Genomic DNA, 455,013 nt, shown 5'->3' on the forward strand with positions numbered 1-455,013 from the left:
TCCCTGACCGCCCGCGCCGTCAGCGGGGCGGCGCCCGGGCGCATGATGATCCAGGCCATCAGCTCCTCGCCGTACTTCTCGTCCGGGACGCCGATCACCTGCACGTCGCTGATGTCGGGGTGGCGGTAGAGGAACTCCTCGACCTCGCGCGGGTAGACGTTCTCGCCGCCCCTGATGATCATGTCCTTGATCCGGCCGACCACGTTCAGGTAGCCGTCGTCGTCCATCGTGGCCAAGTCGCCGGTATGCATCCAGCGGGCCTCGTCGATGGCCTCGGCGGTCCGGTCCGGCTGCTCCCAGTAGCCGAGCATCACCGAGTAACCGCGCGTGCACAGCTCCCCCGGCTCGCCGCGCGGCACCGTCAGCCGCGTCTCCGGGTGCACGATCTTCACCTCGACATGCGGCATCACCCGGCCGACCGTCTCGGTCCTGCGCGCCAGATCGTCGTCCGGTCTGGTCATCGTGGACACCGGGGAGGTCTCGGTCATGCCGTAGCAGATCGCGACCTCGCGCATGTTCATCTCGCTGACCACGCGCTTCATCACCTCCACCGGGCACGGCGACCCGGCCATGATGCCCGTCCGCAGCGTGGACAGGTCGAACCCGCGCAGCACGCCCAGCTCGGCGATGAACATCGTCGGCACCCCGTACAGCGAGGTGCACCTCTCCTGCTGTACGGCGCGCAGCGTCGCCTCCGGGTCGAACCCCGGTGACGGGATCACCACGCAGGAGCCGTGCGAGGTCGCGCCCAGATTCCCCATCACCATGCCGAAGCAGTGGTAGAACGGCACCGGCAGGCACACCCGGTCGGCCTCGGTGTAGTGCAGGAGCTCTCCCACGAAGAAGCCGTTGTTCAGGATGTTGTGGTGCGAGAGCGTCGCGCCCTTGGGGAAGCCGGTGGTCCCGGAGGTGTACTGGATGTTGATCGGATCGTCGAAGGCGAGCTCGGCCATCCGCCGTCGCAGCGCGCCCGGCTCCGCCGACCTGGCCAGCAGCCGCTCCCAGCTCGGGTCGCCGAGATAGACGGCGTCCGCGAAGCCGATCTCCTTGACCATGGCACGGTAGTCGCTGCCCTTGTGCGACAGGGCGCTGATCAGCAGCCGCATGCCCGACTGCTCGACCACGTACGCGAGCTCGTGCGCCCGGTAGGCCGGGTTGACGTTGACCAGGATCGCGCCGATCTTGGCCGTGGCGTACTGCACGATCACCCACTCGGCGCAGTTGGGTGCCCAGATGCCGACCCTGTCCGCCTTGGCGACGCCGCGGGCCAGCAGCGACAGCGCCAGCCGGTCCACCTCGGCGTCGAGCTCGGCATAGGTCCACCTGCGTCCGGTGGGCACGTCCACCAGGGCCTCGCGGTCGGGGAAGCGCGACACGGTCCGCTCGAAGTTCGAGCCGATGGTCTCGCCCAGGAGCGGGGTTCGCGCGGTGGCGCTGGCGTACGAGAGCATGCTCACCATCTCTTTCGATCCGTCATCCCCGGCACGCCACGCGCGCCAGGCCCGCCGCCTCGATCGCCGCTGCCGGCCCTCCGGCGCCGGCGGGTCACCGCGCGCTCCACCTCGGCGTGCGGTAGCGGCGCCTGGCCGCACGCGCTCGGACAGGGGTGGCCTGGTGGCGGCGGGCGAGCAGGCCGGCGCCCACGATCGTGACCTCCATCACTCCTTGGTACGGGGCGGCGAGGTTTGTGTCCAGGGGGCACGTGCCGTGTCCCTGAACCCGGCCGTTGCCCCTCGGCTGTGGCAGAGCCGGCGGCTTACCGCAGAGCGTCGGTGATGCTCAGGGCGGTGGCGCGCCAGATGGGCGTGTCGGGGGTGATGACAGCGAAATGGTCTCCCACCATTTCCAGATATTTCACATCATCGCCGGCGTCGTGGGCTGCCTTCGCATATCTCCGCCCGAAGTCAAGCAGGTCCAGATCGTCCCCCGACCCCTGCACGATCAGCTGGCGCACCCCCAACGGCAACCGCAGCATCGGGCTGGCCGCAGCGTACACACTCCTGGCCATCTCATGCCCGTCCGCCACCGACCGCTCACGGCTGGTCGCCTTCCCGGGTACGCCACCTGCGATGTGCGGCATGTGGGACGCGACCGTACCGAGTGCGGCGGCCACCGCGCCCGAGCTGAGCCACCGCCGGTCGCCCTCGACCAGGTCCAGCACCCCCGCCAGCGACACGGCCAGCGAGACCCGGGCCCCGTCCGCCGCCGCCCGCAACGCGAGCTGTCCCCCCGCCGAGTGCCCCACCACCGCGACCCTGCCCAGATCCAGCGGCGCTCCCGCCGAAGCCAACGCGTCCAGGCCGGCGGCCACATCAGCCGTGGCCACCTCCCAGCCGTGCAGGTCGGGCCGGCGATACTCGAGGTTCCATACGGCGAAGCCACGTTCGACGAGATCGGCGCCGAGGGCGTCCATCAGATCGGCCGCCCATACGGATCGCCAGTATCCACCGTGCACCAACACCACGACCGGCACCCGTACCGCCCCCACCGGCAACGGCGCCAACGCCCCTTCTTCCGAAGCCGGCACCGCTACCTCGCCGCCCTCCAGAAGCGCCCCCACTACCTCGCGGCCCGCCCCTTCAGAAGAGCCGACCCTCTCTTGCACCCCCTCGGGGGAAACCGCCCTCATGGAGGGAATCTCCCCCTCGTGAACCAGCTCCTCCGGAGCCGTCCCTTCGACAGGAACCGCCCTCTCGCGGGACGCCTTCCCCCGGGACATCTCCTCCTGGGACGCCCCCGTCCGGGCTTCCGCTGGGAGGTACAGGTCCGCCCACTGCTCGTGGTGCGGGCCGTATGAAATGCGGTGGTACGGGTGGCGCAGGCGGTGTACCGCATGCCGGATCGCCCAGGCCAGACCGCCGAGCCCACGACCGTGGATGTGGGCGGCACCCTCCCCCACCACGATGCCGTCGGCCCTCCAGATGTCCAGCCAGACGACCAAGCCGAGCGACTCCCCCATCAGCCGCCGAATGTCCTCCTCAGGCCCCGGGATGATCACGGTGGCCTGGACCCGAGCACCGCGCCGCCGCGCCAGCCCGCCGTCACCCCCTGCCGGCGTGCGAACGTGTCCTGATCCGTTCTCCCTGCCCGGCACTCCGGCGGGCGTTGTCGCCGGGATCGGCGCAGGACTCGTGCCCTGTCGCGGGCGCGTACGGGCTCGGACCTCCGCTGCGTCCCGTACGTGTGTGATCACGCCACGCACACCCAGTGCGGCGAACTCGCGCTCGGCGATCTCGCCGAGAAGTGCCTCGTCTGCGGCCAGCCCAGGGCCGACCAGCACCAGGACATCGCTCATGGGTCCTGACACTACCCAGCATTTCCCCTTATGGCCCTTGTAATAGGACGACCACGCGACTCCCAGTGAAAGGAAGTATCGCTCGAAGGCCCAGATCACCGCGGACGCGCCAACCCGCGAGGGCCCGAAGCCGGGCGGCTGACGCACGCGGGAAAGACAAGACTGCAATCTTCCGCCAGCGGGCCCTAGATTCCTCGGCACACCACCACCAGGGGAGAAAGCATGTCGGAAATCTGGGAGTTGTCCGCCTCGGACATGGCCAGGCTGATCCGGGAGCGTGAGGTGTCGAGCCGCGAGGTGGTCGAGGCGCATCTCCGGCGGATCGCCCAGGTCAACCCCGAGGTGAACGCGATCACGGTCGTCCTGGAGGAGACGGCGCTCCAGGCGGCGGACGCGGTCGACGAAGCCGTACGGTCGGGCGCGACAGCCGGTCCGCTCACCGGCGTTCCCGTGACGGTCAAGGAGAACATCGACGTCGCGGGCTCGGCGACGACGCTGGGGATCGTCGCACTGCGCGACGCGATCGCCGCCACGGACGCACCGCATGTCGCCGGGTTGCGGGCGGCGGGCGCCATCCCGATCGGGCGGACGAACATGCCGGAGTTCGGCATGCGCTGGCACACCGACAACGACCTGCGCGGTCCCACCCGCAACCCGTGGTCGGCCGGTCACACGCCCGGCGGCTCCAGCGGGGGCGACGCCGTGGCCGTGGCCACCGGCATGGCGCCGCTGGGCCTGGGCAACGACGGGGCGGGCTCGCTGCGCTGGCCGGCCCAGTGCTGCGGGGTCACCGCGTTGAAGCCGTCGCTGGGCCGGGTGTCCCAGGGCGGCGGGGCTCAGCCGACGCCGTTCGCGTTCCAACTCCTGGGCGTGCACGGTCCTATCGCGCGCCGGGTGAGCGATCTGCGGCTGGCCTTCGCGCACATGTGCGGACGCTCCGGCGGTGATCCCTGGTACGCGCCGGTGCCGCTCGACGGCCCTCCGGTCGAACCTCCCATCCGGGTACGTCTCGCCACCGACCCGGACGGGCCAGACCTGGATCCCGGAGTCGCGGCCGCCCTGCGCCGAGCGGCGGAGCTGCTCACCGTGTCCGGCTACGTCGTCGAGGAGGGCTCGCCTCCGGCGCTGACCAGGGCCGGAGAGATCTACACGCAGATCATGTCCGCCTACGGCCGGGCGCACGAGAAGCAGCCTCCGGTCGAGTCCCTGGCCTCTAGTGGATTCGTACGCTTCTGGGCCGATTTCCAGCCGCACTGGGCCCGCGCCGGGGGCGAGCCGGCTTTCGACCCCCTGCTGGAACGCGCCCAGATCGCACGGGCCTGGCACGCGTGGATGCTGGAGACCCCGCTCGTGCTCGCACCGATCAGCACCGGCCCGGCGTTCACAGTCGGCGCCGACTCCGACGCCGCATGGCTCGCCGGGTGGCCGGCGGCCCTGCGCATGGCCGTGGCCGTCAACCTGCTCGGCCTCCCCGCCGTGGCCGTACCGACCGGTGAGGCGGCCGGCCTGCCTCAGGGCGTGCAGATCATCGGCCCGCGCTTCCGGGAGGACCTGTGCCTGGACGCCGCCGAGGCGATCGAGGACCGGAGCCGGTCGCTGACCCCGATCGACCCGCGTTGACCGTTGGTCCATTAGCTTTGGTCAGTGCATGTGAACCAGCTTCACCCCTGGCCGACCAGTGTCCCCGAGGCAGAGGCCATCCAGGAGCGACTCCGCCTTCACGTCGAGCTGACCGGCCCTACCGACTTCACCACCGTGGCGGGCCTGGACGTGCACTACCACGGCGTCGACGCGCTGTCCGCCGCCGTGGTCGTGCTCGACGCCGGCACCCTGGCCGTGGTGGAGCAGGTGGTGGTGCACGGCAAGGCGGCGTTCCCGTACCGACCGGGCCTGTTCGCCTTTCGCGAGCTGCCCGCCCTGGTGGAGGCGCTCGAACGCCTCACCGTCGCCCCCGATCTGCTGGTCTGCGACGGCTACGGCCTCGCGCACCCCCGCAGGTTCGGCCTGGCCTGCCACCTGGGCGTGCTGACCGGCCTGCCATCGCTCGGCGTCGCCAAGACCCCCTTCGTCGGCACCCACACCACCCCGGACCGTGAACGCGGTTCATGGACCCCCATCGTGCTCGACGACACCACAGTCGGCCGCGCCCTGCGCACCCAACGAGCCATCAAGCCGGTGTACGTCTCCCAAGGCCACCGCATCACCCTCGACGCGGCCACGAACCAGGTCCTCCGCCTGGCTCCCCGCTTCCGCCTCCCGGACCCCATCCGCGCCGCCGACCACCTCGCCCGCCACGGCACCTGACCGGCACCGCGCTCCTACCGCGGGGTTCGCATCCTGCTTGGAAGATGAGCTGGATCAACCGCTTCCTGGACCAGCGGGGTCCTTGCACTCGCCCTTGCCCGGGGGCGTCGATGTCGGAGCCCTCGACATCCGGAGCAGTTCGCCGAATTCGGAGACACCGCGGTCGAGACGCCTGGAAAGTGGCGTGGTGGCCATGTCCCGATAAAGAGGGTTCACCTGCGTCTAGAAGTACGTAGAAGGCATTCAGAGAGTACTTAGAAAACGTGTAGAAGTCTTGTAGACAGCACGGCCGGCTCCATACTCCGCCGCTTGCGCCGGACAGCGCCCCGGGACATGCTGATTTACGATCACATCGATGCTCCCGAATTTCGGGATCTCCTGCTGGAGAATGTCCGCCCTGGATGCGCTCACGGATATCTCTGTCCGGGTGAAATCCCAGCGAACTCGCGGAAGAACGGGCATGATGCGGCTATGTGACTCTTCACACTGCGACAGATTCTGTGTTCAGTCGAGGACGCTCGGCAGCGTCCGATGATTACCCTCTGCTACCGGCGAGCACGGCCGAAGGGAACGAAAACGCGCCCGCCATCTGGGATGATCTTTGTCGACCAAGACAAATGATCACCAGGCAGGCGGGCTCGTGTGCAACCGATCATGGTGCTGGCGAGGTTCTTGAGTGTCCGGTTGGACAGCCGGGTTCGGTTGGACAGCCGGGTGTTCGGTTGGACAAGGATGTGGGAAGCCGATGGTTCGTGGATCCTCGGACTTCGACGTGCGGGCGCGTTGCCCCGAATGCGGCCGGCTCGCGATCTCGCGACATCGAGGACTGACGGTCACACACCGTCACCGCCACATGGACACCACCAGTAGCCGTTCGATCGCGATGCCCGTCCGATCGCGACGAGCCTGTTTACGCGACAGGGCCGCGAGCCCGGGGTAATGCCTAAGCTACAGCACGGCTCGATCAGGTGCACAGCCGCCGCGATGAGAACGAATGTGAAAACGCGACCGCCACACCGTGCCCAACGTCCTCTGATGCGATCAAGACTTGACATGTCAACGTTACTGCATTAGTGATCTTGAATTGTTCCTGCTTTTCGTCGACCAGTGCCATGTCGTCGGGCTGGTCGCTCTGACCGAGAGAGAAAAAGGAGAGCGATTCTGTGACGGGGAGCAACAGCGAAGCGCATGTTGTGTGCCAGGTGCTCGGCCACGTCGATCTGCTCACCGGGATTTCCTGGTGTGATCAGATGCAGAGGCAGACCCGCGCCGTGCTCGGCCTGCTGGTCAACGCCCGGGGAAATCGGCTGACCGTCTCCCGGATCGCCGAACTGATCTGGGGAGAGAAGGCGCCCTCGTCAGCGAATGACGTGGTCTATAAGCACATACGAAAGCTCCGCGGCATGCTGGGCCCCGGAGCGGATGCGGTGCTGAAGAGCGCGCGCAGCGCTGGGTACTGGCTGGATCCGGCGAGATGTTCCATCGACGCCGTCAACTTTCGCGACCTGGTCTCCACGGGACGGTTCCATTACGCACGAGGTGAATTCCACCTTTCGGCTTCCGTCCTCGAAGAAGCCATCGGTCTGTGGCGAGGTGATGAGGCATTCGCGGATGTGCGAGAGGTGCTGTGGCTTCAGGAGGCCGCGGTGGCGTTGGAGACCGAGCGCGCCTGGGCGGAGGAACTACGGGCGGACTGCTATCTGCGGGCGGGACGCACTCATGATGCTCTCGCCCTGCTCGCAGCGTTACAGGTGCGCCACCCCACGCGGGAGGGCGTTTGGGCTCTGTCGATGACGGCGCATGCAGCGGCGGGAATGTCCGCCGAGGCGACCGAGGCGTTCGCGCGCTTTCGCGTTCATCTTCGCGACACCGCCGGCCTTGACCCGTCGCCGCGACTGGGAAGGATCCACGCAGCGATCTTGGATAATGTCTCGCCGGTCGAGTTGCTCATGGTGATGGCCGACGTTCACTGCGTGACTCCATGAGAAGTCTGATCCCAGCTCTGATTCGCCTGGAATCCTCGGTCGTGGAGTTGGCCGCTGTCGAAGTCGAGCCCACTTACAGACCATGAGGGGAGGTGAGGAGAAATGGCTACCTACACCACACCGTCGCTGACGCGAGTCGGCGGGTTCCGGGCGCTGACGAAGAGCCTGGGCGGTTCGCCGTACAACGACATCTTCGGGTACCCGGCGCTGTTCGTCATCTGGCCGTAAGCCAGGGCGCGTCATGGGTGGGTACGGAACAGACCGAAACTGCTCCGTACCCACCGTCCGAGTAGCTTACTGACCAGCCTCCGAGAACAAAGAGGAGAGCGCGTGGCCCTCATCATCCTTCCCGATGTACCCCACCGGGATGCGGCGCTCGCCCACCTCCACGAGGTCGTCGGACCGGTGCTTCACCGACACCCCTCCGGCGCGCCGTGGATTCTCGGTGATTCGGGCAACCGCACGTTCGTGGTCGCGCGGAACAGGGCGATCGACGTCGCGGTCGTCGGCCGATGCGTGCCCAGCGACAAGGAGCTGGGCGGCGCGATCAAGAACATCGGCTCTGTCACTGATCTCGACACGCTGGCCGCGGACATCGTCGAATTCGATGCCATCCTTCTGGCGCGAGAGCATGGTCGCCTACGAGCACAGGCTCCCGCGTTTCTCGCACGATCACTGTTCTGGACCGAGTTTGACGGATCGAGCGCGATCAGCGACGAGCAATTACCGCTCGCGAGGCTCAACGGCCTCGAATTCGACGAGGCCGTCCTCGTCTCCCGACTGACCAACGCCGAACTCTCCTACCCTTTCTCGGTCCACTCGATCTGGCGCGGCGTACAGGGCCTCAGACCCGGCGAGTATCTCGACGTGAGCGGAATTTCCGCGCCACGCCGTCGGACGTGGTGGACACCACCCACGCCGACGCGCCGTCTTGCCGAGTTGGCCCCCGAGCTCACGGCAGGGATTCAGGCAGCGATCGCCGCGCGTACACGGCAGAGGACGACAGTAAGTACCGATCTGTCGGGTGGCCTGGACTCTACGACCCTCAGCTTCCACGTCTCGGAGACCGGACTGAAACACCACACCTTCTTCATGCGTTCACAGAACACAGCCAACACCGACTGGCAGTGGGCAGAGCGTGCCGCCCGAGAGATCGGCTCCCCTCACATCACCGTGCCGTACCAGTCCGTGCTTTCGAGCCTGGATGACGATGATGCCGTCACCTTCAGCCGGCTCCCCGAGGGACCGAGCTTGTCAGCCACGGCGTCCGCCGCCACGCCGTCCATCGCGGATGCCATAGCAAGCACCGGCAGCACCATTCATCTCAACGGGCATGCCGGCGACGCCCTGTTCGGCCCGGTCTCGACAATGCTGTGGTCGCTTGTGCATTCATCAGCTCCCCAGCGCTTCAGGCGAGCATGGCGGCACCGTACCCTCAACCGCATCCCGCTCGGTGCGATGATCCGGATGCTCGGGCATCAACGGTCCTATCGGCAGGACCTCGAACGCTTGGCACAGGGAAACCTCGCACGTCCGAAACATGACGCCGAGGAATATTCGCGCTGGATCGCGACGCCGCGCGTCCATCCCGCGGTGCGTCCCGACGCCCGGGCACAGATCGCGGACCTGGCTCGGCGGGAGCTTGAGGGCGGGGCCGGAGAGTTCGCGTCCGACCGAACGGTGCACCAGATCGTTCAGTATCTCGCAGTCCATGGCGCGGCTGTGCGACGCATGAACCACACCGTGGACACGACCAGCGATCTCTACTTCGACAGCCCCTACCTGGATCGGCGGATCGTCGAACCCGCGCTTTCGCTGAACATTTCTGAGCGGACATATCAGTATCCCGTCAAGCCCTTGCTCGCTGCGGCCCGGCCCGGTCCGATGTCCATCGACTACTTCCTGCGCCGTGACAAGGGTGAATATTCGGCAGAGACCTTCGACCAACATCGCCGGCATCTCGACCGGCTACGGAGGCTGTTCCGGGAGGGATCGGTACTGGAACAGATGGGGATCGTCTCCGCTGACGTTGTCGTCCGCTCCCTTGACGCCTACTCAGTCGACGGGCTCGCGTACGCGGACATCGCCTATCTCGGGTTCGCGGAGCGTTGGCTGAGATCGGTTCGGGACGACCGGCTCCATGGGACCGCGCAACAGAAAGCAGCGCGATGAAACTGAAGCCAGGGGTGAAACTTGTGGACGAGACGAGCGGGGCGTTTCTGCTCGACACCAGGAAGGGGGTCTACTGGCACCTGAACCCGTCCGGGATGCGGCTGATATCCGCGCTCTCCGAAGGGCGTTCCGTGGAGGATGTCGTCGGGGAGGTCGCCGCCGAATTCTCCGTGGACCCCGACATTGTCCGGGCCGACTGTATGGCCCTGCTGAAGGAGCTGGGCAGAGCCCGACTCATCGAGAAGACATCATGACTTCCCCGATTCTCCCCGAACCATCAGGCGCACCCCCGGGGCGGTCGATGACTGTTCGTGCACGCGCAGCAGTGGGATTGGCGTTCTTAGCCTGCCGCGTGTCACCCGAGGCGCTACGCCGGCTGCTCGAACGCGTCACCCGCAATGGGCGCCGTCCCGAGCTCTCCGATATCGTCCGCTATCGCGAGGCCGTCGTATCGGTGAGCAGCGTGTGCGCCGGAGAAGGATGCCTGCCACGATCGGTCGCCACCGTCCTTCTGTCTCGATCTTACGGGTACGGCTTGTCGTGGTGCACCGGGATCAGGGACGCGCCGTTCGCGGCCCATGCGTGGGTGGAGGTCGACGGGCGGGCAGTCGGCGAGCCCGACGACATCGTCAGCTTTCAGAAGATGCTCACGGTCGTCCCGAAGTACTCGCTGACGCTCGGCCCAGGAGATGCACCCGTCCGCGAAGGGAGCGTCGAATGACCAGCGACATCCTCGACCGTGCCGTGGACCCAGCCATCGACCCCGTCCTCAGTCCGCCGCCCCGGATCGTCGGCTTTCGCGAAACAGTCCCACTGCTGCGCCCTTATCGCGCGCAATTGATCGGGGCGTTCTTCATCGGTCTCATCGCCACCGGAGCCGCTGCGGCGCAGCCCGTCGTGGTCTCCGCCATCGTCGACGCGTTCAACGGGACCGTCCCCGTCGGCCTCGCACTGGCCATGTGCGCGTTGCTCCTGTTGAGCGCCGCTGCCACCGGCGGCCGTCAGGTGATCATGCAGCGGGCGGGCGAGCGGTTCGCCTTTGATACCCGCGAGCGGTTGGTTCGGCACATCTATGGGGTGCCCCTGGACATGCTCGAGAGCCGGGATCGGGCGGACCTGGTGTCACGCGTGACGACGGATGTGTCGCAGACGCGGACGATCCTCACCTCAGGCCTGGTGGAACTGGTAGGTAGCGGCATCACGGTGCTGGTCTCGGTGGTGATGATGGCGCTCATCGATCCGGTACTGCTGGGTCTGGCCGTCGTCGCGGTCGCCGCCGTCCTCGTCTCGATTTCCCTGATCGGGCGACGCACTCGTCCTGCTGGGCTTCGTCTGCAGGGCGCCGTAGGCGACCTCGCCAGCTCGGTATCCCGTGTCCTGGGGTCGATGAAGACGATTCGAGCCGCGCGTTCGGTCGATCGCGAGGCGGATGCGTCGGTGGCGCACGCTGCGAAGGCCCTGGACGCGGGTCTCTCCGCGGCCGGGCTCAAGGCCGTGATCCAGACTTTTACCGGGATCTCCGTACAGATCCTTCTCATCGCAGTCGTCGGCGCAGGCGCGCTACGGGTCGCGTCGGGAGCGCTGTCGACCGGCGAGCTGAGCGCCTTCATCATGTACCTGATGTTGATGGCGGCGCCGATGATGATGTTCGGCAGCATCATCTCGATGCTGGGCGAAGCGTTCGGGGCTCTGTCTCGCATCCTTGACGTCGAATCAATGCCGATCGAGCGTGACGTCCTGAGGCCGGAGCTCGGCGCGCAGAGCGAAGTCGTGGACAAGGCGATCTTCCGGCTTGAGGATGTGTCCTTTCGTTACCCTCAGCCATCAGCGGATGAGCCCGACCGTGCCGCCCTTCACCACGTATCGATCGCGATCGAGGAGGGCAAGTCGACCGCGATCGTCGGCCCGTCCGGAGCCGGAAAGTCCACGTTGTTCGCGCTTCTCGAACGCTTCTATGAGCCATCAAGCGGACGCATCCTGTTCCGCGGGCGGGATGTGCAAGGACTTTCCAGAGACGAACTGCGCGCGCAAGTCGCGTACGTCGACCAGGAAGCGGTCGTACTCTCCGGTTCGGTGCGAGAGAATCTTCTCCTCGCCGCGCCTGCGGCCGGCGATGAGCAGTGTGCGGAGGCACTGGTCCAGGTCGGTCTGGTTGCCGACCGCTTTTCGGCCAGCCGCTATCTTGATCAGGAGGTCGGCGAGCTGGGCTCGCGCCTGAGTGGCGGGGAGCGGCAGCGTTTGGCGATTGCCAGGGCTGTGCTCGCGAGAAGCCCGATCCTGCTGCTCGACGAGATCACTTCAAATCTGGACAGCCGGAACGAGGCTCTCGTTCAGAACGTGTTGCTGTCCGCGGACGTTGCCCGCACCGTCCTGGTCATTGCGCATCGCTTCTCAACGGTGATGGCCGCCGACACGGTCATCGTGCTCGACGAGGGCAGAGTGGTCGCGCAAGGGCCGCACGCCGAGCTCCTCACACGATCTGACCTCTATCGCGAGCTCGCCGAGCGTCAGTTCGTCACGCATGGCGCGGCCACCGCCGGTTGAGATGACTTCCCGGATTACGGTGCACTCCGAGTGACCCTTGGCAGATGAATCCAAGGAATTCACGCGGGTCATACGTGAAGTATCCATACTTGAGGGGTCGCCACAGCCGCTGGTGAACACGCACGAATGGTCAGGACCGCTACCTATTTTTCACGGCGAGGAGCTTCGTCACGCATGATCGAGATCACCGGGTTGACCAAACGCTACGGAGCGAAAACCGCCGTCGAAGACGTGACGTTCACAGCGAAGCCTGGCCGGGTGACGGGATTCCTCGGCCCGAACGGGGCCGGGAAGTCCAGCACTCTCCGCATCCTCTTGGGTCTTGACCGCGCCACCGCCGGATTCACCCATATCAACGGAAAGCCTTACCAGAGGCTTGCCCAACCGCTGCGAACAGTGGGGGCGATGCTCGACGGTGCCGCGCCGCTCCCAGAACGTCGCGGCATCGATCACCTGCGTTGGATCGCCCAGTCCAATCGCATCCCCGCACGACGGGTGGGCGAGGTACTGGAACAGGTCGGGTTGGCGGACGCCGGCAGGACGCGGGTGCGGAAATACTCCCTCGGCATGAAACAGCGCCTTGGACTTGCGGCGACGCTGCTCGGCGAACCGGACATCCTGGTGCTGGACGAGCCGGTCAACGGACTGGACCCGGAGGGAATTCGGACCGTGCGCACCTTCTTGCGCCGCTACGCCGAGCAGGGGCGCACGGTGCTGCTGTCCAGTCATCTGATGGGCGAGACCGCCGACACTGTGGACGACGTGGTGATCATCAACCGGGGTCGGATCGTGACCCATGGCACATTGGACGAGGTCACCACCGGGCATGCCTCGCTTGAGGAGGCGTTCTTCGCCCTCACCGGCAGCACCCCCGGCGAAAGCTGGTGATCCGGATGATCGCTGTCGTTCGCTCTGAGTTGACCAAGATCGTCACTCAGCCCACCGTGTGGCTCGTCACCGGCATCCTCGTGGCCTTACACGTTCTTGTGCAATATCAGGGTGCGGGGCTGTTCAGGAGAGCGATGTCGTCGATCACCCCGGACGGGATGATCCAGATATTCGTCGGCAGGACCGAACCCGCCGAACCCGCGCTGATCGAACTGCTGGTAGCGGGCTCGCTCCAGATCTGCCTGTTCGTGTGGGTGCTGGGCGCGGTGATCGCGGGGTCGGAGATCCGTGCCGGACAGCTCGGAGTGAGTGTCCTGGCCGTGCCCTCTCGTGCTCGCCTGATCCTCGGGAAGGCGATCGCGACCGCCCTCTACGCGCTGGTGGTGGGCTTGGTATTCGCTGCGATCGCAACCGCGTTCATGTACCTGGTCGTGAAGGACTGGAACCCATCGATCCTGTGGAGTCAGGAAGCGATTCTCGGTCAGAGCCGAATTCTGCTGCTCACGGTCACGATCACTCTCGTCGCGCTCGGGATCACGCTCATCGCTCGCCGTACTCTGGTCGGGATCATCGCGATAGCCGTGCTCCTCGGACTGACGATGACCCAACTCGTCGCGCTCGTCTCACCCGTCATGGACGCGTTCTTGCCCTACAGCGCGGCGCGGAACCTGCTGCTTCGTGAGGGCGCCACCCCGCCGCTCACCGCCGACCCCCTGCACGCGACGATCGTACTGATCGCCTGGGCAAGCATCAGCGTGGCCGTGGCCGGGGTGGTCGTACGCCGCCGAGACGCCCGATGAGCCACCAGACCATGAACCACACCGTTCGCCCCATCCCACCCGTCATCCGGCGCCGCGACCTCGTGACCGCAGAAGTCACGAAGATCCTCACTCACCCAGCCACACCGATCGCGATCGTGATCACGCTGCTGCTGAACACGACTCTGGGCGTCATACACGCCACTGACCTGGTACGTCTCGGCGTCGGCGGCCGCCTGGTGCCGCTGTCGGAACTCGGCACCTTGATGTTCGCGCCTGTGTACGTATTCCTCGTCCTCCCGGTCTACGCGGCCGGGAGTGAGTATCAGTCCGGGCAGATTCGGGTCACCCTCGCCGCCACTCCCAACCGGGTCACCCTCGCCCTCGCCAAGCTCTCCGCACTTCTCGCAGTCACAGTTCCCGCCGCGCTCCTCGTGCTCGTCCCCGAACGCCTCACCATCACCATCGCCGACAAGACAGACGCCGGGGGCATCCTCCTCGATCTGGGCCGCTGGGCCGCCGCGTACACGCTGATGGCGCTTGTCGCGTACGGGCTCGCGGGGCTCTTGCGCAGCACGATCGCACCGCTGGCGATCCTGGTCCTCATCCCGGTCCTCATCGCGACCGGCGTGTTCCAGTTGCCGGAAGTGATCCGTTTGCTCCCCGACCAGCTGAGCCTCAGCCTGCTCGGCACTCCCGGATATTCCGTTACTGAGCTCCCGCCGGGGTTCGCTGCCGCGGTCCTCACGATCTGGGCGCTTCTGCTCACCGCCGCGCACGGGCTCGCCCTTGCCCGACGCGACAGTTAACGGGAACCGCCGTGGTTTCCGGCAAGCGGAGAGGGCTTGCAGGCCCTATGGGTGGGCGGTCAGGGCGATGTACTTCTCCTCGAGGAACTCCAGGATGCCCTCCGAGCCGCCCTCCCGTCCGAGCCCGCTCTGCTTGACCCCGCCGAACGGCGCCGCCGGATCGCTGACGACACCCCGGTTGACCGCGACCATCCCCGCCTCCAGCCGCCGGGCGACGGCCACGGCCTCGCGTTCCTCCCCGAACACGTACGCCATCAGCCCGTAGATGGTGTCGTTCGCCATCCGTACCGCCTCGTCGACGTCGTCGTAGGCCACGACGGTCACGACGGGGCCGAAGATCTCGGTCGAGGTGATGCGCGACCCGTGCCGTACGCCTGTCAGCAGGGTGGCGTCATAGAAGGCGCCCTTCTCGGAGGACGTGCCACCGTGGACGAGGGTCGCGCCCTCCGAGACGGCGGTGTCCACGAGTTCGGCGACCTTGTCGCGTTCGGCGATCGAGACGAGCGCGCCGACCTGCCGGGAGCGGTCGAGGCCGGGGCCGACGGACAGGGCGGCCAGCTCCGCGGTCATCCGCTCGACGAACTCGTCGTGCCGCGAGCTGTGCACGTACACGCGGTTGGCGGCGGTGCAGGCCGCGCCGCCGTTGCGCATCTTGGCCAGCATCGCCCCCTCGATGGTGACGTCCATGTCGGCGCCGGGGAGCACGATGAGCGGCGCGTTCCCGCCGAGCTCCATCGAGGCGCTCACGACGCTGTCGGCGCAGGCGTGCAGCAGGTCGCGGCCGACCTCGGTGGAGCCGGTGAAGGAGAGCTTCCGCACCTCCGGCCTGTTGATCATCTTGGCCACGAGGGGGCCTGTCGGCACCGGTGTCACCAGGTTCACCACGCCGCTGGGGACGCCGACGCGCCGCAGCACCTCGACGATGTACGCGGCCGTCAGCGGGGTCTCCCTGGCCGGTTTGAGGATGGTCGTGCAGCCGGCGGCCAGCGCGGGAGCGAGCTTCCGGGTGGCCATGGCGGCGGGGAAGTTCCACGGGGTGATCAGCAGGGAGACGCCGATCGGCTGCCGGTCGACGACGATGCGCTTGTCCCCGGCCGGCGAGAGACGGTAGTCGCCGGGGATCCGGACGGCCTCCTCGGCGAACCAGCGGAAGAACTCCTTGGCGTAGTTCGCCTCCCCGACCGCGTCGGACCAGGATTTCCCGTTCTCCCGCACGATGATCTCCGCGAACTGCTCGACCTCCTCGGTGAGCACCTCGTACGCGGATCGGAGCAGCTCGCTCCGCTCCCTGGGCGCGGTGGCAGCCCAGCGGGTCTGCGCGTTCGCGGCCGCGTCGACGGCGGCCATGCAGTCGTCCTCGGTGGCGGCGGCGAACCGGGCGATGACGGTCTGGTCGGCGGGGTCGATCACGTCGAAGCGCTCACCGCCGCCCGGACGCCACTCGCCGTCGATGAAGAGGTCCGCGAGGTAGGTCATGAGTCGCTCCGTCCGGTGTAGGCGTGTTCGAGGATGTCGAGCAGGAGGGCGGGTGGCGCCGGGATCGGCGCGATCGCGATCAGCCGCGCGGAGCGCGACGCCAGTTCGGCGAGGCGCGGGAGCTGCGGCCGGGTGATCCCGATCTCCTGGAGGGAGGCCGGCACGCCGATCGTGCGGTTGAGCGCCACGATGGAGGAGATGGCGTCGCGGGCCCTGGCCTCCGTGGTGGCCGCCGTGGATCCGAGAGCGCCGCCGATCGCGGCGATCCGTTCGGCGACCTCGCCGTCGGCATCGGCGTCGGTGAGGCAGGCTCGCAGGACGTACGGAAGCAGCAGGCCGGTGCCGAGCCCGTGGGGCGTCTTGGTGGCCGCGCCGATCGGGTACTGGAGGGCGTGCGAGAGGTGTGTGCCGGTGGCGCCGAACGCGACGCCGGCGAGCAGGCTGCCGAAGGCGACCTCCTCCCGGGCCCCGCGGTTCCCGGGGTCGCCGACCGCCGCCGCCAGCGAGGAGCCGAGATGCTCCGCCGCGCGCAGCGCCACGCTCTCGGTGAACGCGTTCCGGCCGGTGAAGACGGGCAGGGTGGTGTCCCAGGACGGTTCGAGCCGGGCCGCGGTGTACGACTCGACCGCGTGCACGAGGGCGTCGATGCCCGCGAACGCGGTCACGCTCCGGGGAGCGCCGAGGGTGAACTCCGGATCGACGATCGCGGCCGTGGGAATCAGGTACGGGCTGGAGATCCCCACCTTCATCTCGTGCTCCGGATCGGACACCACGGCGACCGGGGTCACCTCCGACCCGGTTCCGGCGGTGGTGGGGACGGCGACGAGGGGCAGCGAAGGCCCCGGGACCAGGTTCTCCCCGTAGTACCGGCTCAGCGGCCCGCCGTGGGTGACGAGCAGGCCGACCAGCTTCGCGGCGTCCAGCGCGCTGCCGCCGCCGATGGCGAGGATGACGTCGGGCGCGTGCTCCCGCGCGAACGCCGCCGCGGCGTCCAGCGACGCGGTGGGGAGTTCCGGGCTGATGTCACTGTGTACGGCGACGTGGAAGCCGTCGGCCTCGAGCCTGGTGATCGTCTCCCTGAAGATCGGGGTCTCGATGAGGAACGGATCGACGATCGCGAGCACCCAGCGGCCATGGAGGCGCAGCACCTCGCTCAGTTGCGCGCGTGATCCGTAGCCGAAGTGGACGCGGGGCGGCAGCCGGAGTGTCCCGGCCGTGACGTAGTTCATGGTTCTCCTGCCGGTGCGATGACCGCTACTTGAGGGCGAGGGCGTTCGGTGGCGAACCGACACCGCCGACGAGGTTCAGTGGCTTGCACGTCAGGAAGAACTCGTAGACCCCGTCGGCGGCGCAGTCGGCGGCGAGGTCGTCGAGCTTCCAGAGCTCGCCCATCGCCATGCCGAGCAGGGCGATGAGGGGCCGGTGCAGCATCCCGCTGTGATCCACGCCCCGCTCCGGGGGCCGGTCGCCGTCGGTGCGGAAATCGGACTCGATCACGGGGTCGGCCTCGACCGCCGGGTTGTCGCCCGCGACGAGCGCGATCTCGTGGTCCCAGAGCCAGCGCAGGACCGACTCCCGCTGGGCCAGCCCCGGGGACTTGTTGCGCTTGTTGAACTCGACGCGTTCCTCGACCGACTTCGCGACGTAGTTCTCGGCCCAGCCGGTGCGCAGCAGCAGCATGTCGCCGCCCTGCCAGGTGACGCCCTGCGAGCGCGCGATGGCGTCGAGCGTCACGTCGTCGAGCGCGATCGTCTGCTCGCAGTCGTACGGCCGGCCCTCCAGCGCGAAGAAGCGGGGGACGTCGAGCAGGACGCCGCGGCCGGCGATCCCCGACTCCGCCCAGTTGTGGATGCCGAGCGCCGTCGAGCCCTCGTTGTTGTCGGCCGCCGGGAGCCCGCCGTAGAAGCCGCGCTGCGGATGCCCGATGTGGCGCAGCGCGTCGAGTTGGGAGGTGGACTGCAGGTAGAACGAGTCGAGCCAGTCGTCGCGGTGGAACTCGTTGTTGGCGAAGACGTGGTGCTCGGTCCGATGCCTGGTGCCGGTCGGGTAGGGCTCGAAGGCGTTGATCGGGTAGTCGAGGTTGATCCGGCGGCCGGTGCGGATCAGGCGGGCCGCCGCCGCCACGCGCTCGGGGGTCAGGAGGTTGACGGTGCCCAGCTGATCGCCGGGTCCGAAGACGTCCCAGCTCGAACCGGCGATCTCGTCATAGCTCGGCAATACGTTTCCTCTCTTGGCCGCCGCCCAGTTCGTCGCTGAGCGTGGCGGCGATGCTAAGGAGCTTGGTGAGGGCCGGTGACCCGGGTGAGAGGTCGGCCATCTGGTCGGCGCCGAGCACCGCGACGGTGGCGCAGATGCCGTACTCGTCGTACACGGGCGCCGCCGCCGCGAAGAGGCCGTCGGGGTGGCTGGTGATGCTGTAGCCGTTGCGCCGGGCCATGAAGACCCCCGCCTCCAGCTCCGCCCGCCGGGCGTCCGAGACGCCCTCCGTGATCTGTTCGAACGCCTGCTCGTCCTTGCAGGCCAGGAAGACCCGCAACTGCGACGAGTTGAGGTCGAGTTGGGTGCCGGCGTGGACCGTCACGACGAGAGTGCGGCTGAGGTCCTCGTTGACGATGGCCACGACGGGTCCGCGTGCGCCCCAGACGCCGAGCACGGTCGTCATGCGGACGGCGGCGCTGAGCTCCGCCAGGTACGGCGGCGCGATCTCGACGACGCGCCGCCGGGCCAGGGCGTGTATCCCGAGCTGCACCATCAGGCCGCCCAGGACGAACGTGCCGCGGCGCTGCCCGCGCTCGAGTATGCCGGCCGTGACCAGCGAGGCGCAGTACCGGTACGCCGTCGTCCGGTTCAGTCCCAGTCGCTCCGCCACGTCGGCGGCCGTGAGTTCGGTCGTACGCGGACCGAAGAGCGCGCAGATCTGACCGACCCGCTGAACCGCCTGGATGTCGGAGCCGGAACCCTCGCCGGTCACGTCAATGTTCGCCATGACTGAATTCTAGTTCACATGGAGAACTGAATCGGGACGCGAGCCTGTGAGTCAACTCTCAGCCCACCAGCCAGTTGGTGAGCTTGGTCGTGACGTCGTCCCAGTGCTGGGCGTACCAGTCGATGTCCTGGACCACGGTCTTTCCGGTGTTCACCGGCCCGTACACCTCCACGAGCTTGCCGTTGGGGGTCAGCTTCGGCTTGGCCGTGAGGTTGACCGGCACGGTCCCGAGCATCTCGGAGATCTTCGCGACCGGCCCGGGCTGCACCAGCGACTGCAGGAAGTCCTGCGCGGTCGCCTTGTGCTTCGTGCCGAGCGGCACGGCGAGCGCGTTGACCGACACCACGGTCGTGTCCCAGACGATCTTGATGTTCTTCTTCTCCTCCAGCAGCGCGATCAGGCGCGAGTCGGACAGGAGGAACATGTCGACCTGGCCGGAGCTGGCCGCCTGCTGCAGCGCGCCCACGTTCGGCGCGAAGATGGTGTCCTGGCGGATGGTGGCCCACTTGTTCAGGGCGCGGTCGACGTCGAGCGGGTAGAGCTTGTCGGGCGCGACGCCCTCGGCGAGGAGCGGGTACTCCAGGATGCCGTTCTGCAGGTTGGTGATGACGCCCCGCTTGCCCGGGAACTTCGCCGTGTCGAAGAAGTCCTTGATCGTCCGTGGCGCCTTCGCCGGGTCAGGGAACTTGTCGGCGTTGTAGGCGAAAGGACTCGCGTTCGCGAAGTTGCCGACGTAGCACTCGCCGATCGCCTTGGAGACGAAGTCCGCGGCGTTCAGGCCGGGCAGGCTCAGCTTCTCGAACAGGGTTCCGCAGTGCTGCTTCGCCGCGGCGGGCGCCACCGAGACGATGTCCCACTGGACGACGCCGGACGTCACCTGCGCCTTCACCTGGGCCACGTCGGCCGGCGACGAGTTGACGAAGGTCACGTCGGGGTGCGCGGCGGTGTAGGGCTCCTGGAACGCCTTGATCTGCGCGTCCTGGCCGGAGCCGCCGTAGGAGACGTAGGTGAGCCGCTCCGCCCCGCCGGCCCCGTCCGAGCCCGCGTCGCCACCGGCTCCGCAGGCGGCGAGCAGCAACGCCGCCGCGGTGAGGCCGGCGCTCGCGAGGGCTGTTCTTGATCGAGCCATCTGTCTTACCTCTCATGGGGAGCTGCCGAGTCGGCCAGCCCTGCCGTTCGCCATACGACTATGTATCCCCGATATGTGAACATTACCGGACGCAAATGGATAGGTATAGGACTTATAGCCCTCATGTGTGTGGATAACGTGGTACGGGGTTCGCGATCCGAACTGACAGTGGGGTGTGGGAGGGGCCTCGGTCAGGCAGCGACGATCCGCTGCGCCTGCGGCCGCCACCACGCCACGATGTCGTCGCCGATGGCGTAGTCCCCCCGCAGCGGGCTGACGCGAGTACGGCCGGGCAGCCCGCGTTCGCCCATGGCGAGCAGCAGCGTGCGGTACGAGCCCATGTACTCGACGTCGCGCACGGTCGCCCGTACGGCGTTGGCGCCGGAGGGCACGTCGTCGCGGCCGCCGGCGACCTCGACGTCCTCGGGCCGCACCACGACCGCGCTGCTCGCGCGCACGCCGGGGTGGGCGGCGACGGTACCGGGGTCGACGACCCAGCTCTCACCGTCCCACGCGACGTTCTCATCGAGGGCGGCCCGCCCGAGCTCGAACACGTTGGAATCGCCGAGGAACCGCGCCGTGAACAGGGTCTCGGGCTCGGCGTACAGCTGCTGCGGCGTGCCGATCTGCTCAATGCGCCCGTTGTTGAACAGCGCGATGCGATCGGAGAGGTTCATGGCCTCCTCCTGGTCGTGCGTCACGAAGACGAACGTGGACCCGACCTCGCGATGGATCCGCCGGATCTCCGTCTGCAGGGCCGACCGCAGGTTGCGGTCGAGCGCGCCGAGCGGTTCGTCCAGGAGGAGCGCCTCCGGCTCGAAGACGATCGCGCGGGCCAGCGCGACCCGTTGCTGCTGCCCTCCGGAGAGCTGCGCGGGATGGTCGTCGTCGCGCCCGGTGAGCTGCACGAGCTCGAGCACCTCCGCGACCTTCCGGGCGATCTCCCGCTTCCCGACCCTGCGCTCACGTAGCGGATAGGCGACGTTCTGCGCGACGGTCAGGTGCGGGAACAGCGCGTAGTTCTGGAACAACATGCCGAGGTTGCGCCGGTGCGGCGGCACGTCGCTCACGTCGGTCCCGTTGAGCGCGATCGTGCCGGCGGTAAGCGTCTCGAAACCGGCGATGAGGTTCAAAGTGGTCGTCTTGCCCGAGCCGCTCGGCCCGAGGAGCGTCATGAACTCACCGGGCTCGATCGTCAGCGAGATGTCGTCGACCGCGGGAGCCGCGAGCCCGTAGTCCTTGGTGACGCGCTCCAGCCGGATCTCGGTGCCGCGCCTGGTCTCCGGCTCCACCGTGGTCTCACCTGTCATCGTCATGGCTCTCCTATCGGCGGCCGCCCCTGCCGCGAAGCAGCTGGGGCAGGAGGAAGATGATGGTCACGGCCACGACCATCAGGCTCGACGCCGCCGAGATCGTCGGGTCGATCTCGACGGTGACGCTGTTGTACATCTGCACGGGCATGGTCTGGAACAGCGGGGATCGCAGGAACAGCGCGAGGACGACCTCGTCGAACGAGACGATGAACGCGAAGATCGCGCCCGTCAGGATGCCGCGGCTGATCAGCGGCATCGTCACCCGGACGAACGCGCGCGCCGGTGAGGAGCCGAGCGACGCGGCGGCCCTCAGCAGTCGCGGGTCGAAGCCGCCGAGCGCGCCGGTGACGGAGACGAGCACGTACGGCACGGCGATCGCGGTGTGCGCGAGCACGTACCCGGGCACCGTCCCGGTGAGCTGCCAGCCGAGGAAGGTGATGTACACCGCGACCGCGACGACGATCGCCGGGGCGACGATCGGCACCATCAGCAACGTACGGACGAGCTGGGCGAATTTGCCCTCCAGCCGGGACAGCGCCACTGCGGCCGCGGTCCCCACCGTCGTGGCCAGCAACGCCGTGAGCGTGGCGACCAGGAACGAGTTGCCCAGGGAGTCCAGCCAGACCGGGTTGGTGAAGAAGTTCTCGTACAGGCGCCAGGTGAAGCCCTGCGGAGGGAACTGGAACGTCGTCGCGTCGCTGAAGCTCATCGGGATGACGAACAGCGTCGGCAGGATGAAGAAGACGACGACGAGCCCGCCGAACGCCTTGAGCCACCACGGGATCGGGTCGACCTTCGTGTACCGCCGGCGGGTGGTCGCGGGGCCGGTCATCAGCGGTCCTTCGGTCGGGCGGTCGCGACCACACCGATCGCGGACACGGTGCCACCCATCCGGTTCGCCCACGCGACGAGCACGAGCGTGACGACCAGCACGAGCATGCCGAGCGCTCCCGCGGCGGCGAAGTCGAGCAGGAGGGTGGTCCGCTGCGCGAGCAACTGGGCGACGAGCGACTCCTGCGGCGATCCGAGCAGCGCCGGGGTCACGTAGAACCCGAGGCTGAGGGTGAACACCAGGATCACGCCGGCCATCACCCCGCCGCGCGACAGCGGCCAGAAGACCTTCCAGAACGCCGCGGTCGGGGACGAGCCGAGCCCTCGCGCGGCGAGCAGCAGCCGCCGGTCGATGGAGCCGAGGGTGCTGAACAGCGGCAGCACCATGAACGGGAGCATCACCTGGGTCATCGCGATCGTCACGCCGGCGGTGCTGCCGTAGAGGACGACGTCGTCGGCCCCGAAGAAGGCGAACACGCTCTGCACCGGCCCGCCGTCCTGAAGGATGATGATCCACGCGAAGTTGCGCGCCATCACGGAGGTCCAGAAGGGGATCAGCACGATGACCAGGAGGATGCCGCGCGCCCGTGGGCTCACCCGGGTCATCAGGTACGCGTACGGATAGCCGATGAGCAGGGCGGCGGCCGTCACCGTCGCGGCGGTCATCGCCGTCCGCCCGAGCACCGTCAGGGTGACGCCGTCGGTGAAGAGGGCGCCGTAGTTCTCCAGCGTCCAGCCGGGGGTCGAGACGCTGCGGATCAGGGTGTCGGCCAGGGGCACCAGGAGAATCCCGGCCAGCAGGGCCAGCGCGGGTGCCAGTAAGGGCCAACTCGACCAGCTGATCTTGTTCGAGGACACTCTCGTCCCCTTCCAGCTTGTACGGCTCAGGCGGTCAGTAAAGCAAGCCATTGTTCATATCTCAATTACCGTGTCCGTATCGTGAACAATTAGGCGCTGTACCCGCCGTCGACCGGCAGGACGACCCCGTTGACCTGGCTCGCGCGATCGCTCAACAGCCATGCCGCGGCGTTGGCCACCTCGGTCGTCGTGCCGGCCTTCCGCAACGGGACCGAGGCGATCCGGCGCTCCACGGCCGCCGGATCGTCGTGCCGCCACTTGACGAACATCGGGGTCTCGGTAGGGCCGGGGGCGACGACGTTGACCCGGATGCCGAGCGGCCCGTTGTCGTGGGCCGCCGTGCGGGTGAAGCCGATGACCGCGTGCTTCGTCGCCTGGTACGCGCCGAGCCCCGTGTTGCCGCGGAATCCGCCCACGCTGCTCGTGTTGACGATCGACCCGCCCGTCTCACGCATCGCGCGGATCTCCTCGCGCAGGCACAGCCACGTGCCCTTGACGTTCACCGCCATGATCCGGTCGAAGTCCTCCTCCGACACCTCGTCGAGCGGGCCGTACTGGTTGATGCCGGCGTTGTTGAACGCGCCGTCGAGCCGGCCGAACCGGGCCAGCGTGTCGTCGACGAACCGCGCCACGTCGGCTCCGACGCTGACGTCCCCGGCGGTGTAGGCGACGTCGTGACCCGCCGCGGTGAGCTCCTCGGTGAGCGCGGCGAGGGTGTCCCGCGACCGCGCGGCGACCATGACGGAGGCGCCTTCCTCGGCGAAGACCCGGACGGAGTCGGCCCCGATGCCGGTGCTCCCGCCGACCACGAGAACGACCTTCCCGGCGAGCAGCCCGGTTCCGGGCGCCGTGTGCGCCCGTGCGTTGTCAGACAAGATGTCTCCCTCTCAGTTCTGGTTGTGCGGGGTGATACGTACGGCACTGTGACAGGCGCGCGGGACTCATCGGTCACCGCCTGCCGCCCGTCCCTCCCGCACGGCGGCCGCGGCGGCCGACCCGAGCAGGCCGGCGTCGTTGCCGAGCATCGTGAAGGCGTACCCCGCCTCGACGGCGGCCTGCGCCGACCTCCTCGTGGCCGCCCCCGCGTTGCCGATCGGCTTGCCGGCGGCGGTGCAGGCCTTGATCGCGGTGGTGATCAGCTCGACCACCCGTGGGTCGTCCTCCGCGGCGGCCTCGGAGGTGGACAGGTCGGCGGCGCCGACGAGCAGCGCGTCCACACCAGCCACCGCGGCGATCGCGCCCGCCGACCTGGCGGCCTGAGCGCTCTCGATCTGCGCGATCAGCACCACCTCCTCCTGGCCGAAGCGCAGGTACTCGGCACGGTCCAGCGCGCCCCACGCGCCGGCCCGGCTCGTCGCGCCCACTCCCCTGCCGCCCCGCGGCGGGAAGCGGACCGCCCGCACGGCCGCTTCCGCCTGGCCGACCGTGTCGACGTGCGGCAGCATGATCCCTTCCGCGCCGGCGTCCAGGACGCGCGGGGCGATGCCGCCGTCCAGCGCGGGGATCCGCACGATCGGGGCCATCCCCAGGTGGTTCGCGGTGCCGATCAGCCGGTACGTGGTTTCGAGGTTCATCGCGGAGTGTTCGAGGTCGATGACCACGAAGTCGAAACCGGCCAGCGCCAGCAACTCGACGCTCTCCATCACCGGCAGCTTCACCCAGGTGCCGAGAGCGGGTCCGCCGGGCCGGGCCAGCGCGGCCCGGAACCGGCTGGTGCGCGGCGTGCTCATCGGGCCGGATAGTCGGCCGCGTTGAGGACCCAGCCGGGACGGGCGGAGAAGTCCTGGCGCGGCGGCGAGAAGATGTCGATCAGTTGCTGGTGCGGGCCCACGCCCTGGGTCGTGTGGACGGTCGGCGGGGGGATGACGGTGATCGACGGTGTCCCGACCCGGCCGTGGTCCTCGGGCCGCCACTGCGTCGAGTCCGGGCCCCAGGGGTACTGGATGTGATGGACGAACTCCCCCTTGATCCCCAGGGAGAGCTGTTCGAAGTCGTCGTGGAAGTGCGGGGAGAGCTTGAGCGGGTCACGGGGGTCGGGCTCCTCGGCGAGGAAGTTCACCATGAGGTTCGTGGTGCGGAAGATCCGGCCGAACCGCCCCTCGGTGATCGGTGTCTCGGCGAGCCGGTAGACGCGCAGCCGGAAGCCGTCCACCGGGTCCGGCCACGGCACGAGCGGGGCGCAGCGGGGGTCGGGTTCGGCGTACGCCTCGGCGTTGAGCGCGGCGTCGCGCAGGTCGTCGGCGACGCAGGAGAACACCCGGATGACGGGCCCGTCGGTCAGCGCCTCGACGACGCTGTCGCCCGGCGGCACCACGACGAACGCCTCCTCGTTCACCTCCTGCTCCTCCTCACCGGCGGTGACCCGGATCGAGGCGCTGCCGGAGTAGAGCAGGACGGCGTACTCGTCGGGCTGGCCGTCGCGCGCGAAGCGATCGCCGGCGACGGCATCGGTCCACACGAGCACGGCGTTCTGGCCCCGCGCGACCCAGGTGCGGCTGCCGGCCGGGCTGACCACGGTGGGCGGGAGCTCGGGGAACTCCAGGTACTGCGCCTGTGCGATGGGGGTGGACGGATCGACCGCCGCCTTCGCGGCCGGAACGCTCGCCAGTTGGGACCGGAGGTCGTCCTTGGCGTACATCGTCATGTCGGTTCCTCTCGTAGCCGTTACAGGGTGATGTTGCGCGCGCCCTTGAGGGCCAGCATTCGCCGGACGTCGGCGGGAGTCGCGATCTCCTTGCCGAGGTCGGCGAGGGTCTCCCGGACCTTGCGCACCTGTTGTGCGTTGCCGGTCGCCTGCTCGCCCTTGCCGATGTAGAGGTTGTCCTCCAGCCCGACGCGTACGTGGCCGCCCAGCCATGCGCTGTGGGTGCAGAACCGCATCTGGTGGCGGCCCGCCGCGAAGGCGGAGAAGTGGTAGTCGTGGCCGAAGAGCTTGTCGGCGATGGCGACCATGTGGGTGAGGTTGGCGTGATCGGCCCCGATGCCGCCGAGGATCCCGAAGACGCCCTGGATGAGGAAGGGCGGCTTGGCGAGCCCCCGGTCGGCGAAGTGGGCGAGGGTGTACAGGTGCCCGATGTCGTAGCACTCGTACTCGAACCGGGTGCCGCCCTTGTCGCCCAGTTCCCGGAGCGCGTACTCGATCTGCTCGAAGGAGTTGACGAACGGGTGGCGGTAGGTGTTCTCGACGTAGGGCTTCTCCCACGGGTGTTTCCAGTGGGTCACCCGGTCGGCGATGCCGGAGTAGACGAAGTTCATCGACCCCATGTTGAGCGAGGCGAGTTCGGGGCTGAACCGGGTCGCGGCGGCGAGCCGTTCCTCGATCGTCATCGACGACGCCCCGCCGGTCGTGATGTTGATGACCGCGTCGCACCGGGCGGCGATCGGCGGGATGATCTCCTCGAACACCGCCGGTTCGAACGCCGGTCGGCCGTCCTCGCCGTGCCTGGCGTGCAGGTGGATGACGGCCGCCCCCGCCTCGGCCGCGGCGAGGGACTCCGCGACGATCTCCTCTGGCGTGACCGGGAGATGATCGCTCTGCGACGGCACGTGGACCGAGCCCGTCACCGCGGCACTGATGATCACGCGGTCGGCGGCGATCACGACGGCTTGTCCTCCAGGCCCAGCAGGAACGCGGGATTGGCGGCGATCATCTTGCGGATGTCCTTCTCGGCCACGCCGTGGTCGAGAAGCGCCCCGATGAGGTAGATGTAGCCGTCGACGGGCAGCGGGTTGCCCTTCTGGCCGAGGTCCGACGAGATGACGGTCCGCTCGGGGCCGACGCGGTCGATCCAGTCCAGCAGCTGCTGGATGGGCCACCCGATGGCGGTCACCTCTGGGTGGTACATGGCGATCTCGTGCTCGATGTAGGCGCCGAAGCGCAGCAGCTCCTCGATGTCGGCATCGGACGCGCCGACGATGAAGTCGGGATGCTGGACGAGCAGGCGCCGCACGCCCTTGCTCTCGGCGACCGAGAACAGTGCCTTCATCGACTCCGGGTCCAGGTGGCCGCCGGTGAGCAGCGCGCCTGTCTCGGCGACGATGTCGACGACCGCGGCCGTGTCCGCCGAGACCTCCCCGGACTCGTCGAAGATCGACTCTTCCTTCTCGAGCAGGTCGATCGCGGCGCTGGGAAAGTCTCCGCCGTGGCTGTGGTGGTCGATGTGCGGCCGGGCGGACACGGTGGGCGCCCATACGCAGCGTCCGCCCATCCGCAGGCTCATCGCCACGGCCGACGGGTTCATGCCGCCGACCTCGGTGTTGAGCGCGACCCCGCCGTAGACCGGCGTGGGGGCGTCCGCGAGCCAGGTGCTCATGGCGAGCAGGTCCATCACGGTGTTGTGGTGATGCGACTTGACGAGGATCGCGCGCATGCCGATACGCGCCGCGTCGTAGGACGCCTCGACGTGGTTCAACCGTCGCGGAAACGGACTCGGTCCCGAGTGGCAGTGCAGGTCCACGGCACCGGTCAGGACCTTCAGGACGGCCGGCGAGACGGGCCGGGCATCCTCGGCTGACAGCATGTATGAGCCTCCGTATAGTCCGGATTCTGAACGGAATGTTCATGATACGTAGGGCATCCACTCATGTCTACGCAGGGATCCGACCTTTTGCACTCACCGACCACTATGCGAAGTGATGGGTTGCATGGCGAACATACGGGTGCTTTGCTGAACCGACATCCCACGTCTCGAATTCCGCTGAACGATGGCCACGGACAGGAGATGAGAGTGTGAAACTTGCGATGGGAATGGCGACGGCGCTGCTCCTCGCAGCCGGTGTGGGCGTCAGCCCGCAGACGCCGCCGACGACGGTGACGGCGGCGTCCACGCCGGCGTCGCGGGCGATCGACACACTGGCCCGCGACCTCGAACGGGTCGAGTCAGTGCGCGAGGTCAAGGACTTACAGCGCACCTATACCCACCTGAGCCAGTTCGGGCAGTGGAACGCGATGGCGGCACTGTTCGCCGACGACGGCACGTTGCGGTGGGGCGACGAGACCGCGACCGGCCGCAAGGCGATCAAGGCCTGGCTCAAGAACGACGCCGGCGCGATGGACGGCACCAGGCCGGGCTCACTCCACACCGAGATCATCGACCAGCCGCTCGTGAACCTCTCCGTCGACGGCCGGACCGCCAAGGTCCGCTGGGACGGCATGCGCTTCCTGGGCGACGGCAAGGGGCGGGCCCGGATCGAAGGCGGGATCTACGAGAACGAGTACGTCCTCAAGGACAGGCACTGGCAGATCGCGACCCTCCGCTACCACCCCCAGTACGAAGGCGACTACGCCACCGGCTGGACCAACGTCGGCGGCGCGGACCTGCCCATCGTGCCGCCGCATTTCACCCTCGACGAGACCGGGGTGCCCAACCCGGAGCCGTCCGGTCCCGCCCCGCGCACCAGGGCGAGCGCGCGGGAGCTGGCGGACAGGATCGGCCGGCTGAACGACGAGGACACCGTCCGCAACCTCCAGAACGCCTACGGCTACTACGTCGATCGCAAGATGTGGACCGACGTGGTCGATCTGTTCTCCGCCGACGCCAGGTTCCGGATCGACGGCGTGGGCGTGTACCGGGGCCGCGATGGGGTGCGCCGGGCGATGGAGCGCATGGGGCCGGAAGGCCTCACCCACGGCCAGCTCAACGACCATCCGATCTTCGACCTGATCGTCGACGTACGGCCCGGCGGACGGGAAGCGATCACCCGCGGCATCCAGATCGGCATGCTGGGCGATGCCGACACCAAGAAGGGAGCCTGGGAGTTCGCCACGTTCCGCAACCGCTTCGTCAAGCAGGGCGAGCTGTGGAAACTGACGGAGGTGCACGTCCAGCCGCTGATCAGCGCCGACTACGCCGAGGGATGGGGCAACGGCGGCACCACTTCACGAGCGGACCGCGCCGTACCCGAGTTCCTCAAGACGCCGGCGCGGCAGGCGGTGACGACGGCGGCGCGGACGCACGACGCGCCGAGCCAGAACCTGACCGACCTCAAGCGCCGGCTCGACCGCTCGCACGCCTATGACGGGGCCGAGAACGTCTCCTCGGCCTACGGCTTCACCATCGACGACTTCCAGTGGCCGTGGATGGCGGGGATCTTCGCGGTCAACGGCAACAAGCAGTCACCGTTCGCCGGCTACTACTTCGGCCGCGACCGCATCCTGGGCGCGGTCAACGCATCCTGGGGAGGCCCCCTGCCACCGGACGCGCTGCGCGCCCGGATCTCCTTCCACTGGCTCACCCAACCCGTGATCATGGTGTCGCAGGACGGCCGGTCGGCGACCCTCCGCACGCGCCTGTTCCAGCCCCGCACGTCGAAGGACGGGGCGCCGGGCTTCTCCGGCCTGCACGGCGGCATGTACCACAACCAGGCGGTGCTGGAGAACGGCATCTGGCGGTTGTGGACCGTGACCATCGACGAGCACTACTACACCTCGCCCACCTGGGCGGGGGGCTGGGCATCGGCGGAAGACCCGCCGCCCGATGCGCCGAAGCCGCCGGACAGTCCGCTGCTGACCAGGTATCCACCGGACATCAAGCTCACCGAGCTGGGCGAACGTGAGGAAGGGTTCCGGGGCGGCACCGGCACCACGATCACCTGGCCCGGCATCCTGCCCATGTGGTTCCACTACCGCAACCCGGTCAGCGGGCGCACACCCGAGCGCTACTGGCCCGACTGCGTCCCGTGCGAGCTGCGGCCCGAGACGAGGATGACGGCGCACGGCTACCAGATGCCGCCGACCGGGCCATCCGTGGACGGGGTGGACGTGAACGCGAACTAGCCGGACGTCTCCGACGGCGCCTCTCCCGATCCGGATCGGGAGAGGCGCTTTTTTGCCGTGGGCCGAGCCGGCCTGGTCAGGCGAGGCGCTGGGGGGCGGTCGGGCGGGAGATCGAGCCTTCCGGTGAGAAGAACTGCTCGTCCACGTGGTTCAGCGCCAGGCAGGCGGCGCCCAGCGCGACGCATTCCTCGCCGAGCTTCGAGGGCCGGATCTCGGGGACGCGCAGGCAGTGGGGTTCGAGGGCGCGGCGGAGGGCCGGCAGCAGGACGTCGGCCGAGCGGGAGAAGCCGCCGCCCAGGACGACCAGCTCGGGGTCCAGGGTCAGGACCATGGCGGCGGTGCCGAGCGCGAGCTGGTGGGCGTAGCCGTCGACGGCGGCCAGCGCGCCGGGGTCGCCGGCGCGGGCGGCTCCGAAGACGAGCCCGGCGGCGTCCTCCGGCGGGGCGCCTTCTGCCGCGGGACAGTTCTCCAGCTCGCTCGCCATGGTGCGCCAGCCGGTGATGCCCATGTGGCCGACCTCCCCCGTGGCGCCGCTGAAGCCGTGGTGGAGATGGCCGTTGAGGATGAGCGCGGCGCCGGGCCGGCGGCCGATGTGCAGGTAGACCAGGTCGCGGACGCCTGCCGCGACGCCCAGCCGCTGTTCGGCCAGGGCGGCGAGCTTGCTGTCGTTCTCGATGGCGATCGGGCAGGACAGCGACTGCCCGAGCCGGCCGACGAGGTCGACGCCGGCCCAGTCGGGGAGTTCGTCGACCCAGGTGACCAGGCCTTCGCGGTTGACGACGCCGGTGCTTCCGGCGGCGACGCCCCACAGGTCGGGCGGGGTCAGACCGGAGGCGACGAGCGCGGCGTCGATGGCTCTGTGCACGGCGTCCAGCCGCTCGTCCCGGGTGGTGTGCCGGTTCACGGCGACCCGGCCGCTGGCGACGGTCCGGCCGGCGAGGTCGGTGACCATGGCGAGGACCTTGTGGATCCCTATGTCGATGCCGAGCACGTGCCCGGCGTCGGCACGGAAGCGGTAGCGCTTGGCGGGCCGGCCCATGCCGCCGGGGGTGGGCTCGACCTCGGCGATCCAGCCGCGTTCGTGCAGGTCGGTGACGACGTCCACCATGGAACCCCGCGACAGCCCGGTCGCCGCGGCCAGCTCGGTGAGCGTCAGTGGGCCGATCGCCGCGCGCAGGGCGCTGATGCTGCTGAGCGAGTTCAGCTGGCGCAGCCGCTGAAGGTCCCCACCACTGACCTGCACGGGATCACCTCTCACTATTGATGGACTCCTCATTATGTGCGCTCGGGACGATCTCCGCCAGCTGGATCGTCCAAGGGGATGGGGCTTGACTGCACGGTCGGATCTATGACTATCTAAGGACTCCAGAATAAGTCGAGGAGTTTGGCAATGACAGCGACCATAGCCATCGTCGGCGCGGGAGCCCGCGGCCTGATCTACGCCAGGGCCGCCGCGGCTGACGGCCGGGCGCGCGTCGTGGCCGTCGCGGACCCGGACCCGGCCAGGCGGGCCAGGCTGGCGGCCGAGCACGACCTGCCCGAACAGGCCTGCTACCCCGGATGGGCCGAGCTGGCCGCCGTGCCGAAGCTGGCCGACGCCGTGGTCATCGCCACCCAGGACCGGTTGCACGCCGACCCCGCCGTGGCCTTCGCCGAGCTGGGCTACGCCATCCTGCTGGAGAAGCCGATGGCTCCCAGCGAGCCGGAGGCGCGCAGGATCGTCGAGGCCGTCGAGCGCAACGGCGTCGTCTTCGCCGTGGGCCACGTGCTCCGCTACACCGCCTACACCAAGGTGCTCAAGGAGCTCGTGGACGGCGGCCGGTTGGGCACGATCTCCAGCGTCCAGCATCTGGAACCGGTGGGCTGGTGGCACATGGCCCACTCCTACGTGCGGGGCGCCTGGCGTGACACCGCCGAGTCGGGGCCGATGCTGCTGACCAAGTCCTGCCACGACATCGACTGGCTGCTCCACCTCATCGAGGACGAGCCGGTCGGCGTGGCGTCCTTCGGCTCGCTCACCCACTTCCGGCCGGAGAACCGGCCGGAGGGCGCGGGCGAACGCTGCGTGAGCTGCGCGGTCGAGCCCACCTGCCCCTACTCCGCCGAACGCTTCTACCTGGGCTGCCTCGGCGACCCGGCCCGGGAGTTCTGGCCGCTCGGCGCGGTCACCGCCGACGCCACCACGGCCGGTGTCACGCACGCGCTGGAGACCGGCCCGTACGGCCGCTGCGTCTACGACTGCGACAACGACGTGGTGGACCAGCAGGTCGTGATGCTGGAGTTCGCGCGGGGCGCGACCGCGTCGTTCACGATGACCGCCTTCACCCCGCTGGAGCACCGCAAGACCAGGATCTTCGGTACGCGCGGCTTCGCCGAGGGCGACGGCCGGCGGATCAGGCTCGTCGACTTCGTCACCGGCGCCGAGGAGACGATCGACACCGGGACGAGCACGGGCGCGTCGCTGGCCGACGGCCACGGCGGCGGTGACACGGGCCTCACCAAGGCCTTCATCGACGCCGTGGTGGCCGGCGATCAGGCGCCGCTCGGAGCCGGCGCGGCCGACGTCCTGGCCGGGCACCTCGTCGTGTGGGCCGCCGAGCGAGCCCGCGAGACCCGTACCGTGCAGGCGCTGTGACGACGATCCCGGCACCCTCCCGCCTGACGTCAGCCGAAGGGCGGTTCACCTTCACCGCCGCCACCCCGCTGGTCGCCGACCCGCCGCTGGTCAGGGCCGCGGCCTGGCTCCGCGAGACCCTCACCCCCGCCACCGGCCTGCCGCTGCCGGAGGGCCCCGGCGGGGTCGAGATCCGCCTCGCCGGCGAGCTCGGGCCCGAGGAGTACCGGCTCACCAGCACGGCGGAGTCGGTGCTGATCGAGGCCGCCGCCCCGGCCGGCGCCTTCTACGGGGCCCAGACGCTGCGCCAGCTCCTCGACCCGGCGGCGTTCCGGGCCGGCCGTACCGGGGACAGGACGTGGAGCGTTCCCGCCGTCGGCATCGCCGACGCGCCCCGGTACGGCTGGCGCGGCTGCCTGATCGACGTGGCCCGCCACTTCCTGCCCAAGCACGACCTGCTGCGGTACATCGACCTGCTGGCCACGCACAAGCTCAACGTGCTGCACCTGCACCTGACCGACGACCAGGGCTGGCGGCTGGAGATCAGGAAATATCCGAAGCTGACCGAGGTCGGCGCCTGGCGGCGCGAGTCGCCGCTGGGCGCCAGGCGGCATCGGCTGCGCGACGGGCGACCGCACGGCGGCTTCTACAGCCAGGAGGACATCAGGGAGATCGTCGCCTACGCGGCCGACAGATTCGTCACCGTCGTCCCGGAGGTCGACCTGCCCGGCCACACCCAGGCCGCCATCGCCGCCTACCCGGAGCTCGGCAACCTCGACGCCCCGCTGGACGTGGCCACGGAATGGGGCGTCAGCGAGAACGTGCTCAACGTCTCCGACGAGACGATCGCCTTCTTCACCGACGTCCTCGACGAGGTCCTGGAGCTCTTCCCCGGCGAGTACATCTGTGTCGGCGGCGACGAGGTCCCCAAGACCCAGTGGAACGAGAGCGTCCCCGCCAAGGAGCGCATCCTCGAACTCGGCCTGCGCGACGCCGACGAGCTGCAGAGCTGGCTGATGCGGCACTTCGCCGACTACCTGCTGGCCCGCGGGCGCAAGCCACTCGGCTGGGACGAGCTCATGGAGGGCGGCCTGCCGGCGGGAGTCACCGTCGCCGCCTGGCGGGGCGGCAAGTGCGCGGCGCTGGCCGCGCGGACCGGCCACGACGTGGTGGTGTCCCCCTTCGCCGAGACCTACCTGGACTTCCGCCAGGCCGAGGGCGATCAGGAGCCGGTGCCGATCGGCAGCGTGACCTCCCTGAGCGCGGTGCACGCCTTCGACCCCATCCCCGGCGGCCTCACCGAGGACGAGCGGGGCAGGATCCTCGGCGCCCAGGCGGCGCTGTGGACCGAGCACATCGACTCGCCCCGGCTGCTCGACTACATGGCCTTCCCCCGCCTGGCCGCGTTCGCCGAGGCGGTATGGAGCGGCGAGCGCGACTTCGAGGACTTCCTCACCCGGCTCGCCGTACACGAGAAGCGGCTCGACGCCCTGGGCGTGGAGTATCGCCCGGCCGCCGGCCCGCACCCCTGGCAGCGACGTCCCGACGCCCCCGGCCACCCACGGACCAGGGCCGAGATCGACGACAAGCTCGCCACCTGGACCGCGAACCTGCGGTTCTGAGACCCCCCACCTGGAGAGACCCATGCGTTTTCGCCTTCCCCTGGCCGGGCTGCTCGGCCTCGCCGTCCTCGCCGCGGGCTGCGGCACGTCCGGCGAATCCGGCCAGTCCGCCGAGTCCGGCAATGTCACCATCAGCTACGCCATCTGGGATAAGAACGACCAGGCCAGCGCCGAGAAGATCATCGCCGCTTTCCAGCAGGCCAACCCGAAGGTCACGGTCAAGCTGGAGATCACCCCGTGGGACCAGTACTGGACCAAGCTCCAGACGGCCGCGTCCGGCGGCGCGGCTCCGGACGTCTTCTGGATGAACAGCCTCAACGTCCGCATGTACGCCAAGGGCGGCGTCATCGCCCCGGTCGACGCGTCCAAGGCCGAGGGCCTGCCGGACGCGGTGGTCGACGGCTACCGCCACGACGGCAAGCTGTACGCGCTGCCGCACAACGTGAGCATCCCGGCGCTCTGGTACGACAAGAAGATCTTCGACGCGGCCGGGCTGGACTACCCGACGGCCGACTGGACCTGGGACGACGTCAAGGCCGCGGCCAAGAAGCTGACCGACCCGGCCAAGAAGCAGTTCGGCATCATGGCCCCGATGTGGGACCAGGGCGGCTTCTACCCCACGATGATCCAGGCCGGCGGCCACGTGCTCTCGCCCGACGGCAAGAAGAGCGGCTTCGACGACCCCGCCTCCATCCAGGGCCTGGAGTTCTGGACCGGCATGCTCAAGGACAAGGTCGCGCCCGTCGCCGAGGTCTACACCGACACCGACCCCATCCAGCTCTTCCAGTCCGGCAAGTACGGCATGTACTACGGCGGCGTCTGGTTCGCCTCCACCTTCTGGGCCAACCCCGAGATCCGCGAGCGGATCGACGTGGCCCCGCTGCCCGGGGGACCGGCGAAGGAAGCCGTCATCCTGCTCGGCCTGGCCAACGCCGTCTCGGCCAAGAGCGAGCATCCGGCGGAGTCGGCGGCGTTCGCCGAGTTCGTCGCCTCCGAGCCGGCCCAGAAGATCCTCAGCGACAGCGGCGGCGGCGCCCTCTCGCTGCGTCCGGGCACGCAGGACGGCTGGTTCAAGGCCTTCCCCTCCTTCCACCTGAAGGAGACGTACGACGCCTCGATGCCGCACGGCGTGCCGTACCCGGCGACGCTGAACACCGCGCAGTGGCAGGACGTGCAGAACAAGCTGCTCGCCGAGGCCTGGTCGGGCGAGCGCCCCGTGGCCGACGTCGCCAAGGAGATCGCGGCGCAGATGAACGAGATCCTGGCCAAGGAGTAACGAATGCTCTCCAAGCGCGAGTGGGCGTGGGGATACCTCCTCATCGCCCCGATGGCGCTGGGCCTGGCCGTCTTCTACCTGTGGCCCATCGCTCAGACGCTGTACCTCAGCTTCACCGAGTCGGGCGTCTTCGGCGGCCACACCTGGGTGGGGACGGCCAACTTCACCGACCTGCTCGGCGACGAGGAGATGCTCGGCGCGCTCGGCAACACCTTGCTCTACGCGGTGCTGGTGCTGGCGGGCGTGCCACTGGCCATCGTCGTGGCGGCGCTGCTGAACGTGCCGGGGCTGCGCGGCCTGAGCGTCTACCGGACGCTGTACTTCCTCCCGGTCGTCACCATGCCCGCCGCCGTGGGCCTGACCTGGCGCTACCTGTTCAACGGCGACTTCGGCGCGATCAACTACTTCCTCGGCACGCTGGGGATCGACGGGCCGTACTGGGTGGGAGATCCGGATTTCGCCCTTTACGCGATCGCGATCGTCGGGATCTGGAGCTCGATCGGCTACAACGCCGTACTGCTCCTGGCCGGGCTCCAGGGCATCCCGCGCCACTACTACGAGGCCGCCTCGATGGACGGCGCGGGCCGGCTGCGGCAGTTCTTCAGCATCACGCTCCCGCTGCTCACGCCGACCACGTTCTTCGTCGTCGTGATCACCATGATCAACGCCTTGCAGGTCTTCGACCTGGTCTATCTCATGATCGACCTGAAGAGCCCGGCGCTCGCCGGCAGCCGCACGATCGTCTACCTCTTCTTCGAGAAGGGCTTCGTGCAGAACCAGCGGGGGCTCGCCGCGGCGATCGCCGTGCTGTTGCTCGGGCTGATCCTCGTGCTGACCGCGATCCAGTTCAGGTTGCAGAAGAAGTGGGTGCACTATGAGTAGGCCCAATGAGTAGGCGCAGGACCTGGCCGGCCCACGTGGTGCTGGCCGGGGGCGCGCTGGTGATGCTCGCCCCCTTCGCCTGGCAGATCGTGGTCTCGCTGCAGACGCTGCCGGACTCGCTGCGGGTGCCGCCGAAGTTCACGCCCTCGTGGCAGTGGTCGAACTTCGCCGACGTCTTCCGCTCGGTGCCGCTGGCCAGGCAGTTCCTCAACACGGTCGTGGTCACCGTGGGCGTCACCGCCGGGCAGCTGCTGCTGTGCTCGCTGGCCGCCTTCGCCTTCGCCCGCCTGCGTTTTCCCGGCCGGGGCGCCATCTTCATGGTCTTCCTGGCCATGCTCATGGTCCCCGGCGAGCTGTTCCTCATCCCGCGCTACGAGATCATGCAGGGGCTCGGCTGGCTCAACACGCTGCAGGCGCTGATCGCGCCGGGCGTCTTCGGGGCCTTCGGCACGTTCCTGCTCAGGCAGTTCTTCCTCACCCTGCCCAAGGAACTGGACGAGGCCGCGCGCCTCGACGGGGCCAACCCGCTGCAGATCTACTGGCACATCATGCTGCCGCTGGTCAGGCCGGGGTTGCTGGCGCTGGGGCTGCTGACCGTCATGTGGTCGTGGAGCAGCCTGCTCTGGCCGCTGGTGGTCAACACCGATCCGGAGATGATGACCCTCTCCGCCGGGCTCGCCTCGCTCCGCGGGCAGTTCCAGACCGACTTCCCGATCCTGTTCGCCGGGACGGTCGTCGCCACGCTGCCCGTGATCGTGCTTTTCGCGTTCATGCAACGGCAGCTCATCGCCGGCATCGCCTTCACCGGCTCCAAGGGCTGACCGCAGTTCTCCGAGAATCCATGAAAGGACAGCTCATGCGCAGATTGATTCCCCCCTTGGCCGTCGCCCTGGCCTTAGCCGGGCTGCTGGCTCCGGCGCCCCCGGCCGCGGCCGAACACCTGGCCCAGTCGCCCCAGCACCGGATGGAATGCGACTCGGACCAGGGCGGTCGCACCTGCACGGTGGTGTGGACCGGACGGCCGAGACCGAACCGGGTGGAGGAGTTCACCGCCACCGTCAGGAGCGGTGACCAGGTGTGGGCGAGGGAGACCCTCTACAGCAGTACGGGGAGCGCCCGAACCCGTCCCTTCGTGCTGCCCGAGCAGCAGGTGACGGTCGACGCCACCGTCAAGTCCCTGCCGAAGGACCACGTGGGCACACCGCTGCGGCTGATGACGTGGAACCTCTACGTCGGCGGCACGATCAACGGCCAGGAGAAGACCGGCGAGAACCTCCAGCAGATGATCGAGTACCTCAACGAGGTCGATCCGGACGTCCTGTTCGTGATAGAGGGGTACGGATCCGGCACGAAGATCCTTGACGGGCTGAACGCCGGGCGGCCGGCGAACAAGCGGTTCTCCGGCGTGCGGCTCACCACGCCGGAGGACTACAGCGTCAACGGCGACAACCTCTGGCTGTACACGAAGCTCAAGGTCGAGAAGGTCTACCCGCGATACGCCGACGCGGACATCTCCTCGTTCAACCTCGGCGGCGCCCGGCTGGGCCTGCCGAACGGCGAGCACGTCCACGCGTTCAGCATGTGGACCTGGCACGACCTGTCCGCCAACTGGGACGGCCACGAGGCGGCCGTGCAGAACCTCTACGGCATGCCCCGGACGAAGACCGACCAGCAGCTCCTCGAGGACGACCACTACCGTCGCGTCGCCATGGGCAAGGCCATCCTGGACAAGGCGCTGCCGTCCTTCATCGGCGATGACGACGCCCCCGTGCTCATGGGCGGGGACCTGAACGCCTGGTCCCATCTGGACTGGACCGAGCAGTTCGCGAACGCGCGCGGGCACGCGGGCATGGTGCTGCCGTGGCCGCTCACCAAGATGTACACCGACGCGGGCTTCACCGACACCTTCCGCCACGCCAACCCCAACGCCGGGCGCTACCCCGGCCGCACCTGGAGCACGCTCAGCGGCTTCCGCTCGGCGCCCGCCCGCATCGACTACGTCTTCGCGCGCGGCGAGGAGGTCCGTGTGCTCGGCTCCCGCACCGACGACCGCCGTCTCCCCCGCCACCGCGACAGCTGGCTCGACCGGCCCTACCCGTTCTACTCCGACCACGGCTCGGTCATCACCGACGTGGTGATCCGCGGCAAGGGCACCGGCCCTGACCGGCCGATCGTCGCCGACGAGCCCGAGCACGCCCCCGGGGTGTGGCCCGCGACCCCGGCCGGCACCCCGGTGCCCCCGGCCGAGCTCAGCGCGACGGCGAGCACCTACAAGCCCGGCGCGGGTGACCCGGGCCGCGCGGTCGACGGCGACCTCACGACCGACTTCCACTCCAACTACCCCGAGGTCCCGGCGCAGCCGCACTTCATCACGGTCGACCTCGGGCGGGTCAGGGAGCTGTCCGCGGTGCGCTTCCAGCCCAAGCTGCGCTACGACATGAACGGCACCATCCTCGAGGGCGTGGTGCAGGCCAGCGACGACGGCACGGCGTTCAGGGACGTCGAGCGGGTCGAGTGGCCGAGGATGACGGCGCCGAACGACGTCGACCTGCGGGGCGTCTCGGCCAGATACCTCAGGCTACGGGTCGACTACGGCATGGGCGGGGCCTCCGCCCTGGCCGAGATCATTCCGTACGAGATCTCCCGATGACGATCGCCGCCGGCCCTTCCGGGGGCCGGCGGCTTCCTCACCGCCGAGGGTCGCGACCCGCCGCGACGTGCCCGGTCAGCCGCTCCCAGTTGCCGGACCCGATGGCGGCCTTCTCCTCCTCGGTGAACGGCGCTCGCTCCAGGAACGACCGCGCGACCCCGCCGCTCGTGTCGAGGAACGGGAAGCCGCCTGGCCGGGTCCCGAAGGTGTACGGGTAGTCGGTCGAATACAGCATGCGTTCGGTCCCGACGACCTCCGCCGTCCACCGCAGGTAGCGCTCGCTCACCGTGCCGCTGCCCGCCACCCAGAAGTTCTGCCGGAAGTAGTCGGCGAGGGGCCGGTCCAGCTTGGCGTTGTGCGCCATGATCCCCGTGTGGTCGAGATAGAAGAGGACGACCTCGCCCCAGTGCCCGGCGATCACCTGCAGCTCGGGATGGCGGTCGAACACGCCGGAGAAGATCATCCGCAGATACTGGATGCCCAGGTCGTAATACCAGCCCAGCCCCGCGGTGGCCAGCCCCATGCCGACGCCGCCCAACCCTGAGTAGTACGCGTCCAGGACCGGCTGCACGGGGGTCTGCGGGTGGAAGTGCAGCGGCACCCGGAGTCGCGCGGCGGCCGCGTACAGGTCGTCGAACTCCGGCGCGTCGGCCAGTTTGTCGCCTGTGCGGCCGTACAGCATCGCGCCACGGAAGCCGAGCCGCGTCACCGCGCGCTCCAGCTCCGCCACGGCGGCTTCGGGCTCCGGAGTCGGGATGGCCGCCAGCGCCTGGAACCGGTCCGGGTGAGCGGCGACCACCTCGGCGAGCGCGTCGTTGGCCTCGCGGGCGACGCTCACGGCGACGGCCGCCGGGAGGTTCTGCACGCCCGGTGAGGCCAGAGACAGCACCGCGACGTCCAGGCCCTGATCGTCCATGTCGGCCAGGCGCTGCTCACCGACGTCGCGCAGCCGCCGCGCGAACGGCTCGTCACCGAAACCGAGCTGCGGGACCTGCCGCACTCCCGCCCGTGCCCAGGCATCAAGGAGCACGGGCAGCACCACGTGTTCCTCAAGACCGACGATGCGCATTCTCTCTGACATCTCGTGCTCCTTCTTCACCGATTTCCACTGACAACGCGGTGACGTTATCATCGATACTATCAATGGTCCACTTTTTGTCGTATCATTGATTCATGGCCCGGGGAACAGAGGACGACGTAACGTCAGAGGCCGCGACCGGCGGGCGTGAGCTCATCCGCCGGCGCGTGATCGAGGCCGCCGCGGACCTGCTCGCGCGGGAGGGCCGCGACGCGGTCACCACCCGCGCGGTCGCGGCGGCGGCCGGAGTACAGCCTCCGGCCATCTATCGGCACTTCGCCGACATGGACGGGCTGCTCGAAGCGGTGGCCGAGCACGGCTACACCACCTTCCTCGCGGCCAAACACCTCGCGCCCGAAGCCGACGACCCGATCGAGGACCTGCGCGCCGGCTGGGACCTGGCCGTCGAGTTCGGACTGTCCAACCCCGCGCTGTACGCGCTGATGTACGGCGAGCCCAGGCGCGGCACCACGTCGGCCGCGTTCCAGGCCGGCATGCGGATCCTGGTGGGACGCATCCACCGCCTCGCCGCCGGCGGCTGGCTCCGCGTCGACGAACGCCTCGCGGCGGCCCTGATCCACGCGACGGCGCGCGGCGCGGTGCTCACCTGGCTGTCGCTGCCCGAGGACCAGCGCGACCCGGCCCTGCTGACCGCCATGCGGGAGTCGATGGTCACCGCCGTCACCAACGACAAGCCCGCCGTGCGCGACGCGGGCCCCGCCGGCGCGGCCCGCGCCCTGCTCGCCACCCTGCCCGAGCAGACCGCGCTGACCAGTGGCGAGCGGCACCTGCTCAGCGAATGGCTCGACCGCCTCGCCGCCGACGGGTAGCTTGACGACCCCGCGAGGCGTACGTCGCATAACGGCCATCGGCTGGGTAGAGGACCCCGGACATGTCCAGCAGTCCTTTTCTGGGGGAGGCGGAGATGAGCACAGCAGGGGCCGGAAAGAAGGTTCAGGATGTGATGCACCAAGGCGCGGAGTGCATCGGCGAGCACGACAGCCTGCGCACCGCATCGCAGATGATGCGCGATCTGTCGGTCGGCGCGCTGCCGATCTGCGGTGACGACGACCGGCTGAAGGGCATCATCACCGACCGCGACATCGTGATCAAGTGCTGCGCCGAAGGCAAGGACCTCGACAGCACCACGGCGAGCGAGCTGGCCCGCGGGCTGGTGTGGGTCGAGGCGGACCACAGCGTCGAAGAGGCGCTGGAGAAGATGGAGCAGCACCAGATCAAGCGGCTGCCCGTGATCCAGAACCACCGGATCGTCGGCATGATCACCGAGGCCGACCTGGCCAAGGAACTGCCCGACAGCAAGCTCGCCGAGTTCGTGCACCGCATCTACGCGGGTGCCTGACGTTCCGGGGGGCGAGCCGCGCTTTTCGCGACTCGCCCCTGGTCACGGTACGGCGGCCGAGCGCGCCGCGTCCTTTCGTGGACGTGCTGATCAGCGGCGCCAGGACCAGACCACCAGCCAGACGCTCAGCCCGAACAGCGCCATGCCGAGCGGCACGTGCGCCGCCACCGCGCCGGACCCGCCCAGCATCGACTGCACCAGCCCGAGCAGCAGCACCGCCAAGCTGACCAGCGCGGGCCAGCCCGCGCCCCGCCCCGGCCGCCACAGCAGCACGGCCACCACGAGCTGCGCCAGCCCAAGCAGGAGGACGGCCCCCGCGCCCACCCCATGCAGGCCGCCCGTCGCGCCGCTCAACAACTGCCCGGCCGTCACCGCCTGCACGAGCACCGCCACCATGTAGAGCAGTGCGACCGCCTTGAACGCGGTCAGGTATCCGCTTGCCCTGGCAACCTGGGTGACCACTGGACTCTCCTTCGATCGGTGAGCTCCAGGATCTTGTGCCACCGGCCGGCCGGCATCCGCCGCTGGTCGTCCTCCGCACTACACCTCAGGTCGTACGCCCGGCGGAAACCGGCGCTTGACCCTGCCGTCCGTGCCGTCGTGCCGCGTGCGGCCCGTCGTGGATTCAGTCACGAGACCGATGGACGACCTCCTTCGAGGACCGCCCGGGATAGACGAGGATGAGGTGCCGCTCGGCGGGGAGCATTCGGCCACCTCCTGCCAGCCCTTGAGTCGCAGCGGAGGAGCCTTGTCGAAGGCCTTGACGGTCACGCCCGGTAAGGAAGGCGCGGGCCCTCCTCGCCGCCGAGCAGCCCGGCCAGCAGCACGACCACGACCACCGCGGGGCCGGAGCGGCATCGGCGGACTGCTGACCAGGCTTGGGTGAGAATGCGATGACCTTACCGGCCGTTGGGCGCACAGCTACCTCACTGATGCAGCCGTAGGGCCCGCGACAGCAGGACCCTGGCGGCCCGGCACGTGTTCTCATCTACGCCGAGGGTCCTGGACAGCGTTGCTGAAGGTGAGCTCAAGCCGTAGCAGGGTCGACGTCCGCTTACGCCGGTGCGCCAGGTGCCGGATGTTCAGTTTGCGGGGTGGGTGCCGGAGCCTGCGAGGGGCGGCAGGACCGCCTGGGCGTCGGCTCCGGTGATCCAGAGGCCGATCATGAACGCCGCCGTCGCCTCCAGGAGTTTCGCCCTGTCGAGGCCACCGCCGTGGACCGGTGTGCAGCCCAGGTCGGTGACCAGTGTGCGGGCCGTCGCGAGCGCGCGCTCGTCATCCCCGCACAGAGGTACGGCCAGCGGGCGGCCGTCGAAGACCGGCGGTGTCATCCGCCACACGTCGACGTGGCACAGGTTGAAGGCTTTCACCACCCGTCCGCCCGTGGAGTCGGCGATCAGCTCGGCTAGTGAGCGCGTCACGTCATAGGCGCCAGGCCCGACCGCGTTGGTCACATCGATCACCGGCTTGCCGCGCATCGCCGGGCCCGCCGCCCGTAGCACGTCGTGCAGGCCGGCTTCCAGGACGGCCACCATCACCACCTCGCCGTACTCGGCGGCCTCCGCCCACGTTCCCGCACGCGCGACGCCAGGCGCGGTGGTGCCAGGCCGGTGGGCGGCAGTCGTCATCTTCTCCGCCAGGGCGGCGCTCGCCACCGGGTTCCTGCCGCTGACCATGATGTCGTGGCCCGCCCTGAGCCACTGGGTGCCGAGGGCGTCGGCCATGGTGCCCGCGCCCAGAATGCCGATCCGCATGTTCGTCCTCCACGTGTTAGTACTCGTACGAAGACTGTAGGAATGTCGTCACGCACCATCCGGTGCCTAACGGAGGACCCGTGTTTCTCGCCGACTGTCAGGCCAGGCTCGCCTTCGACCTGATCTCCCACACCTGGAACGCGGTCGTCATCTGGTCGCTGCGCCACGGCCCCCGGCGCCCCGGCGACCTGCGCGCGCAGATCGGCGGCATCAGCCCCAAGGTCCTGACGGAGACCCTGCGCCGCCTGGAGTCCAACGGGCTGGTGGCGCGGCAGGCGTACGCGGAGGCGCCGCCACGTGTGGAGTACGAACTGACGGACCTGGGCCGGACGCTGCTGGGCCCGATCGGGGCCCTGGGCGAGTGGGCCTTCGACCACGCCGACGAGGTCCTGACCGCCCAGGACCGGTAGCCGGGCCACGACGCCCGGAGGCCGCGAAGGATGAAGGCCCATGAGGCCGCTGTCGGGGGCTTGTCGAAGCGAAGGCCGGGGGCCACCCGCCAGGAAGGACAGCCCCCGCATCCGAACTCGACGGCCACCCTGTCGTCCGCCACCGGGCGGCGTTCTCGACGCCGGTCTAGGCGGCGTTCTTGGAGCCAGTCCGGGCGGCGTTCTTGGGGCCGGTTTGGGCGGCGTTCTCGACGCCGATTTGGGCGGTGGTGAGGGCCGCGTCGGTGTCGGCGGTGGCCAGGATGGCGTTGATGTGGGAGCCGGCCAGAGCGCCCGCCGCGGCGGAGGCGCCCACCTGGGCGGTCAGGTCGGTGGCGTTGCCGGCGACCCACACGCCCGGCACTTCGGTGGTGCCGGCCATGCCGGAGGCGAAGCGGCGGCCCATGTCGCCGGGCAGGTCCTCCATCGGCAGCTTCAGGCCGTGCAGGCCCTCGGTGCGGGCCCGCATCCGCGTGGCGACCGCGAGGACGCGGCGGGCCACGACCGTGCCATCGGTCAGGCGCACGCCCGCGATGCCGCCGTCCTCGTTCGTCATGACCTCCCGCACCGGGGTGTCGACGATGGGGATGTCGCGGGCGGCGAAGCGTGCTCGGGTGTCGTCGTCGAGTTCGGTGCCGTGGGTGAAGTAGACGAGATCGTCGGTCAGCTGGCGGAACAGCAGCGCGTGGTGGATCGAGGTGGAGCCGGTGGCGAGGACGCCGATCGGTTCGTCGCGTACCTCCCAGCCGTGGCAGTACGGGCAGTGCACCACGCCGTGCCCCCAGTGCGAGGCGAGGCCCGGCACGTCCGGCAGCACGTCCCGCAGGCCGGTGGCCACCAGCACGCGGCGCGCCGTCACCGTGCCGCCGTCGGCCAGAGTGACCGTGAACCGCAGGTCACCGTCGGGGGCCGGAGCGGCCGGCTCGGCAGAGGTCACCTCTCCGAGGACGACCCGGCCGCCGTACTGGCGCACCTGCTCCCGGCCCCGCTCCAGCAGCTCGGTGGGCGGCGTACCGTCCAGCATGATGAAGCCGTGCATGGCGTCGGCAGGCGCGTTGCGGGGCGACCCGCTGTCGATCACGATGACCGAACGGCGGGAGCGCGCCAGCATCAAGGCACCGTTCAAACCCGCGGCGCCGCCGCCGATCACCACGACGTCCACGGTCTCACCGGGCAGTGTGTCGCTCTCGTACACGGAAGTCCGCACAGACATGTCGCGCCCTTTCGTCGTGCGTGGCCCGACCTTTCGGGCCCTTCTACGCACGACGTTAAACTCGCCTTGCATGAAGAGCATATGATGTTGCCTATGACGCAAGAAATTGGAGACGTGGACAGCCTCGTACGCAAACGCATCCGTGCCCTGCGGGTCGCACAGGGCTGGTCCCTGGAAGAACTGGCCGCCCGCGCCAACCTCAGCCAGTCCTCGCTGAGCCGCATCGAGAACGGCCAGCGCCGCCTCGCCCTGGATCAGCTCGTCATCCTCGCCCGCGCCCTGGACACCACCCTCGACCAGCTCGTCGAGACCGCCACCGACGACGTCGTCACCAGCCCGACGATCGACGGCGCCCACGGCTCGATGCGCTGGCCCGTCAAGGGCCATCCCGGCATGATCGTCGTGCGCCAGCGCATGACCCAGCCGCCGCCCGACAACCCCGCCCGCATGCGTGCCCACGCCGGCCGGGAATGGCTGGTCGTGCTCTCCGGCACCGCGATTCTCATGCTGGGCCACCGGCGCTTCCGGCTCGAGACCAACCAGGCCGCCGAGTTCCCCACCATGATGCCCCACGACATCGGCGCCGAAGGCGGACCGTGCGAAATTCTGGGCATCTTCGACCGCGATGCCCGCCGCGGACACCAGCGCGACGACGGCGACTCTGACAGCCCGGCCAACCGCGAATGACGGCGACGCGGGTGCGTCTTGCGCGTCGGGCAGTGCCACACGCCGGCATCTTGCGCATTCCGGGAGCCATCGTGCCTGATGAGCAAACCGGCCTTACGGTGACGGCATGACGAACGCACACCCGCACACCCATCACCATGGCGCGCAGCACGACCACCACCAGCACGACCACCAGCATGACCACCACCAGCAGGACGACGCGGGCCAGGCGGAGATCCTCGACCTGGACGCGGAGGTCCTCGGCGAGCACATCGCGTCCATCACCGCATGGCTGCCCCTGAAAACCAGCCCACGCCACATCGTGGACCTGGGCTCCGGGACCGGAGCGGGCACCTTCGCCCTCCTCGACCGCTTCCCCGAGGCGCACGTCACGGCCGTCGACGCCTCGCCCGGACACCTGCAGCGGCTGCGGAAGAAGGCGTGCGCCCAGGATGCGGATGACCGCGTGCGCACCGTGCAGGCCGACCTCGACGCCGCCGACTGGCCCGACCTCGGCATGCCGGACCTGGTCTGGGCCTCGGCCTCGATGCATCACCTGGCCGACCCCGACCGCGCGCTGCGCGCCATCCATGACATGCTCGCGCCCGGCGGCCTGTTGGCCGTCGTCGAGCTGGCCGACTTCCCCCGCTTCCTGCCCGAGAACGCCCCGGAGGACCGGCCCGGCCTGGAAGACCGCTGCCACGCCGCGACCGCGCATCTCCACGCCGAGCACATGCCCCACCGTGGCGCCGACTGGGGCCCGATGCTGATCGCCGCCGGGTTCGCCCTCGAAGGCAAGCGCACCATCGCCGTGAACGTCCAAGGTGCCCGCAACGAGGCCATCGGCCGCTACGCGCTCAGCGGCCTGCAACGCATCCGCGGTGCCGCCGCGCACGCCCTTGCCGCCGCGGACCTCGCCGCGCTCGACCGGCTGCTCGACACGGACAGTCCCCACAGCATCCTGCGCCGCGACGACCTCTCCGTACGCACCGAACGCACCGTCTGGGCGGCACGCCTCAGCTGATCTCCACGCCGGTTGCCTGTTCGGGCGACAGCGGACGTGGCCTCGGTAGGACGCGACGCGCGTCCTACCGAGGACCGGGTCACAGGGAGATCGTCAGGTCGAAGGTGCCCTGGTGGGGGACGCGGAGGGCGTGGAAGCGGCGTTCGCCCAGGTAGCGGACCGAGCCGGCGGCGACCGTGGCGGGGGTGGCGGTGCCCCAGCGGAAGCGGATCGTCGTCCGGCCGCGCCGCAGGTCGAGGCCGTCGGCCGTGGCGGTGACGGAGCCGCCGTGCTGGGCGCGGGTGCCGTCGGTGAAGATGAGCTCGTCCGTCGGGAGCAGGATGAGCGGGATCTGCTCGAACGCCGGCGCGTTCGCCCGGACGGTGCGGCGCAGCGTCTGCCGGGTGACGTGCACGTCGGTGGTGACGGAGTCGTTGCCGTAGCGGATGCCGAAGGCGCCGCGGCTCTGGCCGCCGGTCCACTCCTGGCCGCCGGGCGCGCCGTGGAAGTAGGTGGCGGGAAGGTGGCCGTTGGAGTCGGGCCGCTGGCCGGGGAAGACCGTGGACCAGCAGGCGTGGTTGTTGTCGTTGAGCGCCTGGATGATGGTGCCCGCCTCGGGGTGCCAGAGGAAGGTCAGGCCGGTGCGGGTCTGGGAGTCGGCGCGGGCGCCGAAGTAGCCGCCCAGGTACAGGCCGGGCTTGCGGACGAACAGGAAGTCCTGGCCGTCGTCCTGGCGCAGCTCGACGAAGTCGTGGTCGCGCAGGTAGGGCAGCTGGGCGATGGCGGCGGCGCGCTGGCGGCGGGTGGGGAACCCCTCGCCGTACAGGCCGTGGGAGAGGATGCGCGGGGAGGTGTCCTGCTTGGCGAGCGGCCCCACCGGCTCGGCGGAGGCGGCCCAGGCGGCGCGGGCGTCGGCGAGGTCCTCCCGGGCGGTCATGAACGCGGCGAGCTGCGGCACGTGGCCGGTGAAGACCCAGTTGAGCGCCGTCCGGTCCGGGTCGGGCCGGACCTCGGCGTAGAAGCGGGAGCTGGTGCGCGTGGAGGTGGCGACGTTGGTCATGTAGCCGGAGCCGTCGGGCTCGCGCAGCAGGTTGTAGCCGAGCCAGTCGGTGTACTTGGCGGCCATGTCGACCAGGACCGGGTCGCGGGTCTGGTGGTAGGCGTCGGCCAGCTCGGGGAGCATGACCTCGAAGTTGTAGTTCAGGTCGGCGCCGCGCTGCTCGTAGAAGAACCCGGCGGGGCTCTGGCCGGTGGCGGCGATCCGGGCGAAGGCCTCGGTCAGTCTGGTGCGCGCCGCGGGGTCGCGGTCGAGGTTGAGCGCGAGCGCGGCGCCGGCCAGCCCGGAGGCCGTCTGGTTGGCGTACCCCAGCCGCGGCTGCCAGACGGTCGGGTTGTCCGCGTCGAGGAACCAGGTCATGGCGGTGCGCAGGGCCGTGGTCAGCTGGGCCCGTCGCTCGGGCAGCGCACCCGACTGGCGCAGCAGCTGGAGGGTCTTGCTGAGGTAGCCGAGGCCGAAGCCGGTGGCGGCCAGGTGGTGCTCCTGCCGGTGGTACTCCGGGAACGATCCATCGGCGTGCTGCAGCGACAGGTAGTGCCCGAGCCCGGCGTCGAGGGCGGCGAGCAGCGCGGGGTCGCCCGCGTACGGGTTCCAGGGGCGGGCGTTGGCGTGGAACCAGGCCAGCGTGAAGACGTGCTCCTGCACGCGGGCGTTGTACGGCGCTGCGGGGTTGCGCCACCAGCCGCCGGCGAAGAAGCCGCTGTCGTCCATGTCATTGACCATGGGCGCGAGGGTCGCCAGGTAGGGCGCGAAGCGCTGCTCGGCGGGCGTGAACAGGCGGCGGTCGGGCGCTCCCGCAGGTAAGGGGGCGAGGTCGGGCACGGAGGAGGCCCAGGCGGTGCCGGGCAGGGCCGCCGACAGGACGGCGGCGCCGAGGAGGGTGCGGCGAGTGAGCATGGTCAGCCTTTCAGACCGGTGTGCGCGAGACCCTCGATGAACTGCCGCTGGGCCAGCACGAACACCACCAGGATGGGCAGTGCCGTCATCGTGGCGGCCGCGAGCTGCACGTTCCACATGGGTCCGCCATAGGCGTCGACGAACTGGGTGAGCGCCTGCGGGAGGGTGAAGTTGGCAGGGGTGGACAGGTAGACGATGGGTTCGAGGTAGAGGTTCCAGGAGTGCAGGAAGGTGAAGATGGCGACCGCGCCGAGCGCGGGACGGGCCAGCGGCAGCGCGACCCGGTAGAAGGTGCCGAACCTGCCGAGCCCGTCGACGCGGGCGGCCTCCTCCAGCTCGCCGGGCAGGGTGATGAAGAACTGCCGCATGATGAAGGTGGCCAGCACGCTGGGCGCGCCGAAGATCGGCACCAGGATGAGCGGCCAGTGGGTGTCGCTCATCCCGAAGTCGTGGAACATCTGGAACAGCGGGACGATCGTGACCTCGCTGGGGATCAGCAGGCCGACGAGCACGACCACGAACAGCACGTTCTGCCCGGGGAAGCGGATGCGGGCGAAGGCATACCCGGCCATCGCGGCCACCGCCATGGTGCCCACGGTGACCACGGCCGCGATGTAGAGGCTGTTCCAGTACTGCTGGGCGAACGGCTGCAGCTCGAAGACCCGGCTGTAGGACGTCAGGTCCCACCGGTCGGGCACCAGCGAGGGCGGGAAGGCGAAGATTTCGTTGATCGGCTTGACCGACGAGGTGACCATCCACCAGGTCGGGAAGACGAACGGCACACACAGGACGCACAGCAGGCCGTACAGCGAGAGTTTGACCCTACGACTCATGGAAGACCCACTTCCGGCGCATCCGCCACTGCACGAGCGTGAGCGCCGCGACGATCAGGAACAGCAGGACCGACAGCGTGGCGCCGTAGCCGAAGTGCCTGAACTGGAAGGCCTGCTGGTAGAGGTAGTAGACGAGGACCGTGGTGGACATCCCGGGGCCGCCCTGGGTGAGGACCGCGATCTGGGCGAACACCTGCAGCGAGCCGACCACGGTGATGATCGAGGTGAGCAGGACGGTGGGGCTGATCAGCGGCATGGTGATGCGCAGGAAGCGCACCCAGGCGTTCGCGCCGTCGAGCTCGGCGGCCTCGTAGAGCTGGCGGGGCACGCCCTGCAGCGCGGCCAGGAACAGCACCATGTTGAGGCCGACGTTCTTGATCACCTGGACCACGACGACCGAGAGCAGGGCGGTGGCGTCGCCGCGCAGCCAGTTGGGGCCGTCGACGCCGACCGCGCCGAGCAGGCCGTTGATGCCGCCGTCGCCCTGCAGCAGGAACTGCCAGACGATGGTCCAGGCGACCAGCGACACCAGCACCGGGGAGAAGAACAGGGTGCGGAAGAAGGTGGTGCCGGCCAGTTTCTGGTTGAGCAGGATCGCCAGGAGCAGGGCCAGCGCCAGGTTGAGCACGACCAGGCCGATGGAGAACAGGGTGGTGCTGGTCAGCACCTCGCCCATGTTCGGGTCGGCGAGCAGTTTGGCGTAGTTCTCGCCGCCGACGAAGTCGAACGTCCCGGCCAGGACGTTCCACTCCTGAAGGCTGTACCAGCCGACGAGGGCCAGCGGCAGCAGCACGAACAGCACGCTGCCGGCCAGCTGCGGAGAGATGAGCAGGTATCCGACCAGAGCGTCACGGCGCGGGATGGTCCAGAAGGGGGCGCGCCGGGTGGCCGTACGGTCCGCCACCCGGTCGCGGATCTCCGTTGCCGCCACGTCACGCACCGAGCATGGGCTGGATCTTCGCGCACACGCCGTCCAGCACCGTCTTGACGTCGGCGTCCGCCGTCCACAGCGGGTCGAGCGAGGCCCTGATGGTCTGCGCCAGCTCGGCCTGTCCGGTGTGGCTGGGCTTGACGACGCCGTTCTCGATGCCGTCGATCACGACCTTCTGCAGCTGGTCGGGCTTGAGCAGCGGGTTCGTCTTGGCCATGGTGTCGGCGGTGAGCTGGGAGCTGCGCGCCGGCGGGAAGTAGGCGGCGAGTTTGGCGGAGTTGGCGGGGTTGGTGAAGAAGGCGAGGAAGTCGGTGGCCAGTTCGGCGTTGGGCGACTTCTTCAGCACGCCGATCCCGGCCTGCCCGATCACCGCGTACTCACCCTTGGGCCCGGCGGGCAGCGGCACGAGGTCCCACTCGAAGGTGCCCTCCTTGAGCATGGCGGCCCTGGAGATCTGCGCGATCACCATGGCGGAGTCGCCCGCGAAGAAGTCGGCGACGGTGCCGGGGCCCGGCATGGCCTTGTCCTTGAAGATCGACGTGTGCAGGAAGGTCATCGCCTCGACCATCTCGGGGCTGTTGAACCGGCAGCTCTTGCCGTCGTCGCTGTAGGCCTTGGCGCCCCAGCCGCCCCAGATGGTGGCCAGGTTGTCCCAGCCCTTGTAGTCGAAGTCGAGGATGGTCAGGCCCTGCTTGCCGTCCTTGGCGACGGCGGCGTTGACGTCGTTGACGTGCTCCCAGTCCCACTGGCCGGCCTTGATGAGCTCCTGGGGGGACTTCTGCTTGGCGGCCTTGACCAGGTCGGTGTTGACGAACACGCCGAACGGCGAGGTGGAGAACGGGTAGGCGTACAGCTCACCGTCCTGCTGCCACAGCTTGGTGGCCGAGGGGACGAGCTCCGCGGCGTTCTCGATCTTGCTGTTCAGGGGGGCGAGCGCGCCGGAGCCGACGAAGTCGGGGGCGGAGCTCTCCAGGATCCAGGCCAGGTCGGGGGCCTTGCCGCCGGCGATCTGGGTGGTGATCGTGGTGGTGTAGTTCTCGAACGGGATCGTGTCGAAGGTGATCGCGCCGACGTTGGGGTGAGCCTTGCGATACTCGTCGGCGATCTCGTTGAACAGCTTCAGGTGGGCCTCGTTGGAGGTCCAGATCGTCATGCGGAGCGGCTGCGGCCCCTGCGCCACAGGGGTCTCGCCGCCGCCGCACGCGGTGACCGCGAGCAGCGCGGTCAGCGAGACGGCCGCCAGCTTCCCGATTGCGTTCATGATGAGTTCTCCTTCAGTAACCGGTGACGTCGGGCCAGCGCAGTTCGACGCCGTCACGGGTGAGCCGGTGCTGGTAGTCGGCCAGGAGCCGCTCGCTCTCGCGTACGGCGTGCGGAGTCGTGGCGTGGTCGAGGCAGAACGCGGCCAGCGCGCCCGCGGCCTCGCCGACGTTCCACTCCACCGGGTGCAGGCGGTAGGCGCCGTTGGTGATGTGGGTGGTGCCGATGTTCTTGGAGGCGGGCAGCAGGTTGGCCATCCGCCGCGGGATCAGCGCGCCGAGCGGGATCTCGAACGGCGAGCTGGCCACGTCGATGTAGTTGTCGCCGCCGGTGGACGGGTGCAAATCGATGCGGTACATGCCGATGCCGACCGAGTCGGCGTAGGAGACGGCGCCCTTGTCACCGCGCACCGCCACGGACACGTCCTGCTCGGTGACGGTCGTCAGGGCGCGGATGCGGCGGGACTCCCGGATGTAGGGCGCCTGGGCGAGGCCGTCGGCGCTGCCGGTGACGTCGCCGCGCAGCCGCAGGCCGGGGTGGCCGGTGCCGCCGTCGGTGCGCGGGGCCTCGGTCTGCAGCCAGTAGAGCACCGACATCGACAGCTCCCGGGCCGCCGCCAGGTGCCGGCCGGCGTCGGGCACGTCGATGACGGGCCCCTCCAGATAGTCGATCATCGGCCAGTTGACCAGCGTGATGTCGCTGTCGTAGGCCCCGGGCACGAAGTTGTCGCGGGCGGCGATCCGGCGGAAGGTCCACAGGTTGGCGTCGCCCGGGTTGACCCGCTGGTCGGCCTCCACCAGGCGGGGGTCGTCGCCGGGATTGGGGGTGAAGGAACGCTCCACGATCTCCAGCGTCCGCGGGCTCGGGCAGCGCCACGACAGCAGCTTGTCGCCCCAGAACGGCGGCTGGTAGGCGCGCCAGAAGTCGTAGGAGTCCGGCTTGTCGATGGTGTGGTCGCCGTCGACGTGGTCGAGCGCGAAGCACACCGAGACGGCCTGCATGTTAAGCGGCTGCGCCTCGGCGGGCGCACTCGGCTCATTCGTCTCGGCCTGCGACTCGAACCCGGTCACGTACTCGGTCCCGGTCAGCGGCAGCAGCTCGCCGGTCTCGGTGGCGTCCAGCACGTACGCGCCCAGCGCCGTGACGTCCTCGCCGCCGTCGCGGTGCGCGAGCCGCACCGCGGTCACCCGGTCGCCGTCCACCTGCGCCTCGACCGGCCGGTACGGCTGCAGCACGCGCAGCCGGCCGGAGCCCCGGTACGGCGCGAGCATCGCCTCGATGACCGAGACGGCGACCCTGGGCTCGTGGCAGAGCCGGCTGACGTGGCCGGCGCCGGGGTTCAGCTCCTGCCAGGCGCGGGCCCGCTCGGTGAGCGGGTAGTGGTCGCGGTAGTAACGGCGGATGCCCTCCCGCAGCGCCCGGTAGCTCGCGGTCACGCCGAACCGCTCCACCCAGGTGTGCTCGTCCGGCGGCACGGCCTGGCTGGTGAGCTGGCCGCCCAGCCAGTCGTACTCCTCGGTGAGGATCACCGAGCGGCCGGCCCGCAGCAGGGCCAGCGCGGCGGCGACGCCGCCCAGCCCGCCGCCGACGACGACCGCGTCTGCCGATATCTCAACCACGTGGGGGTTACCTCTCTCAGTTCTGTACGGGGGCGTTCTGCACGGGTGCCAGGGTCGAGCCTTCGACCAGCTCGCACGGCAGCATTTCCTGGGGGGCTCCGCCGCTCTCCAGCACCTGGGTCAGCAGCTCGACGGCTCTGCGTCCCATCTCGCGCCGGGGGATGCGGAAGCCGGTGAAGTCGATGTCGGTGTGCACCGGCGTGGAGTGCGCGCCGAGCACCAGGATCGACAGGTCGCGCGGCACGTCCAGCCCGCGCTCGCGGGCCGCCCGCACGATCGCGACCGCGTCGGCGAGCTCTTCGACGAGTACGGCGGTCGCGCCGGCGTCGAAGAGCCCGTCGGCCGAGGTCAGATGCAGGCCCTCGGCCCCGACCGCCGCCACGGCCTCGGTGAAGCCGTCGAACCGGTCGGTGAAGGACTCCGCGCCGGTGCCCACGCCCACGTAGGCCAGGCGCCGGTGGCCGAGCGCCGCCGCCCGCTCGACGAGCGCGCGGACCGCCGGCGGGTAGTCGGCGCCGACGTAGGGCACCGGCCCGCCGGCGTCGTCGCGACGGCCCACGGACACGAACGGGATCCGCTCGGTCAGCAGCCTGGCCAGGTCGTCCCGGTCGACGGCACGGCCGAGCAGCACGCAGCCGTCGGCCAGCCGGATCCGGCTCTCCGCGCTGAATATCCGCCGCTGCTCCCCCTCCACGACCTTGGCGCTGGTGAACAGCAGCAGGTCGCAGCCCGCCTCCTCGGCGCACTCCTCGATGCCGACGAGGAAGGGGTGGTAGAAGTCGGCGCTCTCGGCGGGGAAGACCGCCTCGTAAGTGAAGACGCCGAGGATGCGGTTGCGCCGGTCGGCCAGCCGCCTGGCGACCGGGTCGGCGACGTAGCCGGTCTCCCTGATCACCTGCAGCACGCGGTCACGGGTCTCCTGGGAGATCCTGACCTCGCCGTCGGCCCGGCCGTTGAGCACCAGCGACACCGTCGTCTGGCTCACTCCGGCCATCCGCGCGATGTCCTGCTGCGTGAGGCGCCGACCTGAAACAGTCACAGTCCGTATCATCCCGTCTAGGTGGTAATGCGCATTAGCCCGACATTCTGCGACCACCTCGACGGGACGGTCAAGGGCTAATAGCGGTGATAATCCGTATTAGTACGGAAAAATCATGACTCTGGTCACGGACACGTAACGTCACCAGCGGTCAGGCGAAGATGTGCTCCAGCGCCGCGGCCACGCCGTCCTCGTCGTTGGAGAGGGTCCGGCGCTCCACCGCCGCCAGCACGAGCGGGTGCGCGTTGGCCATGGCGTAGCCCGCGCCCGCGAAGGCGAGCATCGCCAGGTCGTTGGGCATGTCCCCGAACGCCACCACCCGCTCCGGCGGCACGCCCATCCCCTCGCACAGGCCCGCCAGCGTGCCCGCCTTGGTCACCTGCGAGGCGCTGACCTCCAGCAGTCCCCGCACGCCCGAGTGCGTCACCTCGGCCTGCCCGTCGATGGCGGCCACCGCGGCGGTGAACATGTCGTCCAGCGGATGGGTGTCCGACCAGACGAGCAGCTTGACGATGGGCTCCCCTTCCGCGCACACGTCCGGCACCGGGCGCCAGTAGGCCAGATCGGTGTGGATGTGCCTGCCGTACCCCGGCTGGAACAGCACGCCCCGGCCCGTCTCCGCCGCGAAACTCACCCCCGGCAGCGCCTCGGTGAGGGTGGCGATGATCGTCACGGCCGCCGCCGGGGCGATCGGGGACATGGTGACGATCTCGTCGGCGGTGACGTCGTACACGATCGCGCCGTTGCTGCAGACCGCCTTGCCCAGCTCACCCGTCTGCCGGGCGATCGGTTGGAGGCTGCGGGGCGGGCGGGCGGTGACGAACACGATCTCGGCCCCGGCCCGGCGCGCCAGGCGCAACGCCCGACGGGTCCGCTCGGAGACCGACCCGTCGGAGCGCAGAAGGGTGCCGTCCAGGTCCGTGGCCACGATACGAGGAGAAGTCACGCCCCCGATTATCGGGCCCACGGCTCGCCCGCCTCCCGCCGCCGTCAGGATGGGACGCGAGTCCGTCAGATGCGCATCTCCGACGGCAGCAGGGTGTGGGCGGTGGTCAGCTCCATGCCGAGCAGTTCGCCGGAATCCGCGTAGTCGAGCACGACCTGGTCGGCCACCACCTGGCGCACCGCATCACCTGGCACGATTTCATGCTTCATCGCGATATAGGCGATGTCCTGACCCTTGTCCCAGTTCACGTACACGATCTGCGGGCGGCTGCCCATCGGCTCCTCGTCCCAGTTCAGCAGGCCCTCCTTGGCCTCGTGCGAGCCGGTGAGCGCGGCGCGCATGGTCGCCAGCGCGAGCTCCACCGCCTGCAGAGAGTCGACCCCGGTCACCTTCCGCTCGTGCTCCCAGCCGGCGAGCCCGTCGATCCGATACGGGCACGACCACTCGCCCGACGGCTCCTCGTACGGCAGCCCGATCGTGACGACCACCTCCCCCGCCGGGTCGGTGCACAACGTGAGCGTCCGCCGCGCGATCTCGTACATGCCTGCTGCCTACCCGAAAGACCACACTCTTATGAACTCTGGCTGATATGCCCGAGATGCCGGATCCTTGGTGAGGTGGGAGCCCCATATATCAGCCGCCAAACCCCATACATGTGGCTTCTACGCACTAGTCTGCCTAGGTCGTGAGGGGGCCCAAGGTGAACGAATCATTCGGGACACGGTTGCGGGCGAGGCTCGACAAGCACGGACCGCTCTGCGTCGGGATCGACCCGAGCCCGGAGCTGCTGCACGCGTGGGGACTCGACGACTCCCCCGCCGGCCTCGACCGGTTCAGCCGGACGGTGGTCGACGCGGTGAGCGACCTGGTGGGAGTCGTGAAACCGCAGTCGGCCTTCTACGAGCGCTGGGGCAGCCGGGGCATCGCCGTGCTGGAGCAGACGATCGCCGACCTGCGGGACGCGGGCACGCTCGTCCTGCTGGACGTCAAACGCGGCGACATCGGCAGCACCATGACCGCCTACGCCGAGGCCTACCTCGACCGGGGCAGCCCGCTGGCCGCCGACGCGGTGACGCTCAGCCCCTACCTGGGCTTCGGCAGCCTGCGGGGCGCCATCACCTCGGCCCTCGCCAGCGACGCGGGCGTCTTCGTGCTCGCCCGCACCTCCAACCCCGAGGCCACCGCCCTGCAGAGCGCGGTGGTGGGCGAGGTCTACGAGGGCGTGCGGGCGGCCAACGAGGGCGCCTCACCGCTGGGCTCGATCGGCGTCGTGGTCGGCGCGACCGTACGCGACCCTGGCTACCCGCTCGACCACCTCAACGGCCCGGTGCTGGCGCCGGGGCTGGGCGCCCAGGGCGCCTCCCCCGCCGACGTCGGCCGCCTGTTCGCGTCCGTACGCCATGCGGTCGTGCCGTCGGTGTCCCGCGCTGTCCTTGAGGACCCGGCCAAGCTGCGCATGCGAACGGAACGCTACCGGGACGAATGCGTCCACCATCTCTCATCGTGAAATTACATGGACCAGCCCGATCTCACCCAACTCAGCCGATCACGCGGCTCGGTGTATCGAGCTCTCCGCCCTGGATAGACGCGACCCGGTCGTGGTGTCACTGAAGGCCCTGGATGACGCCGCCGTAGATCGGCGTCGAGACATTGGCGCGGGTCGGGTTGCCCCCCACCATCTGGGCGACGAACTCGGCCAGGCTCGGGCGTGGGTCGGCGCTCAGCAGCTTGTCGCCGAGCTCGACGTACTCGATGGTCTTGGCCAGCGAACTGGCGTCGTTGACGGCGTCGGCCTTGCGGTGAGACGCGACGACGACCTGAGGGTTGCGGCTCTGGACCTCCTCCAGGGTGGCGATCCAGCCCTTGCGGGTCTCGGGGGTGCTCTCCATCAGGGCGGCGTGCACGTCGTTGTAGGCGATGTCGCCGACGATGACGGCGGACAGCTCGGGCACCCAGGCGTAGGAGGACTCGCTCATGTCGGACTGGCCGGCCGAGACGCCGACATCACCAGCCAGCACAGCTCAGCTCGCCTGGCCAATGAGATCAACCAGGCCCGAACCCGGCTGCAGCCCTGGGCGACCACCACATACGTACGCCATCTGGATGAAACCCTGCGTTCCTGCGGCTTCGCTTCGGCGGGGCCAGCGGCAAAGGCCTGAGCCGGCGGAAGAACTCCGGACGACGATCATGACGGCTAGGCCGTCGGGCCGGCGTCGGGGCGGGTCACCTCGTCCTCTTCGTTCTCCTCATCCCTCTCGGCGTCGGCCTCGTCCGCGGCCTCCGGCGGGTCGGCGGGGATGGGACGGCGGCCCTTCTCCGTAGTGGCGCCGGACCGCTCAGCCACCACGTCGCTCTCCCCGCCCAGGCCTTGGGTCGCCTCCGGTTTGTCACTCATACCCGGCCTCTGCCCACTCGGCCCCGGCTGAAGCCCCGTCCTTCGTGAGCATTCATCCAGCGGTGCGGAGGCCGTCGCTCGCTACCACCGGGTCCGTCGCTGTTCCGTGGAAGGACCCGGGGGTGGCGGCTGACGAGCGCTTGCCTGGAAGTCCCTATCGGGGAGGCTGGTTCGTCCAGCCGGTGGTCACCTTGATGAATCTCGTGCTCAACGACACGCTTCCGTCGTTTCCGGAGAGATAGTTGGTGCTCGTCACTCGAGCGGTCTCGGGATCGACGACCAGCTTGATCTCCCACCCGGTGTCAGGGTAGGGGAACCGCAGTTCCTGCCCGCCTTCGACGGCGCCCGTGCTCTCGACTCCCGGTGTCGTGGCGAGTGCCCGGAAGGCTGCGGAACGAACCTCCGGCGGCGTCGGCAGCTCCGAGATCAGCGTGATGAGGGAGAAGAGAGGGTCGCCTCGCCGCTCAGATGCGGTCATGGCGCTGTCACGCCCCTGAAGCGCGGTGAGCCGCGCTTTCAACGCCCCGGGATCTGCCGGCAGCCTTTCCAGGTCCTCGATACTCACCTCGGCACCTTTGAGCATGAGCCGGTCCGGGTCTGGTACGACGACGCCGGGAGGGTCGCCCGCCTCGCCCTTGGACCAGCGCCGGCCGTCGCGCGCGGTCCAGCTCTCCTCACGCGGCATGTCCACGTCCCGCATCTCACGTGTGACGTGCCAATAGGTCCCGGAGCCTTGGGGCGTGCGTTCCGCGCTGACAGCGGCCATGAGCAGGACCTCCCTGCCTGAGGTGGGTGCGCCGGCGGAGGTGATCACGCCCGAGACGAGCACGGCGACGACCGCCGCGGCGGCGGTGGCCAGGGTGAGCGCGGGCAGCCGCCACCCGATCCGCCGCCGCGCGCGGCCTCGCATCCTGTCCTGGAGCCGGCCTCTGCTGCGCGTGACCGCCTCAGCGGGCGGCTCGGGCTTGGTCAGCAGAATGGCGAGTGCCTTCAAGTCATCCATGGGTGGTCTCCTGGTCGATGAGAGCGTGGATTTTCGCGCGCGCTCGGCTGAGCCTGGAGCCCACCGTGCCGACGGCGATGCCGAGCGCCTCGGCCACTTCGTCGTAGCTGAGCTGACCCAGGGCCACGAGCAGCAGGACATCGCGCTCGCCGCCGGACAACGCGGCGAGCGCCTTGGCCAGGTGGGGCTGCATGCGCTCCGCGGCGACGGAGGCGACGACCCGGTTCTCGTGGCCTTCTACGACGGGTTCCGGGCCGAGCCGGGACAGCGCCCTGTAGTGGCGGGTCTCCTTGCGCCGGTGCCTGGCGATCAGATTGGTGGCGAAGCCGAACAGCCAGGGCCGCAGTCCCCCGCGCTCCGGGTCGAACCGATCGCGCTGGTCGAAGGCCAGCAGGAACGTCTCGGCCGTGATGTCCTCGGCGATCTGTGTGTCCAGGCGGCCGGCCACGTACAGGTAGATGTCGCGGAAGTAGCGGTCGTGCACGACGGTGAACAGGTCGGGGTCCCGCTGGTACTGGACGACGAGTTCGGCGTCGGTCGCCTTTCCGTCCGCTTCGGCGATCAAATTCTTTTCTCCGTCATCGGCCTGCCTTATGTGTGGTGGACGGTCACTCATCCTTCGCCGCAAGCCGGAATCGTCTTCCCGCGAGCTTCGAGGCGGCCGCACCGCCCCCACAACAGGTCGTCCAGGCCCGATCGCCCGCCGACACGGCGCCGGGGTGATTCAGGTTCGATGCCGCGACCGAACCGCTGGAAGCCGACATCGACCCGAGTGCGCCGGGCATGAGTCCGTGCCGTCACCCGGGACCACGACCGGGCCGAAGGCCGTCGAGCCGGCTGCGCTCTACCGGCTCGTGCCTCAGGTGAGGGACGCCTCGATCTCCACACGGGTGGGCATCGACGTGCTGGCTCCCGCGCGCTGCACCGACAGCGCCGCCGCCGCGGACGCGAACCGGAGCGCCTCCTCGGCGTCGCGGCCCTCGGATTGCGCGACCGCGAACGCCCCGGCGAAGGTGTCGCCGGCGGCCGTGGTGTCGACCGCCTGGACCTTCACCGCAGGCACCCGGATCCGCTCCCCCGAGCTCGACCCGTACAACGCCCCCTCCGACCCGAGGGTGATGACGGCCTCGTCGACCCGCCGCAGCAGCGCGTCCATGGCCGCCTCGGGGGTGGCCGTGCCGGTGATACCGGTGGCCTCGTGCTCGTTGGGGATCAGCAGCGTGACCGCGTCCAGCAGGCCGTTCGGTAGCGGCTGCGCGGGCGCGGGGGTGAGGATGACGGGCACCCCCGCCTCCCGCGCCGCCCTGGCAGCGGCGATGACCGCGTCCATCGGCAGTTCGAGCTGCAGCAGCAGCGCCTGCGACGCGGCGATGAGGGCGCGATCGTTGCCCGTGGGACCGCTGACCGTGCCGTTCGCGCCGGGGACCACGATGATCGAGTTGGCGCCCGAGTCGTCCACCACGATGTGCGCGATGCCGCTCACACCCGGCACCCGCCGCAGCAGGCTGATGTTCACGCCGGCGGCGGCGAGGGTGTCGCGCAGTTCGGCGCCGAAGGCGTCTTCGCCCACCGCGCCGATGAACGCCACCGCGGCGCCGGCTCTGGCGGCGGCGATGGCCTGGTTGGCGCCCTTTCCGCCGGGAATCGTACGGAACTCGCGCCCGGTGACCGTCTCACCCCGCTGAGGCGCCTTGGCGACGTAGGCCACCAGGTCCATGTTCGCGCTGCCGAAGACCGTGATCACGGATGCATCATCTCCTGGGTTCGGCGTGCCAGCTCCTCCAGCCCGATGCCGTCGAAGCCGGTCAGGCTGCTGGCGAGGCTGTCACGCATGGTCCACTGCCCGGGGACGCCGCCGTTCAGCGCCCCGACGACGGAGCCGACCGTCGCGCCGGCCGAGTCGGTGTCCCAGCCGGCGGCGACCGCGCCGGCGATGGAGGCGGTGAAGTCGCCGCGGCCGTGGATCAGCGCGGCGGCGATCAGGGCCGCGTTGTTGATCGTGTGCACCCAGTGCAGGCCGCCATGGCGTTCGTGCAGCAGGTCGAGGACCCGTTCGAAGTCCGGCTCGCGGGCCGCGTCCTCGGCCGCCTGCCGTACGGCCGCATGCAGGCGGGAGCGCGGCGGCACCACCGACAGTCCGGCCGCCACCACCTCCTCCACGGAGGTGGCGACCAGCGCGGTGGCGCACATGGCGGCGACGAACATCGCCCCGTAGACGCCGTTGGCGGTGTGGGTGAGCCGGGCGTCACGCCAGGCGTACTCGGCGGCGGTGCCCGGATCGCCAGGGTTGATCCATCCGTACACGTCCGCCCTGATCAGCGCGCCGATCCACTCCCTGAACGGGTTGCGGTAGGTGGCCGTCTCCGGCGGCTCGACGCCGGCCAGCAGGTTGCGGTAGGCGACCCGCTCGGCGGTGAACGTGCGCCCGGCGGGCAGTTCGTCCAGCCAGAGCTTCGCCACGTCGTCGGTGGTGAAGCCGCGGCCGTGCCGCTCCAGCACGGACAGGGCGAGCAGCGCGTAGTTGAGGTCGTCGTCCTCGGGGATGCCGTCGATGTTCTCGGCCAGCGAGTTGACGGCGCTGCGGCGGTTCCACGGCCAGCGCTCGGCGACCTCGTCCGGCAGCCCTTCGGCGGTGAACCAGCCGCGGATCGGCCAGTTGCCGGTGGCCTCGGCGAGCTCCCTGATGCCTTCTCGCGGCAGCTTCTCGACGGGCTTGCCCAGCACGCAGCCGGCCGAGCGGCCGAGCCAGCCGCCCAGCACGCGGTCACGGGAGGCGACGTGGCCGGGCCGTGGCTGCGGCCAGCCAGGGCAGGCGGCGATGATGGCGATCAGGTCCGTCGGCTCGTCCAGCGGCGAGTCGATCGCGTCCAGCTCGTCCAGGAGCCGCTCGGCCAGCGGCCGGAGCTTCTGCGCGCCGGGCTCGGAGGCGCCGGCGCGGGGCGGGGCGTCGTGGCCGCCCTCGGCGTGCCACCGCTCGGCGATCTGGCCGGCGTCTCTGCCGTCCTCGGCGGCCTGGCGGAGCTCGTGCCCCACCAGGTCCTCAGGCTGCACCCAGGTGAGCCGGATCATCTTCAGGTCTCCAGAAGGTCGGTGAACGCGGCTTCGTGCGCCCGGCGGCGGGCCACGTCGCCGGCGTGCACCCGGCGCGCCACCGCGGCGATCGTCCGGCCCGGCGTGAGCAGGTCGGTGCGGCTGGCCGTGCCCACCTGCTCGACCCACTCCCCCGGCACCGCGGCGAGGCCGCCGAGCGCGCCGGCGATGGCGCCACCCATCGAGGCTATCGAATCGGCGTCCCGGCCGTAGTTGACGCCGCCCAGCACGGTGTCACGGAAGTCCCCCTTGGCGATCACCAGGAAGGCCAGCGCCAGCGGCAGCTCCTCGATGCTGTGCGTACGGCTCGGGCGGCGGGCGCCGAGCCCCTGGTCGCGGTAGGTGTCGGCGACCGTGTCGTAGGGCCGCACGGCGGCGCGCAGCGCGGCGAACGAGCCGTCCCAGTGGCCCAGGTCGCGGGCCGCCTCGCAGACGGACTCGATGGCCGCCCTGGTGCCGTCCCTGGCGAGCCGGAGGCAGGCCGCCACCACGGAGTCGGCGGTGGCGCCCGGCCGCATGGCCTCGGCCACGGCCGCCGCCATCACGCCCGCCGCCTCCCGGCCGTAGCTGGACTGGTGGGCGCCGGTCAGGTCGATGGCCTCGGCGTAGGCGGCGTCGGGGTCGGCGGCGTTGACGATGCCGACCGGGGCGACGTACATGGCCGCGCCGCAGTTGACGATGTTGCCGACACCCGCCTCGCGGGGGTCGACGTGCCCGTAGTGCAGGCGGGCGACGATCCACTTCTCCGCCAGGAAGATCCGCTGCAGCGGCAGCGCCTCGGCCTCCAGCTCCGGGATCCACTGCCGCTTGCCCATCAGCTCGGGCACCAGGTGCTCGGCCACGGAGTAGGCGTCGAGGTGGCCGCCCGCCTTCTCGTAGACGCGGATCAGCGCGTGCGTCATCAACGTGTCGTCGGTGATGTGGCCGTCGCCCTTGTGGTACGGCGCGATGGGGCGGGCGTTGCGCCAGTCCTCGTTGAACGGCGGGACGATGCCCTCCACCTGCCCGCCGTAGCGTTCGACGATCTGTTCGGGGGTCCAGCCCTCGGTGGCGCCGCCCAGCGCGTCACCGACCGCCGCCCCCGCCACGCAGCCGATCGCCCTGTCCTCAAGCGGCGTCATGAAAGTCCCTCCGTCAGGTCCATGAGATCCAAGCCTGCCAGTTCGGGCAGACAGCAGCCGGCGAGTGTGCCCGCCGCCGTTCGCCACCCCTCCGGGATGGCACCGTACCCGCCGCACGCGCCGGTGAGCGCGCCGGTGAGCGCGGGCGCGGAGTCGGCCAGCGCGGCCAGGCAGGCGGCGGCGGGTACGGCCCGGGTGAGCGACCCCTGCGCCACCTCGGCCAGCGCCAGCGCCACGGGCACCGTCTGCGCGGCGCCCACCCCGTAGCTGTAGACGTGGTCGAGCAGGGCCGCGTCGAGCGCGGGCACCGCGCCGAACGGGTCGCCCGCCTCGCGGGCGACCTTCAGCGCCAGCCGCGCGTTGTGCCCGATGGCGGTGTCTTCGGGCAGTACCGCCAGCGCCGCGCCGACCATCCGGGCCGGTGAGCCCGTCGCCACGACCTCGGCCACGGCCGCCGCGACGGCCAGCGCGCCGAGCACGCCGTCGCCGGAGTTGGTCACCTCGGCGTCCTCTCGCGGATCCCTGCCGAGCGCGCCGAAGGCGACGGCCCTGATGGCGGCGGCGTCGTCGAAGTGGTGCGGGTTGTCGTGCCCGCTGGCGGGCGGTTCGAGGCCGCCGGCCAGGTTGTCCAGGGCGGTCGCCACGGAGACGCGCGCCCTGATGTCCGTCCGCCCCGCCAGGCTCCTGAACGCCTCGGCCCTCGGGCGGTCGATGCCGAGCACCGTCCAGGCCAGCCATTCGGCGTCGTCGGACGGGCCGACTGCCAGCGGCGCGACCGGCTGGTTGAGCGCGAACGGCACCGGCAGCGTGGTCACCCGATGCTCCTCGGCGAACCCGTCCAGCTCGCGGTGCAGCCGCCTGCTCCATGGCGCGTGCAGCGCCGCTCGGTGCCTGCTCGCGGGCCAGCCCGCGGCGTCACCCACGGCGAGCCCGACGAAGGCTCCCGTGATCCTGTCCCCCGACATGATGTCTACAGTCCTTCCGCCGGTTCGCCGGCGCGATCCGGTCTCATCATCGACCCGCCACTGTCCGGTCCGTCATCGGCGGGCGCCGTCCAGGGTCGCCGCCAGCTCGTCGGCGACGTCGAGCACATGCCGTCCCGCGACGGCGGGCAGGCACTTGCCGGTCACCGGCCCGATGCGCGCCGCCCACCGCTCGGGCACGCCTCGCTCGCCCTGCCCGGCTCCGGCGACCGCGCCGGCGATGGCGCCGATGGTGTCGGCGTCCCTGCCCAGGCTCACCCCGAACGTCACCGACGCCTCCACCTCGCCCCCACCGGCCAGGTAGGCGGCCAGCGCCAGCGCCACGGCCTCGGGGGCCAGGTCCGTCCAGGGGTAGTGCCTGACGACGACGGCCTCGTGCAGCGCCTCGACGAGCCCCGAAGCCACGGCCCCGCCGCCAGCCCCGCCGCCGATGGCATCGCCGATCACGTCGCGGATTCGTACGATATTTCGGGCAGTCCAGGAGTCGGCGGGCACCACCGCCAGCGCGGCCTCGACCACGTCCGGCGGTGGCGCGCCCGCCATGGCGGCGGCCACGGCCCCCGCGATGGCGCGGCCGCCGAGTATGCCCTCCCCTGACTGGCTGACCCGGCCGTCCTCCTCCACCAGCCGGGCCGCCTCGCCGGGATCGCCGGGACAGAAGATGCCGTACGGCGCGGCCCGCATCGCCAGCCCGTCGGACCAGCCGTGCTGGTGCACCAGGCCGGTCAGCGGCGGCTCCAGCCCCCGCCGCAGCGCCTGGATCGTGCCAAGTTCGGAGAAACCGGCGCCGCGCATCGGCCCGTTCACCGACGGGATGATCCGCTCCCGGTAGGCGGCGGCCACCAGTTCCGAGGTCAGTCCGTGTCCGTGCGCCACCAGCAGGGAGGCGGCGAAGATGGCGTACTCGGTGTCGTCCGTGCCGCCGCCCTCGATCTCGGTGAGCCGCCCCCACCTGCTGCGGATCTGCTCCGGCGAGAGGTTCTCGGCGGGCGCCCCGAGGGCGTCGCCGGCCGCGAGGCCGAGCAGACACCCCCGTGCCCTGTCCTGATGAGCATTGTCGGTATACGTCACCGCTGGTACCGCTCCAGCACCTCGTTGCCGTCCTCGACGAGCTTCTTGGCCACCTCGTCGATGCTGATCTTGTTGGCGAAGTACTCCTGCAGCGCGGGCGTCGCCACCTTGGACTTCCACTCGTCGAACCCGTTCACCTTGAGGAACGGCGCGACGACGAGGTTCTTGGCGGAGGCGGTGGCCACGTCCCAGCCGTCCTCCTCGGTGGTGATCGCCGGGTCGGCGGCGGCCTGCTGCGAGGTCGGCAGCAGCCAGTCACCCTTGGCGAGCTTGGCCTGGTTCGGGCCGTTCAGGAAGAAGGAGATGAACTTCAGCGCCTCGTCCGGGTGCTCGCTGTCAGCGGCGACCGACAGCGTCTGGGAGACGGCGCCCTGCTCGGAGGTGGTGCCCTTGAGCGGCGGCAGCGTCACCCACGCGAAGTCGTCGGGGGCCTGCTCGGCCACCTGCTGGCGCAGGTAGACGCCGACGGGCAGCATCGCGTACTTGTCGGCGAAGAAGCCGGGCAGCGGGTCCGCGGTGCCCATGCCGAGCGCCGCGGTGTCGGCGGACTTGTCCTTGTAGAGCTGGTCGTGGATGCGCTGCAGGACCTCCTTCTCCTCGGGGCCGACCTTGACCGTGGTCTTGCCGTCGGCGCCGGTCTGGAAGAAGGTGCCGCCGAAGTTCAGCGCCAGGTTCAGCGTCTTGTTGACCGGCGACTTCATCGGCCAGGCCACGCCGTAGGTGTCGCCCTTGGTGAGCTTCTTGCTGATCGTGGCGAACTCGTCCCACGTCCACGGCTCCGCCGGGGTGGGCATGCGCACCTTGGCGGCGTCCAGCAGCTTCTTGTTGGCGATGATGACCTGCGACTCCTGCAGGAACGGCACGCCGTACACGCCCTGGTTCCCCTTGCCGTCGTCGAAGGTGACGGTGTCCCAGGAGCTCTGCGGGATGTCGCTCTTGAGCTCGGCCGGCAGCTTGTCGTTCAGCTCCAGCAGGTAGCCCTTGGAGGCGAAGCCGGACAACGCCGGGGAGTCGTCGTGGATGACGTCGGGCGCGTCGCCGCCCTCGAAGGAGGTGACGAGCTGGTCGTTGACGTTGTCCCAGCTGCCCTGGACGTAGGTGACCTGGATGTTCGGGTTGGCCTTGTTCCACTCGTCGACGAGCTGCTTGTTGGCCGCGACCGACTCCTTCTGCCAGGCGAGGCTGAGGAAGTCGAGCTTGACGGGCTGGTCAGGGGCGGAGGAGGACCCGCCGTCCCCGCCGCCGCCGCAACCGGCGGCCAGGGCGACGGCGACCGCCGCCGCCAACGCGGATGTGATACGCATGAGAGCCTCCTAGCCCTTCACAGCGCCGGCCATCAGGCCAGACCTCAGCCGTCGCTGGATGATTGCGAAAAAGATCAGGCTCGGGATCGTCGCCATCAGCGACGCCGCGGCCAGCGGGCCGAGCCTGGACACCCCCTCGGGGCCGGTGAACCTCACCAGCGTCAGCGGGAGCGTCATCACGTCGGGATCCTTGAGGACCACCAGTGCGAACAGGAACTCGTTCCAGGACGAGATGAACGAGAACAGCAGCGTCGCCACCACGCCGGGCGCGAGCAGCGGCGCCACCACGCTGATGACCGCTCGGAGACGGCCGGCGCCGTCCACCGCCGCAGCCTCCTCCAGCTCGCGCGGCACCGACCGCACGTACCCCTGGAGCATCCACAACGCGAACGGCAGCGTGAACGTCACATGCACGACCACGAGGCCGACCAGCGTGTTGGTCAGGTCGAGCTGCCGCAGCACCATGAAGAGCGGGATGATGATCAGAATGAACGGGAACACCTGGCTGACCAGCACCCAGCCGAGCGCGACCTGCTTGAGCGCGCCCCGGTAGCGGGCCAGGGCGTAGGAGGCCGGCAGCGCCACGGTGACCGTCAGCAGCGCGCTCGCCAGCGCCACCACCAGGCTCCGCGCACCCGCGCCGACCAGGTCCTGCTCGCCGAACGCGTCCGCGAAGTTGGTCAGCGTGGGCTCGGCCGGGATCCAGGCCGGATCGAGACTCGCCATCTCCTGCGGCGTCTTCAGCGACGTGGACAGCAGCCACACCAGCGGGAAGGCCAGGAACACCATGTACGCCAGCAGCGCGACGTACTGGGGGATCTTTCTCATGACGCCTCCCTCAGTTGCCGCCACAGATAGACGCCGAGCAGGGCGAGCACGACGATCACGATGCTGACGCCGAGGGCGGCGGCGTAGCCGAAGAAGCCGTACCGGAACGCCTCCTCGTAGGCGAACAGCATCGGCAGCCTCGTCTGGCCGCCGGGACCGCCCTGCGTGAGCACGTAGACCAGGCTGAACTGGTTGACGTTCCAGACGAAGTCGAGCGAGGTGATGGTGACGATGATGGGGCGCAGCTGCGGCAGTGTGATGCTCCAGAACCGGCGCCAGGTGCCCGCCCCGTCCATCTCGCCGGCCTCGTACAGCTCCTTGGGGATGGTCTGCAGGCCGGCCAGCAGCACGATCGTGGTCTGCGGCATGCCGCTCCACACGCCCATGACGATGACGGCGGGCAGCGCCCAGGTGAAGTCGGCGAGCCAGTTGATGTCGGTGCCGAGGGTGCTGTTCACGATGCCGGCGTCCGGGTGGTAGACCAGCCGCCACATCAGGCCGATGACCACGGGCGGCATCGCCCACGGCACCACGGTCAGCACCCGGGCGACCCCCCTGAGCCAGAGCTTCTGGTTCAGCAGCAGCGCCAGCCCGAGCGAGGCGAGGAACTGCAGCACGGTCACCGTCACGGCCCAGATCAGGCCGACCCGCATGGACGCCCAGAAGGTGTCGTCGGCGAGCAGGTCGCCGAAGTTCTCCAGGCCGACGAAGCTGGTGACGTGGTTCTTGCCGGACTCGGCGTCGGTGAACGCCAGCCCGATCCCGTACAGCAGCGGGCCCACGCTGAACAGCAGCACGGGCACGAGCGCGGGCAGCATGAGCACCCACATCTCGCGGTTGCGCCCGGCGCCGCCCGCGCCGCGCGCGCGTCGAGCGGGCGGCGTGGGCGGCGCCGGCTTGGTCGCCGTGGCCGTCACGTCCCGCCCTCCTCGCCGGTCGTGGAGGCGCGCACCACGAGGCGCGGCGGCACGGTCACCAGGCGGGGCTCGCGCTCGCCGTTCTGCAGGCGGTCGAGGAGCAGCTCGGCGGCGGCCTTGCCGCGCTCGGCGGAGCCCAGCGAGACGCTGGTGAGCGACGGCCAGGAGGCCGCCGCCAGGTCGGTGTCGTCCATGCCGACCACGGCCACGTCCTGCGGCACCCGCCTGCCCACCGCGCGCAGCACGTCCAGGGCACCGAGCGCGATCAGGTCGTTGGCGCACATCAGGGCGTCGAGGTCGGGCACCCGGTCGAGCAGCGCGGCCACGGCCCGGCCGCCTTCGGCGCGGTAGAAGTCGCCGATCTGGACGAGGTTCTCGTCGTAGGGCAGCCCGCAGGCTTCGAGCGCCTCGATGTAGGCGGCTCCGCGCGCGGCGCCGGGGACGGTGTCGGGCGGGCCGTTGACCATCCCGATCCTGCGGCGGCCGAGGGCGTGCAGGTGGTCGATCGCGAGCTTGACGCCGGTACGGGAGTCGGCGCGCACGTTGTCGACGCGCGTCCCCTCGGGCACCGAACCGATGATCACCACAGGCGCTCTGGCGGTGGCCAGCATCTGCAGGTGCTGGCCGGTGACCCGCAGCGGGCTCATGATCAGCCCGTCCACGTAGCGCTCGCCGAGGCTGTGCAGCACGTCGATCTCGTCGGCGACGACGGCGTCGGTGGAGTGCAGCACGATTCTGTAGCCGGCGGCCTTGAGCACGGGCTGGATCTGGCGCAACATGGCCAGGTAGGCCGGGTTTCCGACGTCGGCCATGGCGAAGGCGACCTGGTGGGTGCGCCGCGACTTGAGGGAGCGGGCGACGGCATTGCGCACATATCCGAGCTCCTCGGCGGCGGCCATCACCTTGCGCACGGTCTCCTGCCTGGTGGGCAGGCCGTTCAGCACCCGGGAGACCGAGGCGATGGAGACGCCGGCGCGCTCGGCGATCGTGGTGATCGTGGGTCCGTCGGCCAAGGCAGTCCTTCCAGGAACGTAAACGATTTCAGAGCAGACTCTGTAAACGTTTACGGTGTTTTGGGACATGAAACATTGAGCACCACGCCAGGGTCAAGTCACGATCACATAACACCAGGTCAACGGGGCCGCAGGGAGATCCCGACCCGGAATTCGGGCCAGGATCCGGCCCCCGCGCCCGCGGGTGACTCCGCCGGGATCCGGCCCGCGCCCGCGGGTCACTCCTGGTCGGGATCCGGCCCCGCGCCCGCGCTTCAGTCGCGGGCCGCTGCCGTCGCGGGTTCCAGCGGGGTGGCGACGCGGGCCAGGGCGCGGATGGCGGGAGCGCCGGTGAGGGCCACGACCGCGGCCAGCACGGCGGGCACGATCAGGGCGATGGGCAGCGACGACGCCTCCGCGACGTACCCCAGCACGGCGGGCCCGACCAGCAGGCCGCTGTAGCCGAACGCGGTCACCAGCGCCAGCGCGCGCCCGACCCGGCCGCCCGCGGCGCCGACGGCGCTGAAGATGACCGGCACCACGGTGGCGAGGCCGATCCCCGCCAGCGCCCAGCCGGTCCAGGCGCACACCACGGCCAGGGAGTCCGTCGCCGGCGCGGCCAGGACGAGAACGTACCCGCAGGTCGCCAGCAGCCCCGCCAACTGGATCGTGCGCACCGAGCCGAGCCGGGCCCGGATGGGGTCGCCGAGCAGCCGGATGGTGGTCATGGCGACCGCGAACACCGTGTAGGCCAGCGGCGCGAGCGCCGGGTCGGTGTCGAGCACCCAGCGGGCGTGCAGCGCGGCCCAGTCGATGGCGGCGCCCTCGGCCAGGTGACCGGCGAACGCGGCCCCGCCGAGCAACGCGATCAGCCCCCACCTGAGGGAGGTCGCGGATCGGCCCTGACCGGCGGGCGAGTCCGCCGAGGCGTGCTCGGGCGGGTCCGGCAGCAGCAGCCGGGCCGCCGGCAGGTACAGGAACGGCACCACCACGGCCGCCACCACCAGCAGCGTCTGGGCGTCCAGCCCGGCCTGCAGGACGAGCGCGGTCACCGCGCCGCCGGCCGCGCCGCCGAGGCTCCACGTGCCGTGGAAGGCCGAGATGATCGGCCGGGCGTAGCGGCGTTCGACCTCGACGGAGTGGGCGTTCATGGCGACCTCGGTCACGCCCAGCCCGAGCCCGAAGACGACGGCCAGCACGGTCAGCACGGGATAGTTCGGCGCGAGCGCGGGACCGAGCAGGACCACCGCCGAGAACGGCCCGGCGAACCAGCAGACGGCCCGGCTGGACCACCTGTCCACCAGCGGCCCGGCCGCCAGCATGGACACCAGCGCGCCGCCGGAGATGAGAAGCAGGACGGTGCCCAGTCTGGCCGGGCCGAGCTCCAGCCGGTCGTTCAGCGAGGGCAGCCCGGCCGCCCACAGGCCCATGACCAACCCGCACAGGAAGAAGAAGATGAACACGCCAAGTCGGGCACGTTGGGCATCGCCCCATTTTTTGCTCACGGCTAGAGCATAATGAGAAATATCATGATTGCGAACGGGGCAAGGACCAGCGGCGAGCTGCGCGCGCACAACCGGGTGCGGGTGCTGCGCGCCGTCCACGACTGCGGCGCGACCTGGACCAGGTCACGCCTCACCCGCGAGCTGGAGCTCGCCAGAGGGACCGCGTCGGTGCTGGTCGGCGGCCTGGTGGAGGACGAGCTCCTGCACGAGGTCCCGGCGCCCGAGCACGTACGGGGCCGGCCCACGCTGGTGCCGGGGCCGCATCCGCGCGGCCCGATCGTGCTGGCCGCCGACGTACGCGAGGACGCCTGGGAACTGGCGGCCTGCGAGCTGGGCGGGCGGATCACCGTGCTCTCCGTCCAGGAGCACGACGGCACGCCGGAGGGCGTGTTCCTGCCACTGGGCGAGGCGATCCGCGACCACCTGGCACGCTACGGCAGCCGCGTGGTCGGCGTCGGCCTGGCGGTGGCCGGGCCGGTTCGCGAGGGCGGCCTGGTGGACATCGCCCACCTGCGCTGGCGCTCGGTGGACGTCCCCGCCCTGCTCGCCGTCGAACGCCCGGGAACCGAACCTCCAGAACGCCCGGGACGTCCAGGAACGGAACGCCCGGAAACCGAACGCCCGGGAACCGTCCGGGTGGGAATCGTCCGGGTGGGGGGCGAATCGCCGGAATTCGTCCGGGTGGGCAACGACACGGCGCTGGCCGCGCTCGCGGAGGCCCGCCGGGGGCTGTTGCGCGGCGTCGAGGTGGGGCTGCACCTCCACGTGGACTTCGACCTCGGCGGTGTCCTGGTCGTCGACGGTAAGCCGCTGGGCGGGGCGAGTGGGATGGGCGCCGAGTTCGGCCACATGCCCCTCACCGGCGGCGACGCGCCGTGCATGTGCGGGGCGAGCGGCTGCTGGGGCATGGAGGTGGGTGCGAACGCCCTGCTCCGCCACATGGGCCTCGCCTACGGCGGCGGCAGAGGCCGCGCCCAGGCCGCCCGCCTCCTCGCCGAGGCAGCGGCCGTAGAGGCGGTCGTGGCCAATGCGCGGGCGCTCGGGAGGGGGATCGCCGCGCTGGTGAACGCGCACGACCCGGAGGTGGTCGTCCTGTCCGGGCTGGCCGCGGACCTGCACGACCGGGTGGCGCCGGTGCTCATGCGGGCCGTGGAGGACGGCCTGATGACCATCCGCCGCGACCGCCCGCCCTTGATCGCCCCGTCGGCCATGCCGTGGCGCGGCTCTCTGCTGGGCGCCATGGAGTCGGTGTTCGACGCCTTCCTGACCCCCGAGGGCCTCTCCACCTGGCTCTCGGCACAATCCTAGGCACGACACGCCCGAGCGCACAGTGTGATTGATACCACGCGCAAGGGCCGAAAGGCCCCATCCCGTACGCGTCCCACGGCGGTCCGATCCCAGGCCCAGGGGCGATCTTGCGCAGGTGACGCACGCGCTGTACGCATGAGGCGTCGGGCAGCGGAGGAACACCGAAGGCCAGGGGGACGTGCGTGGATCTCGAACTCGCGTTACGCATGTGCGAGGCGGCGCTGAGGCAGGCCGCCCGGGAGGGCGCGGTGATCTCCGTGGCCGTGGTCGACTCGGGCGGTCATCTGGTGTCTTTCCTGCGTATGGAGGGTGCGGGCTTCGCGGGAGCGTCCCTGGCGCCGGGCAAGGCCTGCGCCGCGGCGGCCCACCGCAGGCCCACGGCCGAACTCGCGCCGGCGGCCGGCCAGGGACCGGGCGGAGACCTGTCCTGGCATGACCGTTTCGTCTGTGTCGGCGGCGGGATCCCGCTCTGGGCGGACTACGGCGAGACCGAGCGCGTGGCCGGAGGCGTGGGGGTCAGCGGCGGCACCGCGGAGCAGGACGTGGCGTGCGCCGAAGCGGCCTCATCGGTCTGGCGGACACGTTGAGCGGCGCTTTCCGCAACAAGAACCGCTGGTATCCGCCATGATTAGCCACTGCACTACGGGTAACAGAAATCCCCGATCGTTAACTCCCCGAGGAGAGACAGAACATGGCACTTCCCACTCTCACCCCAGAGCAGCGCAAGGCAGCGCTGGAGAAGGCCGCGGAGGCCCGCGCCGCCCGCACGGCTCTGCTGGGCAAGGTCAAGGCCGGCGAGCTGAGCTTCTCCCAGCTGCTGGAGCGCGATGACGACATCGCCAAGAAGATCAAGGTCTCCCAGGCGCTGCGCGCCGTCAAGGGCGTCGGCCCGGCCAAGGCCACCGCGCTGATGGAGGAGGCGGGCGTCGACGAGAAGCGCCGCCTCGGCGGCCTGGGCGCCCAGCAGCGCAAGAAGCTGGTCGAAGCGCTCGGTTGATGCCGGGCGGCCAGGTCCGCGCGCAGCGCAGCGCCGCGCGGACCGGCCGTTGACCCATCCGGGATTTCAGGCCGGACAACGGGCCGAGGAGGGGCTGACAGGCGGACCCTGCGCCTGTGAGCGGACCAGGCTCCGGCCGTACGACCGCGGGCGCGCCAGCTACTCCGGTATACCGGGGTAGGCCGGCGGTCGCCGGCACGGATCCGCGAGCCCGGCCCACCCGGAAGGTCAGGGCCGTTACGAGCGCAGATAGGCGAGTACGGCGAGCACCCGGCGATGCTGGTCACTGTCGTCGGCGTAGAGGCCGAGCTTGCTGAAGATGCTCCTGATGTGTTTCTCGACGGCTCCGTCGCTGATCACGAGCTGCCTGCCGATGGCGGGATTGGACTTGCCCTCCGCCATCAGGCCGAGCACCTCGCGCTCGCGAGGCGTCAGCTGGGCGAGAGGATCGTCCCTGCGTCTGCGCACCATCAGCTGTGACACCACCTGTGGATCGAACACGGTCCCACCGGAGGCGACCCGTCTCAGCCCCTCCATGAACTCGTCCACGTCGACGACGCGGTCCTTGAGCAGGTAGCCCACCGCGCCTCTGGCGTCGGCGAGCAGGTCGTCGGCATAGGACACCTCGACGTACTGCGACAGGATCAGCACGGGCGCGCCGGCGACCCTGCGCCGCGCCTCGACGGCGGCCCGCAGCCCCTCGTCGGTGAAGGACGGCGGCATCCGCACGTCCACCACCGACACGTCGGGCCGGTGCTCGGCGACCGCCTCGACGAGGCCGTCGCCGTCCCCGACGGTCGCGACCACCTCGCAGCCGAACTCTTCGAGCAGCCTGACCAGGCCCTCCCTGATCAGCACCGCGTCATCGGCCACGACTACACGCACGGAACCTCCGCAAAGATCACTGTCGGCCCGCCTTCGGGCGACCGCACCATGAGCTCCCCGTCGACCGCGCGGAGCCGGTCGGCCAGCCCGGCGAGACCGTGTCCCTTGGCGACGTGTGCGCCGCCGACCCCATCATCCCCGATGGTGAGCATGAGGGCGGTACCGGTGCTGATGAGCTGGATGGTGCAGACCGTGGCTTTACTGTGCTTGGCGACGTTCGTCAGGGTCTCGGCGACGACGAAGTAGATGGCGTTCTCGATCGCGGCCTCGTACCGTTCGCTGGTCTGCACCTCCAGGTCGACCGGGACCGTGCAGCGCCCGGCGAGCGCGGCGAGCGCGGGGGCCAGGCCGCGGTCGGACAGGATGGGCGGGGCGATGCCGCGGGACAGGGCGCGCAGCTCGTCGAGCGTCTCGCGGGTGGCGGTGATCGCGGAGCTGATGGTGGCCTGCGCCGCCTCAGGGTCCTTGTTCAGCTGGCGCTGGGCCCTGGACAGCTCCATGGCGAGCGAGACCAGGCGCTGCTGGGGGCCGTCGTGGATGTCGCGCTCCAGCTTGCGCAGCGCGTTGGCCTCGGCCGACACGGCGGCGGCCCGCCCTTCGGCCAGGTCGTCGATGCGGGTGTGCAGCTCGGCGACGCCGGTCAGCAGCACCCTGCCGAGCCCGGCCCGCAGCAGCGCGGCGCCGCGCACCGTGAACGGCATGAGGAACAGGAAGAACAGCCCCAGGCTGACGTAGAAGATCAGGTTGATCAGGTAGCCGGTGCCCATGCCCAGCAGCTCGGGCAACTCCACGTTGCCGGGGATGCGGGAGGTGATGACGCCGTAGATCGGATAGGTCAGCCCGGCGAAGGGGATCGCCCACGAGACCACGGTGAGCACGAACGCGACGAGCGCGATCGGGAAGTTCACGATGCCGTGCAGCAGGTCGAGCCACGACTGCCCGCTGGTGAGCGGGTTGATCAGCTTGCGGAAGCGTCCCGCGCCCACCGGGGCCGGCTTGTAGCGGGGCCGTACCGGAGGGCGTTTGAGCACGTCCGACAGCCATCCACGCTCCGCGTCCGCGAATCCGCGCGCGACCATGAGGGTGCCGGCGAGCACGGGCACGCCGATCCACACGACCGCGGTGCCCACCCCGGCGGCCAGGCCGACGAGCATGAGCGCGAAGGTGATCACGGTCGTGGGGAACCCCACCAGCGTGTAGCGGGTGTCCAGCAGGACACGCCTCATCAGGGAGCGCATGCCACACACGCTAAATCCCCCTGCGGCCCTTTTCGACCCGGTGCGCCCGCCTCCGGGGGTAAGGACAGCCCTACCGGGTCCGGTGGTGGGAAGGCGACCGCAAGACGGCGGTTCTCGTCAATGTGCGGAGACGGTCCCGGCGGGAGCCTTGAGTGCACCACTCCCCCACCGAATCGAGGCCCCCATGGCCGTCCTGCTGGAGCGACCCGCAGCACCGCGCACCGCGGCGCCGGCTCGGGTCCGGGATCCCTTCATCGACGTCCTGCGGGTGCTCGGCATGGCGGCGGTGGTGTTCCAGCACTGGACGATCCCGGTGCTCTCCTTCGACGGCGACCGGTTGACCACGGGGAACGCGCTGTCGACTCCCGGCGTGTGGGTGGTCACCTGGCTCAGTCAGGTGATGCCGCTGGTGTTCTTCGCGGGCGGCGCGGCCAACGCGATCAGCTTCGGCCGCGCCACGCAGGGCGGGCCGCAGTGGCTCGTCGTCCGGCTGCGGCGGCTGGCGTGGCCGCTGCTGCCGCTGGCGGCGGTGTGGATCCCGCTCCCGCACCTGCTGCTCATGTTCGGCGTGCCGGCACAGCCGCTGGAGGTGGGCGCCAAGCTCACCGGCCAGCTCCTGTGGTTCCTGGCCGTCTATCTGATCGCCGTCACGGCCACGCCGTACATGATGCGTCTGCACGCCAGGCACGGGCTCAGGGTGCCGGCCGCGCTGGCGGCCGGCGCGGCGCTGACGGACGTGGTGCGCTTCTCGACCGGGTTCGACGCGCTCGGGTACCTGAACATCGTGTTCGTCTGGCTGGCGGTCCACCAGCTCGGTTTCCTGTACGCCGACGGGCGGCTCGACCGGGGTACCCCCGCCCGGTGGCTGATGGCGGCCGGCGGTTTCGGGGCGGCCGCGCTGCTGGTGGGGTACGGCCCCTACCCGGACAGCATGATCGGCCTGCCGGGGGCCGAGATGTCCAACATGGCGCCGCCCACGCTGGCGATGCTGGCCGTCTCCGTCGGGCAGATCGGGCTGGCGGCGCTGCTGCGGCCGTGGATCCTGCGCCTGCCCATCAGCCGCCCGCTGGCCTGGGCGGGGCCGCGGATGATGACGGCGTACCTGTGGCACATGCCGGCCCTGTTCGTGGTGACCGGGGTGGTCGTGGTAGGGATGCGCCTGGACACGCCCGCACCCGGCGGCGCCTTCTGGCTCGCCGGATGGCCGATCTGGCTGACGTTGCTCGGCCTGACGATGTGGCCGCTGCTGAAGGGCTTCGCCCGGTTCGAGGAGCCGCCCACGTTGCCGTACGGGAAGGCCACCTGGACGAGCGCGCTGGCCGCGACCGCGCTCGTCGGGGGCGGCCTGCTGGCGCTGACGGTGGCCGGGTTCGCGCCGGGGCTCACGCCGGTCGTGGCGATCCTGGCGATCCTCGGCGGGCTGCTGGTGACGGGCCCGCGCGCCCAGCTGTGAGCGGCGCGTGGCTGGACACCGTTCCGCTCCAACTCGACTCCGGACGGTAAGACCGGTCCGACCATGCTGTGAACTTCGGCAGGATAGGTGTGTGAGCCTTCTCATTGACCGCCTGCCCGAAGACATCGATGCCGATCCCGACGCCATCTTCGACGCGTTCGTGTCCTGGAACTCCGAACGGGGGCTCACCCTCTATCCAGCGCAGGAGGAGGCGCTGATCGAGGTGGTGTCCGGCAGCAACCTGATCCTGGCCACGCCCACCGGCTCGGGCAAGAGCCTCGTCGCCCAGGGCGCCCACTTCGCCGCGCTGACCAGGGACATCCGCACCTTCTACAGCGCTCCGATCAAGGCGCTGGTGTCGGAGAAGTTCTTCGACCTGTGCGCGGTCTTCGGCACCGCGAACGTCGGCATGATGACCGGCGACGCCAGCGTCAACCCGGGCGCGCCGATCATCTGCTGCACGGCGGAGATCCTCGCCAACGTGGCCCTGCGCGACGGCGCGGCGGCCGACATCGGCCAGGTGGTGATGGACGAGTTCCACTTCTACGCCGAGCCGGATCGCGGCTGGGCGTGGCAGGTGCCGCTGCTGGAGCTGCCCCATGTGCAGTTCATCCTGATGTCGGCGACGCTCGGCGAAGTGTCGATGTTCGAGCGCGACCTGACCAGGCGCACCGGGCGGCCGACCGCGGTGGTCAAGCACGCCGAGCGTCCGGTGCCGCTGGTCTACTCCTACCGGATGACCCCGCTGCACGAGACGCTGGAGGAGATGCTCAGCACCGGCCAGGGCCCCGTCTACGTGGTGCACTTCACCCAGGCGGCGGCGATGGAGCGGGCGCAGTCGCTGATGAGCCTCAACATGGCGACGAAGGCGGAGAAGGCGGCGATCTCCGCGATGATCGGCCATTTCCGGTTCACCACCGGCTTCGGCCGGGCGCTGTCGCGGCTGGTGCGCCACGGCATCGGCGTGCACCACGCCGGGATGCTGCCCAAATACCGGCGGCTGGTGGAGCGGCTGGCGCAGGCCGGGCTGCTGAAGGTCATCTGCGGCACCGACACCCTCGGGGTGGGCGTCAACGTGCCGATCAGGACCGTGCTGTTCACGGCGCTGTCGAAGTACGACGGCAACAAGGTGCGGCGGCTGCGCGCCCGCGAGTTCCACCAGATCGCCGGCCGCGCCGGGCGCGCCGGGTTCGACACCATCGGTTACGTCGCCTGCCAGGCGCCCGAGCACGACGTCGAGAACGCCAAGGCCCTGGCCAAGATCGGCGACGACCCGAAGCGGCGGCGCGGCTACGCCCGCAAGAAGCCGCCGGAGGGGTTCGTCGGCTGGAGCGAGGAGACCTTCGAGAAGCTGCAGAGCGCCGAGCCCGAGCCGCTCAACTCGCGGTTCAAGGTGAGCAACGCCATGCTGCTGGCGGTGATCAACCGGCCGGGCGACTGCTTCCAGGCGATGAAGCACCTGCTGACCGACAACCACGAGGACCGCAAGTGGCAGCGGCGGCACATCAGCCAGGCCATCGCCATCTACCGGTCGCTGCTGGCGGGCGGCGTGGTCGAGCAGCTCGCCGAGCCCGACGACCAGGGCCGGCGGGCCAGGCTGACGATCGACCTCCAGGACGACTTCGCGCTCAACCAGGCGCTGTCCACGTTCGCGCTGGCCGCCTTCGACCTGCTCGACCGTGACGCCCCCGGCTACGCCCTGGACCTGGTCTCGATCGTGGAATCCATCCTGGACGACCCGCGCCAGATCCTGTCGGCGCAGCTCAAGAAGGCCAAGGGCGAGGCCGTCGCGGAGATGAAGGCCGACGGGATCGAGTACGAAGAGCGCATGGAGGCGCTCGCCGAGATCATGTACCCGATGCCGCTGGAGAGCCTGCTGCTCGGCGCGTACGAGACCTACCGGCAGGGTCATCCGTGGGTGGGCGACTACACGGTCAGCCCCAAGTCGGTGGTGCGCGACATGTACGAGCGGGCGATGACGTTCGGGGAGTACATCCAGTTCTACGAGCTGTCCAGGTCCGAGGGCACGGTGCTGCGCTACCTGGCCGACGCCTACCGCACGCTGTCGCGCACCATTCCCGAGCATCTCAAGACCGAGGACCTGGTCGACCTGATCGAGTGGCTCGGCGAGCTGGTCCGCCAGGTCGACTCCAGCCTGATCGACGAGTGGGAGAAGCTGGCCAACCCGGACGAGGCGCTGGAGCAGCGCCAGGCGCTGGAGACGAAGGTCCGCCCGGTCACCGGCAACGCGCGGGCGTTCCGGGTGCTGGTGCGCAACGCGATGTTCCGGCTGGTGGAGCTCTGCTCGCTGGAGAAGGAGGCGGAGCTGGCCGAGCTGGCGCCGGACGTCGACTGGGGCGCGGCGCTGGACGCCTACTACGACGAGCACGAGGAGATCCTCACCGACGCCGACGCGCGGGGGCCCGCGCTGTTGAGCATCGAGGAGGAGAGCGGCCTGTGGAAGGTCCGCCAGACGGTCAAGGACCCGGCGGGCGACGGCGACTGGGGCATCGACGCGCAGATCGACCTGGCCGCCTCCGACGAGGAGGGCCGAGCGGTCGTCCATGTGGTCGGGCTCAACAGGCTCTGAGAAAAAGATCAGCGTGTGCCGGAACGGACTGGCAAGGGCGCCCCGGCACACGCTTGTTCCTCAAGTGTCGCGCCGGAAAGTTCGGCGTAGCGTCATGACAGTGTCCCAAGATCGAGACATTTGCCGTACGGGCCTGGTCAGCAGGAGGCGATGCGGCAGATCTTCGCCAGCATCCGCCTGGTGTCCTTGGTCTGCTGCGCGAAGTCGGCCTTGGCCGGCTTGCTCCATTCGCCGCCCACGGTGTAGATCAGCAGCGCGTTGCCACGGCGGGTGACGAGGCCGCGCTCACCGCCGATGGCGACCTTCTTGCCCTGGTATGCCTGGCCGGTGACGGCCAGCGCCCCGTCGCCGAGCCGTACGGCGCCGCCGGAGTAGCGGTAGCCGGAGGTGCCGCACGCCCGCGCGGCCCTGTGCAGGTCCGTCAGCGCCTTCTTGGCCGCCGAGCGGGAGGCGTAGAGGATGACCTGCTCGGACTTGGAATAGTCGGGCACGGCCGTGTAGACGAGGGTCTTGGCCGCCGTGCGCCCGGACTGGCCGAGCTTGGCGCTGTCGCAGGGGTTGAGGACGAGCTTGGCGCTCTTCTTGGCGCTCACCCGCCAGCTGTGCTCCGGGTTGTCGTCCTTCTTGGCCGCCGCCTTCTCGTACAGCATGAACCCGTTGGGGATACCGACGGTGGCCGAGGCGGCGAGAGCAGCGGATAACAGCAGAGTCGTGACCATGGTTGAGAATGACATGAATCGTGGCGGGATGACGTCAGCCGATGGCGTGGCGGGCTCGGTAGTCGCGGGGCGGCAGACCGTACTCCTGACGGAACGCGCGGCTGAAGTGGAACGGGCTGACGAAGCCGGACGCGGCGGCGACCTGGCCGATGTCGAGGTCGGTCGCCTCCAGGAGGGTGGCCGCGTACCGCATCCGGGCCTCGCGCACGGCGCGCATCGGGGTGCGGCCGGTCTCGGCGGTGAACAGGTGCGCGAAGCGCGACGGCGACAGCGCCACCGTCCGTGACAGGGAGTCGACCGAGTGCGGCGCGCCCGGCTCGGCGGCGATGAGGGCGAGCGCGCGGCGGATCCGGGCGTCCCCGCCCTCCCCACCGCGGCGGGCCGACGCGGTGGCCAGCACCAGCACCTCCTCCACCGCCCCGAGCACGAGCTCCCGCGCCGCCGCCGACCCGGCGATGGCGGTGACCGGCGGCTCGCCCGGCAGGTCTTCCAGCACGTCGCCCGGCACTGTGGCCGGGCCGCTCTCCAGTGCCCCGGACCGGCCGTTCTCCAGGGCGGGGGGCGGCAGCCAGCGGGCGTCGCGGAGTGCCCGTCCGAAGGCGTGGTCGATGCGGTCGTGCAGGGCCGGCGCGACGCCCGCCACCAGGTGACAGCCGGGAGCGGCGGCATGCGGAGCGAGCCACCCCGGCCACGACGGGCGCGGCTGGAAGTGCACCCACCAGAACCGCCACCGCCCGGCCCCCGGCGCGACCCGGTAGTGGTGCGCCGCCCCCGGCCCCAGCACCACGAGATCACCGGCCCCCGCCAGGAACGACACACCCGACTGCTCGACGTGCCCGCCCCCCGCCTGCGTCCACATGAGCAGCCAGCTCGGCGCCCCCGACGCACGGCGGGTGGCGTAGCCGGCAGGCTGGTCGTAGTGGCCCACGATGGTCAGCTCGGCAGCAGGAACGGACATGTCCTCAGCGGTCACCGTCATACCCTCGCACGCGCCCGCCGCCTAGCGTGAACGCCATGAGACTCAACGACTTCCAGGACCAGGGTTACGTGCTCGTCCCCCGGATGCTGTCCCCCGACGAGGTGGCCGGGCTGCGCGAGGAGTTCATGGCGCTGCACGCCGGCGGCCCGATCCCCGGCCATTTCGCCCCCAAGCCGCAAGAGCCCGGCATGCCGTACGACATCCTGCGCGACTACCCGCGCATCATGCACCCGCACCAGGTGAACGATCTCGCCCTGCGCTACCTGCTCGACGCCCGCTTCTGCGCGGTGCTCGAAGAGCTGCTCGGCGAGGAGCCGCTAGCAGCCCAGAGCATGTTCTACTTCAAGCCGCCGGGAGCCAGGGGGCAGGCGCTGCACCAGGACAACTTCTACCTGCGGGTCGAGCCGGGCACCTGTGTGGCGGCGTGGGTGGCGCTGGACCGGGTGGACCGGGCGAACGGCGGCCTGGAGGTGGTGCCCGGCACGCACCGGATGGACCTGTTCTGCCCGGAGGAAGCTGATCCGGGCGTCTCCTTCACCAGGGACTTCGTCCCGCCTCCGCCCGGCCTGGAGCGGGTGCCGGTCGACATGGAGCCGGGCGACGTGCTCTTCTTCAACGGCAGCCTGGTCCACGGCTCGGAGCCGAACACCACGGCCGACCGCTTCCGGCGCAGCTTCATCTGCCACTACGTCGGCCGCTCGGCCGAACGCATCTCCGACTACTACCGCACGCTCACCATGTCCGGCGACCCGGTCCGCCTGGAGGTCGCCACCGGAGGCGGCCCCTGCGGCGTGGAGGCCACCGGCCCGCACTAGCCGCCGGAGAGGTCCGACTCGGCGTCCTGCGGGACGTCGCAGTCCCACTGGTCGTCCAGCCAGCCGTCCGGCAGGTGCACCTTGTCACGCTCGCCGGACTTGCCGCGCGGGGTGTCGGTGTGGGGCGGCCACGGCTGGTCGTGCTCCAGCCGGGCCAGGCTCTCCCGCAGCCCGTCGAGCGAGTCGGCGGTGCCCAGCGCGCGGCGCAGCTCGGAGCCGACCGTGAACCCCTTGAGATACCACCCGACGTGCTTGCGGAAGTCCGTCACCGCGTAGCGCTCGAGGTCGAAGCAGTCGGTGAGCCCTTCGGCGTGCCTGGCCATCATCGCGGCCACCTCGCCGAGCGTCGGCCGGGCACGCTCGGGGCTGCCGTCGAACGCGTTGGCCAGGTCCTTGAACAGCCACGGCCGGCCCAGGCAGCCCCGGCCCACCACGACGCCGTCGCAGCCCGTGGCGGCCACCATGCGCAGGGCGTCGTCGGCGCTCCAGATGTCGCCGTTGCCCAGCACCGGGATGTCCCGCACCGCCTCCTTGAGCCGCGCGATCGCGTCCCAGTCGGCCACCCCGCCGTAGTGCTGCCGCGCCGTACGGGCGTGCAGGGCGATCGCCGCGATCCCCTCCTCGACCGCGATGCGGCCCGCGTCGAGGTAGGTGAGGTGGTCCTCGTCGATGCCCTTGCGCATCTTCATCGTCACGGGCAGGGGTCCCGCGTTCGCGACGGCCGCGCGCAGGATCCGCCGCAGCAGATTGCGCTTGTACGGCAACGCCGAGCCGCCGCCCCGCTTGGTCACCTTGGGGACCGGGCAGCCGAAGTTGAGGTCGATGTGGTCGGCCAGGTCCTCCTCGACGATCATCTTGACCGCCAGTCCCACCGTGTCCGGATCCACTCCGTACAGCTGAATGCTCCTGGGCGACTCCGACTCCGCGAACCTGACCATCCGCAGCGTCCTCGGATTACGCTCCACCAGCGCCCGCGTCGTGATCATCTCGCACACGAACAGCCCCGCGCCCTGCTCCCGGCAGAGCGCCCTGAACGGCGCGTTCGTGATGCCCGCCATGGGCGCCAGCACCACGGGCGGCCACACCTCGATCGGCCCAATCTTCACCCCGTCAGTTGTAGCGCAGGTCGAGCCGCGAGCGGTATTCGCCGGATAGTGTGTGAACCGGCATCTCGCTCGGGGAGGGATGGATGCTTCTTCGCGTGCGCATCACGCTGCCCGACAAACCCGGCTCTCTCGCCCAGGTCACCAGGGTTCTGGGCGCCGCGGGCACCGACATCACCCAGGTCACGGTCCTCGAACGAGGCGCCGGCCGGGCGATGGACGACCTGACGGTCCACTGCCCTGACGAGGTCTCCAAGCAGGCGCTGCGCGACGGCCTGGAGAGCGTGCCCGAGGTAACGGTCGAAGGCGTCTGGAGCACCCGCGAGGCCCCCGGCACCTACCCCGAGCTGGAGATACTCAAATACATCACCACCGCGGGCGACCGGGCGCTGAACACGCTCGTCGACTCGCTGCCGGTGCTGTTCAGCGCCGACTGGGCGGCCACGGCGGCCGAGCGCGGCGTCGTCTACGCGAGCTGGCGGGCCCCGGAGCAGGTGGCGCTGCCGGAGCCGGTCCCGCCCCGGCCGACGGCCCGCACGCTCGAAGGCGGCCTGCACGTCATCCACGCCCCGCTGCCGCCGCTCGCCCTCACCCTCCTGCTGGCCCGCACCGAAGGTCCCGCCTTCCACCGCATCGAGGTGCACCGGCTCACCCGCATCCTGGAGATCTTCCTCAGCCTGCCCGCCACCGAGCGAAGCGTCGCCCGCCGCCTCAAGTGAGCATCCGGTCGCAAAACCCGCTAGAGTTAGTGGGCAACGCGGAAGTGGCTCAGTGGTAGAGCATCACCTTGCCAAGGTGAGGGTCGCGGGTTCGAATCCCGTCTTCCGCTCTAAGTAAGTCACTTGGTGGAGTGGCCGAGAGGCGAGGCAGCGGCCTGCAAAGCCGTCCACACGGGTTCAAATCCCGTCTCCACCTCCAAGGACGATTAGCTCAGCGGGAGAGCGCTTCCCTGACACGGAAGAGGTCACTGGTTCAATCCCAGTATCGTCCACCAGATCGAAGAGCTTCGTAGGCGACTCGAAGATCAGTCGCCGCGCTCCATGGTAGAAGTCGTCAGCATGGAGTTTTTCTGTTACCACCGCGATCGTCCTGATTCCATGGCGCTGCGCGACCCGCCGCCGCGCGCGCGTTCGCCTTTGACGAGCCCACCTATCAGGCCGGCGTGTACCGGGACGTGATGCTGCGCCGATGGCGCAACGTGCTGGGGCGCACCATGTGGGACTTCCCCGGCGGCCGGGAGGACGGCAACCGCTATCTGGTGCTGGCCTCGGCTCCGGGCAGCCCGCCGACCTTGTCCCGCCGCCCGGCCAGAACGAACTGATCGCGTACGGGCCGCTGCTGTCCGACGACGGCACCACCTGGCTCGGTACGGCGCTGCTGGTCCGAGCGCCGGACCCTGATGCGGCACGCGCCGTCCTGACCCCGGACCGGTACGCCGGCATCGAGGTCCACGACTGGGCGTTCGGCGGGCGGCGGTAGCGAGGGCGAGCACCAAGAGATCATCGAGGTGCATAATGGGCGCCGATGCCTTCCGATCCCGCAGTACGCTCGCTGTACGGCCTGGCCGTCGGTGACGCTCTCGGCTCCCAGTTCTTCGTCCCGGCCAACCGCCCGCATCTCGACGCCCGCACCCTGCCGCCCGCGCCCTGGCAGTGGACCGACGACACCGAGATGGCCTGCTCCGTCTACCGCGTCCTGGCCGACCACGGCACGATCGACCAGGACCGTCTCGCCGCCGCCTTCGCCGGGCACCATGACTTCGACCGCGGCTACGGGCCCTCCACCGGCCGGATGCTGCGACTGGTGCGGGAGGGCGGCGACTGGCGCGCACTCGCGGCCGAGGTCTTCGACGGCAAGGGCTCCTGGGGCAACGGTGCCGCCATGCGGGTCGCGCCGCTCGGCGCCTGGTTCGCCGGGGACCTGGCGGAGACCGTACGGCAGGCGGAGCGGTCCGCGCTGGTCACCCACACCCACCCGGAGGCGGTCGCCGGAGCGGTCGCCGTGGCCGTCGCCGCCTCCCTGGCCGCCTCGGAGGCCGCCCTTTCGCGCGGCGGCTTCCTGGACGCGGTCATGGACCTCACTCCCCCGGGCCTCGTCCGCGACGGGATCGCCGAGGCTCGCCGGCTCCTGACGATCAGCGATCCACTGCCGGCCGCCCGCATGCTGGGCAACGGCCGCAACGTCACCGCGCACGACACCGTTCCGTTCGCCCTGTGGGCCGCCGCCCGCCACCTGGACGACTTCGAGCGGGCCTTCTGGGCCACGGCCTGCGCCGGAGGCGACGTGGACACCACCTGCGCGATCGTCTGCGGCATCCTCGGCGCCCGGCTCACCCCTCCCACCGCCTGGCTCGAAGCCTGCGAACCACTACCGGCCTGGACCCGGATCCCGCCACAGGATCACCAGCGCAAGATCCAAGGCGTGGACGGTGGTGATCCTTTGGGTTAGTTTGCCTGACATGAGACTTCGGTTCGCGTTGAGCGTGCTGTCAGTGGCCTGTCTGGTGGCCGCCACCCCGTTGACAGCTCAGGCCGTCACCACGCCGGCTCTGGGGTGGGAGCTGACGGAGACCGGGGTGACCGCGCGGCTGCGTGGGCTGTCGCCGGTCAGTCGTGACGTGGTGTGGGCCTCGGGGTCGGAGGGCACCGTGCTGCGTACCGTGGACGGCGGCCGGACCTGGCGCGACGTGTCCCCGCCTGGTGCCGCCGCCCTGCAGTTCCGTGACGTGGAGGCGTTCGACTCGCGCCGGGCCGTGGTGCTGTCCATCGGCGAGGGCGCCGACTCGCGTGTCTACCGGACCGAGGACGGCGGCCGTACCTGGAACGAGACCTTCACCAACGACGAGCCGAGGGCCTTCTACGACTGCATGGCGTTCTTCGACCGGCGGCACGGGCTGGCGATGAGCGACCCGGTGGACGGCAGGTTCAGGATTCTCGCCACCGAGGACGGCGGGCGGAGCTGGCGGGTGCTGCCCGCCGACGGCATGCCCGAGGCGTTGCCCGGAGAGGCCGGGTTCGCGGCGAGCGGGCAGTGCCTGGTCACCTCCGGCGGGCGGGACGTCTGGCTGGCCAGTGGCGGGGCCGGGCGCTCACGGGTGTTCCACTCGGGTGACCGGGGACGCACCTGGACGGTGGCGGACACGCCGATCCCGGCCGGCGACCCGGCGCGCGGGGTCTTCGCGGTGGCCTTCCGGGACGCGCGGCACGGTGTCGCGGTGGGCGGCGACTACCGGCCCGACCAGGCATCGCCCAGCGCGGCGGCCCTGTCCGGGGACGGCGGCGCCACCTGGAGGACCTCGGCCACGCCGCCTCCGGCCTACAGGTCCGGGGTGACCTGGCTGCCCTACGCGCCGTTCGCGGCCATCGCCGTGGGGCCGGCGGGCAGCGACGTCACGCACACGGGCGGGCGGACGTGGCGAACCTTCGACACCGGCTCGTTCGACACGGTGTCGTGCACGCGGGACCTGTCGTGCTGGGCCTCCGGCGAGCAGGGGCGGGTGGCCCGCCTCACCTTCGACCACCGCTGAGCGCCCAGCCCCGTTCGCCGCACGTCACCGGCCCCGAGCCGCGCCGCTCGCGGCGGGTGCTGGATCGGCCAGGGCGGCCGGTGCGGAGAACGGCCTAGCGCACGCCGCGCGGGGGCTAGCGCAGGCCGGCTAGCGCACGCCCCGGGGGCGGAACTGGACGCTGATGCGCGGGCCGGTCGGGCGGGCCGTCTTGGGGATCGCGTGCTCCCAGGTGCGCTGGCAGCTGCCCCCCATCACGATCAGATCGCCGTGGCCCAGGTCGTGGCGGATCGACGGGCCGCCGCCTCGTGGCCGTAGCAGCAGCGGGCGTGGGCTGCCGACCGAGACGATCGCCACCATGGTGTCCTCGCTGCCGCCCCGCCCGATGGTGTCGCCGTGCCAGGCCACGCTGTCGCGGCCGTCGCGGTAGAAGCACAGGCCCGCGGTGCGGAACGGCTCGCCGAGCTCGGCGGCGTAGTGGTCGTTGAGCGCGCGCAGGGCGTCGTCCAGCATCGGATCGGGCAGGGGCTCGTCCTCGTCGTAGAACTTCAGCAGCCTCGGCACGTCCACGACCTTGTCGTACATCTTGCGCCGCTCCGCCCGCCAGGGCACCGTCTCGGCCAGCCGCTCGAACAGCGTGTCGGCCCCGGAGACCCAGCCGGGGCGGACATCCAGCCACGCGCCCCGCTCCAGCGACGTCCTGCGGACCGCCGAACCGAGCTCCCCGAAGCCGAGCTCCTCGTCCACGCCCAGCAGAGACGCTTGGAATACAGCTCTCATGGCTTCGAGTGTACGTGATCGTTCAAACATACATTCGACTGAGCGTGTCGCGCCGATTCTGTCAGCGGGACGTGCGAGGCTCGGAGTCAATGGGTCCGCAGTGGTTCATGACGAAGGAGCGTCCCGTGCTCACCACGCAGTATCAGCCCGGCACCCCGTGCTGGATCGATCTCGGCAGCCCCGATCTGGAGGCTTCGGCGAGGTTCTACACCGGCCTGTTCGGCTGGCGGTTCGACTCCTTCGGCGGCGACTACGGCCTGTGCAAGGTCGACGGCAGGACGGTCGCCGCGATCGGCACGATCACCGAGGAGGGCGCCACCCCGGCGTGGATGCTCTACTTCTTCTCGCCCGACTGCGCGGCCACCACCGAGGCCGTCGAGCGCGCGGGCGGCGCCGTGCGCGTCCGCCCGATGGAGATCGAGGGGCAGGGCCACCTGGCCCAGTTCACCGACCCGGCGGGCGCCCAGTTCGCCATCTGGCAGTCGGGCGCCAATCGTGGCCTCGACCTGGTCAACGATCCCGGCTCGCTGGCCTGGGCCGAGCTCTACGTCCCCGACCCCGCCGCCGTCCAGGGCTTCTACCGGTCGGTCTTCGGCTGGCGGATCGCGGAGCTGTCCATGGGTGATTTCACTTATCCCGTGGTGTCACCGGCCGAAGGCGACCAGGAGGAGACCTCGATGGCGGGCCTGGCCGAGGTGCAGCCCGGCGACTCCCCTCACTGGCTGATCTACTTCGAGGTGCCCGACTGCGACGCCACGGTGTCCAGGTGCCAGGAGCTCGGCGGCTCGGTGCGGGCACCGGCGATGGACGTCGAGGACGTGGGCCGGATGGCCTTCCTCACCGACCCGCACGGCGCCCGCTTCGCGGTCATCACCAGCGCGGGCTGACAGCGTCCCGGCGCGGAGGACGGGGCACTGTTCGGCGGCCCTTGATCGGTATACCGTCATGCGATACAGGTCCCCCCGAAGGAGACGCGATCGTGCGATCCCCGCGCCTGGCCGTGCTGGCGGCATCGATGGCGGTCGTGACGGCCCTCAGTCCGCACGCTCCGCCGGCCACCGCCGCAGCCCTCGCCACGTCGGTCGGCCCAGCGTCCGTGGCGGCGCAGGACGACCTGCTCGACAGGCTCACCGCCATCCCGGGGCTCACGGTGGTGTCGGAGTCGCAGCCGGCGGGTCACCGGTTCTTCGTCCTGACCTTCACCCAGCCGGTCGATCACCGGCGTCCGCGCGGGGCGACGTTCGAGCAGCGGCTCACCTTGCTGCACCGGTCGGCCGACGCCCCTGTCGTCCTCTACACCGGCGGCTACGGCCTGCCCGTCAACCCCACGGCCTCGCGTACGGAACCGACCCAGTTGCTGGACGGCAACCAGGTCTCCGTCGAGCACCGCTTCTTCCGCTCCTCGCGCCCGGCGCCGGCCGACTGGGACGACCTGACCATCTGGCAGGAGGCGACGGACGAGCACCGGATCGTTCAAGCGCTCAAGACCGTCTATTCGGGCAGATGGCTGCAGACGGGCGCGAGCAAGGGCGGCATGACGTCCATCTACCACCGGCGCTTCTACCCCGACGACGTGGACGGCGTGGTCGCCTATGTCGCGCCGAACGACCGGCTGAATCGCCTGGATCACACCTACGACAGGTTCTTCGCCCAGGTCGGCTCCGAGTCCTGCCGGGCCGCGCTGGCCGGCGTGCAGCGGGAGGCGCTCAAGCGGCGGGACCGGACGGTGGCGCTGCTGGAGGCGGACGCCGCGCGCAACGGCTACACCTTCACCAGGACACTCGGCAGCGTGGACCGGTCGTTCGAGATGACGATCCTCGACACCGCGTGGGCGTTCTGGCAGTACGCCGCCGAGGCGGACTGCGCGGCCGTGCCGCCCGTGACCGCCACGGACGAGGAGCTCTACTCCTGGATCGACGGTGTCGCCTTCTTCGGCTTCTACACCGACCAGGGCTTGGACTACTACACGCCGTACTACTACCAGGCTGCCACCCAGCTCGGCTGGCCCGATCTGGAGTTCCGGCACCTGCGCGGGCTGGTGCGCCACCGCGGCCTCTACCAGCCCAACTCGGTGATCCCCGCCGAGCTGCGCTCCCGGCACGATCCGCGGCCGATGCTGGACGTGGACCACTGGGTGCGCGCCCGGTCGGAGCGGATCCTGTTCGTCTACGGCGAGAACGATCCGTGGAGCGCCGAGCGTTTCACGCCGAGCAGGCATGACTCCTACCTGTATGTCGCACCGGGCGCCAACCACGGCGCCAACATCTCCCGGCTGTCGGAGGCCGACCGGGCGGCGGCGACGGAAACCCTGCGACGCTGGGCGGACGCGCAGCCGGCGCAGCGGAGCCGGGCGGAGGCCATCCCCTACGACGACATGCTCCCCGATCGCCGGGCCCGCTGAGCGCGCGAGGCTTCACACCAGGAGACTCCGCAGGATGTAGGGCATGATGCCGCCGTGCCGGTAGTAGTCCGCTTCGCGGTCGGTGTCGGGCCGGAGGCCGGCCCGGAAGGTGATGTCGCCGGCGGTGACGGTCAGCGTCCGCGGCCGGCGGCTCTCGTTGAGCGGTTCGAGGCCGGTGATCGTGATCTGCTCACGGCCGGTCAGGCCCAGCTCGTCGGCGCCTTGGCCGGGCAGGAACTGCAGCGGGAGGATTGATGTACGGCCCGGCCGCCGAGTTGGCCCGACGGCTCCACGACGTGCCGGTCACCGGCTCGGACGAGGCGATGTTCGCCCACGTCGCCCGGCACCGCCCCGGCAGGGTGCTGGTGCTCGGCTCACTGAACTCGGCGGCGGCCGACTCGGCGAGACGGCTCGAGAACGCGGGCGCAGACTGCTGGTCGGCAGCACCGTCGCCGCGGCCGTCGCCATGCTGCTCACCCCGCTGCCCATGTCGCTGTGGCTGCTGTCCGCCCTGCTCGTGATCATCGGCCTCGGGCTCGGCGTGGGGCAGCCGCTGACCATGTCCTGGCTGGCCGAGTCCGCACCGCCAGGCATGCGCGGCCGGGCCATGTCGCTGCGCCTGGCCGGCAACCGCACCGGCCAGTTGCTCATCCCCGGCGCGGCGGGCTCGCCGCCGCCGGGCTCGGCGCCGGCGGCGTCCTGTTCATCACCGCGCTCAGCCTCGGCTGGGCCGCCCTGGCCGCCCGCCGGCTTCCCGTCGACCCCTGGAAAGGTTCCCCACCATGACCATCGCCACCGCGGACCTGTACGACGAGCACGGCGACCGACTCGACTCCTGCGACCTGCAACTGCGCCAGTACGGTGGCCACCGCGCCTTCGCCGGCACGATCGTCACCGTCCGCTGCCACGAGGACAACGCCCTCCTCAGGTCCGTCCTGCGCGAGCCCGGCGACGGCCGCGTCCTGGTGGTCGACGGCATCCTCGTGACCCGCGCCTGAGCGCGCTCGTCATCGTGGGTCGCCGGCCTCTTGCCGCAGGTCAACGCGGAAACGTCCACCACACGCCCCCGGCCGCCTCTGGACGGGGGGCTCAGCCGCCGCAGGAGGCGAAGACGAAGGTGTCCTTCAGAAGCGTGTAGCGGTCCCTGATGGTGACCGCGCCGGTCTCCGTGTCCATCTGCGCGATCGTCATCCTGATCTCCTTGCCCACCGGTCGTTCCAGGTGCACGGTCACCTGCCGGTCGCCGGTCCAGTCGATCATGTGGACCTGGCCGGCCGGCAGCTTGACCCGCTGCCGCTTGAGCAGCTGGTCCGTCTGCGCGTCGTACAGCGCGAGCCGGGACTTGCCGGCGACCCAGACGGCGATGGTGCGGCCGTCGCCGGACAGGGCCGGCGGCGCGTTGACGGCGATGACCTGTGGCGGCGTGACGCGGTTGAGCCGCTCGCCGGTGTCGGCGTTGACGGCCAGGTCGGTGACGCCCTCCTCGCCGTTCAGGACCGTGAGCAGCTCCCCGCCGTCGCCGCTGAACCCGGCCAGATGGTGCGGCCCCGCGACGCCGCCCAGCCGGGCGCCGCTGCCGGTGTCGTAGACGCGGGTGCCGTAGGGGTCATCGCCGATACTGACGGCGAGCCTGGCCCCGTCTCCGGACAGCTGCAGCCTGATCACCTCCTGGTCCCTGCGCGGCAGCGCGCCGGCGGGCAGCAGTGTGACGCCGCCGTCCAGGGTGCGTACGGCGAGTCGTCCGGCGCGGGTGATGTAGGCGACCTTCTGGCCGTCGCCGCTGACCGAGATCGGGGCGGCGGGGTAGACGGCGGACTTGCCGTTCGCGCGCCGGGCCACGACCTGGGCGTCACGCAGGACGCGCTGCTCGCCGCTGTGCAGGACCAGGCGCCAACGACCGCAGGGGACCTCGCCGCCCCCCTTGAGCTTGCAGCCCTTGACGGAGGCGTACCGGATGCTCTCGTGGTGCGGCGCCGCCCAGGCGGCGGCCATCCCAGTGGCCGGCGCGCTGGCCGGCGCGGTGGCGGATGCAGTGGCGGATGCGGTGGCGGATGCGGTGGCCGGCGCGGTCGTCGGCGCCGCGAGCAGCGCGGCGGCCAGCAGGGCGATCCTGATTCTCATGCCGTCTCTCCCGCCGCGTAGAAGGCGTGCCTGGACTTGCCGATCGTGTACGTGTCCCGCTGCTTGAGCGAGCCCGTCCCGGGATCAGCGGTGAGCACCCGTACCACCGCTGCGGAACCTTCGTCGTCCGTCGTCACCAGCGCGGTCAGCTTGCCGTCCGCCGTCCAGTGGGCGGAGTACGGCGTACTGGCCGGGTCCAGCGCCAGGTCCACGCCCTTGGAGAGCTCCCCCGTCTGCAGGTCGTAGAGGCGCAACCGGGGCCGCTTCTTCTTCTCGGCGTCCCCCCAGATGAACGCCGCGACCGTCCTGCCGTCGGCGGCCAGCGTCGTGGTGGCGGCGCCGGCCACGACCTGAGGCGGTGTGCGTCTGGTCGAGGTGCCGTCGAGCCGGTGCGCGAGCAGGGCGGTGGTGTTGTCGCCGGCGGTGCGCTGGGCCAGCACCTCGTCGCCGTCGGCGCTGAAGCCGAGTGGCAGGTCGAGGCCGGGGAGTTCGGTGGTCCTGCCGGTCGCGACCGTGAAGACCCTGGTCGGCACCCGCCCGCTCTCGTCCCCGTGGTCGACCAGCACCCGGTCCCCGGCGGGCGACAGCTGCGCGGTGATCGACCCGGTGCCCTTGGGCGCGAGCGAGCGGGGCAGCTCGGTGGCGGAGCCGCCGGCGACCCGGCGGACGATCAGGCGGTGATCCGATGCCCGCTCGTAGAGCATCGTCCGGCCGTCGCCGCTGACGGCGAAGACGCCGGCGTCGGTGGTGCGCCTGCCCCGGGCGTCCACCTTGGTCGCGGCGGCGTCGGGGACGGTGATCGTCCGGCCGTTGCGCAGGATGAGCCGCCAGTGACCGCACGGGCCGGAGTCGACGCCGCTGGAGCAGGACTTGATCCAGGCCGCGCGTGCGACGGACGGACCGGTCTGGGCGTGTGCGGAGGGTGGCGTGGCCGCCACCCCGCCGAGGACCGCGGACGCCAGGAGGGCGGCGGTCGCAGGGGTGAGCCTCATGGGTGATCCTTTCGCTCACCCGGTTAGAGTCGCCGTCTCACAGGCCGGTTGGTCACAGGTCGGCCACACTTGGGCGAGGTCAGGACGGCAGTGGGCGGCGGCCGGGAAAGCCCAGCTCGCTGCGGTGATACCAGCCGAGCTCCGGCTCCGGCTCGATCCAGCACAGGCGTACGGACACACCGTCGAGCATCGAGGGGAAGTCCAGCAGCAAGGGCGCGACGCCCTTGACCTCCACGCCCTGCTCGCTCCAGCCGCTCACGATCTCCTGGATGCGGGCTTCGGCGGCCTTGAGCTCGGGCAGCCCGCCCAGCCGGGAGCCGCCGGGGGTGTCACGGTCGAAGGCGATCTCGGCGAGGTCGGCGCGCGCGGCGATGAGCTCGCGGGCCTCCTCGATGATCGACGGCATCAGTGCGCGGGCCTCGTCGAGGGTGAAGAGCCTGTCCATCCCGGGAACGTTAGCGGTTCGGCTCGTAGGCGTGGAGGAGAAGCTGCTCGGCGTGGTCGAGATAGGCGTCCAGGGCGGCGACGGCCCGGCCGGGCTCGCCGGCCTCGATCAGCCCCAGCAGCTCGCGGTTGAGCGCCACGAACGGCTCGTGGAAGGCGCGCGGATCCTCCATGACGTGGAAGACGAGCCGGAGCTCGGCCAGGAGCTGCCGCATCGCCTCGTTGAGCCGCGGGCTGTCGTTGAGCGTCACCAGGGCCTGGTGAAAGCGGATGTTGGCGGTGCCGACGGCCTGCCAGTCGTCATCCCGGGCGGCCCCCTCGGCGTCGGCGACCGCCTCTCTGATCACCTGCAGCACCTGCTCGGTCGGCTTGCGGCGCACGGCCATGCCCTCGATCACCCGGCGCACCTGATAGAGGTCGGCGACGTCCTCGGCGGACAGGACCCGCACGAACACGCCCCTGTTGAGCCGGTGGTCGAGCAGCCGCTCGTGACTGAGGAGCCGGAAGGCCTCGCGCAGCGTGTTGCGCGAGACGCCGAGCGCCTCGCAGATCGACTCCTCCGACAGGCGCTGGCCGGGCTTGAACAGGCCTTCGATGATGCGGTCACGCAGGATGTCCGCCACGCGCTCGGCCGTGCTGCTACGTCCGAGACGTGAGCGGTCCTGCGCGAGGTCGGCGGCGGCGTTCTTCACAGGATCAGGAAATCATTGAACAAACCCCTTGTCGAATTGTTCAACGATTTTTATGGTGTAACCAATCCCCCCACGGAAGGAGCGAGGGATGGCAAGCTCCACCTCACAGACCCGGCGGGTGATCCTCGCGAGTCTGATCGGCACGTCGCTCGAGTGGTATGACTTCTTCCTCTACACCACGGCGGCGACGCTGGTCTTCGGCAAGTTGTTCTTCCCCACCTTCGACCCGCTCAACGCGACCCTGCTGGCGCTGACGACCAACGCGGTGGCGTTCGTGGCCCGGCCGCTCGGCGGCATCATCTTCGGCCACTTCGGCGACCGTAACGGCCGTAAGACCGTGCTCGTCGTGACCTTGCTGCTGATGGGCGTCTCGACCTTCCTCATCGGGGTGCTGCCCGGCTACGACAGCGTGGGCGTGCTCGCGCCGATCATGCTGGCCGTCCTCCGGTTCGCGCAGGGCCTCGGCCTCGGCGGCGAATGGGGCGGAGCGGTCATCATGTCGCTGGAGCACGGCGACCCGCGCCGCCGCGGCTTCAACGCGAGCTGGCCGCAGGTGGGCGTGCCCGCCGGTTACGTGCTGGCGACCGCGCTGCTCACGATCCTGTCGGCCACGCTGTCCGACGCGGCTTTCCTGTCGTGGGGCTGGCGGGTGCCGTTCCTGCTGTCCGGCGTGCTCGTCTTCGTCGGTCTCTGGGTGCGGCTGCGGATCACCGAGTCGCCGCTGTTCGCGCAGGTCGAGCAGAAGGGCGCCAAGGCCAGGATGCCGCTGGTCGAGGTGCTGCGCACGCACCCGCGGGCGCTGTTGTCGGCGTTCACCGCGCGCATCGGCGTGGACGTGGCCTTCTACACCTTCACCGCCTACATCCTGGTCTACCTGACCGGTCCGCTGGGCCTCGATCGCGACCTCGGCCTGAACGCGGTGCTGATCGCCTCGGCGCTGCAGCTGGCGCTGATCCCGCTGTTCGGCTCGCTGTCCGACCGCTTCGGCCGGCGGCGGGTCTACCTGGCGGGCGCCATCGGGGCCGCGGTCTGGGTGTTCGCGTTCTTCCCGCTGCTGGAGACCAGATCCTTCCCGCTGATCGTGCTCGCGACCGCCGTGGCGCTGCTCTGCCACGCCGCGATGTACGGCCCGCAGGCGGCCTTCATCGCCGAGCTGTTCAGCACCAGGCTGCGCTACAGCGGGGCCTCGATGGGCTACCAGGTGGCCGGGATCGTGGGCGGCGGGCTCGCGCCGATCATCGCGATCAAACTGTTCGACTCCTTCGGCACCACCATCGCGGTGTCCGTCTACGTGGTGGCCGCGCTGGCCATCACCGCCGTGGGCCTGGCCATCGCGCCGGAGACCCGTGACGTCGACCTCGCCGGTGTGCCGCAGCGCGCCTGAGGTCGTCCCTGCCGATAGTTCGCCGCGAAAGCCGCGGGCGGCGGCTGCCACCGCCGCCCGCGTGGGAGGACGACGTTGAGAACAGCCCTGGCCATCATCGCCGCCATCATCGCGCTCCCCTTCCTCGTCGGGGGCATCGGCGGCCTGGAGAGCACCGACGCCGGCGTCGTCACCGTCGTCCGCGACGGCGGCCCGCTCGACGACAACCAGATCCGCCAGGTGATCGACCCGGGCTCCGGCCTGACCTGGGCCGGCCTGTGGTCGTCCAGCCACACCTACCCGGCGCAGCAGCGGTTCTACACGATCACCGCCGACGCCAAGCGCGCCACCACACTCGGCGTGGACGTGGTGACGGTGCCCAGCAGCGACGGCGTGAACCTGGGCATCGAAGGCACCCTCTACTTCACCCTGAACCTGGACCACGAGACGCTGAAGACGTTCGACGACAAGTACGGCACCCGTACCTTCCGCAGCCAGGACGACCGGTCCCTGTACGCGTGGGACGGCGACGAGGGCTGGTCCGCGTTCTTCGGCCAGGCGGTCCGGCCCGTGATCGACAACGCGCTGCGCGCCCAGATCGGCGCCATGCGCTGCGCCGAGCTCGTCCCGTCGTGCGCGCTGCTGGAGAGCTCCTCGCTCAAGCCTCAGGACAGCAACACCAACATCTCCACGGTGCAGAACGCCGTCAACGCCTCGCTCGCCCGCGACCTGCCGCAGACGCTGGGCGGCGACTTCCTGACCGGTCTGCGGTTCACCCTGGTCAAGGTCACGCTGCCCGGGGACGTGCAGAAGGCGGTCGACCGCTCGCTGGCCGCCAACGCCGCCGTCTCGGAGTCCCAGGCCAGGGTGGCGCAGGCCAGGGCGGAGGCGGACGCGAACCAGGCCAGGCAGGACGGTTACGACAAGTGCCCGGCCTGCGCGGAGATCGACAAGCTCAAGGCGCTACCGCAGGGGATCACCGTCTACGCCCCCGGCAATCCGCAGTCGGTGGTCGTACCCACTCGCTGACCTTCCGTGGCGGGGGCGCCCGCCGTCCGGCCGGGGCCTGGCCGGACGGCGGGCTCGTCCCCTCAGGTTGACGCTGAGCTCGCGGACCTAGAACGGCTTCATTCCCCCTCCGGGTGACGGAGTGGGCTGTCGCTCTAGAACGCGCCTCTGAGTACCGCTGAGCCTGCCGTTTTATCCCGATGCGTCAACGTTTCTGGGCGTTGCGACGTGATCTCAGTCACATTTGCCGCCCGTTGTAACGGAATCGCGGCCGATTTCTGGAACGTCGCACCCCCTTTGCGCATAAACTGCGCGCCTGTGAGCCTCCCTGTACGCGAACGTTCCCCCCGGCCGGGGGGCGGCCGCCACCGCCGTCCCGTCCCCACGTCCCTGCCACCGGACGCGCCCGTTCTCGTGCTAGCGGCGCCTGGCAGCGCGTCGGGCGTGGCCGCCGAGATCGCCGCCGTCGTGCGCACGGACAACCCCCAGATCGAGGTACGACTCGTCGTCGTCGACTCGCTGGCCGAATCACTGCCGGCCGACCGTCAGGCCGTCGTGGTGCCCCTGGTCACCTGGGACGACCCGGTGGTCCTGGCGGAGATCAACAAGGCCGTCGCCGCGAGCGGATCCGGTGCGACGGTGACCGAGGCCCTCGGCCCGCACCCGCTGCTGGCCGAGGCGCTGCACATCAGGCTCGCCGAGCGCGGCCTGGCCAGGGCAGACCGCGTCCGCCTGCTGAACGTCTCCAGCCCCGTCGACGGCGTCATCCTCGGCACGGTCGGCGGTGAGCGGGCCGTGCACGCCGTCCAGCCCACCGCGGTGCTGCTGGCCTCCCGGCTCACCCTGCCCGTGGTCGCCGCCTCGCTCGACAGCGAGCCCGGCGTCCCCCTGGCGGCCCAGCGCCTGCGCGCGGCGGGCGCCGAGCGACTGGCCATCGCGCCCTGCCTGATCGGCCACGAGGCGCCTGCCGATGTCGTGGAGAAGGCCGCCACCCAGTCCGGCGCCGGGCACGCCGAGCCGCTCGGCGCGCACAGCGCCATCGCCGAACTTGTCGCGCGAGCTTACGGGAGTCAACTCGCTACTTGACAAGACTTGTAAAGATCGGTGATCTCGCGTTACCTTCTGCGCATGCGGCCAGTTGTGTGCAAAGGTGCGCGTCTGTGGCTTCGCGAGGTCACCGAGGCGGACGTCGCGGCGCTGCACGCCGTCTACGGCGATCCCGAGGCGACCCAGCACATGCCGTTCGGGCCCCGTACCCTCCAGCAGGTCGCCGAGCTCGTCGACGAGGGCGTGCGGTCCGCGGCGGCCGAGCCGCGCATGCTGTACGTGCTGGCGGTGCTCGACGTCGACAGCCAGGAAGTGATCGGCGTGGCCCGGCTGCACATCGACGCCGACCGCCCGCACAGCGCCGAGATCGGCCTGGGCCTGCGCCCGGACCGGTGGGGACGCGGCATGGGCACGGACCTGGTCCGGCTGCTGCTGGCGTTCGGCTTCAAGCGGCTCGGTCTGCACCGCGTCTGGGGCGCCCGCTCCCCCGCCAACCTGCCCGCACAGCTCGCCATGCTCACCGCGGGCATGGTGGAGGAGGGCCGCCTGCGCCACCACGAGTCCACGCCGGCCGGCTGGCGCGACTCCGTCGTCCACGCCGCGCTGGAAGAGGAGTGGACCGAGCGCTGAGCGGTCAGCGCACGAGCCGGAAGAAGGCGCGGACGTCGCCGACGAGCAGGTCCGGGGCCTCCATGGCGGCGAAGTGGCCGCCCCTGTCGAACTCCGACCAGTGGACCACCTTGTGCTCGCGCTCGGCGAAGCGGCGGACGCCGAGATCGCCGGGGAAGACCGCCACGCCGTGCGGGACCGTGGACGGCTCGACCGGCCGCCCCCAGGACGCCGCGCTCTCCTTGTACAGGCGGGCCGAGGAACCCGCGGTGCCGGTCAGCCAGTAGAGGCTGATGTTGGTCAGCAGCTGGTCGCGGTCCACCGCCTCCTCAGGCAGGTCGTGGGCCGGGTCGGTCCACTCCTTGAACTTCTCGGCGATCCACGCGAGCTGCCCCGCCGGTGAGTCGTGCAGGCCGTAGGCGAGGGTGTGCGGCCGGGTGGACTGGAGGATCGCGTAGCCGACGCCGTCCTGGTCGCCGTAGCCGCGCAGCCGCGCCTGCTCGGCCTCCGACAGCCCATCGAACTCGGCGGGGTCGCCGGAGGGGAAGCCGAGCGCGCCGTTGACGTGCACGCCCACCACCCGCTCGGGGTCGATCCTGCCCACCTGGGGCGAGATCGTCGCCCCGGAGTCGCCGCCCTGAGCGCCGTAGCGGTCGTAGCCGAGGCGGCGCATCAGCTCCTTCCAGGCCCGCGCGACCCTGTTCAGGTCCCAGCCTCGCTCCCGGGTGGGGCCGGAGAAGCCGAAGCCCGGGATGGAGGGGGCCACGACGTGGAAGGCGTCGGCGGGGTCGCCGCCGTGCGCGCGGGGGTCGGTGAGCGGGCCGATGACGTTCATGAACTCGACCACGGAACCCGGCCAGCCGTGCGTGAGGAGCAGCGGCAGCGCGTCCGGCTCCGGCGAGCGTACGTGCAGGAAATGCACGTTCTGGCCGTCGATCTCCGTGGTGAACTGCGGGAAGGCGTTCAGCGCCGCCTCGTGCGCGCGCCAGTCGTAGCCGTCGCGCCAGTAGGCGGCCAGCCGCCGGGCGTACGGGACGGGCACACCGTACGGCCAGCCGGCCCCGTCGAGCTCGTCCGGCCAGCGGGTCCTGGCCAGGCGCTCCCGCAGGTCGTCCAGGTCGGCCTGCGGGACATCGATGCGGAAGGGGTGAATGTCGTTGCTCATACGGATCACGCTAGGCGCCGGTTAGGACAACTACGGTCCTAGGTGGGCGCGATACTGGCGGACATGTGGGAAACCTCCGCCCGGCTGCTCAAGCTGCTGTCCCTCTTGCAGACCCATCGCGACTGGTCCGGCTCCGAGCTCGCGGCCCGGCTCGGCGTGACCGGCCGCACCGTCCGGCGCGACGTGGACCGGCTGCGCGAGCTCGGCTACCCCGTGCACGCCACCGCCGGGCTGTCCGGATACCGGCTCGGCGCCGGACACGACCTGCCCCCGCTGCTGCTCGACGACGAGGAGGCGGTCGCCGTCGCCGTCGGGCTGCGCACCGCCGCGCAGGGCAGCGTGACCGGCATCGAGGAGACCTCCCTGCGCGCGCTGGCCAAGCTCGAACGGGTGCTGCCCGCCCGGCTGCGTCACCGGGTCAACGCCCTGCAGTCGATGACCGTACCGCTGACCGGGCCCGCCACCGTCGGCGCGGACACCCTGTCCGCCATCGCGGCCGCCTGCCGCGACCACGAGAGCCTGCGCTTCGACTACAGCAAGCCGGACGGCACCGCCGGCACCCGCACGGTCGAGCCGTACCGGCTCGTGGCCACCGGCCGCCGCTGGTATCTCGTCGCCTACGACACCGGGCGCGACGACTGGCGCGTCTTCCGGGTGGACCGGCTGCGGCTGCGCACCCCGGGCGGCCCGCGGTTCACCCCGCGCGAACCCCCCGACCCCGACCTCGCCGGGTACGCCTCGCGGATGATCTCCAACGCCCCCTACCGCTACCAGGGCCGGGTCACCGTGCACGCGCCCGCAGAGGCCGTCGCCGAGCGGGTCACCCCCGCCGCGGCGACCGTCGTGCCCGTCGACGCCGCCACCTGCCTGCTGATCGGCGGCTCCAACTCGCTGGACGAGCTGGCGCTCTGGCTCGCGTCCCTGGGCGTCCCCTTCGAGGTGCACGAGCCGCCCGAGCTGACGGCCCATCTTCAGGTGCTGTCCGATCGCCTCGCCGACGCGGCTCGCGGCTCGCGGCGGGACGGGTGAGGACGAGTGAGGACGCGCCGGGACGGCGGGCACGGAGATTGTCGGTGGCGCGCTCTACGATGAGCCTCCTCAAGGAGGGAAGGCCGCCCATGCTGGACTCGCTGATCGTGCCCCTGTTCGTCACCGCCGACCTGCCGCCGCGGGCCGAGCTGGCGGAGTTCGGCGAGCTGCTCGCCGGCACGGCGCGCACGCTCAGCCACGAGGGCGTGAGCTACGACGCCTTCCTGGCGGGCAAGGTGTTCTGGCTCGACCGTCCGGTGCTGCCCGAGCAGCGGCCCCAGGCGGAGGCCGAGTCCCGCTTCGCCGCGATGCTCGGCCACCTCGCGGCCTCCGGGGCCGGGCACACTGCCCGGGGCGTGCTCGCCGACATGCGGCGGGCCGTCGGCGCGGCCGTGACCGTCCGCTACGGCGACGTGGGGGTCGCCCCCGCGGTCTTCGCCATCCGCGACCGCGACGTCCGCGAGCGCACCCCCGGCACCGCCATCCACGTCGACACCCGCCACGCCGCCCCCGACCTGGTCACCGTGGCCCGCCCCTACCTCTGACCTTCAGCGCCCGATTCCTCCACCCTGGGAGCGGAAGCCGGCCGCGTCGGCGTCGGACAGCCGGTTCCGCTCCAAGGCCCATCACGGTCAGCCCGGCCTACCGTCCTCCTGTGGCTCGCCCGCCCCACTCCCGGCCCCTTCGCCACGCGACCGCCCGCCGGACTCATCCGCTAGCACGAGATCGACGTCGCCGGCCCATGAAAGGGGGGTGGCGAGGTGGTGACGGTCGGATGCGGGTGTGGCGAGGTGGTGGCGGTCGGTGGGGGTGGTGAGGGCGTGTTGGATCGCCTGCAGGCGATCCAGGGCCAGGGGGACCAGTTCGTCCGTGCGGCCCGCCATCACCTCGTACGGCGCGTCGGCGAGAGGCGTCACCTTCGCTGCGGCGAGGGCGGCGAGCCCTTCCTCCAGCGCGGCCCTGGCACGCACCAGTTCGCCATGGCCTTCGAAGGCGAAGCCGAGCCGGAGGCAGGCGAGGGCGGCGAGGTGCGGCCGGCCGTGGTCGCGGTAGGTCGCACCGGCGAGGCGCAGGGTCTCCGGGTCGCCGGCGTGCGTGCCCGGCCCCTCCATCCGTTCCCTGACGACCGCCGAGCGCACCGGGTCGGCGGCGGCCAGGCCGTGGGCGGCGAGCAGGCGGGCCTCCGCCTCGGGCAGCCGCCCGGTGGCCGCCGCCAGCTCGGCCTGGGCGAGCGTGACGGAGAACAGCGCCGTCAGGTCCCTGTCCAAGGCCGCGAGCTCCAACGCCCTTGCGAGCTCGGCCGCCGCCGCGTCGAAGCGGTCCAGCTCCATCAGGCAGGCGCCGCGCATGGTGCGGGCGGCGGACTCCTTGCCCCCCGCCCCCAGCCGGGCGTACGCCTCGGCGGCCGTCGCGAAGTCCTGGGCCGCCTGCTCCATGTCGTGGTCGCCGTAGCCGAGCACGCCGAGGTCGTAGCGGACGGTGGCGAGGCCGTCGACGTCGCCGATGGTGTTGTAGGCGCGTTCGGCCAGCTCGAACGCGCGTCTGGCGGCCGGCAGGTCGCCTCGGGCGTGGCGGCGGTGGGCGATGTGCAGCCATTCGTCGGCGGGGTCGCGCCGCTGCCCGTGCCGGCGCACGATGTCGACGATGCTCGTCTCGCAGGCGGCCGCGTGTTCGGCCTGTCCGAGCGTGTGGAGCAGCCGCGCGTGGGAGTCCAGCGCCTGACAGGCGTCGTCCCAGGCGCCGAGGGCTTCGAGCTCGGCGGCGCAGGTGGTGATCAGCTCGACGGCGACGGCCGGGCGGCCCAGCTCCGCGCAGGCTCTGGCGCTGCCGATCAGGACCGCCGCCGCCCGTTCGGCCTGGCCGAGTGCCTGGTGCAGCTCACGGGCCCGGCCTGCGCACTCCCGTGCCGCGGCGGGGTCGCCCGCGGCGAGGTAGGCGTCGGCCGCGTCACTCCGGTGGGACGCCTCCTCGCCGGCGAGTCCGGCGTCCGCGCACAGGGCGGCGGCCCGCAGGTGGAGCTCGACGGCCCGGCGAGGGTCGCCCGCCTGGGCCGCCACGGCGCCCATGTGGCCCACCTGCGCCGCCTCCTCCGGGCTCGCGCCCAGCTCACGGTAGGCCGTCGCGGCGCGTCGGAAGGCGTGCAGCGCCGCCTCCCACTCGCCGATCCGCTGGTGGAGGCCGCCCATCGTGGAGAGCGCGTCCGCCGCCTCGGCCGGCTCGTCCGCCGTGGCGAACGCCGGACCGGCCCGTTCGAGCAGCTCGATCGCGAGCGGGAGCCGCTCGCTCTCGGCGAGCTGGACGGCGGTGGCCGCCAGGAAAGGGCCGGCCTCGCCCGCCACGCGGGCGTGGCGCTCACCGATCCGGAGCAGGACGCGGGCCGTCTCCTCCTCGTCGTACACCAGCGCGAGCCGCGTCGCCGCCAGCGCCAGGTCCTCGCCGGGGATGCCGGGCAGCAGGTCGGCGTCCTCGATCGCGAGGCGGAGCTGGGAGCGCAGCTCGCGGTCGCCGCGTGGGACGCTGCTGGCCAGCGTCAGCGCCTCGGCGAGGTCCGCGGGGTCGCCATCCGCCCTGAACCGCTGGATCAGCGCCTTGGCGAGCGTGCCGACGGCGGCGGGCCGGTCCTGCGCCTCGGCGGCCAGGCGGCCGGTGGTCACGGCCTCGTCGAGGTCGGCCTTGCGTCCCTCGCCGCCGTCCATCGCCCGGCGCCGCAGCAGCTCGGAGAGCGGATCGTACGCCTCCGCCAGGAACGACGGCTCCTGTCCGGCGGCGAGCGCTTCGCGCAGCGCGGCGATGCCCTCGTCGGCGGCGCTCGTGCTCAGGTCCAGGCGCAGGGCCTGGCCGAGCAGCAGCAGGGCTCTGGGGCGCAGCGGGTCGTCCTCGCCGCAGGCCGCGACGGCCGAGCGCGCGGCAGCGGTCGCCTCACCCGGATGGTCTCCCAGATCGGCGCGCTGGACCAGCGCGTCGGCCAGGTCGGCGAGCAGCCTCGGGCGGTCCGGATGGCCGGCGTAGGTGCGCGCGACGGCCTGCCGCAGGGTCTGGATCGCGACCTCCAGGTCGGCCGGGTCGCCGCCCGCCCGCCAGCGCCGCCGGCGCCGGTCCGCGAGCAGGTCGAGGCGGGTCAGCTGGTCGCGTCCGAGCCGCTCGGGGATCTCCCGGCCGGGTGTGCCGAGCACCTCCAGCATCTCCCGGCCCGCCTCCAGCGACCGTATGTCGCCGGTGACCACGTACCACTCGACCAGTCCCGCGGCGTAGCCCGCGAGCACGCGCGGGTGGGCGTGCTCGTCGTGCCAGAAGTCCAGCGTGGCCTGCCCGACCCGGATGAAGGCCAGGAGGTCGGCGTCGGCGGCCGACGCGGTGGCCCTGGCCTGGGCCAGGTCGAACAGGGTGAGCAGCGCCTGGGACCGCTCCTGGCCGCCCGGTGGGAGCTGGGCGGCCGCGAGGTGGGCCCTGATCAGCTCGTCGTCGCCGGGGACGGCCAGGCCGAGCACCGCGGCCAGCTCGCGCAGGTGGCCGCTGTCGCCGGGCGCGCCGAGCGCCGCCCTCAGGTGTACGTGGACCGCGTCGTCGAGCGCCTCCGGCTCCCCCGTGGCCGCGAACAGCCGGAGCAGCCCGCCGCCCAGGATCGCCAGCGCCTCCGCCGCCCAGACGGGAGGGGGGTCCTCCATCGTCTCCCGCAGCAGCGACTCCGCCAGCAGGTCGCACACCTCCGCCGAAGGCGTGCTGATCGCGCGGCGGATCAGGGCGTGCAGGAGCAGCCCGACATGCGGGGCGGTGTCCGGGTCCACATGGCGCAGGACCTCGTCGACCAGCTCCGCCCACGTCTGCGGCTCGTCGGCCGACGGGACGTTCGTCGTCCCCGGCATCCCGCCGGGATCGACCACGGCGGCGGCGGCGAAGAACACGCCCGCCACGGCCGCCTCGCCGCCGTGTCCGTCCAGCCGGTAGCGGGCCAGGTGGAGCTTCCCGATCAGACGCCAGATCTCGGCGTCGGCCGCCTCGCCGGTGCAGGCCCGCATCGCCTGCTCGGCCTCGGCCAGCGCCGGCCCCGCCAGCACGGATCGGGGGTCGGCGGTCCGTTCGAACTCCTCGATACGGGCAGCGAGAGGTCCGGCCGGATCGTTCATGGGGCAAGGCTCTCACCAGCCCGCCCCCGTCGTACAGGACCGGGTCGCGCACGTCCGGGGACGGGAGCCGTCAACTCTTCGTACAGTCCCGGAGCGTGACGGTGAGGTCACGCTCTGCGGGGGTAGGCGACCCCACATGCTCTACGGCAAGGAACACGTCCGGCGCTATCAGGAGACCGACGGCGCCGAAGGACACGACTGGAACAACACCACGGTCCTTCTCCTGACCACCAAAGGCCGCAGGTCAGGCGAGCCATACACGACGCCGCTGATCTACCGGCCCCACGGCGACGCCTATGTCATCGTCGCGTCGAAGGGCGGCGACCCGGATCACCCTGACTGGTACAAGAACCTGCAGTCCAATCCCGAAGTGGAGGTGCAGGTCAAGGGTGACAAGTTCCGGGCCGGCACCCGTACCGCCACCGGCGAGGAACGGCGGGAGCTCTGGCGGCTGATGACCGCGACCTGGCCCGACTACGACGAGTACACCAAGAAGACCGATCGGGAGATTCCGGTCGTCGTCCTCGAACCGATCCGTTGACGGTGTCCCCGCCGCGCCCGGGCGCGGCGGGGCGGGTCAGAAGGTGATCAGCGGCTCGCCGACGAAGTCGGCGATGAAGTTGACGAAGAAGAACCCGAAGAACAGGAAGTTCAGCACCAGGATGACGTAGTGCCAGGGCCGTGGCCGGGCCGGCCGGGGCAGCTTGCTGTTCAGGTAGATGAGGAAGAACGGGTAGATCAGCGCGCCCAGGTTCGACATGTTGGCCGACCATTCCACCAGCGCCACGGGCAGGCTGAGGTGGATGACGATGGAGATGATCACCAAGAGCGTGATCATGAACGGGTAGTAGAACCGGCGCGGATCCCCCTCGACCAGGCGGCGCAGGCGCGGGCTGGTGGCGTGCGCGGCGTCGGTCGTCACCCGCACCATCGCCTCGAAGATGCCCAGCTGGGTGGAGAACAGGATCAGCACCCCCAGCACCAGCCCCACGTAGAAGACCGCCTGCCCGTACTCGTCGCCCAGCGCGGCGGCGACGAAGGTGGGGACGTTGGCCCGGGTGGGGGTCTCGCCCGAGAGTGCGACCGCCTGCGCCATGAGGATCGTGGGCAGCAGCATGCCGAGGATGGCGCCGACGAAGAACACCCCCCACATGTCCACCATCAGCAGGCGGTACCACCTGCGCCACAGCCCCCGGTTGAGCTCGTTGTCCGGGAAGGTCACGCCACTGGCCAGGATCTCGCTCCGCTTGCCGCGCAGCCCGGAGATGTACCCGGCGCGGTAGCCCATGCCGTAGCCCTTGTCGCGGTAGTGGCCCATGACGTACCAGTTGAGGCCGGAGGCCAGGGCGGTGAAGCCGGCCAGCGCGCCCAGCTGGGTGGCGGTGATCCCGGCGGGCGGGGCGGCGGGGGTGAAGAAGCCGCGGATGCCCTCCCACCACAGCTCCCACGGCACCACGAGCAGGTCGATGGCGAGCAGGGCGACGAGGATGGTGCTCACCAGGAGCCAGTTCGCCAGCTCCAGCGCACGGCTGATACGGCGGGCCAGCGCGGTGATCGCGAAGACCAGGACCAGCAGGGCGATGGCCCACAGGCGAGGCTCCTCGGCGTCGGCGGGCGGGATCGCGCCGTGCACGAGCGCGTACACGCCCTGCCCGGCCGAGGCGGCCCAGCCCCCGGCGATGAAGGCGAAGATGACGATCAGGACCGACAGCGGGATCCACAGCCGCCAGCCCGGCGGCACCCGGCCCCAGCCGACCACCGGTGTCTCTCCCGTCGCCACGACGTAGCGGGCGCACTCGACGTTGTAGAACGTCTGCAGGATCGCCGAGACCAGGATGACCCAGCCGACGCCGACGAAGCCGTACTGCCCCACGTTGAGCGGCCCGAGCAGCCACTCGCCGCTGCCGATGGAGATGCCGAGAGCGATCAGGCTCGGCCCCACGGCGTACTTGAACAGTTGCGCGGGCCCGATCCGGGAGACCTTGAAGACCTCCTCGGGCGTGGGCAGGTCGGTGACGTCGAGGTCCGGGCGGCTGACTCCGAGCGGTTGCGACATGGCTCTGCCTCCTGCCGCTCAGCGTGAGCCCGATACAGGGCCGTAACAAGGCCCAATTAGCCTGTTTTGCGCAGCGACGCGTAAAGGTCTGCGGTGCGGCGCGCGACGCGTTCCCAGGAGAAGTGCTCGACGGCTCGCGCCCGCCCCGCCCGCCCCATGGCCGCCGCCCGCGCCGGGTCTGCCAGCAGGGCGTTGACCCGCTCGGCCAGGTCCGCGACGAACCGGTCTGGGTCGTGCGGGGTGCCGTCGGCGGCCTGGTCGATGGGCACGAGCAGGCCGGTTTCACCGTCGGCGACCACTTCGGGGATGCCGCCGGTGGCGGTGGCGACGACGGCGGTCTCGCACGCCATCGCCTCCAGGTTCACGATGCCCATCGGCTCGTACACCGACGGGCACACGAACACGGCCGCGTGCGTGAGCAACTGGATGACCTGGGGCTTGGGCAGCATCTCGGAGATCCAGACCACGCCCTCCCGGTCCAGGCCGCGCACCAGGCCGGTCACCTCGGCCTCGATCTCGGGGGTGTCCGGCGCGCCCGCGCAGAGCACGAGCTGCGCGTCGGGGGCGAAGGACCGCGCCGCGTGCAGGAGGTGGACCAGCCCCTTCTGCCGGGTGATCCGCCCGACGAAGATGACGTACGGCCTGGCGGGGTCGATGCCATGCTTTTTCAGGATCTCGTGGCCGTTGTCCGGCGCGTACTCGGTGGTGTCGATGCCGTTGTGGATGACGCTCACCTTGGCCGGGTCGATCCCCGGATAGGCGGCCAGCACGTCGCGGCGCATCCCCTCCGACACGGCGATCACCGCGTCGGCGGCGGCGAGGGCGGTGCGCTCGGCCCACGACGAGATCGTGTAGCCCCCGCCGAGCTGCTCGGCCTTCCACGGGCGCAGCGGCTCCAGGCTGTGCGTGGTGATCACGTGCGGGATGCCGTGGAGCATCTTCGCGACATGCCCGGCAAAGTTGGCGTACCAGGTATGCGAGTGAACGACGTCCGCACCCTCGCACGCGGCGGCCATTTCCAGGTCCACGCCGAGCACCTGCAAGGCGGCGTTCGCCGACTCCAGCCCGCCCGGCACCCGATAGGCCGACACGCCGGGTTCGTCCCGTTCGGCCCCGAAACACCGGACTCGCACGTCGGCCAGCTCCCGCAACTCCCTGGCCAGGTACTCCAGGTGCACGCCGGCTCCGCCGTAGACCTCCGGTGGATACTCCCTGCTGAGCAGATCAACACGCATGACTCGACCTTACGAGCAAGCCGCCCCTCCAGGGCACATCGACAGCCCGACACCGGGATCGAACGTGAGGCAATGGACGTACATATCTAAGGAGAATGGGACACGACGGGAGGGAGCCGGACGAGGTTTCTTCGATAGATGGGCCAATTGAGGGTAGCGTCCTGGGCATGAGGTCCCGGAGGGTGCTTGCGGTCGTGCTGGCAGGTGGAGAGGGAAAGAGGCTCATGCCTCTCACGGCGGACCGGGCGAAACCGGCGGTGCCGTTCGGCGGGATGTATCGGCTCATCGACTTCGTGCTGTCCAACCTGGCCAACGGCAACTATCTGAAGATCGTCGTACTGACCCAGTACAAGAATCACAGCCTCGACCGCCACGTCTCGCGCACCTGGCGGCTGTCGTCGATGCTCGGCAACTACGTGACGCCGGTCCCCGCGCAGCAGCGGCTGGGCCCACGCTGGTTCTCCGGCTCGGCCGACGCGCTCTTCCAGAACCTGAATCTGATCTACGACGAGATGCCCGAGCACGTGATCGTGTTCGGCGCGGACCACATCTACCGGATGGATCCGCGGCAGATGGTGGATCAGCACGAGGAGTCCGGCGCGGACGTGACGGTGGCGGCCATCCGGCAGCCGCTGTCGCTGGCCGACCAGTTCGGCGTGATCGAGACCGATCCGCAGGGCCGCAGGATCGTCGCGTTCCGGGAGAAGCCCAAGGACGCGGTGGGCCTGGCCGACTCGCCCGACGAGGTGTTCGCCTCGATGGGCAACTACGTGTTCAAGACCCAGGCGATGATCGACGCGCTGCGGGAGGACGCGCTCGACCCGACCAGCAAGCACGACCTGGGCGGCAACATCATCCCGATGCTGGTCAAGTCGGGCGGGGCCGACGTCTACGACTTCGCGCACAACATGGTGCCCGGCTCCAGCGAGCGCGACCGCGGCTACTGGCGCGACGTGGGCACGCTCGACGCCTACTACGAGGCCCACATGGACCTCATCTCCGCCCACCCGATCTTCAACCTCTACAACGACAAGTGGCCCATCCACACCGGCCACGACCCGCTGCCGCCGGCCAAGTTCGTGCACAACGACGGCGACCGGGTGGGCCGGGCGATCGACTCGCTGGTCTCCCCCGGGGTGATCATCTCCGGCGGCCTGGCCCTGCGGTCCATCCTGTCGCCGATGGTCGTGCTGCACTCCCACTCGCAGGTGGAGGACTCCGTCCTGATGGACAACGTCAAGGTGGGCAGGGGCGCGATCGTCCGCAAGGCCATCATCGACAAGAACGTGGTCATCCCGGACGGCGCGCGCATCGGCTTCGACCTGGAGTACGACCGCACCCGCTTCGCGCTGACCCGCGGCGGCGTGGTCGTCATCGGCAAGAACGAGATCGTGGACCGCTGAGGCCGCCGGGACCGCCGAGACCGCTGCCGGACGGGCCTAGAGTGGTGCCGTGCTGCCAGATCTTCGCCAACCCCGGATCCGTGAGCTCAGCGAGTCGGAGCTGCCCCGCCGCCACTGGCGCGGGGATGACGGCGACGGCGGGGTGTGGCTGTTCGAGACCGTCGAGGGCGACGGCGAGCACTGGGCGATCCGGCAGATCGAGATCGACGCCGAGCGGGGTGTTCATCTCTACTGGTGGCGGCACCTGCAGGACGAACACGGCTTCCTCACCGACCAGGCGCTGGAGATCTGGGACCTGACGGAGATCAGCGAGGCGGCGTTCCAGGCCGTCTGGGCGGCCGGCCAATGAGCGCGCGAAAGGCCGGCCCCGGGGCTCGTCGCGAGCTCCCGGGACCGGCCAGGCCGAACGGCCCGATGCTCAGTCGTCGAGGCGCCAGCTCTCGCCGTCGAGCGCGTAGTTGAGTGCCCAGCTGCCGTAGTCGTGGCCGTGCGGGCGGCCGTCGCCCTTGCAGGCGCTGGCGTCACGCGTCCCGAGCGAGATCTTGTGACCGTGGATGTGCATCCAGGTCTTGACCTCCTTCGTCTGCATGTCGCAGCCGTGGCTCCTGTGGCGGTCTTCGATGTCCGCGGTGGCCGGGCCCGCCAGGCCACCGACCAGCGCGGCAGCGGCGAACGCAGCCCCGCCCGCAGCGATAAGGGTACCTCTCATGATATTCCCCCCGTGATCACGAAGTGTCATCGGTCCATCACTATACGGAGGGCCTTCGAGCGCGCCCCGCACGCCACGCTGGGCGCGACGACACCTGATCATCCGGATGCCGCCCCGGGGAGTCGAACCCGAACCTCCGCCTCCTGAGGGCGGCGCGCCAGTTGGGCCAGAGCGGCTTGGGCCCCGGGCCGGGCTGGCGTGGGCCGCGCCCGGGGCGAGGGCTCGTGTCCGGCCGGGGGGCGCCATTCCCACCGGCCAGGCCGAACCCGCGGCCCTCTTCTTTCAGGGCCGTCGTCCGAGTGGCAGGATTCGAACCTGCGGTGCTCCTGCTCCCAAGGCAGGCGGGCTACCAAGCTGCCCCACACTCGGTCGTACATGAAGGCATGAAAAAGCCGCCTCGGGGATCGCCCCGGGCGGCCGTCCTGGTGTCCGTCTCAGATCACCAGGAGGCCGGTCCCGCCCCCAGAGGGGACGGTCGAAGTGCCTTCAGCTCGCGCACCGTCGCCCTCCTTCCTTCGCTGTTCTTGCTGGACGCTGTTCTTGCTGGACGATGTCCACGGTAGCCCGGTGATCGCCCCGGGTGCCACCGAATAAAACTCACTCGCGTGCGCCGCTGCGCCACGACGCCCCGGCGCGGGTCTCGGGCGTCTCGATGCGGAAGCGGGGCAGCGCGTCGGGGTAGTTCTCCCTGATGTAGGTGACGAGGTGCTCGCGTACGTCGCACTTGAGGTCCCAGGCGGACGCCGAGTCCGCGGCGCTCATCAGGCCGCGCAGCTCCACCAGGCCGTTCGGCAGCACGTCGGTGACCTGGAGCGTCCAGTCCTTCTGGTCCCAGAGCGGGTTGCCCTGGATGAAGCGGTAGAGCTCCTCGCGGAGCTTGTCGACCGGCACCGCCCAGTCGACTCTCAGGTAGACCGCCGCGATCACCCGGCTGCCGTGCCTGGTCCAGTTCTCGAACGGGTTCTGGGTGAAGTAGGAGACGGGCAGGACCAGCCGACGCTCGTCCCACAGTCGCAGCACCACGTAGGTGAGCGTGAGCTCCTCGATCCTGCCCCATTCCTCCTCCACCACGACCACGTCGTCCAGCCGGAGCGCGTCGCTGAAGGCGAGTTGCAGGCCGGCGACCATGTTGCCGAGTGTCGGCTGCGCGGCGATGCCGATGATGGCGCCCGCGATGCCGGCGGAGGCGAGCAGCCCGGCTCCCAGCGCCTGTACCTGGGGGAAGGAGAACAGCATGACGCCGAAGGCCACCACGATGACGACCGCGGTGGCGACCCGTCGGACCAGCCCGATCTGCGTCATGATCCGCCGGGCCCGCCGGTTGCGCTCCCCCTCGACCTGGACCAGGCGGTCCATGACGAGGTCCGTGAGAGCGTAGCTGGCCTGGATGATCAGCCAGGTGAGCCCCACGATCGAGACGAGTCCGACCACGCGCTCGATCACGGCGCCGACGGCCAGGTCTTCCCGCGACACGCCGATCATCGACGGCTCGAACACCAGGTTGAACGACAGCGTCGCGGCCACCGCGAAGGCCGGCCAGGCGCAGCGCTCCACCAGGTGGCGGGCCAGGTCCCACTTGCGCCCGGCTCTGGTCAGCGCCCGTCTGGCCAGTTCCACCAGCAGGATCGCTCCAGCCACGGACACGGCCAGGATCAGCCAGTGAGCCGTCGACGTCACCTTCACAACCTCCCGAAATATCCCACCAAATTATCTAGAACGTCTCATCAAAGCTCACATTGCCCTCAACAGCCACCTGGTAAGCGGAAACACGCCGTTCGAAGAAGTTGGCCAGTTCCTGAACGTCCTGCAGCTCCATGAACGCGAACGGGTTGGCGGTACCGTATCTGGCGGGCAGGCCGAGCCTGGCCAGGCGCTGGTCGGCGACGTACTCCAGGTAGGCACGCATCTGCCCGACGCTCATCCCCGGCATACCGTCGCCGCACAGGTCGCCGGCGAAGGCCAGCTCCGCCTCGACGGCCTCCTCGATCATCCGGGTCACCTGCTCGCTCAGCTCGTCGTCGAACAGCTCGGGCTCCTCGGCCCGTACGGTGTCCACGACGCTGAAGGCGAACTCCATGTGCATGGACTCGTCGCGGAACACCCAGTTCGTCCCGGTGGCGAGCCCGCTGAGCAGCCCCCGGGAGCGGAACCAGTAGACGTAGGCGAACGCGCCGTAGAAGAACAGGCCCTCGATGCAGGCGGCGAAGCAGATGACGTTGAGCAGGAACTGCTTGCGCTCGCCAGGGGTCTCCAGGCGCTGGATCCCGTTGATGGAGTCGATCCACCTGAAGCAGAACTCGGCCTTGTCGCGGATGGACGGGATGTGCTCGATGGCGGCGAACGCCTTGACCCGCTCGTCCGGATCGGGCAGGTAGGTGTCCAGCAGTGTGAGGTAGAACTGCACGTGGACGGCCTCCTCGTACAGTTGCCTGCTCAGGTACAGGCGCGCCTCGGGGGCGTTGACGTGCTGGTAGAGGTTGAGCACGAGGTTGTTGGCCACGATGGAGTCGCCGGTGGCGAAGAAGGCGACGAGCCGGTTGATCAGGTGGCGTTCCTGGGGCGTCATCCTGGCCAGGTCGGCGAGGTCGGTGTGCAGGTCGACCTCCTCGACCGTCCAGGTGTTGCGGATCGCGGCCCGGTAGCGCTCGTAGAAGTCCGGGTAGCGCATCGGGCGCAGGGTGAGGTCCATTCCGGGGTCAAGCAGCATGGGGAGTTCTCCGTACAGACAAGGGATCTACTGGCAGGCTTCGCAGGTTTCCGGGTTCTCCAGGGAGCAGACGTCCGGGGCGGCCCGCTGAATGGTGGTCTGCGCGATCCGGGTGGCCGGGCGGGAGCGCAGGTAGTAGGTGGTCTTCAGGCCGCTCTTCCACGCGTAGGCGTACATCGACGACAGCTTGCCGATGGTCGGTTCGGCCATGAAGAGGTTGAGCGACTGCGACTGGTCGATGTACGGCTGCCGTGCCGCCGCCAGGTCGATCAGGGCCTTCTGCGGCAGCTCCCAGGCCGTGCGGTAGAGCGTTTTGAGATCGTCGGGGACGCCGGGCACGTTCTGGACCGAGCCGTCGGCCCGCTTGAGGTCGTCGCGCACCTGCTGGGTCCACTGCCCGCGTGCCTGGAGGTCGGCCACCAGATAGCGGTTGACCTGGAGGAACTCGCCGGAAAGCGTCTCGCGCTTGAAGACGTTGGACACCTGCGGCTCGATGCACTCGTAGCAGCCGGCGATGGAGGCGATCGTGGCCGTCGGCGCGATGGCGAGCATGAGGGAGTTGCGCAGGCCGGAGGCGGCGATCTTGGCGCGCACCGCGTCCCAGCGCGGCGAGGTGGCGGCGTCGTAGTGGTCGGGGTGCAGCACTCCCCCGGCGGCCCGGGTGTCGTCGTAGGACGGGTGCCTGCCGCGCTCGGCGGCCAGGTCGGCGGAGGTGTCGTAGGCGGCCAGCGCGATCTCCTCGGCGATGCGGGTCGACAGCGCGAGCGCCTCGGGCGAGTCGAACGGCAGCCGCAGCGTGAAGAACACATCCGCCAGGCCCATCACGCCCAGCCCGATCGGCCGCCACCGCCGGTTGGCCGCTTCGGCCTCGGGCGTCGGGTAGAACCCGAGGTCGATGGTGGCGTCGAGGAAGCGCACGGCGGTGCGTACGGTCGAGCGCAGCCTGTCCCAGTCGATCCCGTCCCCCTCGCGCAGGTGGGCGGCGAGGTTGATGGAGCCGAGGTTGCACACCGCGGTCTCGGCGTCGCTGGTGACCTCCAGGATCTCGGTGCACAGGTTCGACAGGTGGATGACGTTCTCGGGACGGGCCGTCTGGTTGGAGGTGCGGTTGGCCGCGTCCTTGAACGTCATCCAGCCGTTGCCGGTCTGCGCCAGCGTGCGCATCATGCGGCCGTAGAGGGTCCGGGCGGGGATCTGACGAACGAATCGCCCGTCGGCCTCGTAGGCCCGGTAGGCGCGGGTGAACGCCTCGCCGTACAGGTCGGTGAGGTCGGGCACCTGCTTCGGGTCGAACAGCGACCAGGGCTCGTCCGCCTCCACCCGGCGCATGAACTCGTCCGGCACCCAGTTGGCCAGGTTGAGGTTGTGGGTGCGGCGGGCGTCCTCGCCGGTGTTGTCCCGCAGCTCCAGGAACTCCTCGATGTCGGCGTGCCAGGTCTCCAGGTAGACGCAGGCCGCGCCCTTGCGGCGGCCGCCCTGGTTGACCGCGGCCACCGAGGAGTCCAGGGTGCGCAGCCAGGGCACGATGCCGTTGGAGTGCCCGTTGGTGCCCTTGATCAGCGAGCCGCGCGAGCGGACCCGGGTCCAGGAGATGCCGATGCCGCCGGCGTACTTCGACAGTCGGGCCACCTGACCGTACCGGTCATAGATCGCCTCCAGCTCGTCGCGGGGTGAGTCGAGCAGGAAGCAGGAGGAGAGCTGGGGCCGCCGTGAGCCGGAGTTGAACAGCGTCGGCGAGCTCGGCAGGTAGGACAGGGTGGACATCAGGGCGTAGAGCTCGGCGGCCTCGGCGACCGTCGTGGAGAGCCCGCACGCCACCCGCAGGAAGAAGTGCTGCGGCCGCTCCAGCACCGCCCGCGTGTCCGGGTGGCGCAGCAGGTAGCGGTCGTAGACCGTGCGGAGCCCGAAGTACTCGAAGCGCTCGTCGGCTTCCTCGCGGATCAGCGCGTCCAGCTCGGCGGCGTTGGCCGCGACGAACGCCGCGAGCGCGTCCTGGACCAGCCCGGCGGCGTGGGTGGCGGCCACGGATTCGGAGAACGAGCGCACCCCGTGCCGGGCGGCCTCGTCGGCGATCTCCTCGGCGAGCAGCCGGGCGGCCACCCGGGAGTTGGCCGGGTCGGTGATCACCCGGGCGGCGGCTTCCTCGATGGCCAGCCGCCGATCGGCCTCAACGATCTGTGTCACGTGCTCTCTCCTCGCGAGCTCATCCTCGATGAGGGCACGCGAGAGCACTGCGGCTCGCCTCGAACGCCGGCCGCGGACGCCCCCGGACCCTCCCTCGAGGCCCTGGACATTCACATCACCGGCAGGTCTTCGGGCTTGCGGGCGCCTGTCATCCTCCTACTGGCCGTCGCTTCCCAGATCTCTCCAGTGCACGTGACGGCGGTCGTTCCCGCTCACCGCTGCGGGGCAGCCCCGGAATCGCACCGGGTTCCCTTTTGCTCCGCCTCCAGGAGGCGAACCAGCGACGAGCAGGATCCTACATCTAGTGGCAGTTTCCGCAACTGCCCCAGCATCTTGTGCCTCAGCGCGCTCCCAAGAGCCCGAGGTCGCGCATCACTGCCTTGGTCCGCCGCACCTCCGAGGCCAGCCACTGCACGAACTCCTCGCCCGCCAGCGGGATCGGCGCCCATCCTCCGGTACGGCAGGCCCGCCGCCAGGCCGCGGACCCCGTCACCTCCTCGCACATGCCGACGGCCGAGGCGCGGGCCTCGTCCTGCATGGCGGCCGGCCCGACGACGGCGCACCAGTTGGCGAAGTCGACGCGCACGCCGCTCTCCAGCAGGCTCGGCGCGTCCAGCCCGGGGAAGCGCTTGGCGCACGACACGGCGAGCACTCGTACCCGCTCCTGATCGATGTGGGGGCGCCAGTCGGCGAGCGTGCCGACGACCGCCTCGGCCCGGCCCGCGAACAGCGCGGTGGCGGCCTCCGCGCTGCTCTGGTAGCCGGTGTAGTCGACCTGCCGGATGTCGGCGCCGACCCCCTTGGCGATCAGCCCGAACAGCAGGTGGTCGGGCTCCCCCAGGGGGCCGCCGGCCAGGGGCGTCCGGCCGGTGTGGGCGAGCAGGTGCGCGCCGAAGTCGGCGAAGGTCCTGAAGCGGGAGTCGGCGGGCACGAGCACGACCTCGACCTCGCCCGCCAGCCGGGCCAGCGGCGTCGCGGTCTCGGCCAGCGTCAGCCCGTCGTTGAGCTCGGCCGCGGCGAGCGCCGGCAGCCCGGTGACGGTGAGCCGGACGGCCTGTCCCGGCCCGGCCACCGGGAACCCGGCCTCGCGCACCGCCGCGACGAACGCCCGCGTCACCGGCCGCCACCGCGCTCCCCCCGCGACGATCGTGTACGGCCGCCCGCCGTTCGCTCCCGGGACGTGGCGCTGGGTGCCGCAGCCGGCCAGGCAGGCGGCCGCCCCCAGTCCGCCTGCGAGAAACCGTCTTCGCCGCATGACGCACCCCCCGAGTCCCCTACTTCACGTTATTGTCACATAACGCAGAGTTACACATCGGGGTCCTGCGGTTTCCGGGCCAGACCCGCCAGCACGTACGAGGGCAGCAGCGGGCCGCCCACCAGCCGGGGCCGGTCAGGACGCCAGTCGGCCGCCTGCACCAGACCCGGAGGCACCAGCTCGAAGTCGCCGAAGAAGGCACGGATCTCCTCCGGGCTGCGGTCGGTGGACGCCTCGCCCTCCTGCCGGCTGCTGGAGGTGGCGTGCGTGAGCGCCAGATAGCTGCCCGGCGCCACCGCCTCGCGCAGGCGGGCCACCAGGCCATCGGGATCGCGGCCCGCTGGGAAGGAGTGCAGCATCGACACCATCAGGACCGCGACCGGCTCGTTCAGGTCGAGAAGGCCGCTGGCTCCCGCCAGAATCCGGTCGAGGTCGAGCAGGTCGGCCTCCACGAAGACCGCCCTGTCCTCCCCCCGCAGCAGCGCACGCGCGTGCGCCGCCACGATCGGGTCCTGGTCGACGTAGACGACCACGGCGTGCGGTGCCACCTCGTGCACGTTGCCCTGCGTGGGCAGGCCGCTGCCGAGGTCGAGGAACTGCTCCACGCCTTCCTGCGCGACGTAACGGACCGCCCGCTGGAGGAAGCCGCGGCTGGCGCGGGCCAGCGGCAGCGCCTCCGGGATCAGATCCGTCAGCCTGTCAATGGCCTCACGATCGACCGCGTAGTTGTCCTTGCCGCCGAGGAGGTAGTCGTACATCCGGGCGACATTGGGGGTGTGGGGGTCGGACTGGGACACCTTTCTGACACTATGGGCTCAGTGTCAAGGGGGACACAGGGGCGAATCCGACTATGACCCATCCGAACGGTAAGCCTTGTCTTACCGCCTATTCGACGGTCACGCTCTTGGCCAGGTTGCGCGGCTTGTCCACGTCACGGCCGAGCGCGACGGCGGCGTGGTAGGCCAGCAGCTGAAGCGGGATGGTCAGCAGGATCGGGTCCAGCTCGATCTCGTTCTTCGGCACCACGATGGCGTCGTCGGCCAGCTTGGCGTCGGGCTCACGGTGGCCGATCATCAGGACGTTGCCGCCCCGGGCGCGGATCTCGCCGAGCGTGGTGAGGTTCTTGTCGAGCAGCTCGTCGTCGGGGACGATCGCCACCGTCGGGATCTCGGGGCCGATGAGCGCGAGCGGGCCGTGCTTGAGCTCGCTGGCCGGGTAGGCCTCGGCGTGCACGTAGGAGATCTCCTTGAGCTTCTGCGCGCCCTCGCGGGCCACCGGATAGCCGCGCACCCGGCCCACGAACATCATGCTGGCATGGCCGGCGTACTTCTGCGCCAGCTGGGCGATCTTGTCGCTCTGCGTGAGGATCTCCCCGATCTGGTCGGGCAGCCTGCGCAGGCCCTCGCAGATGCGCCGGCCGTCGGCGGGCGACAGGTCGCGCACCCGGCCCAGGTGCAGCGCCAGCAGCGCGAACGCCACCGCGGTCGAGGTGAACGCCTTGGTGGAGGCCACCGACACCTCCGGCCCCGCGTGCAGGTAGACGCCGCCGTCGACCTCGCGGGCGATGGCGCTGCCGACGGCGTTGACGATGCCGATGACCCGGCCGCCCTTGCGCTTGAGCTCCTGCACGGCGGCCAGGGTGTCGTAGGTCTCGCCGGACTGGCTGATCGCCACGTAGAGGGTGTCCTGGTCGACGACGGGGTTGCGGTAGCGGAACTCGCTGGCCGGCTCGGCGTCGGCCGGGATGCGGGCCAGCTCCTCGATGAGCTGCGCGCCGATCTGGCCGGCGTAGTAGGCCGAGCCGCAGCCGATGACCTTCACCCGGCGGAAGGAGCGGGTCTCGCGCGCGTCCATGTTCAGCCCGCCCAGGTGGGCGATGTTGAAACGCTCGTCGAGCCGGCCGCTCAGGGTGCGGGTGACCGTGTCGGGCTGCTCGGAGATCTCCTTGAGCAGGTAGTGCTCGTAGCCGCCGGTGTCGTAGTGGCCGGCGTCCCAGTCGACGGTCAGCGGCTCCTTGGCGGTCTCGCGGGCGTCGCTGGCGAAGGTGTGGAAGCCGTCGGCGCGCAGCACGGCCAGCTCGCCGTCCTCCAGGTGCACCACCTGGCGGGTGTAGCGGACCAGCGCGGCCACGTCCGAGGCGGCGAACATCTCCTTCTCGCCGATGCCGATCACGATCGGGCTGCCGTTGCGCGCCACGACGACCTCACCCGGCCGCTCGGCGTCGATCACCGCGATGCCGTACGTCCCCACCACGCTCTTGAGGGACTTGCGGACGGCCTCCTCCAGCGAGTCGTTCTCGTCGACGGCCCGGGCGACCAGGTGGGCGAGCACCTCGGTGTCGGTCTCGGACACGAACTCCACGCCGTCGGCGCTCAGCTTGGCGCGCAACTCGTCGGCGTTCTCGATGATGCCGTTGTGCACGACAGCGATGCGCTCGTCGGCCGACAGGTGCGGGTGCGCGTTCACGTCACTCGGCACGCCGTGCGTGGCCCAGCGGGTGTGGCCGATGCCGAGCGTCCCCTTGAACCGGGCCGGCACCACCTTGGCCAGGTCGGCGACCCTGCCCTTGACCTTGCGCAGCTTGAGGCCCTTGTTGGAGACCACGACCCCGGCGGAGTCGTAACCGCGGTATTCCAGCCGCTGCAGCCCTTCGAGCAGGATGGGGGCCGCGTCCTTCGGCCCGATATACGCCACGATTCCGCACATCCGAGGTCTCCTATCCGTAGATGATCCGGCGTAGCTGCCGCAGGGAAAGCTCGGGGGCCGCCACCCGGCGGCCCCGTAGCTCCGCGGCGACCCTGGGGAAGATCTCGTCGTTGGTGAGGCCGCGAGCCTGCAGCTCGCCGTGGCGCCGCCGTACGAACTCCTCGGTCGACTCGGAGAAGTACGACAGCACGTCGGCCACCACGCGTGCCGCCTCACCAGGCCCCAGGGGGCTGGTCTTGGTCAGGTGGGCGATGAGGTCTTCGTAGGGATGCCGTGCCGTGGACACAGAGGAGGACATTACGCAGATCGATCGGGACATGCCAAGATCCTGCCCGAAATCGGGCAGGATTTAGCTCTAAGGCACTTCTGACTTCTCCCATGGAGGTTCGGCCGCTTACCCACTCGAACCTGGGTGAAGCCCCACGAGAGGGTGAGGAGTTTGCCGTGAACTCAACTGGTCTCCTGCGTAACATCCGTCCCGTCTGACACACCCCTTTCTGGGAATGGTTACGGGGAGTGTTCATCTCGTGACATTTACATGGGGGTTGTCATGCTGCTCTGGGTCGCGCTCACCGCCACCGCCGGCGCCCTGGCCGTGCCGGGCCAGGCCGCGGGGCGGCAGGGCGACTTCGCCGAGGCGGCCAGGGAGTACGGGGTGCCGCAGAGCGTTCTGCTCGGCGTCTCCTACCTGCAGTCACGCTGGGACGCGCACGCCGGCGAGCCGAGCACGGCGGGCGGCTACGGGCCGATGCACCTCGTGGACCTCACCGCACTCCCCGGCCAGGAGCGCGAGCCGGGAGGCGATCACGCCCACGGGGACGCACGCGGCGACAGCGCCCGTCCGGTGCGCCACTCCCCCTCGGACTCCTCTCAGCCGTCTTCCCCTCCCCATACCGGCGACTCGCAGCGGGAGACTGCGGGACTTCCTGGGGCGGGGAGTCCCCTGGCGGGGAGTCCTTCCGTCTCCGGTGGGGCGTTGTTGAAGGAGGCCGGGCGGTTGACGGGGCTGAGCTCGGCGCGGTTGCGCAGTGATCCGGCCGCGAACATCAGGGGCGGCGCCGCGCTGCTCGCCTCCTTCCAGGAGCGGCCCAGCTCCGACCCGGCCCAGTGGTACGGCGCGATCATCCGGTACGCGGGGTCACGGAGCTTCGCCGACGAGGTGCTCTCGGTGATCCGCGCCGGAGCATCACGCCGTACGGACGACGGCTCCGTGGTGCGGCTGACGGCCGAGCCCGGCCTGCGGTCACCGGCTCCGCTGCGCCGGGCGGCGAGCCCGGCCGAGTGTCCGCCCGCGCTGACCTGTGAGTGGATGCCCGCGGCGTACAAGCGGACCGGCAAGAAGGACTACGGCAACCACGACCGTCTTGATCATTCACGGCAGGTCGACTACATCATCGTCCACGACACAGAAGGGACCTACCGGGGCATCTCGGCGCTGGTGAAGAACCCGAAGTACGTGAGCTGGCACTACACGATCCGCTCCAACGACGGACATGTCGCCCAGCATGTGCTGACCAAGGACATCGCCTGGCATGCGGGCAACTGGGATGTCAACAGCCGCTCGATCGGCATCGAACACGAGGGCTACCTGGCCAAGGGCGGCACCTGGTACACCGAGGCGATGTACCGGGCCTCGGCCAAGCTCGTCCGCCATCTGGCGAACAAGCACGACATCCCCCTCGACCGAGCCCACATCCTCGGCCACGACAACGTTCCCGGCACCACCCCCGACACCCTGCCCGACATGCACGACGACCCGGGCCCCTACTGGGACTGGGCCCACTACTTCGACCTGCTGGGCGAGCCGCTCGGGAGCGCCGGCCGGGACACGTCGTACGACAAGGCCGCACTGCCGAACGACCCCTCGCACGACCCCTCGAACGGCCCCTCGCACGACCAGGACCCGTCGTTCGAGCACACCTGGTGGAGCACTCCCATCGGGGAGACCCTGTGGGACGCGCCGTTCAAGATTTCGTTCGGGCCCGCCTGGCACGAGCCGCCGTCCAGCGAGGCCACGCCGCGGAGGGAGGAGGAGTTCGCCAGGCCCGATCGGGACGCGCCGTACCAGTGGTCCAGGGAGGACGCGCAGCTCGGGGGCGGCGGGTCGGTGCTCATCCGGCCGTCCTACGACGACCACCGGCCTCGCTTCACCGGCTGTACGTCCGCCAAGCCCGCCAAGGCGTGCCCCCCGCACGGCGCTTCGGTGGTGTGGCTGCACACCGAGCCGCGGCACAAGGCCACGCTGATCGACGACATCGGCAAGCTCGTGGGCAAGCCCAGCACGTACAGCGTCTACGACCACAGCGCCCGCGCCTCGACCGGCCAGCGGTACGCGGTCGCCGAGCGGCGCGGTGACTGGACGGCCATCTGGTATCTCGGCCAGAAGGCCTGGTTCCACAACCCGCGGTCACGGCCGACCGCCGTCCCGGCCCGAGGCCCGCTCGTCACCCCGATCAAACCCACAGTCAAGGTGTACGGCCGGGCGTACCCCGAAAAATCCGCCTACCGAGGCACGGGGGTCGCTTTCCAGCGCCATGTCCCGCTTCCCTACACCATCCGCCAGGGCCAGTCCTACACCGTCGGCCACACCCTGACCGGCACCTACCAGTCGGCGACATCGTTCAAGCCGGCCAAGCACGTCATGGTCAAGGGCGACCTGCGTTACCACCAGATCCAGCTCGGCCACCGGGTCATGTTCGTCCGGGCGGAAGACGTACGCATCATCCGTTGATTTTGGCTTCACCGACCTCTCAGTGCACACGGGCACTCCGCGAAGGCGATATGGTTTTCCCGTGACCGGCCAGTGCCGGAAGCACGCGGAAGTGGCTCAGTGGTAGAGCATCACCTTGCCAAGGTGAGGGTCGCGGGTTCGAATCCCGTCTTCCGCTCGGAGTTCAATCTCCTGGTGGAGTGGCCGAGAGGCGAGGCAGCGGCCTGCAAAGCCGTCTACACGGGTTCAAATCCCGTCTCCACCTCGGCGAAGGTCAGCGGAGCCTCCGGGATCCGCTAAAGTAAAGTGCGACGCCATGCGGAAGTGGCTCAGTGGTAGAGCATCACCTTGCCAAGGTGAGGGTCGCGGGTTCGAATCCCGTCTTCCGCTCTGAGTGCACAACTCAATACGGACGATTAGCTCAGCGGGAGAGCGCTTCCCTGACACGGAAGAGGTCACTGGTTCAATCCCAGTATCGTCCACCACACGGCGCATTCCAGAGGCCGTCACGCCATAGTGATCAATGACTGGCTGTGCGAAGCATGGCGAGAAGCTCGACCGGATGCCCGGTCGAGCTTTTTTCGCGCTCTGGCTGATCGGCGCCTGTGCTCAGTCCTTGAGCGCGCCCTCCAGCAGGCTCATGAGGACCCTGCCATACCAGCGGCCCTTTCCGGGTTCGGGTTCGCCGACGGCGGATCGGCGCCTGGCCGGCGTTCGGACAGTGGACACCGCCCTGGTCCTCCGCCGGGCCGGAGTCCTCACCTAGGACGACGATCGTCCAGAAAATGCAAAATACATCCCATTGATTACGCTCTGTGCGTGATCGGCCTTCTGACCGGGTAGCGCGTTGGCATTGGCTCCTCGGAGGAGGAAACCGTGGACATCAACATAGGCCAAGGCATATCGGATGCCTGGCGACAGATTGCGACGTTCGTACCGAAGTTCTTCGCGTTCCTGGTCATACTCGTCATCGGGTGGATCATCGCGAAGGTGCTGATGAAGGTCGTCGACAAGCTCCTTGAGCGGGTCGGCTTCGACCGGCTGGTACAGCGCAGCGGCGTGCACACCTGGCTGGCCCGCAGCGACTACGACGCCAGCAGCCTGGTCGGGAAGATCGTCTACTACGCGATCATCCTGATCACCCTGCAGATCGCCTTCAGCGTCTTCGGGCCGAACCCGATCTCCGCGCTGCTCACCGGCGTGGTGGCCTGGCTGCCCAGCGCCATCGTCGCCATCGTGATCATCGTCGTGGCCGGGGCGATAGCCAAGGCCGTCGGCGACATCATCAGAGGCGCGCTGGGCGGGCTCTCGTACGGCCGCGTGCTGGCTGTCGCCGCCCAGGTGTTCATCTGGGCGCTCGGCATCATCGCCGCGCTGAACCAGATCGGGGTGGCCACGGCGGTCACCACACCGGTGCTGATCACCGTGCTCGCCACCATCGGCGCGATCGCGGCCATCGGGATCGGGGGCGGCCTCGTCCGGCCGATGCAGCAGCGGTGGGAGCGGTGGATAGGCCGCGTCGAGGCCGAGGCGCCACAGGCCAGGGCACAGGCCGAGGCGTACCAGCGAGGTCGTGGCGACGCCGCCTCGATGACCGAGCAGCCGACGACCCGCCCCACCGGAACCGGGCCCGGCGGCGCCACCCGGTCGGGTTACGAGCAGCCCTGAGCCCGCGGACCGGCCGGCTCGCGTCATGGCCGGCCGGTCCGTCAGGCCGGGGCCCCGTCTTCGAGGAAGCCCGACTCCCTGGCGAGCCAGCAGGCCGCCGTCAGCCGCAGCGTGGGTGCGTCGAGGTCGCCGTAGAACATCCAGTCACGGTCGCGCAACTCGTCCAGGAAACCCAGGACGTAGTCGCCCAAGGTCTCGCGGTCCAGCGGGATCGCGTCCCGCAACACCGCGGCGTGCTGATCCACCGCGGCCACCAGGCCCGGGTCGGTGGTCATCCGGTCGAGCTGCGCTTGGCCGAGCATGTCCATCACCGATCGCAGCGGTGAGGCGGCCCAGCCGTCCTGGAGATTCACCCTTTAAACCATAAACTATGACAAAACCCCTTTACCCTTCGGCGTCGAGTTCCGCGAGCGTGCGCTGTGCCACGCCGAAGGCGGCGTTCGCCGCCGGAACCCCGCAGTACACGGCGCTCTGCAGCAGCACCTCACCGATTTCCTCCCGGGTGAGCCCGTTGCGTAAGGCCGCGCGTACGTGCATCGCGAGCTCGCTGAGGTGGCCGTGCGCGACCAGGGCGGTGAGCGTGACGCAACTACGCGTCCGCCGGTCCAGACCGGGGCGGTTCCAGATCTCGTCCCAGGCGTAGCGGGTGATGAAACTCTGGAAGTCCCTGGTGAAGTCGGTCGTGGCGGCGATGGCGCGGTCGACGTGCGCGTCACCGAGCACCTCCCGCCTGGTCCGCATCCCGGCCGCCGCGCCGGCGCCGCCCGCCGCAGCAGCACTCACCGCGCGCGACGGCGCAGAGGACAGGTGCCGCACGATGGCGGGCGTCACCGCGTCGGCGCGCTCGACGCTCGCCAGGTGGGCCGCTCCCGGCACCGCCGACAGGAGCGCGCCCGGGATGCCGGTGGCGAGGGTCAGCGCGTGCTCGATCGGAGTGGCGGGATCGTCGGCTCCGGCCACGACCAGGGTGGGAGCCGCGATCTCGGGCAGGCGCGACCTCAGGTCGAAGGCGGCCAGCGCCTCACAGCAGGCGGCGTACGACGAGGAGTCGACCTCCCCCAGCATGTCCAGCACCCAGCCGCCGTCGTATCCCTCGGAGAACCAGCGCGTCGCCAGGGCGGGCGCGAGCGAGGTCACGCCCTTGCCACGCACCAGCGCCGCCCGTCCCAGCCACGGCCCCGGCTCGCCGAAGCGGGCCGACGAACAGCACAGGACGAGGCTGCGTACCCGCTCCGGCGCCTTGATCGCCGCGGTGGCGGCGATCGCGCCGCCGACCGAGATCCCGCCCATCGCGAAGTACGGCTCATCCACCAGATCCAGTACGGCCCGCGCCAGGTCGTCGATGGTGAACCCCTCGGCCGGCGGTGAGTCACCATGCCCGGGAAGGTCGTACCTGAGCACCCGCCAGCCGGCGGTCAGCTCCGGCAGCTGGGGCTGCCAGACGTCCAGGGTGGTGCCCAGTGACGGGCCGAGGACCAGCAGCGGTCCGTCAGCGGGTCCGTCGAGGCGGTGATGCAGCTTCACGTGCTCACTCCGATACTGACGTTCACGGTCGCTCCCGGTACGCGGCGAGAATGCGGTCGACCAGCTCCGGGGCGGCGCCCAGGTATCCGGCCGGGTCCAGCACGTCCTGCGGGGCGTCAGGGTCCAGCGCGTCCCGTGGGATGTCGAGGGGGGCGTCCTGGTCCAGGAGCGTGCGCAGGTCGTTCTTGTCGAGGTGGGCGGCGAGCCGTTCGGAGACTATGCGACCGCCGGTGAGGTCCACGTTGGCGCGCATCCTGTCGGGAAAGACTCGCAGCCCGCCGACCAGCTCCACGGCCGTCTCCGCCGCGCCCCCGGTCAGCCTGAGACATTCGCGCAACGGCGCCCACTCCGCCTGCCAGGCTCCGGCCGCCCGCTCGTGCTCCCCCGCCTGGGCCAGCGCCTGCGCGTACGCGGGCACCTGCAGCGAGGCCGAGCGGATGAGCACCGACAGGGCGGGGTTGCGTTTGTGCGGCATGGCTGAGGAGCCGCCCTGCGAGGACTCGGCGGCCTCGCCCACCTCGGTCTGGGCCATGAGGATCACGTCGGTCGCCAGCTTGCCGAGGGCCCTCGCCGTCCCCGCCAGCGCGGCCCCGAGCTCGCCGACCACCGACCGCTCCGCGTGCCACGGCGCCAGCGGCACCGCCAGCCCCAGCTCCTCGGCGTAGACGGCGACGAGCGTGATCGCCCGCTGCGGGGAGCCAGCGGCGGCCACCTCACGATCGCCCGCTGGACGATCGACATTCTCACGCCCGGCCTCGCCACGCACGGCCTCCCCACGCACGGCCTCCCCACCCGCGGTACCCCCGCGGGCCTCCTCGTGGGCGGGGCCTGCGGGGGTGGGCTCGCGGGTGGCTTCGACGAGGGCGGCGAGGGTGCCTGCGGCACCGCCGAGCTGGGCGGGGAGAGGGATGGCGCGCAGACGGTCGCGGGTGCGCAGGAGGCCGGTCAGCCAGCCGGCCGCCTTGAGGCCGAAGGTCGTCGGCACCGCGTGCTGGCCGAGGGTTCGGGCGGCCATCACGGTGGTGCGGTGGCGCTGGGCCAGGTCGGCCAGGAGAGCCAGGAGGGAGTCCAGGTCGGCGGTGATGACGGCGACCGCCCGGGTGGCGACCAGCATGGCCGCCGTGTCCAGGATGTCCTGGGTGGTGGCTCCCAGATGAACCAGGCGAGCCACGTCCTCGCCGCCCCCGCCCTGGGACACGGGCTGAGACACGGGCTGGAACACGGCCTGGGGCCCAGCCTGGGACACGGACTGGCGGAGGTCGGAGACCAGGGGGGCGACGGGGCCCGCCGACTGGCGGGAGCGGCGGGCGAGGTCGGCGGGGTCCACCGTGAGCGCCGCCGCCGTTCGGTCGATCAGGGCCGCGGCCTCGCCGGAGATCAGGCCGGCGCGGGCCTGGGCACGGGCGAGCGCCGCCTCGGCGTCCAGCATGGCCCGCACCCACGCCCGATCCGACGTGAGCGCCTCCACGCGGGTGCCGGCCCGCACCGGCGCCAGCAACCCGCCGTCCACGTCCACCTCCTCTGTCTCCTGTGCCTCCACGCGAGAGCGACCTCCCGCACCCGAGGCGCGGTTCGAGCCCACCGTCGCACCCGGACCGCCGCCGGTGCCCGCCGCCGCACCGCCGCCGCCAGAGCCCGCCGTACCCGCCGTCGGAGGGGACGGCGGGCCGGGCGGCGGGGTCGGGTCAGAAGTCAAGGAAGACCGTCTCCCCCTCACCCTGGAGCCGTACGTCGAACCGGTACGAACCATCCGAACCGGTCGCGACGAGGGTGGCGCGGCGGGCCGGGTCGAGGGTGTCCAGGAAGGGGTCCGGCTGGTCCGCCAGGTACACGCGGGTGAGCACCGACCGCAGCAGGCCGCGGGCGAAGATCTGCATCGACAGGTACGGCCGGGCCGGGCGGGCCAGCCGGAAGCGGTAGGTGCCGTCGGGCTGGGTGGCGCAGCGGCCGAAGCCGGACACCTGGCCGTCGCCGCGGAGCAGGGCGCCCCGGTCGCCGGTGTCGCCGAGCCAGATCTCCAGGAGGGCGTCGGGGACGGGCTCGCCCGCGCCGTCCCGGACGGTGCCCGACAGCGTGATCGCCTCGGGGTGGGTGCCGGGGACGAGCTCCCAGTCGTGCGGGTAGGGCAGCGCGTGGGAGTAGAACGGGCCGATCGTCTGCGAGGGGGTCAGGGGAAGGGTCGTCATGAGGGCTCCACCGGGGTCCGGCCGAGCACGATGTCGAAGGTGTAGCCGAGCGCCCACTCGGGCTCGGTGACGTCGTGGGCGTAGGAGGAGATGAGCCGTTGCCTGGCGGCGTCGTCGGGGATCGACTGGTAGATCGGGTCGAGGGCCATCAGCGGGTCGCCGGGGAAGTACATCTGGGTGATGAGCCGCTGCGTGAACGCCTGGCCGAAGACCGAGAAGTGCAGGTGGGCCGGGCGCCAGGCGTTGGGGTGGTTGCGCCACGGGTAGGCGCCGGGCTTGATGGTGACGAAGCGGTAGCGGCCGTCCGCGTCGGTGAGGCAGCGGCCGCCGCCGGTGAAGTTGGGGTCGAGCGGGGCCGGATGCTGGTCGCCGAGGTGGGCGTACCGGCCGGCGGAGTTGGCCTGCCACAGTTCGATCAGGCTGTCGCGTACGGGACGCCCGTCCGTGTCGAGGACGCGGCCGGTCACGATGATGCGCTCGCCGATCGGCTCGCCGTCGTGCTGCCTGGTCAGGTCGGCGTCGAGGGCGCCGACCTCCTGGTGGCCGAAGACGGGGCTGGTCAGCTCGATCGCGTCCGGGTCTGCCTTGAACGTCACCGGCGGCTGGGAGGGGGCGCGCAGGACGGTGCTGCCGTAGCCTGGGCTCAGATAGGGCGGATGGGTCATCGCGTTCCTTCAGTTGCGGGGGTTGAGTTCACCAGGGGAGTCCTACGTAGTTCTCCGCCAGTGTGGTCGCCGCCGCCTCGGAGGAGGTCACATAGTCCAGGTAGGACAGCTGCAACCGCCGCCCGTAGGCGTCGTCGGAGTCGAAGGTGTGCAGCAGCGTGGTCATCCACCAGGAGAAGTGCTGCGCCCGCCACACCCGTTTGAGGCAGGCGGCGGAGTAGCCGTCGAGCGCGCCGGTGGAGCCGTCGTGGAAGAACGCGGTCAGCGCCTCGGTGAGCACCCGGACGTCGGCCACGGCCAGGTTCAGCCCCTTGGCGCCGGTGGGCGGCACGATGTGCGCGGCGTCGCCCGCCAGGTAGAGCCTGCCGTGCTGCATCGGCTCGGTGACGAAGCCGCGCATCGGGGTGACGCTCTTCTCGATGATCGCGCCGGTGGTCAGGGCGAATCCGGGCACGGTCTCCAGCCGCGTCCTGAGCTCGGCCCAGATGCGCTCGTCGGGCCATTCGGCCACGTCGGCGTCGGGCGGCACCTGAAGGTAGAAGCGGCTGATCGTGGGTGAGCGCATGCTGTGCAAAGCGAAGCCTCGCTCGGTCCTGGCGTAGATCAGCTCTTCCGAGGACGGCGCGACCTCGGCCAGGACGCCCAGCCAGGCGAACGGGTAGTCGCGCTCGTAGGTCTTGAGCACGCCCGGCGGGATGGACGGCCGGGACACCCCGTGGAAGCCGTCGCAGCCGGCGATCACGTCGCAGTCGAGCCGCTCGCCGCCGAAGGTCAGGTACGGCCGGTCCTCCAGGGAGTGCGCCGCCACGTCCTCGACCTCGAAGCGGATGTCGCCGCCCGCCTCCAGCCTGGCGGCGATGAGGTCCTTGACCACCTCCTGCTGGCCGTACACGGTGATGGCCCTGCCGGGCACGAGCTTCTCGAAGGCGATGCGGTGCCGTTCGCCGTCGTACCTGAGCTCGATGCCGTGATGGGGCAGCCCTTCGCGGAGCAGGCGCTCGCCCACGCCGGCCTCGATGAGCGTGTCGACCGTCCCCTGCTCCAGCACGCCGGCTCGCACCCGCCGCTCCACGTAGTCGCGGCTGCGCTTCTCCAGCACCACGGAGGAGATGCCGCGCAGGTGGAGCAGGTGTGACAGGAGCAGGCCCGCGGGCCCCGCGCCGATGATCCCTACCTGAGTCCGCATACGGGAAGCATCCTGCCCCGGCGGCGGACAAGCCGACAGGACTCTTCCACTCAGTGGAAGAACATTGCACGATAGGCACATGTCAGGCGGATCCCGCGAGCCGGGTCGTACGGTCACCTCGAAGGTGCTCGCGTTGCTGGGCGCGTTCGACGCGGCGCACCCACAGCTCTCCCTCACCGAGCTCGCCACCCGCAGCGGGGTGCCGCTGACGACGACTCACCGGCTGGTCGGTGAGCTGGAGCGGTGGCAGGCGCTCAACCGCACCGCCGACGGGCGGTTACGGGTGGGGCTGCGGCTGTGGGAGCTCGGCCGGCTCGCGCCGGACCCGCTGCACGACGTGGCGCACCCGTGGCTGCAGGAGCTGTTCGGGAGCACCGGCGAGAACGTGCACCTGGCCGTCCGCGACGGCCTGGAGGTGCTGTACGTCGACAAGGTGTACGGCAAGCGGGCGGTGCCGATCGTCTCCAGGACGGGGTCGCGGCTGCCCATGCACCCGACGGGGGTGGGCAAGGCGCTGCTGGCGTACGAGCCCGACTGGTTCGTCCGGGCCTATCTGGCGCGCGAGCTGGAGCGGCCCACCTCGCACACGGTCACCGAGCCGGGCCGGCTGGCGCGGGAGCTGGGAACGGTCCGGGCGCAGGGCTACGCGCTCACGTTCGAGGAGATGTCGCTGGGCTCGTGCTCGGCGGCGGCTCCCGTCCTGGTGGAGGGGCGGGCCATCGCGGCTCTGGGCATCGTGCTGTCCTCCCGGCGGTCGCGGGAGCTGCCCCGCCTGGTGGAGCCGCTGCGCAGCGCGGCGGCCGGGATCGCCCGCGCCTGGTCACAGGCGGCTTAGTCGCGGCCGGACGATCGCAATGTCACCGCGCGGGCCAGAATATCCGCAGGCCAACCGGGGTACGTAATGACGTTCCAGAGCGGCTGCAGAAGAGGAACCCCCCATGGCACAGACCAGCCCACCCAGCCATATCGGGACGAACAGCGGCGAGCAACCCAGCCTGAAGCAGGTGATGGGCCCGGGGCTGTTGCTGCTGTTCATCATCGGCGACATTCTCGGCACCGGCATCTACGCACTGACCGGCCAGGTCGCGGGCGAAGTGGGAGGCGCCGCCTGGTTGCCCTTCGCCATCGCCTTCTTCGTCGCGTTGATCACGGCGTGCTCGTACCTTGAGCTGGTCACCAAGTATCCGCAGGCCGCCGGAGCCGCGCTCTACGTGCACAAGGCGTTCGGCACGCACATCCTGACCTTCATGGTGTGCTTCGCCGTGATGTGCTCCGGCATCACCTCCGCCTCCGCCGCCTCGCGGGCCTTCGCCGCGAACCTCAGCACCGGATTCGGGCTCGACGTCGGCAACGGCGTCATCCTGATGATCGCGCTGATTTTCATGCTCCTGGTCCTGGCGGTCAACCTGCGCGGAGTCGGCGAGAGCGTCAAGATCAACGTGGTGCTCACCGCGATCGAGCTCTCGGGCCTGCTGCTCGTCATCGTGATCAGTCTGTACTTCATCTCCGGCGGGAACGCGGACTTCTCCCGCGTCGTCGCCTTCGAGACTCCCGAGGACAAGAGCGTGTTCCTGGCGGTCAGCGCCGCGACGTCGCTGGCGTTCTTCGCCATGGTCGGGTTCGAGGACTCGGTCAACATGGCGGAGGAGACGAAGAACCCGGCCCGGATCTTTCCCCGCATCATGCTCACCGGTCTCGGGATCACGGGTCTGATCTACGTGCTCGTCTCCATCTGCGCCGTCGCCGTGGTGCCCGTCGGAGAGCTCGCCGACAGCGAGACGCCGCTGTCGCTGGTGGTGCAGACCGCGGCTCCCGGCTTCCCGATCTCCGACCTGCTGCCGTTCATCTCGATGTTCGCCGTCGCCAACTCGGCGTTGATCAACATGCTGATGGCCAGCCGGCTGCTCTACGGGATGGGTAGACAGGGCGTGCTGCCGGCCTTCCTGGCGAAGGTGCACCCCACGCGCCGCACGCCGCACGCGGCGATCCTGTTCACCACCGCCATCGCGGGTGGCCTCATCACCTTCGTCTCGCTGGACCCGGAGAGCCCGGTCGTGGCCCTGCTGGGCGGGACGACGTCGCTGCTCCTGCTCGCGGTGTTCGCGCTCGTCAACCTGTCCGTGCTCGTCCTGCGCAAGGATCAGGTGCCCGGGGAGCACTTCAAGGCGGGCCGGATCCTTCCCGTGGTGGGCACGTTCACGTGCCTCTACCTGGTGCTGCCGTGGTCCTCCGGGCGTCCGGCCGGCCAATACCAGATCGCGGGTGTGCTGCTGGCGATCGGCCTGGTCCTGTGGATCGTCACCTGGTACGTCCGGCAGAAGGAAAGCGTGAACCGTTGAGCGTGGCCTGAACCTCTGGTCGCCTCTAGTCGCCCAGGCGCTGGATGCGGTCCTTCCACAGGGTGGTGGCGATGGCGGCCTTGTGCGGCTGTCCCCTGAGGAAGGCCTGGGCGAAGTTCTTGGCCTGCTCGTAAGAGACCTTGCCGGGCATCGGCGGCTCGTTCGGGTTCACGTCCACGTCCACCAGGGCCGGGCCGTCGTGGGCGAGCGCCTGGCTGATCGCCGGTGCCAGGTCGCCCGCCTTGCTGACCTTGGCGCCGAAGCCGCCGCAGGATCGGGCCCAGGTGGAGAAGTCGGCCACCGGCTCGGGGTAGCGGACTCCGTGCTCGGGGTAGCCGAGGACCATCTGCTCCCAGAGGATCTGGCCGAGCGAGTTGTTGTTGTTGATGATGACCTTGACCGGCAGCCGGTGCTGGGCGGCGGTGAGGAACTCGGCCATGAGCATGGCGAAGCCGCCGTCGCCGACGTAGGCGATCACCTGCCGCCCGGGGTGGGCGTGCTGCATGGCGATCGCGTACGGCAGGCCGGGCGCCATCGTGGCCAGGGTGCCGGACAGGTAGAACTCGCGCCCGCCGCGGATGGTCCAGTGGCGGGCCGCCCAGGTGGCGATGGTGCCGCTGTCGCAGGTCAGGATGGCGTCGTCGGTGGCCAGCTCGTCGAGGACGGACACGGCGTACTGCGGGGCGATGGGGTCGCGCTCACCGTTCTCCAGCGCGTCCATGTCGGCCCGCCAGTTCGCCATTTTTTCCTGATATTTCGCTAGATGGGCGTTGCCGTCGCGGCGGGCGAGCAGCGGCAGCAGCTCGCGCAGCCCCTCCTTGGCGTCGCACACCACCGGAACGTCCGTGGCGATCCTGGTGCCCGCTCTGGCCGGGTCCGCCTCGAACTGCACCACCCGTGCCCTGCCGGGTTCCGGCAGATACTTGGTGTAGGGGAAGTTGGTCCCCACCATGAAGAGCACGTCGGCCTCTTCCATCAGCTCCTCGCTCGGCCGGGTGCCGAGCAGGCCGATGCCGCCCGTCGTGTACGGCGAGTCGTCCGGGATGACCGCCTTGCCGGGCAGTGTCTTGACCACGGGCGCGCCCAGCGCCTGGGCCACCGCCAGCACCTCGTCCCCGGCGTGCAGCGCGCCCGCGCCGACGAGCATGGCCGGGCGGACGGCCCCGTTGAGCACCTCGGCCGCCCACTCCAGGTCCTCCGGGCGCGGCAGGCCGGACGCCCGCAGGTAGACGGGCGCGGTCTGCGGCGGCCTGACGGGTCCGAGGCTGTCGTACGGCTCGGCGTCGGCGTCGGCGACCTGCACGTCGTTGGGGATGGTGAGGTGCGCGACCCCGCGCCGCGCGTAGGCGGTCCTGATCGCCACGTCCACCAGCGACGGGAGCTGCGCCGGGTTGCTGATCATCATGTTGTACTCGGTGACGTCCTCGAACAGCCGGTCCAGGTGGACCTCCTGCTGATAGGCCGTGCCGAGCACCGACGTCTCCTGCATGCCGGTGATGGCCAGCACGGGCGCGTGGTCCAGTTTGGCGTCGTAGAGCCCGTTGAGCAGGTGGATGCCGCCGGGGCCGGAGGTGGCCAGGCAGACGCCGATCCGGCCGGTCGCCTTGGCGTAGCCGGTGGCCATGAAGGCGGCGGCCTCCTCGTGGTGCACGAGGACGAAGCGCACCCGGTCGCGATGGCGGCGCAGGCCTTCCATGATGCCGTTGATGCCGTCGCCGGGCATGCCGAAGACGGTGTCGACATCCCACTCGGCGAGCCGTTCTATCAGGGATTCCGCTGCGATTCGAGCCATGTGCAGCGCACTACCCCGCAGATGCACGGACAGGCTTTCACCGGGTAGGTGACCGATATGCGCATTTTGGTTACGGGAGCGACCGGCACGCTGGGCAGGGCCGTGGTGCCCGCCCTGGTCAGGCGGGGCCACCAGGTCCGGGCGTTGAGTCGCCGTGAGCGGGACGGGGGTGAGGTGACGTGGGTGCGGGGCGACCTCGCCTCCGGCAACGGCGTCAGGCAGGCGGCCCGCGACTGCGACGCGATCGTGCATCTGGCCACTCACGGCCGTAAGGGGGCCGAGCGGGTCGACGTCGCGGGCACCCTGACGCTCGTCTCGGCCGCTCGCGAGGCGCGGGTGGCTCACCTGCTGTACGTCTCTCTGGTCGGCGCCGACCGGGTGCCCACCGGCCTGCTGCGGCACACGTTCGAGGCCGAACGCGTGGTCAGGGGCAGCGGCCTCGGCTACACCGTGCTCCGCGCCACCCACTTCCACCAGTGGCTCGACAAGCTGCTGCGCGGGTTCGCCGGCCTGCCCATGCTGCCGGTGGACCACTCGGTCCCCTGGCAGCCGATCGACACCGGCGAGGTGGCCGCGCGCCTGGCCGGGCTGCTCGCCGAGGGGCCGCGGGACGAGACGCTGGAGTTCGGCGGGCCGCAGGTGCTCGGCACCGACGAGCTGGTCAGGACCTGGCTGCGGGCTCGTGGGTTGCGCCGCGTGTGCGTACGGGTCCGCTACCCCGGCAAGCTGGTCGCCGCACAGCGATCGGGCGCGCTGACCACGGACGCCACTCCCCTGGGCCGGGTCTCCTGGGCCGACTATCTGTCCCCGCCGATGCCCCTGTCCGACGACTTCGCCGTGGAGCACACGGCCTCGCCGACCAGCCCGGCCAACCAGCCGGAGCGAGACCCCGACCTGCGGGTCTACGGCGGCGACGAGGGCTACCAGCGGCAGACGAGGAAGTAATCGTTACCCGGCGTCCTCTTGCTGGGGTTCCTCCAGGTTGGGTACGTTTCCCCTCAGGGCACTGAACACCTTGTTCAGTAGGGCTGATCGAGGGGTTCGATGACCGAGTTGGGCGCCCGCATCCGGGCCTACCGGCTCATGCGGCACATGACCGTTCGGGGTCTGGCCGGCGAGGCGGAGGCGAGCCCCAGCTTCATCAGCCAGCTGGAGCGCGGTCAGACCAGCGCGAGCATCGGCATGCTGCGGCGGATCGCCGGCGCTCTCGGCCTCACCGTGGCCGACCTCTTCAACGACGAGGAGGAGGTGGGCCACCGCGTGGTCCGCCGCTCGCAACGGCCGGAGCTGCCCATGAGCCCCGGCACCCGTAAATACCTGATCTCACAGCGTCCGCTGCGGAATCTGGAGATGTACGCGGGCGAGTTCGACCCGGGCGCCTCCACCGGGGCGGAGCCGTACACGCACGGCGACTCGCAGGAGATCCTCCTCGTGCTCCGCGGCCAGGTGACCATCTGGCTCGGCTCGGCGTCCCCGCAGGTGCTGACCGGCGGGGACAGCGTCGAGTACCGCACCTCGGTCCCGCACCGCCTGGCCAACCAGGGTGACGAGGTCGCCGAGGTCCTCTGGGTGATCAGCCCGCCCACCCCTGCCTGAGGAGCTGTGACGACGTGAGAGGCATCCCGCGGACCAAGGACTTCGCCAACGGCGGCGTGTCCTACTGGTACCGGCAGATCGGCGTGCCGGAGCGCCGCGCCGGGCTGCCCGGAGACCGCGAGTACGACGTCGCCATCGTCGGCGGCGGCTACACGGGCCTGTGGACCGCCTACTACCTGAAGAAGGAGCAGCCGGACCTGCGGATCGCGATCCTGGAGAAGGAGTTCGCCGGGTTCGGCGCGTCCGGCCGCAACGGCGGCTGGCTGTCGGCCGAGTTCGCGGGCTCGCGCAGGCGGCACGCCAAGGCTCGGGGCCGCCAGGCCATGATCGACCTGCAGCGCGCGATGTTCCGGTCCGTCGACGAGGTGATCGGCGTGGCCCGCGACGAAGGCATCGACGCCGACATCCACAAGGGCGGCCTGATCCGCGTCGCCACCAACCCCGCCCAGCGCGCCCGGCTGCGCGCCGACCTCGCCGACCTGCGCACCTGGGGCTACGGCGAGGACGACATGCGGCCGCTGAGCCGCGACGAGCAGCACGAGCGGGTGAACGTCGCGGGCGCCGTCGAGGCCACCTTCTCGCCGCACTGCGCCCGCCTCCAGCCGGCCAAGCTGGCCGTCGGCCTGGCCCGCACGGTCGCGGGACTCGGCGTGGACGTGTTCGAGAACACCACGGTCACCGAGATCCGGCCGCGTCAGGGCGGCACGGCGTCGGCCGTCACCACGCGCGGCATCGTCCGGGCCGACTACGTCATCCGCGCCACCGAGGGGTTCACGGCCGGCCTCGCCGGTCAGCACCGGCAGTGGCTGCCGATGAACAGCTCGATGATCGTCACCGAGCCGCTGCCGGCCGAGGTGTGGAAGCACATCGGCTGGGCGGGCGGCGAACTGCTCGGCGACGAGGCGCACGCCTACGTCTACGCCCAGCGCACCGCCGACGACCGCATCGCGATCGGCGGGCGCGGCGTCCCCTACCGGTACGGATCCCGTACGGACGACCGGGGGGCCACCCAGCCGCGGACGGCGGCGCTGCTGTGGCGGATGCTGGTCAAGCTGTTCCCGGCGGCGGTGGACGTGCGGGTCCAGCACTCCTGGTGCGGAGTGCTGGGCGTGCCCCGCGACTGGTGCTCCACCGTGCACCTCGACCACGCCAGCGGCCTCGGCTGGGCCGGCGGCTACGTGGGCAGTGGTGTCACCACCACCAACCTGGCCGGCCGCACCCTGCGCGACCTGCTGCTGCGCCGCGACACCGAGCTGACCGCGCTGCCCTGGGTGGGGCGTCAGGTCAGGCAGTGGGAGCCGGAGCCGCTGCGGTGGGCGGGCGTGCAGCTCATCTACACCCTCTACCGGGCCGCCGACCGGCGGGAGAACGAGCGCGGCACCACCACCTCGCCGTACGCCCGCCTGGCGGACCTCATCTCCGGCCGCTGACCTGGGGGTGACGCCGGTGGGGGTCAGGTCCAGGGGTCGTAGTCGACCTCCAGCGGCTCCTGGGGCGGGCGCTGTGCCTCCGGGACATGCTGGAGGTTGACCCTGATCCGGTACCACAGGCTGCTGCGCCCGCGCATGCCGTCCACCAGCACGTCGGCCGGCTCCAGCTGGGCGGCCACCTCCGGGTGGCGGGCCTTCCAGCGCTCGAAGCCGGCCATCGCCTCGTCCTTGTGCTGTGCCTTGGCGATCTCGATGACGGGCCTGGTCTGCTGCCTGCGGCCGCTGCCCTTGGGCGGCTTGGGCGCGGGGCCGAGCTTGCCGGCCAGCTCCAGCAGGCCGTCGAGGGAGCCGGGGTGCAGGTCCATGTCCTCCCACGGGTCGCCGACCTCCCGCAACCGCTGGGGCACGGTGTCGAGGGTGAAGGCCTCCGGCCGGCAGCCGGGCACCTCGTCCCAGGTGAGCGGTGTGGACACGCGGGCGTCGGGGAGGGCGCGCACGGAGTAGGCGGAGGCGACGGTGCGATCGTAGGCGTTCTGGTTGAAGTCGACGAAGACGCCGTGGCGCTCCTCCTTCCACCACCGGCTGGTGGCCAGGTCCGGGGCGCGCCGCTCCACCTCGCGCGCCACCGTCTCGGCCGCCTTGCGCACCTGCGCGTACGGCCAACGCCGGTCGATCCTGGCGTAGACGTGGAACCCTCGCGAACCCGACGTCTTGGGCCACGCGGTCAGCCCGTGATCGCCGAGCACGTCCCGCGCGACCTGCGCGGTGCGCAGCACGTCGGAGTAGGGGACGCCGGGCACCGGGTCGAGGTCGATGCGCAGCTCGTCGGGGTTGGCCAGGTCGTCGGCGCGCACCGGATGCGGGTTGAGGTCGACGCAGCCGAGGTTGACCACCCACACCAGCTGCGCCAGATCCGTGCAGACGACCTCCTCGGCGCCGAGCCCCGAGCGGTAGCGCAGCTCGGCCACCTCGATCCAGTCGGGCCGCTTGGCCGGGGCGCGCTTCTGGAAGAACGGCTCCTCCTCGATGCCGTGCACGAACCGCTTGAGCACCATCGGCCGCCCGTGCACGCCGCGCAGCGCGGCCTCGCCGACCGCCTGGTAGTAGCGGATCAGGTCGAGCTTGGTGTGCCCGCCGCGCGGGAAGACCACCTTGTCGGGACTGGTGATGCGCACTTCGCGGCCGGCGACCTCGATGTCAGGCATGAGGTCACGATACGTGGCGGCCCCGACAATCCCCCGCCGTGCCTCGCTCCCACAGCTCGCGGCTGCGGGTCTCCCAGTAGGGCAGGCCCAGGCGGTGGTGGGCGTCGATCGCCGCCCGCGCGTGCGTACGAGCCTCGTCCGTACGGCCGAGTCGGAGCGCGAGCTGGGCCAGCACGTCCCTGACCGAGCCCCAGCCGACGCTGCCCGAGCCCATCACGATGAGCTGGTCCGCGATCGGCAGCAGCCGGGCGTACAGGTCTGCGGGGTCCGGGGTGCCGAGCCGGGCGGCGATCAGCCCCCAGACAGGCCACAGGAAGTCGGCGGACCAGTCCTCGCGCAGGTCGGCGCCCCACCTGGCGATCAGGTCCGCGGCCAGGTCCTCCCGGCCGACGTCGAGGGCGGCCAGAACGGCGATGGGGCGCACCGGCGTGAGCAGCGGGCGGCCGGCGGCGGCGACGAGCTCGTCCAGGATCTCGGCCACCCTGCCCTGGCCGCGCCTGCAGGTGTAGAGGGCGGTCAGGCGGCGGGCGTCCAGCCCCCACAGGCTCGCGCCGTACCGGAGACCGGGGAAGCGGTCCAGCAGCGACTCCACCTCCGGCCAGCGCGCGTGCAGGGTGTGCCCGGCCGTCTCCGCCACCCTGACCATGGCCTCCAGCTCCGGCCGGCGCAGCCGCCGGAGAAGCTCCTCGCAGCGGGCCAGCTCCCGCTCCCACTCGGCGAGTTCGCCGGCCCGCAGGAGGCAGGACATCCGGAAGATCCCGGCGATCAGGCGGGCCTGGCTGCTCAGGCAGGCGATCTCGCGCATCTCCTCGGCCGCGCGCAGCCGCTGCGGGTTGCGGCCGGGGACGAAGGAGGCGAGCAGGTGGTTGTTCAGCGTCCTGGCGAGCAGGGCCGGATCGTCCAGGGTCCGGGCCAGCTCCACCGCCTCGGCGGCGAGGCGTTCGCCCTCGGCGCGGCGGGGGCCGTAGTAGAGCTCGACGCCCAGCGTGCCCAGCAGGGTCGCCCTGTCGTGGTCGGCGAGCGGGCCTGCCAGCAGCTCTTCCAGGACCTCGGCCATCTCCTCGTCCACGACTCCGTACGGCCGCCAGTTCCACACCGACTGGCCGCCGAACACCGACACCGCCGTCACCAGCGCCTGCCGGTCACCCAGCCGGCGGGCCAGGGCGACCGCCTCACTCAGGTCACGCAGCGTGCCACCGGCGTCCCCGGCGTCGCGGCGCGCCCGCCCGAGCTCGGTCAGGGTGCGGCAACGGGCGGCCGAGTCGCCGGGCGGCAGGTGGGCGAGCGCGAGCTCCCACAGCTCGACGGCCTCTTGGTAGCCGTGCCCCGCGGCGGCCCGGCGGGCGGCCTCGGTCGCGTGCTCGACGGCCCTGGCCGAGCCGCCCAGCGGGGCCGCGGCGGCGAAGTGGCCCGCGAGCAGGGCGGGGTCCGCGCCGGGGACCTTGGCGAGGTGCTCGCCCGCCCTGAGGTGCAACCGGGCGCGCGCCAGCCGGTCGAGCCCCGTGTCGAGCGCCTGGCGTACCAGGTCGTGGGAGAAGCGGTAGCCGGCCGTCTCGGCGATCAGCCCGGCCGCCAGGGCGGGCTCCAGCAGGGCCATGACCTCCTCGATCGGCCGTTCGGCCAGCGCGGACAGCAGCTCCAGGTCCACCTCGCGGCCCGCCACGGCCGCCGCCCTGAGCAGGTCCCGGGTGGGGGCGGGGAGCCTGGCCAGGCGGCGGTCGATGACGTCGCGGGCGCCCGGCGGGACCAGATCGCGCTCGCTCTCCGGCAGGCGGAGCAGCTCGGTGAGGTAGAACGGGTTGCCGCCCGAGCGGTCCAGCAACGCCAGCGGGTCGGCTCGCACGTCGCGCAGGCGCAGGTAGTCGCGCACGTCGTCGGAGTCGAACGGGGCCAGCGGCATCCGCAGGCTCTCCCTGGCCAGCGCGCCGAGCGTCTCGCGCAACTGCTCCGGGTGCTCGCCCGGCTCGGGCCTGAGCGTGGCGAGGACCAGCGTGGAGGTGCGGGGCAGCTCGCCGGCGACATGGCCGAGCAGCTTCAGCGAGGAGGCGTCGGCCCAGTGCAGGTCCTCCAGCACCAGCAGCTTTGGGCCGATGCGCAGGTGCGTCAGCACGTCGTCGTACAGGTCGAACAGCTCGGCGTGCGCCCGAGCCGGGATCACGCCCGCCCGCGTCCACGGCCAGAACGCCGGAGCCCCACCCCCGTCCAGGCAGCGCCCCCACGCCACCCGGAACCCGCGCGCCTCCGCCCGCTCGGCGGCGGCCCTGGCCAGGCTGGTCTTGCCGATCCCCGCCTCGCCGGTGACCACCACCAGCCCGCCCCTGCCGGCCCGCGCCTCCCCCAGCCGCTCCTCGACCGCCCGCAACTCACCGCCCCGCCCCACCAACCGCCCACCACCAGCGCCGTACGAAGCGGGGGCGACGGCAGAATCCGCAGGCTCGTCCGGAATCGACGCGTCACGCAAGCCCGCAGGCTCGTACGTGATCGCCGCCGCACGCGGACCAGCAGGGGTGTCGGGCACCTTCGCAGTGCGCGGGATCGTGTCCGCCGGGCCGGTGTGGGAGCGGCGTTCCAGGTCTGGGGACTGGTTGAAGACGGCCTGTTCCAGGCGTTTCAGGTCGGGGCCCGGCTCGATGCCGAGCTCGTCCGCCAGGAGGGAGCGTACGCGGCGGAGCGCGGCCAGGGCCTCGGCCTGCCGGCCGGCACGGTAGAGGCCGAGCACCAGCAGACCCCAGGCGCGCTCCCGGTAAGGGTGGGACTCGGTCAGCGCCTCAAGGTCGGGGATGCCGGCCTCGCCCAGGTCCAGCCGGGCCTCCAGCCGATCTTCCACCGCACCCGACCGCAGCTCGGCCAGCCGGGCGGCCTCGGCGCGGGCGAAGCTCAGGCCGGGGAACTCCGCCAGCGGCTCCCCGCGCCACAGCGCCAGCGCCCGATCGAGCACCGCAGCGGCCTCGGCGTGCCGACCGGACCGGGTCAGGCGGCGGCCGTCGGCGGCCCAGGCGGCGAAGCGGCCCACATCCGTCTGGGCGGGCGTGATGTCCAGAAGGTAGCCGGGCTCGCGGGTGAGGAGCAGCGCGGGCGGGGTGCGCGGCCTGCGGCCCGGCTCCAGCACCCGCCGCAGGTGGGAGATGTACGCCTGCAGCGTCCCGGTGGCCTTGGCCGGGGCCTCGCCCGCCCACAGCTCCTCGATGAGTCGGTCGAGCGAGACGGCCGTGCCCGGCCGCAGGGCGAGCATGGCCAGCACGGCCCGCTGCTTGCGCGTGCCGGGATCGAGCCTGACGCCGTCGGCGTCGTACACCTCAAGCGGACCGAACAGTCGAACCTCCACGACCCCAAGTCAACCTCAAGCCACCGTCAATTCGTTGACCGCACACTCGTTCCCATGAACGAACTGAAGAACGCGATCAGCGGCAGTACCTGGACCGTCGGCGACCCGGGCTTCGACGAGGCGCGCCGGCCGTGGAACCTGGCGGTGGACCAGCCGGTCCTCGCGGTCGTCGAGGCGGCGGACACCGACGACGTGGCCGCGACGATCAGCTACGCCGCCCTGCACGGCCTGGCGGTGACGGCCCAGCCGACCGGCCACGGCGCCGGCGCCTCGTCCGAGGGCGCGATCCTGCTGCGGACCCACCGGCTGAACAGCGTGGAGATCATCGACGGGGTGGCGCGAGCCGGGGCGGGTGCCCAGTGGGGGCAGGTGCTGGCCGCCGCGAGCCCGCTCGGGTTGACGGGCCTGGCGGGGAGCTCCCCGGTGGTGGGGGTGACGGGGTACACGCTGGGTGGCGGGCTGAGCTGGTTCAGCAGGGCGTACGGGTTCGCCGCCGACAGTGTGCTCGCCTTCGACGCGGTCGATGCCGGTGGCGCGAAGATCAGGGTGACGGCGCAGACGGACCCGGAGCTGTTCTGGGCGCTGCGCGGTGGCGGCGGTGACTTCGCCGTGGTGACGGGGCTGGAGTTCGGGTTGCATCCGGCGCCCTTCCTGTACGGCGGGCGGATCATGTGGCCGGTGGAGCGGGCGCCGGAGGTGCTGGCCGCCTACCGTGAGGTCACGGCGACGGCTCCGGACGAGCTGACCGTCTGGTTCGACCTGCTGAAGTTCCCTGGCGGGCCGGGCTTCGTCGCGGTGGACTGCACCTTCCTGGGCGAGCACCCGGGCGCCCTGCTGAGCCCCTTCGAGCGGGTCGGCGGCGCGATCAGCGACAGCCGCGGCCTGCTGCCGGTGGCCGAGCTGGGCGGCATCTGCGCCGAGCCGACCGATCCCAGCCCCGGCATGAGCAGCGCGCACCTGCTGACGAGCCTGGACGACGCGGTGGCCGAGGTGCTGCTGGCCGAGCCGATCGACCCGCTGATCAGTGTGCAGATCAGGCACCTGGGCGGCGCCCTGTCCAGGCCCGCCCCCGGCGGTGGCGCGGCCGGTCACCTGGACGAGCCGTACCTGGCCTACCTGCTCGGCCTGCCGTCCCAGGCCACCGCCGACCGGATCGAGGGCCTGTCGAAGGCTCTGGTGCCGCACACGACCGGTCGCACGCCGTACACGATGCTGCACAGCGGCGAGCACGCGGCGTCCGCCTTCCCCCGCGAGACGCTCGACAGGCTGCGCGACCTCAAGCGGACCCGCGACCCGCGCGGCGTGATCAGGGCGAACTTCCCCGTGCTCTAGCTCTGGTCCCGGGAGTTGTCATTCCAGCCGAGCCACCAAGATTGGACGATGACACAGGAAATCCGGCTTTTCACCCATGGCTTCGTCCGAGCGGACAGCATTGAATCACTGCCATGAGCACCGACACCACCCTGCTGACCGCCGAGGACCTTGAGTTCCTCAGACGCCCACTGCTCGGGTTCCTGTCCGTGGCCGGGGGGACGCAGCCGCCGCAACCCCGGCCAGTGTGGTTCGAGGTCACCGCGGACGGGACCATCCAATTCATCACGGAGCCGGACTCGCTGAAGGTGCGGCGCCTGCGGCGCGATCCCCGCGCCTCGATCGTGGTCGCAGCCCCCGTGGGTGAGCGCGAACACTGGGTGTCCGTCGTCGGCCGCGCCACGATGGAGGCCGATGGAGCGCACGACCTGTGTTCCCGCCTCGCCGCTCGCTACTGGGACCTCGACGACCCGGCCCGGGCCCGCGATCTGGCCGCGATGCTGGCCGCCGACCAGCTCCGCGTCGTCATCCACCCGGAGACCGTACGCCGCTACGCCTGATGACCTCCGCCGCAACCGCCCGGCCCATGACGCCTGGACGGCCTTGGGCTACAGCTGTCCAAAGTCGCCGTGGCGGCCCGCTCCGGAGGCGAAGCGGGCCGCGCCGTCGGCGGCGTCGGACAGCGAGACCAGGCCGTGCCGGAGTTCGCCCCGCATCGCCTCGGCCTCGGTGAGGCCGTGCTGTTCCAGCACCGACAGCCGGTCGCCGCGCAGGCAGGTCTGCGGGAAGCGGGCGATCTCGCGGGCCAGCCCCTCGGCCGCCTGCCGCGCGGTCCCGGTGGGCACGATCCGGTTGGCCAGCCCCATCTCGTACGCCTCCCGCGCGCCGACCGGCCGGCCGGTGAGGATCAGGTCCATCGCCCGGCTCTCACCGATGAGGCGCGGCAGCCGTACGGTGCCTCCGTCGATGAGCGGCACTCCCCAGCGCCGGCAGAACACCCCGAACACCGCCTCCTCCTCGGCCACCCGCAGGTCGCACCAGAGCGCCAGCTCCAGGCCGCCCGCGACGGCGTGCCCGGCGACGGCGGCGACGACCGGCTTCGACAGGCGCAGCCTGGTCGGGCCCATCGGCCCGTCGCCGTCCTCGCCGACGTGGTTGTCCAGCGCCTTGAGGTCGGCGCCCGCGCAGAACGTCCCACCCTCTCCCCACAGCACCGCGACGTCGGCGTCGGAGTCGTCGAACGCGCGGAAGGCCCGGGTGAGCGCGTCGGCGGTCTCACGGTCGACGGCGTTGCGCACCCCGGGCCTGCTGAGCACGACGGTCGTCACCGCGCCTTCACGTTCCACTCGTACGGTCATGCCGTCTCCTTCACAGGTCACCTCAACCTACGACCCGGTACCCGGCTCAGGCCAGGAGCGAATGTGTCGGTGGGGTCCGGCATGATCGCCCGCATGCGGTTCTCCTATCGGGCCCAGCACCTGCTGGAGCTGATGATCAGAAGCACGGCCGCCGCCTCCCCCACCGGCGAGGCGGCGAATCGGCCGTCGGTCACTCCTGAGGCGTGCGCCAGGCTGTTCGAGCCCCTGATCGAGGGATTGTCGATCCAGCAATGGGCGGACCTGTGCGTCCAGGTCGGCACGGTGGTGCCTCTTCCGGCGGAAGTGCCGGTGGGGCGACCGGATGAGGTGGCGCGCGTGGTGCTCGGCTTCGTGCCGCGCGACAGGTCGCTGGAGCTGCCCTTCACCGTGCTGGCGGTGGCGGGGATCGCGGGACTCGACGCGGAGGTCGCCCCGCGTCTCACCGAGGGGTGCGGACCGATCGCGGTCGCCGAGGTGGACTTGCTGCTCGGCCGGGAGGTGGCGTGGCGGGCGGTGTTCGCCGAGTCGCTGGGGGAGCGGTCCGACGGCTTCTCGCCACCGCCACTCGATGTGCGCAAGCTCTCCGGCCTGCCCGGCTACCTCGACTTCGCCCGCGCGACGCTGGAAGCGGCGGAGGTTCGGGTCTCGGTGATCCACGCCGGGGAGATCCCCTATCGGGCGGACAAGGCATTCGACCACGGCGAGACGAAGACCATCGGCCGGGCCGCCCGGCTGGCGCTCTTCCTGGACGAGCCGTGGCTGCCCGAGCTGCTGGGGCGGCTCGTGCCCGGGGTCGCGGTGGCGCCCCAGCAGGCCAGGACGCTGCCCTCGCAGGCCGTGCTGTACGAGCTCGCCCGCGCGGTGGAGGAGCATCCCACGCCGGAGGCCATCTCGGCGTTACGCGCCGCCCGTCGGGCGACCCGGCATGCCGGGGTGCCCAAGCAGCTGGACCGCATGTTCAAGCGGATCGAGCCCGCCCTGGCCAACCGGCTGGAGGTGGCCTTCCGGCTGCCCGACGGGCGGGTGCGGCAGGCGGTGGGCGAACACACGGCGGTGATCTCGACCGAGGGTGCCGTCGAGCTGTCGTGGTGGCACGGGGACAAGAAGCTCAAGTCGGTGCCGGCGGCGGCCAAGCGTGCGCATCCCGAGGAGGTCAAGCGGCTACGCGACCTGGCCAAGCAGGTTCAGCAGCAGCAGGCGACGCTGGTCAGGGCGCTGGAGGCCGGATACGCGAGCGATACCCCACCGCCCTACCACCAGTTGGCCGGGCAGCCGATCGCCGAGCGGCTGATCTGGGAGTTCGAGGTCTCGCCCGGCGTGTGGCGGAGCGAGCTGGGGCTGGGCGTGCCGGACGGGCCAGTGCGCCTGTGGCATCCGGCCCGCGCCTCGGTGGCCGACGTGCGTGCCTGGCGGGAGGTGGTGCAGGACAAGGAGCTGCGGCAGCCGTTCAAACAGGCTTTTCGTGAGGTCTACCTGCTGACGCCCGCCGAGGAGACGACGGCGACCTACTCCGACCGGTTCGCCGAGCACGTGGTGGACTACCCCAAGCTCTACGCGCTGTTCAAGCAGCGCGGCTGGCAGGCCGATTACAGAGGACCTTGGGACGGCGGCGGCGGACAGGCACGGCGAGTGCTGGCAGGGGGCGGGTGGCGGGCGTCGTTCGACCACGGGTATCTCTCCTACGAGGAGGCGTACGCGGTCACCGGTCAGGTCCGCTTCCACCGGCTGTCCGAGGGCGCGTGGCGAGCGGCGGCGCTGAGCGAGGTGCCGCCGCTGGTGTTCAGCGAGGCGATGCGGGATGTCGACCTGTTCGTCGCCGTCTCCTCGATCACGAGCTATCCCGAATGGGCCGCCAACAGGCCGGACGAGCTGCGGGGCTACTGGGAGACGGGTTCGTTAGGGCCGCTGGCGCCGTCCGCCGAGGTGCGCCGGGACGCGCTGTCCCGGCTGATCGGCCGTACGGCCATCGCCGAACGGTGCACGGTGACCGACCGCTATCTCGTGGTCCGGGGTGACCTGCGCACCTACAAGATCCACCTGGGCTCGGGCAACATCCTCATGGAGCCCAACGACGCCTACCTGTGCATCGTCTCCGGCCGCGACCCCCACGCAGGGCTGTTCCTCCCCTTCGAGGAAGACGGCCGACTGGCACTCATCCTCAGCAAAGCCTTCCTCCTGGCCGACGACACCGCCATCACCGACCCGTCCATCACACGGCAGATCAGGGGCTGACGTTCATCTTTGTCGGAGGCGTCGGGCAGGATCTTCCCCATGGAGCTTTCCTCTCAAGCCCAGTACCTCCTGGATCTGATGACCGGAGACAGGCAGGACCACGACGCGTGGCCGGACGTCTCCCAGGTGAGCGCGGTCGAGTTGGGCACGCTGATCCCGGCCGCCTACCGGGTCGGGACACGGGGCGGTGGGGCCAGGATGGCGCGCTTCGCGACCGAGGCGCAGGCGCGTGCGAGGCAGCCGGTGTTCACGCCCGAGGCGTGCGTCGATCTGTTCGAGGCGTTGGTCGACCGACTGCCGGCCCGGAAATGGGCAGACCTGTCCGTCGGCATCGGTGCGCTGGTCCGGTGCCCGGCGGGAGCGCCGCTGGAGCGGCTGGCCGATTCCGCCCGCACGCTGGTCCGGTTCCTGCTGCGCGAGAAGCGGTTGGACAGCCCCTTCTCCCTGCTGGCCACGGCCGGGATCGCGGGGCTGGACGCGGAGGTGACCGCGCAGCTCACCGAAGGGCGCGGGCCGATCGCGGTCGCCGAGGTGGAGCTGCTGCTCGGCTGGGATGTGGCGCGGCGGGCGCTGTTCGCCGAGTGGATCCGGGAGCAGTCCCACAACGCCTCCCCTCCCCTGCCCGACGTCCTGGAGCGGCTCGGCGGCCTGCCCGATCACCGGGACTTCGCGCGGGTGACCCTGGAGACGGCCGAGGGCCGCGTCGCGGCGATCCAGGCCGGGGAAATCCCGTATCGGGCGGACAAGGCGTTCGCGACCGGGGAGAAGGAGACCATCGGCCGGGCCGCACGGTTAGCGCTGTTCCAGGACGAACCGTGGCTGCCCGAGCTGCTGGACGGGCTGCTGCGCGGGGTGGCGGTGGCGCCCACCGAGGCCAGGACACTGCCCTCGCAGGGGGTGCTGTTCGAGATCGCCCGCGCGGTGGAGGATCACCCGACCCCCGAGGCCATCACGGCGCTGCGGGCCGCCCGTCAGGCGACCCGGCATGCCGGGGTGCCCAAGCAGCTGGACCGCATGTTCAAGCGGATCGAGGTCGCCTTGGCCGGGCGGGTCGAGGTCGCGTTGCGGCTGCCCGACGGGCGGGTGCGGCAGGCGGTGGGTGAGCACACGGCGGTCATCTCGACCGAGGGCGAGGTCGAGCTCTCGTGGTGGCAGGGGGACAAGAAGCTCAAGTCGCTCCCGGCGGCGGTCAAGCGTGCGCATCCCGACGAGGTCAAGCGGCTGCGGGCGCTGGCCAAGCAGGTCCGGCAGCAGCAGGCGACGCTGGTCAGGGCGCTGGAGGCCGGCTACACCAGTGACGTGACCCCGCCCTATCGCCGGCTGGCGGGGCAGCCGATCGCGGACCGGCTGATCTGGGAGTTCGAGGTGTCACGCGGTGAGTGGCGCAGCGAACTGGGGCTGGGCGTGCCGGACGGGCCGGTGCGCCTGTGGCATCCGGCCCGCGCCTCGGTGGCCGACGTGCGTGCATGGCGCGAGGTGGTGCAGGACAAGGAGCTGCGGCAGCCGTTCAAGCAGGCTTTCCGTGAGGTCTACCTGCTGACGCCCGCCGAGGAGGCGACGGAGCTCTACTCCAACCGGTTCGCCGCGCATGTGGTGGACTATCGCAAGCTGTACGCGCTGTTCAAGCAGCGCGGCTGGCAGGCCGACTATCTCGGGTTCTGGGACGGCGGCAGCTCCGGGGAGGCTCGGCGGGTGGTGACCGGGGGGCGGTGGCGGGTGACGCTCTGCCATGATCTCCTGCCGGACGACGACGGCTACGCGGTCACCGACCAGGTCCGCTTCCACCGGCTTTCCGAGGGTGCGTGGCAAGCGGCGGCGCTGAGCGAGGTGCCCCCGCTGGTGTTCAGCGAGGCGATGCGGGATGTTGACCTGTTCGTCGCGGTCACCTCGATCGCGAGCTACCCCGAATGGACCGACGGCGGGCCGGATCGGCTGCGGGACTACTGGCAGGCGGGTTCGTTCGGGCCGCTGCCACCGTCCGCCGAGGTGCGCCGGGACGCGCTGTCCCGGCTCGTCGGCCGTACGGCCATCGCCGAACGGTGCACGGTCACCGACCGGTTCCTGGTGGTGCGAGGCGACCTGCGCACCTACAAGATCCACCTGGGCTCGGGCAACATCCTCATGGAACCCAACGACGCCTACCTGTGCATCGTCTCAGCCCGCGATCCGCACGCGGGACTCTTCCTCCCCTTCGAGGAAGACGGCCGACTCGCGCTCATCCTCAGCAAAGCCTTCCTCCTGGCCGACGACACCGCCATCACCGACCCGTCCATCACCCGCCAGATCACGGGCTGAGCCACCGCACAGACGTGTGGGTCAGACCTTTCCACGTGAGCCTTCGCCGCCGGCATGACCTTCACCGTACGGAATGTCTCGGCAGGTCTCTTTCCGGCTCCGCGAGGCGACGCAGTATCTCGCTACGACGGTGAGAATGGGTGAGAACGATCAACACTGTGTGACAGGTGGGGCCTCCCTCCCGTGCATGGTCTAGGGAGCACCCGCACCAGGCACCTTCGAAAGGCTTTGGAACGCTATGCGCTTCAGCTTGACTTCCCAGATGTCGACCGACGGCGTCACCGAACAGTCCTTCACCCTCGGCGAGATCACCGGCGTCCTGTTCACGCCCCATGACGCCACCGGCCCCCGCCCGCTGATCCTGATGGGACACGGCGGCGGCCAGCACAAAAAGGCCCCCGGCATCCTGGTCGGCGCCCACCGGTTCGCCAGCGAGGGCGCTTTCGCCGTCGCCGCGATCGACGCCCCCAGCCACGGCGATCGGCCGAAAGACGAACAGGTCATGCAGTTGGCGAGCGACATGCAGGCCCACATGGCCGCCGGCAAGGATGCGACCGAGGTGGTCGTTGCCATGCACGACCTGCTGGCCGAGCAGGCCGTCCCCGACTGGCAGGCCGTCCTGAGCGCGGTCCAGGAGCTCGACCACGTGGGCGCCGGGCCGGTCGGCTACTGGGGGGTGTCGATGGGATCCGGGCTCGGCGTGCCGCTGCTCGCCGCCGAACCCCGGATCCGCGCCGCGGTGCTCGGCCTGCTCGGCGCGCAGGGGCTGACCGAGACCGCCGCCCGGGTCACCGTACCGGTGCAGTTCCTGCTCCAATGGAATGATTCGTTGGTGTCCCGGGACCAGGCCCTGGCACTGTTCGATGCCTTGGCCTCGACTGACAAGACCCTGCATGCCAACACCGGCGACCACTTGGAGATCCCCGCGTACGAAACCGACAACGCGCTGCGGTTCTTCGCCCGGCACCTTGTCTGAGGCCACTGCCTTGTAGCGCGCGACGCGCCGGCCGGCCCGTTCCGGCCGGCACGGTCGAGTCAGCCGTGCGGCTGAGCGGAACCGCCACGGACTCTGTGTACGGCTCCACGCCGTACACAGTGATCGCCAGACGCTGGCCGGACGAGACGATCCTGCTCGGATCGCCTGGTTGACGGCCGTTGCTGGCGGCCAGGGCGCCGCAGGTCGGGCCCTGTCAGGGGTTTCTCAGCCTTGGACACTCACCAACAGGCCAACGACGGCCACTGACAGTCGCGGCGGCGAGCGGCGCCGTCTGTCACGGATGGCGCAGAAACCCCGCCATCTGCTCAGATAGCGCCTGCGGATCCTCCAAGTGGAGATCGTGACCGACTCCGTCGATCACCACGATCGGGATGTCAGGCCGAAGACGACGCATCCGGTCGCTCTCCTCGGGAACAATGAACCCCTTCTCCCCCAACACCACCAGCGCCGGGCACCGGATCCGCCGCCATTCAGCCCAGTAGGACCGCCCGCACGCGGCAGCGACTGCGGCCACCATGACCTCGCGATCGAACCGCAGCCACAGTCCCTCCTTGGTTTCCGCGAGCTCAGCCGCCCAGCCCCGCCCCACGCTCCCACCCCCGAGGAACTCGGCGGCCCGCTCCCGATCCGGGAACGGCACCGGCCAGGAACTCAGCCACCCGCCGATCTTGCCCGGTCCAGCGGGGTCCGGCCGCTCCGGACCAGCCTCGATCAGGACCACCCCGACGCACCGGCCAAGCCGTGCAACAGCACAATGGCCCGGCCAGGTCCACCGCCATCCCAGCAGACCAACCGGACCCCATCACCGGCCACCACCTCACGCCGTGTTCCGGTCACCCGACAAGACTAACGATCAAGCGGTCACATTCTCTCGTCGCTTCCGGTTGGCCGGCCCGATCTCGTACGCCTCACGCGCGCTGACGTGGCCGGCGAGGAACATGTCCATCGCCCGGGTTCTGCCCGATGAGGCGCTGCAGCGTACCGTGCCGCCGTCGATGAGCGGCCCGCCACCGTCGGCAGAACACGCCGGGCGACGGCGGGCGAGTTCGCCCTGCCCGGCCGGCCAGAGCGGATCTCGGCCAGAGAGCTGGTACGGCTCCGCATGCGCGGCGAAGTGGCCCAGCACAACGCCACCCCAGTCACCACGTCCGCAACTTCCAAAGCAGCGCCGATGCGCATACCGCAGTATGCTTGCCGTATGGCGGACACGACTCGCATCACCGTGACTTTGCCGAGCGACCAGGTGGCCGAGCTCAGAAAGCTCACCGACAACGTCTCCGGCTACGTCGCCGAGGCGGTGGCACGCCAGTTGCGGCACCAACTCCTCGGTGCCGACCTGCGGCGTCACCAGGAGGAGCACGGGGAGTTCACCGAGGAGGAGCTGACTCAGGCTCGCGCAATGATCTCCGGAGCGGCGGATCTCGGTGGTTCGGCGAGCGCGACATGATCAAGAACATCGAAACCGTCGTCCTGGACTCACAAGGGCTCTCCGCCTGGATGGCGGAGGACCGTAAGATCCTCGCGATGTTGCAGGTGTTCCACACCATGGGTGCCGACTTCGTCATCGGTGCCAACACCATCGTGGAAGTCAGCCACACCCGTGTGAACATGCCCCGGCTGCAATGGGTGCTCTCCCGTGTCAAGGTCGAGCCGGTGACCGAACGTGCGGCCAAGGTGTCCGCGAAGCTGCTCAAGGCCGCAGGTCTGCACGGCCACCGGTACGCGATCGACGCGACGGTCGCGGAGGTGGCGCTGCGCCAACCGGGTCCAGTGGCCATGCTGACCTCCGATGTCGACGACATGGCCCGGCTGTGCGGCGACCGCGTCCGGCTCATCGGCATCTGATCAGCCCGTCACGCTTCCAGCCCAGGCGATGGGATCAGACGGCGGCAAGTGCCTGAAGCAGGCGATCATAGGCGGTGATGTCCGCGCAGTCGATCGGGCGACCGAAGGTGATCTCGGCCGGCTATAAGGCGCGACGCTCGGGCAACGAAGACAACCTTCCGCAGGTTGCCGGGCCGGGATGAAGTGGTCAGGCGGCAGTTCTGTGATCGAGCCACACCAGCCTCGGCGGTAAGCAGGCCGGCCCGAGGCTTGGTGTCGCCCATGCCACGCACCTCGTCTTCGGCTTGCCGCCGGCTTCTCTCACCGGCTCGATGGAGGCGCAGGCCCGCCGCCGGTCGCCGCGTGGATCATCGCGCCTCGCCGTGCGGGATCTGCGTGAAGATGAGTCCGGCGGCCGTGGCCGACATCCACGTGGTTTCGTGAACGGTCCGCTTCACGCGATCGGTACGGCGTACGAAGCCCAGGCCGGCTGCGGCGCAGAGTTCGTACGTCGTCTCCCGGCATTCGCACGTATGAGAGAGCACCCGGATGCATGACGCCCGAGGGGTGGGTTCGTCCCAGGTCAGCTTGACGTGGCCGGGCATGGGCGGCTCCACGTGCGGGCCGTGGAAGTCGGGGATCTCCGGCATGTCACGCGCTCCTTCTCTTGGAGACCTCGGTGACGTTCCTGAACGCGATGTCGACGCGGGTCATGGCGAGGTCGTGGAGGTAGCGGCGGCCGGACGGCGGCATCGTGCCAGGCCGGCACGGCGGCTCCGGGTCCGCCGGGCGTGCGGCCGCAGGGAACTGGATGGGGAACTCGAACCACACGGTCCGGCCGAGCCGGCGCCTCTTCACGCCCCATCGCGTCGCCACAGCGGCCAGGATGTGCAGTCCTCGTCCGCTCGTCTCGTCGGGGTCGTCGCGGAGTCGCGGCCCTGACCACCATCCCTGGTCCATGACCTCGACACGGACCCGCCCGGCGCCGAGCCACATACGGACGCGAAATGAGCCTTTGCTCCATCGTCCGGAAATGGTGTGCTTTATTGCGTTCGCGGCGAGCTCGGCCGCGAGAAAGCGTACGTTGTCCAGCAGTTCGCCGCCTTCAGCGCTTCGGGCAGCTCGATGACAAGCCATCGGGCCACGTAAATGCGGACATCGCTCAGAATTTCCGGACATCCAGGAAATCGCATCTCACCGATGAGCCGAGCGCCGAGGACTGCCACGTTAATCACCTATGCCCCATTCACGCATATACGCATACCAGCGATGATCTAGCCAAGAGATCAAAAGGCTCGTGCGTCGGCTCGAATGCGTACGTAAGGCTGCGCTTCCCGAGTACCTGTCAATACAGCGGATCAAGGAGAGAGTGACGACGTGGAGTTAAGCGGAGACATGGCGCGGGAAATCGCTGACCCCAAGGGCTGGATCACCGCATCAAGCGGTCAGGGTGGCGAGTGCCTGGAGGCGAAGCATCTGTCAGACGGCCGTGTCGCCTTGCGCGACACCGAGCAACCGGACACCGACCCGTGGATTCTCCGCCCGGCCGTCTGGGAAAAGTTCGTAGCAGGCGCGAAGAACGGCATCTTCGACTTCTAGCGTCAGCGACCATGCGGCCCCCGGCATTCACCGGGGGCCGTGCTGACAGGGAAGAGCCTGAGTACTCGGATGGTGCTCTTATGAGTGAACGGCGTCGTTCCAATTGGCTGATCTTCGCATCGACAGGTATCGCCCTGGGTGTCTTGAGCGTCTTCTTCCTGCGGATCGGCACGGCCCGGGCCGGTGAATGGGCGCAGATCATCGGCACTCTCGCGGGAATCGCCGGCCTCGGCGTGACCGTCTACAGCGTGGTGCTCATGCGCCGCACGACCCCCGCGCCATCGAAGGAAACACCGGGATCTGTCCGGAACACCTTGAGCGGCGACGTCAACGGGGACATCATCCAGGCGCGTGACATCGGCGCATCACCCGACGACGGGGGTGACCGTCCCTCCTCCGCAGGAGGAACGACAGCGAACAAGATCAACGGACGGCCGAGCCACCTTGCCGGCCTCCCACGTCACAACCAGCGCTCCCTGCCCCACCGGCTACAACGCGGGCAGCCTCCGGCACGCGTAGGTGTCAGGGCTCGGCTCCGAGCGCGTGCCGGCGCGGCTTGAGCCTGACGTCGACCCCGCGGACGGGTCTGCGGGATCTTCATCCCGCAAGGGATCGTTCATCGGTCCGGGTGCGGAGGCTCCGCGCCAAAGTGGGGATCATCACCGCCGCAGGGACGAGGTGTAGCCCGCAGAGGGCGATGGCAGTGGCGGTGTTCGCCCCGGAGAGGAAGGGCGGTACCAGCGAGATCGCGGTCAGCGACACTGCCGTCCACACGAATCGCTCGGCGGGGCGAACGCTCCAACGAAGAAGAGCGACGGCGATGACGACGCCCACGACCGAGAAGAAGCCGGTCACCACGGCGAACCCGGACAACGGGATCGTCTCGCCACCATCGGGTATCTCGAAGTCGACGCCGACGGCCTGGGCAAGCGCAGCGGCGAGGGTGGTGGCCGCCATCGCCGCGAGCGTGGCGATGAAGCCGGTGCCGGCGAGCCCGCGGAGTCGGTGGGTGTGGCTGGTCCGGCCCGGTGCCGGGTCTGCGACGCCCCCGGTGTCATTCAGGCTGTTCATGTCGTTCCTCCATCATTCGGTGGCTGGGACGTGACGGTCCTGGCCCTGGGGGTGAGGATGCGTACCCTCGCCGTGCGACGGCCGGGGTTCCGCAGGGCGCGGACCCCGGTGCCGCGCAGCCAGAACCCGGCGTCGCGTCCGAGGATCGGCCCGGGCTCGCCGTCGCGCAGCTCCAGCTGCACCCGCCCGCGGGTGACGACGCCGAACGCGTCGCACCACTCCGCCGCGACCACCTCGACACGCGCGCCACCGCGCAGCGCGAGTGTCCGCACCGGGACTACTCCGTGCCGTCCGCCGGCAGGCGCTCAGGCAGCCCGAGCCGCGGGAACCGGTCGTCGTGGAACGTGATGATCTCGGTGATCGCCCCGCCGGTGACGCGCAGGACGTCGATCGTCAGCGGCAGGTACGCGCCCTCCCGCTGCTGCCAGAGGTAGAAGGCGACGGCAGGCTGCCGGTTCACGGAGGTGCGGATGGCGCGCAGGCCCTTCATGCCCTCGAAGCCGCTCTCGACCCAGTCGTTCACCACCGCGTCGCGGCCGACGTACAGGCCCGGCGTGGGCGGCATCGAGCAGCGGACGTCGTCCCGCAGCAGTGCGGCGAGCCCGTCGATGTCCGTGGCCACGCTGGCATCGGTGTAGCGGCGCACCAGCTCGCGCGTCCCGGCGTCCTCCTCGCCGCCGGTCCAGTCCTGCCGCTCGGCGGGCAGGTGCTCCCGCATGCCGGCGCGGGCCCGCTGCAACGCGCTGTTCACGGAGTTGACGGAGTCCCCGAGGAGCTCCGCGACGTCCTTCGCGGGCCAGCCGAGCACGTCCCGCAGGATCAGCACGGCCCGCGGGCGCGGCGCGAGGTGCTGGACCGCGACCAGGTACGCCAGCTCGATCGTCTCCCGCGCGACGGCGACGGTCTCCGGCTCGTCCGCGTCGCCCGCGGGCAGCTCGTCGAGCAGCCGGTCCGGGTAGGGCTGCAGCCACAGCACCTCGCCGCCGGTCGCAGGCTCCGGCCGGGCCTTGGCGAGCAGGTCCAGGCAGGCATTGGTGGCGATCCGGTACAGCCAGGCCCGGAACGTCGACCGCCCCTCGAAGGTCTCCCGCCGCCGCCAGGCACGCAGGAACGTCTCCTGTACGGTGTCCTCGGCGTCCTCGAACGACCCGAGCATCCGGTAGCAGTGCACGTGCAGCTCCCGCCGGTGCCGCTCCGCCAGCCCCGAGAACGCCGGCTCGTCGACCTCGCCCAGACCGCTCACGCCCAGCTCCTCCAGCCGCGTGTCCGTACTCATCACGTCATCCTTCCGCCTCGTCGTGTCCCGTCGTAGGTATGACGGGTGCGGGCGCGACAACTCATCACCCCGAGAGCCCACAGGTGGACGGTGCTGCGACCCGGCCACAGCCCCGGTCGGCCACGCGCCGGCTCTGCGCTGTCTGTCGCGGGATCAGGGCTCGTGGGCGCCGTACACGCGCGCGCGTGGCGGCAGCAGCCGCCCGAAGGTCATTGATCGTCACACATCACGATCACCGGGCGGCTGTTCTGCGTTACGAGCACCGCCGATCCACACAGATCACGATCTCCGACTGCCGTACTGATCCGGACGGCAGGCCAGAGAGGAAAGGATGATCTCCCGTGCCGCACGGACCGTGGCCGCGAAGGCGGCCGGATCCCGGCCGATGCGTTCGGCGCCCGCGCGCATGACACCGGACAGCAGCTCCACCACGAGGTGCACGTCACCGACGTCCCGGAACTCTCCCCGCGCGATGCCGTCCCGGACGACGTTCTCCACCTCGACCACGATCACATGGAAGGGGCTGTCCGGCCCTTTCGGCACCTCGGTGACCGGACGACCGGAGCCCGGCCGGAACATCAGCTGCATGGCCTGATCCGTGGACGCCTCCAGGACCGCCTCGATGATCTCCCGCATCCGCGCCGCGGCCGGGTCCGAAGACCGCGCGGCGATCGCGGCCACCCGCTCGACGGCGGGTCGGCCCGCCCGCCGAGTCAGCGCCAGTACCAGGGCGCTCTTGTCGCGAGCGTAGTTGTACAGCGTGTTGCGCGCGAGCCCCGCCCGAGCCGCGATGTGGCCCATGTTGATCGACTCGTAGTCGCGTTCGAGCAGCAGTTGCCGCATCGCCTCGGCGAGGTCGGCCCACACCATCTCGTGGTGCTCCTCGATGCTGGCTCCCCTGATCCGCGGCATCCGATCATTCTCCTCCGGCTGCGGCTTCCCTCGCGCCCCGGGCCTGCGGCTGCGCGTTCTCCTGGTACGTCGCGGTGAGCTTCACGCGGTTGAGGCGCCAGCCGTCCGCCGTACGGACCGCCTCGTTGTCGTAGAAGCCGACCACCAGCCAGCGACCGGGTCCACCGCCGGCGGGCTCGGCCGGGAGCCAGTGTTCGGCGCGTACGTGCGCATGGATCGTCGCGCTGTCGCCGTCGATGTCGATGACGTGGCCGGTGATGGCATGGTGCGTTGCCGCGTAGGGCGCGAAGGCGGTACGGAGGATTTCCAGGTAATCGCCGAGCGGCATGGTCGTTGGCGGAATGCCGGCGACGGACTCGAAGTCGAGCGTCAACGGGTCGGTGAAGACGAGGCCGGGCAGCTTGGTGAACTCCTTCAGGTCGGCTATGTCGGCATATCGGCCGAGCAGTTCGATGAGATCGGCCCGATCAATGAGCGCCTTCATCAGAAGCCCTCTCCATTCACTACGGCGACGAAGAGCGTTCGTTCTGCCGCGCTCGTGATGGCGCTTGTCAGAACTCCGCCTTTACGCGACAACTTGTCGCAAACGTTACGACGTTCCGTCGCCAAGATCAAGCCATGGACGCCTCCCACGAGATGCCGCGCCGGCTGACGACACGGGTCACTCGGCTGGGCGAGAAGCTCCCCCTTGGGAGTGAGCTGGAAGATCGCCAGTGACGGCGATCCGGGCGACCGACTGTGATCGACAGGATGGGGGCATCCCACAGAACCTCCACTACCTGGAGACACCACCATGAAGCGCACCCATGTCGCCGCCGCTCTCAGCGGAGCATCGCCGGGCTGCCCGCCTCCGACGCGACCGCGGCCGAGGTCAGGGTGGGCGGCGCGAAAGGCTCGTGGCAAGGGGTTGCCGGCATGACCGACCTGCGTACCGACCGTTCCGCGAAACAGGGGGCCCGATTCCGGGTCGGCAGCGTGACCAAGGTCTTCACCGTCGCCGTCGTCCTGCAACTCGTCGCCGAGGGCGAGATCTCGCTGGACGACACGGTCCAGCGGCACCTGCCCGGCCTGCTGCCGGGCAGTTTCCCGCCTGTCGAGATCGGGCAGTTGCTCAACCACACCAGCGGGCTGCCCTCACCCAAGATCGGCGACAGCTTCGAGTGGGTCTACGCCACCAGGTTCAAGAAGTGGACGCCGCGGGAGTACGTCGGCGAAGCCGTACGGAATCCGATGGAGTTCGCCCCGGGCACGCAGCAGCACTACGTCAACATGAACACGTTCGTCGCGGGGCTGCTCATCGAGAAGGTCACCGGCCGGTCCTACGAGCACGAGGTGACCACCCGGATCCTCAACCCCCTCGGCATGCGGAACAGCTACCTGCCGGGCGACTCGATCCGCATCCGCGGCCGGCACAACCACGGCTACCAGGTCGTACCGAAGGGCTTCCAGAACGCCATCGAGTACGGCCGCCGGTATGTCGTGGACATGACCGTGAACAGTTCCAGCTCCACCTGGGCCTCCGGCGACCTGATCTCCACCACCGCTGATCTGGAGACGTTCATCAAGGCCCTGTTCGGCGGCAAGGTGGTCCGTCGGCGGAGCTTGTGCACATGTTCACGGTGCCGCAGGTGCCCACGTACGGCACCGGCGATCCCGCCATGCACACCTCGGGCATGTCCAGGTTGGAGCTGCCCGGTGGCATCGTGGCCTACGGCAAGACCGGCGCCCGGTACGGCAGCACAGCCGGCATCGGCGCCACCCGCGACCTGAGCCGTACGGTCGTGTACGCGGTCAACTCCACCGACGCCAAGGCTGTGGGCCAGAATCAGCGCAGCATGGGCATCGCGCTCGCGGCCTTCGCCCAGTGAACTTTCTTCGGGCCTGCCGCATCAGAGCTGGGTATGACGAAAATGCGCGTATTTGCCGTCCTGTCCGCGCTGCCCTTTGCCGCCGCTCTGACAGCGACCCCCGCCCAGGCGGCGGAGCGCCCGGCCTGCCCTGTCCCGACCAAGGCGGAGGCGAAGCGATCGTCCGATGCCAAGACCGACAAGCCGCCGAGGGGCGCCGCCGCCATCAAGGGAGTCCGCGTCAACCACATCCCGAAGGGCTTCGCGTACGGCGGGGTCAGCGTCAACAAGCACGACGGCATCACCGAGTACGGCTACCAGTGGCGTGATGCCCGCTCCGAGGAGAACCGCAAGCATCGGTCGCTGTGGGTCAGGGTGGTGTGCTGGCCGAAGGCGAGCAAGTTGACACAGCTCAAGAACGCGCCGTTCGGCATGGGGACGTTCTCCGGTAGCACGAGGATCATGAAGATCGGTGGCCGGCAGGTGCTCACGCAGGTGGGCGACGGCGCGCTGGGCCACGGCCGGTATGTGGGCTGGGTCGAGCGCAAGGGCGTCGTCGTCACCGTGATGGCCGGCCGGCCCCTCGTGCCGGAACTGGCAAAGATCATCAAGGGCATCGAGCTCTGAGCCGACCAACTCCGCCGTCCAGGCTTCTTGATCTGGCAGGTGTCCGGTTTCGCAGGGCCATGAGAACGCGGGTTCAGGGCTCGTGGGCGCCGTACACGCGCAGGATGCTGTGGCGCAGCGCCGTCGCCGCCTGCGCGGTGGTCATGCGGCCGGCGGCGACCTCGCCGCCGGCCGCATGACCGAGCGCGATGGCCGCGGAGACCAGCCAGGCCGGGCTGAGGGTGCCGTCGAACTCCCCGGCGGCCTGGCCGCGCCTGATCAGGCTCTCCAAGCGCTCGATGACCGGGGCGTGCCGGCGGTCGGAGTCCGCCGGGTCGGCGGCGGCCGCCGAGGGGTGCAAGAGCAGCGGATACCGGTCGAACAGCCTCCAGGTGACGTCCAGCCAGCGCAGCAGCGCGTCCCCGGCGGTGCCGCCGTCCTCGTCGGCGGCGTCGAGGGCGGCGACGGCTTCGGCGGTGATGTGGTCGATGACCGCGGCCACCAGCTGCGGCCGGGACGGGTAGTGGGCGTACACGGTCTGGCGGGTGACGCCGGCTGCGGCGGCGACCTGCTCCACCTTCGCGTCCGGCTGCCGGCCGAGCACCTGGACGGCGGCGTCGAGCACGGCGGCGGCGCTGCGCTCGGCGTCCGAACGCCGCCGGCGGCGCCGGGCACCTGTTATCTCTGACACGTTGTCTAATCTAGCATCGAGCATTAACGTAGACACTGCGTCAAAGATAAGTCGACTCTGGGAGATCACATGACACCCCGCACCGATCTGACCGGCTACCTGGTCCGTTATCCGCAGGAGGCGGGGCTGGGCGACGAGGATCCCGCGACCGTGCTGGACCGCTACCACACGCCCGACTACGAGCTGGTCAACGACGGTGTACGGCTGGACCGGAAGCGGCTGCTCGACCACATCCGCCCGGCCCGCAAGCGGGCCGCGGGTCTGCGGGTCGAGGTGGACCAGGCGCTGGTGGACGATGACCAGGTCGCCGCCCGGTACCGGCTCATCGCGGAGCTGCGCAAGGGCGGCACCATCACCACCGAGATCTACATGTTCGGGGAGCTGGCCGCCGACGGTCGGCTGCGCCGCGCCATCCAGGCCACCCGGACGATCTCATCCGAAGAAGCACGTTGAGTAGTGCCTCGGCGGTCTTGACGCGAATCTTGTTACCGGAACAGCGCGTGATGACACTATGTGATCATGCGCCCACCTCGAGCGAGATACTTCAACACCACCGGCCCCTGCGGCCCACAGCACCACTACATGCTGTCCCCCACGCAGCGGCTCCCGCAGGCGCGCGTACTCATCGAGATGGATCGTTACTTCGTGCTGCACGCCCCACGGCAGACCGGGAAGACGACCGCACTGCGTACCCTGGCGTCCGAGCTCACCGCCGAAGGCGACACCGCCGCCCTGATGCTCTCCTGCGAGCGGGCCAAGGCAGCCGGCGACGACTACGCCACCGCGGAGTCACTTCTGCTGGATTCCCTCCGCGACGCCGCGGCGCGGTCGGGCTGGCCAGAGAAACTGCTGCCACCGGATCCCTGGCCGCAGGTCACACCGGGCAGCCGGTTCGGTTCGGCGCTGAGCGAGTGGTGCCGTCGCTGCCCGCGCCGGGTGGTGCTGTTCCTCGACGAGATCGACGCCCTGCAGGGCAACAGTATGGTCAGCATTCTCAGCCAGCTCCGCGACGGTCACAACGCGCGGCATGAGCGCCACCCGTTCCCCGCGTCTGTAGTGCTGTGCGGGTTGCGCAACGTGCGTGACTACAAGGTCGCCTCGGGCGGCGATCCCGGTCAGTCAAATCCGGCCAGCCCGTTCAACATCATCGCCGAGTCTCTGCGCCTGGGCGACTTCACCGCCGATGAGATCTCCGAGCTGTACGACCAGCACACGCAGGCGACCGGCCAGGATTTCATCAAGAACGCGGTGGACCGGGTGTTCGAGCTGACGCAGGGACAACCGTGGCTGGTCAACGCCCTTGCCCATGAGATCACCTTCAAGATGGGAGTGACCGGGACCATCACCGCCGGACAGGTGGACGAGGCCAAGGAGCGGTTGATCCGGGCGCGCGCCACCCATCTCGACGCGCTGGTGGCCCGGTTGTACGAGCCCCGGGTCAAGCGGGTGATCGAGCCCGTGGTGGCCGGGTCGTTCCCCAATGTCGACCCCACCTTCTCCGACGCACTGTCGTACGTCCGCGATCTAGGCCTGATCAAACAGAGACCTCCCTTGGAGGTGGCGAACCCGATCTATCGGGAGGTCATCCTGCGGGTGCTGGGCGACCCGGCGGAACAGTACGTGATGGCCGATCCGCGCAGCTTCGTACTGCCCGACGGCCGTTTCGACCTGGGGCGTCTACTGCGAGAGTTCGTCGTGTTCTGGCGCGAGCAGGGCGAGGTGCTCATCCGGCAGGAGGGCTACCACGAGGCCGCCTGCCAGATCATCCTCATGGCGTTCCTGCACCGGCTGGTCAACGGCGGCGGCCAGCTCGACCGCGAGTACGCCGCGGGCACCAAGCGCCTGGACGCGCTGATCCGCTGGCCCTACACCGGTCCGGACGGCGAGCGGCTGATGCAGCGGGAGGCGATGGAGCTGAAGGTATGGCGGGCCGACCGGGACGACCCCGTGCGCGACGGTCTCGCCCAGCTCGACGGGTATCTGGACCGGCTCAGCCTCACCACCGGCGTGCTGGTGGTCTTCGACCGGCGCCCCGAGGCCCCGCCCTGGGAGGAACGCGGGAGTTTCGAGCAGGCGACCACTCCGTCCGGCCGCCAGGTGACCCTTCTGCGTGGCTGACGGCCCGCCAGGCGAGGATCTGCCAGGCCAGGAGCCTCCCGTAGGCACCGGCCCGGCCGCTGCCCTACGGCCCCGACCGGCCGATCCAGCGTGGCTGGACGTGGGCCGCCACCGACGTTTCGGAAACGAGGTACGTCGGCCTGGGACGGGCTAGCGCTGGTTGAGGCGCTGGGCTTCCTTGCGGACATCGGCCTGGACGGAGCGCTCGTGCTCGAGCCACGCGGGATTCTCCGCCTTCAGGGCGTCGATCTCGGCGGTGGTGAGGGGGTCGGTGATCCCGCCTCTGATCAGGCCGGAGACGGACACGCCGAGCTTCGCGGCGACGACCTGCTTGGGGTGTGGGCCGTTGCGGCGCAGGTCGGCGAGCCAGGCGGGGGGCGTCGCCTGCAGTGCGTTCAGCTCGCTCCTGGAGACGACGCCCTCCTGGAACTCGGCGGGAGTGGCCGAGAGGAGGATGCCCAGCTTCTTGGCCGCGGTCGCGGGCTTCATCGTCTGGGTCGTCTTGGATTTGAGCGAGGTCATGGGTCCAGGGTAGTCAGTAAGAAACGGTTCTCCGCACATCGGTACCCTGGCGGGGTGACTCATGAGGAGAGCGGCAGGGTGTTCCGGCTGGCGTACCCGCCCGGGGTGACGCCCGCGAAGTGGGTCAGCGTCTGGGCCGAGAGGCTGCCGGAGGTGCCGCTCACCCTGGTCGCGGTTCCCGCCGCCGAGGTGGAGGGGCTGCTGCGGAGCGGAGGCGCTGACGCCGGATTCGTCCGGTTGCCGGTCGACCGTGACGGGCTGAGCGTGATTCCGCTCTATGTGGAGACCACGGTGGTCGTGGTGCCGAAGGAGCACGCGGTGACCGCGGCCGACGAGGTGACCGTCGCCGACCTGGCCGACGAAGAGGTGTTCCACCCGCTGGACGACGCCATCGAGTGGACGGCTCGCCCTGGGTTGCCCGCGTTCGAGCGGCCGGCCACGACGGCGGACGCGGTTCAGCTGGTGGCGGGCGGGGCCGGGCTGCTGCTGGTTCCGCAGTCGCTGGCGCGGCTCCATGACCGCCGGGACCTGACCTACCGGCCGGTGCCGGACGCGCCGCAGTCGCAGGTGGCGCTGGCCTGGCTCACGAACGAGACGACTGACCTGGTGGAGGATTTCATCGGTATCGTCCGCGGCCGTACCGCGAACAGCTCGCGTGGCCGTACTCCCGCATCTCCTGCGGAGAAGCCGGTGCAGAAGCAGGTGCAGAAGCAGGCGGTGCAGAAGCCGGCGCGGCGGCAGGCCGGGAAGCCGAGCCAGGGCGGCTCCGGGAGCCGGGCAGTCCCGGCAGGCCGGGGCAAGAGCGGCAAGAAGGGCCGCCGGCCCCGGTGACCTGACGGGCCGACCACCTGCCCTGGCGGGACAGGCCTCCCGCCAGGACCGCGTGGATCAGAGCGAAAGGGCCCCACGGACGAGGTCGTCGAAGTGGTCCAGGTCTTCGGCGGGGCGGTCCAGGCCGCGGAGCGGGCCATGGTCGGCCAGGTGGGCGTCGGCGTAGAGGCGGGCGACCAGGGCCTTGCGGGAGCCGTGGCCCGCGCGCTCCTCCCACCCGGCCTGCTCCACCAGCAGCGCGGCGGCGTACACGTCGGCCATGAACTGGGCCAGCGGATACAGCCGAGCCTCGGCCACGGCCGGGTCGAGCGAGGCCCAGGCGGTGATCGCCTTGCCCAGGTCGTCGACGCGGCCCCGTACCAGTGACCAGTCACCGGAAGGGGCCAGGTCCACGGCGGCGGCCAGCCGCTCCAGGAACGGCTCGTGGGCGTTCTCCTTCACCATCGCCCGGCGCACGTCGAGGCAGAGGATGTTGTCGCCGCCCTCCCAGATGGGGTTGACCTGGGCATCGCGCAGGAGCCGGGCCACCGGCCACTGCTCGATGTAGCCGTTGCCGCCGTGCACCTCGACGGCGTCGCTCGCCGCGGTGACGCCCAACCGCGCCGCGCGGAGCTTGACCAGGGCGGGGGCGAGGCGTAGCCGGGGACCGAGGTGGCCGTCGAAGACCAGCGCCTGCACGGCCTCGACCCCGACGATCAACTCGGCCAGCTTGCGGCGCATCAGCGGCTGGTCGGCCAGCGGCCGGCCGAACGCCTCGCGGGCCCGGGCGTAGCAGAGGGACTCCACCAGGGCGCGGCGGGCGACGCCGAGTCCCATCATGGCCACGCCGAGCCGGGAGGAGTTGGTGAGCTTCATCATGGTGCCGAGCCCGGAGCCGGACCCCGGCCCGGCGAGCAGGAACGCCTCGGCGTCGGCGAACTCGACCTCGGCGGAGGCCACGGACCGGGTGCCGAGCTTGTCCTTGAGCCGCCGGATCCGCACCCCGTTGCGGCTGCCGTCGCGGCGCTCCCACAGCACCAGGAACGGCGCGACGGAGTCTTCGTGCCGGGCCAGCACCACGAAGGCGGAGCCGTTGGCGTTGGAGGCGAACCACTTGAAGCCGGTCAGGAGCCAGGAGTCGCCGTCCGGGACGGCCCATGCCTCCAGCGCGGCCAGGTCGGATCCGCCGGTACGCTCGGTGAACATCTGCGCGGCCTCGCCGGAGTAGTCGCCGTTGGCGAAGATCTCTCGCACCCGCTCCTTGACGTCGTCGGGGGCGTACCGCTCGGCCAGGGAGACGACCATGTCGCCGCCGGTGCCGAGCGCGCAGCCCATGCCGATGTCGGCCTGGTCGAGCAGGTAGGTCCAGGCGGTGCCGAGTGCGGCGGGGTTCGCGCCGTGGGCGCGGGCCTGCTCGGCGAAGGCGGGCGAGGTGAAGTTGTCGGCCATGAGGGCCTGCCTGGCCGTGTGGAACGACGGCGGCATGACGACCTCGCTGATGTCGCGCCCCCATTTGTCGTACTTTTCCAGCCGGGGTGGGTTCGCATCCGTCTGTTCCGCACAGTCGGCGATCAGCCCGCCCGTCAGTGCGCCCAGCCGATCGAGGTGCGGCTCGGCCCAGGCGTAGCCGTCACCGAGGTGGCGGCGCATGAGCAGGCGCAGCGACGGGTCGCAACGCCACCAGTTGCGCCCGGCGGCGCCCTGGTAGCGCTCGGTGGCGTAACGGTCGCTGCGGTCGAACGGTTCGGTGAGATAGCGCCCCATACCCCGGAGTGTTACATATAATCGACACGCGATGGAAGAGCGTAATGGATTGAGTGCCCGGTCGGCCGTGCTCAGCGCGCTGCTGGGCAGCCACCCGCCGAGCCTGTCGGCCCGTCATCTGGTGCGCATCGGCGCGCTGTTCGGCATCGCCGAGGGCACGGTGCGGGTGGCGCTGTCGCGGATGGTGGCCGCGGGCGACCTGAGCCAGGCCGACGGCCGCTACACGCTGTCGGAGCGGCTGGTCGAGCGGCAGAGCAGGCAGGACGAGAGCCGCGCCCCGCACACCAGGCCGTGGGACGGCACGTGGGAGATCGCCGTCGTCACCGCGGAGCGGCGCGCCCCCGCCGACCGGGCGGCGCTCCGGCACACCATGGCCGCGTTGCGGCTGGCCGAGCTGCGCGAGGGCACCTGGATGCGCCCCGCCAACCTGGTGCGCGAGTGGCCGGAGACCGTCATCGGGCAGTGCACGCTGATCGACGGCCGCCCCCACGCCAACCCCACGGCGCTGCTGTGGGACCTGGACGGGTGGGCGGCCGAGGCACGCGCGCTGGAGCGTTCGCTCGACCGGGCGGACGGGCTGGCCGAGGGCTTCCTGGTGTCGGCCGCGGTGCTGCGCCACCTGCTGGCCGACCCGCTGCTGCCCGAGGCGCTGCTGCCGCCGGACTGGCCGGGCGGCGAGCTACGGACCCGCTACGACGACTTCGACCGCCGCTACCGTGAGGTGCTGCACCGGCATCTCAGAGGCTGACGCCGAAGACCACCCTCTTCCCCTTGAACTCGGTGACGCTCCACACCTTGCTGCCCAGCGCGGTCAGGTCCTCCGGCCCGATCGGGAACGGCCGCGCGGCGAACTCCCCTCCGGAGTGGACCAGCAGTTTGCCGTTGGCGGTGCTGCCGGCGGCCTGGCTCAGATACCACGTGCCGTTGTGCGAGATCGCTCCCTGGATCTTCTTCTGGCCCATCACGTAGGCGTCCCTGGGCACGCCGTCCGTCAGGTCCAGGTTCCACCGGGCGACCCGGCCGGTGGTCGCGTCGTCCACGTACTCGCCGGAGATCAGCGTGTGCGGTGTGGTGGTGCGGTCGACGCCGACGAAGGAGAAGCGGGCGCCCTTCGTGACGACCTGCCAGGCGTCCGTCTGCGGGATGACGTACCTGTAGCCGAAGGCGTGGAACTTGCCCCCGTGGCGGCCGATCCGTTCCGGGTCGCCCAGGTCGCCCTGCTTCGAGCGCAGATCGAGCACCTTGGTCAGGTCGAAGACCCGCAGTCCCCTTGTGGTGTCGGCCACGTACAGCAGGTGGCCGTAGCAGGCGACGCCGCCGGCGTGGATGTCGATCGGCCGGTAGGAGCCGTCTGGCTTGGCCTCGACCAGCAGCGCGTTGCGGTACTTCAGGGTCTGGGGGCTGAGGAAGGAGACCCTGATCCCCCGCTCCCCCGCCTCCGGCCGGTAGTACCAGGTGACGACGAAGACCGGCACGCCGAGTGAGCCGGAGTCCTCGCCGCACGTGAGCCCTTGCGGATACCAGTCGACGGTCTCCTGGTCGCCGCCGTCGAAGGCGTACCACTCGCTGGGCCTGGCCATCGAGCCGAACGCGGCGGGCGCCCCCTTGCGCACCACGTTCCTGTTGGCCTCGGCCAGCACCGTCTCCACGGTCGCGGCGTCGAGCTCACCGGCCAGCTTCGCCGCCCCCTCGGCCAGGGTGCCGGTCGCCTGTCGTAAGGTGAACGGCGCCGCATCCGTCGGAACCATGCCTATCCCCCAGTCGTTTCGGTCCTCTGCTTAGGTCTGACGACCGGGAGGCCGTAATGGTTGCGGGTTACGGCCACAGGTGAACCGGCAATCCGGACAGCGCGAGTTCGCGATAGCGCCGCACCAGCCGCTCCCTGTCGCCGCCGAACGCCTCCAGCGTCTCCCGCTGCCACACCGCTCCGGTACGGCCCAGCCGGGTCCGCTGCTCGATGATCTCGAAGGCGTCGTTCACGTCCTTGACCGCCACCCCGGCCGCCAGCAGCGCGGCCCGCGACTCGGGCAGCAGGCTGAGCACCAGGTCCGCGGCGCTGAGCTCGCCGTCCCTGCCCGGCCAGGAGAGCTTGGCGTCCAGCCCGTGCATGGCCGCACGGTAGAAGTTCTGGTACGCCTCCGCGAAGCGGTATCCGGTCAGGTCGCGCTCCGCCTGCGCCAGCGTGAGCCCGAGCAGGAACGCCGTGTTGGCCGTCATGTCCGCGCACGAGGGGCCGGCGGGCAGCGCGCGCATCTCGATGCGCAGGTGGCCGCCGCCGGCCGGGTCGAAGACGGGCCTGTTCCACTGCCAGATCGTGCCCTGGTGCAGGCGGAGCTGGGGCACGTCGCCCGGCTCGCCACCGTCACTGAGATCGGGCACGACCGGGTCGTAGTCGTTCACGTACCTCTCGAAGATCTCGTACGCGCCCTCGCGCACCCAGTCGGAGCCGAAGGTGACCCGGCCGTCCTTGCGGTAGAGCCGTTCCACGTCGCGGTCGTCGGCGGCCTCCTCGAACAGCGCGATCCTGGTCTCCTCCCACAGCGTCCGGCCGAGGAAGAGCGGCGAGTTCCCGCAGACGGCCAGGACCGGGCCGATGGCGAGCTGGGCGGCGTTGAACAGCCGGGCGAACCGGTCCGGCGGGGTGCGCAGGTGGACCTGCCAGGAGGTGTTGGCGCTCTCCAGGATCACGTTCTCCACCGAGAGCTCCAGGTCGTCGATCTTCACCAGGAACGGCTCCAGCCGCAGCCGCCGGATGCCCCTGCTCAGCGCCTCGTAACGGTTCTCGTCGCTGATGGCGTCGGCGGTGAAGTCCTCGGTGTTCAACGTGGGCAGAATCCCGATGGGCAGCGCCCCGCCTCCTTCGACGGCCGCGTCCACCTTGCGGAGGGTCTCCTGGATCTCCGCGCCGAGCCGTTCGAAGGACGGCCCGGCCAGCGGCAGCGGGGTGAGGTTCACCTCCAGGTTGAAGCGGCCCAGCTCCAGCACCACGCGCGGGTCGTCGAGCGCCTCGCGCACCTCGGCGTTGTGCGGCAGCGGCCGGCCCGCCTCGTCCACGAGGAACAGCTCCAGCTCGGCCCCGATGGTCATCGGGCCTTCGCCGAAGCCGGGCCTGTCGAGCAGCTCTCGCAGCACCACGAGCTGTTCGTGAAGCCGCTCCCCGAATTGGAAGAATTCTGTCTCAGAAAATCGTGCTTTATTTAGATCCCGTCCCATCCCCCCTCTCTGTCCTGGGGAAAGACTTTGACACCTTCACCAGGGCAGCTGTCCGTCATCCTGGACGAAAGCGCCGCTGGGCCCGTCGGCGTCGAGCGTCGCCAGCCGCACCGCGATCGCCGCACCCTGCTCAGGCGTGCGGAACCCGGTGTGCGCGTTCAGGTCGGTGGCGCAGTAGCCGGGGTTGGCGGCGTTCACCTTGATCGGGGTGTCCCACAGCTCCTTGGCGTAGATGGCGGTGAGCATGTTGAGCGCGGACTTGGAGGAGTTGTAGGCCAGGAAATGGTGCGGCCAGAACGGGCTGTCCGGATCCACCGCCATCGTCACCGAGCCGAGCTCGGACGACATGTTCACGATCCTGGCGGCGGGCGACCGGCGCAGCAGCGGCAGCATCGCGTTGGTCACGGTCACCACGCCGAACACGTTCACCTCGTAGGTCTCCCGCAGCGTGGCCGCCGAGGTGGCGCTGGGCCGCGGATCGTCCTGCGGCACGGCGACCCCGGCGTTGTTGACCAGGATGTCGAGCGCGCCGTACTCCCGCTCGATCCACTTGGCCGCGGCCTGGACACTGGCCTCGTCCGTCACGTCGAGCCGGACGTACGGCCGGCCGAGCCGTTCGGCGGCGGCCCGCCCGCGCTCCTCGTCGCGCGCTCCCACGATGACGGTGATGCCCCGCTCGCCGAGCTGCCGCGCCACCTCGTAACCGATTCCCTTGTTGGCGCCTGTGATGAGCGCTGTCGTCGTCATGCCTCCCACGCTGGTCCGGCCGGGAGACGGGCGGGAGAGACCTGCGGAGGCTGGGATCAGCGGTACCACCCACGCCGATACGACATGACAGACAATGAGCCCATGAACCGCGACGAGCTGGCCGAATTCCTCCGCAACAGGCGAGCCCGCGTCACGCCCAGGGACGTCGCGCTGCCCGACGCCGGGCAGCGCCGCACGCCCGGCCTGCGCAGGCAGGAGGTCGCCCAGCTCGCCGGCATGTCGATCGACTACTACATCCGGCTGGAGCAGGCCCGCGGCCCACACCCGTCACACCAGGTGATCAACGCGCTGGCCCGCGCGCTGATGCTCGACCAGGACGAGCGGGCCCACCTGTTCCGCCTGGCCGGGCAGCCGCTCGACGCGCCCAGGATCAGGTCCGACGTGCCGCAGGGCACCCTGCACCTGCTCGGCTATCTGGAGGAGGTGGCCGCCTACGTGCTCAACCCCAGGTATGACCTCCTCGCCTGGAACCCGCTGGCCGGCGCCCTTCTGGGCGGCCTCGACGCGCGGCCCCGCGACGACCTGAACGTCATCCGCTGGGTGTTCCGCTCCCCCGACATCGCCGAGCACCTGGACGACGAGGAGCGGGGCCGTTTCGCCCGCACCTCCGTCGCCGACCTGCGCGTCGCGGCGGGCCGCTACCCCGACGACGCCGGCCTTCAGGCACTGGTCGCGGAGATGCTCGCGCTCAGCCCCGACTTCGCCAGGGTGTGGGCCGAGCACGAGGTCGCGCCGCGCAGGGAGCAGCGCAAGCGCGTCACCCATCCCCTGGTCGGCCTGATCGAGGTGATCTGCCAGGTCATGCAGGTGCCCGACCGCGACGACCTGCGTCTGGTCCTCTACACCGCCGAGCCAGGCTCCCCCTCCCACCAGGCCTTGCGCGAGCTGCGGGAATTGACCCTAAGCTCATGAGATGCGAGCGGTAGCCTTTGACATCTTCGGTGGAGAGCTCGACGTGCGCGAGCTGCCCGACCCGTCCCCCGCCCCGCACGGGGCGATCATCAGGGTCGAGGCGACAGGGCTGTGCCGCAGCGACTGGCACGCCTGGCAAGGGCACGATCCAGACATCCGGGTCATGCCGCACGTCCCGGGCCACGAGCTGGCGGGCGTCATCGAAGCGGTCGGCTCCGACGTGCGCGGGTGGCTGCCCGGCGCGCGGGTGACGGTCCCGTTCGTCTGCGCGTGCGGATCGTGTACGGCCTGCGCCGCCGGCGAGCAGCAGGTGTGCGAACGGCAGACACAGCCCGGCTTCACCCATTGGGGCTCCTACGCCGAGCTCGTGGCGATCGACCACGCCGACGTCAACCTCATCGCGCTTCCCGAGGACATGTCGTACGTCACCGCGGCCGGCCTCGGCTGCCGCTTCGCCACCGCCTTCCGCGCCGTGTCGCAGGTCGGCCGGGTGGCGCCGGGCGAGTGGGTGGCCGTACACGGCTGTGGGGGTGTCGGCCTGTCCGCGATCATGATCGCGAGCGCGGCGGGGGCGCGGGTGGTGGCCGTCGACATCAGCACCGACGCGCTGCACCTGGCCGAGGAGGCGGGCGCCACGCACTTCGTCGACGGCTCGGCGGGTGATGCCGCCGCCCAGGTCAGGGAGCTGACCAGGGGTGGCGCGCACACCTCGATCGACGCTCTGGGCAGCCCGCAGACCTGCGCCGCCTCGGTCGAGAGCCTGCGCCGGCGCGGCCGGCACGTGCAGGTCGGCCTGCTGCCGGGCGGGGCGACGCCGGTGCCGATGGACCGGGTGGTCGCGCTGGAGCTGCGACTGCTGGGGAGCCACGGGATGGCCGCGCACGCGTACCCGCCGATGATGGAGATGATCAGAGCCGGCCTCCTGCACCCGGATCAGCTCGTCACCAGGACCATCGGCCTCGGCGACGCCGGCAAGGCGCTGGCGGGGATCGGCTCCGTCCCGGGCGTCACCATGATCACCCCTCAGTATCCCCGCTGAGAGTCCACCCTTTTCCCGGTCATATGGTGGGCGATATGGACTACACGCGACTGGGTAACAGCGGATTGCACGTCTCTCGCATCTGCTTGGGGATGATGAGCTTCGGCGATCCGGCCAAGCAGGAGTGGGCGCTGCCCGAGGACCAGGCGGAGCCGATCATCCGGCGGGCGGCCGACGCCGGTGTCACCTTCTTCGACACCGCCGACGTCTACAGCTCCGGCGCCAGCGAGACCGTCACCGGCAACGTGCTGCGCAGGATCTTCCCCCGCCGCGACGACTACGTGCTGGCCACCAAGGTGTTCTTCCCGATGGGCAAGGGGCGCAACGATCGCGGCCTGTCCCGCAAGCACGTGCACGCCGCCATCGACGACTCGCTGCGGCGGCTCGGCACCGACCACGTGGACCTGTACCAGATCCACCGCTGGGACCCCGAGACGCCGATCGAGGAGACGATGGAGGCGCTGCACGAGGTCGTCAAGGCGGGCAAGGCGCGCTACATCGGCGCGTCGACCATGTGGGCATGGCAGTTCGCCAAGGCGCAGCACGCCGCCGAGCGGCATGGCTGGACCACGTTCGTGTCCATGCAGAACCACTACAACCTGCTGTACCGCGAGGAGGAGCGCGAGATGCTTCCCCTCTGCGCGGACCAGGGTGTGGGAGTCATCCCGTGGAGCCCGCTGGCGCGCGGGGTGCTCGCTCGCGCCGGGTCCGACGCCGCCACGGCCAGGACGGGCTCGGACGCGCGGATCGACTTCCTGTACGAGCCTGACAATGACCGGCTGATCGTGGAGCGGGTGGCGGAGCTGGCCCGTGAGCGGGACCTGCCCGCCGCCCAGGTCGCGCTGGCCTGGCTGCTCCACCAGTCGGCCGTCACGGCGCCGATCGTGGGGGCGACCAAGGATCGGCACGTGGACGACGCGGTGGCGGCCGTGGGGGTGACGCTCTCGGAGAAGGAGCTCGCTTTCCTGGCGGAGCCGTACACGGCTCGTGAGGTGCGGTTCTAACGTGTACCTCGTGGGGGCGGCCCGCCGCTCCCACGGGACACGGTCTGCCGGCACCACCTGGCAGACCACGAGCCGCAGAAACCACGACGTCCTACCTGAACGTCCAGATCTTCCTCCACAACATCGCTATTTTCCCCCTACGCGGAGCCGCCTTCTCCACCCAGAAGGCAAGCTCGCGCCGAAGCTCCACGGTAAGGGCACGCTCGTAACCGAATATCCGTTCCCAGATGGGCAATAGCGCGGCGATCTGGTCACGGGCGACGACAGGATCACCAGCCCATCCTGTCCAGCGAGCCCACTGGTGCCACGTGTCCAAGGTGTCGGGATGCTCGATACCGGAAACCCGTTGACGGATGGGCAGCAAGGCGGCCAGTTGGTCGCGTGCGGAGAGAGGATCTCCCGCCTCCCCTGTCCAGTTCGCGAGATTGTGCCAGGTGGCCAGGGTGTCGGGATGATCGACCCCGAGCACCCGCTCACGAACCGGTAGCAACTCGGCGAAGCCCTCACGAGCAGCACCCGCATCCCCCGCCCTTCCAGTCCAGCGGGCAAGCTCATGCCTCGTGGCCAAACTGTCCGGATGATCGACCCCGAGCACCCGCTCACGAACCGGAAGCAACTCGGCGAAACCCTCACGAGCAGCACCCGCATCCCCCGCCCATCCTGTCCAGCGGGCAAGCTCATGCCTCGTGGCCAAACTGTCCGGATGATCGACGCCCAGCACCCGCTCACGAACCGGAAGCAACTCGGCCAGTAGATCGCGCGCCGCTGCTTTGTCACCGGCTTCCCCTGTCCAGTAGGCGAGCTCATGCCTCGTGGCCAGAGTGTCCGGATGGTCCGCGCCGGACACCAGCTGACGAACAGGCAGCAAGTCAGCGAGCTGATCACGGGCGGCGACCCAGTCGCCCGCCTCTCCTGTCCAGTAGGCGAGTTGCCGCCGGGTGGCCAGGGTGTCGGGGTGATCGACCCCGAGTACACGCCCACGGACCGGAAGCAACTCGGCGAAACCCTCGCGAGCGGAGGCCGCGCCTCCTGCCTGCCCCATCCAATAGGCAAGATCATACTGAACGGTCAGCGTACGGGGATGCTCGACGCCGAGGCTCGTGACCAACTCATGGTGAATTCGCCTATAGAGGGTCGTAGCGGTGCGATAGTCGCCGCTGACTCCCAGATAATCGGCGACCTTGTCCAAGGCAGCGGCCCCTGGGGGCAGAACGGTGAGAGCGTGGGGCACCAACTGCTTGAAGAGCGGCCAGTCCACCAGGGGCGCCGACTCCTGGGGGAGTGCGGCACGCAGGAGTGCGGCGGCTGCCACCTGCCAACAGGTGCGCTGAGCGGCGGGCAGGCGGTCCAGGGTAACGGCCTGGACCAGGCGGTGCACCGAGACCAGACTGTTGATCGGCGGTCCGATCAGGCCATAACGACGAAGCGCGCTGACCGCGGCATTGACGTCCAGTGTGAAGTGGGGCAGCCCGCGCAGTACCGCGACCACCTGCTCTTCGCTCTCATGGGCCAGATCGCCATCGTCCAGCAGTTCGAGCGGCGAGCGATCATCGAGCTGCCTGAGCAGCAGGCGATACGGGATAGCGTCAGGAGCACAGCAAGCGAGCAGCCGCAGCAGCTCAATGGCCTGGGGACTGCTGTCGGTAAGACGGTCGAAGGCAAGGCGCCATGTGGAAGCCACTCGTGCTGGGTAGCCCCATGGTTCGCCCTCATCGAGCATCGCGGCCCGCTGGCGACCCAGGTCGCGAAGGTAGTCCACCAGACTGGTTCCGGTGTCCGCCATATAGGCGCCGGCCTGCTCCAACGCCAGCGGGAGTGCCCCCAGTTCCTCGACCAGCGCAACCGCGTTCGAGTTGTCGTCCTGGCCCGTACGCGCGAGCAGGAAGGCTGTCGCCGGACCCCATTCCAGAACCGGCAGATCCAATCCCTGTCCAGGGGGCCAGTGAGCCGAGCGGCTGGTGATCAGCACATGACCCGGCCCTGCTGGGGGCAAGAAGGCGCGCAGTAAGTCGGCCTCGGCCACATCGTCGAAGATCAGCAACCATGGCTGGGTCTGCGCGGCCAGCGCCGCATGCACACGATGTACCGGACCGGCCACGTCGAGCATGTCCCGCACGTTCAAGACCGCGGCCAGGTCGGCGAATGCGGCTGACAACGTCGTCGGATCTTCCGCCGGAAGCTGCCATACCAACCCGTACTCGTGCTCGTAGCGATGCCCGTACTCGACTACCAGACTGGTCTTACCGACCCCACCCAGCCCGTACACCGTCACCATGCACGGCAGGTCATCGGCCGCCGTCAAGCGCCGGTGCAACGCAGCCAACACTTCGTCACGGCCGGCCAACTGCGGGGGCCGCGGCGTCAACCGCACCGGACGCGAAGCCACCGCGGGGCGTGGTGAAAGGTGCACCCCTCCTACCCGCCCCACCGAGGCAGCGTTCAACACGATGGTTCCGTCACCGATGACCGCTGAGGGCCTACTCGTTGCGGAGTTCATGGCCGTCCGTAGGCCAGGTGAGCGCAACTGCGCCCACAGCGCCGCCCCGGAGATCAGCAAGCCGGCGCCGCCGATGACCATGCTGACCACGCTGGCTCGCTTGTCCAGCACATCCAGTATCGCGCTGGGCCCGTCCTGAGTGTCAGCGAGAAAGGCCAGCATGCCAACACCGATCAGAGCCAGCGACAGCATCACCAGCGCTCCCGCCGCTACGCGGGGCCGCCGCCGGTTCCGCCCCGGCTCAGGTGCTGGGGGAAGAGAAGCCGTCACTCCCCCAGCGTGACACCAGCACACAAAACAGCGCGCACCTCGCCAAAATCGTTATCGCCTCCGGTCGACCCATGGTTCCCAGGTCGACGCGGTGGTGGCGCTTTCCGAAAGAGAGCTCGCTTTCCTGGTGGAGCCGTACACGGCCCGTGAGATGCGGTTCTCCTCGTGGAGGCGGTTCGCCGCCTCCACGAACCTCGTTCGCGGCCCTTGTGATCGGATCCGCCACACGATAGAAACAGGCCACACGAGAGAGCGCTCTCTCGCGGTCCGGCGGCGTCCGGACCAGGCGCTGCGCACGCAGTGGAAAGGACGAACCGCAATGGCGACCCACCCCCCTGGCAACACGAGGCGACGCTTACGGATCCGCCGGGTGTCCACGATCGGTCTCGTACTGGCGACCGCCCTCATGACGACGGGCACGCCCGCCACCGCCGCCACACCGCCCCACCGCGCCCCCGACCTCGGGCCGCACGTCACCGTATTCGAGCCAGGCATGCCCGTCGCCGAGATCCAGGCGACCCTCGACGCCGCGCACGCCGCCCAGGTCGACAACGAGATGGGCGCCACCCGCCACGCCTACCTCTTCAAGCCCGGCACGTACGGCACCGCCGAGCAGCCGCTCCAGATCAAGGTCGGCTACTACACCGAGATCTCCGGCCTCGGCGCCTCACCCACCGACGTCGTCATCAACGGCAAGGTCGAGGTCTACAACCGCTGCCTGGCGGACGGCGGCACCGCCAACTGCCTCGCGCTGGTCAACTTCTGGCGCACCCTGTCCAACCTGTCGATCAACGTCAACGCGGCCGGCCAGGACGGCTGCAGGTCGACGGCGAACATCTGGGCCGTCTCCCAGGCGGTGTCCATGCGCCGGCTCAACGTCACCGGCGGCACCCTGTCGCTCATGGACTACTGCACCGCCGGCCCGCAGTACGCCAGCGGCGGTTTCATCGCCGACTCCAAACTGCCGTCCGTCACCAACGGATCGCAGCAGCAGTGGCTGATCCGCGACAGCGAGGTCGCCGGCTGGTCGAACGCCGTGTGGAACCAGGTCTTCGCCGGCGTCGTCGGCGCGCCGGACGACACCGCGTTCCCGACTCCGCCCTACACCACCCTCGACACCACCCCCGTCAGCCGGGAGAAGCCCTACCTGTACGCCGACGCGCGGGGCGGATACCACGTGCACGTGCCCGCCGCCCGGAAGGGCACCCGTGGCGTCTCGTGGGCCGGCGGCATGACGCCGGGCCGTACGCTGCCGATCCGCGACTTCTTCGTCGCCAAGCCGTCCGACTCGGTGCACGTCATCAACCAGCAGCTCGCGCGGGGCAAGAACCTGCTGCTCACGCCCGGCGTGTACGACATCGCGCGGAGCATCGAGGTCAAGCGCGCGAACACGGTCGTCCTCGGCCTCGGGCACGCCACGCTCACCGCCGTACGCGGCTCGACCCCGCTCGTCGTCGCCGACGTGCCGGGCGTCGTCGTCGCCGGCGTGACCATCGACGCGGGTCTCCACACGTCACGGGTGCTGTTGAGGGTCGGTACGAAGCACGGCCATCACCGGAGCTCGCCGAACAACCCGACGACCCTGTCCGACGTCTACTTCCGGGTCGGCGGACCGCACGTCGGCAAGACCGGCACCGCGCTCGAGGTCAACAGCGACCACGTGCTCATCGACCACGCCTGGGTGTGGCGCGCCGACCACGGCGTCGAGGGCTTCACCGACACCCAGCGCTGGAACACCAACACCGGCCGCAACGGCGTCGTCGTCAACGGCGACCACGTGACCGCGACCGGCCTGTTCGTCGAGCACTTCCAGCAGTACAACACCATCTGGAACGGCGAGCACGGCACCACGATCCTCTACCAGAACGAACTGCCGTACGACCCGCCTGCCCAGGCCGACTGGATGAACGGCGACGTCGAGGGCTGGGCCGGCTACAAGGTCGGCGACCGGGTCAGGACGCACAACCTGTACGGCGCCGGTGTCTACGTCTTCAACCAGAACAACCCGGAGATCCACACCGAGAACGGCTTCGAGGCGCCGTCGAGGCCGGGCGTCAAACTGCACCACATCATGACCGTCAACCTCAACGCCGGAACGATCGACCACGTCGTCAACGGCGTGGGCGAGGCGGCCGACACGACCAAGGTGGGCGTACCGGTCTACCTCACCGACTACCCACCGGCCCCGTAGGACCGTCTTCGAGGGCAGGCCGTCGATTCCCCCGTCCGGGGGAGCCACTTCACCTTCACGGGGGATCTACGGTATTCGCAGGTCAGGCACCCTGAGCACATGACGATCAAGCTGATGCACAGGGTGCCGATCACCAGCGACACCGAACGGCCTGCCCCTCGCTGGGCGCTGCGACTGGCCTACGCGCTGCCGCTGCTGTTGCTGCCGTCATGCCTGTGGCGGCTGCCGTTCGCGTTCAACTTCCAGATGGGGCAGATCCACGACATCTCGATGCCCGGCCTGGCGATCTCCATCCCGTACGTCTTCGGGCTCAGCATCCTGACCGAGGTCGCCGCGCTGGCATCGATCGGCCTGGTCAGCCGGTGGGGTGAGATCATCCCGACCTGGGTCCCGATCGTCGGTGGCAGGCGCGTCCCGCCGATGCTGGTGGTCATCCCCGCCACGATCGGCGGGCTGGTCCTGACCATGGTGACGGTGATGATGGGACTCACCTGGTTCGGAGCCATCGAAGGCGTCCCGTACGAGAACATCTGGTGGGAGGCGCTGGCCAGAACCGCCATCACCCCGATCGCCCTGTGGGGCCCGATCCTGCTCGCACTGACCGCCGCCTACCACGCGCGCCGCCGCCACCTCGAAGACGAAGCCGGGCACCGCCTGCGTCAGGTCACGTCTTTCCGGAGTCCCACGAGCTAGCACCGAAGGTGCGCAGCAGGACCACCAGCGCGTCCAGCCGTGCAGCTCGGAAGTGTGCAGCGCCGCACTGTCCTGGCCGACCCGTCCCCACCCCGCCGACCGCGCGTCACCGCCCGCAAAGTCACATCACCACTGTCTCGCTGGAACAAGGCAGATCCCTACAGGCCCCGCACCAGCACCAAGATCAGAATTGCCAGTACAGGGCCCTCGACAACCAGCGCCGGACCTTAACTACCCGGCCTTGCGGGACAGGTAGACTACGCCCGCGGTTCCGGCACGCCGGCCTCGCGAGGCTTACCCGCATCACCCGCCTCCCGTGAGCGGCCAACCGCCGCCGAGGGAGGGCGCTTGGGGCTCAGGCCCACATCCGAGCGCGTGAGCCTGGCTTCAGACTGACGACGCGCAGGCATGTGCGAGCCCATACCAGACCTGACGGCGAAGGGAAGAGGCATGACGATCGACCAGAACAAGGCTTCCGTCAAGAAGCTGGTCGAAGGCCTAGGAACGAACGGCAGCCCCGACGCCTTTGACCTTCTTCACGAGAACGCGGTGTGGACCGTCATGACTGACGCTGCCACTTTCCCGGTCTCCGGCGACATGTCGAAGTCCGCGTTCATCGAACACATGAAGAGATTTCACGACTCGCTTCCCAGTGGTATACACATGTCGGTGACCAGTGTAATCGCAGATGAAGCCAATGCGTCAGTGGAGGCGACGTCGAACGCATTTCTCGTTAATGGGAAGAGCCTCAATCAAGTATATCACTTCGCATTCGAACTAGCGGACGGCAAGATTGTCGCAGCACGCGAATACATCGATACGGCCCGCGCCCTCTCCGCGTTTTCCGGGTGAGTAATCTGTTGGCGACTCGACTCAGGCGTTTTTGAGAGGATCGCCTCGCCCGGGGGAAGCTCTCGATGTCGTACACATGCCCGTGCACTGGGCTGAGCGTTTAGGACGACGTGCGGCATGGCACTCAGTCGGGCGCCTGCGAGGCGCTTGGCCCGTCTTCCTGTCGCCGGCTCTCGCGCAGGACACGCCGAACGGCGATTCGTCGGTCTCGTCCATGCGCCCCTGCCTTGGCTGCTGGCCCGATGCCCGCGATCAGCGGACTCTACTGGTGCAGGACCGCTGGCCCCACACGTCGGGGCGGTGCGCCGCGGCCCCGACGAGAACCGGCCCGGCACTGCTCATATAGCCGCACCGCTGCATTGAGATCCCGCCGGTAAGTCACTCTTGAGACCCGTAACGATGAGGGACCAGAGTGAGTCAATCGTGTCGCTCTCTTCACACCCGAGAATCCGAACGTAGTCGACGGAGAACTCAATCGCTCCCTGAATGTACTTGTCCCGCGAAAAGTGAGCGCCACAACTTTCGACCGGCACAAGCTTTCCCGAATCATCGAGCGTGAAAGTCCGCACCTTCGTGGCCACAGACTTGCTACACCTTTCGTTCGGCGTCCACTAAGTAGAGGACTTTATCGGTTTTTCCACGCGGCGACGCGGAAGACCGGGTGCTGCGCGGCGATCCGCTCGTCCGACCTCTTCCGGGCGTACGGACTCGGTGCGGCCGTACCGCAGCACCGCCCGCCCCTCGGCCGGGCGGACGTTGTGCACCCAAAGAAGGCATCCGTCCTGGAACTGTGGGACATCACCTCGGGAACCCGGCGTGCCGCGATCGTCGAGCAAGCGACTGGTTTCGCCCAACCCGGGAGGGAATCACCTCATAGCGCTGAGTGGTCACGTAAGGGCGCGAAAGGCGGGTGCGTGCTCGGCCACCCACGACCGGAACGTACGCGCCGCGCTCGCGGTCACCTCCTCCACCGTGGCGGTGACCGGTGCCGGGCCGAGAGTCATCTCCGCCTGAGCTTGCAGGATGCCGTCCACGACCTCGGCCGGCCAGCCTCGGGCCAGCATCTGCTGCCGGGCGTGCTGGACGGAGGTCTCCGCCCAGAGCACCGGGCGGCCGACCACCTCGCCGATGACGCGTACCTGCTCGGCCTGGGTCAGTGAGTGCGGGCCGGTCAGTTCGTGGACGGCGCCGGCGTGTCCGTCCCGAGTCAGCGCCCGCACCGCGACCGCCGCGATGTCCCGCTCGTCCACCAGGGACATCGCGGCCTGGCCGTACGGCCCGCGGACCACGCCCTCGGCGCGAATCTGCTCGGCCCAGCGCAGCGTGTTGGCCGCAAAGGCGTGCGGGCGCAGGATCGTCCATTCCAGCCCGGATCGTTCGATCAGCTGCTCGGCCTGCCGTTCGTGGTCACGTACTGCCGCCGATGACAGGTAGACCACCTGGCGGGCGTGCTCGGCCAGCATTGGCAGCACCGCCTCCAACCCCTCGGCCGAGGCGAACGGCCACACCAGGAAAACCGCCTCGATTCCCTGGACAGCGGCGCCCAGGGAATCGGCCACCGACAGATCACCCCGCACCTGCTCAACGGCAGGCGGGAGATCGGCCGGCCCGCGGGTCAGCGCGCGCACCTCGACCCCGGCCTCCAGCAGTTGCGCTGTCACCTGACGGCCGACAGTGCCGGTCGCCCCAGTGACCAAAATCTGTCCTGACATCCAACTCCTCCTATCGCGATCAACTGATAGTCGAACGTAGGCGAATCAGCCGAGATGCCCAATACTTCGGAAGCCGGAATTCATACGCCATCGTCTGAGTGCTAGCTTCTTCCTGTGGATGTGCTCAGCGACGTGATCGCCGTCATGCGCTCCGGACGGCCTCGCTCCGCGCGTGTCGCCTGGCGCGCGCCGTGGGGGCAGCGCTTTCCCTCAGCTCCCGGATCGGCGGGCTTTCAGGTGATCCTGCAGGGCTCGTGCTGGCTCATCCCACCTTCTGGTGATCCGGTCGCGCTCAGCGCCGGCGATGTGGTGTTCTTCCCCCACGGTCACGCGTACGGTCTCGCCGACAGTCCATCGACGCCACTGGCCGAGCCGGTCTGCGACCCGCTGGAGGACGCCGAGCTGTTCGCCTCCGACGTCGTGGGGCAGGAGGGGCCCGTCACGGTGACCCTGTGCGGCGGTTATCAACTCTCCCCCGGTCACACTCACCCGCTGCTGCGCGACCTGCCTGAGGTGATCCACCTGCCCGCCCGGCTCGGGCACCACCCCGAGCTACGCGCGGCCATCGACCTCCTGGGCAACGAGATCGGCAACCCCCGTCTCGGCGCGGACACCATCGTGCCGGCGCTGCTCGACATGCTGCTGCTGTACATCCTGCGCACCTGGTTCGAGAATCCACCTACTCCGGACACCGGCTGGGCTCCAGCACTGGCCGACCCGGCCGTCAGCGCCGCCCTGCACGCCATGCACCGTGACCTCGCACGCCCCTGGACCGTCCAGACCCTCGCCGCGCAGGCAGGCCTGTCCCGGGCCACCTTCGCCCACCGCTTCACCACCCTTGCCGGTCGGCCGCCCCTGACGTACCTGACCTGGTGGCGTCTGACCGTCGCGGCCGAGCTCCTGCGCGAATCCGACGCCCCGTTGCACGAGGTGGCCACCCACATCGGCTACACCTCGGAGTTCGCCTTCGCCAACGCCTTCAAACGCCAGTACGGCACCGCACCCGGCAAATACCGCAGGCAACGCACATCCGCCCAGCCGTAGGAGACGGCCGGGCTGAGGCCGGATCACCCTCCGGCAAGCCGACCAGGTGGCCACCTACCTGGTCCTGGGAGTCGCGGCCATGGCGTCCTGCCAACCCGGCGGCGTGGGGGCGACGAGGAGGAGGCCCCGAGCTCAGGCGGCAACACCGCCTCGACCTGGAACGCCTGCCCCCAGCCGCTACCCCCACCTGACCGCCTTCGCCCCACCCTCACCGACCCCCAGACCTCGACGCCTACTACACCTTCGCTCGTGGAGCCTGTAGGAGCGTGCAGCGAAGTGATCCACCGTCAGCGGCCAACCCACGGGGTACGGTGGATCTGCTCACCTCGATCTGGGTACGCCTCCGCCCAGGTAGGTGGACTCCTCCAGCAGTTGCGGCGTCATCGTGATCCCGGTGAGGCGCTCGGCCATGAGGAACGCGGGCCCTTCGTGGGGGTCGGCGATCGGGTAGACGGGGGAGCTGATCCGCTCCATGGTCTCTGCGAGTTCGTCCGGCATCTCTTCTGAGTAGCTTTCGTGGTGCGGGAACTCAAGCCGGATCTTTCCGTCTTTGATCCAGTGGGAATAGCCTTCCTGGTGCAGGAACTCGAACCGGATCTTTCCGTCGTCGATCCAGTGGAAGTAGTCCATGCCGTCGACGTCGAGGTAGAAGTGGGAGACGAGACGCGTGCCCGCCGACAGCGGCACAATGATCTCTTCGGTGACGCCAAGCCCGCCGTAGGCCTCGACGAGGAGCACCCAGTCTCCAACGGCGACGGCACCGAAGGTTTGCCCCCGGATCAGCTCAGCCAGCGTCATGCGAGAGCAGTCTTCAACCCGGACGCCGAGCCGGGTCACCAGTTCCTCGGGCGTCAGGCCGCGGACGTAGGTGAAACAGTAGGCATCCGCCAGCTCGGGGAAGCGCTCACGGGAGAACCAGGCATAGTCATCAGGCTTCGCGTTCATCCCGTCATGCTCGCAGCACCCACCGACACGATAAGAGCCATTTCATCCTGAGTAGCGGCCTTCTTCCACGAGCGCGGTCGCACGATGCGTTTGCCTCTGCAATACGGCCGAGGTGCCCACGCCGGCGGTGCTGAGCGCGTACAGCACCCCCCTATGCGCCCGAAGGAAACGCCGTAACTGCCACGGCCCGCACTTCGGCACCATCGTGCCGATGCCGTACGGATCGAAGGGCCGGGGCAACTCGGCATTGGCGACCCGCGCCGCTCAGCGGGTCAGTTTGGCGGAGGTCTTGGCTGCGGGCGGGGGCTTGATCGAGACCTTGGCGCCCCAGCCCCTGTAGCGGGTCTCGACCTTGTACGTCCGGTCCTCCCCGCCGAGGGCGGCCAGTCCCGCCGCCTGCCACGACGTGCTCAGGCGGCTCGGCAGGCCCTTGCGGTCGAGCGTGAGGTCGTACCTGATGTCGGTGTCCGGCGCGGCGAAGATCGGCTTGGCGGCCCGGAGCGAGCGGGATACCTTGGCGAGTTCCTTGATGGTGAGGGTTCCGCTGTAGCCCGATTTGCCGCGCTTGCCGTTCTTCACCAGGGCGGCGAGGGTCGAGGGCTCGGCCGCGTCCACGACCTGGGTCACCAGCCCGGTGATGCCGCCGCCGGCGAGGGCGCTCGATCCCTTGTACCAGGTCTTGCCCTTGGGCAGGCCCGACCGGTAGAGGCCGCCCGACGTCCACGAGGTGCGGCCGATCGTGATCGTCCGCTCGGGCTTGTTGCCCTTCCCCGAGGCGAACGTGCCCGTGACGTCGGAGGCCACGACCTTGCCCTTGCCGAACTGCAGGGTGCCGGAGCGCCGCACGATCAGGCTGGACGTGCCGTCGCCCACCTGTTTGACCGTCTCGCTGAACCGGACACCGTGACCGGCCACCAGGTGCGCCTTCACCGCTTTGACCGGGTCCTTGGGGGCGGCCTGCGCCGGAGCCGACGCGATGAGCACGGCCGAGCCGGCCACGATGATCGGGAGGAGGAGTCTCATGGCGCGTGATCTTGCCAGGGGCGGATCACGGTGGCGTTTCGATCCGTCCCTGCCGACTATGGGTGGTCGGATACGTCAGGGAGTCTGGTGGGGGCGGCGTCGTGCACCTGCTGGAAGATCACCGAGGTGCGGAAGCCTGCGATCTCCCGGCGCTTGCTGAGCCGGTCGAGCAGGAAGGCGTGCAGGTGGTCGAGATCCTGGACCGCGACGTGGAGCAGGAAGTCGTCGCCACCGCCCAGCACGAAGACGCTGAGCACCTCGGGCATGGCGCTCGCGGAGTCCTTGAAGGTGTCGATGACGGTACGGCTGAGCGGGCGTACCTGCACCGAGACCATGGCCTGGACGCCGCGGTTGAGCGCGGCCGGGTTGATCTCGGCGTGGTAACCGCGGATGACGCCACGACGGGTGAGCGCCCTGACGCGTTCCAGGCAGGTGGAGGGCGCGACGCCGAGCGTGCGGGCCAGCTCGCGGTTGGACTGCCGCGCATCTGTCTGGAGAAGGCGGATGATTTCCGAATCAAGTTCGTCCATGTACGGGATTCTGTCATTGATTCCGATCATTCGTACGGCTGAACCTCCCCTCCGCAGCCGGATGCCCGATGCTTGTGACGAGGCACCGCTCGTATGAACACGGAGGTTCGATGACATGTCCACCCTCGACCATGAACAGGTCCTGATCCGCACGGGACCGCGCTCGGGCCTGCCGGTCATCGTCGCCGTGCATTCGACCACGCTCGGCCAGGCGGTGGGCGGATGCCGGCTCTGGCGCTACGCCGACTGGCGGGACGGCCTCGCCGACGCGTTGCGTCTGTCGGCCGGCATGACCGCCAAATGCGCCGTGGCCGGGCTCGCGAACGGAGGCGGCAAGACCGTCGTCGCCATACCCGAGGGCGCCGAGCTGGACGCGGCCATGCGCCGCGCGGTGCTGGACGACGTGGCCGACGCCATCACGTCACTGGACGGGATGTACGCGACCGGTCCAGACGTCGGTACGACTCCGCAGGACATGGCGGTCATCGGCGAGCGCACCCCACATGTCTTCTGCAGGCCGGCCCAGCATGGCGGCAGTGGCGACTCCTCGCCGGCCACCGCGCTCGGCACGCTGGCGGCACTGCGCGCGACGAGCCGGCGTCTCCACGGCACGCGCGCGCTCGCCGGTGTGCGCCTGTCGCTGGTGGGGCTGGGCAGCGTCGGCATGCGGCTGGCGCATCTGCTCGCCGATGATGGAGCCGACCTTCTGGTCAGCGACGTCGACCCTGCGAAACGGGCGAAGAACAAGGAACTCCGCGCCACCTGGGTCTCGCCCGAGCAAGCGCTCACCGCGGACGTCGACATCCTCGTCCCGGCCGCGCTCGGCGGCCTTCTCACCGAAGATGTCGTGCCGCGGCTGCGCTGCTCCGCCATCGCTGGGCCGGCCAACAACCAACTGGCCACCGCGGCCGTCGCCGACCTCCTGCACCGGCGCGGCATCATCTGGGTGCCCGACTACGTCGTCAGCGCGGGCGGAGTCATCAACGCGCTCACCGTGGAACTGCACCATGAAACCCCCGACAAGGCACGCGAACGCGTCGAGGCCATCGAGCACACCGTCACCGACCTTCTCGACACGGCGGACCAGCGACAGGTGACCCCAGCCCAGGCCGCGACAGAACAGGCCCGGCTCCGCCTCGACACCCCGCGCCTCGCATCCACATGACCGAGAACGGAAGATCCACCATGTCTCTGCCCACGAAGCTGGTCCTCGTCGTCCGCGACGACCTCGATCCCGCGCTGGCGGTGAACGCGGCGGCGGTGGTCGGGCTCAGCCTGGGCGCGCGCCTGGGCCAACCGCTCGGCGCCGACGGCGCCGACGCGTCCGGCCGGTCCCACGCGGGCCTGAACACCCATCCGGTGCCCGTGCTCACCGCCCCTGCCGACGAACTGCGGGAATTGCACGACCGCGCCCAGGCCCGAGAGGACCTGATCACTGTTGGCTTCAACGAGGTGGCCCGCCGCGCCCGTGACTACGACGACTATCTCGCCACGTTGAAGGCCACGTCCGCGGCGGACGTCGACTTCGTGGCCGTCGCCGTGTTCGGGCCGCGCAACCGCGTGACCGCCCTCACCAAGCGCCTTCCCCTGCACGCCTGATCGGATGCCACCGGTCACGGTCATGGAGGGCGGCCCGACGACGCTGTGCACGACGACCCAGGCCGCCGGATTCTGTCGGGGCGCCCTCCTAAGCTGGGGTCATGGCACGGGCAAATGACGAGGCGGCCGCCGCCCTCCAGGAGTACGCCGAGCTGTTCGCGTTGACGGGCGGTGACGCGTTCCGGGTGCGCAGCTATCAGAAGGCCGCCAAGGCGATCGCCGGGTTCCCCGAGGACATCGCGGCGGTCGACGTGCGTGGCGTTCCGGGTGTGGGCGAGGCGATCGCGAAGAAGATGGAGGAGTTTCTGCAGCGCGGGAGCTTCCGGCAGCTCGACGACCTGCGCGGGCGGGTGCCCGACGGGGTGCGGCGGCTGACGCGGGTGCCGACGCTGGGGCCGAAGACGGCGATCATGCTGTTCGAGGACTTCGGCATCGACTCCCCCGCGGCGCTCGGCGAGGCGATCGCGGCCGGGCGGCTCGACGGGGTCAAGGGGCTCGGGCCCAAGACGCTGGCCAATCTGACCAAGGGCATCGAGCAGCTTGAGCAGTCGGGGCTGCGGGTGCACATCGGGGTCGCGACGGGCGTGGCGGAGCAGGTGATGGCTTCGCTGCAGGCCGAGCGCATCGCCCATGCCGGATCGCTGCGCCGGATGAAGGACACGATCGGCGACATCGACATCCTCGCCGTGGGGCCCGATTCGATCATGGAGGCTTTCCGCGCGCAGCCGTACGTCGCGGAGGTGATCGCGGCGGGCGACAAGAAGACTTCTGTACGGACCACATCCGGCATGCAGGTGGACCTGCGCCTGGTGCCGGCGGAGTCGTGGGGCGCGGCGATGCAGTACTTCACCGGTTCCAAGGAGCACAACGTCGCCATTCGGGAGATGGCGGTCAAGAAGGGCTGGAAGCTGTCGGAGTACGGCCTGTTCGAGGGCGAGCGGGTGATCGCCTCGGAGTCCGAGGAGGAGATCTACGCCGCGCTCGGCATGCAGTTCGTGCCCCCGCCGATGCGGGAGGACGGCAGCGAGGTGCGGGCGGCGCTGCGCGGCGAGCTCCCTGTGCTGGTGCAGCTGCCGGACCTGCGCGGCGACCTGCACACGCACACCGACCTCACCGACGGGATCGCCTCGCTGGAGGACATGGTGGCGGCCGGTCACGCCCGCGGCTACTCCTACTACGCGGTCACCGATCACGCCCCTGACCTGGCCATGCAGCGGATGACGCTCGACAGGGCCCTGGAGCAGCGCCAGCAGGTCGCCAAGCTGCAGCAGCACTACCCGGACATGCGCCTGCTGCACGGCACCGAGCTCAACATCGCCCCCGACGGGTCCGTCGACTGGCCCGGGGAGGTCCTGCGCGACTTCGACGTCTGTGTCGCGTCGGTCCACTCTCATTTCGGGATGACCCGCGATGAGATGACCCGCCGCTTCATCACCGCCTGCGAAAACCCGTACGTGGACATCATCGGCCACCCCACCACCCGCAAGATCGGCAAGCGGCCGTCGGTGGACGCCGACTGGGACGCCATCTTCCGCGCGGCCGCTCGCACGGGGACGGCGATGGAGATCGACTCCTATCCTGACCGCTCCGACCTGCCCGCCGACCTGGTGCGGCTGGCGAAGCACCATGGGGTGAAGTTCTCCATCGACAGTGACTCGCATGCGATTCCGCATCTGAATCATCAGCGGTTCGGGATCGGGATCGCGCAGCGGGCCTGGTTGACGACCGACGATGTGATCAACACCTGGCCGTTGGAGCGGTTGCTCGCGTTCTTGGGGCGATGAAGGCTGACTGGGCGTTGACGGCGATCAGGGGTTTCTGCGGCGCGGGTGCTGTGCCGGCCGGAGCTCGCCCCTGGTCTCGGACCTCTTGACCGAGGCCCTGCCGTCAGCCGGACCGGCTTCTGGGCACCGGCGGTGTGGTGAGCCCATGCGTACGACCTGCAGCGGTCCGGTCATCTACGACCCCGGTATGACCTCCCACGGGCTGATGTGGCGACGCGGGTGGGTGCGCGAGAATCTCACGGCAAGGACGCACACACCTCGGAGGGCTGGGGCATGCAGGCGACGCGGACGAGATCGAGGTTCCGCAAGATCTGGACGCGGAGCCTCGCCGGCCTGGCCGCCTTGCTCGTCGCGGGTGCGGCAGGAGTCGCCTTGGCCTACCCGTCCGTGGCGGCGACCACCTGCCCAGGTTGTTACGGGTTGACGGAGTCGCAACCCGGCGTCCATGCCGAGCAGGGCCTGTCCGGCGAGCAGCGGGCGCGGGTGAGCCAGGTGGTCGAGGCCGCGCGACAACGGGTCAACGACTTCTACGGCGGCCGGCTCAGCTCCCCCAAGCTGCTCGTATGCCTGACCGAAGAGTGCTACCAGCGCATCGGCGGCGGGAAGGAGCGTGGGATCGCGGTGCTCAACCGATCGGTGATGCTCTCACCGCGCGGCCTCGACCCGGTGATCGCCTCGCACGAGCTGACGCACGTCGAATTACACGAGCGCATCGGCGGAGGGGCAGACGTGCCGCAGTGGTTCGACGAGGGCTTGGCGGTGGTGGTCTCCGACGACTCCCGTTACCTCGCCCCCGCATCGGCCCCTGACCGCTGCCTGATCGAGCCGACTGGACCTCTGCCCGTCACGCTGGGCGAATGGCTCCACGCCGCCGGCCAGGACCCAGGCAGCTACGCCAAGTCCGCGTGCCAGGTGAGCCGCTGGCTCCGGCGAAACGGCGAACGAGCGGGCCTCCAGACCTTGATCAAGGGTCTCAACAACGGCGACCCGTTCACGACGCTGGTGAAGGTCGCGCCCCAGGCTCAGCCGACGAGCCGGTAGGCAATCTGCGGAGGTCTACGTTTCCGGACATCGGCGCGCAGGAGGGCGATGGAGGCGACGCGGTCACCGCAGGCGTTGTGCTCGTAGGACGGTGTCGTTGGTGTGCCGCGTGCCCGCGGGTGCGGGACCGATTCGTGGGCGGGTTTCGTTGACCAGGACGGTCCAGTTGTCGTCAAGGAGCTTGGCGATGTCGGCGGGCTGGTAATAGTCGCTCGGGTTGACGCCGTGCTCGTGGCCCGGTGGCAGGTCGGCCAGGTCGTGACTGGCGACGAGGAGGGTGCCGCCCGGGGCGACGGCGGCCAGCAGGCCCCGTAGCGCGGTGTGAGCCGGCTGGTGGGGAAGGGGGAAGTACTGGATGGATACCAGGTCGAACGCGTCGGCCGGTGGCGGCAGGGCGGTGAGGTCGGCGCGTGTCCAGGTCACCCGGTCGGCGAGGTCCGCGCCCGTGGTGGCGGCACGTTGCAGAGCGATCCGGGAGATGTCGACCGCGGTGACCCGCCAGCCGCGCCGGGCCAGCCACAGCGCGTCGCCGCCCTCACCGCATCCCACGTCGAGCGCGTGCCCCGGCGGCAGGTCGGCGACTTCGGTGACGAGCACCCCGTTGGGGGCCCCGCTGAAGAGCTGGTCGCTGCTGCCATACTTCTCGTCCCACAACTGCGCGTCCATCGCTCTTGTCCTCCGGCCATCGTGTTGGGTCATCGTGACCACTTCCGGTGCCAGCCTGGCTCGGCCGGTGACCGGTGGACAAAGTCCTTTGCGGAAACTGCAAAAGCGGGGGCATAGTGGGGGCATGAGTGACGAGTTCGACGCCGTGCTCAGCGCGGTCGGCCCGCGACTTCGCGAGTTTCGTCACCGTAGAGGAGCCACCCTGACCACGCTGTCGGAGACCACCGGCATCCCGGTCAGCACCCTGTCCCGCCTGGAGTCCGGCCATCGCAAACCGGGCCTGGAGCTGCTGCTCCCCCTGGCGAAGGCCTACCAGGTGCCGCTCGACGAGCTCGTCGGCGCCCCGGCCAGCGGCGATCCACGGGTGTTTCCCCGGCCGGTCATGCACAACGGCATGACCGTCATCCCACTGACCCGAAAGCCCGGCGGGCTGCAGGCGTTCAAGCAGATCCTCCCGGCCGGCCCCAACGATCTCGAACCCGATCCCCGCTCGCACGAGGGATACCACTGGCTGTACGTACTCAGCGGACGACTACGCCTGGTGCTCGGCGACCAGGACCTCGTCCTCGTCGCGGGCCAGGTCGCCGAGTTCGACACCCATCTCCCGCACTGGTTCGGCAACGCCGACGCGCAGCCGGTCGAGTTCCTGAGCATCCTCGGCCCCCAGGGCGAACGGTTCCACATCAGAGCCCGCTACCGACCCGCCTGATCTGCGCCACCCGGCGTTCAGGTGCTCCTACATGGCGATCATGAGCCTCCTGGCCGACCCCGGCGAGCTCACCGATCCTGGCGAGCTCCGCCGCGGAGTTGACGGCGCCGATCGGCAAGGACCGCAAACGCCGGAAAGCCGCCCTCAACGCCTACCCCTACGCCCTCACCCTCGCCTTCGCCCTGTTCACCTTCGCCCCCCTTCACCTTCGCCCCCCTTCACCTTCGCCTTCGCCTGTTCGCCTCCGCTATCGCCTCGACCCGGCGTCGGAGCGCATGCGCTCGTGCCTGCGGAGAGGAGCCGTTCCGCCCTGCGCGTTTCCGGGTATGTCCTGATATGACGGGTTTCGGGATACCGGGATCGTTGAAGGCGCGTCGATGGACACGACTGGAAGGATTAGATGGTTTACAGGTAGGAAATATAGAGCTTAGGAGGTGGCCGACGTGAAGCAGGCGCTGGGGACCATCGTGAAGCCGCTGCCGGAGCACCTGTTCGTACGGCATGACGGCAACGCCGAGATGCGCTGGGAGAGCATGGCCGGCCAGGGCTACCACACCCCCGCCGACCGGTTCTTCGTCCGCAACCACACCTCCACTCCCCTGATCGACGTGACCGGGTGGCGGCTGCGGGTGCACGGGGACGGGGTGCGCCGGCCGGGCGTGTTCGACTACGAGCGACTGCTGTCCATGCCTTCGCGGACGATCGACGCGGCCATCGAGTGCGCCGGGAACGGCCGGCGGTTCTACGGATCACAGGAGGGGGACGCGGCACCGGGAGCGCAGTGGGGACTGGGGGCGATCGGGGTCGCGCGCTGGCGCGGAGTGCCGCTGCGGGAGCTGCTGCGGGAGGCCGGCGTACGCGGGAACGCCGTGGACGTGGTGGCTCATGGGCTCGACACGCCGTTCGAGGGGTACGGCCACGTACGCAGGCCGCTGCCCATCGGCAAGGCGATGGCCGACGTCCTGGTGGCCTACGAGATGAACGGCGAGCCACTTCTCCCCGACCATGGATTTCCGGCGCGACTGGTGGCGCCCGGCTGGGCGGGAATCGCGTCCATCAAGTGGGTGGGAGAAATTGAAGTTTGTACGACTTCCGCTTTCACGCCGTGGAACACGGTGTTTTACCGCAACGTCGCCGAGCAACCGGTGAAGAGCGCGTTCGAGCTCGCCTGGAACGCCGTCCTGCCGGCGGGCGTGCCACACGTTCTGCGCGGCAGGTCGTGGTCGGGGCACGGACGGATCGTGCGGGTGGAGGTCAGCTTCGACGGCGGAGCCGGCTGGCACGAGGCGGAGCACCACGGCCCGCACCTGGTCAGCGCCTGGTTGCCGTGGCATGTCTGGTGGATGCCCGAGCAGCCGGGCGAGCAGGTGCTCATGGCGCGGGCGACCGACGAGACCGGCGCCACACAGCCCATGATCACGCGCCGGCATCCGCTCGGCTATCACTTCGACGCCGTCGTACAACACCCCATTCGCGTGGTGCGTGGTTAGAGAAATGTCACGGATAGCGGCTGATCTGCGTAATTCATGAACCGGGTGCGCGAGGCGCTCGAATTGATCTGAGAGACTCGCGCGGAAACGTTCCGGTAATCCATTCATGTGATGGTGAACGTACCCGGCGAAAAGGAGAGCAGATGCGCCAGCTGTCCGCGTTCGACACGCAGTTCCTGAACGCCGAGTCCGCGACCACCGCCGCTCATGTCGCGGGTCTGGCGATTCTCGACCCGGCCGGTGGCCGCCTCAACCGGCAGGCGCTCGCCGGCCTGCTGCTCGAACGCCTCCACCTCTCGCCGGCGCTGAGCCTGCGCCTCGTGGAGGTGCCGCTCGGCCTGGACCGGCCCTACTGGGCTCACGATCCGGACTTCGACCTCGATCGCCACCTGTTCGAGCTGACCCTGGCCGCGCCCGGCGGCATGCGGGAGCTCGCCGACGCGGTGGCCGAGATCCACGCCCGGCGGCTGGACCGGGCGCACCCGCTGTGGGAGATGCACCTCATCCACGGGCTGGCCGACGGGACGGTGGCGGTCTACACGAAGGTGCACCACGCGGTCATCGACGGCGTCTCAGGCGCGGAAACGCTCGCCACCCTCCTCGACCTCGCCCCTGGTGGCCCCGAAATACTCGACACCCCGCAAACCCCCGACGTCCGTGACAGGGCCGACGGGCAGCACGGAAGCTCCAAGAGCGGCAGGGGTGACTCCCCCGTCAGGGAGGGTGATCGGCCTGACGGGCCCGGCGACCTCGACGAGCACATGCCGGCCCACAACGCGGCGAACCGGCCGCCGGGGGCGCCCAGCCTGCTGGAGATGCTCGGCACAGCCGCCGTGCAGGCCGCGACGCAGCCCGTGCGCACGCTGCGTTCCGCGATCCGGATGGCGGGGGAGCTGGACGCGATCCCGCTGGCGGCCAGGGTGCCCGGCGCGCGGCTGATCGCCCAGGCGGCCCGGGTGGCGGCCGGCGACCTGGAGCCACGCCCCGAACCGCCCGGCCTGGCGGTGCCGCGCACGCCGTTCAACGGGCCCATCAGCGCGAACAGGCACCTGGCCTTCGGTTCGGTGTCGTACAAGGACGTCAGGAACGTGGCCAAGGCCAACGACGTCCGCGTCAACGACGTGATCATGGCGTTGTGCGCGTCGGCGCTGCGGTCATGGCTGCTGGAGCGGGACGCGCTGCCGGAGCAGCCGCTGATCGTGGGCGTCCCGGTGGCGGTCCGTACGGCAGCGGCCAGTGAACGGGTCGGCAACCAGATCTCCGCGCTGGTCACCACGCTGCCCACGCAGGTCGCCGGAGCCAGGGAGCGGCTGCGGGTGGCCGGGGAGACGATGAGCGCGGCGAAGCGGCGTTTCGCGATGGCGTCCACCTGGTGGCTGGACGAGTTGTGCGCGCTGCTGCCCGCGCCGGTCGCCGGTCTGGCGACGCCGGCGATCTTCCGGTTCGCCGCGGTGGCGTGCCCGCCGATCAACCTGATCATCAGCAACGTGCCGGGGCCGCAGTTCCCGCTGTTCCTGTGCGGCGGGCGGGTCCTGTCGTACTACCCGATGTCGGTGCTGACCGACCTCAGCGGCGGGGTGAACATCACCTGCCTGTCCTACGACGGCATGATCGACTTCGGCATCGTCGCCTGTCCGGAGCGGGTGGACGACGTGTGGAGTCTGCTCGGCCACCTGCGGGTGGCATTGGACGAGCTGCTGGACGATCAGGTGGGCGATGAGTTCCGTGACGGGGCCGCGGGCTGACGGTCAGCGGATGCGGTCGATCAGGGAGCCACACACGTCACGGAGCGCGGTGTCGCCGGGCAGGCACTCCTCCATCATCTTCATGGCGCCCCCGGCCCGGCGGGCCGCCAAGTCCAGCGCCGCCTGCCTGCCGCCGGCCTCCTCGACGAGACGGGCGGCCCGCAGTACGGCTTCCTCGTCCATGTCGGGCGAGCCGACCACGGCAGTCAGCTCGCGGGCGGCCGGGCCGCCCGCGGACAGGGCCGCGATGATCGGGAGAGTCTTCTTGCCGCGGCGCAGGTCGCCGTGGACCGGCTTGCCGGTGATGGCCGGGTCGCCCCAGATACCGAGGACGTCGTCGTAGATTTGGAAGGCGACGCCGAACTCGCAGCCCATCTCCCAGGCGCGCTCGGCCAGCTCCGGCGCGCCGCCGAGCGCCACCCCGGTCGCGGCCGCCGCGCCCAGCAGGCTGCCGGTCTTGCCCGCGGCCATCTCCTCGTACTCCTGGACGGTGACCTGGCCGGGCCCGCTCCACGGGCGGCTCTCGAAGGCCAGGTCGAGGGTCTGCCCCTGGACGAGCTCGACCAGCGCCCTGGACAGATAGGCCATGGGGACGCCGGTGCCGGCGAGCCGGTCGATCGCCAGCGCCAGCATGGCGTCGCCGGCCAGCAGGGCCGGGCCCGCGCCGTAGGCCCGCCACAACGTCGGCCGGTGCCTGCGCCGCTCGTCGAGGTCCATGATGTCGTCGTGCACCAGCGAGAACGCGTGCACCAGCTCCACGGCGACGGCTCCCGGCAGCGCCGTCTCCGGCGGGGCGCCGACGGCCTCGGCGGACAGCATGGCGATGGCCGGTCGCAGGTGCTTGCCGCCGTCGCCGACGGCCGGCCGGCCGTCGACATCCGACCAGCCGAGGGCGAATCCCACCATCCTGGCCCCCGATGGATGCAGCACCGAGACCGCTTCGCGCAGGGCGGGTTCGAGCAGGCGCCGACAGCGAGCGATCGCCTCCGCACCCGCCTGGACGGCGTCAGGACGGCTGGCATTCATGACGTGCTCCTACTCAATGCGATCTTGAACTATATGCATGATCATGTGATACTCCGTCTAGATTCGACTTTCGTCAGCTTATGTCCGTTATGTGAGACAGATGGCTAGGCTGAGGATGGAGGCACGCACATGGCGACCACTACCGCCTCCGTCAGAACCCTCCCCTTTCTCAGCAGGCTGACCAGGCACTGGCGCGTCCCGGTCAACGCTCTGGAGGAGGCGGGCGCGCAGGCGGGCGGCGAGCTCGTCCGCCTGAACATGGGACCGTTTCGCCCCTATCTGGTCACCCACCCCGACCACGTCCAGCACGTCCTGACGACCAACCAGCCGAACTTCGTCCGCGAAGGCATGTTCTGGGATCCGCTGGCCCCGCTCGTCGGTCACGGCATCCTGTCCGACGGCGACAACTGGGCGGACAGCAGGCGGATCCTGCAACCGCTCTTCACAGCCAGGTACGTCAACTCGCTGGCCGAACGCATGGCGGACAGCATCGACAGGTCCATCGACGAGATCATCACTCCAGGACGGCCCCTCGACATCGCCAAGACGATGTCCGCGATCGTGCATCCGATGATCGTGCGGCTGTTCTTCGGCGAGAAGATCTCCGTGGCGGACATGAACCGGCTGGGCCCGGCCTACGACGTCGCCGTCACCGCCAACGCCATCCGGCACCTGATGCCGTTCGTGCCGGAGCGCGTGCCCTTACCGGGGGACCGGGCCTTCAGGCGCGCGATCAGGACCGTCGACGAGGTCGTCTATCTCCGCATCAAGCAGGTCAGGGCGCAGGAGCAGGACGGCGACGACGTCGTCTCGCGGCTGTGCCGGGCCCGCCGGGACGAGACCGGACCGGAGGGCGACCGGCGGATCAGGGACGACATGGTGGCCATGCACGGCCCCTCCACCGACACCACGACCACGGTGCTCACCTGGGTCTGGCCGGCGCTCGCCGCCCACCCCGAGGCCGCCGCCCGGGTGTACGAGGAAGTGGACAGGGTGGTCGGCGACGCCCCGGTCAGCGTCTCCCATCTGCCGGAGCTGACGTACCTGCGGATGTTCGTCAGCGAGGTGCTGCGCCTGTACCCACCGGCCTGGATGCTCCCCCGCAAGGCCCTCGCCACGGACGTCGTCGGCGGAGTCACGATCGAAGCCGGGTCCACCGTCATGCTCAGCCCGTATCTGACCCAGCGCCTGCCGCAGTTCTGGGAGCGGCCACTGACGTTCGAGCCCGAGCGGTTCACGCCGGGGAACGAGTCCGGGCGGCACCGCTACGCCTACCTGCCATTCATCGCGGGGCCGCACGTGTGCCTGGGGCAGGCCCTGTTCATGATGGAGGCTCCCCTGCTGATCGCCGGCATCCTCAGGAGGTACCGGCCGGTGGTCCACAGCGACGGCCCGGTCTCCCCCCAGCTCGCCTCGTCGCTACGGCCACCGTCCGGGCTGATGATGACGCTGCACCCGGCGGCCCGGCGATGAGGACGCCGTCCGAGCTGTTCGCGGATGGGCGGACGTGCGCCCTGGCCGTGGCCGGCGGCCGCGACCTGGCCCGCAGCGCGGCCAAGCATCCCGAGCTCTTCCCCGAGGGGTCCTTCGACGCCGGGCTCTACCTGTCCCTGGCGCTGGCCGGCGCGTTCGGCTCACCGTGGGCCACGGTCGACGGCCTGCGTGCCGTCAACCGCTCCTCTCTGCTGGTGTTCGCCGTGGACCGGCTCATCGACCAGGAGGCGACCTGCCGGGAGGACGTGGCCGCCCTGGTGACCGAATGCCTGGCCGTGGCCGCCGGGGCCGCCCCCCGCTCCCCCGCCGGCGGTTTCCTCGCGGACCTGCGCGGCGATCTGGCTGGCACGCCCGGCTTCCCCGCGCTGGAAGCGGCCTGGCGCGATCAGCTGGAGCGCATGCTCACGGCCATGGCCCGCGAATGGGACTGGAGCCGGGCTCCGCAGGCGCCGACGCCGGAGCGGTATCTGGCCAACGCCGACAGTTGCGGGGCCGGCTTCATCAGCGTCTCGCACTGGATCCACACCGGCCTGGCCGGCGGCCCCGGCGACCTGGACCGGCTGCGTCCGGCCTGCGACGTGGTGCAGCGCTATCTCCGGCTGCTCAACGACCTGGCCACACACCACAGGGAGCGCAGCTTCGGCGACCTCAACGCCTTCACGCTGGGCATGACCCCCGACGAGGTGACCGCCCGGCTGGCGGAGCTGTCCCACAAGGCCGCCGGCCTGATCGAGCCGCTGAGGAACGTCCACCCCCGAGCAGCCGAGTATCTGTGGTGGCAGGTCCACTACAGCGCCGGCTTCTACGAGCTGACCGACTTCTGGGCGGGATGACCATGGACTTCGTCCAGAACGCCAGCGATCTCGTCGACGGGCTCATGGCACAGCCCTGGGGCCAGGTGTCCGCGTCGGTCTACGAGACCGGACGGCTGGTCACGCTCGCCCCATGGCTGCCCGGCCATGGCGAGAGGGTGGCCTTCCTGCTGGCCGAGCAGCGCGGCGACGGCTCCTGGGGTGCTCCCGACGGCTACGGCCTGGTGCCCACGCTGAGCGCCACGGAGGCACTGCTGAGCACGGCGGCGCAGGACCCCGCCGTCGTCCCGGCGGCCCGGTCCGGGCTGCGGGCGCTGCAGCACCTGCTCCGGCAGCCGCCCGACCTGCCCGACACGCCGGCGATCGACCTGATCGTGCCCGCCCTCGTCGAGCTGATCAACGCGCACGGCCACGGTGACCCGCTGACGGCGCCCGGCATGGACACCACCCGCCTCGACGGGGTCAAGCGGCTGCTGTCCTCGGGGCAGGAGCCGCCACAGAAGGTGCTGCACGTCCTGGAGGTCGCGGGCACGGAAGCGGCCCGAGCCGGCGCCGTCCGGCCCGCGCCGCTCGGCACCGTCGGCGCCTCCCCCGCGGCGACGGCGACCTGGCTCGCCGCACTCGCCCCGGCCGACGCGACCCAGACCCACGCGACCCAGACCAACGCGACGTTGACCGACGCGGCCGCCGCCGCCCGGCATCATCTGGAGGCGGTGGCCCGGCGGAGCGGCGGGCCGGTCCCGGTCGGGCTGCCCATCACCGTCTTCGAGCGCGGCTGGGTGCTGAGCTGGCTGATCAGGGCGGGCGTGCCGGTACGGGTGCCGCCCGAGATGATCGCCGACCTGAGGACCGCGATCCGCCCCCAGGGCACACCCGCGGGCGCCGGGCTGCCGGCCGACGCGGACACCACCAGCGTCGCGCTCCACGCCCTGGCCCTGCTCGGCGTGCCCTGCGATCCCTCGTCCCTGATGACGTTCGACACGGGCGCCCACTTCTGCACCTGGCAGGGCGAGGACGGCGTCTCGGTCAGCGTGAACGCCCACGTGCTGGACGCACTCGGTCAGTACGTGCGCGTCAGGCCGGCGGCGGAGGCGGTCTACGGGCCGGTGATGGCGCGCGTAGGAAGCTGGCTGGCCGCCCGGCAGCGGCCCGACGGAAGCTGGGAGGACCGCTGGCACGCCTCCCCCTTCTACGCCACGCTCAGCTGCGTCCTGGCGCTCGGCGAGTTCGGCGGGCCACGGCACGCCGCGCCGATCCACCGAGCCAGGGAATGGGTGCTGGCCAACCAGCGTGCCGACGGATCGTGGGGGCGTTGGGCGGGCGGCCCGGAGGAGACCGCCTACGCCATGCAGATTCTCCTGCTCTCCGGCCCCGAGCCGGACGAGCGATGCCTGAAAGCCGCCTGGCGAGGATGTACATTTCTCACCCAGGAAGAAGCCTTATCAGATTTTACACCGCTATGGCATGACAAGGACCTTTACTCGCCGACAGCAATCGTGCGAGCAGCCATCCTAGCCGCTCTTTACGTAGCAAAGAGCTCAAAGGGATAATTGTACGGGAAATCGGGACATAGCGTCCCGATGGTATCGATTCGCGTTGAGAGAGCAACCCTGCGTTGCTAAGGTGACCCGGGTGTCTGATTCTTGGGTTGCTCATCTTTCCGTCTTGACAAGGCAGGCTGACTACCCTGCTTTCTCCAGGGGTGGGCTCGATGCGCTTCCGTAACGCCAGTGTCCGGTCAAAGGTCACTGCACTAATCGTGTCGCTCGCACTCCTGTGGGCCTTCGCCGCCTGGGTGACGCTCCGGGAGGGCGTCAACATGCTATGGGCCGCCACCATCAACAGCAGCGTGGTGGAGCCGAGCGAGCCACTGCTCGTCGAGCTGCAGCGCGAGCGCCGGCTGACCGTCGCCAGCCTCGGCAACCGTTTGCGACCCGCCGGCGAGGCGACGCTCCGCGAGCAGCGAGTCAGGACGGACGCGGCGCACGCCGTGTTCGCCGACTCCGTCGACGGCGCCGCGGTGCGGTTCGGCGCGGACGCCCTGCTGGAAGAGCGCGTGGCCGCCGTCGAGAGCCGGCTGGCGGGCCTCGGCGCCATCAGGAAGGCGATCGACACGGGCGTCACGCCTCCCTCACAGGCGGCGACTCCCTACAACACCGTCATCGACGACTTCTACCGCATGTACGACTCCGTCGCCGCGTTCGACGACAAGGAGGTCGCCAAGGACGGCCGGACGCTGGCCGAGATGCACCACTCGCGCGAGTTCCTCGCCCGCGAGGACGCGATCATGGCCGGCGTGTTCGCCCGCGACGGGTTCACCGAGGTGGAGCACGCCGACTTCGTGGCCGCCGCCGGCGTCTTCCGCCAGACCCTGTCCGAGGCCATGGCCAAACTTCCGGACGTGGACAGGCCCCACTACGAGGCCTGGCTCAAGAGCGCGCCCGCCACCCGGCTGCTGAGCATGGAGGAGCGGCTCATCCGGCACCGGGCGGGCACGGACATCCTGCCCGTCAGCAGCGAGGAGTGGCGCAAGGCCGCCGAGGCGACCCTGGCCGACATGCACAACGTGACGGTCGCGGCCGGGGACCGGCTGCTGGAGCGGATCACGCCCGTCGCCGTCGGCGTCATCGTCCGGCTGGTGCTGGCCGGCGGCCTCGGCCTGATCGCGGTCATCGCCTCGATCGTGCTCTCCATCACCACGACCAGGCAGCTGCTCGCCCAGCTGAAGAAGCTTCGCGACGCCGCCCACGAGCTGTCCGACGAGCGACTGCCCGGCGTGGTGGAGCGGATCGGCCGCGGCGAGGTGGTCGACGTCAGCCGGGAGGTCCCCGACCTCGACTTCGGCGACGACGAGATCGGCCAGGTCGGTCAGGCGTTCAACACCGTGCAGCGCACCGCCATCAGCGTCGCCGCCGAGCAGGCCGAGCTGCGTCGCGGCATCCGCGACATCCTGCTCAGCCTGGCGCGCAGGACGCAGGGCCTGGTGCACCGGCAGCTCACCGTCCTGGACGTGATGGAGCGGCAGGAGACCGACCCCGAGGAGCTGAAGCAGCTCTTCCGCCTGGACCACCTCGCCATCCGCATGCGCCGCAACGCCGAGAACCTCATCGTGCTGTCCGGCTCCTCCCCCGCGCGCACCTGGCGCCGCTCGGTGCCCATGGTCGACGTGGTGCGCGGCGCGCTGGCCGAGGTCGAGGACTACACCCGGGTGACGCTCATGCCGATGGGCGAGGTGGTGCTCGTCGGCCGCGCCGTCGGCGACGTGATCCACCTGCTGGCCGAGCTCATCGAGAACGCCGTCTCCTTCTCGCCCCCGTACACCAACGTGCGGGTCAGCGGTCAGCTCGTGGCCAACGGCTACGTCATCGAGATCGAGGACCAGGGGCTCGGCATGAAGCCCGAGGACCTGGCGGCGGCCAACGAGCGCATCGCCGACCCGCCGGAGTTCCGCATCAGCGGCACCGCCCGGCTGGGCCTCTACGTGGTCAGCCAGCTGGCCGAGCGCCACGACGTCAAGGTGGTGCTCAAGCACTCGCCCTACGGCGGCACCACGGTGGTCGTGCTGCTGCCGCAGGAGCTGGTGGAGGTGGACGCCGGGCCCGAACCGGCGGACACGGACTCCTCGCCGCGGCTGCCGCGCAGGACTCCCACGTCGGCGACGGCCACGACGACACGCCCGGTGACGGAGCGCCCAGCGACCGAGCGCAACGTCCGCGCGCTGAAGGTGGCCGGCTCTTCCAGGCCGCCTCAGCAGCCTCAGCCCGACCCGCCCCAGCGAATCGAGAAGGGGGCGGCGACGGAGCCCACGCCCGAAGCACCATCCGTGTTCACCCCGGGAGGGCTGCCGCTGCGGGTGCCGCAGGCCAACCTGGCCGCGGCCCTGCGTGAGGACGGCCCGCCCACCACTCCAGATCTTGAGGACGACGATGACGAGCGCTCGCCAGAGGAGATCCGGGCGATGATGGGATCCCTGCAGTCCGGCACCCGGCTCGGCAGGACCGAGGCGGCCAGGCTCATGGAAGAACAGTCGGGAGGCGACACGTGACACCAGGTGCCGGCACAGACCTCAACTGGCTCCTCGATGACCTGACCGGCCGCGTCAAGGAGGCCGAGCACGCGATCGTGCTGTCCTCCGACGGGCTGCTCATGGCTTCCTCCGCCGCGCTCCAGCGGACCGACGGCGAGCACCTGTCGGCGGTGGCCTCCGGGCTGCAGAGCCTGGCCAAAGGCGTCTCCGATCATGTGCGGGGCGGCCCGGTCAAGCAGACCGTGGTGGAGTGGAGATCGCAGTTCCTCATCGTGACCGTGGCGGGCGAGCGGGCCTGCCTTGCGGTGCTCTGCGGGCAGGGCGCCGACATCGGCCTCGTCGCCTACGAGATGGCCATGCTCGTGGCCCGCGTCGGCCAATATCTCACCTCGGGGACCCGCGCCGGGGCCGAGCGGTGAACGGGGAATACGGATCCTCGGGCGAGCCGAGCGAGGAGCAGCACTGGATCGATCCGGAGATCATCCGGCCCTACGTGGTGACGCGGGGGCGGACCGCGCCCGTGCACGGCAGGTTCAACCTGATCTCCATGGCCCTCGCCGTGGGCCCGCCACCGGGCCCCGATGCCGGGCTCGATCCGGAGCACCACTCGATCCTCCGGCTCTGCAGGGAGCCGAAGTCCGTGGCGGAGATCGCCGCACATCTCAACCTGCCCGCGGGCACCATCCGCGTGCTGCTCGGCGACCTGTTCGACAGGGAGCTCGTCTCGGCCCAGGAGCCGCAATCCGAAATGGACATGCGTGACATGAAGATGTACAGGGCGGTGCTCGATGGCCTTCGATCGCTCTAACCGGCCGCGCCTGCCGACGGCGATCAAGATTCTCATCGCCGGCGGGTTCGGCGCGGGCAAGACCACGATGGTCGGCGCGGTCTCGGAGACCAGACCGCTGCGCACCGAGGAGGTGCTCACCGACCGCGGCATCGGCATCGACGACCTGTCCAGCGTCGAGGCCAAACGGACGACCACGGTGGCGATGGACTTCGGCCGCATCACGATCGGCGAGGAGTACGTCCTCTACCTGTTCGGCACGCCGGGGCAGGAGCGGTTCTGGTTCGTCTGGGACGAGCTGGCGGAAGGCGCGCTGGGCGCGGTCATCCTGGCCGACACCCGCCGCCTGGCCGACTGTTTTCCCTCGGTCGACTACTTCGAGCGGCGCGGCACCCCGTTCGTGGTCGCGGTCAACTGCTTCGAGAACTCCGAGATGTTCGAGCTCGCGGAGGTACGACTCGCGCTGCAGCTCAAGCCGTCGATCCCGATCATCATGTGCGACGCCAGAAAGCGTGACTCCAGCCGGGAGGTGCTCATCTCGCTGGTGAAGCACTCGGCGAAACTCCGTGCGGAGCCGGTCGGCTCCTGACCGCGTGAAACGGGCCCGGCACGGCGTGCAGTCCGTGCCGGGCCCCGCTGTGTGCGCGTCAGTGCGCGTCAGTGCTTGGTAGCCTGCTCCGCGCCCACGCCGGTGAGGGATCGGACCTCGATCTCGGCGTACTTGGCGGCGTTGTACTCCTTGCTCAGGACCGTGCCGAGCCAGCCGCAGAGGAACCCAAGCGGGATCGAGATGATCCCGGGGTTGCTCAACGGGAACCAGCTGAAGTCGGCGTCCTTGAACAGCGCCGTGGGGCCGCCCGAGACCACCGGCGAGAAGATGACCAGCAGCAGCGCGGAGACCAGGCCACCGTAGATGGCGCTGACCGCCCCTGCCGTGTTGAACCTCTTCCAGAACAGGCTGTAGAGGATCGCCGGCAGGTTGCCCGAGGCCGCGACCGCGAAGGCCAGGGCCACCAGGAAGGCCACGTTCTGCCCCTGGGCGAGGATGCCCAGCCCGATGGCGGCGGCGCCGATCACCAGGGCGGAGAGCCTGGCCACCACGACCTCCTGACGCTCGCTGGCCTGGCCGCGCTTGAAGACGTGCGCGTACAGGTCGTGGGCGAAGCTGGAGGAGGAGGCGAGCGTGAGACCCGCGACCACGGCCAGGATGGTGGCGAAGGCGACGGCGCCGATCAGCGCGAGCAGGATCGTGCCACCCACCGGGCCGAAGATCTCCTCGCCGATCCGCTGGGCCAGCAGTGGCGCGGCCGTGTTGCCGGCCGGGTCCTCCGCGCGGATGGCGTCGGCGCCGACCAGGGCGGCGGCACCGAAGCCGAGGACCAGCGTCAGCAGGTAGAAGGTGCCGATGAGGCCGATGCCCCACATGACCGACTTACGCGCTGCCTTGGCGGTCGGGACCGTATAGAAGCGGATGAGGATGTGCGGCAGGCCCGCCGTGCCGAGCACCAGGGCGAGGCCGAGGCTGATCAGGTCGATCTTCCCCGCGAGTCCCTGCGCCTCGGTGCCGTACCTCAGGCCCGGGCTGAGGAAGCTGCCGGTGTTGCCGGAGGGTCCGCTGGTCGTGGCGGCCTGGCTGAGCAGCGCCGACAGGTTGAAGCCGAACTTGCCCAGCACCAGGATGGTCACCAGGGCGGCGCCGCTCATCAGCAGCACGGCCTTGACGATCTGCACCCAGGTGGTGCCCTTCATGCCGCCGAACACCACGTAAATGATCATCAGGGTGCCGACGGCGACGATCGTCCACATCTTGCCGGCGTCGGAGGTGATGCCGAGCAGCAGGCCGACCAGGGCGCCCGCGCCGACCATCTGCGCGAGCAGGTAGAAGATGCTGACGACGATGGTCGAGACGCCGGCCGCGGTGCGCACCGGCCGGGGGCTCATCCTGAAGGCGAGCACGTCGGCCATGGTGAACTTGCCGGAGTTACGCATCAGCTCGGCCACCAGCAGCAGCGCCACCAGCCAGGCGACCAGGAAGCCGATGGAGTAGAGGAAGCCGTCGTAGCCGTACAGCGCGATGATGCCGGCGATACCGAGGAACGAGGCCGCCGACATGTAGTCGCCGCCGATGGCCAGGCCGTTCTGCACGCCGGTGAACGAGCGGCCGCCCGCGTAGTAGTCAGCCGCGGTCTTGGTCTGGCGGCTGGCCCAGACCGTGATGCCGAGCGTGGCGGCCACGAAGGAAAGGAAGAGGATCGTGGCGAGGACTTGAGAACTCACTTGGCCTTCTCCTCGACCTCGTGGCGGAGCTTGTCGGAAATGGGGTCGAGCACCTTCTCCATGTGCCTGGAGTAGGCCCACGCGATGCCGAAGGTCGTCACGAACTGGAGCAACCCGAAGATCAGTCCGACGTTGATCTCACCGAGCAGCTTGATGGCCATGAAGTCGCGGGCCCAGCCCGACATCACCACGTACAGCAGGTACCACACCAGGAACGCCGCCGTCATCGGGAACGTCCACCGGCGGAAACGCCTCTTCAGATCTTGGAACTCACTGCTCCTCTGGACTTCTTCATAGACAGACGCGTCATGTTCTTGGGTTGTCACGGTACCTCCACTGTGATGCGGATCACGCACACGGTAAGAGGGACACCTACCCTACGTGGAGGGGCTAGACGAGGTTGTTCGGCGAGCCGCCGCCCAACGGCGTTCAGTTGGGCGGCGGCTGCGACGAATGGTCCGTTCGGTACGACGAACGGTTGGTCATCCTTTGACCGCTCCAGCGGTCAGCCCTTCGACGATGTAGCGCCGGATGACGGCGAACATCACCAGGGTCGGGATCACCGACACCACCGTGGCGGCCGCCATCGCGCCCCAGTCGATGTCGTACTGCGTGATGAAGGAGTTCATCGCGACCGGGATGGTCTTGGCGTCCTCGCTGTCGATGAACGTGATCGCCAGGAACAGCTCGTTCCAGCACTGCACGAAGGCGAAGATGAACGTGGCCGCGATGCCGGGCAGCATGACCGGCATCACCACCCTGATCATGGCGGCCATCCGCGACGCGCCGTCGACCTGCGCGGCCTCCTCCAGCGCCACCGGCACCCGCTCGTAGAAGCCGCGCATGATGATCGTGGCGAACGGCACCAGCATGGCGACGTAGACCAGCATGAGCCCAGCCAGCCTGTTGAGCAGGTCGAGGTCCGACATCAGCAGGTAGAGCGGGCCGAGCGCGATGAACAGCGGGATCATCTGGGTGACGAGGAAGGCCAGCATCAGCGCCCCCCTGCCGGGGAAGGCGAACCGGGCCAGGACGTAGCCGCCGAGCACCCCGGTCACCGTCACGACGCCGGCCGAGACCAGGGAGACCATGAGGCTGTTGAGCAGGTACGTCCCGAAGTCGGCGAAGGAGAACAGCTCGGCGTAGTGCTCGAACGTCACGGTGCCGGGCCAGTAGCGCAGCGGCAGGGAGAAGATTTCGGCCTTGGGCTTGAGCGAGGTGACGACTATCCAGTAGAGCGGGAACAGCGTGATCAGCAGCCAGACGGTGAGCACGATCACCTTGGCGAGACGTCTCATCGGGCCTTCTCGAATCGGGTCGCGTTCAGGTAGAAGACGCTGAAGGCCAGCAGCAGGCCGAGGACCAGCAGCCCGACCGCGCCCGCCCGGCCGTAGTCGCCGCCGGCGACCTGCTGGATGAGGAACGTGGTGATGATGTCGGTGCTCCCGGCCGGGCCGCCGCCCGTCATGGCGTAGATGAGGTCGGGGAAGTTGAGGATCCAGATGATCCGCAGCAGCACGATCAGCGCCAGCGTGGGCCGGATGTGCGGCAGCGTCACGTGCCAGAACTGGCGCAGCCGCGACGCCCCGTCCACCGACGCCGCCTCGTACAGCTCGCGGGGCACCGACTGGAGCGCGGCCATGATCATGATGGCGAAGAACGTCACGCCGTACCAGACGTTGGCCACGATCACCGAGGTCATCGCCCAGCCGGGCGAGGCAAGGAAGCCGATGCGCTCGTCGATGATCCCCGCCTTGAGCAGCAGGTCGTTGATCACGCCGAACTGCCCGTTGAACATCCAGCGCCACAGCAGCCCGATCAGGAACCCCGACATGGCCCACGGGAAGAACACCCACGCCTGGTAGAGCCCGCGCCCCCGGAAGTGGCGCCGCAGCAGCAGCGCCAGCCCGAACCCGAGGAAGAACTGGAAGAACAGCGACACGACCACCCAGGTGCCGGTGTTGCGCAGCGCCGTCCAGAACCGGTCCTCGGCCAGCACCGCCCGGAAGTTCTCCAGCCCGACGAACGGCGTGGCGGTCAGGTCGAACAGGTTGTAGCGCTGGAAGGCGATGATCGCGCCACGCACCATCGGGTAGTACGTGAACAGCGCCACGAACACCACACCGGGCAGCAGGCACAGGGCGATGAACCTGGCCTTGCGCCCGGTGAACGCGGGTTTCGCGCGGGCGCTCAAGAGACCTTCTTCGCCTGGTCCGTCCAGAAGGCGTCCCACGACTTGAGCACCTCGGCGGTGGTCTTCTTGCCGGTGATCAGCGCCTGGATGTCACGGTCGGAGTCGACGTTGAACTGGCTCCAGCCGGGATAGTCCACCGGGCGGATGGTGATGACCTGCTTGGGGTCCTGCTGCGCCTCCAGGTAGGCCTTCCAGGCGCCCTGGGAGAACTGCGGGTCGCTCTGGGCCTGCTTGGAGATGGGGATCAGTGAGTTGCCCTTGGCGAAGGCGATGCTCTGCTCGGCCTCCGACAGGAACTGCACGAGCTTGACCGCCTCCTTGGGGTGCGCGCTGAAGGAGGTGGCGCCCCAGCCCGCGTAGCCGACCGGCTGGAAGGCGTAGCCGCTCGGGCCCTTGGGGATGGGGGCGGTGGACCAGGCGGTGACCCCGCTCTCCTCCACCGTCTTGATCACTTCGGGGTCCTGGATGAGCATGCCGGTCACGCCCGAGGTGAAGCCCTGGACCATCTCCGGGTAACCCCACGACACCGAGTCGGGCGGCGACGCCTCCTTGAAGATCTTGACGTAGAGGTCGAGGGCCTGCATGGCCTCCGGGGTGGAGAAGATGGTGCGCTTGTCCTTCAGGAAGAAGGATTTTTCGGGATTCAGGGCCTCGCCGTTGTAGGCGCTGATCATCATGACCGCGTAGTCGGCGCCGCCCTTGCCGCCCCGGAAGGAGTAGCCGAAGCGGTCGCCGTTGGTCATCTTCTTGCCCGCCTCGTAGAGCTCCTGCCAGGTCTTCGGCGGCGCGGTCATGCCGTAGTCGGTCCGGTAGAACAGCGTCCGCTGGTAGAAGCCGTAAGGGATCAGGTAGGGCTTGCCGCCGACCTCGACGGCCTTGGTCTGGGCCAGCTCGGTCAGGTCCGCCCAGCCGGGCCACTCGGTGGTGGGCAGCTCGGCCAGCCAGCCGTTGTTGGTGAAGGACTTGGCCGTGTGGTCGCGGACCTCCAGCACGTCCAGGTCCTTCTTGGTCTGCAGGATCTGGGTGATCTTCTGGTCGGCGCTGTCCAGCGGTGGTGAGACCAGCTCGACGGTGACGCCGGGATTGGCCTTCTCGAAGTCCGCGAGCAGCTTCCTGATCAGCTTGGTCCGCTCGGGGCTGGTCAGGCTCTCGATCATGCGCAGTTGTACCTCCCCGGGGGAGGAGGACGAGCCGGAGCCGCATCCGGCCAGCACCAGCGTGGCGGCGGCTGCTGCCGCCAGGAGGGGGGATTTCATGGTGGGGCCTCCAGAGAGGTAAGACAGCGCTGTCAATCACGCTAGGCGACTGGGCCGTTCCGGCGCTAGACCGGGACGCCGGATCGGCCGATTCGCCACCGGACCGAGACCGGCCCGGCGATCAACCGATCCGCTCCAGCGCCAGGCCCAGATCCTTGATCAGCGTCTCGGCCGCCTCCAGCCCGACCGACAGCCGCACGAGCCCGACGGGGATGCCCATGGTGACGCGCACGCTCTCCTCGGTGGACAGCGCCGGGGCGTTGACCAGGCTCTCGAATCCGCCCCACGACACTCCGATCCGGAAATGCCGCAACGCGTCGAGGAAGGAGGCGACGGCCGCGCGGGACTCCGTGGCCAGTTCGATGCTGAAGAGGCTGGAGAAGCCGGACATTTGGCGAAGGGCCATGCCATGACCGGGATGTGAGGGCAGTCCGGGATAGTTCACCTGCCGCACCGCCGGATGGTCCGCCAGGAACCCGGCGACCGCCATCCCGCGCTCCTGGTGCGCGACCATCCGGACGGGCAGCGTACGCAGTCCCTTGATCACCTTGGCCGCGTCGTGCGGCGACATCGCCGCCCCGTAGAGCTGGTACTCGGTCAGCGCCAGCGGCCTGATCAGCCGCGACGGCCCGGCGACCACCCCGCCCACCAGGTCGCTGTGGCCGCCCACGTACTTCGACAGGGAGTGCACGACCAGGTCCACGCCCATCGTCAGCGGCTTCTGGAAGATCGGCGTGGACCAGGTGTTGTCCATCACGGTCACCAGGCCGTGCTCGCCGGCCCAGCGGGTGACGGCGGGGATGTCGAAGATCTCGTACCGCATGTACGAGGGCGACTCGAAGTACAGTAGGCGGGTGCTCTCCTTGATAGCGCTGTCACCGGCCGCCAGATCGACGACATGCGTATGCGTGACGCCGAACTTCTCCAGGTAACGCAGAAACTGGGTGGTCGGCCCGTAGACCGCGCCCAGCACCAGCACGTGGTCGCCGGCCGAGACCAGCGAGGAGATCGTCGCCGCGATGGCGCCCATGCCCGAGGCGAAGCACTTGGCCCGCTCCGCCCGCTCAAGCGCGGCCAGCTTGCGCTGCGCCAGATCGACGGTCGGGTTGGTGCCACGCCAGTAGACGTACCTCTCGTCCTCGTTCCTGATCGCCTCGCCGAGCTCGCCCGCCGTGTCGAAGGTGAACAGGGAGTTCTCGAAGATCGGCGGGTTGACCGCGCCCATCACCCAGGGCTCGTCCTCGCCCAGCCGGCCGCAGATCCATTCATCATCCATGGGGGCAGACTATGACAGTGCGGAAACCGACCATGGTCGACGTGGCCAGGCACGCCGGGGTGAGCCTCAAAACGGTCTCGCGGGTGGTCAACCAGGAGCCGCACGTCAGCGCCGTGCTGCGGCAGCGGGTGCTGACCGCCATCAGCACGCTGGGCTTCCGCCGCAACGAGGCCGCCAGCCGCCTGGCGCGCGGCGCCACCATGCTCACCCTCGGCCTGATCATGGAGAACATCTCCAACGAGTTCTACTCCCGCCTGGCCAAGGCGGTCGAGGCGGCCGCGGCCGACCATGAGGCGCTCGTGGTGTTCGGCTCCTACGAGGAGCGGCCGGAACGGGAGCGGATGCTGGTCGAGTCGATGTACGCCCGGGGCGTCGACTCCCTCATCATCGTCCCCTCGGCCGCCGACCACGGCTGGCTGGGCGAGCACCCGGGCCTGACGGCGGTGTTCGTCGACCGGGTCCCGGCGGGCCTCGAACAGGCGGACGTGGTGGTGCTCGACGACGTCAAGGGCGGGCTCGTCGCGGCCGAGCACCTCATCGCGCGCGGCCACCGCCGCATCGCGCTGATCTCCGACGACGACGGGCTGAGCTCCGTGCACGACCGCGCGTCCGGCTACCGTACGGCGCTGCGGGCGGCGGGCCTGCCCGTCGACGAGTCCCTCGTGGTGCGGGGGGTGTTCGACCCGTGGCGGGTCTCCCGTGAGGTGAGCCGGCTGCTCGACCTGGCGGACCCGCCGACGGCGCTGTTCGCCACCAACAACCGGGCCGCGATCGGCATCCTGCAGGCGCTGCGGGAGCGTCCGGAACGGCCCGCGTACGTGGGCTTCGACGACTTCGCCCTGGCGGACGTCTTCAACCCGGGCGTCACGGTGGTCCGCTACGACGTGGCCAGGCTGGCGCGCAGCGCCGTCGACCTGCTGCTCGACGGCGAGTCGGGCGGGCGCCGGATCAAGGTGCCGGTCGAGCTGGTCGCCCGCGGCTCGGGCGAGCTGCCCGGCCGCGCGCCGAGTCGTAGAATCGACGCCTCGCCCACCGGAGGTCGCCCATGACGTTACCCACCTCGCCCGTTCGGCTGACCGGCCATGACCTCGTGCTGCGCGAGTGGGAGGAAGCGGACCTGCCGGTCATGGCGGAGCTGTTCGACGATCCCGGCGTCGCCTACCGCACCCCGCTGGCCTCCCCCTTCGGCCTCGACGAGGCGCGCGCGTACCTGGAGAAGGCCCGCCGCACCCGCGCCGCCGGGGAGCGGCTGCACCTCGCCGTCACCACCGACGGCCACAAGCCGCTCGGCGAGGTGCTGGTCAGCCTCTCCCGGGGCAGCATGGGCTACGCCATCGGCGCCGCCCACCGCGGGCAGCGGCTGGCCCCGCGCGCCACCCGGCTGCTGATGGACTACGCCCATCAGGTCCTGGAGATCCCGCGCGTCCTGCTGGAGATCGAGCCCGACAACGCCCCCAGCATCTCCGTCGCGCGAGCCCTGGGCTTCCGGCTCACCGACGACGAGCCGGAGCGGGTGGAGGAGAAGGGCCGCGTCCTCTTCCTGCGGACGTGGGCGCACGACCGCTGACGACGTCAGCGGGGACCGTTCCGGTCGAAGGCGGCAGCGTACTCCTCCCCTGGATCCACGAGTACGGCATAGCCATCGGGGAGGAGGCCGAGCAGGTCCGCGCCGAGGGTGGAGAAGTAGCGCGGCTCCTGGGACTCCACGTCGCTCCCCTTGGCCGTGACGTAGTGGGCCAGCGCCTCCGGCGATGTGAACGCGGGCACCAGGCCCTTGCCCGGCGGGCCGACCGCGACGACCCCGGGCTTGTCCATCGCCTCGCAGTAGAGGCGGGCGCGCTGGAACGCCCCGAACGACCCCTGGCGGATCCCGCCGGCGGTGCTGTCGCGCCGTAGCGTGTAGGCGAGCCAGCCGGTGCCCGCGCCTCCCCGTGAGAGGGGGTCCACACCGTCGGTGAGATCGTCGATCTCGTCCAGGGTGAAGCCGGTGACGTGCAGGAACGCCGCCAGCACCGCCTCGGGGGCCTTGTCGGCGCCGCGCCGGGACAGCACCGCGACGTGCTCACTGTCCGGCCACCACGGCTCGGCCAGTGCGACCTCGTCCCCCGAATTGAGCCGCAGCGTCAACCAGTGGCGCAACCGCTCGTCCTCGCGGACCTGGGCGAGATGCCGATGGAGGCGCTCTGTCACCCGCATTTCGTTCATCCGGATCCGCGCGATCACCCGGGATTCCGCGTAGTCGTGCCACGGGGCCTCGCGTAGTGAAATGAACGGTAGTTCGGGCCAGGGCCGCAGCGCGTCCATGTGGTCGAGCACGCGTTGCGCGAAATCCCGGTGCTCCTGCTCGGAATGCGGCACAGGAAGCGGAGACGGAATGAGGTCGGCGAGCGGGGAGCCGGTTCGCAGTGACGCGCCGATGGCTTCGTACTCCTCCTCCGGCGTGTAGCCGTGGACGGGCTCCAGGATCAGCGCGCGGGCCCTGACGAGGGCGAGGGCGTCATCGAGCTCCGCGTTGAACTGGACGCTGTAGAACAGGACGGAGACCACCCGGTCCCGGTCGGACCCCAGCCAGTCAGCCACCGTCGTACCCCTCCCTCTGCACACCGTCGACATCGATACCCGCGCGTTTCAGAGCGCCTATGACGCGGTCCAGGTCCTCGGGTTTCGGCCTGTAGTGGCCGCTATGGCGGGAAATGGCCGTCAGCACGCCATTTTCCACCTCGATATCCCCGGCTCCGGTGACTCGTCCACCGCTCAGAAAGCTGGAGTGGTGGAACTCTCCGACCACATGCTCCTTCTCCGCGTAGAGATTGCCGTATCGATCCATGACGAAGATCGCGCGGCCTCCTCCCGGAGCCCAGTGAGAATGGGCGTCTTCGGTGTCGAAAGGCTTCCCGGTTATGTCATGGAGCCTTCCATCATGCACCACGAGGCGCCTTCTCTCTAACGCCTCGGGGGTCAGGTAACGGACGCCCCGCTGATCCTCGCCGACGTGTCGTTCTCTCATCGGAATGGTGTCCAGGGGTGGCCCGTCGGCCGCCGTTCGCGCCGGGGGGATCCGGAAGCCGCCGGGCGTGGCTGCAGGAGGTCTACCGAGGCCGTCGACGGTCCGGCCGGCCCGGCCCGCCAGCCCGCCGCCGGTGATGGCGAGGAGGGCGTCGGGGATGAGCCTGCCGAACCAGCGGACCGGCTCCTCGGTGAGGGTCTCCCAGTCGACGACCGACTTGCCGAACTCGACCGGATGCTCCGCGGCGAAGACGCCGGCGTCGCCGGCGTTCCCGATCAGGTCGGGGATAGCGCCGGGATCGGTGATCAGGCCGCCGATGGACGCGGTCCAGCCGAACTCGGCGATCCCGATGGTGGCCTCGGCGGCGCCCTGGACGAGGGGGATCGCGCCGTGCTCGGCGTATCCGCGGGCCAGCTCCCCGACGCCGGGCAGGCCGAGTGCGCCGGCCGCGGCGCCCACCTGGCCGGCCCAGGCGCTCCCCGCCCACGCCACGACGTCGTTGACCGCACCGGCCAACCGGCCGAACGGCGTCTCCTCAACCGAAGACGTACCGGGCCGCCCGCTCTGAGCCGGGGGCGCCATGTCCCCGTGCGAGGGCGCCATGTCCTCGTGCGAGGGCGCCATGTCCTCGTGCGGGGGCGCCATGTCCTCGTGCGGGGGCGCCATGTCCTCGTGCGGGGGCGAGGAGGACTCCGGCGGGGGCGAGGAGGACTCCTGCAGGGGTGGGGTGGTTTCCTGCGGCGGTGGGGTGGTGGGGGCCGGGGTGGTCTTCAGGAGTTCGGCGCGGCGGCGGCGGAGGTCGGCGCGCTGGTCGTCGAGCCAGTTCCCCGCGCGGACGAGGTCCTGGGCGGGGGCGGTGCCGACGCCGAGCCGGGCCAGCGCGCTCGCCAGGACGTGGCCCGCCTGCCGCCAGTCGCCGCCGGCTTCGGCCAGCTCCGCGTCCACGGCCCGCATGAGGTCGGGGTCGCCGCCGACATAGCCGCCAGGCGGGTCACGCAGCGCCTCCGGCGGCCGGCCGAGCTGCGGGGGCGGGATCCTGACGGGGTCGCCGCCGGCCAGGGCGAGCCGTTCGACCTGCTGGAACGCCTGCTCGAAGGCGCGTCGTACCTCGGAGTGACGCTCGACCAGGCCGCCGTGCAGCCGTGCGGCGCCCGACCCGAGCAGCGCGCCGTCGCCGAAGAGCCGGAACACCTTGTCCAGCGCGCCGCCCTGCTCGTCGGCCAGGCGCGCGATCATGCGCAGTGCCTGCTCGGCCTCTTGCGGGGTCGCCATGGCGCTTCCCTTGTCCGTGGGCTCCCTCGAGCGTAGAAAGGCGGGGAGGCCGGCGGCGGGAACCATTCCTGATGCCTATGGGGTCGCTGAAGTCGTCAGGTGCCTCGAACGGACGCCGGGCCTCGCCCGAGCTCGCCATCCCGGCGCTGCTCGCCCTCGACGCCGACTGCCACACCGTCAGCCAGGCGCTCCAGGTCCTCGGCGGCGATCCGGACCGGACCGAGCTGAAGGAGATGCTCGTACGAGCCGAGATCGACCTGCTGGAGCCCTAGGAAGAGCGGGGCCGCCAGTCTCCCCGGTCGAGGTCGAGGTTCTCCGGCGTGTGCAGGCGCACCATGGTCCTGGCCACGCCGAGCGGCACCCGGTCCGGCGTCAGGAACGACACCGAGATCATGGCCGCGAACGCGATCGGCACCGTCCACGCCGCCGGCTGCGCCAGCAGTGCCCCGGCCAGGCCGGCGTGCGGGCCGCCGGTGATCGTGGCCAGCACGGCGAGACAGGCCAGGCCGCCACCCACGTACAGCCCGGCCAGCGCGCCGGTGGTGCTGAGCCTGCGCCACCAGATGCCGAGCACGAGCAGCGGGCAGAACGACGAGGCCGCCACCGCGAACGCCAGCCCCACCACGTCCGCCACCGGCAGCGCCCTCGCCCACAGCGCCAGCGCCAGCGGCACCGCGACGGCCATCAGCGTGGCGATCCGGAACGAGCGGACACCGCCCTTGAGCAGGTCCTGCGCGATCACCCCGGCCACGGACACGGTCAGCCCCGACGACGTCGACAGGAACGCGGCGAACGCTCCCCCCGTGATCAGCGCCGTCAGCGCGTCGCCGAGCGTCCCGCCGATCATCCGCGCGGGCAACGTGAGCACGACGGCGTCGGTGCGCACCAGGTCTGGCGCGTAGATCCGGCCGAGCCAGCCGTACACGGGCGGCAGCAGGTAGAACGCGCCGAGCAGCGTCAGCACCACCAGCGTGGTCCGGCGGGCGGCCCGGCCGTCGGGGTTGGTGTAGAAGCGGACCAGCACGTGCGGGAGCCCCATGGTGCCCAGAAAGGTGGCCAGGATCAGCGAGTACGTCGAGTAGAGGCCGTACTCCCTGGCCCCGGACAGCGGCATCTGCCAGCCGGCGGCGTCCTGCGCGGACAGGCCGGGGGCCCCGTCGGACTGCCAAGCAAGAAGCAGGAAGATCACCGGTACGGCCAGCGCGGTGAGCTTGAGCCAGTACTGGAACGCCTGCACGAACGTGATCGACCGCATGCCGCCCGACAGCACGTTGACCACGACCACGACCGCCACCAGCAGCCCGCCCGCCCACACCGGCGCGCCGGTGATCGTGCGCAGCACCAGGCCGGCGCTCTGGAACTGCGGCATCAGGTACAGCCAGCCGATGAGCACGACGAGCACGCTGGCGGTCCGGCGCACCACCATGGACTCCAGCCTGGCCTCGGCGAAGTCGGGCAGCGTGTAGGCGCCCGAGCGGCGCAGCGGCGCGGACACCAGCACCAGCAGCACCAGGTAGCCGCCGGTCCAGCCGACCGGCAGCCAGAGCATGTCCACGCCGTAGCTGAGGATGAGCCCGGCCACACCGAGGAACGACGCCGCCGACAGATACTCGCCGCCGATCGCGGAGGCGTTCCAGAGGGGGCTGACGGTGCGGGAGGCGACGTAGAAGTCGGAGGTGGTGCGGGAGACCCGGATGCCGAACGCGCCGATGAGCACGGCCGCCACCATGACGATGACGACCGCGGCCAGGCTCACGAGCGGTCGACCAGGTCGGCGAAGTGGCGCTCGTTGCGCTCCGCCTGCCGTACGTAGAGCCAGGCGCCGATGACGAAGGCGGGATAGATGAGCCCGGCGAGCACCGCCCACGGCAGGGGGACGCCGAGCACGTGCACGTCGCGCAGTTCGGGGATGAGCAGGAACAGCACCGGCAGGCTCCCCACCACGCACCCCAGGACCGTGCACACGAACGCGGCCAGCCTGAACTGGGTGCGCAGCAGCGAGCGCATGTAGACCTCGCCGAGGTGGGTCTGCTCGTCGATCTCCCGGGTGGCGGGATAGCGGGGGCGGCGGGCCGCCGCGGTGCGCGGGCTGGTGATGGCGACGCGGCGGCCAGGCCTCGGCTCAGGGCTCATTCGGGCCTTCCCTTCCTGGCGCGGCGGACGAGCAGGTCGCGCAGTTCGCGGGTGTGGCGGCGGCTGACCGGGATCTCCGTGTCGCCGACCCTGACCACGCACCTGCCCGAGTCGATGTGCAGCTCCTCGATGTGCTTGACCGCGACCAGATGGCTGCGGTGCACGCGGACGAACCCGGCCGCCGACCAGCGCTCCTCCAGCGTGGCCAGCGGGATGCGGACCAGATGGCTGCCGGTGGCGGTGTGCAGGCGAGCATAGTCACCCTGGGCCTCCACGTAGATGACGTCGGCGGTGGAGACGAATCTGGTCACGCCGCCGAGCTCGACGGGGATCGTGTCGGTCTCGGCGCCCTCGACGGGCACGTCGGCCGAGACCGCCACCCGCCTGATCGCCTCGGCGAGGCGCTCCGGGCGCACCGGTTTCAGCAGGTAGTCCTCGGCCTTGATCTCGAAGGCGTCGACGGCGTGCTCCTCGTAGGCGGTGACGAACACCACCCTCGGCGGGTTGGCGAACCGCGACAGCAGGCGACCGAGCACGACGCCGTCGAGGCCGCGCATCCTGATGTCGAGGAAGACGGCGTCGATAGGCCTGCCCTCGGCGATGGCCCGGTCGAGCAGCCGCAACGCGGCGGCGCCGTCCCGGGCGGTGGCGACCTCGCCGATCCGTGGGTCGGCGCGGAGCAGGTAGGAGATGTCTTCCAGCGCGGGAAGCTCGTCATCCACCGCGAGGACCCGAAGTTGTGCCATAGACAGTGATAAAACCGACAACAAAGGTCCAGGTCAACGGGCTGAGACGCCTGGGTGATATTTCGGCAACCTCACGTTGACCTTAGTGCCCGCGCCAGGGGCCGTCTCGACGACCAATCCGTACTCGTCGCCGTACACCTGGCGCAGCCGCTCGTCCACGTTCGCCAGCCCGACGCCGCCCGATGAGGAGGCCTCACCTGCGAGGATGCGGCGCAGCCGGTCCGGGTCCATGCCGAGGCCGTCGTCCTCGACGCTGATGCCGCACTCGGCTCCGGCGTCCTCGGCGACGATCGTGATCCGGCCCACGCCGTCCTTGCTCTCCAGGCCGTGCCTGACGGCGTTCTCCACCAGGGGCTGCAGGCACAGGAACGGCACCGCCACCGGCAGCACCTCGGGCGCGATGCGCAGCGTCACCTGAAGCTGGTCGCCGAAGCGGGCGCGTTCGAGCACGAGGTAGCGCTCGACCGAACGCAGTTCCTCGGCCAGCGTGGTGAACTCGCCGTGCCGGCGGAAGGAGTAGCGGGTGAAGTCGGCGAACTCCAGCAGCAGCTCCCTGGCCCGCTCCGGGTCGGTGCGGACGAACGAGGCGATCGCGGTGAGCGAGTTGTAGATGAAGTGCGGCGAGATCTGCGCGCGCAGCGCCCGTACCTCCGCCTCCATCAGCAGCGTGCGCGAGCGGTGCAGCTCGGCCAGCTCCAGCTGTGAGTCCACCCAGCCGGCCACCTCCTGCGCGGCCCTGACGAGCCCCGCGGAGGCGTGCGGGCCGAAGGCGGCCAGCGTGCCGACCACCCGGTCGTCGGTGGTGAGAGGGACGACCACGGCGTGCCTGACGGGGCACTCCAGCAGGTCGCAGGAGATGGCCAGGACCTGGGTGCGGCCGTCTGCCAGGGTGGCCTTGGCCTGCTCGAAGGCCTCCGGGGCGTGGTGCTCGCCGGCCCCGTCGTAGACCAGCAGGCGCTCGCCGTCGGTGATGGCCAGCGCGGAGGAGCCGAGCAGCTCGCGCAGGTGCCGCGAGGAGCGCAGCGCGCCCTCGGAGGTCAGCCCGGCCCGCAGCGGCGGCCCGGCCAGCGAGGCCGTGTGCAGCGTCTCGAAGGTGGCCCGCTCCGCCGGGCTGGTGCCGAGCTCCCGGCGGCCCCGCATGACCCGCCAGAGCACGAGCGCGGGCACCCCCACCAGTCCCGCGATCACGGCCGCGCCGAAGACGTACTCCATGACTCAGCCCTCGGGCAGCGCTTTGGCGATGCGCTCGGCGTAGAGCTGCGCCTCCGCGTCGGAGGCGTAGGTGGTGCGGGGCCAGAAGAAGCCGCGCAGGCCGTCCTTGCGGTGGCGTGGCACCACGTGCACGTGCAGGTGGGCGACGCTCTGGCTGACGCGGTTGTTCATGGCGACGAACGTGCCGTCGGTTTCCAGGCCCTCCTCCACGGCGCGGGTGATCGCCTGCACCCGCTCGAAGAACGGGCCGACGTCGGTCAGGTCGGTGAGCACCTCGACGTGGGCGCGCGGCACCACGAGCACATGCCCCTTGAAGACGGGCCGGGTGTCGAGGAAGGAGACCGACACCTCGTCGGAGTGCACGACGCGGGCCGGCCGCTCCCCGGCGATGATCTCGCAGAACAGGTCGTTGCTCACCGGCCGACTGTATCCGCCCGCCCGGCGTAGGCCGTCCAGCTGGTCATGTTAGGGCCCGACCACCGCTCCGGCGCGTGCAGGAAGCGCTCGCCGACGCGCTCGCGCAGCCGCTCGGGCACCTCGGCGGTCTTGCCGCCCCGGCAGTGGTAGACGAGCCCGCCCGGCCGCTGCGCCATCGCCATCCACGGCAGCCAGGGCGACACCCGGCACCAGGAGAACACCGACGGCACGTCGGCCATGCCGGAGCCGAGCTCGGCGGCCCCGGCGAAGAACTGGAACAGCTCCAGCGCCCGGTAGGTGTCGCCCGCCGAATTCTCGGGGTGGTCGGCGACCTTGAGCGGCGAGGGGTAGGCCAGGCGGACGTCGACGTTGAAGACCACCTGGTCGCCCAGCCGGGTGACCGGCACCGGGCGGTCGCCGAGCCGCTGGTTGACCGGGTCGTTGAAGACGTGCCGCACCTCGGTCCGCCGCCCGGTGAGCGGGTTGTCCCACACGTCGAGCACGTCCCTGCCGACCGGGTCGAGGTAGAGGGCGGCCTCCCTGGTCAGCAGCTGCCAGCCGTCGTCGGCGCGGACCGCCCGGGCCACGTTGAGGCCCTCGACGCCGAACAGGTGGTGCGGGCCGCCGTCCGGCTCCCATCCGTAGACGTCACCGGTCCACCACGAGATCGTCTCGGTGCCGTCGGACGACGCGCGTACCCGGATGAAGTCCATGACAGGCAGCTTTACCCGGCCGCGATGAGGTTGCAAGCCCCAGGTCAGTCAGGGAGGTTGTCGGGCTTGGGCGGGTCGCGCGGCACCACGTACGGCTCCTGCTCGGCGGGCTTGCCGGCGACCGCGTTGCGCTCCCTGATCAGCTCGGCGTCCAGCTCCGCGCCGAACAGCAGCGCCATGTTCGACAGCCACAGCCAGACGAGGAAGACCACGACCGCCGCGAGCGTGCCGTACGTCTTGTTGTAGGAGCCGAAGTTGGCCACGTACAGGGCGAAGCCGCCGGAGACGAGCACCCAGAGCAGGACCGCCAGCAGGCCGCCGGGGGTGAGCCAGCGCACGCCGGGCTGGCGCACGTTCGGCGCCGCCCAGTACAGCACCATGATCAGCCCTGCCGCGATCAGGGCCAGGACGGGCCACTTGGCCAGGTCCCAGACGGTCACCACGGTCTCGCCCAGGCCCAGCGCCTCACCCGCCAGGCGCGCGAAGTCACCGGTCAGCGTGACCGCGACCGCCGCCACAGTCAGCAGGACCGCGAGGAGGACCGTGAGGCCGACGCGCAGTGGGGTGATCTTCCAGAAGGGGCGGCCCTCCCGGATGTCGTAGATCTGGTTGCCCGCCCTGATGAAGGCCGCGATGTAGCCGGAGGCGGCCCACAGGGCGACCACGAGACCGATGATCGCGGCGAGGCCCGCCCGGGTGTCGCGCACCTGCGACAGGCCCTGGCCGAGCAGGTCGCGCACCTCCGCGGGCGCCACCGCCGTCAGGTTGCCGACGACGGCGGCGGCGTCCTGACGGCCGAGCAGTCCGAGCATCGACACCAGGACGATCAGCGCCGGGAAGATCGACAGGACCGCGTAGTAGGTGAGGGAGGCCGCCAGGTCCTGGACGCGGTCGTTGTTGAACTCGGCCACCGTGCGCCTGATCACGCGCCACCAGGACCGGCCTGGCAGTTCGGTGGGCCGCTCGGGACGTTCCACCGCTCACTTGGCCCTGTTGCGCCTCATGATCCGCCGTACGACGAAGGCCAGCACCGCGCCCATGGCCGCGATCATCAGCATGGGCCGCTTCCTGGCCTGCTCAGGCGTCGCGTCGTGCACCTTGTCCGCCATGACGGCGGCCTTGCCCTTGACGGTCCCGGCCACCTCGGTCGCCTTGCCCTTGGCCGTACCCGTCACTTCGGCCGCCTTGCCCTTGGCCGCACCGGTCATCTCGGCCGCCTTGCCCTTGGCCGTGCCCGTGAACTCGGCCGCCTTCTCCTTGGCCGTCTCCGTCATCTCCGCCGCTTTTCCCTTCGCGGTCTCCGCCATGTGTCCTGCCCTTCCTTTCGCTGTCGCCGCCGCCTCGCCCGCCCGGCTCTTGACGTCCGCCTTCTGGGCCAGGGCGTGCACGGTCTCGCCGAGCTCCTGGCGGGTCTGCCTGATGTCCTGCCGTACGTCGTCCGCGTCCTGCTGTCTCGCGCCGTCCTGGCTGTGGCGCCGCTCGTGCCGCTCGCGGCTGTGGCGCTCGTCGCTGGGGTGCTGCTCGTGGCGGGGCTCGCCGCCCTGCAGCGACTCCTCCTCCACGGCGCGCGACCTGACCGCGTCGGTGCGGTCGTCGCGCTGGGGGGCCTCGGGGACGAAGGTCTCGTGACCCTCTCGGGCGCGCTCCGCCTCGTGCGCGTTCTCAGCCGCGCCGGGCCTGGTGGGAGGCACGTTGATGGACTCGTGGTCGATGGGCTCGCCCACTGCCGCGCGCCGGGCGCCCACGGTGCCCGCGTGCTGCTTGTCGGTGCGACCGGGGTTCATCTCGCTCATCGCCGCGCCCCCTCCCTGACCGCGTCGAGGTCGGCCCGGACGCTCGCCATCGTCTCCGCCGGGACCATCGGCGTGGCCTGCTGGACCTTCTTCTTGCCGACCAGGCCGAGCAGCGCGGCGGCGACGAACAGGAGCACCGCCACGATCGCGGCGGCCAGCCACGCGGGCATGACCAGAGCGAGAAGCAGCACGAGCGCGGCCACAAGCGTGGCTCCGCCCAGGAACGCGACCACGCCGGCCGCGCCGGCCAGCCCCGCGCCGAGTCCCGCGCGCTTGCCCTTCTGCGTGATCTCGAGCTTGGCCAGCCGCAACTCGTCCTTCACGAGCCGGGAGACCTGTTCCGACAGATCGTTCACTAGCTTGTGAGTGTCGTTCACGCCGTCGCCTCCTCCGTTCGAGGGGGCGACTACCCAGGGAACCGGCCTTATATCAACGGCACGGCGGCGCGCAGGGGGTCAGCGCTCGGTCAGCGCTCGGTCAGCACTCGTCAGCGCTTCGCCGCGCGCAGCAGGAAGTCGAAGACCGCCACGACGGGCGACTTCTGGGTCTCGCACCAGTTGTCGGGCTTCTTGGGCGCGCTCCACGGGGATGGGAGCTCGCACGAGGGAGCCTGCGGCTTGGGCCGCTCACACCACGATCCGGGAGGGTTCATACCTTTATCGTACGCGCCGTGGCCGTGTCGCGGCGGGTAACCTGCCGAGGTGCTGGTCGTACATGGTGTCTGGGCAGGAGACGGGCTCGCCTTCTGGGCGGAGGACGCGGCCGTCGACCCGCGCCCCGCGTCCGGAGCCGCCCCGCGCTCCCACCCCTTCGCCGCCTCGGCGAGCACCCTGGCCGCCGCCCTCGCCCTCCCCGAGGCTGCCCGGGACGCGTCGCAGGGTCCTGGTGCAGGCGTCCGCGAGTTGGAGCTGCTGCTGCCCGGCTCGGTGAAGGAGCCGCTGCCGTCTCCCGAGACGGGACTGCTGTCCGCGATCGCCCGGCCCCGGCTGCACCTGTGGCGGGTCGACGCGCTGGTTCCGCCCGTCGGCGAGGCGCTGCGCCTGGTGGACGAGCAGGCCGCCGGCGCCGCCACCCTGCGTCACTGGGCCGCCGTCGTGGCGTTCGCTCGCGATCTCGTACGGCGCGGCCGCGTCATCCCCCGGCTCGTCACCGTCGGCGGCGGCGCGGGCGAGCGGCCCGATGACGGCGGCGTGGGCCAGTGGGCCGGGGAGTGGGCTCAACCTGAGGCCGACGCCAGGGCGGTGTGGCAGCCGGTGCTGACCGGCGCGGACGCGTCGTACTTCAAGGAGCTGGCGCTGGCCATGCCGCCCGCCTGCCGCACCTGGAGGGCCGAGCGGCCGTCCGGTGAGGTGCTGGGTGAGGCGCTCGGGGCGTTCGCCGACGCGCTGGTGCGGGCGGCGCTGGGCGAGCCGCTCGTCAGGCGGCCGGGCACGCCGCAGGAGCGATGGCTGGCGGCGCTGACCGGGCCTGACGGCGCCTGCCCGGACGTGCCGGAGCTGCGGAAGGAACTCGACGCCTGGCGGGCGTCCGTGGTCGCCGCCGACGGGGCCGCCCGCGTCTGCTTCCGGCTGGTCGAACCAGCCGACGCGGGCACCGACGCAGGAGCGGGCGGGGGCTCTGGGGAGTGGCGGGTGGAGGTGGCGTTGCAGGCCGCCGATGACCCGAGTCTGTACGTTCCCGCCGGGCGGGTGTGGGCCGGCGAGCCGGTGGTGGGGTTGCCCCGGCGGCCGGAGCGGGAGCTGCTCGCCGGGCTGGGGCGGGCCGTGCGGCTGTATCCCGAGCTGGATCGGGCGCTGCGGGTGGCCGAGCCGAGCGAGCTGACGCTGGACACGCGGGGCGCGTTCGAGTTCCTGCGGCAGGCGGCGCCGCTGTTGCAGGCGGCCGGGTTCGGGGTGCAGCTGCCGAGGTGGGCGGGGCGCGCCCGGCTCGGGCTGAAGCTCACCACCCGCACCCAGCGGCAGAGCGCGGCCACGGGGCAGGGGTTCGGGCTGCGGGAGCTGGTGGACTTCAGGGTCGACCTGGCGGTGGGCGACGAGACCGTCACCGAGGAGGAGCTGGCCGAGCTGGCCAGGCTCAAGGTGCCGCTGGTGCGGGTGCGGGGCCAGTGGGTGGAGCTGGACGAGCGCCAGCTCGCGGCGGCGTTGAAGGCGGTCGAGGGCGGGCGGGCCGGGCAGGTGCCGGCGGCCGACATCCTGCGCGAGGTGATGCAGGGGGACGATGAGCTGCCGCTGCTGACGGTGGACGCCGACGGGGTGCTCGGCGATCTGCTGTCGGGGCAGGCGGAGCGGCGGCTGCTGCCGATCGGCACGCCCGCCGGGCTGGACGCGACGCTGCGGCCCTATCAGGAGCGCGGGCTGGCGTGGCTGAGCTTCCTGTCGGAGCTGGGGCTCGGCGGGGTGCTCGCCGACGACATGGGCCTGGGCAAGACGGTCACCACGCTGGCGTTGCTCGTGCACGAGCGGGCCGGGTCAGCGCGCACCGAGCCGACGCTGCTGGTCTGCCCGATGTCGCTGGTGGGCAACTGGCGCCGGGAGGCGGCCCGGTTCGCGCCGGAGCTGCGCGTGCACGTACACCATGGCAGCGGCAGGGACGTCGGCGAGATCGACGGCGCGGACCTGGTGATCACCACCTACGGGACCGCCCAGCGGGACCTGGAGGCGCTGCGCGGGCTGCGGTGGCGGCGGGTGGTGTGCGACGAGGCGCAGGCCATCAAGAACAGCTCCACCCTCCAGGCGCGGGCGGTCAGGGCGATCCCGGCGGGCACCCGGCTGGCCCTGACCGGGACTCCGGTGGAGAACCATCTCGCCGAGCTGTGGTCGATCATGGAGTTCGCCAATCCGGGGCTGCTCGGATCGCGGTCGAGGTTCAGGACGCGCTTCCAGGAGCCGATCGAGGCCCGTCAGGACGAGCAGGCGGCGCAGGCGCTGCGGCGGGCGACCGGGCCGTTCGTGCTGCGCCGGCTCAAGACGGACACCTCGATCATCTCCGACCTGCCGGAGAAGCTGGAGGTCAAGGAGTGGTGCACGCTGACGGCCGAGCAGGCGTCGCTGTACCAGGCGGTCGTGGACGACATGCTGGCCAAGATCGACGACAGCGAGGGAATCGAGCGGCGCGGCCTGGTGCTGAGCGCGATGGCCAGGCTGAAGCAGGTCTGCAACCACCCGGCTCACCTGCTCAAGGACGGCTCGCTGCTGGCGGGCAGGTCGGGCAAGCTGAGCCGGCTGGAGCAGCTCGCGGAGGAGATCGTGGCCGAGGGCGAGAAGGCGCTGGTGTTCACGCAGTACTCCGAGTTCGGCACGATGCTGCAGCCCTATCTGGCGCAGCGGCTGGAGCGGCCGGTGCTGTGGCTGCACGGCGGCCTGCCGAGCCGGACCCGCGACCGCCTGGTGGACCGCTTCCAGCATGACGACGAGCCGATGCTGTTCCTACTGTCGCTCAAGGCGGCGGGAGTGGGGCTGAACCTGACGGCGGCGAGCCACGTCATCCACGTCGACCGCTGGTGGAACCCGGCCGTCGAGGACCAGGCGACCGACCGGGCGTTCCGCATCGGCCAGCGCCGCAACGTCCAGGTGCGCAAGCTGATCTGCGCCGGCACCTTGGAAGAACGGGTGGACGAGATGATCGAGCGGAAGAAGGCGCTCGCCGAGCGGGTGGTCGGCGCGGGCGAGGACTGGCTGACGGACCTGTCCACCGGTGAGCTGCGCGAGGTGTTCCGTCTGACGGCCGAGGCGGTGAGCTGAGCATGCCGGTCGGCAGGGACGGCTGGTTCGAGGCGGGCCGGCCCATCAGGGTCGAAGGCGGCATCCGGGCCCGGACGCAGCGCGGCTCCATCGGCTCGACGTGGTGGTCCAGGCGCTTCATCGACATCCTGGAGCGGATCTGCGACCAGGGCCGGCTGTCGCGCGGCCGCCGCTACGCCCGCGCCGGCCAGGTCCTGTCCATCGACCTGTCGCCCGGCCTGGCGGCCGCGTCGGTGCAGGGCTCGCGTGCCGAACCGTACGACGTGACGATCTCCGTCGAGGCGTACGACGAGACGCGCTGGACGGCGATCGAGGAGGTGATCGGGGCGCAGGCCGTCTACCGGGCCAAGCTGCTGGCCGGGGAGATGCCGACGGAGATCGAGGAGCTGTTCGCCTCGCTCGGCGCCGACCTGTTCCCGCGCGACCTGGACATGGAGTGCTCGTGCCCCGACTGGGGCTTTCCGTGCAAGCACGTGTCGGCGGTGCTCTATCTGCTGGCCGAGTCGTTCGACGACGACCCGTTCCTGGTGCTCGCCTGGCGCGGCCGCACCCGCGACCAGCTGCTCGGCAACCTGGCCGACGACCCGGTGGTGGACGCGGTGTCGCTGGAGGTGGCGGACGTGCCGTTCGCGGACCGCCTGGCGGACTTCTACGCGCCGGCGGCCACCGTCCACCGCCCCGAGCGCAGGCCCGCCGCCGCGCCGCCGGACCTCCTCCCCCGCGTCTTCCCGCCACCCCCGGAGGTGGCGAGCCCGCTCACCGCCGCTTACGGCCGTCTGGGATCCGGCTAGGGGTCAGCGGTCCTCGAAGCTGTCGGGGACCATCACGCGGACGCCGTTGGGGACCACGCGCAGGCGGATGGGCGTGCGGAGGCGTACTTCGCCGTCGACGTCGGCGGCCATCGGCGGGTCGGTCTCCAGCAGCATCTCGCGGCCGACCACGAAGGGGCCGCCCGCCAGGCTGCGCCAGCGGCCGGTGGTGGCGCGGGCCAGCGTCTCGACCAGGAGCCGCACTTTCTTGCCCGAGCCGAGCTGGTAGGCCACCAGCATGCCGTCGTCGATGCTGATGTCGCGGGCCACCTGCCAGCCGCCGTGGAAGCGGCCGTTGGCGATGTTGAGCTGGTGGGTGAGCAGCTCGTGGCGCTGGCCGTCGACGGTGATGTAGGCGCGGAAGGGCGTGTGCCCCGGCAGCACGGTCAGGGCGGTCAGCGGGTAGGCCGGCCGGCCGAGCACCCGCTTGAGCCACGGCTTGACCTTGCCCGCCACCTCGACCGACACGCCGAAGCTGGCCAGGTTGGCGAACGGCCGGTCGTCGGCCATGCCGAGGTCGATGTCGGCGACCTTGCCGGTGTCGAACACCCTGATCGCGCCGGCCAGGTCGAGCGGCAGGCCGAGGCTGCGGGCGAAGTTGTTGGTGGTGCCGAGCGGCAGCACGCCGAGCGCCACGTCGCGGTGGGCGACGTGGCGCACGGCCGAGGAGAGGGTGCCGTCGCCGCCGCCGACGATGAGCAGGTCAGGGCCGGTGGCGAGCGCGGTGTCCAGCAGGTCGCGCAGCCGCTTGGGGTTGTAGACGCCGATCTCGGCCAGTGGTTCGTAGCCGAGCTTGTGCAGCTGCTCGATCACCTCGAAGTAGTGGCGACGGCCGCGACGCGAACGAGTGTTGATCACCACCGCGACCCGGCGGTCCTGCCGGATCGCCTTGGTGTGCTCGGCCTTGGCGCGCAATTCGCTCATGGTCGTCAATCGTAGGTCCTGATCCCCCGGCCTTCAGCCGCCGGACCAGGTCGGGTGGAGGGCCGCCGGGACTTCTCCCGGCGGCCCCGTGGCTCACTTCTTGGGCGGGACCACCTGGACGATGGCGCCCAGGTTGCCGGGAAGCGGCGCGACGAGCTTGAACTGCACGCCCAGCGCCTTGCCCTCGTCACCGGGGTTGCCGGTGCCGAGGACGTGGCCGCCGCCGATGTCGGTGCCGTAGAACTCGGTGGCGGCGGTGCCGTCGACGTTCACCACGCGGGTGCTGTACGGCTGGTCGTCCTTGCTCGGGACCACGACGGAGGCGTCGAAGTCACGGTAGAAGAGGCCGCCGTCCTGCACTTCGAGGCCGGGGTACCAGGTCTTGGCGTCGGTGAAGTTCCGCACGCCCTTGAGCCCCTTGATCTCGGTGCAGTACTCGCTGAACGGCTCGCCGGCTGCCTCCAGGCACTCCTTCAGCGGGTAGGTGTCCTTGAAGGAGAAGGCCGCGTTGGACGTCTGCGTACGGCCGTCCATGTTCTTGTGCCGGCTCGGGTCCTTGGCGGCGGCGTCGCCCGTGCGGCGCAGCGGGTCGAAGTGCGAGTCCACCAGGAGGAGGGAGCCCTTGGAGCCGATGCTCGGCCCGGCTTCGAGGTTGTTGGCCAGGCTGTTGTTGGTGAAGGTCGAGTCGCGGTACCAGACGAGCAGGCCGGGCGCGTTGTACTTGACCTTCTCCACCTTCCACGCGCCGTCACGCGAGTAGTTGGTGTCGTAGGCGTACTGCAGGCCCTTGTCGAACCCGTCGAAGTTACGCCACTCGGCCAGGTAGAACCGGTCGATCTGGCGTTCGCCGTTGTTGATCGTCCAGCCCGAGCCGCTGGTGTTGGTGAACGTGCCGCCGGCGGCGCGCCAGCCGTTCTCGCCGCCTTCGACGTCGTCGCTCCACACGGCGGCGCCGCCGTTGGTGAGCTCGAAGTCGTCGGCGTGCCAGCCGCGCGGGGTGAAGGCCGCGTCGGTGTTGTACGCCAGCCGCAGCTTGATCGTCTGACCGGCGAACGGGGTCAGGTTGACGTAGTCGTGCCGCCAGCCGTCGGTGTTGCCGGTGATGCCGTACTTCTTGTCGCCGAACGCCTGGAGGTTCTTGTTCGGGTCCGGGTAGTCGTCGGCGGTGGTGATCTCGTTACCGGCCTCGTCGAAGACCTTCTGCTGGGCCCACGTCTGGCCGCCGTCGGTGGACACCTCGACGAAGCCGAAGTCCCAGTCGGCCTCGATCTCGTAGTTGTTCCACATCCAGAACCGCACGTCGGTCCCGGCGGGCACCTCCACGTCGCGGTTCAGCGAGACGTTGGCCCACTCCTGGTCCATGCCGGACCACCAGGCGCCGGTGCCGCTGTGCGGGTCGATCATCTTCAGCGGCTCGGACTTGAGGTTCACCCGGACGCCGTCCTCGGTGAACTTGGGGGTGCGGGAGGACTGGCCGACGGTGACCAGGCGCTGGCGGTCACCCGGGTCGAGCACCTCGGGGTTCGCCCAGCCGAGCACCCACTTGTCCCACAGGCCCATGTGGGTGGGCATCGACTGGAAGATCGGGCCGGAGTGGGAGCCGCTGGACATCAGGTCCCAGAAGTCCACCGCGGAACTGGCCGCGCCCGAGGTGTCGTAGAGGTCGGGCAGGCCCAGGTCGTGGCCGTACTCGTGGGCGAAGACGCCGACGCCGGAGTCCTCGGGCTGCACGATGTAGTTGGAGATCTTCTTGTCGCTGCCGGGCACCTGATAGCCGCCGGCGACCGCGCTGGAGTGCGCCCAGATGGCGTAGGTGCCCTCGGCGCCGCCGCCGGAGGACTTGTCCTTGCCGGCGTGCACGAGCACGAGGTGGTCGATCACGCCGTCGGGCTCGGCGAAGTTGCCGTCGCCGTCGGCGTCGGAGACGTCCTCGACGTCGTAGTCGGCCCACGGGAATTCGGGCTGGGTCTGCGCGAGCACGTCGACGGCGTCGATGGCGAGCTGGCCGGCGCCGCGCGGGTTGTCGGGGTGGCCGGACATGTCCTGCTGGACGTTGCCGCAGGCCGCCGCGCCGTACCACGCCTCGGAGTGCGGGGCCTTGATCCAGCCGACGGCGGAGCCGGTGACGGAGTAGGCGCCCTTGGACATCTCCTCGTACATCTTCTTCATGGTGAAGCCGGAGATGTCGATGCCGCGCCTGCCGTCGCGCGGGTCTCTCAGGTCGGTGCGCACCCGCTCGGTGATGCCCCGGTCGGTGTAGAGCATCTTGTTGAAGTGCTCGGGGCTGAAGTCCTTGACCCAGAAGGAGTTGTTGTCCTTCGCCTGCAGGGTGGCGGGGTCGGGGATGTTGTTGTGCAAGGGGCCGTTCAGCACCGTGCCGGCCGGCTCGGTGACGCAGTCGTCGGGGGCGCTGCCGACGGTCCGGGGCCGGCTGAAGCCGGAGAAGTCGTCGTTGGCGCCCTCGTTGAACTCGACGAGCAGAGTCAGCAGCTTGGCCGTCGTGGTCTGCTTGGAGTTCTTGAAGATGAAGTCCGCCGGGTTGCGGCCCGTCTTGATGGCCTGCCTCTCGCGAGCGGCGAGGACGCGGCCGGCGGCGGGGTTGCCGGTCTTGAACTTCCGGTCGAACTCCTGCGCCCGGGACAGGCGCTTGTCGCTGCCGGGCACGGCCGGGTCCTCGGGCGAGTCCTCGACGCTGGGCGGCGCGTAGTTAATGTAGTAGTCAGAGGCACTGGGCTCGTATCTCGCCACCGAGGATGCCTGAGCGGTGGGGACCGTCAAGGCAGCGCCGAGGAGGGCTACCGCCGGGACCAGGGTTAACAGGCGCTTTGGGCTGGACAAAGTAACCCCTTCTGCCCGGGATCGCCGGGCGCATGATCATAGGGAGTCGCAATGCCGGACGGTAGAGCTTCCTAAAGAATCCGTAAAGTAGGTTGTTGAAATGTAACCAAATAAGGACATTTCACAACAGCAGACCCATGGCTATGATCACGCGCGCCTGTAACAGACGAACGCGAGGCCCCAGTAGGGACCTCGCGTAAGGAGCCGCCCGGGTCAGCCGGTCGACTTCTCCGGCTTCCTGTGCGGGTAGTGCAGGTCGAAGGCGGGCCGTTCGGACCTGATCGGCGGCATGGACGTGAAGTTGTGCCGGGGCGGCGGGCAGGAGGTGGCCCATTCGAGTGAGTTACCGAAGCCCCACGGGTCGTCCATCCTCACCTTGGGCGCCCTCTTGGCCGTTTTGTAGATGTTGTACAGGAACGGGATCGTCGAGGCGCTGAGCAGGAACGCCCCCACGGAAGAGATCTGGTTGAGCGTGGTGAACCCGTCCTGGGCGCCGTAGTCGGCGTAGCGCCGGGGCATGCCGAGCACGCCGAGCCAGTGCTGCACCAGGAACGTGGTGTGGAAGCCGATGAACAGGGTCCAGAAGTGGACCTTGCCCAGCCGGTCGTCGAGCATCTTGCCGGTCATCTTCGGCCACCAGAAGTAGAACCCGGCGAACATCGCGAACACCACCGTGCCGAAGACCACGTAGTGGAAGTGCGCCACCACGAAGTACGTGTCGGTGACGTGGAAGTCGAGCGGCGGCGAGCCGAGGATGACCCCGGTGAGCCCGCCCAGCAGGAACGTGATGAGGAACCCGATCGCGAACAGCATCGGCGACTCGAAGCTGAGATGCCCGCGCCACATCGTGCCGATCCAGTTGAAGAACTTCACCCCGGTCGGCACCGCGATGAGGAAGGTCATGAACGAGAAGAACGGCAGCAGCACCTGGCCGGTCGGGAACATGTGGTGCGCCCACACCGTCATCGACAGCCCGGCGATCGCGATGGTGGCCCCCACCAGCCCCAGGTAGCCGAAGATGGGCTTGCGGCTGAAGACCGGGATGACCTCGGTGATGATGCCGAAGAACGGCAGCGCGATGATGTAGACCTCAGGATGGCCGAAGAACCAGAACAGGTGCTGCCACAGGATCGGCCCGCTGCCGTTGGCGTCGAAGACGTGGGTGCCGAACTTGCGGTCCGACTCCAGCGCCAGCAGCGCGGCGGCCAGCACCGGGAAGGCCATCAGCACCATCATCGAGGTCAGCAGCACGTTCCAGCAGAAGATGGGCATCCTGAACATGGTCATGCCGGGCGCGCGCATGCCGATGATCGTGGTGATGAAGTTGACCGAGCCGAGGATCGTGCCGAGCCCGCTCAGCGCCAGGCCCATGATCCACAGGTCGCCGCCGACACCGGGCGAGTAGGTGGCCGTCGACAGCGGCGTGTAGCCGAACCAGCCGAAGTCCGCCGCACCGCCCGGCGTGAAGAAGCCGGCCACCGCGATCAGCCCGCCGAACAGGAACAGCCAGTACGCGACCGCGTTCAGCCTCGGGAAGGCCACGTCCGGCGCGCCGATCTGCAACGGCATGATCACATTGGCGAACCCGGCGAACAGCGGCGTCGCGAACAGCAGCAGCATGATCGTGCCGTGCATGGTGAACAGCTGGTTGTACTGCTGCGCGTCGACCAGCTGCATCCCCGGCTGCACCAGCTCGGCCCGGATGATCACCGCCATGACCCCGGCCGCGAGGAAGAACCCGAAGGAGGTGATGAGGTACAGATAACCGATGACCTTGTGGTCGGTGGTCGTCAGCCAGGACACGATCACGGTCCCGGTCCGGCGGCTCCCGGCCTGCTCGATCGAGGTCTCGCGGACGCTGGTCACGGCTGCTCCCTCCCTGCGAGGTACGGGCTGCCCCTATGCCCCCATTTCACGCCAACCATCGCCCCGCGAACAGGGGAAGTTCGCCCGCATGCGTCGCCGGCATGGCCGCCATGCGAGATCGTCGCGTCACGCGCCGGACCGGCTCCTGACCTGAGGCCCGGTGCGCGGGCGGCGTCTTCTATCCTTCGTATCCGACCCGATCGGAGGAGAAGACCTCGTGAACGCCTCGCGTGACTATGCCGCCCTCGTCCAGCGTGGACTCTCGCTCGACCTCACCAGGGGCAAGCCGTCACCGCGCCAGCTGGACCTCTCCAACGACATGCTGAGGATGCCGTCGTCCTACCTCACGGCCGGCGGCGCCGACGCGCGCAACTACGGCGACCTGCAGGGGCTGCCGGAGCTGCGGGCCCTGTTCGGGCCGCTGCTGCAGGTCCCGGCGGCACAGCTCGTCGTCGGCGGCAACGCCAGCCTGGCGATGATGCACGACACGATCGTGCACGCGCTGCTCAGCCGGATGCCGGGCGCGGCCCGCCGCTGGGTCGAGGAGCCGAAGATCACCTTCCTCTGCCCCGTCCCCGGCTATGACCGGCATTTCACCATCTGCGAGCAGTTCGGGATCACCATGGTCCCGGTGCCGATGAACGCGGACGGCCCCGACATGGACGTGGTCGAGCGCCTGGTCGCCGAGGACGCGAGCGTCAAGGGCATCTGGTGCGTGCCCAAGTACAGCAACCCGACCGGCATCGTCTACAGCGACGAGACCGTGCGCCGACTCGCCGCCATGCCCACCGCCGCCCCCGACTTCCGCGTCTTCTGGGACAACGCCTACGCGGTTCACCACCTCACCGACACGCCGGTGGAGCTGGCCGACCTGCTGGCGCTCAGCGCCGAGCACGGCGATCCCGACCGCGTCCTCGTCTACGGCTCCACCTCCAAGGTGACCCTGGCGGGCTCCGGCGTGGCCTTCTTCGGCTCCTCCCCGGCGAACGTCGAGTGGTTCCTGGCCGGTGCCCGCAAGCAGACGATCGGCCCGGACAAGCTCAACCAGCTCCGCCACGTGGAGTTCCTGCGCGATGCCGAGGGCGTGGCCGCGCACATGCGCAAGCATGCCGAGCTGATCGGGCCCAAGTTCGAGGCCGTGGACCGGGTGCTGGCCAAGGAGCTCGGCGACCTGGCCACCTGGACCAGCCCGAAGGGCGGCTACTTCGTCAGCCTGCAGGTGCCGCGCGCCGCCGAGGTGGTGGCCAGGGCCAAGGCCGCCGGGATCGCGCTGACCCCGGCCGGCGCCACCCACCCCTACGGCACGGACCCGGGTGACAGCACGATCAGGATCGCGCCCACCTACCCGAGCCTGGAGGAGCTGGAGCAGGCCATCACCGGCCTGGCCGTCTGCGTCCGCCTGGTCGCGGAGGAAGCCTGAATCAGGGCCGGGGTGCGAGAGCCGTACACTCAGGTGCGCTTTCTGTAGCCGAAGATGTACTCGCGCGTCTCGCTCGGATGGAACGAGACGCCGACCTCCGGCTCGAACGCGACGTTGTCGCGGGGGCAGTAGTAGAGGCCCTCCCAGACGGCGAGGGCCTGCTCCCTGGCCGGGCCCTCGGCGTGGTCGGTCTTGCGCGCGCCGCGCGCGCCGAGCACGAACAGCAGCCCGAACCCCCACAGAAACCCGGTCAGGCAGAACGGCGCGAGCAGCACCTCACCCCAGCCAGAGTCCTTGCCCATCGCGAGCACCAGCGCCAGCACCAGGTGCACCAGGGCGCCGAGCAGGAGCAACAGGTAGCCCTGGTTCCTGGCCCACGGGTTGTAGTGGCGGCTGGGGAACGACAGCCAGACCGCGAGCTGGGTGCGGCTCATCAGATGCTTGGAGGCGCCCAGCGCGGGCGCGGTGGGCAGGTCCGCCACCTGCCGTTCCCCTGGCAGCCTGACCCTGCCGATCCGGTACGTGGTGCCCGCCGCCACCGCTCCCGGCACCGAAACGACCTGGTCTACCTGCCCACACACCGGACACTTCGCTTCCACCTGGGCAGTCTGGCCGTAAGGCTCCGTCCGTGCAAACCGTAAGGTTTCTCATGTGAGACCCATTGACGCCCTGGTGAAGTCCCTGCCCGACGGCCGTGTGCTGACCGATCCCGATGTGACCGATTCCTATGCCCGTGACCGCACCTTCGTGGAGCCTGGCAAGCCGATCGGCGTGGTGCTGGCCGCCTCCCGCGACGACGTGGTGACCACCCTGCGCTGGGCGAGCGAGCACCGGGTGCCGGTGGTGCCGCGCGGCGCGGGCACCGGGCTGGCGGGCGCCGCCACGGCGAGCGAGGGGGCACTGATCCTCTCGCTGGCCAGGATGACCGCGATCAGGGAGCTGTCGCCTGCGGACGAGATCGCCGTGGTCGAACCGGGAGTGATCACCGCCGACCTGGACAGGGCCGCCCGGGAGCACGGGCTGATGTACGCGCCGGACCCCTCGTCGTACGAGATCTCCACGATCGGCGGAAACCTGGCGACGAACGCGGGCGGACTGCGCTGCGTCAAGTACGGCGTCACCCGCGACTCCGCGCTCGGCCTGGAGGTCGTGCTGGCCGACGGCCGGATCCTCGACACCGGCCGGCGCACGATGAAGGGCGTCACCGGCTACGACCTGACCGGGCTGTTCGTCGGCTCGGAGGGCACCCTCGGCGTGATCACCGCGGCCACCGTGCGGCTGCGCCCGGCGCCCACGGCGCCTCCGGCGACGTTCGCCGCGGAGTTCGGCTCGCTGCGCGAGGCGGGCGCGGCCGTGTCGGCGATCATGGCGGCCGGGTGCCAGCCGTCGCTGATGGAGCTGCTGGACCGTGGCACGCTGGAGGCCATCGACGACTGGCGCAACATCGGCCTGGAGGCAGGCACGATGGCCATGCTGATCGGGCAGTCCGACGCCTCCGACGCCCAGGTCACGGCCGAGCGGATGGAGCGGCTCTGCCTCGACAACGGGGCCTCCTTCGTCGCCGTCTCCACCAGCCCGCAGGAGACCGAGGAGCTGATCGGGCTGCGCCGGATGGCCTACGAGGCCAAGGAGCGGCTCGGCGCGTGCCTGGTGGAGGACGTCTGCGTGCCCCGCTCGGTGCTGCCTGAGATGATCACCGCCATCGAGGCCGCCGGCGCGCGGCACGGGGTGCGGATCTGCACGGTCGCGCACGCGGGCGACGGCAACCTGCACCCGGTCTTCATCTTCGACCACGGTACGGCCGAGCCGCCGGCCGAGGTGTGGGCCGCCGCGGACGAAGTGTTCACCCGCGCGTTGGAGCTGGGCGGCACGCTCACCGGCGAGCACGGTGTCGGGCTGCTCAAACAGCGTTGGCTCGCGCTCGAATCCGGACCAGTGGCCCAAGATGTGCAGAAGGGGATCAAAGCCGTATTTGACCCTCTGGGGCTTCTCAACCCAGGAAAGGCCATCTGATCAGCGATCATCCCACTGTTCACCAAGCCGTGACCTAACCTCCGCATACGGACTCGACCTGCACAGAAACGCTGACATGTCAGCGTCAAAGATGAATGATCTGCCAGGTGAGGCTACGTACCAAAGGTCACGCTGGTACGGTCTTGCCCCAACGATCGTTTCTGTTATGGGGGGCAGGGGTGAGTCAGTTCCAGCCGTTGGCGTCGGACGACCCGCGACGACTGGGCGAGTACGACATCATCGCCCGGCTCGGCGAGGGCGGCCAGGGGATCGTCTATCTCGGCAAGTCCGGCTCGGGAGAGCAGGTGGCGGTCAAGCTCCTGCACCATGCCCTCGTGGCCGATCCCGACGCGCGCACCAGATTCCTGCGCGAGGTGGCCGTGGCGCAGCGGGTGGCCCGGTTCTGCACCGCCACCGTGCTGCACGCCGACCTCGAAGGCAGCCGGCCGTACATCGTCAGCGAGTACGTGCCCGGCCCCTCCCTGCGTGAGCTCGTCATCAACGAGGGGCCGCGCCGGGGGGCCGCCCTCGAACGCCTGGCGATCAGCACCGCCACCGCCCTGGCGGCCATCCACCGGGCCGGGATCCTGCACCGCGACTTCAAGCCCGCCAACGTGCTCATGGGCCCCGAGGGCCCGGTCGTGATCGACTTCGGCATCGCCCGCGCCCTGGACTCCCCCACCGCCACCGCCACCGGGATGGCGATGGGCACGCCCTCCTTCCTGGCGCCCGAGCAGCTCACCGGGACGTCGGCGATCTCCGAGGCCGCGGACGTGTTCGCGTGGGGCGTCACCATGGTGTTCGCCGCCACCGGCAAGCCCGCCTTCGGCTCCGACTCCATCCCCGTGGTGATGCACCGGATCCTGAACGAGGAGCCGCAGCTCGGCAGGATGGAAGGGGCGCTGGCGGACCTGGTGGCCGCCTGCCTGTCCAAGGACCCCACGCAGCGGCCCACGGCCGACCAGCTCATCATCGAGCTCACCGGGCAGCCCGTGCCCAAGGCCGCCGTCGAACCGGTGACCGGCCCGACGACCCAGCAGCCCGCCGGCCCGCACGCCTTCGCCGCTCCCCACCCCACGGTCCAGCAGGGCGGCACGGAGGACAAGCCCGCCGCGGGCTACACACCCCAGGCGACCGCGTACGGCCAGCACAGCCCGAACGCCCACGTCGGCGGCTCCGGCTCCCAGGTGGGGCCGGCCGGCCAGGAGGGTTCTGGCGGTCCCGGCGGCTCGGGGTCTCAAGGCGGCTCCAAGGTGCAGTTCCCGCCGTGGCCGCAGGCGGGTGGCCAGCCTGACGCCCCGCCGCAGACAGGGCCCTACGGCCAGGCTCCGGCGCCCGGCGGCGCGGGCCCCACGGTGGTCGCCGCCCCATCGACCTTCGGCCCCGGCATCCCGCAGGGGCCTGGCACGCCGCCCGGCAACGCACCTGGCATGCCATCCGCGCCCGGCATGCCGCCCGGCGGCGCACCCGGCATGGGTGCCGGTCAGGCACCCGGCATGGGCGCCGGGAACGGTCAGCCGGGGATGCCCGGTGGGCCGCCTGGAATGCCGCCCCATGACGGGCACCCGTCCGGCGCTGGAATGCCCCCAGGCGCTCCCCAGCAGCCCGGTGCAGCCCAGGGAGGTCCGCAGGCGGGACCGTTCCCAGGAGGCCACGGCCCAGGGCCCCAGGGTCACGTAGCCCACGGCCCAGGCCCTCAAGGTCCCGGAGGGCACGGCGGAGGCCCTCAAGGTCCCGCAGGACACGGCCCAGGCTCCCAACTGCCCGGAGTTCATGGCCCAGGATCCCAGCAGCCCGGTGGTCACGGGCCGGGCTCTCAGGGGCCCGGTGGTCACGGCCCGGGAGGCCGAGGGCCGGGGCAGCCGCCTGGTGGGCGGCCCGATGGTGGAGCGGGGTCGAAGCAGCGCCGTACGCTGACCTTCGCTCTTTCGGGCGCCGCCGCGGCAGCACTGCTCGTGGTGGCCGGCGCTGTCGTGGTGCAGGCGAACTCGGGCGCGCAGAAGGTGCTGTCCGTGGGCGTCACCTCCGAGGTGTCCCCCACGATCCTCCCGTCCGCCGAGCTGCCGGTGGACACCTCGACCCCGGATCCGTCGAGCGTCCCCGACCTGGACGTGGACCAGCCCAAGCCCACCAAGACCAGGACCAGGCCCCGCAACGACGCCCTGGCCCAGGTGCCGGACCCGGTCGCGGTGCCCTCACGGAAGCCGACGGCCCGCCCGACGCGGAGTCCGTCCCCGTCGCCCACGAAGACGACCAAGCGGCCGACGAGGAAGAAGAACCAGATCGAGCCGAGCACCGAGCCGACGGGGACGCCGACGCCCACCATCGTGCAGAACCCGCACCAGCCGTCAGTGGTGTGCGGCGCCGGCTACAAGGTGATCGCCAGGCAACCTCTGGGCGACAAGGCGACCGTCTTCCTGCTCTACCACCCCGGGCTGGCCAAGAACTGCGTGGTCACCATGTCGCGCCTGATCTATCCGACCAAGATTCACATGAACGCGATCCTGCAGGTCAAGGGTGGAGCCAGCGCGAGCAACCCCGGCAGGTTCAGCGCCTACGCCGGCCCGATCCGCCTGTCGGCCCCCAAGAAGTGCGTCATCTGGGGCGGTACCTGGGAGAACCTGACCTGGAAGTCCGGCTGGAGCCACTGCGGCTGACACCCGCTGCCCGGTCCGGCCCACGCCCGCTCCTCGTTCGGGGCCGCTCTCCACCTGCTGGAGGGCGGCCCTTTCGCCGTGCTGGGCCGGAGTTCGCCGCTGCCGAGCCGGGCACCTCGCTCTCTTCTCAGAACGGCCACAGGCGGCTACCGTAGTTGACGTGATCGTCAGGTCCAGTGTGCTGACCTCCCGGGGCAGGCGGACGCGTGCCGCGCTCCTGCGGGCAGGACGGGAGGCGTTCGAGGAGCACGGCTACGACACCGTGCGGATCGACGACGTCTGCGCGCGGGCCGGGGTGTCGCACGGCACCTTCTACACCTACTTCGACTCCAAGGAGTCCCTGTTCGCCGAGGTGGCGGGGGCGGCCATGGGTGAGATGTTCGCGGCGAGCGTCGTGGGACCGTCCGCGCCCGCCGAGCCGTACGCCCGCATCGAGGCCGCCAACCGGCTCTACCTGCGCGCCTGGTCGGCGAACTCCCGGCTGATGCGCACGCTGGAGCACGTGGCCACCGCCGACGACCGGTTCGGCCGGCTGCTCCTGGAGCTCCGCGAGGTCTTCGTACGGCGCGGCGCCGACGGGGTGCGACGCCTGCAGGAGCAGGGCCTGGCCGACCCCACGCTCGATCCCCGGCTGACGGCGGTCATGCTGGGCGGCATGGTCGAGCACTTCGCGCACGTATGGCTGGACCTGGGCGAGCAGGCGGACGAGGAGGCGGCCGTGGACCACCTGTCCCGGCTCTGGGCCCGAGCCATCGGCCTGACGCTCCCGTCACGTACGGAGGAGGACGCGTGATCGTCAGCAGGCTGGACACGAGCGACGCCGACCATCCGCGGCGCCGGGAGGCGATGCTGGCCAAGCTGGCCGAGCTCGACGCCGAGCACGCCAAGGCGGTCGCCGGCGGCGGGACCAAGTACGTCGAGCGGCATCGCGGCCGGGGCAAGCTGCTCGCCCGGGAGCGCATCGAGCTGCTCGTGGATCCGGACTCGCCGTTCCTGGAGCTGTCACCGCTGGCCGCGTGGGGCAGCGAGTTCGCCGTCGGCGCCGGCGTGGTCACCGGGATCGGCGTGATCGAGGGCGTCGAGTGCGTGATCACCGCGAACGACCCCACGGTCAGGGGCGGCGCCTCGAACCCGTGGACCCTCAGGAAGACGCTGCGCGCCGCGGACATCGCCATGACGAACCGCCTGCCGTACGTCAATCTGGTGGAGAGCGGCGGCGCCGACCTGCCGACGCAGAAGGAGATCTTCATCCCGGGCGGCCGGATCTTCCGCGACCTGACGCGGCTGTCAGCCGCCGGGATCCCGACGATCGCGCTGGTCTTCGGCAACTCCACGGCCGGGGGCGCGTACGTGCCCGGGATGAGCGACTACGTGGTGATGGTGCGGGACCGGGCGAAAGTGTTTCTGGGCGGGCCGCCGCTGGTGAAGATGGCGACCGGCGAGGAGTCCGACGACGAGTCGCTCGGCGGGGCCGAGATGCACGCCAGGGTGAGCGGGCTGGCCGACTACCTGGCGGCCGACGAGCACGACGCGCTGCGCGTCGGGCGGCGGATCGTGCGCTCGCTCAACTGGCGCAAGCAGGGCGTCCGGCCGCAGGCCGGGAGGGATCCGGTCTATCCGGTGGAGGAGCTGCTGGGGATCGTGCCGGAGGACCTGAAGGTCCCGTTCGACCCGCGCGAGGTGATCGCCCGGGTGGTGGACGGCAGCGAGTTCGAGGAGTTCAAGCCGGTGTACGGCGCCTCGCTGGTGACGGGGTGGGCACGGCTGCACGGCTATCCGGTGGGCATCCTGGCCAACGCGCGCGGCGTGCTGTTCAGCGAGGAGTCGCAGAAGGCCACCCAGTTCATCCAGCTCGCCAACCAGTCCCGCACACCACTGATCTTCCTGCAGAACACGACCGGTTACATGGTGGGCAAGGAGTACGAGCAGGGCGGCATCATCAAGCACGGCGCCATGATGATCAACGCGGTGTCGAACTCGACGGTGCCGCACCTGACGGTGGTGATGGGCGCCTCGTACGGAGCGGGCAACTACGGGATGTGCGGACGGGCCTACGATCCCCGGTTCCTGTTCAGCTGGCCGAGCGCCAAGTCGGCGGTGATGGGCCCGGCGCAGCTCGCGGGGGTGCTGTCGATCGTCGGCCGCGCCTCGGCCGAGGCGCGCGGGCAGGTGTACGACGAGGAGGCGGACGCGGCGATGCGGGCGATGGTGGAGGCGCAGATCGAGGCGGAGTCGCTGCCGTTCTTCCTGTCCGGCAGGCTCTACGACGACGGGGTGATCGACCCGCGCGACACCCGGACGGTGCTCGGCCTGTGCCTGTCGGCGATCAACAGCGCCGCGGTGCCGGAGGCGGCGGGATTCGGGGTGTTCCGCCCGTGATCACACGTCTGCTGGTGGCGAACCGGGGCGAGATCGCCCGCCGGGTCTTCCGTACCTGCCGGGAGCTGGGCATCGAGACGGTGGCCGTCTTCTCCGACGCCGACGCCGGCGCGCCGCACACGGCCGAGGCCGACTACGCGGTGCGGCTGAGCGGCGTCCGGCCCGCCGACACCTACCTCGCCGTCGACCGGCTGCTGGCGGCCTGCCGCGCGTCGGGGGCGGACGCGGTGCACCCCGGCTACGGCTTTCTGTCGGAGAACGCGGCCTTCGCGCGGGCGGTGGTCGAGGCGGGGCTCACCTGGGTGGGCCCGTCGCCGGCCGCCATCGCCGCGATGGGCGTCAAGCTGACGGCCAAGCGCCTGATGTCCGAGGCCGGCGTCCCCACCCTCCCGTCGCTGGCCGAGACGGCCGACGGCAAGCTGGCGGACAGTGACGGGGCTCCGGCCTGGGAGTTCCCGGTGCTGGTGAAGGCCGTCGCCGGCGGTGGCGGCCGGGGCATGCGGGTGGTGCGCGCCCCGGGCGAGCTGGCGCGGCAGGTGGCGTCCGCCCATCGGGAGTCCCTGGCGGCCTTCGGCGACGGCGGCGTGTTCGTCGAGCCGCTGCTGGAGGGCGCCCGGCACATCGAGGTGCAGGTCCTGGCCGACCCGCACGGCACGGTGTGGGCGCTCGGCGAGCGGGAGTGCAGCATCCAGCGCAGGCACCAGAAGGTCGTGGAGGAATGCCCCTCCCCCGGCGTCACCCCGGCGATGCGGGCCCGCCTGGAGGAGGCCGCGGTCCGGGCCGCCCGCGCGATCGGCTACGTGGGCGCGGGGACGGTCGAGTTCCTGGTCAGGGGCGAGCAGGTGGCGTTCCTGGAGATGAACACGCGCCTGCAGGTCGAGCATCCGGTGACGGAGCTGGTCTACGGGGTGGACCTGGTGCGGTGGCAGCTGGAGGTGGCCGAGGGCGCGGCCCTGCCGCCGGAGCCGCCGCGGCCGGTCGGGCACGCCGTGGAGGTGCGGCTGTACGCCGAGGACCGGGCCTACCTGCCGCAGTCGGGCGTGCTGCACCGGTTCGAGGTGTCCGGGCAGGTCAGGGTGGACTCGGGGGTGGAGAGCGGGTCGGTCGTGTCATCCCATTACGACCCGATGCTGGCAAAGATCATCGGGTACGGCGCGGGGCGCGGCGAGGCGGTGCGCAAGGTGGTCTCCGCGCTGCGGCGGGCCCGGATCCACGGGCTCACCACGAACCGCGACCTTCTTCTCGACATCCTGAAAAATCGGGACTTCGAGGCGGGTGACACTCATACCGGATTCCTCGACCAGCACGCGTTCGCGGGCGACGGCCCGCCCGACGAACTGGCCGTGCTGGCGGCGGCCCTCGCGACGGCCGCGGCCAACCGGGACCGCGCCCCGGTCCTGGGGAGCCTGCCCGCCGGGTGGCGCAACGTCCGCTCCCAGGCGCGGGTGGCCCGCTTCGAGGAGGCCGAGGTGGTCTACGACCCGCCACCCGCCGGGGTCCGCGTGATCGAGACAGTCCGGGCAACCCCAGCGAACGACTCCGCGCCGTACAAAGAGGAAGAATCCACCACCGCGCCGCACAAGCCGGACAGCTCCGCCGTCGGGCCGTACAGAGTGGTCCTCGAACGGGGTGGCGTGCGGCACGCCTTCGAGGTGTCCGGCTACGACGACGGCAGGGTGGACGGCAGGGTGTACGTGGACTCCGCCGCGGGCGGGGTCGCGCTGACGCCGGTGCCGCGGCTGCCGGAGCCGGTGGAGCAGGTCACGCCGGGTTCGCTGCTCGCGCCGATGCCGGGCAGCGTGCTGCGGGTGGAGGTGACCCAGGGCGAGCGCGTGGTGAAGGGGCAGCCGGTCCTGGTGCTCGAAGCGATGAAGATGGAGCACCTGATCGCCGCCCCGGCCGACGGCTTCGTCGCGGAGGTGCACGTCGAGAAGGGCCGGCAGGTCGACGCCGGAGCCGTGCTGGCGATCATTCAGGAGGGGGACGCATGACACGCCTGGTCCACAGGGAGCTCGCGGACGGGATCGCGACGATCACCCTGGACTCGCCGCCGAACCGCAACGCGCTGTCCGTGCGCCTGCTCGGTGACCTGGCGGACGCCCTTGAGCGGGCGCTGGCCGAGCCACAGGCGCGGGTGATCGTGCTGACCGGGACAGGCCCGGTGTTCTGCTCGGGCGCGGACCTGAAGGAGCAGCGCGGGGACGCGCCGGTGACGGCGTCGTTCCCGGAGGTCCTGTCGCTCATCTGGGAGAGCCCGAAGCCGGTCGTCTGCCGGCTGAACGGCACCGCCCGCGCCGGCGGCCTCGGCCTGGTGGCCGCCTGCGACTTCGCCATCGCGCCGCTGACGGCCTCGTTCGCCTTCACCGAGGTACGGCTCGGCGTCGCGCCCGCGATGATCTCAGTGCCGGTGCTGAGGAGGCTGCAGCCGAGGGCGGCGGCCGAGTACTTCATGACCGGCGAGGTTTTCGACGCCGCCAGGGCGGTGGAGATCGGCCTGCTGACGCGGGCCGTGCCGCAGGAGGAGCTCGACGCGACGGTCGCCCACTACGCCGGGATGCTGGTCAAGGGCGGCCCGGAGGCGCTGGCCATCACCAAGCGGCTCGTCCGGGACATCCCGGCGATCCCGTTCGAGGAGGGGTTGCGGCGGATGACCGAGTTGTCCGCCGAACGTTTCACGTCCGAGGAGGGTCAGGAGGGCATCGCCGCCTTCATGGCCAAGCGGCCGCCCCACTGGGTCCCCGATGGCAGGTGAGTCCCCCCTGAGGGTCGCCAACTGCAGCGGCTTCTACGGCGACCGGCTGTCGGCCGCCCGCGAGATGGTCGAGGGCGGTCCCATCGACGTGCTGACCGGCGACTGGCTGGCCGAGCTGACCATGCTCATCCTGGCCGGCAACCGGCTCAAGGGCCGCCCCGGCTACGCCCCCACCTTCCTGCGTCAGCTTGAGGACGTCCTCGGCCCCTGCCTGGATCGCGGCATCAAGATCGTGACGAACGCGGGCGGCCTGGACCCGGCCGGCTGCGCCGAAGCCGTCCACGAGCTCGCCGCCAGGCTCGGCCTGTCCCCCAAGGTCGCCCACGTGACCGGCGACGACCTCACGGGCCGCGATCTCGACCTGGTGAACGCCGACACCGGCGAGGAGCTGCATGCCACGCCGCTGACCGCGAACGCCTACCTGGGCGGCCGTCCCATCGCCGCCGCCCTGTCGGCGGGGGCCGACGTGGTGGTCACCGGCCGCGTCACGGACGCGGCGCTGGTGACGGGGCCGGGCATCTGGCGGTACGGCTGGCAGCCGGGCGACCTGGACCCGCTGGCGGGCTCGGTGGTCGCCGGCCACATCATCGAATGCGGCTGCCAGGCCACCGGCGGCAACTACGCCTTCTTCCAGGACGTGCCCGACCTGGCCCACTGCGGCTTCCCCATCGCCGAGCTGCACGCCGACGGCTCCAGCGTCATCACCAAACACCCCGGCACGGGCGGGCTGGTCTCGATCGGCACGGTCACGGCCCAGCTCCTGTACGAGATCGCCGCGCCGCGCTATCCGGGCCCCGACGTGGTGGCCCGCTTCGACACCATCGGCCTGGCCGACGACGGGCCGGACCGGGTACGCGTCTCCGGTGTGCGCGGCGAGCCGCCGCCCGGCACCCTCAAGGTCGCGGTCAACCATCTGGCCGGCTATCGCAACACCATGACGCTCGTGCTGACCGGCCTGGACCTGGAGGCCAAGGCCCGCGTGGCCGAGGAGGCGATCTGGGCCAGGATCCCCAAGGACTCCTTCGACGAGGTCGACGTGACCCTGACGGACTCCGGCCTGCTCCGGATCACCGTCATGGACGCCGACCGGAACCGGGCCGGGCGGGCCTTCTCCGCCGCCGTGGTGGAGACGGGCCTGGCCAGCTACCCGGGCTTCTACAGTCTGACCCCGCCGGGCGCGGCCTCCCCGTACGGCGTCTACTGGCCGGTCCTGGTGCCCGCCTCCGAGGTGCACCCGCAGGTCTTCCTGGACGGCCGGCCCGTTCCTCAGGAGGTCCCCCTGCCCGGGGAGCCCGTCCCCGAGGAGGTCGCCTCGGAGGGGGAGCCCGCGCCTCTCGCCTCTCACGGGGAGGCGGAAAGGGCCGGCGGGCCTCCGGACGGGCGGCTCGTACGCGTCCCGCTGGGGCGCATCGCCGGGGCGCGCTCGGGAGACAAGGGCGGCAACGCCAACCTGGGCGTCTGGACCACCACCCCGGAGCAGTACGCCTGGCTGACGGGCCACCTCACCATCGAACGCCTCAAGGACCTGCTCCCGGCCCTGGCCCCGTACCGCGTCGACCGCTACGAGCTGCCCAACCTCAACGCGCTCAACTTCGTCGTCCACGGCCTCCTCGGCAGAGGCGTGGCGGCGAGCCCTCGCATGGACCCCCAGGCCAAGGCCCTCGGCGAAGAGCTGCGAGCCCAGCAGGTGGACCTGCCGCGATCCCTGCTGTGAGCCGGCGGGGCTCAGGGGCGGGCCAGGGCGCGGAAGCCCAGGAGACCGGCTCCGAGGAGCCCCGCGTCCGGGCCCAGCGCTGAGGCGCGGACCGTGGGGGCGGGGCGGAAGGCCAGCCGGTCCCCGAGCCGCTCGCGCAGGGGGTCGAGCAGCAGGTCACCCGCCTGTGCGAGACCGCCGCCGATGACGATCAGCGCCGGGTCCAGCAGCAGCGTGTAGGTGGCCAGGGCCAGGGCCAGCGCCTCCACCGCCTCGCCCCAGACCGTGACGGCCCGGGGATCGCCCGCCGCCACCCGGCGGGCGACGTCGGCGGCGGAGGTCTCGCCGCAACGGCTCGCGATGGCCGACGCCGACGCGTACGCGGCCAGGCACCCGCGCTGTCCGCACGGGCACGGCAGACCATCCGGCCAGACCGGGACATGCCCGACCTGCCCGGCCCACCCGCCTGCCCCGCCGTACAGCGATCCCGCCAGCACGAGCGCGCCCGCGATCCCCGTCCCGACAGGCAGAAACAGGACATGCCCCGCCGCACCCCCGTACGCCAGTTCCGCCTCGCCCGCGGCGCGCACGTCGTGGCCCAGGGCGATGGGGAGGGCGACGTCGGTGAAGGCCTCGGCGGGTACGTCCTTCCAGCCGAAGGCGGCCGAGTAGACGGCGCGGTCCGGGGTGACCAGGCCGGGCACGGCGAGGCCGACCGCCTCGGGATGGACCCGGCCGCCGTTCAGCGTGCGGGGGCGGGCCAGGTCCGTGACGAAGGCCGAGATGGCGGCGATCACCCGGGCGTGCCCCTCGGCTCGGGGAGTGGACCGGCGCTCGGCGTACAGGATCGTCCCGTCCTGGGCGATCAGGCCGCCTTTCATGGTCGTGCCACCGACGTCGACCGCCACCACGCATCGCATCAGCTCATGATCCACGATAATCGCGTTGAGCACAGGGCCAGGAATGCAGGAGTATGTGACACATGACCCCGCGCCGTCTCACCCTCGCCGACCTGGACGACTGCGGCCGGCTGGCCAAGGACCGGGGGTGGCTGCCGGAGCGGCACAAGTGGGCGCTGCTGTTCGAGGTCGGCGAGGTGTACGGCATCGACGCGCCCGACGGCGACGGGCTGGCCTCGACGACCGTGCTGACCCGCTACGGCGCCGGCCACGCCGTGATCAGCATGGTGCTCACCGCCTCCCGCTACGGCAGGCGCGGCCTGGCCCGCGACCTGATGGCGCACGCGCTGGCGCAGGCCGGGGACCGGGTGGTGTCGCTGCACGCGACGGAGAACGGCCGGCCGCTGTACGAGACGCTCGGTTTCCGCACCGTCGGCCGGGTCGCCAAGCGCACCGGCGTCTTCCGCGGCGAGCCTTCCGGCCGGACACGGGCCGCCACCGAGACGGACCTCGGGGAGATCGTCGCGATGGACGCCGAGGTGTTCGGCACCGACAGGTCGGCGCTGCTGCGGCGCATGTTCGCCTTCGGCGAGCAGGTACGGATCGCCGAAGGTGGTTTCGGTCACTGCTGGCGCAACGATGACAACGTGGTCGTCGGGCCCGTCGTGGCGCGCGACGAGGAGACGGCCAGGGCGCTGATCGGCGATCTGGCGCTGGACGCGGGCGGCGAGGTGCGGCTGGACCTCGATCTGGCCAAGGACGAGTTGGTGCGGTGGGCGGACGGGCACGGGATCGGCAGCCCGTGGGAGGTGTCGCTGATGGTCCGGGGCGGCGTCCTGCCCGGTGACCGGTCGCGGCAGTACCTGCCGTTCATGCAGGCCCTGGGTTGACCGGCCGAGCCGGGCTCTCGTAGGGTCACCGCTGATATTTTGTCCGGTCGAAAGGCAGTTCATGACCTCCACGCACATCGACGTGAGCGCCATCGATCTGGCGGCTCTCGGCGCCTGGATGGACGCGCAGGGACTGCCCGAGGGAGAGATCACCGGCGCGGCTCCGGTCCCCGGCGGCACCCAGAATGTCATGGTGCGCTTCGAGCGCGGCGGCAGGCCGTACATCCTGCGCAGGCCGCCCGTGCACGCCCGGGCGAAGAGCAACGACGTGCTGCGCCGCGAGGCGCGGGTGCTGGCCGCGCTGCGTGACACGCCGGTCGCGGCACCCAGGCTGGTGGCGGCGCAGACCGAGGTGCGGTCGGAGCTGGAGCCGGTCTTCTATTTGATGGAGCCGGTCGACGGGTTCAACCCGTCGATGGGGCTGCCCGAGCCGCACGCCTCCGATCCGGCGATCCGCCACCGGATGGCGCTGGAGGCGGCCTCGGCGCTGGCCGAGCTGGGCCGGGTCGATCCGGACGTGCTGCCCGGCTTCGGCCGGCCGGAGGGGTTCCTGGAGCGTCAGGTGCCGCGCTGGCTCAAGGAGCTCGACTCCTACGGCGAGCTCGACGGCTATCCGGGGCCGCGGATTCCGGGGCTGCGGGAGACGGCCGCGTGGCTCGACGCGAACCGCCCGGCCACCTTCACGCCGGGGATCATGCACGGCGACTATCACTTCGCCAACCTGCTGTACGCCCACGACGGGCCGAGGGTGGCGGCCATCGTGGACTGGGAGATGTGCACGATCGGCGATCCGCTGGTCGATCTCGGCTGGCTGCTGGCCGTTCTGCCGTTGAGCGGTGAGCAGATCCCCGGCCTGGCGTCGCCGCGCGAGATCGTCGACTGCTATGCGGCGCTGTCGGAGCGCGACCTGTCGGCGATCGACTGGTATGCCGTGATGGCCTGTTTCAAGCTCGGCATCGTGCTGGAGGGCACGCACGCGCGCGCGTGCGCGAGCAAGGCGCCCAAGGACATCGGCGACGCGCTGCACGCCACCACCTTGAGCCTCTTCGAGCGCGCGGGCACCATCATGCGCGACTCCCTCTAGACATAACGCCCATATTCCGAAATATCACGAAAAACGATCACAAGCCGCACCTTGCCTCGTACAATTGCGCGCAATTGCACTGTTGTCGGGGAAGGATCGTCATGCGTATGCGGTTCCTGGGTTCCACGTCAGAGGCGGGCGCCTGCCCCACCCTGTACGAAACCGACCGGGGCACGATCGTCGTGCAGGGCCTCCGCGTCACGGATGCCGAGGCCCTTTCCGACTTACGCGACATTCTCGACGGCGAGGTCGCGGTCGAGGTGCCGCGCGAACTGCTCACCGAGATCGCCCGCCGGGTTCTGCCCGACGAATCGGCAACCGCTTTCCCAGTTAGGGACCTCGCATCCGGTTGATCACGATTGTCCGGCCAAGGGTGGCATGATCCACGTGAGCGGTTTAGCCTCATCCGGCGTGACGTCCTTTCAGCAGGCGCGCATGGACCTCGGCGGCCGGCTCCGGCAGCTGCGCGAGGCGGCCCAGCTCTCGGGCAAGGACCTGGCCGAGAGGCTGCGCTGGCAGCCGTCCAAGGTCTCCCGCCTGGAGAACGCGCGGCAGACCGCGACGGAGGACGACGTCGTGGTCTGGGCCCAGGCGGTGGGAGCCGCAGGTGAGACGACGGACGACCTGATCGCCCAGGCGCTCGCGCTGCAGGAGCGGCACGACGGCTGGAAGCAGCGGCACCGCAGCGGCCTGGCCGCCATCCAGGAGGACATGCGCGACCTGGAGGCGCGGACCAGGCTCTTCCGCGCGTTCGAGCCGGCCGTCATGGTCGGTCTGCTGCAGACGTCGGAGTACGCCCGGCACGTGTTCCGCAAGGTCAAGCGGCTGTACAGCGCCGCCGACCAGATCGACGCGGCGGTGCGGGTGCGGATGCAGCGCCAGGAGATCCTCTACGACCGCACCAGGACGTTCAGGTTCGTGATCTCCGAGGCGGTGCTGCACACCCGGCTGACCCCCGTCGACGTGATGCGCGGCCAGCTCGACCGGCTGCTGGCCGTCAGCACGCTGCCGAACGTGGAATTCGGCGTGATCCCTTTCACGCAGGAGCTGCCGTCGGCGCCCATGCACGGCTTCTGGATCTACAACGAGGCGATGGTGGGGGTGGGCACGATGACCAAGGAGCTGGTCATGCGCGACCCCGATGACATCGCGTTTTACGCGCGGGCCTTCGCCGATTACACAAAGGTAGCGAAGTTTGCAGAAGAGGGGCGTGACGTCATCATTCGCGTCCTTGACGAATACCGCAAACAATCCTCACATTAATCTCGCAATTGCTTGCCCCCCGCCGCAAGATCGTGCAATTCTGACGCGAGACGGAGGTGACGCATGATGCTTGATACGGCGCTCTGCCTCGAGCGATTCGCCTGGTTCATCGGCCGCCACGCTGATCTGTCCGTGGAGGTTCTGGCCCTCGCCAGCGACCCGGCCTATGTGTCCGTGCGTAACCGTTTCTCCGCGACTCTCATGGAAAGCGTGACGTGTTCGGAGAACGGCAGTTTCGTCACCTCTTGGGGATACCGGCTGGGCAGCACCGACGACGTGGAGTCCGCCGCCGCCCGCCTGGCCTTCCTCCTCGCCGCCATGCCCGCCTGACTCACTCCGGCCCTGCGCTCAGCCGGCCGCCTGCGGCCCTCCCGGCAGCTTCATCGTCGCGATGGTTCCCCCGCCGTCCGCGTTGTCCAGGCTGACCACTCCCTCGGCCTCCGCCGCGGCCTGCGCGACGATCGCGAGGCCGAGCCCCGAACCCGGCAGCGAACGCGCCGACGGCGAACGCCAGAACCGCTCGAAGACGTGCGGGAGCTCGTCCTCGGCTATCCCCGGCCCATGGTCGCGGACCGTCAGCGTGCCCTCGTGCAGCACCACCTCGACCGCGCGGCCGGGGCTGAACTTGGCGGCGTTGTCGATGAGATTGAGCACGGCCCGTTCCAGGGAGGCGGCGCTGCCGACGACGTACCACGGCGACAGCTCGGTGCTGACCTCGGCGCCACGCAGTCTGGCCCGTTCCACGGCCGCCGTGACGACCTCGTGCAGGGGCAGCTCGACGTGCGGCTCGTGGTCGGTGTCGCCGCGGGCGAGCTGCAGCAGGTCGCCGACCAGCGTGGTGAGCTCGGCGAACTGCGCCTTCACGTTCACCAGCAGCCGCTCCTTGGCGCCCGGGTCGAGGCTGCGGCCGGTCTGCTCACTGCGCAGCAGCAGGTCGATGTTGGTGCGCAGGGTGGTGAGCGGAGTGCGCAGCTCGTGCCCGGCGTCGGCGACGAGCTGCTGCTGGCGGACGCGGGATCCGGCCAGGGCGGCGGTCATGGCGTTGAAGGAGGCGCTCAGCCGGGCGATCTCGTCGCTGCCCTCCACCGGGATGCGGGTGGTGAGATCCTCGGTCTGCGCGATGTGCTCGACCGCCCTGGTCAGGCGCCCCACCGGGCGCAGCGCCGCCCGCGAGACGAGCAGCCCGGCCGTCGCGGCGGCGAGAACGCCGAGCGCGGCGACGATCACCAGCATGACCGACACCCTGCGCAGGGTGCCGCGTAGCTCGTTCAGCGGCCTGGCGATCACGAACGCCGCGTTCTGGTCCACGTTCTTGACCAGCACGCGGATGGGCCTGCCGTTGTCGGCGTGGCCGTCGTAGACCTCCTCCTGGCCACGGTAGCCGCCCGCGATCTTCTTCTCCCGATGGGTGACCTTGACCGCGGTGTTGCCCATGACGCAGCGGGTGCCGTCCGGGAAGACGATCTGCATGGGCTCGGGGAAGGGCAGATAGTCCTCGTCCGCCGGAGTGGTCACCGGATTCGGCGAGCAGTCCTTCACCGCCTTGTCCATCAGCTTCCACGGCACGCGGATGTCCCTGAGCGACTGGTTGAGCTGCCACGACAGCTCCCGCTGGACGAAGTACCAGCAGCCCACCGCCGAGACCGCGACCGCGATCGCCACCGCCGCCGCGACCAGCAGGGTGAGTCGCGAGCGCATGCTGCGAGCTCTCACGCAGTGCCTCTGAGCACATAGCCGACGCCCCGCACGGTGTGGATCAGCCGGGACTGGCCGCCGGCCTCGGTCTTCCGCCGCAGGTACATCACGTACACGTCCAGCGAATTGGACGACGGCTCGAAGTCGAACCCCCACACCTCGGCCAGGATCTGGTCCCGCGTCAGCACCTGGCGCGGGTGCGCCAGGAACAGCTCCATCAGCAGATACTCGGTCCTGGTGAGGTCCAGGCGCCGCTCGCCCCTGGTGACCTCCCGGGTCGCCGGGTCCATCTTCAGGTCGCCGAAGGACAGCGTCGGCTCAGGCTCCCCGGCGCTCAACGCGCCGCGCCGCAGCAGCGCCCGTACGCGTGCCAGCAGCTCGTCCAGCTCGAACGGCTTCACCAGGTAGTCGTCGGCGCCCGCGTCCAGCCCCGACACCCGGTCACCGACGGCGTCGCGGGCCGTCAGCATGAGCACCGGCACGTGGTCGCCCGCCGCCCTGAGCCTGCGACAGGCGGTCAGCCCGTCGAGCCTCGGCATCATGACATCGAGCAGCACCGCGTCGTACGGCGTGCGCGCCAGCTCCTCCAGGGCAGCCTGCCCGTCGTTGGCGGTGACGACCTGGTAGCCCTCGAACTCCAGGCTCGACTGCAGCGCCTCGCGCAGTGCGGGCTCGTCGTCCACCACCAGCAACCGTGCCAGCTCGCTCATGCCCCAACGCTAGAGCAACATTCTGAGAACCCGATGAAGGGGATGGCCGTCGGGTCCGAGCGCCGTCCCGTCAGCCTGCGGCCCTTTCGGCCGCCAGCGCCTTGAGGCCGGTCGCCGCCGCCCTGTTCAGGTGCTCGACGCACAGGCGGGTCGCCTCATCGGCGTCGCGGGCCGCGATCGCGGCGACGAGCGCGCGGATCTCCGCGATGACGTGCACCGACCGTCCCGGCTGGGACAGCGAGGTGGCGCGCAGTAGACGCACGCGGGCCTGGACCCCGCCGAGGATGTCCTGGATGGTCGGGCTCGCGGCGCCTTCGAGGAGAACGTCGTAGAAGCGGTCCTTGGCCTGCAGGAGGGCCAGCATGTCGCCGTCTCCCAGGGCCACCCTCTCCATCTCGTCGACCCTGGCCCGGAGCGCGTCGACGCTCGCTTCTGAGGCGCGCTCGATGAAGCGCCGCACGGCCAGGGACTCCAGGGAGGCGCGGACCGCGTAGAGGTCCTGCGCCTCCACCGGGGACGGCGCGTAGACGACCGCGCCTTTCTGCGGTATCACCACCACGAGACCTTCGGCGGTGAGCTCACGGAGCACTTCACGGATCGTCGTGCGGGAGACGCCGATCTGCTCGATCAGCTCGCGTTCGACCAGCCGCTCTCCGGGCTTGAGGTCGAAGTTGAGGATGGCGTGCCGCAGGCCTTCCAGCACCTGCTCGCGTAGCGGAGCGGCGACGCGCCCCACACGGATGCCGCTCAGCGCGCCGGTCGTCTGATTTTCGGTGCTCGCCACCATGCCAGCCTACGGCCTGACGATCGTACGATCCAAGTCAATCATCGGCCTTCTCGCCCTCCGCTTCGAGCCAGCGCACGATCTCGGTATGGTCGGCCTCCGCGGGCAGTCGCTCGGCCGCGTGGGCCCACAGCTCCACGGCCGCCTCGCCGAGGCGGGACGGCCGTCCCGTGGCGTCCGCCAGCCCCACGGCGATGCGCATGTCCTTGAGCATCAGCCGCAGCCCGAAACCGGAGTCGAAGCCACGATCGAGGATGAAACGCGGCCATTTGGTCTCCGTTGAACCGCTGCGGCCGCTCGATCCGTTGATCGCCTCCAGCATCACCGCCGGATCCAGCCCGAACTCCTGGCCGGCCAGCATCGCTTCGGAGGTGGCCAGCAGGTGCGTGGCCGACAGCAGGTTGTTGAGCGCCTTGAGGGCGTGCCCGGCGCCGGCCGGACCCACGTGCAGGATCTTCCCGCCGAGGATGCCGAGCATCGCGTACACGGCCGCGACCGCCTCCGGTGGCCCGCCGGCCATGATGGTCAGGCTCCCGTCCCGGGCGCCCCGCACTCCGCCGGAGACGGGCGCGTCGACCACCGGAACACCCCGATCCGCGGCCGTCCTCGCCAGCTCACGGGTCCGCAGGGGCTCCGAGGAGCCCATGTCGATCAGGACCGTGTCCGGTGCCATGCGGTCGAGCAGGCCGGCGTCGAAGAGCACGGAGTGGACCACGGCCGAGTTCGGCAGCATCAGCACGACGGCATCGGCTCCGTCGGCCACCTCCGCCACCGTCTCGACGACCGTGGCGCCGGTGGACTCGGCTAGGAGTGCGCGCGCCTCGGGGGATACGTCGTACCCGCGCACGACGTATCCCCTCCCGGCCAGCCGTCCCGCCATCGGGGACCCCATGTTGCCCAGCCCGACGAATCCCACGACCGCGCCGGGGCCCACGATCGTCTCGCCCGGTTCGTCGTTCACCGGTGCGTCACTCATGCGTGCGAACCTCCTCGAGCACCTTCTCCGCGACGCGGAATGACTCCAGCGCGGCGGGCGCCCCGCAGTAGACCGCGGTCTGCAGGAGGGTCTCCTGGATCTCCTCTTCCGTGCATCCGTTGGTCACCGCGCCCCGCACGTGCACGGCGAACTCGTGCATCCGGCCGAGCGCCGTGAGCATGGCCAGGTTCAGCAGGCTGCGGGTCTTGCGGTCGAGTCCGTCACGGGTCCAGATCTCACCCCAGGCGTACTCGGTGACCAACTCCTGCATGGGGCGCGCGAACTCGCTCACCCGCGCGAGGGAACGATCGACGTGCTCGGCGCCCAGGACCTCGCGCCGCGTCTGTAGACCGCGCTCAAAACGTCCGTCGGCCTGCTGGTTGGTCATTCAGGTATCCCCTCTGATTGAGAGCGATGGCACCCGCCCGGGATCTTCACGCGGTGGCGCCGTATTCGTCATCGCCGACCGGCTGGTGCCAGTCGGTCGTGCCAAGGGAGATGGCCAGGTGCAGGAGGTAGGTGTCAGGGCCCGCTCCGTGCCAGTGCGTCTCGCCGGCCGGAACCCAGACCGTGTCGCCGGCCCCGAGCGGTTGTGGTTCCTCGCCCCGCGTGCACACCCGTCCGCTCCCGGCGGTCACGTGCAGGATCTGGCCGTGCTCGTGGCTGTGCCAGTGCGTGCGCGAGCCCGGTGTGAAGAAGACGTTGTTGACGGTGACGCCGTCCGTCGTGGGCAGGACGGGGTCCGCCCAGACGGTGCCGGTGAAGGTGGCCGAGCGCTGTTCGGAGGCGCTGCCCGGAGCGCGGCCACGAATGATCCTCATGGTGTCGCCTTTCCGCTGCCGTCGTCCGCGCCCGGCTCGTCGTGCAGCCGGACGCCACCGGAGATGTCGCCGATCGCGTCGACGACGCGGTTGCTGATCAGGTGGGCGTAGCCGGTGCTGTTGGCCAGGCCGAAGCTGGCCATCGGGCCCGAGGCGTTGAGGCTGGGCACGCCCAGCTCATGCAGATGATCGACGTACAGCACCACGTCCTTCATCATCAGCGCGCCGGTCAGGCCGCCTTCGAGATAGTCGCCCTCGATGATGCGGGGGAAGCGGTTGAGGGTGGCGAAGTTGACGCCGCTGCTGGCGTTGAGCACGTCGAGCAGGGTCCGCAGGTCCAGTCCGGCCTTGCGGCCGGCCACCATGACCTCGGCGGTCGCGGCCAGGCTGACCGCGTTGAGGAAGTTGTTGAGCAGCTTGGCGGTGTGCCCGGCGCCGCTCTCCCCCATCGGGAACACCTTGGAGGTGAACAGCTCGAACAGCCCGCCGAGCTCCTCCAGCGCGGCGGCCGAGCCCCCGGCCATGATGGTCAGGGTGCCCTTCTCCGCCGCGGCGGCGCCGCCGGAGACGCCGGCGTCGAGGTACTCCACGTCGCGCTCGGCGAAGGCCGCGTGCAACCTGACCGTCGAGCCGGGGGCCGCGGTGCTCAGGTCGACCACGATCTGCCCGGCGCGGCTCGCCGCCAGGATCCCCTCGTCGCCACGGACCACCGCCTCGACGGCCTTGCTGTCGGGCAGCGACATCAGGATGACATCGCTGCCCCGGACGACCTCCGTGACGGTGGCCGCGGCGGTGGCGCCCACCGCAGCGGCCCGCGAGGCGTCAAGGTCGAAGCCGAGCACCGCCTGACCGCCGTCGACGATGCGCCGTACGATGCGGCCGCCCATGTTTCCCAGGCCGATGAATCCGACCCGCCGTCCGGTCATGCCTCACGCTCCTCAAGCTGCTGCGGAAGGCGCATTCCAGCATGCCCTTCCAGCATGAAATATTACCGTATGTCCGTCATACAATCATGACGGGGTCCAGGCGCCGGCGCCACCGGATGGGCGGACCGTGTTCACCACGGACGCCCCGCCGTCGGCGGATACGACCTCGCCGGTGACATAACCGGCGTCATCGCTCAGGAGGAAGGCCACCACCCCGGCGATCTCCTCGGTCGTCCCCACCCGGCGCATCGGCGTGGTGGTGCCGCGCTGTTCCATGTCGCCTCCCCCGCCCCTGGCCGTCCCGCCCGCGGCGAAGAGCCCGGTGGGGACGAGGCCGGGGGCGACCGCGTTCACCCGAACGCCCAGCGGACCGCCGTACAGGGCTCCGCCGTGGACCAGGCCCATGACGCCGTGCTTGGACGTCTGGTACGGCAGCAGGTCGGCGCTGCCGCGCAGGCTGGCGATGGACGCGGTCAGCACGATCGCGCCGCCGCCGTCCTGCTCCTCGTAACGGCGGAAGGCCGCCCGCAGGCCCAGGAAGGCGCCCCGGAGATTGACCGCGATCACCCGGTCGAAGTCCCCGGCCGACACCTCGGGCAGGCGGTCGAACGTACCGAAGATCCCGGCGTTGAGATGGTGCAGGTCGATCCGGCCGAAGCGCTCGACGGCGGCCTGGACGTAACGGTCGACGTCCTCCTCCCGCGACACGTCGCCCTGGACCGCGATCGCCTCCCCGGGCAGCGCCTCGGCGGTGGCTCGCGCCGCCGAGCCGTCGATGTCCACCACGACGACCCGGACGCCGTCCTCGGACAGCCGGCGGGCGCTGGCCGCGCCGATCCCCCCGCCCGCGCCCGTGACGACGGCGACCTTGCCGTCCAGTGTCCTTCGCGCCATTGCGCCCATTCCCTCCTGCTCGTGTTCCGGTGCGCCGCCGTCGGGCTCACCGGCCTGGCCGGACCTCGCGACGCGTCAGCCGACGCGGACGGCGAGTCCCGGGTCGATGCCCTCCACGGCGGGGAACCGCCGCATCACCTCCGGGTCGTGCCCCGCCACGATCACGCGGCCCGATTCGGAGGCGATCTCCTTCAGCAGGTCGAAGCCGCGGTACATCGCCTCCAGATCGGCGACGTACGCGAACGGCCGGTCCCGCTCGATCTCCTCGTAGTAGTGCGCGGCGTCCGAGGCGAGCACGGCCTGGCCGCCCTCGGTGGCGACCAGGACGATGACCTGCCCCGGCGTGTGGCCACCGACGGGGATCACCTCGATCCCGGGCGCGGGGCTGTACGCCTGGTCGATCAGGGTCATCCGGCCCTGGGCGCGCACCTCCGCCAGGTGAGCCGTCTCGGATTCCTCGGTGGACCAGGCGAACTGCGCCCGCCGTCCGTACGGACCGGTCCAGAAGTCGTACTCACGGCGGGCCATGACGACCTCGGCGGCGGGGAAGGCCGGGAGATTGCCGATGTGGTCATAGTGCGCGTGCGTGACGACGACCTGTGGCGCCGTCGCGGCGTCCACCCCGATCCGCGTCAGCGCGTCGATCGGCGGGACGAGGGTCGTCCGCCGCCTGCGCGCGCCGCCCACCTCGCCGAAGCCGGTGTCGATCACGACCGTGCGCTCGGCGTTGCGGGCCACCCAGCAGTAGTAGTCCATCCCGAGCGGCTCGTCCGGCTCGCCGTAGATGGCGTAGTTGAGGAAGATCTCCTCCTTCGCCCCGCGCCGGGTTCCGTACCGGAGCGCGATCACCTCGTACGTCGCGTCGCTCGTCACAGCGCCCCCGTCCGGGTAAGGGGCAGATATCCGATCATCGTGGTGGTTTCCTATCCCAGATTGGCGTCGAGCAGGGACCGCCGTTCCGAGTCGATGTCCTTCGACTCGTTCTCGGCGACCACCTGCCCCTCGGTGAGGACATAGACACGGTCGCAGGCGCGTAGCGCCAGATCGACGCGCTGCTCGACCAGCAACAGCGATCCGCCGCGTTCGCGCAGCTTGATCAGGGCCTCGGCGACGGTGTCGATGGCAGCGGCGGCTCGTCAAGGAGCATGATCTTCGGGTCGCTCATCACCGCACCGGAAGCCCGGAGATCTCGGCGCCGTCGACCCGGACGCTCCCGCGCCGGTAGGCGACCGGTCCCATGATGGCCCGCAGCAACGTCGTCTTGCCGCGCCGTTCGCGCCGAGCAGTGCGACCGCCTCTCCCCGCTCGACCGCGAGTGGCCTTCTCGAACCGGCGAACCTTACGCCTCGCTGCGTTCGGCGATCCCCGCCGGCTCCTTCTCTGTCAGGCCGAGCGCCCGGCCGCGCGTCTCGGGCAGCCAGCGCAGCACGACCAGCGCGCCGGCCAGCGCCACCGCGACCATGTAGATCGCCGGCATCGCCTTGTCGGTGGAGGCGGTGGCGATGGCCGCGGCGATGAAGGGACCAGGGCCGCCGATCAGCGCCAGGCCCAGGTTGAACCCGATCGCGCTGCCGCTCCCCCGGGTCTGGGCCGGGAACAGCTCGGTGAGCATGACCACGGTGGTCACGCTGACCATGGACTGGAAGACCGCGAAGATGAAGATGGCCAGGACGATCTGGAACGATCCACCGCCGCTCATGAGCGCGAAGGCGGGGTAGGCGATCAGGGCCAGGCCGAAGCTGCCGATGATGTTCATGGAACGCCGCCCGAACCGGTCGGAGAGCGCCCCGGCGAACGGGCACAGGCACGCGTACAAGGTGAGCCCGACCGCGCTGAGCATCAGAGCGGTCGTGCGCGGCAGGCCCACGGTCTGCGACAGGTGGTTCACCACGTAGGTGGCCAGGTAGTAGAAGCCGAGTCCCTGCACGCTGGCGAAGAAGAACGTCAGAACGATCGACTTGACGTTCCGGCGGCCCGCCGCGCGCAGCGGACGGTCGATGACGGCCTTCTGCTCGCGCATCTCCATGAACACCGGGGTCTCGTCGAGCTTCATCCGGATGTAGAGACCGATGAGGCCGAGGGGCGCCGCGGCGAGGAACGGCACGCGCCATCCCCAGGAGTTCAGCGCCTCCTCGCTGAGCCCGGCGTTCAGGGCGAGCGCGCTCAGGCTGCCCGCGACGGTGGCCAGCGCCGCCGTCGAGGAGATGACACTCCCGGCGAGGCCACGACGGTGAGCGGGAACGTGCTCCAGGAGGAACGCCGACGAGCCCGTCCATTCGCCGCCGGCCGAGAAGCCCTGCAGGCATCGCATCAGCACGAGGAGGATCGGGGCGAGGATGCCGACCTGCTCGTAGGTCGGCATCAGGCCCAGGAGCGTCGTCGCGCCTCCCATCATGGCGACCGTCATCGTCAGCGCCCAGCGGCGTCCCTTGCGGTCGCCGATCGAGCCGATCACGAAACCGCCGATGGGCCGCATCAGGAAGGCGACGCCGAAGACAGCCAGGGAAGACAGCAGCGAGACCGCCGCGTCGTCGTTGGGGAAGTAGAGCTTGCCGATGGTCGTCGCGAAGAATCCGTAGACCGCGAAGTCAAACCATTCGAGAAAATTTCCGATGCCCACGGCGAGGGCGGTCTTCCGCCGCGTCTGGGCAGCGCTTGCCGGGAGGTGGGGCGCCATAGCTGACTCCTCAGGGAATAGCGCGGCAGGTGAACGATCCATAGTGCGCCGGACCGCGTCCGTACGATTGTCGGATTGTATGACCGTCATATCAGCTAGGTCAACGGTCGGTTTCGTGCTCGTGAACCGTGGGTGTGGCTCTCAGCAACACGGAGGGCCGCCCTCGTCCCCCCGCTCGATGGAGGGGAGGACAACGACGGCCCTGCCGGAAGTCACATGGGAGCGCGGACGCGCCCGGCGATGGCGGCGCCGGGCTAGGGCCGGTTCTCCGGGTTGCCGAGCTCCTCCGCCAGGATGCTCACGGAGGAGGTCACCGCATGAATGCCGATGACACTGGCGATCTCCATGACCTCAAGGATCTCCTGCGCGGTGGCGCCGTAACCGATGGCGTTCTCGATATGGAGCTTCAGACCCTTGACGTAGAGATGCGTCGCTGCGGTGTCGAAGGCGATGTACACGAACTCCTTGATCTTCGGCTCCAGCGTCCCCGTACGCCAGGGGACCGACGAGAATTCCGTGTACGCGGCGAACAGCTCGGGATCCAGCTCCAGCATCTCGTCCCAGAAGGCGTGCCAGTAACCGCGCGTCTTGGTGAACTCGGCCTTGACCTCCTCCTGGTAGGCCGTGAGCGGCGCGGGGCCGGTGCGGAGACCCTTCTCCTCCAGCACCTCGACCAGGATCGGTACGCCGATGTTCATCGCGTGGATGCCGAGCGTGGAGGTGAGCTCGAGCACCTCCATGATCTCCTGCGGCGTCGCGCCGAGCTTGAGCGCGGCTTTGATGTGCTGCCGGACGCCGGGGAGGTACATGTGCGTGGCGGCGGCGTCGATCGCGATGTAGATGAACTCCTTGACCTTGTCGTCCAGGTGGTTCTTCCGCCACGGGACCGCGGAGAAGTCGGCATAGGCCTTCAAGAACTCGGGGTCGAGCTCCAGGATGGCCTGCCAGGTATCGCTCCAGGTCCCGCGTACCCGGATGAACTCATCCTTGACCTCTTGCTGACGGGGGCTGAGCGCCATGACATGACTCCTTTAGATCGCAGCGCGAAGTGGTGGGGCGGGCCGCACACGGGCCCTCATCCGGACAGGTCCGGGGGCTCAGCCGAGGACGGTGACGACCTCTCCTGCGGCACCGTCCATCAGGGGGAACTTGGCGCGCACGCGCCCGTCATGACCTGGCACCACCACCGCGCCCGTCTCCCGCGACAGCTCGTTGATGAACGACAGCGCACCGCGCATCTCGTCCAGATCGGTGTGGGCGAAGAACGGCCACTCGTTCTCGATCTGCTCGTAGAAGTGGGCGGCGTCCGCGGCGAGGACGCGCAGGCCCGACCTGGATCGCACCAGGGTGAGCAGCTCCCCGGGACAGTGCCCGCCCACCGGGTAGACGGTGATGCCGGGACGGACCTCGGTCTCCTCGGAGATCAGCCGCAGCCTGCCCTCCTCCTCGGCCTTCTTGACCGGTTCGAGGTGCTCGGCGATGGTGAACTCGCCCTCAAGGTCGTCTTTCTGCCACTTGGCGAACCAGTAGTCGTACTCCGACTTGCCCGAGACCACCTGGGCGTTGTCGAACAACCTCAGGTAGCCGATGTGGTCATAGTGGAAGTGCGAGGTGATGACCATCGTCACGTCGAGCGGGTCGACGCCGAGAAGGGCCAGCCCCTCGGGGGTGGGCTTGACGCCGATCTCCCCCAGCCAGTCACGGGCCGCGACGTCGTAGCCCGTGTCCAGCAGGATCACCTCGCCGGCCCTGCGCATCACCCAGAAGTTGTACTCCATGTGCAGGTCGCCGTCAGGCTGGCCGTAGGAGGCGTAGTCGTGCAGGACCACACTCTTCTGCGTGACGCGCTCGGCGTACTTGACCTGCAATACCTCGAACCCGGCGTCATCGCCGCCGCTCGGTGTGGTCATATCAGCCTCTTCATGTGTTCGGCGGCCCTCGCGGGCGAGAATGCCGGCACGGCCAGGCGCGGCCGCCGCCAGCGCGAATTCTGTCCGACCATACGATTGTCGGACAGAATGTGCAAGAGGCCGGGCCCGCACCCGACGCCGGTGGCCTCTCGGACCTTCGAGTTCATGCCCTGACCACGGCAAACTTCCAGTCCTGCACGCATCCGGAGCAGCGCTGCGGTACCGCTCCGAGCACCCCGCCTTTGCTTGACGGCGCTCCTGCGGCCGTCGGCCCTCTGCTTGCTCAGCATCATCACCTGCCGGATGCTGAGTGACTTTGCCGATCAGCCCCCGGACAGGACATCCGCCTTCGTACCCCGCACTGGTCGGCGAGCGCGGCGACGATGGCAAGGCCCCGGCCGTACTCCGCATCGATCCTGGAGAGCCTGCCGAATGGGAACGCCGGCCAGAAGGTAGCGGGCGAAGTGGCGGGCATGCGGGATTCGGTGGAAGGCACCGGGGGAACGCGCGTCGCCAGGTCAGGCCGCCGGGTTACAGGTCGATCCGTCATAAAGGCGGCCGACATCACCAGACAGCTCGGCTCGGCTCGGCTCACCGATGAGATCAACCAGGCGCGAGCCCCGTTTGGTGCCCTGGGCGAGCACCACGTACGTTCGCCGGCTGGACAGGACCCTGCGGCCTCACCTCGGCAGGGGCCAGGGTTCGAACCGGCGAAGGACAGCAGCACCCACCGAGCCAACCCAACGGGAGACCACGTCTACTCTCCTCGTTCCCCTGTACGATCACAGTCGGACACAGCACGCCCGCCGCGACTGGCGCCCATCCCACACCTGCGCCAATGATCCGAGGCGCTCACCATCAGGCGGGATACCGCGCTGTCACCCCAGCATTCGATCCTCGTCGAAGCCGATTTCTACTTCTATGCCCAGCTCGAACGTGGCGTGCCACCGGATAACGTCAGGCCATGCGGCGCCGCATATGCTTTGGCTTCCAGGCTCACGACGGGCATCTGCCTGCACTTACAAGTCGAAATCCAGATATGCTTGTCGTGCGATCGCCCGCAGTTCCTGCCAGGCAGGATCCGCCCTAAGCGCCTCCTCTGCCCAGAGCTCGGCACCCTGCTCAGACATGTGAACCAGCTTGGTGTCGACCGGTTGAAGCGCCTGAAGTTTTTCCTGACTCAGCATGCCTTCGAGCACCTTAGCCTTAGCAAGATTGAATGTATCGTCGAATTCTAAAGCCAGTTCGTCCACGCCGACCTTTAGGCCTCGCACATACTCCATCTGCCGGTCAGCGTCCCAGCACAGCTGATTGAGGACTCGACGTATCCCGCCATAAAACTTCGGCTCCTGTAAGATCCTGGCCCATGGTGGCCACCACCAGGGTGCCAGCGGATCATACGGGGCCTGATTACCAGCATACGTATCGTCGCGAGGTCGGTCGGGTCGCGTGTTGACCTGAACGACTACTGTGAACATTACTCGCGACCTCACAGCCAGCCACTCAAGAAGATCATTCCATAGTGGCGCGAAGAGAAGCTGGTCCATGGCAAGAAGAAGGGCCAAGGGCTGGTTTTTGGGAAGTGCTGCTACAGTTCATCGCTACCCATGATCCCGGCGATGGGGAAATCCTGTAGAGCCACAACAAGTTGCGTTATGTACCAGCCTAGGTCAATCCATCGAGGGGACTCTGGAATGACTTGGTAGTCTATCAGTGGGATAAGTGATATCAAGCGCCTGTCATCATGAAACAGAACATTAGCAAGGCGCTCGGCCCTGGGGAGCCTGGTTGATATGGCGATCGAATCTCCGGCATTATAGGAGATTCGCATTTCATGCCGCACTGAATCCATTGCGTCCGCTGCAGAAGTCTTCCAATCAAAATCGTTAACCATGTAAATGATGTGATGGCCTCGGAGGAACATCCACCCAGATTGCTCGAGTTGTTCGAGAATGACTTCGAAGTCGAGTTGAGCCCTGAACCTGATGTCAATTGATGTGTCGCGACTCATTTGATCACCCCAAGCCGATTGAGGGCATAGCCCTTGGGGCGATGGCTCTCCGCTGCTCAGGGAAGGCGGTCGGCAATTGATCGCACCACCAAGTTCCTGTGGGATAGTCAGCGCAGCAGCGCCATCGCCGCGTTGTGGCCGGGGATGCCGCTGACGCCGCCGCCCCGGCGGGCGCCCGCGCCGCACAGCAGGATCCGCTCGTGCTCGGTCTCCACGCCCCAACCGCCTTCTTCTCCGTACGGCCAGCTCAGGTCGCGGTGGAAGATGTGGCCGCCGGGCAGGCCGGCCTCGTTCTCCAGGTCCACGGGGGACTTGGCCTCGACGCAGAGGGTGCCGTCGGGGGCGCGCAGGAGGCAGTCCTCGATGGGCTCGGCCAGGACCTGGTTCATGGACGCGAAGGTGGCGCGCAGGGCCTCCTCCCGCGCCTCGTCGGGATTTTTCCGGAAAAGTCGGGCGGGCATGTGCAGGCCGAACAGCGTCAGCGTCTCCGCCTTGCCGCGCAGCTCCGGGCCGAGGATCGACGGATCGGTGAGCGTGTGGCAGTAGATCTCGGCCGGGGGCAGCTGCGGGATCTCGCCCCGGGACGCCTGGGCGTAGGCCGTGGCGAGCTGGTCGCGGGTCTCGTTGATGTGGAACGTCCCACTGAAGGCGGCCACCGGATCCACCCCGGCGTCCTTGAGCCGTGGCAGCCGGCTCAGCACCATGTTCACCTTGAGCTGTGCGCCCTCCGGCACGCTCGGCGTCCTGCCGAGCACCCGGTCGAACACCGCCGGCGGCAGGTTGACCAGTACGTGCCCGCCGGTCACCGTGTGCTCCGCCGCTTCACCGGCCGCGTCGGCCGTACGGAAGGCGACCTCGCCGGTCGGCGAGATGCCGACCACCTCCGCGCCGGTCACGATCTCCGCGCCCGCCTGACGGGCGGCGGCCTCCAGCGCTCCGGAGACGGCCCCCATGCCGCCCACGGGGACGTTCCACGCGCCGGTGCCGTCGCCGATGACGTGATAGAGGAAGCACCGGTTGGCCAGCAGGTCGGTGGCCGGGTCGGCGAACGTGCCGATCAGGGAGTCGGTGAGCACCACGCCGCGCACCGTGTCGTCGGCGAACCGCTCGTCCACGGTCTCGCCGATCGGCCTGGCGAACAGGTCCTGCCACGCCTGCGGCCCGACCAGCCGCTCGATCTCCCTGGCCGGGCGCAGCGGCTCCAGCAGGGTCGGGGCCAGGGCCTCGGCGGTCCTCGCGGTCATGGCGTAGAAGTCACGCCAGGCCCGGTGGTCGGCGTCGCCGCCGGTCACCGTACGGAAGGAGGCCGCCGTCCGGCCCTCGTCCCCGCCGTCGACGAGCAGGCCGGTGTCGCCGTGGGGCGTGTACGACGAGTAACGGCGTCCGCGCAGCTCCAGGTCGAGGCCCAGATCTTTGACGATCTTCGTGGGCAGCAGGCTGACCAGGTAGGAGTAGCGCGACAGTCGTACGTCCACGCCGGGGAAGGCGCGCGTGGAGATGGCCAGGCCCCCGGTGTGATCCTGCCGCTCCAGCACCAGCACCCGCCGCCCCGCGCGGGCCAGGTAGGCGGCGGCGACCAGCCCATTGTGCCCCCCACCGGCGACGACCACGTCATATGCACCCATCCAAGCACTTTAACTGCGAAGCGCACCGGCCGTCAGGGGCGGCTGGCGATGGACAGGAGGGTCGCGGCGGGGCCTGTCAGGGTGCGGCCGCGGCGCCAGACGGCACGCAGGCTCCTGACCAGCGTGAGACCGGCCAGTGGCACCTCGATCAGCCGCCCGGTCGCCAGCTCCGCCTCCACCGCGTACCCGCTGATGACGGCCGGCGCCGCGCCCGCCTGGGCGGCGCCCTTGACCGCCGAGTTGGAGCCCAGCTCCAGGCGCGGGCTGGCCTGGCGCAGGTCCCTGAACGCCACGTCCAGCGTCTCGCGGGTGCCCGACCCGGGCTCGCGTACCACGAGCGCCGTCCCGGCCAGCTCCGCCCCTCTCAGCGCGGTACGGCGACGCGTCCAGGGATGTCCGGGCGCCACCACGACCACCAGCCGGTCGGTGCCCACCACCCGGCTGGCCAACCCCTCGGGCACGTACGGACCCTCGATGAACCCCAGCTCCACCTCCTCGGCGAGCACCCGCGTCGCGACGTCGGCGGAGTTGACCACGTCCAGGCCCACCTGAACGTCCGGCTCCCGGCTCTGCAGCTCGCCCAGCCAGCGCGGCACCAGGTACTCGGCCACCGTCATGCTCGCCGCCACCCGCAGGTGGGCGGCGCCGCCGTGGCGCACCGCCTCGGCGGCCCGCACGAGCTCCTGCGCGGCCGCGACCACGTGGGCCGCCCAGCCGGCCACCACCTTGCCCTCGTTGGTGAGCGTGGAGCCGCGCGGCGTCCGCTCCAGCAGCGATAGGCCGAGGCGGCGTTCGAGCTGGGCGATGCGCTTGCTCGCCGACGGCTGGGCGATGCCCGCCACCTTGGCCGCCCGCCCCAGGCTGCCCAGCTCGCCCACGTCGACCAGCAGCTTCAGCGAGTCCAGATCGGGCAGCGAGGTCATAGCCACAGGCTATGGGCTCACAGGCAACCTGTGGCTACCGGCAGGCTCCGGCCGCACGAAGACTGACATCGTGCTCCACATCCCCTCCCGTACCTCCATCCTGCCCGGCGTGCTCGTGGCGGCCATGGGGGTGGTGCTCGCGCTGGCCGTACACGCGCTGCTGCCCGTGCTCAGCCCCGCGGTGGTGGCGGTGGCGGCGGGCGCGGCCCTGGCCGCGCTCGGGGGTGTCCGCGAGAGGCTGCTGCCCGGTCTGCGGCTGGTGTCCAGGCCGGTGTTACGCGTCGCGATCGTCCTGCTCGGCCTGCGGATCTCGGTGCCCGAGGTGCTGGCCATGGGCTGGCGGACGGTGGCGATCGTGCTGGTGGCGACGGGCCTCACGTTCGCGCTCACGCCGACGGCCGGCCGCCGGCTCGGCGTGTCCCCCGGCACCGGCCTGCTCATCGCCACGGGGGTCTCCATCTGCGGCGCGGCCGCCATCGCGGCCATGCGCGACGGCGCGGGCGGCGACGACGAGGACGCCGCGAACGCGCTCGGCGTGGTGGTCCTGTACGGCAGCGCCGCCATCATCGCGGTGCCCCTGCTGGCCGCCTGGCTGGGACTGTCACCGGCACAGCTCGCGGTGTGGACGGGGGCGGCGGTGCACGAGGTGGCCCAGGTGGCCGCGATCGGCGCGGCCACGGGTGTGCTCGCGGCGGCGGTCACCGTGAAGCTGGGCCGGGTCGTCCTGCTGGCCCCCATCGTCGCCCTGACCGCCCGAGCCCGTCCCGGCACCGGCCGGCCGCCCGTCGTCCCGCTCTTCGTCGCCGGGTTCCTGGCCATGGTGGCCCTGCGCGGCACCGGGCTCGTCCCCGAGTCCGTGACGTCGGCCGTACCTCCGATCACCGACCTGCTGATGGCCGCCGCGCTGTTCGGGCTCGGCACCGGGATCGACGTGCGCCGACTGCTGAGCGGCGGGCGCGCTCTGCTGCTCGGCGGGCTGGCCACCGGGCTGATCGGCGCGATCTCGCTGGCGGGCGTCGTCCTCCTCATCCCCTGACCGGTCGTCCTCTTGATCCCCTGACCAGTGGACGCGCACGCGCTCCGGCCGTAACCTGCTCAGTTTGGAACAAAGTCTGGGAAAGACATCGTTCTGACTGAGGATCATCGGGACCGTCCAAGGAGCACGAAACACACCATGCGCAGCGCCGCCGATTCACATCTGCACCCGTCCGACGAGGTCGCCGAGGCCCTGGCCACCGGCGCCCCCCTGGTGGCGCTGGAGTCCACGATCATCTCCCACGGGCTGCCGCAGCCGCGCAACCTGGAGGTCGCGCGGGAGCTGGAGGAGATCGTACGAGCCGCCGGAGCGGTGCCCGCGACCATCGCCGTGCTCGACGGGGTGGCCAGGATCGGCCTGTCCGAGGTGGAGCTGGAGCGCGTGGCGAGCGAGTCCGGGCTGCGCAAGCTGGGACAGCGCGACCTGCCGGTGGCGGCGGCGCTCAAGGCGAGCGGCGCCACGACGGTGTCGGCGACCTCTTTCCTGGCGGCCCGCGCGGGCATCCGGGTCTTCGCCACCGGCGGCCTGGGCGGCGTACACCGTGGCTGGACCGAGGAGCAGGACGAGTCCGCCGACCTCGACACGCTGGCCCGCACCCGGATCACGGTCGTCTGCGCCGGCGTCAAGTCGATCCTGGACGTGCCCGCGACCCTGCAGCGTCTGGAGACGCGCGGCGTGACCGTGGCCGGCTACCGGACCGACACCTTCCCCGGCTTCTACCTGAACTCCTCCGGCCTGCCCGTCGACTGGCGGATCGAGTCGGCCGAGGACGCCGCCGCGATCATGCGCGGGCAGGACGCGTTCGGCGGCCAGGAGAGCGCGCTGATCGTCGCCAACCCCGTCCCCGTCGACCAGCAGCTCGACCCCGGTCTGCACGACCGTGTGCTGGCCGAGGCACTCGACGCCGCCGGCCGCGACGGCGTGACCGGGCAGGCGATCACCCCGTTCCTGCTCGGCTATCTGGTGCGTGGCACCTCCGGCGCCTCCCTGGAGGCCAACCTCGCCGCCGTACGCGGCAACACCGCCCTCGCGGCGCGGATCTCCCTAGCCTGGTCGCGATCGTGACCGGCAAGGGTCTCCTGGTCATCGGTGACGTGGTCACCGATGTGGTGGCCCTGCACGGCGCGCCGGTCATGTCGGCCTCCGACATCGCCGCCGACATCGTGCTCCGGCCGGGCGGCTCCGGCGCGAACACCGCGTCCTGGGCCGCCCACCTGGGCGGCGAGGTCGGGCTGCTGGCCAGGTGCGGGTACGACAGCAGCGAGTGGCACATCGGCGAACTGGCCAAGGCCGGCGTCCGCCCGCACGTCCGGATCGACGCCGACAACCCCACCGCGGTCGTCATCGCCATGGTGGACAGGACCGGCGAGCGATCCATGCTCACCAACCGGGGCGCGGGCGGGCTGATCTCCGAGGACGACTGGGACGACGCCCTGCTCGACGGCGTCGCCCGCCTGCACGTGTCCGGTTACACCCTGTTCGGCGAGCCCGGCCTGCGCCTGGTCCGGCTGGCCATGGCCAAGGCGGCCGCCGCCGGGATCGCCATCAGCGTCGATCCGGCCTCCACCAGCCCGCTGTGCGAGTTCGGCGTCGAGCGCTTCCTGGACGAGACCGCGCTCGCCGAGCTGATCTTCCCCAACCGGGACGAGGCGCTGCTGCTCACCGGGGCCGCCACTCCTGAGCGCGCCGCCGAACTGCTCAGCGAGAGGTACGGCACGGCGGTGGTGAAGCTGGGATCCCAGGGGGCCCTGGTGGCCACGGGCGGGCAGGTCGCCGCCAAGTCGGACCCGGTGCCGACCGAGATGGTGGACTCCACCGGGGCGGGCGACGCGTTCGCAGCGGGATATCTCACAGCCACCCTGGCGGGCGAGGGAGAAAGGGCCGCTCTTGAGGCAGGTTGCCGTGCCGGTGCCGAATGCGTGGCCCTGGTTGGGGGTAGGCCACGGTACGGTTTGGACTTGAAGCGTCTTTACCCTATTCACACCGATTGATAGCTTGCCGCGTAGGCTGCACCAACGGCCACATATGTATCGAAGAGCACCATGCGGCTCACTGGGGAGGATAAGGTCCGCCGATGGAAGTCGAGTCATCGATCTGCCTGAGCGACCTGGTCCCTGCCCTGCGCTGGAGCCGTCCCCAGCAGGTGGCGGAGGCACTGGCCGACACGCGGCTGCCGGCCGCCTGGTGGTCCTCGCTCCCCCTGTCACGGGCTCTCAGCACCGCCGGGCTCGACTGGGTCTGCGACCGGCTCGCCCTGCTCGCCACCGCCCGCTGGGACTATCTGCCGCTCGCCGACGTGCTGCCCGCGCTGACGATCCACCACATCGACCCGGCGCTGCCGGGCTGGCCCGAGGCCACCAGGACCGCCATCGCCGGCCTGGGCGGCTGGCACCGCCTGCGCCGCCTGTCCCCCGGTGACATGAGCACCCCGGCGGCCACGCCCGAGGTGGTGATCGGCTCGGTGTTCCGCGAGGTGCTCGGCCGCATCTCCGCCCAACCCGAGTCCGCCGCCCGCGCCGTACAGGCGGCAGTGCAGCCCGAGGCCGGCCGCCCGCCGCAACGCGGCCCGGCGCCCGGCCAGAGCCGCCCCACCACCGGCACCTTCCCCGCCGTCCCCGCCCAGGGCGACGGAGCCCCACAGCGGGCACCGGGGCCACTCCCGGGCGAGCAGCGGGCCCCGGGTTCCGTTCCCGCCCAGGGCGAAGGGGTGCCGCAGCGGGCGGCGAACGCCTTCCCCTCCCCCGGAGACCCGGGCCCCGCCACCGGCACCTTCGCCGCGCAGAGCGGCAACCGTCCCGGCACCGGCTCCTTCCCCGCCCAGCGGGACAACCGCCCCGGCACCGGCCCCTTCCCCGCGCCGGGCGACGGTGGTCCCAGCACCGGCTCCTTCCCCGCCCAGCGGGACAACCGCCCTGACACAGGTTCGTTCCCCGCGCCGAACGACAACCGCCCCAATACGGGCTCCTTCCCGGCACTGAACGACAACCGGTCCGGCACCGGCACCTTCCCCGCGGTCGGCGGCAACCGCCCCGGCAACGGGCTCTTCTCGGAGCCGGGCGACAAGAACCCGAGCACCGGCACCTTCGCCGCCCAGAGCGGCAACCGCCCGAACGCCGGCGGCCCCCCGCCCGGCACCGGCTCCTTCCCCGCGGTCGGCGAGAACGGCGCACCCCGGCAACCCCAGACCGGCTCCTTCCCCGCGCAGAGCGGGAACGGCACCCCGCTCCCCCAGCGCCCGCAGCCCGAGCCCGCAGTCGCCGGCCCGCTCCCGGCCCCCGCCACCCCGGCGCCCAGCGAGACCGACCACGCGATGGTCCGCGTGGTCGACAGCCTCTTCCGCAGCCTCAACAAGCTGGAGCTGTCCGTCGCGGTGCACCGCCTGTTCGCCGAGGACCCGATCAGCCTGCGCACCCTCGCGCACAAGATGCTCGTCGACCGGGACGTGCTCTCCCAGGCCCAGCGGACGGCCGAGGAACGGGTGCTGAACTGGCTGCGCTCCTCGGAGTCCGCGCCCGTCACCGGCCACATGTTCCGGCTCACCGAGTGGCTCGGCGCGGCCGCCACCCAGGACCAGCTCATCGGCGCCGACCCGGCCCACCCGGTGATGGTGCCATCGCTGCGCACCCCGCTGTGGCGGGTGCTCGTCACGCTGATGCCGGACCGCCGTCTGCAGGACGGCTGGCTCGCCATCGGCGACATCCACGGCCTCCAGGCCCGTACCAGGCAGCTCCTGGCCGCCGCCCCGCCGGACGCCGACGTGGTGGCGCTGATGACCGAGCTCGGCATCCGCGCCCACTCGGCCAAGGCCTGGCTCGACGCCCTTCCCGCCGAGGCCGTACCCGACCCCGTCGCCTCCGCCGCCCCTCCCCAGCCGCTCCCGCGCCGCACCCCCGGCGCGAACGGCCACCACCACAGAGGCGGCCAGCCCATCCCCGCGGCGTCGGCCGCCACCATCGACCCCACGGCCGCGCTCGCCACCCTCTCCGCACTGTCAGGGTCAGGCGGCCGCCCTTCCGTACTCGCGGGCGCCCCCTCCACCCCGCCGCCCCCGCTCCCCAGCCCGTCGTCGGACCCCCGCCGCTGGCAGCGCATCGACGTCACCCCTGAGTACCTCCGCGGCGGCCCCGTCCCCGTCCCCGAGGGCTACGCCACCCAACTCGGCATGCGCCCCGGCACCCTGCTCTCGGTCACCGGCCCCGGCGACAACGCCATCGTCCTGGTATGGCAGGGACATCAGCCGGTCTTCGACTCTCTGCAGCCCGTCCTCATGCGCCTCAACGCCCGCCCCGGCGACCAGGTGTACGTGACCGTGGACGGCTACCGCCTAGAGGCCCAGCTCACCGGCTGAGCCACCGGCCACCCGAACGGGGTCGGCGCGTAACCGTCACTCGTCGAACAGGCGCATGGCGCGGGCCTTGGCGGCGGCCTCGCCCCGGGAGGTGACGGCGAGCTTGGCCAGGATGTTGGACACGTGGACGCTGACCGTCTTCACCGAGATGAACAGCTCCCCGGCGATCTCCCGGTTGCTGCGGCCGCGGGCGACCTCCCGCAGGACCTCCAGCTCCCGGGCCGTGAGACCGAGCGGCAGGCCGTTGGGGACGACGCCGTCCGTCAAAGCGATCCTGGCGCGGCGGGCGAAGACGTCGAGCTGCTCCAGGAGGGGTGCGGCGCCGAGCTGCTCGGCGAGCTCCCGGGCCCTGGTCAGCCGTAAGGTGGCCCCCTGCCGGTCGCCGCAGGCGTGTGCCGCGTGCGCCGCGCCTGTCAGGGCCCTGGCTTCACCGTAGGGCTGGTGGAGAGCGGCCCAGGCCGCCGCGGCCCGGTCCCACGCCTTGAGGCGCCGGCTCGCCGTCTCAGCCTCGTCAGGAGCCATCCCGTCGGCGCCGGACACCCTGTCGCGATCACGCCCAGGCCGCCCGCCCGGGTCGGGCGCGTCCGCCGCCTCCCAGCCGGTCAGGGCCGTGAAGGTGAGGCGTTGGGCGTGTTGCAGGGCGCCTTCGACGTCGAGCCACCCGGCGATCGAGCGGAGCTCCGGCAGGAGGGGGCCGCCGAGCTCGGCCAGGTAGACCAGCAGGGCCCAGGAGTAGCGCGGGTCGGCCGTGAGGTCGTGCTCGCGCAGCGCGCGGGCCGCCGCTTCGCGGGCCTCGTCGAGCCGGCCGTGGGCCTGCAGGAGGTGGATCTCCCTGCGGGTGTGCGGCAGCGCGGTCTGCTCGCGGAACTTGCCGCGGGACAGCACGCCCCGGGAGGCGGCCAGCAGCGTCTCGGCGCGGTCGAGCAGGCCGCGGGCGAGCGCGATGTCGGTGGCGAAGCCCTGCAGGCTGGCCTGGTGCGGGGGCGGCGGCACGAGGTCGAGGGCGTGCTCCACCACCTCCAGCGCCTCGTCCCAGCGGCCGAGCGACACCAGCGGCTCCGCCAGGTTGACCGACAGGAAGGTGCCGGAGGTGCGGGCCAGGCCGTAGCGCTGGGCCAGGGTGATGCCGTCGCGGGCGACCTGGGCCGCCTGCTCGTGCCGGCCGGCGCCTTCGAGCACGTCGGACTCGGAGATGGCGCCGCGCATGACCGCGTTGTAGGCGTCGGCCTGGCCGGCGATCCGCCGCGCCTCGGCGAATCCGTCGCGGTGGGAGTCGATCTGGGAGTAGCGGCAGCGCTCCCAGGTGAGGCTGATCAGCGCGTGGGCGTGGGTGGCGGCGTCGCCGACCGCCCGGCCGATCTCGATGGCCTGCTGCGCGGTGGCGATCTTCTCGGCGAGCTGCTCGGGCTGGTGGAGCATGCGCGAGAGCGATTCGAGCACCTGGCCGCGGAGCCTGCTCGGCGGGTCGGCCGGCACCAGGGACGCCGCCTCCCGCAGGTCGTCGACGTAGCCGGGGCGGCTCAGGTCGTAGCGGATGAGGCCGCGCTGGCGCAGCACGCGGGCGGCGCCGGCCGGCTCGGCGGCCCGGTCGATCTCGGCGAGGGCGGCGGAGGCCATGGCCACCCCGCGTTCGTACTCACCGGCGAGGTAGGCGACGACGGAGGTCTGGCGCAGCACGGTGGCGTGCCCGGCGCCGATGCGCGCCTCGGCGTCGGGCACGCGGTCCCACAGCTCCAGCACCCTGCTCAGCATCCCGAACTGGGCGTCGTAGGCGGTGGACTTGCGGGCCGCCGCGGCGGCGTGCCAGGCGCTGACCAGCGCCCAGGTGGTGTCGCGGGCGGCGTGCCAGTGGTGTGCGAGCTCGACGGCGCCGCGCGGCGCGGGCAGGATCGACAGGTCGCGTTCGAGCGCTTCGGCGAACCTGGTGTGCAGGCGGGTGTGCTCCCCCGGCAGCAGGTCGTCGTGGAGGGCCTCGCGGATCAGCGCGTGCCTGAAGGAGTAGCCCTCGCCGTCGACGACGAGCACGTTGCCCGCCACGGCCGGGCGCAGCGCGCCCGCCAGCGCGCTCTCGTCGAGCCCGGCGACCGCCGACAGCAGGTCGTGCTCGATCCGCTGGCCGCCCACGCTGGCCACCCGCAACAGCTCCTGGGTGCCCTCGGGCAGCCGCTCCACACTGGCCAGCAGCAGGTCACGCAGCGACTCGGGCAGGCTGTCGCCGCCGCTCACCTCGCTGAGCAGCGCCTCGACGAACAGCGGGTTGCCTTCGCTGCGCGCGTAGATCCGGTCCATGTCCACGGCGGACGGCTCGCGCTGCAGGATGCTCGCCGCCTGCTCCAGGACCTCTCTGCGGGTGAGCCTGCCGAGCTCCAGCCTGGTGACCCAGCCGACCCGCCCGAGCTCGGCCAGCAGCGGGCGCAGCGGGTGCGCGCGGTGCAGCTCGTCGGCGCGGTAGGTGACGACGATCAGCAGGCGGGCGTCGCCGCGCTGGTAGCGGACCAGGAAGGACAGCAGGTCACGGGTGGACCGGTCGGCCCAGTGGGCGTCCTCGACGATCAGCACGACCGGCTGGTCCTCGGTCAGCCGCTCCAGCAGCCCGAGCACCTGCTCGAACAGCCGCGCCCGCGCCTCGGCCCCGTCGTGATCGGGCTCGCCGAACTCGGGCAGCAGCCGCGCCAGCCCTCGGGTCGTGCCTCCCGGCACGAGCCCGGCGACGCCGTCACGCCCGAAGGTGCGTACGAGACCGCGCAGCACGGCGGTGAACGGCGCGAACGGCAACCCCTCGGTGCCCAGCTCCAGACATCCGCCGACGAGCACCAGGGCGTCACCGGCACGCTCGGCCAGCTCGCCGACCAGGCGCGTCTTGCCGACTCCCGCCTCGCCCCCCACGAGCACGGTGGAGGCCGTCCCGGCCCGCGCCCCGTCGAGCGCGGCGTCGAGCACGCCCAGCTCGCGGGCACGCCCGACGAACAGGGGACTCACCGTATGGATGCTCACGCACCCAAGGATGCCACCCTCCTACGACAGGATCAGCGCAGCACCTTGCGGAAGAACGTCGCCGACGCCTCGTAGCCCAGCGCGTGGTAGAACTCGGGCGCCCGCCGCGTCGCCATCCCGACATACCGGGCATCGCGGGAGCGGGCCCACTTCTCGAACTCCTCCAGCAGCGCCCGCCCGATCCCCTGCCTGCGGGCCCCCGTCTGCACCATGGCCTCTTCCACCCAGGCGACCGGTCCGTTGGCGAACAGCGTGAGGTGCACGTTGCCGAGCAGGTAGCCCTGGACCCGCCCGTCGACCACGGCGGCGATCAGCAGGGTGTCGTCGTCCGCCAGCAACGCCGGCAGCGCCTCGTCGAAGGCGTCGCGCTCGGGCCTGAAGGTCAGCCCGAACTCACGCGCCAACGCGAACACCGCGTCCGCGTCCGCCTTCTCGGCCTTCCTGATGACAAGGTCGTCAGCCGTCATGACGTATGACCCTAGATCGTGCTCCATCACCAGTCCAATCGCCATTCACCGAGTGTCGAGGATTCTCAGTGATTCGCCCGGTGTGGGCTCCGAGGCCGCGTCGTGGTAGATGTTCACACGGGCCTCACAGATCGCCGAGGCCGAGCTGGCGGGCGATGAGCATCCGCTGGACCTCGCTGGTGCCCTCGCCGATCTCCAGGATCTTGGCGTCACGGTAGAAGCGCCCGACGGGGAACTCGTTCATGAACCCGTAGCCGCCGAAGATCTGCGTGGCCTCGCGGGAGTTGTCCATGGCGGCGTTGGAGGAGACGAGCTTGGCGATCGCCGCCTCCTTCTTGAACGGCAGGCCCGCGCGCATCCTCTCCGCCGCGTGGTAGTAGGCCAGCCGTGCGGTGTGCGTACGGGCCTCCATGTCGGCGATCTTGAACTGGATGGCCTGGTAGTGGCCGATCGGGTGGCCGAACGCCTTCCTGTCCCTGACGTACTTGAGGCATTCGTCCACGCAGCCCTGCGCGAGTCCGACGCCGACGGCGGCGATGGCGATGCGGCCCTCGTCAAGTGTCTGCAGGAACTGCGCGTAGCCGCGGCCGCGCTCGCCGAGCAGGTTCGCCGCGGGCACCCGGCAGTCGGCGAACGACAGCTCGCGGGTGTCGGAGGCGTTCCAGCCGACCTTGGAGTACTTCTTGGAGACGGTGAAGCCGGGCGTCCCGGCGGGCACCAGGATCGTGGAGATCTCCCGCTCGCCGGTGAGCGCGGCCACGCCGACGACGCCGGTGATGTCGGTGCCCGAGTTGGTGATGAACGCCTTGGTGCCGTTGATCACCCACTCGCCGCCGTCCAGGACGGCGGTGGTGCGCATGCCGCCCGGCACGTCGGTGCCGCCGCCGGGCTCCGTCAGGCCGAAGGCGCCGAGCATCTCGCCGGAGGCCAGCCGGGGCAGCCACCGCGCACGTTGGTCGTCGGTGCCGAACCGCAGGATCGGCATGGCGCCGAGCGACACCGCCGCCTCCAGCGTGATCGACACGCTCGAATCGACCCTGGACAGCTCCTCCAGCGCCAGGCAGAGCGCGAAGTAGTCGCCGCCCATGCCACCGTGCTCCTCCGGGATCGGCAGCCCGAACAGCCCCATCGCGCCCATCTGACGCACGATGTCGTACGGGAACTCCCCGCGCTCGTAGAAGTCCCCGATGACCGGGGCGACCACGTCACGCGCGAACGCCTCGACGGTCTTGCGCAGCTCTTCGTGTTCAGCGGTCAGCATGAGCGGTCAGCCTTTCGAGAGGGCCTGGACGACGCGGGAGGGGCTGGGCCGGCCCAGCCGCTCGGCCAGCCAGGTGCTGGTGGTGACGAGTTTGTCCAGGTCGAGCCCGGTCTCGATGCCGAGGCCGCGCAGCATCCAGACGAGGTCTTCGGTGGCGAGGTTGCCGGTGGCCGACTCGGCGTAGGGGCAGCCGCCGATGCCTCCCGTGGAGGCGTCCACCGTGGTCACCCCCGCCCGCAGCGCGGCCAGCGTGTTGCCGAGCGCCTGGCCGTAGGTGTCGTGGAAGTGCACCGCCAGCCGGTCCGGTGAGCCGAACGCCTCGATCAGGGCGGTCACGTGCCCGGGGGTGCCGACGCCGATGGTGTCGCCGAGCGAGAGCTGGTAGCAGCCCAGGCCGAGCAGCCGCTCGCCGACCGCCACCACCTGCGGGACCGGCGTGGCCCCTTCCCACGGGTCGCCGAAGCACATCGACACGTACGCGCGCACCCGCATCCCGGCCTCCAGCGCCCTGGCGACCACCGGCTCGAACATCTCGAACTGGCTCTCCAGGCTGCGGTTCAGGTTCTTGGCGGCGAACGTCTCGGTGGCGCTGGCGAAGACCGCGATCTCGTCCACGCCGTGCTCCAGGGCCCGTTCCAGGCCGCGCATGTTCGGCACCAGCACCGGGTAGCGGACGCCCGGCCGGCGGTGCAGCCTGGACAGCAGCTCCTCGGCGTCGGCGAGCTGAGGCACCCAGCGGGGGTGCACGAAACTGGTCGTCTCGATCACCTTGTGCCCGGCGTCGGCGAGCCGGTCGACGAACTCCGCCTTCACCTCCACGGGCACGATCGCCGCCTCGTTCTGCAGCCCGTCGCGCGGGCCCACCTCGTGGACGGTGACCTGATGCGGAAGGTCCCGCATCGGATACGACCTGCTCATCACGCCTCCTCACTGGTCACTGTGCTTGTCACAATGGCCAGTACGGCGTCCATGTCCACCGGCTGGCCGGCCTGCACGGGCAGCTCCGTGACGAGGCCGTCACGGGGGGCGGTGACGGTGTGCTCCATCTTCATGGCCTCCACGATCAGCAGCGGCTGCCCTTCGCCGACCCGGTCGCCCACCTGGGCCTTGACGACCAGGACGGTGCCTGGCATGGGGCTCCTGACGACGCCGTCCCCGCTGCCCGCCGCGCCCGGCCGGTCGCCCGGGTCGCCGATGCGGTGCCGCGTCAGCGCCCAGGTGTGACCGTCCTTACCGAGCCACAGGGTCTCGCCGTCGCGCGCCCAGGCGTACCTCTCGGTACGGCCGTCCAGGGTGACGGCGAGACTCTGCCCGCCTGCCCGCAGGGTCGCGGGGAAACCCCGCTCCACTCGCGCGGCCGCTCCGGCGGCATCGCGCGAGCCGAGGTGCTGCTCTGCCGCTCCGGCTGCGGCTGCCGTACGGACCTCGGCGGCCTCTCTCGGCAGGCCGCGCACCCGGACCTCGTGTACGCCGTCCCGCGACTCCAGGCGGTAGGCGGTCCAGGCCGGCGGGCCGACGCGCCAGCCGTCGGCGATGTCCCAGGGGTCGGTGCCCTTGGGGGTGTCGTGGAAGACGAGCGCGGCGGTGGCCAGGACCTCGTCGGGGACGGCCGTGGTGGGGAGCAGGTCGGGCAGGATGCGTTCCACCAGGCCGGTGTCCAGCTCGCCCGCTTGTACGGCCTGGTGGGTGAGCAGGGATCGCAGGAACGGGATGTTGGTGGTGACGCCGAGGATGGTCGTCTCGCCCAGGGCCTGGTCCAGGGTCCTCAGGGCGGTCGCCCGGTCGGGGGCCCAGGCGATGACCTTGGACAGCATGGGGTCGAACTCGCTGCCCACGACCCCGCCTTCGACGAGCCCGGAGTCCACCCGTACGAACGGTTGCGCGCCGTACAAGGCGCCGAACTCCGCCGGACCCACTCCCGCCGGCCCGGGGCCGAGGTGTGCGGCGCCGGCCGGCGGGGTTCCCGGGGGCGAGGCCGGGGTCGGGGGCGGTTCGTGGAGGGTGAGGATGCGGCCGCCGGTGGGGAGGAAGGTCCGGGCGGGGTCTTCGGCGTAGATGCGGGCTTCGACGGCGTGACCCGTCAGGCGTACCTCGTCCTGGGTGAAGGGGAGGGGGCGGCCGGCGGCGACGTGGAGTTGGAGGGCGACCAGGTCCAGGCCGGTGACGAGCTCGGTGACCGGGTGTTCGACCTGGAGGCGGGTGTTCATCTCCATGAAGTGGTAGGCGCCCGTGGCGCCGTCGACGATGAACTCGACCGTGCCCGCGCCGGTGTAGCCGACGGCGCGGGCCGCTTCGACGGCGGCGGAGCCCATGCGCTCGCGGGTCACGGCGTCCACGAAGGGGGACGGGGACTCCTCGATGATCTTCTGGTGCCGCCGCTGCAGGCTGCACTCGCGTTCGCCGAGGTGGACGACGCCGCCGTGGCCGTCGGCGAGGATCTGGATCTCGATGTGGCGCGGGTCGCCGATGTAGCGCTCGATCAGCAGGGTGCCGTCGCCGAAGGCGGCGGTCGCGGTGCGGCGGGCGGACTCCAGGGCGTCGGGCAGGTCGGCCGCCGAGGTGACCAGGGCCATGCCCTTGCCGCCGCCCCCGGCCGACGGTTTGATCAGCGCGGGGAAGTGCCGCCAGGTGGTGAGGTCGTCGCCGGGCTCGGCGGCGCCGGGGACGACGGGGACGCCCGCGGCCGACACCGTGGCCTTGGCGCGGATCTTGTCGCCCATGGCCTCGATGGCCCCGGCCGGTGGGCCGACGAAGACCAGACCGGCCTCGGCGCACCGGCGAGCGAACAGGGCGTTCTCCGCCAGGAACCCGTACCCCGGATGCACGGCCCGCGCCCCGGCCGCCCCGGCCACCTCCACAATTGCCGAAATATCCAGATAATTCGGGATCTGGTACGCGAGGTCGGCCGCCACGACGTGCCGGGCCCCGGCGTCCGAGGCGGTGTGCACGGCCACCGACGTGATGCCGAGTGTGCGCAACGTACGGATGATCCGCACGGCGATCTCGCCCCGGTTGGCGACGAGCACGCGCTCGAAGGGCGCGCTGGGTGAGTGAGCCATGTGCACCGTCACATCCGGTAGACGCCGTAGCCGATGGGGTCGAGCGGGGCGTTGGCCGCCGCGGAGAGGGCGAGGCCGAGGACCGTGCGGGTGTCGAGCGGGTCGATCACGCCGTCGTCCCAGAGCCTGGCCGTGGAGTAGTACGGGTTGCCCTGGTGCTCGTACTGGGCCCGGATCGCGTCGGCGTCCGCGTCGCCCACCGTGGTCAGGACGTTCGCCGCCTGCTCGCCGCCCATGACGGAGATGCGCGCGTTCGGCCACATCCACAGGAACCGGGGCGAGTAGGCGCGCCCGGCCATGGCGTAGTTGCCCGCTCCGAACGATCCGCCGATCATCACGGTCAGCTTGGGCACCCGCGCGCACGACACGGCGGTGACCATCTTGGCACCGTGCTTGGCGATGCCGCCCGCCTCGTAGGCCTTGCCGACCATGAAGCCGCTGATGTTCTGCAGGAACACCAGCGGGATCCGCCGCTGGTCGCACAGCTCGATGAAGTGCGCGCCCTTCATCGCCGACTCGCTGAACAGGATGCCGTTGTTGGCGACGATCCCCACCGGGTGGCCGTGCAGCCGGGCGAAGCCGGTGACGAGCGTGGCGCCGTACTCGGCCTTGAACTCCAGGAACCGCGAGCCGTCGACCAGTCGCGCGATGACCTCGCGCACGTCGTACGGCTGCCGGGTGTCGGCGGGGACGATTCCGTAGAGGTCGCGCGGGTCGTACGCGGGCGGCTCGGGCTCGGTCGTGTCCCAGGGGCGCGCGGCGCGGGGGGCCAGCGTGGAGACGATGTCGCGGACGATGGCCAGCGCGTGCGGGTCGTCCTCGGCGAGGTGGTCGGTGACGCCGCTGACGCGGGCGTGCAGGTCGCCGCCGCCGAGCTCCTCGGCCGTGACCTCCTCGCCGGTGGCCGCCTTCACCAGCGGCGGACCGCCCAGGAAGATCGTGCCCTGATCTCGTACGATGACGGCCTCGTCGCTCATGGCGGGCACGTACGCGCCGCCGGCGGTGCAGGAGCCGAGCACGGCGGCGATCTGCGGGATGCCGCGCGCCGACATCGTGGCCTGGTTGTAGAAGATGCGGCCGAAGTGCTCGCGGTCGGGGAAGACCTCGTCCTGCTTGGGGAGGAAGGCGCCGCCGGAGTCGACGAGGTAGACGCACGGCAGGTGGTTGTGCAGCGCCACCTCCTGGGCGCGCAGGTGCTTCTTGACGGTGATCGGGTAGTAGGTGCCGCCCTTGACGGTGGCGTCGTTGGCCACCACCACGCACTCGCGGCCGGAGATCCTGCCGACGCCGGTGATGATGCCTGCGGCGGGCGCCTGGTCGTCGTACAGCCCGTTGGCGGCCAGCGGCGACAGCTCCAGGAAGCGCGAGCCGGGGTCCAGCAGGCCGTCGACGCGGTCGCGCGGCAGCAGCTTGCCGCGCTCGACGTGGCGCAGCCGCGAGCGCTCGGGGCCGCCGAGGGCGGCGGTGGCGAGGCGTTCGAGGAGGTCGGCGGCGAGCCGCTCGTTGAGCTCGGCGTTGCGCTTGAAGGCCTCGCTCGCACGGTCGGCGGCCGACTTCAGCACCGGCCAGTCGCTCATGTGTCCCCTCTCATCATGGCCACGATGTTAGCCATCATTAACGTAACCGTCTAGCATGTGAGACGTGACCACTGCCCAGGCACCTACCCGGAATCGCGGCAACAGGCGTGCGGAGATCCTGGCGGCCGCCGCGAGCCTGTTCGCCGCGCGCGGCTTCCACGGCGTCTCGATCGAGGACATCGGGGGTGCCGTCGGGATCTCGGGCCCGGCGCTCTACCGGCACTTCAGCGGCAAGGACGCGCTGCTGGCCGAGATGCTCCTGGACATCAGCTCGCGGCTGCGCGAGTCGGCGGTCGCGGTCGCCACCACGGCGCGCGGGCCGGGCGAGACGCTCGACGCGCTGCTGCACGCGCAGATCACCTTCGCACTGGAGCAGCCGGCGCTGATCACCGTGCACGACAGAGAGCTCGGCAACGTGCCCGAGCGCGAGCGGCGGCAGATCAGGCGACTGCAGCGCCTGTACGTCGAGGAGTGGGTGACCGTCCTGGCGGAGCTGCACCCGTCGTGCCCGCCGGCCCGTCTGCGCGCGGCCACCCACGCGATCTTCGGCCTGCTCAACTCCACTCCGCACAGCGCCGGCGAGCTGCCGCCGCAGGACATGCGGCCGCTCCTGCACGCCATGGCGCGCGCCGCGATCGAGGCTTCAGTTAACGCCCGCTAACATCCCGCCGATCCGCCGAAAGCGTCTTGTCGTGTCTACTATCTAGATATATCTTTCACCTATCTCGATAGGTGAGAGGTGACAGCATGCGCGACCCCCGAAGGTGGCAGGAGCCACCGGCCCCGTTCCCGCCGATGCCTTCCATGGCCCCGGACCTGGACAGCTCGCCGAGGGTGCGGCGCGGGGACGTCCGAGCCGCCCTGCTCAGCCTGCTCAGCGAGGGGCCCAGGAACGGCTATCAGATGATCCAGGACATCGAGGTCCGCAGCCGCGGCGTCTGGCGCCCCAGCCCCGGTTCGGTCTACCCCGCGCTCCAGCAGCTCGAGGACGAGGGCCTGGTCCTCTGCGACGACGGCGGCGGCAGCCGCACCTACCGGCTGACCGAGCGGGGCGCCGAGGAGGCAGCCCGCCACCTCGGCCGCGAGGCGCCCTGGGACGAGGTGGCCCGCACCGTGCCGGAGGACCGCCACGAGCTGCGCCTGCTGTGGGCGCAACTGGGCGAGGCCTTCGTGCACCTGGCCCGGACGGCCAACGACCAGCAGGTCGCCGAGGCCAAGAAACTGCTCACGCAGACCCGGAAGTCCGTGTTCCAGATTCTGGCGGAGGATTGAATGAGCACCGAAACGGCTGTGGCCGTCGACAGGTTACGCAAGACGTACGGGAAGATCGAGGCCGTCAAGGGCGTGGACCTTGAGGTGGCGTCGGGAGAGGTGTTCGGCTTCCTCGGGCCGAACGGCGCGGGCAAGACCACCACCATCAGCATGCTCTGCACACTGGTGAACCCGACCGGCGGCACCGCCACGGTCGCCGGGCACGACGTGGTCAAGGAGCGCGACGAGGTCCGCCGCAACATCGGGCTGGTCTTCCAGGACCCGACGCTCGACGGCTACCTCAGCGCCGAGCAGAACCTGCGCTTCCACGCCGAGCTGTACGGCGTGCCCAAGGCCGTCGTCGGCGACCGGATCCGGCAGGTCATGGAGATGGTCGCGCTCTGGGACCGCAAGGACGCCAAGGTGATGACGTTCTCCGGCGGCATGAAGCGGCGGCTGGAGATCGCCCGCGGTCTGCTGCACTCGCCCCGGGTGCTGTTCCTGGACGAGCCGACCGTCGGGCTCGACCCGCAGACCCGCGCGGCCATCTGGGGCTACATCAACCAGCTCCGGATCAGCGAGGACATCACCATCTTCATGACCACCCACTACATGGACGAGGCCGAGTACTGCGACCGGATCGCGATCATCGACCACGGCGAGGTGGTGGTCATCGACTCCCCCGAGAAGCTCAAGGCCAGCGTCGGCAAGGACCGGGTGCAGATCCACACCCGTGACGACGAGGCCGCGATCACGGCGCTGCGCGACCGGTTCGGCCTGGAGGCCGCCGTGCACGAAGGCGCCGTGACCTTCGCGGTGGCCTCGGGCGAGGAGTTCGTGCCACGGCTGTTCGCCGAGCTCGGCATGCCCATCACCGCGGTGAGCGTGTCGCGTCCCTCGCTGGACGACGTGTTCATGTCCTACACCGGTTCCACGATCCGCGACGCCGAGGCCGGCGACGACAGCATGGCGTGGATGCGCACGATGGCGAGGCGATGACCATGGCCACGGAGGCGATCAGGGTGCGGGTGCCCGCCCGCAGCGCCGGTCACGACCTGCGCGCGGTCAAGGTGGTGCTGCACCGGGAGATGCTGCGCTTCCTCAGCGACCGCACCCGCATGATGTCGATGCTGCTGCAGCCGGTGCTCTGGCTGTTCGTCATGGGCACCGGGCTGGGCTCGCTGGTGCAGGGGTCGATCCCGGGAGTGGACTTCCGTACGTTCATGTACCCCGGCATGATCTCGATGACGGTGATCATGACGGGGATGTTCTCCGCCGGGTCGATCGTATGGGACCGCGAGTTCGGCTTCCTGCGCGAGATGCTCGTGGCGCCGGTCTCGCGCGCCGCGATCGTGGTGGGCAAGTGCCTCGGCGGCGCGATCGTCGCCACCGGGCAGGGCGTCATCATCCTCGCCATGGCCGGGCTGGTGGGCGTCCCCTACTCCCCCGTCCTGATGCTCACGCTGCTGGGCGAGATGTTCCTGGCGGCGTTCACGATCACCGCCTTCGGCGTGATGCTCGCGGCCCGGATGAAGAACATGCAGACGTTCTTCGGGCTGATGCAGATGGCGATCATGCCGATGATGTTCCTGTCGGGGGCGATGTTCCCGCTGGCCAACCTGCCGTCGTGGCTGCACGTGCTAACCGTCGTCAACCCGATGACGTACGCGGTGGACCCGATGCGGCAGGCGGTCTTCGCGACCCTGGACGTGCCGCCGGCGGTGAACGCGACGCTCAACCCGGGGGTGCAGTGGTTCGGCTGGCAGGTGCCGATCCCGGTGGAGCTCGGGCTGGTCGCGGCACTGGGAGCAGTGCTGCTGGGCGTGGGGATCGCCCAGTTCAGACGCGCCGACTAGACCCTCCTGGTTGGAGCGCCAACCAAAGTCTGGTGTTCGAATGCAGAAAGAGATTCACGGACGGTAACTTTCCCCATGCATGCTGTGACATCCCTCTGTGGAAAGGAACCCCCCGTGTTCAGTTTGCAAGCTCGAATGAGCGACTTCGAAGTCAGGCTCTCCGCCCTCGAGTCTCGTACAGTGAGTGGTGTGCCTGAGACGACAATCGCAGAACGTTTCACCACCCTTCACGAGCGGGTGGACGCGGTCGCAACCAACCTGCTCGACAAGATCGATGAGCGATTCAACCAGCTCAGTGCTCAGACGGATGTGCGGTTCGCGCAGGTCGACCAACGGTTCGCACAGGTCGACCAACGGTTCGCGCAGGTCGACCAACGGTTCGCGCAGATGGACGAACGGTTCGCACAGGTCGACCAACGGTTCGCACAGGTCGACGAACGATTCACCAAGGTGGACGACCAGCTCGGCGAGATCAAGAGCATGCTTCTGAGCCTGGGAGCGACAGCCCCCGCCGATCGGGTCAACTAGACGTGACGGAGGCCCGGGACGGGTTCGTCCCGGGCCTCTTCGTTCTACGGGATCAGCGCCTCACGCGGACGTAGTCCGAGCGGCTCGTGTCGCCGTTGGTGTCCTCGTCGCCGCCGTAGACGAACCTCCACCTGCCGGAGTCCCAGGCCCTGACCGTGGTGAAGAGCCTGCCGCTCTCGCCCGACCAGGTGGACTTGACGTACCGGTAGGTGTCGGAGCCGTTGGCCTTGAAGTACAGCCGGACCTTGCCCCGCTGACCGTCCCAGTCGCCGTCGTCGTCGATCTGCAGCGCCGCCCAGATCCGCAGACGGTCACCGCGCTCGACCGGCTCCGGGGAGGCGTTGAAGCCGATGATCCGGCTGTCCGACTTCTCCGGTGGTTCGGTGACCCGGACCCAGTTGGGGCGGCTCACCGAGCCGTCGACGCCGCGGGCGCCGCGGAAGTCGGCCCGCCACCAGCCGGACTCCTCGGCCGTGGTGGAGACCCAGAAGCGACCGTGCCGGTTGGTCACGTCACTGGTGACGTACTGCCAGTGCCGTGAGCCGTGCGCCTTGAACCGGATGGTGACCCGCTGACCGGGCAGGGCGCGGTCGTCGGTGCTCAGGGTGCCGGTGAAGCTGAGCCTGTCGCCCTTGGTGACGAGCTCAGGGCGAGCGTCGAAGCCGGTGATGCGGCTGTCCCGGTCCCGGACCCTGACGCTGACCCGGTCGGTGTCGCTGACCGAGCCGCCGGCCGCGGACGTGGCGGCGAACTCGGCCCGCCACCATCCGGTGCTCTCGGCGCGCACCCTGGCGGCGAACCAGCCGTTGCGGCCGGAGGTCACGTCGGTGACGTGCCGGTAGGCGTCGGTGCCCCGGTCGCGGAAGGTGATGGTGACCTTCTGCCCGCTGTAACCCTTGTCGTCGAGTTCGAGCCGGCCGGAGACCCGGATGCCGTCTCCCGCGTCGACGCGGTCGGGGTTGGCGTCGAACTCGACGATCTTGGTGGTGGGAAGCTCCTTCTTGACCTCGAAGGCGCCCTTGGTGGAGGCCTCGCCGTCGCCCTTGGCGATGGCGAGGAAGTTCCAGGTGCCGGCCGAAGCGGCGTCGAAGGACTTGGTGGCGGTGAACCGGGTCCAGTCGCCTCGCTTCGCCCCGGCGTCGACGTTCACCGGAGTGAAGACGCCCGTCTGGCCGGGCGCCTTGAGCTGGAACTCGGCGCTGGTCGCGTCCTTGGCGAAGAACGTGAACGTCGCCGTGACGGCCTTGCCGGAGACGACGATCGGTGATGCCGGGCTCATCCGGACCTTGGAGATCTCCGGTGCCGCGACCTGGACTTCCGCCGACGCGGGCGGCGTCAGGGCCAGGGCCCCGGCGCCCATCGCGAGCGCGACGGTGACTACACGGATGCGTTGTAACATACGGGTTTCCTTTCTGGACACCCCAGTGGTTTCAACGCGGCATTGAGGGTGCCACGTGTTTCGTCCCAGTAGACGCCGCACCAAGGTCCAAAGTTCTCAATTCTGACAATCTGTCAAAGAGTTGGGTCAAAAGGACCGGTCCAGAACATCTCCCCGCCGACTGGCAGACGGGAGAGCCGACGGCAGACATAATCGGCACTGTGGCGCGCGACACAGTTGAGACTCATTTCGTTCAAGCGGTGGCCGCTCTCGAGACGGGCGCGGTTCGAGATCCCGAGGGTCCCGTCCGCGAGGGGACCACTCTCACCGGCGAGCAGTGCCGTACTCTCTACCAGCGTCAGCTCGACAGCCGGCTGCTCGACATCGCCGCCCGGTGGCTGCGCGAGCAGGATCTGGGCTTCTACACGATCGGCTCGGCCGGGCACGAGGGCAACGCGGCCGTCGCCGCCGCGCTGCGGCCCGACGACCCGGCCCTGCTCCACTACCGCTCGGGTGCCTTCTACCTGACCCGGTCGGAGCAGGCGGGACGGCTGGCCGAGCAGGGCATCCGCGACGTCCTGCTGGGCCTGACCGCCTCGGCGGAGGAGCCCATCGCGGGCGGCCGGCACAAGGTGTTCGGCCATCCCGACCTCGCGGTCATCCCGCAGACCTCCACGATCGCCAGCCACCTGCCGCGGGCCGTCGGGGTGGCCTTCGCCATCGAACGGGCCCGCGCGCTCGACACCGCGGCGGCCTGGCCGGACGACGCGATCACGGTCTGCAGTTTCGGTGACGCCTCGATCAACCACGCCTCGGCGCTGACGGGCTTCAACACCGCCGCCTACGCCACCCACCAGGGACAGCCCCTGCCGATCCTGTTCGTGTGCGAGGACAACGGCATCGGCATCAGCGTCCGCACGCCCAGGGGCTGGGTGGAGGCGGCCGCCCGCCGGCCCGGCATCGAATACTTCACCGCCGACGGCTGCGAGCTGGCCGACGTCTACGACACGGCCCTGCGCGCCGTCGCGTACGTGCGCACCAGCCGCTCCCCCGCCTTCCTGCACCTGTCCACCGTGCGGCTGATGGGTCACGCCGGCTCCGACGTCGAGGCGGCCTATCGCACCCAGCGGGAGATCCGCGCCGACCTGGCGCGCGACCCGCTGCTGGGGTCCGCCCGGCTGCTGGTGGAGGCCGGGCTGAGCACACCGGAAGAGCTGCTCAAGCGGTACGAACTGTCGCGCGAACACGTACTGCGCATCGCGCTGGAGACCACCCGCACTCCGCGTCTGACCTCCGCCAAGGAGGTCATGGAGCCGATCGCGCCACGCCGTACCGACCTGATCGCCAAGATCAGCCCGGTCGCGGCGGAGAGCGCCGTCAGGACGAAGGCGTTCGCGGGCACGCTGCCCGAGACGGAAGAGCCGATGACGCTCGCCCAGTCGATCAACCGCACGCTCGCCGACGCGCTGGCCGTCTACCCGGAGATGATGGTCTTCGGCGAGGACGTCGCCAAGAAGGGCGGCGTCTACGGCGTCACCCGGGGCCTGCAGAAGCGGTTCGGCGGGGGCCGGGTCTTCGACACGCTCCTCGACGAGCAGTCCATCCTCGGGCTGGCGCTCGGCGCGGGGGTGTCGAAGCTGCTGCCGGTGCCGGAGATCCAGTATCTGGCCTACCTGCACAACGCGCTGGACCAGATCCGCGGCGAGGCGGCCACGCTGTCGTTCTTCTCCCAGGGTGCCTTCCCCAACCCGCTGGTGGTGCGGGTGGCGGGCCTGGCCTACCAGAAGGGGTTCGGCGGCCACTTCCACAACGACAACGCCGTCGGCGCGCTGCGTGACATCCCTGGGCTGGTCGTCGCCGCGCCGTCACGCCCGGACGACGCCTCGGCCATGCTCCGCACCTGCCTGGCGGCGGCCCGTACCGAGGGCTCGGTCTGCGTGTTCCTGGAGCCGATCGCGCTGTACCACACCAAGGACCTGTTCGACTCGGGCGACGGCGGCTGGCTGGCCCCGTACGCGCCGCCCGCGCGCTGGCCGGAGACGCACGTCCCGATCGGCCGCGCCCGCTCCTACGGCGACGGGCGCGACCTGACGATCGTGACGTTCGGCAACGGGCTGCGGATGAGCCTGCGCGCGGCCGTCCGGCTCACCCAGGAGGGGGTCAGCTGCCGGGTGCTCGACCTGCGCTGGCTGGCGCCGCTGCCGGTGGAGGATCTGGTACGGGCGGCGGAGCTGACGGGCAAGGTGCTGATCGCCGACGAGACCCGGCACAACGGCGGCGTCTCCGAAGGTGTCATCGCCGAGCTCGTCGACGCGGGGTTCCAGGGCAAGATCGCCCGGGTCACCTCGGCCGACAGCTTCATCCCGCTGGGCGCCGCGGCGAACCATGTGCTGCTGTCGGAGGAAGAGATCGAGGAGGCGGCCCGCAAGCTGCTGAGCTGACCGGCCCGACGGCTGGTCCGTCATCTCGGCGAGGCTATTACCTAGAAAACAGGTAGGAAATATTGCTTTAGCTTCACCAGCATGCCTATCGTGAGTGCGGGGTTGATCTCGTCGCTCGTCGAAGGGTCATGTCGGATGCCTGTCTCGCTGTTACGACCAGCACTCGCCGTACTCCTGCTCGCCTGCCTGGCCGCGTGCGCCGGAGGTGAAGGGCGGGACGCGGGCAAGCCGGTGCTCGCGGCGGACGCGGCGCTGCCCGTCTCCGTCCCCCGGGGCACCAAACTGATCATCGGAGATCCGCCGACGAAGGTGGCGCTCGAACTCTCCGGTGAGATCGACACGTTCTCGTTCGACATCGAGTGGGCCAACATCAGCGGCGGCCCGCTGACCACCGAGGCGTTCAGAGCCGACGCGCTGGACGTCGGCGCCGTCGCCGACATCCCGCCGCTCCACGCGACCTGGACCGGCCTGCCCGTGAAGATCGTCGCCGCCAGGTTCCGCAAGGACCCGCTCGACCATCCGACCTACGAGCTGGGCATCGCGCCGGGCGTGACCGTCCGGACCCTCGCCGACCTGCGGGGCAAGCGGATCGCCTACAGCCCCGGCCAGGCGCAGGGCGCGCTGGTGCTCCGGGTGCTCACCCGGGCCGGGCTCACCAAGGACGACGTCACCCTGGTGGAGCTGCCGAGCACCGGCGACGTCTACCCGAACGCGCTGGCGTCCAAGCAGGTGGACGTGGCGCCGATCGGGGGCGTCAACATCAAGCGGTACGTCTCCAAGTTCGGCCGGGACGGCGCCACGACCCTCCGCCACGGCCTGCGTGACGATCCGGCCCATCTGTACGTGCGGACCGTCACGCTCCAGGATCCCGCCAAGGCCGCCGCGATCCGGGAGTTCGTCGCGGCCTGGGCGCGGGCCTCCGCCTGGGTCTACGAGCATCCGGAGGAGTGGATCGAGGGCTACTACGTCAAGGACCAGGGCCTGTCCGCCGAGGACGGCCGCTACCTGGTCGACCTGGCGGGCGAGCCGGACATCCCCGCCGACTGGTCCCAGGTCATCGCCAGGCACCAGGAGACCATCGACATCCTCGCCAGGGAGACCGGCAACGAGGCCGTCAAGGCCGTGGACCTTTACGACCTGCGCTACCGGACGGTCGGCGCGGACGCGATCAAGGAGGGTACGTCATGACGCTCGTCACCGCCCGCCCCGTGGCGCCCGCACGGGCGCGGAGCCGCCGCCGTCGCCTGCGGCCGCGCCGCCCGATCAGGGGCGGCTTCCTGGTGGGGCCGGTCCTGCTGCTCGCCTTCTGGGCCGGGGCCTCGGCCTCGGGACTGCTGGACCCCCGGTTCCTGTCGCCGCCGTGGACCGTGGTCACCACCGCGGGCGAGCTGGTGGCGAGCGGCCGGCTGCAGGAGCACCTGCTGGCGTCGGTCCAGCGCGTCGGGCTGGGACTGGCCATCGGCGTCCCGCTCGGCACGCTGCTCGCGCTGGTGTCCGGGCTGAGCCGCTGGGGTGAGGCCGTGATCGACGGGCCGATCCAGATCAAGCGGGCCATCCCGGCGCTCGCGATGATGCCGCTGCTGATCCTGTGGCTGGGCATCGGCGAGGTGATGAAGGTGACCGTCATCATCCTCGGCGTGCTGGTGCCGATCTACATCCACACGCACAACGGGCTGCGCGGCATCGAGAGCCGCTACGTCGAGCTGGCCGAGACCGTGGATCTGCGCCGTGGGGCGTTCGTCCGCAAGGTGGTCCTGCCCGGCGCGCTGCCGGGGTTCCTGCTCGGCATGCGGTTCGCCGTCATGACCGCCTGGCTGTACCTGGTGGTGGCCGAGCTGATCAACTCCACCACCGGCATCGGCTACATGATGGACCTGGCGCGGACGTACGGGCAGACTGACGTGATCTTGGTGGGCATCGTCCTGTACGGCCTGCTCGGCCTCTTCTCCGACGCCGCCGTCCGGCTGGTGGAGAGGAGGGCGCTGTCATGGCGACGGACGTTGGCGAGCTGACCCGCGTACAGGGACTGACGCGCCGCTACGGCGACCGCCTCATCCTGGACCACCTCGATCTGGAGATCGCGCCGGGCGAGTTCGTGGCGCTGCTCGGCCGGAGCGGATCGGGCAAGAGCACCCTGCTGCGCGCCCTGGCCGGGCTGGACGACGACGTGGCCGGGGACGGGCTGGTGGAGGTGCCCGCGCAGATGTCGGTCGTCTTCCAGGACGCCCGGCTGCTGCCCTGGCAGCGGGTGCTCGGCAACGTCATCCTCGGCCTGGACGCGGGCGCCCGGCGAGGCCGGGAGAGCCTGGCGGAGGTCGGCCTCGCCGGGCGCGAGCGGGCCTGGCCGAGCGAGCTGTCCGGAGGCGAGCAGCAGCGGGTGGCGCTGGCCCGATCCCTGGTACGCGAGCCGCGCCTGCTGCTCGCCGACGAGCCCTTCGGCGCGCTCGACGCGCTGACCAGGATCAAGATGCACGGGCTGCTGCGCCGCCTGGTCGAGCGGCATCGCCCCGCCGTGCTGCTGGTCACTCACGACGTGGACGAGGCGATCGCCTTGGCGGACCGCGTCCTGGTGCTGGACTCCGGCCGGATCGCCGCCGAGCGGCGGCTCGGGCCGGGCACGAGCACCACCGACATCCGTACCGATTTGCTGCTGGCCCTCGGCGTGACAGGAGAAGGCGCGTGACACAGCTCCATCTGAACCTTTTCATCTACCCGGCCGGGCACCACGAGGCCGCCTGGCGCTATCACGGAGCCGAGCCGCACCGGGTGCTCGACATCACCTACTACCAGGAGCTCGCCCGGCGGGCCGAGGCGGCCACGTTCGACGCGGTCTTCTTCGCCGACGGGCCCTCACTGCCGGACAACGTCCGGTACGCCAGCCGCTTCCGGCTGGAACCGTTCACCTGGCTGTCCGCCATCGCGGCGGCCACCAGCCACATCGGGCTGATCGCCACCGCCTCCACCACCTACCTGGAGCCGTACAACCTGGCCAGGCTGTTCGCCTCGCTCGACCACCTCAGCCGGGGCCGGGCCGGCTGGAACATCGTCACCACCGGCGCGCCGCAGGCGGCCCAGAACTTCGGGCTCGACGAGCATCCTGCGCACGCCTCGCGGTACGCCAGGGCGGACGAGTTCGTCGAGGTGGTGACGGCGTTGTGGGACAGCTGGGAGGACGACGCGCTGGTCATCGACCAGAAATCCGGCATCTTCGCTGATGACAGGAAAATTCATCCGATCGACCATTCCGGGGACCGGCTGCGCGTCCGGGGACCGCTGAACACGCCGCGCATCCCGCAGGGCAGGCCCGTCTACGTGCAGGCGGGCTCCTCGGAGGACGGCAAGGGCTTCGCCGCCCGCCACGCCGAAGCGATCTTCACGGCGCACCAGACGCTCGCCAACGCCCGCGACTTCTACGCCGACGTGAAGTCCAGGGTCAAGGCGGCCGGCCGCGATCCCGGCCTGGTCAAGGTGTTGCCGGGGATCAGCCCGTTCATCGCCTCCACCGAGGCCGAGGCCCTGGCGCTGCGGGAGGAGTTCAACGAGCTGACCCAGCCCGAGTACTCCATCCAGCAGCTCCGCCAGTTCCTCGGCATCGACCTGTCCGGGTACGACCTGGACGGGCCGGTCCCCCGGGAGGAACTGCCCACGCACGAGCAGCGCGGGTACGGCAGCCGCTTCCAGGTGGTGGTGGACATCATCGACAGGGAGCGGCCGACGATCCGGCAGCTCCTGCACCAGCTGGCCGGAGCCCGCGGGCACTGGGTGACCGCCGGGACGCCCGAGCAGATCGCCGACCGCATGCAGGAGTGGTTCGAGGGCGGGGCGGCCGACGGCTTCAACGTGATGCCGCCCTACCTGAACGGCGGCTTCGACCTGTTCGCCGACGAGGTGGTGCCCATCCTGCGGCGCCGCGGCCTGTTCCGGACGGAGTACGACGGCTCGACCCTGCGCTCGCATTACGGGCTGCCCCGCCCTGCCAGCCAGTACGCCTCACGAGCCGTGGACGCTTGACCTGCCTTCGGCCGGCCGCGCCGAAGAGCTCCCACCGGGCGCAGCCGCCTGTCCGACGGGTCGTGTGACGGGCCGACCGGTGTATCGTTCGCCCTCTGTGGGGCGGGGTTGTCTGACAGACGTCAGTGGGCCTGACTGGAGCCGCACCTGCCCAAGCACGAAGGAGAGCGCGTCGGGTGAGCAGCGTACTGACCATGAGATATTCCCGGAGAAGCATCCGCGGCGGCACTCCGGCGCCGGTCATGGGCATGGTCGACTTCTCCGACGGATCGGGACCCGCCCGGGTGGTCGCGTACGTGGAGCGCGAGCTGCCGCCGGGCGGCATACCCGCATACCTCGCGGCCCGCGGCAGCGGCGCTCGCTCCTTCGTCCTGTGGGCCGACGAGCACCGCCGGGAGCGGGTGGCCACCTTGGTGACCCAGTCAGCCACCGGCGGCGTCGCGACGTTTCAGGCGTTCGGTGCGCACGGTGAGCTCATCGGCACGTTCGTGCGCGAGAAGGCGCTCCGTGGCAGGGGCCTGCGCACCCGCTGGACCGTGACTCAGCCCGGCGGCCCTGACGCGGTGGGCTTCAAGGGCCGGATCGTGTGGTGGTGCCTGTGGTGGCTGTTGCTGCCCATGCAGGTGCTGATCCTCGTGTTCTCCGTTTTCGACAGTGTCCCCGGCAATGAGGGTGGCGTCGCGCGCGGCCCCCGGCGCATCAGGTGGCGCGCGGGTGGTCAGATGCCGCTGGAGTTCAGATCCAGAGGCGACAAGCTGCATGTGCACGCGCCGGGATCGGACTGGCGGCTCGGGGCCGTGCTGATCGTCCTGCTGCGCACCTTCAGTGCCGGCTCGTGGGACTCCGGGAAGACGTGACCGGGCTGACCTTCCCTAGAGCCAGCCGCCGATCGCCGGCGCCCCCGGATGCGGTGCAGGGCCGCGTCCTGTGACCCAGGCTGCCAACTCTGCGGCGGTCCCGTACACCTCAGGGCCCTTCGCGTCACCGGAGCGGAAAGTCGCCTTGGTGTCGGTCGTGATCAGCACGGGCGCATGCTCCTCGCCGCGCCGTTCCCATCGCGTGGTCACGTCAGCGAGCAGCGCGTCCAGCAGGTCCGGCGGGAAGTCCGCGAACCCGCCGCCCGTCCCCAGGTCCACGCCGTGAATCCACACCTCACGGCAGCGCATCCAGACGATCTCCGAGGCGGGCACCACCGCGCCCTGCGCAGTCCGTACCGGAACCTCCCACTGTGACGCCGTCAGGCTGAGCAGGGCCGCGCGGAAGTCGGCGGCGGTCTGCTCGAACAGCGCCACCAGCGCCTCGGGCGGGAGCGTGGCCAGCTCCTCGATCTCGGCGTTGCGCGCCTGCGCGGAGGCGTACATGGGCGTCTCCTCGCCGGTCGCGGCCCAGTGCGCGAGCCGGCCGAGGCCGCGGGCGTTGGCCGCGACGTGCGCCACCACGTGCCGGCGCGTCCAGCCCGGCAGGGCTGAGTCCGCGTAGAGGTCGGCCCCGTCGAAGCGGGCGGCGAAGTAGGCGGTGCCGGCGTCCATCCAGGAGAAATCAGGCATGGTGGCACACCATATCGCCCAGCGCGCCGATGGCCGGGACCCGGGTTCACCGTCGGTCAGGTGAGACGGCGGGCCGCCCAACCGGAGGGTGCGGCGCGATGTCGCCGGGAGGACGGGCCCGCCCGGGTAAAGGTCAGAATCTCGTCGTCCGGGCGGAAAACGGAGAGTGGATCTTGGCCCACACTCTGTGGCCGATCGCATCGTCGCCTTCGTACCCGGCCTGGTCCGCGAGCGCGGCGACGATGGCCAGGCCCCTGCCGTGCTCGGCGATGGTCCGGCACCGGGCGCCGAAGCGGGGAACGCCACCCCAGCCGCAGTCGTAGACCGCGATGGTGATCGTGGCCGTCGTGCGGGTGAGCTCGACGATGAAGGTGCCCCGGGAGCGGCCGCTGCTGCTGTGCTGGACGGCGTTCGCCGCGAGTTCGGCGACGATCTGTTCGGCGTCGTCCTGGCAGGGAGAGTCGAGCAGCAGGAAGCGGGTGAAGTGGCGGGCGGCCGGGACCTGGTCGAAGGTGCCGGGGAAGGTGCGCCGCCAGACCATGCCACCGGGGTGCAGGTCGATCATCGCCTCGACGAGCTCGCGTTTGACGTGGCACGGCTGGTCTTGCTCGCGTTGCCGGGGAATGATCAGGGCGGCGGCGGTGTCAGGCACTGGGGTTTCTCCGTGGGGAAAGAGATCGGTGAGTCACCGAAAGGCTGCACCACCAGGCAGGCCTCCTGAATCCCCACCTCAAGTCTCAAAACCACTCCCGCTGAACTGAGACTGACCTGGGTGAATCCCTCAGCTTTCATGATCGGCACCCCAGCCACTCCCTTCTCGTCGATCTCGCACGCACCCAGCACTATGAGTAATATTTTCATTACTTATAGTAATCGAACTCAGAGTGGAGGTGGTGCGGATGTCCAGCGAGGGCAACCGAGTTCCGCAACCGGCCCGCCTGTGGGGTCAGCGGCTCCGGGAGAAGGGTTTCACCTGGGATCAGATCGCCGAGGTGATCGCGCTCACGCACGACGTGAGCCCGTTGCGGCTGTATCGGCTGGCGCACGGCCGCACCGCCGCCGACGTGGCCGCCCTGGTCAACGACGCCGACCCGGCAGGCACCGCCGCACTTCGCGAGGCACGTCTGTACGACTTCGAGGCGTGGCCTCAAACGGGACGTCGGCCGCCAGCACCCCTGCTCGCGGCCCTGGCCAAGATCTACCAGACCAGCGCGCGCAACCTGGTGCACAACGCGACTCTGGCATCGTACGGAGCCGCAGATCATGAATTGATCGACCAGGCGGACTTTCGCCACGTAGACACTAACCGGATCGCTGCTCCAAGCCGTGTCACCATGGACGAGAGCGCAGCAGTCACCTCCGCTGACACGTCGCTCGTGGACGCCGCAGCGTGCGTTCGGCTGCTGCAGGCCACCGGTGCCGTGGAGGCCGACGTGAAGCGACGCGAGCTGCTCTTCGAACTGGCTTCGGTGTTCGGCGGGAGTCAGGCGCTCAGTCTGCTGCGGGTCCTCACCCCTGACGAAAAAGAGCGCCTGGCCGGGGTGCTGCGCAGCACCTGGCGGATGGACGAGGCCACGGTGCGGACCTTCGAGAAGCTGACGTTGCGGGCTCGGCAGGCCGACGACGTGTCCGGCCCCGCGACGCTGCTGCCGGTGATCAATGGACAGCGAGCGGCAGTCGGCAAGCTCCTCGCCTGCGAGTCGATGGCACCCGGCCTGCGCGACCGGCTCCTCGACACGTACGCACAACTGTCGCAGCTGACCGGTTACCTGACCTACGACCTGTGCGAGTACACGGCGGCCGAACAACCCCTGCTCGACAGCCTGCACGCCGCGCACGACCTCGGGGACCCAACGCTGATCGCCTTCGTGCACTACTGGCTCGGTAGGCTGGCCGCCGACCAGCACCGCACCGCCGCCATTTTCGACCACGCCTTCGCCGTTCAAAGCTGGGCCGCCCGATCTCCGAGTAAGCTACTGGCCCCTCTGCACGAAACACTGTTCTCACTCGCCTATGCGGCTGAGGGCAATACTGCGGCGAGTGCCCGCGCACATGACAACGCGCTCGCGTCGGCCAGAGCGCCAAAGGACAACGAACCGGCGTTCTTGTACTGGGTCTCGCCATCGGAAGTAGAACTCAGGAGAAGCACCTCGCTGGTCCAGCAGAACCAACCCAAACCTGTCATAGCGGCAGCCGAACGGTATCTGACCAGGCTGGACCCCAGACTCAAAGGGCGTCATGCGTGGGTGCTCACCCAATACGCCCGCGCCTTGACCATGACCAAGGAGATCCCCGAAGCCGCCGCCAAGCTGACCGAGGCAGCCAACATCACCCGGCAGCACAGCTCCACTCGCCTGGCCAACGAGATCAACCAAGCCCGAACCCGGCTGGAACCCTGGGCGACCACCACATATGTACGCCAACTGGATGAAACGTTGCGCTCCTCCGGCCTCACTGCGACAGGTCACCCGGCCCAGCGTGGCGATCGCTGACTCAGCGCTTCCCGAACGCCGCGCGGCCGAGGGGCGGGAGGGCCTCGCAGACCCGGAAGAACCTTCGAGTCGCTGATCGCTTCAGCGCGCTGCTGGTGATCGCGGCTTCGGTGTTGCGCACGACCTCGCGGATCGTCTCGAACCCGTGGCGCAGCATGTCCGCCTCGTAGGCGCCCAACGCCCGCAGCAACGGCTCCTCGCCGCGGTCGGCCGCGGTAAGAGCGGCGCAGAGCCGGTGCGCGTCGCGCAGCGCCGTGTTGCCGCCGAGCCCGCCGACCGGCGGCATGTGGTGGACGGCGTCCCCGAGCCCGGTGACACTGCCGGTCTCCCACCGGTCGAGCGGTTCGGCGGCGCTGAACCCGGTCCGGTAGAGGGTGTCCGGGGTCGAGTCGGACAGGAGGCGGCGCAGGTCGGGATGCCACCCGGCCGTCCGCTCGGCCAGCAACTCCCGCAGCGCGGCCGGGTCGTCCTGAGCCTTCGACGTGAAACTCGCCGGAAGGGAGTCGCGGTGCATGATGAACGCCCACAGGACGTAGTCGTCGTCATGCGAGTCCGCCAGCAGGTGTTCCGGGTCGAGCCCGAGCGCGCGCACCCGGTCGCCGAGCCTGGCGGTGATCGACGCGGGATTCTCGCGCCTGCGGAAGATCGCGGTGAACAGGAAGTCCCTGCGCGGCCAGAAGACGTTCCGGCCGGCGAGCAGGTCCGGCAGCCATCGTCGGTTCTCCTCGGTGAGGAACAGCTTGCCGGCGACGGCCGTCGCCGGCAGTTCGGCACGGCCGGCCCCCGGGTGGAGCTGCGCCCACACCCGGGAGTTGACGCCGTCGGCCGCGACGAGCACGTCGGCGGTCGCGGTGGTGCCGTTGGCGAACTTCGCCGTGACCGTCCCGTCGTCCGCCCGTGCGAAGCCGGTGAACTCATGGTCGAAGCGGACCACGTCCTCCAGGCCGGCCAGCAGCAGTTTGCGCAGCGTGACGCGGCTGACCGCGTGCTCGCTGGTCGCGGGGTCCAGCGGATCACGGTCCGGGCCGTCCTGCCCGATGAGGACGAGCGGCCGCATCCGCTCGTCGCGGAAGCCGATCCCGGGCCCTGGGTCGCCGGCGGTGGCCACCAGCAGCTCCCACAGGACGGGTGGCAGGCAGGCGTGCAGGGCAGCGCTCCCGGTCGGCTCGATGTTCAGCCGGAAGCCCTGGAGCCGCGCGTCAGCCGTGCGGTCCCGTTCGTACACGGTGACATTCACGCCGGCTCGCCGCAGACCCTGTGCCAGGCAGAGCCCGCCGATCCCGCCGCCGATCACGGCGACGTTCAATCTCTTCAGGGACATAGGGGGTTCCGCTTTCTGTGGGGGGCGCTTGCTCGTGCCGTCAGGTCTGCTCGGTCGTGTCCGTGAGCTCCGCCAGCAGGCGGTCGTGCCAGGTGACCTCTGTCTCGAGCCGCATCAGGGTGTGGTCGAAGGCCACGGCCTCCAACCTGGTCAGATGGGGTCCGGCCACGGTGCGGAGGTTGCGCCAGAAGTCGAGCTGTGTGGCGTAGGAGTCGCGCCGCTGCTGGGCCGCTGCGCGCAGCTCTTCAGGGCCGATCTCGTCGATGTGCAGGAGCACCAGCTGGATCGGATCCGGCCGGAGACTCGTGTCGGCCAGGGCGGATCTGATCACCGAGACCAGCTCGGCCCGGCCCTTGTCGGTGATTCCGTACACCGTCCGAGCAGGGAGGTTGCCCTCCTGCTCGGTCCGGACCACCTCGACGACGCCCTCTTCCGCCATCCGGCGCAACGCGCCGTACAGCGATCCGGGCTTGATGTCCGCCCACAGCTCGACCCGGTCGATCTGTGCCGCGGCTCGGATCTTGTGCCCGTGCATGGGGCCGCCGTCGGCCAGGGCGCCGAGAATGAAGAGGCGCGTTGCTCGCATGCGAGTACTCAAACACGACTACGTGACTGTACGCAAGCGTGAGTACTCACAGCGGCCAGGACCTCACCACCCGCATCGACCGCGTACCATCGCCTGCGCTCCCCCAGCGCGCGCTCTCACCGGGCTGCAGGCATCCTGAGCCCGCAGCACCAGCCTGCCGCTGCTGCGTAAGGTGGCCGCCTAGGGCATCCACCGACGGTCAGCCGGCCGGTGCGCCCACCTCTTCGAGAGCCGCCGCGCGCCACGCCGCCATCGGGTAGTCGTGCCGCGAGGAAGGCTCCGCGCCGCGGGTCGGCGGGCTCTCCGGGTGCTCGAAGCCGCGATCACCACCATAGGGTGATGATCACGCATTTACTGCGGAACGATCTACGAACGCGACATAAGGAAATTGTAGTGACCTCTGATATCCAGATGATCCCGCTACCCGACGGCACCTCGGCCTGGCGGGTCACCGGCTACGAAGCCGCTCGGCAGGCGCTGTCGGACCGGCGTCTGTCCAAGGTGCTCAGGGCCGAGGAACTCGGCCTTGAGCCGGAGCTCGCCAGTTCGATGTTGCGCATGATGATGTTCCTCGACCCTCCGGACCACACGCGTCTACGCCGACTGATCTCGGCCACGTTCACCGCCCACCGCATCGAGGCTCTGCGCCCGCGCATCGAGCAGCTGACCGCCGGGATGCTCGATGCGATCGCCGCCCACGAGACGGTCGATCTGATCGAGACGTTCGCCTACCCGCTGCCCCTGCAGGTCATCTGTGAGCTCCTTGGTGTGCCGGCCGAGGATCGCGTCGAGTTCCGCGACTGGTCCGCGATCGTGGCTGCCGGGCCGGCCCGGCAGCACGAGATGCCCCAGGCGTTGGAGAGGGTGTTGAAGCGCACCCGGACCCTGCTGGCCGACCGGGCCGCGCATCCCGGCGATGACCTGTTGAGCGGTCTGCTCGCGGCGCGAGAGGAGGGCGATCGACTGTCCGAGGACGAGCTGACGTCGATGGTGTTCATGCTGCTGATCGCCGGCCATGAGACCACTGTCAACCTGATCGGCAACGGCGTGTTCGTCCTGCTCGAAGACCGGGGTCGATGGATCCGGCTCCGCGACGAACCTGAACTGCTGCCGACCGCCATCGAGGAGTTCATCCGGTACGAGTCGCCGATCGCCACCGCGACGCAGCGCAGGACCACTGAGGCGCTCGAGCTCGGCGGTCAGTCCATTCCGGCCGGCTCCCGGGTGATGATCAGCCTGGCGGGGGCCAACCGTGACGAGGCCCATTTCCAGGATGCGGGCGAGCCGCGGCTGGACCGTGCGCCGAACCCGCATCTGGGTTTCGGGCATGGCATCCACTATTGCCTCGGCGCGCCGCTGGCCCGTCTGCAGGCACAGGTCGTGTTCAGCGCGCTGCTGACACGGTTTCCCCACCTGGAACTGGCGGTGCCGGCCGACGAGGTCGGCCGGCGATCCGACTTTCAGCGCGGCGTCACCCGGCTGGCCGTCCGCCTTCACGGTGGTCATTAGCGGTCTCGTGTTCTCACAGCCAGTCGCGCCGCTTGAAGATCACGTACAGGGTGATGCAGACGGCGGCCATGAGGAGGATCGCGAACGGGTAGCCGAAGGCCCAGTGGGTTTCCGGCATGTTGTCGAAGTTCATCCCGTAGATGCCGCCGACCACCGTCGGGGCGAACAGGATGGCCGCCCAGGAGGAGATCTTCTTGACCTCCTCCCCCTGCCGGATGCTGACCTCCGTCATCCGGGCCATCTCGGCGTTCTGGGCCTGGGTGACCAGCGTCGAGTTGACCACCAGGATGTCCTGGAGCTGCTGGCGGAAGGAGGCCACCCGTTCGGCGACCGTGATGACGTGGTCCGCCACGTCCCGCAGGTAGCTCAGCAGCTCCTCGTTGAGGTCGTACTTCTCGGCGCCGGCGATGAACCCGTCGATCAGCCGTACCAGCGGTGTGGTGGCGCGCTGGAACTCGATGACCTCGCCCGACAGCTCGTAGACGCGGCGGGAGACCGACGGGTCGCCGCCGAAGACCTGGGCCTCGATCTCCTCGATGTCCTTCTGCAGCCCGGCCACGACCGGGGCGTAACCGTCGACGACGGCGTCCAGGATGGCGTACAGCACCGCCTGGGGGCCCTGGCGGAGCAGGTCGGGGTCGGACTCCATGCGCTTGCGTACCGCCTGGAGGTCGGGCGCCTCCGCGTGCCGTACGGTGAGCACGAAGTTGGGGCCGACGAAGATGTGCACCTCGCCGAACGCCACCTCCTCGACGTCGTCGAGGTAGCGGGCGGCGCGCAGCACGACGAAGAGCGTGTCGCCGTAGCGGTCGGCCTTGGGCCGCTGCGAGCCCACGATCGCGTCCTCCAGGGCGAGCTCGTGCAGCTCGAACTCCTCGGCGAGCTTGACCAGCTCCCACTCCTTCGGCCGGTAGAGCCCGATCCAGGCCAGGGCGCCGGGCATCTGCTTGAGGCGTTCGAAGGCGTCGGCCAGCGAGCCGGGGTTGTCGACCGCCTTGCCATCCTGGTAGATCGTGTTGTTGATCACGGTCGGCCGGTAAGGCGGCTCTTCGGAGGCGCGTGGATCCATCGAGTGTTCGGGCGCCTCCTCGCGGACCGCGCCACCACGCCTGAGCCCTTTCACCCTGGCCATGCCACCTCCTAGGGACGGAACTGGTTCAGCTCCTGCAACGCTCGGTCGCGGATGGTCTTGCGCCACATCGGGGTCCACCCGAACAGCAGCCCGGCGGGACGGCCCAGCGCCATTTTGGACCAGCGCTTGAAGTCGAACTCCTCGTGATGCCGGACGATCAGGTCGCCGTCGAACCGGAACTGCGCCTCGATCTCGTTGACCACCTCGCGCCCGGTGCTGGCGAAGGTGTAGCGGGCGGTCCGGTGCGCGGTGCCGGAGAAGTCGTCGGCGGTCACCTCACCGTAGGTGACGCGCAGCCCGTTACGCACCCCGAGCAGGAGGCGCCACATCGCCATCACTCTCTCGCGGCCCTCCACCTCCTGGAAGATGGGGTCTCCGAAGCTCACCTCGGGGTGGTAGCAACGCTCCATCGCCGCGAAGTCGGCGCGACTCAGAGCTTCATGGAACGCGCTGATCAGCGCAACGTGCCGTTCGTTCACTTTTCCATCAGATCATGGCCAGGCCGTTGCTCCAGCACACGGCCCTCAACCATTCGTCGCCCAGATCGAGCCGGTCGAGTGCGTGGAGCTGGTGTGCGTACGGGTGCGGAATGGTGGGGAAGTCACTGCCGAGAACCACCTTCCCAGCCAGCCCCAGATCACGCAAAGCGGGACGTAGTTTCGCCGGGAAGTGCATGCCCCGCTCGGCGAAGTCGGTGAAGGCCATCGTGGTGTCCAGCGCCACCCGTTCATAGGTCCGCGCCAGCTCGAAGAACGGGCCGTACTCCGGCATGCCCAGGTGCGCGATCACCACCCGCAGCCGGGGATGCCGGCGCAGCACCTCGCCGATCGGCTCCGGGCCGATCCAGCCGCCCGGCACGGGCACCGAGCTGGCGTGCACCACCACGGGCACGCCCGCGTCGGCCAGCAGCCCCCAGATCTCCGCCAGCGCCGCCTCGCGCGGATCGAAGCCGCCGACCTGCAGGTGCACCTTGAAGATCTTGACGCCGTCATCCAGCGCCCGCCGCACGTAGTCCGCTGCTCCCGGCTCGGGATAGAACGTCGCGGACGGCAGACATCCCGGTGTACGGCGGGCGAAGTCGAGCGTCCAGGCGTTCAGGTCGGCGGCCATGTCCGGCCGATGCGCGTACGCGAGCGCGGGGAAGGCGCGCAGCCCCAGCTCGCGCAGCCGGGTCACCCGCTCCTCCACCGGCCATTCGTACTCGATCTTCCAGCCCTCGCCCATCAGCGGCCCGCCGTGGTTGAAGTGGTGCCAGACCCGGCGCTCCATCCGCTCGGGCAGGAAGTGCACATGCAGGTCGATCAGGCCGGGCAGGCCGAGCGCCCGCCACCAACCTGGAACGTCCGCGTCAGAATGGCGTTCTGTGAGCACAGCCGAGACTTTACCTGGATAGGGTTTCTCCTCGATGGACAAGCTCTGGGATCAGCTGATCGAGGTCCAGTCCGCCCCCGACCCCTGGGTCGTGGGCGGCTCGGCTCTCGCCGCACTCGCGATCGTCACCTTCACCATGTCCTGGCAGCTGACCAGAGGCCTGATCACGATCGCCCACGAGGGCGGCCACGCCGTGATGGCCCTGCTCACGCGGCGCAAGTTAGAGGGCATCCGGCTTCACTCCGACACCTCCGGGGTGACGCTCACCCGGGGCAGGCCCAACGGGCTCGGCATGGTGCTGACCGCGCTCGCCGGCTATCTGGCGCCCTCGCTGCTCGGGCTGGCCGCCGCCTGGCTGACCGACCAGGGGCGGATCACGCTCCTCATCTGGAGCATGCTGCTCTTCCTGGTCTGCATGCTGCTGCTGATCCGCAACCTGTACGGCGCGCTGATCCTGCTGGTGACGGGCGGCGCGGTGTTCGCGGTGTCGATGTACGCGCCCGCCGAGGTGCAGCAGGTGGTGGCCCTGGTCGTGGTCTGGTTCCTGCTGTTCGGCGGCATCCGGCCGATCTTCGAGCTGCAGCGCAAGCGGCGCAGACGGCAGGCCCGCGACTCCGACGCCGACCAGCTCGCCAGGCTGACGTTCCTGCCCGGCGGGTTCTACGTGTTCTTCTTCCTGCTGGTCGGGGTGGGCTCGGTGGTCGCGGGCGCGTACCTGATGAACCCCCTCTAAGAGGGGAACCTCTCCGGCATGGCTCGAACGGCTCACTCGCCTTCGGAGAGGAACTGCGGCGACACCCCCTCGAACACGTAGTCGTCCGGCAGGTCCAGGTAGAACAGTTCCGACTCGCTACGCTCCTGATGCAGCCGCCAGTAGGCGTCCGCGATCACATCAGGCTCCGATTTCGGACTGCCCTGGCCGATGAACGCGCCCAAGGCCACGTGCGCGGCATACACGCCGCGCTCGGCGACCGATGCGTGCAGATTGAGGATGAAATTGCGCAGGCCCGCCGTAGCCACCTGAACGTTCGCCACCTCGGGCACGATCATGGGTCCGGAGCCGGCGCCGGTGGTGGCCAGAATGGTGCCGCGACCGCGCCGCAACATCCCCGGTAGCACCTGCCCCACCGCCGTCACGCCGCCGTAGACGTACATCTCCATCTCCGCCACGATCGACTCGACCGTGAGTTGCGACGCCTCCACGATCGGCCGGGCGGCGAAGTCCGCGGGCGACGGCCCCGGAGAATACTCCAGCACGTCGATCGTGCCGAAGTGATCCTCGGCGGCGGCCAGAGCGTCACGCAGCCCCGGACGGTCCGTCACGTCGGCCGGGAAGGCGGCTGCCCGGACCCCGGTCTCGGTCAGCTCGACGACCATCTTCTCGAGGGTCGTCCGGCTGCGCGCGATCAGGGCGACATCGAAGCCCTCGCGGGCGAAGCGGTGCGCGATCGCTCGGCCTAACTGGGGTCCCGCTCCCACGATGGCGATGGTGCTCATACTCGTTCTCCCCCGTGCTGTTGACTTCTTTGACACTGTGCTTCAAAGCGGTTGATCGCGGTCATGCTAGTCCAGAGATCTGCGTACTCGATGAATCCCCTCTAACTGCGAAATTTCCCACTAAACTCTCCTGTGACAGGGGGGAAGGTCGTGCTGCCAGGGGACGCGCCCGGTTACCGGGTGCTCGATCAGGCGGGCCAGGGCGGGTTCGCCGTCGTCTACCGCGCCCACCAGGAACGCCTCGACCGGATCGTCGCGCTCAAGGTGCTGTCGGTCGACCGGGTCGACCAGCGGACCATGCGCAGATTCCAGCGGGAGTTGCAGCTCACCGGACGGCTGACCGGCCACCCGAACGTCGTCACCGTCTTCGACACCGGCGTGACGCGCTCCGGCAAGCCGTACATCGCCATGGACTTCTTCGAGAACGGCACCCTGCGCGACAAGCTGCGCAACGAGGGCCCGTTCCCCGTTCCCGACGTGCTGCGGGCGGGCGTCAAGCTGGCCGGCGCGCTCGCCGCCGTGCACGAGGCCGGCGTCCTGCACGGCGACATCAAACCGCAGAACATCCTCATCTCCAGGTACGGCGAGCCGGCCGTCGCGGACTTCGGCGTGGCCAGGGTCGTCGACTCGGCCGAGATCTCCGCGACCTCACACGCGTTCACCCCGCTGCACGCCGCCCCCGAGGTCGTGACCGGGCAGCCGCACTCCACGTCCACCGACATCTACTCGCTCGGCTCGACCCTCTACCACCTGCTGGCGGGCCAGCCCGCCTTCCACAGCCCCACGGACCCGTCGATCGCGCCGCTCATGTACCGGGTGCTCAGCAACGCCCCGCCCCCGATCAACCGGGGCGACGTGCCGCCGGTGGTTGCCGAGAGCATCCTGCGCGCCATGGCCAAACAGCCCGATCAGCGGTACGGCTCGGCCAGGGCGTTCGCGCAGCGGCTGCAGCAGGTGCAGGCGGAGCTGGGGCTGCCGGTCACGGACCTGATCGGCCAGGAGATCACCCCCGGCCGACCGCTCCCCGCGAACCCGTACGTCCCGGCAGGAGAGTCGCCGCCGGCCCCCACGTCCTTCCCGGTGGCGACCCCGTACACCGGGCCGACGCAGGCCTCGCCGGCGGGTCCGTCCGCGCCGGTGGCCGCCGGTTACGGCCATCTCGCGGCGAAGCCGGGTGGGCGGGCGCCGGGGCTGAAGGCCAGGGTGATGATCGGGACGGCCGTCGCCGCCGTGGCCGTCGCGGGCACGGTGCTGGCCGTCTGGCTGTCGAGGCAGCAGGCCGGCCCGCCGGTGGCCGATCCCACGGCGAGCGTGCCGGCCGCGTCGCAGCGGGCCACCGAGGACCAGGCCCCCGCCGAGGTCGACAAGGGGAAGGTCGCCGCGCTGGCTCCCCGGAGGGTGCGGGTGGCAGCGGACCAGGGCACGCTCGTCGAGCTGAGCTGGGCGCTGCCGGCCGGGGCGCGCCGCTACCCGGTCGTGGTGCAGCGTTCGCCGGTCGAGCGGGACGGGCAGGCCCTCACCCCGCTGGAGGCGGGCACCACCTCCACCCGGCTGGCAGGACTCGACCCCGGCACGGGCTACTGCTTCGTCGTCGGCGTACCGCTGAACATCGGCGAGAACAGCACGGTCGCCTGGTCGAAGCCCACGTGCATCAGAGGAGCGGTCCCCAGGAAGTCCGGCTAGCCACCGAATCCGCCCTTATGGGCTGCTCTGTGCTTCCCGTGCCAGGGAACCGGGCCGGAACGGCACGTCGGGACGGCAGGCCGCTAGCTCAGGAACCGGCGGACGTCCTCGATCTCGTCGTCGAGCGAGCCGGGGACGGGCTCGGCGAACGGCATCACCGTCACCTCGGCGCCCTTCCGGCTCCACACGCCCTTGATCTCACCGCCGACGATGATGACGGGTCTCAGGACGCCCCCGCCGGGGAACACGGTGCGGGCGTGCTCGGCGGCCAGGATCGGGTCCCGGCTCTGCCAGCCCAGCAGGTACTCGTCGAACGCCGGAGCGAGCCGCACCATCGGTCCCCGCCCTGCGGCAGGCGGCTCGGAGGCGGTGGCAGACGGGCCGGAGGCGGCGGCACACGGCTCGGAGGCGGCGGCAGGCCGCTTCCGGACGGCGGTGGCCAGGCGCCAGGCGGTGCGGGCGTCGCCCAGGGACAGGCCCGACCAGGCGGCCAGGTCCTCGGGCTCGGACGGCTGGTGGGCGCGGCGGTAGCGCAGGGCCAGCTCGGCCAGGGCGCGTTCCCTGTCGCGCTCGGCGGCGATCGGGGCGCCGAGCCAGTCGGCGGCGTGCACGTACGTCGGCTTGCCGCCGCGCGGCGGGCCGAGCACGGCCAGGCCGTGGTGGGCGGCCAGGGCGACCAGGTGCACGACACCCTGGCCGTGGGCGCGGCCCGCCAGCCGCTCCGTCAGCTCGGCCTTGGTGAGCGGGCCCTGGCCGGCGAGCGCGCGGTCGATGAGCGGGAGCAGGTCGTCGCCCGTGACGCCCTCCTGGGCGAGGCGGCGCAGGGTGGCGGTGTCGCGCCTGGTGAGCGCGTGCAGCCAGGGCAGGTCGTCGACGTGCGTGAAGTGCAGGGTGCCGCGCGGGCCCCAGGTCCTGACGATCTCACGAGCCTGCCAGGCCGACTCCACGTCGGCCCGGGTGAGCGTGGCCGAGCGCGCGCGGAAGGCCAGGTAGGCGGAGGGGATGTCCTGCGCCTGCATGGCCGCCAGGCGCCGGACGACATCCCCGGCGCCGTGACCGGGGGGACGATGGAGAAGCTGGGCCTCGACGCTGCGCATACCCCCGATCATGCCGCCCTGCCTCGGCCACCGACTCAGCGCCCCGGGCATGGCTCGTCAGCGCAGGAGCAGGCGTTTGCGCAGGCGGGTGGGGAGCGGGGTTCTGGTGCGTACCGCTCGGCGTACGGCGTCGCTGTGGCGCCAGGCCTCGTCTGCCGCCTGCGGTGAGATGTCCTCCGGAGCGTAGCGGGCGAAGTTGCAAATATCGGCTAATGCCTTGAGATAGGGGAAGATGTCGCCTGGCTGGCGGGTGACGACGTCCTCGGCCGTCAGCGCCCGTTCCGCCCTGAGGCCGAGGTCGTCGCACGTCTGCGCCCACGCGCCGAGAACCCTCGCCCCCGCGCCCGAAACGTTCCTGCGGGCGCGCCTGCGCCACCACGGCAAGATGATCGTCAGCGCGCCGTACACCAGCACGATCCCGCCGCCCACCGCGGCAAGGATGATCCAGACAGGCGGCCCGGACGGGGGCTCGCCGGCGCCGGCGTCCGGACGCTGTGACGCCTTGGGCCGGCCGGCTCCGCCCTTGGTGAACTCGCCCTGCAGCTCCTCGCTCTCCTTGATGGCCGAGGACACCACGTCATGGTCGTCCTTGGAGCCGCTGCGGCCCGGCGTCGGATAGAACGGCCGCCAGCCCAGCTTGTCGAACTTGATCTCCGCCCACGCCATCACATGTCCCGACTTGACGTGATAGACCCCATCGACGGCCTGCCCGGGGCGGAACCCCACCACCACCCGCGACGGCAGCCCCAGCGTCCTGGCCATCAGCGCGAACGCCGACGCGAACTGCTCCGACGTCCCCATGCGCGTCGTCTCCAGGAAGAACTCCAGCCCCTTGAGCGAGTGTCCTGGCGGCGCGGTGACGTCATAGCCGGCGTTGGCGCGCAGGTAGCTCTGCAGCCGGTACGCCTGCTTGATCGGCAGGTCCGCACCCTTGGTCGCCTCCTGGGCCAGCTCGCGGAACAGCTTCTCCTGCGGCCCCGCCGGGAAGGTGGTCAGCGCCGGCTCGTCGACCGGGGTGGCGGCGAGCAGGTCCGCCTTCGACGGCTTGGCCACCCGAGAGGTCACCTGGTAGCCGAACCCCTTGCCCGCCTTCCCGTCGACCAGCAGCGAGCCGCTGTCCGGGTCCACCACGAGCCCGCGTACCCCGCCGACCTCCACCGGCCGCTCCGCGGCGGGCAGCCAGGTGCCGGGCAGCCCGCGGAACGTCACCGTCTGCCGCACGGTCTCCGCCTCGCCCGTCCACTCGCCGTCCGGCACCCGCCCGCCGGTCGGCTGGAAGCGCCCGCCGGACGTCCAGCGCACGCCGTCGTACCGATCGAGTACGGCCAGCCGCCAGTTGAGCGGTTTGTCCGCCTTGACGGTGAAAAGTTCCCGGTCGGGGATCTGCAGCCAGGCCGACACGCGGTCGAGCGGGCTGACGCTGTCGACGCGTTTGGGAGGCGGCTGCTCGGCGTCCTGACGAGGGTTGTACGGCTCCGCGGCGATGGGGAGAAGGGGGCCGACGAGCAGGGCGAGGGCCGTCAGCGCGGCGGCGGCGGGCACTCCCGCGAGCAGCCAGAGCGCCGGCCGCCCGTCCCTGACCAGCGCCAGGGCCACGACGAGGACCAGTACGGCGCCGGCGACGGGCAGGTTGGAGCCGGTGCCGTCCACCCCGAACAGCAGCGCCACCCCGAACACCGCCAGGGCCGGCACCGCGGCGGCGATCTTGGTGCGGGTGCGGGTGAGCACCTCGGCCCCGATGGTGGCGGCGGCCCAGACGAGCGTGTGCACCAGGATGAGCAGCCGCGGCTCCGGCTGGGCGGGCAGCAGGGTGGTGAGCAGCGCCTGCCAGGAGTCGGCCAGGTCCACCACCACTGCGGGGGCGAGCCCCTGGTAGAGCGGGACCGTTCCGGCGATCCACACCAGCACGTCGAGCAGCAGCGCCAGCCAGAGGGGCCGCCGCCAGGTGAACGCGGCCACCACGGCCGGGCCCACGGCGGCGGGCACCACGGCCACGAGCAGCTCCGCGCCGGGAAACACCCGGTGAAACCCCCACCCGGCCACCCCAGCGACCCCCGCCACCAGCGCGACCCCCACCAGCCGCCGCCACAACGCTTCCGCCCCCGAGCGCCCATCCCCCTCACCCACCGGTACGGAGCCCACCGGAGGAGGGGCCGTAGCCATACCCGGCGCACCCGGCAAGCCGCCCGGAGGACCGGCTGCGGGCGGGCCTGGGGTGGGTGGAGGGGTGGGTCGGGTCATCGGGGGCCCCAGATCAGTGGGAGGTCGTCCAGGTTGGTGATGGGGACGAGGGTCACTCCGGGGGCGGTAACTGGATTTGTCCCGACGTATATGCATACGACCCGGTCGAAGCGGCGGCGGACACCCGCGGCTCGGCCCGCCTCGGCGGGGTCGGCCGTGACCAGGACGAGCGAGCCGCCGCCCCGGGCCAGCCGCATCGCCTCGGCGACGCCCGCCGTGCCCGGACCGACGAGAGCCAGCCGGTCGAGCACGCTCTCGGCGTCGGCCTTCGTCTCGGCCACCGGTCCCTCGCCCGTGACCACCCGGACGGGGAAGCCGGCCCCGGCGGCGGCCACGGCGACCGAGGCGGCCGCATCGACCGCGAGCTCGGTGAGCCCGCGGGTGTCGAGCACGACCGTCGTGGTGGGCAGGCTGGCGTCGATCAGCTGGCGGACCATGAGCGTCCCGGTGCGGGCGCTGGAGCGCCAGTGGACGTGGCGCAGGTCGTCGCCGACGACGTACTCGCGCAGTGTGTGGAAGGTGACCGTGCCGCTGGGGGCGTTGTCGCTGGTGGGCCCCTCCAGATGGTGCGCCTTGCCGGACGGCGGCACGGCCAGGGTGACCGTACGGGGACGGACCAGGAGCGTCGCCGCCGCACCGTACTCCCTGATCTTGCGGGTGAGGCCGAGCGGGTCCGCGCGGACCAGCAGGAGCGGGCCGACCGGGATGTCGCCGCGGGTCCGCGTGGGCAGCGGATAGGAGACGGTACGCGTGCCGCGCCGGGGCACGCGGGGTAGGTCGACGGTGTGCTCGGCGGCGCCGATCCGGTCCCTGGCGCGCAGCCCCGTCAGCGCCCGGCGGCCGAGGTTGCGGACGTGCAGGACCGCCACGGCGGCGTCGCCGCGCGGCACCTTGCCCGGCGTCACCTCGCGCCGCACCTCCAGCCGGGGCTTGGGCGCGGTCCAGAGCAGCGCGGCGGCCAGCGCGAGCAGGCCGCCGGTGGCCAGCACGACGGGCTCGGGGTAGCCGAGCGCGAACCCGGCCGCGTACAGGATCACGGAGCCGGCGAGCGTGCCCCAGCCGAGCGGCGTCAGCACTACGCCGCCTGGGGCACGGGCATCCCGGCGAGCAGCTCGCCGAGCACGTTCGCCGCGGTGACGTCGCGCAGCTCGGCCTCGGGGGTGCGGATGAGCCGGTGCGCCAGCACGGGCACGGCCAGCGCCTTGACATCCTCGGGCACCACGTAGTGCCGCCCCGCCGCCGCGGCCTTGACCCTGGCGGCGCGCAGCAGCGCGAGGCTGCCGCGCGGGCTGGCGCCGAGCCGCAGGTGCGGGCTGTGCCGGGTGGCCGCGCAGAGCGCGACGATGTAGTCGTAGACGGGGTCGGCGACGTGGATCCGGGTGGCGAAGTCGATCATCCCGGCCACGTCGGAGGCGCGGGCCACCACCGGCAGCCGGTCCACCTGCGGCCCCGACGGCATGCCCTTGAGCACCTCGACCTCCGACACGTGATCGGGGTAGCCGACGGAGATCTGCATGAGGAACCGGTCCAGTTGCGCCTCCGGCAGCGCGTAGGTGCCGTCCATGTCGACCGGGTTCTGGGTGGCCACCACCAGGAAAGGCCTGGGCACCGGATGCGGCTCGGCGTCCACGGTGACCTTGCGCTCCTCCATGACCTCCAGCAGCGCGGACTGGGTCTTCGGGGAGGCGCGGTTGATCTCGTCGGCGAGCACGATGTTGGCGAACACCGGCCCCTGGTGGAACTCGAACTTCTGGTGCGCCTGGTTGAAGATCGACACGCCGGTGATGTCGCTGGGCAGCAGGTCGGGGGTGAACTGGATGCGCCCCCACTCGGCGTCGACGCTGGCCGCGATGCAGCGGGCCAGGGTCGTCTTCCCGGTGCCCGGCACGTCCTCGATGAGCAGGTGCCCCTCGGCGAACATGCACACCAGGGCCAGCTCGACGGCCTCCCGCTTGCCGCGGATGACCTGCTCGATGTTGGCCGCGAGCATCTGGAAGCGCTGGGCGAACTGCCCGGCGAGCGCCGCGGGCTGCTGGGTCTGCTCGTAGGCGTACTGCGTCACGCTGAGTCCCCCGTCTCAGTCATCCGTCTCAGTCATCGCACTCGAAAAGCGGCGCCTCCGGGAAGCCGCCTCCCTCTGGCGTCCCGACCAGCGTGTCGTTGAGGTAGCCGTTGCCGGCCGACGACTCGATCCGGTTCCAGATGTCGCTGGACTTGCCGGTGGACGTGTCGGTGTACGACGTGCCCTTCACCTGGCAGATCACCGTCAGGGTGATGTACTGCCCCTGCGGGATCTTTCCGGACTCGCCACTCTGCGACGGTCCCGGCCGGATGATCGTGTTGGTGTCGTCGTTGCTGACGTTCTTGTACTGCTGTCTCGGATATGCCAGGTCCACCTCGGCCGTGGCGACCTCCTGGCTCTCCCCCGCGTCGTTCCTGGCCTTGAGGGTGAACGCGTGCTTCTGGTTGTTCTTGAGGCCGTCCACGGTGAACGACGTGCCCTGGACGCCGTCGTCGGTGGCCGCGCCCGAGAGCACGTAGGTGACGCCGTCGCCGGCGTTCTCCGGGGCGCTCCAGGTCAGCTCCGCGCCCTTGTTCTTGGCCTTGGCCGCGAAGTTCGACGGCGCGCCCGGTGCGACGCAGGGCTTGACGCCGGCGCTCGGCTCGGACTCGACCTCGCCGCCCGACCAGTGCGCGACGACGGTGAAGGTGTACTCGGCCGTGCAGTCGCCGCCGGCGAACTCGAACCGGAACGGCCCGTCGGCGTCCACCGACTGGGGCGTGGTCCGGCCGTCGCCGCCCGACACCTGGAGCGTGTAGCGATCCACCTGGCCGCCGGTCGACGGGCTGAACCCGACGTCGACCCGGCCGGGGCCGGATCGGGCGGTCACCGCGCCGGGCTTCCCCGGCGCGATGGCGGTCCTGGTCGGCGTGGGGGTCGGAGTGCGGGTGGGCGTCCTGGTCCGGGTGGGCTCCGGGTCGGGCTCGGGCTCCCGCTGGACCGGCTCGGTGTCGGTCGGGCTGGGGTCGGCCGTCCTGTCCGGGTCCGGCAGGGTTCCGGTACGGGTCGGCTCCGGGCGGGGCGTCTTCTTGGGCTGTGGCGTGTTGGTGGGGCCGGGGACGTCGGAGTCGTCCTTCTCGATGTCGTGTTTGCGGCCCTCAGGGTCGATCACGATGGCCTTGTCGCCGTTCTCGTCGTTCGCCCAGAGAAGCCCGTCCTTGACGAACACGTCCACCGGGCCGGGGCCCTGCGCCACCTGAAGCGTGGTGGGCCTGCCGCCGACGGCGCTGTCCCAGACGATCAGGGCTCCGCTGCCGCTGTCCGGCACGTACACCTTGGAGCCGAGCACCTGTGGCACGCCGAGCGCGGCCGGATCCCGTACCTCGAACTTGGTGTTGAGCACCGAGTTGGACGAGGTGTCGATCACCACGAGCAGTCCCGACTCGCCGGGCGTGAGCACCGGCACGAGCGCGCCCTCGGTGGCGGCGGGGGTGAGCACGCCGCCCTTGGCCGCCTGCGCCACCTCCTTGGGCAGCGTGATCTCGCCGACGCCGCCGTCCGCGCCGATCAGCGTGGCGGTGGCCGCGCGGGTGTTGACGATCACGGGGACCGTGCCGGCGATCGTGACGGCGAGTTCCTCACCGGGCTCGCCCACCTTGACGCCGGTCCCGGCCGTCCCGCCGGACACCGGGACCACCTGGCCCTCGGCGGTGACGGGCACCCACAGCTTGCCGCCACCGTCGACGCGGGCAGCGCCGAGCGGGCCCGGCAGGGTGAGCGGTGCGCCGACGGTGTTGAGCGTGAGGGGGTCGATCTGCTGCACCTTGCCGGCCGGATCCACGGCATAGCCGGTCGAACCGGACAGCACGAGTTGCACGCCCGCCGCGCCGAAGTCGCGGGTCTGGGTGACGGTGAGCTGACTGGGCTCGATCCTGCTGACGTTGCCGGTGCGCTCGTCGACGAGCAGCACGTGGGAGCCGTCCTGGACGACACGCAGTTGCTTGCCGGCCTTGTCGTCGAGATAGCCGTCGACCTCTCCGGACAGGCCGTTGACGTGCACGACCTTGCCGCTGACCTTGGTCCACAGCCAGGCCCCGACGTCGGCCAGCTTCGGGTTGGCGCTCGACACGCCCACGCCGAAGAAGGCCGCGGCGCCGACCAGGACGACGGCCGCCGCTCCCGCGATCACCGCGGTGGCTCGATCTCCTCGGAGTACGCGGATACGCATCCGTCTACTCACCCCGTATGAATGATTACTATCTGTTCGCCCCGTTTGTATCGTGAGTCACCCTAGCGCGCTGCCGTAGCTTTCCGCATGCGTCTCCGGCACGGCTGTGACCGGTCCGAGATTGTCGGCGGGAGGCCGTACCTTAGTGCCCGTGCCCGAGCAGCTCTTGACCCTCGACACCGCGCTCACCGACGAGGCGGTGCTGTCCACCTACCGCCGCATGTTCGCGGCGCTGGCCCGCGACAGCGGCGCGGTCGTCGACGATCCGGCCCTGGTCGACATCGCCGAGACCCTGTTCGCCGCGTTCGCGGAGGCCGGCGAGGAGTGGCTGACGCACGAGCAGATGCGCTTCGCCTGCCGTGCCCACCCGACCGACCAGTTCGACAACCGGCTGCGCGTGCTCAAGGGCCTCGGCGCGATCCGCGAGGTGTTCCCCAAGCCCAACCAGCTCCGCTATCGGGCGTCGTTCACCAGCGTGGTCGGGCTGATGTTCATCCGGCGGATGATGGACGACGGCGGGCAGTCCGAGATGCACCGGCTGCTCGCCCTGGAGGATCTCAACGTCGCCGATCCCCGCACCACGATGGACGAAGCCCGGCAGAGCGCCGCCAACCTGGCGCGCGCGTTCAGGCTGTGGGCGCTGGAGCTGATCACGCTCACCACCGGCACCATCGAGGAGCTGCGCGAGCAGGCGCCCAAGCTGTGGGGCACCGAGGAGATCGCGCACCGCGCCCAGAGCCTGCACGGCACCATCCTCACCCGCTGGCCGGAGCTCGACCGGTCCTGCACCGACCTGCGTGCCGCCATCTACTCCTACAGCGACGCCTCACGACGGGCCGCCGGCCGGCTCGCCGACTCGGCCGGCATGACCCGCAACCTGACGCTGCTGCCGACGGAGGCGTGGCGGACGTTCGCCCAGACGGCGTCCAAGGAGCGGCTGGCGGCGGTGCTCGACGGCTTCGTGTTCGACGCCCCCGCGCCCTGGCACGATCCAGCGGCCATCGCCCGCGCCGTCGACGAGGCTCCGCGCCCCACCCCCGCGCAGCCCACTCCGCCACGCTCCGCCCTGCCCGACCCGGGCCCCGGCGACTCGCTCGACTCCTCACCCACGGCCGCCGTCGAACGGCTGACCGAGCTGGCGGAGACCCTGCTCGGGCCGTCCTCGCGGGTCGCCCTGGCCGACGTGCTCGGCCCCGACTGGCCCTCCGCCCGCCGCCTGCTCGCCGACCTGACGACCGTCGACCTGCGGCCCGAGCTGCCCTACCGGCTCGCCTGGTCCGGCGACCTCACCATCGACCCGGCCCGCGAGCCGGCCTGGCTCTCCCACGGCTACCTGGAGCGCACCCGATGACCGACGCGCACCCTTCGGACGCCCCGCCGTCCCTCGGCGACGACCAGGCCCCGACTCCCGACCGGCCCTCGTCACCGGGTGACGCACGGCGCCAAACCGGCGTCGGTCCCACACGCCGGGCCAGTGCCGGTTCCGCGCGCCGTCCCGCTGCCGGTCCTGCGGCTGACGCGGTCGCACATGTGCGGGCCCGCTCGGGTGGGCCTGTCCCGCTGGGCGCGGCGGTCCCCGCCCCCGGCGGGATGCTGCGGCTGTCGCGCCACGACTACACCGGCCAGGCCCTGCCGCTGTGGCCGGATGGAGTGACGCCGTCGCTGCTGGAGGAGCACCAGGTCGCGCCCATGCCGGTGGAGCGGGCGGGCGAGACGCGCCGGGTGCTGGCGGCGGTGCTCACGTGCTGCTGGAGCGACCACTCGACCGATCCGTGGCCGGGTGATCCGGCGCCGATGGAGCGGGTGCTCGACACCTACCGGGCCCTGATCGGCCGCTCCGACGACCTGATGCGCAACTGGGCCATCGGCGCCCTGCGCCGCCTGCACGACTCGGCGTGGATCGTCATGGCCGACGGCATCGTCTCCCTCGGCCCACGCTGCGCCCTGTGGCCCGTGGAGTCGCAGTCCGTCCTGAAGGACCTGGTCCGGCGCATCCCCGAGCCGGAGCGCCGGGCGCTGACCGTAGTCCCCGACGCCGACCTCGTGGCAGCGGCCCGCGTTCCTATGGCCCCCGGCGCCGAGGCGGCGGCCCACCCGTCTGACGCCGATCCCGTCACAGCGGCCCGCTCGCCCGAGGGCACGCCTGCCGACCAGCACCCCGATGCCGCCATACCAACCCAGACCACACCCGCAGGCCGACACACCGAGGCCGTCGTAGCGGCCGAGGGCACGCCCACGGGAGACCCTGATCCCGAGGCCGGGGATCGGCCGGCTCCGTGGTCGGTGGTGGGTGGGCGGGTGGAGTCCGGCGTGGTGGAGTTCGACGACCTGCTCAGCGCCTACGACGAGCGGCGGCGCGCGGAGCTGGTGGCGGCCTTCATGGTGGTGGAGCACACCGCCGAGCCGGTGCAGGAGGCACGGTTCGCCGCGCTGCGCGACCCCGCGCTGCGCCGCACACTCGGCGAGATGCTCACCCGTCGCGGACGCACGCTGATCCAGCACCGCGAACGCTGGATCTCGGGTTACGACGACGAGGCCGCCGCCGCTGCCTCGGGCGCCGCCCCCACGTCCCCCACGGGTGTCGCGGCCTCCTCTCCGCCGGCTCGCCCCGGTGGGCCTGAGCTGGGTGAGAGTGAGCGGGCGGTGCTGACGTTGGTGCTGGTGCACTCGGTGGCGATCCCGCGCGCCGAGGGGCTGCTGCCGGAGGATTCGTGGCTGTCGCCGCACCCCACGCCGGCGGACGAGCTGCGCCGCCACACCCAGCTGCCGATCGGCGAGCTGGAGGCCGCGTTGCGGGTCCTGCGGCATGCGGGGCTGCTGACCCAGGTGAAGGCGGGTGAGGAGGCGGGCGGTTACGTTCCCGGTCCGCAGTTCCACCGGCTCACCCCGGCGGCGCGGCGGCGGTTGCAGGAGGAGCTCATTCTGGCCGCCGGCCCGGACACGCCACTGGCGGCGGCCGTACGAGCTCGCAGGTCAGCACGGTGAAAGACACGGATCACAAGTGCACGTGGTGAAACCGCGGTCCTGAGAGCCAAGGCCGTGCACGGCTGGAAACCCCGAGAGTGCGCAGGCGGAAAGGCACACAGAGCGCGGGTTGCACGCCCTGGAAGCTCGCACGCAGCGGGCACACAGGGCTCGGGTTGAGGCGTAGGTAGCCGTACGCGATGGGCGTGCGGGTGGAAAGAGGTATGGGGGTCGTGGTGGCGCAGGTGGAGAACGTCGTCGGGGAACGGGTGCTGATCGCCGTGCAGGCGGTCAACATCTCGCGGCTGTCCACCCATCCGGTGCCCACGGTGCCCGGCACGCTGATCGTGGTCGCGGGTGCCGGGCCCAAGGACTCCAACGGCGCGGGCAAGTCCTCGTTCATCGCCTCGATCACGGCGCTGCTGGGGGACGAGCAGTGGCGGTTCGCCTCGGGCGCCAAGGCGGTGTCGGAGCTGCTGTTCAACGCCGAGCTGGCCAGCGGCGCGGGCGCCCGGCAGTGGGCGAGCGCGGATCACGGCTACATCGTGGGCGTCTTCGCCCCGGCGGGCATGGAGGATTTCACGGCGGCGAAGTCGGTCGACGCGGTGGCCGGGGAGGACGGGGAGCTGTTCGAGGTGACCGCCACCTCGGGCGGGGCCGTCACCGTCTGGCTGCGGGTGAACCAGGAGGCGCCGCACCTGGAGATCCGCTGGCGCGAGGGGGTGCACCTGGCCGCCGCGGCCTCCGAGGCCGAGCGGGTGGCGCGCGCCGACGAGTTGTGGGCGTCGCTGCCCAGGTCCGCCGGGCGGCGCGACGTGGTGGCGCGTGATCTCACCAAGGTGCTGTACGGGGATCGGGTCCGGTGTGTGTCGTTCCTGTCGACCAGCGTGCGCAGCAAGGTCGCCACGAACCTGCTCTCCCAGCCGCTCAACGAGATCTCGCCCGAGCGGGTCTTCGAGGCGATCGCCGCGCTGACGGGGCTCGACGCCGAGTTGGAGCAGGAGCGGGAGGCGCGGCGGGACGAGCACGCCAAGCGGGTGCGGGCCGCGCTGGCGGGCGAGCGGCTGGCGGAGTTCGAGGCGGAGTCGAAGGCGCTGCTGGCCACGTTCGACCGGCGGGACCAGGCGCGGGTACGGCTGGCCGGGGCGTTGCGGTGCTGGCGGGGCAGGCAGGCCAGAAGGCTGGCCGACGCAGCGGGCAAGGACGAGGCGCTGGCCGCCGAGCTGGCCCGGCACCAGGCGGCGAGTGAGGCGGCGGCCGAGGCGATCGCGCTGGTGAAGGCGGAGATCGGCACGCTCAAGGAGGACACGCTCGACCGGAGTGTCACGGAGGCGCGCAGAGAGCTCGCCGCCCTTCAGGCACGAGCGGGCAAGCTCGACGCCGACCGCGCCGTGGCGGAGAACTCCGCCGACGAGCTGCGCGGGATGATCCCCGCGCTGGAGGAGGCCCGCAGGTTCGCCGACGGCCGTGACGTGCCCACGGCCGAGCGCGAGCTGAAGGAGGTCGGGCTGCGACTGAACGAGGCGCTCAAGGCTCTCGGCGTGGCCGACCGGGAGACGGCCTCCGCACAGGCTGCGCTGGACGACGCCGAGGGAGGTCCGGCCGCCGCCCAGCTCAACGCCCTGGCCTCGGCGGGCGTGGGCGCGACCGGGCTGCTCGACGCGCTCGATGTCGCCGAGCAGGCTCGCGATCAGGGCGGGCCGGTCGGGGATCTCCGGCTGGACGACCTGCGCGGGTGGCCGGGCGAGCACGCCGTGATCGTGGACGCCGCCCAGCTTGGGGCGGCCGCCGCCGCGCTGGCCGAACTGCCCGGATCCGTGCTGGTGAGCGCCGCCGGGGTGAGCGTGGTGGGCGCGTTCGACGGGGTGGCCACGGGGCGCGAGGCCCGGATCAAGGCGGCCGAGCACCGGCTGAACCGCGCCATGGACATCCAGGAGACCGCCGCGCAAGCCGTACGGAATGAGGAGGAAGCGGTCGCGCAGGCGCAGCGCAGGCTCGAAGGAGCCAAGGCCGGGGTGCGGCTGGCGGAGCTGGAGCGGCGGCTGAGCGAGCGGCGGGCCAGGTTGAGCGAGCTGACGGCGGCGCTGGAGGAGCTGGTGCCGCGCGTGGCGGAGGCCGAACGGCAGGCGGGCGCGCTCGACTTCCGGGCTCGCACCAGGGACATGGAGATCGAACGGCTGGACGGGCGGCGGCACCGGCACGAGGCCGAGCGGGCGCAGGCACGCGAGCAGGAGGCGAAGGTCGGCGCCGAGCGGGACGCGCTCAAGCTGGAGGCGCTGGCCGCCGACTGGGGCGGCACCGTGGAGACGGCCGGCGAGTGGGTGCGGGCGCTGCCGGAGGAGGAGCGTGGGCGCACGGCCGACGAGTGGTGGCGGGCCGCCGAACGCCTCCTCGACCAGGCGTTGCGTGACACGTTCCCGCAGGAGGAGGACGAGGTTCCCGAGGAGCTGCGGTTCCTGCTGCAGGAGCGGAGTGGCAGCACGGCGCGGGAGCAGGCGACGTTCGCGGGGGTGTGCGGGTCGCTCGCGTCCTACCTGCGGGCGCAGGAGGAGTACGAGAAGCACCAGCGGCGGCAGATCGAGGCGCAGGTGGTGTCCAGGCAGCGTGACCTGGCGGCGGCCGACAAGGGCGCGGAGGAGGCGGCGCAGTCGACGGCCGTGCACCGGGCGGCGCTGACGGCGGCGATCAGGGCGCGGCTCACCCGGGTGGCCGAGGAGTTCGAGAAGCTCGACAGCTCGTACGGCGGCTACGGCGCGACGCTGGAGTTCCCGGTGCCGCCCGCCCCCGCCGACCCTGAGCAGCGCTGGCAGTGGCGGGTGACGCCGAAGTGGCGGCGCGGCGAGGGCCAGGGCTACGTGCCGTACAACCGCCGGGCCAACACCGCGCTCATGGACGAGAAGGCGGTCAAGCTGGTCTGCGCGGCGGCCATCGCCTCCTCCGGCGGCGGCCACCTGTGCCTGGTGCTGGACGAGCTGGGCCGCAACCTGGGCAAGGAGCACAGGCGGGAGGCGGTGGCGCTGTTCAGGCGGATCGGGGAGACGTACGGCATCACGGTCATCGGGGCACTCCAGGATGACATGGAGCCGTACGCGATCGACGCCTGCGGCCAGTACATCAAGCTCCGCCGCTCCTCCGACGCGATGCCGTACAACGAGCCACCGGTGATCGTCGGCCACGACCAGCACGCCGACCGGGTGCGCACCCTGGCGGCGTACGTGGACAGGACCGCCGAGGGTCACCGTGCGAGCTCCTGACAAGATCGTTGAGTCGCTGAACGGCGATCGGAGCCCTCGTAATATCCGCGCCTGCCTGCCTCCTACCGACCGCGTCCACTTCGACAAGGGTTACCAGCAGGCCATGGCCAAGGCCACCGAAGAGCTGGACCTCTCGCCCGTGAATGATCTGCTCGCGCGCTGGTGGCATACGGCCCGGATGAAGGCGACCGGCGAGTAGCCGCGCACGCCGATCCTTCTCCTTTCGACGGGCTGCTCCTCGCCCTCGGAGTTAGGCCGAGGCGGTATCGCTCTGGTCGAGATGCTCGGCCAGGAGACGTGCCAGACTCTCAGGGTCTTCACGGTGTGGATCGTGCCCTGTTGGTAGAGACGCTTCTCGTACCGGCGATGGCCTGCGGGTGACCGCCGCAAGCTCCCGCCGTGTCCAGGCGCAGTAGGCGTGCCAGGCAGGGACGAGATGCTCAGGGAAGATCGCTGCGAAGGCCGTCGCGTCGCCGCTGACGACAAGTACGGGACAGCGTGCGGCACGGTAGACGGCGAAGAGATCCAGAGCGTCTATCTCTCGCATGACCTGGAGGAACGATTCCGGGAGGCCCCGGCCCATCTCCTCCAGGAACAGGGTCATCTCTTGCTGCGCCCGCACCGCCGAGGCCTCGTCCAGCCCGAGGAATTGCTCGGCCCGTGTCGGGTTGCCGTGACCGTCGAGGTTGACCGCGAGCGGGCACTCCGGATGCTCGCCGGCCCATAGGGCGGCCACCATGCCGCCCAGGGAATGCCCGATGACCACAGGTTGACGGAGCTCGACCGCCTCGACCACGGCGGTCACGTCCGCCAGCGCCCCCTCCCATGACCACGGCGCCGCGCCGGACTTGCCATGACCACGCAGATCCATGGACACCGGTCTGAATCCCCTGGCCAGAAGAAGTTCCGCGAAGACGGCCCAGTCTTCGCGTGACCGCCCGCCACCGTGCAGGAGCAGCACATCCTGACCATGCCCGCCGTGGTCTTCGGCCGCGATCGGCGTATCACCGATCATGAACTTTCTGATCGCTTCCAAACCAGTCACCGCCTTCGAAGGATCACCTGTCACCGGAGCCTCCTTGCGAGAGGGTTCACTCATCGCACTGCGACATCGGCCGGTCTGATCGTAACCATTGCCGTAGCGGGCCACGTTCGCGTTGATCGATCCCGCATGCTCAGGAACGCCGGAGTTCGCCGTGCTCGATGCCTCCGACGAAGGCGTCGTACTCCGCGTCGGTGAACAGGTGCGGCGGCTTCTGCGGGTTCTTGGAGTCGCGTAAGGCCACGATGCCGCCGTCCAGGAAGGCGACCTGAACGCAGTTGGTGCCGCCGCTGCTGAAGCTGCTGGTGTGCCAGTGGGCGTCACGGAGTTGGGTCTCGATCCAGGCAGTGTCGAGGGCGTTCTTGTTCATGAGAGATCCTTGGCGATCGTGGCGAGAATTTTCTGCGAAGCGTTGGGTGACAGGGCGTCGGACTTCAACAGGTCGCTGGCTGTCCGGTAGAGCTCGACGCTTTCGGGCTTGTTCACGTGCAGGGATGCGCGTAGGGACTCGATGCAGACGAGGTCACGGCCGGTCGAGAAGGACATGATCATGAATGGGCCGTCCATTCCCGCGTGCGCTCCCGCCGAGAACGGCAGAACTTGGATGGTGACTTCAGGGCTGGTGCGAGCCACGTGCATCAGATGCTCGATCTGGGCGCGCATGCATGCCCGTCCTCCGACCTCTTGGCGTAGCAGTCCTTCGGGGAGGACCGTCCAGATCTTCAACGGCGGTCGGCTCTCCGACATGGCCCGCTGATGTTCCAGTCGTAGCGCCACGAAGCGGTCGATGTCCTCAGGGGTCTTCCATACCCTGCTGCCCTCAGTCACGGCGTGGGCGTACTCCGGCGTCTGGAGCAGGCCGTGGACGGCCAGCGGGTTGAAGACGAACAGACCGTCGGCGTTCTCCACCTGGGAGAGGTAGTCGCCGAGCGGGTCATCGACCACACCCTCGTAGCGTTGCCACCAATCGGCTTCGCCGGCACGGCGTACAAGGTCCCGGAGCTCCTCTCGCAGGGTAGCGTCGGTGATGTCGAAGACCTCGAAGAAGTGCGGGAGCTGCTGGATCCTGAGCCCCTGCAATCCATTCTCGATCTTGCTAACGGTCGAAAGGGACTGGTAGCCGAGGCGGCTCGCAGCCTCCTCCTGGGTCCAGCCCAGCGCCTCACGGATACGCCTGAGCTCTGCCCCGAGACGCCGCCGACGTGGAGTGGGTTCGACAGGCATGACCACCTCCTTCCTCGGTGGAGCGTAATGCCGGGAACGGCTCAGGTAACGCCATCCTCTTCGAAGGAAAGACTTTCTTCAAGGAATTACTTGCCCACAGGGTAGCTCTCGCTGCATCATCAGGCGTGACAGCGAAGAGTGGTCGAGCAAGTACGGAGAGACATCTTCGCTGAACCACTCATCCACGTCCTGGAGAGGTCACATGTCTGCTGCCACGGCTGCGCCCACTGCGCGCCAGTACTACATGGTGCTGTCCGAGGTGTGCCCGGACGTGCTTGGTCCCGTTCGCGAGATGGTCCGCGTCTACCTGCGGCTCTGGCGTAAGAGCGAGTTGAGTTTCGTGGCCGAGTTGGGCGTCACCGAACTTTTGACGAACGTGCACAAACACGCCCACAGCGGCTGCGAGGTACCGGTCCGCGAGACAGCGGATGGAATCACCGTTGAAGTCACCGACTTCGACGACACTCTTCCGGTGATGAAGGAACCGACCCAGGACGAGGAGAGCGGCCGAGGGCTGTTCCTGCTGTCCATGCTCGCGGAAGACCTGATGTTCGAACCACTTCTGGGCGGAAAACGTGTCTGGTTCCGGCTGTAGGAGCAGACCCAAACGGTGGAGCCTCGACATCGAGACCGTTCTGGCGCCGGGTCATCTGATCGGCGGGCCGATGTAGGTGGCGCGGAGGCGGAGCAGGGTGCCGTTGGCGTACTCCTCCATGGCGTGGGCGAGCCAGCCGGCGGTCCTGGCGATGGCGAAGACGGCCTCGCCCGCGCCGGTGATCATGCCGGCGACCTCGGTGAGGGCTGCGAGGGCGAAGTCGACGTTCTGCTCGGGGAGGCGGCGTCTGCGCACCTCGTCCAGCACGGCCCGAGCGACGGCCAGCCTGTCGCGGCCGGACGCTGCCTCAGCGGCCACGCCGCTCTCTCCGCGTGTCGCCTCAACGGCCAGGTCGTCCTCGCCGAGGGCTGCCTCGGTGACCAGGTCGAGGAGGAGCACGCCTCGGGCGTCGCCGTTCTTGTAGATGCTGTGGCCGAAGCCCGGGATGCGCTCGCCTCGGCGGATCCGGTCGGCGATCACGCGCGGTGCCTGGGCCGGGGTGGTGACCTCGTGGAGGAGGCGTTCGGCAGCGTAGGAGGCGCCGCCGTGCAGCGGGCCGCCGAGGACGCCGAGGCCGGTGAGCACCACGGCGTACGGGTCGGCTCTGGCCGAGGCGGCCACCCTGGCGGCCAGGGTCGAGGCGGCCAGTTCGTGGTCGGCGATCAGCACGAGGGCGGCTTCGAGGGTCCGCAGGAGGGCGGGGGTGGCGGGGTGCGGGGTCAGGCGGGGCCAGAGCCGCTCGGCGATTGAGGTTCCTTGGGGTTTCTGGAGGGCGGGCAGGGCTTCGACCAGGCCGGTGATGAGGCGGCGGGCGGTGGCGGTGACGGACTCGGGATCGAGGTGGTAGCGGAGGGAGTCGGACGCGCCGAGCACGGTGGTGATCACTTGCAGGCGGTCGAGCGGCAGGATGTCGTCGGGCAGATCGCGCTGCGCGGCGACGGCCGCCCGTACTGCTTCGGGATCACAGGTCCACGGTCGGGGCTCGCCGTCACGAGCCGCCGGGACTCGCGCCGCCTGAGGTAGAAGTGCCGGGTCGGCCGTCCACAGCCACTCGGCGACGGCCTCGAAACTCGTGGTTCGGGCCAGGGTCAGGGTGTCGTGGCCGCGATAGTGCGGGCGGTCGAGGCCGAGGGCGGTGATGGCGGACTCGATGACCAGCTCCGGCGGCTGGCCGCGCGGACGGCCGCGCCTGGCGAGCTGCTCGATCTCGGCGGCGTCGAAGAGACTGCGCCGCCCGCTGTCATCGTGGCGGCGTTTGAGGAGGCCCCGGCTGACGTACGCGTAGAGCGTGGCCGGTTTGATGCCGAGCCGTTCCGCTGCGGTCGCTGCGTCGATCCACTCCACCGGCCGCCTCCTATATTGATGAAAATCAATATTGATACACATTGAGGAGACGTGTCAACGTGACCGTATGCCTCAAGTTCATTTCCTCGACGTGACCAACCGGGACGGCGTGCAGACCGCGCGCACCGGCCTGTCGAAGTTCGGCAAGACCATGGTCAACTTCTATCTGGCCAGACTCGGCGTGGCGCAGTCCGAGATCGGGTTCCCCTTCCTGTTCCACGAGGTGCCGTACGTGAAGGCGCAGGTCGCGCTGGCCGAGGCCGGAGCGTTCGGCGAGCTGCGGCTGTCCGGGTGGTGCCGGGGCGTGGCGGAGGACGTGGAGAAGGCCGCGCCACTCGGGCTACGGCACTACAACCTGTCCATCTCCACGTCCGACTACATGATCCAGAACAAGTTCCGGGGCCGCCTCGACCGGGAGGCGATCATCAGGGAGATGACGGCCGCCGTCAGGACCGCCAAGGCGGCGGGCGCGCAGACGGTCGGCGTCAACGCCGAGGACGGCTCGCGCACCGGGGACGGATTCCTGCTGGAGTTCGCGGCGGCGGCCAAGGAGGCGGGCGCGGACCGGGTGCGCTACTGCGACACGATCGGCGGCGACACCCCCGACCGGATCCGCGAACGGTTCGCCAAGCTGGCCTCCGCCGTCGCGCTGCCCATCGAGACGCACTGCCACAACGACCTCGGCATGGCGGTGGCCAACTCCGTCTCCGGCGCGCTCGGCGACCTCGACGCCGGGCAGGACGCGTGGATCAACACCTGCGTCAACGGCATCGGTGAGCGCTCGGGCAACGCCGACCTGCTCTCCACGATCCTCGCCTTCGAGCACGGGTTCGGCCTGGAGGCGGAGATCGGTGACGCGCTCGACCTGTCGTGGGCACGGAGGTTCGGGCTGTGGGCGGCCTACGCCCTGGGGCAGCCGCTGCCGTACAACCAGGTGGGGGTGGGGCGCAACGCGTTCGCGCACGAGAGCGGCATCCACGCCGACGGCGCGCTGAAGGACCACGGCAACTATGAGCTGTACGACGAGGCCACGCTCGGCCCGTTCCCCGAGGACTGGCACGCGCGGGCCGGGCGAGTGGTGCTGACCGGCGAGTACGGCGGGAAGGCCGGGTTCCGGCACGTCATGGACGGCCTCGGCGTCGAGGTGCGGGAGGAGGACCTGGCGTTCCGGCTGGTGCAGCTCTGCAACGCGATGACGGGCCGGCCGCTCACCGACGACGAGCTGCGCCTGATCGCGACCTACCCGCGTGAGCTGTCCCTGCTCTTCTCCGGCCACGAGGCGGCTTGACGGCCGATCAGGCGCGGGTCCCGGCGAGCCGGCTGACCGGTTCGGGCACGGCCCTTGATCAACCCGGCTTGCCGGCTCAACGTGCCGTTCCACGCCGGGAACCTCGGCCGAAAGGTGCATCCAACGCGCGGTGCGGTTCCCTTCGTGCCTTGGGCGGCCGTTCCTCAATCCCGGCCCTGTCCCCTCACTCGGCACCCGGGCTTTCCGAACGCTCCCGCTGACGGCGGTCGCGAAAACGGATGGATGTGTGGATGGCGGTTTCCTACCCTGGGTTCTCACCCCAACGTGAGGACTTCGCGCGCATGACGCCGCCTGCTCTGTAGACCTGACACTTCCCTGCGCATCGGTCGCCGACGACGCCGTCGGCTCTGTTCTCCATGCTCTTCGTCAGGTCTTCAGAGAGATCATGTCTTCACATCCTCATATCGTGCTGCCCTGGGCGGTGCGACGCACCCGCCTGCCCCTGCTCGCCCTCCGGTGCGTGGCCTGCCTTTCCGGCCGCGCCGCCATCGGCAACGGCAGGTTCCGCGTCAACGCCAACGGCAAACTTCTCGATGTCTGGCTCCTGGTCAACTGCGTTTCCTGTGGCCGGACCAGCAAGCTCACCGTCCACGATCGCGTCCCGGTCCGCTCACTGCCCGCTGACCTTCTCGCCGGTTACTCGGCCAACTCGCCTTCCCTCGTCGTGGATACCCTTCTCGACCCGTTGATCGCCCGCCGCAACCGGTTCGCGCTCGATTGGGACGGGTGCTGGGAACTCCACGCACCTCCCGTTCCCGAGGATCCATGGCCCCTTCAGATCACGGTCACCTTCGACGATCCCGTGCCAGTCCGTCCCGAACGGCTCATCGCTCATGGATTAAGCATCAGTCGTCATGAGATCGCGCATAGAGTCAAGATCGATATCCCGCTGAACCGCAGGACAAAACTGGACTTCTCATTCGTCCTGGTGTGGTCGGTTCAGTAGGTCCAGGTATCGGTGCGACGCTCTCCGCCAAGGCAGAAAACAGCTGTGCTGCGTTCTGCCTTGGTCAGGTCGGCGCGGATCCAGCCGACGGGCAGGGCCCGACGAGCTAGCCCGTGATCGCCGACAGGGTGGAGCCAGTGCGGGTCTTGGTGACCTTGAGCTGGGCGGGGATGCGGGAGCGTAGCTCGGCGACGTGGCTGACGATGCCCACCGCCCGGCCGCCGTCGCGCAGCCCGTCGAGGATGTCGAGCACGCCGTCGAGCGTGTCCTCGTCCAGCGTCCCGAACCCCTCGTCCACGAACAGCGTGCCGATCTCCGCCCCGCCCGCCTCCGCCGTGACGACGTCGGCGAGCCCGAGGGCCAGCGCCAGCGAGGTGATGAAGCTCTCCCCGCCCGACAGCGTCGCCGGGTCCCGCTCCACACCCGTCCACCCGTCGTACATCCGCAACCCGAGGCCGCCGCCCGAACGCGCCCTGGACCCGGCCGTCTTGGCCAGGTCGTGCCGGAGCAGGTAGCGGCCGCCGGACATGTGGCCGAGCCGCTCGTTGGCGAAGTCGACCACCTGCCTGAGCCGCTCCCCCAGGACGTACGACGACAGGCTCATGCTCCACTGGTTGTCGCTCGACGTGCCGCTGGCCAGCGCCGCCATGCGCTCCACCAGCCGGTGCCGCTCGGCGGCGGGCCGCCACCGCTCGATGCCGGCCACCAGCTCGCCGCGCAGCTCCCCCAGCCGGGCCTGCCGGCCGGTGGCCCGGTCCAGCGCGGACGCCAGCCCCGTGTACGCGCGCTCGGCCTCGTCCCGCTCCGCGCCGAGCCCGTCCAGATCCGGCGCCGGCTCGGCCGCCGCCGCGACCAGCTCCGGGTCGGCCAGGGTGCTGGTGACGGCCGCGTGCTGGGCGTCGAGCCGGCGCAGCGCCTCGGCCTTGCTCTCCCGCTCGGCGGTGCTCCTCGCGGCGGCCTCCGCGTCCGCCACGTCGGCGAACCCGGCCTCCCGCGCCGCCTGCTCGGCCGCCTCCGCCGCCTTGCCGCGCTCCCCCTCGGCCGCGGCCGCCGCCTGCGTGGCCTCCAGCGCCTCCCGCAGCAGCTCCGCCTCGTCGCTGAGCCTGGACAGCCGCGCCGTGATCGTCGCGTCGTCGCCGCGCGCCTCGTCGAGCCGCGCGCCAAGCCTCGCGGCGTCACCGCTCAACTCCTCCTGACGAGTACGGCCGGAAGCCAGCCGGGCGGTCACCCGTCGCGCCTGCTCCTGAGACCCGTCGAGCTCGCGCCGCAACCTGGCCGCCTCCTCGGCGAGCACCGGCTCCCTGGCGGCGGACGCCCTGAGCCTGCTCACCTCCTGCTCGGCAGCGGCGAGCAGGACGGCCGCCGCCCCGGGCGACATCTCCGGCACCGCCCGGCTGCGCCCGGAGCCGCCTTCCCGGAGGGCCCCACCCAGGTCAGCAGCACCGTCCTGATCGAGAACGCCCTGGGGACCGCCGGTGTCGGTATCGGCAATGGCGTCGGTGGGGGTCAAGCGGGTCAGGAGGCGGGATCGTTCGGCTTGTAGGTGGGTGGTGTGGGCTCGGTGTTCGGCGAGGGCATGGCTAAGGTGCTGGGCGCGTTCTCTGGCGTCCTCGCGCTCGTTCTCGGCGCGTACCAGCTCGGCGGCGAGCGCAGGCTCGCGGCTCGCGACGGACTGGAGGGCGGCCAGGTCCCGCTCGGCCCGCTCGACGGCGGTCGTGGCCGCGTCCGCGTCGAGGCCACCGGTGGCCTCGGTCGCGTCGGTCAGGCGCGACTCCAGGGTGGCCATGGTCAGTTCGGCCGCCTCGCGATCGGCCAGCGCGGACTCGTGGGCGAGCTCGGCGACGTGTTCGTCGTCGGCCGAGGGGGCGCTGGGCGCCGGTGCGGCCGGGTCCGGGTGATGGGTGGAGCCGCACACGGCACACGGCCGGCCGTCGGCGAGGTCGCGGGCCAGCTCGGCCGCCATACCGTCGACGCGGGCCTGGCGGAGGTCGAGCCACCGCTCCCGGAGCCCCTGGGCGCGGTCCACCCGTGCTTGGTGCGTCGCCCTGGCCGTCTCCAGCTCGTCCGCCAGGGTGTCTCGCCGGTGAGTGGCGTCGAGCACTGCCTTGGCGGCGTCGAGTGTCGCGGCGGCTGCGGGGATGTTCGCGGCTTCGGACCGTACCTCGGCCAGGCGAGCGGCCGCGTCGGCGACCCGCGCGGGCAGCTCTGCCTCGGTGGCGGCGACCTCGGCCGCACGCTGCGTCAGCCCGTCGAGCTCGGCCGCGAGCCGCGCCAGCTCGCGGTCGATGCCGATCAGGTCGGCGGCGGCCTCGCGTACGGCCTCGGCCGCCGGGATCCGGGCCGCGTCCAGGCGAGCGCGGCCGAGCTCCCGCTCGGCCTCCTCGATGAGTCCGGGGAGTACGGCCAACCGCTCGCCCACGGTCTCGTCCTCGCGGGCCAGCGCGCCGAGCTCCTCCTCGATCCTGCCCAGGTCGCGCCGGACCACCAGCAGCCGCGCCTCCTCGGTGAGCAGCTCGGACAGGCGCGCGAGCTCCACCTGCCGCCGCCGCTCCATGTCGGCCAGCCGCTCGGGGGCCACCCATCCGACGATCGACGCCTCGATACCGGCCGAGCGCCGGGACGCGGGCGTACCGAAACCGCGAGCATCGCCGTCGCCGGTCTCGGCGGTGAGGAGGGGGCGGGCGCGGGCGAGGGCGTCGGCGGCCATGGTGCGGGACTTGGCGGCGGCCTCGGCGCGCTGCCTGGCCGCCGCGAGCAGCGGGAGCACGCGGTCCGCGCGGTGGGCGTCGTCGAGCACGGCCTGGAGCTCGGCGCGTTCCTCGGCGCGCTCGTCCAGGGTGCGGCGCAGGGTGAGCGCCTCGGCGTGCCGGCGCTGCCGGTCGGCCAGCGCGGCCGCCTGCTCGAACCGCAGGCCTGCCGCTCGCCAGGCCCGCTCGGCCTCGGCGTGGCGGTCCGCCGTGCGTGCGACGACGGCCCGTGCGGCGTCCAGCAGGGCTCCGGCCCACTCGACGGGATCGTCCTCCGGCGTGGGCTGGGCAACCTCGGCCGCAGCGGGGTCGGACGGGGTCGCCTCCTGAGCGTCGAGCCAGGTCCCGGAGGTGAGCAGGTCGTCGCCCGCCGCCTCTTCGAGTCGCTGGATCGCGTAGTCCACCTGCTGCCGCAGCTCTCCCTGCTCGCGCCAGGCCTGCTTGCGGTGGTCGGCGAGCCAGGACTCCGCCTGAGTGAAGATCTTGACGGTGAACAGCCGCTCCAGCAGCTTGCGCCGCTCTCCCCCGTCGGCGCGCAGGAACCGGGCGAACTCCCCCTGCGGCAGCATGGCCACCTGGCAGAACTGGTCGGCGTTCATCCCGAGCAGCCCGCTCACCAGATCGCCGGCCTCGTCGAGGCGGGTGGTGAGGCCCTGCCAGTCGGCCCCCTGCCACTCCTGGACGATGACCTTGGAGTTTTCCTCGGTGGTGCCGGTGCCGCGCAGCTTGGGGCGCTGCCAGGCGGGCGAGCGCTGAATGCGGAACAGCCGGCCGCGGATCGTCACCTCCAGCGTGACGGAGGGGCCGGCGGCGGGCGGGGCGTGGTCGCAGCGCAGGCTGCGGGCGCTGTTGCGCTGGCCGGGGACCTGGCCGTAGAGGGCGAAGCTGATGGCGTCGAGAACGGTGGTCTTGCCCGCCCCGGTCGGTCCGTGCACGAGGAAGAGGCCCGACTCCGTCAGTGCGTCGAAGTCGACGGTCTCCGACCCGGGAAAGGAGCCGAAGGCCGTCAGCGAGAGCCGGTGCGGCCGCATCTATGCCATCGTCTCCTTGACCCGGGATGCCTCGATGGCCCGTCTTAGCAGCTCTTCCTCGTCGGATGCGGCAGGCTCGCCGCGGACTTCGCGGACGAAGTCCAGCGCGACCTCCGCCTCGGGCCGTCCGGTGTGGCGTACGTGCTGAGGGGCGGCCTGACCGCCTTCGGGGTCGAAGGAGAGGGCGAGGATGTGCGGGAAGCGGGCGCGGAGCCGGTCCATGGCGGATTTGGGGCGGATCGGGTCGGTGAGCACCACTTGGAGCCAGTGGTCTTCGAGGCCGGCGTGGCGTGGCGAGGTGAGCAGGTCCTCCAGGTGACCGCGCAGGCGGCCGACGGGACGTGGCACCGGGGCGGGCACGAACTCCACGCTCTCCACGCCCGCACCGAGGGTGACGAGCCAGGAGCCCTTCACCTGCTCTGCCTCGGAGAAGGAGTAGGCGAGCGGGGAGCCGGAGTAGCGGACGGTCTCGGACATGCGCTGGCGGCCGTGGAGGTGGCCGAGCGCGACGTAGTCGACGCCGTCGAAGGCCGTCAGCGGCACGTGGGCGACCCCGCCGACGCTGATGTCGCGCTCGCTGTCGCTGGCCTGCCCGCCGGTGACGAAGGCGTGGGCGAGTACGACCGAGTGGGGGTGGCGCGCGGCGTCGGCGCGGATGTGCCCCATGGCGTGGGACAGGGCGGCGGTGTGGCTGCGGTCGGGCAGCTCCCAGGGGCGGCGGACCAGCTCGGGCTCGAGGTAGGGGATGCCGTAGAAGGCGACGTCGTCGATGACGATCGGCTCCCAGGCGAGGGACGGATCGGTGCGCAGGTGCACCCCCGCCGCCTCGAACAGGGAGGCGCCGAAGCCCAGCCTGCGCGCGGAGTCGTGGTTGCCGCTGATCATGACGGTGCGGACCCCGGCGGCGCGCAGCCGGCCGAGCGCCTCGTTGCAGAGCGCGACGGCGTCGACCGGCGGCAGCGCGCGGTCGTAGACGTCGCCGGCCACGGCGACCACGTCGACCCGCTCGGCGCGCACCGTCTCGAGCAGGTGGTCGATGTAGGCCGCCTGCCCGTCGAGCAGGCTCTCGCGGTGGAACGACCGCCCCAGATGCCAGTCCGAGGTATGCAGGATCCGCATTCGCAGGAAGCTAACAGGTCCCACTGACAATCGCGGTCACTTCCGCCACACGCACCGGGAGTAGGCTGAAAGATCGGCGGGCAAACCAACGCACATGGGGAGGCCGATGCGGACGGGCCGTGGCACTTTGAGCGTGGCCGCCGGTCTGTTACTGGTGGCTCTCGCGTCCGTGGGCTATGTGCTGCCGCCCACGTTCGATCCTCCGCCGCTCAAGGCCGAATTAGCACTGCAGTCCCTGCCGCCGCAGCCCGTCACCGAGGTGCGGCCGGTGCTGGACGTGACGCCCATCCGTGAGGAGCCCGTCTCGATTCCCGCCGAGGGGCAGACGCTGGAGGGCACGGTGCGCTTCCCGGCGGCGGCCGGGCGCTATCCGGCGATGGTGTTCGTGTCGGGGTCGGGCAACGGCTCGCGGACCGAGTTCACCCCGCAGGCGGAGTTCCTGTCCAGGGCGGGGGTGGTGACGGTCGCGTTCGACAAGCGGACGAACGGTTACAACTTCCGCGACAGGGACTTCGGGCTGCTCGCCGACGATGCGTTGCGGATGGTGGAGTATCTGCGCTCCCGTCCCGATGTGGACCCGTTGCGGGTGGGGATCTGGGGCGTGAGCGAGGGCGGCTGGGTGGTGCCGATCGCCGCCGCCAAGAGCCCGAGCGTGGGCTTCATGGTGCTGGTCTCCTCTCCGAACGTCTCCCCGCTCCGCCAGGTGGCCTGGGCGCTGAACGAGCAACTGCTGCGGCTGCGCGCCCCCATCGGGGCACGCGATCTGCTGATCAGGGCGATGGGCGCGGTCGGCTTCGACTTTCTCCGGTACGACGCGCAGCCGGCATTGAGTCAGGTGAAGCAACCGGTTCTGGCGTTCTACGGCACGACGGATCCGTCGATCCCCTTCGTGGAGTCCACGCAGGCGCTGATGAAGGGGATGAAGGAGGCGGGCAACGACCGCTACACCATCCGCTTCATGGACAGGGGCGACCACGCCATGCGGATCCACGGTGGCGAGTTCACCGCCGGCTATCTGGAGACGCTGGCCAACTGGATCGAGGGCCTGCCGGGGACCGCGGAGCCTTCGGTGCACCTGGCGGGGGCGACTCCGGTGCAGCGGTTCGAGGCCAGTGACGTGCCGGCCGCGCCGTGGTACGCGGGCGGCACGATGCTGGGGCTGACGATCTGCCTGGCGGCCGTGGGTTACGTGGCGGGCCCGGTCGCCGCGATGGTGGTGCGGCTGCGCGGCCGCCACGCCGCGCCCGAGGTGAACGCCAGGCTGTGGCCGCTGATCAGGCGCAGGCTGCACAAGATGGTGTGGACCGGCGTGGGGCTGCTGCTGTCGGTGGTGGCGTTCATCACGCTGCTGGTGCTGTTCTCGATCAACCAGGCCGGGGCCTGGCCGGCGGTGCTGGCGGGCTGGCTGGTGGTGCGGGTGCTGGCCGTGCTGATGCTCGTCCAGGAGGTCACGGCCGTGGCGGCGGTGGTGTCGGGGCTGCGCGAGGGCATGCGGCCGAGTCGCTGGCAGCATGTGGCGATCGCCGGCGTGCTCGGCGGCACCGGGCTGTTGCTGGTGGCGGCGGCCTACTACGGGCTGTTCTCCTTCCCCTGGTGAACGTGGGCGGCCATCCACTTGTCGATCTCGGCGAACACCTGCTTGCGCACCGGCTCCGCCGACAGCACCAGGTCGTGGACGCCTCCGGCGACGCGCACGCTGGTGACGTGCGGGCCGATCGAGGCGGACCAGCGGGCGATCTGCCGGGGGTCGAGCACGATGTCGGCCGACAGCGCCTCGGGCACGAAGTCGCGCACCCGTAGCCCGGCGGCGGAGGACATGACGAGCACGGGCACGTCCACGGACAGCCCTGCGTGCAGTCGCCGCTGCGCTCTGCGGATGGCGGCCAGCCACATGGCGTGCACGGCGAACCCGGCGAGCGGCTTGAGCTCCAGGTCGTAGTCCCATTCGCCGTGGTGATCGCGGTGCAGGCTCTGGCCGTACACGGTGCTGACGCCGAGCGGCAGCGGCCTGCGGGTGTAGGAGAGCGGGGTCGTGAGCAGGTCGGCGGCCAGCCGGAGCGGGAGGGGGACGTTCAGGTCGAAGAACGGGCTGTTGAGCACCAGGCCGTGCACCAGGCCGCGACCGCGGACACGGTCGGCCCACAGGGGCGCGACGAGGCCGCCGGTGGAGTGCGCGTTGACCGTCAGCTCGTCGTGGTCCTGCCGGATGATCTGGACTGCCCGGTCGATTTCCGGGAAGTACTCCGTCACACTGCGCACCAGCCCCCTGGTCTGGTGGGGGCGCAGTGACCGGCCGTACTTGCGGAGGTCGAGGGCGTAGAAGTCGACTCCGCGGTCGAGGTAGTGGTCGGCCAGGTGGTCCTGGAAGAAGTAGTCGGTGAAGCCGTGCAGGTAGAGCACCGCCCTACGAGATCCGGCGCGCCTGGACAGCAGCGTCGCGACGACCTCACCCTCGAAGTCGGGCGGCATGGTCAGAACGGTGGTCTCGTACATGCTAGACACCATAAGGATCAACGGGCCACGGCGGCGTGCCCGGGGGCGACTCTCCGCGCATCGCAAAGGTGAAAGCGCCGAGCGGTCGCGGCCGCTTCAATGTGAAGGTGACGATCCGGCCCGCCACGCCGTCCTCCATCTCACGAACCCACGACCCGAACCTTATTCGGCTACAGAAGTTCACTCTTATATAAACGTAGATTTCGTATCTTGACAGTAGGCTGCCCCCTCGATTCGGCCTACCGAGCCGAGGAAACGGGGATGACGTGGTCAAGAGGGTGGTCCAGGGGAGGCAACGCGTGGACGCCGGGAGGCTCCTCGGGTGGCTGGTGCTGTCGGCACTGGCGCCAGGTGCGGCCCATCTGCGCGCCGGCCGGCGCAGGACCGGGCTGGTGCTGCTCGGCTGCTACGCCGTCGGGCTGCTCGGCGTCCTCGCGGTGGTGCTCGCGACCGGCGACCTCGGCGCCCTGATCGGCTCGGCGCTGGACGACACGTGGCTGACGGCGATCACCGTCGGCTCGGCGCTGCTGGGCGTCGCCTGGTTCGCGCTGATCGTGCACTCGTTCGTGGTGCTGCGGCCGGGCACACTGCGCCAGTCGGAGCAGATCGTCACCGGCACGCTCGCGGGGCTGCTCGCCGTCGGGGTACTGGCGCCGTTCGCGGTGGTCGCGCAGACCGGCTGGGCGTCGAGGCAGGCGCTCAACAGCATCTTCAAGGACTCCCAGCCGGACCCGCAGGCGCAGGGCGAGAAGCTGACCGAGCGGCGGCAGGATCCGTGGGCGGGCCGCGAACGGGTCAACATCCTGCTGCTGGGCGGCGACGCCGACGACCATCGGCCGGGTGTCCGTACCGACAGCATGAACGTGGCCAGCGTCGACGTGAAGACCGGCAACACGGTGCTGATCAGCCTGCCGCGCAACCTGGAGGAGGTGCGGTTCAGGCCGGGCACGCCGATGGCCGAGCAGTTCCCCAGCGGCTTCCGGCTGCCCACGGACCCCGGCGGCGGGCGCAGCGACCTGCTCAACAGCGTCTGGGAGTACTCCGACGCGCATCCGGAGATCTTCGGCGGCAAGCGCGAGCAGGGCGCCGAGGTGCTGATGGACACCATCGGCTACACCCTCGGGCTGGACGTCGACTGGTACGCCCTGGTCAACATGTGGGGCTTCGCCAGGCTGATCGACGCGATCGGCGGCGTCACGCTCACCGTGGAGCGGGACGTGGTGTTCGGCAAGTACAACGAGGGCCTGGTCAAGGCGGGCACGCGCAAGCTCAAGGGCGCGGACGCGATGTGGTATGCCCGCTCGCGCACCAACAGCGACGACTACATCAGGATGCGCCGCCAGCGCTGCGTGATCGGCGCGCTGCTCGACCAGGCGGACCCGGCCACGGTGCTCTCACGGTTCAACCAGGTCGCGGCGGCCACCAAGGAGCTGATCCAGACCGACATCCCGCGCGCCATGCTGAGCGATCTCGTGCCGCTGGCGTTGAAGGTGAAGGACGCGAAGGTGACGAGCATCCAGCTCGTCCCCCCGCTGATCCAGACGTACGACCCCGACTGGGCCAAGATCCGCAAGCTCACGCAGAAGGCCGTACGCGAGTCCACCGGCGCTCAGCCCGTGACCACGACCGCGGCCCCCGCTCCCGCGAAGACCTCCACCGGCGCACCCACGAGCACACCCACCGGCACACCCACCAAGAGCCCCAAGAAGGCCGACGACAGCCCCACTCAGGGCCTCACGGACGGGTGCGGTCAACTGTGACGATCCGCCCGACCGGCACGCCGCCGCCGAGCACCTCCACGGTGTCGAACGCGGCGGCCGCCGACACGTCGCAGCCCATCCGGCGCAGCACGTCGAGGGCGATGAGGGTGGTGGCGCGGGGGCTGCCGTCGATGACCTTGACGGCGACGGAGTGCCCGGAGTCGAGCGCCACGACCAGGACGCCCTCCGCGCCGCCCTTCGCCACGGCGCCCGGCAGGGCCCGCATGAGCTCGGTGTTCTGGTGGCCGGTGCCGCCCACGTACTCGGGGTGCGCGCGCATCGCGTCCGCGACCTGACGCGGGGCGCTGCCCGGCGCGGCGAGCACCAACCCCTGGACGGCCCGCGCGAGCCCGGTGAGCGACAGCCCGAACAGCGGCGCGCCACAGCCGTCCACCGCGACGTGCGCGGTCTTCTCCCCCGACAGCTCCTCGGTGGCCGCGCGCACCGCCAGCTGGAGCGGATGGCCGGGGGCGAGGTAGGAGGCGGTGTCCCAGTCGTTGGCGACGCTGGCGGCCAGCATGGCGGCGTGCTTGCCCGAGCAGTTCATCCGCTCGCGGGTGGGAGCCTCGCCGCGCCTGATCAGCTCGTCGCGGGTGGCCTCGTCCTCCGGCCACGACGCCGGGCAGGCCAGCGCGTCGAAGCCGAGCCCGTAGTCGGCCAGCAGTTCGCCGGTCAGCCGGACGTGGAAGTCCTCGCCGGTGTGGCTGCCCGCGGCGATCGCCAGCCTCGGCCCGGCCAGGGCCGCGCCGGTGGTGAGGCAGGCGAGCGCCTGGAACGGCTTGGCCGACGAGCGCGGCAGCACCGGCGCGTCCACCTGCCCGAGCGCCACCTCGGCGCGCCCGGACGGGTCCAGCCCGACGGCGCTGCCGTAGTGGACGCTCTCGGTGAAACCGGAGCGTACGACCTCGGCGAGGGCGGCGAGTTCAGGCACGGGCGAGTCTCCTCTTCGGTACGGCGATCCGCTGGCGGGCTTCGAGTGTGCGGGCCAGCTTGGACAGCGACAGGTTGACCACCAGGTAAATCAGTGCGACGACCAGGTAGGTCTGGATGAGCAGCCCGTTGAACGAGGCCAGCACCTTGCCGCTGTAGAGCAGCTCGGCGTAGCTGACAACGAAGCCGAGCGAGGTGTCCTTCAACAGGCCGACCGACTGGCTGACGATCGACGGCAGCACCCGGCGGGCCGCCTGCGGCAGCACGATCAGGCGCATCGTCATGCCCCGGGTGAGGCCGACGGCCAGCCCGGCCTCGGTCTGGCCGCGCTCGATGGACAGGATGCCGGCCCGGAAGATCTCCGCGAACGCCGCCGCGTTCGACACCGCCAGGGGCACCACCAGCTTCCAGAACAGCGGCAGGTCCAGCCCGTAACGCGGTAACCCGAACAGGACCACGTACACCAGCAGCAGCGCCGGGATGGTCCTGACCACCTCGACGTAGCCGGCGGCGGGCAGGCGCACCCAGCGCCGCTCCGACAGCCGTCCGAGGGCGAGGACCAGCCCGAAGGCCATGGCCAGGGCGGCGGAGACGACGGCGGCCAGCGCCGTGGACCACAGCCCGTCCAGCAGGTAGCGCCACATCGGCCAGGTGGCGTACGGCTGCCAGCGCTCGTAGTCGAGCTGGCCGTTGGCGGCGAACTGCCGGACGGCCAGGGCGACGAGCGCGACGGCCGCGAGCGTGCCGAGGACGGTTGCGACGCGGATGCGCCGCCGGGCCTTGGGGCCGGGCTCGTCGAACAGGACGGTGCTGCTCATCGGAGGATCACCAGCTTGCGTTCGAGCCGCCCGGTGACGAAACCGGCGCAGGCGGCGATCAGCGCGTACGCCAGGCCCGCGCCGACGAAGATCGGGATGGGCTGGGCCTCGACCAGGTTCACCCGGTTGGCGGCGGCGGTGAGGTCGACGATGCCCACCGCGGCGGCCAGCGAGGTGTTCATGGCGAGCGCGATGAACAGGTTGCCGATCGGCTGCACGACCGTGCGCAGCGCCTGGGGCAGGATGACGTGCCGCAGCGACTGGGAGAACGTCAGCCCGATCGCCCTGGCGGCCTCCCCCTGCCCTTTGGCCACCGAGTTCACCCCGGAGCGCAGCGCCTCGGCGAAATAGGCGGCCTGGTAGACGGCGATGACGACGATGGCCGTCTCCAGCAGGTCCGCCTGGATGCCGATCTCGGGCAGGCCGAAGACCGCGAGCACGAGCAGGACCAGCAGCGGCAGGTTCTGGAACGTCTCCACGTAGACCGTGCCCAGCACGCGCAGCACCCGTACCGGGCTCACCCGCAGGGCGGTGACCAGCACGGCGAGCACCGCCGCGCCCAGGAAGGACGCGGCGATGAGCTGCAACGTCACGATCAGGCCCTGCCACAGCTCGGGCAGGTGATCGAGGAGTGCGGACATCAGGACCCCGGCACGGAGCCGATCTGGGGCGGCGCCGGCGCGTCACCGGTGACGACCGTGCCGATGGAGTTCTTCCAGATCTGCTGCCAGAGGCCGGCGTCCTGGGTCTTCTTCAGCCAGGCGTTGACGAACGTCTTGAACTGCTCGTCACCGTGCTTGAGCCCGATCCCGTACGGGTCGGACGTGAAGGGCTTGGTGACGATCTCGATCGACGGGTCCTTCTGGGCGTTGGCCACGAGCAGGGTCTCGTCCTGCACGTAGGCGACGCCGCGGTCCTGCTTCAGCGCCTGCATGAGCTCCGGGTCGCTGCCGAAGGTGATGATCTCGGCCTGGGGGGCGAGCTTCTTGATCGCGGGGATGGCCGGGGTGTTGGCGCCCGCGAGCACCTTCTTGCCGTTCAGGTCCTCCGGCTTGGTGATGCCGGTGGTGCCCTTCTTCACCGCGATGGTCAGGCCCGAGGTGTAGTACGGCCCGGCGAACGCGACCTGCTCGGCCCGCTCCGGCGTGATCGTGTACGTCTGGAAGACGACGTCCACGGTGCCGTTGGCGAGCAGCGCCTCGCGGGTCTCCGACGCCGAGTTGACGATCTTGACCTTGGGTTCGCCGATGATGTACTTGGCCAGCGCCTTGCCCATGTCGGCGTCGAACCCCTCGACCTCTCCGGTGGTGGGGTTCTGCTGGGAGAGCAGGGGGGCGTCGAGCGAGCCGCCGACGATGAGCTCGCCGCGCTGCTTGATCTTCTCCATCGTGGAGCCGGGCAAGATGTCCGCCGCCGCGGCCACGGGCGCGTCGGCCAGCAGGTCACCGCTCTTCGACGCTCCGGGTACGGCGGGGCTGCTCGTCTCGCCGCAGGCCGTGAGCCCTAACGCGGCCACGGCGAGGGCAGCGACCATCCTCTTCATGTCCAACCACTTCCTTCGACCTATCTTCGTTCGATATCGAAGACAAAGCGGACCGTAGTGGCTTATTTCGGAGCAAGTCAAGCCGTTGTCGAACTTAAGCGGCTCGTGATATTCCTCTGACCATGGACCAGCGGCTGCCCGTGCAAGGGGCACAGGGCGACCTGCTGAAGCTCGTCGCCACCGGCGACGCCGCGTCACGCGCGGACCTGGCCCGGTTATCGGGCCTGGCCGCCTCCAGCGTCTCGCTGCGCGTCGAAGAACTGATCGAGGCGGGCCTGCTCGCCGAAGAGGGCTCCGGCGCCTCACGCGGCGGCAGGCGGCCACGACGGCTGCGCCTGTCGCCCACCGCCGGCGTGCTCGCCGTCGCCGATCTCGGCGCCCACCACGCCAGGCTCGCCCTGCTCGACCTGAGCGGCGAGCCGCTGGTCGTGCAGGAGCGGCCCTGCGACATCGCCAAGGGCCCGGAGGTCACGCTCGACTGGCTGATGGCCGCCTTCGACGACTTACTCGCCGAGCGGGTGCCCCCCGACGTGCCCCTGCGCGGCCTCGGCACCGGCATCCCCGGCCCGGTCGACCCGGCCACGAGCAAGGTCGTCACCCCGTCCCGGATGCCGGGCTGGAACGACTTCCCCGTCGCCGAGCACCTGGCCACCCGCTACGACCTGCCGATCCTGGTGGAGAACGACGCCAACCTGATGGCCGTCGGCGAGGCCCGCGCCTGGCCCGGCAGCGCCAACCTGATGGTGCTCAAGGCGGGCACCGGCATCGGCTGCGGCGTCATCGTGGGCGGCCGCCTGCACCGGGGACGCGGCGCGGCCGGTGACATCAGCCACGTGCGCGTACGCTCCGACGCGTCCGTGGTCTGCGCCTGCGGCCACACCGACTGCCTGGAGGTGCACGCCAGCGGCGCCGCCCTGGCCAGCGCGCTCGCCCAGGCGGGCATCGACGTCACCCGCACGGCCGACATCGTCACCCTGGTCAGCGACGCCGTCCCGGAGGCCACCAGCCTGGTGCGCGCCGCCGGCCGCCGCATCGGCGAGGTGCTCACGGCCCTGGTCAACTTCTTCAACCCGGACGTGGTGGCGATCGGCGGCAGCCTGTCGGCCGCCGAACCGCTCATCACCTCGATCCGCGCCACCGTCTACGAGCGCTGCCTGCCGCTGGCGACGCGCGACCTGGAGATCGCCCCCGCGCGGGCCGGCCGCGACGCCGCCCTGCTCGGCGCGGGCGCCCTCCTCCTGGACGCCGCCCTGGCCCCCTGACCTGGGTCTCAGCCCAGCCGGCCGAAGGTGGCGCGGCAGCGATGACGCTCGCCGTCGCGGAAGTCCTCGATCTCGTACGGGACCAGCCCGCCGGTGGCGAAGGCGGCGATCTCCGACGGCGTGAGCGGCCACGGCGGCGCGAACACCGGCCCGCCCTCGTCCCGCGCGGTCGCGATCACCAGCAGCGTCCCGCCCGGCCGCACGAAGGAGGAGACCCGCTCGATGGCCCCGGCGTGCAGGTCCTCGGGCAGCGCCTGCACCGTCATGACCTCCACCACCAGGTCGAACGCCTCCCGCCACTCCCCCGGCGGATCGAACAGATCGGCACGACGGAAGAGCACACCCGATGCGGGGAACCGCTCCTGCGCCTGCCGCACGGCCGACTCACTCACATCGAACGCCACGGTGTCGAAGCCGAGCCCCGCCACGTACGCGGCGTCGTCCCCCAGCCCGCACCCCACCACCAGCGCCCCGCGCCCGTCGCCGCGCAACCCCCGCTTCGAGGCCCAATCGGCGAGCATGGCGTGCGGCGTCTCCGAATCCCATGGCACGATCGCCTCACCAGCGCCCGACTCCGCATAGAGCCGCTCGAACCACCCGATCGGGTCGCCCGCCGCCAGCGACTCGGCGGCCAGCCGCCTCGCGTCCTCGTCCGGGTCCCGCTCACCCATCCCGTACCCCAGTTCCAGTCCGTACGTCATGCCTTGGGCGACCTTGCCCGCCAACTCCACCACGTCTACCCGATCGCCCAGCCGCCCGACGAGCACGCGCTGCCGGAAGGGATCCTCGTGCAGGTAGCCGATCCTGCGCAGCGCCACGTCGAGCAGCGGCACCAGCACGCAGACGGCGGGCGTGGGATGCGGGCACGGGAGCTCGCCATGCTGCCATGAGAGCTCTGCCGCCCGCCCTTCGACGGCGAGCCGTACGACGTCCCCGGCGGTCGCCGGGCGGCCTAGCAGCAAGGCCGCGGCCTCCATGATCTGGGTTTGCTGCGCGTCCGTGTAGTACGCCCACAGCTGCGCGGGCTTGTCGCGTATCGAGGCACCCTTGACTCCGTACGGCGACTTACTTCGCTGCAACTCACGCCAGAGAACCTGCCCCATGCGGCGCTGGAGCCGGTCAGGAAGGGGCCCGGCCACGTGCGCGGTCGCGGCGCCGACCGGAGCTCCGGAGTGCCAGCCCAGCTCCGCGAGCAGCTCCGCCTCATGCCGATCCTCCTGCTCGATACAAGCGTCGACGACCCGCTCCATCCTCTCCAGCAAGCCGTCCTGCCTGATCTTCCAGCTGAACGCCGAGTAGACATCAGTGGGATAGCCCCAGGATGGATCAGCCCAGAGCGCCACGTAACGGTCCACGAACCAGGTGAAGGCGTAGCCCATCAGGATTTCCCGCCGCATCGCGCGCATCAGCGTCTCACGGCCGACGAGCTCTACGGCCTCACCCCACAGGTCCTGGCGCTGCCGCTTGGCGTGTGCGCGAAGCAGGGCACGGTCGAGATGCGGCCTGCCGTCATTCGCGCGCCGGAGGTCCCACCTGTTGAGGCTGCCGATCCACTCGTCGCGCCATGACCACAGTCGCGAGATCAGCAGGCTCCGCACCATCAGGGCCCGCATCTCGTCTTCCGGCAGCTCCATCACCAGAGGCAGGCCGATCAGCAGCTTCCTCCTGGTCCGCACCTGCAGCCCGATGGAGGGCGTGGTGTAGAGGCGGATCTTGGGGACGGTCTTGGCCCCGGTGAGTTCCACGGCTTCGAGCAGGGCCTTCTTGAGCCGGGGATGCTCGTCGAGCCTGAGGACGGGGGTGTTCCACCCCGCGCTGGGGCCATGGTGGAGGACGAAGGCGCACAGACACAGGCCGGCCATCAGGCTCCACAGCCCGGTGAACGGCGGCATGCCGAAGGACGTCGTCATGATGGCCCCGCCGACACCGACGCCGAGCAGCACGACGATGCCGGAGAGCACCTGCAGCCAGTCGGGCACGAAGACGCGCAGATGCGTGGTCAGCAGGAGATACAGCACCCGAGCCCTGGATAACCCCACCTAGACCACCATTATCCCGAAATATCGGAGTAAAGGTAGAGGATCATGATCACGTACATGTCACACCAGGTACGGGTCAGGCGCTGAAGTAGTCCTTGGCCAGCCTGCGGACGCGGGTCTCGTCGACCGTGTGGCCCAGGCCCGGCTGGGTGAAGGGGACCGCGATGACGCCCGCGTTGGCGCCGACGATCGGGGTGACGATCTGGTTGTTGCGCGGTGGCTGGGTCACGTCGCACGGCAGGGTGCAGCCCGGCAGGCTGCCGATCGCGACCGTGGCCGCCCTGGCCAGCCCGGCGCCCTGGCCGCCCGCGCACTGGATGTCCCAGCCGGCGGCCACCGCGCGGTCGTGGGCGCGGCGGGCCTCGCTGAGCGAGACGAAGGCGGTGGGCCGCAGCAGGAGGACCCTGCCCGCGCGCAGCGTGAGGTAGTCGTCCAGGCCGGCCGTGGTGCGGATCTCGACCGCCACCGAGGCCGCCACCTGGTCCTGGAGCGAGGCGTGGGCGTAGACGTCGGCCACCGGGAAGGGACGCTCGATGACCTCCAGGCCGTAGGCGTCCAGGGCGACGAGCTGGCCGCTGTCGCTGTAGGCGCCCGCGCAGTCGACGGCGAGGGTGAGCGCGGGGTAGGCGGCGCGGACGGCGCGCACCGGCTCGACGTCCCACCCAGGGCGGACGTCGAGCGTGACGTGGCTGTAGCCGGCGCAGACCTGCTGGTTGACCCTGGTCACCAGGCTCTCCACCGACGCGTCGGGGGTGAGCCGGACGGTGGCCATCAGGGACGTGCGGGTGCCGCCGATCGCGTCGGCGAGCGGCACGCCGCGCATCCTGGTCCACAGGTCCCAGCAGGCCATGTCGACGGCCGAGTCACCGCTCGGCACGCTGTCGGGGTGCTCCCAGTCGACACCGATGAGCAGCGCTCCCAGCGACTCCTCCAGCCTGCTCCAGGCCTTCGGCTCGGGGCTGACGGTCTCGCCCCAGCCTGTCATGCCGGCTTGATCGGTAAGCTTCACCAGGAGGCTCTCCGTACGAGGACCGTACGGCAGAACCACCCGGAGCACCTCAAGCTCCCGCACTCGCGGCATGTGCCCCCCTCTACGACGCGGATGCCTCCAGTGTGCCTGTCTTCGCAGGCTGGGCAAAACGGGGGGCCACGAAGGCGGCCAGGAGGGCGAGGCCGACGGTGAAGGCGAAGCCCACCAGATAGGTCTCGCCGGTGGCGGTGAACAGGGCGCCGGTGACCGCGACGGCGACCACGGTGAACACCGATTCGCCGACGCCGACCGCCGCGCTGTTCTGGCCCTCCTCGCCCTGCGCGGACAGCTCCAGCACCAGGACCGACACCGTGGGGTGCAGGGCGCCGATGCCGAGCCCGGAGACCGCCATGGCCACGTACGCGACGGCGACGGGCACGGAGTCGATCAGGACCAGCGAGACGAGCGCGATGCCTCCAGCGATCATGAGAGCGCCGCCGCGCAGCGCGGTCAGCCGGCCGATCCGGCCACGGCCCATGATCCAGGAGCCGGTGGACCAGCCGAGCGCGCCGATGGTGAGGACGACGCCGGCGCCGGTGGGCGTCAGGTGACGTTCGTTGATGAGCATGAGCGGGATCAGCACCTCCGCCGCCATGAGCGCGCCGAAGGCGAGGCCGCGCAGCACCGGGGCGCTCGGCAGGCCGCGCGCCGCCCGGAGCGAGCCGGCGGGCAGCAGCCTGGGCAGCGCCACGCCCAGCAGCACCACCCCGGCCACCAGGAGCGGAACGCCGGCCAGCTGGAGCGCGCTGCCGTACTGGATGAGCGCGGCGGCGACGGCGGTCAGCGTGGCCCACATCAGCTTGCGCCCGATGCCCGGCGCGGGCTCCGCGCCACCGCCGCCTCCGGTCGCCTGCCCGCCGCCGCCTCGCCAGAGCAGCAGCGAGGCCGGGACGACGATCAGCGAGACGCCCAGGAAGATCCAGCGCCAGTCGGTGTTCTCCACGACGAGCCCGGCGATCGAGGGACCGACCATGGACGGCACCACCCAGGCGGCCGAGAACAGGGCGAACACCTTGGGATGCAGCTCAGGCGGATAGACCCTGGCCACGAAGACGTACAACGCCACCTGGATCAGCCCGCCGCCGAGCCCCTGCACGAACCGGCCCGCGACGAAGACCTCCATGGTCGGCGCGAACCCGGCGATCAGCAGCCCGGCCACGAACCCCGCCACCCCGGTGGCGATCGGCGTCATCGGCCCGGACCTGTCGCTCCAGCGCCCGCCGAGCACGGTGGCGATCACGCTGGCCGCCAGGGTGGCGCTGAAGGCCAGGTTGTAGAGATGCATGCCGCCAAGCTCGCGCGCGACCACCGGCATGGCCGTCGCCACCGCCATCGCCTCGAAGGCCACCAGGATGACCAGCGCCACCAGGCCCACGCTGAGCGCTCGGTAACGCGGTGACATCACGCTGTCGGGGGTCACAGCCGTCTTCTCATCCGTCGTCGTCATGCCGGAACGCTATGGCGAAGCCCCTGGCCGGCACATCGGACGCAGGTCGTAGGACGTTCGGCCTAGGCCGCCGACCGAGCGGCGGTGCGCGCTCCCGGCGGAACCGTGGTCACGTGGAGTGCCCGGTCTTCGTGCCATCCAGGGCGGCGCTCTCCGTGACCGATTCCGCGGCGGAGCGTTCGAAGGAAGGCGCCGGCGGAGCCAGCTCGGGCGGGGCGGAGTCCGTCACGCCCGGCCGCGCTTCCGGCGCTCCCGTCGAGGCGCCGGCGGCCTGCTCCGTGTCCGCCACGGCCTGGTCCCTCCTCGTGGAGCGCTCGAAGAAACGCAACAACTCCACGGGCAGTGGCATGACCAGCGTGGAGCTCTTCTCGGCCGCCACTTCCACCACAGTCTGCAGCAGGCGCAGCTGCAGCGCGGCGGGGGTTTCGGACATGATGGCCGAGGCGTCGGCGAGCTTCCGCGCAGCCTGGAACTCCCCGTCCGCGGTGATCACCCGTGCCCTGCGCTCCCGCTCGGCCTCGGCCTGGCGGGCGATCGATCGCTTCATGCTCTCGGGAAGGTGGACGTCCTTGATCTCCACCCGATCGATGTGGATGCCCCACCCGAGCGCGGGACTGTCGATCATCAGCGCCAAGCCCTTGTTCAGCTCCTCGCGGTTGGAGAGCAGGCCGTCCAGATCGCTCTTGCCGATGATCGAGCGCAGTGAGGTCTGGGCCACCTGCTCGATCGCGAACAGGTAGTTCTGCACCGCGATGGCCGCCCGCAGCGGCTCCTGGACCCGGAAGTAGGCGACCGCGTCGACCTGGACGGAGACGTTGTCACGGGTGATGCCCTCCTGCGTGGGCACCGGCATCGTGACGATCTGTACGTTCACCTTCTTCATCCGGTCCACGATCGGGATGAGAAAGGTGACCCCCGGCTGGCGGACCTCCCGCTGGGCCTTGCCGAAACGGAAGACCACGCCTCGCTCGACCTGATTGACGATCCTGACGCCGCTGACGGCCAGCAAGACCGCGAGCACGAGGATCAGTCCGAGCACGACAGTGGTGACCATGGCCTGCTCCTTCCATCTCAAGGTTAGATCCGTGGCCGGGTCGGCGTAGGTAAGCGGGTCGTCAAGTCCTGGTCAGCGGCTCGGGATTATGCCAACAGTTTAAAAACGTGACCTGTTGGCGTGGGCGTCGCAGGGCGTAGAGACGGAGGAGGGAAGGCCACGGCGAAGGAGACAGCCGGCAGTGACGGTATTGACGCAGCAGACGGTCGGAACTCTCTCCGGGCGGGTGGCGGTCCCCGCCTACGACCGGTCGGCGCTCACGGTCGGCATCGTCCACTTCGGGGTGGGTGGCTTCCACCGCGCGCATCAGGCGATGTACCTCGACCGGCTGATGAACGAGGGCAAGGCGCACGACTGGGCGATCTGCGGCGTCGGGGTCCTGCCCGGTGATGTGCGGATGCGGGACGCGCTGACCGCGCAGGACGGCCTGTACACGCTCGTGCGCAAGCACGCCGACAAGACGTACGAGGCCCGCGTCATCGGGTCGATCATCGACTACCTCTTCGCGCCCGACGACCCGGAGGCGGTCGTCGAGAAGATGGCCGACCCGGCGGTACGGATCGTGTCGCTCACGATCACCGAAGGCGGCTACAACATCCACCCCGTCACCGGGGAGTTCGACGCGCAGGCCCCCGCGATCCGCGCGGACCTGCGGGCGGGCGCGGTCCCGGCCACGGTGTTCGGACTGGTCACCGAAGCCCTGCGCCGCAGGCGCGCCCGGCGGCTCCAGCCGTTCACCGTCATGTCGTGCGACAACATCCCGGGGAACGGGGACGTCGCCCGCCGGACTCTCACGGCGTTCGCCCGCCTGGCCGACCCCGAGCTCGCCGCCTGGATCGAGAGCACCGCCGCGTTCCCCGACTCCATGGTCGACCGCATCACCCCCGTCACCACCGACCAGGACCGCGAGGCCCTGGCGCTGCGGTCCGGCGTCGAGGACGCGTGGCCGGTGGTCTGCGAGCCGTTCACGCAGTGGGTGCTGCAGGAGCGTTTCTCCGCCGGGCGGCCGCCGTTCGAGGAGGCCGGGGTACAGGTCGTGGCGGATGTGGGGCCGTACGAGTTGATGAAGCTGCGTCTGCTCAACGCCGGCCATCAGGCGCTCTGCTATTTCGGTCACCTCAGCGGTCATCGCTACGTCCACGAGGCGGTGACGGACGCCGGGATCGCGAAGTTGCTGGTCGATTACATGGACGTGGAGGCCACGCCGACGCTTCCCCCGGTGCCCGGCATCGACCTGAACGCCTACAAACGGACCCTCCTCGAACGATTCGGCAATCCCGAGATCAGGGACACGCTGGCGAGACTGTGCGCCGAGTCGTCCGACCGGATCCCGAAATGGCTGCTTCCGGTCGTACGCGAACAGCTGGCTCGGGGCGGCGCGGTCACGCACGCGGCGGCGGTGGTGGCGAGCTGGGCACGCTACGCGGAAGGAGTCGACGAGTCCGGCGAGCCGATCGAGATCGTCGACCGGCTGAAGGAGCGGCTGACGGCCGCCGCGAGAGCGCAGCGCGAACATCCGACGGCCTTCATCGAGGACCGGGATCTGTTCGGCGATCTCGCCGACGACAGGCGGTTCGTCGACCCCTATCTGCGCGCGCTCGAATCGCTGCACACCAAGGGCGCCCGGGCGACGGTACGAGAGCTCGTGGGGCTATGAAGAACGCCATTCACGCGTAGATGGTCTGTCAATTCCCCGAAACAATCCACGCGCAAATGCCAAAGAAATATCCACTTTTCCCCAGAAGTAATGCATATAAGTTTATGTCAATATCTCAACGGTATGGGGCTTTTGTTGTGTGTGGGGGGAGGTGCAGTGGACAGTGGACGGCCATCCTGCCCAGATGAGCAGGCGCGATGTCCTCCGTGGCGCCCTGGCCGCCGGGGCGTCGCTGACGCTGGGGGGAAGCCTGAGCTCCTGCGGCTCCCGGGGTGACGCGCCGCGAACCGCCGGCGGTGACCCGTGGCGCCAGTTCAGGGGCGCCACCCTGAACTTCATCTCGGAGAACACCGCGCCCACCGCCGCCATCGCCGCGAACATCCGCCCGTTCACCGAGCTGACGGGCATCGACGTCAGCATCGTGACGCTCGAACTGTCCGCGCTCGTCCAGCGGGTCGCCCTGGACCTGGCCTCGGGCCAGGCTCAGTACCAGGTGATCTACGCCGACCCCTACCAGGTGCTCGCGCCGTACCACAAAGGGCTGGTGGAGCTGCGCTCGCTGCAGAACGACCCGAACCTGCCGGACCTGCCCGGCGGTCTCACGGACTTCATCCCCACCCAGCTGGACGCCGCCGGCCGCTTCGTCGATCGGGAGAAGGTCTACGCCCTGCCGTACGACGCGCCGACGATGATCTGGCAGTACCGGCGCGACCTGTTCGACAAGTACCGCGACCGGATGGCGGACGATCTCGGGTTCGACCCCACCCCGGGCGGCGACCGTACGTGGGAGGAGTACTTCCAGCTCGCCCAGTGGTTCAACAAGAACGCGACGGCGGACGTCCCGTACGGCACCGGGCACCAGGCCCGCCAGCACGACTCCCTGATGAACGACTTCAGCAACGTGCTGTGGTCCTACGGCGGGGACTACTTCGACAACGGCAAGGAGGTGGGGCGGCTGGGCGCGACCGACCCGGGCCCGTGCCGGCTCGGCTCCGCCGCCGCGATCGCGGGCGCGGAGTTCTACAACCGGCTGCTCGGCATCGCCGATCCGGCCTCGACGACGTGGGACTGGGACGGCGTGGGCGCCGCCTTCCGCTCCGGCAGGCTGGCGATGTGCCCCAACTGGCACGAGTTCGCGGCCAGCAACGAGCAGGTGCTGCCGGGCAAGGTCGGCTACGCGGCACTGCCCAAGGGCCCGGCGGGCACGGCCAACATGTACGGGGGCACCGGCATCGCGATCAGCGCGAACACGCTGCCCCACGAGCGCGGCGCGGCCTGGCTGTTCCTCGTGTGGGCCACCTCGCCCGAGACGCAGCTCGCCAACCTCAAGAGCAAGGCCGGCGGGGGCACCCCCACCCGCACCTCCGTGTACGAGCTGCCGGAGGTGCGCGCGGCCGAGCGGCGGCCGTCGTCGATGCCCAACATGCTCACGGCCGCCGCCGTACGGCAGGCCTGGCAGCCCGACCGGATCGGCCTGCGACCCAAGATCCCCATGTGGAACGAGTGCAACACCGCGGTCTTCACGCAGCTGTCCCGGATGCTCACCGGGGGGACGTCGCCGGAGGAAGCGATGCGTTCGATCACCTCCCGGGTCGATCGCATCGTGGCGCGAGGGTGGGTGGCCTAGATGACGAACACCGCGGACACCACGCCGGGACTCCGCCGAGCCCGGCCGGAGAGCACCGCGTTCAAGGAGCCGCGGGTCCGCTTCGAGGGCAAGATGATGCTCCCCGGCCTGATCCTGCTGGCCGGGCTGTCGATCCTGCCCTTCGTGGCCCTGGTCGCGATGAGCTTCTCCCGCGTCCGGCTGCTGGGCGGGGTACGGCTCGACGTGGTGGGCGTCACCAATTGGGTGCGTTCCTTCACCGACGCCGACATGTGGCTGTCCTGGCTGCGCACGATCATCTTCTTCGTGCTCACCGTCGGGCTGGAGATGCTCCTGGGGGTGGGCATCGCCCTGTGCCTGTTCCGGGTGCTGCGCGGCCGCAACATCCTGCTCAGCCTGCTCCTGCTGCCGATGTTCGTCGCGCCCTCGATCGTCGGCCTGCTGGGCCGCTACCTCACCGACTCCACCTTCGGGCTCTACTCGTGGGTGCTGCGCTCCCTGGGCTTCAGCGGCGACATCCTCGGCGGCACCACCAGCGCCTTCGCCGCCGTCGTGCTGATGGACGTATGGGAGTGGACCCCGCTGATCGCCCTGATCGCCCTCGCCGGCCTGTCCAGCGTGCCCCAGTCGGTGCGGGAGGCCGCCGCCGTCGACGGCGCCTCGGGGTGGATGACGCTGCGGTACATCCTCTTCCCGGCGATCTCCAACGTGCTGCTCGTCGCCCTGCTCATCCGCTCGATGGACGCCATCCGCTACTTCGACATCATCTGGGTCACCACCAACGGCGGGCCCGCGGACGCGACCAAGATCATCCCTATCCGGTTGTACGAGACCGCCTTCCGCTTCTTCGACTTCGGCTATGCCGCGGCCATCGGCCTGACCATGCTGGCCTTCTCCATCGTCATCGCCCGCGCCTTCGTCCGCATGCTCGACACCAGGGGGCTGACCCGATGAGCACCTCGAAGCCGATCCAGGCCGCGCCCCGCGGGGTGCCGCAGTCTCCCCTGGAGGCGAGCAGCCGGCGCACGCGGTGGGTGGTGGCGGTCCTCGTCGCAGCCGCCCTGCTCTGGACGCTGATCCCCCTGCTGTGGATGCTGCTCTCGTCGTTCAAGAACCGCGCGGACGTGACCGCGGCCACCCCGCAGGTCCTGTTCACGCCGGTCCTGGACAACTATCGCAACCTGTTCACCGGCCCCAACAACCTGTGGCCCTACATCTGGCACAGCGTGCTCGCCGCCGGTATCTCCGCGGTGCTCGCCGTGTGCCTGGGCGCGCTCGCCGGCTACGGTCTGGCGCGGACCCAGATGCGCGGGAAGAAACACCTGGCCTTCTGGATCATCTCCACCCGCATGGCCCCCATCGCGGCGATCGTGGTCCCGCTGTTCCTCATCTTCCGCGGCCTCGGCCTGATCGACTCGATACCCGGGCTGGTGCTGGCCTACCTGAGCTTCAACCTGCCGTTCGCCATCTGGCTGATGAGCGCGTTCTTCGCCGAGGTGCCGTCGTCGCTGGAGGAGTCCGCGCTCGTCGCCGGCTGCACCCGCTGGCAGGCCTTCCGCACCGTCATCCTCCCGCTCACGAAGTCGGGACTGGTCACCACCTTCGTGCTGTGCCTCGTCTTCGCCTGGAACGACTACGCCTTCGCCGTGGTCTTCTCCGGGCCGAACTCCCAGACGCTGCCCATCGCCGCCTCCCAGCTGGTCACCCAGACGGGCATCGACTGGGGCCAGCTCACCGCCATCGGCACGATCGTGGTCCTGCCGATGATGCTCGCCGGGCTCGCGGTGCGCCGCTGGCTCGTCACCGGGCTCACCCTGGGCGCCGTCACCGGAGAGTAGGAGGCACCATGCGCGCAGCCGTACTGCACGGCGTGGGAAAGATCGCGCTTGAGGAGCGGCCCCGGCCCGAACCCGGCCCCAGAGACGTGCTCGTGCGGGTCGCGTCGGTCGGGACGTGCGGCTCCGACGTGCACTACTACGAGCACGGGCGGATCGGCGACTTCGTGGTGAAGTCCCCGCTGGTGCTCGGGCACGAGCCGTCCGGCACGGTGGTCGGCGCCGGAGCCGAGGCCCGCCGTCACCGCCTGGGGCAGCGCGTCTCGCTGGAGCCGGGCGTGCCGGACTTCACCTGCCGGCAGTGCCGGGCCGGACGGTACAACCTCTGTCCGCGAATGCGGTTCTTCGGCACCCCGCCGGTCGACGGCGCCTTCTGCGAGTACGTCGTCCTCCACGAGGAGTTCGCCCACCCCGTACCGGATGATCTGTCCGATGACGCCGCGGCCCTGATCGAGCCGCTGTCGGTGGGGGTGTGGGCCTGTGAGAAGGCGCGGGTCGGGCCGGGCGCCCGCGTGCTCGTCACCGGCGCGGGCCCGGTCGGGCTGCTCTGCCTGCAGGCCGCGCGGGCCTTCGGCGCCACGGACGTCATGGTCACCGACGTCAACCCCGTCCGGCTCGCGCTGGCCCGCGACCTCGGTGCGAGCGCGACCCTGGACGCGCGCGCGAACCGCCTGCTCGACGCCGCGTTCGACCCCGACGTGCTGCTGGAGTGCTCGGGCCGGCCGGCCGCGGCCGGAGAGGCCGTCCGTGCGGTGGGGCGGGCCGGGCGGGTCGTCCTCATCGGCATGGGCGGGGACGAGATCCCGCTCCCGCTGACCCATGTGCAGGCCCACGAACTCGAGGTGACGGGCACGTTCCGCTACGCCAACACCTGGCCGCGCGCCATCGTGCTGGCCGCGTCGGGGCGCGTCGAGCTGGATGCCCTGGTCACCGGGCACTACGGCCTGGCCGAGGTCGAGCAGGCGCTGACGGCCGGCGCCCACGATCCCGCGCTGGTCAAGGCAGTCGTACGGCCACAGGAGTGATGTCATGTCCAGAGTTCTCTACGACGAGGCGACCCGCATCTACCCCGGATCAGTACAACCCGCGGTGGACGCCCTGGACCTCGATATCGCCGACGGTGAGTTCCTGGTGCTCGTCGGCCCGTCCGGCTGCGGGAAGTCCACCTCCCTGCGCATGCTCGCCGGGCTGGAGAGGGTCGACGGCGGGCGTATCGCCATCGGCGACCGCGACGTCACCCACCTGCCGCCGCGCGACCGGGACATCGCGATGGTGTTCCAGAATTACGCGCTCTACCCGCACATGTCGGTGGCCGACAACATGGGCTTCGCGCTGCGGGTGATGAAGGTCTCCAAGGACGAGCGCGACCGCCGGGTGCGAGAGGCGGCCCGGCTGCTGGACCTGGAGGAGTTCCTCGACCGCAAGCCCAAGGCGCTCTCCGGCGGGCAGCGGCAACGGGTGGCCATGGGCCGGGCGATCGTCCGCGAACCGCAGGTGTTCCTCATGGACGAGCCGCTGTCCAACCTGGACGCCAAGCTGCGCGTGCAGACCCGCACGCAGATCGCCGCCCTGCAGCAGCGGCTCGGCGTGACGACGGTGTACGTGACCCACGACCAGGTCGAGGCCATGACGATGGGCGACCGGGTCGCCGTGCTCAAGGACGGGGTCCTGCAGCAGGTGGACACGCCGCTGGGCCTCTACCAGCAGCCGGCCAACGTCTTCGTCGCCGGCTTCATCGGCTCCCCGTCGATGAACCTGGGCGAGTACCGCGTGGACGGCGACGAGGTGGTCTTCGGCGGAGCGCGGATCCGGCTGACCCGCGAGACGCTCAAAGCGCTCAAGGAGGAAGGCGGCGACCGGGTCATCCTGGGCTTCCGGCCCGAGGACGTCACCATGGTCGGCGACGGCGACCAGGACGACGCGACCTTCCTGGTCACCGCCACCGTCGTCGAAGAACTCGGCTCGGACGCCTTCCTCTACGGCCGGTACGCCGACACGACCGACCCGGCGCTCCTCGACCAGACCGTCATCGCCCGGGTCGACCCCAACGCGCCACCCGCCAAGGGCGACCGGGTCCGGCTGCGGATCGTACCGGACAAGGGACGGCTCTTCTCGGCGGTCACGGGCCTGCGACTGCCGGCCTGAGACCCGGCCCGCGCCGGTGAACAGCGCACGGAGGTCATCCCGTCTGCCGTCGATCTGGCAGGCGATCCAGTGGTGGGGGTGCCGACCGGCTCGGCCACGGCGTCCGGATCATCGACGGCATCGCCTTCTCCTCCGGCGGCGAGGCCGAACGCTGAAGGCCTGAGCGTCAGCGGCCCGGGTGTACGTACTGGTTGTATCGGGCCGCGCTGTGGTCGCAATACGTGCTGCACACCTGCACGTAGACATGCGATATGGACTTGGTGCCGGTGCGGGTGAAGGTTCCGAAGTTGGTGCCGTCGTCGCCGCAGCCGTTGCGGTCCCACTTCCAGGCGCCGTACCCGTAGGTTCCGTCGGTGTGTTCCCACCAAACCCGGCCCTTTATCGGAAAGTTGTCGCCGGGACAGAGGTCGCGCACCGTGAAGTTCCGAAAGATGACCTTCGTCCGGCTGACGAAGTCGACGGTCGCCCGGGCGGTCCCGCCACTGTAGTCGCGGCCCTCCGCGCTCTCGAAGGGGTCCACGCGGGCGGAGGACACTCCGTCTCTCGCCTGCGCCGGGCTTGCCACCAGCAGGCCGCTCAATGCTGCGATTGCCAGCGCGGCGCCCAGAATGCGTGTCTTCAACAGTCCTCCAGCAAGAGATGTCTCGGTTGGTTCGGTCGGCCGTGGGGCGTGCGCTTCAGCGCTCCCGCGTGGCCGGCGGGGGAAGATGTGCGAGGTATCGCCTCGCGGTGGATCGCGACGAAGAACGGCGATCGATGGTGCGGGGGCCTTGCCTGGGCGTCAGGTCTCGAAGGTGAACGTCCCGCGCAGGACGGTGTCCCGCCCGCTCCAGTAGCTCTCGTAAGCGGCCCGGTAGGTGACGTCTTCGAAGCCGGGGAGCACCGCACAGGTGGCGCCGGGGTGGCGGATGTTGTCGTCTCTGATGACGATGGGCTTTCCGATCACACCCGGGCGGGTCAGGGTCACCTCCACCCAGGCGGTCCCGGTGGTGTCATCGGCCCGGACGCACAGCTCGTTGGCAGGGTCGGCGTAGCGGACGATCCCGTCGCCGACATCGCGTTGAAAACTCGCCGCCAAGGCCGGTTGCGCGAAAATGACGCTCGCCACCGCGACAGCGACGCCGACGGTGACCGTTTTGAGCGGGTTCATCGTTCTTCCTTCTCTCAGACGAAGATCAGCCCGCCGGAGCGCCCGGTGCCAGGGGATGTAATACGGCCTCCGACGAGGCTTCTGACATGAGCGATCCCGGCGGCCCGAGGTTCACCGGAGTGATCGTTGCACGCGCCGGCAGCAGCGTGGAATACGTCGGGAATACGCCTGGTCACCCGGCATCGAGAGATGACTTCGGTCGGCAGGTGATATCTGCAGCCGCGCCTTCGACCGGATCGCCGACGGCAGCAAGACCATCGAGTGCCGTCGAGTCTCCAGCACGCCCCCTGATGCTCAGGAGCCCGCGCCGAGGTGGCGTTCGGCCCACTGGGCGATGTCGCGGCGTTCGATCGCCGCCGCCATCAGGCCGGGGAAGGCGTCAGGGGTGCACGCGAACGCCGGCACGCCCAGCGCGGCCAGGGCGGCGGCGTTGTCGTGGTCGTAGAACGGCGCGCCCTCGTCCGAGAGCGCCAGCAGCACGATCACCTGGACGCCCGCCTGAGTCATGGCGGCCACCCTGCGCAGCATCTCCTGCCTGACCCCGCCCTCGTACAGGTCGCTGATCAGCACGAAGATGGACTCGGCCGGCCGGGTGATGAGCCCCTGGCCGTACGCGATGGCCCGGTTGATGTCGGTGCCGCCGCCGAGCTGGGTGCCGAAGAGCAGCTCGACCGGGTCGTGGAGCTGGTCGGTCAGGTCCACCACCGCCGTGTCGAACACCACCAGGGACGTCTTGAGCGACCGCATCGACGCCAGCACCGCGCCGAACACGCTCGAATACACCACCGAGGCCGCCATCGACCCGCTCTGGTCGATGCAGAGCACCACTTCCCGCTGGACCGCCCGCTGCCTACGCGCATAGCCGACCAGCCGCGACGGCACGACGGTGTTCTTCTCCGGCAGGTAGTTCTTCAAGTTCGCCCGGATCGTCCGGTCCCAGTCGATGTCGGCCACCCGCTTGGGCCGGTGAGTGCGGGCGGAGCGGTCGAGCGCGCCGGTGACGGCCGTCCTGGTCTTCTGGGAGAGCCTGCGCTCCAGGTCCGTCACCACCTTGCGGACCACCGCCCGGGCCGACTCGCGCGCCTGGTCGGGCATCACCCGGTTGAGCGCGAGCAGCGTGCCGACCAGGTGCACGTCCGGCTCCACGGCCTCGAGCATCTCCGGCTCCAGCAGCAGCCTGGTCAGGTTCAGCCGCTCGATGGCGTCCTTCTGCATGACCTGGACGACCGTGGACGGGAAGTACGACCGGATGTCGCCCAGCCACCGCGCCACCCGCGGCGCCGACGCACCGAGCCCGGCTCCCCGGCCGCCCTGCCCGCCGCCCTCCTGCTCTCCGTAGACGGCGGCCAGCGCGCCGTCCATCGCCGCGTCGGCGCCCTGGAGCCCGCATCCGGTGCCGTCCGCCTCGCCGCCGCCCAGCACCATGCGCCACCTGCGCAGCCGCTCATCCATGGTCTCTCCCCAAGATCGCCAGCACTGTCCTCGCCGCGGCGGCCGCGCGCCGCTCGTCCAGCTCCGCCTCGGCCGCCTCCGCGTGCCTCCCGCCCGACCGGACGCGCTCGCCGACAGCCCTGCGCTCCGGTACGGCGAAGCCGCCGAACGTACGCCTGAGCAGGGGCAGCACCTCGATGAACTGGTCACCGCCGAGCCCGGTCAGCCACTCGTCCACCAGGGCGAGCAGCCGGGGATCGTGCACCAGCAGCAGCCCGCCGCCCGACAGGAACCCCTCCACCCAGGCCGCCGCCCTGACCGGCGTCTGCCCCCGGGACATCGCCCTGGACATCCGGTCCCCGACGTCGTCGAGGTCGCCCGCGTCCAGCAGGATCCTGGTCAGCCGTCCCTCGATGAGCCCATGCAGGTCCTGCCGGTCGCAGATGCCGCGTAACGTGACCAGCCACCGGCTGCGCGGCGTGGCCACCCGTGTCGGCTCACCATCCTCGTCGAGCCTTGATGCGAGCGCCCGCCCTCCGTCCTCGTCGAGCAGGGCGACGGCGGTGTGTACGGCGTCCACATGGCCGAGCAGGTCGGCCGCGGCGCCGTCGTCCAGGCCGGTGACCGAGACGGGCAGGCCCACGCAGATCCGGTCGACCATCGAGTGCACGATGACCTCCAGCCCTTCGGCCGAGGTGCCGCGCACGTCGCCGTACCGATGGGCGCGGACCATCGCGGGCAGCGCCGCCATCAGGCGCGTGACGTCGGTGTCGAGCGCGGCCCGCGCCGACAGGGCGGCCAGCACCTCGGGCAGCGCCTCCGGCAGATCGGCCAGCAGGCACCGCTCCACCAGAGCGGTCAGATCCGCCAGCGACCCGACCGGCCCCGCCCCCACGCTCCCGCCAGGCGCGGAGCCACCAGGGCCCTGCGGAGCTCCGCCGCCGTCCGGCTGCCCGGCGGTCGGCGGGGCGACCGCGCCGGAGGCCAGGTCGCGGGCCTGCTGGGTGGCCGCGCCGGACACGGTGGTGCCGAGGGCGGCGCGCTCGATCAGCTCCAGGTCGAACTCCGGCTGCCAGCGCAGCGTCCACGTCTCCCTGAACGTGCCCTTGCCGCGCGAGACGCCCGGCACGCCCCAGTCCACGCCGAGCAGCCGCAGCCGGTGCAGCAGGTGGCTGCGGCTCAGGTCGAGCGGCTTGCGCAGGTCCAGGTCGAGCTCCCGGTCGAGCGCCTCCGCCCGGAGCCGGACCTTACGCTGCTGGTCACGCAGGTCCCGCTGCAGCGGGACCATGGGCGTGCCGTCGGTGACGTGCCCGAGCCGGTCCCCGACGACCATCCGCCGCTGGATCAGCTCGACGGCCAGGTCGTCGCCCTCGCACAGCACGGCGCGGGCCGCCTCGGTCACCTCGCCCAGGCCTGCCAGCGGACGCCCGCGCAACCCGGCCAGGCTGTTCGCCAGCCGCACCGACTCGATCACGTGTGCCGGCGACACCGGCAGCCCCTCGTCGCGGAGCACGGCCGCCGCGCCCGTCAGCCACCGCTCCACCGGCCGGTCCACCACCGCGAACAGGTGGTCGTACCAGCCGGGCGAGGTGATCCCGGCTCCGTAGCCGCTCCACCACGCCAGCCGCCCGTACGTCCACGGCACCCAGGTCAGCTCGGCCTTCACCTTGGGCAGCCCGCGCAGCAGCGCGGTGTCGTCCCTCGCCGGGGGCAGCGGCTCGGTCAGCGCGGGCACGTGCCAGGCGCCGCAGACGACCACGATCCGCTCGAAGCCCTCCTTGAGCGCCGCACGGAGCGTCTTCCGCATGTACGCCTCACGCCTGGCCTCCCGCTCGTCCGGCCGGTAGCCCTCCCGGACGGCGGCCATGGCCTCGGCGATCACCTCGAACGGCGTGTCGCCCCGATGCTCGACGACGTCCTCCCACCACCGCTCGGGATCGTCATACCCGGCCGCCCGCGCGAGCGCCGCGATGGGATCGACCCGCAGCTCCGGCCCGTCCGAAGGGTCGGACTCAGGCTCGGGCCGGGGTTCGGCCAGGGTGTGGGCCGCCGGTAGGTCGCAGAAACGTACCGGAATGCCGGCCGCGACCCCGTACAGGATGGCCTGCCACTCCGGCGAGAAGGTGGCGAACGGCCAGAAGGCCGCGCCGGCGGACGTGCCCGGGACGTGGGCCAGCAGCGCGACCGGCGGCTCCAGCTCGGGCGCGAGCCTGACGAGCGCGTCCGCCTCCGGCGGGCCCTCGATGAGGATCACATCGGGCCGCAGGCGCGCGAGCTCGGCCCGCACGGCACGGGCGGAGCCGGGGCCGTGGTGGCGCACGCCGAGGATCGAGACGCTCATGACACCTCGCGGCAGGCGCGGTAGAAGTCACGCCAGTCGGACCGCTCGCGGACGACCGTCTCCAGGTATTCGCGCCACACCACCCGGTCCGACACCGGCTCCTGCACCACGGCGCCGACGATGCCCGACGCCACGTCCAACGGCCGCAGCACGCCGTCGCCGAAGTGGGCCGCCAGGGCGATGCCGCTGGTCAGGACCGAGATGGCCTCGGCCGTGGACAGGGTGCCGCTGGGTGACTTGACCTTGGTACGGCCGTCCTCGGTCACGCCGGAACGCAGCTCGCGGAAGATCGTCACCACCCGGCGGATCTCGGCCATGCCGGTGCTCGTCTCCGGCAGCTCCAGCGAACGGCCGAGCTGGGTGACGCGCCGGGAGACGATGTCCACCTCCTCCTCGGCGGTGGCGGGCACCGGCAGCACGACGGTGTTGAAACGGCGGCGCAGCGCGCTGGACAGCTCGTTCACGCCCCGGTCACGGTCGTTGGCGGTGGCGATCACGTTGAAGCCGCGTTCGGCCTGGACCTCCCGGTTGAGCTCCGGGATGGGCAGCGTCTTCTCCGACAGCACCGTGATCAACGCGTCCTGCACGTCGGAGGGCATCCGGGTGAGCTCCTCCACCCGCGCGACGCGCCCCTCGGCCATCGCCCGCATCACCGGCGACGGGGTCAGCGCCTCCATGGACGGGCCCTCGGCCAGCAGCCTGGCGTAGTTCCAGCCGTACCGGATGGCCTCCTCGGCGGTGCCGGCCGTACCCTGCACCAGCAGCGTGGAGTCGCCGCTGACGGCGGCGGCGAGGTGCTCCGACAGCCACGTCTTCGCCGTGCCGGGCACGCCGAGCAGCAGCAGCGCCCGGTCTGTCGCCAGCGTCGCGACGGCGACCTCGACGATACGGCGGGCGCCCACGTACTTGGGCGAGATCCGGTCGCCGTCGCCCAGGATGTAGGTGGTGACCGCCCATGGCGACAGCTTCCAGCCCGGCGGCCTGGGCCGGTCGTCGTCCTTGGCGAGCAGGGCCAGCTCGTCGGCGTACTGGTCTTCCGCGTGCGGGCGCAGGACGGTCATGAAAGCTCCTTGATCATGTCGGCTCGGAAACGCAGCAGGGCGGCGACCTGCTGGATGGACGGGACCGGCGAGTAGTCCTCCGCCAGATCGGCGAACGCGGGATCGATGCGCTCACCCGCCAGCCTGACCAGCTCGCCGAGGTTCCACGGCTGGGTGGTGGCCACCTGGATGATCTTGCGGAGCACGGCGGTGGCCAGCGTCTCCTGCCAGGACGGCGACACGCCCCCCAGCACCATGATCAACTGGCTGTCCAGGTCGTGCTCGGTGGTGAAGCCAGCGGCCAGCTCCTGCTGCTCGGCCGGCCCGAGCGCCACGAGCAGGTCGGAGATGGGATCGCAGGCGAACATCGCCCGCGCCCACGCCGGCTCCCGCTGCAGCACCGCCGCGCGTACCCAGGCGGTCTTCACCTCGCTCTCCCAGTCGGGGATCTTCTTGCGCAGCATCGCGCCGGGCGACTCCCCCCACATCTGGAGCGGGGCGCGGGCGATCACCTGCTGCAGCCACCAGGCCCGCTCCCCGACGCCGCGCGGCGCCTTGGGCCTGATGCCGTCACGCTCCATGGCCTTGTCGCAGCTCGACGGCGCTTCCACGGTGATCGTGGCCGGCTCGACGGTCAGGCAGGCCCGGGCCCGTGCCGCCATCCGCTGCGACAGCCGCGAGCCGGGCAGCCGGGTGAGCAGGTTCGCGGCCCCCTGGCGCACCTCGCGCCTGCGGTCGTCCAGCGCCGCCTCCAGGAACGGCTCGTCGTCCATCGACAGCCCCTCGGCCAGCACCTGCACGAACACCGCCCGGTCGTCGGGCGTCTCCCGCTCCCAGGTGCTCTCCAGCAGCCGCCGCGCCTCGCCCGGCTCGGCGGCCCTGAGCCGCCGCAGGTGGTCGCGCCGGTCGGCGGCACTGCCCAGCTCCCACGTCTCGCCCGTCGGCTCTTCCAGCAGGTACGCCCACACCGGGTTACGCTCGGCCAGCCACCGGCCGCGCCGGCCCGCCAGCACCCCGAGATCCGCCCGCATCGAGGCGTCCCGCCTGCCACGATGCAGCAGCTCGGGCAGCACGTAGGCGGGCGCCCTGCGTCCGCTGCCGGCGGCGACGGACAGCCACTCCGGCAGCACCCTCTCGTGCTCGCCGCCCAGAATCCTGACCAGCCGCTCGGCCGCGCGCCTGCTGACGGCCTCCTGCTCCTCGTCGGGCGCGCGCACCGGCTCCCCCGGCCGGCCCGGCCGCCACCCGGCCCGCCGCCGCACCACCTCGACGGCCGCGCTGCCGAGCAGATCTCCTGCGTACGGCCTGCGATCGGTCCCCACCAGTGCCGTCGACGCCAAGTCGTCCCAGCTCACCGAATCACCGCCACCTCATCGTCAGCCCAGCTCACCGGGTCACCTCGCTTCGTCGTCGTACCAGCTCACCGGGTCACCATCGCCTCGTCGTCAGCCCAGCTCACAGGATCACCGTCGCCTCGTCCTCGTCCCAGGTGGTCAGGGGCCGGATGCCTTGCGGGGTCCATTCGGCGGCCACCGTCAGGGGCCGGCCGCCGGACACGGCGAGCAGCCGCCAGATGTCGCCCCTGCGCGGGTGCAGCGGGAAGCCCCCGAGTGAGGTCTCCTCGGGTACGACACCGGCCAGGACGATCGGCCACGAATCGGCCCACGGGTCCCCCGCCAGGACGGCGCCGATCTCCTCCATCGCCTCCTCAGGAGTGGCCCCAGGCGGCACCCTGCCCTCGGCGACCCCCGCACCGCCCCGAGCGGCGCCATCCCCCGAACCACCACCGGCAAAGCCATGGCCACCCCTCTCCGCACTGCCGCCGGCATCGCCGGCGACGCCGCGCACACCGCCGTGGGTGGCGGTAGGGGTGGTCGGGTCGGTGGCTCGGTGGCGGGTGGCCACCAGGGCACGCAAGGGGGAGGCGCCTGGGTAGAAGGCGAGGTCGGCGTCGATGGTGGTGCCCGTGACCAGGGAAGCGTCCAGGGCCTGGCCGGGTGGGGCGAACGACAGGATGAGCGCCGCCCGGCCCGTACGGCGGCCCCGCAGCCATACGCGGCGGGCGGCGAGCCGGTCCTGCTCCTCGTCGCGGCTGCCGAGCACGTCCCACCGGTCGCGCGTCACCGGGCCGGCCAGCACCTCCTCGCGCGTGACCGGGAACCCGACGCGCATCAGAACCGTCTGGGCCAGGTCGGCGGGGAGTTCGGCGCGCTGCCTGTAGGCGACCGCGAGGAGGTGGAGCAGGGAGTACTCCTCCAGGAGTCGCCCTGGCCAGCCGTCCACGGCCCGCACCCGCGCCAGCCGCGACACGATGCCCGCCACCCCGGGCGCCTGCGCGTCGATGAGCCGCTTGGCCAGCCCGGCCCAGTCATCTTCCGCCGCACCCGACAGGCCCTGCCGCACCTGGTCCGCCAGCCAGCGCTCCAACTCGGCCAACCCCGCCGCCACGCGCGTATGCCGTACGGACTCCGCGCCCGCGGCCCGCCCGCCCACGGCACCGCCCAGACCGGAACCACCGCCTGAACCCGCAGGACCGCCCAGACCGGAACCACTGCCTGAACCCGCAGGACCGCCCGCACCCGAACCCGCGTCCAAGCCCTCTGCGCCGTCCGCACCCGAACCCGCGTCCAAGCCCTCTGCGCCGTCCGCACCCGAACCGGCCTTCGAACCCGCTGCGCCCTCCGCTTCCGAGCCCGCTGCGCCGTCCGGATTCTCGGCGGCGGACGCGGCTCGGGCGGCTTCCACGCGGGCGGCTGACTTGGCGGCGCGGTCGGCGCGTTGGGCGAGCCACTCCGCCACCCACGACGGGACCGCCTCCACCTCGGCCACGCCCTCGGCCGACCACAGCAGCAGCAGCCCGAGCGCGTGTTTGCAGGGGAACTTGCGGCTGGGGCAGGAGCACCGGTAGGCGGGCTCGGTCAGGTCCACGGCCGCCAGGTAGGGCTTGGCGCCGCTGCCCTTGCACTCGCCGAACACCACATCGCCTGTCGTGCCGCGTAACGACCATTTACCTGGTGTCGCCACGCCCTGGGCCGCCTTCTTGGAGGGCGCGTCGGGGGCGAGGGCGAGGACCTGATCACGGCTCCACCGTTCGATCACTTGAAGCACACTAGTCACGCGCACCGACATTTCGCGTCCCTGCCGACGCACCCGCCACCGCCCCGAAACCTCCGCGCCCGCCGCGCGAATCCCCGGGGACCGTACAATCGCCGGGTGGAATTGATGATCTATCCCGAGGGTCCGACGGTCGAGGTCGCCGACGAGGCCGAGGCGCTGGCGTGCGACCTGGAAGGGCAGCTGGTCCTCGACGGCACCCGGTTCCTGCGGCGTGACGTCACCGGGGCGCCGGTCGCCTTCGTCGAGCGCCCGCCGATCGCCGACGCGCTGGACCTGTTCCCGCATCCCGAGGGCGGCTGGTTCAGGGAGACCTGGCGGTCCGCGGTGTCGTTCGTGCCGGACGGCTACGGCGGCCCACGGGCGAGCGCCACCGGCATCTACTTCCTGCTGCGGCCCGGCGAGGAGTCGGTGCCCCACCTGGTGCGTTCGGACGAGGTGTGGCTGTGGCACCGGGGCGGGCCGCTGAGCCTGACCATCGGCGAGCGGGACGTGGTCCTGGGGCCGCTGGTCGAGGAGGGGCAGATCCCGCAGGCGGTGGTCCCGGGCGGCGTGTGGCAGTCGGCCAGGCCGGCGGGCGACGAGGAGGTGCTGGTGAGCTGCGTGGTCTCGCCGGGCTTCGACTTCGCCGACTTCACAGCCGTACCTGACGCCTGACCGGACACGTACGCCTGACCGGACGCTGTCGCCTGACCGGACACGTACGCATGACCGAGCACTGACGCCTGAGCGGTCACCCGGTCACGTTCACGGCACCACCAGTTCCCGGGGCACCGCGCCGGGATCGGCGACGCCGCACAGGGTGAGGGCGTTGACCAGCTCCGCGCGCAGCAGGGACAGCACCTTGGTCACGCCTTCCGCGCCGGCCACCGACAGGCCCCACATCACCGGCCGCCCGATGGCCACCGCCTGGGCCCCGAGCGCCAGCGCCTTGACCACGTCGGTGCCGCGCCGTACACCGCCGTCGAGCAGCAGGGGCACCTGCCCGCGGACCGCGTCGGCGATCAGCGGGAGGCGGTCGATGGTCGGCGGCATGGTGTCGAGCTGGCGGCCGCCGTGGTTGGACACGATGACGGCGGAGGCGCCGTGCTCGACCGCGAGGGTGGCGTCGGCGGGGTGCAGGATGCCTTTGAGCACGATCGGCAGCGAGGTGATCCCGCGCAGCCAGTCGATGTCCTTCCACGAGAAATCAGGAGAAAGGACGACCTGCCGTACGTCTCCGTCGCGGAGGTTGGCGCAGGACATGCCCGGGGGCAGGTCGTGGAAGTCGTGGCGGTCCTTCCGCTCGTTCATGCCCAGGGCCGGCGAGTCGACGGTGATGACCAGCGCCTTGCACCCGGCCGCCTCCGCGCGCCGTACGAGAGACTCGGTGTAGCCCAGGTCGGGCTGGATGTAGAGCTGGAACCACAGCGTCGCGCCGGTGGCGGCGACCTCCTCGACGGCGACCGTCGAGAGCATCGCCACCATCATGATCACGCCGGACTCGGCGGCGGCCCTGGCCGTCTCCGTCTCACCGGCCGGGTGCGCCAGCCGGTGGAAGGCGGTCGGCGCCAGCAGCACGGGCATCGACGCCTGCTGGCCGAGCACGGTGACGCCGAGGTCGGGCTTCCCGACGCCGCGCAGGACCCGGGGCACCAGCGACAGCCGCTTGAACGCGGCCTCGTTCGCCTGGACCGTGAGCTCGTCGTGGGCTCCGCTGGCGAAGTAGTCGTAGTAGACCGGGTCGAGCTTCTCGCGCGCCACATCCTGGAAGTCGCGCAGGTTGAAAAGGTGCAATCCGTCTCCTCGAAGAAGGCTCGGTCGGATCGGGGAAGCGGTCGTCGAAGGGCGGCTGCGGCACGCGGTCACCGCCGGCGGGGGTCCATCCGGGCGATGATCCGATCGTAAGCGAGCTCGACGACCTTGTCCCGGCGCGCGCAGGCGAAGGTGACCATAGAGTGGCCCTCGCGCGTCCTGGAACGCCGGCCGGTCGGTGGAGCCCGGCAGGATGTCACGGACCGGATCGGGAAACAGAATCTCGTTCATGCTTCCTCCTCGTCGCTGTGAGTAATACGGTTGATGCGCAGCGGAGAGATTCGCGGAACTTGGCGCATGTATCCCGGCAATTTTGGGTACTGCACCAATTCATTGCACTATGCAATGATGAACCCGGGTGAAATGTCACACTTTGGAGGGCGGAGACGTGCAGGCCGGCTTCTCCTGGATCATTACCCCGCACAGCGGTGCAGCGGTTCTCAGCCTGTCGGGTGAGCTCGACCTCGCCACGGCGGCGGAGCTTCGCCACTGCATGGCCGAGGCCATCGCGAGCACCGTGCCACCAAGGGTCGTCGTCGACCTCAAAGCCGTCGCCTTCTGCGACTCCTCGGGCCTCAGCGAGTTGCTCGCGGCCCTGGGCGGCGCCGAGGCCGCAGGCGGCACCCTGGTCCTGTGCGAGGTGCACCCGCGGATCAAGCGGGTGCTCAACGTCACCGGGCTCAACAGGCGGTTCCAGACCTATGACACCGTCCAAGAAGCGGTCGTGGCCCTGCCCGAGCCGGTCGTCAGCTAGACCGGTCGTCAGGCCAGCCGAACGGGTTCAGGCCGCTCTCAGACGGCTCGCCGCCCGCCTCGTTGAAGGCGTTCATCGCCTCGACCAGCGCGCGGCACTGCTCGGGGGACAGGCGTGAGACGATCATGCCGATCTCCTGCCTGCGCCGGGCGGTCACCTCGTCCACGATCCGCTGCCCCTCCCCGGTCAGGCGGATCAGGCTCTCGCGGCGGTTGTCCGGGTTGACCTCCCGCACGATCAGCTCGGCCGCGGCGAGCCTGCCGGCCATCCGCATGGCGGTGGAGGAGTTGACGTTGAGCACGTCGGCCAGCGTGACGAGCTTGGTCTCGCCGTGGCCGGCCAGCACCACCAGCATCCTGAACTGCGGCAGCGTGACCCGGTCCTCGACCGCGGCCAGGGAGCGGGCGGCGATGCCGACGAGCATCCTGGTCCCGGTCAGCACGGCCGAAATGACCGCCGATAGGTCGTTCGCCTGTTCTGGCATATGCACTGTTCTACCCGGCTCTCACATGAGCGCGCGCTCCACCCGGGCACGGCGGCGGAAGGTGTGCCGCCTGCCGTCCGCCCGGAAGGCGGCCGAAGCCGTGACCGGCCTGTCGCCGCTGACCCGGAAGACGGCGCTGCACTCCTCCCCCGGCAGGAGCGTCGCCACCTCGTCCCGCGCCGCCAGCCTGCGCCCCTGCGCCAGGTCCAGGCCCAGCCTGACCCGCCGCCACGGCTCCGCCGACCCGTTGACCAGCGTCACCGTGACCTCGTCGGCCGCGCCCATCACCTTCAGCCCGTACGGCCTGCGCGGGTCGGGTCCGATCGCCTCGTCGAGCAGCGTCATCAACTCCGTGGCCAGCTCCGGCCTGCGCTGCGCCAGGTCGCGCTGCTCCCCGAGGTCGGTGGCCAGGTCGTACAGCTCCACCCGCCCTTCGGGCCCGGCGCCCGCGATGCCGGGCGCGAACCTGATCGCCTTCCACCGCCCGCGCCGGATCGCCTGGGCCTTGCGCGGCCGGTTCCACACCAGATGGTCGTGCCGGGGCGCGGACCGGCCGTTGAGCAGCCGCCGGAACGACAGGCCGTCGATCCGGTCCGGCACCGGCACCTCCGCCAGTTCGGCGAGGGTCGGCAGGATGTCGTAGAGCGCCACCGGCCGCTTCTCCACACGCGGGCGCAGCTTCGGCGACCACGCGATCAGGGGCACCCGGATGCCGCCTTCGTACAGGTCTCGCTTGTCCGCGCGTAAGGGGCCGTTGGAGTCGAACAGCCAGGGCGTCACGCCCCTCTCCCGGTGCGGCCCGTTGTCGCTGGTGAACAGCACGAGCGTGTCCTCGGCGACGTCCGCCTCGCGCAGCGCCCGCACGATCTTGGCCACGTCGGTGTCCAGCCGGGTGACCTGCGCGGCGTGCCCGCGGTTCGCCCGGGTCCAGGGCTTGCGGGCGTATTGACCGGCGCCACCGGGGATCACACTGGGCGAGTGCGGCAGGTTGGTCGCGTAGTAGAGCAGGAAGGGCTGGTCGGACGGCTGCTTGATGAAGTCGACGGCCCGTTCCAGGAACAGGTCGGGCGCGTACGCCTCCCGCGCGAGCGGCACCGGGGTGTCGTTGTGCCAGAGGTACTCGGGATAGTACTGATGCGCATGGCGATGACCGATATATCCGAAAAATTCGCTGAAGCCACGCTCATTCGGATGGGACGCCTGCCCCGCCTTCTCCGGCCCGAAGCCCCACTTGCCGATGCACGCCGTCCGGTATCCGGCCAGCTGGAGCAGCTCTCCGAAGGTCAGGTCGGCCTCGGTCAACGAGCGCTGCGCCCCGCCCTCAGGGTTCTCGCGCACCGTCGCGTGCCCGGCGTGCAGCCCGGTCAGCAACGAGCACCGCGACGGCGCGCACAGCGGCGCCCCCGAGTAGGCGGCCTCGAACCGCACCCCCTCGGCGGCCAGCTTGTCCAGGTTGGGGGTGGCGATCATCCGCTGCCCCTGGCTGCCGATCTCGCCCCAGCCCAGGTCGTCGGCGAGGATGACGACGAAGTTGAGCCGCGCGGGGAAGGCGGCGGCCCGCGCGGGCGAGGCCGCGGACGGCAGGGTCATACCCGCGAGGGCACCCGTCAGGAGGGTACGGCGCGACGGCGCGTCGATCATGCAGGACACCTTCAAGGCAACAAGAGATCGGCAGGGGAACCACCGGAGAACGGCAGGCGAACACTGCCGGAGTCATGGTGACGGAAGTCCTGACTCAGCGGTAGTCCCACAACATGCAGATCTCCCTGAGCTCAGGAGGCAGCTCGTCGCCTGACGGCAGCGGGCGGCCAGCGACGACCGTACCGCTACGGATCTTGTCGCGCCAGTCACCTACGCCTTTGACGAAACCTCCGTGGTCCTTCTCGCCGTAGTTCAGCATCGACGGCTCCCACTCCACCTCCAGGAACGCGCACAGCCGCCGCAGCTCCGCCTCCGGCTCGGCCACCAGATCCTCGTACCTGATGGTCACCCCCTGCAGGTGGGTGCGGGCCTCCTGCAGATATGTCATGTAACTGAGAGTGCGCGGCACCGCCTCCTCCATCGGCCGCTTCTCCGGGTCGGCCTCGTGCCACGACTGCACGATCGACATGGGATGCCGTAGCAGGAAGATGAAGCGCGCGTCCGGCCAGCAGGTGGCCAGCCGCCGCCAGGCGAACACGTTGCTCGGCGTCTTCTCCACGAGCACCGGCTTGCCGCTGCGGGACAGCTCCCGGTGCAGCATCCGGTCCCACACGAGGTGCTCGAGGTCGCTGTGGGTGTGGCCGAGCAGCTCCATGGCCTGGCGTACGGGATCCGTCGGAAGCCCCACGGTCATGCGGCGGAAGTGCGTCTCGATCGGCGAGTGGATCCGGGAGTGGGTGTTCAGCATGACGCGCAGCAGGGTCGAGCCCGAGCGCACCGAGGAGAGCAGGAAGACCGGCCTGTGCAGCAGCCGGTCGTGAACCGGATCCACCGGCGGGCGCACCTCGTCGCCCGGAAGCCGTACGAGCTCGGGCGCCGGCTTGGGCGGGGCGGGCTTGGGCGGAGCCTTCGTCACCCGGCCGGCCCGCGTCAGCGTGTAACCGGTCAGTCCCTCAAGCGTCGCGTTGGCCTTGTACTTCCAGCTCATGGCCCGCAAACGTAGGCTCTACCGGTGAACCCCCGGTAAACCCGCCCTGTGAAAACCGTGCGTGCGCCATCTCATTCTCGCTTCTGGATGCCTACGTCGCTGGACAAGCTACACAAGTCCGTGGAAAAGACACAGAGCGAGGAAGAGTGATAGATCTGGCCGGTGTGACGGAGATCAGCAAAGAGCTCAGAGTCGCCGCGTACGCGGTCTGCGTGGACGATGGGAAGGTGCTGCTCGCCCGGTGGGTCGGGCCCGAGGGGTCGCGCTGGACGCTACCCGGCGGCGGTGTCGACCACGCCGAGGACACCGTCGACGCGGCGGTCCGCGAAGTGGAGGAGGAGACCGGCTACATCGTCGAGGTCGAGACCCTGCTCGGCCTGCACACCGTCCGCCGCCGCCTCCCCCGCGGCCCCGGCGTCGAGGCCGACTTCCACGGGCTCCGGGTCGTCTACGCGACCCGGGTCGTCGGCGGCACCCTGCGGAACGAGGTCGGCGGCAGCACCGACTTGGCCGCGTGGGTGAACCTCGACGAGATCATCGGCCTCGATCGAGTGGACCTGGTGGACGTCGGCCTGGAGCTCCACCTTCTCCGGCCGCGCGACGGAAAGCTGCCGAACAGGGTGAAATAACCCGGCCGCCGCGATGGTTGCACCTGCATACAAGTACGATCCGGGTCCCCGTGTGAAAGGCGTGTCCATGGCTCTCCCTCTCTCCATTCTCGATCTGGCGCACATCGGCGAGGGCGAGACGGTGAGCGACAGTCTGGCCGCCAGCGTCACGCTGGCGCAGCGCGCCGAAGGCTGGGGCTTCGAGCGGATCTGGTACGCCGAGCACCACAACATGCCGGTGATCGCCTCCTCGGCGACCAGCGTGCTGATTGCGCACGTGGCCGCGCACACGCAGAAGATCCGGCTCGGCGCCGGCGGCGTGATGCTGCCCAACCACGCCCCGCTGACCATCGCCGAGCAGTACGGCACCCTCGAAACGCTGCATCCCGGACGCATCGACCTCGGCCTCGGCCGGGCCCCCGGCAGCGACCAGGCGACCATGCGCGCCATGCGCCGCAACCCCTCCTCCGCCGACACCTTCCCGCAGGACGTGCTGGAGCTGCAGGGCTACCTCACCGGCGAGACCCGGATCCCGGGCGTCGACGCGACCCCCGGCAAGGGCACCAACGTGCCGCTCTACATCCTCGGCTCCTCCCTGTTCGGGGCTCAGCTCGCCGCCATGCTGGGGCTCCCCTACGCCTTCGCCTCCCACTTCGCGCCGAACGCGCTGGAGGAGGCCGTCGCGCTCTACCGGCGCGACTTCAAGCCGTCGGCGCAGCTGGACCGTCCGTACGTGATCGCCGGCGTGAACGTCATCGCCGCGGACACCAAGGACGCGGCGGAGGAGCAGTTCCTGGCCGCGAAGCGGTCCAGGGTCGGCCTGTTCGTCGGCCGCGGCCGGACGTTCACGCCGGAGGAGGCGGACGAGATCCTGCGCTCCCCTGGAGGCCAGCAGATCCTGCAGATGACCAAGTACTCGGCCATCGGCACCCCGGCCGAGGTGAAGGACTATCTGGACGACTTCGCCAAGCACGCCCAGGCCGACGAGCTGATCGTCGCCTCCCCCGCCACCGACCGGCAGGCCTGGCTGCGCTCCTTCGAGCTGCTGGCGGACGTCCGCGGCCTCATCCCCGCCTGAGATATCAGGGGGCCGCCGTCGTGGCGGGCCGGTACCGTACGTTGACGACCGCCGTGGGGTCGCCTTCGCCGACCTGGTGGAGGCGGATCGGCTCGCCGCCGGGATTGTCGTACAGCCGGATGCCGTCGCCGAGCAGGACCGGTGCGATGTGCAGGTCGATCTCGTCGATGAGTCCCAGGGCGAGGAGCTGACGGCCGATGGTCGGCGAGAACACCTCGAGGTTCTTGCCGCCGGCCGCCGCCAGCCCGATCCGCACCGCCTCGGCCGGGTCGCAGCTCAGGAACGTGACCCCGGCGCCGGGTGTCGCGTCCTCGGGGTGGTGGGTGAGCACGAAGACCGGCCCGTCCCAGGCGCTGCCGTAGATGGCGCCCGCGTCCGGGGAATGGTCCCAGCCGGTCCGGCCGCCCAGCACGGCGCCCGTGGTCTCCACGTACTCGTCCACCAGGCCCGGACGGTGCGAGATCCCGGCCATCCAGTCCATCGCGTGGTCGGGCCCCGCCACGAATCCGTCCAGGGACATCGTGAAGTGCCAGAGCACCTTCGCGCCCGCGGCCTGCCGCTCGGTGTCGCGCATACGTGGCCTCCTGCCGGCTGATCTCGATCTCGAGGCCGATGCTGCCAGGTGCCACCGACATTCCGTCTCCCGCGGGTCTTGCCCTCCGCTGCGGGGGTGACGGCGCCACCGGTCGGGTGATTTCGCGTGCACGACCGCATGGGCGACCACCTCCGAGACGACCATGTCCACGTCGTGGGCCAGCGCGGATGACCCACGGGGTCAAGTCACCCGCTGCGTATGGGGGAACAGGCCGCTGTAGGCGTTCAGCGCCGGCTGGCCGCCCAGGTGGGCGTACAGGACGGTGGCGTCACGCGGGATCTCCCCGCTGGTGACGAGGTCGATCAGACCGGCCATCGACTTGCCCTCGTAGACCGGGTCGATGATCACGCCTTCGAGCTCGCCGGTGAGCCGGATCGCGTCCAAGGTGGACTGCACCGGGATGCCGTACAGGTCGCCCGCCCACCCGTCCAGGATCGTGGTCTCCTCGCCCCGCAGGGGCCGGTCGACGCCGATGAGCTCGGCCGTGGCCGTCGCGATGCGGGTGACCTGGTCGCGGGTCTCCTCCAGTTTCGCGCTGGCGTCGATGCCGATCACCCGGCGCGGCCGGCCGCCGGCCTCCTCAAGTGCGGCGAATCCGGCGATCATGCCGGCCTGGGTCGAGCCGGTGACCGCGCAGACCACGATGGTGTCGAAGAAGACGCCCAGCTCGCGTTCCTGCCGCTCCACCTCGTACGCCCAGTTCGCGAAGCCGAGCCCGCCGAGCCGGTGGTCGGAGGCGCCCGCCGGGATCGGGTACGGCGTGCCGCCGCGCGCCTTCACGTCCTCGATCGCCCGTGTCCACGAATCCTTGAAGCCGATGCCGAAGCCGGCCGGGTCGAGCCGGACCTCGGCGCCCATGATCCGGCTGAGCATGATGTTGCCGACCCGGTCGTTGACGCAGTCCGGCCAGTCGACCCAGTTCTCCTGCACCAGCACCGCCTTCAGGCCCAGCGACGCGGCGACGGCGGCGACCTGGCGGGTGTGGTTGGACTGGTAGCCGCCGATCGACACCAGTGTGTCGGCGCCCTGGGCGAGCGCGTCGGGGACGATGTACTCAAGTTTGCGGGTCTTGTTGCCGCCGTACGCGAGCCCGGAGTTGCAGTCCTCGCGCTTCGCCCAGACGGACGCGCCGCCGAGATGCCGGGTGAGGCGCGGCAGTGGGTGGACGGGGCTCGGCCCGAAGGTCAGCGGGTGGCGGGGGAAGTCGGACAGGGTCATGGTCATACCTCGGTTGCGGGCAGCGTGCGCCAGGTGTCGAAGGCGACCGCGGCCGCCTGTTCCGCGTCTCCGGCGGCACAGAGCCGGATCAGGTCGTCGTGCCGGGCTAGGGACGCACGTCCGCCCAGCGACGAGAAGCGCAGCCGCTCGGCGCGTCGCACCACCGGCGTGAACTGGTCGAGGACCGAGGTCAGGGCCCGGTTCGACGCCACCGTCACGGGGATGCCGTGCAGGTCGTCGTCGGCGCGCAGGGCCGCCTCGACGTCGCCCCGCTCGATCGCCGCACGGAACCGGTCGTTGGCCTCGCGCATCGCGTCCAGGTGGGCTTCGGTGAAGCTGCCCACCGCTTCACGGACGGCGAGTTCGTGCATCGCCGCCACAACGTCGCGGGCCTCACGGACGTCGCGCACGTTCAGCGAACTCACCGTGGTGGAGCGGCCGGGCTGGGCGATGACCAGCCCGGCCTCCGCGAGACGCAGCAGCGCCTCGCGGACCGGAGTGCGGCTGACCCCGAGCCAGGCCGCCAGCTCGGCGTCGCGCAACTGCTCGCCGGGGGCGAGGCTCCCGTCGACGATGGCGTCGCGTAGCCGGTGATAGACGTCGTCACGGAGGAGGCGCCGGTCGATCGCCGGCGCGTTCTGCGGGAGGGGCATGCAATATATTGCTCACAACCTGCGGAAATGTTCAAGTCGGCCGCGGAAGCCTTGACAGTGTCAGCGATATATTGCATATTCCATTTCAGAACCTCACTACCGAAAGGAACACCCGATGACCACTCCCACCGTCGTCCTCGTCCATGGCGCCTTCGCCGAGTCCGCGAGCTGGAACGGTGTCGTGGCCGACCTCAAGCACCGCGGCTATCCGGTCGTCGCCATCGCCAACCCGCTACGCGGTCTGCAGGAGGACGCGGCGTACCTGCGCAGCCTGCTCCAGAGCCTGAGCGGTCCGATCGTGATCGCCGGCCACTCCTACGGCGGCTCGGTGATGAGCGAGGCGGCCGACGGTGTGCCCGGGGTCAAGGCCCTGGTCTACATCGCCAGCTTCAACCTCGAGGTCGGCGAGAGCACCGGTGAGCTGGCGGCCAAGTTCCCGGGCGGCGAGCTCGGCCCCGCGCTCAACCCGGTGCCGTTCCCGACGGGGACCGATCTGTACATCCAGCAGGACGAGTTCCGCCGGGTCTTCGCCGGCGACGTCGCCCCGGAGGTGGCCGAGCTGATGGCGGCCACGCAGCGGCCCATCACGGCGTCCGCGCTGGAGGACAAGGCGACCAAGGCGGCCTGGAAGACCATCCCTTCCTGGACCATGGTCACCCTTCAGGACCTCAACATCCCCGCCGAGGCCATGCGCTACATGGCCGAGAGGGCAGGGTCCACGACCGTCGAGATCGACGCCTCCCACGCCGTCACCGTCTCCCGCCCGGACGCCGTCGCCGAGCTCATCGACGCCGCCGCCCGCGCCACCACCGGCTGACGCCGCCGCTAAGGAGGCTCCGTATGCCTGCCACCAGCCCCGTCCACGCCTTCGGCGGACCGACGGCCCTCTTCGAGTACGGGGGCCTGCGCTTCCTCGTCGACCCGACCTTCGACGCCCCCGGCGACTATCCGACGCCGGGTGGCACGCTGGTCAAGACCGCGCCCTCCGCCATCACCCCCGCGGAGCTGGGCCGCATCGACGTGGTCCTGCTGTCCCATGACGAGCACCCCGACAACCTCGACACCTCCGGCCGGGCCCTGCTCGCCGACGTTCCCCTCACCCTCACCACCCCAGGCGCCGGACAGCGTCTCGGGGGCGGGGCCAAGGGCCTGGCCGACTGGGAATCGGTCCGGTTGGACCGTCCGGACGGCGGCGTCATCACCGTCACCGGCGTGCCCGCCCTCCACGGCCCCGGACCGCGCGAGCTGGTCGAGGCGTTCCTCGGCCAGGTCGTCGGCTTCGTCCTGACCGGCGAAGGACTGCCCACCGTGTACGTCAGCGGCGACAACGCATCCCTCGACCTGGTCGAGGAGATCGCCGCACGCTTCGCCCCGGTGGACACCGCCGTCCTCTTCGCCGGAGCTCCCCGCATCCCGGTCGTCTTCGACGGCGCGCCGATCGTCCTGGACAGCGCACAGGCCGCCGAGGCCGCCAAGATCCTCGACGCCCGGCGGGTGGTCCCTGTCCACTACGACAGCTGGGCGCACTTCACCGAGGGGCGCGACGAACTGGTCGCCTCTTTCACCGCCGCCGGCCTCGCCGACCGTCTGGACCTCGGCAACCGCGCCTGACCGCGGACCGCGGTCAGGCCACTGATCGGCTGGGTGGGGCCTTCCGTGGCTTACGCCCGCACCGACAGCGCGTGGTGGAACACCCCGCGCGGGTCCCACCGCCGCTTCACCCGCCGTAACCGGGCGTAGTTGTCGCCGTAGTAAAGGGTGGACCACGGCACCCCGGAGGTGTTCCACGCCGGGTCGGCGTGGTCGATGTCCGGGTAGTTGATGTAGGCCCCGCCGCAGTTGCCGCCGGGCACCGGCACTCCCCCGGTGCTCGCGAACGTCCGGCTGTGGAGCCGGCGCACCCAGGCCAGCTGCGCCTCGCCGTCCTGGCTCTGCTCCCAGGTGGCCATATGGATGACCTTGAGGATCGACTGCCGCTCGACCGTGGCGGTCGCCGCCGCGGGCACCGTGTTGACCTGCCCGCCGTACGACAGGACCCACAGCAGGCCGGTCGCCGAGACGTCGTCGGCGGTGCCGAGGTGGTCGAAGGCGACGTCCGCCTGCTCGTCGGTGAAGGGCTTGCGGAGGTAGGCGGACTTGCCCTTGTAATGGCCGGATTCCGATGCTTCGTCGAGTCCGAGTGTACGGACCGCGTGGTACCACGGATCGCGCTGGAACGGCGGCACGATCGCCGCCGGGGTGACCCCTTCGCCGACGGCGGCGAAGTAGTCCTTGAGCAGCTGCTCGGCGCCGGGCACGCCGGCGTCCACCTGGGTGGGGAGGATCATCCCACCGGGGTCGGCGCCCTTCTGGCGGCCGGGGATCAGCAGCGAGCCCCACAGGGAGGTGGCGGGGGTGCCCGGCTCGCTGTTGCGCTCGTGCCACTCACCGTGGTTGCGCAGCAGCCTGCGGAACGACTCCTTCGTCATCCCGTCCCATGACCAGATCGCGACGCCGGACAGCACGGTGGCGGGCGGCTTCGGCAGCAGGGTCACCGGGTCGGCGCCCCGGGCCTTGGGGTCGCGCATCCAGTAGCGGGTGACGACGCCGAAATTGCCGCCTCCGCCGCCGGTGTGCGCCCACCACAGGTCGTGGTTCGGGTCGGCCGGGTCCCGGGTGGCCACCACGGCCTGGGCCCGCCCGCGCCGGTCGACGACCACGACCTCCACCGCGTGCAGGTAGTCGACGGTCAGGCCGTCGCGCCGGGACAGCGGACCGTACCCGCCGCCCGCGATGTGCCCCCCGGCGGCCACGCCCCCGCATTGGCCGCCGGGGATGGTGACGCCCCAGCCGAGGTAGAGCTTGCGGTAGGTGTCCATCAGGGTGGCGCCGGCCTCGATGGCGAACGCGCCGCGCTCGCTGTCGAAGTACACCTCCGACATCTCGCACAGGTCGATCACGACCTGCGCGCCGTCGCCGACGAAGTTCTCGTAGCAGTGGCCGCCGCTGCGCACGGTGACGCGCCGGTTCGCGCGGACCGCGTCGCCGACCGCCTTGACGACCTGCTCGGTGGAGCCGACCACGTGGAAGTACTCCGGCTCGGGGCGGAATCGCTGGTTCGTCCTGCGTACGACCAGGTCCTCGTAGCGCGGATCGCCGGGCCGTACCACGACGGGACCGAGCGGCGGCGCCCCTTGGGGCGGCGCGGTCACCCCTGCCGCCACCCCTGTCGTCACCCCTGCGGTCATCACGCCCCCACCGAGTGCCGCGGTGCCGCCGATGAATCCCCTGCGGGTCACCTCGCTCATGATCCACAACCCCTGCCGCTTGTCGGGAAATGCTGTGGTCTCGACGCTAGAAGCGGGAGCGGGGCCGGAGAAGGGGGCCAGTCCCCCAGCTGGGGTGGAGGTACCTGCACCGGTTTCGGCCTGGTACGGGCCCGCGCGCGGGCCGGGCCGGTTCCACGCCCGGCCTCAGCTGGTCGGACCTGCGACGGCCGGGTGAGCGCGACGGGCGGTCCAGACCTGGCGGAGCTGAAGGACGCTCATGCCGAACAACAGCACGCCCAAGGGGAAGTGCAGGGTCTTCACATCCGCGATGCCCAGGGCTATCTGCGCCAGCGTGAGCCCGAAGAATCCGGCCGCGGGCAGGATGGGCCTCGACGAGCCACCACCCGGACGCCACACCAGAATGGTGACGACCAGGGACAACACTGCTGCGGCGAACACGCCGTACGCCGAAACACTGTGCAAGGTGCGTCCTCCCGGGGAGGACAGCAGCAGCCCGGCGGTGATCGGCGCAGTGAAGAGAGCGACGGTTTGCAGGATGATCGCGACACGCAAGAACATGGCCGGCTCCTCAGGACGGTCTGCGACGCTGGACAGCGTCTCAGCAGCCCGACGACACAACCGCCTGAAATGTCAGGCGACAGGCCCCCCTTTCTGTCTCGTCGAACAGGTGAGGGCAGACGAGACCAAGGGAGCAGGCGCCACCATGATCACCCCAGCCGAGCCAGGGCACGGCCAGACCGACCCGCGTCAGCCCGCGATCATGAGTGAGCGCCGGCAGCTGATCAATGTCGCCTACCGGCTCCTCAGCTCCCTGGCCGATGCCGAGGATGTCGTGCAGGAGACCTACACCCGCTGGTACGCCATGTCTCGCGCGGAACAGGAGGCCATCGAATCCCCCGGCGCCTGGCTGACGACGGTCGCCGGCCGCATCTGCCTGGACCTGCTCGGCTCGGCACGCGCCAGGCGGGAGCGCTACGTGGGTGAATGGATCCCAGAACCGCTGCCCGACCGCGCCGAGTGGGTCAGCGACCGGACGGGCGGGAGTGCCGCCGACCCGGCAGACCGCGTCACCCTCGACGAGTCGGTCGACATGGCCTTTCTCGTCATGCTCGAATCGATGACCCCGGCCGAGCGCGTCGCGTTCATCCTGCACGACGTCTTCCGCTACGCCTTCACCGAGGTGGCTCCGGTCCTCGGCCGGACACCGGCGGCATGCCGCCAGCTGGCCTACTCGGCCCGCCGTCGCATCCGCGTGGCGCAGGCTCCCGCGACAGCGACCGCCCAGAACGCGGGCGTCGTCAGAAACTTCAAGCTGGCCTGGGAAGCCAAGGACGTCGAGGCCCTCATCGGCCTCCTCGCCCCCGACGCCACGGCGACCGCCGACGGCGGCGGCCTGGTCAGCGCCGTGCTTCACCCGGTCGAAGGCAGCGAGCAGATCGCGCGCTACGCCGTCGACCTCGCCGGCCGCGCCCCCGGCCTGGCGCTCCTGGAACGTACGGTCAACGGCCGGCCCGGCCTGGTGGCTCAGCTCGATGGCGTCACCGTGATGGTGGTGGCGTTCGACATCGCGGGTGACCGGATCAAGCGCATCTGGGCGGTGCGCAATCCCGAGAAGCTCCGCCCGTGGACCGCACTGTGAGGTCCGGGCCTGTGGGGGTTGGGGTTTCGGGGGCAGGATGATGGTGTGTCCGGAGAGACCATGAGGAGGTCAACGGTGACCCGACAGATTGTTTCCGTCGTGGGTGGCAAGGACGCCGCCGCTACGGACACGTACGCATCCGTCAACCCCGCTCGCACCAGCGAGATCGTGGCCCAGGTGGGGCTGGCCGACGCCGGCACGTTCGCCGACGCCTGCCGTACCGCCAAGGACGCGCAGCGGGAGTGGGCCAAGGTTCCCGCGCCGGTGCGCGGACGGGTGATCGCCTCGATCGGGCGGCTGGTCGAGGCCAACGCCGAGAGCCTGGCCCGGCTGGTGACGCGGGAGATCGGCAAGCCGTACGCCGAGGCGCTGGGCGAGGTGCGGGAGATCGTCGACACGTGTGACTTCTTCCTGGGCGAGGGGCGCAGGCTGTACGGCCAGACGGTGCCGTCGGAGATGCCGGACAAGAACCTGTTCACTTTCCGCAACCCGGTCGGCGTGGCGGCGGTGATCACCGCGGGCAACTTCCCGGTGGCGGTGCCGTCCTGGTATCTGGTGCCGGCGCTGCTGTGCGGCAACGCGGTGGTGTGGAAGCCCGCCGAGTACGCCGCGGCTTCGGCGCACGCCCTCTACCGGATCTTCGTGGCCGCCGGTCTGCCGGACGGGGTGCTCGACCTCGTCTTCGCGGACGGGGCCCAGACGTTCGAGGGGCTGGAGCGGGCGCTCACGGAGGGCACCGTGCAGAAGATCGGCTTCACCGGCTCCAGCGCCGTGGGCAGCAAGATCGGCGAGCTGGCGGGCCGTCACCTGCAGTCTCCCTGCCTGGAGCTGGGCGGCAAGAATCCCATGGTGATCATGCCGGACGCGGAGCTCGACCTGGCGGTGGAGGGCGCGCTGTTCTCCGGTTTCGGCACCGCCGGCCAGCGCTGCACCAGCCTGGGCACGGTGATCGTGCACGAGAGCGTCCACCAGGAGTTCACCGAGCGCTTCACCCGCGCCGTGCAGCAGGCCGAGATCGGCGACCCGGAGCAGGACGTGCTGGCCGGGCCGCTGCTGGACCAGAAGTTCGCCGACCGGTACGAGGAGTACCTGACCTGGATCGAGCCGCACCACCAGGTCGTCTCCGGACCGGTCGGCCGGATCACGGCGGACAGTCCGCGCCGCGCGTTCACCGGCGCGGGCGGGCTCTACTATCACCCGGTCGTGGTGGACGGGGTCAGGCCGTCGGATCGGCTGTTCCTGGAGGAGACGTTCGGCCCGATCGTCGGCGTGACGACCTTCACGTCGCTGGACGAGGCGATCGAACTGGCCAACCTGCCTGGCTACGGCCTGTCGAGCAGCATCTACACCACCGACCCGAAGCACGCCTTCCGCTTCCGTGAGGGCATCTCGGCGGGCATGGTCAGCGTCAACAACTCCACGTCGGGCGCGGAGGCGCACCTGCCGTTCGGCGGCAACGGCAAGTCGGGCAACGGCAGCCGCCAGTCCGGCATGTGGGTGCTCGACCAGTTCACCCGCTGGCAGTCGATGAACTGGGACCACTCCGGCCGCCTGCAGAAGGCGCAGATGGACGTCGCCGACATCACCCCGGACATGGGGTTCCGGATCTAGTTCTCTTATACCGAGAGTGAATGGAGCCACCCCGCCGGAGAGAAAATCCCTCCCGGCGGGGATGACCCGTGTCACGATGACGACGCCCCATGTTACGAAGAGGAGTCGCTACGTGACACTCCGTACCTTCCGGGCATGAGGAAACGCGGGCCCCATCGGGGGTGCCCGCGTTTTCTCATGCGTACCGTCAGTGCGTCACGTCAGTGCGTCACGTCAGACCTGGCCGGCCTTCTCCAGCGCCGAGCAGCAGGTGTTGACCAGCAGGCGGGTGACCACGTACGGGTCGATGTTGGCGTTCGGGCGGCGGTCCTCGATGTAGCCCTTCTTGTCCACCTCGACCTGCCACGGGATGCGCACCGAGGCGCCGCGGTCGGAGACACCGTAGGAGTACTTGTTCCACGGGGCGGTCTCGTGGGCGCCGGTCAGGCGGCTCTCGATGTCCGCGCCGTACTGCGAGACGTGCTCCATCGGCTTGCCGTCCTGGCCGAGCGCCTCGCAGGCGGTGATGATGGCGTCGTAGCCCTCGCGCATGGCCTTGGTGGAGAAGTTGGTGTGCGCGCCGGCGCCGTTCCAGTCGCCACGGGCGGGCTTGGCGTCGAGGGTGGCCTCCACGCCGTAGTCCTCGGCGGTGCGGTAGAGCAGCCAGCGGGCGATCCACAGGTGGTCCGAGACGTCGAGCGGGCTCGCCGGGCCGACCTGGAACTCCCACTGACCCGGCATGACCTCGGCGTTGATGCCGGAGATCGCGAGTCCGGCGGCGAGACAGCGGTCGAGGTGGATCTCCACGATCTCCCGGCCGAACACGGCCTCGGCGCCGACACCGCAGTAGTAGTGGCCCTGCGGGGCGGGGAAGCCGCCCTCGGGGAAGCCGAGCGGGCGACTGCCCTTGAAGAAGGTGTACTCCTGCTCGATGCCGAACCACGACTCCTGGTCGGCGTACTGCTCGGCGACCGGGCGCAGCAGGGCGCGGGTGTTGCTCTTGTGCGGCGTGCCGTCGATCTCCTCGACCTCGCACAGGACCAGCACGCTCGTGCCACCCCGGATCGGGTCCGGGCAGGTCATCACGGGACGAAGCACGCGGTCCGACGAGTGGCCCTCGGCCTGGTTGGTGCTGGAGCCGTCGAAGCCCCACACCGGCGGCTCAACCCCGTCAGCCACGATCTTGGTCTTCGAGCGCAACAGAGCCGTGGGCTCGGTGCCGTCGATCCAGATGTATTCAGCCTTGTAGCTCACGGCGGTCCTTTCGAGGATTTGCTCAGCCACGCCGAGTCTTATGGACAGCCGTTTCCCCGATTTTGCCCGCATGTGAACGGCGTGTTAAGCCGTCAGCCTTCTCGTACGATTCCGCCCTCGGCGATGACCTCGGCGGACGGGCCCGCTTCGCCGCAGTCGGGGCCGTTGGGGAAGCGCCCTTTCGGGGTCACCTGGAGGGTCCGGTCGAGCACCTCGCCGCCGCCGGCGTCACGCAGCGTCAACCGTACGCGGACCGGGCTCTTGGGCAGGCCCGCGACGGTGCCGAAGCCGTGCTCGTCCCCGGTCGGCTCCATGGTCACCGAGCAGCTGTCGCCCGCGCAGGTCTCGCCGGCGGCCGCCGTGGCGGGGCGGAGTTCCAGGCGGGGGCGGTGGCAGGAGCCCGACCAGCAGACCTCCAGCGTCGCGTCCGCCACCCGGGCGGCGAGCGGCGCCTTGACGGTCACCGCCACGCCCACCGGGGCGCCGACGGCCGTGCAGGGCCGCTCGGCCGCACAGCCGGTCAGCAGGGCGAGGGCGGCCAGGCAGGCGGTGAGGGTGCGCACACCAGTAGGACGTCGGCCGGGTGAGTCCGGTTCAGACGACCGGGTACCGGTTCGGTCGGGTGGGTTTGGTTCGGTCGGGTGGGTGGGTCCGGTTCAGACGGCGTCCTGGCGTCGCCCGTCCCCGTCGTAGCCGAGCAGCCGCATCGCCGTGTCGGGGTCGAGTGCCGCCGCCAGGAACTGGGCTCGGGCGTGCGCCTGGTCGCGTTCGCGTTCGGCCCTGAACCGCTTGGCCCGCACTCCCTTCACCGCCACGGTCGCCAGCCCGGTGCCGACGATCACGGCCACCACCACGACGAACAGCAGGAGCAGCAGCACCGGCAGGGCGATGCCCGGCCCCGGCCCGGCACTCGTCGCGCTCGTCTCCGCGCCCGAGGCCGGGCTGACCGTCAGCGCCCCGGTGACCGCCAGCCCGACGATGACCGCCAGCGCCACCAGGGCGAACGCGCTGGCGGCCGGCAGCCACAGCCGCCTGCCGGGCGCGCCCGCCGGTGCCACGGGCGCGGGGCGAGGCTGGGGAACGTACGGGCCGCCCGTCGGCACGAACTCCGGACGGCCGGGCGCCCCGACCACCTGCCCCTCCATGACCTCGACCGCCGCCGCGAGCGGGGGCAGCGCGCGATCGGCGCGGCTGTGTCCCCGGTGCCCCCCGGCGGCGTCGCGGTGATAGTCCTCCAGCTCCCGGTAGAGCTCGTCGGAGGCGTAGCGCGCGCCGTCGACCATCGGCCCGCGCGACCGTTCGATGATCGCCACCACGTCGTCGCCGTCCAACGTCCGGTACGTCTCCAGCGCGTGGGCCACGCTGAGCACGTCCCTGCGGCGCGCACGCAGGAGCCCCTCGGTCTCCTCCAGCAGCCGGGCCAGGGCGGCCTCGATCCGCTCCGCCAGCGGGACGCCGCCACTGGCCGGCCCGGCCACGGCGGTGATCTCCAGCTCCCGCAGCGCGGGCAGCGAGGCGACGCCCGACCCCATCCCCCAGGTCGCCTCCATGCGGGCGGCCAGGACGGTGGCCGCGTGCAGGTCGCCGGAGACGGCGGACGAGCTGTCGCCGAAGAAGATCCGCTCCCCTGCCGGCGAGGCGAGCGCGACCATGATGTCCGCTTCGTACTCGGACTTCCACCAGGTGACCCGGCCCTCGGGGACGACCGGTTCCAGGTGGCCGGCGCCCCTCTCGATGGTGACGAGGTCGATCTCCAGGTGACGGCGGGTCGCGTACGCCACCACCGCGTGGCAGGCCTCGTGCACGGCCAGGGCGTGTCGCTCGCGTTCCGGGCACTCGGCGTCCTGGGGCGGGCCGAGCCGCATGAACCGTCTGGCCCGCAGCACGTCGGACCAGGTGACGACCTCCCGGCCGTCGCGGAGCGCGCTGATCAGCGACTCGTTCACCAGGTCCCTGATCGTGGCGCCCGTCGCGTACGGGGTGACGGTGACGAGTCTGTCGAGCTGCCGCTCAGTCAGCTCGTGGCGGACCTGGTCGAAGTAGCCCCGGTACGTGCGCGTCCGTCCGGCTCTGGACGGAGGGCCGACTCTGTGGACGCGGTCGATCCGGCCGGGCTTCAGCAGCGCCTCGTCCAGCGCGTCGGGCCGGTTCGTGGCCATGATGACAAGGACGCGATGTTTCGGCGGCGGCTTCGGGCGCATCCCGAGCAGCCGCCGGATCGGCCGGTTGACGAGCCCGCGCGGCTTGTCCAGGGCGGACAGCTCGGTGAGCAGCGCCCGCAGGGTGCCGGTGTCGCGCGCCCCCGGCTCCTCGGCCTCGCGACGGCCACCGAAGGCGAGCGCCGATCGGGCCCCCTCCGACAGGTAGGTGCGGCCGTGACAACCGGACGAGCCGCGCGGCCCCCGCCGAGCCTGCCCGCCCTGCCCGCCTTGCCCGCCGAGCGCGTCCGCCTCGTCGAAGAGGACGACCACCCCGCCGTGGCGCAGTGCCAGCCTGCGCACCTTCCTGAACAACGCCTTCACCTTGAGTACGCCCGTGAACGCGCCCGAGTCGACGACCACGTACGGCTTGCCCGTCTCACCGGCCACGGCCTCGGCCAGCAGCGTCTTGCCGGTGCCCGGCGGCCCCCACAGCAGCACGCCGCCCGGCACGTGCCCGCCGCGCCGCTCGATCTCGCCGGGCCGTGCGAGGAGGGCGACGCTCTCCCATAGCTGCTCCACCACGTGGTCCTGACCCCAGACGTCGGCGAAGCGGGTCGTGATCTCCCCCGGAAGGTACGTCTCGACACCGCCCCGGGACCGGAACCGGATCAGGCCGGCCGACGCCACGACGATCACCAGGACCACCAGCACGACCGGCAGCCACGGGCCGATCATCGCGGGCGCCCTGAGCAGCGCGAAGAGCGGGCTGGTGTCCAGCACCGCGCCGAGCACCAGCGCGAGCAGGACGAGCCCGAACGCGACCTGCAGGACCCGTGCCGCCTGGAACCTGGTCCAGTCGCCGAAGCGACGGTGCGACCAGCGCTCGAACCCGCCGAAGACCCGCCGGCTCCAGAACCGGTGATAGCCGGACCACCGCTCACTGATGAGGACGTGCGCCTGCCGCAGCGCCTCGACCCCGAGCAGCCAGAAGATCCACTGATGCTCATCGGCGATCAGCCGCATCGCATCCGGATAGGTCACGATGCCCTCGAAGTCGGACATCACCTGCCAGGTCAGCACCAGATAGACGGCCGTCAGCCCGAGGAGGAGCCCGCACCGGCCCCACAACGGCATCTTGGCCCTGGTCAGGCCGGCGGAATGGAGTGTCGTCACTGATGCCCCTTATCCGCGCAGCCGGAGCAGCTTGAAGGAGCCCGCGATCTCGTCGAACTCCGCACCTCGCGCCGCGAAGCAGCTCGACCGGCAGGTGATGAGCATGACGGAGACGGTGGCTCCCTGATCGTCGAGGATCGCGGTGTGGTCGAACGTCTGGGTCGTGGCGCCGATCTGGTAGTTGAAGCGCACCCGGACCCCCCTGGCGCCGTTGTCCAGGAGGACCAGCCGGTCGCTGATCGGCTCGAACCCGGTGAACAGCGGGGTACGGCCCGTGTGCAGCGCACGCGTGAGATAGGCGGTGCGCGTCTCCTCCGTCACCGGAAGGATGAAGTCCCGCAGCCGGTCGAGCGAGACGGTGGCGCGCTGTTCCTCGGTGAGCTTGTGGACCGTGGCGTAGACGAACGGCGCGCGGGAGTCGAAGAGGTGGTCGATCGCCGGCTGCTCCGCCTGGTCGAAGGCCGTCGCCCAGACGCGTCGCGCACGCTGTAAGGCGGCCTGGGAGTCGGGCGGGTTCCCGCTGAGCGCCAGGTCCAGCGAAGAGGCGTCGATCTGGGCGAAAGAGGCCGGCACCTTGAAGTAAGTGGTGCCGTCCCGGTCGCGCACGTAGGTGAACTCGGGCGGTCCGCACCCGGACAGCATGAGAATCGTGACCAAGAGCATGATCCAAGCCCGTGTCTGTCCCACCAGGGCTTACCTCCGCATTACGGGGCAACGCCATTGTTGTGCCCGCTTTCTCAGCGGATGAGCCGTCACTGCGGCGAGAAATCTTCACCAAATCTTGGCCGTACTCTGATATGTCCGTTACAGATCGTGTCGGATCGTTCCAGAAGATCCGCCGGTGACTTCCGGACCAGGCATTGGTCAGCTGCGGGAAGTGGCGAAAGATGGGAGGACCCACCTTCGCATGACCGGAGCAGAGAATGACACATTCGGCAGTGGACTCCTACGGCATGACCGCCGAACGCGCCTTCGCCGACGTCTGGTCGCGCGCCACGCTCCCGGCCAAGGGCCGGCGCCTGCTCCTGCTCGGTCTGCTCGTCGGCCAAGGGTTCGACGAGCAGGTGGAGGTGCAGCTCGACGCCGCCCTGCGCACCGGAGACCTGAGCGAGAGCGAGCTGCGCGAGGTCGTCGTCTTCCTCACCCACTACGCCGGCTGGACCCGGGGCTGCCGGCTCAACACCCAGGTGGAGGAGCTGATCGAACGCGTCAGGCGGGATCGATCCGATAGAGGGGACCCGCCAGGCTGAGCGCGTAGAGCTCGCCGTCGAGCCCCTCGCCGAACGACGACAGCTGCTCCACCCGCCCCACCTCGGCGCCCTGGTCGAGCTCCTCGACCGGGGCGGCCTTGATCCAGCCGGCGCAGAAGTCGCCGTACAGGAACTGACCGCGCAGCCAGGCGATCTTCGTGCCCCGGTAGACGTAGCCGGTGATCACCGAGCAGTTGCCGTCCTCGTTCAGCGGGTAGACGAGGACCGGGTCGACGAGGTCGGCCGCCTTGCCCCCGTCGTACGGCTCCTTGCCCTCGCGCAGGTTCCAGCCGTAGTTCTCGCCGCCTTCGGATCCGGCCGGCTGATAGTCGACCTCCTCCCACTGGTTCTGGCCGACGTCGCCGATCCACAGATCGCCGGTCTCCCGGTCGAACCCGAACCGCCACGGGTTGCGCAGCCCGTACGCCCAGATCTCGTGCCGCGCGCCCTCCTTGCCGACGAACGGGTTGTCTTCGGGGATCTTGTACGGCTTTCCGCGCGGGTCGATGCGGAGGATCTTGCCGAGGAACGTGCCGAGATCCTGGCCGTTGCCCTGGGGGTCGCCGCCCCCGCCGCCGTCGCCGAGCGCGATGTAGAGGAGGCCGTCGGGGCCGAAGGCGAGCTGGCCGCCGTTGTGGTTGGCGTAGGGCTGGTTCTGGGTGAGCACGTCGCGTCTGGCCGTCGCCTGCTCGCCGTCGTAGGCCCACTCGGTCACGTGGGTGGTGCCGGCGGCATCGGTCCAGTCGAGGTAGAGCCAGCGGCCCGTGGGGTGGAACGCCACGCCCAGCAGCCCTTGCTCGTTGCTGCCGCTCACCTCCGCCGACAGGTCCACGATCGTGTCGCCCGTGCTGGTGCGCAGCTTGCCGCCCTGCTCGGCGACGTAGAGCCGCCGGTCGTCCGCACGCACCGCGAACGCCACCGGCCGGTCCAGCTCAGCGATCTTCGTGAACCGGAGCTTCCCCTTGCCGGCCGTCTCCTCAGGCGCGGTCGGCTGCAAGGTCTCCTGTGGCGGCGCGGAGGCGGGTGGCGGCGAGGTCGCGGCCACCTCCGGCGCGGCGGCGGAGCAGGCGGTCAGGGCGACGGCGAGTACCGCCACGGCGAGGCGCACGCCGCACATCCTTCCACGCCCGGCTCCCGCACGACAGATCTCATGCGTACCCGCGGCGCGCGGCAGTCGACACGTCGGCGGTGGGTCCGGGGGCGGGGCGGGGCGAGGTTAGAGTTCGGCCATGCCTACCGCACTGATCACGGGCGCGACCGCCGGCATCGGCGCCGCCTTCGCCCGGCGCCTCGCCGCCGATGGCCACACGCTGGTTCTCGTCGCTCGTGACGAGAGCAGGCTCGCCGAGACGGCCGACCGGCTGAAGCTGAGATACGGCGTGCCGGTCGAGGTGCTGCCCGCCGACCTGTCCGCCGAGGAGGGCCTGTCCCGTGTGGAGTCCCGCTGCCGTGAGGGTGTCGACCTGCTGGTCAACAACGCCGGTTTCACGCTGCAGGGCAGGTTTCCGGAGAATCCGGTCGAGGACGAGCTGCGCATGCTCAAGGTGCACTGCGAGGCGGTGCTGCGGCTCACCCTGGCCGCGCTGCCCGGGATGAAGGCGCGGGGCAGGGGGGCGGTGATCAACGTGGCGTCGGTGGCGGGGTTCTTCGCCAGCAGTTCCTACGGCGCGTCGAAGGCCTGGGTGATCAACTTCAGCGAGTCTGCGGCCGCCGGGGCACGCGCCGACCATGTCAGGGTGATGGCACTCTGCCCGGGTTACGTGCGTACCGAGTTCCACCAGCGAGCTTCGATGGACATGTCGGGCACGCCCGGCTTCCTGTGGCTCAGCGCGGACCGGGTGGTGGGCGAGGCCCTGCGGGACCTGAGCCTGGGCAAGTGGGTCTCGGTGCCGTCCCTGCGCTACAAGCTCGTCGTTTCGGCCGGACAGCTCTTGCCACGCCGCCTGGTGAGCCGGCTCTCCGCCCGGATCGGCCGCTGAGGCGTACCGGAAGCTGGGGAAATGAGGCGGGCCCTCGCCGCGGGAGGGGGTCGCGGTGAGGGCCCATGACGGTCGCGAGCGCATGCTCGCGACCGGGCACTGGAGAGTCGGTCAGCGGCCGACGTTCGCCGGGTGGCCGATGGACAGGCCGGAGTCCGTGTCGAAGAAGTGCAGGTTGTGCGTGTCCAGGACCAGGTCGATGGCCTGGCCGGAGCGCGCGTGGCTGCGGGCGTTGACGCGGGCGGTCCACAGGGACTTGTCGCCGACGAGCGGCAGCGCCGACTCGTCCTCGTCGCCGGTGTCGGCGGCGGCGACGGTGTCCTTGTGCTCGACGGGCGGGGCGTCGATCAGGAACAGCACGTTGATCTCGGAGCCCAGTTCCTCGGTGACCTCGGCCTTGACCGACAGCGTGCTCCAGCCGTCGGCGTGGCTGCCGGCGGAGGTGGCGTCCTCGAAGTCCGACGGGCGGATGCCGAGGATGATCTTCTTGCCGACGTACTGGTCGAGGCCGGGCTTGTCGGAGAAGGTGGAGTCCGGGATCGGCAGCTTGATGTCGGCGAAGGACACGTAGGTGGTGGCGCCGTCGCGGACCAGCTCAGCGGTGACGAAGTTCATCGACGGCGAGCCCATGAAGCCCGCGACGAACAGGTTGACCGGGGAGTCGAACAGGTTCTGCGGGGTGTCGACCTGCTGGAGGAGACCGTCGCGGAGCACGCAGACGCGGTCGCCGAGGGTCATGGCCTCGACCTGGTCGTGGGTGACGTAGACGGTCGTGACGCCGAGGCGCTCGTGCAGCGTGTTGAGCGAGGCGCGCATGGAGACGCGGAGCTTGGCGTCCAGGTTGGACAGCGGCTCGTCCATGAGGAAGGCCTGCGGCTCACGGACGATGGCGCGGCCCATGGCGACACGCTGGCGCTGACCACCGGACAGGGCGGCCGGCTTGCGCTTGAGGTAGGGGTCCAGGCCGAGCATCTTGGCGGCTTCGCCGACGCGCTGCTGGATCTCCGCCTTGGGCATCTTGCGGAGCTTGAGGCCGAAGGCGAGGTTCTCCTCGACCGTCATGTGCGGGTAGAGCGCGTAGTTCTGGAAGACCATCGCGATGTCGCGGTCCTTCGGCGGCAGGTGGTTGACCACCTTGTCGCCGATGGAGATCTCGCCGCCGCTGATGTCCTCCAGACCGGCGATCATCCGCAGCGCGGTCGACTTACCGCAACCGGAGGGGCCGACGAGGACCATGAACTCGCCGTCCTTGATCTCAAGGTTGAGGCCGTTCACCGCCTTCACGCCACCGGCGTAGATCTTGTCGACGTTGGACAGAACGATGGATGCCATGACAGTCCTTCGCGCTCAAGGGCGGGGCCCCGATGTGGTGCGGAGTTTCCACTCGCGTGGATACGTTTTCAAGCATCTCACCGGAAAGCGGGCATCCCTGTCAAGGGTTACCGTGTGAGCAGCCGAAGCGGGCGCGCCCATCTTCCGCATCGATGGAAACCATGATGGAATCGTTTCCATGGAGAAGCGGGCGACGATCAAGGACGTGGCGGAGGCGGCGGGCGTGGGGGTCGCCACGGTCTCCCGCGTCCTGTCGGGCGGCTCGGCCAGCCCGAGCACCAGGGAGCGGGTGCTGGCGGTCGCCGCCCAGCTGGACTACCGGCCCAGCGCGCTCGGCCGCAACCTGCGCCAGCGCCGCACCGGCGGCATGGGGCTGCTCGTGCCCGATCTCACCGACACCTTCTTCGGCCGGCTCACCGAGGGCGTGCTCGCCTGCGCGCGCTCGGCGGGCGAGCCGGTGGTGGTCGGCTCCACGGGCGACGACCCCGAGCAGGAGTCCGAGCTGATCGGGATGCTGCTGGAGCAGAGCGTGGACCGGGTGATCGCGGTCCCGTCGGGCGACGCCGACGTCTGGCGTCCGGCGATCAGGGCGGGCATGACGGTGGTCTTCGCCGACCGGCTGCCCTCCGGCCCGCAGGACCCCGCCGCCGCCACCGGCTTCGGCGACCTGATGCTCCTCGACGGCCTGGCCGCCGCCGCTCCCCCGCCCGCCCGCGCGCTCGACGCGCCCGCCGTCCTGGCGGACGACAGGGCCGGGATCCGTACGGCGGTCCGCTACCTGTCGGGGCTGGGCCACCGGCGCATCGCCTTCCTCGCCGGCCCTGGCCACGAACGGCGGGTGGCGGCCTTCCGTGAGGCCGTGGGCGAGCCCGTGGACGACGAGCTGATCGTGTTCGCCACCGGGAGCCGCGACTCCGCCTACGCCGCCGCCTCAGGCCTGTTCCAGAGCCGCCCCGACCTGTCTGCGGTGCTCGCGGGCGGCAACGTGCTCGGCGAGGCGGCCGTGCTGGCCGCCAGGGAGCTGGACCTGCGGGTGCCCCAGGACGTGTCGCTGGTGATGTACGACGACGTGCCGTGGGCCGAGCTGTGCTCGCCGCCGCTGACGGTGATCGCCCAGCCCGGCCGCGACATCGGCTACCGCGCGGCCGAGCTGGTCCTGCGCGCCGGGAGCAGGCGGCCGCGCACCGTCGTGCTGCCCACGGAGCTCATCGTCCGCGGCAGTTGCGGCCCGCGCCGCTGATCCCGGCTCAGGTGTACGGCCTCAGAGGACCTTCTCGATGGCCGAGACGACGATCGGGTCGCCGGGCGTGGTGCCGGGGCGAAAGCGGGCCACCACGGCGCCGTCGCGGTCGACGAGGAACTTCTCGAAGTTCCACTGCACGTCACCGGCCACGCCGTCGGGGTCGGCGGCCTCGACCAGGTGCTCGTAGAGCGGGTGCCGGCCGGGGCCGTTCACCTCGCCCTTCTCCAGCAGCGGGAAGTCGACGCCGTAGGTGGTCGAGCAGAAGGTCTGGATCTCCTCCGGCGTGCCCGGCTCCTGGCCGGCGAACTGGTTGCACGGCATGCCGACCACGGTGAACCCGCGCGGGCCGTACTCCTGCTGGAGTTTGACGAGACCACCGTACTGCGGCGTCATCCCGCAGCGGGAGGCGACGTTCACGACGAGCACGGCGCTGTCGCCGGCGAGCTCGGCAAGGGTGGTGGGGACGTCCGCCAGAGTGCGGACCGGAATCTCTCGAACGCTCATGGTCCGACCTTACGAGGTCCGGCCGGCGCTGTGACAGAGTCCACAAATCTCCCATAAACCCCCAGAACAACCATAAGTAGCGATCTTTACCTGTTATCTACTCTTTCATGGTCAATTCGCGATAAATGCGGCAAGTCGTGCAGTGTGGCGCGGTCCCCGATTCCTTCGAAAGGGAACCCGCATGCCCATGCTCCGCCGTACCCACGTCCTCCTCCTGAGCGCCACGCTCATGACGGCGGGCGGCGCCACGGCCGCACAGGCGCAGAGCTCCCGGACCGGTGCCGCGAGCACGATCACGACGGCCGCCAAGGCCGCCGAGAGAGCCGACCGGAACAAGGCCATCGCCAGGTCCATGGTCGGCAAGCGAGGCTGGGCCGCGTCCCAGTTCAGCTGCCTGGCCAAGCTCTGGGCCCGGGAGAGCGGCTGGAACCACAGAGCGGCCAACGGCTCCTCCGGCGCCTACGGCATCCCTCAGGCGCTCCCCGGCCACAAGATGGCCGCCAAGGGCCGCGACTGGCGCACCAACCCCCGCACGCAGATCGCGTGGGGGCTGAGCTACATCAAGCAGCGCTACGGCTCGCCGTGTCGCGCCTGGGGCCACTTCCAATCCCACCACTGGTACTGATCCAAACCCCAGGCTTGCGCACGTTTCGCGGCAAGGCCGCACCATCGAGGCGCCGGGCCGGTCCATCGGGGCCCAACGAGAGCGCCCTTTGTCGATAACAGTGCGACAAACACCTGTCCTTCGCGTGTCCCGGGTCATCACGCTGAGTGACGACGCGTACTAGAAACCGGCTAGAGGACATGTCGTGGAGCCCTCCGGGCCGTCCGGTTCGCCGGACGGAAACCGATCCCGGAGGGCCGCGCGGGCTCTGACCGTCCGAGCCACGGACGGGAGCGACAGGGCGCCGGGGAAGCGAGAGCGCCCGCCCGCACACGACCCGACCGCGAGGATCGAGTTGAACAGCAAGCGCACACTACGCAGGACATTCGTCACCGTCACCGCGTTCACCGCCATGGGCGGGGTCGGACCGACAACACCGACCGCATGGGCCGAATCCGAGCCCTGGACGCACACGGCCGAATCCGGGCCCCAGGCTCAAACGGCCGAATCCGAGCCCCGGACGCGCACCTGGAACACCCCGGTGGTGCGGACCGGCACCTGGCGGACCACCGCCCGGCCGCGCGTCTTCGCCCACCGGCCGCGGAACAGCAGCAAGGGCTTCGCACTGGATCAGGTGGTGCAGCGGGCGTGGCCGCTGCGCGAGTTCCGGTGCCTGGACGCCCTGTGGACGAGGGAGAGTGGCTGGAACCATCGCGCCTACAACAGTTCGTCAGGCGCCTACGGCATCCCACAGGCGCTTCCAGGAGGCAAGATGCGGGGGGCCGGCCCGGACTGGCGGCACAACCCCGAGACCCAGATCCGATGGGGTCTGGCCTACATCAAGGGGAGGTACGGCAGGCCTTGCGGCGCCTGGGGGCACTTCAAGTCACACAACTGGTACTGAGACGGCCGGCAGGGCATCCGCGGCTCACCGGATGCCCTCCCGCCGCGCCGGATGCACGGCGATCGCCTGGATGAGCAGCTCGACCCCGAAGTCGAACTCGGCCTCGTGATCACAGTCGTGGAGCAGCGACGACAGTGCGCTCACCTCCGGGAACAGCGCCGGATCCACCTCCACGGCGTCGTCCGCCGAGGTCCGCACGGGGGCGAACGTGGGCGTCATCCCGACCTCGCGCAGCAGCGATCCCACGATGAACGCGATGAACAGCCGCAGCACCCGCACGGCGTCGATCCCGTCGAACCCGGCGCCGCGCAGCGTCGCCAGGGCCCGCTCGACGGGCAGCAGCCCGGCGTTGGAGTGCAGTTGCCGGCTGACGACGAGCATGGTGGAGCGCGGGTGACCGTGCGCGATCTGCCGGAACGCCCGAGCCTGCGCCCGCACCCGGTCGGTCCAGTGCGCGTCGGGGTCGTCGGTGAACTCGATCTCGCTCAGCACCGCCTCGGCCACGCCGTTCAGCAGCGCGTCCTTGTTGGGCACATGGTTGTACAGGGACATCACGCCCACGCCCAGCTCCGCCGCGATGCGCCGCATGGAGACCGCGTCGGCGCCCTCGCGCTCGACGAGGTCGATGGCCGCGGCGACGATGCGCGCCCTGGACAGGGGCTCGGAGCTCATAGCTCATTCTATGGACGGGCGAGCGGGCAGGCGGAGGCCTGCCACGTCACCAGCCCGCGATGAGGTCGCGGAGCAGCGGGTGGACGAAGTGGTAGGTCTCCGGGGCGCTCTCGCGGAGCAGCCCCGCGTCGACCATGGCATGCAGCACGCTGGGCACCTGGACGCCGCGGATCCCCGAGCCCCGGAACATGGCCCTGACCTTGGCGTCATCGCTGCTGAAGGTGTCGCGCGACTCGGCTGCGAGCAGGCGGGCGACCTCGCCCAGCGCCGACGCGACGGCGGCCGTGTCCTCCACCGTCGACCTGCCCACCGCCCGCGCGGCGTACCAGGGCAGGAACTCCACGGGGTGCTCCGGCAGGTCGTCGATCCACCCGGTCCGCGTGGTGAGGGTCGAGAGCATCTGGGGTGAGCCCAGCAGCTCGGGCGACAGGCTCAGCAGGCGCCTCGGCACCGCCTGGCGGGAGATCAGGAGCGCCTCCAGGCGGTGGCGGGCGTCCTCCTCGGGCACCCCCAGCAGTTCGAGCAGGTGGAAGCCCAGCCGGGCCGCCGGGAACTCGCGGGCCGGACGGCTGCGATCGGTCATGATGATCCCCGCTCCCGTCGTCCCCGCCCAGCGCACGACCGATTGCACGAGCGTGGTGCGGCCCGCCGCCGCGTCGAGCTCGTCCAGCCCGTCGAGCACCAGGGTCAGCAGGCCGCGGTCGACCATGGCGAACGCGTCGGGCATGGAGATCTGGTACTCGTCCACCAGAGCATGCGTCAGTGACCGCTCGACGGTGACGAAGTCGCCCTCGATCGCGCGGAACGACAGCAGCACCGGGATCTGGCCGCGAGTGTGAGCCGTGAGCATGCGCCGGGCCAGCCGGGCGGCGAGGACCGTCTTCCCCGCCCCCGGCGGCCCGATGATCATGAGTCTGCCGGCGCCACGGGCCAGGATCTCGTCCAGCTCGGCCGGGCGCGCGACCTCGTCCTCCGCGAACCGGATGACCGGCGGCAGCAGCTCGCCCTCATCGCCGCCCACCCTGTCGGCCCGCGCGAGCACGCCCTCGGCGAGGACGTCGCGCGCGGTGCCGAGCGCGCGCCGGCTCGGGCGTCCCAGGCCGGGTGCCGCGTCCGGGACCGCCGCGCTCGCGGACTCGGCGAGCGGCAGGGTCAGGTCGCCCGGCGTCGGCACCGGGGAGGCCTTCACCAGGTCGATGTACGGTCTGACATCCTCCGGCACGCTCTCCCTGATCGCCTCCACGATCTTCAGCGGCAGTGGGCTCCAGGCGGGCAGCTCGTCCTCGCCGGCGGTCTCGATGTCCTCGGCGATGCGCTTCAGCAGCGTGGGATCCTCGGCGAGCCTGGCGTAGAAGGTGCTGTCCCCGTCCCGGATCAGCAGGACGGCCGCGAGCACGGTCACGTCATAGGGATCCAGCCCTCGGGCCCTGGCGACGCGGTCCTGCAGGGTGAGCACGTTGACGAAGCGTTTGATGGCGCGCGGGTTGGACCGCAGCCCGCTCCTCAGCGAGGGGATGGCGTCCTTGAGCCCGTCGTCCAGCAGGTCGTCCAGATACTGGTCGAAGTCCTCGTCGGACAGTCTCGGCATGTCGAACGGCAACTGCACGATCTTGTCCAGGTAGTCGCCGCGCGGATCCTGGTACTTCTCCCGCACGGCCGCGAGCAACGGCTCCTTGTCCACGGCGAGCACGAAGACGCAGTCGGCCCGGTTGAAGTGCAGCTTCAACGCGTCCAGCAGCGCGGTGATCTGGTCGGCGTGGCAGCGGTCCAGGTCGTCGACGAAGACGACGAGGCGGCTCTTGTCCAGGGTCGCCAGGGCGATCCTGATGAGCCTGCCCAGGTGCTCGTCGAGGCGTGTGCGCTCGGAGCGGATCCGGAAGTTCTCGGCGTCGTACTCGACGAAGGATCTGCGTACGTCCGCGACGTTGAGCTTGATCGACGCCGACAGGACCAGGGAGCCGAGGACCTCGGAGATCGTCCTCAGGGTCCGCCTGACGTGCTGCCTCTTCTCCAGGCCGAGTTCGGTGACGATGGTGTGCAGCAGCGACAGGACCGGATTGTCGTCATATTGGTGCCGCCACGGGTCGAACCACACCTGCGCGCACTGCGGATCGCTCGCCACGATATCGCGCACCTGCATGAGCATCGAGGTCTTGCCCGTCCCCCACTCCCCGAGGATGCCGATGACCAGCGGCGGGGTCTCGGTCCGGGCCAGCTCCGCCAGATACTCGGCGTACACCTTCCTGTTGAGTCGGTCCGTGGCCGCGGGCTCGTCGCTGTGCGTGTAGCCCGGCGATTCGCCGGCCGGCCGTGCCGACGGGGGCTCTTCCTCGCCGTGCGCCGGGCGCCGCCACCACAGGACCACCGCGACCGCCACCACCAGCAAGGCGGCGGCGATCAACGCGAGCCGGTAGCGCTCCAGGAACGGCGTCACCGTGACGCTCACCTGCCGCCGGTCGATCCCCGCGGCCGAGATCAGCACGAGCTGCCCGTTCCCCGCACGCGGACGCTTGCCGGGGACCATGACGACCGTGGCCGCGCCTCCAGGCCCCAGGCGGACCCGGCCGCCGCCCTCGAGGGCCAGCGCGTCGGCGATCCCCCCGGTCAGCCGTACCTCCGCGTCGACGGCGGCACCGGGGTTGGCGACCGTGATCTGCCACCGGCTGCCCGTCCTCAGCCGCTCCAGCGGGATGGACAGCCGATCCTGCTCCAGGAACTGCGGCCCGGCCGCGCCCCCGGCCGCAATCCCGGCCGGTAACCAGACGAACGCGATGAGCACTACCATCGCGGCCCACGAGCACCATCGCGCGAACCGTCCACCCGCCATACCTTGATTTCATCTCACAGTGGCACAGACCGCACGCCCTACGATCAACCGGTTATCGACGGATCAGAGCCCTTCGATGGACGGGGGCCCCGGCGAGGCGGCCGGAGCGGACGACGCGATGCCACGCAGCGAGGTGACCACCGCGAGCAGCAGCATGAGCACGAACAGGACGAACAGGGAGATGTACGGCTCGACACCCGTGAACAGCAGGGTAGCCAGCAGCGGTCCGAGCGCGACGGCGCTGTAGGTGCCGAGTCGGGAGGCGCTCACCACCCGCGCGTTCTTCTCCGCGGGCACCCGGCTGAGCACGGTCCGCACGGTGACGTTGCTCAGTCCTCCGGCCAGCCCGATGACGAGCAGGGCCGCGGCGAAGGCCGGCGACGTCTGGCCGAACACGAGGGTGAGCCCGAGCGCCGCGGCGCACGCGCAGACGTGCGCCAGCATCATGGATCGGTGGCGCCGCGACAGCCCCATCCGCCGGGTCAGCCGGGTGGCCCACTCCCGGCGGGAGGTCTTCCGCTCGATCCTCAGCAGGATCTGCTCGCGGATCGGTGAGATGAACGCGCCGATGACGCCGCCGACGCCCGCGGCGGCCAGGACCATGCCCACGAGCACCGGGTGCAGCGCCTCGGCCGTCGCCACCGAAAGGAACACCACGATCAGGCACTGCACCATCAGGTTGGTGAGCGCGGTGATGATCGTCGCCCAGCGCAGGAACCGGTGATGCCACAACTCGCTGAGGCCGGACCTGATCTGGCTGAGCAACTTCTCCCGTGGCGCCGCCTCCGCGCTCCACTCCGCGGGCAGCCGGCGGAGCACCAGGGCCGCGAACAGGAACGTTCCCGCGTTGACGGCGAACGGAACGATCGACCCGATGCCGTACAGCAGACCACCGAGCGGACGTCCGGCGAGCACGACCCCGTGCAGGGTCGTCTCGTGCATGGACAGCGCGAGACCGACGTCGTCCGGGTCGACGGTCCTCGGGATCAACGCGGTCTCGGCGACCGAGGTGAGCACGGAAAACACGCCTTCGGCCAGCGCCAGGGCCATCAGGTGGCTGATCTGCAACGAGCCGGAGAACATGACCGCGCAGAGCCCGGCGACCAGCAGGGCGCGTCCCGTCTCGCTCCACACGAGCACCCTGCGCGGCCCGAGCCGATCGATGAGCGCCCCGGCCGGGATGTAGCAGAGCAGGCCGGGGACCGTCGAGGCGAACATCACCCAGCCGATCCAGGCCGATGAGTCGGTGATGGTGAAGGCCAGCAGCGGATACGTCACGCCGAGCGTACGCGTGCTGAGCATAGAAAAGGTCGACCCCATCCAAGCCCACCGAAAGGGCCGATGAATGACCAAAAGAGCATGGAACTGCTTAATCTGGCGCACGCCTGCCACCACAGCTTCCGAGATTCGGACCTTGGCGGCTTTCATTTCGGTTCGGCGCACGGATGAAGGCCCGAGCACTGTCGCAGACTAGAGCATCGCGGAGCGAGGAAACGCCGCGCGGAAGTAAACGGGCCATCTGTGCCACCCAAACAGAGCGCAGATCCGGATGTCGGGCCGCGTCAGCTGCGGATGAGCCGGTCCGCTTCGGCGGCGAGGTGCGGCGGAAGGGGCCGCCGGCCCGCGCTCTGCCGCGCGCGGCGAGCCAGCCGCACGGCCTCCGTCAGGTTGCCCGCGACCTCCATCACGCGGGCGGCGCGCAGCAGTGTGGGGCCGTCACTCTCCCGGTCCAGCGGCGGAATGACGCGCACCGCCTGGGAGACGTCGCCGCTCAACGCCAGGGCGAACGCGTAGGCGGCCTTGGTGGCGGGCCGTTCGTGCGGCCGTACCCGATCCAGGTCGAGCAGCGCGGGCCGCGGCCGTCGGAGGTCGGAGAGGATCTCGCCCCGCGCCCGCAGGGCTTGCAGGGAATCCCCCTTACGCGCCAGGGCGCTGTCGAGAACGTCGACGGCTCCGCTGTCCATGCCGCGATACCACAGGGCCCACGCCAATTCCGTCTGAATGACCGGTTTATCCGGACTACGCCTTACTGCGCCATTCAGTTCGCCGATCGCGGCGTCGAACCGCCCCTGGCTGATGAGAATGCGGCCGATGGCGGTGAGAAGGGTGGCGACGGTCCGCCCCGCGCCGTTGAACGTGTCGAACAGCTGAGCAGATCTGCGGTAATGGACCAGCGCCTCGTCCAGGTCGTCTCTGAGATACGCCATATCGCCGAGGAAGGACTCGATGCGGGCGCGTAACCTCGCGTCGTCGGCGGAGTGTCGCATGGCCTCGTCCACGTTCCTGGCGGCGAGCTCGACCAGGCCATGATGTAACGCCCGCCGGGCCGCGCACAGTTGGTCGGCCGCCGGGGGCTGCTCCTCCTCCCTCTTCCTGAACTTGCCTCGCAGGAAGGGCCGCACCAGCCTGCCGGGCATCGCGGGACGGCGCTCCGGGCCGAGCCGGAGGACATGGCGCTCGGCCAGCGCTCGCACCACGGGCGCCGTCAGCCCGCCCGCCGGTCCGTCCTCGGCGACGAGCTGCCGTAACAGCGCGACGAGCTTGTCCACGTCACCGTGCAGATGGTCGTGGGCCACCTCCACGATCTGGGCGTGGCAGAAGTCGGCGAGCACCTGGTCGGTGTCCACCAGGTCGGCGGTGGTGATCGGCGACGCCTGCCCCCGCACCCGCGCCCAGAGGGCGGTGCACACCGCCTGGAGGTGGACCGGCTCCACCGCCGGTGGCGAGGAGCCGCTCCCGAGGTCGTCGACCAGTGCCTCCGCCGCGCCGGGGGCGAACTCCCGCCCGTATCCGTCGAGCGGTCCGCGGCACGCCTGCAGGGCCGAAGGCACGTCCAGCGGCCCCAGAGCGTAGAGGGTGTCCTCCGTGACGTGCTCGCGCAGCCGGACATGATCCAGGAGCGCCGCGAGATGCTCGTCGGAGACCACCAGGAGCAGGCGGAACGGGAGATCGCCGTCGAGGGCGTCGGCCAGTTGGTCGAGCAGGTGCCCGTCCTCCGCCGGCCCAGGGACGAGCCCTTCCTCGACCTGGTCGATCGCGGCCATGACAGGCCGGCCGTCAGGGCTCCGGCGGTAGCGCCTGAGGTAGGCCGAGATCGTGAGGCCGGAGAATTCCGTCGGGATCTCATGCGGTGACCACGACGCCAGCAGGGCGAAGACGCGCGCGTCGCCGTCGCGAGGGATCAGCCCGGCGGGCACGGACTGCGGCCGCAGAGCGCTGCCCACCGGCAGCACCGGCGAGCCGTCCAGGCGCGGCAGCGCCCCCGCCGCCAGCAGCGAGGACTTTCCGGCGCCCGGCGGGCCGTGCAGGATGGTCAGCCGGTTGACGCGCCAGCGCCGGACCAACTCGGCGGCCTCCCGCTCCCGCCCGAAGAATGCCGCTCGATCGTCCCGGTGAAATGGGCGCAGGCCCACGTATGGCTTCGGGTCGCCGCCGCTGGAAGTCATCGCCACATCCCGCTACCCAGGAATAATCATCGAGAACTCACTCATCGGCCCAGCGTCAGATGAGGACCTTGCATTCACCCTGCAGAATCATCGGCGCCCCTCAACCGTACTCGCTCAATGCCGATCGCGCATCCGGCCGATGCCGGGAGCGTGCGAATGGGACGCCGGTCGCCCATCCCACTCCCACGCCTCCAGCAGGGCGGCGGGCGAGGTCAGAGAGCCGACTGGAAGCCCGCGACCGTGCCACCTCCCTCTTCCGCGCACCTCTGCAACGCCCTGGTGAGTGCGGGGATCTGGAGCCGCTTCAGGCTCTCCAGATCAATTTCGCTGACATCGATGAGCCCGGTCGCGTTCTCGTCTCCCATGCGCTCTCCCTATAACCTGTTTACGGTCATCCATAACGCGGCTCTATTTATCTGTGCATGGTCACGCGCCTTCTCTTATGTCATTTTCTATCTACACTTCGCCAGAATCAATCGTAGGATCGAATTCAGGTGGGCTGGAGGTGGAGGCGACGTGGAGGAGCAGGTCGGCACACAGGCATCGGCACGGATGCCCGCGATCTGGGGGAAGGTCCCGGGCCGCAACAAGCATTTCACCGGACGCGAGGAGCTGCTGTCGCAGTTACGCGACAGCATGCTGACCACCGCCACGGCCGCCGTCGTGCCCCTCCCCCAGGCGCTGCAGGGACTCGGCGGTGTGGGCAAGACCCAGCTCGCGATCGAGTACGCCTGGCAGTACCGCGGCTTCTACGACCTCGTCTGGTGGGTGCCCTCCGACCAGCCGATGCTCGTCCCGAGCACCCTCGCGGCGCTCACCGACGAGCTCAAGCTCCGCCCGGCGGGCAGCATCGGCATCGAGGAGGCGGCCGCCTCGGTCCGGGAGGCGTTGCAGCGGGGAGACCCGTACGACAAATGGCTTTTGATCTTCGACAACGCGGACGAGCCGGAGCAGATCAGGGACTTCCTTCCGGAGGGCGGCCCCGGCCACATCCTGATCACCTCCAGGAACAGCCGCTGGAGCGGTGTGGCGGAGACCGTGCCGGTCGACGTCTTCTCCACCACGGAGAGCGTGGCCTTCCTGCGCAAGCGACTGCAGCGCAACGTCGACGAGAAGGAGGCCGAGCACCTCGCGCACGAGCTGGGGGACCTGCCCCTGGCGCTCGAGCAGGCGGCGGCCCTTCAGGTCATGACCGGCATGTCGACCGAGGACTACGTCGAGCAGCTGTCCAAGCAGACACGGGCGCTGCTGGGCATGGGCAAGTCGACGGAATACCCCCACTCCATGACCGCGGCCTGGCAGCTCTCGGTGCTCGAGATCGAGAACCGCCTGCCCCAGGCCGCCGAGGTGCTGCGCTGTCTCGCCTTCTTCGGGCCGGACCCCATCCCCCGCGACGTCTTCCGCCGGGGCAACAAGAGCGAGGCCCAGCGCATGGGACCGCTGCTGGCCGACCCCCTCATGCTCACCCAGGCGATCGCCGAGCTCAGCCGGTTCGCCCTGGTGAAGGTGGAGCAGGACGCCGGAACCGTCCAGGTGCACCGGCTGGTCCAGGCGCTGCTGCGCGACTCGCTCAGCGACCAGGCGCGCAAGGACATCAGGCACGAGGTGCACCAGCTCCTGTCGAGCGCCGCGCCCACCGACCCCGAGGACACCGGCCAATGGCAGGACTTCGAGGCGCTGGTCCCCCATGTGCGCCCGTCGGGCCTGGTGGAGTGCCGTGACGAGGAGGTGCAGGAGTTCGGCATCAACATCGTCCGCTACCTGTATCGCGTGGCCAGCTACACCTCGGCCAGAGCCTTCGCCCTGGAGTTCCTCGACAACTGGACGTCGACCTCCGGCCCGGACAGCCACAACGTCCTGCAGATGCGCAGGCACCTGGGCAACGTGCTCTGGCAGATGGGCGGATACAAGGAGTCGTACGAGCTCAACGAGGCGACGCTGGACCTCATGCAGGCCAAGTTCGGCCCGGACCACCAGGAGACCCTGCGCGTCGCCCTCACCTACGCGGCCAACCTGCGGTCGCAGGGCAGGTTCCGCGAGGCCTTCAACCAGGACACCAGCTCCCTGGCGGCCCATGAGCGCGTGTTCGGGCACACCGACCCCGCGACCATGCGCGTGATCAACAACCTCGCGCTGGACCATGCCCTGCTCAGTGAGTACGACTCCGCGCGGGAGCTGCAGAAACTCGCCTACCTGGAGCAGAGCGGCGCGAAGGCGGGGGTCAGCAAGTGGGACGTGCAGATGTCCTGGAACGGGCTGGCCAGGATCGTGAGACTGTGCGGTCATCACGCGCAGGCCTGCGACTTCGGCGAAGAGGCCTACGCCTACGGCTGCCGGGAGTTGCAGGTGGAGCATCCCCTCACCCTGATGACGGCCAAGGACCTGTCCATCGCCCGACGCCGGACGGGCGACATCGACGGCGCTCTGCAGCTGATCGAGGAGACCTACGCCCGGCTGTCCAAGCTCTTCGGCCCGCACTATCCGGAGACGATGGCCGCGATGGTCGCGCTGAGCAACACCCTGCGGCAGGTCGGGCGCCTGGACGAGGCGATGTCGCTGGCCACCAACGCGCTGCCGCGTTACCAGGAGGTCTTCGGCGACCGTCACCCGTTCGTCCACGGCTGCCTGATCAACCAGGCGCTGCTCTACCGCCTGCGAGGCGACGTCCAGCGGGCCAGGGAGCTGGATCAGCAGGCGTACGACGGCCTGGTCGCCACGGTCGGCCGCGACCATGAGTACACCTTCGACAGTGCCATCAACCTCGCGAGCGACCTGGCCGCGCTCGGCGACACGGCCGCCGCGCGCCGGATGAGCGAGGAGACCCTGGTCCATGTGCGGCAGTTCTTCGGCGAGACGCACCCGCTGTCCCTGTCGGCGGCCGTCAACCTCTCCCTCGACCTGGGCGCGTGCGGCCTCACCGAGGCCGCGGACACGCTGTACGAGACCACCATGCTGCAGTACGCCAAGCAGCTCCCGGCGGATCATCCGGAGCGGATCCACGCCGCCGCGAGAAACCGCTTCGACTGGGACTTCGATCCGGTGACGCTATGACGTCCCGCCGTTGCGGGTGACCCAGGCCGCCCGGTGCGCGGCCTCCTCCTGCCCGGCGGCGTCCCTGGCGGCCCGCGGCACCGGCTCCGCCAGCCAGGCCGACAGGGTGCGCCGCATGGCGGTGACGAACCGCCTGCCCGGCGGCGTGAGCCGGCCGCTGTCCAGCAACGTCCCGGTGACGCCGAACGCGCACTCCCGCCAGCGGGCGAACTCGATGTGCGGGCGGAGGTCGGTCTCGAACGCACGCTGACGCCGCCAGAATCCGGACACCCCCAGGTACGCGTACGCGCCCTGGATCAGGCCCGACAGCGGTCGCGGATCGTCGCGCCAGGGCGCGTAGTGCCGGCTCTCGTCCGGCTCCAGGAGCTCCACGACGTCGAGGACGGCGCCGAGCTTGGCGTGCTGGACCTCGTGCGCGAACGTGGAGGCCAGCCACCGGCCGTCGGGCGGCGTGGACATGGCGATCGCGCCGAACCTGCCGCTCGCCGAAGCGCTGTTCATGCCCTGGGGCGGGCCCTGGATCGGCGTCAGCACGGAGATGATCGCGCCGGTCTCCCGGGCGATCGTCCAGTGCCGGTCCGTCAGCATCCGCCAGGCCGGCTCCAGGCCCGCCTGCCAGTCGCGCAGCTCGGTCTCGGGCAGGCGCCCCTCGATCGCGGTCTCACTGGTCCACCGGTAGGGGTCCAGGTCGTCCACCAGAGGGGCGAACGCGCCGTCCCCGGAACGCACCCGGCGCAGCGGCTGCCAGCCGGGCTGCTCGCCGTCCGGCACGCGGATGCGCCTCCCCCCGGCCTCCACCGTCCCATCGGCGTGCACGCGCAGGTCCACCAGCTCCGGGCCGGTCGCCCGGTCGGCGAGCACGATCCGGCCCAGGGACGGAAGCATGACCGTGCCTCCGGTCACCGGCGCCTCGGTCCAGCAGGCGACGCCCGCCCTGACGGCCGCGGCGGCCGCGATGGCGCCCAGCTGCGCCGGAGCCTGCGGATCGGCCTCGCCGCCGCCCAGTGCTTGCAGCGTGTGTCCCGCCCAGCCGCCCACCGCCGGATGCCCCAGCACGTCACGCACCACCTCGGGCCGGGCCTTCTCGATGCCCGCGAGCACGTCGTACGCGTGGTCGACCGCCTTGGCGTGGGGCAGGCCGTCATCGCTCGCCAGCCGCGCCACCCCGAGCACGAGCAGCCGGTACTTGCTGCGTTCGGCCGCCACGAGGTGGCGCGCGGCCTCGGCCCCGCCGCCTCCGGCCGCCAACCGCGCGAGCACGTCATCTGGTAACCGGTGCGGCCGTGGGTCCATGGAGTTCCTTTCAGCGCGACGACCGCCGGAGGTCGGCGACGAGACGGGAGCGGATGTGGTCGATCAGCTTGTACAGGTCGTGGCAGTAGACCGACGGATTGCGGAAGCCGGTGCCCGGCCGGTAGCGGTGCGGATAGAGCCCGGCGCCGCAGACCCGGGCGAAGCGGCAGGAGGTGCAGGTGTCGCTCAGCGCCTGCCAGCCGAGCTGCCTGGCCACCATGCCGGGATCGCGCAGCGCCGCGTCGAAGGGGTGGTCGACGATGTTCAGGCCGGTGGCGGCGGCGCCGTGGCGGACCACCTTCAGCGAGTCGGTCTGCTCGATCGTGCCGTCGGTCTCGATCACGACCAGGCTGGACGGGGTCAGGCCGACCGCCTCGCTGGCCGACGCGCCGCCGAGCAGCAGGTTGATGATCTCCTGGAAGAGCCGGACCTCCGGCTCCTCGGCGGAGCCGTACCAGCGGTCGAAAACGGTGATGAGCCAATCGCCGTACGGGGTCCGCCCGGGGTCGGCCGTGCGGCCCGGCGGCGGCGATTCCCAGGTGCCGTGCGGGAGGAGGAAATCAATCATCGGCGGCTCGAATTGCGCGAGGGACTCATAAGTCTCAAGCGGGTCATTGACCAGATCTATCGTGCACAACAGGCCGCTGTACAAATGCCGATAGTCCGGGCTCATCAGCCGGGCGAGGGCGTCGGCGACCGGGGCGAAACTGCTCCGGCCGTCCGCGAACCGCCGGTTACGGTCGTTACCGCGAGCGCTGCCGTCCAGGCTGACGCCCACCTTGACGTCGAGATCGGCGAAGGCCCGCAGCGCCCGTTCGTCGAGCAGCACCCCGTTGGTCTGGACGGCCGCGTCCACCCGCACGTCGGGAGCGGCTTCGGCACGGATGGCCGCCACGGTCTCACGGAGGAAGGCGGGCCCGGCCAGCAGCGGCTCCCCGCCGTGCAGGATCAGTCGGACGGCGGCGATCCCATGGGCCACGGCGTGCTCGGCGATGCGCTTGGCCGCGGCCGAGACGATCTCGGGCGCCATGACCATGGGCTGTGACCGCCAGCTCTGATCGGCCAGCGTGTAGACGTAGCAGTAGTCACAGGCCAGATTGCACCGGCTGTGCACCTTGAGAAGGAACTGGTGGAAGGGGTGGGGACGCCAGTTGTTCGCGTACATTTCGGCCACGTCGAGAGTGGCGGGCCACTCTCGCTCTGGGTCTCCCGCCTGGAATGTCAATCTGGAACACCCCGCACCCACCCGGAAATCACGAGTGATTCATGATATTAGCCGAGACGTGTCGAAATGAGGAGGACTTGTCCGGGCATACATAAATACCAGCACATAATTGCTATTACTTGCTGTAAAGGCGGGAGTCTTGCGTTCAGGACCCGGCGTGGAAGCGGCGGTGCAGCTCACGCACCTCCTCCGCCAGCTCCGGCGCGGGTCCTTCGACCACCGCGTCCGGCACCACCTCCCGGACGGCCAGCGTCCGGACGGGAGGCGGCTCGACGCCCATGTCCGCCAGCCACTCCCCCAGTTGCCGCGACGACGCGGCGTACACGATCCGTCCCAGCCCGACCCAGCCGTGCGCGGCCGCGCACATGGGGCAGTGCTCGCCGGAGGTGTAGACGGTGGCCGCGGCGCGCTCGTCCACCGTCAGGTGGGCCGCCGCCCAGCGCGCCAGCTCGAACTCCGGGTGCCTGGTCCGGTCCCCGGTGGCGACGACGTGGTTGTGGTCCTCGGCCAGCACCTCGCCGTCGCCGGAGACCAGGACGGAGCCGAACGGCTCGTCGCCCGATTCGAGGGCTCGTGCTGCCAATTGGACACATTTGCGCAGGTGGCGCAGGTCTGACTCGTTCATAGGGACACCCTGCCACGCGAACGTCAGGGGTCGGTTCCCGTCCCGCCACGACATGCTCACCGGCGGTCGTGGTTCCGTAATTCGGTTGATCGGCCGTATTAGCCTTACAAGGATGCCTCCTGATACGCGCTCACTTCGTCGTCCCCTGCTCAGAACCAACTCATTGTGGCGGCTGCGGTCCTATCTCCGCCCGTACGTGGTCAGGCTGACGCTCATCTGGCTGGCCGCGATGATCGGCATCGGCGCCAGCATCGCGCTGCCCCTGGTGGGCGAGCAGGTCGTCGACGGCCCCGTGCGCGACGGGGACGGCGGCGCGCTGCTCCTGCTCGGCTCGATCGCCCTCGGGCTGGGCGTACTCGAAGCGCTGCTGATCTTCCTGCGCCGCTGGGCGCAGATCAAGCCCGTGCTCGGGCTGGAGACGGCGATCCGCGACGATGTCTACGCCCACCTGCAGCGGCTGCCGATGAGCTTCCACGGCGACTGGCAGTCCGGGCAGATGCTGTCGCGGATCACCACCGACCTGTCGACCATCCGCCGGTTCACCGGCTTCGGCATGCTCTTCCTGGTCATGAACGTCCTGCAGCTCATCGTGGTCACCGCGCTGCTGCTGACCAAGCACTGGCCGCTCGGGCTGCTCGTGGCGGCCTCGGCGGTGCCGATCGTGATGCTGTCCATGCGGTTCGAGAAGCGCTACATCAAGATCTCCCGTCAGGTGCAGGACGAGCAGGGCGACCTCGGCACCTTCGTCGAGGAGTCGGCGATCGGCATCCGGACCATCAAGGCGTTCGGCCGCCGTCACCATGTGTACGAGAGCTTCGACGAGGCCGCGGTCAAGGTCTACGACACCTCCATGGACAAGGTGCGGCTGTCCGCCCGCTTCTTCACCTTCCTGGAGGTGATCCCCAACTTCACCCTCGCGCTGGTGCTGCTGGTGGGGGCGCTGGCGGTCGGGCAGGGGCAGCTCACGCTGGGCGCGCTGTTCGCGTTCACCACTCTGGTGCTCCAGCTCGTCTGGCCGATCGCCAGCCTCGGCTACATCCTGGCGATGGCGCAGGAGGCGATGACCTCCGCCGACCGGGTGATGGAGGTCATGGACATGGTGCCGTCCATCACCGGCGGCACCGGCCGGATCGAGCAGCCGCGCGGCCATCTGCGCTTCGAGGGGGTCGGGTTCCGCTTCCCCGACGCCGACCGGCCGGTGCTGCACGACGTCTGGCTGGAGGTCCGGCCGGGCGAGACGGTCGCCGTGGTGGGCGCCACCGGCTCCGGCAAGACGACGCTGACCGCCCTGGTCCCCCGGCTGATCGACCCCACGGCCGGCCGGGTCACGATCGACGGGCACGACGTGCGCGACCTCGCGCTGCCGGAGCTGCGCTCGGTGGTGGCCACGGCGTTCGAGGAGCCGACGCTGTTCTCCATGAGCGTGCGCGAGAACCTCACGCTCGGCCGCCAGGACACCACCGAGGAGGAGCTGGCCGGCGCGATCCGCACCGCCCAGGCCATGTTCGTGTACGACCTGCCCTGGGGGCTCGACACCCGGATCGGCGAGCAGGGCCTGTCGCTGTCCGGCGGTCAGCGGCAGCGGCTGGCGCTGGCGCGGGCCGTCCTGAGCAAGCCGAAGATCCTGGTGCTCGACGACACGCTGTCGGCGCTCGACGTGGAGACCGAGGCGCTGGTGGAGAAGGCGCTGCGCGAGGTGCTGCGGGAGGCGACCGGCATCGTGGTCGCGCACCGCGCCTCCACGGTGCTGCTTGCCGACAAGGTGGCGCTGCTGGCCGACGGCGCGATCACGCATGTGGGCCGGCACCAGGACCTGCTGAACGAGGTGCCCGCCTACCGCGCACTGCTGGCGCAGGACGCCGACCTGGATCCCACGGAAGGAGCCCTGCGTTGACCACCCCGACGACGACCCCCACCCCATCGACCGGCTCGTGGCGCGGGGTGGCCTCCGAGGACCAGGACGAGCTGTCGGACAAGGTCAGCGGGCTGCTGCGGGTGCGCTCCCGCAGGCTGCTCGGCGACCTGCTCACCCCGCACCGCAAGGCCATCGCCCTGCTCACCGCGATCATCATCGTCTCCAACGGGGCCGGGCTGGCCATCCCCTACCTGGTGAAGGTGGGGATCGACGCCGGCATCCCGCCGATGCTGCGCGGCACCGGGCCCGGCACGTTGCTGACCGTGGTGGGCGTCATCCTCGCGGCGGCGGTCACCCAGGCGCTCACCCGGCAGGCGTTCCTCACGATGTCGGGCCGGATCGGCCAGGACATCCTGCTGGAGCTGCGCAGGCGGGTGTTCGACCACTTCCAGCGGCTGTCGCTGAGCTTCCACGAGAAGTACACCTCCGGGCGCGTCATCTCCCGGCTCACCTCCGACATCGAGGCCATCGCCGAGCTGCTGCACTCCGGCTTCGACGGCCTGGTCACCGCGGTGCTGACGATGTTCGGCACGGCCGCGCTGCTGCTGGTGCTGGACTTCCATCTCGGGCTGGTGGCGCTGATCCCGCTGCCGCTGCTGCTGCTGTTCACCCGCTGGTTCAGGCGGCAGTCGGCGATCGTCTACCGGCGCACCAGGGAGACGGTGGCGCTGGTCATCGTGCACTTCGTGGAGTCGATGACCGGCATCCGCGCGGTGCAGGCCTTCCGCCGGGAGCCGCGCAACCAGGAGATCTTCCGGGAGGTCAACGACGACTACCGGGAGGCCAACGTCCGGGCCATGAAGCTCATCGCGGTCTTCATGCCGGGCATCAAGCTGATCGGCAACGTCACGATCGCCGGCGTCCTGTTCTACGGCGGCTGGCTGGCCTTCCATGGCGAGGTCACGGTCGGCGTCCTGACCGCCTTCCTGCTCTACCTGCGCGGTTTCTACGAGCCCATGCAGGAGATCAGCCAGTTCTACAACACGCTGCAGTCCGCCAGCGCGGCACTGGAGAAGCTGTCGGGCGTGCTGGAGGAGGAGCCGGGTGTGCCGGAGCCGCGCGAGCCCACCCCGCTGCCGGAGCCGCGCGGCAAGGTGCGGTTCGAGGCGGTCAGGTTCGCCTACGTCGAGGAGATGCCGATCCTGCCGGGCCTGGACCTGACGATCCCGGCCGGGCAGAGCGTGGCGCTGGTCGGCTCCACGGGGGCGGGCAAGACGACGCTGGCCAAGCTCATCTCCCGCTTCTACGACCCGACGGCGGGGCGGGTGCTGCTGGACGACGTCGACCTGCGCACCCTGGACGAGCCGACGCTGCGCAGGGCCGTGGTCATGGTGACGCAGGAGAACTTCCTGTTCAGCGGCACGGTCCTGGACAACATCAAGTTCGGCAGGCCGGACGCCACCGACCGGGAGGTGCGGGAGGCGGCCAGGGCGATCGGCGCGCACGAGTTCATCTCGGCGCTGCCCGACGGCTACCGGACGGAGGTGGGCAAGCGCGGCGGCCGCATGTCGGCGGGGCAGCGCCAGCTCGTCGCGTTCGCCAGGGCGTTCCTGGCCGACCCGGCGGTGCTGATCCTGGACGAGGCCACCTCCAGCCTCGACGTGCCGAGCGAACGGCTGGTCCAGCGGGCGCTGCGCACGATCCTGTCGGACCGCACCGCGCTGATCATCGCGCACCGGCTGTCGACCGTGGAGATCGCCGACCGGGTGCTGGTCATGGAGCGGGGCGAGATCGTCGAGGACGGGCCGCCCAGCGACCTGATCACCGCCTCGGGCCGCTTCGCCGACCTGCACCAGGCCTGGCAGGACAGCCTCAGCTGAGTCAGTGCGGGGGCGTGACGGCCGCCACCACCCGGTAGATCTCGTACCCAGCGGCCAGCAGCACCGGCAGCCCGAGGGCGAGCAGCAGGCGGGTGCGTGGCGCCCCCGTCACGGGCGCCCGCCTCGCCTGGGCGGGCACCAGGGGGATCCTCTCCTCCGGCGCCGGTTCGGGCGCGGGCACCAGCTCCGGGTGCCGGCCGAGGTAGCCGGGCGGGAACGACGTCGTGTGGACCGTTCCGCAGCACGGGCACAGGGTGTCCGCCCAGGGCGGCTGGACGGCGACGCCGTTGTTCAGCCAGACCTCCGCCTCGCGGCCGCGGGTGCCGCTCAGCCGCCTGATGGTGTAGCGCACCTCCCAGACGTGCCGACAGCAGAGGCATGCGTACGGCCAGAGCTGATGCGTGTCGATTTCCTCGCGCACAAGACCACCCCCCGATCAGGGACCGCCACCGCAACCGAGTGTGCGCGCGGGTCCACATCCCTACAAGGGCGGCCTTGTGCGACCATGAGTTACTAAAAGGTCACTATCAGTGTCAGGTTAGGAGCCAATGGTTCCGGGCGGGAACCGGGCTGAGCAGCGGGGTCTCGTCGGGGACGCGAGGCTCGGCCGGGATGAGCTCCGGATGGCGGGCGAGATAGCCGCTCGGGAACATGGCCGCCTGCTGACAACCGCAGCGCGGGCAGACCACGTTCGACGAGGGCGGCGGAACGGGCACGCCGCCCCGCAGCCAGATCTCGGTCTCGGTGCCGTCACGGGCGTCGACGAGCCTGACGAGATAGTCCTCTTCCCAGACGTGCAGGCAGCCCCGGCACTCGAAGGGCAGGCTCCTGTGCTCCTGTCTCATGAGGTCACCTCCTCACCTCCGAGTCTCCGCCTCCTTTCCCCGGCTCCGCAACCCGGGTCAGCGGACGGCCAGCACGAACACGAGCGCGGCCGCGACCACGGCGAGCGTGCCGAGCCAGGCGAACAGCGCGTCCAGGCCGTTGTTCAGCGGCGTGCCCGCGTGCAGGGCGCGCTGCACGCGGCGGAAGCGCGCCCCCGTCCTGATCAGCAGGACCGCGCCGCACAGGGCGGCCAGCGCGAAACCGGCCACGGCCGGCAGCGGCAGGCCGGCGGCCGCCCCCAGCCCGGTACCTCCCAGCCCGCCGGTGGCCAGCGCCACCGCGGTGCGCACCCAGGCCAGCCGGGTCCGCTCGCTCTGCAGCCCCTTGTCCCAGACCTCCTGCGACACCTCTAGGCCGCCAGCAGGATGAGCACCAGGGCCAGCACCGCCACGGCGGCGACGCCGTACCCGAAGACGGGCGCCAGCGCGGGCGGCGGGAGAGAGGCCTGGGCGCGCAGCGCGCGCTGGATGCTGCGCCAGCGCGGGTAGGCCATGCCCGCGGCCAGTGCCGAGAGCGTCACGAGCACGACGGCGAGCGCGGTGCGCAGCCAGGGGACGAACACGTCGGCGGGCACGGCCGCCACGGCCAGCCCACCCGCGCTGAGCGCCAGGGCGGTGCTCAGCCAGGTGAGGAACGTGCGTTCGTTGGCGAGGGTGAAACGCGGGTCGGGCTCCATGAGAGAAACGGTAATTCGCACCCATTCTCCCTAGAGATAGCGGGATTAGCCTGTGCAGGCCTCGGTGACCTTCTGCACGTAGGCGGCGGTGTCGGCGCCGACCTTCTGGGCGGCGTCCACCGCGTCGTTGACGCTCTGCACGTTGATGCCGGACAGGGTGGCGGCCAGGTCGTCGGAGGCTTCCTTGATCGTGGTGTTGGCGGCCTGGTCGGCGACGTCGTTGAGCTTGGCCGCCGTGTCGTCGAGCGCCTTCTCCATGGCTTGCGGGTCGTTGGCCAGGCTGGTCAGCTGGGCGGTCAGGTCGGCGACGATCTTCGGTGCCTCCAGGCAGGCCTGAGCCTTGTCGATCGTGGAATTGACCTCTCCGCATCCGGTGACGAACACGAACGCGGAGATGGCGGCAAGGGACGCGAACCGTCTATGAAGGCGACGCATGCCCCGACCCTACCCAACGGCCACGCGCCGGGGGCGCTACAACCGCGTGGATGACGGGCGCGCCGAACCTACCCGGATGGGCGTTCTAGGATCGATGTCATGACTACGTGTGAGCATCTTGCCAAGTCGGCCGACCCCGAGGCGCGGACCCCGGAGGGTTGCGAGGAGTGCCTGGCGGCCGGCGGCCGGTGGGTGCACCTGCGGCGCTGCCTGGAGTGCGGTCACGTCGGGTGCTGCGACTCCTCGCCCGCCAAGCACGCGACCGCGCACTTCCGCGCCACCGGCCATCCCGTGGTGCAGTCGTTCGAGCCCAACGAGGCCTGGCGGTGGTGTTTCGTCGACAGCACCATGGGGTGACGCGCGGGCTTCACCACTCGCGGCGGTCGCTCCGGTCGTCGTACTGCTGGTCGGGGCGGAGCCGCTCGCCGGTGGAGAACATCGGGTCGCCCACGTACGGGCGGCTCAGGTCGCCCTCCGGGCCCCGGTAGGGCTCGGCCTGCTGGCCCAGCGCCAGCAGCGGGTCCACCGGGTTGGGCGGGGTCCGGTTGTCCGCCGGGCCGTAGGGGTCCTGACCGTAGGTGGGGCTCTGCCCGTAGGTGGCCTCCGGGCTGCCGTGGAAGGGGTCGTGACGCCGGCCCGCGCCCGGGATGCCGTGCATCGGGGTGCCGAGCCCGGGCGTCGCCGCCGCGCCCGCCGGCGGCGGGCTCTGCGGGGGCGGCTGCTGCCGGTAGTGCTGGTCCTGGCCGCCGTAAGGGTCGGGCTGCCTGGACGGGAACGGCTCCGGCTGGGGCGCGGCGTAGGTCTCGCCGGAGTGGTAGGGCTCGGCGGCCTGGGAGGGGAAACCGAGCGGGTCGGTCGTCAGAGGCGCCTGGCGCCGCCTGTCGTCCGGCATCTGGTAAACGGGCTGGCCCGCGCTCGCGTGCTGTTCCTCGACGTACTGAGGGCCGGTGAAGGGGACGGCGGGAGGCGGCGGCTGGACGTACTGCGGCCCCGAGAGCGGGTCGCTGTAGCCGCTGTCGGTGTACTGCGGCCCGGAGAAGGGCTCGGCGGGGCCCGGGTCGGCATACGGCTGGGGCGCGCCGTAGCGGTCGCCACCGCCCTGGTCGGCGTACTGGGGGCCGGTGAAGGGCTGCCGCTGCGGGGTGGGCGTGCCGCGCGGCGGGGTCGTCTCGCTGTAGGAGGCCACCAGCTTGTCCTGGGGCGGCGGCGGGGTCCCCCTGGCCACCAGCACGTCGTTGGGCGCCAGCGCGGCCGTGGGCCGCTCGTCCTGCGGCGGCTGCACGGGATTGGGCGGGCGCTGATACTGGCCGGTGCCGGGGAACACCTCGGTGCCGGCCTCCTGGTCGGGCACGGCGGGCTGCTCACCGGAGGCCTCGGCGAACCCCTCGTCGAGCGTGTCGAGCAACCGGCCGACGTCGTTCATCGGCATGCGGAAGCTCGCGGTGCACATCTCTCCTCGCCACAGGCTGAGGACCAGGGTGCCCTCATGCCAGGTGACCCGGAGGCACCGCTCCTGGCCTCGGGCATCGAAGAACACTTCGCCGAACGACGGCAACGGGACAACTTCCGACATGGCAGACATTATTGCTTCAACCAGCCTTTATCCGTCCACTCAACCCCGGAAAACCCTACCTAACCGGACTTCCCCTCCCCACCGGTGACCCCTCAGGCCACGTCAGCAAGACTGGTTGACCGGTTGGAGTTCCGATCGCCCAGTGTGCCACGCGAGGCGGCGAAGGTCCCGGGGAACGCCGGGATGCGTTTGGCCGATCACTCGGCGTTCGGCGCGGCCACCCCGGAATGCGGGTAGCGTTTACTGCCGTGCCGGACTCCCATCTCCCGACCGCTGACTCACTGCTCAGCATCGCCGTCGACGCCCTCGGAGGCAGCGAACGGCAGGGCCAGATCACGATGGTGAAGGCCGTTCAGCAGGCCATCGACGACGAGGAGCACCTCGCGGTCCAGGCCGGCACGGGCACCGGCAAGTCGCTCGCCTACCTGGTGCCGTCGGTCCGGCACGCCATGGACACCGACACCCCCGTCGTGGTGTCGACCGCCACGATCGCGCTGCAGCGCCAGCTCGTCGACCGCGACCTGCCCAGGCTGGCGGAGGCGCTCGCCAAGGAGCTGCCGCACGAGCCGACCTACGCCATCCTCAAGGGCCGCCGCAACTACCTGTGCCGCTACAAGGCGACCGCGGGCTGGCCCGAGGAGGACGAGCAGGACCAGCTCTTCGACCCGCGCGAGGTCAGCGCCACCGGCCGGATGGTCCAGCGCATCCAGGAATGGGCCGACGAGACCGAGACCGGCGACCGCGACGAGCTGGTGCCCGGCGTCAGCGAGCAGGCCTGGCGGCAGTTCTCGGTCAGCGCCCAGGAGTGCCTGGGCGCGAGCCGCTGCCCCAGCGGCGCCGAGTGCTTCGCCGAGCTGGCCAGGGCGCGGGCCGGCGAGGTCGACGTGGTCGTCACCAACCACGCGCTGCTCGCCATCGACGCCATGGGCGACCTGCCCGTCCTGCCCGAGCACGACGTCGTGGTCGTCGACGAGGCGCACGAGCTCGTCGACCGGGTGACCTCGGTGGTGACCGGCGAGCTGTCGGAGACCTCCGTCTCCCTGGCCGTGCGCCGCGTCGGCCGCCTGATCGACCAGCCGGTCGCCGACCAGCTCCAGGAGGCGGGCGAGGACCTCAAGGCGCTGTTGTCCGCCGCCCCGCCCGGCCGCGTGGACGAGCTGCCGGAGGTGCTCGGCCTGACCCTCGCGCTGGTGCGCGACAGCGCCGCCCGCTGCCTGACCGCGCTCGGGCCCCGCGGCGGCGACAAGGACGATCCCGACAAGGCGGGCCAGCGCAAGGCGGCGTTCACCGCCCTGGACGAGGTGCACGACACCGCGGTGCGCATGCTGGAGGCCTACGGGCACGCCTCCGAGACCGACAGGTCCGAGGTCGTCTGGCTCGACGGCGCCACCGACCGGCGCCCGCCCATGCTGCGCGTCGCGCCGCTCAACGTGGGCGGCATGCTGCGCGACAAGCTCTTCGGCGACCGCACCGTGGTCCTCACCTCGGCCACGCTGGCCCTTGGCGGCACGTTCGACGGCATGGCACGCCAGTGGGGCCTCGGCGACAAGGGCTGGCAGGGCATGGACGTCGGCTCCCCCTTCGACCACCCCCGCGCCGGCATCCTCTACGTCGCCAAGCACCTCCCCCAGCCCGGCCGGGACGGCCTCCCGCAGGCCTACCTCGACGAGATCACCGAGCTGATCGAGGCCGCCGGCGGGCGCACCCTGGGCCTGTTCTCCTCCATGCGGGCCGCCAAGGCCGCCACCGAGGCGCTGCGCGACCGCCTCAAGGTCCCGCTGCTCTGCCAGGGCGACGACTCCACCATGCTGCTGGTCAAGCAGTTCGCCGAGGACGAGGAGACCTGCCTGTTCGGCACCCTGTCCCTGTGGCAGGGCGTGGACGTCCCCGGGCCCTCGTTGCGTCTGGTCATCATCGACCGGGTGCCCTTCCCCCGGCCCGACGACCCGCTCACCTCGGCCAGGCAGCGGCACGTCGCGGCCAAGGGCGGCAACGGGTTCATGACCGTGGCCGCCACCCACGCCGCCCTGCTGCTCGCCCAGGGCACCGGACGCCTGCTGCGCTCCCAGCACGACAAGGGCGTCATCGCCGTCCTGGACCCCCGGCTGGCCACCGCCCGCTACAGCGGCTTCCTGCTGGGCTCCCTCCCCCCGTTCTGGCGCACCACCGACCCGGCGGTGGCCCGCGCCGCCCTGAAACGCCTGTCCACCGAATCCTGACCCCCGCCTGCCCGTCCGCTTCAACGTCCCGTCCAGCGGACGGCCCGCTGTCGTCGTCCCGCACGCGGCCGCCCATCGCGCTCAGCGGGGTCCCGCTGTCGACATACCGTTCTGGGTGGGGGTCATTTTTTACGGCGCGGCCGAGTGGGCGCCGACCGCCGTCCTCCTGCGGGGCGCGCGGGAGGCGTTGCCCAAGGGTGGGGTGGCGGGCCGCCGTAACGGCGCTTGCTTTCCCGGCTGAGGGGTGACACGTGGGCCGGCTGAGGGTGTCGCGGGGACCGGTCGAAGGGTGAGGGGTGTCGCGGGGACCGGTTGAGCCGGCAGGGGCGCTCGCCCGCGTGGGCGGTCGCCGCTCTGGTGCCGGATCCGGTCCCCTGTGGGTGGGTGGGGTCAGGATTCCCAATGGGAGAGTTCGGGGCGTTTGGGAGTGAGGCCGTCGCCGGAGGAGATGCCGCGTAGGCGGCGGCTCATCCAGGGGACCAGGTGTTCGCGCATCCACTGGGCGTCCTCGCGGCGCCGGGCGCGGGGGTCGACGGCTCTGTCCGGCCACACCTTGTGCCAGTCGTCGAAGGGCACCCCCAGGACGTCGAGGACCCGGGCCGCCACCAGGCGGTGGCCGTCGGCGTTCATGTGCAGGCGGTCCTCGCTCCAGGCTCGCCAGTCACGCAGCCCCTGCATCGACCACTGATCCACCAGCCGGCAGCCGTACAGGTCGGCGATGGACCGTACATGCAGGTAGAAGATGGCGAAGCGGCCGCGCAGGCGCCGCATCAGCGGCATGTCGCGCGGGTCGACGCCGGTGAAGAGCAGCACGTCCGCGCCGCTGGAGCGGAGCTCGCGGACGGCGGCGGTGAGCTGCTTCGCCATCACGTCGGGGTCACTGCCAGGACGCAGCAGGTCGTTGCCGCCGGCGCAGAGGCTGACCAGGTCGGGAGCCATCTGGACGGCCAGCGGGACCTGCTCGGCGACGATCTGGTCGAGCAGCTTGCCGCGCACCGCGAGATTGGCGTAGCGGAACGACGAGTCGTCCAGCGCGAGCCGTTCCGCGACCCGGTCGGCCCAGCCGCGGTAGTGGCCGTCGGTGCCGGGGTCGTTGAGTCCCTCGGTGAAGCTGTCACCAAGGGCCACGAAGGAGCCGTAATGCCTCATGACCTGCTGTTCATCTCCGCTTTGTGGGTGCTGCGGCGTGGGCCACGACTGTAGTGGGAATCCCGCGCCGACACCCGGCGACACGCGTCAAGTCTTGGCGTGTTCTCGCCGGACGGCCGGTGGCCGCCCGGCTCATCCCGCGATGGCCCGATAGGCGGCTTCGAGCAGCTCCTCCGCCGGGCCTTCGAGCCGGCCGACCTTGGCCAGGCCGTCCAGGACGACGAAGCGCTGCTTGGCACCGCGGTTCTTCTTGTCCAGCCGCATGTGGTCGCGCAACTGCGGCCAGGCGGCGAGGGGGTAGGAGGTGGGCAGGCCGACCGAGGTGAGGATGGAGCGGGTGCGCTCGACGAGGTCGGCGCCGATCCGGCCGTCGAGCCTGGACAGCTCGGCGGCGTACACCATGCCGATGGCGACGGCCTCACCGTGGCGCATCCGGTAGTTCTCGGCGCGCTCGATGGCGTGACCGAGGGTGTGGCCGTAGTTGAGGATCTCGCGCAGTCCCGCCTCGCGCAGGTCCGCGCCGACGACGTCGGCCTTGATCTGGATCTTGCGCTCGACGAGCTCCCGGGTGTGCCGTCCCTCCGGCGTGCGGGCGGCCTCGGGGTCCTCCTCGATGAGGGCGAGGATGGCCGGGTCGGCGATGAAGCCGCCCTTGATGACCTCGGCGAGCCCGGCGACGTAGTCGGCGCGCGGCATGCCGGACAGCGTCGCCAGGTCGCACAGCACTCCGGCGGGGGGCAGGAAGGTGCCGACGAGGTTCTTGCCTTCGGGGGTGTCGATGCCGTTCTTGCCGCCGACGGCCGCGTCGACCATGGCGAGCAGCGTGGTGGGGGCGAGCACGACCTGCACGCCACGCAGCCAGGTGGCGGCGACGAACCCGGCCAGGTCGGTGGTGGCTCCCCCGCCGACGCCGACGACGGCGTCCGACCGGGTGACGCCGTGGCGGCCGAGCGCGGACCACAGCTGCGCGGCCACCTCGACGGTCTTGGCCTGCTCGCCGTCGGGCACCGGCAGCGGCACCACGTCATGGCCGGCCTCGGACAGCACAGCGCAGACGGGGCCGGAGAGCTCCGGCAGGCTCTCCGGGTGGATCACGGCGACCGTGCGCACGCCCGGCTTGAGCAGGCCGGGCAGCTCGCCGAGCACGTCGGTGCCGACCACGACCTCGTAGGGGCTGTCGCCGCGCACGGCGATCCTGGTCGCGGTCATCTGCCCAGCCCCTTGATGATCTCGTCGGCGAGCTCTTCCGGCTCCCGCTTGTCGGTCGCGACCGTCAGGACGGCCAGCCGCTCGTAGATGGGCCGCCGCTGCTCCATCAGCTTCTTCAGCTGGCTGCGCGGGTTGAGCACGAGCAGCGGCCTGGCGGCGGCGAGGCCCACCCTGGCGACCGCGTCGGCCAGGCCCACCTGCAGGTAGACGACGGCGTGGCCGGCGAGCAGGGCCTGGGTCTCCTCGTTGAGCACGGCGCCGCCGCCGAGCGACAGGACGCCGTCGTGCTCGCGCAGCGCCTGCCGCACGGCCTCCAGCTCCAGCTCGCGGAAGCGGTCCTCGCCGTCCTCGATGAAGATGTCGCCCACGGGCTTGCCCGCGACGGCCTCCACGTCGGCGTCGGTGTCGCGGAAACGTACGCCGAGCCGCTCGGCGAGCAGGCGGCCGAGGGTGGTCTTGCCGGACCCGGGCGGGCCGATCAGCACGGCCGCGGGCGTTGTGACGGTCATTTGATCACCATGGATGAGAGGTAGCCGGACAGGTTGCGGGCGACTTCCTCGACGGAGTCGCCGCCGAACTTCTCCAGCGCGGCGTCGGCCAGCACCAGCGCGACCATCGCCTCGGCGACGACGCCCGCCGCCGGGACGGCGCACACGTCGGAGCGCTCGTGGTGGGCCTTGGCCGCCTCGCCGGTCTTGACGTCGATCGTGGCGAGCGCCCTGGGCACCGTCGAGATGGGCTTCATCGCGGCGCTGACCCGCAGGATCTCGCCGTTGGTCATGCCGCCTTCGACGCCGCCCGCGCGGTTGGTGATGCGCCGGACCCCGTCCTCGGTGGTGTACTCGATCTCGTCGTGGGCGCGGGAGCCTGGCCGGTGCGCGGTCTCGAAGCCGTCACCGAGCGCCACGCCCTTGATCGCCTGGATGCCCATCAGAGCGGCGGCGAGCCGGGAGTCGAGGCGGCGGTCCCAGTGGGTGTAGCTGCCCAGGCCGGGCGGCAGGCCGAAGGCGAGCACCTCGACGACCCCGCCGAGCGTGTCGCCGTCCTTGTGGGCCCGGTCGATCACCTCGATCATGGCGGCGCTGCCCTCGGGGTCGGCGCACCGGACCGGGTCGGCGTCGATCCTGGCCAGGTCGCCGGGGCCGGGCAGCCCTTCGGCGGGGGTGCGGGCGCCGCCGATGGCGGTGACGTGGCTGACGATGTCGACGCCGAGCGCCTGCTTGAGGAAGCGCCTGGCGACCTCGCCGAGCGCGACCCGGGCGGCGGTCTCGCGGGCGCTGGCCCGGTCGAGCACCTGTCGGGCGTCGTCGAAGCCGTACTTCTGCATCCCGGCGAGGTCGGCGTGGCCGGGCCGGGGGCGGGAGCGGGGCGCGTTACGCGCCAGCCCTTCGAGCTCCGCCGGGTCCACGGGGTCGGCCGCCATGACCTTCTCCCACTTGGGCCACTCGGTGTTGCCGACCCGGACGGCGACGGGGCTGCCCATGGTGCGGCCGTGCCGGACGCCGCCGGAGATCGTCACCTGGTCCTGCTCGAACTTCATGCGGGCGCCCCGGCCGTAGCCGAGGCGGCGGCGGCGCAGCGCCTCATCGATGGCGGCCGTCGTCACCTGGACCCCGGCGGGCAGCCCTTCGAGGATGGCAACGAGCTCGGGGCCGTGGGACTCTCCAGCGGTCAACCAGCGCAACATGCCTACAAGTCTTCCATGTGCGGCCTAGTGGGATGTCCGGCCGTTCACCTGCCGAGACAGAGCGCGGTGAGCGCGCCGAGGAGCATGAAGGGCCCGAACGGGAACTGCGTCTGGCGCGTGCCCCGCCCGGTGACCAGCAGCAGGACCGCGTAGAGGGCGCCGAGGAGCTGCCCGCCGAGCGCCGCCACGGTCCAGGTCTGCCAGCTCAGCGCGGCGCACGCCAGGCCGATGAGCCCGGCCAGTTTGACGTCGCCAAGCCCCAGGTCGGTGGGCCTGACCAGCCACAGGAGGCCGTACAGCGCCGCCAGCGCCAGCCCGCCGAGCAGCGCTCTGGGCAGCTCGCCGGTGGGGACGAGGGTCAGCGCCATGATCGGGTACGACGGCAGCGTGATCACGTCGGGCAGCCGGGAGGTGCGCCAGTCGATCGCGGCCAGGGCCGTGCCCACCAGCGCGGCGTACACGTACGGCAGGCCCGCCCGCCAGGCGACCAGCACGATCACGGCGGCGGTCACCAGCTCGTAGAGGGGCGGCCAGGCCGGGACGGGCACCGTACGCACGACGCTCGTGAACGCGGCGCGGGCCTCGGCGCGCGTGTCGGCGGGGTCGGCCCCGAACGCGCCGGCCAGGGTCCTGACGTAGCGGCCGGCCAGGAGCCCGAGGAGCGCCAGCAGTGCGAGCACGGGGCAGACTTTACGTGCGGCGCGGACGTTGCGCCATGGCGGCGGTTCACGCGGCACTGTTCGACGGACAATTTCCGCGTGGCCCGGGACAAATACGCAAGAATCGCGGTAATCATTGCGACGTTTGTCCTAGTTCCGGTGTTGCTGGAGATTCTGGCCTGGTACATCGAGGGCGAGGAGTACAGCGTCTCGCGCGCGCTGACCGTGATCTCCGTGCTGGTCGCGCTGGCGCTGGTGGCGCTCGTGGCCGGCAACGTCCGGGGCAGGCTGCCCGTGATGCTGGTCACCGCCCTGACCGTGGCCGCCGTCGTCGAGCTCGTCCTCGGGTTCGTCGCCGGTTTCGGGCCGGTGCTGTGGCGGTCCAGCCTGCCCGGCGAGCTGCTCGGGCTGACCATGATCGGGCTCAGCGTCTTCACCGTGCTGACCGGCTCCTACCTGCTGATCCTCTACCGGCGCGGCCTCTACCTGCCCTACCTGGACGCCACGGCGGGGCCCGCGCCCACCACGACCAAGCGCAAGGTGATCGGCGAGTCGGAGATCCTGATCCGGACCCTGCCGGAGCTGAGCCAGGCGATGGAGAAGGCGCTCGGCAGCTGCGTGTCCATGGTCGACCAGGAGGACCTGCACTTCGTGGCGTTCTTCGACACGCAGGGCTGCTGCTTCTACACCGACGTGCTCGACGACGCCGACCTCAGGCACTTCTTCCACGAGACCACCGCCGACGAGCGCCGCGACGGCTACCTCAAGATCGGCCGTCAGCTCGACTGGCTCGGTCAGCGGCTCGACTCCCAGCTCAGCACGATGGGAAGCGGCTCGGTCATCAGGACCGTCGTCGACCTGGAGCGCGGCGCCCTCTACCACTACTGGGTGGACCGCGGCCGCTACCTCGTCGGCGTCACCCTGGACCAGCGCAAGGTCGACATCGCCGACGACAAGATGGCCAGGCTCGTCGACATGATCCGCAGCCACTTCACCCTCCCGCCGATCAACCAGCGTCTCCCCCCGGAACGCGGCGGCGTCCTGCGTCCCCTCAAGAAAGAGCGCGGGTGGCCCGAATCCGGCTCCTGATCCTCGTCCTCCTCACCGGCTGGGGCCTGGCGGAGCTGACCGGCCTCGACGGTCTCCAGCACTCGCCGGCGTACATGCTGGCGAGTTCACTGCTGCTGGCGGTCGGCCTGTACGGGAGCACGCACGGCATCGACCGGGCCGAGGCGCGCGCGAACGCCGGGATCATCGTGCTCGCGGTCACGGTCGGGGTGGTGCTGAAGGCCGCGTTCATCGCCGCCGTGATCTTCTTCTTCTACGACGACCCGTTCGCGCTGGTGCTGGCGGTGACGGTCGCCCAGATCGACCCCCTCTCGGTGGCCGCCGTGCTGACCGAGTCCCGGCTGTCGGCCAGGGCCAGGACGATCCTGGCCGCCTGGTCGTCGTTCGACGACCCGGTGACCGTGGTGCTGTCGGTGTACGCGGCCACGCTCGCCTTCTCCGGTGACGGCGTGGGGCTGGGCGAAGTGGCGGACCTCGGCTGGAACGCGCTGTTCGCCGTCGTCGCCTACCTGGTGTGGCGACTGGTCCGCGGTGGCCCCCCGTGGCTGATCCACGCGACCGCGGTCACGGCGATCCTGGTCGGCGCGTGGACGTTCCTCATGCTGGGCCTGGCGATCGCGGGCCTGTTCCTGCGCCTGCCGGACAGCCGGCGGGTCGAGCAGGCGGTGTCGGTGGCGTTCCCGCTGGCCGCCCTCCTCATGGGGATGCTGCTGGTCGGCGGCGTCGACGTCGCCGAGGGGATCGTGCTGGGCGTCACCGCGTTCGCCGCCCAGATGCTGGCCGCGGCGCTGCTCACCTGGCGGCTGCCGGTGATGGACCGCGTGCACCTGGCGCTGGCCCAGCAGAACGGCGTCACCGCGGTCATCCTGGCGCTGGTCTTCGAACGCTCGCTGGACGGGTTCGTCGCGGTGGTCGCGCCGGCGATCGTCACCATCAACGTCATCCACGCCCTGGCCAACCATGCGGCCAACCGGGCGGTCAACGCGTGGGAGGCGCGGTCATCTCCTGGAGAACCAGCGCCGCTTCCTGACCGGCACCACCCGGGCGACGGTGACGCCGGAGAGGCGGTCGACGGTGCCTGACTCGACCGCGGCCAGCGCCCGCAGCACCTCGCCCTCGATCACGAACGGCACCGGCCCGGCCACGTCCACCACCACGGCCGCCGCCTGCTCGCTGACGGCCGCCTGACACACCTGCAGGGTGGTCGCCTGGATGGGCCGCGCGTCGGCGCGCCACCGGGTCAGCGCCTCGGTGCCGGTGAAGGCGAGCACGGCCTGCCTGCCGTCCTGGCCGACGAGCTTGGGCAGCGCCATCTCGCTCTCCTTCTCCTGCCGCAGCCCGTGCTCGCCCACCTCGGACTCGGTCAGCAGGGCGACGACGGGGACGAGCAGGCGGGCGCCGCCGAGGGCGCCGAGCACCCGGTCGGGCCCGGCCGTGCCGTCCTGGTAGGCGGCCAGCGCGGCGGCCACGGCCGGGGCGGCGCCGCCGTCGTCGGTGGGGTCGAGAGGCTGAGGAATGCTCGGCACAACGCCCGAGATTACCCGCGCGTCACCCCGCCCTCCGCACCAGCCTCGCGTAAACGGTCGGTCACGCAAGGCAAGGTACGCCGCTCTGCTGCACTCCATCGTGACCAATCACCCCTTCGTTGACGGCGACAAGCGCGCAGGCTGGCTCACTTTGTACGTCTTCTGCGCCAAGAACGGCTTGGATCTCGAGCCGGTCGACGATGACGCGGCGTATGACCTGGTCATCGCAGTCGCGTCCGGCAAGCGAGGTCCGCGAGATCGCCGACATGCTGCGGAGCCTCACGCCAGGGCCTTGATCCCCGAAAGAGGGCGTGCGTCCCATGAAAGAACGTCCGTTCGGTACGGCGATCGCTACGTGAGGTCGCTGAGGGCCTTGCCCGACGCCTTGAGCGCTGCCTCCATCGCCGCGCGACCCGGCGTCCTGGGCTCCTCGACGGGCTCCTGGTCGTCCTCGGCGTCCAGCAGGGGCTCGGTGTCGCTCTCGGGCACGTTCTCGTCGGGTGTGCTCATCAGGCGGAATCCTTCCTGGTCAGGGCTGTGATATCCCCGCCTTTACCCGGCACGCGGCGGGCAAACCGGCCCTGTCCGGGACCGTCAGCCGGGTGGTGGGTCGTCCACCGGAGGGAGGGCGGTGTCCGCCTCCTCGTGGCCGGCGCCGGTGGCTCTGAGCAGGTCGACGACGATCGACCGGAGCTGCGCCACGATCACGGAGGCGGAGAAGCCGAGCTGCTCGGGCCGTTCCCGGTGCGCCACGGCCAGCAGGGCCTGCCGGGCGAGGACGGGCTCGCGGCCCGCGGCCAGTTCGAGCTGCAGCAGCAGCGCCGCCTCCGACACCTCGCGCATCGCCTCGGCCAGCACCAGCGGCGGCGGGCGCAACTCGCCGAGCGCGGCCAGCGTTCTGCGGGCGAGCACGCGGACGTTCCTGAGCGCGTGGTCCACCGGTTCGGCCGCCGTCTCGTACCTGGCCAGCCTGGCCCGGCGATGCCAGTGCATGGGTGAGATCATGATGATCTCCTTGCTGGTCTGCAGCGCCTGCTCGAACTCCTCGACCGCGGCCTGGGTGCCGCGCGCCTCCTCCAGCGCCTCGGCGGCCAGGTCGGCGTCGCGTTTCTCGATCGCCTCGGCGGCCTGCTCCAGCGCCGTGGACAGGGCGTCGAGCACCCCGGAGGCGTGCTTGGCGGCGAGGGTGAGCGGGCTGGCGGGCATCAGCGCCACGGCCGCGAGGCCGACGAGGCCGCCGGTGAGCGCGTCGAGCATCCGGTCCAGCCCACCCGAGTCGTCGCCCGGCAGCACCGCCACGACCAGCACGGCGGAGGAGGCCACCTGCGCCACGAACAGCGCCCCGCTGTTCAGCAGCACGGCGGTGACCATCGCCAGCGCCACCACCAGGGCGATCTGCCAGGCTCCGGAGCCGATCCAGGCGACCAGGAGGTCTCCGACCCCCACGCCGAGGCTGACGCCCACCACCAGCTCGGCGACCCTGCGCAGCCGCTGGCCCAGCCCGATGCCGACGCTGATCAGCACCGCGATCGGCGCGAAGAAGGGTCGCGCGTGGCCGAGCACCTGCGTGGCGATCAGCCAGGCCAGCCCCGAGCCCACGGCGGCCTGCGCGATCGAGGGGGCCACCAGCCCGAACGACCTCAACCGCTCCCGTATGTGCTCGCCGAGCTTCGTTGCCACTCTTCCCACCTTGGCCGATCATTATGACATTCCGGTCACACCGTCCATGGAGGCCGAAAAGGACCGGTAGCCATCTACCTCGTTGACGAGGCCTTCAACGTCGGCCCGCCGTACAAGATCTTCACGGGAGTCACTGAGGTGCTCAGCAGGGCGCGGCCAGGAAGTCGTCCACCGCATGCATGAACGCCCTGCGCTCGGTGGTGTGGATCAGGTGGCCGGCCTCGATGGTCACCAGCTTGGCCCCGGGGATGCGCTCGGCCAGCTGGCCGGGGTCGAGGTGACTGGTCGGGCCGCCCGACAGCACCAGCGTCGGCGCCGAGATGGTCGCCAGGTCCGCCGCCCAGGCCGGGTCCGGCTCGCGGAACTGCCGTTCGGTGTCGTGCATCATGCGCCAGTCGAAGCCGGTGGAGCCGTCCTCCACCACGGGCTCGCGGCCCAGCAGCGGAACCGGCGGGACCGCGTCCTCCAGCACCAGCCGCTGGACCAGGCCGGGATGCCGGATCGCCAGGTGGTAGGCGACAGCGCCGCCCAGCGAGTGGCCCACCAGCGTGGCGCGCTCGATGTCGAGCTGGGCGAGGAGGGCGGCGATGTCGTCGGCCATCGCCGGGAGCGGATACTCCCCCGGATGGCCGCTGGCGCCGTGGCCGCGCAGGTCGGGCACGATCACGTGGTGGCGGGCCGCGAAGTGCTGGGTGAAGCCGTTCCAGTCGTTGTGGTCGGCCGTCCGCCCGTGCAGCAGCACCAGCGCCGGGGCGGCCGGATCGCCCTCTTCGCGGAAGGAGAGCATGATCCCGTTCACGACTGCTTTGCGAATCACACCGCGACACTACTGCCGTCACCTCCCACGTTGGCAGACATTGCCGGTGAAAGCCGGTTTCCCGCGTCAGTAACGTGAAGCCGGGTATGCCGATCAAGGGCCAGGCCAGCGGGTGCGAAGGGGCGAGGAATGCCGGATCCGATCGAAGTGCGCAAGGTGCCGATCGAGAGCGTCACGGACGCCTCCGGATTGGCGCGGCTGATCGACGACGGGGTGATCGAGGCCCGCCGGGTCCTCGCCGTCGTCGGCAAGACCGAGGGCAACGGCGGGGTGAACGACTACACGCGCATCCTGGCCGACCGGTCCTTCCGCGACGTGCTGGCGGCCAAGGGCCACCCCGCGCCGGAGACCGTGCCGCTGGTGTGGTCGGGCGGCACCGACGGGGTGCTGAGCCCGCACGCCACCGTCTTCGCCACCGTGGACCCCGCGCGCACGGTCGCCTCCGACGAGCCGCGCGTGTCGGTCGGGGTGGCGATGAGCGAGGTGATCCTGCCGGAGGACATCGGCCGGCCGGCCATGGTGGAGAAGGTCGCGGCCGGGGTGCGTGAGGCGATGAAGATCGCCGGCATCGACGACCCGCGCGACGTCCACTACGTGCAGACCAAGACGCCGCTGCTTACGCTGTCCACCATCACCGACGCCAAGAGCCGCGGCCAGAACACCGCCATCGAGGAGACCGGGCCGTCGATGGACCTGTCCAACTCCACCACCGCGCTCGGCGTCGCGGTGGCGCTCGGCGAGATCGACATGCCGTCGGCGGACCAGATCCACAAGGACCTGACGCTGTACTCGTCGGTCGCGTCCTGCTCGTCCGGCGTGGAGCTGGACCGGGCGCAGATCGTCCTGGTGGGCAACGTACGGGGCATCGGCGGCCGCTACCGCATCGGCCACAGCGTCATGCGCGACGCCCTGGACGCCGACGGCATCTGGGACGCGATCCGCGACGCGGGCCTGCCGCTGCCGGCCCGCCCGCACCACTCCGACCTGGGCGGCCGGCTGGTGAACGTCTTCATGAAGTGCGAGGCGGACCCGTCGGGCCGGGTCCGGGGCCGGCGCAACATCATGCTCGACGACTCCGACGTGCACTGGCACCGCCAGATCAAGGCCACGGTGGGCGGCGTGGCGGCGGCCGTCACCGGCGACCCGGCGGTGTTCGTCTCCGTCGCCGCGGTGCACCAGGGCCCCTCGGGCGGCGGCCCGGTCGCGGCGATCGCCGACCTGTCGGAGGAGGAGGGTTAGACGGACAGGCGCTTGAGCCGGGCCACGGCCTCGTCGATGACCTCGTCCTTCTTGCAGAAGGCGAACCTGACGAAGTGGCCGCCGCGCTCGGGGCGGTCGTAGAAGACCTGCGTCGGAATCGCCACCACGCCCGCCAGCTCCGGCAGCCGGCGGGTGAACTCCAGCCCGTCGGTGAAGCCGAGCGGGCGGATGTCGGTCTGCACGAAGTAGGTGCCCGCGGGCTCGAACACCTCGAAGCCCGCGGCTGACAGCCCGTCCATCAGCCGGTCCCGCTTGTCCTGCAGGGAGGCGCGCAGGGCGGCGACCCACTCCCCCTCGTGCCGCAGCCCGAAGGCGACCGCCACCTGCCAGGGCGCGCTCGCGGTGAAGGTGAGGAACTGCTTGACCGTCTGCACGGCCGTGACCAGCTCGGCGGGGGCGCACACCCAGCCGGTCTTCCAGCCGGTGACGGAGAACGTCTTGCCCGCCGAGGAGATCATCACCGTGCGCTCCCGCATGCCCGGCAGCGTGGCCAGCGGGATGTGCTCGACGCCGTCGAACGTGAGGTGCTCGTACACCTCGTCCGTGACCGCGACGAGGTCGTGCTCCTGGCAGAGCTCCGCGATGAGGGTCAGCTCCTCGCGCGTGAAGACCGTACCGGTGGGGTTGTGCGGTGAGTTGACCAGGATCATCCGCGTCCGCGGCGTGACGGCGGCGCGCAACTCGTCCGGGTCGAAGGCGAAACGGCCACCGGAAGGGCGCAGCGTCACCCCGACCAGCCGGGCCTGCGCCAGCGCGATCGAGGCGGCGTAGGAGTCGTAGTAGGGCTCGAAGGCGATCACCTCGTCGCCCGGCTCGCACAGCGCGAGCACCGAGGCGGCGATCGCCTCGGTCGCGCCGACCGTGACCAGGATCTCGCCCGCCGGGTCGTAGGCGAGCGCGTAGTGCTCGGCCCGGTGCTCCGACACGGCCTGTCTCAGCTCCATGACGCCGGGGCCCGGAGGATACTGGTTGGCTCCCGACCTGATCGCGTGCACGGCGCGGTCCAGCATCGCCGCGGGCCCGTCGGTGTCGGGGAAGCCCTGACCCAGATTGATCGCTCCGGTCTGGGTGGCCAGGGCGCTCATTTCCGCAAAAATCGTCGTGCCGAAGGAGCGCATCCGGGAGACAAGTGGTTCCGTCACATGTTCACACTAGTAGGCCGGGCCGGTGATCTTCGGACCGCTGGAGACCTCGTAAGGTGGTTTCTCTGAGCACTGGGACGCGTATACGCGAGCTGGACGCCCTCCGCGGCTTCGCGGTAGGCGGGATCATGCTGGTCAACACCTGGCAGCACGCCGGCCACGAGCCGGCCACCGGCATCGACTGGGCCATCGACAACCTCTTCCAGAGCCGCTTCTACCCGATCTTCTCCCTGCTGTTCGGCATCAGCTTCGTGCTGTTCCTGGAGCGGGCCGACCGGTGGGTGCTGCTGCGGCGGCTGTTCTGGCTGCTGATGTTCGGGCTGATCCAGCACACCTGGTACACCGGCGAAGTGCTGATCGACTACGCGTTCTTCGGCGCACTGGTGCTCGTGCCCGCGTCGTTCCTGCCCGGCGGCGTCCCCGTGCTGGTGCTCGGCCTGGCGCTGCTCGGCTGGAGCCTGGTGAACGACGGAGGCGTCCTGCCGCTCGACGGCCTGCCCGACATCGTCCCCACCGGACCCCTGCTCATCCCCGCCGCGTTCCTGATCGGCATGGGGCTCATGCGGCTGCGCCCGCCCCGGCGGCTGCTGGCGCCCGCGTTCGCGGTGAGCGTGCTGACCTCCGCGCTGCTCGTCGCCGTCTGGGCGTCCACCGGCGACTGGACCGTCTACCTCGCCGCCGCCATCGCCGGGGCCGCCGCCTACTCCACCGGGCTGCTGCTGGCGCTGCGGCCGTGGCTGTCGGCGGTGCTGGAGCCGCTCGGCAAGATGGCGCTGACCAACTACGTCTCCGGCACCCTGGTCATCTTCTTCGCCGAGCCACTCCTCGACAGCGATCCGACCCGCTGGTCGGTGATCGCGGTGGCGGCCGTCACGCTGGCCGTGCAGGTCCTTTTCAGCAGGTGGTGGCTGGGACGCTACAGGTATGGACCGCTTGAGTGGATCTGGCGATGCCTGACGTGGTTTCGGTACGTGCCGAACGGGTTAGAGTCGGGCCGTGACGAGAATCGCCCTCTGCCAGATCCCGGTGTCACCTGACCCGGCGGCCAACCTGACAAGGGTCCGCGAAGCTCTGGCCGGAGCCGAGGGCGCGGACCTCGCGATCTTCCCCGAGGCGACGCTCACCCGCTACGGCAGGCGCATCTCCGAGCTGGCCGAGCCACTCGACGGGCCCTTCGTCTCCGGCCTGGCCGAGGCGGCCAGGGAGCACGGCCTCGCGGTGATCGCCGGGACGTTCGAGCCCGGCGCGGGCCGGGTGCACAACACCGCCGTGGCCATCGACCGCGACGGCGAGATCAAGGGCGCCTACCGCAAGATCCACCTGTTCGACTCCTTCGGCGCGAAGGAGTCCGAGCTGGTCGCCCCCGGCGCCGAGCCCACCGTCGTGGAGCTCGCCGGGATCCGCGTCGGCCTGGTCACCTGCTACGACATCCGCTTCCCCGAGCTGACCCGGGCGCTCGTCGACCGGGGCGCCGAGATGTTCGCCGTCATCGCCGCCTGGGGCTCCGGCCCGCTCAAGGAGGACCACTGGGTCACCCTGGTGCGCGCCCGAGCGCTGGAGAACACCATGTGGACCGCCGCCGTCGGCCAGGCGCCCAACCCGGCAGAGGCCAAGGACGGCTACGGCGTGGGTCACAGCATGCTGGTCGACCCACTGGGCGTGGTCCGGGCCGACCTCGGCGCCGCACCCGGCGTCCAGGTCGTACATCTGGACCTGGAGGCGACCGCCTCCTACAGGGCCACCTTGCCCTGTCTCGAACATCGGGTTCTGGGGATCAGTAGATCTTGACTTCTCCCCGCCGGAACTGGGGTTCTCCCGTCTCGCGGCGGGGTGTTTACTGCTGCTTCTACGCCGCTTGCGCGGTGAAGGTTTCGGGCGGTGCCAGGGTCGGGATCGCCTCTCCTGGTCTTACCTGCTCTTCACAGTCGTTTCGGGTGTCCGCCAGCCCGGCGGCCACGTCGTTCACCGACCTCACGTCGTCCAGGTCGTTCAAATCCTTCAGGCGGATGCCTTCGGCCAGGATGTTGAGTGCGGCGGCGACATCACGGTCGTGGTGCTCACCGCAAGAGGGGCAGTCCCACGCACGGATGTCCAAACCCAGTTTCCCGATCCGGTGGCCGCAGCAGGGGCACAGCTGGGAGGAGGGATACCAGCGGCCGATGGCGATGAACGCGCGGCCGTAGCGGGCCGCTTTGCCTTCCAGCAGGCGCAGGAACGTGCCCCAGGAGGCATCGTTGACGCTCCTGGCCAGCCTGCCCCGCGCCAGGCCCCGCACGGCCACCCTCGACCGCCACCGCTTGGTTCTCACGGATGATCGTGGTGCTGACTTGATGCACGAAATCCCGGCGGGCGTCGCCGACCTTGGCATGCTGACGGGCGAGCTTGATCCGGGCTTTGGTGCGATTGGCGCTGCCCTTCCGCTTACGCGCCAGGGCACGCTGGAGTTTCTTCAGCTTGCGTTCCCTGCGGCGCAGCCACTTCGGGTTGGCGATCTTCTCACCGTCGGAGGTGACCGCGTAGTGGGTCAGCCCGAGATCGATCCCCGTCTCCGCATCACAGCAGGGCAGGGCCTGGTTGTCGTCCGGCACGTCAACGACGAACGAGGCGAAGTATCGGCCCGCCGCGTCCTTGACGACCGTCACGCTGGACGGCGCGGCGGGCAGCTCGCGCGACCACCGCACCTCGATCTCACCGATCTTCGCCAGATACAACGCGTCCCCAGTGCCACCTGCACCGCCGGGGCGGAGCCTGAACGCGGTGGTGGTGAACCGGGCCGACTGCCGCTGATCACGGCGCGACTTGAACACCGGCAGGCCCACCTTCGGGCCCTTGCGCTTGCCCGACACCGAGGCGAAGAAGTTCTTGTAGGCCACGTCCAGATCCCGCAGCGACTGCTGCAACGGCACCGGCGACACCTGCCCCAGCCAATCCCGATCAGGAGTCCGCTTGGCGGCGGTGATGCACATCTGCTGCAACCGCGTGCCGCTGATCCGCGCCCGGTCGGCTTTCCACGCGGCTTTACGCCGGGCGAGCCCGTCATTCCATACCGCCCGGACACACCCGAACAACCGAGCCAGAGACGCCTGCTGGGGCGCGTCCGGATACAACCGATAGTTGTAGCGCAGCTTCACCGAACACCACCCCCAACACGACTACATGGCTACATGATGCAGCCATTGCACTATGCAATGGACCACACACACTCCGCGAACTCGAACATACGACGCCTCCTCCATGGCCACACCGGGTGAACGGACACTCCACCCCGAGCTCTCCCGCTCCATCCGATCTTGTGAGACCCTGACCGGGCCCCACCAAGCGATCGAGGAGATCCCAAGCTCGCCCCAGAGTCCTTCGGGTCGGGGCATTCTGCGGACCTTCGGTAAAGTGGGAATCGTGATCGGAACGCAGATGCAGAAGGTGGTCCCGCCGCGTCTGCTCGTGCCGTACCTTTCGGGCAAGCGCACTGTCATATCCGGCTACGTCTACCGCGTGCAGGACTGCGCCAGGCTGACCACGCCCCTGCAGCTCTACTCCGGGTTGGACCTGTCGTTCGACGGCTCGGAGCTGACCGGCGAGGTGCCCGAGCTCTACGTCATGCGCTGGCACGCGCGCGAGATCGACACCTACGCCGTGCCCTACGGCCCGCACATGGGCGGCGACTGGAGCGACACGCCGCCCTTCGCCGGCAACGGGTTCACCACCTCGCGCGACCACGTGGTGCCGCAGTTCCACACCATTCCGACGCCGATCCCGGCAGGGGCGCAGATCGTGCACATCACCGGCGAGGGCGAGCGGCCGTTCGCCGACTACGACGGGCTGACCTGGCGGCCCGCGGCATGAGCGAGGAGATCACCCCCGTCGCCTCCGGCTTCGTCGCCCGGTTCGGCGAGCGCACCCTCCCCGCCGCGCTCGGGCCCGACGACCAGGTGGTGCTGTTCAGCGAGGAGGAGCTGGACGGCTTCGAGCCCGCGTCCGGCTACTGGCGGCGCGCCATCGCCCGGCCCGAGCTGGAGGGGCTCGTGCTGATCCGCACCGTCGGCACGTTCGGCGGCGAGCCGTGCATCGTGCTCGACGAGGACGACGACGGCCTGCACATCGCCTACACCGGCCACAGCGGGATGAAGGCCGAGGCCCTCGGCTACTGGATGGTCGACCACGGCGCCTACGAGGTCGTGGTGCCGCGCGAGGAGGTCTTCTCGATCCGGATCGAACGGATCCCCGTCCCCTAGCGGCCCTAGCGTCCCAGGGTGCGGTAGCGGGACAGGCGGGTGGCCATGCGGTCCGCCGGGGTCCGCTTCAGCAGGCCGGCGATCTCGTACTCCAGCGCCCGGCCCACCCGCTCGCAGAACGCCCGCTGCTCGTAGGCGGCGTCCGGCACCTCGGGGATGACCCGGTCGACGATGCCGTCGCGGCGCAGGTCGGTGGCGCGGATGCGCTGCGCCTGGGCGATCTCCGGCGCGAAGTCAACGCTGCGGTAGAGGATCGCCGAGGCGCCCTCGGGCGGCAGCGGCGACAGCCAGGCGTGCTGCGCGCACAGCACCCGGTCGGCCGGCAGCAGCGCCAGCGCGGCCCCGCCCGCGCCCTCGCCGAGCAGCAGGCAGACCGTCGGCGCGTCGAGGGTGACGAGCTCGGCCAGGCTGCGGGCGATCTCCCCGGACAGCCCGCCCTCCTCGGCGGACTTCGACAGCGCCGCCCCCGCCGTGTCGATCACCGTGACGAGCGGCAGCCCCAGATCGGCGGCCAGCCGCATGCCGCGCCTGGCCACCCGCAGTCCCGCTGGGCCCAGCGGCGCGTTGGCCCGCTGCCTGCGCCGGTCCTGGCCCAGCACCACGGCCGGAGCCGTGCCGAACCTGGCCAGGGCCAGCAGCAGGCCGGGCTCGTTCTCGCCCGCGCCGCTGCCGCTGAGCGGCGTCACGTCGGTGGCGGCCAGCTTGAGCAGTGTCCGCACGCCCGGCCGGTCGTCGCGGCGCGAGCGGGTGATCGCCTCCCACGCCTCGACGGGCCGCAGATCCTCCTGCGGCGCCTCCCCTGCCACGGCCTTCGACCCGTCGTCGGACAGCACGGACAGGGCGCCGATCGCGGCGTCCCGCGCGTCGTCCGCCGCCACCACCGCGTCGATCAGCCCGTGCTCGTGCAGGTTCTCCGCCACTTGTACGTGCTCCGGGAACGGGTAGCCGTGCAGCGACTCGAACACCCTCGGGCCGACGAAACCGATGAGGGCGCCCGGCTCGGCCGCCGTGACGTGCCCGAGCGAGCCCCACGACGCGAACACCCCGCCGGTGGTCGGATGGCGCAGGTAGACCAGGAACGGCAGGCCCGCGGTCCGGTGCGCCTGCACCGCCACCGTGATCTTGATCATCTGCACGAAGGCGAGCGCGCCCTCCTGCATCCTGGTGCCGCCCGAGGCGGGCGCGGCCAGCAGCGGAAGCCGCTCACGGGTGGCCCGCTCGATCGCGGAGACCATCCGCTCGGCCGCCGCCAGCCCGATCGACCCGGCCATGAAGGAGAACTCGCACGCCACCACGGCCACCCTGCGCCCGCCCAGCAGCCCCTCGCCGGTGACCACCGCCTCGTCATAGCCCGACTTGACCCGGGCCGCGGCCAGCTCCTCGGCATAGGAGGAGCCCGGCTCCGCAGGGTCGTCGGGCGGCGCGTCCCACGATATCCACGAGCCCCCGTCGAGGACCGTTTCGATCAGCGTACGCGCGTCCGGACGGCTCACCATCGCTCCTTTTCGTCCACCGGTGATCCCATGTTGACGCACGAGAGCGCCGATCGGTGCCCGTGAAACCCGATCATCGCTCTCGTTCTTCGAGCCAGCGGAGCACGTCGCCGCTGTCCTGGCCGAGCGCGGGCGGCGCGGTGTGCGTCATGCCCGTGAGGCCGTCGAAGCGCAGCGGTGGCCCTGGCAGCTCGATCGTGCCGAGCACCGGATGGTCCACCTCGACCAGCAGCCCCTGGGAGCGGGTCTGCTCCCAGGAGTAGACCTCGTCGAGTGAGCGGATGGCGCCTGCCGGGACTCCGGCCTCCCCGAGCCTGCCCAGCCAGTGGGCCCGGTCGTGGGCGGCCAAGGCCTTCTCCATGTCGGCGATCAGCTCATCCCGGTGCGCGAATCTCTCCCTGTTGGTCGCATATTTCGCTATATGCGGGTCAATGTCGAGTAGCGAGGCCACTTTCTTCCATTGGACCTCGTTCGCGGCGGCGATCTGTAGCATCCCGTCCGCGCACCGGAAAGCGCCGTAAGGGGCGATCGAGGCGTGATGGTTGCCGTTCGCGCGGGGCACCTGACCGCCCACGGTCCAGGCGGTGCCGTGGTAGGAGTGCACGCCGGTGACCGCCGCCAGCAGCGACGTCCGTACGACCCGGCCACGGCCCGTACGCTCGCGCTCGTACAGGGCCGCGACCACGCCGTAGGCGCCGTGGATGCCGGCGAGCAGGTCGGCGACCGAGGCGCCCACCCGGTACGGCTCGTCGCCGGACGGGCCGGTCAGCGACATCAGCCCGGCCTCCCCCTGCGCGATCTGGTCGTAGCCCGGCCGGCCGCCCTCGGGGCCGTCATGGCCGAACCCGGTGATCGACAGGACGACCAGCCTGGGGTTGAGCTCGTGCAGCCGGTCGACCGGGAAGCCGAGACGGTCGAGCACGCCGGTGCGGAAGTTCTCCACCAGCACGTCGCTCTGGGCCACCAGCCGCTCGATGAGCTCCTTGCCGTCGGGGGACTTCAGATCGACGGCGATGGATTGTTTGTTGCGATTAGCCGCAAGGAAATAGGTCGATATTTCGTGACCTGGGCCTACGAAGGGCGGTCCCCAGTCCCGCGACTCGTCTCCCCCGTCCGGATGCTCCACCTTGATGACCCGGGCGCCCAGGTCCCCGAGCATCTGCGCGGCATGCGGGCCGGCGAGGGCCCTGGACAGATCGAGCACCACGATGTCACCCAGCGGTCCGAGCAAGATCGACCTCCAGAATGGTCCGAAACGGCCATTCTTTCAGGGTTACCTCCACCGTCGCCTAACCTGGGCCCCGTGATCTCCCTGGCCCGTCGCATCCAGGCCCGCCCGCCCTCCTGCGGCCCGGTCCGCCTGGTGGCCGTCGACGGGCCCGCCGGCTCGGGCAAGACCACCCTCGCCGACCGGCTGGCGACCGCCCTGAGCTGCCAGGTGATCCACAGCGACGACTTCCCGGTGCCCTGGGACGAAGGGCCGGGCCCATGGTTCGACGCCCTCGACCGGCAGGTCCTCCAGCCCCTGCGCCACGGCCGGCCCGGCTGTTTTCGCCGGTATGACTGGGTACGCGGCGACTACGGGGACCGTGTCGTGGTGCCGGTGGCGCCGGTGCTCGTCATCGAGGGGGTGGGGACGGCCCGGGCCTCGGCGGCGGGCCTGCTCGCGTACGTCATCTGGGTCGAGGCGGCCGAGGAGGTGCGGCTGCGGCGCGTCCTCGGCCGGGACGGCGAGGAGCTCGCGGCACAGTGGCGGAGCTGGTTCGCCGCCGAACGCGCCTGGTTCGCCGCCGACGGCACCCGCGCCAGGGCCGACGAGATCATCACCACCTAGGCCCGCTCGTCACTGGGTGAGCCACTGGAACATGCTCGACCCGCTGGGTGAGCCACCGGAGCCTGCTCGACCCGCTGGGTGAGCCAGCGGAGGATGCTCGACGCTGTGGCTCGCTCCCGGCCGGGGTGCGGGATCATGGCTCCAGGTGGTGAACGGCGTTGAAGTGCAGCAGCGTGAGCCGGCCGTCCGCCGCGTGCCAGGTCGAAACGGAGGCGTTCAGGATCGGGGCGAACTCCGCCAGACCGGCCAGCTCCGCGTCCGGGGACTCGGCGATCACGTGCCGCAGCACGAGCACCACGGAGTCGTGCGCGACGATCAGCACCCGCCGCCCGCGCGCCCGTTCGCGCAGGTCCGGGAGGAGCTCGCGCAGCCGGGCCGCCACGTCCGCGAAGGACTCCCCCTGCGGCGGGCGGTAGCGGTATTCGCCCTCCGCCCGCAGCCGGGCCAGCTCCTCGGGGAAGCGCAATCCGATGGCGGCCTCGTTGTAGGGAGCCAGCAGCCCCCACTCCCGGTCTCTCAGCCGCTCGTCCACCGTGAGCGGGAGGGTGGCCGCACCCCATGTCTCGTGGGCGACGGCCCACGTCTGGCGGGCCCGCAGGTACGGCGAGCACCAGACGAGCTCGGGCGCCTCGCCTGAGGGCAGGGCGGCCAGCAGGCGGCCGAGCGCGGCGGCCTGCGTCCGGCCGGCCTCGGTCAGGGCCACCTCGTCGTCGCCGCGCTCGTAGACCAGCGGGTCGTCGCCCGCCTGCCGGTAGGCGACGTTGGCCTCGCTCTCGCCGTGCCGCACGGCGATGATCCGCGTCGGGCTCATGACCTCATTCTCCAACAAACCCTCAATCTTGTACGGTCGGCCGGAGGACTCAACCTTTGGCAGCACAACTTCAGCTCAGGTGCCGACGCCGGGTGGTGGGCGTCATGGGCTCGCGCTCCCGACGAAACCCAACCCGTCTTCATCCGGAACCTGCCGCCCGCTGGGCGTATCACCTGGCCCCTCCTGCGCCCGACATACCGCAGACATACCGCGCACCCCTACTTTGGCGTGCATGTCTTCCTCGCGGCGGTGGCTCGCCGTCCTGATTCTGGTCTCCGCGTTCCTGGTACCGGCCCCTCCGGCCGCAGCGGCCGCGTTGTCCGACGCGGGCTTCTTCGGCAGGTGGAGCGCCGGCGCCTGGACGGTGGGGCCGCGACTGAACTACGCGCACGCGGGCCTGAAGTCCGTGGAGAGCGCGGTGAAGGCGGGCGACTACGCACTGGCCAAGCAGCGACTGCTGGATCATTACCGCGCGCGCCCGGCCATCGAGGCGGGCGGCTTCTCGCATACGACCTGGCCTGGCGCCCTAGAGCTGACCCCCAGCCACATCTGGACGCTGGGATCGGGCGAGGTCTACATCAAGACGCTGACCTTCGGCCCCGGGGAAAAGACGGTCACGGCGGACGTCACGAGCAGCATCGCCAGCGGCAAGCCCGGATTCTTCCTGATGAGCCGCTACAAGGACGCGGCCATCGCCCTCATCAACAGCAGGAGCAAGGGGTCGGGCAAGCCCACCCTCCGTCTGACCCTGGCCGACGGCTCGGTGAAGACCCTTCGCCCCACGCACGACACCTACATCTGGGCGGCCCACCCGGGCAACTTGTACGGCACGAAGTACTACATGCAGGTCAGCGACCAGGGCATCGGGCCGTTCACCGGCGAGACGCGCAAGGCGTACCTGCGGTTCGACCTCGGCGGCGTCACCGGCGTGCAGAAAGCGGAGCTGACGCTGACCGGCACGGCCGACACCGCGAAGGACATCATGCTGTACGGCAACGCCGAGACCTTCGACGAGGCCACCCGCACCTGGTCCAACACTGTGCAGAACACGTTCTCCTGGGAGGGCGACCCCGGCGGCTTCGACTGGAAGCTCCCCGGCGGTGTCGACAAGGAGTATCTCATCGCCGACAAGGAGTACCTCTACCAGCTTCCCCGCTTCTACTTCGCCGGCCCGCTGGCCCTGGAGTACCAGAAGACAGGCGACGAGCAGCACGCCCGCACGCTCCTCGGCCTGATGACCGACTTCATCAAGGACGCCGACGCCTACGACGCCGACCAGGGCGCCGGTTCATACCCGGGCAACCTGCACGCCGCGCGCCGCCTGCACAACTGGATCGCGGCCTACGAGATCCTGCGCAAGAGCCCGTCGCTGACCGCCGAGGCCAACACCGCGATCCTCAAGACGATGAACCGGGCCGGCCTGTACCTGCAGGTGAACGTCAACGGCACGCCGAACAAGATGCAGTCACAGAAGATCACGCTGCTGCACGCCTCCGTCTACTTCCCGGAGTTCAGCGCCGCGCCCGCGTGGCGCACCAACGCCGCCGACTTCCTCTCGGCCCAGCTCAACGACTCGACCTACGCCGACGGCGGCTACAAGGAGTCCACGGACGCCTACCTGCGGGGCTACCTCAGACAGTACGTGGACGTCGTCGCCTACATGCGGCGAAACGGCATCACGTTCACCGCCACCGCCAAGCTGCGGCAGTTGGCTCGCTTCCTCATGGACCAGAGCTATCCCAGCGGGTACGGCCCGGCCTACGGCGACAGCGACTCCCTCGACCTGCGCAGCACCCTCAGGAGCCTGGGCGAGCTGCTCAACGACCACGAACTCCGCTACGTCGGCACCTCCGGCAAGTCGGGCGAGAAGCCTGCGCACACCTCCGCCCTCTATCCGGACACCCGGGTCGCGGTCTCCCGCTCCGGCTGGACCGCCGACGACTCCCACCTCCGGATCAACGCCGACCGCGGCAATCACAGCCACCCGGACGAGCTGGCGATCACCGCTTACGCATACGGCCGGCCACTCCTGCCCGACATGGGCACCTTCACCTACAGCACGGACGCCCAGGCGCTGTGGCTGCGGCGCACCACGGAGGCGCACAACACGATCGAGATCGACGAGGAGCCGCAGACGTCGACGGCGTCGGGCGGGATCTCGCATCTGATCACCAACCCCGCCTTCGACCTGATCGGCGCGAACACCGAGAGCTCCGCCGGTGTTCGCCATGAGCGATCCGTCCTGTCGCTGCACTCGGGCCTGTGGGTGGTCTCCGACCGGCTCAAGCCGGTGAGCACCACCGCCAGGCACCGCTACGAGCAGAACTGGCACTTCGCCTCGGACGCCAACCCCTCGATCCGCTCCGGGACGGAGACCACGACCACCACCTTCGCGACGGGCGCGAACCTCACGATCGTCCCCGCCGACCCGGCCGAGGTCGACTCCGACCTGCGCGACGGCTACTACGCGCCGCGCTTCTACTCGGTGGAGAACGCGAAGTACGCCTCCTATGTCAAGACGGCCACCGGCCGGACGACCTTCGACACCATCCTGCTGCCGTCCAAGGGCGCGGCCGACACCTCGGTGACGGTGGAACGGCTCCCTGTGGGCACCACCCCGTCGCACCAGGCGACAGCCCTGAGCCTGAACGGCGGCGCGGGGGTCTACTACAAATCCTGGACCACGAAGGCGCCGCGCGCGTTCGGCTCCTACGCCTTCGACGGCAAGCTGCTCTACGCCGACGCCGGGTCGATCGTGATGGTCGACGGCTCGTCGGCCGAACGTGCCGGCGCGACCCTGGTCAAGGCACCGGCCCCGGTCAAGGACCTGGCCGTGGCCTTCGGCGGAGACGGCACCGTACGCATCGATGGCAGTGGGCTGACCGCGAGCACCGACCCGGCCAAGGCCATCGCGATCGCGGCGCCGAATGCCGCCGAAGTGATCCTCAACGGTAAGGTCGTTCCCTTCGAACGCGCGGGCGCCCTCATTTACGCGGCCGCCTGAAGGAGACTCATGTTCTTGTACAACCGGCCGGGTCATTATCGACAGGGGTGCTGGACAGCCGGTCCGGCATGCGGTGCACGCTCGGCTTGAGATGTGCGGGCACGCTGTCCGGCCCCCGGCGCTGCCTGGTATCAGCAGTCCCAGGAAAACCGGACGGCTGGCTGGTCACCTGGCCGTCGCGCACCCTTGAGGCATGAACCGACTCGCGCTCATCACCGGCGCCACCTCCGGAATCGGCAGGGCCTACGCCGAGCGCCTGGCCGCTGACAGCTACGACCTGGTGATCGTAGGCCGGCGGAAGGAGCGCCTGGACGAGTTCGCCGAGGCGCACCCCGACGTCGACGTCCGGGTCGTAGCCGCTGACCTGTCCACCGGCGCGGGCATCGACGCGGTCGCCGGGATCTGCGCGACCGAGCCGCTGACCATGCTCGTGAACAACGCCGGGGTCGCCCACTACATGCCGCTCGCCGATCTTCCCGCCGACAAGGCCGCGGAACTCGTCAACGTCAAGGTCCTCGCGCCCACGATGCTCACCCGCGCCGTGGTCGCGGGCATGCGCGAACGCGGGGCGGGCACGATCGTCAACATGGCCGGCATGATCGCCTTCAGCGGGCCCGCCCCGCACTCCCAGATGCCCTCTCGCGTCGTCTACGCCGGGACGCTGGCCTACCTCGTCGCGATGTCCCAGACCCTCAGCGCGGAGCTCGCGGGCACGGGGGTCAACGTCCAGGTCGTGTGCCCGGGCGTGGTGGCCACCGAGTTCCACGAGCGCCAGGGCCTCGACCTGAGCATGGTGCCCCGCATGTCGGCCGAGGACGTCGTCACCGCCAGCCTGCGCGGCCTGGAACTGGGCGAGACGGTCTGCGCCCCGGGCGTCGCGGACGCCGGCCTCCTGGACGCGATCTTCCAGGCCGACCTTGCCGCGTTCGGGGCGCAGAGTCCGGAGCTCGCCCCGCGCTACCGCGTCAGCGGCTGATACCTGAACAGCTTCGGCCCCTCGGAGAAGTAGACGTCACCGGACCTGTGCACCGCGAGATGGTGCACAGGGCCCCGCTTGAGCACGGCCTTCGCGCCCGTCCTCGGGCTGACCGTGAACACCTCCGTGCCGGCGTGCGCCCCGTACAGGAGCTTGTCCTCGGGGTTGAACGCGAGCTGGCCGCTCGCGCCGGCGCCGGCGGAGAGTGTGACGCGGGAGACCACCTCGCGGGCCGCGACGTTCACCCCGAACACCTCGCCGCCCGCGATGCCCCAGAGCCGGCCGCGATCGTCGAACGTCAGCGCGGGGATGGCCGGTTTGCCGGGCGCGGGGACGAACTCCCACAGCAGCCGGTCCTCCTTGACCGACCAGGCGAACAGTTTGGCCTCCGGCTGCGTCGGCGGGGTGGCCGACTGGCCGCTGTAGATCGAGGTGCCGCCGTAGAGCACGCCGTCGCGGTAGGCGAGGGAGACGATGCTCTGGTCCTTCACCACGTCGCGCCGGGAGTGCTTGAGCGTGCCCGTGGCGGGGTCCCAGATGGCCAGGACACCGCCGAGCTGACCGAGGTCGGGCATGGTGCCGGCGGCCACGTACCTGCCCGCGGAGGTCAGGGCGCGCGGCCTGATCTGCTTGTCGGCGGCCAGGTCGAAGAGGCGGGCGGGGTTCGGCACGGGGCCCGGCTCGGGGCTGGGCGAGTATTCGGGGCTGTGCCACGGCAGCTCGGGATCGTAGGCGTACAGGCGGGCCTCGGGGTAGGCGCCGACGTAGAGCTTGCCGCGATGCGTGGTCATGGCCTCCGTCTGGGAGAAGGTGTGGAATTCCCGCACCTCGCCCGTCTCCGGGTCGAGCGCCGCGAAGCCGCCGTTGAGGAAGCCGCCGGTGTAGACGCGGCCGTCGGGGCCGCCCGCGATGGCGGTGATGTCGATCGGCTCGCCCTTGATGCCGGTCTGGACGAACGACTTCGCGCCGGTCTGCGGGTTGTAGCGGAACATCAGACCACGCCAGAGCACCCCGACCAGGCTCTTGCCGGGGTAGTCGGGCAGGCCGAGCTCCGCCCAGCCGATGCCGCGGGTGTTGGCCACCCGTCCGGTGACGGGCACGCCGGTGGGGGTGACGGCACGGGTACGCGGGTCGTAGCCGATCAGTTCACCCGCCTTTACAAAGTAGACCTTGCCCTGCTCGTCAGGCGGGGACACATCGAGTCCGTGCGCCGAGTCGAGCGCGTCCACCCACTGGCCGGCCGCGATGTCCCAGACGTGCAACGGCCCCGGGAACGCGCCGCCGAACCTGACGAACACGTAGCCCTCGGCCACATTGACGTCGTACGCCCAGCTGTCCTTCACGTCCAGGCCGGGCGGCGTGGGCAACTGCTTGACCGTGCCGTCGGCGGCATCCACCTCGAAGAGGGCCGCGGGATTCTCGGTGCCGGCGTAGATCTTGCCGTCGGCGTAGGCGACGCTGCGGACGTAGGAGTGGGCCGCCGAGAGCTTGCCGTAGTCGCGTACCCCGGTGGCGGGGTCGTAGCCGAACAGCCGGCCGCCCGGGGAGGTGCCGCCGTAGACGGTCGCGCCCTGGCCTCCTGCCACGGTCCAGATGAAGTTCTCCGAGGGGAGCGGCCGGCCGAGGTCGGTGACGCCCGACTCGCGGGTCCAGCGGTAGAGGTGGCCGTCGCCGTAGGTGCCCGCGTAGACGCTGCCGTCGGGCGTCGCGTCCACCGCCCAGGCGCCGGCGGCGCCCGGCAGGTCGAACCAGGCGACCTCGGCGCCGGTGGCCGGGTCGACCGCGTTGAGCCGGGCCGGTGAGCCGGACGAGGCGCTCCAGAGCACCGGGGGGCCGTCCGGGCCGGGGGCGACGGTGCCGCCGAGGAGCAGCACGTCCTGGAGCGGCACGCCGAGATCCGTCACCCGGCCACCGGCCGCGTCCGCAGGGGCGGCCGGTGCGAGCAGGGAGAGCGCGGTCATGCCGGCGAGAAGCACCCGTTTAATTAAGACCATGACCGAAACCTAAGAACAGGGGCTTACGTAGGTCAAGCATCTATTACGGTTAGGGCCGAAATCGTGACGTCCGCGATCACATTCAGCCGGTCAGGGCTTCTCGCGGTAGGCGAGGACCTTGGCCAGGGCCTCGGCGATGTCGGCGGCACGGGCCGGGTCGTCCATGAGCATGGCCTGGCGTACCCAGACCACGTCGGCCGCGGCCTGCTCCGCCGCCGGGCACGGCTCGGTCCGGGCGCCTTCGGCGGTCAGCGCGGCCATGGTGCCGAGCGGCGGGTACCCGGACTCCAGCGGCACTCCCTCGGCCGCCATCGCGGCCAGCAGGAAGTCCCGGTCCACCGGCGCGTCGACGCGCAGCATGAGCAGGTGGCGGGAGTCGCGCGTGGTGCCCGGAGGCCGCGGCACCGCGGACACGGGCCCGGTCAGTTCGCGTTCCAGGGCGGCGCAGAAGGCGTTCCGGCGGTCGACCTCGTCGTCGAGCCGGTCCAACCAGGGCAGCAGGAGGGCGGCCTGGATCTCGGTGAGGCGGAGGTTCCAGCCGACCTCCGGGTGGCCGTACCACTGGCCGCCCAGCCTGCGGCCGACGTTGCACACCGACCAGACGGCCTCGTGGTCGGCCTGGTCCCGGCAGACGATCAGGCCGCCCTCGCCGGCGGTCATCGCCTTGCTCGCCTGGAAGCTGTACACGCCGGCGTCGCCCAGACCGCCGACCGGCCGGTCATGGTAGGTGGCGCCGTGGGCCTGGGCCGCGTCCTCCACGACCTTCAGCCCGTGCCGGGCGGCGAGCGCGTTGATCGGGTCCATGTCGGCCGGGCTGCCCGCCAGGTGGACGGGCATGACGGCGGCGGTCCTGCTGGTGAGGGCGTCCTGTACGGCCTGCGGTGACAGATGCAGGTGCACCGGGTCCACGTCCACGATGACGGGCACGGCGCCGGTCAGCAGCACGGCCGTGGCGGAGGCGACGAAGGTGTAGGCGGGCACGATCACCTCGTCGCCGCGCCGCACGCCCAGCCCCTTGAGGGCGGCGAACAGGCCCAGGGTCGCGTTGCCGACCGCGACTCCGTACGGGACGCCGGACAGGCGCGCGAACGCCGCCGTCAGGTCCGCGACCACCGAGCCTCCCTGGGTGGCTCCCCAGAGCCCGCTCTCCAGCACGCCGGTGACGAGTTCGCGCTGGCGGGGGTCGAGGGGCGGCGGCCAGCCCGGCCACGGGGTGGCGCGGACCGGCGAGCCGCCGTGGAGTGCGAGGGTCACGGAAGCGTCCCTTTCTCTGGGTACGGACGGACGGACGGGCGAGGCGGCGTGATGGGTGGGTCAGGGGGTGGGGAGGCCGAGGATGCGGGCCAGGTTGGCGCCCTGGATGAGGGTGCGGTCGGCGTCGGAGAGCGGGGCGAGGGCCACCCGGCCGTAGCCGGTTCTCAGGTCGAGGAAGCACGCGTCGGAGCCGAAGAGCACCCGCTCGGCCCCGGCCAGGGCCGCCAGGCGGGCGATCCAGCGGCCGGTCATCTTGGAGCCGCACACGTCCAGGTGGACGTTCGGGTGGTCGGCCACGACGCGGGCCGCGCGTTCGAAGCCGCTGGGCCACAGGCCGCTGTGGCCCAGCAGGAGCGGCACGCCCGGGTGCCGGGCGGCGACCGTGGCGAACTGCTCCGGGTCGCTCCACGGCGAGTCCGTCTGGCCGTGCGCGAGCACCGGCAGCCCCAGCTCCCAGACCGGGTCGTAGCGCGGGTCGTCGAGGCGGCACAGGTGGACGTCGGGGTGGATCTTGACGCCCCAGACGCCGTCGAGCGTCAGCGGGGTGCGGTGGTGCGGGTTGTAGACCTGCCAGACGCCGAACCGGCCGGGGAACCGTGCGGCGATCTCCATGGCCAGCCGGTTGCCCCGCTCGGCGTCGGGGCCGACGGCGAGCAGGTGGCTGATGCCCATGGCGGTGACCCCGATGCGGTCCATGGTGGCCACGAGACCTTCGGCGGTCGGGTCGGGGATGAGGAAGTCCGGCCAGGTGCCGACGTGGCCGTGCGCGTCGAGGATCTGCGCGTCGCGGATCACCGGGCCGCTCCCCCGGACGAGACGGAGAGCAGCAGGTCGAGGGAGCCTGCCGCGATCAGGTCGGTCTCGGCGGGCGTCAGGGCGAGGTGGTCGAGCAGGAAGCGCGGGCCACAGTCGTCGGCCACCGGGGCGCCGGTGCCGAACACCAGCCGCTCCGCGCCGAACCGCTCGGCCAGCCACTCCACGGCGCCCTGCGTGTTCACGGTGCCCATCTCCAGCCAGACGCCCGGCGCCTCGGTCATCAGGGCGGCGACCTGGCGCAGCCGGCGGTAGCCGGGGTTGAGCAGCAGGATCCGCTGTCCGGGCAGGTGCCGGGCGAGGGTGGCCAGCTCGGCGGGCGAGGTCTCCTCCAGGTCGATCGCGAGGGGCAGGCCGATCTCGGCGAGCCAGCGCAGGGTCTCCGCGCCGGTCAGGTCGAAGCGGTGCCGCTGGGGACAGAGCCGGATCAGGCGGGCGCCCCACGCCGGCACCTCGCCGGGTGTGGCGGGCGTGGACGTCCCCGGCACGCCCGGCACCACGACGGGCACCGGGACGAGCCGGGGGTCGTCCAGCGCGAGGAGGGCGTCGTTGCCCGCCTGCGCGTCGGCGTAGAGGCTGAGCGTGTGGGTCACGAGGGCGCGATCGATGCCCAGGCGGTCCAGGTCGGCCCTGGGATCCACCGGCAGGTCGTCGAAGGGAACCGGACCGGCCAGCCGGTGGGCGTCCACTACCAATTTCGGCACAGACCGAAACTATCCTTGCTGCTCGATGACGGTCAAGCCGGGCAGGCCGGGTCCAGCCTGATCCTGGCCAGCTCCCTGCCCACCAACCCCCAGGCGTACCAGGAGCGGGGCTCGAAATGGACCTGCGGGTTGGTGTGCCATTCGTCGCCCAGGCCGGTGGCCAGCAGCGTGGCCCCGTCCTCGACGTCCAGTTCGTAGGCGTTGCCGCCCTCCCGGAACGCGGACAGGAAGATCCGGCTCCGCTGCATGGTCAGCTCGCCGTATCCGGACACCTTGCCCTGCCGGACGACCTGCCGCGTCGCCAGGTCCATGACCATCCAGGATCCGGAGTCACGCTTGTACGATCCGTACAGCAGGCCGTCGTGCACCTTGATGTCCTGGAACGTGCGGTGGCCCGGCACCGGGTCCACCTCCCAGAGCACCGTGCGGGTCTTCAGGTCGAAGGCGGCGACCGAGGCGGAGGTCCTGGTGGGCGGGGTGCCTCCGCCGCCGAGCACGTCACCCCCTAGATAGACCACGCCCCGGTCGGCGTCGAGGGACAGGCTCATGATGCTCTGGTCGGCGATGACGCCCACGTGGACGTCCATCTTCCCGGTGTGCGGGTCGACCACGGACAGGGCGCCCTGCAGGTCGGCCGCCAACGGGGCGGTGGCGACCAGGAGCTTGCCGGTACGCGGGTCGTACTCGATGTCCCACGGCCGCTTCTGACCGTGGCCGATGTGGCCGAGGGTGCGCACCTCGTCAGTGCGGACGTCGATGGAGACGATCCCGCCCGTGGGGTACATGGCGGCGTAGATCAGGTGACCGCGCCGCACCATGGCCTTGGGCTCGCCCGGCACCCGGATCCTGCGTTCGCGGCCGGTGCGCAGGTCGAGGACCTCCAGCGAGAAGTGACCGCCGACGTACACCGCCTGGTGGGGGACGAGCAACATGCTCTGGGGCCGTTCGGCGCCCGGTCGCATCCCGGCGTCGATCAGGTCGACGAACTCCGACGTGCCGGCGGCCGGGTTCAGCCACCACACGCCGCCGCTGCCCGCGAAGGCCAGCACGGTGTTCTCGTCGACGACGTGGATCAGCCTGGTCTCGTCGCCCTCCGACGGCGGGACGATGACCTTGGTCAGGGCGGTGTCGCCGGTCCGATAGCGGTACACGGTGCCGTCAGGGCGGGAGGCGGCGTAGACGGTGCCGTCGCTCGTCGGGGTCAGGGCGTCCAGGAGACCCGAGTCCACCTGGACGCGCCGCAGATCCGTGCCGTCCTTGCGCACGTCGATCAGCTCCCCGCCGCTGGCGGCCAGCACCCGGTCACCGTTGACGGCGACCACGCCGATGCCGGCGTCACCGGCGGCCAGTTCCTGGACGGCGCCGCTGACGCGGTCGACGCGCATGAGCCGGTTCTTCTCCAGCAGGCCGGCGTAGACGTACCCGGCGTCGGCCGCGACCGCGCGCACGTAGTGCTCGCCCTGGACGAGCACGTCGAACCTGCGGACCGCGCCCGTGCTCGGGACGTACTCCCACACCCGGCCGTCGGGCGAGGTGCCCGCGTAGAGCGTGCCGTCGGGGGCCGCCGCCAGGCTCCAGACGAAGCCGCCGTTCCTGCCGAAGGAGTGCAGGTGCTCGACCTCGCCGGTGGCGATGTCGAAGCTGTAGAGGTCCGGCACCGGGTAGGTGCCGACGTAGACCTTGCCGCCGGAGACCACGATCGCCCAGCCGCCCTCCGGCTCGCCCTCCGCGGGGCCGTCGGGCAGGGTGACGCTCCGGACGACCTTGCGGGTCGCCAGGTCGAGCTCGGCGAGCACGGGCGGCTTCGGGCCACGGCTCACGACGTAGGCGCGCCCGTCGTGCACGGCGGCGCCGACGATGGCCGCCGTCACCGAGGCCGGGCCGTACGTGCGCACGGCCGGTCCCGCGCAGTCAGTGGGGGCGGCGGCCTGGGCGGCCGGAGCCGTGACCAGCGCGGGCAACAGCAACGTCAGGACGATCAGCAGGGATCGGAGCATGGTCAGGGCCTCGCGTTCACGGGCGGGCAGTCCGGGTCCAGCCTGATCCGGGCCAGGTCCCTGCCCACCAGCGCCCAGGCGTTCCAGGAGCCGGGCTCGAAGTGGAGCTGCGGGTTGGTGTACCAGTCGTCGCCCAGCCCGGTGGCCAGCAGCTTGGCCCCGGCTTCGGCGTCCAGCTGGTAGGCGTTGCCGCCGCCGAAGAAGGTGGAGACGAACACCCTGCCCCGGTGCACGGTCAACTCGCCGTAACCGGACAGCTTGCCCTGCTGGACGATCTTCCTGGTGGCCGGGTCGAGGGCGATCCAGACGCCGGAGTCCCGCTTGTACACGCCGTACAGGAGTCCGTCGTGCACCTTGATGTCCTGGAAGGTGCGGTGGCCGGGGATCGGGTCGGCCTGCCAGAGCACCGTGCGGGTCTTCAGGTCGAAGGCGGCCACCGACGCGGCCGTCTTCGTCGGCGGGGCGCCTCCGCCGCCGAGCACGTCGCCGCCCAGGTAGACCAGGCCGGCGCGGCTGTCCAGGGACAGGCTCATCAGGCTCTGGTCGGGGATGACGTCCACGTACACGTCCATCTCGCCCGTGTCCGGGTCGACGACGGACAGGGCGCCCTTGAGGTCGGCGCCCAGCGGGGCGCTGGCGACCAGGAGCTTGTCCGTACGCGGGTCGTACTCGATGTCCCATGGCCGCTGCTGCCCGTGGCCCAGGTAGCCGAGGCTGCGCACGCGGTCGGTGTGGATGTCGATGGAGACGATCTGGCCGCTGGGGTAGATGGCCGCGTAGATCTTGTCGCCGCGTCGTACCAGGTCCTTGGGTTCGCCGGACAGGCGGAAGCGGCGCTTGTCACCGGTGCGCAGGTCGCGCACCTCCATGGAGAAGTGGCCGCCGACGTAGAGGGCGCGGTTGGGGACGAGCAGCATGCTCTGCGGGCGTTCCGAGCCGGGCGTCAGGCCGGCGTCGATCAGGTCGGCGAACTGTGACTCGCCGGTGCGCAGGTCGAGCCACCACATGCCGCCGCTGCCGGAGAAGCCGAGCAGGGTGTGCTCGTCGAGCTGGTGGAGCCGCCGGGTCTCGTCGTCCTGGGACGGCGGGTCGGCGACCTTGGTCAGCGCGGTGTCGCCGGTGCGGTAGCGGTGGACGGCGCCGTCGGGGCGGGAGGTGGTGTGGACGGTGCCGTCGGAGGCGACGGTCAGCATGTCCAGGCTGCCCGTCGCCAGGCTGACGGTTCTGGCGTCGGTGCCGTCGTCGCGCACGTCGATGAGGGTGCCGCCGCTGAGCGCTAGCACGCGGTCGCCGTGGTCGGCGACGAAGCCGATGCCGGCCGGCACGGTGGCGAGGTCGAGCTTCGCGCCGGTCGCGCGGTCGATACGGACGAGCTTGGCCTTGTCCAGCAGGCCCGCGTAGACGTACCCGGCGTCGGCCGCGACCGCCCGGACATAGCGTTCGCCGGTCGCCAGCACGCCGAAGTCACGCACCTCACCGGTCGCGGGGACGTACTCCCGCACTCTGCCGTCCGGGTAGGTGCCCGCGTAGAGGGTGCCGTCGGGGGCCGCCGCCAGGCTCCAGACGAAGCCGCCGTTCTTGCCGAAGGAGTGCAGGTGCTCGACCTCGCCGGTGGCGATGTCGAAGCTGTAGAGGTCGGGCACCGGGTAGGTGCCGACGTAGACCTTGCCGCCGGAGACCGCGGTGGCCCAGCCGCCCTCGGGCTCCCCGGTGGCCGGGCCGTCGGGCAGGGTGACGCTCCGGACGACCTTGCGGGTGGCCAGGTCGATGTCCGCCAGGATGGGCGGCTTCAGGCCGCGGGTGACGACGTAGGCGTGGCCCTCATGGACGGCGGCGCCGACGATGGCCCCGGTGACCGAGGCCGGGCCGTGGGTGCGCACGGCCGGTTCTGTGCACGTTCCTGGAACGGCGGCCTGTGCGGCGGGTGGCGCGATGAGGGCGGGTAACAGGAGCGTCAGGACGACCAGCAGGGATCGGAGCATGCCCAGGACCTCGCGTTCATTGCTGCTTGGTTTTGGCCCAGACCGTAACTAAACGAGCATCGCCCGTCAATGGCATGATGGCGCGCATGGCAATTAAGGAGGGGACCGGTATGGCATTCGACGCGTGGAGCCTGATCGGCGGGCTGGAGGTGGCCCTGGACGTGGACGTCCTGGTCGGGGCCTACCCGGACCGGGACGGCCCGCCCGGGACGCCCGAGTCCGTGGCGGGCCTGCTCGCGGCGCACCGCACCCGGGCGGGAGCGGTGGCGAGCCTGCGCGCGGCCCTGTTCGACATGCGCTCGGGCAACGACGAGGTGCTCGCCCTGGCCCGCTCGGCGCCACCCGGCGATCGGGCTTCTTCGGGCCAGCCGTGGACGCCCGTCGGGGTGGTGGACCTGCGTGACCCCTTGGGGGCCGGCCGCGAGCTCGACCGGCTGGCCGGGGCCGGGGTCCGGGCGGTGCGGCTGTTCCCGGACGAGCAGGGCGTGGAGGCCGGCTTCCCCTCGGTCCGGCATGTCGCCCGCCGGGCGGCGGAGCTCGGCCTGGTGGTGCTCACCGGCGGCGACGTGCGCAGGTTCTGGCAGCCGTTCGCCGGGCTCGGGGCCCGCGTCGTCTTCCTCGACACGCACTTCTACCACCTGGGCGACTTCCTGGTGGCGGCCGGCGAGGAGCCGGGGTTCCACACCTCCACCCGCCTGCTCAACTCCCCCGACGCGCTGGAGACCGTGGCGGCCGAGCTGGGCGCCGAGCGGCTGCTGCACGGCTCACGCGCCCCGCACTACGAGCCGATCGTCCCCCTGCTGCGACTGGCGACCAGCGGCCTGACACCCGACGAGATCGCCGCCGTGGCCGGGGGCAACGCGAGGAGACTGCTGTCATGATCATCGATGTGCACGCCCACTGGGGCCCGTGGTTCTTCACCATGGACGTCGCCGAGGCGAGCCTGGCCACGATGGACCGCTACGGCATCGACCGGGCCATCGTGTCGGCCACCGAGGCCGTCATCTACGACGCGCCGGCGGGCAACCGCGCGCTGGCCGGGGTGCTGGCGGGCCAGGACAGGCTGTACGGGTACGTCACGGTCAACCCCCGGCGGCTGCGCGAGGCGGCCAGGGACCTGCGCGAGCTGCTCCCGTCCGGCAGGTGGGCCGGGGTCAAGATCCACACCGACTACACCGGCTCCCCCGTCACCTCGCCCCAGCTGCGCGACGCGCTGGAGCTGGCCGCCGAGGCGGGGCTCCCGGCGCTCGTGCACACCTGGGGGACCTCGGTGCTCGGGCTGGCCCAGCTCTGCCTGGACACGCCGGGCCTGCGGGTGATCGCCGGGCACATGGGCGCCGACGGTTTCGCGCACGCCATCGAGGCCGCGAACGCCTGCGACCGGCTCTACCTCGAACCCTGCTGGTCACATGCCCCGGCGGGCCGCATCGCCGCGGTGGCGGCGGCCGTGGACGACAGGCAGCTCCTGTTCGGCACGGACGCCACCCTGATCGACCCGTCCTCGGCGTACGGCGCGGTGGCGGCGGCCGGGCTGAGCGCCGAGACCGCCGAGCGGATCGCCTGGCGGAACGCGGCCGAGCTTTTCTCGATCTAGACATTACGGCCCAGCCCGTTATAGCGTGCGGCGAAACTTACCTAGGGAGCCCGCGCATGATCCCCCGCCGTCGTTTCCTGCTGGCGGCCGCCACCACCACGGTGGCCGCCTCTCTCCCCCTCACCGCCGGAGCCGCCCACGCGGCGACCGGCGTACCCGAAGGCACCCTGACCGACCTCGGCCCGGCCAGCGTCGCCAGCCCGCTCGGCAACGCCGAGTTCGTGGGCGACGTCCTGTACGCCGGATCCCGCGGCCTGTCACCGAACGTCGTCGGCGCGTACGACCTGTCCGAGGACGCGGTCACCGCCCACTTCGACATCCCCACCGGCATCGGCGTCTGGGCGATGTGCAAGGTGGGCACCGACGTCTACGTCGGCACCCACTCCCGCTCCGACCTCTACAGGATCGACACGGTGGCGGGCACGATCACCAAGGTCGCCGAGTACCCCGACCACTTCATCTGGACCCTGGCCGCCTCCCCCGACGGCAAGATCTACCTGGGCACCTCCGAGCCGGGCAAGGTCAAGGAGTACGACCCGGCGACCGGGGTCAGCCGCGACCTGGGCGAGGCCGCCCCCGGCGAGGCGTACGTGCGCAGCATCCAGGCCGACGACAAGTTCGTCTACGCGGGAGTGGGCGCCAACGCCCACCTCATCGCCATCGACCGGGTCACCGGCGAGAAGAAGGACCTCCTGCCCGCCGCCCTGGCCGACCGCGACTGGGTGTCGAGCATGCACGTCTCCGACACGCACATCGCGGGCGGCATGAACTCCCTGGCCGAGGTGGTCGTCCTGGACAAGGCGAACCCGGCGGACCACCAGGTCGTCAAGGCCACGGCCCCGGGCGAGAAGTACATCGTCTCGGTGCTCATCCACGACGGCTTCGTCTACTTCGCGGGCCGCCCCACCGGCACCTTCTACCGCTACGGCCTGGCCTCGGGCGAGCTCGAAGTCCTCGGCGTGCCGTACTTCGAGGCCGCCACCCACCGCATCCTCGAACACGAGGGCCGCATCTACGGCGTGCAGGACAACGCGGTGTTCGTCTACGACCCGGCCACGGGAGCCATCGACTACCGCAACCTGGTGCAGCGCGGCTTCAAGGCCGCGCCCGAGCAGCCGATGTCCGTGCACAGCGACGGCGAACGCGTCTACGTGGGCGGCAAGAGCGGCGCCGACATCCACGACCTGGCCTCGGGCGAGGTCACCAGGCTCGCCATCCCCGGCGAGCCGAAGACCATGCTCACCCTCGGCGACACCACCTACCTCGGCGTCTACACCCAGGCCGCGCTCTACGCGCACCGCGCCGGCGAGCCGGAGGCCGAGCTGCTGGTCCGCGCGGGCAATCAGCAGGACCGCCCGCGCGACCTGGCCTACGACGCCAGGACGGGCCTGATCGTGATGCCCTCCCAGCCGGAGCCCGGCCACATGAACGGCGCCCTCACCCTCTACTCCCGCCGCACCGGCGAGCACACCACCCTGCGGCCCGTCGTGGAGCGCCAGACCGTCTACTCGGTCGCCACCAAGCACGGCACCGCCTACCTCGGCACCCTGGTCCAGGAGGGCCTCGGTCTGCCCCCGGTCACCACCACCGCCCGCCTGGCCGCCTACGACCTCGTCCAGCGCAAGCTGCTGTGGGAGCTCGAACCCCTGCCCGGCGCCCGCTCGATCGTCTCACTCGCGCTCGGCGCCCGCACCCTGTACGGCATCTCCAGCACGGGCGAGGTGTTCGAGTTCGACCTGCGGCGCAAGAAGGTCACCCGGACGCTCAAGGTCAGCACCCGTGGCAGCGACCTGCATGTCGTCGGCAGGGTCGCCTACTGCACGGACGGCGACCAGGTCTACAAGATCGACCTGGTCGCGTTCACCGCCGAGCCGATCGTCTCGGGCCTGGCGGGCCAGTGGTTCGGCGGCGAGCCGAAGCTGGCGCTGGACCCCTCCCGGGAGGCGCTGTTCGGGGTGAAGGGCCGTAACCTGGTCCGCATCGCCATCACCGGCCGCCGCTGAAGATCCCGGACGCCGGACACCCGCTCCGCCCGCCCGGGACGAGCCGTCCCGCCGTTTGGCCACCTCGCCTGGCGATCGCGGCGAAGACCGGCTGATCGGGTGCGGCGTCACCCGCGCAGAGGTCGCTCGCCGCTGAGAAACCGGGTGCCTGCCGGGCGGGCCCGGTGGTAACCATGGGTATGGCCATCACCTACCCAGCCCCCTTGCGTCCCGGCGACCTCGTCGGCGTCACCGCCCCGTCCAGCGGGGTCGGCCCGGACCTGCGTCCTCGGCTCCAGGCCGCCGTCAAGGTGGTGGAGGCGCGCGGATACGAGGTCGTCGTCGGCGACTGCATGGACGGCGCCCGTCATGTCAGCGCGCCGGCCGACGAGCGGGCCCGCGAGCTGATGGCGATGCTCACCGACCCGCGTGTCAGGGCCGTGGTGCCCCCGTGGGGCGGCGAGACCATGATCGACCTGCTGCCGCTGCTCGACTGGGACGCGCTGCGCGAGGCGGAGCCCACCTGGCTGGTGGGCTACTCCGACCTGTCGACGATCCTCACGCCGCTGACCCTGCTGACCGGGATCGCCACGATCCACGGCAACAACCTGATGGACACCCCCTACGAGCCGCCCCCGGGGCTGCTCTCCTGGCTGGACATCGTGACCATGGAGCCGGGCACCACCTTCACCCAGATCTCCCCCAACCGCCACCGGGCCCACGGACAGGACGACTGGGCGACCCAGCCCGAGGTGAGCGAGCTCACCCTCGACACCCCTGGCCGGTGGACGCGCCTGGACGGCGGCGGCGACGTCGAGGCCGAAGGCCGTCTGATCGGCGGATGCGTGGAGATGCTGTGCAACCTCAGCGGCAGCCGGTACGCCGACACGACGGCCTTCGCACGAGCCGAGGCCCACGACGGACTGATCGTCTACGTCGAAGCATGCGAGCATGACGCGGCCACCATCTGCCGCAACCTGCACGGCATGCGGCTGGCCGGGTTCTTCGACGCGGCCCGCGCGATCCTCGTCGGCCGCACGCGGGCCCCTGACCTGCCCTCGCTCACCCAGCACGAGGCGGTGCTGGACGCGCTCGGCGGCCTCGGCGTGCCGATCCTCGCCGACGTCGACTGCGGCCACGTGCCGCCGTACCTGCCCATCGTCAACGGCGCGCGCGGCCGGGTGCGGCACACCGCCGACCGGGACGAGCTCACCCAGACCCTGGACTAGAGCACCGCTTTGAGCACCTGGTCCCGCTCGCCGGCGGGCAGGGGCGGGGCGAAGGGGTCGTGGGCGTGTGTGTCCGGGATGCGGCCTTCGGCCGCCGCCAGCCAGAGCATGCGCTGGACGTACCCCTCCATCGGCTCGGTGAAGGTGGCCTCGGCCAGCGTGTCCAGGCGGGCGGAGGCCTCGCGGAAGGCGGGCAGGTCGGTGCCGCGGAAGGCGCGCATGACCGCGCCCGTCAGGTCCACGTGCGCGGCGGCGATGCCGACCAGGGCCGCCTCGGCCCCCCACAGCAGCGACGGGCCGAACATGCGGTCCTCGCCGGTGATCGGCAGCCGGCCCGCCTCCCGGGTGTAGGCGATGGCCCGCTGGCAGGCCATCGCGTCCGACAGCAGGGCCGTCTTGAGGCCGGCGACGCCGGGGTGGTGGAGGATCTCACGCAGGGCGGGCGGCGGGCAGGGCCGGGTGTAGAGGTCGAAGGCGATCATCGGCAGGTGGGCCGCCTGCCAGACGGCCTCGTGCAGGGCCCGCCTGTCGCCCGCCTGCGGGAACACCAGCACGCCGTCGGCCCCGCAGCGGGCGGCCATCCTGGCCTGGTCCTCAGCGCTCTCCAGGTCGCCTCCGCCCACCCCGACCAGCACCGGGACGCCGAGCGCGGCCCCGCGCTCGATCACCGCGGCGCGCACGTCCGGCGTCAGGAACGGCCCCCGGCCGGTGTGGGCGAGCACCGCGAGACCTTCGGCGCCGTCCTCGACCAGGCCGGCGAGGTAACGGGCGACGACATCCGGATCCACCTCCCCCGCCGCGGTCATGGGGGTGGCCGCGGCCGCGATGAGGCGGCCGCGCAGACGGTCACGGAGGGCTCGCGCGGAGGTGTCCACGCCGCCGAGCCTATTTGAAGCCGGTCATCGCGATGCTGTTGACCAGGTAGCGCTGCAGCAGGAAGAACACCAGCAGGCACGGCACCACCGAGATGGTCGCCGAGGCCATCAGCAGGGACAGCTGCGTCTCCTCGGTGCGCAGCGTGGTCAGCCCGACCGTCAGGGTCCTGGTGGCGTCGCTCTGGCCCACGACCAGCGGCCAGAGGAAGTCGTTCCAGTGCCACAGGAACACGAACACGCCCAGCGTGGCCATGATCGGCCGGGTCAGCGGCACCACGATCGTCAGGTAGACCCGCAGCTCGGAGGCGCCGTCGACCTTGGCCGCGTCGAACAGCTCGTCCGGCAGGCCCAGGATGAACTGCCGCATCAGGAACACCGCCTGCGCGTTGGCCAGCGTCGGCACGATCAGGCCCCAGAACGTGTCCACCCCGTCGAGGCTGTTGACCATCACGAACGTGGGGATGAGCGTCGCCTGGAACGGCACCATCATGGTGGCCAGGAACGTCCAGAACATCGCGTCGCGGCCGGGGAAGCGCTTCTTGGCGAACGCGTAGCCGGCCATCGACGCGGTGAGCAGGATGACCACCACCGAGACGACCGAGTAGACGACCGAGTTGAGGGTCCAGTCCACGAACCCGGACGACGACAGCACCCTGGTCAGGTTGTCGAGGGTGAGCGAGTCGGGCCACTGGGCGGGCACGGTCGGCTTGCCCGCGGGCGTGAGCGCCACGATCACCATGGCCGCGAACGGGCTGACGGTCAGCACCGACAGCAAGGCCAGCAGGGCGACGAGCGGCCACCTGACCCGGCGCCGCACGCGCGGCGCGGTCGCCGTCACACCTCCCCCCGTCCCAGGAAGCGGCGCTGGATCAGCGACACGACCAGCACGATCGCGAACAGCACCATGCCCCAGGTGGCGGCGTAACCGAAGTCGAAGGAACGGAAGCCGTGGTCGTAGATGCCGTAGATGAGCGAGTAGCTGGCCCTGGCGGGGCCGCCGCCGGTCATCACGTAGATCGTGTCGAAGACCTGGAAGGCGCTGATCGTCTCGATCACCAGCACGAAGAAGAGCGTGGGCTTGAGCAGCGGCAAGGTGATCCTCCGGAAGCGCTGCCAGGCGCCCGCCCCGTCGACCGTGGCCGCCTCCAGGTAGGAGGCGGGGATGGACTTGATGCCGGCGAGCAGGATCAGCATCGAGTAGCCGAACCCCTTCCACACCGACACCACGGCCAGCGCGGGCAGCACCACCGACGTCTGCTGCAGGAACGCCACCGAGCCGAGGCCCGCATGGGCCAGCAGGCCGTTGATCAGCCCGTCGAACTCGTAGATCCAGCGCCAGATGACGCCCGCCAGCACGAAACTGGTGACGTACGGCAGGAACAGCATGCCGCGGAACAGCCCGCGCATGAAGACCACCTGGTTGAGCAGCAGCGCCGTGCCGAGCGACACCACGACGGTGAGCGGTACGTAGATCGCGGCGTACACCAGCGTGACCCGGAGGCTGATCCAGAAGTTCACATCGTCGAGCAGCCTGGTGTAGTTGTCCGCGCCGATGAAGCTCCACTCGCCGCCGATGTTCCAGTCGGTCAGGCTCATGCCCGCCGCCCCCAGTGAGGGGAAGATCCGGAAGATCAGGAAGAGGACGAGCATGGGGAGCACGAACAGCAACCCGGCGACCGGGTCACGCAAGCGATGGCGCACGGTTTTCCTTTCTCGCAGGTCCTGCTCAGCCACCGCTGCCGAGCAGCGTGGTGGCCTCCTTGGCCGCCGCGTCCAGGGCCGTCTTGGCGTCTTCCTTGCCGAGCAGGGCCGCCTGGATGTGCGGGGCGATGAGGCCCATGACCTGACGGGCCTTGGGGTGGGTGTCGCCGGGGAAGGCGTACGGGAGGGACTTGGCGAACTCCTTGGCCGCCGCCGACTGGTCCGGCACCGTCACGTCGGTGCGGGCCGGGAAGAAGCCGGACACCTTGGCCAGCTCGCCGGCGACCTCGGGCGAGGCAAGGAAGGTGGCGAACTTCTTGGCCGCGTCCTTGTTCTCGGTGTGCTTGGCCAGCACGAGCCCGCCCGGGATGCCGAACGCGACCCGCTTGGCGCCCTCCAGCGGCAGGCCGATGCCCACGTTCTCCGCGCCGATCGCGGCACCGAGCTGGTCGGCCTGCAGGGCGGTGGCCGCGTGGTACATGGCGGTCTTGCCGGCGGCCAGCGCGCCGCCCTCGATGTCGTTGCCCTTGCTGGGGGCGTTCTCCGGCAGTCCGCCGGCGGCCTTGAGGTCGAGCAGGAGCTGCAGGCTCTCGACGCCCTCGGGGCCGTTGAAGGCCACGCCCTTGCCGTCGGGGGTGAAGACGGTGCCGCCGTTGGCCCACAGGAACGGGTAGAAGCTCTGGTTCAGGCTGACCTCGGGCTTGCCCGGGTAGTCGAGGATCGCGACCTTGTCGGCGGCCAGCTTGGGGGCGGCGGCCTTGAGCTCGGCCAGCGTCTCGGGCGCCTTGTCCACGCCCGCGTCGGCGAACAGCTTCTTGTTGTAGATGGGGGCGGTGATCGTCTGGTAGATGGGGACGCCGTAGAGCTTGCCGTCGACGGTGAGGGCGGTGAGGGAGTTCGGCAGGTAGGCGGCCTTGGAGGGGGCCACGACGTCGTCGACCGGCTCGATGGTGCCCTGCTGGGCGTACTGCGGGATCTGGTCGGGGCCGAGCACGACCAGGTCGAAGCCCTTCTTCGAGACCAGCGCCGTGGTGACCTTCTCCTGGCGGCCCTCCCAGGGCTGCTGGTCGATGGTGACGTCGACGGTGGGGTTCTTCGTCTCGAAGTCCTTCTCCACCTTGGCCCAGAACTCCTGGCTCTTGGCCTGGTCGCTGATCACGGGGTACATCCACAGAGTCACGGCGCTCTTGTCCGAACCGCTGTCCGATCCGCACCCGGCGGCGGCGACGCTCAGCGCGGCCGCGACGCCGACTGCCGTTATCTTCTTCATGGCGGGATCCCTTCGATGAATACCGGTCCTGACCGAAACCTAGTAACGCCATGTTGGCGAGGTCAATGCCTGATACCTGACCGTGACTACGGCCGAGGCCGGAACTTCGTCAGTTCGCGGGCCACGAGGTCGGCGTGGTCGGGGGTGTAGTTCTCGTTCCAGTCGATGATCAGCAGCGTCTCGGCGACCATCCGCTCGGCCTCCGGGCACGACCGGGGCGCGTAGCCCTCCAGAGGGTAGTGGGAGGCTCCGTACACCGGCGCGTCCCACACGGGGGCGCGGTTCAGCGGCTGCTCCAGATAGCCGGCGCGGGCCGGGATCCCGGCCTCCCGCAGCCGTTCGGCCAGCTCCGGGGCGCCGCCCCCGGGCAGCACCAGCGGGAACAGCCACCAGGAGTGCCCCTGCGGCCGAGGAAGCCGTACCCCTGGCAGTCCCTCCAGGGCCTCCAGGAGCCGCAGGGCGGTGCGACGGCGGGCCGCGACCACCTCGGGCAGCTTGGCGAGCTGGGCGCGCGCGACGGCGGCCTGGAGCTCGGTCATCCGGTAGTTCAGGCCGAAGGCGACGTACGAGCGGCCGGCCGCGCGGTCCCAGCCCTTGTCCGAGAACAGCCGCATCCGCCTGGCCAGCTCGTCGTCGTCGGTCAGCGCCAGGCCGCCGTCACCGCAGGTGATGTGCTTCCACTGCTGCAGGCTCAGGCAGGCGACGTCGCCCACGGTCCCGGCCAGGCCCCCAGGGGGGAGCCCAGGGGGAAGTTCCGTGAGCCAGGCCTGGGCGCAGTCCTCGATGAGGGCCAGGCCGTGCCGGTCGGCCAGCGCGCGCAGCTCCGCCACCCGGGCCGCGGCCCCGAACAGATGCACTGCCATGATCGCCCGGGTACGCGGCCCGATCAGCTTCTCGACGGCGTCGGGATCGAGATTGCCGTCCGAGGGATCCACATCGGCGAAGACAGGAACGGCGTTCTGCGCCAAGATGGGGGCCACAGTCCCGAAGTCCGTGATCGGCGTCGTGATGATCTCGTCTCCGGGGTCCGGCGCCGCGGCCACGACCGCAAGATGGAGGGCAGCGGTGCCGGAGCTGCACGCGACCGCATGGCGCACGCCGTACAGCTCCGCGACCTCGCGTTCGAGCGAGCGCGCCTCGGTCCCCCAGACGGAGTTGAGCATGCCGGAGCGGATCACCCGTTCCGCGGCGGCCACCTCTTCGTCGCCGAGTGTGCGGCCCGCGGCCTCGGCCATGGACGGGAACTTCACTGAGTACCTCACAGGATATAATTGCGGTCTTGACCGTATTAAGCGATAGGAGGCGTGGGTGGCAATCGTCATCGGTGTCGTCGGTCCGCATGATCTGGTCGACCAGGTCGCGGCCACCTGCGAGGAGCAACCGGGCGTCAGCACGCTGCGGCTCGACTACGACCACGAGGCGCAGGCGCCCGCGATCGTGGAGGCGCACGCCACCGCCGTCGAGGGCTGGCTCTTCACCGGCATCGTGCCGTACATGCTCTCCCGCGACGCCGACGTGCTGACCCGCCCCGCAGCGTTCGTCGACTATACGGGCGCGACGCTGCTCAGCGCCCTGGTCCGGCTCCAGCACCAGGGGCAGGACGTGACCCGCCTGTCGATCGACACCCTGTCGGCGGCCGACGTGACGGCGACGTTCGCCGAGGCGGGGCTGCCCACCCAGGACCTGCGCATCCTGCCCTACCGGCCGGAGATGACCTCGGCGAAGGCGGTCGCCTTCCACCGCCGCGGCCCCCAGCACCCGGTGATCACCTGCCTGAGCTCCGCGCACGAGGCACTCCGCGACGGCCCGCACGTGCTGCGCCTGGCCCCCTCGGTGCACTCGGTGCGGGTCGCGCTGCGCCAACTCCTGCTCACCGCCGAGGGACAGGCCCAGGAGGACGCGCAGATCGCGCTCGGCCTGATCGAGGTGGAGAACGACGACGGCCTGCTGCGCGAGGCCACCGCGCTGGGCGGCACCGTCGCCGCCTTCCGCGGCGGCACGCACCTGCTGGTCACGACCCGTGGCCCGCTGTACGACGCCTCCGTCGGCTTCACCGGCCTGCCCATGCTGGCCCGTCTGGCGGTCCAGAACCAGGTGGTGCGCGTCGGCTTCGGCCTGGGCCGCAGCGCCGCGGAGGCGGAGAGCCTGGCCCGCCGCGCCCTGGCCCGCGCCCGCCGCATCGGCGACGTCGCCGCGGTCCTGTCGCTGCGTGCCGACACCGACATCGTCCTGGAGTCGGTGCCCACCGGCTCGGCGGCCGAGCAGAACCTCTCGGTCATCGCCCGCCGGGTGGGCCTGTCGCTGCCCACCCTGGAGAAGCTCCTGGAGGCCCGGGCCGCCGTCGGCGACGAGCCGCTGACCACCCGCGAGATCGCCGACCGCCTCGCCGTCCAGCAGCGCACCGCCCGCCGCATGCTGCACCGCCTGGAGCTCGCCGGGCTGGCCGAGCGCACCGGCAACCTCACCAGCGGCTCCAGCGGCCGCCCCCTCACCCTCTACCGGCTCACGCTCTGATCCGCTGCTCACCGTCGGGTCAGGACAGCCAGCGGTCCAGGCCCTCGGCGACGAACTCGTCGTCGCGGAGCCAGGGGTAGGCCGCCCAGACGCGGTCGATCTCGGCGAGCTGCCCCGGGGAGAGCTCCTCCGCCGGGTCCAGGCACCAGCGGCCGGCCAGCAGGCCCTGGCGGCGCAGCACCTCGTGGATGCCGGGGATGCACCCGTGGAAGTCGTTGGCCGTGTCGAAGATGGCCGAGTTCGCGTCCGTCAGGTGGCCGTCCAGGCTGAGCAGGCGCCGGACCGCCGTGTCGTCGCCGGCGCGGGCCAGCTTGGCCTCCTCCAGGAGCTCCACCGCGCGCCGCACCCAGACCGCCCACTGACCCAGCAGGCCGCCGACGAACTCCACCTCCACCTCACGCCCGTCCACCACCACCCGGTGCGGCGTGATGAGGTCCGCCAGGATGTGGTCGTCGTTGCCCGTGTAGAGGGCGACCTCGGCGGTCCGGCCCGCGCGCACCACGCCGTGCAGGACGTCGAGCGTGCGGTAGCGGTCGAAGGGGGCGACCTTGATCCCGACCACCGACTCGATCCCCGCCAGACGAGTCCAGAAATCTCGTGACAAGGGCCGGCCGCCCACCGCGGGCTGCAGGTAGAAGCCGATCACCGGCAGCACCTCGCCCACCGCTCGGGCCCGCTCGACCAGTCCGTCCTCGTCCAGCTCGCGGTACGGGCTCAGCAGCACCATGTGATAGCCGAGCGACCTGGCCAGCTCGGCCTCCGCCACCGCCTGCGCGGTGGGACCGGTGGCGCCCGCCACCAGCACCACCTCGCGCTCGAACTCCCGGGCCGTCTCAGCGGCCAGTTCGAGCACCGGAGGCAGCAGCCCGGTGCCGTGGATGGCGAACTGCGTGGTGTGCACCCCCACCGCCAGCCCGCCGGCCCCGGCGTCCACGTAGTAGCGGGTCAGGGCCCGCTGGCGGCGCTCGTCCAGCTTCCTGTCCGCTGTCAGGGCCAGCGGATGGGCCGGAATCACCAGGCCGCGCCTGAACAGGTCACGCACCGACATCTGCGCCTCTGGAACCGTGCTGAGCACGTTCGTCCCCCTCATCATGAAAAGCTGTCCGTCAGAAACTGCCGTCACGGCGTTCGAACTTGGTCGGCTTGCCCAGCGACGGCCCGCCGCCGGCCACCCAGCCGGCGGTGTGCTCGATCAGCTCCTGGGGCGTGATGTCCGGATAGCCGAACAGCCGGTGGCACTTCGCGGCGTTCGACAGCAGCGCCGTCGGCGCCTCCTCGCCGCTGAACACCGGCTCCACGCCCAGCTCGGCGCCGAGCGCCAGGGCCGCCTGACGGACCGAGAGCAACTCCGGGCCCGTGACGTTGAGCACGTACGGCGGCGTGTCGGCGAGCAGCAGCGAGCGGAGGGCGACCTCGTTCGCGTACCCCTGCCACACCACGTTGACCTGGCCCGTCGTCAGGTCGATCGGCTGCCCGGCCAGAACCTTCTGCGCCAGGTCGACCAGCACGCCGTAGCGCAGCTCCACGGCGTAGTTGAGGCGGATCAGCGACAGGCGGGTGCCGTAGGTCTCGGCGAAGTGCGTCAGCACCCGCTCCCTGCCGAGGCAGCTCATCGCGTAGTCGCCGACGGGGCCGGTCGGGTCGTTCTCGGTGCTGCCGCCGCTGGTGACCGGGACCAGGGGATAGACGTTCCCGGTCGACAGGGCGGCGATCCGGCTGTCCTTGAACCGGTCGGCGACCCGGCCCGGCAGGTAGGCGTTGGTGAACCAGGTGGCGTGCTCACGCCCCTGGGTGCCGAACTTCGCGCCGACCAGGAACACCACGTTCGGCGCGTCGGGCAGCTCGCGCAGGGCCCGCTCGTCGGCCACGTCCGCGCGCACCACGGTCGCGCCCTCGTCCCGGAGCGCGTCGGCGAGCCCCGGCTCGGAGAAGCGGGACACCGCGATGATCCGGCGGTCGCGCCCGGCGGCGTTCAGCGCCAGCCGCACCAGGCTCGGGCCCAGCTTGCCGCCGGCGCCGAGGATCATGATGTCCCCGTCGAGCCCGGCGAGATCGCTCACCAGCCCGGCGCTCGGCCGCGCCAGCCGCTCCTCGAGTTCCGCTGTGGTCCGCACCCGGCCTCCTCCATCTGTCATTTACGGTCCAGACCGTAACTTGGTCAGATGGCGCCTGTCAACGTGACCAGGGAGAGGCGGTTCTCGCCGGCCGTGCCCGCACGACCGGCGAGAGAGTAACCGGCCTGGGTCAGCAGCCCGTCACGGGCAGGGAGCAGAGCTTGGCGGCCATCTTCGCGGCCTCCTTGAGCTGCTTGGCATAGTCACTGGAGCGGATGCGGCCGTACTCGCCCGACACGGCGTAGATGGCCACCGCGCGGGCCTGGCGGACCACGACCGCCCGTTCGCCGCCGATGGCGGGCTTGGCGCCGTGGTAGTTCTGGCTCGCGAAGCGGAAGGCTTCGTCACCGATGCGCACCGGAGTGGCGTAGGCGCGGGTGACGAACTCGCCGTCCGCGTCGCGGGCGCACCGCTCCACCTGGCCGCGCAGGCTCGCCATCGCGGCCTTGGCAGCGGCGCTGGAGCGGTAGACGACCACCTGCTCACCGGAGAAGTGCTCGGGCGCGGTGTAGCCGACCGTCCGCATCGCCACCGGTTCGCGCCCTTTGTCGCGCCGCCCCTTGTCGCGTGCGGGCTTGAGATCACAAGGATTGACCAGGAGAGTGCGGGTCCGGCTCTCGCTGATGGTCCACTCCTCCTCGCCCGGGTACTTCACCGGCTCGCGGGCCGTCTTCTCATGCAGCAGGAAGTTCGCCGGTATCGCCCGCGCGGTGCCGGCGGACGCGAGCGTCCCCCCACCCAGGACGACCGCCGCCGCGACCACGCCCCCTGTCACTGCCTGGAGTGCCTTGCTCGTCATCGAATCTCCCCGTTCCCGGTGGTGTCGGGTAATGTGACGCCGCCGGGAAGGCAAAGGTTCAGGCGGCCTCGCGGGCGGAGACGAGGATCCCGAGGATGGCCCGGGTCTGCTCCCACGGCACCGGGCTCGGCGCGCCGCCCACCATCCGCAGGAACGCCTCGATCGTCCCGGCGTACCCCAGCCCGAGCACCGGATCGTCGCCGCCCTCGATCACGATGCGCTCGGACCCGCCGCGCCGGTGCACGGTGACGCCGTACGACTCGCCCTCGGACACGCCGACGATCTCGACCACCCCGGTGATCCCGCTCCCCCACTGCAGGGCCAGCACCCCGGTGTCCTCGGACCTGAGCGTGTCGTAGTGCCTGGTGGCCCCGGCCGCCCCCACCAGCCGCACGTCCGGCCCGAGCAGCGCCACCAGCAGCTCCACCCCGTGCACGCCCATGGTCACCATCGTCCCGCCGCCCTCGGCGGGGGTGTCCTGCCAGGCGTTGTAGCCGGTCGCCCAGAGCCCCACGTCATGCCGTACGGTCGCGCGCACGGACAGCACGCCGGCCGGATCGACCTCCACCCCGGCGAAGGCCGGCGCGAACCGCAGCACCGAGGCCGACATCACCCGCTCGTGGATCGGCAGCCGGTCGAGCCCCGCCAACTGCTCCCGCGTCGCGGCGGCGGGCTTGTTCACGAAGCACGCCACCCCGGTCTTCAGCACCTCGCCCAGCGCCTCCGGCACCTGCGGGTTCGGCACCGTCAGCACCACCCCGTCGGGCCCGGTGTCCAGCGCCCCCGCGAGACTGTCCGCCACCCGCGCCTCCGGAT

General features: G+C 70.6%; 414 protein-coding genes, 9 tRNA genes, 3 pseudogenes and 1 riboswitch (2 of these 427 running past the window's edge). Of the genes and pseudogenes, 187 read left to right on the forward strand and 239 right to left on the reverse strand.

Features of this window, described 5'->3' with window-relative positions:
- Positions 1–1,451: the 5' portion of an AMP-binding protein gene (locus ACIBQX_RS07420; RefSeq protein WP_397001693.1), read on the reverse strand. 163 nt of this gene lie to the left of the window's left edge; the window shows 1,451 of its 1,614 coding nt (coding positions 1–1,451); it begins with the start codon at positions 1,449–1,451; its stop codon lies off the left edge, out of view.
- Positions 1,452–1,756: 305 nt separating this feature from the next.
- Complete coding sequence (locus ACIBQX_RS07425) at positions 1,757–3,295, reverse strand: alpha/beta hydrolase (RefSeq protein WP_397001695.1); 1,539 nt, start codon at positions 3,293–3,295, stop codon at positions 1,757–1,759.
- A gap of 222 nt (positions 3,296–3,517) precedes the next feature.
- Here ACIBQX_RS07425 and ACIBQX_RS07430 point away from each other — a divergent pair, with 222 nt between their 5' ends.
- From ACIBQX_RS07430 to ACIBQX_RS07480, 11 genes are all read left to right on the forward strand, one after another.
- Positions 3,518–4,915: an amidase gene (locus ACIBQX_RS07430; protein WP_397001697.1), complete on the forward strand. Its 1,398-nt coding sequence runs from the start codon at positions 3,518–3,520 to the stop codon at positions 4,913–4,915.
- Between the two features lie 24 nt (positions 4,916–4,939).
- Entirely contained in the window at positions 4,940–5,599 is a 660-nt protein-coding gene (locus ACIBQX_RS07435) for an endonuclease V (RefSeq protein WP_397001699.1), read from the forward strand.
- A gap of 1,163 nt (positions 5,600–6,762) precedes the next feature.
- Complete coding sequence (locus ACIBQX_RS07440) at positions 6,763–7,584, forward strand: BTAD domain-containing putative transcriptional regulator (RefSeq protein WP_397001701.1); 822 nt, start codon at positions 6,763–6,765, stop codon at positions 7,582–7,584.
- Between the two features lie 102 nt (positions 7,585–7,686).
- A complete protein-coding gene (locus tag ACIBQX_RS07445) occupies positions 7,687–7,812 on the forward strand; it encodes a lasso RiPP family leader peptide-containing protein (protein WP_397001703.1) in 126 nt (41 codons plus the stop codon).
- A gap of 102 nt (positions 7,813–7,914) precedes the next feature.
- Complete coding sequence (locus ACIBQX_RS07450; protein ID WP_397001705.1) at positions 7,915–9,756, forward strand: asparagine synthase-related protein; 1,842 nt, start codon at positions 7,915–7,917, stop codon at positions 9,754–9,756.
- Positions 9,753–10,010 carry a PqqD family peptide modification chaperone gene (locus tag ACIBQX_RS07455; protein WP_397001707.1) on the forward strand — a complete coding sequence of 86 codons (258 nt, stop codon included), beginning with the start codon at positions 9,753–9,755 and terminating at the stop codon, positions 10,008–10,010. Before ACIBQX_RS07450 ends, ACIBQX_RS07455 begins: the two co-directional genes overlap by 4 nt.
- Positions 10,011–10,057: 47 nt before the next feature.
- Positions 10,058–10,477 carry a lasso peptide biosynthesis B2 protein gene (locus ACIBQX_RS07460; RefSeq protein ID WP_397003817.1) on the forward strand — a complete coding sequence of 140 codons (420 nt, stop codon included), beginning with the start codon at positions 10,058–10,060 and terminating at the stop codon, positions 10,475–10,477.
- On the forward strand, positions 10,474–12,300 hold the full coding sequence (locus ACIBQX_RS07465) for an ABC transporter ATP-binding protein (RefSeq protein ID WP_397001709.1): 1,827 nt from the start codon (positions 10,474–10,476) through the stop codon (positions 12,298–12,300). Before ACIBQX_RS07460 ends, ACIBQX_RS07465 begins: the two co-directional genes overlap by 4 nt.
- Before the next feature lie 174 nt (positions 12,301–12,474).
- A complete protein-coding gene (locus tag ACIBQX_RS07470) occupies positions 12,475–13,188 on the forward strand; it encodes an ABC transporter ATP-binding protein (RefSeq protein WP_397001711.1) in 714 nt (237 codons plus the stop codon).
- Positions 13,189–13,193: 5 nt separating this feature from the next.
- On the forward strand, positions 13,194–13,988 hold the full coding sequence (locus tag ACIBQX_RS07475; RefSeq protein WP_397003819.1) for an ABC transporter permease: 795 nt from the start codon (positions 13,194–13,196) through the stop codon (positions 13,986–13,988).
- Positions 13,985–14,755 carry an ABC transporter gene (locus tag ACIBQX_RS07480; RefSeq protein ID WP_397001713.1) on the forward strand — a complete coding sequence of 257 codons (771 nt, stop codon included), beginning with the start codon at positions 13,985–13,987 and terminating at the stop codon, positions 14,753–14,755. Before ACIBQX_RS07475 ends, ACIBQX_RS07480 begins: the two co-directional genes overlap by 4 nt.
- 45 nt (positions 14,756–14,800) lie before the next feature.
- Here ACIBQX_RS07480 and ACIBQX_RS07485 read toward each other — a convergent pair whose 3' ends face one another.
- From ACIBQX_RS07485 to ACIBQX_RS07545, 13 genes are all read right to left on the reverse strand, one after another.
- Positions 14,801–16,231: an NAD-dependent succinate-semialdehyde dehydrogenase gene (locus tag ACIBQX_RS07485; RefSeq protein ID WP_397001715.1), complete on the reverse strand. Its 1,431-nt coding sequence runs from the start codon at positions 16,229–16,231 to the stop codon at positions 14,801–14,803.
- Positions 16,228–17,460: an iron-containing alcohol dehydrogenase gene (locus ACIBQX_RS07490; protein WP_397001717.1), complete on the reverse strand. Its 1,233-nt coding sequence runs from the start codon at positions 17,458–17,460 to the stop codon at positions 16,228–16,230. Before ACIBQX_RS07490 ends, ACIBQX_RS07485 begins: the two co-directional genes overlap by 4 nt.
- A 25-nt stretch (positions 17,461–17,485) precedes the next feature.
- Positions 17,486–18,448, reverse strand: a complete 963-nt coding sequence (locus ACIBQX_RS07495; protein ID WP_397001719.1) for a cyclase family protein — start codon at positions 18,446–18,448, stop codon at positions 17,486–17,488.
- A complete protein-coding gene (locus ACIBQX_RS07500; RefSeq protein WP_397001721.1) occupies positions 18,435–19,217 on the reverse strand; it encodes an IclR family transcriptional regulator in 783 nt (260 codons plus the stop codon). The genes ACIBQX_RS07495 and ACIBQX_RS07500 overlap by 14 nt, the downstream gene beginning before the upstream one ends.
- Positions 19,218–19,275: 58 nt before the next feature.
- Positions 19,276–20,346, reverse strand: coding sequence for an extracellular solute-binding protein (locus ACIBQX_RS07505; protein ID WP_397001723.1), 1,071 nt, complete (start codon positions 20,344–20,346; stop codon positions 19,276–19,278).
- A gap of 191 nt (positions 20,347–20,537) precedes the next feature.
- Complete coding sequence (locus ACIBQX_RS07510) at positions 20,538–21,662, reverse strand: ABC transporter ATP-binding protein (RefSeq protein WP_397001725.1); 1,125 nt, start codon at positions 21,660–21,662, stop codon at positions 20,538–20,540.
- A 7-nt stretch (positions 21,663–21,669) separates the two neighbouring features.
- Entirely contained in the window at positions 21,670–22,491 is an 822-nt protein-coding gene (locus ACIBQX_RS07515; protein WP_397001727.1) for an ABC transporter permease, read from the reverse strand.
- Positions 22,491–23,348: an ABC transporter permease gene (locus ACIBQX_RS07520; protein ID WP_397001729.1), complete on the reverse strand. Its 858-nt coding sequence runs from the start codon at positions 23,346–23,348 to the stop codon at positions 22,491–22,493. The genes ACIBQX_RS07515 and ACIBQX_RS07520 overlap by 1 nt, the downstream gene beginning before the upstream one ends.
- Before the next feature lie 89 nt (positions 23,349–23,437).
- A complete protein-coding gene (locus ACIBQX_RS07525) occupies positions 23,438–24,223 on the reverse strand; it encodes an SDR family NAD(P)-dependent oxidoreductase (RefSeq protein ID WP_397001731.1) in 786 nt (261 codons plus the stop codon).
- A 66-nt stretch (positions 24,224–24,289) separates the two neighbouring features.
- Positions 24,290–25,078 carry an HpcH/HpaI aldolase/citrate lyase family protein gene (locus ACIBQX_RS07530; RefSeq protein ID WP_397001733.1) on the reverse strand — a complete coding sequence of 263 codons (789 nt, stop codon included), beginning with the start codon at positions 25,076–25,078 and terminating at the stop codon, positions 24,290–24,292.
- Positions 25,075–25,992: a hypothetical protein gene (locus ACIBQX_RS07535; protein WP_397001735.1), complete on the reverse strand. Its 918-nt coding sequence runs from the start codon at positions 25,990–25,992 to the stop codon at positions 25,075–25,077. The genes ACIBQX_RS07530 and ACIBQX_RS07535 overlap by 4 nt, the downstream gene beginning before the upstream one ends.
- A gap of 20 nt (positions 25,993–26,012) precedes the next feature.
- Positions 26,013–26,948 (reverse strand): 3-keto-5-aminohexanoate cleavage protein, encoded by a 936-nt coding sequence (locus ACIBQX_RS07540; RefSeq protein WP_397001737.1) that lies wholly within the window; start codon positions 26,946–26,948, stop codon positions 26,013–26,015.
- Positions 26,945–27,868 (reverse strand): DUF6282 family protein, encoded by a 924-nt coding sequence (locus ACIBQX_RS07545; RefSeq protein WP_397001739.1) that lies wholly within the window; start codon positions 27,866–27,868, stop codon positions 26,945–26,947. Before ACIBQX_RS07545 ends, ACIBQX_RS07540 begins: the two co-directional genes overlap by 4 nt.
- A 209-nt stretch (positions 27,869–28,077) precedes the next feature.
- On the opposite strand from ACIBQX_RS07545, the gene ACIBQX_RS07550 reads away from it, so the two are divergent.
- Positions 28,078–30,123, forward strand: a complete 2,046-nt coding sequence (locus ACIBQX_RS07550; RefSeq protein ID WP_397001741.1) for a nuclear transport factor 2 family protein — start codon at positions 28,078–28,080, stop codon at positions 30,121–30,123.
- A 76-nt stretch (positions 30,124–30,199) separates the two neighbouring features.
- Here ACIBQX_RS07550 and ACIBQX_RS07555 read toward each other — a convergent pair whose 3' ends face one another.
- Positions 30,200–31,366 carry an ROK family protein gene (locus tag ACIBQX_RS07555; RefSeq protein ID WP_397001743.1) on the reverse strand — a complete coding sequence of 389 codons (1,167 nt, stop codon included), beginning with the start codon at positions 31,364–31,366 and terminating at the stop codon, positions 30,200–30,202.
- A 147-nt stretch (positions 31,367–31,513) separates the two neighbouring features.
- Between ACIBQX_RS07555 and ACIBQX_RS07560 the strand changes: the two genes are divergently transcribed.
- The 6 genes from ACIBQX_RS07560 to ACIBQX_RS07585 are packed head-to-tail and all read left to right on the forward strand — an operon-like array spanning position 31,514 to position 39,167.
- On the forward strand, positions 31,514–32,758 hold the full coding sequence (locus ACIBQX_RS07560) for a Gfo/Idh/MocA family protein (RefSeq protein ID WP_397001745.1): 1,245 nt from the start codon (positions 31,514–31,516) through the stop codon (positions 32,756–32,758).
- Positions 32,755–34,359, forward strand: coding sequence for a beta-N-acetylhexosaminidase (locus tag ACIBQX_RS07565; protein ID WP_397001747.1), 1,605 nt, complete (start codon positions 32,755–32,757; stop codon positions 34,357–34,359). Before ACIBQX_RS07560 ends, ACIBQX_RS07565 begins: the two co-directional genes overlap by 4 nt.
- 22 nt (positions 34,360–34,381) lie before the next feature.
- Entirely contained in the window at positions 34,382–35,635 is a 1,254-nt protein-coding gene (locus tag ACIBQX_RS07570; protein ID WP_397001749.1) for an ABC transporter substrate-binding protein, read from the forward strand.
- A 3-nt stretch (positions 35,636–35,638) separates the two neighbouring features.
- Positions 35,639–36,517 carry a carbohydrate ABC transporter permease gene (locus tag ACIBQX_RS07575; RefSeq protein WP_397001751.1) on the forward strand — a complete coding sequence of 293 codons (879 nt, stop codon included), beginning with the start codon at positions 35,639–35,641 and terminating at the stop codon, positions 36,515–36,517.
- A gap of 5 nt (positions 36,518–36,522) precedes the next feature.
- Positions 36,523–37,338, forward strand: a complete 816-nt coding sequence (locus ACIBQX_RS07580) for a carbohydrate ABC transporter permease (protein ID WP_397001753.1) — start codon at positions 36,523–36,525, stop codon at positions 37,336–37,338.
- Between the two features lie 35 nt (positions 37,339–37,373).
- Positions 37,374–39,167: an endonuclease/exonuclease/phosphatase family protein gene (locus tag ACIBQX_RS07585; RefSeq protein WP_397001755.1), complete on the forward strand. Its 1,794-nt coding sequence runs from the start codon at positions 37,374–37,376 to the stop codon at positions 39,165–39,167.
- Between the two features lie 37 nt (positions 39,168–39,204).
- Here ACIBQX_RS07585 and ACIBQX_RS07590 read toward each other — a convergent pair whose 3' ends face one another.
- Entirely contained in the window at positions 39,205–40,248 is a 1,044-nt protein-coding gene (locus tag ACIBQX_RS07590) for an amidohydrolase family protein (protein ID WP_397001757.1), read from the reverse strand.
- Positions 40,249–40,340: 92 nt separating this feature from the next.
- Here ACIBQX_RS07590 and ACIBQX_RS07595 point away from each other — a divergent pair, with 92 nt between their 5' ends.
- Both ACIBQX_RS07595 and ACIBQX_RS07600 read left to right on the forward strand, forming a co-directional pair.
- Positions 40,341–41,075, forward strand: a complete 735-nt coding sequence (locus ACIBQX_RS07595) for a TetR/AcrR family transcriptional regulator (protein WP_397001759.1) — start codon at positions 40,341–40,343, stop codon at positions 41,073–41,075.
- A 95-nt stretch (positions 41,076–41,170) separates the two neighbouring features.
- A complete protein-coding gene (locus ACIBQX_RS07600) occupies positions 41,171–41,605 on the forward strand; it encodes a CBS domain-containing protein (RefSeq protein ID WP_397001761.1) in 435 nt (144 codons plus the stop codon).
- A 90-nt stretch (positions 41,606–41,695) separates the two neighbouring features.
- Here ACIBQX_RS07600 and ACIBQX_RS07605 read toward each other — a convergent pair whose 3' ends face one another.
- Both ACIBQX_RS07605 and ACIBQX_RS07610 read right to left on the reverse strand, forming a co-directional pair.
- The gene (locus ACIBQX_RS07605; RefSeq protein WP_397001762.1) at positions 41,696–42,067 is read right to left on the reverse strand and encodes a hypothetical protein; all 372 of its coding nucleotides are present in this window, start codon (positions 42,065–42,067) and stop codon (positions 41,696–41,698) included.
- Between the two features lie 620 nt (positions 42,068–42,687).
- Complete coding sequence (locus ACIBQX_RS07610; RefSeq protein ID WP_397001764.1) at positions 42,688–43,359, reverse strand: NADPH-dependent F420 reductase; 672 nt, start codon at positions 43,357–43,359, stop codon at positions 42,688–42,690.
- Between the two features lie 80 nt (positions 43,360–43,439).
- Here ACIBQX_RS07610 and ACIBQX_RS07615 point away from each other — a divergent pair, with 80 nt between their 5' ends.
- The gene (locus ACIBQX_RS07615) at positions 43,440–43,769 is read left to right on the forward strand and encodes a winged helix-turn-helix transcriptional regulator (protein WP_397001766.1); all 330 of its coding nucleotides are present in this window, start codon (positions 43,440–43,442) and stop codon (positions 43,767–43,769) included.
- 166 nt (positions 43,770–43,935) lie between these two features.
- On the opposite strand, the gene ACIBQX_RS07620 is transcribed toward ACIBQX_RS07615, so the two are convergent.
- Entirely contained in the window at positions 43,936–45,000 is a 1,065-nt protein-coding gene (locus ACIBQX_RS07620; protein WP_397001768.1) for an NAD(P)/FAD-dependent oxidoreductase, read from the reverse strand.
- Positions 45,001–45,093: 93 nt separating this feature from the next.
- Between ACIBQX_RS07620 and ACIBQX_RS07625 the strand changes: the two genes are divergently transcribed.
- Both ACIBQX_RS07625 and ACIBQX_RS07630 read left to right on the forward strand, forming a co-directional pair.
- On the forward strand, positions 45,094–45,687 hold the full coding sequence (locus tag ACIBQX_RS07625; protein ID WP_397001770.1) for a helix-turn-helix domain-containing protein: 594 nt from the start codon (positions 45,094–45,096) through the stop codon (positions 45,685–45,687).
- A 106-nt stretch (positions 45,688–45,793) separates the two neighbouring features.
- Positions 45,794–46,690 (forward strand): class I SAM-dependent methyltransferase, encoded by an 897-nt coding sequence (locus ACIBQX_RS07630; RefSeq protein ID WP_397001772.1) that lies wholly within the window; start codon positions 45,794–45,796, stop codon positions 46,688–46,690.
- 79 nt (positions 46,691–46,769) lie between these two features.
- Here the strand turns inward: ACIBQX_RS07630 and ACIBQX_RS07635 are convergent, their stop codons facing one another.
- From ACIBQX_RS07635 to ACIBQX_RS07670, 8 genes are all read right to left on the reverse strand, one after another.
- Positions 46,770–48,623 (reverse strand): hypothetical protein, encoded by a 1,854-nt coding sequence (locus ACIBQX_RS07635; RefSeq protein ID WP_397001774.1) that lies wholly within the window; start codon positions 48,621–48,623, stop codon positions 46,770–46,772.
- Positions 48,624–48,625: 2 nt separating this feature from the next.
- On the reverse strand, positions 48,626–49,456 hold the full coding sequence (locus ACIBQX_RS07640; protein WP_397001776.1) for a carbohydrate ABC transporter permease: 831 nt from the start codon (positions 49,454–49,456) through the stop codon (positions 48,626–48,628).
- Complete coding sequence (locus ACIBQX_RS07645; protein ID WP_397001778.1) at positions 49,446–50,387, reverse strand: carbohydrate ABC transporter permease; 942 nt, start codon at positions 50,385–50,387, stop codon at positions 49,446–49,448. The genes ACIBQX_RS07640 and ACIBQX_RS07645 overlap by 11 nt, the downstream gene beginning before the upstream one ends.
- A 1-nt stretch (position 50,388) precedes the next feature.
- Positions 50,389–51,648: an ABC transporter substrate-binding protein gene (locus tag ACIBQX_RS07650; RefSeq protein ID WP_397001780.1), complete on the reverse strand. Its 1,260-nt coding sequence runs from the start codon at positions 51,646–51,648 to the stop codon at positions 50,389–50,391.
- 13 nt (positions 51,649–51,661) lie between these two features.
- A complete protein-coding gene (locus ACIBQX_RS07655; RefSeq protein ID WP_397001782.1) occupies positions 51,662–53,266 on the reverse strand; it encodes an FAD-dependent oxidoreductase in 1,605 nt (534 codons plus the stop codon).
- A 16-nt stretch (positions 53,267–53,282) separates the two neighbouring features.
- Positions 53,283–54,305 carry a LacI family DNA-binding transcriptional regulator gene (locus ACIBQX_RS07660; protein WP_397001784.1) on the reverse strand — a complete coding sequence of 341 codons (1,023 nt, stop codon included), beginning with the start codon at positions 54,303–54,305 and terminating at the stop codon, positions 53,283–53,285.
- A gap of 151 nt (positions 54,306–54,456) precedes the next feature.
- Entirely contained in the window at positions 54,457–55,251 is a 795-nt protein-coding gene (locus ACIBQX_RS07665) for an HAD family hydrolase (protein ID WP_397001786.1), read from the reverse strand.
- Between the two features lie 65 nt (positions 55,252–55,316).
- On the reverse strand, positions 55,317–55,793 hold the full coding sequence (locus tag ACIBQX_RS07670; protein ID WP_397001788.1) for a DUF6968 family protein: 477 nt from the start codon (positions 55,791–55,793) through the stop codon (positions 55,317–55,319).
- Positions 55,794–55,951: 158 nt separating this feature from the next.
- On the opposite strand from ACIBQX_RS07670, the gene pyrF reads away from it, so the two are divergent.
- Positions 55,952–56,758 carry an orotidine-5'-phosphate decarboxylase gene (pyrF, locus tag ACIBQX_RS07675; RefSeq protein ID WP_397001790.1) on the forward strand — a complete coding sequence of 269 codons (807 nt, stop codon included), beginning with the start codon at positions 55,952–55,954 and terminating at the stop codon, positions 56,756–56,758.
- 97 nt (positions 56,759–56,855) lie between these two features.
- Here the strand turns inward: pyrF and ACIBQX_RS07680 are convergent, their stop codons facing one another.
- The 14 genes from ACIBQX_RS07680 to ACIBQX_RS07745 all read right to left on the reverse strand — a co-directional run bounded on the left by ACIBQX_RS07680 (position 56,856) and on the right by ACIBQX_RS07745 (position 70,460).
- Positions 56,856–57,269 (reverse strand): hypothetical protein, encoded by a 414-nt coding sequence (locus ACIBQX_RS07680; protein WP_397001792.1) that lies wholly within the window; start codon positions 57,267–57,269, stop codon positions 56,856–56,858.
- A gap of 176 nt (positions 57,270–57,445) precedes the next feature.
- Positions 57,446–57,646 carry a hypothetical protein gene (locus ACIBQX_RS07685; RefSeq protein ID WP_397001794.1) on the reverse strand — a complete coding sequence of 67 codons (201 nt, stop codon included), beginning with the start codon at positions 57,644–57,646 and terminating at the stop codon, positions 57,446–57,448.
- 154 nt (positions 57,647–57,800) lie between these two features.
- Positions 57,801–58,649, reverse strand: a complete 849-nt coding sequence (locus ACIBQX_RS07690; protein WP_397001796.1) for a CU044_5270 family protein — start codon at positions 58,647–58,649, stop codon at positions 57,801–57,803.
- Entirely contained in the window at positions 58,642–59,214 is a 573-nt protein-coding gene (locus tag ACIBQX_RS07695; protein WP_397001798.1) for an RNA polymerase sigma factor, read from the reverse strand. The genes ACIBQX_RS07690 and ACIBQX_RS07695 overlap by 8 nt, the downstream gene beginning before the upstream one ends.
- 294 nt (positions 59,215–59,508) lie before the next feature.
- Positions 59,509–60,393, reverse strand: coding sequence for a ribokinase (gene rbsK, locus ACIBQX_RS07700; RefSeq protein ID WP_397001800.1), 885 nt, complete (start codon positions 60,391–60,393; stop codon positions 59,509–59,511).
- The gene (locus ACIBQX_RS07705) at positions 60,390–61,718 is read right to left on the reverse strand and encodes an ADP-ribosylglycohydrolase family protein (RefSeq protein WP_397001802.1); all 1,329 of its coding nucleotides are present in this window, start codon (positions 61,716–61,718) and stop codon (positions 60,390–60,392) included. The genes rbsK and ACIBQX_RS07705 overlap by 4 nt, the downstream gene beginning before the upstream one ends.
- A gap of 2 nt (positions 61,719–61,720) precedes the next feature.
- Entirely contained in the window at positions 61,721–62,860 is a 1,140-nt protein-coding gene (locus ACIBQX_RS07710; RefSeq protein WP_397001804.1) for an ADP-ribosylglycohydrolase family protein, read from the reverse strand.
- Positions 62,857–63,825, reverse strand: a complete 969-nt coding sequence (locus ACIBQX_RS07715; RefSeq protein WP_397001806.1) for an ADP-ribosylglycohydrolase family protein — start codon at positions 63,823–63,825, stop codon at positions 62,857–62,859. The genes ACIBQX_RS07710 and ACIBQX_RS07715 overlap by 4 nt, the downstream gene beginning before the upstream one ends.
- Before the next feature lie 72 nt (positions 63,826–63,897).
- Positions 63,898–64,914 (reverse strand): ADP-ribosylglycohydrolase family protein, encoded by a 1,017-nt coding sequence (locus ACIBQX_RS07720; RefSeq protein ID WP_397001808.1) that lies wholly within the window; start codon positions 64,912–64,914, stop codon positions 63,898–63,900.
- A complete protein-coding gene (locus ACIBQX_RS07725; RefSeq protein WP_397001810.1) occupies positions 64,911–66,218 on the reverse strand; it encodes an ABC transporter substrate-binding protein in 1,308 nt (435 codons plus the stop codon). The genes ACIBQX_RS07720 and ACIBQX_RS07725 overlap by 4 nt, the downstream gene beginning before the upstream one ends.
- Positions 66,219–66,227: 9 nt before the next feature.
- Complete coding sequence (locus tag ACIBQX_RS07730; RefSeq protein ID WP_397001812.1) at positions 66,228–67,046, reverse strand: carbohydrate ABC transporter permease; 819 nt, start codon at positions 67,044–67,046, stop codon at positions 66,228–66,230.
- Positions 67,043–67,963: a carbohydrate ABC transporter permease gene (locus ACIBQX_RS07735; protein WP_397001814.1), complete on the reverse strand. Its 921-nt coding sequence runs from the start codon at positions 67,961–67,963 to the stop codon at positions 67,043–67,045. Before ACIBQX_RS07735 ends, ACIBQX_RS07730 begins: the two co-directional genes overlap by 4 nt.
- A complete protein-coding gene (locus ACIBQX_RS07740; protein ID WP_397001816.1) occupies positions 67,960–68,976 on the reverse strand; it encodes a LacI family DNA-binding transcriptional regulator in 1,017 nt (338 codons plus the stop codon). Before ACIBQX_RS07740 ends, ACIBQX_RS07735 begins: the two co-directional genes overlap by 4 nt.
- 254 nt (positions 68,977–69,230) lie before the next feature.
- A complete protein-coding gene (locus tag ACIBQX_RS07745; protein WP_397001818.1) occupies positions 69,231–70,460 on the reverse strand; it encodes an MFS transporter in 1,230 nt (409 codons plus the stop codon).
- A 24-nt stretch (positions 70,461–70,484) separates the two neighbouring features.
- Here ACIBQX_RS07745 and ACIBQX_RS07750 point away from each other — a divergent pair, with 24 nt between their 5' ends.
- From ACIBQX_RS07750 to mihF, 3 genes are all read left to right on the forward strand, one after another.
- Complete coding sequence (locus ACIBQX_RS07750; RefSeq protein ID WP_397001820.1) at positions 70,485–71,768, forward strand: ROK family protein; 1,284 nt, start codon at positions 70,485–70,487, stop codon at positions 71,766–71,768.
- 182 nt (positions 71,769–71,950) lie between these two features.
- Entirely contained in the window at positions 71,951–72,355 is a 405-nt protein-coding gene (locus ACIBQX_RS07755; RefSeq protein WP_397001822.1) for a heme-binding protein, read from the forward strand.
- Between the two features lie 104 nt (positions 72,356–72,459).
- A complete protein-coding gene (mihF, locus tag ACIBQX_RS07760; RefSeq protein WP_397001824.1) occupies positions 72,460–72,765 on the forward strand; it encodes an integration host factor, actinobacterial type in 306 nt (101 codons plus the stop codon).
- Positions 72,766–73,002: 237 nt separating this feature from the next.
- Here the strand turns inward: mihF and ACIBQX_RS07765 are convergent, their stop codons facing one another.
- Together ACIBQX_RS07765 and ACIBQX_RS07770 are read right to left on the reverse strand one after the other, a co-directional pair.
- A complete protein-coding gene (locus tag ACIBQX_RS07765) occupies positions 73,003–73,650 on the reverse strand; it encodes a response regulator (RefSeq protein WP_397001826.1) in 648 nt (215 codons plus the stop codon).
- Positions 73,641–74,888, reverse strand: coding sequence for a sensor histidine kinase (locus tag ACIBQX_RS07770; protein WP_397001828.1), 1,248 nt, complete (start codon positions 74,886–74,888; stop codon positions 73,641–73,643). Before ACIBQX_RS07770 ends, ACIBQX_RS07765 begins: the two co-directional genes overlap by 10 nt.
- 184 nt (positions 74,889–75,072) lie before the next feature.
- On the opposite strand from ACIBQX_RS07770, the gene ACIBQX_RS07775 reads away from it, so the two are divergent.
- Both ACIBQX_RS07775 and ACIBQX_RS07780 read left to right on the forward strand, forming a co-directional pair.
- Positions 75,073–76,341 (forward strand): acyltransferase, encoded by a 1,269-nt coding sequence (locus ACIBQX_RS07775; RefSeq protein ID WP_397001830.1) that lies wholly within the window; start codon positions 75,073–75,075, stop codon positions 76,339–76,341.
- 91 nt (positions 76,342–76,432) lie between these two features.
- Complete coding sequence (locus tag ACIBQX_RS07780) at positions 76,433–78,931, forward strand: DEAD/DEAH box helicase (RefSeq protein ID WP_397001832.1); 2,499 nt, start codon at positions 76,433–76,435, stop codon at positions 78,929–78,931.
- Between the two features lie 137 nt (positions 78,932–79,068).
- Here the strand turns inward: ACIBQX_RS07780 and ACIBQX_RS07785 are convergent, their stop codons facing one another.
- Complete coding sequence (locus ACIBQX_RS07785; RefSeq protein ID WP_397001834.1) at positions 79,069–79,650, reverse strand: hypothetical protein; 582 nt, start codon at positions 79,648–79,650, stop codon at positions 79,069–79,071.
- Positions 79,651–79,684: 34 nt separating this feature from the next.
- Complete coding sequence (locus ACIBQX_RS07790; protein ID WP_397001836.1) at positions 79,685–80,608, reverse strand: helix-turn-helix domain-containing protein; 924 nt, start codon at positions 80,606–80,608, stop codon at positions 79,685–79,687.
- 56 nt (positions 80,609–80,664) lie between these two features.
- Between ACIBQX_RS07790 and ACIBQX_RS07795 the strand changes: the two genes are divergently transcribed.
- Positions 80,665–81,444: a phytanoyl-CoA dioxygenase family protein gene (locus tag ACIBQX_RS07795; protein ID WP_397001838.1), complete on the forward strand. Its 780-nt coding sequence runs from the start codon at positions 80,665–80,667 to the stop codon at positions 81,442–81,444.
- On the opposite strand, the gene dusB is transcribed toward ACIBQX_RS07795, so the two are convergent.
- Positions 81,441–82,550, reverse strand: a complete 1,110-nt coding sequence (gene dusB / locus ACIBQX_RS07800; RefSeq protein ID WP_397001840.1) for a tRNA dihydrouridine synthase DusB — start codon at positions 82,548–82,550, stop codon at positions 81,441–81,443. The two genes, ACIBQX_RS07795 and dusB, sit on opposite strands and share 4 nt — an antisense overlap.
- A gap of 83 nt (positions 82,551–82,633) precedes the next feature.
- Between dusB and ACIBQX_RS07805 the strand changes: the two genes are divergently transcribed.
- From ACIBQX_RS07805 to ACIBQX_RS07835, 7 genes are all read left to right on the forward strand, one after another.
- Entirely contained in the window at positions 82,634–83,266 is a 633-nt protein-coding gene (locus ACIBQX_RS07805; protein ID WP_397001842.1) for an ACT domain-containing protein, read from the forward strand.
- Positions 83,267–83,304: 38 nt separating this feature from the next.
- Positions 83,305–83,376: transfer RNA gene (locus tag ACIBQX_RS07810), tRNA-Gly, on the forward strand.
- A 15-nt stretch (positions 83,377–83,391) separates the two neighbouring features.
- Positions 83,392–83,465 (forward strand) — tRNA-Cys (locus ACIBQX_RS07815).
- 1 nt (position 83,466) lies between these two features.
- Positions 83,467–83,541: transfer RNA gene (locus ACIBQX_RS07820), tRNA-Val, on the forward strand.
- 194 nt (positions 83,542–83,735) lie between these two features.
- On the forward strand, positions 83,736–84,026 hold the full coding sequence (locus ACIBQX_RS07825; protein ID WP_397001844.1) for a hypothetical protein: 291 nt from the start codon (positions 83,736–83,738) through the stop codon (positions 84,024–84,026).
- A 45-nt stretch (positions 84,027–84,071) separates the two neighbouring features.
- On the forward strand, positions 84,072–84,995 hold the full coding sequence (locus ACIBQX_RS07830; RefSeq protein ID WP_397001846.1) for an ADP-ribosylglycohydrolase family protein: 924 nt from the start codon (positions 84,072–84,074) through the stop codon (positions 84,993–84,995).
- 10 nt (positions 84,996–85,005) lie between these two features.
- On the forward strand, positions 85,006–86,073 hold the full coding sequence (locus ACIBQX_RS07835) for a WD40/YVTN/BNR-like repeat-containing protein (protein WP_397001848.1): 1,068 nt from the start codon (positions 85,006–85,008) through the stop codon (positions 86,071–86,073).
- Between the two features lie 129 nt (positions 86,074–86,202).
- Here the strand turns inward: ACIBQX_RS07835 and ACIBQX_RS07840 are convergent, their stop codons facing one another.
- On the reverse strand, positions 86,203–86,832 hold the full coding sequence (locus ACIBQX_RS07840) for an alpha-ketoglutarate-dependent dioxygenase AlkB (protein WP_397001850.1): 630 nt from the start codon (positions 86,830–86,832) through the stop codon (positions 86,203–86,205).
- Positions 86,833–86,957: 125 nt separating this feature from the next.
- Between ACIBQX_RS07840 and ACIBQX_RS07845 the strand changes: the two genes are divergently transcribed.
- The 5 genes and pseudogenes from ACIBQX_RS07845 to ACIBQX_RS07865 all read left to right on the forward strand — a co-directional run bounded on the left by ACIBQX_RS07845 (position 86,958) and on the right by ACIBQX_RS07865 (position 90,231).
- Positions 86,958–87,719 (forward strand): VOC family protein, encoded by a 762-nt coding sequence (locus tag ACIBQX_RS07845; RefSeq protein ID WP_397001852.1) that lies wholly within the window; start codon positions 86,958–86,960, stop codon positions 87,717–87,719.
- A gap of 92 nt (positions 87,720–87,811) precedes the next feature.
- Entirely contained in the window at positions 87,812–89,233 is a 1,422-nt protein-coding gene (locus tag ACIBQX_RS07850; RefSeq protein WP_397001854.1) for a S28 family serine protease, read from the forward strand.
- Positions 89,234–89,287: 54 nt separating this feature from the next.
- Positions 89,288–89,488, forward strand: a complete 201-nt coding sequence (locus ACIBQX_RS07855) for a hypothetical protein (protein ID WP_397001856.1) — start codon at positions 89,288–89,290, stop codon at positions 89,486–89,488.
- Positions 89,415–89,888: pseudogene (locus ACIBQX_RS07860) on the forward strand (MFS transporter); the annotation flags it as partial. The gene ACIBQX_RS07855 and the pseudogene ACIBQX_RS07860, both read left to right, overlap by 74 nt.
- 127 nt (positions 89,889–90,015) lie before the next feature.
- Positions 90,016–90,231 (forward strand): hypothetical protein, encoded by a 216-nt coding sequence (locus tag ACIBQX_RS07865; RefSeq protein WP_397001857.1) that lies wholly within the window; start codon positions 90,016–90,018, stop codon positions 90,229–90,231.
- A gap of 91 nt (positions 90,232–90,322) precedes the next feature.
- Here the strand turns inward: ACIBQX_RS07865 and ACIBQX_RS07870 are convergent, their stop codons facing one another.
- From ACIBQX_RS07870 to ACIBQX_RS07885, 4 genes are all read right to left on the reverse strand, one after another.
- A complete protein-coding gene (locus ACIBQX_RS07870) occupies positions 90,323–91,354 on the reverse strand; it encodes a hypothetical protein (protein WP_397001859.1) in 1,032 nt (343 codons plus the stop codon).
- Positions 91,351–92,346 (reverse strand): hypothetical protein, encoded by a 996-nt coding sequence (locus ACIBQX_RS07875; RefSeq protein WP_397001861.1) that lies wholly within the window; start codon positions 92,344–92,346, stop codon positions 91,351–91,353. The genes ACIBQX_RS07870 and ACIBQX_RS07875 overlap by 4 nt, the downstream gene beginning before the upstream one ends.
- Before the next feature lie 79 nt (positions 92,347–92,425).
- Entirely contained in the window at positions 92,426–92,791 is a 366-nt protein-coding gene (locus ACIBQX_RS07880; protein ID WP_397001862.1) for a DUF2203 domain-containing protein, read from the reverse strand.
- A gap of 10 nt (positions 92,792–92,801) precedes the next feature.
- The gene (locus ACIBQX_RS07885) at positions 92,802–93,482 is read right to left on the reverse strand and encodes a GntR family transcriptional regulator (RefSeq protein ID WP_397001864.1); all 681 of its coding nucleotides are present in this window, start codon (positions 93,480–93,482) and stop codon (positions 92,802–92,804) included.
- An 88-nt stretch (positions 93,483–93,570) separates the two neighbouring features.
- Between ACIBQX_RS07885 and ACIBQX_RS07890 the strand changes: the two genes are divergently transcribed.
- From ACIBQX_RS07890 to ACIBQX_RS07905, 4 genes are all read left to right on the forward strand, one after another.
- Positions 93,571–94,866: an MFS transporter gene (locus tag ACIBQX_RS07890; RefSeq protein ID WP_397001866.1), complete on the forward strand. Its 1,296-nt coding sequence runs from the start codon at positions 93,571–93,573 to the stop codon at positions 94,864–94,866.
- 75 nt (positions 94,867–94,941) lie between these two features.
- Positions 94,942–95,874, forward strand: coding sequence for an SPFH domain-containing protein (locus ACIBQX_RS07895; RefSeq protein WP_397001868.1), 933 nt, complete (start codon positions 94,942–94,944; stop codon positions 95,872–95,874).
- Positions 95,875–96,297: 423 nt separating this feature from the next.
- Complete coding sequence (locus ACIBQX_RS07900; protein WP_397001870.1) at positions 96,298–96,939, forward strand: sirohydrochlorin chelatase; 642 nt, start codon at positions 96,298–96,300, stop codon at positions 96,937–96,939.
- A gap of 42 nt (positions 96,940–96,981) precedes the next feature.
- On the forward strand, positions 96,982–97,530 hold the full coding sequence (locus ACIBQX_RS07905) for a GNAT family N-acetyltransferase (RefSeq protein ID WP_397001872.1): 549 nt from the start codon (positions 96,982–96,984) through the stop codon (positions 97,528–97,530).
- Between the two features lie 4 nt (positions 97,531–97,534).
- On the opposite strand, the gene ACIBQX_RS07910 is transcribed toward ACIBQX_RS07905, so the two are convergent.
- Positions 97,535–98,674 carry an epoxide hydrolase family protein gene (locus ACIBQX_RS07910; RefSeq protein WP_397001874.1) on the reverse strand — a complete coding sequence of 380 codons (1,140 nt, stop codon included), beginning with the start codon at positions 98,672–98,674 and terminating at the stop codon, positions 97,535–97,537.
- 63 nt (positions 98,675–98,737) lie between these two features.
- Here ACIBQX_RS07910 and ACIBQX_RS07915 point away from each other — a divergent pair, with 63 nt between their 5' ends.
- Both ACIBQX_RS07915 and ACIBQX_RS07920 read left to right on the forward strand, forming a co-directional pair.
- Complete coding sequence (locus ACIBQX_RS07915; RefSeq protein WP_397001876.1) at positions 98,738–99,703, forward strand: helix-turn-helix transcriptional regulator; 966 nt, start codon at positions 98,738–98,740, stop codon at positions 99,701–99,703.
- A gap of 89 nt (positions 99,704–99,792) precedes the next feature.
- Positions 99,793–100,248 carry a hypothetical protein gene (locus tag ACIBQX_RS07920; RefSeq protein WP_397001878.1) on the forward strand — a complete coding sequence of 152 codons (456 nt, stop codon included), beginning with the start codon at positions 99,793–99,795 and terminating at the stop codon, positions 100,246–100,248.
- Positions 100,249–100,335: 87 nt separating this feature from the next.
- On the opposite strand, the gene ACIBQX_RS07925 is transcribed toward ACIBQX_RS07920, so the two are convergent.
- Positions 100,336–103,827 (reverse strand): hypothetical protein, encoded by a 3,492-nt coding sequence (locus tag ACIBQX_RS07925; RefSeq protein ID WP_397001880.1) that lies wholly within the window; start codon positions 103,825–103,827, stop codon positions 100,336–100,338.
- A gap of 136 nt (positions 103,828–103,963) precedes the next feature.
- Here ACIBQX_RS07925 and ACIBQX_RS07930 point away from each other — a divergent pair, with 136 nt between their 5' ends.
- Positions 103,964–104,368: a nitroreductase family deazaflavin-dependent oxidoreductase gene (locus tag ACIBQX_RS07930; RefSeq protein WP_397001882.1), complete on the forward strand. Its 405-nt coding sequence runs from the start codon at positions 103,964–103,966 to the stop codon at positions 104,366–104,368.
- 36 nt (positions 104,369–104,404) lie between these two features.
- Here the strand turns inward: ACIBQX_RS07930 and ACIBQX_RS07935 are convergent, their stop codons facing one another.
- The gene (locus tag ACIBQX_RS07935) at positions 104,405–105,883 is read right to left on the reverse strand and encodes an Nramp family divalent metal transporter (RefSeq protein ID WP_397001884.1); all 1,479 of its coding nucleotides are present in this window, start codon (positions 105,881–105,883) and stop codon (positions 104,405–104,407) included.
- 56 nt (positions 105,884–105,939) lie between these two features.
- A complete protein-coding gene (gene glgA / locus ACIBQX_RS07940; protein WP_397001886.1) occupies positions 105,940–107,118 on the reverse strand; it encodes a glycogen synthase in 1,179 nt (392 codons plus the stop codon).
- Between the two features lie 167 nt (positions 107,119–107,285).
- Between glgA and glgC the strand changes: the two genes are divergently transcribed.
- Both glgC and ACIBQX_RS07950 read left to right on the forward strand, forming a co-directional pair.
- Entirely contained in the window at positions 107,286–108,521 is a 1,236-nt protein-coding gene (gene glgC, locus ACIBQX_RS07945) for a glucose-1-phosphate adenylyltransferase (RefSeq protein WP_397001888.1), read from the forward strand.
- A 49-nt stretch (positions 108,522–108,570) separates the two neighbouring features.
- Positions 108,571–108,870 carry a hypothetical protein gene (locus tag ACIBQX_RS07950; RefSeq protein ID WP_397001890.1) on the forward strand — a complete coding sequence of 100 codons (300 nt, stop codon included), beginning with the start codon at positions 108,571–108,573 and terminating at the stop codon, positions 108,868–108,870.
- Positions 108,871–108,939: 69 nt separating this feature from the next.
- Here the strand turns inward: ACIBQX_RS07950 and ACIBQX_RS07955 are convergent, their stop codons facing one another.
- The 10 genes from ACIBQX_RS07955 to ACIBQX_RS08000 all read right to left on the reverse strand — a co-directional run bounded on the left by ACIBQX_RS07955 (position 108,940) and on the right by ACIBQX_RS08000 (position 118,380).
- Entirely contained in the window at positions 108,940–109,230 is a 291-nt protein-coding gene (locus ACIBQX_RS07955; RefSeq protein ID WP_397001892.1) for a hypothetical protein, read from the reverse strand.
- A 107-nt stretch (positions 109,231–109,337) separates the two neighbouring features.
- Positions 109,338–109,406, reverse strand: a tRNA-Leu gene (locus ACIBQX_RS07960).
- A 118-nt stretch (positions 109,407–109,524) separates the two neighbouring features.
- Positions 109,525–109,599, reverse strand: a tRNA-Pro gene (locus tag ACIBQX_RS07965).
- Between the two features lie 228 nt (positions 109,600–109,827).
- Positions 109,828–110,907, reverse strand: a complete 1,080-nt coding sequence (locus tag ACIBQX_RS07970) for a mechanosensitive ion channel family protein (protein WP_397001894.1) — start codon at positions 110,905–110,907, stop codon at positions 109,828–109,830.
- A gap of 34 nt (positions 110,908–110,941) precedes the next feature.
- Complete coding sequence (locus ACIBQX_RS07975) at positions 110,942–111,937, reverse strand: ribonucleotide-diphosphate reductase subunit beta (protein ID WP_397001896.1); 996 nt, start codon at positions 111,935–111,937, stop codon at positions 110,942–110,944.
- Between the two features lie 27 nt (positions 111,938–111,964).
- On the reverse strand, positions 111,965–114,121 hold the full coding sequence (locus tag ACIBQX_RS07980; RefSeq protein WP_397001898.1) for a ribonucleoside-diphosphate reductase subunit alpha: 2,157 nt from the start codon (positions 114,119–114,121) through the stop codon (positions 111,965–111,967).
- Between the two features lie 102 nt (positions 114,122–114,223).
- Positions 114,224–114,418: riboswitch (cobalamin riboswitch) on the reverse strand.
- A gap of 43 nt (positions 114,419–114,461) precedes the next feature.
- The gene (locus ACIBQX_RS07985; RefSeq protein WP_397001900.1) at positions 114,462–115,376 is read right to left on the reverse strand and encodes a Bug family tripartite tricarboxylate transporter substrate binding protein; all 915 of its coding nucleotides are present in this window, start codon (positions 115,374–115,376) and stop codon (positions 114,462–114,464) included.
- Positions 115,377–115,426: 50 nt separating this feature from the next.
- Positions 115,427–116,173: an SAM-dependent methyltransferase gene (locus ACIBQX_RS07990; RefSeq protein WP_397001902.1), complete on the reverse strand. Its 747-nt coding sequence runs from the start codon at positions 116,171–116,173 to the stop codon at positions 115,427–115,429.
- A gap of 88 nt (positions 116,174–116,261) precedes the next feature.
- Positions 116,262–118,070, reverse strand: a complete 1,809-nt coding sequence (glmS, locus tag ACIBQX_RS07995; protein WP_397001904.1) for a glutamine--fructose-6-phosphate transaminase (isomerizing) — start codon at positions 118,068–118,070, stop codon at positions 116,262–116,264.
- Positions 118,071–118,092: 22 nt separating this feature from the next.
- Positions 118,093–118,380 (reverse strand): hypothetical protein, encoded by a 288-nt coding sequence (locus ACIBQX_RS08000; protein ID WP_397003821.1) that lies wholly within the window; start codon positions 118,378–118,380, stop codon positions 118,093–118,095.
- 252 nt (positions 118,381–118,632) lie between these two features.
- On the opposite strand from ACIBQX_RS08000, the gene ACIBQX_RS08005 reads away from it, so the two are divergent.
- The 6 genes from ACIBQX_RS08005 (at position 118,633) to ACIBQX_RS08030 (ending at position 122,460) form a co-directional block, all read left to right on the forward strand.
- A complete protein-coding gene (locus ACIBQX_RS08005; RefSeq protein ID WP_397001906.1) occupies positions 118,633–120,813 on the forward strand; it encodes an N-acetylmuramoyl-L-alanine amidase in 2,181 nt (726 codons plus the stop codon).
- An 85-nt stretch (positions 120,814–120,898) separates the two neighbouring features.
- Positions 120,899–120,970 (forward strand) — tRNA-Gly (locus ACIBQX_RS08010).
- A 16-nt stretch (positions 120,971–120,986) separates the two neighbouring features.
- Positions 120,987–121,057 (forward strand) — tRNA-Cys (locus ACIBQX_RS08015).
- Between the two features lie 53 nt (positions 121,058–121,110).
- Positions 121,111–121,182 (forward strand) — tRNA-Gly (locus ACIBQX_RS08020).
- 20 nt (positions 121,183–121,202) lie between these two features.
- Positions 121,203–121,277, forward strand: a tRNA-Val gene (locus ACIBQX_RS08025).
- Between the two features lie 391 nt (positions 121,278–121,668).
- Positions 121,669–122,460 carry a hypothetical protein gene (locus ACIBQX_RS08030; protein ID WP_397001908.1) on the forward strand — a complete coding sequence of 264 codons (792 nt, stop codon included), beginning with the start codon at positions 121,669–121,671 and terminating at the stop codon, positions 122,458–122,460.
- Between the two features lie 41 nt (positions 122,461–122,501).
- Here ACIBQX_RS08030 and ACIBQX_RS08035 read toward each other — a convergent pair whose 3' ends face one another.
- The 6 genes from ACIBQX_RS08035 to pobA all read right to left on the reverse strand — a co-directional run bounded on the left by ACIBQX_RS08035 (position 122,502) and on the right by pobA (position 128,021).
- Entirely contained in the window at positions 122,502–122,813 is a 312-nt protein-coding gene (locus ACIBQX_RS08035; RefSeq protein ID WP_397001910.1) for a DUF6401 family natural product biosynthesis protein, read from the reverse strand.
- A gap of 31 nt (positions 122,814–122,844) precedes the next feature.
- A complete protein-coding gene (gene pcaC, locus ACIBQX_RS08040) occupies positions 122,845–123,984 on the reverse strand; it encodes a 4-carboxymuconolactone decarboxylase (protein ID WP_397001912.1) in 1,140 nt (379 codons plus the stop codon).
- 22 nt (positions 123,985–124,006) lie between these two features.
- Positions 124,007–125,524, reverse strand: coding sequence for a lyase family protein (locus ACIBQX_RS08045; RefSeq protein ID WP_397001914.1), 1,518 nt, complete (start codon positions 125,522–125,524; stop codon positions 124,007–124,009).
- Positions 125,525–125,669: 145 nt separating this feature from the next.
- Positions 125,670–126,170: a protocatechuate 3,4-dioxygenase subunit alpha gene (locus ACIBQX_RS08050; RefSeq protein ID WP_397001916.1), complete on the reverse strand. Its 501-nt coding sequence runs from the start codon at positions 126,168–126,170 to the stop codon at positions 125,670–125,672.
- Positions 126,167–126,835 carry a protocatechuate 3,4-dioxygenase subunit beta gene (gene pcaH / locus ACIBQX_RS08055; RefSeq protein ID WP_397001918.1) on the reverse strand — a complete coding sequence of 223 codons (669 nt, stop codon included), beginning with the start codon at positions 126,833–126,835 and terminating at the stop codon, positions 126,167–126,169. The genes ACIBQX_RS08050 and pcaH overlap by 4 nt, the downstream gene beginning before the upstream one ends.
- A gap of 28 nt (positions 126,836–126,863) precedes the next feature.
- A complete protein-coding gene (gene pobA / locus ACIBQX_RS08060; protein WP_397001920.1) occupies positions 126,864–128,021 on the reverse strand; it encodes a 4-hydroxybenzoate 3-monooxygenase in 1,158 nt (385 codons plus the stop codon).
- Between the two features lie 79 nt (positions 128,022–128,100).
- Here pobA and ACIBQX_RS08065 point away from each other — a divergent pair, with 79 nt between their 5' ends.
- Positions 128,101–128,856, forward strand: a complete 756-nt coding sequence (locus tag ACIBQX_RS08065) for an IclR family transcriptional regulator (protein ID WP_397001922.1) — start codon at positions 128,101–128,103, stop codon at positions 128,854–128,856.
- 103 nt (positions 128,857–128,959) lie between these two features.
- Positions 128,960–130,360: an APC family permease gene (locus tag ACIBQX_RS08070; protein WP_397001924.1), complete on the forward strand. Its 1,401-nt coding sequence runs from the start codon at positions 128,960–128,962 to the stop codon at positions 130,358–130,360.
- Between the two features lie 25 nt (positions 130,361–130,385).
- Here ACIBQX_RS08070 and ACIBQX_RS08075 read toward each other — a convergent pair whose 3' ends face one another.
- Positions 130,386–132,152 carry a thiamine pyrophosphate-dependent enzyme gene (locus tag ACIBQX_RS08075; protein WP_397001926.1) on the reverse strand — a complete coding sequence of 589 codons (1,767 nt, stop codon included), beginning with the start codon at positions 132,150–132,152 and terminating at the stop codon, positions 130,386–130,388.
- A gap of 57 nt (positions 132,153–132,209) precedes the next feature.
- Between ACIBQX_RS08075 and ACIBQX_RS08080 the strand changes: the two genes are divergently transcribed.
- The 3 genes from ACIBQX_RS08080 (at position 132,210) to ACIBQX_RS08090 (ending at position 135,178) form a co-directional block, all read left to right on the forward strand.
- A complete protein-coding gene (locus ACIBQX_RS08080; RefSeq protein WP_397001928.1) occupies positions 132,210–133,097 on the forward strand; it encodes an SDR family oxidoreductase in 888 nt (295 codons plus the stop codon).
- 99 nt (positions 133,098–133,196) lie between these two features.
- Positions 133,197–133,748: a helix-turn-helix domain-containing protein gene (locus tag ACIBQX_RS08085; RefSeq protein WP_397001930.1), complete on the forward strand. Its 552-nt coding sequence runs from the start codon at positions 133,197–133,199 to the stop codon at positions 133,746–133,748.
- Positions 133,749–133,762: 14 nt separating this feature from the next.
- Complete coding sequence (locus ACIBQX_RS08090; protein ID WP_397001932.1) at positions 133,763–135,178, forward strand: NAD(P)/FAD-dependent oxidoreductase; 1,416 nt, start codon at positions 133,763–133,765, stop codon at positions 135,176–135,178.
- A gap of 23 nt (positions 135,179–135,201) precedes the next feature.
- Here ACIBQX_RS08090 and ligD read toward each other — a convergent pair whose 3' ends face one another.
- Entirely contained in the window at positions 135,202–136,383 is a 1,182-nt protein-coding gene (gene ligD, locus ACIBQX_RS08095) for a non-homologous end-joining DNA ligase (protein ID WP_397001934.1), read from the reverse strand.
- Between the two features lie 4 nt (positions 136,384–136,387).
- Positions 136,388–139,708: a BTAD domain-containing putative transcriptional regulator gene (locus ACIBQX_RS08100; RefSeq protein ID WP_397001936.1), complete on the reverse strand. Its 3,321-nt coding sequence runs from the start codon at positions 139,706–139,708 to the stop codon at positions 136,388–136,390.
- 54 nt (positions 139,709–139,762) lie between these two features.
- On the opposite strand from ACIBQX_RS08100, the gene ACIBQX_RS08105 reads away from it, so the two are divergent.
- Positions 139,763–141,040 carry an FAD-binding oxidoreductase gene (locus ACIBQX_RS08105; RefSeq protein ID WP_397001938.1) on the forward strand — a complete coding sequence of 426 codons (1,278 nt, stop codon included), beginning with the start codon at positions 139,763–139,765 and terminating at the stop codon, positions 141,038–141,040.
- Between the two features lie 113 nt (positions 141,041–141,153).
- Entirely contained in the window at positions 141,154–141,579 is a 426-nt protein-coding gene (locus ACIBQX_RS08110) for a pyridoxamine 5'-phosphate oxidase family protein (protein WP_397001940.1), read from the forward strand.
- Positions 141,580–141,627: 48 nt separating this feature from the next.
- Here the strand turns inward: ACIBQX_RS08110 and ACIBQX_RS08115 are convergent, their stop codons facing one another.
- Entirely contained in the window at positions 141,628–142,377 is a 750-nt protein-coding gene (locus tag ACIBQX_RS08115) for a crotonase/enoyl-CoA hydratase family protein (RefSeq protein WP_397001942.1), read from the reverse strand.
- A 63-nt stretch (positions 142,378–142,440) separates the two neighbouring features.
- Between ACIBQX_RS08115 and ACIBQX_RS08120 the strand changes: the two genes are divergently transcribed.
- From ACIBQX_RS08120 to ACIBQX_RS08130, 3 genes are all read left to right on the forward strand, one after another.
- On the forward strand, positions 142,441–144,609 hold the full coding sequence (locus ACIBQX_RS08120; RefSeq protein ID WP_397001944.1) for a DUF4132 domain-containing protein: 2,169 nt from the start codon (positions 142,441–142,443) through the stop codon (positions 144,607–144,609).
- A gap of 39 nt (positions 144,610–144,648) precedes the next feature.
- Complete coding sequence (locus tag ACIBQX_RS08125; RefSeq protein WP_397001946.1) at positions 144,649–146,904, forward strand: DUF4132 domain-containing protein; 2,256 nt, start codon at positions 144,649–144,651, stop codon at positions 146,902–146,904.
- Between the two features lie 262 nt (positions 146,905–147,166).
- The gene (locus ACIBQX_RS08130) at positions 147,167–147,880 is read left to right on the forward strand and encodes a dienelactone hydrolase family protein (RefSeq protein WP_397001948.1); all 714 of its coding nucleotides are present in this window, start codon (positions 147,167–147,169) and stop codon (positions 147,878–147,880) included.
- A gap of 295 nt (positions 147,881–148,175) precedes the next feature.
- Here ACIBQX_RS08130 and ACIBQX_RS08135 read toward each other — a convergent pair whose 3' ends face one another.
- Positions 148,176–148,688, reverse strand: coding sequence for an alpha/beta fold hydrolase (locus ACIBQX_RS08135; protein WP_397003823.1), 513 nt, complete (start codon positions 148,686–148,688; stop codon positions 148,176–148,178).
- Positions 148,689–149,099: 411 nt separating this feature from the next.
- Between ACIBQX_RS08135 and ACIBQX_RS08140 the strand changes: the two genes are divergently transcribed.
- Both ACIBQX_RS08140 and ACIBQX_RS08145 read left to right on the forward strand, forming a co-directional pair.
- Complete coding sequence (locus ACIBQX_RS08140; RefSeq protein ID WP_397001950.1) at positions 149,100–149,348, forward strand: type II toxin-antitoxin system CcdA family antitoxin; 249 nt, start codon at positions 149,100–149,102, stop codon at positions 149,346–149,348.
- Positions 149,345–149,746, forward strand: coding sequence for a DNA-binding protein (locus tag ACIBQX_RS08145; protein ID WP_397001952.1), 402 nt, complete (start codon positions 149,345–149,347; stop codon positions 149,744–149,746). The genes ACIBQX_RS08140 and ACIBQX_RS08145 overlap by 4 nt, the downstream gene beginning before the upstream one ends.
- A 347-nt stretch (positions 149,747–150,093) precedes the next feature.
- Here the strand turns inward: ACIBQX_RS08145 and ACIBQX_RS08150 are convergent, their stop codons facing one another.
- Entirely contained in the window at positions 150,094–150,375 is a 282-nt protein-coding gene (locus ACIBQX_RS08150) for a hypothetical protein (RefSeq protein ID WP_397001954.1), read from the reverse strand.
- A 1-nt stretch (position 150,376) separates the two neighbouring features.
- Positions 150,377–150,904, reverse strand: a complete 528-nt coding sequence (locus tag ACIBQX_RS08155) for an ATP-binding protein (protein ID WP_397001956.1) — start codon at positions 150,902–150,904, stop codon at positions 150,377–150,379.
- A 198-nt stretch (positions 150,905–151,102) separates the two neighbouring features.
- Between ACIBQX_RS08155 and ACIBQX_RS08160 the strand changes: the two genes are divergently transcribed.
- Together ACIBQX_RS08160 and ACIBQX_RS08165 are read left to right on the forward strand one after the other, a co-directional pair.
- A complete protein-coding gene (locus tag ACIBQX_RS08160; protein ID WP_397001958.1) occupies positions 151,103–151,324 on the forward strand; it encodes a DUF397 domain-containing protein in 222 nt (73 codons plus the stop codon).
- A gap of 80 nt (positions 151,325–151,404) precedes the next feature.
- On the forward strand, positions 151,405–151,884 hold the full coding sequence (locus tag ACIBQX_RS08165) for a hypothetical protein (RefSeq protein WP_397001960.1): 480 nt from the start codon (positions 151,405–151,407) through the stop codon (positions 151,882–151,884).
- A gap of 37 nt (positions 151,885–151,921) precedes the next feature.
- Here ACIBQX_RS08165 and ACIBQX_RS08170 read toward each other — a convergent pair whose 3' ends face one another.
- From ACIBQX_RS08170 to ACIBQX_RS08190, 5 genes are all read right to left on the reverse strand, one after another.
- Positions 151,922–152,395, reverse strand: a complete 474-nt coding sequence (locus ACIBQX_RS08170; RefSeq protein ID WP_397001962.1) for a DUF6069 family protein — start codon at positions 152,393–152,395, stop codon at positions 151,922–151,924.
- On the reverse strand, positions 152,392–152,667 hold the full coding sequence (locus tag ACIBQX_RS08175) for a hypothetical protein (protein WP_397001964.1): 276 nt from the start codon (positions 152,665–152,667) through the stop codon (positions 152,392–152,394). The genes ACIBQX_RS08170 and ACIBQX_RS08175 overlap by 4 nt, the downstream gene beginning before the upstream one ends.
- Positions 152,668–152,672: 5 nt before the next feature.
- Entirely contained in the window at positions 152,673–153,671 is a 999-nt protein-coding gene (locus ACIBQX_RS08180) for an RNA polymerase subunit sigma-70 (RefSeq protein ID WP_397001966.1), read from the reverse strand.
- A 279-nt stretch (positions 153,672–153,950) separates the two neighbouring features.
- Positions 153,951–154,583 (reverse strand): TetR/AcrR family transcriptional regulator, encoded by a 633-nt coding sequence (locus ACIBQX_RS08185; protein WP_397001968.1) that lies wholly within the window; start codon positions 154,581–154,583, stop codon positions 153,951–153,953.
- A 4-nt stretch (positions 154,584–154,587) separates the two neighbouring features.
- A complete protein-coding gene (locus ACIBQX_RS08190) occupies positions 154,588–155,067 on the reverse strand; it encodes a nuclear transport factor 2 family protein (protein WP_397001970.1) in 480 nt (159 codons plus the stop codon).
- A gap of 266 nt (positions 155,068–155,333) precedes the next feature.
- On the opposite strand from ACIBQX_RS08190, the gene ACIBQX_RS08195 reads away from it, so the two are divergent.
- Genes ACIBQX_RS08195 through ACIBQX_RS08205 form a run of 3 tightly spaced genes read left to right on the forward strand, consistent with a single transcriptional unit; the run spans position 155,334 to position 157,057 of the window.
- Positions 155,334–156,353 (forward strand): serine hydrolase domain-containing protein, encoded by a 1,020-nt coding sequence (locus ACIBQX_RS08195; RefSeq protein ID WP_397001972.1) that lies wholly within the window; start codon positions 155,334–155,336, stop codon positions 156,351–156,353.
- A complete protein-coding gene (locus ACIBQX_RS08200) occupies positions 156,287–156,451 on the forward strand; it encodes a hypothetical protein (protein ID WP_397001974.1) in 165 nt (54 codons plus the stop codon). Before ACIBQX_RS08195 ends, ACIBQX_RS08200 begins: the two co-directional genes overlap by 67 nt.
- A gap of 42 nt (positions 156,452–156,493) precedes the next feature.
- Complete coding sequence (locus tag ACIBQX_RS08205) at positions 156,494–157,057, forward strand: hypothetical protein (RefSeq protein ID WP_397001976.1); 564 nt, start codon at positions 156,494–156,496, stop codon at positions 157,055–157,057.
- 73 nt (positions 157,058–157,130) lie between these two features.
- On the opposite strand, the gene ACIBQX_RS08210 is transcribed toward ACIBQX_RS08205, so the two are convergent.
- Complete coding sequence (locus ACIBQX_RS08210; protein WP_397001978.1) at positions 157,131–157,727, reverse strand: TetR/AcrR family transcriptional regulator; 597 nt, start codon at positions 157,725–157,727, stop codon at positions 157,131–157,133.
- A 69-nt stretch (positions 157,728–157,796) separates the two neighbouring features.
- On the opposite strand from ACIBQX_RS08210, the gene ACIBQX_RS08215 reads away from it, so the two are divergent.
- Both ACIBQX_RS08215 and ACIBQX_RS08220 read left to right on the forward strand, forming a co-directional pair.
- Entirely contained in the window at positions 157,797–158,180 is a 384-nt protein-coding gene (locus tag ACIBQX_RS08215; RefSeq protein ID WP_397001980.1) for a nuclear transport factor 2 family protein, read from the forward strand.
- A gap of 66 nt (positions 158,181–158,246) precedes the next feature.
- Positions 158,247–159,845, forward strand: coding sequence for an AAA family ATPase (locus ACIBQX_RS08220; protein WP_397001982.1), 1,599 nt, complete (start codon positions 158,247–158,249; stop codon positions 159,843–159,845).
- 150 nt (positions 159,846–159,995) lie between these two features.
- Here ACIBQX_RS08220 and ACIBQX_RS08225 read toward each other — a convergent pair whose 3' ends face one another.
- Entirely contained in the window at positions 159,996–160,367 is a 372-nt protein-coding gene (locus ACIBQX_RS08225; protein WP_397001984.1) for a DUF5997 family protein, read from the reverse strand.
- 54 nt (positions 160,368–160,421) lie between these two features.
- Here ACIBQX_RS08225 and ACIBQX_RS08230 point away from each other — a divergent pair, with 54 nt between their 5' ends.
- Complete coding sequence (locus tag ACIBQX_RS08230; RefSeq protein ID WP_397001986.1) at positions 160,422–161,198, forward strand: LysR family substrate-binding domain-containing protein; 777 nt, start codon at positions 160,422–160,424, stop codon at positions 161,196–161,198.
- A gap of 57 nt (positions 161,199–161,255) precedes the next feature.
- Here the strand turns inward: ACIBQX_RS08230 and ACIBQX_RS08235 are convergent, their stop codons facing one another.
- Entirely contained in the window at positions 161,256–162,941 is a 1,686-nt protein-coding gene (locus ACIBQX_RS08235; protein WP_397001987.1) for an acyl-CoA dehydrogenase family protein, read from the reverse strand.
- 31 nt (positions 162,942–162,972) lie between these two features.
- Between ACIBQX_RS08235 and ACIBQX_RS08240 the strand changes: the two genes are divergently transcribed.
- Positions 162,973–163,689, forward strand: a complete 717-nt coding sequence (locus tag ACIBQX_RS08240) for a PaaX family transcriptional regulator C-terminal domain-containing protein (protein WP_397001989.1) — start codon at positions 162,973–162,975, stop codon at positions 163,687–163,689.
- On the opposite strand, the gene ACIBQX_RS08245 is transcribed toward ACIBQX_RS08240, so the two are convergent.
- The 3 genes from ACIBQX_RS08245 to ACIBQX_RS08255 form a co-directional block, all read right to left on the reverse strand.
- Positions 163,679–164,689 (reverse strand): hypothetical protein, encoded by a 1,011-nt coding sequence (locus tag ACIBQX_RS08245; protein WP_397001991.1) that lies wholly within the window; start codon positions 164,687–164,689, stop codon positions 163,679–163,681. The two genes, ACIBQX_RS08240 and ACIBQX_RS08245, sit on opposite strands and share 11 nt — an antisense overlap.
- 67 nt (positions 164,690–164,756) lie before the next feature.
- Positions 164,757–166,076, reverse strand: coding sequence for a glutamate--cysteine ligase (locus ACIBQX_RS08250; protein WP_397001993.1), 1,320 nt, complete (start codon positions 166,074–166,076; stop codon positions 164,757–164,759).
- Positions 166,077–166,190: 114 nt separating this feature from the next.
- Positions 166,191–166,901 carry an SDR family oxidoreductase gene (locus ACIBQX_RS08255; protein WP_397001994.1) on the reverse strand — a complete coding sequence of 237 codons (711 nt, stop codon included), beginning with the start codon at positions 166,899–166,901 and terminating at the stop codon, positions 166,191–166,193.
- A gap of 102 nt (positions 166,902–167,003) precedes the next feature.
- Here ACIBQX_RS08255 and ACIBQX_RS08260 point away from each other — a divergent pair, with 102 nt between their 5' ends.
- Genes ACIBQX_RS08260 through ACIBQX_RS08270 form a run of 3 tightly spaced genes read left to right on the forward strand, consistent with a single transcriptional unit; the run spans position 167,004 to position 169,877 of the window.
- The gene (locus ACIBQX_RS08260; protein ID WP_397001996.1) at positions 167,004–167,834 is read left to right on the forward strand and encodes a helix-turn-helix transcriptional regulator; all 831 of its coding nucleotides are present in this window, start codon (positions 167,004–167,006) and stop codon (positions 167,832–167,834) included.
- A gap of 1 nt (position 167,835) precedes the next feature.
- Positions 167,836–168,873, forward strand: a complete 1,038-nt coding sequence (locus ACIBQX_RS08265; RefSeq protein ID WP_397001998.1) for a zinc-dependent alcohol dehydrogenase family protein — start codon at positions 167,836–167,838, stop codon at positions 168,871–168,873.
- A 35-nt stretch (positions 168,874–168,908) separates the two neighbouring features.
- Positions 168,909–169,877, forward strand: a complete 969-nt coding sequence (locus ACIBQX_RS08270) for an aldo/keto reductase (RefSeq protein ID WP_397002000.1) — start codon at positions 168,909–168,911, stop codon at positions 169,875–169,877.
- Positions 169,878–169,968: 91 nt separating this feature from the next.
- On the opposite strand, the gene ACIBQX_RS08275 is transcribed toward ACIBQX_RS08270, so the two are convergent.
- Positions 169,969–172,566, reverse strand: coding sequence for a tetratricopeptide repeat protein (locus ACIBQX_RS08275; protein ID WP_397003825.1), 2,598 nt, complete (start codon positions 172,564–172,566; stop codon positions 169,969–169,971).
- 448 nt (positions 172,567–173,014) lie between these two features.
- Here ACIBQX_RS08275 and ACIBQX_RS08280 point away from each other — a divergent pair, with 448 nt between their 5' ends.
- The 3 genes from ACIBQX_RS08280 to ACIBQX_RS08290 all read left to right on the forward strand — a co-directional run bounded on the left by ACIBQX_RS08280 (position 173,015) and on the right by ACIBQX_RS08290 (position 176,380).
- Positions 173,015–174,835 (forward strand): adenylyl cyclase, encoded by a 1,821-nt coding sequence (locus tag ACIBQX_RS08280; RefSeq protein WP_397002002.1) that lies wholly within the window; start codon positions 173,015–173,017, stop codon positions 174,833–174,835.
- A gap of 99 nt (positions 174,836–174,934) precedes the next feature.
- Entirely contained in the window at positions 174,935–175,528 is a 594-nt protein-coding gene (locus ACIBQX_RS08285) for a hypothetical protein (protein ID WP_397002004.1), read from the forward strand.
- A gap of 450 nt (positions 175,529–175,978) precedes the next feature.
- Positions 175,979–176,380 carry a nuclear transport factor 2 family protein gene (locus ACIBQX_RS08290; protein WP_397002006.1) on the forward strand — a complete coding sequence of 134 codons (402 nt, stop codon included), beginning with the start codon at positions 175,979–175,981 and terminating at the stop codon, positions 176,378–176,380.
- An 887-nt stretch (positions 176,381–177,267) separates the two neighbouring features.
- Here the strand turns inward: ACIBQX_RS08290 and ACIBQX_RS08295 are convergent.
- On the reverse strand, positions 177,268–178,092 hold the full coding sequence (locus ACIBQX_RS08295) for an NAD(P)H-binding protein (RefSeq protein WP_397002008.1): 825 nt from the start codon (positions 178,090–178,092) through the stop codon (positions 177,268–177,270).
- Between the two features lie 114 nt (positions 178,093–178,206).
- Here ACIBQX_RS08295 and ACIBQX_RS08300 point away from each other — a divergent pair, with 114 nt between their 5' ends.
- Positions 178,207–179,136, forward strand: a complete 930-nt coding sequence (locus tag ACIBQX_RS08300; protein ID WP_397002010.1) for an AraC family transcriptional regulator — start codon at positions 178,207–178,209, stop codon at positions 179,134–179,136.
- A 321-nt stretch (positions 179,137–179,457) separates the two neighbouring features.
- Here the strand turns inward: ACIBQX_RS08300 and ACIBQX_RS08305 are convergent, their stop codons facing one another.
- The 3 genes from ACIBQX_RS08305 to ACIBQX_RS08315 form a co-directional block, all read right to left on the reverse strand.
- The gene (locus tag ACIBQX_RS08305; RefSeq protein ID WP_397002011.1) at positions 179,458–180,081 is read right to left on the reverse strand and encodes a DUF6461 domain-containing protein; all 624 of its coding nucleotides are present in this window, start codon (positions 180,079–180,081) and stop codon (positions 179,458–179,460) included.
- Between the two features lie 264 nt (positions 180,082–180,345).
- Positions 180,346–181,104, reverse strand: a complete 759-nt coding sequence (locus ACIBQX_RS08310) for a hypothetical protein (protein ID WP_397002012.1) — start codon at positions 181,102–181,104, stop codon at positions 180,346–180,348.
- A gap of 56 nt (positions 181,105–181,160) precedes the next feature.
- On the reverse strand, positions 181,161–181,634 hold the full coding sequence (locus tag ACIBQX_RS08315; RefSeq protein ID WP_397002013.1) for an Lrp/AsnC family transcriptional regulator: 474 nt from the start codon (positions 181,632–181,634) through the stop codon (positions 181,161–181,163).
- Positions 181,635–181,749: 115 nt separating this feature from the next.
- On the opposite strand from ACIBQX_RS08315, the gene ACIBQX_RS08320 reads away from it, so the two are divergent.
- The 4 genes from ACIBQX_RS08320 (at position 181,750) to ACIBQX_RS08335 (ending at position 186,058) form a co-directional block, all read left to right on the forward strand.
- The gene (locus ACIBQX_RS08320) at positions 181,750–182,799 is read left to right on the forward strand and encodes a Glu/Leu/Phe/Val dehydrogenase dimerization domain-containing protein (protein WP_397002015.1); all 1,050 of its coding nucleotides are present in this window, start codon (positions 181,750–181,752) and stop codon (positions 182,797–182,799) included.
- Between the two features lie 20 nt (positions 182,800–182,819).
- A complete protein-coding gene (locus ACIBQX_RS08325; RefSeq protein WP_397002017.1) occupies positions 182,820–183,233 on the forward strand; it encodes a DUF2000 domain-containing protein in 414 nt (137 codons plus the stop codon).
- Between the two features lie 101 nt (positions 183,234–183,334).
- Positions 183,335–185,017: a DNA polymerase/3'-5' exonuclease PolX gene (gene polX / locus ACIBQX_RS08330; protein WP_397002019.1), complete on the forward strand. Its 1,683-nt coding sequence runs from the start codon at positions 183,335–183,337 to the stop codon at positions 185,015–185,017.
- Between the two features lie 273 nt (positions 185,018–185,290).
- On the forward strand, positions 185,291–186,058 hold the full coding sequence (locus tag ACIBQX_RS08335) for a hypothetical protein (RefSeq protein ID WP_397002021.1): 768 nt from the start codon (positions 185,291–185,293) through the stop codon (positions 186,056–186,058).
- Positions 186,059–186,121: 63 nt separating this feature from the next.
- Here the strand turns inward: ACIBQX_RS08335 and ACIBQX_RS08340 are convergent, their stop codons facing one another.
- The gene (locus tag ACIBQX_RS08340; protein WP_397002023.1) at positions 186,122–186,724 is read right to left on the reverse strand and encodes a class I SAM-dependent methyltransferase; all 603 of its coding nucleotides are present in this window, start codon (positions 186,722–186,724) and stop codon (positions 186,122–186,124) included.
- A 124-nt stretch (positions 186,725–186,848) separates the two neighbouring features.
- Here ACIBQX_RS08340 and ACIBQX_RS08345 point away from each other — a divergent pair, with 124 nt between their 5' ends.
- The 3 genes from ACIBQX_RS08345 (at position 186,849) to ACIBQX_RS08355 (ending at position 190,668) form a co-directional block, all read left to right on the forward strand.
- Complete coding sequence (locus tag ACIBQX_RS08345) at positions 186,849–187,433, forward strand: helix-turn-helix domain-containing protein (RefSeq protein WP_397002025.1); 585 nt, start codon at positions 186,849–186,851, stop codon at positions 187,431–187,433.
- Between the two features lie 434 nt (positions 187,434–187,867).
- The gene (locus tag ACIBQX_RS08350; protein ID WP_397002027.1) at positions 187,868–188,923 is read left to right on the forward strand and encodes a sulfite oxidase; all 1,056 of its coding nucleotides are present in this window, start codon (positions 187,868–187,870) and stop codon (positions 188,921–188,923) included.
- Between the two features lie 143 nt (positions 188,924–189,066).
- Positions 189,067–190,668, forward strand: a complete 1,602-nt coding sequence (locus tag ACIBQX_RS08355; RefSeq protein WP_397002029.1) for a wax ester/triacylglycerol synthase family O-acyltransferase — start codon at positions 189,067–189,069, stop codon at positions 190,666–190,668.
- Positions 190,669–190,671: 3 nt separating this feature from the next.
- On the opposite strand, the gene ACIBQX_RS08360 is transcribed toward ACIBQX_RS08355, so the two are convergent.
- Complete coding sequence (locus tag ACIBQX_RS08360; protein WP_397002031.1) at positions 190,672–191,694, reverse strand: polyprenyl synthetase family protein; 1,023 nt, start codon at positions 191,692–191,694, stop codon at positions 190,672–190,674.
- Between the two features lie 129 nt (positions 191,695–191,823).
- Here ACIBQX_RS08360 and ACIBQX_RS08365 point away from each other — a divergent pair, with 129 nt between their 5' ends.
- From ACIBQX_RS08365 to ACIBQX_RS08395, 7 genes are all read left to right on the forward strand, one after another.
- The gene (locus ACIBQX_RS08365; RefSeq protein WP_397002033.1) at positions 191,824–193,167 is read left to right on the forward strand and encodes a cytochrome P450; all 1,344 of its coding nucleotides are present in this window, start codon (positions 191,824–191,826) and stop codon (positions 193,165–193,167) included.
- On the forward strand, positions 193,164–194,021 hold the full coding sequence (locus ACIBQX_RS08370) for a terpene synthase family protein (protein ID WP_397002035.1): 858 nt from the start codon (positions 193,164–193,166) through the stop codon (positions 194,019–194,021). The genes ACIBQX_RS08365 and ACIBQX_RS08370 overlap by 4 nt, the downstream gene beginning before the upstream one ends.
- 2 nt (positions 194,022–194,023) lie before the next feature.
- Positions 194,024–195,550 (forward strand): prenyltransferase/squalene oxidase repeat-containing protein, encoded by a 1,527-nt coding sequence (locus ACIBQX_RS08375; protein ID WP_397002037.1) that lies wholly within the window; start codon positions 194,024–194,026, stop codon positions 195,548–195,550.
- Positions 195,551–195,759: 209 nt separating this feature from the next.
- On the forward strand, positions 195,760–198,045 hold the full coding sequence (locus tag ACIBQX_RS08380) for a nitrate- and nitrite sensing domain-containing protein (protein WP_397002039.1): 2,286 nt from the start codon (positions 195,760–195,762) through the stop codon (positions 198,043–198,045).
- Complete coding sequence (locus ACIBQX_RS08385) at positions 198,042–198,446, forward strand: roadblock/LC7 domain-containing protein (protein WP_397002041.1); 405 nt, start codon at positions 198,042–198,044, stop codon at positions 198,444–198,446. The genes ACIBQX_RS08380 and ACIBQX_RS08385 overlap by 4 nt, the downstream gene beginning before the upstream one ends.
- Positions 198,443–198,835: a DUF742 domain-containing protein gene (locus ACIBQX_RS08390; protein WP_397002043.1), complete on the forward strand. Its 393-nt coding sequence runs from the start codon at positions 198,443–198,445 to the stop codon at positions 198,833–198,835. The genes ACIBQX_RS08385 and ACIBQX_RS08390 overlap by 4 nt, the downstream gene beginning before the upstream one ends.
- Positions 198,816–199,403 (forward strand): GTP-binding protein, encoded by a 588-nt coding sequence (locus ACIBQX_RS08395; RefSeq protein WP_397002045.1) that lies wholly within the window; start codon positions 198,816–198,818, stop codon positions 199,401–199,403. The genes ACIBQX_RS08390 and ACIBQX_RS08395 overlap by 20 nt, the downstream gene beginning before the upstream one ends.
- A gap of 68 nt (positions 199,404–199,471) precedes the next feature.
- Here the strand turns inward: ACIBQX_RS08395 and ACIBQX_RS08400 are convergent, their stop codons facing one another.
- From ACIBQX_RS08400 to ACIBQX_RS08425, 6 genes are all read right to left on the reverse strand, one after another.
- Positions 199,472–201,091, reverse strand: a complete 1,620-nt coding sequence (locus ACIBQX_RS08400) for a cation acetate symporter (RefSeq protein ID WP_397002047.1) — start codon at positions 201,089–201,091, stop codon at positions 199,472–199,474.
- Complete coding sequence (locus tag ACIBQX_RS08405; RefSeq protein ID WP_229699447.1) at positions 201,088–201,318, reverse strand: DUF485 domain-containing protein; 231 nt, start codon at positions 201,316–201,318, stop codon at positions 201,088–201,090. The genes ACIBQX_RS08400 and ACIBQX_RS08405 overlap by 4 nt, the downstream gene beginning before the upstream one ends.
- A 255-nt stretch (positions 201,319–201,573) precedes the next feature.
- Positions 201,574–202,389 carry a carbohydrate ABC transporter permease gene (locus ACIBQX_RS08410; protein WP_397002049.1) on the reverse strand — a complete coding sequence of 272 codons (816 nt, stop codon included), beginning with the start codon at positions 202,387–202,389 and terminating at the stop codon, positions 201,574–201,576.
- Positions 202,386–203,285, reverse strand: coding sequence for a carbohydrate ABC transporter permease (locus ACIBQX_RS08415; RefSeq protein WP_397002051.1), 900 nt, complete (start codon positions 203,283–203,285; stop codon positions 202,386–202,388). Before ACIBQX_RS08415 ends, ACIBQX_RS08410 begins: the two co-directional genes overlap by 4 nt.
- Complete coding sequence (locus ACIBQX_RS08420) at positions 203,282–204,541, reverse strand: ABC transporter substrate-binding protein (protein ID WP_397002053.1); 1,260 nt, start codon at positions 204,539–204,541, stop codon at positions 203,282–203,284. Before ACIBQX_RS08420 ends, ACIBQX_RS08415 begins: the two co-directional genes overlap by 4 nt.
- Positions 204,542–204,662: 121 nt before the next feature.
- The gene (locus ACIBQX_RS08425) at positions 204,663–205,817 is read right to left on the reverse strand and encodes a trans-sulfuration enzyme family protein (protein ID WP_397002055.1); all 1,155 of its coding nucleotides are present in this window, start codon (positions 205,815–205,817) and stop codon (positions 204,663–204,665) included.
- A 17-nt stretch (positions 205,818–205,834) separates the two neighbouring features.
- On the opposite strand from ACIBQX_RS08425, the gene ACIBQX_RS08430 reads away from it, so the two are divergent.
- Both ACIBQX_RS08430 and ACIBQX_RS08435 read left to right on the forward strand, forming a co-directional pair.
- Positions 205,835–206,866, forward strand: coding sequence for a LacI family DNA-binding transcriptional regulator (locus ACIBQX_RS08430; RefSeq protein WP_397002057.1), 1,032 nt, complete (start codon positions 205,835–205,837; stop codon positions 206,864–206,866).
- Positions 206,863–207,384, forward strand: a complete 522-nt coding sequence (locus ACIBQX_RS08435) for a GNAT family N-acetyltransferase (RefSeq protein ID WP_397002059.1) — start codon at positions 206,863–206,865, stop codon at positions 207,382–207,384. The genes ACIBQX_RS08430 and ACIBQX_RS08435 overlap by 4 nt, the downstream gene beginning before the upstream one ends.
- Positions 207,385–207,389: 5 nt before the next feature.
- Here the strand turns inward: ACIBQX_RS08435 and ACIBQX_RS08440 are convergent, their stop codons facing one another.
- Positions 207,390–208,397: an SseB family protein gene (locus ACIBQX_RS08440; RefSeq protein ID WP_397002061.1), complete on the reverse strand. Its 1,008-nt coding sequence runs from the start codon at positions 208,395–208,397 to the stop codon at positions 207,390–207,392.
- Positions 208,390–210,096: a hypothetical protein gene (locus ACIBQX_RS08445; protein ID WP_397002063.1), complete on the reverse strand. Its 1,707-nt coding sequence runs from the start codon at positions 210,094–210,096 to the stop codon at positions 208,390–208,392. Before ACIBQX_RS08445 ends, ACIBQX_RS08440 begins: the two co-directional genes overlap by 8 nt.
- 71 nt (positions 210,097–210,167) lie before the next feature.
- Between ACIBQX_RS08445 and ACIBQX_RS08450 the strand changes: the two genes are divergently transcribed.
- On the forward strand, positions 210,168–210,368 hold the full coding sequence (locus ACIBQX_RS08450; protein WP_397002065.1) for a hypothetical protein: 201 nt from the start codon (positions 210,168–210,170) through the stop codon (positions 210,366–210,368).
- Here the strand turns inward: ACIBQX_RS08450 and ACIBQX_RS08455 are convergent.
- The 10 genes from ACIBQX_RS08455 to ACIBQX_RS08500 all read right to left on the reverse strand — a co-directional run bounded on the left by ACIBQX_RS08455 (position 210,365) and on the right by ACIBQX_RS08500 (position 217,762).
- Positions 210,365–211,852, reverse strand: a complete 1,488-nt coding sequence (locus ACIBQX_RS08455; RefSeq protein WP_397002067.1) for a cation acetate symporter — start codon at positions 211,850–211,852, stop codon at positions 210,365–210,367. The two genes, ACIBQX_RS08450 and ACIBQX_RS08455, sit on opposite strands and share 4 nt — an antisense overlap.
- Entirely contained in the window at positions 211,849–212,229 is a 381-nt protein-coding gene (locus ACIBQX_RS08460) for a hypothetical protein (RefSeq protein ID WP_397002069.1), read from the reverse strand. The genes ACIBQX_RS08455 and ACIBQX_RS08460 overlap by 4 nt, the downstream gene beginning before the upstream one ends.
- Positions 212,226–212,975, reverse strand: a complete 750-nt coding sequence (locus ACIBQX_RS08465) for a LytR/AlgR family response regulator transcription factor (protein WP_397002071.1) — start codon at positions 212,973–212,975, stop codon at positions 212,226–212,228. The genes ACIBQX_RS08460 and ACIBQX_RS08465 overlap by 4 nt, the downstream gene beginning before the upstream one ends.
- Before the next feature lie 33 nt (positions 212,976–213,008).
- Entirely contained in the window at positions 213,009–214,187 is a 1,179-nt protein-coding gene (locus tag ACIBQX_RS08470; RefSeq protein ID WP_397002073.1) for a sensor histidine kinase, read from the reverse strand.
- Between the two features lie 3 nt (positions 214,188–214,190).
- Positions 214,191–214,604: an HIT family protein gene (locus ACIBQX_RS08475; RefSeq protein ID WP_397002075.1), complete on the reverse strand. Its 414-nt coding sequence runs from the start codon at positions 214,602–214,604 to the stop codon at positions 214,191–214,193.
- Positions 214,601–215,317, reverse strand: a complete 717-nt coding sequence (locus ACIBQX_RS08480; protein ID WP_397002077.1) for a DUF1838 family protein — start codon at positions 215,315–215,317, stop codon at positions 214,601–214,603. Before ACIBQX_RS08480 ends, ACIBQX_RS08475 begins: the two co-directional genes overlap by 4 nt.
- 44 nt (positions 215,318–215,361) lie before the next feature.
- A complete protein-coding gene (locus tag ACIBQX_RS08485; protein ID WP_397002079.1) occupies positions 215,362–216,243 on the reverse strand; it encodes a YihY/virulence factor BrkB family protein in 882 nt (293 codons plus the stop codon).
- A gap of 54 nt (positions 216,244–216,297) precedes the next feature.
- Positions 216,298–217,110: a DUF3618 domain-containing protein gene (locus tag ACIBQX_RS08490; protein WP_397002081.1), complete on the reverse strand. Its 813-nt coding sequence runs from the start codon at positions 217,108–217,110 to the stop codon at positions 216,298–216,300.
- Positions 217,107–217,487, reverse strand: coding sequence for a phage holin family protein (locus tag ACIBQX_RS08495; protein ID WP_397002083.1), 381 nt, complete (start codon positions 217,485–217,487; stop codon positions 217,107–217,109). The genes ACIBQX_RS08490 and ACIBQX_RS08495 overlap by 4 nt, the downstream gene beginning before the upstream one ends.
- Positions 217,488–217,597: 110 nt before the next feature.
- A complete protein-coding gene (locus ACIBQX_RS08500; RefSeq protein WP_397002085.1) occupies positions 217,598–217,762 on the reverse strand; it encodes a hypothetical protein in 165 nt (54 codons plus the stop codon).
- A gap of 49 nt (positions 217,763–217,811) precedes the next feature.
- Here ACIBQX_RS08500 and ACIBQX_RS08505 point away from each other — a divergent pair, with 49 nt between their 5' ends.
- Together ACIBQX_RS08505 and ACIBQX_RS08510 are read left to right on the forward strand one after the other, a co-directional pair.
- Positions 217,812–220,850: a DEAD/DEAH box helicase gene (locus tag ACIBQX_RS08505; protein WP_397002087.1), complete on the forward strand. Its 3,039-nt coding sequence runs from the start codon at positions 217,812–217,814 to the stop codon at positions 220,848–220,850.
- A gap of 2 nt (positions 220,851–220,852) precedes the next feature.
- On the forward strand, positions 220,853–221,641 hold the full coding sequence (locus ACIBQX_RS08510) for an SWIM zinc finger family protein (RefSeq protein ID WP_397002089.1): 789 nt from the start codon (positions 220,853–220,855) through the stop codon (positions 221,639–221,641).
- Positions 221,642–221,644: 3 nt separating this feature from the next.
- On the opposite strand, the gene ACIBQX_RS08515 is transcribed toward ACIBQX_RS08510, so the two are convergent.
- The 3 genes from ACIBQX_RS08515 to ctaD form a co-directional block, all read right to left on the reverse strand.
- On the reverse strand, positions 221,645–222,583 hold the full coding sequence (locus ACIBQX_RS08515; RefSeq protein WP_397002091.1) for a diacylglycerol/lipid kinase family protein: 939 nt from the start codon (positions 222,581–222,583) through the stop codon (positions 221,645–221,647).
- Positions 222,584–222,676: 93 nt separating this feature from the next.
- On the reverse strand, positions 222,677–225,331 hold the full coding sequence (locus tag ACIBQX_RS08520; protein ID WP_397002093.1) for an immune inhibitor A domain-containing protein: 2,655 nt from the start codon (positions 225,329–225,331) through the stop codon (positions 222,677–222,679).
- A 303-nt stretch (positions 225,332–225,634) separates the two neighbouring features.
- Positions 225,635–227,287 (reverse strand): cytochrome c oxidase subunit I, encoded by a 1,653-nt coding sequence (gene ctaD, locus ACIBQX_RS08525; protein WP_397002095.1) that lies wholly within the window; start codon positions 227,285–227,287, stop codon positions 225,635–225,637.
- A gap of 217 nt (positions 227,288–227,504) precedes the next feature.
- On the opposite strand from ctaD, the gene ACIBQX_RS08530 reads away from it, so the two are divergent.
- Positions 227,505–228,707 carry an aminotransferase class I/II-fold pyridoxal phosphate-dependent enzyme gene (locus tag ACIBQX_RS08530; protein ID WP_397002097.1) on the forward strand — a complete coding sequence of 401 codons (1,203 nt, stop codon included), beginning with the start codon at positions 227,505–227,507 and terminating at the stop codon, positions 228,705–228,707.
- Between the two features lie 29 nt (positions 228,708–228,736).
- On the opposite strand, the gene ACIBQX_RS08535 is transcribed toward ACIBQX_RS08530, so the two are convergent.
- Positions 228,737–229,288, reverse strand: coding sequence for a hypothetical protein (locus ACIBQX_RS08535; protein ID WP_397002099.1), 552 nt, complete (start codon positions 229,286–229,288; stop codon positions 228,737–228,739).
- 70 nt (positions 229,289–229,358) lie between these two features.
- Here ACIBQX_RS08535 and ACIBQX_RS08540 point away from each other — a divergent pair, with 70 nt between their 5' ends.
- From ACIBQX_RS08540 to ACIBQX_RS08570, 7 genes are all read left to right on the forward strand, one after another.
- Entirely contained in the window at positions 229,359–230,720 is a 1,362-nt protein-coding gene (locus ACIBQX_RS08540; RefSeq protein ID WP_397002101.1) for an FAD-binding oxidoreductase, read from the forward strand.
- Between the two features lie 179 nt (positions 230,721–230,899).
- A complete protein-coding gene (locus tag ACIBQX_RS08545; RefSeq protein ID WP_397002103.1) occupies positions 230,900–233,377 on the forward strand; it encodes a serine/threonine protein kinase in 2,478 nt (825 codons plus the stop codon).
- Positions 233,378–233,537: 160 nt separating this feature from the next.
- Positions 233,538–234,170, forward strand: a complete 633-nt coding sequence (locus ACIBQX_RS08550) for a TetR/AcrR family transcriptional regulator (RefSeq protein WP_397002105.1) — start codon at positions 233,538–233,540, stop codon at positions 234,168–234,170.
- A 53-nt stretch (positions 234,171–234,223) separates the two neighbouring features.
- Positions 234,224–235,756: an acyl-CoA carboxylase subunit beta gene (locus ACIBQX_RS08555; RefSeq protein ID WP_397003827.1), complete on the forward strand. Its 1,533-nt coding sequence runs from the start codon at positions 234,224–234,226 to the stop codon at positions 235,754–235,756.
- Positions 235,753–237,747, forward strand: a complete 1,995-nt coding sequence (locus ACIBQX_RS08560; protein ID WP_397002107.1) for a biotin carboxylase N-terminal domain-containing protein — start codon at positions 235,753–235,755, stop codon at positions 237,745–237,747. Before ACIBQX_RS08555 ends, ACIBQX_RS08560 begins: the two co-directional genes overlap by 4 nt.
- Positions 237,744–238,508, forward strand: a complete 765-nt coding sequence (locus ACIBQX_RS08565; protein ID WP_397002109.1) for an enoyl-CoA hydratase-related protein — start codon at positions 237,744–237,746, stop codon at positions 238,506–238,508. The genes ACIBQX_RS08560 and ACIBQX_RS08565 overlap by 4 nt, the downstream gene beginning before the upstream one ends.
- The gene (locus tag ACIBQX_RS08570) at positions 238,498–240,222 is read left to right on the forward strand and encodes an acyclic terpene utilization AtuA family protein (RefSeq protein WP_397002111.1); all 1,725 of its coding nucleotides are present in this window, start codon (positions 238,498–238,500) and stop codon (positions 240,220–240,222) included. Before ACIBQX_RS08565 ends, ACIBQX_RS08570 begins: the two co-directional genes overlap by 11 nt.
- 11 nt (positions 240,223–240,233) lie before the next feature.
- On the opposite strand, the gene ACIBQX_RS08575 is transcribed toward ACIBQX_RS08570, so the two are convergent.
- On the reverse strand, positions 240,234–241,121 hold the full coding sequence (locus ACIBQX_RS08575) for an ROK family protein (RefSeq protein ID WP_397002113.1): 888 nt from the start codon (positions 241,119–241,121) through the stop codon (positions 240,234–240,236).
- A 62-nt stretch (positions 241,122–241,183) separates the two neighbouring features.
- On the opposite strand from ACIBQX_RS08575, the gene ACIBQX_RS08580 reads away from it, so the two are divergent.
- From ACIBQX_RS08580 to ACIBQX_RS08600, 5 genes are all read left to right on the forward strand, one after another.
- Complete coding sequence (locus ACIBQX_RS08580; protein ID WP_397002115.1) at positions 241,184–241,990, forward strand: GNAT family N-acetyltransferase; 807 nt, start codon at positions 241,184–241,186, stop codon at positions 241,988–241,990.
- A 61-nt stretch (positions 241,991–242,051) separates the two neighbouring features.
- Entirely contained in the window at positions 242,052–243,074 is a 1,023-nt protein-coding gene (locus ACIBQX_RS08585; protein ID WP_397002117.1) for a phosphotransferase family protein, read from the forward strand.
- A gap of 101 nt (positions 243,075–243,175) precedes the next feature.
- Positions 243,176–243,427 carry a hypothetical protein gene (locus ACIBQX_RS08590; RefSeq protein WP_397002119.1) on the forward strand — a complete coding sequence of 84 codons (252 nt, stop codon included), beginning with the start codon at positions 243,176–243,178 and terminating at the stop codon, positions 243,425–243,427.
- Positions 243,428–243,485: 58 nt separating this feature from the next.
- A complete protein-coding gene (locus tag ACIBQX_RS08595; RefSeq protein ID WP_397002121.1) occupies positions 243,486–244,337 on the forward strand; it encodes a helix-turn-helix domain-containing protein in 852 nt (283 codons plus the stop codon).
- A gap of 63 nt (positions 244,338–244,400) precedes the next feature.
- Positions 244,401–244,667 (forward strand): hypothetical protein, encoded by a 267-nt coding sequence (locus tag ACIBQX_RS08600; RefSeq protein WP_397002123.1) that lies wholly within the window; start codon positions 244,401–244,403, stop codon positions 244,665–244,667.
- An 18-nt stretch (positions 244,668–244,685) separates the two neighbouring features.
- Here the strand turns inward: ACIBQX_RS08600 and ACIBQX_RS08605 are convergent, their stop codons facing one another.
- The 16 genes from ACIBQX_RS08605 to ACIBQX_RS08680 all read right to left on the reverse strand — a co-directional run bounded on the left by ACIBQX_RS08605 (position 244,686) and on the right by ACIBQX_RS08680 (position 260,289).
- A complete protein-coding gene (locus tag ACIBQX_RS08605; RefSeq protein ID WP_397002125.1) occupies positions 244,686–246,035 on the reverse strand; it encodes a sensor histidine kinase in 1,350 nt (449 codons plus the stop codon).
- A gap of 11 nt (positions 246,036–246,046) precedes the next feature.
- Positions 246,047–246,742, reverse strand: a complete 696-nt coding sequence (locus ACIBQX_RS08610) for a response regulator transcription factor (RefSeq protein ID WP_397002127.1) — start codon at positions 246,740–246,742, stop codon at positions 246,047–246,049.
- Positions 246,743–246,812: 70 nt separating this feature from the next.
- Positions 246,813–247,526 carry a GntR family transcriptional regulator gene (locus ACIBQX_RS08615; protein ID WP_397002129.1) on the reverse strand — a complete coding sequence of 238 codons (714 nt, stop codon included), beginning with the start codon at positions 247,524–247,526 and terminating at the stop codon, positions 246,813–246,815.
- 37 nt (positions 247,527–247,563) lie between these two features.
- Entirely contained in the window at positions 247,564–248,502 is a 939-nt protein-coding gene (locus ACIBQX_RS08620) for an NAD(P)-dependent oxidoreductase (protein WP_397002131.1), read from the reverse strand.
- Positions 248,495–248,890 carry a 4-carboxymuconolactone decarboxylase gene (gene pcaC / locus ACIBQX_RS08625; RefSeq protein WP_397002133.1) on the reverse strand — a complete coding sequence of 132 codons (396 nt, stop codon included), beginning with the start codon at positions 248,888–248,890 and terminating at the stop codon, positions 248,495–248,497. The genes ACIBQX_RS08620 and pcaC (ACIBQX_RS08625) overlap by 8 nt, the downstream gene beginning before the upstream one ends.
- A gap of 46 nt (positions 248,891–248,936) precedes the next feature.
- Positions 248,937–249,323 carry a cupin domain-containing protein gene (locus tag ACIBQX_RS08630; protein ID WP_397002135.1) on the reverse strand — a complete coding sequence of 129 codons (387 nt, stop codon included), beginning with the start codon at positions 249,321–249,323 and terminating at the stop codon, positions 248,937–248,939.
- A complete protein-coding gene (locus tag ACIBQX_RS08635; RefSeq protein WP_397002137.1) occupies positions 249,320–250,249 on the reverse strand; it encodes an NAD(P)-dependent oxidoreductase in 930 nt (309 codons plus the stop codon). The genes ACIBQX_RS08630 and ACIBQX_RS08635 overlap by 4 nt, the downstream gene beginning before the upstream one ends.
- 84 nt (positions 250,250–250,333) lie before the next feature.
- A complete protein-coding gene (locus ACIBQX_RS08640) occupies positions 250,334–251,143 on the reverse strand; it encodes an SDR family NAD(P)-dependent oxidoreductase (protein WP_397002139.1) in 810 nt (269 codons plus the stop codon).
- A 75-nt stretch (positions 251,144–251,218) separates the two neighbouring features.
- Complete coding sequence (locus tag ACIBQX_RS08645; RefSeq protein WP_397002141.1) at positions 251,219–252,016, reverse strand: N-acyl homoserine lactonase family protein; 798 nt, start codon at positions 252,014–252,016, stop codon at positions 251,219–251,221.
- A gap of 50 nt (positions 252,017–252,066) precedes the next feature.
- On the reverse strand, positions 252,067–252,210 hold the full coding sequence (locus tag ACIBQX_RS08650) for a hypothetical protein (RefSeq protein WP_397002143.1): 144 nt from the start codon (positions 252,208–252,210) through the stop codon (positions 252,067–252,069).
- Between the two features lie 272 nt (positions 252,211–252,482).
- Positions 252,483–253,820, reverse strand: a complete 1,338-nt coding sequence (locus ACIBQX_RS08655) for an MFS transporter (RefSeq protein WP_397002145.1) — start codon at positions 253,818–253,820, stop codon at positions 252,483–252,485.
- Positions 253,821–254,074: 254 nt separating this feature from the next.
- Positions 254,075–254,839 carry a carboxymuconolactone decarboxylase family protein gene (locus ACIBQX_RS08660; RefSeq protein ID WP_397002147.1) on the reverse strand — a complete coding sequence of 255 codons (765 nt, stop codon included), beginning with the start codon at positions 254,837–254,839 and terminating at the stop codon, positions 254,075–254,077.
- Positions 254,840–254,917: 78 nt separating this feature from the next.
- A complete protein-coding gene (locus tag ACIBQX_RS08665; RefSeq protein WP_397002149.1) occupies positions 254,918–255,730 on the reverse strand; it encodes an N-acyl homoserine lactonase family protein in 813 nt (270 codons plus the stop codon).
- A 1,019-nt stretch (positions 255,731–256,749) separates the two neighbouring features.
- Positions 256,750–256,983 (reverse strand): hypothetical protein, encoded by a 234-nt coding sequence (locus ACIBQX_RS08670; RefSeq protein ID WP_397002151.1) that lies wholly within the window; start codon positions 256,981–256,983, stop codon positions 256,750–256,752.
- Positions 256,984–257,848: 865 nt separating this feature from the next.
- The gene (locus ACIBQX_RS08675; RefSeq protein WP_397002153.1) at positions 257,849–259,366 is read right to left on the reverse strand and encodes a phytoene desaturase family protein; all 1,518 of its coding nucleotides are present in this window, start codon (positions 259,364–259,366) and stop codon (positions 257,849–257,851) included.
- A 32-nt stretch (positions 259,367–259,398) separates the two neighbouring features.
- Entirely contained in the window at positions 259,399–260,289 is an 891-nt protein-coding gene (locus tag ACIBQX_RS08680) for a LysR family transcriptional regulator (RefSeq protein WP_397002155.1), read from the reverse strand.
- A gap of 70 nt (positions 260,290–260,359) precedes the next feature.
- Between ACIBQX_RS08680 and ACIBQX_RS08685 the strand changes: the two genes are divergently transcribed.
- From ACIBQX_RS08685 to ACIBQX_RS08700, 4 genes are all read left to right on the forward strand, one after another.
- A complete protein-coding gene (locus ACIBQX_RS08685) occupies positions 260,360–261,325 on the forward strand; it encodes a YeiH family protein (protein WP_397002157.1) in 966 nt (321 codons plus the stop codon).
- A gap of 138 nt (positions 261,326–261,463) precedes the next feature.
- On the forward strand, positions 261,464–262,390 hold the full coding sequence (locus tag ACIBQX_RS08690) for a pseudouridine-5'-phosphate glycosidase (RefSeq protein WP_397002159.1): 927 nt from the start codon (positions 261,464–261,466) through the stop codon (positions 262,388–262,390).
- On the forward strand, positions 262,387–263,316 hold the full coding sequence (locus tag ACIBQX_RS08695; RefSeq protein ID WP_397002161.1) for a carbohydrate kinase family protein: 930 nt from the start codon (positions 262,387–262,389) through the stop codon (positions 263,314–263,316). Before ACIBQX_RS08690 ends, ACIBQX_RS08695 begins: the two co-directional genes overlap by 4 nt.
- Before the next feature lie 83 nt (positions 263,317–263,399).
- On the forward strand, positions 263,400–265,673 hold the full coding sequence (locus ACIBQX_RS08700; RefSeq protein ID WP_397002163.1) for a hypothetical protein: 2,274 nt from the start codon (positions 263,400–263,402) through the stop codon (positions 265,671–265,673).
- A gap of 36 nt (positions 265,674–265,709) precedes the next feature.
- On the opposite strand, the gene ACIBQX_RS08705 is transcribed toward ACIBQX_RS08700, so the two are convergent.
- From ACIBQX_RS08705 to ACIBQX_RS08730, 6 genes are all read right to left on the reverse strand, one after another.
- Entirely contained in the window at positions 265,710–268,667 is a 2,958-nt protein-coding gene (locus ACIBQX_RS08705; protein ID WP_397002165.1) for a helix-turn-helix transcriptional regulator, read from the reverse strand.
- A 32-nt stretch (positions 268,668–268,699) separates the two neighbouring features.
- Entirely contained in the window at positions 268,700–269,134 is a 435-nt protein-coding gene (locus ACIBQX_RS08710) for a GNAT family N-acetyltransferase (RefSeq protein ID WP_397002167.1), read from the reverse strand.
- A gap of 124 nt (positions 269,135–269,258) precedes the next feature.
- Complete coding sequence (locus tag ACIBQX_RS08715) at positions 269,259–270,395, reverse strand: acyl-CoA dehydrogenase family protein (RefSeq protein ID WP_397002169.1); 1,137 nt, start codon at positions 270,393–270,395, stop codon at positions 269,259–269,261.
- 6 nt (positions 270,396–270,401) lie between these two features.
- Positions 270,402–271,313 (reverse strand): hydroxymethylglutaryl-CoA lyase, encoded by a 912-nt coding sequence (locus tag ACIBQX_RS08720; protein ID WP_397002171.1) that lies wholly within the window; start codon positions 271,311–271,313, stop codon positions 270,402–270,404.
- Entirely contained in the window at positions 271,313–273,454 is a 2,142-nt protein-coding gene (locus ACIBQX_RS08725) for an acetyl/propionyl/methylcrotonyl-CoA carboxylase subunit alpha (RefSeq protein WP_397002173.1), read from the reverse strand. The genes ACIBQX_RS08720 and ACIBQX_RS08725 overlap by 1 nt, the downstream gene beginning before the upstream one ends.
- Before the next feature lie 8 nt (positions 273,455–273,462).
- Positions 273,463–275,031 carry a carboxyl transferase domain-containing protein gene (locus tag ACIBQX_RS08730; protein WP_397002175.1) on the reverse strand — a complete coding sequence of 523 codons (1,569 nt, stop codon included), beginning with the start codon at positions 275,029–275,031 and terminating at the stop codon, positions 273,463–273,465.
- Between the two features lie 64 nt (positions 275,032–275,095).
- On the opposite strand from ACIBQX_RS08730, the gene ACIBQX_RS08735 reads away from it, so the two are divergent.
- The 5 genes from ACIBQX_RS08735 to ACIBQX_RS08755 all read left to right on the forward strand — a co-directional run bounded on the left by ACIBQX_RS08735 (position 275,096) and on the right by ACIBQX_RS08755 (position 278,666).
- Positions 275,096–275,692: a TetR/AcrR family transcriptional regulator gene (locus tag ACIBQX_RS08735; protein ID WP_397002177.1), complete on the forward strand. Its 597-nt coding sequence runs from the start codon at positions 275,096–275,098 to the stop codon at positions 275,690–275,692.
- An 86-nt stretch (positions 275,693–275,778) separates the two neighbouring features.
- The gene (locus ACIBQX_RS08740) at positions 275,779–276,303 is read left to right on the forward strand and encodes a PadR family transcriptional regulator (protein ID WP_397002179.1); all 525 of its coding nucleotides are present in this window, start codon (positions 275,779–275,781) and stop codon (positions 276,301–276,303) included.
- The gene (locus ACIBQX_RS08745) at positions 276,304–277,281 is read left to right on the forward strand and encodes an ATP-binding cassette domain-containing protein (RefSeq protein ID WP_397002181.1); all 978 of its coding nucleotides are present in this window, start codon (positions 276,304–276,306) and stop codon (positions 277,279–277,281) included.
- Positions 277,278–278,138: an ABC transporter permease gene (locus ACIBQX_RS08750; protein ID WP_397002183.1), complete on the forward strand. Its 861-nt coding sequence runs from the start codon at positions 277,278–277,280 to the stop codon at positions 278,136–278,138. The genes ACIBQX_RS08745 and ACIBQX_RS08750 overlap by 4 nt, the downstream gene beginning before the upstream one ends.
- 114 nt (positions 278,139–278,252) lie before the next feature.
- Positions 278,253–278,666: a hypothetical protein gene (locus ACIBQX_RS08755; protein WP_397002185.1), complete on the forward strand. Its 414-nt coding sequence runs from the start codon at positions 278,253–278,255 to the stop codon at positions 278,664–278,666.
- A gap of 52 nt (positions 278,667–278,718) precedes the next feature.
- On the opposite strand, the gene ACIBQX_RS08760 is transcribed toward ACIBQX_RS08755, so the two are convergent.
- A complete protein-coding gene (locus ACIBQX_RS08760) occupies positions 278,719–280,065 on the reverse strand; it encodes a hypothetical protein (RefSeq protein WP_397002186.1) in 1,347 nt (448 codons plus the stop codon).
- Between the two features lie 239 nt (positions 280,066–280,304).
- On the opposite strand from ACIBQX_RS08760, the gene ACIBQX_RS08765 reads away from it, so the two are divergent.
- From ACIBQX_RS08765 to ACIBQX_RS08790, 6 genes are all read left to right on the forward strand, one after another.
- Positions 280,305–282,485, forward strand: coding sequence for a thiamine pyrophosphate-dependent enzyme (locus ACIBQX_RS08765; RefSeq protein WP_397002187.1), 2,181 nt, complete (start codon positions 280,305–280,307; stop codon positions 282,483–282,485).
- A gap of 135 nt (positions 282,486–282,620) precedes the next feature.
- The gene (locus ACIBQX_RS08770; RefSeq protein ID WP_397002189.1) at positions 282,621–283,673 is read left to right on the forward strand and encodes an ABC transporter substrate-binding protein; all 1,053 of its coding nucleotides are present in this window, start codon (positions 282,621–282,623) and stop codon (positions 283,671–283,673) included.
- Positions 283,670–284,497: an ABC transporter permease gene (locus ACIBQX_RS08775; protein WP_397002191.1), complete on the forward strand. Its 828-nt coding sequence runs from the start codon at positions 283,670–283,672 to the stop codon at positions 284,495–284,497. The genes ACIBQX_RS08770 and ACIBQX_RS08775 overlap by 4 nt, the downstream gene beginning before the upstream one ends.
- Entirely contained in the window at positions 284,473–285,168 is a 696-nt protein-coding gene (locus tag ACIBQX_RS08780; RefSeq protein ID WP_397002193.1) for an ABC transporter ATP-binding protein, read from the forward strand. Before ACIBQX_RS08775 ends, ACIBQX_RS08780 begins: the two co-directional genes overlap by 25 nt.
- Positions 285,165–286,496 carry an LLM class flavin-dependent oxidoreductase gene (locus ACIBQX_RS08785; RefSeq protein ID WP_397002195.1) on the forward strand — a complete coding sequence of 444 codons (1,332 nt, stop codon included), beginning with the start codon at positions 285,165–285,167 and terminating at the stop codon, positions 286,494–286,496. Before ACIBQX_RS08780 ends, ACIBQX_RS08785 begins: the two co-directional genes overlap by 4 nt.
- Positions 286,497–286,672: 176 nt before the next feature.
- Positions 286,673–287,353 (forward strand): hypothetical protein, encoded by a 681-nt coding sequence (locus ACIBQX_RS08790; protein WP_397002197.1) that lies wholly within the window; start codon positions 286,673–286,675, stop codon positions 287,351–287,353.
- Positions 287,354–287,368: 15 nt separating this feature from the next.
- On the opposite strand, the gene ACIBQX_RS08795 is transcribed toward ACIBQX_RS08790, so the two are convergent.
- Together ACIBQX_RS08795 and ACIBQX_RS08800 are read right to left on the reverse strand one after the other, a co-directional pair.
- Entirely contained in the window at positions 287,369–288,043 is a 675-nt protein-coding gene (locus ACIBQX_RS08795; protein WP_397002199.1) for a maleylpyruvate isomerase family mycothiol-dependent enzyme, read from the reverse strand.
- A 133-nt stretch (positions 288,044–288,176) separates the two neighbouring features.
- Positions 288,177–288,695: an ATP-binding protein gene (locus ACIBQX_RS08800; protein WP_397002201.1), complete on the reverse strand. Its 519-nt coding sequence runs from the start codon at positions 288,693–288,695 to the stop codon at positions 288,177–288,179.
- Between the two features lie 247 nt (positions 288,696–288,942).
- Between ACIBQX_RS08800 and ACIBQX_RS08805 the strand changes: the two genes are divergently transcribed.
- Positions 288,943–290,535, forward strand: coding sequence for a hypothetical protein (locus tag ACIBQX_RS08805; protein ID WP_397002203.1), 1,593 nt, complete (start codon positions 288,943–288,945; stop codon positions 290,533–290,535).
- Between the two features lies 1 nt (position 290,536).
- Here the strand turns inward: ACIBQX_RS08805 and ACIBQX_RS08810 are convergent, their stop codons facing one another.
- Together ACIBQX_RS08810 and ACIBQX_RS08815 are read right to left on the reverse strand one after the other, a co-directional pair.
- Entirely contained in the window at positions 290,537–291,856 is a 1,320-nt protein-coding gene (locus ACIBQX_RS08810; RefSeq protein WP_397002205.1) for an FAD-dependent oxidoreductase, read from the reverse strand.
- A 40-nt stretch (positions 291,857–291,896) separates the two neighbouring features.
- Positions 291,897–292,442: a PadR family transcriptional regulator gene (locus tag ACIBQX_RS08815; protein WP_397002207.1), complete on the reverse strand. Its 546-nt coding sequence runs from the start codon at positions 292,440–292,442 to the stop codon at positions 291,897–291,899.
- Positions 292,443–292,781: 339 nt separating this feature from the next.
- Here ACIBQX_RS08815 and ACIBQX_RS08820 point away from each other — a divergent pair, with 339 nt between their 5' ends.
- Complete coding sequence (locus ACIBQX_RS08820) at positions 292,782–293,951, forward strand: cytochrome P450 (protein ID WP_397003829.1); 1,170 nt, start codon at positions 292,782–292,784, stop codon at positions 293,949–293,951.
- Positions 293,952–293,964: 13 nt separating this feature from the next.
- On the opposite strand, the gene corA is transcribed toward ACIBQX_RS08820, so the two are convergent.
- The 3 genes from corA to ACIBQX_RS08835 are packed head-to-tail and all read right to left on the reverse strand — an operon-like array spanning position 293,965 to position 296,454.
- Positions 293,965–295,083 (reverse strand): magnesium/cobalt transporter CorA, encoded by a 1,119-nt coding sequence (gene corA / locus ACIBQX_RS08825; RefSeq protein ID WP_397002209.1) that lies wholly within the window; start codon positions 295,081–295,083, stop codon positions 293,965–293,967.
- Positions 295,084–295,091: 8 nt separating this feature from the next.
- Entirely contained in the window at positions 295,092–295,562 is a 471-nt protein-coding gene (locus ACIBQX_RS08830) for a nuclear transport factor 2 family protein (RefSeq protein WP_397002211.1), read from the reverse strand.
- A gap of 7 nt (positions 295,563–295,569) precedes the next feature.
- Complete coding sequence (locus ACIBQX_RS08835) at positions 295,570–296,454, reverse strand: amidohydrolase family protein (protein WP_397002213.1); 885 nt, start codon at positions 296,452–296,454, stop codon at positions 295,570–295,572.
- A gap of 34 nt (positions 296,455–296,488) precedes the next feature.
- Here ACIBQX_RS08835 and ACIBQX_RS08840 point away from each other — a divergent pair, with 34 nt between their 5' ends.
- The gene (locus tag ACIBQX_RS08840; protein WP_397002215.1) at positions 296,489–297,187 is read left to right on the forward strand and encodes a M50 family metallopeptidase; all 699 of its coding nucleotides are present in this window, start codon (positions 296,489–296,491) and stop codon (positions 297,185–297,187) included.
- Positions 297,188–297,219: 32 nt separating this feature from the next.
- Here the strand turns inward: ACIBQX_RS08840 and ACIBQX_RS08845 are convergent, their stop codons facing one another.
- Complete coding sequence (locus ACIBQX_RS08845) at positions 297,220–297,951, reverse strand: SDR family NAD(P)-dependent oxidoreductase (RefSeq protein ID WP_397002217.1); 732 nt, start codon at positions 297,949–297,951, stop codon at positions 297,220–297,222.
- Positions 297,952–298,083: 132 nt separating this feature from the next.
- Here ACIBQX_RS08845 and ACIBQX_RS08850 point away from each other — a divergent pair, with 132 nt between their 5' ends.
- Complete coding sequence (locus tag ACIBQX_RS08850) at positions 298,084–299,634, forward strand: protein kinase (RefSeq protein WP_397002219.1); 1,551 nt, start codon at positions 298,084–298,086, stop codon at positions 299,632–299,634.
- Between the two features lie 83 nt (positions 299,635–299,717).
- On the opposite strand, the gene ACIBQX_RS08855 is transcribed toward ACIBQX_RS08850, so the two are convergent.
- From ACIBQX_RS08855 to ACIBQX_RS08875, 5 genes are all read right to left on the reverse strand, one after another.
- A complete protein-coding gene (locus ACIBQX_RS08855) occupies positions 299,718–300,731 on the reverse strand; it encodes a winged helix DNA-binding domain-containing protein (RefSeq protein ID WP_397002221.1) in 1,014 nt (337 codons plus the stop codon).
- A gap of 57 nt (positions 300,732–300,788) precedes the next feature.
- Positions 300,789–302,894, reverse strand: a complete 2,106-nt coding sequence (locus ACIBQX_RS08860; RefSeq protein ID WP_397002223.1) for a DUF3488 and transglutaminase-like domain-containing protein — start codon at positions 302,892–302,894, stop codon at positions 300,789–300,791.
- A 74-nt stretch (positions 302,895–302,968) separates the two neighbouring features.
- Positions 302,969–304,048 (reverse strand): DUF58 domain-containing protein, encoded by a 1,080-nt coding sequence (locus ACIBQX_RS08865; RefSeq protein WP_397002225.1) that lies wholly within the window; start codon positions 304,046–304,048, stop codon positions 302,969–302,971.
- A complete protein-coding gene (locus ACIBQX_RS08870; protein ID WP_397002227.1) occupies positions 304,048–305,034 on the reverse strand; it encodes an AAA family ATPase in 987 nt (328 codons plus the stop codon). The genes ACIBQX_RS08865 and ACIBQX_RS08870 overlap by 1 nt, the downstream gene beginning before the upstream one ends.
- 28 nt (positions 305,035–305,062) lie before the next feature.
- A complete protein-coding gene (locus ACIBQX_RS08875; RefSeq protein ID WP_397002229.1) occupies positions 305,063–307,201 on the reverse strand; it encodes a fibronectin type III domain-containing protein in 2,139 nt (712 codons plus the stop codon).
- A 151-nt stretch (positions 307,202–307,352) separates the two neighbouring features.
- Here ACIBQX_RS08875 and ACIBQX_RS08880 point away from each other — a divergent pair, with 151 nt between their 5' ends.
- The 4 genes from ACIBQX_RS08880 (at position 307,353) to ACIBQX_RS08895 (ending at position 313,618) form a co-directional block, all read left to right on the forward strand.
- Positions 307,353–308,552 carry a hypothetical protein gene (locus ACIBQX_RS08880; RefSeq protein WP_397002231.1) on the forward strand — a complete coding sequence of 400 codons (1,200 nt, stop codon included), beginning with the start codon at positions 307,353–307,355 and terminating at the stop codon, positions 308,550–308,552.
- A 179-nt stretch (positions 308,553–308,731) separates the two neighbouring features.
- Positions 308,732–310,186 carry a hypothetical protein gene (locus tag ACIBQX_RS08885; RefSeq protein ID WP_397002233.1) on the forward strand — a complete coding sequence of 485 codons (1,455 nt, stop codon included), beginning with the start codon at positions 308,732–308,734 and terminating at the stop codon, positions 310,184–310,186.
- A gap of 203 nt (positions 310,187–310,389) precedes the next feature.
- Complete coding sequence (locus tag ACIBQX_RS08890) at positions 310,390–313,419, forward strand: chromosome partitioning protein ParA (RefSeq protein ID WP_397002235.1); 3,030 nt, start codon at positions 310,390–310,392, stop codon at positions 313,417–313,419.
- Positions 313,406–313,618, forward strand: a complete 213-nt coding sequence (locus ACIBQX_RS08895) for a DUF6247 family protein (protein ID WP_397002237.1) — start codon at positions 313,406–313,408, stop codon at positions 313,616–313,618. The genes ACIBQX_RS08890 and ACIBQX_RS08895 overlap by 14 nt, the downstream gene beginning before the upstream one ends.
- A gap of 51 nt (positions 313,619–313,669) precedes the next feature.
- Here ACIBQX_RS08895 and ACIBQX_RS08900 read toward each other — a convergent pair whose 3' ends face one another.
- The 3 genes from ACIBQX_RS08900 to ACIBQX_RS08910 form a co-directional block, all read right to left on the reverse strand.
- Entirely contained in the window at positions 313,670–314,488 is an 819-nt protein-coding gene (locus ACIBQX_RS08900) for an alpha/beta fold hydrolase (RefSeq protein ID WP_397002239.1), read from the reverse strand.
- A 106-nt stretch (positions 314,489–314,594) separates the two neighbouring features.
- Positions 314,595–314,831 (reverse strand): DUF397 domain-containing protein, encoded by a 237-nt coding sequence (locus tag ACIBQX_RS08905; protein ID WP_397002241.1) that lies wholly within the window; start codon positions 314,829–314,831, stop codon positions 314,595–314,597.
- A complete protein-coding gene (locus tag ACIBQX_RS08910) occupies positions 314,828–315,685 on the reverse strand; it encodes a helix-turn-helix domain-containing protein (RefSeq protein WP_397002243.1) in 858 nt (285 codons plus the stop codon). The genes ACIBQX_RS08905 and ACIBQX_RS08910 overlap by 4 nt, the downstream gene beginning before the upstream one ends.
- A gap of 202 nt (positions 315,686–315,887) precedes the next feature.
- Here ACIBQX_RS08910 and ACIBQX_RS08915 point away from each other — a divergent pair, with 202 nt between their 5' ends.
- On the forward strand, positions 315,888–316,280 hold the full coding sequence (locus tag ACIBQX_RS08915; RefSeq protein WP_397002245.1) for an ATP-binding protein: 393 nt from the start codon (positions 315,888–315,890) through the stop codon (positions 316,278–316,280).
- Between the two features lie 51 nt (positions 316,281–316,331).
- On the opposite strand, the gene ACIBQX_RS08920 is transcribed toward ACIBQX_RS08915, so the two are convergent.
- Positions 316,332–317,624, reverse strand: a complete 1,293-nt coding sequence (locus tag ACIBQX_RS08920) for a citrate/2-methylcitrate synthase (RefSeq protein WP_397002247.1) — start codon at positions 317,622–317,624, stop codon at positions 316,332–316,334.
- A 67-nt stretch (positions 317,625–317,691) separates the two neighbouring features.
- Between ACIBQX_RS08920 and ACIBQX_RS08925 the strand changes: the two genes are divergently transcribed.
- Together ACIBQX_RS08925 and ACIBQX_RS08930 are read left to right on the forward strand one after the other, a co-directional pair.
- Positions 317,692–318,912: a LeuA family protein gene (locus ACIBQX_RS08925; protein ID WP_397002249.1), complete on the forward strand. Its 1,221-nt coding sequence runs from the start codon at positions 317,692–317,694 to the stop codon at positions 318,910–318,912.
- Positions 318,913–319,339: 427 nt separating this feature from the next.
- On the forward strand, positions 319,340–319,879 hold the full coding sequence (locus ACIBQX_RS08930) for a DUF1062 domain-containing protein (RefSeq protein ID WP_397002251.1): 540 nt from the start codon (positions 319,340–319,342) through the stop codon (positions 319,877–319,879).
- 106 nt (positions 319,880–319,985) lie between these two features.
- On the opposite strand, the gene ACIBQX_RS08935 is transcribed toward ACIBQX_RS08930, so the two are convergent.
- Both ACIBQX_RS08935 and ACIBQX_RS08940 read right to left on the reverse strand, forming a co-directional pair.
- A complete protein-coding gene (locus tag ACIBQX_RS08935; protein ID WP_397002253.1) occupies positions 319,986–323,657 on the reverse strand; it encodes an AAA family ATPase in 3,672 nt (1,223 codons plus the stop codon).
- Positions 323,658–324,776, reverse strand: a complete 1,119-nt coding sequence (locus ACIBQX_RS08940; RefSeq protein WP_397002255.1) for an exonuclease SbcCD subunit D — start codon at positions 324,774–324,776, stop codon at positions 323,658–323,660. It lies immediately after the preceding gene.
- A 106-nt stretch (positions 324,777–324,882) separates the two neighbouring features.
- Here ACIBQX_RS08940 and ACIBQX_RS08945 point away from each other — a divergent pair, with 106 nt between their 5' ends.
- Positions 324,883–326,373, forward strand: coding sequence for an alpha/beta hydrolase family protein (locus ACIBQX_RS08945; RefSeq protein WP_397002257.1), 1,491 nt, complete (start codon positions 324,883–324,885; stop codon positions 326,371–326,373).
- On the opposite strand, the gene ACIBQX_RS08950 is transcribed toward ACIBQX_RS08945, so the two are convergent.
- Positions 326,346–327,269: an alpha/beta hydrolase gene (locus tag ACIBQX_RS08950; RefSeq protein WP_397002259.1), complete on the reverse strand. Its 924-nt coding sequence runs from the start codon at positions 327,267–327,269 to the stop codon at positions 326,346–326,348. The genes ACIBQX_RS08945 and ACIBQX_RS08950 overlap by 28 nt on opposite strands.
- 299 nt (positions 327,270–327,568) lie before the next feature.
- Here ACIBQX_RS08950 and ACIBQX_RS08955 point away from each other — a divergent pair, with 299 nt between their 5' ends.
- The gene (locus ACIBQX_RS08955; RefSeq protein WP_397002261.1) at positions 327,569–329,029 is read left to right on the forward strand and encodes an LCP family protein; all 1,461 of its coding nucleotides are present in this window, start codon (positions 327,569–327,571) and stop codon (positions 329,027–329,029) included.
- Here ACIBQX_RS08955 and ACIBQX_RS08960 read toward each other — a convergent pair.
- Genes ACIBQX_RS08960 through ACIBQX_RS08975 form a run of 4 tightly spaced genes read right to left on the reverse strand, consistent with a single transcriptional unit; the run spans position 329,004 to position 332,320 of the window.
- Positions 329,004–329,960, reverse strand: a complete 957-nt coding sequence (locus ACIBQX_RS08960; RefSeq protein WP_397002263.1) for an asparaginase — start codon at positions 329,958–329,960, stop codon at positions 329,004–329,006. The two genes, ACIBQX_RS08955 and ACIBQX_RS08960, sit on opposite strands and share 26 nt — an antisense overlap.
- The gene (locus ACIBQX_RS08965) at positions 329,953–330,777 is read right to left on the reverse strand and encodes an amino acid ABC transporter permease (RefSeq protein ID WP_397002265.1); all 825 of its coding nucleotides are present in this window, start codon (positions 330,775–330,777) and stop codon (positions 329,953–329,955) included. Before ACIBQX_RS08965 ends, ACIBQX_RS08960 begins: the two co-directional genes overlap by 8 nt.
- Positions 330,774–331,418, reverse strand: coding sequence for an amino acid ABC transporter permease (locus ACIBQX_RS08970; RefSeq protein ID WP_397002267.1), 645 nt, complete (start codon positions 331,416–331,418; stop codon positions 330,774–330,776). The genes ACIBQX_RS08965 and ACIBQX_RS08970 overlap by 4 nt, the downstream gene beginning before the upstream one ends.
- Positions 331,418–332,320 carry a glutamate ABC transporter substrate-binding protein gene (locus ACIBQX_RS08975; RefSeq protein ID WP_397002269.1) on the reverse strand — a complete coding sequence of 301 codons (903 nt, stop codon included), beginning with the start codon at positions 332,318–332,320 and terminating at the stop codon, positions 331,418–331,420. The genes ACIBQX_RS08970 and ACIBQX_RS08975 overlap by 1 nt, the downstream gene beginning before the upstream one ends.
- 122 nt (positions 332,321–332,442) lie before the next feature.
- Between ACIBQX_RS08975 and ACIBQX_RS08980 the strand changes: the two genes are divergently transcribed.
- Entirely contained in the window at positions 332,443–333,582 is a 1,140-nt protein-coding gene (locus ACIBQX_RS08980) for an ROK family transcriptional regulator (protein WP_397002271.1), read from the forward strand.
- An 8-nt stretch (positions 333,583–333,590) separates the two neighbouring features.
- Here ACIBQX_RS08980 and ACIBQX_RS08985 read toward each other — a convergent pair whose 3' ends face one another.
- The 4 genes from ACIBQX_RS08985 to ACIBQX_RS09000 form a co-directional block, all read right to left on the reverse strand.
- On the reverse strand, positions 333,591–335,600 hold the full coding sequence (locus ACIBQX_RS08985) for a class I SAM-dependent methyltransferase (RefSeq protein ID WP_397002273.1): 2,010 nt from the start codon (positions 335,598–335,600) through the stop codon (positions 333,591–333,593).
- A 97-nt stretch (positions 335,601–335,697) separates the two neighbouring features.
- Positions 335,698–336,702: an enolase C-terminal domain-like protein gene (locus ACIBQX_RS08990; RefSeq protein ID WP_397002275.1), complete on the reverse strand. Its 1,005-nt coding sequence runs from the start codon at positions 336,700–336,702 to the stop codon at positions 335,698–335,700.
- Between the two features lie 10 nt (positions 336,703–336,712).
- Positions 336,713–338,098, reverse strand: coding sequence for an MFS transporter (locus ACIBQX_RS08995; RefSeq protein ID WP_397002277.1), 1,386 nt, complete (start codon positions 338,096–338,098; stop codon positions 336,713–336,715).
- Between the two features lie 109 nt (positions 338,099–338,207).
- Complete coding sequence (locus tag ACIBQX_RS09000) at positions 338,208–339,152, reverse strand: SPFH domain-containing protein (protein WP_397002279.1); 945 nt, start codon at positions 339,150–339,152, stop codon at positions 338,208–338,210.
- A gap of 181 nt (positions 339,153–339,333) precedes the next feature.
- Here ACIBQX_RS09000 and ACIBQX_RS09005 point away from each other — a divergent pair, with 181 nt between their 5' ends.
- From ACIBQX_RS09005 to ACIBQX_RS09030, 6 genes are all read left to right on the forward strand, one after another.
- A complete protein-coding gene (locus ACIBQX_RS09005) occupies positions 339,334–340,809 on the forward strand; it encodes a mannitol dehydrogenase family protein (protein WP_397002281.1) in 1,476 nt (491 codons plus the stop codon).
- A gap of 184 nt (positions 340,810–340,993) precedes the next feature.
- Positions 340,994–342,436 carry an extracellular solute-binding protein gene (locus tag ACIBQX_RS09010; RefSeq protein WP_397002283.1) on the forward strand — a complete coding sequence of 481 codons (1,443 nt, stop codon included), beginning with the start codon at positions 340,994–340,996 and terminating at the stop codon, positions 342,434–342,436.
- A complete protein-coding gene (locus ACIBQX_RS09015) occupies positions 342,437–343,369 on the forward strand; it encodes a carbohydrate ABC transporter permease (RefSeq protein WP_397002285.1) in 933 nt (310 codons plus the stop codon).
- On the forward strand, positions 343,366–344,253 hold the full coding sequence (locus ACIBQX_RS09020; protein WP_397002287.1) for a carbohydrate ABC transporter permease: 888 nt from the start codon (positions 343,366–343,368) through the stop codon (positions 344,251–344,253). Before ACIBQX_RS09015 ends, ACIBQX_RS09020 begins: the two co-directional genes overlap by 4 nt.
- An 8-nt stretch (positions 344,254–344,261) precedes the next feature.
- Positions 344,262–345,275: an NAD(P)-dependent alcohol dehydrogenase gene (locus ACIBQX_RS09025; RefSeq protein ID WP_397002289.1), complete on the forward strand. Its 1,014-nt coding sequence runs from the start codon at positions 344,262–344,264 to the stop codon at positions 345,273–345,275.
- Positions 345,276–345,279: 4 nt separating this feature from the next.
- On the forward strand, positions 345,280–346,395 hold the full coding sequence (locus ACIBQX_RS09030; protein WP_397002291.1) for an ABC transporter ATP-binding protein: 1,116 nt from the start codon (positions 345,280–345,282) through the stop codon (positions 346,393–346,395).
- 166 nt (positions 346,396–346,561) lie between these two features.
- Here ACIBQX_RS09030 and ACIBQX_RS09035 read toward each other — a convergent pair whose 3' ends face one another.
- From ACIBQX_RS09035 to ACIBQX_RS09065, 7 genes are all read right to left on the reverse strand, one after another.
- Positions 346,562–347,017, reverse strand: a complete 456-nt coding sequence (locus ACIBQX_RS09035) for a hypothetical protein (RefSeq protein WP_397002293.1) — start codon at positions 347,015–347,017, stop codon at positions 346,562–346,564.
- A gap of 159 nt (positions 347,018–347,176) precedes the next feature.
- The gene (locus tag ACIBQX_RS09040; protein ID WP_397002295.1) at positions 347,177–347,545 is read right to left on the reverse strand and encodes a hypothetical protein; all 369 of its coding nucleotides are present in this window, start codon (positions 347,543–347,545) and stop codon (positions 347,177–347,179) included.
- Positions 347,546–347,839: 294 nt separating this feature from the next.
- On the reverse strand, positions 347,840–348,997 hold the full coding sequence (locus ACIBQX_RS09045) for a VWA domain-containing protein (protein WP_397002297.1): 1,158 nt from the start codon (positions 348,995–348,997) through the stop codon (positions 347,840–347,842).
- Entirely contained in the window at positions 348,990–351,317 is a 2,328-nt protein-coding gene (locus ACIBQX_RS09050; protein WP_397002299.1) for a DUF5682 family protein, read from the reverse strand. Before ACIBQX_RS09050 ends, ACIBQX_RS09045 begins: the two co-directional genes overlap by 8 nt.
- The gene (locus tag ACIBQX_RS09055) at positions 351,314–352,378 is read right to left on the reverse strand and encodes an AAA family ATPase (protein WP_397002301.1); all 1,065 of its coding nucleotides are present in this window, start codon (positions 352,376–352,378) and stop codon (positions 351,314–351,316) included. The genes ACIBQX_RS09050 and ACIBQX_RS09055 overlap by 4 nt, the downstream gene beginning before the upstream one ends.
- The gene (locus ACIBQX_RS09060) at positions 352,375–353,712 is read right to left on the reverse strand and encodes a DUF5691 domain-containing protein (RefSeq protein ID WP_397002303.1); all 1,338 of its coding nucleotides are present in this window, start codon (positions 353,710–353,712) and stop codon (positions 352,375–352,377) included. The genes ACIBQX_RS09055 and ACIBQX_RS09060 overlap by 4 nt, the downstream gene beginning before the upstream one ends.
- Positions 353,713–353,812: 100 nt before the next feature.
- The gene (locus ACIBQX_RS09065) at positions 353,813–355,456 is read right to left on the reverse strand and encodes an SWIM zinc finger family protein (RefSeq protein ID WP_397002305.1); all 1,644 of its coding nucleotides are present in this window, start codon (positions 355,454–355,456) and stop codon (positions 353,813–353,815) included.
- Between the two features lie 123 nt (positions 355,457–355,579).
- On the opposite strand from ACIBQX_RS09065, the gene ACIBQX_RS09070 reads away from it, so the two are divergent.
- On the forward strand, positions 355,580–356,128 hold the full coding sequence (locus ACIBQX_RS09070; protein ID WP_397003831.1) for a cupin domain-containing protein: 549 nt from the start codon (positions 355,580–355,582) through the stop codon (positions 356,126–356,128).
- Between the two features lie 90 nt (positions 356,129–356,218).
- Here the strand turns inward: ACIBQX_RS09070 and ACIBQX_RS09075 are convergent, their stop codons facing one another.
- Positions 356,219–357,247 carry an alpha-hydroxy acid oxidase gene (locus ACIBQX_RS09075; RefSeq protein WP_397002307.1) on the reverse strand — a complete coding sequence of 343 codons (1,029 nt, stop codon included), beginning with the start codon at positions 357,245–357,247 and terminating at the stop codon, positions 356,219–356,221.
- Positions 357,248–357,623: 376 nt separating this feature from the next.
- Between ACIBQX_RS09075 and ACIBQX_RS09080 the strand changes: the two genes are divergently transcribed.
- Complete coding sequence (locus ACIBQX_RS09080; RefSeq protein WP_397002309.1) at positions 357,624–358,019, forward strand: STAS domain-containing protein; 396 nt, start codon at positions 357,624–357,626, stop codon at positions 358,017–358,019.
- Here the strand turns inward: ACIBQX_RS09080 and ACIBQX_RS09085 are convergent.
- The 3 genes from ACIBQX_RS09085 to ACIBQX_RS09095 all read right to left on the reverse strand — a co-directional run bounded on the left by ACIBQX_RS09085 (position 358,012) and on the right by ACIBQX_RS09095 (position 361,132).
- Positions 358,012–358,503: a MarR family winged helix-turn-helix transcriptional regulator gene (locus ACIBQX_RS09085; protein ID WP_397002311.1), complete on the reverse strand. Its 492-nt coding sequence runs from the start codon at positions 358,501–358,503 to the stop codon at positions 358,012–358,014. The two genes, ACIBQX_RS09080 and ACIBQX_RS09085, sit on opposite strands and share 8 nt — an antisense overlap.
- A gap of 21 nt (positions 358,504–358,524) precedes the next feature.
- A complete protein-coding gene (locus ACIBQX_RS09090; protein ID WP_397002313.1) occupies positions 358,525–360,144 on the reverse strand; it encodes an arylsulfatase in 1,620 nt (539 codons plus the stop codon).
- 94 nt (positions 360,145–360,238) lie between these two features.
- Positions 360,239–361,132, reverse strand: coding sequence for a sulfotransferase family protein (locus ACIBQX_RS09095; RefSeq protein ID WP_397002315.1), 894 nt, complete (start codon positions 361,130–361,132; stop codon positions 360,239–360,241).
- A gap of 164 nt (positions 361,133–361,296) precedes the next feature.
- On the opposite strand from ACIBQX_RS09095, the gene ACIBQX_RS09100 reads away from it, so the two are divergent.
- Both ACIBQX_RS09100 and ACIBQX_RS09105 read left to right on the forward strand, forming a co-directional pair.
- Complete coding sequence (locus ACIBQX_RS09100) at positions 361,297–361,761, forward strand: NUDIX hydrolase (RefSeq protein ID WP_397002317.1); 465 nt, start codon at positions 361,297–361,299, stop codon at positions 361,759–361,761.
- 67 nt (positions 361,762–361,828) lie between these two features.
- Entirely contained in the window at positions 361,829–362,818 is a 990-nt protein-coding gene (locus tag ACIBQX_RS09105; RefSeq protein WP_397002319.1) for an LLM class flavin-dependent oxidoreductase, read from the forward strand.
- Positions 362,819–362,822: 4 nt separating this feature from the next.
- Here ACIBQX_RS09105 and ACIBQX_RS09110 read toward each other — a convergent pair whose 3' ends face one another.
- The 3 genes from ACIBQX_RS09110 to ACIBQX_RS09120 form a co-directional block, all read right to left on the reverse strand.
- Positions 362,823–363,392 carry a dihydrofolate reductase family protein gene (locus ACIBQX_RS09110; protein ID WP_397002321.1) on the reverse strand — a complete coding sequence of 190 codons (570 nt, stop codon included), beginning with the start codon at positions 363,390–363,392 and terminating at the stop codon, positions 362,823–362,825.
- A 201-nt stretch (positions 363,393–363,593) separates the two neighbouring features.
- Entirely contained in the window at positions 363,594–364,631 is a 1,038-nt protein-coding gene (locus ACIBQX_RS09115; RefSeq protein ID WP_397002323.1) for a 1-aminocyclopropane-1-carboxylate deaminase, read from the reverse strand.
- A gap of 2 nt (positions 364,632–364,633) precedes the next feature.
- On the reverse strand, positions 364,634–365,284 hold the full coding sequence (locus ACIBQX_RS09120; protein ID WP_397002325.1) for a GntR family transcriptional regulator: 651 nt from the start codon (positions 365,282–365,284) through the stop codon (positions 364,634–364,636).
- 115 nt (positions 365,285–365,399) lie between these two features.
- Here ACIBQX_RS09120 and ACIBQX_RS09125 point away from each other — a divergent pair, with 115 nt between their 5' ends.
- Together ACIBQX_RS09125 and ACIBQX_RS09130 are read left to right on the forward strand one after the other, a co-directional pair.
- A complete protein-coding gene (locus ACIBQX_RS09125) occupies positions 365,400–366,101 on the forward strand; it encodes an alpha/beta fold hydrolase (RefSeq protein WP_397002327.1) in 702 nt (233 codons plus the stop codon).
- A 23-nt stretch (positions 366,102–366,124) separates the two neighbouring features.
- Complete coding sequence (locus ACIBQX_RS09130) at positions 366,125–366,895, forward strand: MBL fold metallo-hydrolase (RefSeq protein WP_397002329.1); 771 nt, start codon at positions 366,125–366,127, stop codon at positions 366,893–366,895.
- A gap of 50 nt (positions 366,896–366,945) precedes the next feature.
- On the opposite strand, the gene ACIBQX_RS09135 is transcribed toward ACIBQX_RS09130, so the two are convergent.
- Together ACIBQX_RS09135 and ACIBQX_RS09140 are read right to left on the reverse strand one after the other, a co-directional pair.
- On the reverse strand, positions 366,946–368,571 hold the full coding sequence (locus ACIBQX_RS09135) for an FAD-binding protein (protein WP_397002331.1): 1,626 nt from the start codon (positions 368,569–368,571) through the stop codon (positions 366,946–366,948).
- Positions 368,572–368,736: 165 nt separating this feature from the next.
- A complete protein-coding gene (locus ACIBQX_RS09140; protein WP_397002333.1) occupies positions 368,737–369,111 on the reverse strand; it encodes a hypothetical protein in 375 nt (124 codons plus the stop codon).
- Positions 369,112–369,256: 145 nt separating this feature from the next.
- Between ACIBQX_RS09140 and sigJ the strand changes: the two genes are divergently transcribed.
- Both sigJ and ACIBQX_RS09150 read left to right on the forward strand, forming a co-directional pair.
- Positions 369,257–370,192 carry an RNA polymerase sigma factor SigJ gene (sigJ, locus tag ACIBQX_RS09145; protein ID WP_397002335.1) on the forward strand — a complete coding sequence of 312 codons (936 nt, stop codon included), beginning with the start codon at positions 369,257–369,259 and terminating at the stop codon, positions 370,190–370,192.
- A 75-nt stretch (positions 370,193–370,267) separates the two neighbouring features.
- Positions 370,268–371,803 carry an aldehyde dehydrogenase family protein gene (locus ACIBQX_RS09150; RefSeq protein WP_397002336.1) on the forward strand — a complete coding sequence of 512 codons (1,536 nt, stop codon included), beginning with the start codon at positions 370,268–370,270 and terminating at the stop codon, positions 371,801–371,803.
- 213 nt (positions 371,804–372,016) lie between these two features.
- Here the strand turns inward: ACIBQX_RS09150 and glnII are convergent, their stop codons facing one another.
- From glnII to ACIBQX_RS09170, 4 genes are all read right to left on the reverse strand, one after another.
- On the reverse strand, positions 372,017–373,036 hold the full coding sequence (gene glnII, locus ACIBQX_RS09155) for a glutamine synthetase (RefSeq protein ID WP_397002337.1): 1,020 nt from the start codon (positions 373,034–373,036) through the stop codon (positions 372,017–372,019).
- 92 nt (positions 373,037–373,128) lie between these two features.
- Positions 373,129–373,599 (reverse strand): hypothetical protein, encoded by a 471-nt coding sequence (locus ACIBQX_RS09160; protein WP_397002338.1) that lies wholly within the window; start codon positions 373,597–373,599, stop codon positions 373,129–373,131.
- 93 nt (positions 373,600–373,692) lie between these two features.
- Complete coding sequence (locus tag ACIBQX_RS09165) at positions 373,693–376,350, reverse strand: AAA family ATPase (protein ID WP_397002339.1); 2,658 nt, start codon at positions 376,348–376,350, stop codon at positions 373,693–373,695.
- A gap of 9 nt (positions 376,351–376,359) precedes the next feature.
- Entirely contained in the window at positions 376,360–377,013 is a 654-nt protein-coding gene (locus ACIBQX_RS09170; RefSeq protein ID WP_397002340.1) for a hypothetical protein, read from the reverse strand.
- Between the two features lie 260 nt (positions 377,014–377,273).
- On the opposite strand from ACIBQX_RS09170, the gene ACIBQX_RS09175 reads away from it, so the two are divergent.
- A complete protein-coding gene (locus ACIBQX_RS09175) occupies positions 377,274–377,600 on the forward strand; it encodes a carboxymuconolactone decarboxylase family protein (RefSeq protein ID WP_397002341.1) in 327 nt (108 codons plus the stop codon).
- Here the strand turns inward: ACIBQX_RS09175 and ACIBQX_RS09180 are convergent.
- Positions 377,560–378,717: a PQQ-dependent sugar dehydrogenase gene (locus tag ACIBQX_RS09180; protein ID WP_397002342.1), complete on the reverse strand. Its 1,158-nt coding sequence runs from the start codon at positions 378,715–378,717 to the stop codon at positions 377,560–377,562. The genes ACIBQX_RS09175 and ACIBQX_RS09180 overlap by 41 nt on opposite strands.
- A gap of 112 nt (positions 378,718–378,829) precedes the next feature.
- On the opposite strand from ACIBQX_RS09180, the gene ACIBQX_RS09185 reads away from it, so the two are divergent.
- On the forward strand, positions 378,830–379,579 hold the full coding sequence (locus ACIBQX_RS09185; protein WP_397002343.1) for an SDR family NAD(P)-dependent oxidoreductase: 750 nt from the start codon (positions 378,830–378,832) through the stop codon (positions 379,577–379,579).
- Positions 379,580–379,690: 111 nt separating this feature from the next.
- Here the strand turns inward: ACIBQX_RS09185 and ACIBQX_RS09190 are convergent, their stop codons facing one another.
- Complete coding sequence (locus ACIBQX_RS09190) at positions 379,691–380,911, reverse strand: ABC transporter ATP-binding protein (protein ID WP_397002344.1); 1,221 nt, start codon at positions 380,909–380,911, stop codon at positions 379,691–379,693.
- A 178-nt stretch (positions 380,912–381,089) separates the two neighbouring features.
- On the opposite strand from ACIBQX_RS09190, the gene ACIBQX_RS09195 reads away from it, so the two are divergent.
- The gene (locus ACIBQX_RS09195) at positions 381,090–382,151 is read left to right on the forward strand and encodes a LacI family DNA-binding transcriptional regulator (RefSeq protein ID WP_397002345.1); all 1,062 of its coding nucleotides are present in this window, start codon (positions 381,090–381,092) and stop codon (positions 382,149–382,151) included.
- Between the two features lie 21 nt (positions 382,152–382,172).
- Here ACIBQX_RS09195 and ACIBQX_RS09200 read toward each other — a convergent pair whose 3' ends face one another.
- A complete protein-coding gene (locus tag ACIBQX_RS09200) occupies positions 382,173–382,658 on the reverse strand; it encodes a glutathione peroxidase (protein ID WP_397002346.1) in 486 nt (161 codons plus the stop codon).
- 181 nt (positions 382,659–382,839) lie between these two features.
- Between ACIBQX_RS09200 and ACIBQX_RS09205 the strand changes: the two genes are divergently transcribed.
- Both ACIBQX_RS09205 and ACIBQX_RS09210 read left to right on the forward strand, forming a co-directional pair.
- A complete protein-coding gene (locus ACIBQX_RS09205) occupies positions 382,840–383,283 on the forward strand; it encodes a transglycosylase SLT domain-containing protein (RefSeq protein WP_397002348.1) in 444 nt (147 codons plus the stop codon).
- Positions 383,284–383,617: 334 nt separating this feature from the next.
- Positions 383,618–384,166, forward strand: coding sequence for a transglycosylase SLT domain-containing protein (locus ACIBQX_RS09210; protein ID WP_397002350.1), 549 nt, complete (start codon positions 383,618–383,620; stop codon positions 384,164–384,166).
- Between the two features lie 24 nt (positions 384,167–384,190).
- Here ACIBQX_RS09210 and ACIBQX_RS09215 read toward each other — a convergent pair whose 3' ends face one another.
- The 5 genes from ACIBQX_RS09215 to fxsA all read right to left on the reverse strand — a co-directional run bounded on the left by ACIBQX_RS09215 (position 384,191) and on the right by fxsA (position 391,476).
- The gene (locus tag ACIBQX_RS09215) at positions 384,191–384,838 is read right to left on the reverse strand and encodes a TetR/AcrR family transcriptional regulator (RefSeq protein ID WP_397002352.1); all 648 of its coding nucleotides are present in this window, start codon (positions 384,836–384,838) and stop codon (positions 384,191–384,193) included.
- Positions 384,839–384,884: 46 nt separating this feature from the next.
- On the reverse strand, positions 384,885–387,623 hold the full coding sequence (locus ACIBQX_RS09220) for a P-loop NTPase fold protein (RefSeq protein ID WP_397002354.1): 2,739 nt from the start codon (positions 387,621–387,623) through the stop codon (positions 384,885–384,887).
- Between the two features lie 105 nt (positions 387,624–387,728).
- Positions 387,729–389,093, reverse strand: coding sequence for an MFS transporter (locus ACIBQX_RS09225; protein WP_397003833.1), 1,365 nt, complete (start codon positions 389,091–389,093; stop codon positions 387,729–387,731).
- A 134-nt stretch (positions 389,094–389,227) separates the two neighbouring features.
- Positions 389,228–391,111 (reverse strand): tetratricopeptide repeat protein, encoded by a 1,884-nt coding sequence (locus tag ACIBQX_RS09230; protein WP_397002356.1) that lies wholly within the window; start codon positions 391,109–391,111, stop codon positions 389,228–389,230.
- Positions 391,112–391,323: 212 nt separating this feature from the next.
- Positions 391,324–391,476, reverse strand: coding sequence for an FxSxx-COOH cyclophane-containing RiPP peptide (gene fxsA / locus ACIBQX_RS09235; protein WP_397002358.1), 153 nt, complete (start codon positions 391,474–391,476; stop codon positions 391,324–391,326).
- Between the two features lie 151 nt (positions 391,477–391,627).
- Here fxsA and fxsT point away from each other — a divergent pair, with 151 nt between their 5' ends.
- Complete coding sequence (fxsT, locus tag ACIBQX_RS09240; RefSeq protein WP_397002360.1) at positions 391,628–394,162, forward strand: FxSxx-COOH system tetratricopeptide repeat protein; 2,535 nt, start codon at positions 391,628–391,630, stop codon at positions 394,160–394,162.
- Here fxsT and ACIBQX_RS09245 read toward each other — a convergent pair.
- The 3 genes from ACIBQX_RS09245 to ACIBQX_RS09255 all read right to left on the reverse strand — a co-directional run bounded on the left by ACIBQX_RS09245 (position 394,157) and on the right by ACIBQX_RS09255 (position 397,305).
- Positions 394,157–395,455, reverse strand: a complete 1,299-nt coding sequence (locus ACIBQX_RS09245; protein WP_397002362.1) for an HEXXH motif domain-containing protein — start codon at positions 395,453–395,455, stop codon at positions 394,157–394,159. The genes fxsT and ACIBQX_RS09245 overlap by 6 nt on opposite strands.
- A gap of 10 nt (positions 395,456–395,465) precedes the next feature.
- Complete coding sequence (locus tag ACIBQX_RS09250; RefSeq protein WP_397003835.1) at positions 395,466–396,620, reverse strand: FxsB family cyclophane-forming radical SAM/SPASM peptide maturase; 1,155 nt, start codon at positions 396,618–396,620, stop codon at positions 395,466–395,468.
- A gap of 205 nt (positions 396,621–396,825) precedes the next feature.
- A complete protein-coding gene (locus ACIBQX_RS09255; RefSeq protein WP_397002364.1) occupies positions 396,826–397,305 on the reverse strand; it encodes a nucleoside deaminase in 480 nt (159 codons plus the stop codon).
- A gap of 112 nt (positions 397,306–397,417) precedes the next feature.
- On the opposite strand from ACIBQX_RS09255, the gene ACIBQX_RS09260 reads away from it, so the two are divergent.
- Positions 397,418–399,199 (forward strand): ABC transporter ATP-binding protein, encoded by a 1,782-nt coding sequence (locus ACIBQX_RS09260; protein WP_397002366.1) that lies wholly within the window; start codon positions 397,418–397,420, stop codon positions 399,197–399,199.
- A complete protein-coding gene (locus ACIBQX_RS09265) occupies positions 399,196–401,040 on the forward strand; it encodes an ABC transporter ATP-binding protein (protein ID WP_397002368.1) in 1,845 nt (614 codons plus the stop codon). The genes ACIBQX_RS09260 and ACIBQX_RS09265 overlap by 4 nt, the downstream gene beginning before the upstream one ends.
- Position 401,041: 1 nt before the next feature.
- On the opposite strand, the gene ACIBQX_RS09270 is transcribed toward ACIBQX_RS09265, so the two are convergent.
- The 5 genes from ACIBQX_RS09270 to ACIBQX_RS09290 form a co-directional block, all read right to left on the reverse strand.
- Positions 401,042–401,461: a hypothetical protein gene (locus ACIBQX_RS09270; protein WP_397002370.1), complete on the reverse strand. Its 420-nt coding sequence runs from the start codon at positions 401,459–401,461 to the stop codon at positions 401,042–401,044.
- A 112-nt stretch (positions 401,462–401,573) separates the two neighbouring features.
- A complete protein-coding gene (locus ACIBQX_RS09275; RefSeq protein ID WP_397002372.1) occupies positions 401,574–401,885 on the reverse strand; it encodes a hypothetical protein in 312 nt (103 codons plus the stop codon).
- A 57-nt stretch (positions 401,886–401,942) separates the two neighbouring features.
- Positions 401,943–402,272: a DUF202 domain-containing protein gene (locus tag ACIBQX_RS09280; RefSeq protein ID WP_397002374.1), complete on the reverse strand. Its 330-nt coding sequence runs from the start codon at positions 402,270–402,272 to the stop codon at positions 401,943–401,945.
- A gap of 2 nt (positions 402,273–402,274) precedes the next feature.
- Positions 402,275–402,601 carry a YidH family protein gene (locus tag ACIBQX_RS09285; RefSeq protein ID WP_397002376.1) on the reverse strand — a complete coding sequence of 109 codons (327 nt, stop codon included), beginning with the start codon at positions 402,599–402,601 and terminating at the stop codon, positions 402,275–402,277.
- A 45-nt stretch (positions 402,602–402,646) separates the two neighbouring features.
- Complete coding sequence (locus ACIBQX_RS09290; protein ID WP_397002378.1) at positions 402,647–403,036, reverse strand: hypothetical protein; 390 nt, start codon at positions 403,034–403,036, stop codon at positions 402,647–402,649.
- 99 nt (positions 403,037–403,135) lie between these two features.
- Between ACIBQX_RS09290 and ACIBQX_RS09295 the strand changes: the two genes are divergently transcribed.
- Complete coding sequence (locus ACIBQX_RS09295; protein ID WP_397002380.1) at positions 403,136–403,393, forward strand: ubiquitin carboxyl-terminal hydrolase 14; 258 nt, start codon at positions 403,136–403,138, stop codon at positions 403,391–403,393.
- Positions 403,394–403,403: 10 nt separating this feature from the next.
- Here ACIBQX_RS09295 and ACIBQX_RS09300 read toward each other — a convergent pair whose 3' ends face one another.
- Entirely contained in the window at positions 403,404–404,609 is a 1,206-nt protein-coding gene (locus tag ACIBQX_RS09300) for a hypothetical protein (RefSeq protein WP_397002382.1), read from the reverse strand.
- A gap of 227 nt (positions 404,610–404,836) precedes the next feature.
- Between ACIBQX_RS09300 and ACIBQX_RS09305 the strand changes: the two genes are divergently transcribed.
- Positions 404,837–406,828, forward strand: a complete 1,992-nt coding sequence (locus ACIBQX_RS09305; protein WP_397002384.1) for an ATP-dependent DNA helicase — start codon at positions 404,837–404,839, stop codon at positions 406,826–406,828.
- Positions 406,829–406,943: 115 nt separating this feature from the next.
- On the forward strand, positions 406,944–407,069 hold the full coding sequence (locus ACIBQX_RS09310; RefSeq protein ID WP_397002386.1) for a hypothetical protein: 126 nt from the start codon (positions 406,944–406,946) through the stop codon (positions 407,067–407,069).
- A 149-nt stretch (positions 407,070–407,218) separates the two neighbouring features.
- On the opposite strand, the gene ACIBQX_RS09315 is transcribed toward ACIBQX_RS09310, so the two are convergent.
- The 5 genes from ACIBQX_RS09315 to ACIBQX_RS09335 all read right to left on the reverse strand — a co-directional run bounded on the left by ACIBQX_RS09315 (position 407,219) and on the right by ACIBQX_RS09335 (position 411,553).
- A complete protein-coding gene (locus tag ACIBQX_RS09315; RefSeq protein WP_397002388.1) occupies positions 407,219–407,977 on the reverse strand; it encodes an SGNH/GDSL hydrolase family protein in 759 nt (252 codons plus the stop codon).
- A gap of 132 nt (positions 407,978–408,109) precedes the next feature.
- A complete protein-coding gene (aroB, locus tag ACIBQX_RS09320; protein WP_397002390.1) occupies positions 408,110–409,186 on the reverse strand; it encodes a 3-dehydroquinate synthase in 1,077 nt (358 codons plus the stop codon).
- Positions 409,183–409,695, reverse strand: a complete 513-nt coding sequence (locus tag ACIBQX_RS09325) for a shikimate kinase (protein WP_397002392.1) — start codon at positions 409,693–409,695, stop codon at positions 409,183–409,185. The genes aroB and ACIBQX_RS09325 overlap by 4 nt, the downstream gene beginning before the upstream one ends.
- On the reverse strand, positions 409,692–410,873 hold the full coding sequence (gene aroC / locus ACIBQX_RS09330) for a chorismate synthase (RefSeq protein ID WP_397002394.1): 1,182 nt from the start codon (positions 410,871–410,873) through the stop codon (positions 409,692–409,694). Before aroC ends, ACIBQX_RS09325 begins: the two co-directional genes overlap by 4 nt.
- A gap of 44 nt (positions 410,874–410,917) precedes the next feature.
- A complete protein-coding gene (locus ACIBQX_RS09335) occupies positions 410,918–411,553 on the reverse strand; it encodes a prepilin peptidase (RefSeq protein ID WP_397002396.1) in 636 nt (211 codons plus the stop codon).
- Between the two features lie 138 nt (positions 411,554–411,691).
- On the opposite strand from ACIBQX_RS09335, the gene ACIBQX_RS09340 reads away from it, so the two are divergent.
- Both ACIBQX_RS09340 and ACIBQX_RS09345 read left to right on the forward strand, forming a co-directional pair.
- The gene (locus tag ACIBQX_RS09340; protein ID WP_397002398.1) at positions 411,692–412,621 is read left to right on the forward strand and encodes a hypothetical protein; all 930 of its coding nucleotides are present in this window, start codon (positions 411,692–411,694) and stop codon (positions 412,619–412,621) included.
- Positions 412,600–413,682, forward strand: coding sequence for a hypothetical protein (locus ACIBQX_RS09345; protein WP_397002400.1), 1,083 nt, complete (start codon positions 412,600–412,602; stop codon positions 413,680–413,682). Before ACIBQX_RS09340 ends, ACIBQX_RS09345 begins: the two co-directional genes overlap by 22 nt.
- On the opposite strand, the gene ACIBQX_RS09350 is transcribed toward ACIBQX_RS09345, so the two are convergent.
- Entirely contained in the window at positions 413,599–414,126 is a 528-nt protein-coding gene (locus tag ACIBQX_RS09350; RefSeq protein WP_397002402.1) for an SseB family protein, read from the reverse strand. The genes ACIBQX_RS09345 and ACIBQX_RS09350 overlap by 84 nt on opposite strands.
- Here ACIBQX_RS09350 and ACIBQX_RS09355 point away from each other — a divergent pair.
- Positions 414,116–414,247: pseudogene (locus ACIBQX_RS09355) on the forward strand (hypothetical protein); the annotation flags it as partial. The gene ACIBQX_RS09350 and the pseudogene ACIBQX_RS09355 sit on opposite strands and share 11 nt — an antisense overlap.
- Here ACIBQX_RS09355 and ACIBQX_RS09360 read toward each other — a convergent pair.
- From ACIBQX_RS09360 to ACIBQX_RS09375, 4 genes are all read right to left on the reverse strand, one after another.
- Positions 414,188–414,394, reverse strand: coding sequence for a hypothetical protein (locus ACIBQX_RS09360; RefSeq protein ID WP_397003891.1), 207 nt, complete (start codon positions 414,392–414,394; stop codon positions 414,188–414,190). The pseudogene ACIBQX_RS09355 and the gene ACIBQX_RS09360 overlap by 60 nt on opposite strands.
- An 83-nt stretch (positions 414,395–414,477) precedes the next feature.
- Positions 414,478–414,636 carry a hypothetical protein gene (locus tag ACIBQX_RS09365; protein WP_397003893.1) on the reverse strand — a complete coding sequence of 53 codons (159 nt, stop codon included), beginning with the start codon at positions 414,634–414,636 and terminating at the stop codon, positions 414,478–414,480.
- A gap of 84 nt (positions 414,637–414,720) precedes the next feature.
- Positions 414,721–415,806, reverse strand: a complete 1,086-nt coding sequence (locus ACIBQX_RS09370; RefSeq protein ID WP_397002404.1) for an aromatic acid exporter family protein — start codon at positions 415,804–415,806, stop codon at positions 414,721–414,723.
- Between the two features lie 142 nt (positions 415,807–415,948).
- A complete protein-coding gene (locus ACIBQX_RS09375) occupies positions 415,949–416,623 on the reverse strand; it encodes an alpha/beta fold hydrolase (protein WP_397002406.1) in 675 nt (224 codons plus the stop codon).
- A gap of 129 nt (positions 416,624–416,752) precedes the next feature.
- Here ACIBQX_RS09375 and ACIBQX_RS09380 point away from each other — a divergent pair, with 129 nt between their 5' ends.
- Positions 416,753–417,862 (forward strand): ring-opening amidohydrolase, encoded by a 1,110-nt coding sequence (locus ACIBQX_RS09380; RefSeq protein WP_397002408.1) that lies wholly within the window; start codon positions 416,753–416,755, stop codon positions 417,860–417,862.
- On the opposite strand, the gene ACIBQX_RS09385 is transcribed toward ACIBQX_RS09380, so the two are convergent.
- A complete protein-coding gene (locus ACIBQX_RS09385) occupies positions 417,859–419,025 on the reverse strand; it encodes a pyridoxal phosphate-dependent aminotransferase (protein WP_397002410.1) in 1,167 nt (388 codons plus the stop codon). The genes ACIBQX_RS09380 and ACIBQX_RS09385 overlap by 4 nt on opposite strands.
- 128 nt (positions 419,026–419,153) lie before the next feature.
- On the opposite strand from ACIBQX_RS09385, the gene ACIBQX_RS09390 reads away from it, so the two are divergent.
- Positions 419,154–420,062, forward strand: coding sequence for a DUF418 domain-containing protein (locus ACIBQX_RS09390; RefSeq protein ID WP_397002412.1), 909 nt, complete (start codon positions 419,154–419,156; stop codon positions 420,060–420,062).
- A complete protein-coding gene (locus ACIBQX_RS09395; protein ID WP_397002414.1) occupies positions 420,022–420,813 on the forward strand; it encodes a carbon-nitrogen hydrolase family protein in 792 nt (263 codons plus the stop codon). The genes ACIBQX_RS09390 and ACIBQX_RS09395 overlap by 41 nt, the downstream gene beginning before the upstream one ends.
- A 58-nt stretch (positions 420,814–420,871) precedes the next feature.
- On the opposite strand, the gene ACIBQX_RS09400 is transcribed toward ACIBQX_RS09395, so the two are convergent.
- Entirely contained in the window at positions 420,872–421,393 is a 522-nt protein-coding gene (locus ACIBQX_RS09400) for an RNA-guided endonuclease TnpB family protein (RefSeq protein WP_397003837.1), read from the reverse strand.
- A pseudogene (locus tag ACIBQX_RS09405) lies at positions 421,368–422,156 on the reverse strand (RNA-guided endonuclease InsQ/TnpB family protein); the annotation flags it as partial. The pseudogene ACIBQX_RS09405 and the gene ACIBQX_RS09400, both read right to left, overlap by 26 nt.
- Before the next feature lie 265 nt (positions 422,157–422,421).
- Between ACIBQX_RS09405 and ACIBQX_RS09410 the strand changes: the two are divergent.
- Together ACIBQX_RS09410 and ACIBQX_RS09415 are read left to right on the forward strand one after the other, a co-directional pair.
- Entirely contained in the window at positions 422,422–422,868 is a 447-nt protein-coding gene (locus ACIBQX_RS09410) for a hypothetical protein (protein WP_397002416.1), read from the forward strand.
- Complete coding sequence (locus tag ACIBQX_RS09415; protein ID WP_397002418.1) at positions 422,865–423,257, forward strand: hypothetical protein; 393 nt, start codon at positions 422,865–422,867, stop codon at positions 423,255–423,257. The genes ACIBQX_RS09410 and ACIBQX_RS09415 overlap by 4 nt, the downstream gene beginning before the upstream one ends.
- Positions 423,258–423,262: 5 nt before the next feature.
- Here the strand turns inward: ACIBQX_RS09415 and ACIBQX_RS09420 are convergent, their stop codons facing one another.
- A complete protein-coding gene (locus tag ACIBQX_RS09420; protein WP_397002420.1) occupies positions 423,263–424,753 on the reverse strand; it encodes a carboxyl transferase domain-containing protein in 1,491 nt (496 codons plus the stop codon).
- 70 nt (positions 424,754–424,823) lie between these two features.
- Complete coding sequence (locus ACIBQX_RS09425; protein ID WP_397002422.1) at positions 424,824–425,981, reverse strand: CaiB/BaiF CoA transferase family protein; 1,158 nt, start codon at positions 425,979–425,981, stop codon at positions 424,824–424,826.
- Between the two features lie 72 nt (positions 425,982–426,053).
- Here ACIBQX_RS09425 and ACIBQX_RS09430 point away from each other — a divergent pair, with 72 nt between their 5' ends.
- Positions 426,054–426,584, forward strand: a complete 531-nt coding sequence (locus ACIBQX_RS09430) for a uridine kinase (RefSeq protein WP_397002424.1) — start codon at positions 426,054–426,056, stop codon at positions 426,582–426,584.
- 133 nt (positions 426,585–426,717) lie between these two features.
- Here ACIBQX_RS09430 and ACIBQX_RS09435 read toward each other — a convergent pair whose 3' ends face one another.
- Positions 426,718–427,395 carry a histidine phosphatase family protein gene (locus ACIBQX_RS09435; protein WP_397002426.1) on the reverse strand — a complete coding sequence of 226 codons (678 nt, stop codon included), beginning with the start codon at positions 427,393–427,395 and terminating at the stop codon, positions 426,718–426,720.
- Between the two features lie 232 nt (positions 427,396–427,627).
- Here ACIBQX_RS09435 and ACIBQX_RS09440 point away from each other — a divergent pair, with 232 nt between their 5' ends.
- Positions 427,628–430,399: a heparinase II/III family protein gene (locus ACIBQX_RS09440; RefSeq protein WP_397002428.1), complete on the forward strand. Its 2,772-nt coding sequence runs from the start codon at positions 427,628–427,630 to the stop codon at positions 430,397–430,399.
- Positions 430,400–430,592: 193 nt separating this feature from the next.
- A complete protein-coding gene (locus ACIBQX_RS09445; protein ID WP_397002430.1) occupies positions 430,593–431,375 on the forward strand; it encodes an SDR family NAD(P)-dependent oxidoreductase in 783 nt (260 codons plus the stop codon).
- On the opposite strand, the gene ACIBQX_RS09450 is transcribed toward ACIBQX_RS09445, so the two are convergent.
- From ACIBQX_RS09450 to ACIBQX_RS09475, 6 genes are all read right to left on the reverse strand, one after another.
- Positions 431,357–433,369: a hypothetical protein gene (locus tag ACIBQX_RS09450; protein WP_397002432.1), complete on the reverse strand. Its 2,013-nt coding sequence runs from the start codon at positions 433,367–433,369 to the stop codon at positions 431,357–431,359. The two genes, ACIBQX_RS09445 and ACIBQX_RS09450, sit on opposite strands and share 19 nt — an antisense overlap.
- A 90-nt stretch (positions 433,370–433,459) precedes the next feature.
- Complete coding sequence (locus tag ACIBQX_RS09455; protein ID WP_397002434.1) at positions 433,460–434,623, reverse strand: DegT/DnrJ/EryC1/StrS family aminotransferase; 1,164 nt, start codon at positions 434,621–434,623, stop codon at positions 433,460–433,462.
- Positions 434,624–434,683: 60 nt separating this feature from the next.
- On the reverse strand, positions 434,684–435,418 hold the full coding sequence (locus tag ACIBQX_RS09460) for an amidohydrolase family protein (RefSeq protein WP_397002436.1): 735 nt from the start codon (positions 435,416–435,418) through the stop codon (positions 434,684–434,686).
- Positions 435,415–436,140, reverse strand: coding sequence for an amidohydrolase family protein (locus tag ACIBQX_RS09465; protein ID WP_397002438.1), 726 nt, complete (start codon positions 436,138–436,140; stop codon positions 435,415–435,417). The genes ACIBQX_RS09460 and ACIBQX_RS09465 overlap by 4 nt, the downstream gene beginning before the upstream one ends.
- Positions 436,141–436,172: 32 nt before the next feature.
- Positions 436,173–438,137: a PQQ-binding-like beta-propeller repeat protein gene (locus tag ACIBQX_RS09470; protein ID WP_397002440.1), complete on the reverse strand. Its 1,965-nt coding sequence runs from the start codon at positions 438,135–438,137 to the stop codon at positions 436,173–436,175.
- 2 nt (positions 438,138–438,139) lie between these two features.
- Complete coding sequence (locus tag ACIBQX_RS09475; RefSeq protein WP_397002442.1) at positions 438,140–440,119, reverse strand: PQQ-binding-like beta-propeller repeat protein; 1,980 nt, start codon at positions 440,117–440,119, stop codon at positions 438,140–438,142.
- A gap of 110 nt (positions 440,120–440,229) precedes the next feature.
- Between ACIBQX_RS09475 and ACIBQX_RS09480 the strand changes: the two genes are divergently transcribed.
- From ACIBQX_RS09480 to ACIBQX_RS09495, 4 genes are all read left to right on the forward strand, one after another.
- The gene (locus ACIBQX_RS09480; RefSeq protein ID WP_397002444.1) at positions 440,230–441,000 is read left to right on the forward strand and encodes an amidohydrolase family protein; all 771 of its coding nucleotides are present in this window, start codon (positions 440,230–440,232) and stop codon (positions 440,998–441,000) included.
- A complete protein-coding gene (locus tag ACIBQX_RS09485; RefSeq protein WP_397002446.1) occupies positions 440,997–441,713 on the forward strand; it encodes an amidohydrolase family protein in 717 nt (238 codons plus the stop codon). The genes ACIBQX_RS09480 and ACIBQX_RS09485 overlap by 4 nt, the downstream gene beginning before the upstream one ends.
- 56 nt (positions 441,714–441,769) lie before the next feature.
- Positions 441,770–443,716 (forward strand): hypothetical protein, encoded by a 1,947-nt coding sequence (locus ACIBQX_RS09490; protein WP_397002448.1) that lies wholly within the window; start codon positions 441,770–441,772, stop codon positions 443,714–443,716.
- A gap of 173 nt (positions 443,717–443,889) precedes the next feature.
- A complete protein-coding gene (locus tag ACIBQX_RS09495) occupies positions 443,890–444,924 on the forward strand; it encodes a S66 peptidase family protein (RefSeq protein ID WP_397002450.1) in 1,035 nt (344 codons plus the stop codon).
- Here the strand turns inward: ACIBQX_RS09495 and ACIBQX_RS09500 are convergent.
- From ACIBQX_RS09500 to ACIBQX_RS09520, 5 genes are all read right to left on the reverse strand, one after another.
- Positions 444,921–445,799 (reverse strand): dihydrodipicolinate synthase family protein, encoded by an 879-nt coding sequence (locus ACIBQX_RS09500; protein WP_397002452.1) that lies wholly within the window; start codon positions 445,797–445,799, stop codon positions 444,921–444,923. The genes ACIBQX_RS09495 and ACIBQX_RS09500 overlap by 4 nt on opposite strands.
- 10 nt (positions 445,800–445,809) lie before the next feature.
- Positions 445,810–446,637, reverse strand: a complete 828-nt coding sequence (locus ACIBQX_RS09505; protein ID WP_397002454.1) for a carbohydrate ABC transporter permease — start codon at positions 446,635–446,637, stop codon at positions 445,810–445,812.
- The gene (locus ACIBQX_RS09510) at positions 446,634–447,500 is read right to left on the reverse strand and encodes a carbohydrate ABC transporter permease (RefSeq protein WP_397002456.1); all 867 of its coding nucleotides are present in this window, start codon (positions 447,498–447,500) and stop codon (positions 446,634–446,636) included. The genes ACIBQX_RS09505 and ACIBQX_RS09510 overlap by 4 nt, the downstream gene beginning before the upstream one ends.
- A gap of 25 nt (positions 447,501–447,525) precedes the next feature.
- Positions 447,526–448,770: an ABC transporter substrate-binding protein gene (locus ACIBQX_RS09515; protein ID WP_397002458.1), complete on the reverse strand. Its 1,245-nt coding sequence runs from the start codon at positions 448,768–448,770 to the stop codon at positions 447,526–447,528.
- An 86-nt stretch (positions 448,771–448,856) separates the two neighbouring features.
- A complete protein-coding gene (locus ACIBQX_RS09520; RefSeq protein ID WP_397002460.1) occupies positions 448,857–450,020 on the reverse strand; it encodes a DegT/DnrJ/EryC1/StrS family aminotransferase in 1,164 nt (387 codons plus the stop codon).
- 58 nt (positions 450,021–450,078) lie between these two features.
- Here ACIBQX_RS09520 and ACIBQX_RS09525 point away from each other — a divergent pair, with 58 nt between their 5' ends.
- Complete coding sequence (locus ACIBQX_RS09525; protein ID WP_397002462.1) at positions 450,079–451,284, forward strand: hypothetical protein; 1,206 nt, start codon at positions 450,079–450,081, stop codon at positions 451,282–451,284.
- Positions 451,285–451,303: 19 nt separating this feature from the next.
- Here ACIBQX_RS09525 and ACIBQX_RS09530 read toward each other — a convergent pair whose 3' ends face one another.
- The 4 genes from ACIBQX_RS09530 to ACIBQX_RS09545 all read right to left on the reverse strand — a co-directional run.
- Positions 451,304–452,377 (reverse strand): dihydrodipicolinate synthase family protein, encoded by a 1,074-nt coding sequence (locus ACIBQX_RS09530; protein WP_397002464.1) that lies wholly within the window; start codon positions 452,375–452,377, stop codon positions 451,304–451,306.
- Positions 452,378–452,390: 13 nt separating this feature from the next.
- The gene (locus ACIBQX_RS09535) at positions 452,391–453,398 is read right to left on the reverse strand and encodes an NAD-dependent epimerase/dehydratase family protein (RefSeq protein WP_397002466.1); all 1,008 of its coding nucleotides are present in this window, start codon (positions 453,396–453,398) and stop codon (positions 452,391–452,393) included.
- A 130-nt stretch (positions 453,399–453,528) separates the two neighbouring features.
- Positions 453,529–454,197 carry a hypothetical protein gene (locus tag ACIBQX_RS09540; protein WP_397002468.1) on the reverse strand — a complete coding sequence of 223 codons (669 nt, stop codon included), beginning with the start codon at positions 454,195–454,197 and terminating at the stop codon, positions 453,529–453,531.
- A 58-nt stretch (positions 454,198–454,255) separates the two neighbouring features.
- A protein-coding gene (locus ACIBQX_RS09545) for a Gfo/Idh/MocA family protein (protein ID WP_397002470.1) crosses the window boundary here: on the reverse strand, positions 454,256–455,013 show its 3' portion. It continues 127 nt past the right edge of the window; the window shows 758 of its 885 coding nt (coding positions 128–885); its start codon lies off the right edge, out of view — the gene reads right to left on this strand; its stop codon occupies positions 454,256–454,258.

The sequence above is a fragment of the Nonomuraea sp. NPDC049714 genome, from assembly GCF_044465295.1.
Classification (GTDB): domain Bacteria; phylum Actinomycetota; class Actinomycetes; order Streptosporangiales; family Streptosporangiaceae; genus Nonomuraea.

Bases quoted from the DNA above. Each gene is read 5' to 3' on its own strand.
- ACIBQX_RS07425 (WP_397001695.1), bottom strand. From the start codon at position 3,295: ATGAGCGATGTCCTGGTGCTGGTCGGCCCTGGGCTGGCCGCAGACGAG.
- ACIBQX_RS07430 (WP_397001697.1), top strand. From the start codon at position 3,518: ATGTCGGAAATCTGGGAGTTGTCCGCCTCGGACATGGCCAGGCTGATC.
- ACIBQX_RS07445 (WP_397001703.1), top strand. From the start codon at position 7,687: ATGGCTACCTACACCACACCGTCGCTGACGCGAGTCGGCGGGTTCCGG.
- ACIBQX_RS07455 (WP_397001707.1), top strand. From the start codon at position 9,753: ATGAAACTGAAGCCAGGGGTGAAACTTGTGGACGAGACGAGCGGGGCG.
- ACIBQX_RS07460 (WP_397003817.1), top strand. From the start codon at position 10,058: ATGACTGTTCGTGCACGCGCAGCAGTGGGATTGGCGTTCTTAGCCTGC.
- ACIBQX_RS07465 (WP_397001709.1), top strand. From the start codon at position 10,474: ATGACCAGCGACATCCTCGACCGTGCCGTGGACCCAGCCATCGACCCC.
- ACIBQX_RS07470 (WP_397001711.1), top strand. From the start codon at position 12,475: ATGATCGAGATCACCGGGTTGACCAAACGCTACGGAGCGAAAACCGCC.
- ACIBQX_RS07475 (WP_397003819.1), top strand. From the start codon at position 13,194: ATGATCGCTGTCGTTCGCTCTGAGTTGACCAAGATCGTCACTCAGCCC.
- ACIBQX_RS07480 (WP_397001713.1), top strand. From the start codon at position 13,985: ATGAGCCACCAGACCATGAACCACACCGTTCGCCCCATCCCACCCGTC.
- ACIBQX_RS07485 (WP_397001715.1), bottom strand. From the start codon at position 16,231: ATGACCTACCTCGCGGACCTCTTCATCGACGGCGAGTGGCGTCCGGGC.
- ACIBQX_RS07490 (WP_397001717.1), bottom strand. From the start codon at position 17,460: ATGAACTACGTCACGGCCGGGACACTCCGGCTGCCGCCCCGCGTCCAC.
- ACIBQX_RS07500 (WP_397001721.1), bottom strand. From the start codon at position 19,217: ATGGCGAACATTGACGTGACCGGCGAGGGTTCCGGCTCCGACATCCAG.
- ACIBQX_RS07505 (WP_397001723.1), bottom strand. From the start codon at position 20,346: ATGGCTCGATCAAGAACAGCCCTCGCGAGCGCCGGCCTCACCGCGGCG.
- ACIBQX_RS07510 (WP_397001725.1), bottom strand. From the start codon at position 21,662: ATGACGATGACAGGTGAGACCACGGTGGAGCCGGAGACCAGGCGCGGC.
- ACIBQX_RS07515 (WP_397001727.1), bottom strand. From the start codon at position 22,491: ATGACCGGCCCCGCGACCACCCGCCGGCGGTACACGAAGGTCGACCCG.
- ACIBQX_RS07530 (WP_397001733.1), bottom strand. From the start codon at position 25,078: ATGAGCACGCCGCGCACCAGCCGGTTCCGGGCCGCGCTGGCCCGGCCC.
- ACIBQX_RS07535 (WP_397001735.1), bottom strand. From the start codon at position 25,992: ATGACGATGTACGCCAAGGACGACCTCCGGTCCCAACTGGCGAGCGTT.
- ACIBQX_RS07545 (WP_397001739.1), bottom strand. From the start codon at position 27,868: ATGCTGTCAGCCGAGGATGCCCGGCCCGTCTCGCCGGCCGTCCTGAAG.
- ACIBQX_RS07560 (WP_397001745.1), top strand. From the start codon at position 31,514: ATGACAGCGACCATAGCCATCGTCGGCGCGGGAGCCCGCGGCCTGATC.
- ACIBQX_RS07570 (WP_397001749.1), top strand. From the start codon at position 34,382: ATGCGTTTTCGCCTTCCCCTGGCCGGGCTGCTCGGCCTCGCCGTCCTC.
- ACIBQX_RS07575 (WP_397001751.1), top strand. From the start codon at position 35,639: ATGCTCTCCAAGCGCGAGTGGGCGTGGGGATACCTCCTCATCGCCCCG.
- ACIBQX_RS07580 (WP_397001753.1), top strand. From the start codon at position 36,523: ATGAGTAGGCGCAGGACCTGGCCGGCCCACGTGGTGCTGGCCGGGGGC.
- ACIBQX_RS07585 (WP_397001755.1), top strand. From the start codon at position 37,374: ATGCGCAGATTGATTCCCCCCTTGGCCGTCGCCCTGGCCTTAGCCGGG.
- ACIBQX_RS07590 (WP_397001757.1), bottom strand. From the start codon at position 40,248: ATGTCAGAGAGAATGCGCATCGTCGGTCTTGAGGAACACGTGGTGCTG.
- ACIBQX_RS07595 (WP_397001759.1), top strand. From the start codon at position 40,341: ATGGCCCGGGGAACAGAGGACGACGTAACGTCAGAGGCCGCGACCGGC.
- ACIBQX_RS07600 (WP_397001761.1), top strand. From the start codon at position 41,171: ATGAGCACAGCAGGGGCCGGAAAGAAGGTTCAGGATGTGATGCACCAA.
- ACIBQX_RS07610 (WP_397001764.1), bottom strand. From the start codon at position 43,359: ATGCGGATCGGCATTCTGGGCGCGGGCACCATGGCCGACGCCCTCGGC.
- ACIBQX_RS07620 (WP_397001768.1), bottom strand. From the start codon at position 45,000: ATGTCTGTGCGGACTTCCGTGTACGAGAGCGACACACTGCCCGGTGAG.
- ACIBQX_RS07625 (WP_397001770.1), top strand. From the start codon at position 45,094: ATGACGCAAGAAATTGGAGACGTGGACAGCCTCGTACGCAAACGCATC.
- ACIBQX_RS07630 (WP_397001772.1), top strand. From the start codon at position 45,794: ATGACGAACGCACACCCGCACACCCATCACCATGGCGCGCAGCACGAC.
- ACIBQX_RS07635 (WP_397001774.1), bottom strand. From the start codon at position 48,623: ATGCTCACTCGCCGCACCCTCCTCGGCGCCGCCGTCCTGTCGGCGGCC.
- ACIBQX_RS07640 (WP_397001776.1), bottom strand. From the start codon at position 49,456: ATGAGTCGTAGGGTCAAACTCTCGCTGTACGGCCTGCTGTGCGTCCTG.
- ACIBQX_RS07650 (WP_397001780.1), bottom strand. From the start codon at position 51,648: ATGAACGCAATCGGGAAGCTGGCGGCCGTCTCGCTGACCGCGCTGCTC.
- ACIBQX_RS07670 (WP_397001788.1), bottom strand. From the start codon at position 55,793: ATGTACGAGATCGCGCGGCGGACGCTCACGTTGTGCACCGACCCGGCG.
- ACIBQX_RS07685 (WP_397001794.1), bottom strand. From the start codon at position 57,646: ATGAGTGACAAACCGGAGGCGACCCAAGGCCTGGGCGGGGAGAGCGAC.
- ACIBQX_RS07690 (WP_397001796.1), bottom strand. From the start codon at position 58,649: ATGGATGACTTGAAGGCACTCGCCATTCTGCTGACCAAGCCCGAGCCG.
- ACIBQX_RS07705 (WP_397001802.1), bottom strand. From the start codon at position 61,718: ATGATCCGGCTCACCTGGGTGCAGCCTGAGGACCTGGTGGGGCACGAG.
- ACIBQX_RS07710 (WP_397001804.1), bottom strand. From the start codon at position 62,860: ATGACGCCGCTTGAGGACAGGGCGATCGGCTGCGTGGCGGGGGCGGCG.
- ACIBQX_RS07715 (WP_397001806.1), bottom strand. From the start codon at position 63,825: ATGTCGGGGGACAGGATCACGGGAGCCTTCGTCGGGCTCGCCGTGGGT.
- ACIBQX_RS07725 (WP_397001810.1), bottom strand. From the start codon at position 66,218: ATGCGTATCACATCCGCGTTGGCGGCGGCGGTCGCCGTCGCCCTGGCC.
- ACIBQX_RS07730 (WP_397001812.1), bottom strand. From the start codon at position 67,046: ATGAGAAAGATCCCCCAGTACGTCGCGCTGCTGGCGTACATGGTGTTC.
- ACIBQX_RS07750 (WP_397001820.1), top strand. From the start codon at position 70,485: ATGATTGCGAACGGGGCAAGGACCAGCGGCGAGCTGCGCGCGCACAAC.
- mihF (WP_397001824.1), top strand. From the start codon at position 72,460: ATGGCACTTCCCACTCTCACCCCAGAGCAGCGCAAGGCAGCGCTGGAG.
- ACIBQX_RS07770 (WP_397001828.1), bottom strand. From the start codon at position 74,888: ATGCGCTCCCTGATGAGGCGTGTCCTGCTGGACACCCGCTACACGCTG.
- ACIBQX_RS07775 (WP_397001830.1), top strand. From the start codon at position 75,073: ATGGCCGTCCTGCTGGAGCGACCCGCAGCACCGCGCACCGCGGCGCCG.
- ACIBQX_RS07785 (WP_397001834.1), bottom strand. From the start codon at position 79,650: ATGGTCACGACTCTGCTGTTATCCGCTGCTCTCGCCGCCTCGGCCACC.
- ACIBQX_RS07790 (WP_397001836.1), bottom strand. From the start codon at position 80,608: ATGTCCGTTCCTGCTGCCGAGCTGACCATCGTGGGCCACTACGACCAG.
- ACIBQX_RS07795 (WP_397001838.1), top strand. From the start codon at position 80,665: ATGAGACTCAACGACTTCCAGGACCAGGGTTACGTGCTCGTCCCCCGG.
- ACIBQX_RS07805 (WP_397001842.1), top strand. From the start codon at position 82,634: ATGCTTCTTCGCGTGCGCATCACGCTGCCCGACAAACCCGGCTCTCTC.
- ACIBQX_RS07825 (WP_397001844.1), top strand. From the start codon at position 83,736: ATGGCGCAACGTGCTGGGGCGCACCATGTGGGACTTCCCCGGCGGCCG.
- ACIBQX_RS07830 (WP_397001846.1), top strand. From the start codon at position 84,072: ATGCCTTCCGATCCCGCAGTACGCTCGCTGTACGGCCTGGCCGTCGGT.
- ACIBQX_RS07835 (WP_397001848.1), top strand. From the start codon at position 85,006: ATGAGACTTCGGTTCGCGTTGAGCGTGCTGTCAGTGGCCTGTCTGGTG.
- ACIBQX_RS07840 (WP_397001850.1), bottom strand. From the start codon at position 86,832: ATGAGAGCTGTATTCCAAGCGTCTCTGCTGGGCGTGGACGAGGAGCTC.
- ACIBQX_RS07865 (WP_397001857.1), top strand. From the start codon at position 90,016: ATGACCATCGCCACCGCGGACCTGTACGACGAGCACGGCGACCGACTC.
- ACIBQX_RS07870 (WP_397001859.1), bottom strand. From the start codon at position 91,354: ATGAGAATCAGGATCGCCCTGCTGGCCGCCGCGCTGCTCGCGGCGCCG.
- ACIBQX_RS07875 (WP_397001861.1), bottom strand. From the start codon at position 92,346: ATGAGGCTCACCCCTGCGACCGCCGCCCTCCTGGCGTCCGCGGTCCTC.
- ACIBQX_RS07880 (WP_397001862.1), bottom strand. From the start codon at position 92,791: ATGGACAGGCTCTTCACCCTCGACGAGGCCCGCGCACTGATGCCGTCG.
- ACIBQX_RS07890 (WP_397001866.1), top strand. From the start codon at position 93,571: ATGGCAAGCTCCACCTCACAGACCCGGCGGGTGATCCTCGCGAGTCTG.
- ACIBQX_RS07905 (WP_397001872.1), top strand. From the start codon at position 96,982: ATGCGGCCAGTTGTGTGCAAAGGTGCGCGTCTGTGGCTTCGCGAGGTC.
- ACIBQX_RS07910 (WP_397001874.1), bottom strand. From the start codon at position 98,674: ATGAGCAACGACATTCACCCCTTCCGCATCGATGTCCCGCAGGCCGAC.
- ACIBQX_RS07915 (WP_397001876.1), top strand. From the start codon at position 98,738: ATGTGGGAAACCTCCGCCCGGCTGCTCAAGCTGCTGTCCCTCTTGCAG.
- ACIBQX_RS07920 (WP_397001878.1), top strand. From the start codon at position 99,793: ATGCTGGACTCGCTGATCGTGCCCCTGTTCGTCACCGCCGACCTGCCG.
- ACIBQX_RS07925 (WP_397001880.1), bottom strand. From the start codon at position 103,827: ATGAACGATCCGGCCGGACCTCTCGCTGCCCGTATCGAGGAGTTCGAA.
- ACIBQX_RS07930 (WP_397001882.1), top strand. From the start codon at position 103,964: ATGCTCTACGGCAAGGAACACGTCCGGCGCTATCAGGAGACCGACGGC.
- ACIBQX_RS07935 (WP_397001884.1), bottom strand. From the start codon at position 105,883: ATGTCGCAACCGCTCGGAGTCAGCCGCCCGGACCTCGACGTCACCGAC.
- glgA (WP_397001886.1), bottom strand. From the start codon at position 107,118: ATGCGTGTTGATCTGCTCAGCAGGGAGTATCCACCGGAGGTCTACGGC.
- glgC (WP_397001888.1), top strand. From the start codon at position 107,286: ATGAGGTCCCGGAGGGTGCTTGCGGTCGTGCTGGCAGGTGGAGAGGGA.
- ACIBQX_RS07955 (WP_397001892.1), bottom strand. From the start codon at position 109,230: ATGAGAGGTACCCTTATCGCTGCGGGCGGGGCTGCGTTCGCCGCTGCC.
- ACIBQX_RS07975 (WP_397001896.1), bottom strand. From the start codon at position 111,937: ATGCTGCTTGACCCCGGAATGGACCTCACCCTGCGCCCGATGCGCTAC.
- ACIBQX_RS07985 (WP_397001900.1), bottom strand. From the start codon at position 115,376: ATGCGGCGAAGACGGTTTCTCGCAGGCGGACTGGGGGCGGCCGCCTGC.
- ACIBQX_RS08000 (WP_397003821.1), bottom strand. From the start codon at position 118,380: ATGTCCTCCTCTGTGTCCACGGCACGGCATCCCTACGAAGACCTCATC.
- ACIBQX_RS08005 (WP_397001906.1), top strand. From the start codon at position 118,633: ATGCTGCTCTGGGTCGCGCTCACCGCCACCGCCGGCGCCCTGGCCGTG.
- ACIBQX_RS08050 (WP_397001916.1), bottom strand. From the start codon at position 126,170: ATGACGACCCTTCCCCTGACCCCCTCGCAGACGATCGGCCCGTTCTAC.
- pcaH (WP_397001918.1), bottom strand. From the start codon at position 126,835: ATGACCCATCCGCCCTATCTGAGCCCAGGCTACGGCAGCACCGTCCTG.
- pobA (WP_397001920.1), bottom strand. From the start codon at position 128,021: ATGCGGACTCAGGTAGGGATCATCGGCGCGGGGCCCGCGGGCCTGCTC.
- ACIBQX_RS08065 (WP_397001922.1), top strand. From the start codon at position 128,101: ATGTCAGGCGGATCCCGCGAGCCGGGTCGTACGGTCACCTCGAAGGTG.
- ACIBQX_RS08070 (WP_397001924.1), top strand. From the start codon at position 128,960: ATGGCACAGACCAGCCCACCCAGCCATATCGGGACGAACAGCGGCGAG.
- ACIBQX_RS08075 (WP_397001926.1), bottom strand. From the start codon at position 132,152: ATGGCTCGAATCGCAGCGGAATCCCTGATAGAACGGCTCGCCGAGTGG.
- ACIBQX_RS08080 (WP_397001928.1), top strand. From the start codon at position 132,210: ATGCGCATTTTGGTTACGGGAGCGACCGGCACGCTGGGCAGGGCCGTG.
- ACIBQX_RS08085 (WP_397001930.1), top strand. From the start codon at position 133,197: ATGACCGAGTTGGGCGCCCGCATCCGGGCCTACCGGCTCATGCGGCAC.
- ligD (WP_397001934.1), bottom strand. From the start codon at position 136,383: ATGCCTGACATCGAGGTCGCCGGCCGCGAAGTGCGCATCACCAGTCCC.
- ACIBQX_RS08105 (WP_397001938.1), top strand. From the start codon at position 139,763: ATGAACGAACTGAAGAACGCGATCAGCGGCAGTACCTGGACCGTCGGC.
- ACIBQX_RS08110 (WP_397001940.1), top strand. From the start codon at position 141,154: ATGAGCACCGACACCACCCTGCTGACCGCCGAGGACCTTGAGTTCCTC.
- ACIBQX_RS08115 (WP_397001942.1), bottom strand. From the start codon at position 142,377: ATGACCGTACGAGTGGAACGTGAAGGCGCGGTGACGACCGTCGTGCTC.
- ACIBQX_RS08125 (WP_397001946.1), top strand. From the start codon at position 144,649: ATGGAGCTTTCCTCTCAAGCCCAGTACCTCCTGGATCTGATGACCGGA.
- ACIBQX_RS08130 (WP_397001948.1), top strand. From the start codon at position 147,167: ATGTCGACCGACGGCGTCACCGAACAGTCCTTCACCCTCGGCGAGATC.
- ACIBQX_RS08140 (WP_397001950.1), top strand. From the start codon at position 149,100: ATGGCGGACACGACTCGCATCACCGTGACTTTGCCGAGCGACCAGGTG.
- ACIBQX_RS08145 (WP_397001952.1), top strand. From the start codon at position 149,345: ATGATCAAGAACATCGAAACCGTCGTCCTGGACTCACAAGGGCTCTCC.
- ACIBQX_RS08150 (WP_397001954.1), bottom strand. From the start codon at position 150,375: ATGCCGGAGATCCCCGACTTCCACGGCCCGCACGTGGAGCCGCCCATG.
- ACIBQX_RS08155 (WP_397001956.1), bottom strand. From the start codon at position 150,904: ATGTCCGGAAATTCTGAGCGATGTCCGCATTTACGTGGCCCGATGGCT.
- ACIBQX_RS08165 (WP_397001960.1), top strand. From the start codon at position 151,405: ATGAGTGAACGGCGTCGTTCCAATTGGCTGATCTTCGCATCGACAGGT.
- ACIBQX_RS08170 (WP_397001962.1), bottom strand. From the start codon at position 152,395: ATGAACAGCCTGAATGACACCGGGGGCGTCGCAGACCCGGCACCGGGC.
- ACIBQX_RS08180 (WP_397001966.1), bottom strand. From the start codon at position 153,671: ATGAGTACGGACACGCGGCTGGAGGAGCTGGGCGTGAGCGGTCTGGGC.
- ACIBQX_RS08185 (WP_397001968.1), bottom strand. From the start codon at position 154,583: ATGCCGCGGATCAGGGGAGCCAGCATCGAGGAGCACCACGAGATGGTG.
- ACIBQX_RS08190 (WP_397001970.1), bottom strand. From the start codon at position 155,067: ATGAAGGCGCTCATTGATCGGGCCGATCTCATCGAACTGCTCGGCCGA.
- ACIBQX_RS08195 (WP_397001972.1), top strand. From the start codon at position 155,334: ATGGGGGCATCCCACAGAACCTCCACTACCTGGAGACACCACCATGAA.
- ACIBQX_RS08205 (WP_397001976.1), top strand. From the start codon at position 156,494: ATGCGCGTATTTGCCGTCCTGTCCGCGCTGCCCTTTGCCGCCGCTCTG.
- ACIBQX_RS08215 (WP_397001980.1), top strand. From the start codon at position 157,797: ATGACACCCCGCACCGATCTGACCGGCTACCTGGTCCGTTATCCGCAG.
- ACIBQX_RS08220 (WP_397001982.1), top strand. From the start codon at position 158,247: ATGCGCCCACCTCGAGCGAGATACTTCAACACCACCGGCCCCTGCGGC.
- ACIBQX_RS08225 (WP_397001984.1), bottom strand. From the start codon at position 160,367: ATGACCTCGCTCAAATCCAAGACGACCCAGACGATGAAGCCCGCGACC.
- ACIBQX_RS08235 (WP_397001987.1), bottom strand. From the start codon at position 162,941: ATGGGGCGCTATCTCACCGAACCGTTCGACCGCAGCGACCGTTACGCC.
- ACIBQX_RS08240 (WP_397001989.1), top strand. From the start codon at position 162,973: ATGGAAGAGCGTAATGGATTGAGTGCCCGGTCGGCCGTGCTCAGCGCG.
- ACIBQX_RS08245 (WP_397001991.1), bottom strand. From the start codon at position 164,689: ATGGTTCCGACGGATGCGGCGCCGTTCACCTTACGACAGGCGACCGGC.
- ACIBQX_RS08255 (WP_397001994.1), bottom strand. From the start codon at position 166,901: ATGACGACGACAGCGCTCATCACAGGCGCCAACAAGGGAATCGGTTAC.
- ACIBQX_RS08260 (WP_397001996.1), top strand. From the start codon at position 167,004: ATGAACCGCGACGAGCTGGCCGAATTCCTCCGCAACAGGCGAGCCCGC.
- ACIBQX_RS08265 (WP_397001998.1), top strand. From the start codon at position 167,836: ATGCGAGCGGTAGCCTTTGACATCTTCGGTGGAGAGCTCGACGTGCGC.
- ACIBQX_RS08270 (WP_397002000.1), top strand. From the start codon at position 168,909: ATGGACTACACGCGACTGGGTAACAGCGGATTGCACGTCTCTCGCATC.
- ACIBQX_RS08275 (WP_397003825.1), bottom strand. From the start codon at position 172,566: ATGCTGTCGCTGGCTCTGATCGGTGTTGGCATGCTGGCCTTTCTCGCT.
- ACIBQX_RS08285 (WP_397002004.1), top strand. From the start codon at position 174,935: ATGACGATCAAGCTGATGCACAGGGTGCCGATCACCAGCGACACCGAA.
- ACIBQX_RS08290 (WP_397002006.1), top strand. From the start codon at position 175,979: ATGACGATCGACCAGAACAAGGCTTCCGTCAAGAAGCTGGTCGAAGGC.
- ACIBQX_RS08295 (WP_397002008.1), bottom strand. From the start codon at position 178,092: ATGTCAGGACAGATTTTGGTCACTGGGGCGACCGGCACTGTCGGCCGT.
- ACIBQX_RS08305 (WP_397002011.1), bottom strand. From the start codon at position 180,081: ATGAACGCGAAGCCTGATGACTATGCCTGGTTCTCCCGTGAGCGCTTC.
- ACIBQX_RS08310 (WP_397002012.1), bottom strand. From the start codon at position 181,104: ATGAGACTCCTCCTCCCGATCATCGTGGCCGGCTCGGCCGTGCTCATC.
- ACIBQX_RS08315 (WP_397002013.1), bottom strand. From the start codon at position 181,634: ATGGACGAACTTGATTCGGAAATCATCCGCCTTCTCCAGACAGATGCG.
- ACIBQX_RS08320 (WP_397002015.1), top strand. From the start codon at position 181,750: ATGTCCACCCTCGACCATGAACAGGTCCTGATCCGCACGGGACCGCGC.
- ACIBQX_RS08325 (WP_397002017.1), top strand. From the start codon at position 182,820: ATGTCTCTGCCCACGAAGCTGGTCCTCGTCGTCCGCGACGACCTCGAT.
- polX (WP_397002019.1), top strand. From the start codon at position 183,335: ATGGCACGGGCAAATGACGAGGCGGCCGCCGCCCTCCAGGAGTACGCC.
- ACIBQX_RS08335 (WP_397002021.1), top strand. From the start codon at position 185,291: ATGCAGGCGACGCGGACGAGATCGAGGTTCCGCAAGATCTGGACGCGG.
- ACIBQX_RS08340 (WP_397002023.1), bottom strand. From the start codon at position 186,724: ATGGACGCGCAGTTGTGGGACGAGAAGTATGGCAGCAGCGACCAGCTC.
- ACIBQX_RS08345 (WP_397002025.1), top strand. From the start codon at position 186,849: ATGAGTGACGAGTTCGACGCCGTGCTCAGCGCGGTCGGCCCGCGACTT.
- ACIBQX_RS08355 (WP_397002029.1), top strand. From the start codon at position 189,067: ATGCGCCAGCTGTCCGCGTTCGACACGCAGTTCCTGAACGCCGAGTCC.
- ACIBQX_RS08360 (WP_397002031.1), bottom strand. From the start codon at position 191,694: ATGAATGCCAGCCGTCCTGACGCCGTCCAGGCGGGTGCGGAGGCGATC.
- ACIBQX_RS08365 (WP_397002033.1), top strand. From the start codon at position 191,824: ATGGCGACCACTACCGCCTCCGTCAGAACCCTCCCCTTTCTCAGCAGG.
- ACIBQX_RS08370 (WP_397002035.1), top strand. From the start codon at position 193,164: ATGAGGACGCCGTCCGAGCTGTTCGCGGATGGGCGGACGTGCGCCCTG.
- ACIBQX_RS08375 (WP_397002037.1), top strand. From the start codon at position 194,024: ATGGACTTCGTCCAGAACGCCAGCGATCTCGTCGACGGGCTCATGGCA.
- ACIBQX_RS08395 (WP_397002045.1), top strand. From the start codon at position 198,816: ATGGCCTTCGATCGCTCTAACCGGCCGCGCCTGCCGACGGCGATCAAG.
- ACIBQX_RS08405 (WP_229699447.1), bottom strand. From the start codon at position 201,318: ATGACGGCGGCGTTCCTGGTGTGGTACCTGCTGTACGTGGTGATGTCG.
- ACIBQX_RS08410 (WP_397002049.1), bottom strand. From the start codon at position 202,389: ATGAGACGTCTCGCCAAGGTGATCGTGCTCACCGTCTGGCTGCTGATC.
- ACIBQX_RS08420 (WP_397002053.1), bottom strand. From the start codon at position 204,541: ATGAAATCCCCCCTCCTGGCGGCAGCAGCCGCCGCCACGCTGGTGCTG.
- ACIBQX_RS08425 (WP_397002055.1), bottom strand. From the start codon at position 205,817: ATGGATGATGAATGGATCTGCGGCCGGCTGGGCGAGGACGAGCCCTGG.
- ACIBQX_RS08435 (WP_397002059.1), top strand. From the start codon at position 206,863: ATGACGTTACCCACCTCGCCCGTTCGGCTGACCGGCCATGACCTCGTG.
- ACIBQX_RS08445 (WP_397002063.1), bottom strand. From the start codon at position 210,096: ATGGCGACCCCGCAAGAGGCCGAGCAGGCACTGCGCATGATCGCGCGC.
- ACIBQX_RS08450 (WP_397002065.1), top strand. From the start codon at position 210,168: ATGCCTATGGGGTCGCTGAAGTCGTCAGGTGCCTCGAACGGACGCCGG.
- ACIBQX_RS08460 (WP_397002069.1), bottom strand. From the start codon at position 212,229: ATGAGCCCTGAGCCGAGGCCTGGCCGCCGCGTCGCCATCACCAGCCCG.
- ACIBQX_RS08465 (WP_397002071.1), bottom strand. From the start codon at position 212,975: ATGGCACAACTTCGGGTCCTCGCGGTGGATGACGAGCTTCCCGCGCTG.
- ACIBQX_RS08470 (WP_397002073.1), bottom strand. From the start codon at position 214,187: ATGGAGTACGTCTTCGGCGCGGCCGTGATCGCGGGACTGGTGGGGGTG.
- ACIBQX_RS08480 (WP_397002077.1), bottom strand. From the start codon at position 215,317: ATGGACTTCATCCGGGTACGCGCGTCGTCCGACGGCACCGAGACGATC.
- ACIBQX_RS08490 (WP_397002081.1), bottom strand. From the start codon at position 217,110: ATGAGCGAGATGAACCCCGGTCGCACCGACAAGCAGCACGCGGGCACC.
- ACIBQX_RS08500 (WP_397002085.1), bottom strand. From the start codon at position 217,762: ATGAACCCTCCCGGATCGTGGTGTGAGCGGCCCAAGCCGCAGGCTCCC.
- ACIBQX_RS08510 (WP_397002089.1), top strand. From the start codon at position 220,853: ATGCCGGTCGGCAGGGACGGCTGGTTCGAGGCGGGCCGGCCCATCAGG.
- ACIBQX_RS08515 (WP_397002091.1), bottom strand. From the start codon at position 222,583: ATGAGCGAATTGCGCGCCAAGGCCGAGCACACCAAGGCGATCCGGCAG.
- ACIBQX_RS08555 (WP_397003827.1), top strand. From the start codon at position 234,224: ATGCTGGCCAAGCTGGCCGAGCTCGACGCCGAGCACGCCAAGGCGGTC.
- ACIBQX_RS08565 (WP_397002109.1), top strand. From the start codon at position 237,744: ATGACACGCCTGGTCCACAGGGAGCTCGCGGACGGGATCGCGACGATC.
- ACIBQX_RS08570 (WP_397002111.1), top strand. From the start codon at position 238,498: ATGGCAGGTGAGTCCCCCCTGAGGGTCGCCAACTGCAGCGGCTTCTAC.
- ACIBQX_RS08575 (WP_397002113.1), bottom strand. From the start codon at position 241,121: ATGCGATGCGTGGTGGCGGTCGACGTCGGTGGCACGACCATGAAAGGC.
- ACIBQX_RS08580 (WP_397002115.1), top strand. From the start codon at position 241,184: ATGACCCCGCGCCGTCTCACCCTCGCCGACCTGGACGACTGCGGCCGG.
- ACIBQX_RS08585 (WP_397002117.1), top strand. From the start codon at position 242,052: ATGACCTCCACGCACATCGACGTGAGCGCCATCGATCTGGCGGCTCTC.
- ACIBQX_RS08590 (WP_397002119.1), top strand. From the start codon at position 243,176: ATGCGTATGCGGTTCCTGGGTTCCACGTCAGAGGCGGGCGCCTGCCCC.
- ACIBQX_RS08600 (WP_397002123.1), top strand. From the start codon at position 244,401: ATGATGCTTGATACGGCGCTCTGCCTCGAGCGATTCGCCTGGTTCATC.
- ACIBQX_RS08605 (WP_397002125.1), bottom strand. From the start codon at position 246,035: ATGCGCTCGCGACTCACCCTGCTGGTCGCGGCGGCGGTGGCGATCGCG.
- ACIBQX_RS08610 (WP_397002127.1), bottom strand. From the start codon at position 246,742: ATGAGCGAGCTGGCACGGTTGCTGGTGGTGGACGACGAGCCCGCACTG.
- ACIBQX_RS08620 (WP_397002131.1), bottom strand. From the start codon at position 248,502: ATGAGTGACGCACCGGTGAACGACGAACCGGGCGAGACGATCGTGGGC.
- pcaC (WP_397002133.1), bottom strand. From the start codon at position 248,890: ATGACCAACCAGCAGGCCGACGGACGTTTTGAGCGCGGTCTACAGACG.
- ACIBQX_RS08630 (WP_397002135.1), bottom strand. From the start codon at position 249,323: ATGAGGATCATTCGTGGCCGCGCTCCGGGCAGCGCCTCCGAACAGCGC.
- ACIBQX_RS08635 (WP_397002137.1), bottom strand. From the start codon at position 250,249: ATGACCGGACGGCGGGTCGGATTCATCGGCCTGGGAAACATGGGCGGC.
- ACIBQX_RS08640 (WP_397002139.1), bottom strand. From the start codon at position 251,143: ATGGCGCGAAGGACACTGGACGGCAAGGTCGCCGTCGTCACGGGCGCG.
- ACIBQX_RS08655 (WP_397002145.1), bottom strand. From the start codon at position 253,820: ATGGCGCCCCACCTCCCGGCAAGCGCTGCCCAGACGCGGCGGAAGACC.
- ACIBQX_RS08660 (WP_397002147.1), bottom strand. From the start codon at position 254,839: ATGGCGCTCAGCCCCCGTCAGCAAGAGGTCAAGGATGAGTTCATCCGG.
- ACIBQX_RS08665 (WP_397002149.1), bottom strand. From the start codon at position 255,730: ATGACCACACCGAGCGGCGGCGATGACGCCGGGTTCGAGGTATTGCAG.
- ACIBQX_RS08675 (WP_397002153.1), bottom strand. From the start codon at position 259,366: ATGGGTGCATATGACGTGGTCGTCGCCGGTGGGGGGCACAATGGGCTG.
- ACIBQX_RS08680 (WP_397002155.1), bottom strand. From the start codon at position 260,289: ATGACCTCGCTGCCCGATCTGGACTCGCTGAAGCTGCTGGTCGACGTG.
- ACIBQX_RS08690 (WP_397002159.1), top strand. From the start codon at position 261,464: ATGCGCAGCGCCGCCGATTCACATCTGCACCCGTCCGACGAGGTCGCC.
- ACIBQX_RS08700 (WP_397002163.1), top strand. From the start codon at position 263,400: ATGGAAGTCGAGTCATCGATCTGCCTGAGCGACCTGGTCCCTGCCCTG.
- ACIBQX_RS08710 (WP_397002167.1), bottom strand. From the start codon at position 269,134: ATGACGGCTGACGACCTTGTCATCAGGAAGGCCGAGAAGGCGGACGCG.
- ACIBQX_RS08715 (WP_397002169.1), bottom strand. From the start codon at position 270,395: ATGCTGACCGCTGAACACGAAGAGCTGCGCAAGACCGTCGAGGCGTTC.
- ACIBQX_RS08720 (WP_397002171.1), bottom strand. From the start codon at position 271,313: ATGAGCAGGTCGTATCCGATGCGGGACCTTCCGCATCAGGTCACCGTC.
- ACIBQX_RS08725 (WP_397002173.1), bottom strand. From the start codon at position 273,454: ATGGCTCACTCACCCAGCGCGCCCTTCGAGCGCGTGCTCGTCGCCAAC.
- ACIBQX_RS08730 (WP_397002175.1), bottom strand. From the start codon at position 275,031: ATGAGCGACTGGCCGGTGCTGAAGTCGGCCGCCGACCGTGCGAGCGAG.
- ACIBQX_RS08740 (WP_397002179.1), top strand. From the start codon at position 275,779: ATGCGCGACCCCCGAAGGTGGCAGGAGCCACCGGCCCCGTTCCCGCCG.
- ACIBQX_RS08745 (WP_397002181.1), top strand. From the start codon at position 276,304: ATGAGCACCGAAACGGCTGTGGCCGTCGACAGGTTACGCAAGACGTAC.
- ACIBQX_RS08750 (WP_397002183.1), top strand. From the start codon at position 277,278: ATGACCATGGCCACGGAGGCGATCAGGGTGCGGGTGCCCGCCCGCAGC.
- ACIBQX_RS08760 (WP_397002186.1), bottom strand. From the start codon at position 280,065: ATGTTACAACGCATCCGTGTAGTCACCGTCGCGCTCGCGATGGGCGCC.
- ACIBQX_RS08770 (WP_397002189.1), top strand. From the start codon at position 282,621: ATGCCTGTCTCGCTGTTACGACCAGCACTCGCCGTACTCCTGCTCGCC.
- ACIBQX_RS08775 (WP_397002191.1), top strand. From the start codon at position 283,670: ATGACGCTCGTCACCGCCCGCCCCGTGGCGCCCGCACGGGCGCGGAGC.
- ACIBQX_RS08780 (WP_397002193.1), top strand. From the start codon at position 284,473: ATGGCGACGGACGTTGGCGAGCTGACCCGCGTACAGGGACTGACGCGC.
- ACIBQX_RS08795 (WP_397002199.1), bottom strand. From the start codon at position 288,043: ATGCCTGATTTCTCCTGGATGGACGCCGGCACCGCCTACTTCGCCGCC.
- ACIBQX_RS08805 (WP_397002203.1), top strand. From the start codon at position 288,943: ATGTCCAGCGAGGGCAACCGAGTTCCGCAACCGGCCCGCCTGTGGGGT.
- ACIBQX_RS08810 (WP_397002205.1), bottom strand. From the start codon at position 291,856: ATGTCCCTGAAGAGATTGAACGTCGCCGTGATCGGCGGCGGGATCGGC.
- ACIBQX_RS08815 (WP_397002207.1), bottom strand. From the start codon at position 292,442: ATGCGAGCAACGCGCCTCTTCATTCTCGGCGCCCTGGCCGACGGCGGC.
- ACIBQX_RS08820 (WP_397003829.1), top strand. From the start codon at position 292,782: ATGATCACGCATTTACTGCGGAACGATCTACGAACGCGACATAAGGAA.
- corA (WP_397002209.1), bottom strand. From the start codon at position 295,083: ATGGCCAGGGTGAAAGGGCTCAGGCGTGGTGGCGCGGTCCGCGAGGAG.
- ACIBQX_RS08840 (WP_397002215.1), top strand. From the start codon at position 296,489: ATGGACAAGCTCTGGGATCAGCTGATCGAGGTCCAGTCCGCCCCCGAC.
- ACIBQX_RS08845 (WP_397002217.1), bottom strand. From the start codon at position 297,951: ATGAGCACCATCGCCATCGTGGGAGCGGGACCCCAGTTAGGCCGAGCG.
- ACIBQX_RS08855 (WP_397002221.1), bottom strand. From the start codon at position 300,731: ATGCGCAGCGTCGAGGCCCAGCTTCTCCATCGTCCCCCCGGTCACGGC.
- ACIBQX_RS08860 (WP_397002223.1), bottom strand. From the start codon at position 302,894: ATGGCTACGGCCCCTCCTCCGGTGGGCTCCGTACCGGTGGGTGAGGGG.
- ACIBQX_RS08875 (WP_397002229.1), bottom strand. From the start codon at position 307,201: ATGCGTATCCGCGTACTCCGAGGAGATCGAGCCACCGCGGTGATCGCG.
- ACIBQX_RS08890 (WP_397002235.1), top strand. From the start codon at position 310,390: ATGGGGGTCGTGGTGGCGCAGGTGGAGAACGTCGTCGGGGAACGGGTG.
- ACIBQX_RS08905 (WP_397002241.1), bottom strand. From the start codon at position 314,831: ATGAACAAGAACGCCCTCGACACTGCCTGGATCGAGACCCAACTCCGT.
- ACIBQX_RS08910 (WP_397002243.1), bottom strand. From the start codon at position 315,685: ATGCCTGTCGAACCCACTCCACGTCGGCGGCGTCTCGGGGCAGAGCTC.
- ACIBQX_RS08915 (WP_397002245.1), top strand. From the start codon at position 315,888: ATGTCTGCTGCCACGGCTGCGCCCACTGCGCGCCAGTACTACATGGTG.
- ACIBQX_RS08925 (WP_397002249.1), top strand. From the start codon at position 317,692: ATGCCTCAAGTTCATTTCCTCGACGTGACCAACCGGGACGGCGTGCAG.
- ACIBQX_RS08935 (WP_397002253.1), bottom strand. From the start codon at position 323,657: ATGCGGCCGCACCGGCTCTCGCTGACGGCCTTCGGCTCCTTTCCCGGG.
- ACIBQX_RS08940 (WP_397002255.1), bottom strand. From the start codon at position 324,776: ATGCGGATCCTGCATACCTCGGACTGGCATCTGGGGCGGTCGTTCCAC.
- ACIBQX_RS08945 (WP_397002257.1), top strand. From the start codon at position 324,883: ATGCGGACGGGCCGTGGCACTTTGAGCGTGGCCGCCGGTCTGTTACTG.
- ACIBQX_RS08950 (WP_397002259.1), bottom strand. From the start codon at position 327,269: ATGTACGAGACCACCGTTCTGACCATGCCGCCCGACTTCGAGGGTGAG.
- ACIBQX_RS08965 (WP_397002265.1), bottom strand. From the start codon at position 330,777: ATGAGCAGCACCGTCCTGTTCGACGAGCCCGGCCCCAAGGCCCGGCGG.
- ACIBQX_RS08970 (WP_397002267.1), bottom strand. From the start codon at position 331,418: ATGTCCGCACTCCTCGATCACCTGCCCGAGCTGTGGCAGGGCCTGATC.
- ACIBQX_RS08975 (WP_397002269.1), bottom strand. From the start codon at position 332,320: ATGAAGAGGATGGTCGCTGCCCTCGCCGTGGCCGCGTTAGGGCTCACG.
- ACIBQX_RS08980 (WP_397002271.1), top strand. From the start codon at position 332,443: ATGGACCAGCGGCTGCCCGTGCAAGGGGCACAGGGCGACCTGCTGAAG.
- ACIBQX_RS08990 (WP_397002275.1), bottom strand. From the start codon at position 336,702: ATGCCGCGAGTGCGGGAGCTTGAGGTGCTCCGGGTGGTTCTGCCGTAC.
- ACIBQX_RS08995 (WP_397002277.1), bottom strand. From the start codon at position 338,098: ATGACGACGACGGATGAGAAGACGGCTGTGACCCCCGACAGCGTGATG.
- ACIBQX_RS09000 (WP_397002279.1), bottom strand. From the start codon at position 339,152: ATGGTCACCACTGTCGTGCTCGGACTGATCCTCGTGCTCGCGGTCTTG.
- ACIBQX_RS09010 (WP_397002283.1), top strand. From the start codon at position 340,994: ATGAGCAGGCGCGATGTCCTCCGTGGCGCCCTGGCCGCCGGGGCGTCG.
- ACIBQX_RS09015 (WP_397002285.1), top strand. From the start codon at position 342,437: ATGACGAACACCGCGGACACCACGCCGGGACTCCGCCGAGCCCGGCCG.
- ACIBQX_RS09020 (WP_397002287.1), top strand. From the start codon at position 343,366: ATGAGCACCTCGAAGCCGATCCAGGCCGCGCCCCGCGGGGTGCCGCAG.
- ACIBQX_RS09025 (WP_397002289.1), top strand. From the start codon at position 344,262: ATGCGCGCAGCCGTACTGCACGGCGTGGGAAAGATCGCGCTTGAGGAG.
- ACIBQX_RS09030 (WP_397002291.1), top strand. From the start codon at position 345,280: ATGTCCAGAGTTCTCTACGACGAGGCGACCCGCATCTACCCCGGATCA.
- ACIBQX_RS09040 (WP_397002295.1), bottom strand. From the start codon at position 347,545: ATGAACCCGCTCAAAACGGTCACCGTCGGCGTCGCTGTCGCGGTGGCG.
- ACIBQX_RS09045 (WP_397002297.1), bottom strand. From the start codon at position 348,997: ATGGATGAGCGGCTGCGCAGGTGGCGCATGGTGCTGGGCGGCGGCGAG.
- ACIBQX_RS09050 (WP_397002299.1), bottom strand. From the start codon at position 351,317: ATGAGCGTCTCGATCCTCGGCGTGCGCCACCACGGCCCCGGCTCCGCC.
- ACIBQX_RS09055 (WP_397002301.1), bottom strand. From the start codon at position 352,378: ATGACCGTCCTGCGCCCGCACGCGGAAGACCAGTACGCCGACGAGCTG.
- ACIBQX_RS09070 (WP_397003831.1), top strand. From the start codon at position 355,580: ATGATCTATCCCGAGGGTCCGACGGTCGAGGTCGCCGACGAGGCCGAG.
- ACIBQX_RS09085 (WP_397002311.1), bottom strand. From the start codon at position 358,503: ATGCCAGAACAGGCGAACGACCTATCGGCGGTCATTTCGGCCGTGCTG.
- ACIBQX_RS09090 (WP_397002313.1), bottom strand. From the start codon at position 360,144: ATGATCGACGCGCCGTCGCGCCGTACCCTCCTGACGGGTGCCCTCGCG.
- ACIBQX_RS09095 (WP_397002315.1), bottom strand. From the start codon at position 361,132: ATGAGCTGGAAGTACAAGGCCAACGCGACGCTTGAGGGACTGACCGGT.
- ACIBQX_RS09105 (WP_397002319.1), top strand. From the start codon at position 361,829: ATGGCTCTCCCTCTCTCCATTCTCGATCTGGCGCACATCGGCGAGGGC.
- ACIBQX_RS09110 (WP_397002321.1), bottom strand. From the start codon at position 363,392: ATGCGCGACACCGAGCGGCAGGCCGCGGGCGCGAAGGTGCTCTGGCAC.
- ACIBQX_RS09115 (WP_397002323.1), bottom strand. From the start codon at position 364,631: ATGACCCTGTCCGACTTCCCCCGCCACCCGCTGACCTTCGGGCCGAGC.
- ACIBQX_RS09120 (WP_397002325.1), bottom strand. From the start codon at position 365,284: ATGCCCCTCCCGCAGAACGCGCCGGCGATCGACCGGCGCCTCCTCCGT.
- ACIBQX_RS09125 (WP_397002327.1), top strand. From the start codon at position 365,400: ATGACCACTCCCACCGTCGTCCTCGTCCATGGCGCCTTCGCCGAGTCC.
- ACIBQX_RS09130 (WP_397002329.1), top strand. From the start codon at position 366,125: ATGCCTGCCACCAGCCCCGTCCACGCCTTCGGCGGACCGACGGCCCTC.
- ACIBQX_RS09135 (WP_397002331.1), bottom strand. From the start codon at position 368,571: ATGAGCGAGGTGACCCGCAGGGGATTCATCGGCGGCACCGCGGCACTC.
- ACIBQX_RS09140 (WP_397002333.1), bottom strand. From the start codon at position 369,111: ATGTTCTTGCGTGTCGCGATCATCCTGCAAACCGTCGCTCTCTTCACT.
- sigJ (WP_397002335.1), top strand. From the start codon at position 369,257: ATGATCACCCCAGCCGAGCCAGGGCACGGCCAGACCGACCCGCGTCAG.
- ACIBQX_RS09170 (WP_397002340.1), bottom strand. From the start codon at position 377,013: ATGCTCTTGGTCACGATTCTCATGCTGTCCGGGTGCGGACCGCCCGAG.
- ACIBQX_RS09175 (WP_397002341.1), top strand. From the start codon at position 377,274: ATGACACATTCGGCAGTGGACTCCTACGGCATGACCGCCGAACGCGCC.
- ACIBQX_RS09180 (WP_397002342.1), bottom strand. From the start codon at position 378,717: ATGTGCGGCGTGCGCCTCGCCGTGGCGGTACTCGCCGTCGCCCTGACC.
- ACIBQX_RS09185 (WP_397002343.1), top strand. From the start codon at position 378,830: ATGCCTACCGCACTGATCACGGGCGCGACCGCCGGCATCGGCGCCGCC.
- ACIBQX_RS09190 (WP_397002344.1), bottom strand. From the start codon at position 380,911: ATGGCATCCATCGTTCTGTCCAACGTCGACAAGATCTACGCCGGTGGC.
- ACIBQX_RS09195 (WP_397002345.1), top strand. From the start codon at position 381,090: ATGGAGAAGCGGGCGACGATCAAGGACGTGGCGGAGGCGGCGGGCGTG.
- ACIBQX_RS09200 (WP_397002346.1), bottom strand. From the start codon at position 382,658: ATGAGCGTTCGAGAGATTCCGGTCCGCACTCTGGCGGACGTCCCCACC.
- ACIBQX_RS09205 (WP_397002348.1), top strand. From the start codon at position 382,840: ATGCCCATGCTCCGCCGTACCCACGTCCTCCTCCTGAGCGCCACGCTC.
- ACIBQX_RS09215 (WP_397002352.1), bottom strand. From the start codon at position 384,838: ATGAGCTCCGAGCCCCTGTCCAGGGCGCGCATCGTCGCCGCGGCCATC.
- ACIBQX_RS09220 (WP_397002354.1), bottom strand. From the start codon at position 387,623: ATGGTAGTGCTCATCGCGTTCGTCTGGTTACCGGCCGGGATTGCGGCC.
- ACIBQX_RS09225 (WP_397003833.1), bottom strand. From the start codon at position 389,093: ATGAAAGCCGCCAAGGTCCGAATCTCGGAAGCTGTGGTGGCAGGCGTG.
- ACIBQX_RS09230 (WP_397002356.1), bottom strand. From the start codon at position 391,111: ATGACTTCCAGCGGCGGCGACCCGAAGCCATACGTGGGCCTGCGCCCA.
- fxsA (WP_397002358.1), bottom strand. From the start codon at position 391,476: ATGGGAGACGAGAACGCGACCGGGCTCATCGATGTCAGCGAAATTGAT.
- ACIBQX_RS09245 (WP_397002362.1), bottom strand. From the start codon at position 395,455: ATGGACCCACGGCCGCACCGGTTACCAGATGACGTGCTCGCGCGGTTG.
- ACIBQX_RS09250 (WP_397003835.1), bottom strand. From the start codon at position 396,620: ATGTACGCGAACAACTGGCGTCCCCACCCCTTCCACCAGTTCCTTCTC.
- ACIBQX_RS09255 (WP_397002364.1), bottom strand. From the start codon at position 397,305: ATGAACGAGTCAGACCTGCGCCACCTGCGCAAATGTGTCCAATTGGCA.
- ACIBQX_RS09260 (WP_397002366.1), top strand. From the start codon at position 397,418: ATGCCTCCTGATACGCGCTCACTTCGTCGTCCCCTGCTCAGAACCAAC.
- ACIBQX_RS09275 (WP_397002372.1), bottom strand. From the start codon at position 401,885: ATGAGACAGGAGCACAGGAGCCTGCCCTTCGAGTGCCGGGGCTGCCTG.
- ACIBQX_RS09285 (WP_397002376.1), bottom strand. From the start codon at position 402,601: ATGGAGCCCGACCCGCGTTTCACCCTCGCCAACGAACGCACGTTCCTC.
- ACIBQX_RS09290 (WP_397002378.1), bottom strand. From the start codon at position 403,036: ATGCGTCGCCTTCATAGACGGTTCGCGTCCCTTGCCGCCATCTCCGCG.
- ACIBQX_RS09295 (WP_397002380.1), top strand. From the start codon at position 403,136: ATGACTACGTGTGAGCATCTTGCCAAGTCGGCCGACCCCGAGGCGCGG.
- ACIBQX_RS09300 (WP_397002382.1), bottom strand. From the start codon at position 404,609: ATGTCGGAAGTTGTCCCGTTGCCGTCGTTCGGCGAAGTGTTCTTCGAT.
- ACIBQX_RS09305 (WP_397002384.1), top strand. From the start codon at position 404,837: ATGCGGGTAGCGTTTACTGCCGTGCCGGACTCCCATCTCCCGACCGCT.
- ACIBQX_RS09315 (WP_397002388.1), bottom strand. From the start codon at position 407,977: ATGAGGCATTACGGCTCCTTCGTGGCCCTTGGTGACAGCTTCACCGAG.
- aroB (WP_397002390.1), bottom strand. From the start codon at position 409,186: ATGACCGCGACCAGGATCGCCGTGCGCGGCGACAGCCCCTACGAGGTC.
- ACIBQX_RS09325 (WP_397002392.1), bottom strand. From the start codon at position 409,695: ATGACCGTCACAACGCCCGCGGCCGTGCTGATCGGCCCGCCCGGGTCC.
- aroC (WP_397002394.1), bottom strand. From the start codon at position 410,873: ATGTTGCGCTGGTTGACCGCTGGAGAGTCCCACGGCCCCGAGCTCGTT.
- ACIBQX_RS09360 (WP_397003891.1), bottom strand. From the start codon at position 414,394: ATGTCGGCGATCTCGCGGACCTCGCTTGCCGGACGCGACTGCGATGAC.
- ACIBQX_RS09365 (WP_397003893.1), bottom strand. From the start codon at position 414,636: ATGAGCACACCCGACGAGAACGTGCCCGAGAGCGACACCGAGCCCCTG.
- ACIBQX_RS09380 (WP_397002408.1), top strand. From the start codon at position 416,753: ATGCCGGATCCGATCGAAGTGCGCAAGGTGCCGATCGAGAGCGTCACG.
- ACIBQX_RS09390 (WP_397002412.1), top strand. From the start codon at position 419,154: ATGCTGGTCAACACCTGGCAGCACGCCGGCCACGAGCCGGCCACCGGC.
- ACIBQX_RS09400 (WP_397003837.1), bottom strand. From the start codon at position 421,393: ATGCCAAGGTCGGCGACGCCCGCCGGGATTTCGTGCATCAAGTCAGCA.
- ACIBQX_RS09415 (WP_397002418.1), top strand. From the start codon at position 422,865: ATGAGCGAGGAGATCACCCCCGTCGCCTCCGGCTTCGTCGCCCGGTTC.
- ACIBQX_RS09420 (WP_397002420.1), bottom strand. From the start codon at position 424,753: ATGGTGAGCCGTCCGGACGCGCGTACGCTGATCGAAACGGTCCTCGAC.
- ACIBQX_RS09435 (WP_397002426.1), bottom strand. From the start codon at position 427,395: ATGAGCCCGACGCGGATCATCGCCGTGCGGCACGGCGAGAGCGAGGCC.
- ACIBQX_RS09440 (WP_397002428.1), top strand. From the start codon at position 427,628: ATGTCTTCCTCGCGGCGGTGGCTCGCCGTCCTGATTCTGGTCTCCGCG.
- ACIBQX_RS09445 (WP_397002430.1), top strand. From the start codon at position 430,593: ATGAACCGACTCGCGCTCATCACCGGCGCCACCTCCGGAATCGGCAGG.
- ACIBQX_RS09450 (WP_397002432.1), bottom strand. From the start codon at position 433,369: ATGGTCTTAATTAAACGGGTGCTTCTCGCCGGCATGACCGCGCTCTCC.
- ACIBQX_RS09470 (WP_397002440.1), bottom strand. From the start codon at position 438,137: ATGCTCCGATCCCTGCTGATCGTCCTGACGTTGCTGTTGCCCGCGCTG.
- ACIBQX_RS09475 (WP_397002442.1), bottom strand. From the start codon at position 440,119: ATGCTCCGATCCCTGCTGGTCGTCCTGACGCTCCTGTTACCCGCCCTC.
- ACIBQX_RS09480 (WP_397002444.1), top strand. From the start codon at position 440,230: ATGGCATTCGACGCGTGGAGCCTGATCGGCGGGCTGGAGGTGGCCCTG.
- ACIBQX_RS09485 (WP_397002446.1), top strand. From the start codon at position 440,997: ATGATCATCGATGTGCACGCCCACTGGGGCCCGTGGTTCTTCACCATG.
- ACIBQX_RS09490 (WP_397002448.1), top strand. From the start codon at position 441,770: ATGATCCCCCGCCGTCGTTTCCTGCTGGCGGCCGCCACCACCACGGTG.
- ACIBQX_RS09495 (WP_397002450.1), top strand. From the start codon at position 443,890: ATGGGTATGGCCATCACCTACCCAGCCCCCTTGCGTCCCGGCGACCTC.
- ACIBQX_RS09515 (WP_397002458.1), bottom strand. From the start codon at position 448,770: ATGAAGAAGATAACGGCAGTCGGCGTCGCGGCCGCGCTGAGCGTCGCC.
- ACIBQX_RS09530 (WP_397002464.1), bottom strand. From the start codon at position 452,377: ATGATGAGGGGGACGAACGTGCTCAGCACGGTTCCAGAGGCGCAGATG.
- ACIBQX_RS09540 (WP_397002468.1), bottom strand. From the start codon at position 454,197: ATGACGAGCAAGGCACTCCAGGCAGTGACAGGGGGCGTGGTCGCGGCG.